Consider the following 461,373-nt stretch of genomic DNA (forward strand, 5'->3'; position numbering starts at 1 on the left):
GTGAGGTCGCCGCCGAAGCGCTCCTGGACGGCGGCGCGGAGCCGGTCGACGTCGTCCTGCACCGTCAGGTCGGCCACGAGGACGGCGCAGCCGGTCTCGCCCGCGAGCGCCTCCAGGCGGTCGGCGCGGCGGGCGACGGCGAGGACGTCGTAGCCCTCGGCGCGCAGGCGCCGCGCGGTGGCGGCGCCGATGCCCGAGCTGGCGCCGGTGACGACGGCGGTGGGGACGGCGGTGGTGGTGGCGTCCTGGCTCATGCGCCGATCCCACCACCGCAGCGGTGGGGCCCGCTCCCCGGGGGAGGACCCCTGAGGTGCGGCAGGCGGGTGATCTCCCTCCGGCTCCCGGCCGGGGCTGCCGAAGGGGCACCGGGGAGCCGCGACCGCCGGGCTCCCCAGGAAGGGACCCACCGTGCCTGCTGATGAGCGCCGCCCCCCGCACCGCAGGGGTGCTGGCGGGTCCGGTCACCTCCCGACGGCTGCGGCGCTGGCCGCCCTCCTGCTCCTCCTCCTGGGCCTCGGCAGCGGCAGCCCCACCGGCGGTGGTGGCGCGGCTCCCTCGCGCCCCCTCGACGCGCAGCTCGTGGCGGCGGACAACCCGACCGCGCCCACCGGACTGCAGGCGGTCGCCGGACACCGTTCGCTGGTGGCCAGCTGGACGGCCACCGACAGCCGGGACAACCCCGAGCGCTACACCGTCTTCGTCCGCCAGGGCAGCACCTTGGTCACCAGCAAGAGCGTCGACCACCCGTCGACGTCCCTGTCGGTCGGAGGACTCACGAACGGCGCGACGTACTCCGTCACGGTCAGGGTCACGACCTCCTACTACGGCGGCCTCTTCGTCGGGACCGTCTACAAGAACTCTCCGGAGTCGACCCCGGTGCAGACCACGCCGCTGCCCAGCGCCCCGACCGGGCTGGGGGCCCGCGCGGGGGACAACCGCGTCGTGCTCACCTGGAACAAGAACCCCGAGGCGACGGGAGAGGTCACGAAGTACTCGGTGTACCGCGGGGGCAGGCTGGTCGCGCAGCCGGCGACCTCCTCCGCGAGCACGACCTCGTTCACGGACACCGGGCTGACCAACGGCACGGCGGTGAGGTACACCGTCACCGCCGTGGACGCGAACGGCGCGGAGTCGAGTCCCACGGCCGTGACCGCCACCCCCGTCGACACCGTCAGACCGTCACCCGTCACGGGGCTGCGGTCGGAGTGGACCTCGGACGGCTCCGGACAGACGCGCCTGTACTGGACGCCGTCGACGTCGGCGGACGCCGCCGTCCAGCGCGTGGTGCGCGACGGCGTCGCGGTGAAGGACCTCCCCGCGTCGGCGACGTCGTACACCGACGTCGCCGAGATCGAGGTGCGCCACTACTGGTCCATCAGCGTCGTCGACGACGACGGCCTCGTCTCGGAGAACGACCCCCAGACGACCGAGATCCCCCGCGACTGGATGGCGCCCGCTGTGCCGAGGGGGCTGACCGCCACGGCCGGCGACGGCAGGGTCGCCCTCTCGTGGACCGCCAACACCGAGAGCGACCTGGCCTCCTACCGCGTGCTGCGCGACGGTGCCGAGGTGGCAGCGGTGAACCCCCCGGCCACGTCGTTCACCGACACCGGCCTCACGAACGACACGGCCTACCAGTACGCGCTGCGGTCGGTCGACCGCTGGGGCAACACCTCGGACGCCTCGTCACCCGCCGTCACCGCGACCCCCCTCGACATGACGGCGCCCGCGGTCCCGGCGGGTCTGGCCGCGGTCCGCGGGGACGGCCAGGTCTCCCTGGCGTGGACCGCGAACACCGAGGCCGACCTCGCCGGCTACGACCTGTTCCGCCGCGCCGACGGCGCCAGCAGCTCGGCGCGCGTGAGCGGTGCGGTGCTCGGCGCCTCCGCGACGTCCTTCACGGACACGGGGCTCACCAACGACGTGCAGTACACGTACACGCTCCGCGCGCGGGACCGCGCCGGCAACAGCTCCGCCTCGTCGGCGGGCGCGAGCGCCACCCCCACCGACCTCACCCCGCCCGCCGTCCCCGCCCGCCCCTCCGCGGTGGCCGGCGACGGCGTCGTGAGCCTGTCCTGGACCGCCAGCCGCGAGAGCGACCTGGCCTCCTACCAGGTGATCCGCGACGGGGCCGTCATCGCCACGGTCACGAAGCCGACCACCACGCACACCGACCGCGGCGTCACCAACGGCCGCTCGTACGACTACGCGCTGAAGGCCGTGGACACCCACGCCAACGCCTCGGCGGCGACCACCCCCGTCGTCACCGCCACCCCCCGCGACCTCACACCGCCCGCCGTGCCCGCGGGCCTGACCGCCACCCGCGGGGACCAGCAGGTGGTGCTGAGCTGGACGGCGAACAGCGAGGGCGACCTGGCCTCCTACCGCGTGCTGCGCGACGGCGTCGTGGTCGCCACCGTCATCGCCCCGGCCGCCTCCTACACCGACACCGGGCTCACCAACGGCACCGCGTACAGCTACTCCCTGGCCGCGTACGACACCGCGGGCAACGGCTCGGCGGCGTCCTCGCCCGCGGTCAGGGCCACCCCGGCGGACACCACCGCCCCGGCCGTCCCCACCGGTCTGACCGCGGTCCGCGGCGACGGCCGGGTGGCGCTCACCTGGACGGCGAACGGCGAGACCGACCTGGCCGGCTACGACCTGCTGCGCGACGGCACCGTCCTCGGCGCGGGGCTCGGGGCCGGGGCCACCTCGTACGCCGACACCGGGCTCGTCAACGACCGGACCTACTCGTACGCCCTGCGCGCGCGGGACCGGGCCGGCAACGCCTCCGCGGCGTCCTCTCCCGAGGTCTCCGCGACGCCGACCGACCTCTCCGCACCCGCCGTCCCGGCCCGCCCCTCGGCGGTCGCCGGTGACACCGCGGTGAGCCTGTCGTGGGCACCCAGCAGCGAGAGCGACCTGGCCTCCTACCGCGTGGTCCGCGGAGGCACCGAGATCGCCGTGGTGACGGCTCCGACGACCACCTACACCGACCGCGCCGTCACCAACGGCACGGCCTACGACTACGCCCTGGTGGCCGTGGACACCTACGGCAACGCGTCCGCGGCGACCACTCCGCTGGTGAGCGCCACACCGCGCGACCTCACCCCGCCCGCCGTCCCCGCGGGCCTGACCGCCACCCGCGGCGACACGCGGGTGGTGCTGAGCTGGACGGCGAACAGCGAGGGCGACCTGACCTCCTACCGCGTGCTGCGCGACGGCGTCGTCATCGCCACCGTCACCGCGCCCACCACCTCGTACACCGACACCGGACTCACCAACGACACCGCGTACGACTACTCCCTGGCCGCCGACGACGCCGCCGGCAACGGCTCGGCCGCGTCCTCGGTCGTGACCGCCACGCCCACCGACCTCACCCCGCCGGCGCCGCCGGCCGGGGTCGGATCCACCCCCGGCGACGGCGCGGTGGACGTGTCCTGGACCGCCAACACCGAGCCCGACCTCGCCGCCTACCGCGTCTACCGCGGCGGCCAGCTGGTGACGACGATCGCGGTGGTGGCCGCGCCCGGCACGACGCCGACCTCGTACCGCGACTCCGGCCTCACCAACGGCACCGCCCGCACCTACGCCGTGACCGCCGTCGACACCCACGGCAACGAGTCGCCCACCTCGACCACGAGCGCCACGCCCGCGGACACCACGGCCCCCGGAGCCCCCGGGACGCCCACCACCACGCCGTCCGACCGACGGGTGACGATCACGTGGGCGGCGAGCCCCGCCGATGACGTCGCCACCTACCGCGTGCTGCGCGACGGCGTCGAGATCGCCGGCCTGCCGGCCACGGCGAGGTCCTACACCGACACCACGCCCGTCAACGGCCACACCTACGCGTACACCGTGGTCGCGGTGGACACCGCCGGGAACCGCTCCCCCGCCTCCGGGACGGGCTCCGCGACCCCGCGCGACGGCGCACCCCCCGCTGCCCCGACGGCCGTCTCCGCGACCCCCGGAAGCGGCAGCGCCACCGTGCGCTGGACCGCTCCCGCCGACACCGACCTCGCGACCTACCGGGTGCTCCGCGCGGACGGCTCCACCGCCGTGACGGTGGCCGCCCCGGCCACCAGCGCCGTCGTGAGCGGGCTCACCAACGGCACGCCGGTCACCTTCACCGTGGTGGTCGTCGACACCAGCGGCAACACGTCGTCCCCGTCGTCGGAGGTGACCACCACCCCCGTGGCGCCGGTCGCGACCTTCGGCTCCCAGGGCGCCGGGACGAGCGGAGCCCTGGCCGTCAGCCCCGACGGCCGCTGGGTGGTGCTCTCCACCGCTGCGCCCCTGGAGGGCGCCACCGACGGCAACGGCGCCGAGGAGCTGTACCGGGTCGACACGACGGGGACCACTAGCCCCCGGCGCATCGCGCCGCTGCGCACCCGGGGGTCGCTCGTGACCGACTCCACCCAGGACTCCGAGGTCGCACTGAGCAGCGACGGGCGCTACGTCGTGCTGGCGACGGCGGACGCCCTGGTCGACTCGGACCAGAACGGGCAGCTGGACGTCTACCGCGCCGACATGAGCACCTCACCCCCCACCTACGCCCTGGTGTCGGTGCCGGGGGCGGCCTCGGGACGGACGGCGGGTCTCGCTCACACGAGCACCGCCGGCACCCTCGTGCAGAGCACGTCGACGGTCCAGACCAAGGTCCCCGGCCTCGCGGTCTCGGCCGACGGGACCCGTGTGCTCTTCTACTCCGCCCGCACCGACCTGCTGCCCTCCGGCGGCACCTCAGGGGTGGCGGTCTTCGCCAAGGACCTCCCGAGCTCCGACCCGAGCCTCGGCCCGGTCGCGCTGGTCTCCGCCGACACCGGCGGCGGGGCCCTCACCCGCACTCCGACCGGACCCGCTCTCGCCGTCACCCCGGACGGCCGCTACGCCGTGTTCACCGCGACCGGCAGCTCCTCCGGGTACGCGGTGCTGCGCAAGGACCTCGGCTCCACGACGCCCGGGACGGCGAGCAGCACCGGTGAGCTGCTGCTGGTGTCCAGCACCCCGCCGGTGTCCGGCCAGCAGCACGAGGTCGGCGCCGGGCGCGACACCGGGCAGGTGTCGGTGAGCGCGGACGGCAGGCTCGTGGCCTTCCTCAGCACCGCGCAGCTGGCGTCGGCGAGGCCGCGGAACACCGGCTCCGCCTCCAGCGCGTACGCCAAGGACCTCGTCACCGGGGCGGTCACCGCCATCGGCTCGCCGACCTCGGGCGTCGAGGAGGAGCAGGTCTCCCTCAGCCCCGACGGCGCGACGGCCACCTTCTCGACGGCGGCCCCGCTCGTGAGCGGCGACCAGAACGCCAAGCCGGACGCCTACCGGCGGGTCCTCGCCAGCGGCGCGCTGTCGCTGGTGACGTCCGACGCCGCAGGCGCCCCGACGCCGGCGTTCGCGGGAGCCGCCTACCGCGGACGGGTGGTGGACCTGGGCGGACCGCAGGTCGTCGCCCTCACCGTCCAGGCCCTCGACCCCGCCGACACCAACCGGGTCCGCGACGCCTACCTCAAGGACCTCGCGACCGGGGCGGTCTCCTCGCTCGTGCGCCCCTGACGCACCGCCGTCCCGGCGGGGCTGGTCTGGGAGGATATCGGCCGTGCCTGAGACCGACCGCCCCACCAACGGTTCCGCCTCCAGCCCCGCGCCGGCGGCCGGCGTCCCCGACCGCCCGGCCCTGGAGGGGCTGGAGCAGGCGTGGGACGCCGCGTGGACCGAGCGCGGCACGTACGCCTTCGACCGCGCCGGTGCGCTGGGAGCGCCCGCCGGCGTCTACGCCGTCGACACCCCGCCGCCGACGGTGTCGGGGTCGCTGCACGTGGGGCACGTGTTCAGCTACACCCACACCGACGTCGTCGCGCGCTTCCAGCGGATGCGCGGTCGCACCGTCTTCTACCCGATGGGCTGGGACGACAACGGCCTGCCCACCGAGCGCCGGGTGCAGAACTACTACGGCGTCCGCTGCGACACCTCGCTGCCCTACGAGGGCCCGGACTTCACCCCGCCCCACAGCGGCGACGCGGGGTCGGTCAAGGCCGCCGACCAGGTGCCCGTCTCCCGCCGCACCTTCGTGGCGCTGTGCGAGCGGCTCACCGCCGAGGACGAGAAGGAGTTCGAGGCGCTGTGGCGCCGCCTGGGCCTGTCGGTCGACTGGTCGCTGACCTACTCGACGATCGGCGAGCGATCGCGCACCACGTCGCAGCGCATGTTCCTGCGCGACCTGGCCCGCGGCGCCGCCTACCAGGCGCAGGCGCCCGGGCTGTGGGACGTCACCTTCCAGACCGCCGTCGCCCAGGCGGAGCTCGAGGCCCGCGACTACCCCGGGGCTTACCACGAGGTCGCCTTCACCCGCGCTGACGGCGAGGGCGAGGTGGTCATCGAGACCACCCGGCCCGAGCTGCTCCCGGCGTGCGTCGCGCTCATCGCCCACCCCGACGACGAGCGCTACCAGGGCCTGTTCGGCACCACGGTGGTCTCCCCCGTCTTCGGCGTCGAGCTGCCGGTGCTCGCGCACCCCGCGGCCGAGCCCGACAAGGGCGCCGGCATCGCCATGTGCTGCACCTTCGGCGACCTCACCGACGTCACCTGGTGGCGCGACCTCGACCTGCCCACCCGCCCCGTGGTCGCCCGCGACGGGCGCCTGGTCCGCGACACGCCCTCCTGGCTGCCCGAGGCCGGCGCGAGCGCGTACGAGGCGCTGGCCGGCAGGACCACGCACTCGGCCCGCGTCGCCGTCGTCGACGCGCTGCGGGAGTCCGGCGCCCTCAAGGCCGACCCGAAGCCCACCCAGCGCAAGGCCAACTTCTTCGAGAAGGGCGACAAGCCCCTCGAGATCGTGACGTCGCGCCAGTGGTACCTGCGCAACGGCGGCCGGTCCGCCGCCGGCTTCGAGGACCTGCGCGAGCAGCTGCTCGCCCGCGGCCGCGAGCTGGGCTTCCACCCCGACTTCATGCGCGTGCGCTACGAGAACTGGGTCGGTGGCCTCACCGGTGACTGGCTGGTCTCCCGCCAGCGCTTCTTCGGCGTGCCGATCCCGCTCTGGTACCGCGTCTCGGAGTCCGGGGAGGTCTCCTACGACGACGTGCTGGTGCCGTCCGAGGAGTCGCTGCCGGTCGACCCGTCCACCGACGTCCCGCCGGGGTTCACCGAGTCCCAGCGGGGTGAGCCGGGCGGCTTCGTCGGCGAGACCGACGTCTTCGACACCTGGGCCACCTCGTCGCTGACCCCGCAGATCGCCGCCGGGTGGGAGCAGGACCCGGAGCTGTTCGCCGCGGTCTTCCCCTACGACCTGCGCCCGCAGGGCCAGGACATCATCCGCACCTGGCTCTTCTCCACCGTGGTGCGCGCCCACCACGAGCACGGGTCGCTGCCCTGGTCCGACGCCGCCATCAGCGGCTGGATCCTCGACCCCGACCGCAAGAAGATGAGCAAGTCCAAGGGCAACGTGGTCACGCCCCTGGGGCTGCTGGAGGAGCACGGCGCCGACGGCGTCCGGTACTGGGCCGCCTCGGCGCGCCTCGGCACCGACGCCGCCTTCGAGGTCGGCCAGATGAAGATCGGGCGCCGCCTGGCGCTGAAGGTCCTCAACGTGGCCAAGTTCGCGCTGTCGATGGGCGCGACCGACCCGACGGCCCCCGTCACCGAGGCGCTCGACCGCGCAGTGCTGGGCGGGCTCGCCTCCGTGGTCGAGACGGCGACGGCTGCTCTGGAGCGCTACGAGCACACGGCGGCGCTGCAGACCGTCGAGGCCTTCTTCTGGACCTTCTGCGACGACTACGTCGAGCTGGTCAAGGAGCGCGCGTACGGCGCCCAGGGCGAGGAGGCGGCCGCCTCGGCGCGCGCCGCGCTGGCCCGCTCCCTCGACGTGGTGCTCCGCCTGCTGGCGCCCTTCCTGCCCTTCGCCACCGAGGAGGTCTGGAGCTGGTGGCGCGCCCAGGACGGCGAGGGCTCGGTGCACACCGCCTCCTGGCCCACCGCCGAGCCGCTGCGCGAGGCGGCCGGAGCGGGCTCCGGCACGACCGGTGCCGTCGACCCGGCGCTGCTGGCCGTGGTCGGGCGAGGGCTCGCCGGCGTCCGCAAGGCCAAGAGCGAGGCCAAGGTCTCCATGCGCACCGAGGTGGTGACGGCCACCGTCGCCGTCCCCGCGGCCCTGGTGGCGTCCGTGGAGGCCGCGGCCGCCGACCTGGCAGCGGCGGGCAAGGTGCGCGACCTGCGGGTCGTGACGGCCGCCGACGGCGGTCCGGCCGGCGCCGACGGCGTCACGGTGACCGACGTCGAGCTGGTCCCCCCGGCCTCCGCCTCCTGACGACCCCACCCGCGCCCCCGGGACGACGACGCGTCGTCGTCCCGGGGGCGCGGCGCGGGCCCAGCCGAGCGACCACGGGCTTCGGGACTCCGTGGTCGTCGGCGTCGGGGCCGGCGGCTGCGCGCACGCACGAGGGCCCCTCCACCAGCGCGTGCTGGTGGAGGGGCCCTCGTCGGTGCCCGGGGGCGAGGATCAGGCGGACTTGTCGCGGCGCTCGCGCTTGCGGGCCTCGGAGGCCTTGTCCTTGGGGACCAGCGTCGGGTTGACGTTCTTGAGGACGACGTCGCGGTCGACCTCGACGCGGGCGACGTCGTCGCGGCTCGGCAGGTCGAACATCACCGGGCCGAGCACCTCCTCCATGATCGCGCGCAGGCCGCGGGCGCCGGTGCCGCGCAGGATCGCCTGCTCGGCGACGGCGACGAGCGCCTCGTCGGAGAACTCCAGCTCGACGCCGTCGATCTCGAACATGCGCTGGTACTGCTTGACCAGGGCGTTGCGCGGCTCGGTGAGGATCCGGACCAGGGCGGCGGCGTCGAGCTCGCGCACCGAGGTGATGACCGGCAGGCGCCCGATGAACTCGGGGATGAGCCCGAACTTCAGCAGGTCCTCCGGCATGACCTTGCCGAACATGCCCGGCAGGCCGGAGGCGGAGTGCAGCGGGGCGCCGAAGCCGATGCCCTTCTTGCCCATGCGCCCGGAGATCATCTCCTCGAGGCCGGCGAAGGCCCCGCCCACGATGAACAGGACGTTCGTCGTGTCGATCTGGATGAACTCCTGGTGGGGGTGCTTGCGCCCGCCCTGCGGCGGCACCGACGCCGTCGTCCCCTCGAGGATCTTCAGCAGCGCCTGCTGCACGCCCTCGCCGGAGACGTCACGGGTGATCGACGGGTTCTCGCTCTTGCGGGCGATCTTGTCGACCTCGTCGATGTAGATGATGCCCGTCTCGGCCTTCTTGACGTCGTAGTCAGCGGCCTGGATGAGCTTGAGCAGGATGTTCTCGACGTCCTCACCGACGTAGCCCGCCTCGGTGAGGGCCGTGGCGTCGGCGATGGCGAACGGGACGTTCAGCATCTTCGCGAGGGTCTGCGCGAGGTAGGTCTTGCCGCAGCCGGTGGGGCCGATGAGCAGGATGTTCGACTTGGCGATGTCGACAGGCTCCTCGACCTTCTTGGCCGGGTCGGACGCCTGGATGCGCTTGTAGTGGTTGTAGACGGCCACGCTCAGGGCCCGCTTGGCCTCGTCCTGGCCGATGATGTACTGCTCGAGGAAGCTGAAGATCTCCCGCGGCTTGGGCAGCTCGACCAGGCCGAGCTCGCTGGCCTCGGCCAGCTCCTCCTCGATGATCTCGTTGCACAGGTCGATGCACTCGTCGCAGATGTACACCCCCGGGCCCGCGATGAGCTTCTTGACCTGCTTCTGGCTCTTGCCGCAGAAAGAGCACTTCAGCAGGTCCGCGCCATCGCCGATCCGTGCCACGTGGGGGGCCTCCTCGAGTCGTCCCGCACGATCGCACGGGGTGGGTCCATGGAACACCACTGACGGACACCTGTCAGCGGGACGAGCGGAAGTGCCGGCGCCTCCCGCTGGTGCCCGGCGCAGGGCCGGGCACCAGCGGGAGCGGCCCCGGAGGGCCGCAGCGGGCGGGTGTCAGGCGGACGCGAGGGCGCTGGCCTTGCGGCTCTCCAGCACCTGGTCGACGAGGCCGTACTCCTTGGCCTGGTCGGCGGTGAGGATCTTGTCGCGCTCGATGTCGGCCTTGACCTGCTCGACGGTGCGGCCGGTGTGGCCGGCCAGCGTCGTCTCGAGCCACGAGCGCATGCGCAGCACCTCTGCGGCCTGGATCTCGATGTCGGACGCCTGCCCGTAGTCGCCGCCGGGGCTGGCCGGCTGGTGGATCAGCACGCGGGCGTTCGGCAGCGCGAGCCGCTTGCCGGGGGCGCCGGCGGCCAGCAGGACCGCCGCGGCCGAGGCCGCCTGCCCGAGGCAGACGGTCTGGATGTCGGGGCGGATGTACTGCATCGTGTCGTAGATCGCGGTCATCGCGGTCATCGAGCCGCCGGGGCTGTTGATGTACAGCGTGATGTCTCGGTCGGGGTCCTGCGCCTCGAGCACGAGGAGCTGGGCCATGACGTCGTCAGCGGACGCGTCGTCGACCTGGACGCCCAGGAAGATCACCCGGTCCTCGAACAGGCGCGTGTAGGGGTCCTGGCGCTTGAAGCCGTAAGCGGTGCGCTCCTCGAACTGCGGGAGCACGTAGCGCGACGACGGCGCGCCGTGGGGGAAGGCTGCGGTGGACATGTGCTTCTCCTCGCTCTGCGGTCTGCCGGCTCAGGCGGCCGACGACGAGCCGGTGCCGCCGCCCTCGGGCACGTCGGAGGCGCTGGTGATGACGTGGTCGATGAAGCCGTACTCCTTGGCCTCGGCCGCGGTGAACCAGCGGTCGCGGTCGTTGTCCTTGTTGATCTGCTCGATCGTCTGGCCGGTCTGGTCCGCCGTCAGCTGCGACAGCGTCCGCTTCATGTTGAGGATCAGCTCGGCCTGGATGGCGATGTCGCTCGCGGTGCCGCCGATGCCGCCGGAGGGCTGGTGCATCATGATCCGCGCGTGCGGGGTGGCGTAGCGCTTGCCCTTGGCGCCGCTGGCCAGCAGGAACTGGCCCATCGAGGCGGCCAGGCCCATGCCGACCGTGGCGACGTCGGGCTGGACGTACTGCATCGTGTCGTAGATCGCCATGCCCGCGGTCACCGAGCCGCCGGGGCTGTTGATGTACAGCCAGATGTCCTTCTCGGGGTCCTCGGCGGCGAGCAGCATCAGCTGCGCGCAGATCGCGTTGGCGTTGTCGTCGCGGACCTCGGAGCCCAGCCAGATGATCCGCTCGCGGAGCAGGCGCTGGTAGATGTGCTCGTCGAGGCCCATGGGGGAACCGCCGCCGGTGCGCGCCGTCACGTCGGCTGCCCGGTGTCCGTCAGGCCGGGAATCGCTCACGGGAGTTCGCTCCTGTCCGTCGTTGCCGGCGCGCCTCGTGCGGCGGTCCGGCTGACCTTCGCCGTCGCCCTCGGTGACGGGACGACGACCCGTGTCGACCCTAGCGCCGGGCGCTGACGCGGCAGTCCCGACCTGCGCCGCTGTTCGCTGTCGGCGCACGGTCGCCGGCCGGGACGGCCGCGGGGTGGCGGTGCGCTCGACGGACGAGCGCACCGCCACCCCGCGGGTGGACCTGGTGGGGCGGGTGTCAGCTCTGCGAGCCGGCGCCCTCGGTGCCCTCAGCGGCCTCGGCCCCACCGGCGGCCTCAGCGGCCTCGGTCTTGGGCTTGCGGGTGCGCTTCGGCTTCTCCTCCGCGGCGGGCGCCTCGGCGCCCTCCTCCGCGGCGTCGCCCTCGGCGGTCTCGGCGGCGGCGGCCTTCGGCTTGCGGGTGCGCTTCGGCTTCTCCTCCGCGGCGGGCGCCTCGGCGCCCTCCTCGGCGGTCTCGGCGGCGGCGGCCTTGGGCTTGCGGGTGCGCTTCGGCTTCTCCGCGGCGGCGGGCGCCTCGGCGGCCTCGCCCTCGGCGTCGTCGTCCTCGTCACCGAGGTCGACGGCGTTGCCCGAGGCGTCCGTCACGGTCGCCTTCTCGAGCACCGTGGCCAGCGCCTTGCGGCGGGCGACCTCCTGGACCAGGGCCGGCACCTGGCCGGCCTGGTCCATCGCCTGGGCGAAGGAGTTCGGGTCCATGCCGTAGGCGGGGGCCTGGGCGACGATGTACTCGACCAGCTCCTCCTGCGCCACGGTGACCTCCTCGGCCTCCGCGACGGCGTCGAGGAGGAACTGCGTGCGCAGCACGCGGCGGGTCTCCTCGGTCACCTCGGCGCGGTGCTCGTCGTCCTCGAGGCGCGACTCGTTCTCGAGGTGGCGGTGCACCTCGGCCTCGACGACGGAGTCGGGCACCGGGATGTCGAGGGTCTCGAGCAGCTGCTCGAGCACCTTGTCGCGCGCCTGGACGCCCTGGCGGAAGACGGCCTGGTCCTCGGCCTTGGCGGCGAGGTCGGCGCGGAGGGCGTCGATGGTCTCGAACTCGCTGGCGAGCTGGGCGAAGTCGTCGTCGAGCTCGGGGAGCTCGCGCACCTTGACCGAGCGGGCCACGACGGTGACCTCGGCGGCCTCGCCGGCGTGCTCGCCACCGGCCAGCGTGCTGGTGAAGGAGCGGTCCTGGCCGACCTCGGCGCCCTCGAGCGCGTCGTCGAGGCCGTCGAGCATGGTGCCCAGGCCGACCTCGTAGCTGATGCCGGTGGCGGAGTCGACGTCCTCGCCGTCGATGGTGGCGGTGAGGTCGAGGGAGACGACGTCACCGGTCTGCACGGCGCGCTCGACGGGCACCAGGGTGCCGAAGCGCTTGCGCAGGGCCTCGAGCTGCTCGTCGACAGCGCCGTCGGCGACCTCGGCGTCGTCGACGGTCACGGCGATGGTGGAGAAGTCGGGCAGGTCGATGGTCGGGCGGACGTCGACCTCGGCGGTGAACTTCAGCTCACCGGCGTCCGCGCCCTCGCCCACCGGCACCTCGGTGATCTCCACCTCGGGCTGGCCGAGCGGGCGGACCGAGCTCTCCTGGACGGCCTGCTGGTAGAAGCCCGGCAGGGCCTCGTTCACGGCCTCCTGGATCACGACGCCGCGCCCGAAGCGCTGGTCGATGATGCGGGAGGGCACCTTGCCGCGGCGGAAGCCCGGAACCTGCACCTGGCCGCCGATCGAGCGGTAGGCCTTGTCGAGGCTCGGCTTCAGCTCGGCGAAGGACACCTCGACGGTCAGCTTCACCCGCGTCGGGTTGAGGGTCTCGACGTCGCTCTTCACAGCAGGCTCTCTCCAGGTCTTCCGGCGGGCAGAGATCAGTTCGTGGTGCTCCGTGGTGCTGCGGGCGTCGCTGCGCGGCCGTCGGCCGGAGCTCTCCGGCACCGGCCCGAGCGGGCCGGCTGGCGCAGGCAGCACCGACCCACGGCGGGCACCAGCGCCCAGCCTATGCCTGAACGGCAGCGGCGGTCGGGGTACCCGGATTCGAACCGGGGGCCTTCCGCTCCCAAAGCGGACGCGCTACCTGGCTGCGCCACACCCCGTGCCCCGCAGGACACGAGCAGGCTACGCGCTCGGAGCCCCTCGCGTGCCGGTAGGCTCGCCCCGCGCCGTGCACCTCCGGCCCGCTCTCCGGGTCGTCACGCACGGTGATGCGGGTGTAGCTCAATGGTAGAGCACCAGTCTTCCAAACTGGCTACGCGAGTTCGATTCTCGTCACCCGCTCCCCCACCGCGCCGCGGCGGCACCACGGCTCCCACGCGCGACCCCGCACCACGCGTCATCGACGTCACGACCGTCTCGACCGCGGGCGTCGAGTCGTCACCCGTGGCCGACGCCCTCGCCGGGCTGCGCGCCAACGAGGCCCGCTGCTTCCACACGGAGCACGGCCTCCCCCTCACCACCGAGCCGGCCGACAGCGAGCGGGGCGCCGCCGTCGTCGCCCACGTCACCGAGGTGCTCGCCACCGAGCGCGACCCCACCACCGCCTCGCGCCCGCTGGAGGCCTCGACCTCCGAGGTCGACGGCGTCCGCTGGTCGCACGTGTTCTCCGCGTCGGGCCTGGCCGTCAACGTGCTCTGGACGCAGGCCGACGGCGGAGAGCGCGCCGTCGGGTCCACGCCGTCCGACGGCGTGGAGGTGCCCGCCGAGCTCGCGGAGCGCTCCAGGTCCGCCCGCCAGCGCTCGGAGCTCGCCGGGACGATCCGCGGCAGCTCCTCGGTCATCAAGGGCGAGCACGCCCTGCCCGCCCGAGCCGGCTCAGCCGTCCGACGGCGCCACGACCACCTCGACGCCGGCAGCGGCCAGCGCCTCCGCCAGCTCACCGGTCGGCGCGGCGTCGGTGACCAGCACGTCGACGCCGTCGAGGCCCAGCAGCCGTCGCGGCCCGGCGGCGCCGAGCTTCGCGGCGTCGGCCACGACCACCACGCGGCGCGCGGCCGCGGCCATCGCCCGCCCGACGTCGGCCTCGCCGGCGTCGGCGGTCGTGGTGCCGAAGCGCGCGTCGACCCCGTCGACCCCGAGGACGGCGACGTCGAGCACCAGCTCCTCCAGGAACGCCCGCGCGGGAGGACCGGTGATCTCCAGCGAGCGGGCGCGCACGGTGCCGCCGCACAGCTCCACGCGCACGTGGGGGCGCACGGCCAGCTCGTAGGCGACGTTGAGCGCGTTGGTGACCACGGTGACGCCGGTGCTGCCGTCGGCGGGCACGAGGTGGTCGGCGCGGGCCAGCTCGCGGGCCACCTCGGTGGTGGTGCTGCCGCCGTTGAGGCCCACGGCGTCGCCCAGGCCCAGGAGCGCGGCCACGGCGCGGCCGACGGCGCGCTTGGCGGCGGTCCGCTCCCCCGCCCGGTCGGCCACGGTCCGCTCGAAGCCGCCCGCGGCCAGCGACGAGGCGCCGCCGTGCGTGCGCAGCACCAGCTTGGCCTCGGCGAGGTGGTCGAGGTCGCGGCGCGCCGTCGCCGGGGAGGCCCCCAGCTCGGCGCAGACCTCCGCGACGCTGACGCGGCGCCGGTCGGCGAGCAGGTCGAGGATGCGCTCGAGGCGCTCCTCGCGGCGCAGGCGGCCCTCGTCGGCCGCGCCGGCCTCGGCCGGGCGGGCCTCCCCGTCGCCCACCCCGTCGCTCACCCGGCGCCGCCGGCGGTGCGCACCTCGACCACGGCCAGATCCTCGCCCAGGACGACGACGTCGGCGCGGGCACCCGGCGCGAGCACGCCGCGAGCGGCGGCCCCGCCCCCGCCGGCGGCGCCCACGGCCCGTGCGGGCGTCGAGGTCGCGGCCCGCACGAGCGCCTCCAGGGGGATCCCCGCGGCGGCGCCCAGGCGCAGCGCGACGTCGAGGGTGAGCGCCGACCCGGCGATGGTGTCGCCGCCCGCCAGGACCGCCCGGGGCGGCGCCCCCGCCGCTGCGGGCGCCTCGAGGACGACCTCCAGCCCTCCCAGGCGGTACCGCGACGGCCCGCCCGGCGGCACGGCGGCGGCCGCCATCGCGTCGGTGATGAGCGCGACCCGCCCCGGAGCGGCGGTGAGCAGCAGGGCCGCGGCGCGGGGGTGCACGTGGTGGCCGTCGAGGATGACCTCCAGGACCACGCGCTCGTCGTCCAGCGCCGCGACGACGGGGCCCGGGGCGCGGTGGTGGATGCCGGGCATGGCGTTGAAGGCGTGGGTGAGCAGCCGGGCGCCGGCGTCGAAGGCCCCGGCGGCCTGCTCGCAGCTGGCCTCGGTGTGCCCGACCGCGACCGCGGTGCCCGCCCCGGTGAAGAGGCGCAGCGCCTCGTCGGCGCCGGCGCGCTGCGGGTCGAGGGTCACCTGGCGCAGCGTGCCGCGGGCCGCGGCCAGCAGGTGGCGGACCGCGGCGGGGGTGGGGTCGGTGAGCTTGGCGGGGTCGTGCGCGCCGCGGCGGGCGTGCGCGAGGAAGGGGCCCTCGAGGTGGCTCCCGAGCACCAGCCCGCCCGCGCCCCCGGCCTCGACGAGGTCTGCGACGCCGGAGAGGTGCTCGGCCAGCACGTCGACGTCGTCGGCCACGAAGCTGACGACCCCGGCGGTGGTGCCGTGCGCCCGGTGGGCGAGCGCCGCGGCCAGGACGGCGTCGGGCCCCTCCTCGTGGGAGCGCCCACCGCCGCCGTGGCGGTGGACGTCCACGAACCCGGGGACCAGCCAGCGGCCGGCCGCGTCGAGCACCTCGGCCCCGCCGGAGCCGCGGGTGTGCTCGCGCCACCCGACGCCGGAGCCGAGGGCGACCACGCGGCCCCCCTCGGTGACCAGCCAGGCGTCCTCGAGGGCCGGGGCCCCGGTGCCGTCCAGCAGCCGCGCGGAGTGCGCGACCCAGCGCGCTGACGACCCGCGCGGGCTCATGCGGCTGCGCGGGTCACGCGCGGGTCAGCAGCGAGGCGGCGGCGGTGTCGAGCAGCACGTGCACGTCCGTGAAGAGCCGGACGGCGGAGGCGGGGCAGGCGGGGCCGACCGGGCCCTCCAGGGCCGCGCGCACCGCCTCGGCCTTCGCGGCGCCGGTGGCGAGCAGCAGGTGGCGGCGGGCGGTGCCGATGGTGGCGACGCCCTGGGTCACCGCGTGGTGGGGCACCTGGGCGGGGCTGTCGAAGAAGCGGGCGTTGTCGGCGCGGGTGCGCTCGTCGAGGTCGACCACGCGGGTGCGCGACCCCAGCGGCGAGCCGGGCTCGTTGAACCCGATGTGGCCGTTGGCGCCGATCCCCAGGAGCTGCACGTCGGCGCCGCCCGCGGCCGCGAGGGCCGCCTCGTAGGCGTCGGCGGCGGCGCGCGGGTCGTCGGCGGTCCCGTCGGGCACGTGGACCTGGTCGAGCGGGACGCCCAGCGGTCCGGCCGCCTCGCGCTCGATGACGGCGCGGTAGCTCTCGGGGTGGCCGGCCGGCAGGCCGACGTACTCGTCGAGGGCGAACAGGCGCACGCCGTCCCAGCCGGGCAGGCCGCGGGCGGCGAGCTCGGCGTAGACGGGTGAGGGGGTGGAGCCGGTGGCGACGCCGAAGGTGCGCAGCCCACCGGCGAGCAGCAGCTCGGCGACGAGGTCGGCGGCGCGGCGGGCGACGGCGGCGGCGTCGGGCAGCACCTGCACCACGAGCCGGCTCTCGGTGGCCCCGCGGGGGGCGGGGGCGGGGCTCGTGGCGGTCAGCACGTGACTCCTCATGACGCGGTGGACGACTGATCGTGAGCGTATCTGCTCACGATCGATCAGGGAACCGCTCAGAAGCGTCAGTCCTGCTCATGTCGTTCCGAGGCAAGGCGGTCAGCACCCCACCTGCGACCACCCGGCCGGTCAGGCCTGCTCGGCGGCCCAGTCCTCGAGCGGGACGACGGGCGTGGAGGGGCCCTCCAGGCTGGCGGCAGCGAGCAGCGCCTCGAGTGAGGCGATCAGCTGCTCGGTCGCGGTGTCCACGTCGGTGAGGTTCCCCAGGGCCGCAGGGCCGTGTCCACCGGCGATCCCGCCGGTCGGGGGACTCCGGCGGGCCCGCGCCCGCCATCTCCCCCGGCCGGGTGCGTGCCCGCGACCGGGCCCTCACCCTCTGAGACCAGGGCCGTCGCGCGCCCGGCGACCGAGGAGCGGGACGACGTGCGGCCCCACCCCCGCCGTCCCCCTAGGATCGGGGCTGACCATCCCGAGCGGCTGAGAGACCTGGCTCGCTGACGCCGCAGCAACCACCTCGCGCCCCCCTGCGCGCCAAGGCCGGTGCTACCGCCAGGACCGATGGAGGATCCACGTGTCCAGCGTCCTGCGCACCGCTCCACCCGGCGCCGCGCCGACCCCGCGACCACCAGCCCCGCCACCCCCGCTGACAGCGCCGTGCGGGTCCGCCTCGAGGGGGTGGGGCGCCGCTTCGGCGACCACGTCGTGCTCGACGGCGTCGACCTCGACGTCGCCCCCGGCGAGGTCGTGGCCCTCCTCGGCCCCTCCGGGTGCGGCAAGTCCACGCTGCTGCGCGCCGTCGCCGGCCTGGACGGCGTCGACGGCGGCCGCGTGCTGCTCGACGACGGCGCCGTCCGCGACCACGACCCCCGCTGCGCCATCGCGTTCCAGGAGCCCCGGCTGCTGCCGTGGCGCTCCCTGACCGGCAACGTCGCCCTCGGCCTGCCGCGCGGCACGGCGAAGCGGGCCGGCGAGCAGCGGGTGGCCGAGCTGCTCGACGTCGTCGGGCTGTCCGGCTTCGCGGGGCACCGCCCCCGCAGCGTCTCCGGGGGCATGGCGCAGCGCACGGCGCTGGCCCGGGCGCTCGCCCGCCGGCCCGGCGTCCTCGTGCTCGACGAGCCGTTCGCCGCCCTCGACGCCCTGACCCGCCTCACCATGCAGGACCTCCTGCTCGACGTGCTGGCAGCGACCCCGACGACGGTGCTCCTGGTGACGCACGACGTCGACGAGGCGCTGCACCTGGCCGACCGCGTCGTCGTCCTGGGGCGCGAGGAGGGGCACGACGGCGCCCGGGTGGTCCGCACCACCGCCGTCGACCTGGCCCACCCGCGCGACCGCGGCGACGCCCACCTCGCGTCGCTGCGCGCCGAGCTGCTCGAGCTCCTCGGCGTCCCGCGCGCCTGACGCGCCCCGCGCCAGCACCTCCTCACCCGCACCACGCCCGTCCCACCGCGCCGACGCCCCGCGCTCCCCGCGCCGACCTCTGGAGACCCCATGACCAGCACGTCCCTGCCCAGCACCCCCTCCCGCCGCTCCCTGCTCGGGCTACTCGCCCTGGCGCCCCTCGGCGTCGCCGGCCTCAGCGCCTGCGCCCAGGGCGAGGACGCCTCCGGCGCGGCACCCGCCGCGAGCGCCGCCGGCTCCTCCTCGGCGGCCGCCCGCACGCTCACCCTCGACTTCGCCACCTACAACCCGCTCAGCCTCGTCATCCGCGACCAGGGCTGGCTGGAGGACGAGCTCGGCGGCCAGGGCGTCACCGTGGAGTGGGTGCAGAGCGCCGGCTCCAACAAGGCCAACGAGTTCCTGCGCAACGGCAACATCCAGGTCGGGTCGACGGCCGGCGCCGCCGCGCTGCTGGCCCGCTCGAACGGCTCCCCCATCAAGACGATCGACGTCTTCAGCCAGCCGAACTGGTCGGGCGTGGTGGTGGGCCCGTCGTCGACGATCACCGACGTCGCCGGGCTGCGCGGCAAGCGCGTGGCGGCCACCACCGGCACCGACCCCTACTTCTTCCTCGTGCAGGCGCTGGAGCAGGCGGGGCTGAGCACCTCCGACGTCACGCTGGAGAACCTGCAGCACGCCGACGGCCGCTCCGCCCTCGACGCGGGCAACGTCGACGCGTGGGCGGGGCTCGACCCGATCATGGCCGCGGCCGAGGCCGAGAGCGGCGACGAGATCATCTACCAGAACATCGACTTCAACTCCTACGGCTTCCTCAACGCCCGCGAGGACTTCCTGGCCGAGCACCCCGACCTCGCGCAGGCCGTCGTGAACGCCTACGAGAAGGCCCGGGCCTGGGTGCCGCAGAACGTCGAGGCGACGACGGCGCTGCTCGCCGAGGTGGCCGGCATCGCCCCCGAGGTCGCGACGACGACGCTCGGCCGCACCAAGCTCGACATCTCGCCCGTGCCGGGGGCCACGCAGACCGCGGTGCTGGAGAAGATCGGCCCGCTGTTCGTGGCCAACGGCGACGTGCCCGACCAGGGGGCCGTCGACACCGCGCTGGGGAGCCTGTTCGACACCACGTACGCCTCGAAGGCGGACCCCTCGTGAGCGAGGTGGTCACCGACGGGCGGAGCGCGCAGGCCCAGGGCCTGGGTGGCTCCGGCGACCCGTCGTCCCCTCGCGGTGTGCGCGCAGGCTTCAGTCCCCGCCGCCCCGCGCAGGCGGGCGCCACGGGCTCGCGCCGGCGGCTCTCCCCCTGGTGGGGCGCGCTGCTGCCGCTGGCGCTCCTCGGCGTGTGGCAGCTGATCACCAGCACCGGCGCCTACCCGGCATCGCAGCTGCCCTCCCCCGCCGCCGTCGTGCGCGCCGCCGGCGACCTGTGGGAGCGGGGCCTGCTGCAGCAGCACATCGCCATCTCCGCGCAGCGGGTCTTCGTCGGCTTCGGCCTGGGCGCCGCGGCCGGCCTGGTGGTCGGGTCGCTGGTCGGCCTCTCGCGCTGGGCCGACGCGCTGCTCGGCCCCACGATCGGGGCGCTGCGCGCCGTCCCGTCGCTGGCGTGGGTGCCGCTGCTGCTCCTGTGGATCGGCCTGGGCGAGCCCCCGAAGCTCACCCTCGTCGCCATCGGGGCGTTCTTCCCCGTCTTCACGACGACGGCGTCGGCGCTGCGCCACGTCGACGCGAACCTCGTGGAGGCGGGCCGGGCGTTCGGGCTGCGCGGCGTCTCGCTGCTCACCCAGGTGCAGCTGCCGGCCGCCGTCCCGGCGGTCATCGCCGGGCTGCGGCTCGCGCTGGCGCAGGCGTGGCTGTTCCTGGTCGCGGCCGAGCTGCTGGCCTCGTCCATCGGGCTCGGCTACCTGCTGACCGAGAGCGTCAACAACGGTCGGACCGACCGGATCTTCCTGGCGATCATCACGCTCGCCGTCCTCGGCAAGCTCAGCGACGCGGTCGTGGGCCTGTTCGAGCGGTGGGCCCTGAAGAGGTGGGCATGACCGACACGAGCACATCGACGACCCTCACCACGCTGCTGGCCGAGGAGCGCACCTTCGCCGCGCCCGACGCCGTCGCGCGCACGGCCAACCTCGACGCCGCCACCGCCGAGGCGTGGCGGCTGCGCGGCGAGGCCGACCCGGAGGGGTTCTGGGCCGAGCAAGCCGGGCACCTGCAGTGGGAGACCCCCTGGCACACCGTGCTCCAGTGGGAGCCGGCGCAGCTCGGTGAGGGGGCGGACCCGACCGACCCGCTGGCCGAGCTGTCCGTGCCGTCGGTGCGCTGGTTCGACGGCGGCACCCTCAACGCAGCCGTGAACTGCCTGGACCGGCACGTGGCCGCCGGCCACGGCGACCGCGTGGCCACGCACTTCGAAGGCGAGCGCGGCGACACCCGCACGATCACCTACGCCGACCTGCTCGCCGAGGTCAGCCGGGCCGCCAACGCGCTGACGGCGCTCGGCGTGGAGCCGGGCGACCGCGTGGTGCTCTACCTGCCGGTCATCCCGGAGACGCTCGTCACGGTGCTGGCGTGCGCGCGCATCGGCGCGGTCCACTCGCTGGTGTTCGGCGGCTTCTCCGCGGAGGCGCTGCGCTTCCGGGTGGCGGACACGACGGCGAAGGTGGTCATCGCCACCGACGGGCAGTTCCGCCGCGGCAAGGCGGTGCCGGTGAAGGCCGCCGTCGACGAGGCCGTCGCCGGGCTCGACCACGTCGAGCACGTCCTCGTGGTCCGCCGCACGGGCGAGGAGGCCTACGCCGGGGAGCCGATCCCGTGGACCGAGGGGCGCGACGTGTGGTGGCACGACGTCGTCGACCCGGCCGACCCCGTCCACGAGGCGCGCGCCTTCGACGCCGAGCACCCGCTCTTCATCATCTACACGTCCGGCTCGACCGGTAAGCCCAAGGGCCTGCTGCACACCACGGGCGGGTACCTCACGCACGCGCGGTACGCGCACTGGGCGCACTTCGACGCCCACCCCGAGACCGACGTCCACTGGTGCACCGCCGACCTCGCCTGGGTGACGGCGCACTCCTTCGCCATCTACGGGCCTCTGCTCAACGGCGTCACGCAGGTCATGTACGAGGGCGTGCCCGACTTCCCGGCCCCGGGGCGGCACTTCGAGATCATCGAGAGGTACCGCGCCACCACGTACTACACCGCGCCGACCCTCATCAGGGCGTGCATGACCTGGGGCGACGACGTGCCGGCCCGGTACGACCTGTCGAGCCTCACGCTGCTCGGCAGCGTCGGGGAGCCCATCAACCCCGAGGTGTGGATGTGGTTCCGCGAGAACGTGGGCGGGGGCACCGCGCCCGTCGTCGACACGTGGTGGCAGTCCGAGACCGGCGCCACCGTGGTGGCGCCGCTGCCCGGTGCGACCACCCTCAAGCCGGGGTCGGCCACCCGCCCGCTGCCGGGCCTGGACGCCGCCGTCGTCGACGACACCGGCGCCGAGGTTGAGCCCGGGCAGGGCGGCTGGCTCGTGGTGAGGAAGCCGTGGCCGGGCATGGCCCGCACGGTGTGGGGGAACCCCGAGCGCTACCGCGACGCGTACTGGCGGCAGTTCGCCGTGCAGGGCTACTACGCGGCCGGTGACGGCGCCCGCTACGACGCCGACCGCTACCTGTGGCTGCTGGGCCGCCTCGACGACGTGGTCAACGTCTCGGGGCACCGCCTGTCGACCACGGAGGTGGAGTCGGCCCTGGTGGCGCACCCCGACGTCGCCGAGGCGGGCGTCGTGGGCGTCGGCGACGAGCTGACCGGCCAGGCGGTGGCGGCCTTCGTCATCCCGTCGCGCCGGTCGGTGCTCGACGACGCCGACGGGCACGCCGGACTCGAGGCGGCGCTACGCGCCCAGGTCGCGACCGTCATCGGGCCGGTGGCCAAGCCCAAGCACGTCGTGGTGGTCCGCGACCTGCCCAAGACCCGCAGCGGCAAGATCATGCGGCGCATCCTCGGCGACCTGCTCGAGGGCAGGCCGCCGGGCGACACGACGTCGCTGTCCGACGAGCGCGCCGTCGACGCCGTCCGTGACGGCATCGCGCTGCGCCGCGACCGCACGAGCTGACCCCTCCCCGCGACGATCACGCACATGAGCGCCACCTCCCGGGCTGCAGGCCCGCCGAGGCGGCGATGACGTGAGCGGTCGTCGCGGAGGGGGAGGACTGACAGGACCGAGAGAGAGGATGGACGCATGAGCCAGGACACCCCCGGCGGCGCCGCCGTGGACCCCCAGGCGGCCGAGCAGGACGCCACCCCCCAGGTCGTGCCTGACGCGGTCTCCCCCGACCCGCTGGCCGACCGCCCCAGCGGCGAGCGCACCTGGGGCTTCCGCACCCGGTCGCTGCACGCCGGCGGCACCCCCGACTCGGCGACCGGCGCCCGCGCCGTCCCGATCTACCAGTCGACGTCGTTCGTGTTCGAGGACACCGCCGACGCCGCCAACCTCTTCAGCCTGCAGAAGTACGGCAACATCTACTCCCGCCTGGCCAACCCCACGGTCGCGGCGTTCGAGGAGCGCATCGCCTCCCTCGAGGGCGGCATCGGCGCGGTGGCCACCGCCTCGGGCATGAGCGCGGAGTTCATCACCCTGGCCGCGCTCGCCGGGGCCGGCGACCACGTCGTCGCCAGCTCGCAGCTGTACGGCGGCACGGTCACCCTGCTCGACGTCACGCTGCGCCGCTTCGGCGTCGACACGACGTTCGTGGCCGGCACCGACCCGGCCGACTACGCCGCCGCCATCCGCCCGAACACCAAGGCCGTCTACACCGAGGTGGTCGCCAACCCGTCGGGCCAGGTGGCCGACCTGGAGGGCCTGGCCGCCGTCGCGCACGCCGAGGGCGTGCCGCTGGTGGTCGACGCGACGCTCACCCCGCCGTACCTCGTCCGTCCGATCGAGCACGGCGCCGACATCGTCATCCACTCCGCCACCAAGTTCCTGGGCGGCCACGGGACGACGCTGGGCGGCGTGGTCGTCGAGTCCGGACGGTTCGACTGGGGCAGCGGCCGCTTCCCGCAGATGACCGAGCCGGTGCCCAGCTACAACGGCATCCGCTGGTGGCAGAACTTCGGCGAGTACGGCTTCCTCACCAAGCTGCGCTCCGAGCAGCTGCGCGACACCGGCCCGTCGCTGTCCGCGCAGTCGGCGTTCCAGCTGCTGCAGGGCGTCGAGACCCTCGCCCCGCGCATGGAGGAGCACCTGCGCAACGCCCGCGGCGTGGCCGAGTGGCTCGACCGCGACCCCCGCGTGGCCTGGGTCAACTGGGCCGGGCTCCCCTCGCACGTGCACTTCGAGCGGGCGAAGAAGTACCTGCCGCTGGGCCCGTCGTCGGTGTTCTCCTTCGGCGTCGCCGGTGACCGCGAGGCCGGGCGCCGCTTCATCGAGGCGGTGCAGCTCGCGAGCCACCTGGCCAACGTGGGCGACACGCGCACCCTCGTCATCCACCCGGCGTCGACCACGCACCAGCAGCTGAGCGCCGAGCAGCTCGAGGCCGGTGGCGTGAAGCCGGAGCTGGTGCGCATCTCCGTCGGGCTGGAAGACCTCGACGACATCCTCTGGGACCTCGACCAGGCCCTGACCGCCGCCGTCAAGGAGGGCTGACGCATGACGCTCACCGTGGACAACACCCGCACCTGGGTGGGACCGACCGCCCCGGAGCGCCTCGCGCTGCTGCGCGAGGCCAAGAGCATCGCCATCGTCGGAGCCTCGGAGAACCAGGCGCGGGCGAGCTTCTTCGTGTCGACGTACCTGCTGTCGAGCTCCCCGTACGACGTGTACTTCATCAACCCGCGCGCCAAGGAGATCCTCGGCCACCCGGTCTACCCGACCCTGGCCGACCTCCCGGTGGTGCCCGACGTGGTCGACGTGTTCCGCCGCCACGACGACCTGCCGAGCGTCCTCGACGAGGTCATCGCCCTGCGCGAGGGCGCCGGCGGGGGGAGGGCGCCCAGCGTGCTGTGGCTGCAGCTGGGCTCGTGGCACGAGGAGGTCGCCCGCCGCGCCGAGGAGGCCGGCATCTCGGTGGTCATGGACCGCTGCGTGAAGATCGAGCACGCGCGCTTCCACGGCGGCCTGCACCTCGCGGGCTTCGACACCGGCGTCATCTCCAGCCGGCGGCAGATCCGCGCCTGATCCGGCGTTGCAGCAGGGGGCGGCGCTCAGCAGCGCAGCGCCGCCCCCGCCCCGGAGACCCCGGGCCCCCGCTCCACCACCGACCCCGGAGGTCACCCGTGCTCCGCCGCTCCCCCCTCGTCCTGCTCGCCGCCGCGGCCGCCCTGGCGCTGTCCGCCTGCAGCGGCGGCTCCCCCGCCGACGGTGTCGTCGGCGGCAGCTCCAGCGCTGAGCCGTCGGGCTCCGCCTCCGGCACCGGCGGCGTGCTGCGCGTCGCCTCCGAGGGCACCTACGCCCCGTTCACCTTCCACGACCAGGCCGACGGCGGGAAGCTCACCGGCTACGACGTCGACGTCATCACCGCCGTCGCCCAGGAGATGGGCATGCAGGTGGAGTTCACCGACGTCACGTGGGACGCGATCTTCGCCGGGCTGCAGGCGGGCCGCTACGACGTCGTGGCCAACCAGGTCACGGTGAACCCCGAGCGCCAGGCCCTCTACGACTTCTCCACCCCGTACACGACCTCCACGGGCGCGATCATCACCCGCGCCGACGACACCGCGATCACCTCCGTGGCCGACCTGGCCGGGAAGACGACGGCCCAGTCGCTGACCAGCAACTGGGCCCAGGTCGCGACCGACGCCGGCGCGCAGGTGGAGGGCGTGGAGGGCTTCACCCAGGCCGTGACGCTGCTCAAGCAGGGCCGCGTGGACGCCACCGTGAACGACGACCTCGCCGCCCTCGACTACCTCAAGACCACCGGTGACACCTCGGTGAAGATCGCCGGCAGCACCCCGGACACCAGCCAGCAGGCGTTCGCCCTGGCCAAGGGCTCGGACCTGACGCCGAAGATCGACGAGGCGCTGGCGCAGCTGCAGGCCGACGGCACGCTCGCGGAGATCTCGACGAAGTACTTCGGCGAGGACGTCTCGCAGTGACGGTCGCCCCGGGGGTCGCGCCCCCCGGCAGGGGGTGAGCCGGTGGTCGACTGGGAGCTCGTGCGCTCCTCGGCCTGGCCCCTGCTGCAGGGGCTGGTGCTGGGGACCGTCCCGCTGACGGCGGCGTCGTTCGCCTTCGGGCTCGCGATCGCCGTCGTCGTCGCCCTGATGCGGCTGTCGCCGGTGCGGCTCGTCTCCGGCGTCGCGCGCGTCTACGTCTCCGCGATCCGCGGCACCCCGCTGCTGGTGCAGCTGTTCATCGTCTTCTACGCCCTGCCCTCGCTCGGGGTGACGATCGACCCGTGGCCGAGCGCGATCCTGGCGCTCAGCCTCAACGTCGGCGGGTACGCCTCCGAGGTGGTGCGCAGCGCGATCCTGTCGGTGCCGCGGGGCCAGTGGGAGGCCGCTGCGACCGTCGGCATGGGCTACGGGACGACGCTGCGCCGCGTGGTGCTCCCCCAGGCCTCGCGCCTGGCGGTGCCACCGCTCAGCAACACCCTGATCTCCCTGGTGAAGGACACGTCGCTGGTGTCGGTGGTGACGGTGACGGAGCTGTTCCGGGTGGCGCAGCAGATCGCGGCGCCCACGTACGAGTTCCTCGCGCTGTACTCCATGGCGGCCGTCTACTACTGGGTGGTGTGCGCGCTGCTCGCCGCGGTGCAGGACCGGCTCGAGGTGCGCCTGAACAGGTACGTGACGGCATGAGCGCGCTGCTCGAGGCCACCGGCCTGCAGAAGTCCTTCGGCGAGAACCACGTGCTGCGCGGCGTCGACGTCGCCGTGCCCACCGGCGGGGTGAGCGTGCTCATCGGCCCCTCGGGCTCGGGCAAGACCACAGTCCTGCGCTGCCTCAACGCGCTGGAGCGCCCCGAGGCGGGCACCGTCCGCATCGGCGGCGTGGCGGTCGACTTCGGCGCGCTGCCCGCGCGTCGTCGCGCCGCCCAGCGCGCCGAGGCCGCCCTGCGGGCGCAGAGCGGCATGGTCTTCCAGAGCCACCACCTCTTCCCGCACCGCACGGTGCTGGAGAACCTGCTCGAGGGGCCCGTCGTGGTCCAGGGGCGGCCGCGCGAGGAGGTCCGCGCCGAGGCGCTGGCCCTGCTGGAGCGGGTGGGTCTCGCCGGCCGGGAGGACTCACTGCCCTCGCAGCTGTCCGGCGGCCAGCAGCAGCGGGTCGGCATCGCCCGGGCCCTCGCCATCCGGCCGCAGGTGGTGCTCTTCGACGAGCCGACGTCGTCGCTCGACCCCGAGCTGGTGGGCGAGGTGCTCGCGGTCATGCGCGACCTCGCCGACGGCGGGACGACGATGGTCGTGGTGACGCACGAGATCCGGTTCGCCCAGCAGGTCGCCGACGAGGTGCTCTTCCTCGACGGGGGCGTGGTGGTCGAGCGGGGCCCGGCGGCGCAGGTCATCGCCGACCCGCGCGAGGAGCGCACCCGGCGCTTCCTGCGCCGCCTGCTCGAGCCGCTCTGAGGCGCCCGGAGGCGCTCGGAGCCGCTCGACGGGCGGTGCCCGCTCCGAGCGGGTAGATCTTCGAGGGTGGCTGACGACGACGACACGACACCCGACCTCACCCGCGGCGTGCGCCTGGGCGACCTCCCCCTCGACGGCGTCCTCGCGGGTGCCCTCGGCACGGGCGACGACGCCGAGCAGGTGCTCCTGACCCGCTACACCGACGACGACGGCGAGCAGCGCGTCTCCGCGGTCTCGGGCACCTGCACCCACGTCGGCGCTCCGCTCGCGAAGGGCCTGCGCACCGGTGACCTCGTGCGCTGCCCGTTCCACCACGCCTGCTTCGACCTGCGCTCGGGCGAGGCGCTGCTGGCGCCGGCGTACGAGCCGCTGGCGCGCTTCGCGGTGGAGGTCGACGGCGAGGGCGACGACGCGGTCGTGCGCGTCACCGGGCCCGCCGCCGAGCCGTCCCCCGGGCCGGAGACGGCCGCCACGCGCGCCGACGGCGCGCTGCGCCGGGTGGTCGTCGTGGGCGGCGGGGCCGCCGGCTTCGCGGCCGTCGAGCGGCTGCGGCGCGAGGGCTACGAGGGCGAGCTGGTGCTCGTCTCCGCCGAGCCGCACGCGCCGATCGACAGGACGCAGCTGAGCAAGTTCTACCTGGCCGGCGCAAAGCCCGCCGACGACCTCCCGCTCCTGGACGAGGGCTGGTACGCCGAGCACGGCGTCGAGCTGCGCCTCGGCACGCGCGCCACGGTGCTCGACACCGAGCAGAGGCGCCTGGGCCTCGAGGGGCCGGACGGGGCCGTCACCCTGCTCGCCTACCAGGCGCTGCTGCTCGCCCCCGGCTCGGAGCCGGTGCGCCCCGACCTGCCGGGCCTCGGCCGCGACGACGTGCACGTGCTCAGGTCGCTGGCCGACGCCGACGCGCTCCTGGCGGCCGTCGGGGACGAGCCCGAGGGGCGGACCGCCGTCGTGCTCGGCGCGGGCTTCATCGGGCTGGAGGCCGCTGCGGTGCTGCGCGAGAAGGGCGTCGACGTCACCGTCGTCTCCACCTCGGAGGTGCCGCTCGCCCGCCAGATGGGCGAGGACGTGGGCCGGGCCGTGCGCGCCGCCCACGAGTCCGAGGGCGTCACCTTCGTCACCGGACGCGCCGCCCGCTGGAACGACGGGGTCCTCGAGCTCGAGGACGGCTCGCGCGCCCCGGCCCGCGGCCGCGCCGACCTGCTCGTGGTCGGCGTCGGCGTCACCCCGCGCCTCGACCTGGCCAAGAGCGCCGACCTGGCCCTGGCGCGGGAGGACGAGGGCGGTGGCGTGGTCGTCGACGCCCGCGGCCGCACCTCCGCCGACGGCGTGTGGGCCGCCGGTGACGTCGCCGCCTGGCCCGACGCGACCACGGGCCGGCGCCGCCGGGTCGAGCACTGGGCGCAGGCGCAGCGCCAGGGGGCGGCGGCCGCCGTCGACCTGCTGCGCCGCGGCGGCGGGGAGGAGCTGGCGGAGCCGGCGTTCTTCTGGACCAAGCAGTTCAGCCGGCAGTACCGACTCGCCGGCGACGTGCCGGACCTGTCCGCCGACGGCGGCGGCAGCGCGGAGGTCGACGGCTCGCTGGCCGACGGCGACGCCGTGGTGCGCTACCGCGACGCCGACGGGCGCGTCACCGCGGTGGCCGGCGTGGGTCGCGACCTCGAGGTGCTGCGCCTCGAGGAGGAGCTGCTCCGCCCCTGACCCCGACGCAGGTGCACCGGAGGCCCATGATCACCGTGATCATGGGCCTCCGGGACGGGGAGGCGGTCAGGCGGACGGCGCCATCGTCGCGGCGTCGATGACGAAGCGGTAGCGAACGTCGGAGTTCACGACGCGCTCCCAGGCCTCGTCGACCTGGTCGGCGCTGATGACCTCGACCTCGGCACCGATGTGGTGCTCGGCGCAGAAGTCGAGCATCTCCTGGGTCTCGGCGATGGAGCCGATGTTCGAGCCCGCGAGGCTCTTGCGGCCCATGATCAGCGCGCCGGCCGGCACCTGGAACGGCTTGCTCGGCAGGCCCACCGTCACCAGCACGCCCTCGGGCTTGAGCGCCGCGAGGTAGGGCTTGATGTCGACGTCGGCGGAGATCGTCGTGATGATCAGGTCGAAGGAGGCCTTCAGGGACTCCAGCGCGCCCTCGTCACCGGTGGCGACGTAGTGGTCGGCGCCCAGGCGGAGGCCGTCCTCCTGCTTCTTCAGCGACTGCGACAGCACCGTGACCTCGGCGCCCATGGCGTGGGCGATCTTCACGCCCATGTGGCCGAGGCCGCCCATGCCGACGATCGCGACCTGCTTGCCCTCGCCGGCGCCCCAGAAGCGCAGCGGGGAGTACAGGGTGATGCCGGCGCACAGCAGCGGGGCGGCGACGTCGAGGTCGATGCCCTCGGGGATGCGCAGCACGAAGTCCTCGTCGACGACGATCTTCTCGCTGTAGCCGCCCTCGGTGGGCCGCCCGTCCTTGCCGATCGCGTTGTAGGTGCCGACGTTGCCCCGCTCGCAGTTCTGCTCGCGGCCGGCGGTGCACTCGGAGCACTCGCGGCAGGAGTCGACCATGCAGCCGACGCCGACGCGGTCGCCCACGGCGTGCTTGGTGACCTCGGAGCCGACCTCGGCGACGGTGCCGGCGATCTCGTGGCCGGGGGTGAGCGGGAAGAGGGTCTCGCCCCACTCCCCGCGCCCGGTGTGGATGTCGGAGTGGCAGATGCCGGCGTAGGCGATGTCGATGAGGACGTCCTTCGGGCCGAGGTCGCGGCGCTCGATGGTGACGGCCTGGAACGGCTCGCCGGGGCCGGAGGTGCTGCGGGCGTGCACGGTCGTGGGCACGGTGGTCCTTCCGAGTGATCGGTGTGGTGCGTCAGGGGTCCCGTCCATCCTGCGCCGGGAGGTGTGATCGCGCACGACGGGTCTGCGGCGCGACCCAGCGGCGCGGCGGTGCCTAGCGTGGCCCCGTGACCGCCGCCGCCCCCGCCGGACCGCCCGACGGGTACCGCGCCGGCGACCCGGCCCTCCGGCGCGCCTCCTGGGCGCTCTTCCTCGCCGGCGTCGCCGTCTTCGCCCTGCTCTACGCCCCGCAGCCCCTGCTCCCCCAGCTGGCCACCGACTACGCCGTGAGCCCGGCGCGCGCCACGCTCGCGGTGTCGGCGACGACGGCGGCGCTCGCCGTCGGGCTCCTCGTCGCCGGGCCGGTCTCGGAGCGCCTAGGACGGACCGCCCTGGTCCACGCCTCGCTGGTGGCCGCGAGCGCGCTGGGCCTGCTGGTCGCGCTGGCCCCGTCGGGGCACGGCGGGTGGGCGCTGCTCATCGGCCTGCGCGCGCTGCAGGGCCTGGTGCTGGCGGGGCTGCCGGCGGTCGCGGTGGCCTACCTGCGCGAGGAGGTGCACCCCTCGGCCGCGGGAGCCGCGACCGGCCTGTACATCGGGGGCAACGCCCTGGGCGGGATGCTCGGACGGCTGCTGTCCTCCGGGCTGGCGGAGCTCGGAGGGTGGCGGGCCGCGCAGGTCGGCGTGGGCGTCCTGGGGCTGGTGTGCGCGGTGGCGGTGTGGCGGCTGCTGCCCTCGTCGCGGCGGTTCGTGCCCGCCGACGCGGGGCTGCGCCCCCTGGCGCGGCGCACCGCGGGGGTGCTCACCGACCCGGCGCTGCTGGCGCTCTACGGGGTGTCGCTCACGCTCATGGGCGCCTTCCTCGCGGCCTGGAACGCGATCGGCTTCCGCCTGGAGGCCCCGCCGTACTCCCTCGGCCCCGCGGTGGCCGGTCTCATGTTCGCGGTCTACGCGCTGGGCTCGGTGAGCTCCGCGCGCGGGGGGCGCCTGGCCGACCGGGTGGGGCGGCGCGCCGTCGTCCCCGTCGCCGTGGCCGTCATGGGGGCGGGCCTGCTCGTGACGCTGGCGGCGCCGCTGTGGGCGGTGGTGGTCGGGATGGCGGTGCTCACGGCGGGCTTCTTCGCGGCGCACGGGGTGGCCAGCGGCTGGGTGGCCGCCCGCGCCGGCCTGGGCGGGCGGGCCACCGCGCAGGCGGCCTCCACGTACCTGTTCGCGTACTACGTCGGCTCGTCGCTGGGCGGGACGGCGGGCGGTGCGGCGTGGGCCGGCGGCGGGTGGGGGGCGGTGGTGGCGGTGGCCGGGGGCTGCGTGCTGGTGGCGCTGGTGCTCAGCGCGCTGCTGGCGCGGACGCGGTCGCTGCTGCCGGGCCGCGACGACCGGCCCGACCGCCTCGACCCCGCTGCCGGGGCCTCCTGAGCGGCGCGCGGGTCCGACCGGGTGAGCGGGTGCCCGTGGTCTCCAGCGGGCGGGCCAGCCGGACGACAGGACACCTGGGTGCCACCGCGGGGCCCGGGAGGTGAGGAGACGACGTGCTCGAGGTCGCCAGGGGACTCACGGCGTCCGGCGTCGTCCCGGTGTGGGGCGGCCTGCTGCTCGCCGCGGCCCTGGGGGTGCTGCTCGTGCTGCTGCGCCGCCAGCACCGCCGGCACAGCGCCGCCGTGCGCACCGACCCGCTCACGGGCCTGGGCAACCGGGTGCGCCTCGCCGAGGTCGGTGACCGCGTGCTGGCCGGCGTCTCGGAGCTGGACGGCGACGGCCACCACGGCCCGGGGCTGCTGCTGCTCGACCTCGACGGGTTCAAGGACGTCAACGACACCCTCGGCCACGCCGCCGGTGACGCGCTGCTGGCCCAGGTGGCCGGCCGCCTCGCCGAGGCGGCTCCTCCCGGCGCGGTGGTCACGCGCCTCGGCGGCGACGAGTTCGCCGTCCTGCTCACCGTCCCCGTCACCTCCGCGCAGGCGGTGCTGCACGGCAAGCGGCTGCTGGCCGCGCTCGGCGCCGGCGGGTTCAGCGCCGACGGGGTCGACCTCGACATCACCAGCAGCGTGGGCGCAGCCGTCGCCCCCACCGCCGGACGCACGGTCGGCGACCTGCTGCGGCACGCCGACCTCGCCATGTACGAGGCCAAGCGCTCCCGCGCCGGCGTGCTGCCCTACACGGCCGACCTCGCCCCCGACAGCACCGACGGCCTCACCACCCTCGCGCTCCTGCGGCAGGCGATGGAGGAGGGCCAGCTGACCCTGCGCTACCAGCCGGTGGTCGACGCCGCGACGCTGGAGCTGCGGGGGTTCGAGGCGCTGCTGCGCTGGCAGCACCCCACCCGCGGCCTGCTGCTGCCCGCGGAGTTCCTGCCGCTGGCCGAGCGGACCACCCTGGTGCGCCCGCTGACCCGCTGGGTGGTGCTGACCGCGCTGCGCCAGGGCGCCGCGTGGCGCCGCGCCGGGCTCGACACCTCGATCGCCGTCAACGTCAGCGCCTCCGTGCTCGAGCCGGGCCTGCTCGGCATCGTCGACGAGGCCCTGGCCCGCAGCGCCTGGCCCGCCGAGCAGCTGGTGCTGGAGATCACCGAGACCGCCGTGTCGAACGACGTGGGCGAGGCCCTCGAGGTGGTCCGCGCGCTCGCCGACCGCGGCGTCCGCGTCTCCGTCGACGACTTCGGCGCCGGGTACACCAGCCTCGGCCAGCTCCGCGGCCTCGCCGTGCGCCAGCTCAAGGTCGACCGGCAGTTCGTCACCGACCTGGTCGGCGTGCCCGAGGACGAGGCCATCGCCGCCAGCATCATCGACCTCGGGCACCGGCTGGGCCTGCAGGTCGTCGCCGAGGGCGTCGAGGACGCCGCCGTCGCCGAGCGCCTGCGCGAGCTGGGCTGCGACGAGCTGCAGGGCTACTGGGTGGGCCGGCCGGTCACGCCCGAGCTGGCCCTCGCCCGGTGGGTCGTCGGCGCCGACGCCCACGGCGCCGTCGAGGACCTCAGCCCCGGCGCCACACGAGGATGAGCGCGCGGTCGTCGGACTCCGCCACCGCGGCGGCGTCGACGAGCCGCTCCGCCTCCCCCGGCCGCCAGCCCCGCGCCGACGCCTCCGCGGCCAGGGACAGCAGCACCTCCGTGCCCACCGACAGGTCCTCCCCCGGCACCTCGACCATCCCGTCGGTGCACAGGTAGAGCCCCTGCCCGGGCGCGAGGGTGCCGCGCAGCACCGGGAAGTCGACGTCGGGCACCAGGCCCAGCGCCGGGCCGGAGTCGTCGTCGAGGAGCCGCCAGGTGCTGCCCGCGCCGCCGGTCCCCGGGGGCGGGTGCCCCGCGAGGCTGACGCGGTAGTCGCCGGTGGCGAGGTCGACCGCCAGGTGGACGGCGGTCGCGAAGCCCTCGGGCCAGTCCTGGCGCAGCAGGTAGGCGTTCGCGGCGGGCAGGAAGCCCTCCACGGGCATCGCCCCCAGCAGGCCGCTGAGCGCCCCCGACAGCAGCAGCGCACGGGTGCCCGCCTGCTGGCCCTTGCCGGAGACGTCGACGAGGGCGACCTCCAGCACGTCGGCCCCGCCGCTGTGCCGCGAGCGCGTCGCCACCACGAAGTCGCCGCTGAAGGAGTCTCCGAACGCCGGCCGCAGCTCGGTCTCCACGTGCCAGTCGGACGGCAGCGGCGGCACCGCGCCCTGGCTGCGGAGCCTGTCGCGCAGGTCGACCAGCATCGCGTCGCCGAGGGTGCCCTGGACGCCGAGGCGCTCGCGGCTGCGCACGAACAGGGCCACCAGGACGGCGGTGGCCCCCAGCAGCAGCAGGTCTCCCGGGCGCGTGGCCCCGTCGGGGCCGTCGGCCGCGACCGTCAGCGCGGCGCCCGCCGCGGCCACGAGGTAGAGCAGCACCATCGTGCGCATCCGCAGGAAGAACCCGCCCAGGAGCAGCACGAACACCATCGCGCTGGTGGGCGCCCACCGCGGGGCGAGCGCCCCGGTGAGGGCGACGACGACGGCCAGGGCCGTCAGCCACAGCAGCAGCAGCGCCTGCCGCGGCATGGTGCGGGGGCGGAACCTGCTCACCAGGCGGCGGGTCAGCCTCCGCCGGCGCCGGTGGAGCCAGCGCGAGGCGCTCTCGAGGCGCAGGCGCACCCGCCGACCCTAGCCGGGGGCCCCGGCGCCCATCCGGCGTTCTCGCACTCCCGCCGCCCCGGCGCGTCCCCCCACCCGCCCGCCCCGTCCCACCCCGTCTCCCGCGACGATCACACGCATCCGCGCCACCACGCCGCCTCGTGGACGACCGGTGTGGCGCTCAGGTGCGTGGTCGTCAAGGGAACGGGAACGGGGGCGGGAGGACGGAGGGCGGGCAGCGGCTCAGGCGGCGAGGGGCGAGGTGGTCACCCCGGGCGCCTGGCACTGCGGGCACCAGAACAGGTTGCGCCCCTCGAGCACGGACGTCGCCACGGTCGTCCCGCACAGCCGGCACGGCAGGCCCTGGCGCCGGTAGACGTAGTGCGCCCCCGACTGCCCGCGGCGCACCGGGCTGCCGTCGGCCTCGTCGCCCGAGGACGCGACCAGCCCGCGGCGCCGGTCGGCCGGGCGCGTGGTGACGATGCGCCCCGAGCGCACCCCGGCGCGCATGAGCACGGCGAGGTCGTCCCAGATGCCGATCAGGCGCTCGGGGTCGACGTCGCGGCCGGGCACGGCTGGGTCGAGGCCGGCGCGGTAGAGCGCCTCGGCGCGGTAGATGTTGCCGGCGCCGGCGAGCACGTCCTGGTGCATCAGCAGCGCACCGATGGTCACGCGGCTGGCCCCCGCGCGGGCGAGGAAGCGCTCCGGGCCGTCGTCGCGGCGCAGGGGGTCGGGCCCGAGCCGGGCGCGCAGCGCGTCGACCTCCGGGCGCAGCAGCACCTCGCAGGCCGTCGGGCCGCGCAGGTCGGCCCAGCTCAGGTCGGTGCGGGGCTCGTCGTCGCCGTCCGGGTCGCTCTCGGGGCTGGCGTCGAGGGTCACCAGCCGCAGGCGCACCGCCCCGACGGGCGCGGGCGGCTCCCCCGTGCCGAACGCGACCTTGCCGTACAGGCCCAGGTGCACGTGCAGCCACCGCTCGGGCGTGCGGCGCTCGGGGGCGTCGGGCGGCAGGAAGCCGACCAGCAGGTGCTTGCCGACGGCGTCCGAGCGCGCGACGCGGTGGCCGTCGAGCAGCGCCGCGCCGTCGGCGAAGCGCCCCTGGGGGCTGCCGGCCTCGACGAGGCGGCCGCCGAAGGCGTCGTGGACGGAGCGCGCGAGGCGGTGGAGGGTGTGACCTTCTGGCACGAGGAGAGAGCCTGCCTCCCCGCGGGGATCACCGCTCGGTGAGGTGCTCCGCCTCCCAGGCGGTCATGAGGTCGAGGCGGCGCTGGTGGCGCTCGTCGCCGCTGAACGGGGTGGCGAGGAACGCGTCGACGATGGCGGTGGCGTCGTCGACGGAGTGCATCCGCGCCCCCACGCTGACGACGTGCGCGTCGTTGTGCTGGCGGGCCAGCTGGGCGGTCTGCAGGCTCCACGCGAGGGCGGCGCGGATCCCGGGGACGCGGTTGGCGGCGAGCTGCTCGCCGTTGCCGGAGCCGCCGAGCACGACGCCCAGGGCCTCCACCCCCGCGCGGACGTCGGCGCGGACGCCGAGCGCGGCGGGGATGCAGAAGTCGGGGTAGTCGTCGAGGGCGTCGTAGGCCTCGGGGCCGTGGTCGACGACCTCGTGACCGGCCTCGCCCAGGTGCTGCACCAGGTGCTGCTTGAGCTCGAAGGCGGCGTGGTCGCTGGCGATGTGGACGCGCACGCCGGTCATCCTGACACTCCCCCCGTGATCATGGACTTCCGCCACCTGCGCGAGGTGGCGGTCGTCCATGATCACGGACGGGGAGAGTGGGGGTCAGTCGAAGACGGGGCCCTGGGTGCGGGTGCGCTTCAGCTCGTAGAAGCCCTCGTAGGCGGCCACCGCGGTGACGCCGTCCCACAGCTTCCCGGCCTCCTCGCCCTTGGGCGCGGGGGTGATCACGGGGCCGAAGAACGCCGGGCCGGGCGCGCCGTCCTTGCCGGCCACACCGATGACGGGGGTGCCGACGTCGTCGCCGACGCGGCTGATGGCCTCGTGGTGGGAGGCCTTCAGCTGCTCGTCGTACTCGGTGCTGTCCGCGAAGCGGATGAGGTCGGCCGGGAGCCCCGCGTCGGCCAGGCCGCCGACCACCGCGGCGTGGAAGTCCTCCTCGCCGCCGGGGTGGATGCGGGTGCCGATCGCCGTGTAGAGCGGCTCGACGACCTCCTGGCCGTGCAGCTCCTTCGCGGCGGTGACCACGCGCACCGGGCCCCACGCCTTCTTCATCATCTCCACGTACTGCTCGGGCAGGTCGCGCCCGTCGTTGAGCACCGCGAGGCTCATCACCCGGAAGGTGACGTCGATGTCGCGGACCTCCGCCGCCTCGAGGATCCAGCGCGACGTCATCCACGCCCACGGGCAGACGGGGTCGAACCAGAAGTCGACGGGGCTCTTCGAGGCGCTCTGCGCTGCGTCAGTCATGCCACCGATAACACCACCGGCCCGGCTCGTCTGCCCGGCCTGCCTGCGTGGCAGCATCAGAGGGTGCTGAGCAGCCACCACGAGGACGGGGCCGGGCAGCCGGCCGACCACCAGCAGGGCATGAACCTGTCGCGGGCCGAGGCCGCCGAGCGCGCCGCGCTCGTCCGGGTCGGCTCGTACGACGTCGAGCTCGACCTCACCACCGGTCCCACGACGTTCCGCTCCCGCACCACCGTGCGGTTCTCGGCGCGCGAGGGGGCCTCCACCTTCCTCGACCTCGTCGCCCCCCACGTGCACGAGGTGGTGCTGAACGGCACCGCCCTCGACGCCGGCGAGGTGGCCGACGGCGTGCGCGTGCAGCTGCACGGCCTGGCGGCGGAGAACGAGGTCGTGGTCGTCGCCGACTGCGCCTACATGAACACCGGCGAGGGCCTGCACCGCTTCGTCGACCCGGTCGACGGCGAGGTCTACCTCTACTCGCAGTTCGAGGTGGCCGACTCGCGCCGCGTCTTCGCGGTGTTCGAGCAGCCCGACCTGAAGTCGGTCTTCACCTTCACCGTGACCGCTCCCGACCACTGGACCGTGGTGTCGGTCTCCCCCACCCCGGAGCCGGAGCCGGCCGGCCAGACGCACGACGGCCAGGGCGCCGCCACCTGGCGCTTCGCGCCGACCCCGGTGCTGTCGAGCTACGTGACGGCGGTCGTCGCCGGGCCGTACCACGTCGAGCGCGGCGAGCTCACGAGCAGCGACGGCCGCACCGTGCCGCTGGGCGTCTTCTGCCGCCAGAGCCTCGCCGAGCACCTCGACGCCGACGAGGTCATGGACATCACCCGGGCGGGCTTCGCCTTCTACGAGGGCCTGTTCGAGATCCCCTACCCGTTCCCCAAGTACGACCAGCTCTTCGTGCCCGAGTTCAACGCCGGCGCCATGGAGAACGCCGGTGCCGTGACGTTCCTGGAGCGGTACGTCTTCAGGTCCAAGCCCACCGAGGCCGTGGTCGAGCGCCGCGCGGTGACGATCCTCCACGAGCTGGCCCACATGTGGTTCGGCGACCTCGTCACCATGCGCTGGTGGGACGACCTCTGGCTGAACGAGTCCTTCGCGGAGTACGCCTCCACGCTGGCCACCGCCGAGGCCACCCGCTGGACCGACGCGTGGACCACGTTCGCCTCGATGGAGAAGGCCTGGGCCTACCGCCAGGACCAGCTGCCCTCGACCCACCCGATCGTCGCCGACATGGTCGACCTCGAGGCGGTCGAGGTGAACTTCGACGGCATCACCTACGCCAAGGGCGCCAGCGTGCTGAAGCAGCTGGTCACCTACGTGGGCCGCGAGGAGTTCTTCGAGGGCGTGCGCCGCTACCTGCGCGCCCACTCGTTCGGCAACGCGACCCTGGCCGACCTGCTGCGCGAGCTCGAGGCCACCTCCGGGCGCGACCTCTCCGCGTGGTCGGGCGTGTGGCTGGAGCGGGCCGGCGTCACCACGCTGCGCCCGGAGGTCGCCACCGACGACGAGGGCGCCATCACCTCCCTCGTCATCACCCAGACGACGCCGGCCGACCACCCCGTGCAGCGGCCGCACCGCCTCGCCGTCGGCTTCTACGACGTGCACGTCCCGGAGGGCGGCTCTGCCGGTGGGTCGGGCCCGCGCCTGGAGCGCGTGCACCGCGTGGAGGTCGACGTCGACGGCGAGCGCACCGACGTCACCGCGCAGCTGCCCGAGCTCGTGGGCGTGGAGCGCCCCGACCTGCTGCTGCTCAACGACGACGACCTCGCCTACGCCAAGGTCCGCCTCGACGACGCGTCGCTGGAGACCGCGGTCGCGCACCTGTCGTCGATCAGCGACGCCCTCCCCCGCACCCTGGTGTGGTCGGCGGCGTGGGACATGGCGCGCGACGCCGAGATGGCGGCCCGCGACTTCGTCGACCTGGTGCTCGACAACGTCGCGGTGGAGTCCACGCCCGCGACGTCGTCGGTCCTGCGCACCCTGCTCGGCCAGCTCGCCTCGGCGGCGAAGCTCTACACCGCTCCGGGCCACCGCGACGACGTCGCGGTGCAGGTCTCCGAGCGGCTCATGGAGCTGGCGCTGGCCGCCGAGCCGGCGAGCGACGCGCAGCTGCAGCTGGCCGGCGCCGCCGCCGGGTGGGCGCAGACCCCCGCGCAGCTCGACGCCGTGGCCGGGTGGCTCTCGGGCGAGGCCCCGCTGGAGGGCCTCTCGGTCGACACCGACCTGCGCTGGGAGCTGCTGACCGCGCTCGTGGTCTCGGACCGGGCCGGGGAGGCGGAGATCGCCGCCGAGCTCGCCCGCGACGACACCGCCTCCGGACGCCTCGCCGCCGCCGGTGCGCGCGCCGCGGTGCCCGACGCCGCCGCCAAGCAGGCGGCGTTCTCCACGCTGACCAGCACGACGACGGACCCGGGGCTCGCCAACGCCGAGCGGGCCGCGGTCACCGCCGGCTTCTCCCGGGTGCGGGGCGCCGACGCGCAGGCGCTGCTGGCGCCGTTCGTGGAGCCGTACTTCGCCGCCGTCGAGCCGGTGTGGCGCAGCCGCACCAACGAGATCGCCCAGCAGGTGGCGGTCGGGCTCTACCCGACGCTGCTCGCCTCCCAGGAGCTGCTCGACCGCACCGACGCCTGGCTCGCGCAGGCGCCGCAGGACCTGCCGGCCCTGGTGCGTCTGGTGAGCGAGCAGCGCGACGGCGTCGCCCGCGCCCTGCGGGCCCAGGAGCGCGACCTGCAGCGCTGACCCACCCCGTTCGCAGCCGAGCGCCTGGTTGCGGTTCCCGACCCTCTCGGAACCGCAACCAGGCGCTCGGCTGCGGTTCAGGGCGCGGTCAGGGGGTGGGGGCGAGGAGGACCGTCGCTCACGGGGTCAGGTGCGGGGTGACCTCGCTCCACGGCACGGTGCAGCTGCGCAGGCCGTGCCCGTCCAGCTGGTCGTCCTGGAACTCGAACTCCACGGCGTCCGCGGTGGTCTGCCACGCCGCCCAGTCGTCGGTCGTCGATGCGAGCCCGCTGGTCTCGCTGACGCCCGTGCCCTCGGCGTCGACCTGCGCGGCGCCCTCGCCGTCGTCGCTCATCGGGATGACCACCTGCACGCTCCGCCCGTCGTTGGTGCTGACCGTCCCCTCGCCCTCGAGCCGGGGGGTGTCGTCAGCGCCGTCCTGCTCGACCGCCGCGTCGACCGACGTGGTCACCGATGCTTCGATGCGCCGGTCCACCTCGGCCACGGCGGATTCGGAGCCGGTGGAGGCGGGCACGGTCACGTCCCAGCTGAGCCCGCCGCGGGTGCCGGTGAGGTGCTCGGGGGTGCCCGCGGTGAGGGGGGCGCGGGCCACGAAGACGGCGCCAGGGGCCGCGCTCATGCTCGTGGCGGCCGCCGGCGCGTCGGACGTCGCAGTGCTGAGCGGTGCCGGAGCGGCGGGGGCCTCGCCGCCGCAACCGGTGAGCCGGGCGGTCAGCGCGGTCAGCGCTCCGGCGACGAGGGCGGCGCGGAACGCGCGGCGGACCAGGACGGTGTCCGCTCCAGAGAGGACGCCTGTGGACGAGCCGCCGCACCCGTTCGCAGCCGAGCGCCTGGTTGTGGTGCCTGGCCCCCCGGAACCGCAACCAGGCGCTCGGCTGCGGTTCAGAACCCCCTCCGAACCGCAACCGAGCGCTCGGCTGCGAGTCAGGGGGCGGTCAGAAGATCGTGGCGGTCGGCCAGGCGTCGGGGGTCCACGCGAGCTGGGCGGCCAGCCGCGCCACGGCCGCGCGCTCCCCCGCCACGCGGCCCGCGGCGTGCAGCGCCACCAGCGACGTCTCGCCCAGGTACGCCGCCGAGAGGGCACCCACGTCGAGGACGACGTCGGCAGCGGCGTCCGTCGGGGTCGCCGCGAGGCGCCCGGGGGCGGAGCCGTCGAGGTCCACCCGCCAGCGCCCACCGGCCAGGCCCAGCGCGTCGTGGACCTCCAGCACGCACGCCCCCGGCGGGCCGAGCCACCCGCGGGCCGCGAGCGCGGCGGGCACGTCGAGCAGGCGGGCCCAGGTGACGTCGCTGCCCTCGGAGGCCAGGGCGCGGCGCCGGTCGCGGAGCATCTCGGGCAGGGGGTCGTCGAGGGGGCGGTTGGTCACCCGCACGGAGTCGACGACGTCGACGGACAGCAGGTGCTCCCACAGCGCGGCGTGCGCCGCGGGCGTGGAGGCGCACAGGTCGTCCACCTCGACCTCGTTGTCGTGGCGCATGTGGGCCCACCGCCCGTGGGTGCGGTACCGGGCGAAGCCGACGGCCCGGCCGTCGGCGTCGCGGGCCAGCAGGGCGGGGGTGGCGGCCTTCGGGTCGTCCGGGAGGGGGTCGATGCCGAGCGCGTCGTCCCACCAGGCGTCGTCGCGGCTCACCAGCCCGGGGCGGCGGGCGACGGCGGCGGCGTGGACCGCCGGGGCCTCGGCGCGCAGGTCGGCGTGCTCGCACAGCTCGACGGTGACGGCGTCGGTGCCCGCCGGCCGGTGCTCCAGCTCGGCGGGCGTCCGCACCACCAGGGTCTGCGTCGACCCGGCGGGGCCGAAGCCGAAGCGCCCGTAGATGGGGGCCTCCCCCGCGATGAGCAGCGCCAGCGCGACGCCCCGCTCGCGGGCGGAGCGCAGGTCAGCGGTGATCATCCGCGTCAGCAGACCGCGGCGCCGGTGCGTGGGCGCCACGGTGACGCTGCTGACCAGCGTCGCCTCGAGGGTCGCCCCGTCGCCCGGTACCGGCACCTGCTCCTCCCAGGAGCGGTAGGTGCCGACCACGCGGTCGCCGTCGTACGCGCCGAGGAGCCGCTGGCGGTCCCACACCCGGGCCCGCGACGCCACCGAGGCGGCGTCGACGCGCTGGCCGTGGAGGAAGGTGCGGCTCGCCGACCTCCGCCACTCCAGGCGCTCGTGCTCCTCGACCGACCGGACCTCCACCTGCTCCCTCACGGGCCCCAGGCTAGGAGGAGCAGCCCTCTCCCCGACGGGTGCCCTCGACCACGACGGCGGCCAGCGACTGCACCCGCGGCGTGGTGCGCAGGTCCTCCAGGAGCACCACCTCGCCGGCGCCGTCGGTCAGCGGCACCCGCCAGTTCGGGTACTCGTCGGAGGTGCCCGGCTGGTTCTGCGTGCGGCGGTCGCCCACGGCGTCGGTGAGGGCGACCCCCACCAGCTTCGACGGGGTCTCCAGCAGGAAGGCGTGGAGCGCCTCCACCACCTCGCGCTCGGTGGGCCGCTCGCCGAGCAGGCCCAGGTCGCGCAGCTGGTCGAGGACGGCGGCGCGGTCGGCCTCGTCGACGCGCAGCTCCTCCTCGACGGACCGCGTCAGCAGCCCGAGCCGGTCGCGCAGCTCGATGTGCTCCCCCGCCAGGTACCCGGCGGTCGGCGGGAGGTCGTGGGTGTTGACGGTGGCCAGGCACAGCTCGCGCCACGACGTCGGCGGCAGGGGCTGGCCCTCGCCGTCCTTCTCGAACCACAGCACCGAGGTGCCCAGCATCCCGCGCTCGGCGAGGTAGCCGCGGACCCACGGCTCCACCAGGCCGAGGTCCTCGCCGACGACGACGGCGCCGGCGCGCGCGGCCTCCAGGCAGAGGATGCCGACGAGGGCGTCGTGGTCGTAGCGGACGTAGGTGCCCATGCCCGGGCCCTGGCCGTTCGGGACCCACCACAGGCGGAACAGGCCGAGCACGTGGTCGACGCGCACGCCGCCGGCGTGGCGCAGGATCGTGCGGACCATGTCGCGCCACGGCGCGTACCCGGCCTCGGCGAGGGCCACCGGCTGCCACGGCGGCTGCGACCAGTCCTGGCCCTGCTGGTTGAACGCGTCCGGCGGGGCGCCGACCGAGACGCCGGTGGCGAGCACGTCGCGCAGCGCCCAGGCGTCGGCGCCGGAGGGGTGCACGCCGACGGCGAGGTCGTGCATGACCCCGAGCGCCATGCCCGCGTCGACGGCGGTGGCCTGGGCGGCCGCGAGCTGGGTGTCGCAGAGCCACTGGAGCCACTCGTGGAACTCGATGAGCGGCGCCAGCTGGGACCGCAGCCCCTCGACCAGCTCCGAGCCGACCCGCTCGGCGCCCTCGGGCCACGGCTGACCGGGCCCGAAGTGCTCGATCATCGCCGCCCACAGGGCGTAGTCGGCCAGGCCCCGGCCCTCGCGCTCGCGGAAGGCGTCGAAGGCGGCCTGGCGGGCGGGGCTGCGGCCGGCGTCGAAGACCGAGCGCAGCACGGAGCGCTTGGCGTCCCACACGGCGTCGCGGTCGAGGGTGCTCGGGTCGGTGTTGGAGGCCCGCAGGGGCTCGGCGCGCCACTCGACCAGCGCGCGGTCGGTGGCGGGCAGGTAGGCGAACTCCCGCACGTCCTCCACCCGCAGGTAGATCGGGTTGGTGAAGCGGCGGGTGGTGGGCAGGTAGGGGCTGTCCTGCTGGTGCCCGACCGGCTCGGCGGCCAGCAGCGGGTTGATGAGCAGGAAGTCGGCGCCGAGGTCGCGGCCGGACCAGTCGAGCAGCTCGCCCAGGTCGGCCAGGTCTCCCAGGCCCCAGGAGTCGCGGCTGCGCACCGAGTACAGCTGGGCCATGAAGCCCCAGCGCTGGCCGCCGGTGAGGGCCTCGGGGAAGGCGAGGACGTCGGGGGTCACCACGAGGGGCGCGCTCGCACCGGCGCCGTCGTCGCCCGCGACCGCCGAGCGGACCTCGTGCCAGCCGAGGGGCAGGTCGGTGGGCAGGTCGAAGGAGGTGCGCTCCAGGCGGCGCCCGTCGACCTCGCGGTGCTCGCCCTGCTGGCGGGCCGACGGCTCCAGCGCCACCTCGCCGCCGTCCTCCAGCACCACGGTGAGCGCGACGTCGGAGTCCTCGGGGACGTGCGCCACCACGGAGGCCTCGCGGCCGGAGCGCACGACGACGACGGGCGGCAGGGACCGGCGCCACGGGGCCAGCTCGTGGTCGGCCAGCGACGCCTCGACGTCGTCGTCGTCCGCGCAGGCCACGCCCATCGCGGTCAGCACCGCGACGATGGTGGCGCGGGCCACGGTGATGTGGCCGCCCTTCCAGTCCCAGTACTCCGTGGCGACGCCGTGGGCGGCGGCCAGCTCGGACAGGCGCGGCGACGGCGGCTCGTGGCGCACCTCGAGGCCGTCGGCGTGGCGGCTCTGGTCGCGGTGCCCGCCGTCCTCGCTCCGGGTCAGCGTGGACTGCGGGCTGTCACTCACGCGGAGCTCCTGGGGTGGTGCGGGCGCGGCGGGGCGCTGCTGTCAGACGGGGGGAAGAGTACGGCGGCCAGCCTGCCCGCCCCGGCGCGGCGGCGCGAGCGGGCGCGCCGGGAGTCCGCCCCGCGCGTCCCCTGCGCGGCATAGGGTCTCCAGGCGTGCCGCCGACCCCGCCGTCCTACCCGCCGGCCTACCCGCCAGCAGAGCGCCTCGACCTGGTCGAGGAGCTGCCCGCGAGCGCCCCGCGCTACCGCGTGGCCGACCCGTACCGGTGGCTGGAGGACGAGGCCGACGAGCGCACGGTCGCGTGGTCCGCGGCGCAGGACGCGCTGTTCGCGTCGGCGCAGGCCACCTGGCCGGGCCGTGAGCGGGTGGCCTCGCGGGTGGCGCAGCTGCTGTCCGCCGGTGGCGTGGGCCCGCCGGTGTGGCGGGGCGAGCGGTGCTTCCGCGTGCGGCGCGACCCCGAGCGCGACCACCCGCAGCTGCTGGTGGTGGAGCCGGGGGCCGACGGCCCCGTCGAGCGCGTGCTGGTCGACCCCCTGGTCTGGGACCCGGCCGGCCAGACCACCCTCGACGCCTGGCAGCCCTCCCGCGAGGGGCACCTGCTGGCCTTCCAGCTCTCCGAGGGCGGCAGCGAGGAGAGCGTGCTGCGCGTGCTCGACGTCGCCACCGGCGAGGTGGTCGACGGGCCCGTCGACAGGCTGCGGTACTCCCCGGTGTCGTGGCTGCCGGTCGGCGACGACGGCTCCGCCCGCCTCTTCTACGTGCGCCGCCTGGCGCCCGAGGGCCTGCCCGCGGGCGAGGAGAAGTACCACCGCCGGGTGTGGCTGCACCGGGTCGGCGCCGACCCCGACGCCGCCCCCGCGGACGGCGGCGACGTGGAGGTCTTCGGCGCCGACCAGCCGGTGACCACCTACTACGGCGTCGGCACGTCGCTCGACGGCCGCTGGCTCACGGTGACGACGTCGGTGGGCACGTCTCCCCGCTCGGACTGCTACCTGGCCGACCTCGGCTCGGGCCTCGTGGCGGGCCCTCCGCGGTTCGCGCCGGTGGCCGTGGGCCTCGACGCGCACACCAGCGCCGGGGTGGGTCGCGACGGCCGGCTGTACGTCGGCACCGACCTGGGCGCGCCGCGCGGCCGGCTGGCGGTGGCCTACCCCACCGACCCCGCCGGGCTGGGGCCGGACCGGTGGCGCGACCTCATCGGTGAGCGCGACGGCGACGAGGGGGCGGTGCTGGAGGACTACGCCGTCCTCGACGGCCCCGAGCTGGAGCGCCCGCTGCTGCTCGTGGGCTGGACCCAGCACGCCGTCGCCCAGCTGACCGTGCACGACCTCGCCAGCGGCGAGCAGCTGCCGGGAGCGCGCGGCGTCGTGGCGCTGCCGGGGCCGGGGAGCTTCGGCGGGCTGCGCGGACGCCCCGAGGGCGGCCACGAGGCGTGGTTCACCTGGACGTCCACCGCCGAGGTGCCGTGCGTGCTCCGCTGGGACGCCCGCACGGGCGAGCTGTCCGTCGAGGCCACCGCGCCCGGGCTGGCCGCGATGGGTGAGCTGCCCGCCGTCGTCGCCCGGCAGCTGGAGGTGACCAGCGCCGACGGCACCGTCGTGCGGGCGCTGGCCGTGGCCCGCGCCGACGCCTTCGCCGACGCCTCCGACGACGCCTCCGACGACGCCTCCGAGGGCGCCGGTGGCTCCGGGGGTGGCGCGCCGCGAGCGCCCCTGCCGACGGTGCTCTACGGCTACGGCGGCTTCGGCCACACGATGACGCCCGGGTACTCCGCCACGGCGCTGGCCTGGGTCGAGGCCGGGGGCGCGTGGGTGGTCGCCGGCCTGCGCGGCGGCAACGAGGAGGGCGAGGACTGGCACCGCGCCGGCATGCTCGCCGCCAAGCAGAACGTCTTCGACGACTTCCTCGCCGTCGCCGACGCCCTCGCGCAGCGCGGCTGGACGACGCCGGCCCAGCTCACCATCAGCGGAGGCTCCAACGGGGGCCTGCTCGTGGGGGCCGCGCTGACCCAGCGCCCCGACGCCTTCGCCGCGGTGCTGTGCTCGGCACCGCTGCTCGACATGGTCAGGTACCAGCTGCACGGGCTGGGGGCCACGTGGTCGCCGGAGTACGGCGACGCGGAGGACCCCGACGAGCTGGGCTGGCTGCTGGCCTACTCCCCGTACCACGCGTGCTCGCCCGACCCGGCCTCCGTGGAGTACCCCGCGGTGCTGTTCACGGTCTTCGACGGCGACTCCCGCGTCGACCCGCTGCACGCCCGCAAGCTGTGCGCGGCGCTGCAGCACGCCACCCGCTCCGACCCGGCGGAGAGGCCGGTGCTGCTGCGCCGCGAGGCGGGGGTCGGCCACGGGGCCCGGGCGGTGTCGCGGTCGGTGCGGCTGGCCGCTGACACCCTCGGGTTCGCTGCGGCGCACACGGGCCTCGACCTCACCGGGGGCGCGACCAGGAGCGCGACCGGGAGCGCGACCGGGAGCGTGACCGGGAGCGTGACCGGGAGCGGGGCGACGGCGTGACCGGGGCCCTCCTGGCCAGCACCGCCTCCGCGACGCCGAGCGCCACCGCAGACTTCGAGGAGCGCGTCTCCACGTACTACGACTCGGCGCAGACCATCCCCTGCACGCCCGGCGACGGGACGTTCTGCGGCGTGATGGTCGACGTCGGCGTCAACGAGACGCTCGCGCGGTTCCTCATCCTCTACGGCACCCCCGTGCTGAAGGTGCTGCTCATCCTCGTGGTGGGCCTGGTGCTGCGGAACTTCCTGCACCGGCTCATCGGGGGGCTGTCGGAGCGGATCGCCGCCGGCGAGGCGCAGCCGGGGCAGTCGCGCTGGTGGCGGGCCGGCCGGGGCCGCGGGTCCTCCGCCGGGCACAGCGACACCGCCCGCCACGACGGGACGATGGCGTTCGAGCGGCGGGCCCAGCGCGCCAGGACGCTCGGCTCGGTGCTGCGCAGCACCACCACCGCCGTCCTGATGACGGTGACGGCGCTGCTGGTGCTCGGGCAGCTCGGCATCCCGCTGGGCCCCCTGCTGGCCGGCGTCAGCGTGGTGGGCGTCGCCGTGGGCTTCGGCGCGCAGACGCTGGTGAAGGACTTCCTCGCCGGCATCTTCCTCATCGCGGAGGACCAGTTCGGCGTCGGAGACTCCGTCGACCTCTCCGCCGACGCCAAGGGCACCGTCGAGGCGGTCAGCCTGCGCGTCACGCGGCTGCGGGGCGTCGACGGGACGGTCTGGTACGTCCGCAACGGAGACCTGCTCCGGGTGGGCAACCGCTCCCAGGGCTGGTCGCGGGCGGTGCTCGACGTCGACGTCCCCTACAGCGCCGACGCCGGCCGGGTCGCCGAGCTGCTGGAGGACGTCGGCCGCGAGCTCCACGCCGAGCGGGAGTGGCGCAGGCACCTGCTCGAGGAGCCCCAGGTCTGGGGTGTGGAGGCGCTGACGCTGGAGAAGGTGGTGGTCCGCATCGCGGTGCGGACCGCGCCGCTGCAGCAGTGGGCGGTGGCCCGCGAGCTGCGGGCCCGCATCAAGGCGCGCTTCGACGCCGAGGGCGTGGGCCACGCCGTCGACGACCCGGCCGAGCCCGGTGCGGACGCCCCGGGCTCCGACGCCGAGCCCACCGGCGGCTCCGCCCAGCGCTGACCCCCTGTCCGCACCCTCCGCGGAGAGTGCGCTCTGGAGCCCCGTCCGGACCGCACTCCCCGCAGAGGGTTCCGGGGAGAGTGCGGTCCGGTGCCGGGTCGCGGGGCCGGGTGGCCCAGCGGAGGATCTCGGGGTGGCCACTCCGAGCTCTGCCGCGACGCCCCCCACCGACCCCTCAGACCCCCGTGACGAGGTGACGGTCGACCCCGAGCTGACCACCGCCTCCGACGACGACCCCGTCCTCGCCGGCTCCGGCGAGGGCCGCCTCGCGCTGGTCACCGGCGTCACCGGCTACATCGGCGGCCGGCTGGTCCCTGAGCTGCTGGCCGCGGGCTTCCGCGTGCGGGCCCTCGCCCGCAACGCCGACCGCCTGCGCGACAGGCCCTGGCGCGACCGCATCGAGGTCGTGGAGGCCGACGCCTCCGACCCCGAGGGCCTGGCCCGCGCGCTCGACGGCGTCGACGTCGCCTACTACCTGCTGCACTCCCTGGGCACCGGGCGAACCTTCGAGATCCAGGACCGCGGGCTCGCCCTGTCCTTCGGCAAGGCGGCTCGCGAGGCCGGCACCGGCCGGGTCGTCTACCTGGGCGGGCTCTACCCCTCGGGTGAGGAGCTCTCCCCGCACCTCGCGGGCCGCAAGGAGGTCGAGGACATCCTCCTCGCCAGCGGCGTGCCGGTGGCGGTGCTGCGGGCCGCGGTGATCCTCGGCTCGGGCTCGGCGTCGTTCGAGATGCTGCGCTACCTCACCGAGCGGCTGCCGGTGATGATCCGGCCGAAGTGGCTGGCCAACCGCATCCAGCCGATCGCCGTGCGCGACGTGCTGCGCTACCTCGTGGGCGCCGCGTCGATCCCGCCCGAGGTCAGCCGCGGCTTCGACATCGGCGGGCCCGACGTCGTCACCTACCTCGAGCTGATGCAGCGCTACGCGAAGGCGGCGGGCCTGCCCAAGCGGTACGCGATCCCCGTGCCGGTGCTGACGCCGCACCTGTCCAGCCACTGGATCAACCTGGTGACGCCGGTGCCGCACACCATCGCGGGCGCGCTCGTCTCCTCGATCGTCCACGAGGTGGTGGTCAAGGAGCGCGACATCACCCGGTACGTGCCCGACCCGCCCGAGGGGCTGCTCGGCGTCGACAGGGCCATCCAGCTGGCGCTGCAGAAGATCCAGGACCTCGACGTCCAGACCTCCTGGCGCTCGGCGTCCACCCGCGGGGCCCCCAGCGACCCGCTGCCGTCGGACCCCGACTGGTCGGGCGGGGCGCTCTACGTCGACGACCGCGCCAGCGCCGTCGACGCGACCCCCCGCCAGCTGTGGTCGGTCATCGAGGGCATCGGCGGGGTCAACGGCTGGTACTCGTGGTCGCTGGGCTGGCGGGTGCGCGGCCTCATGGACATCGGCGTGGGCGGTCCCGGGCTGCGACGGGGGCGCGCCAACCCGTACGACCTGTCGGTCGGCGACGCCCTGGACTGGTGGCGCGTGGAGCGCATCGAGGACCTCCGGCTGCTGCGGCTGCGCGCGGAGATGCGCCTGCCCGGGGAGGCGTGGCTCGACCTGTGCGTGGAGGAGGACGACGCCGGGCGCACGGTCTTCCGGCAGAAGGCGGTCTTCCACCCCAAGGGGCTGAGCGGCTTCCTCTACTGGCAGGCCATCAAGCCCTTCCACGGCATCATCTTCGGCGGCATGCAGCGCAACATCGCCAGCGCTGCCTCGGCCGTCCAGGAGACCGACGAGCACTGGAAGCCGTCCCGTGCCAGCTGACCGCGGTCCCGGCCGGGTCGTCTGGGTCACCGGGGCCAGCAGCGGCATCGGCCTGGCGACGGCGCTGGCGTGCGCCGCCCGGGGCGACCGCCTGGTGCTCTCCAGCCGCGCGCCCGGCCCCCTGGAGGAGGCCGCCCGGCAGTGCCGCGCCGCGGGGTCTCCCGACGTCCTCGTGGCTCCCCTCGACATCGGCGACGACGACGCCGTGCGCGCCGTCGGCCAGCGGGCGCGCCAGCGCTTCGGGCGCCTCGACGTCGTCGTGCAGAACGCCGGGGTCGCGGCCTACGGGCGCATCGACGAGGTCCCGGCCGAGGTGCTCGAGGCGCTGTTCCGCACCAACGTCCTGGGGGCCGCGCACGTCGCCGGAGAGGCGGTGCGCACGTTCCGCGAGCAGGGCGACGGCGTGCTCGTCGTCGTCGGCTCGGTGCTGGGCCGCCTGACCGTGCCGTGGATGGGCGCCTACAACGCCTCGAAGTTCGCGCTGCGGGGGCTGGTGCGCACGATGCAGCAGGAGAACCGCGACGTGCCCGGCCTCCGGATCTCGCTGGTGGCGCCCGGCGGCGTCGACACGCCCATCTACGACCAGTCCGCCACGGTCCTCGGGCGGCGCAACCGGCCGCCTTACCCCGTCGCCTCCCCCGAGGACGTCGCGGCGAAGGTGCTGCGCGCTGCCGACACCGACCAGCGCTGGCACCGCGAGCTCGACGCCGGGTGGGCCAACCCGGCGATGAAGGCGGCCTTCGGGCTGGCCCCCGGGCTCTTCGACGCGCTGTCGCGCCCGGCGATGCGGCTGCTGGGCTTCGCCCCCGGCCGCCGGCCGAGCGGGCCCGGCAACGTGCTGGCCCCGCAGCCCGACGGCGAGCGGCTCCGCCAGCGCCGCTGAGGTGGCGGTCGCCCGTGGTCACGGCCCCGCGACCGTGATCATGGACGCTGGCCACCCCGGGCGGCGCCGAGGGGATGATGGAGGGGTGATGCCCTCCCCCACCCCGCCGCAGGGGCCCCGCCAGGGGCTGCGCGTCGGGCGCTCCGTCCCGGCCGAGCAGCAGAGCTTCTTCGACGCCGTCGGCGGCCACGAGACGTTCGTGCGGCTGGTCGACAGGTTCTACGAGGGCGTCGCCGACGACGAGCTGCTGCGCCCGATGTACCCCGAGGAGCAGCTCGACGGCGCCCGCGAGCGCCTGACGCTCTTCCTCGAGCAGTACTGGGGCGGTCCGACGACCTACTCCGAGACGCGCGGCCACCCGCGGCTGCGGATGCGCCACGCGGGGTTCCGCATCGGGCCTGCTGCGCGCGACGCGTGGCTGCGGCACATGCGCGACGCCGTCGACTCCCTCGCGCTGCCGCCGCTGCAGCACGAGCTGCTGTGGGACTACCTGGAGCGGGCGGCGCACAGCCTGCTCAACACCTTCGACGACTGACCTCCCCGCCGGATCGCAACCAGGCGCCCGACTGCGCTTCCAGGGGGCACCCGAACCGCAACCAAGCGCCCGACTGCGCTTCCGAGGGGCACCCGAACCGCAACCAGGCGCCCGACTGCGCTTCCAAGGGGTGCCCGAACCGCAACCAGGCGCTCGGCTGCGAGTCGTGAGGGGCGCGGACGCCGCGAGGCCCCCGCCCCTGCGGGGGACGAGGGCCTCGGGCAGTCCGGAGGTGTCAGCGGCGGCCGAGGCGCCGCTCGCTCGGCGCCGCGGTGTAGGTGATGCCGTAGTGCGCGAACACGTCGCCCTCGGCCTCGGCGCGGAGCTCGCCGTCGGTCTCGATCGACGGCGCGTCCTTCACCCGGTTCTTCGGGTAGGCGACCTTGACGTAGCCCGGGCCGACGACGGCGTCGTCGATGGGCACGAAGACCAGCTTCTTGCTGACCATCCCGACCACGACGGTGGCGAAGGCCGGCTGGTCGGAGGCGGTGTCGACGTACACCGACTCCATCTTGCCGATCTTGTCACCGGCCTCGTCGACGACGTCGTGACCGCTCCACTCACGGATGTTCCCCACGCGCACTGGCATGCGTCGAACGCTAGCGATCACCTCGGGCGAGCGCCCGTCGAGAACGCCCCGGGAACCCGTCGGCGGCTCAGCCCTTCCGCCACTCGTCGTCGGTGAGGGTCGAGGCGCCCATCGCGGCCATCTGCGTCATGCCGCCGTCGACCACGTACGACTGACCCGTGATGTAGCTCGCCTCGTCGCGGCACAGGAGGGCGACGACGGCGGCGATCTCGTCGGCGTGGCCCACCCGGCCGAGCGGCACGCCCGGGCGGCGCTCGGACTCGACGTCGGCGTCGTGCTGCCCCGTCAGCGGGGTGGCGACCTCGCCGGGGCCGACGGCGTTGACGGTGATGCCGTGCGAGCCGAGCTCGATGGCGGCGTTCTTCACCAGGCCGCCCAGGCCGTGCTTGGCCGAGACGTAGGCGCCGGAGCCGATGCGCGGGGTGTGCTCGTGGACGCTGGTGATGGCGACCAGGCGCCCGCCCTCGCCGTCGCCCGCGGATGCCATGCGGCGGGCGCCCTTCTGCAGGGTGAGGAAGGCGCCGTCGAGGTTCAGGCCGAGGTCCTGGCGCCAGTCGGCGAAGTCCAGGTCGAGGATCGACGCCGAGGCCGACCCGCCGCCGGCGTTGGCGACCACGGCCCACAGGCGGCCGCCGCCCTCGGCGAGCTCGTCGGCCAGCTCGTCGAGCACGTCGGCGCCGCCGGGGAGGTCGGACAGGTCGAGCTGGCGGACGACGGCGCGGCGTCCCAGCGCGCGCACCTCCTCGGCGGTGCCCTCGGCGCCCTCCTGGTCGGAGTGCCAGGTGATGCCGACGTCGAGCCCGTCGCGGGCGAGGGCCACCGCGGTGGCCTTGCCGATGCCGGAGTCGGACGCGGTGACGATGGCGAAGGAGTTCTCGGGGCGGCTCATGCCCGTCCCCTACCCCGCCGCTCCCGTCACAACGACGATCACACCCCCTCCCCGCGACGATCATGCGGCTGCGCGCCACCTGTGACGTGCAGCGCCGCCCGTCGTGGCGCTGAGGTGCGTGATCGTCGCGAGAGGGGTGGTCCGCCCTCCCCGCGGGTCAGGCCAGGAGGGGGCGGCGCCCGAGCACGTGGCCCCGGGCGCTGGAGAGCCTGCGCCAGGGCCCGGCCGTCGCAGCGGCCACGGGCGCGGTGGCGTCCGGCGCGTCGGGTGCGGGCAGGAAGCCCAGCGCCTCGGCGGCCCGGGCGAGCGCCGCGGCGAGGTCGCGCGGGTCTCCCTGCGCCACCTGGCGCAGCTGCGCCACCTCCTGCGGCGGGGTCGGCGTCCAGCCGGTGCGCGGGGGCAGCACGCCCGCCCACGACGACGCCGCGAGGTGGCCCACGCCGACCGGGGGCACCGCCAGCTCGGTGACGCGCTCACCGCCGGGCCCGCTGCGGCGGGCGAGGCGGTCGGCCAGGGCCGCCAGCTCGACGGTGACGTCGACGTGCGCCGGGTCGCGCAGCGGCACGGCCCGCAGTCCGAGCACGGTCGGCAGGCCGGCCCCGTGCAGGGGGCTCACCCAGACGGCGAGCACGCGGTCGGTGGCCACGAGCCGGGCCGCGCCGTCGGCGTCCGCGCGGGCGGCGCGGGACACCAGCACGGCGAGGTCGTCGAGGGCGCGCGGGTCGGCGGGCACCAGCGCCGGCGGCGGCTCCTGGGGCCCGTGGCGGGGCGGCGGGACGGTCACGGGCACCTCCTGCGAGTGGCTGGCCGGGTGGACCGGGTGGGCGGCGTCAGCGGGACCGGCGGCGGAAGGGCACCGGCTCGTCGAGCCACGCCTCCAGCACGGCCCGCTCCCCCGGGGTGAGCCTGCGCGAGCGACCGGAGGACACGTCGTAGGCGACCGCCGTCGTCGTCGCGCGGACGTAGGAGGTGCGCGTGCCGGCGGGGGCCTCGTCGTAGACCTCGTAGCCGAGCTCGAAGCTGGCGCCGCCGACGGAGGTGACCCACAGGTCGACCGGCACGGGCGCCAGGCGCCAGACCAGGGGCGCGAGGTACTCGACCTCGTGGTGGGCGACGACGACGCCCGACTCCAGCATGCTCGGGCCGCCGTCCTCGCGGAGCTCCTCGAAGGCGTGGACGCGCACCTCCTCGAGCAGCCGGAGCACCTGCACGTTGTTGACGTGCCCGAACGCGTCCATGTCGGACCACCGCACGGTCACAGGGACGTTCCGCTTCACCACCGGCCCATCGTGGCGCACCCCTCCTCGCGGTCTCAGGCGGGGCGCAGCAGGGGGACGACGTCCTCGGTGAACTGCGTCAGGAACCGCGTCTGGTCCTGCCCCGGACCGTGGAAGACCAGGTGGTCGAACCCGGCCTCCACGTAGCCCGCCACCGCCTGGGCCACCTGCGCCGGGTCATCAGCCACGATCCACCGCTTGGCCACCTGCTCGATCGGCAGCTCATCAGCCAGGCGCCCCATCTCCACCGGGTCGTGCACCTGGGCCTTCTGCTCCGCCGACAGCGACAGCGGCGCCCAGAACCTCGTGTTCTCCAGGGCGCGGTCGTGGTCGCGGTCGTAGGACAGCTTGACCTCGATGGTCCGCTCGATGTCGGCCTCGGTGCGCCCGGAGGCCTCCAGCCCCTCGCGCAGGGAGGGCAGCAGGGTGTCCTGGTAGAGGTCCATGCCCTTGCCGGAGGTGCAGATGTACCCGTCGCCTGCGCGCCCGGCGTACTTGGTCACCCCCGGCCCGCCGGCGGCGATGAACACCTGCACCGGCACCTGCGGCTTGTCGTAGACCGTCGCGTCGTGCAGGCGGTAGTACTCCCCCTCGAAGGTGACCCGGTCCTCGGCCCACAGCGCCCGGATCAGGCGGACCGCCTCGCGCAGGCGCGCGAAGCGCTCCCGGGTCTGGGGGAAGTCCGCCCCGACGGCGTGCTCGTTGAGGGCCTCCCCGGTGCCCACGCCGAGGATCACGCGCCCCGGTGCCAGGCAGCCCAGGGTGGCGAAGGCCTGGGCGATGACGGCGGGGTTGTAGCGCAGGGTGGGGGTGAGCACCGAGGTGCCCAGCTGCACGCGGGTGGTCTTGGCCGCGGCCCAGCCCAGCCAGGTCAGGGCCGAGGGGGCGTGGCCGCCTTCGTGGCGCCAGGGCTGGAAGTGGTCGGAGATCCACACCGAGTCCAGGCCGGACTCCTCGGCCTGGACGGCGTAGTCGGCCAGCTGGGCGGGGTCGAACTGCTCCGCGGAGGCCTTGTACCCGATCTTGAGCTCACGGCGGGCGCTGCCCGTCACAGCGCCCCGCTCGACAGGGCGGAGTACAGGTCGGGGCGGCGGTCACGCAGGAACGGCCGCGACGCCCGCGTGCGCGCCACGAGGTCGGTGTCGAGGTCGGCGACGGCCACACCGTCACCGGAGTCGACGACAGCCAGCACCTCCCCGCTGGGCCCGTACACCGCGCTGGTGCCGAAGTAGTCCTTCGCGCCCTCGCAGCCGGAGCGGTTGGCGCAGACCACGTAGAAGCCGTTGGCCACGGCCTGGGCGCGCAGCTCCAGCTGGAACACCTCCTTCATGGGGGCGCTGGCGCAGGCCACGGGGACGGCCAGCGCCACCCCGCCGTCCAGCGCCACGCAGCGGCCCAGCTCCGGGAAGTGCCGCTCGTAGCAGATGATCGTGCCGACCCTGCCGACCGTGGTGTCGACGGCGCGGGGCGGCTCCTGCCCGGGGCGGAAGTAGAACTTCTCGGGGAAGCCGTTGGAGAACGGCAGGTGCGACTTGCGGTAGACGTGCGCCAGCTCGCCGGCGACGAACGTGCACGCCGTGTTGGCGTAGACGCCCGGCGTGGACAGCTCCTCGAAGACCGAGCTGACCACTGTGATGCCCAGCCGGCCCGACAGCTCGGCCACGAGCGCGTTCGACGGCCCGTCCAGCGCCTCGGAGTGCACGAAGAAGCCGGGGTCGGGCTCGGGCTGCACGAACGGCGCGGCGAACAGCTCCGGCAGCACCACCAGGCCGGCGCCGTCGGCGGCGGCCTGCTCGACCAGGCCGGCGGCGGCCTCGAGCACGTCGTCGCGCCCGCGGCCGGTGGCCAGCTGGACGGCGGCGACCCGCGTCGCCCCGGCGGGCGCAGGGGCGGCGCTCATGCGCGCGCCGCCTCGAGGTCGGCCTCAGCGAGGACCTCGTCGAGGATGCCGAGCGCGTGCGCGACCTCCTCCTCGCTGATGACCAGCGGCGGGGTCAGGCGCACCACGTTGTTGTTGGCGCTGAGGTACAGCCCACGCCGCCATGCCGCGGCGACGATGCGCTGCATCGGGGCCGCGGCCGCACCGGCGGCGCCGAAGGGGACGAGCGGCTCCTTGGTGGCCGGGTCCTTGACCAGCTCGACGCCGTAGAAGAGGCCGACGCCGCGCACGTCGCCCATCACGGGGTAACGCTGCTGCATCGCCCGCAGACCCGCCTCCAGCTGCCGCCCCCGGGCGCGCACGTTGGAGAGCACGTCCTCCTCCTCCATGATCCTCAGTGAGGCGAGGGCGCTGGCTGCCGCGAGCGGGTGCCCGGCGTAGGTCTGACCGCCCCAGAACTTGTGGGTCATGAGCCACTCGCGCGAGCGCTCCCCGACCGTCATGGCGCCCAGCGGCACGTAGCCGGAGTTGAGCCCCTTGGCCGAGGTGACGATGTCGGGTACCACGCCCCAGTTGTCCACCGCGAAGTACTGCCCGGTGCGGCCCCAGCCGGCCATGACCTCGTCGCAGATGAGGAAGATGCCGTGGCGGTCGCACACCTCGCGGATGCTGGCCAGGTAGCCGTCCGGCGGCACGAGGATGCCGTTGGTGCCCGTGACGGTCTCGATGATGACCGCCGCGATGGTGGAGGGGTCCTCGTACTGCAGCACCTCCTCCAGGTGCGGGGCGCCGAGGCAGACCGGGTCCTGCTCGGGGGGCAGCCCGCTAGCGGTCCGGTAGGCGTACGGGTCGTGGAACCTCACGACCCCGGGCACGCCGGGCCCGCCGATGTGGTGGTGGCGCGGGTCACCGGTCAGCGTCAGCGCTCCAGCCGTGGCCCCGTGGTAGGAGCGGTAGCGGGCCATGACCTTGGCTCGGCCGGTGATGTGCTGGGCCAGCCGCACGGCGTTCTCGTTCGCCTCGGCGCCGCCGGTGGTGAAGAAGCTCATCTCCAGGTCGCCGGGCGCCACGCGGGCGATGGCCTCCCCCAGCTCGGCGCGAACGCGCACCGCGAAGTTCGGACCCATGTAGGCCATCTGCCGCACCTGGTCGACGATCGCCTCGACCAGCTTGGGGTGCTGGTGCCCGAGGTTGAGGTTCACCAGCTGCGACTGGAAGTCCAGGTAGCGGTTGCCCTCTGTGTCCCAGAACCAGCAGCCCTCGCCGCGCTCGACCGCGGCCTGCGCGGGGGTGCCCTGCACCGACCACGAGCGGATGACGTAGCGCTGCTCGGCGTCGATGATGCGCTGGGTGGTCCAGGCCTCGGCCTCCAGCCCCAGGCTCATCGGGCGACCTCCGCGCCGAAGGTGGCCAGGCGGGCGAGGGGGCGGCCGGTGCTGGCCGCCACGCACGCGATGACGATCTCGTCGACGCGGGGCGCGTCGGGCACCACCAGCGTCACCGTCTGGTGGTGGCTGCGGGTCTTGGCGTCGGTCTTGTGCTTGAGGGGGACGTCGATCGAGGCGCCCAGCAGCCCGACCTTCTCCGCTGCGGGCAGCAGCTCGGTACCGCCGGCGGCGTTGCGGAACTCGTTGCCGAACTTCAGGTTGTGGATGATCGCCGAGCCGTGCTCGACCTCGCCTCCGGCGCCGACCAAAGCGGCCTTGCCGAAGGCCTCGACGGGCTCACCGAGCAGCTCCACGCACGCGGGTCCGATGAGCGCCCCCACCTCCTGGCCGTTCGCGTCAGCCAGGGTGACGAGGTCCTCGACGTAGCCGTCGGTGCCGTACGGGTTCTCGATGACCACGGCCACCCAGGCGAGCACGTGGCGGACGGGCAGGTCGCGGCCCTGCTCGCGCAGGGTCTCCTCGCGGTGGCGGACGATCTTGCGGACGGTGATGCTCATGGTGGTCTGGCTCGCTCTCAGGCGCGGGTGGGGTCGAGGGATGACGACGAGGGCGCCGTCGGTGGCGGCTCGTGCACGTAGGCGGTGGGCTCCCGGTCACCCAGGGGGCGGTTGAAGGGGTCCTCGCGGCGCGCCCGGCGGGAACCGACGGGATCGATCCGCGCGGTGAGGATCGCGGGGACGTCAGGGGCGGGACCGGCGAGGACCCACCCGTCGTGGCCGACGACGACGCTGTCGCCGATGAAGCGCTGCCCGCGCTCGGTGCCCACGCGGCTGCACGCCGCGACGTACACCTGGTTGGAGTGGGCGTTGGCCATGGTCATGACGTTGGCCAGCGACGGACCGGGCTGCTGGTGGGGGTTGGGCACCCAGTCGCTGGGCGCCAGCACCAGGTCGGCGCCCTGCAGCGCGAGGCTGCGGGTGCTCTCGGGGAACCACGCGTCGTAGCAGATGATCATGCCGACGCGCCCGAACGGCGTCTCCACGACGGGAAAGGAGTCGCCGCGGTCGAAGACCAGCTTCTCGGAGTTCCAGAGGTGCACCTTGCGGTACACGCTCTCGACGCCGCGGGGCGAGACGAGGACGGCGCTGTTGTAGACGCGGCCGTCGCTCAGCTCGTTGATGCCCCCGCACACCCAGGCGCCGGTCTCGTCGGCCACAGCCTGCCAGGCGCGGACCACGGGCCCGTCCAGCGGCTGCGCGCAGGCGAGCGACTCGGCGTAGTCGTGGAAGGCCCACCCGGCGCTGGCGCACTCGGGCAGCACCACCAGCGACGCACCAGCCGCAGCGGCCTCGCGGACCGCGGCGGTGGTGAGGTCGGCGTTGGCCTCGACGTCACCGATGACGGGGTCGACCTGGGCGCAGGCGATGGTGAACGCCGTGCCGCTGGTCATGGGGCCTCCTGGGCAGTGGTCGCTGGTGGTGGTGGGGTGGGTGGAGGTGGGTGCGGGAAGGTTCCGGGGGGGCGCCCCTTCCCGCACCCACCGGCCTACTTGCCGCCCTCGGTGAGCTGGACGGTGGCGGGGGTCCAGCTGGCTCCGCTGGCGTCCACCCCCGTCCGCCTCCAGCAGCTCCAGCGCCGCGTCGTTGAGGTCGGTGCGGTAGGCGCCGGCGTCCGGGGCGGCAGCGAGCACGCCGCCGTCGACACCCACCTGGACGGTCCTGTCCCAGGCCTCCTTCGACATCGCGCCGATGCCGCTGGTGGAGGGCCAGATCAACTTGTTGATCTCGTTCATCATGAACGCCTGGTGCGAGCGGCCCAGAGCGCTGCCCTGCGCCACCACGGTGTCGACGCACGAGTCGGCGTCGTCGCGGCAGTGGATCCAGCCCTCGTCGGTGGCGGCGATGAAGCGGGTCGCGATGTCGGCGTTGTCACCCTGCTCCAGCCAGGCCTGCTGGGCGTAGACACCGTCCTCCAGCGTGCCGAAACCGAGGTCCTGCAGGTCCAGGGTGCTGAAGTCCGAGGGCTGGTACAGCTGGCCGGTGGCGGGGTTCACCGTCTCCAGCAGCTGCGCGTACTCGTTGTAGGTCTTGGCCTGCACCGAGTCGGCCTCGCGGTTGAGCAGCAGTGACATGTCGAAGGGCTGCTGCACCACGGTCACGTCCTTGGCGGGGTCGACGCCCGAGGCCTTCATGGCCGCGAAGAGCGTCAGCTCGTTGCCGCCGCCCCAGCTGCCCAGCGTCGTTCCCTTCAGAGCCGTCAGCGAGGTGATGCCGCTGTCGGCCCAGGAGACCTGCAGGTAGGCGCCCCGCTCGAAGGTCTGGCTGATGTTGACGATGTCGGCGCCCTGCTCGCGCGAGGCCATCGACTTGATGACGTGGCTGACTGCGAACTGCGCGTTGCCGCTGGCCAGCACCTGCTGGGGGACGACGTTGGTGCCGCCCTCCTGGATGGTGACGTCGAGGCAGCGCTTCGCGTAGTCGCCGTTCTCCTTGGCGGCGTAGTACCCGGCGAACTGCGCCTGGGTGACCCACTGGAGCACCACGGTGACCTCGTCGACCTTCGCGCAGTCGGCGCTCGAGGCCGCCGCGGCCGCGGCGGTGGATGAGGTCGTCGCCTCGGACATGCCGCCGCAGGCGGACAGCGCGGCGACCGCGCCGAAGGCGCCGAGGAGGGCCGCGCCGCGGCGGAGGGTGGAGGTGAGCACGTGATGGCCTCGCGTTCGTCGGAGGGGCGGGGTGGGTGGGGTGGAGCGGGGACCCCGGCGCCGCGGGTGACGGCGCCGGGAAGGCTGGTGGTGGCTCGCGGAGGGGCGGGGGTCAGCCGCTGGTGGCGGAGCGCCAGGGCACGGCGACGCGCTCGACCAGCGCGATGAGGCCGTAGAGCGACAGGCCCAGGAGGCTGGCCACGAAGACCGCGGCCCACGTCTGGTCGAAGCGCGACATGGCGGCGGTGTTGGCGATCAGCACGCCCAGGGCGTTGGAGGTGCCGCCGAAGTACTCGGAGACGATCACGGCGATCACCGACAGGGTGGCGCCGACGCGGAGCCCGTCGAACAGGGCGGGCAGCGCACCCGGGAGCCGCACGTGCACGAGCAGCTGTCGGCGGCTCGCCGAGACCGACTGCATGTACTCGCGGTGCGTCGGGGACACGGCCAGCAGCCCGCGCGTGGTGTTGACGACCACGGGGATGGTCACGGACAGGGTCGCGACCGCCACCTTGGAGGCGATCGAGGTGCTCCCCAGCCAGGCGTTGAAGATGGGCGCGAGGGCGACGATGGGGGCGCAGCCGGCCAGTGCGACCAGGGCCAGCACCACCCGCGCGACGCCCTCGAACATCGCGATGACCACGGACGCGAGCACTCCGAGTGCAGCACCGGCGAGCACCGCGAGCACGACGGCCGTGGCCGTGGGACGCGCCGCCGACAGCAGGGCCGGAGCATCGCTGACCACCGCCTGCGCGATGGCGCTGGGGGCGGGCAGAAGGTAGGCCTGCACCCCGCCGACGAGCACCACGAGCTGCCAGGAGAGCAGGAGCACCACGCCGAGGACCGCTGCGGGCGCCAGGGCCGACAGCAGGCCCCGGCCGCGGCCGCGGGACAGCCTGACCGGGCGCTCGACGGGAACGAGCGCGCTCACAGCCCGGCCGTGGTCGGCTCGAGGACGGCGTGCAGGCGCTCCCGGACGTGCCGCTCAGCGGCCTGGAACTCGTCGGTGAGGCGGGTCTCGTCGGTGCGCGGGTAGGGCAGGTCGACCGGGATGCGGGAGGCGATGCGCCCGGGCCGCGGCGACATCACGACCACCTCGGTGGACAGGAACACCGCCTCCGGGATGCTGTGGGTGACGAAGACGACGGTGGTGCCGGTGGCGCGCCAGATGCGCAGCAGCTCTCGCTGGAGGTGCTCCCGGTTCATCTCGTCGAGGGCGCCGAGGGGCTCGTCCATGAGCAGCACGCGCGGCTGCATGGCCAGGGCGCGTGCGATGGCCACGCGCTGCTGCATGCCCCCGGAGAGCTGGCGGGGGCGGTGGTCGGCGAACTGCGTCAGCTTGACCAGCTCGAGCATCTCGTCAGCGCGCTGGCGGCGCTCGGCCCGCCCGACGCCCTGCACCTGCAGCGGCAGCTCGATGTTGCGGCGGACCGTGCGCCAGTCCATGAGGCCGGGCGCCTGGAAGGCCATGCCGTACTGGCGGGTGCGGCGCGCCTCGGCGGCGATGGTGCCGGCGACCTCGACGGTGCCGGTGGTGGGGGTGACGAGGTCTCCGATGACGCGCAGCAGAGTGGACTTGCCGCACCCCGACGGGCCGAGCAGCGACACGAAGCCGCCCTCGGGGATGTCGAGGTCGATGTCGTCGAGGGCGACGACGTCGCCGCTGCTCGTGGAGAAGGTCTTGCTGACGCCGGCCAGGCGGATGGCGGTGCCGGTGGGGGTCGGGGTGGTGGGGGTGGTCATCAGTGCTCCCTCTTCGACAGGACGAGGCGCTCGGCGAGGGCGATGACCTGCACGAAGACCACTCCCGCGAGGGAGGCCACCAGCACGGCGGCGTACAGGTTGGCCGGGGCGAGCGAGTAGTAGTAGGCGGCGGTGAGGATGGCCCGGCCGATGCCCAGGCCGGCTCCGGCGCTCAGCTCGCCCACCACGGCGCCCACCACCGAGGCGGTGGCGGCGAGGCGCAGGCCGGTGAAGAAGCTCGGCACGGCCGCCGGCACTCGCACGAGCAGCAGGGTCTGCAGCGGCGAGGCCGCCACCGAGCGCATGAGCTCGACGTGCGTCAGGTCGGCGGAGAGCAGCCCGGTGGCGGTGTTCAGCGTCACCGGGAAGAAGGCGAGGTAGGCCGAGATGACGGTGACGGCCACCCAGCTGGGGAAGCCGGCGCCACCGATCCAGACGACAACGATGGGCGCCAGGGCCACCAGCGGGATGGTCTGCGAGACCACCAGCCACGGCATGCTCGCGCGCCCCAGCCACGGGAGCTGGCGCATCAGCAGGGCGAGGCACACGCCCACCGCGGCCCCCAGCGCCAGGCCGTAGGCGGCCTCGCGCAGCGTGACGCTGGTCTGCTGGAGGTAGTAGGCGAGCAGCGTCTGGTCCGACGCGGTGGAGGCCGGGCCGGCCAGCGCGGCGAGCACCTGCCAGACGTGCGGCATGGCGGCGTCGTCGGTGGCCACCGGGAGCGGCAGCGAGGTGAGGGGGACGAGGTCGCCCGTGGCCTGGCCGAGCGCCTTGTACCCCTCCCAGGCGAGCAGGGCCATCGCGATGACGGCGGCGGCGGTGGCCAGGTCGCGCAGGGTGCGGCCCAGCTGCCGCGACGCCCCGCGGCGCGCGCGGACGGGGGGCGGGGGCGCCGCTGGCGGCGCGACCGCTGCGCTGGGGCGCGGGGCCGTGCGGGTGGCTGCCATGGGTCTCCCTCGACTATCCGGTTCATTCACCGGACCATTGGTCCGATATAAATGATCCTGGCTGTACCGGGTTTCCGTCAACGGCGTCTCGTGTGAACTCCGTGTTTCCGCCGCATCGGCCGGCGCGTCGTCGCGACGCGCCGTGACGCACGGACGCCCCGCCGACGGCGTCGGCGGGGCGCAGGGCGGTAGGACGTCGCGGCGGGGTGAGCGGGTGGAGGGCCCGAGGGGGTTACCGCGGTCAGTACCCGGCCGCGAAGGCCGCGACGCCGGGCCCGAGCCCGGAGCGCTCCAGGAGGGCGCCCAGCCGCTGGGCCTGGGAGGTGACCACCTCGACGGCGGAACTGAGGCGCTCCTCGGTGAGGCGGTAGTGCGGGCCGCTGGTCCACAGCGCGTAGGTGACCTGGCCGTGCACGCGCACCGGCGCCGCCACCGCGGTCAGGCCCTGCTCGAGCTGGCTCTGCGTCACCGCGTACCCGCGGGCGCGGATGGCCGCGAGCTCCGCGGCGAGGTCGTCGAAGGACCGGAAGGAGGTCAGGGGCGGCTGGGACGCGTCGCGCTCGAAGGAGGCGCGCGCCACGTCGGGGTCCTCCCAGGCGAGCAGGACCCGACCCGTCGACGTCCTCCAGCTCGACAGCAGGCGCGGGACGCGCCGCGGGGCGTGGCCGATGAGGTGCGGCCCGGGAACCTCCACGATGACCATCGCCTGGTCACCGCTGAGCCTGTCGACGCCAGCGGTCTCCCCGGTGGCCCGCGCCACGTCGGTCAGGACGTCGCGCACGCCGCGGGTCACCGACTCCTCGGTGGCGAGCCCCTCGGTCATGAAGAGCAGGTCGAGGGAGAGCCGCACCCTCCGGGTCAGCGGGTCGGAGACCAGCCAGCCCTCCGCCTCCAGGGCGGTGGCCACGCGGTGGCACGTGGCCTTGGCGATGCCGCTCTCGCGGGACAGGTCGGACAGGCCGATGCCCTCGGGGTAACCGGCCACCGTCCGCACCACCACGACGGTCTTCTGCACGAGGCCGAGCTCGCTGCCGCGGGCGGCTCCCGCCCCGTCGGCGGAGCCGGGAGCGGTGCTGTCAGGGGTGCTCATCGGAAGTACCTCCCCAGGGCGTCGATGGTCGCCATCTTGGTCGGTCCGAGCGGGTTGAGGACGGGGACGCGCACACCGGCGGCGTGGTACTCCTCCAGCTTGGCCGCGGCGTCCGCCGTCGTCCCGGCCGCGGCGACGCGGTGCACGGCCTCGTCGGGCACCAGCCGCATGGCGCGCTTGACGTCCTCGGGGCGCGCGGGCCAGCCCGCCACCTCCTGCAGGCGCGTCACCAGCTCCGCCTCGACGCCGCAGTGCTCGGCGATGTGGGGCTGCTGCATCAGGTACAGCGCGAGGAAGGCCCGGCACTCGTCGACGGCGGCGGCCGGATCGGCGTCGTCGACGGCCACGGCGACGGCCTGCGTCACGTCGAGGGAGGTGGTGCCGTCGGTGCGCTTCGCCACCCCCCGGCCGATGGCCGCGCTCGCGCCCTCGAGGTAGGAGACCGGCAGCAGGAAGTCGAGGTAGACGCCGTCCATCACCTCACCCGCCAGCTCGAGCATGCGGGGACCGACGGCGCCCGCGTAGACGGGGATGTCGACGGCGGTGTTCTCGGCGTACATCCGGTCGAAGCGGACGCCGTCCACGTGCACGAACTGGCCGTGATGAGTGACCTCCTCGTTCGCGAAGAAGCGCTTGAGCACGTCCACGTACTCGCGCATCGCGGTGACGGGCTTGGTCACGGGGGTGCCGACGCGACTGGCCAGCGGCTCCCACCACGCCCCCAGCCCGCAGACCACGCGGCCGGGGGCCAGCTCGTCGAGCGTCTTGAACGTCACGGCCATGAGCGCGGCGTTGCGGGTCTTGTTGTTCACCACCCCCGAGCCGATCCGCACGGTGCGCGTCCGCTCGGCGAGGATCGCCATCAGCGTGACCGCGTCGCGGGTGAGGCGGCCCTCGGCCACCCACAGCGAGTCGAAGCCGTGCTCCTCGGCCAGCTCGGCGGCGGCCCAGGTCTCGGACAGGGTGAAGCGCTCACCGAGGTGCACGCCGAGCTGGATGCGCATGGGGTCTCTTCTCTCGTGGGGGTCCGGGGCCGGGGCAGCCGTCAGGGCTGCGGTCAGGGCTGGCGGGAGCGGTGCAGGTAGGTGCCGCGTCCACGCCGCAGGCCGGGCGCCGGCTCGCCGTCGACCGAGACCAGCTCGCCGCGCGAGTAGACGGCGGCGGGCGCACCGGTGACGCGCATCTGCTCGTAGACGCTGTAGTCGGCCAGGCTGTGCTGGGCGGCCGCGCTGAGGACGCGCTCGGCGGCCGGGTCCCAGACGACGACGTCGGCGTCGGCCCCGACGGCGAGCGTCCCCTTGCGCGGGTGCAGGCCGAAGGTCCTCGCCGGCGCGGTGGAGACCAGGTCGACGAACCGCTCCATGCTGATCCGGCCGCTGAGGACCCCGGCGGTGTGCATGACCACCAGCCGCTCCTCCACCCCGGGCACGCCGTTCGGGACGCCCGTGAAGACTCCGGCGCCGCTGTCCTTCTGCGGCAGCATCCCCGGGCCGGTCCGCAGCGCGAACGAGGCGTGGTCGGTGCCGATGGTGTCGATGGTGCCGTTGGACACCTCCGCCCACAGGGCCTCCGCGTTGGCGGCCTCGCGGATGGGCGGGGAGCAGATGTGGCCGGCGGCCAGCAGTCCCGCGCCCTCGTACTGCTCGTAGCTGGAGGCCAGGTACTGGGGGCAGGTCTCAGCCCAGATCCGCGCTCCGGCCGCGCGGTGCTCGCGCACCTGGCGGGCGGCGTCGGCCGCGGACACGTGGACCACGAAGAGCGGCGCCCCCACGTGGCGGGCCAGGGTGGCCGCGCGGTTCACGGCCTCGGCCTCGGAGCTCGCCGGGTGCCCGTGCAGGTGCTCGTGCTCCGCGGTGCGGCCAGCGGCCACCAGCCCGGCCACGGCGTCGGCCACCATGTGACCGTTCTCCGCGTGCACCATGGGCAGGACGCCGAGCTCGGCCGCGGCCCTGAAGCCCTGCAGCAGCACGGCGTCGGAGACCATCGATCCGGGGTAGGCCATGAAGAACTTCCAGCTGGCCACGCCCTCGGTCTCGCTGAGGCGGCGCAGGCGGGCGAAGGAGTCGTCCTCACCGGCGGTGGCGGGCACGATCGGGTGGAACCCGAAGTCCACGACGCAGGACGCCTCGGCGGCCTCGCGTCGGGCGTGGAACGCCTCGTCCACCGGGGTTCCCGGAGGCGCGCGCACGAAGTCGACGACGGTGGTGGTGCCCCCGCACGCCGCGGCCACGGTACCGGAGTGGAAGTCGTCGATGGTCTGCGTGGCGCCGCTGGCCACCCGGTGCTCCAGGTGGGTGTGGGTGTCGACGCCGCCCGGCAGCAGGAGCCGCCCGGTGCAGTCGACCTGCTCCGCGTCGAGCGCGGAGTAGGCGCCGCGCTCGCCGTGGCCGACCACGCGGCCGTCGCGGACCAGCAGGTCGACGTCCAGGCGGCCGTCGGACGACACCACCTGGCCGCCGTGGAAGACGAGGTCGGACATCCGGTCACCTGGTTCACTGGTCGGACTGGGAGTTCGCACAGTAGAACACCGTCGCCGGTTGCGGGCGGTTCCCGCCGCAGATCGTCACACCGCCGCAGCGGTGCCGTGCCGGTCGGCCGGGTGGCGCCCTAAGGTCGCCCGGGTGAGCGATGCGCAGGAGCACCCCACCCACCGGGCCCGCACCGGGCTCGGTCTGCTGGAGGCGCTGGACCTGCGCGGCGAGGGCGTCGACGCCTCCGGGCAGGACCTCTTCAGCGGCGGCAACGAGCACGCCCCCTGGGGCCGGGTGTTCGGCGGCCAGGTGCTGGGGCAGGCCGTGGTGGCCGCGGCGCGCACCGTCGACCCGGCCCGCCCCGTCCACTCGATGCACGGGTACTTCCTGCGCCCGGGCGACCCGACCACCGACATCACCTTCTCGGTCGAGCGGCTGCGCGACGGCGGCTCGTTCAGCGCCCGCCGGGTGCACGCGCTGCAGCACGGCGCGCCGATCCTGTCGATGATCGCCTCGTTCCAGGAGCCCCAGGACGGCGCCGACCACGCCGCAGCGGCGCCGGAGGTGCGCGGCCCGGAGGAGCTGCCGAGCATCGCCGAGGTGATGGCCGCCTTCGACCACCCGATGGCCAGGTTCTGGGGCCGGGAGCGCCCCGTCGACGTGCGCCACGTCGGCGACGCCGTGTACCTGCCGCCGCGCCGTCGCGGGGCGGACGCCGCCGCGCCCTGCGGCGACCAGGCGGTGTGGCTCCGCGTGACCGCTCCCCTGCCCGACCACGCCGAGCACCAGGCCCTGCACCGCGCGGTCCTCGCGTGGGCCAGCGACGTCACCGTGCTGGAGCCGGTGCTGCGCCGCCACGGCGGGGCGTGGGCGACGCCGGGGCTCAAGGCCGCGAGCCTCGACCACGCCCTGTGGTGGCACCGTCCCGTGCGCGCCGACGAGTGGCTGCTCTTCGTGCAGGAGACCCCGTCGGCCTCCGGGGCGCGCGGCCTCGGGCTCGCCCGGGTGTACGACCGCGCCGGTGCCCTCGTGGCGACCGTGGCCCAGGAGGGCATGGTCCGCCTGCCCCCGCCCCCCTCGCCGTGATCATGGGCGCTGGCCACCTCGGGGGTGGCCAGCGCCCATGATCACGAAGGGGTGGGGAGGGGTGTGAGCGAGGTGAGGCGCTCGCGCAGCTGCGCCAGGTCGTGCGCGGACGGGCCCGCCGCCTCGTACGCCTCGGCCAGCAGCTGCAGCTGCTCGCGCAGCTGGGCGCGCACCGCGGGGTCGACGGCGGCGTCGTCGAGGCGCTCGGCCACCGCCACCGCGTGCAGCACCACGAGCGGGGTGGTCGTGGCGTAGGCGCGCAGCGCGTCGAAGACCTGGTCGACCAGCTCGACGGGCCGCACCGGGTCGCCCACGAGCCGGACCACGCCGTCGTCGTCCGCGCGCTCGGCGGCGGGGACGCGGCGGCCGACCAGGAGGACCAGCCCGCCCGACAGGTCGTCGAGGGCCGTGACCGCGGTGTACGGGTCGTTCACGCCGGACGACAGCGCCCGTGACATCAGCTCGACCAGCTGCTGCACCACGAACTCGACGTCCTGGGCCGCCGAGCGGCTGTTGGCCAGGTCGACGCACGCGCGCAGCTCTCCCAGCAGCCCCTCGTCGGCGCGCTCGGCGGGCAGCACCTCCAGCAGCACCGTCCTGTCGACGGCGTAGCGCCCCGGCCGGGCCGCCACCCGCACGAGGACGTCGCGCCGCTGGGCGATCCCCTCGACGGCCTCGAGCGCCACCTCGGCCACGTAGCCGCACGCGCCGGCGCGGACCAGGGCGGCCGGGGCCCCGCCCTCCCCCGTGAAGCGGCCGTCGTCACCGCGGTGCACCCCCGGCGGCAGCTCGGCGCGGCGCGGGGCCGGGTCGCCCACGCCCTCGGGGTAGAGCCGCCCGACGGCGTCGCGCAGCTGGTCGCAGACCCGCCGCGACAGGGTCACCACCTGCACCGACTCGCTGACGTGGTGGATGAAGAAGACCAGCACCGCGATGCAGACCACGGCGGCGAGGACGGCGAACAGCACCGCGAGGTGCGGCACGAACGCCACGGTCCCGTCCACCTCGGACGTCACCGACCGCAGCACCAGCAGCGCGTAGAGGCTGGTGGAGACGAAGGTGCCGAGCACCACGTGGGTGGCGCGGTCGGCCATGAAGCTGCGGACCAGGTGCGGCCCGTACGACGACGACGTCAGCGTCATCACCGCGATGGTGATGGAGAACGTGGTGGAGGCCACGCCGAGCATCGACCCGGCGATGGCCCCCAGCACGTCGCGGGAGCCGCTGGGCCCCGAGCGGGTGCCCAGCGGCCCCAGGCCCTGGGTCCACGCGGGACCCAGGGCGTGGTCGACGGCGATCAGCACCTGCGACAGCACGAGGGCCAGCAGGCACATGACCGCCGGGACCACCCAGAAGCTGCCGCTCGCGCGGTGCCAGGCGGCGGCGAGGCGCGCCTGGGCGCCGGTGCGGGCGGCGGCCACCGGTCAGTCGCGGGTCAGGCGGCGGTGGGTGACGCGGCCCGGGCGGGCCGCGTCCTCACCGAGGCGCTCGACCTTGTTCTCGTGGTAGCCCTCGAAGTTGCCCTCGTACCAGTACCACTGCGCCTGGTCGTCCTCGGTGCCCTCCCAGGCGAGGATGTGCGTGGCGACGCGGTCGAGGAACCACCGGTCGTGGCTGATGACCACGGCGCAGCCGGGGAACTCGAGCAGGGCGTCCTCCAGGGAGGACAGGGTCTCGACGTCGAGGTCGTTGGTGGGCTCGTCGAGCAGGAGCAGGTTGCCGCCCTGCTTGAGGGTGAGCGCCAGGTTGAGGCGGTTGCGCTCACCACCGGAGAGCACCCCGGCCTTCTTCTGCTGGTCCGGGCCCTTGAAGCCGAACGCGGAGACGTAGGCGCGCGAGGGCACCTCGACGTTGCCGACCTGCATGTAGTCGAGGCCGTCGGAGACGACCTCCCACAGCGACTTGTTGGGGTCGAGGCCGCCGCGGTTCTGGTCGACGTAGGAGACCTTCACGGTCTCGCCCACGCGGACCTGGCCGCCGTCGGGCTCCTCCAGCCCCACGATGGTCTTGAACAGCGTGGTCTTGCCGACGCCGTTCGGGCCGATGACGCCGACGATGCCGTTGCGGGGCAGCGTGAAGCTCAGGCCGTCGATGAGGACCCGGTCGCCGAAGCCCTTCGTGAGGTCGGAGACCTCGATGACCTGCGAGCCCAGGCGCGGGCCCGGCGGGATCTGGATCGACTCGAAGTCGAGCTTGCGGGTGCGGTCGGCCTCGGCCGCCATCTCCTCGTAGCGCGCCAGGCGCGACTTCGACTTGGTCTGGCGGGCCTTGGCGTTGGAGCGGACCCACTCGAGCTCGTCGGCGAGGCGCTTGGCCAGCTTCTGGTCCTTCTTGCCCTGGACCGTCAGGCGCTCGCGCTTCTTCTCCAGGTAGGTGGAGTAGTTGCCCTCGTAGGGGTAGAGGCGGCCGCGGTCGACCTCGGCGATCCACTGCGCGACGTTGTCGAGGAAGTACCGGTCGTGGGTGACGGCGAGGACGGCGCCGGGGTAGCTCGCCAGGTGCTGCTCGAGCCAGGTGACGGACTCGGCGTCGAGGTGGTTGGTGGGCTCGTCGAGGAGCAGCAGGTCGGGCTGGCTCAGCAGCAGACGGCACAGCGCCACGCGGCGGCGCTCACCACCGGAGAGGACCTTCACGTCGGCGTCGCCCGGGGGGCACCGCAGCGCCTCCATGGCCTGCTCCAGCTGGGAGTCCATGTCCCACGCGCCGGCGTGGTCGAGCTCCTCCTGGAGGTCGCCCATCTCCTTCATGAGGGCGTCGAAGTCGGCGTCCGGGTCCTCGAAGGCGGCGGTGATCTCGTTGTACCTGTCGACCTTGCGCTTGAGGTCGCCCATGCCCTCCTGGACGTTCTCCAGGACGGTCTTGTCCTCGTCGAGCGGGGGCTCCTGCAGCAGGATGCCCACCGAGTAGCCCGGCGAGAGGCGGGCCTCGCCGTTGGAGGGCTGGTCGAGACCGGCCATGATCTTGAGGATCGTCGACTTGCCGGCGCCGTTCGGCCCGACGACGCCGATCTTCGCGCCGGGGTAGAACGACATGGTCACGTCGTCGAGGATCAGCTTGTCGCCGAGGGCCTTGCGGGCCTTGTACATGGTGTAGATGAACTCCGCCATGACCTCCAGCCTAGGGGCGGGCGGGGGTCCTCCCCGCCGCCCGCCCGCCAGCACGACCGGCCGCCCGACGAGCCGCCCGACGAGCCGCCCGACCGGCCGCCCGACCGGCCCGGCTCAGGCGCCGCGGTCCGGCAGCACGCCGTCGGCGTCGACCAGCTCCTCGTCGGGCAGGTCGTCGAGGTCGGCCGCACCGCCGGCGAGCGCGTCGGCGGCCTCGTGGTGCGCCAGGGGGCGGGTGTCGAAGGTCTCCTCCACCGGCGCCGACGGCTGCACCGGCACGGAGTCCCACCGCGTGGCCCCGGGCCCTCCCGGCAGCGCCCCGGAGCGGACGACCACGCCACCGGACCCGCCACCGACCTCGGCGCCGACCCCGCCCGGCGGCTCGGAGACGCGCCGGACGTCGACGGGGTGGCGGGTGAGGTCGTAGGCGACCCAGCCGGCCACGAGCCGGAAGCTCTTGTGGACCACGCCGTCGCGGCTGGTCCACTCCGACGGCTCGAGGGTCCCCCGGACCACCACGGGGCTGCCCTTGGTGAGGGCCCGGTCGACGTTCTCGGCCAGGGCCCGGAAGCAGGTGACGTCCCACCAGGTGGAGCTGACGTCGTGCCAGTCACCGGTGCGCGGGTCCTGGCGGCGGTCGGTCTCGCAGACGCTGAAGGTGGCCCACGGCACCCCGCTCGGGGAGTGGCGCAGCTCCGGCGCCGCCCCGAGGTTGCCCCTGACCGTGTACGTGGACTTCGGCACGACAGCTCTCCTCCCACCGGCCCGCCTGCCGCGGGCGCCTGCCGACGACCCTGGCCCCGCGCTGCCGCCGTCCCCAGCCCGTGGACGGCGCCTGTGGACAGCCCCCCTCGCGCGCCGGGCTGTGGGCGGAGCGGTGACCGGGGGTCGGGTCCCGTCGCTAGCGTCTGGTCCTGTGACGAGCGCGCCGACCTCGCTGCTGGAGCCCGTGGTCCTCGAGGGCGAGCACGTGCGCCTCGAGCCGCTCTCCACCGACCACGTCGAGGGCCTCGCCGCGGCCGTCGCGGAGGGGGGCCTCGAGCACGCCTGGTACACCGCCGTGCCGACGCCGGAGGGGATGGCCGACGCCGTCGCCCAGCGCCTCGCCTGGCACGCCGAGGGCGTCAAGAACCCGTGGGCGGTGCGCCGCCTCGGGGACGGCCGGCTGGTCGGTGCCACCCACTTCTGGGCCGTCGACGCTCCGAACCGCCGCGCCGAGGTGGGTGGCACCTGGCTCGCCGCGTCGGCGCAGCGGTCGGCGGTCAACTCGGAGTCCAAGCTGCTGCTCCTGGGGCACGCCTTCGAGGCGTGCGGCGCGATCGCCGTCGAGCTGCGGACGCACTGGCACAACCGGCAGTCGCGCGCCGCCATCGAGCGGCTCGGGGCGAAGCTCGACGGCGTGCTGCGCAGCCACCAGGTCGGGCCCGGGGGCGTGCTGCGCGACACCTGCGTCTACTCGGTGCTCCCCCACGAGTGGCCCGCGGTGCGCGCCACCCTGCGGGCCTCGCTCGCCCGTCACGGCTGAGGCGCGCGGCGGGTCAGCGGCCGCGGCGCACCAGGCGGCCGAGGCGCGAGCCGCTCCGCGCCGGCGGGGCCCCCACCAGCTGCGAGCGCGCCGCGGCGAGCGACTCCCGGGTCTCGCGGTGGCGGTCCAGCACGTCGGCCACGGCGTCGAGGAGCTGCTCCCGGGCGACGACGGCGACGGCCTCGCGCAACCGCTCCCGCAGGTCCCGGCGGAGCCGCTCCGCCCGGCCCCGCACCGCGCGGCCGGCGACCAGCGCCACCAGCCAGCCGAGCAGCACGCCGCCGACCAGCAGCAGCGTCGGCAGCGGCACGGCCAGCGACGCGTACTCCGACCCGGGGGCCGGTCCGACGCGGGGCAGCGGCGGCTGGGGCAGCTGCAGCCAGCCGAGCACGCCGAGCGCCAGCAGCCACAGCGCGCCGACGGCCACGCACAGGGCGAGCACCAGCTGCAGCGCGGCGGCAGCGGACCACCAGCGCGGTGAGGGCGCTGCCAGCGGCACGGTCTGGACGGCCTGGTCGAGGGCGTCGGCGAGGTCGGCCTCGGCGGGGCCGGCGGCGGCGCGGACCTCGTCGCCCCAGCGGGCGGGCAGCTGGTCGGCGGCGGCGTCGGCGACCCGGCGGGCCGCCGTGGACACCTGGGCGCGCTGCGACGGCGTGGGCACGGGCACGGAGGTGCGGGTCAGCGACGTCGACGGCGTCGACGGCCCGGCACCGACCTCGCCGGCCGCCCCCTGCGACGCCGAGCCGAGCCCCAGGTGCAGCCGCTTCAACGGGTCGGGGCGCAGCCGCGAGAGCCACCGCGTGTACGGCCACCCCGTGCGCGCGCGCCCGGCGCGGACCTCGCTCCCCCGGACGGCGTCGGTGATCGCGGGCACCCCGGCGGCCACCGCGAGCGCGTCGACGAGCTGCTCGGCGCCGTCGGTCTGCTCCACGTCGGGCTCGGACTCCGCCACGGAGCCCTCCAGGGCCCGCAGCGCCGCGGCGACGTCGGCCTCGCTGCGGCGCCTCGCCGCGGACCGGGCCTGGACGAGGTCGGTGAGCACGCGCCGCAGGGCGCCCACCCCCTGGCCGGTGCGCGCCGACGTCGTCAGCAGTCGCACGCGGTCGAGGCCGTCGGCGGCGAGGAGGCGGCGCAGGTCCGCCTCGCAGACGGCGGCGGAGGCGTCGTCGAGGGTGTCGACCTGGTTGAGCACCACGAGGACCACGTCCTGGTGGTCTGCGAGGTGGCGCAGGTAGCCGTCGTGCAGGGCGGCGTCGGCGTACTTCTGCGGGTCGGCGACCCAGACGACGAGGTCGGCCATCTCCACGAGCCGGTCGACCTGGAGCCGGTTGCTGACGGTGGTGGAGTCGTAGTCGGGGAGGTCGAGCAGCACCAGGCCCTCGAGCACGGCCTCGGTGTCGGCGTCGAGCTCGCTGACCCGCTCGGTGCGGTGCCGGCGGGGCACCTCCAGCCAGTCGAGCAGCTCGTCGGGGACGTCGCCCCAGACGCAGGCGGTGGGGTGGGAGGTGGTGGGACGGCGCACGCCGACCGTCGCGACGGTGAGCCCGGCGACGGCGTTGAACAGGCTCGACTTGCCGCTGCCGGTGGCTCCGGCGAGCGCGACGACGCTGGCGCCCGGGTCGCTCGCGAGCCTGCCGCGGGCGCGCTCGAGCACCTGGCGGGCCGAGGCCGCGGCGGCCGGGTCGAGGGCGTCGCCGCCGACGTCGAGGGCGTGCTCGAGCTCGGCGAGGGCGGTGCCCAGCGGGGTGGTGGGCAGGTCGGGCTCGTCGGCCCAGCCCCCCGCGCCGGGCCCGCCGGCCGTCGTCGTGCTGGCGCTCATGCGCGGCGCTCCTCGTGCGGCTCCTCGTGCGGCTGCTCCTCGTCGGGCCGCCCGACGGCGTCCACCTGGCCCGCCGGCACCACGGGCAGCGTCCCGGTGACGGCGGGGACGACGGGGAGCGTGGCCGTCGTCGTCCCGCGCGGGGAGGCGGCGTCGCTGGCGCGCGAGACGGCGGCGGCGGCCTGCCGCAGCGGGGAGCCGGCGTCGCCGGTCTCGCGCAGGGGCAGCAGGTCGGCCTGGGCGTCGTGCTCGCGCTGCAGCAGGGCGGCCACGCGGGCGACGAGGTCGGCACGGGCGGCGGCGGCGAGCTGGCGCACGGCCTGGTCGCCGAAGGCGGCCTCGAGCACGCGCTGCGCGAGGGCCGCGGTGACCGCGGCGATGCCGGCCTCGGCACCGGTCAGCCCGGCGCTGGCCGCGAAGACGACGAGCATGAGCACGGCGCCGACGCCGGTGACGCCGAGGCTGTAGACGAGGGCGCGGCTGCGCTTGCCCTCCCCCTCGGCGCGGACGAGGTCGAGCACGTGCTGCTGCCAGTCGCGGACGAGGCGCTCGGCGTCGGCGCTGAAGGAGTCGGGCAGGCGCGGGTCGCGCGCCTCCTCGGGGGCGTCGGCCAGGACGGCGGCGCCCGAGGGGCGAGCCCGCCAGCGCAGCAGCGCGCTCTGGCGGGCGCGGCCGGCGGCGTCGACGACGAGCGCGGCGACGCCCGTGGCCAGGGCCTCGCCCAGCTGGTCGGCGGGGGCAGCCTTGCGGCGGACCGCGGCGACCAGCCGGTCGCGCACGCGGCCGACGCCCGCCTGCAGGCTCGCGAAGAGCTCGCCGGTGCCCACGAACTCCTGCCAGCGGGCCAGCACCTCCCCGCGCAGCAGGGTGCCGTCGGAGAGCTGCTCCTGCAGGCCGTCGGTGGCGTCGGCGTAGGCGCCGTGCAGCTCGGCGAGCAGGGAGCGCTCCTCGGCGTCCTGCGCGTCGGCGGCCTCCGCCAGGCGCGGCACCCGGGTGGCCAGCGAGGCCAGGGCCCCGGTGAGGGTCCGCTTGACCACCACGTCGCGGCTGCGCGCGTCGGCGCTGATGCTGGCGAGCCAGCGGCGCAGCGCGGCGGTCTGGTCGGCGGGGAGCATCCCGCCCTCCAGGGGCGACTCCACCACCGTGAACAGGGGCGCGCTGGTCAGCCCCGCCTCGACCAGCATCCGGGCGAGGTCGGTGCGCACGTCCTGCACCGCCTCGCGCGGGACCCTGTCGAGGACGACGGCGACGGCGGTGCCCCGCTCGGTCGCGGTGCGCAGCACCTGCCACGGCACGGCGTCGGCGTACCGCGCGGCCGTGGTGGTGAACAGCCAGAGGTCGGCGGCGCCGAGCAGCTGGACGGCGAGGTCGCGGTTGGACTCGACGACCGAGTCGACGTCGGGGGCGTCGAGCAGGGCCAGGCCCGCCGGCTGCCCCTCCACCTGCACCAGGCGCAGGCCCCTCACCGAGCCCTCCGCGCCGACCACCTCGGGGGCGCTCGCGCCGGTGGAGCGCGCCAGACCCGGCAGCACCGCGTCGGAGGCGAAGTGCGCGGCGTCAGCCGGGGCGTGCACCAGGACGGGGTACCGGGTGGTCGGGCGCAGCACCCCCGCGCTGGTCACCGGCTCCCCCACCAGGCTGTTCACCAGCGTCGACTTGCCCGCTCCCGTCGACCCGCCGACGACGGCGAGCAGCGGCGCGTCGAGGCGGCGCAGGCGCGGCAGCAGGTAGTCGTCGAGCTGGGCCAGCAGCTGCGAGCGCTCGGTGCGGGCGCGCTCGACACCGGCCGCCTCCAGCGGCAGGTCGAGGCGCGCGACCAGGTCGCGCAGGTGCTCCACCGGCTCCAGCAGCGCCGAGGCCGCGGGAGCCGCGGTCGCGGGTGCCGACGTGCTCACCCCGCCAGCCTGCCCGGCGGCGCCGACAGCCGCCACCACCAGGGGGTGCACCGGAGTCCGCGAGCGGCGGCGCGCTGCCGCCTAGGCTGGGGTCGAGCGGTCGCGCCGCCTGCCCTCGTAGCTCAGCGGAAGAGCACCGGACTTCTAATCCGATGGTCGCTGGTTCGAATCCAGCCGGGGGCGCTCGCATCGTTCCAGGTCAGGTGGATTCTACGGCCCAGTGCGTTCCGCCGGTTCGCCCTTCAGCGTCGTTCTAGTCCGCATCTAGGGCGTGTCTGACGGATCTCGCCGAGTGAGGTCCCGCAGCCAGATCCGCAGCGCCGCCACCGCCACCGTCCCGGCGAAGATGTACCCCCGCTTGTCGGTACGCATCGCGAACGCCCGGTTGTCCTTGAGCTTGGCGAACGTCCGCTCCACGACGTTGCGGCCCTTGTAGGCCTCCGCGTCGAAGGCGTACGGACGACCCCCGCGCGACCCGCGCTTGCGCCGGTGACCGGCCTGGTCATCTGGCACCGGGATCGTCGCGGTGATGTGACGACGGCGCAGGTCAGCGCGCACTGGACGACTGGAGTAGGCCTTGTCACCCATCACCCGGTCCGGTCGGGTGCGCGGGCGCCCGCACCCGCTTCGAGGGATGCGAAGCCGGCCCATCAGGACCGGGTAGGCCAACGTGTCCCCGCGCTGGCCGGGGCTGACCGCGCACACCAGGGGACGGCAGCGGGCGTCGGCGAGCAGGTGCACCTTGCTGCTCAGGCCACCGCGGGACCGCCCCAGGCCCTCTCGCTCACGGCTGGCCTGGCGCCTGGCGGCTTCCGGGTCGAGGTGTCCGGTGTTGACCCCCCGAACGCCCCCGTTCCCGGGGGCTGGGTGGGACCTGCGCGGCCAGGCGCTCGGGCGGCACGTCGCGTGGTGGTTCACCTCTGGCGCCGGCGGCGTCGTGGTGAGCGCGCATGATCGAGGAGTCGATGGACACCACCCACTCACCCTCCTGCGCAGTGAGGTTCAGGTCGCACTCGGTGCGCAGCGCGTCCAGGACCTTCTCCCATGTGCCGTCAGCTGACCAGCGTCGATGGCGGTCGTAGACGGAGTCGACAACGCTGCCAGGGACCGTAGGCCGCCGGTAGGTCTCGCCATGGTGAGCCGGTGCGGACCCGCCAGATGACCCCGTCGATGACGGGCCGGTGGTCGGCCCAGCGGCCGCCGCGGCGTGGGGTGCGGTCGGGTAGCAGCGGTTCGAGCAGGTGCCACTGGGCGTCGGGGAGGTCGTGGCGGTCAGCTGCCATGTGGGGGTAGTACCCCGAACGCAGCGTGATCGCTCAGACACGCCCTAGTTGGACACCAGGTCTCGATGGGCGCCTGACTGAGGCAACACCTACTCGAGATGGCCACGATGTCGGCGCACCACTGCCCCGTTGACAGTCCCGACTGGAACGGCCGACAAAGGGATGGAGGCAGCGGCTCCCGCGGTGGTCACCCGCTCGGCGAGTGGTTGCCGAGCGAGCGGCTGAGCGGAGTGCGAGCAGCGGACAAGCGCGGCGGTTGCATCGCGTGCGACGGGGTACAGGTGGTTCATGAAGGCACTCGTCTACAACGGCCCGCGCGACGTTTCGGTCACGGACGTCCCCGACGCCCGCATCGAGGCGCCCACCGACGTCATCGTCAAGATCACCTCCACGAACATCTGCGGCTCCGACCTGCACATGTACGAGGGGCGCACCGACGTGGAGCAGGGCAAGACCCTCGGCCACGAGAACATGGGCATCGTCGCCGAGGTCGGCTCCGGCATCACCCGGCTCAAGACGGGCGACCGCGTCTCCCTGCCCTTCAACATCGCCTGCGGCCACTGCCGCAACTGCGGCCGCGGCAAGACCGCGTTCTGCCTGGAGGTGAACCCCGGGATGGCCGGCGGTGCCTTCGGCTACGCCGACATGGGGCCCTACCAGGGCGGCCAGGCCGAGTACCTGCGGGTGCCGTTCGCCGACTTCAACGCGCTGCGCCTGCCCGGCGGGACCGAGCACGAGCTCGACTACACGATGCTGTCCGACATCTTCCCCACCGGCTGGCACGGCACCCGGCTGGCCGGCCTGGAGCCCGGGGAGTCCGTGACCATCATGGGTGCCGGCCCCGTGGGCCTCATGGCGGCGCTGTCGGCGCGGATCCAGGGCGCCGACCAGGTCTTCGTGGTCGACCAGCACCCCGACCGGCTGCGGCTGGCCGAGCAGGCGGGTGCGACCCCCGTCGACTTCTCCCAGGGCGACCCGGCGGAGCAGGTCCTGGAGGCCACGAAGGGCGTCGGCACCGACCGCGGCGTGGAGGCCGTGGGCTGGCAGGCCCACGACCACTCCGGCGAGGAGCACCCCGCCGGCACCCTGGACACCCTCGTCGAGGTGGTGCGCGCCACCGGCGGCATCGGGGTGGTGGGCGTCTTCCCCCCGCAGGACCCGAACGGCCCGGACCCGCTCATGAAGGAGGGGCGGATGGCGTTCCCCTTCGGGCAGTTCTTCACCAAGGGCCTGACCATGGGCACCGGCCAGGCTGACGTGAAGCGGTACAACCGCCAGCTGCGCGACCTGATCACCCAGGGAAAGGCCTCGCCGGGGTTCATCGTCAGCCACGAGCTGGACCTGGCGCAGGCCGCGGACGGCTACCAGCGCTTCGACGCCCGCGAGGACGGCTGGACCAAGGTCGTGCTGCACCCCTGAGCCCCCTGGCTGAGAGCTCTGGCCCCGCACCACCTGACACCGCTGCTCCCACCGAGAGGAACCCCACCGTGGCTTCCACGCGAGAGACCAACACCGCCGCACAACAACACCTGGGTGAGCTGATCAACGCCGGCGACATCGACCGCATCGACGAGGTCTTCGCCGCCGACGTCCTCGACCACGACAAGGCACCCGACCAGGGCGAGGGCGTGGAGGGCACCAAGGGCTTCTTCCGCACCCTGAGCTCTGCGTTCCCCGACGCCCACCTGGAGGTCGACCAGCTGGTCGCCGATGAGGACAACGTCGTGATCGCCTACCGCCTCAGCGGCACCCACCAGGGTGACTTCCAGGGGGTACCCGCCACCGGCAAGCGCATAGAGGTCCGCGGGGTGCAGGTGGGCCGCTTCGCCGACGGCAAGATCGTGGAGCGCTGGGGGGCGACCGACGAGCTCGGCATCCTGCGCCAGCTCGGCGCTCAGGTCAGCGCACCGGAGACGGTGCACTCCATCGCCCAGGGCGACCAGCCGGTGATGACTGAGCGCCAGGAGGGGTTCGACGTCGACGACATCCGCGACACTGCCACCGCGGCTACTGGCAGCGGGCGGGCCAACGATTCCGAGTACGAGGCCGGCGCCCACCGCTGATCGCTCACCCCACGCTCGAGGGTCCCGGCGCCACCCGCGCCGGGACCCTTTGACGGGAGGCTCAGCAGTCGTTGTGTACAGCGGCGAAAACCTCACGCAGGTCGGTCCGTGGCATCGCGCGGTGGCCCACCTGCTCAGTTCCCCCGTTCAACAGGTTGCTCGTGACAGCGAGGCCTTGCGCGGCCAGCACCGTGCGTGCATACGGTCGTCAAGGTGGGCGCGGGCGGTGAGTGTCCGCCCGGGTAGCGATCGCTCACCGGGCGTGTAGCTATGGCTCGACGGGTCTGCTGCATCGCGGCTTACTCACGCGCCCGTTTACACAGCGGCGCCACTGGTGAGCGCCTCCAGCGCGTGAGCCGACCGGGGCTGGTGACACGACTCACCTCAAGGGACCCGAACTCCAGGTCGACATATGTCACTGACGGAGCCGGTACTCCGGCTCGCCGCCGCCCCGCTCCAGCGCTGGAGGACATCAGGCCATGACTGCACTTGACCCCGCCAGCTCAGCGGACGCCGCAGGTGAGCTGATGCGCCCCACCCCGCCCATGGCCCACGACGTCTCACACCAGACCGGTGACGTCAGGGTCTGCGCCCAGACCCTGGCCCGTCACCACGTCACCGAGCACGGTGACCCCACCGGCCCGGTACTCCTGCTCGCCCACGGCTTCGGCGCCGGGCAGAACGCCTGGAACCGCCTACTGCCCCACTTCCCCGACCACCGCGTCATCACCTTCGACCACGCCGGCTCCGGGGCCACCGACATCACCGACTTCGACCACGACCGCCACGGCTCCCTGACTGGGTACGCCGAAGACGTCCTGGCCATCTGCGCAGCCCTCGACCTGCGCCAGGTCACCTACGTCGGTCACTCGGTGAGCTCCATGATCGGTGTCCTGGCGGCTGCCGCAGAACCCGATCGCTTCGCCTCCCTGGTGCTCATCGCCCCCTCGGCGCGTTACATCGATGACCCAGCCACCGGTTACCTCGGCGGGTTCTCCTACGAGGACATCACCGAGCTGTTGACTTCCCTGGACAGCAATTACTACGCCTGGTCCTCAGCGATGGCACCGGTGGTCATGGGCACCCCGGATGCCCCCGAGCTGGGTGCTGAGCTCACCCAGAGCTTCCTGGGCACCCATCCCGATGCAGCGCGCACCTTTGCCCGCGCCATCTTCCTGTCCGACACGCGCGTCGTCCTGCCCCGCATCGCCGCGCCGGTGCTGGTGCTGCAGTGCCGCCACGACGCCCTGGCACCAGAGGCCGTCGGCCAGGCCGTCGCCGCAGCCTTGCCCGCGGGTCGACTGGTGCACCTGAGGGCCACCGGACACTGCCCGCACGTCAGTGCACCCGCCGAGACCGCCGCCGCCATCCACCAGCACCTGTCAGCCCTGTCAGCCCTGTTAGCCCCGTCGACACGGTCGGGCGCATCCGCAGCCGCGGCGTCCACCGCGCAGCTGCCTGCCCTACGGCTGGCTTGAGCATGCTCGACGCCGCCGCCGACACCATGCCCTCACCCCTGCCGGTGCCGTCCGCCCATCCCGTCGCTCCCACCGGTCTCGAGCAGGTCACTGGGCCATCCACCGCCCAGGACTGGTGGCAGAGCTCACCATGCCCGCAGCTGGTCCTGGACGCTGACGCCGCCACCGTCGTGGAGGCCAACGACACCTTTTGGGCCTGGAGCGGGCTGCGCGCGAAGGATGTCCTCGGCACATCGTTTGCCCGCCTGCTGCCCGTGGGTGACCGCATCCTGTGGAGCACCCACTGCCTGCCCAAGCTCGAGAGCAGCGGGCGGGTCAGTGAGGTCTCCTTGCAGGTCATCGGTGCAGGTGGTCAGCGCCGAGCAGCGTTCCTGACTGCCTCGCGCCTCCCCCCAGCAGCGACCTTCGCCTCTGCCAGGGCGACTACCCACTGCGATGAGGAGCCCCCGCAGGCCAGCCAGGTCCTCGTGGCGCTGTTCGGTGCTGCTGAGCGACGCCGCTACGAAGAGGACCTGCTGGAATCCACCCGGCGCGCTGAGGCCTCAGAAACACGTCGCGCTCAGGCTGAGGCGGGGCTGCAGCACCTGGCCCACCACGACCCGGTCACCGGGCTGCTCAACCGCCGGGGGCTGCAGGTAGCCCTGCTGGGTCTGCTGGCCGGTGACACCACCGCCACTTCCACCTCTAGGACCACCGGCCACCACCCCGACAGCTCCAACACCGACACCGACACCGGCACCGGCACCGGCACCGACGGTGAACGCGACGCCGACGCGGCGGTCGCCCCACCGGGGTGCCCGGCGGTGTTCTTCATCGACCTGGACGGCTTCAAGGCCGTTAACGACGCCATCGGCCACGCCGGCGGGGACACGCTGCTGAACACCGTCGCCGAGCGTCTGCGCACCAGTGTTCGCGTCCAGGCGCTCCTGGCGCGCTTCGCCGGGGATGAGTTCGTCATCGCCGACCACCTGGCCACCCGCGCGGACGTCGACGCATTCTGCCAGCGGCTGCTCACCGCGCTGGCTGACCCGGTGGTGATCGCCGGGGTGGAGGTGGTTGTTTCGGCGAGCATCGGCGTCGCACGCTGCGCCGATGACCACCGAGATGGCGGTGCCCACGACTCTGCCGGCCGACTGGGTGAACCAGCCACGCGCGCTGATGTGCTTCTCCACCGTGCTGACTCGGCGATGTACCTGGTCAAGCACGGGATCGGTGCAGGGGGTACTGGTGGCTGGGCGGTTCATGACCCCAGCGCCCCAGACCCTGCTGCTGACCGGCTGAGGCTGCTGGAGCAGTTGCGCCACGCCATCACCGAGGGCCAGCTGCGCCTTCACTACCAGCCCCGCACCAACCTGTCCGACGGGTCGATCAGCGGCGTGGAGGCCCTGGTGCGCTGGGCCCATCCCGAACGAGGACTGCTCTCCCCGGCTCACTTCATCGAGGCCGCTGAAAGCTCCGGGCTGATCCGTGAGGTGGGGGCCTGGGTCATCCACACCGCGGTGGCTCAGGCCGCGTCGTGGAACGCCGCAGGCCGCCGGCTGCAGGTGGGGATCAACGTCTCCGCCCGCCAGCTGAGCGACTCCGCTCTGGTGGGGGTGGTCACTGCGGCGCTGGCGCGCCACGGCGTGCCGGCCTCGCAGCTCATCGTGGAGATCACCGAGACGGCGCTGATGGCGGACCCCAAGACGGCCGCAGCGAACCTGCACCAGCTGGCTGACTTAGGTGCACTGGTCGCGGTGGACGACTTCGGCACCGGGTACGCGAGCTTGACCTACCTGCGGACCTTCCCGGTGCACGAGCTGAAGATCGACCAGTCTTTCGTCGCGGGCATCGTAGAAAGTTCTGGGGACCGGGCGATCGTGGCCGGGTGCGTCCAGCTAGCGCATGCCCTAGGCCTGGTGTCGGTCGCCGAGGGGGTGGAGACCAGCGCCCAGCGGGATGTGCTGGTCGATCTGGGGTGCCAGGTGGCGCAGGGCTATCTGTTCGGGCGACCACAGGCTTCTGACTCGCTTCAGTGCTGATGGATGTGTCCTAGGGCATCAACTCGACCGACCACTCCGACCACTCCGACCACTCCGGCGGCACCGCCGGTTGCCTGAAACGCGCTACCGCTCACCGCTCCGCCTCAGCACATCGCCTTCAAGGGATGAAGGCTCTGCGTGCGATGGTCACCCCATGGCCAGTGATGCACCTGCAGAGCACCTCGAGCGAGAGCTCGCCGTGCTCCTGCGCCGCGCCCGCGGCATCTCCGGCCAGCTGGCCACGCAGCTCCACCCCGACTTAGAGCCCGGGGGCCTACGGCCTGATGCTCCACGTGGCGGCCCAGGAGGGTGCCCGGGCTAGCGATATGGCCGCCTACCTCGGCATCGGCAAGCCCACCATCTCCCGACAGCTCGCCACCCTGGAGCGCCTCAGCCTCATCGAGCGCACCCGCGACCCCGAGGACGCTCGCGCCCAGGTGGTGACCCTCACCGCCGCCGGCACCGCCCAGGTCGAGCAGGTGCGCGCCGCCCGCCGGACCCACGTGCACCAGATGCTCAGCGGCTGGAGCGACGACGACGTCGAGCTGCTCGCGAGATTGCTGGACCAGCTGAACCGCACCCTCGCCCAGGAACCGGTGGAGGACACCACCCGTGGTGGCTGAGCGCTGACCCCTCTGGCCGTCTGGCTAACTGGCCAGAACTCGCCCCAGCCCCACCTGCCAAGTCCGGCCCCGGCCTTGAGCGCACCATCGCCCAGACGAGTGAGCCAAAAAGCACACAGCGACTGCAGCTACCACGATGAGGACTGAACCAGCCCCCGGAGGTTTCCTTGAGCGGCCGGTCCATCCTGTTCACGACTACCAGGTGCTGCCTGACTCTGATCGGGGCCGCAGGGCTGGGGTGCATCGCGGCGCTACTCACCGTGATCGTCGCCGCAGTCGCCGCCGCGGCCCTAGCGCTGCTGGTGGTGCCCGTCTTCGCCTCTGCCACCGCCGTCGGTGGCGGCAGTGCTATCGGTGCTGTCGGTGCTATCGGGGCCGGCAGTGTCATCGGAGTTGGCGTGGTCGTGGGAATGCTGGTCTTCGTGTTGTCCGCCCCGCTGGTGTGGCGCACTACCTGGTGAGCAACTTCTCGACGTCCATCCCCGTGACTCACCCCTGCCCCATGCAGGACTCAGGCATCGAAAGGCCTTGAGGTGGACGGCGGTGCGCGGTGGGTGCGCTGGCCCGCCACGGGCACCCACCGGGCCCCAGGGCTGGCCTACGAGGCGCTGGCGCCCGCACCAGGCCCGCCACTACGCCCGGGCACCCACAGCCCACCCGCCCGCACCGATGGTTCTGACCGACGGTCCTCACCGATGATCCGGGCCTTCCGGCTGCCACGCCGCCCATGGCGGGGACCTGTCCAGCCCAATGAAACGGGCCCACCACCAGCTGCCGTCCCCAACATCACACAGCGCCACGCACAGTGGTTGCCTAGGGTGCGCTGGTGCCGTCCTGGGTGATCCGCAAAACGCTGCCCACCCACGACTTCGGCTTCGGTCAAGGACAAGCCCACGGCGCCGCCGTGACCAGCCCCCACTTCCTGTACTGGGCCGGTACCCACAACGCCTACCCGCGCGCCCCCTCATGGGTGTGGCTGTCCGGGCTGTGCCCCCAGGTCGCTTACTTCCGCACCCGTGCTGACGCCGAGGCAGCCGCCTACGACTTCGCCGGTGACTGGAAGCGCGCCTTGAGCATCAGAGCCGTCGCTGTCGACGCCCCCAGCCCACGGCACTGATCCCTGCTCGTCGACCTGCTCGTCGGCATCCTCGTCAACCAGCAGACGGTGGGGCCCGGACGCACTCAGAACATGTGCTGATACAGCAGCTTGGCCAACACCTCGCGGCGCTGTTCGGCTACAGCGGCTGCCTGCTTCCATGCCAGGTCGTTCTCGCACTCCACCACCTGAGCCACCGCTGCCAGCAGCTGGATGTACCCCTCCAGGAAGACCACGTCCTCCAGCGCCCCGGTGCCCGCCTCCGCGCGGCTCATCCGCGCCTCCACCTCGCCCACCTGTACCGAACGGGCGCGCAGCTGGACCAAGTACAGCCGCACCGCCTCACAGCGGGCCTGGCGTGCGTGCTCTCGGCACAGCTGCCTGGTCCAGGCGTGCTCGAGGAGCTCGCGGCCAAGGGCGGCCCTGCTGGCGGTAGTGACCCCAGCGCTCCCGGTGGTGACCTCGGTGCCGGTTTCAAGGATGGTCGCGCTGGTGCCAGCGGCGCCCTCTGTAGCCTCGCGGTGCTCCGCCTCTTGCTTCGGTGTGGGACCGGACTCACCCGCGGACGGAACTGCACTGACGCCGCCGATACCGCCGATGAGGCCGGAGCTGCTCGGGATGCCGTGGGCTGGCATCGCCAGCGCCGCGGTCGCTGTGTGGCGACAGTCGGCGACGCTGCAGTTCACCGACCCAGGGTGCAGCACTGCCGGCCCGCGATCGGGCAGTGATGACGCTGGCGTGTCGCTGCACCGCTGTGGGGAGCCAGAGCGCTGGCGAGGACGTGATGGGCAAGGGTGTCTAGGCCCGATGGGAGGTGAGGCTCATCTCCTCCTCAGCCCCTGCCGTGCCTGGAGAAAAGTGGCGGGCGGCAGAATCGCTGCTGCTGCCGCTGCTGCCGATCCCCCCCTGCGCGCAGCAGCGGCAGCCCTGGCAGCCCGAGAGCGCTCGGCGGCCGCAGCCTGGCTGGCGGGCACCGGCCCGGCAAGTCCCTGCCAGGGCATCAGGCGCCATCGCAGCCACGCCGCTGGGTAGGCCACTCCCCCCCCCGGCGGAGAGCAACCGCCGTTCTGTCCACGGCTGCCCCCCGCGGCAGCGGCGTTTTCACTGCGCGACTAGTCAACGTGCACGGCGACCAAGACGCTCGTTGACCATGCGGTACCTGCCGTGGACTGCCGCAACGACTGCCCGAATACGGTCGGCGGCCTGCTGATGACCGGGCGGGGCACTTCAGCGGATGTTGTTGCGGTGCCAGTCGGTGGAGATGCTGACGAGCGCTTCGGCGCCACACACATGACCAACGAGTGACGGCACTCCACACCGACGGCCACCCCGAGGCTCAGATGCTCTTGCAGCACTGCCGTCAGGTGCCACGCCCGCGCAGCTGTCCTGCGACAGTGAGCCCATGGACGAGCAGCGCAGCTCAACCCCGTACGACCGTCGCCTCCAGACGCGCCCGTCACTAGCCGATACCGGCTCCGTGCTGAACACCGAGGCCGTGGCTTTCCGCATGGCAGCCCTGGCCCGCGACCTGCAGCAGCAACACGGTTCTCACGCCGTGATGGACCGCGCCGTCGCCGCCGCCGTGGCGCTGGTGCCCGGCGCCGAGCACGGCGCCCTCTCCGTGGTTGGCGCCCGACGCACCCTGACCCCCGCCGCCACGACCGGTGACCTCGCCCAGGGGATGGAGGCCCTGCAGAACGACGTGCGCCAGGGCCCCGGCCTGGAGGCCGCCTTCGACCACCGCACCTGCCGTGTGGACGACCTCAGCGCAGAGACCACTCGCTGGCCAGCGCTGGCAGCCTGCGCCGGTCAGGTGGGGGTGGCCAGCGTGCTGTGCCTGCCGCTGTTCGTCAGCGAGGACCGTTTGGGGGTGCTGAGCCTGTTCAGCACCGCTCTGCGCGCCTTCGACGAGGCATCTGAGCACATGGGCCTGGTGCTGGCCGCACATGTCGCTGTTGCTGTGGCCAGTGCCCAGGAGGTGGAGAACACCGCCCGCGGCTTGGAGCACCGCGACGTCATCGGCCAGGCCAAAGGCGTCTTGATGGAACGCCACCGGCTCAGCGCACAGGAGGCCTTCGACGTCCTGGCCAGGTTCAGCCAGGAGACCAGCCGCAAGCTGCACACGATCGCCGTGGAGGTCGCCGCCTCCACGACGACCTGCACGCCTCGTTGAGTGGTCCTCGACCACGACGACCAAGCCCTGAGCCAGACGCTCCTCGGTCACGGTCGGCATAGAGATCTCACGCGACAGGTCGGTGGTGGTCGCGCAGGTGAGGGCCACCGCCCCTGCCACCACTCCGGGTAGACGTCAAGGTCTGGGCCGTTGGGCGGCGCGCACCACGGCCGTCGACGACCTAGAACCGGCCGTGGACTGCGCCCGCCTCCGAACACAGCAGCGCTCGGACCTCACATGAGGTCCGAGCGCTGCTTTGAGGAAAGCCCCCCGGCTCTTCCACACACTGCATCGGCAAAGGCGGGGAAGACCTTGAGTTGCCTGTGAACCTCAGCCCTCACCCGAGGCGTCCTCAGCCCAGGATGGCTCGCGTCACCGCCACCTGCTCGGTCAGCACACCCGCGATCACGTTCTGCGTCTCGTTGATCTCATCGACCACCGCGGTGATCGCCGACAGGCGCCCGATCACGTCCTGCACCTGCGCCTGGATGACCCCCACCCGCTCATCGACCTCCGTGGTCGCCTGCGCGGTGCCGTTGGCCAGCTCCTTGACCTCCCCAGCCACCACCGCGAACCCCTTCCCCGCCGACCCTGCCCGCGCAGCCTCGATGGTGGCGTTCAGCGCCAGCAGGTTGGTCTGGGAGGCGATGGCCTGGATGGTGGAGACCACCTTGGAGATCTGCGCGCTGGACTCCCCCAGCCCAGCGACCTCCGCATTCGCCTCCACCGTCAGCGCCCGGCCGCGCTCAGCGACACCGGTGGCGGCGATGACGTTGCGCTCGACCTCCTCGATGGAGATGACCAGCTCACGACCAGCGACGTTCAGCTTCTCTCTCGCGGCGATCCGCTCCAAGGCCTGGCCCAGCAGGAAGCCGGTGTTGCGCAGCGCCGACTCGCGGCTCGCGGACATCACCAGGGTGCGGGTGGCGAAGAAGTCCAGGGTGCCCACCACCTCACCGCCGACGATGATCGGCAGGCACACGCCGCTCTGGACGCCCGCAGCACGGGCAGCGGGTGCGCGCACGCAGTCGGTGACCTCCGCCAGGTCCGGCACGAACAGGAAGTCCCGACTCGCCCAGGTGCGCCCCGCCACCCCCACCCCCTTGGCGAAGGTGGCGCTCATGGTGACCCGGCGGAACTCCTCGTTGACCGAGCCCACCTCGGTCTCGAAGCGCAGGGCCTGGCCGCGCTCGTCCAGCTTCCAGAACGAGCCGTAGTCCCAGCCGAACCCGGAGCGGATCGTCTCCAGGGCGAACCGCACCGCCTTGGCAGGGTCTTCGGCCTTGGACAGCTCACGCAGCACGGCGTTGACAGCCCGGACGTCCTGGGCGGCCTTGGTCTGGTTCTCCGCCTCGCCGGCGCGCTCCAGGGCCTGGGAGACCAGGACCCCAATCGAGCGCAGCACCTCCAGGCGGCGCGGGTCCAGCTCCAGGGTGACGTCGGTGAAGAAGTCCATCGTCCCCACATCAACGCCGTGCTCGAGCAGGGGGAAGCACACGCCGCTGCGCACCCCCGAGCGCTGGGCGACGGGGGCGCGCACGCAGTCGGTGAGCTCGGCGATGTCGCGGATGAAGACCACGTCGCGGGCCTTCCAGGCCCGCCCCGACAGACCCACCCCTTCACAGAAGGAGGCCGACCGGGTGACCTGGCGGAACTCCTCACTGGTCGCCCCGGACTCCTGGACGAAGTGCAGCGCGGCGGCTGTGCCCTTGCCCTCGACCTTCCAGTAGGAGCCGTAGACCCAGCCGAACTGGGTGCGCACCGACTCCAGGGCGATGCTGACGGCCTGCTGCGGGGTGGTGGCGGTGGCGATGGCCTTGACGACCTCGACCACAGCGCGCACGTCGGCCTCGGCGTCGGCGGCGGTGGCCTGGGCGAGCTGGAGGGCAGTGGTACGGCTAGGGCGTGTCTGAGCGATCACGCTGCGTTCGGGGTACTACCCCCACATGGCAGCTGACCGCCACGACCTCCCCGACGCCCAGTGGCACCTGCTCGAACCGCTGCTACCCGACCGCACCCCACGCCGCGGCGGCCGCTGGGCCGACCACCGGCCCGTCATCGACGGGGTCATCTGGCGGGTCCGCACCGGCTCACCATGGCGAGACCTACCGGCGGCCTACGGTCCCTGGCAGCGTTGTCGACTCCGTCTACGACCGCCATCGACGCTGGTCAGCTGACGGCACATGGGAGAAGGTCCTGGACGCGCTGCGCACCGAGTGCGACCTGGACCTCACTGCGCAGGAGGGTGAGTGGGTGGTGTCCATCGACTCCTCGATCATGCGCGCTCACCACGACGCCGCCGGCGCCAGAGGTGAACCACCACGCGACGTGCCGCCCGAGCGCCTGGCCGCGCAGGTCCCACCCAGCCCCCGGGAACGGGGGCGTTCGGGGGGTCAACACCGGACACCTCGACCCGGAAGCCGCCAGGCGCCAGGCCAGCCGTGAGCGAGAGGGCCTGGGGCGGTCCCGCGGTGGCCTGAGCAGCAAGGTGCACCTGCTCGCCGATGCCCGCTGCCGTCCCCTGGTGTGCGCGGTCAGCCCCGGCCAGCGCGGGGACACGTTGGCCTACCCGGTCCTGATGGGCCGGCTTCGCATCCCTCGAAGCGGGTGCGGGCGCCCGCGCACCCGACCGGACCGGGTGATGGGTGACAAGGCCTACTCCAGTCGTCCAGTGCGCGCTGACCTGCGCCGTCGTCACATCACCGCGACGATCCCGGTGCCAGATGACCAGGCCGGTCACCGGCGCAAGCGCGGGTCGCGCGGGGGTCGTCCGTACGCCTTCGACGCGGAGGCCTACAAGGGCCGCAACGTCGTGGAGCGGACGTTCGCCAAGCTCAAGGACAACCGGGCGTTCGCGATGCGTACCGACAAGCGGGGGTACATCTTCGCCGGGACGGTGGCGGTGGCGGCGCTGCGGATCTGGCTGCGGGACCTCACTCGGCGAGATCCGTCAGACACGCCCTAGCACGCTTCACGAAAGGCACGCTCCTCGGCTGGACGTTGCCGGCAGGCGCCGAACAGTGGTGCATCGACACTCCCTGCGCTGCGCTGTAGCGCCTACCTGTACCGGCGTCCACCACGCTCTATGGGACGAGGACCGACGTCACCCCTGTCCCGGGGTTGGTCCGCCGACCGCAGCGGGCGCCGCTGACAAGGTTCAGATGCTGAGCGGATAGTCGCCGGCAGGCGGCGGCTACAGCAGCAGGTGGCCGATGTCGATACGCCGTGGTGTCCTCCGTCAACCGTGTCGATGGCCGCCAGCGCTGGCGGCCCCCGGGCTTGCTGTCACTGCCCGAGGACGTCTGGCGCACCCGCCACCGCTGGGTCACGGTCCCGGAACCCCACCGGACTGGCCAGCCTCATCGGCCCCAAGCCGCTCGGCGAGTGAGCCGCCGTCGGGGACGCCGCGGAGGCGCCTCCATCCTGTGGACCGGCGCTCAGTCCTCGCTCCGGTCCTCGTGGAAAAAACAGGTTGCCCCCGAGAGTTGGGGCCGGCGACGCCTCCACCGCGCTCGCAACCCCACCGCATCTCGGCAGAAGACGACCCCTCCGAGGGGGGAGGTGAACGCAGCGTGATCGCATCTGGGGGTCGGTCAGTCCGCACATGGTCCGCAACTCGACCCGGCACAGCAGCTGCCAGCCAACGCCTCCCAACGTTAATTGCGCAGGTCAGGTGGCTTGTGGCCAGAACGGAAGACGGTTGACCAAGATCTTCTAATCCGATGGTCGCTGGTTCGAATCCAGCCGGGGGCGCCGACCGCCCGTCGCGGGGTCCAGGTCCTTGAGCACGGAAACTGTCGCCGAGGCGACGGCTCGCGATGGAGCGCGAGTCCTCACGACGATGCCTCCCCGGCCCCCGGCGCCAACATCTCGCCAACACCTGCACCGGCACTCGCCGCCAGAAGCGCGACCAACCGGTCCGCGCCGTCGAGGGCCACGGAGTCGTAGACGTGCGTGCAGAGGTTCGCCGTGATGGCGATCGACGAGTGGCCCAGGCGCTCGCGACCCGAGGGGGTGCCGCCATCGGCAGGACCGGTGGGGATGAGTTCGTGGTGGACGGCGTCGTGGTGGGAGGCGGGGTCAGCATCGGTGTCCACGCCCGCGATGCGCCCTCATCGGTGCGGGAGCTGCTGGCCGGGGCGGACGCGGCGGTGTACCGGGCCGAGTACGGCGCTCCCCCCGCGAGGCGCCCGCCGGCGTGCACGGCGGGTCGTTCCCTGAGCACGTGCTGCTCTCCGCCCGCGTGGTGTGAGGCGACGAGACGGGTCCCCCGACGGTCCGCGTCCGCCTGCACGCGGCCGCTGCTCCGCGAGGACCAGCGGCCTCGTCACCGCCCGGGGGCGGCGATGTCGATGCATGCGATGGTGGCGTCCTGGGTGGGCCCGTCGACGCCCGCCGCCTCCAGCAGGTTCGCGACCACCTGGCGCACGACCTCCTGGGGGTCTTGGTCGAAGGCGCGAGCAGCCGCGCCCTCGGCCCGGACCGAAGACTCCCCGGGGTCGCCGAAGCCGTCACCCAGCAGCACCAGGCGGTCACCGCCCAGCGCGGGCACCTCGGTGGCGACGAAGCGGGTGTCACCGGTGGCCCCGACGGGGTCGTTCTCAGCCAGCGCCAGCGCAGTCATCCGCCCCCCGCGCTGCAGCAGGGCTCGCATCCCCGTCGTGGCCACCGCCTGCACCGCGACGCGGTCCGGCTCGTGCTCGAGGTCCGGTTCCAGCTGCAGGCGGACCACGAGCGCATCGACGGTGGCCTCGCCGCGGTGGTGGCCGTAGACGGCCTGGTCGACCAGGGCGACCTGGTCGACCAGGTCCAGTCCCAGCGTGCGCGCGTGCCGCAGCGCCCCCAGGGCCAGGGCCAGCACCACCGGGGCCCGGCGCCGGTGGGTGCGGCAGTCCAGCAGCGCCACCTCCAAGCACGCACCGCGGCCGGCGGTGGCGGGCACGAGCTCGGTGTCGTGGGCGTCGGTGGCAGCGTCCCAGGCCGGCTCGAGGTGGGTGGCCACCTCCACCCCGCGGGTGCGCACGTGACGCGGCCCCAGCTGCCGGGCCTGCATCTCAGCGGACACGGTCCACGGGTGGGTGCGGGTGCCCAGCTGCAGCACGCGGGTCCCGGCGCACGCCGCGACCAGCACCGGCCCTGATGCCTCGGCCAGAGCGGCGAACACGTCCGTCCAGCTCTCCTGGACGGCACCAGGGGGCGGCTGCGCGCTCAGGACCCCGATGCGCCCTCCGTCCAGCACGGGGGCGTGCAGCCAGACGTGGCCGACCTCGGCGAAGTGGCCGCGCACGACCAGGCGCCCGGTCCGCAGCGCCTCTCCCTCGGCGCTGGCGTCCACCGACAGCGCCTGGCCCGGCGCCGCTGCCGCCGGCCCGCGAGCGGGCTGGGGCCACTGCGCCAGGGGGACGAGGACCCGGCAGTCCTGGGAGAGCAGGTGCAGCCTGACCCGCGGCGCCGCGGTCAGCTCGGCGAGGGTCCGCACCAGCACCGCCGGTGCCTGACCGGGGTCGGCCGCCGCCATGGCCCGGTGCAGGTCGACCACCGCATCACGAGGCCGGGACACCACGGCCCCAGCCGGTGCGGCGGGCGCTGAGGTCGCCCCCAGCCGGCGCACCAGGTCCTCGAGCTGGTCCCGGTCGGGGCCGTCCGCGGCGGCCAACAGGTCGCCCATCGCCGCGGCGCGGGCATCCAGCCAGCGGTGCAGGACCTCGCGGCCCTGCCGGGTGAGCACCAGCTCGACCTCGCGGCGGTTGTCCGCGGCGTCGCGGCGCAGCAGCAGACCGGCAGCGCTGAGCCGGTCTGCCAGGCGGCTGGCGGTGGAGACCGCGACCTGCAGAGCCTCGGCCGCGGCGCTGATGGTGCTGACCGAGCGCTCACCCAGGTGGTCCAGGACCCGCAGCTGGGAGGCGGTGACGACCGGCTCGACGAGGGCGCTGGCCTGCTCGGTGCCGTCCACCACCAACGAGGACAGGTGCAGCAGCCCTGCGCGCAGCTGCTCGTCCATGCGCCCCATGGTCGCGGGGTCGGCGGTGAGCGCCAACTGCGGGGCGCCGGGTTCCGGTTGTGGGTCGCACCGATCAGTCCTAGCGTCCCAATCACTTGCACGTCGCAAAGGTTTACGGGTGCGAGTCCACAACGTCGGCTCCTGGCGTCGCGGCCCTACTACGCCCCACCGCGGCCTCTCCACGCACCCAGGTGCGCCACGGGACGGCCCTCACGCCCTCACACCACCCGCCCTCGCCCGACACGCGGGCCCCGCACGTGACGCGGTCCCGGCCGGGGCCGCACCGCGCGCACCCGCAGCGCCTCGAGAGACCCCTTGGAGCACCCATGCCCTCAGCCGGAATCCTCGCCGTGGAGTTCACCGCGACCTCCACCTACACCAGCGCCCAGTACCTGCTGGTGCTGTACTCCTTCGTCGTGGCGGCCTTCGCGCTGTTCGCCACCGGCCTCTACAGCGCCAAGACCAGCTCAGACATCTCCAAGGCCTACCGCACCGCCGGCAACGCCAGCACCCTCATCTGCTGGATCGCGACCCTGGCCTACGTCGTGCTCGTCCTGGAGTGGGTCTTCGGCTTCACCCCCTCCGCGGACGGCTCCACCTACACCCCCGACGCCGGAACCGTCATCACCGAGCTGCGCTACATGGACTGGTCGGTCACCGTCCCGCTGCTCACCATCGAGATCCTCGCGGTGGCCGCGCTCAGCCGCACCCAGGCCTTCAGGCTGCGCGCCATCGCGGTCCCCGCAGCCTTCCTCATGATCATCACCGGGTACCTGGGCGTCGTCTTCGGCCAGGACGCCCGGGTCGGGACCACCAGCGCCCTGTGGATCTGGGGCGCGGTCAGCACCGTCTTCTTCGTCGTCCTGTACTGGGTGGCCGCCAAGGCCTACAAGGCCACCGCCGACCAGGTCTCGGCAGAGACCCGCACCAGCTACCGCAACGCCCTGGTCCTGCTGTTCAGCGTCTTCGGCGCCTACCCGCTGGCCTACCTCATCCCCGCCGTCGCCGGCGCCGACAGCGGCGCCTGGGGCACCACCGAGCAGCTGGTCTTCACCTTCTCCGACATCATCGCCAAGGCCGGCTTCGGCATCCTGATCCACAAGGTGGCCAAGCTGCGCACCGCTGAGGACGCCCGCGCCGCTGGTGGTGGCGACGACGAGCGTGCTGCGGCCTCGGTGCCGGACACCCTGCCCGCGCAGGTGTGGATCTCCGGTGAGCTCGTCTCCCTGCCGCCCCAGCCCACCGCCGCCCCTGGCGCGGCGAGCCGGGCGACGAGTGGCGCGGAGAGCAGCGGTGCTGCCGGAGCCGTTGACGGCATGCCGGCCGCGCGCAGCCGCGGCGAGCGCTGAGCCGGACCACCAGCCAGCGACGTCCGCGTCTCGACCGAGGACGAGCTGTGGCCCTTGTGAGCCACGTGCGCTCAGCGGTTCCGCTGCCCGCCGGCGCTGCACGCGCCGCGGCAGCGGAACCGCACACCACACCGCCTGTCGCACCACCTGCGGCGCCGGCCTCCGTCCCTCAGGGCACCCGAGGCACCCCGGCGGACCCCGAACCCCAGGTGCTCCCCCACGCAGGCAGGGGCTGGCGCCTGCTGCTGATCTCACCCGTGCTGGTCGCTGCCGGCGTCGCTGCGGCGGCTGCGACTGCGGCACTGGTGACGGGCGGCACCGGGGCCCTCACCGGGGCCGTCCGCGCCGGTGGGGTCTCCCTGGGTCCCGCCGGAGCGGTGCTGCTGGTGGTCAGCCTGCTGGTGGGTCTTCCTCACGGCGCGGTGGACCTGCTGCGCCCGGAGGTCATCAGCCCGACCGCGACCCCGCGGCAACGCCGACGCGCCGGGTGGGCCTACGTGGGCACCGCCGCAGCAGCGGCTCTGGCCTGGGTGCTCGCGCCGCTGCCGGTCCTGCTGGTGCTGCTGGTGCTGGCGGCGGTGCACTTCGGCACCGCCGACGACGTCAGCGCCCGCTGGACGGGCTGGTCACGCCCTCGACTGCTCACCTGGGTCCGCGTCACCGCGCTGGGAGGGGCAGCGGTCGCCGTCCCCCTGGGGGTGCACGGAGACGCCGTGCACCAGGTCCTGGGCGCCCTCAGCGGAGGACAGGCCGACCTGGTGCGAGCGGTGATGCGCGCCGCCAGCGGGGTGGCGCTCGTGGCGGCCGCGGTGACGGTGGCCGACGCGACGGCGCACCGGCGCTGGGCGGCCGCCGCCGAGCCGGTCGCCCTGGTGGCCCTGTTCGTCCTGGTGACCCCGCTCGTGGCCTTCGCGGTCTACTTCGGGCTGTGGCACTCCTGGCGCCAGGTGGTGCGGATGGTCGCCGCCGACGCCAGCCGGGAGGCCACCACGGTCCGCCGCGCCGTGACGGCGCTGCTGCGCACAGCGGCCCCGCCCACCGCGGTGACCGTGGCGGTGCTCGCCCTGGCGGTCTCGACCACCGGCAGCGCGCTGCTGCCGATCGCCCTGGTGGCCGTGCTGTGCTTGACGGTGCCCCACGGCATGGCCGTCGCACTGACCGACCGCCGCCTCCAGGTGCGCGGATAGCCAGCCCCCGGTGCGACGGACAGCAGGTCGCTCGACAGGGTGGCTCGACGCGCCACGAGGTCCCACCGGGAGGTGCGGGCGACCGAGGACCCGTCGGTCTTCCCCCTGCGCGAGACCGTCGGCGGGCTGCCCCTCGACCGTCCCGCGACGACCGTCGCCGTCCACGACGTCGAGGACACCGGTACCGGGTACCCGCTCGGGTGCTACATCCAGGTGTCCGACGACCCCGGCCCACCTCGACGTCGTGGCCGCCGCCGAGAGCGCCGACGGTGCGCGTGGGCGCTGCGGCTCCGACGACTCCGCGGGTGCGGGTCGACGCCGAGGACGACGGCGGGGAGCTGCGGGCCCGGGCGGACCAGGAGAGCCCGGCGGCGAGCGCCCCGGAGGGTCGTGGTGCCCGGGACGGCTCAGCAGCTGCGCGCCGGACCGGGCATCACACCCAGGCGCTCGGCGATGACGACCAGCGCGCGCAGCTGCTCCCCCTCGAGCGGGGACAGCACGTGGGTGCGGACGGCGTCGACGTGCCCCGGGGCCGCCGCCTCGACGACGTCCCACCCAACGTCGGTCAGGGCGGCCACGGTGAAGCGACCGTCCGCCGGGTCGGGGAAGCGGTGCACGAGGCCGCGCTGCTCGAGCTTCCTCACCACGTTGGACAGGCGCGACAGCGACCCGCTGGCCAGCCGCGCCAGCGAGCTCATCCGCGTGCTGCGACCGGGCAGCATCGACAGCGAGCTGAGCACCATGTACTCGAACAGGCTCACGCCCGACTCGCGCTGGAGCTGGGCGTCGAGCGGGCCGGGCAGCAGCGAGGCCAGGCCGACGACGGCCTTCCACGCCTCCTGCTGCTCCTCGGACAGCCAGCCCCCGGCCGGTGGGGCCGGTGCGCCCGGTGCGCCGGGTGCAGAGGAGACGGCTGCAGCGGCAGACGCGGCAGGCGCGGCCGGGCTCGCGGCGCAGCCGTCGTCGCCGCAGGGATCACCGTCCACACACCGACGGTAGTGGGAGCGACGGCGCGGTGACGCCGCCCAGACGGATGACTCCAAGCATGAAGTCATCTGCTACGTTTACTTCACCCGTGAAGTCACGGCCCGAGCGAGGAGACACCATGACCCTGTTCCGCCTGGACGCCAGCATCCGCGTCGACGGGTCCGCCAGCCGCGAGCTCGCGGACGCCGTCGAGGCCGAGTGGCAGCTCGCCCACCCCGGCGACGCCGTCACCCGCCGCCACGTGGGCACCGAGCCCCTCCCGGCCACCACCTGGGGCGAGGCCGTCACCGGCTCGATGACCCCCGAGAGCGCGCGCACGCCCGAGCAGCGCGGAGCGCTGGCCCTGGCCTCCGAGCTGGTCGACGAGCTGACGTCCGCCAGCGCCGTCCTCCTCGCCGCGCCCCTGTACAACTACGGCGTCTCCCAGCACGTGAAGGCGTGGGTCGACCTCGTCATCGCCGGCAGCACGCCTGGCACCCGCCTGCTCGAGGGCGTCCCGACGGTGCTGGCCACCGTCCGCGGCGGCAGCTACAGCGCCGGGACGCCCCGCGAGGGCTGGGACCACTACACCGCGTACCTGCGCCGGATCCTGGCTGACGTCTGGGGCGCCGACCTGACCGTCGTGGAGCGCGACTTCACGCTGGTGGGCGTCAACCCCGCGCTGGACGCGTTCACCGAGCAGGCGAAGGCCCTGCACACGCGGGCGCTGTCCGCGGCCCGCGAGGCCGGTCGCGCGCTCGGGGTCGTCCCCGTCGCCTGACCCGGCCCCCGCGCCCGTCGGCTGCGCCGCGCCCCTGAGCGCGGTGCAGCCGGTGGAGGGGGACCACGTCCCCGGCGGTGCGGGCGGGAAGCCGGGCACGCAGGCGGTGCCGCGCTCGGCGCACGGCAGCACCCGAGGGCGTCAGAGGCGGAAGGCCGCCACCGACTCCCGCAGCTCCCGCGCCGTGCGGGCCAGCTCCGCGGCGGTCCGCGTCGACTCCGCAGCGCTCTCGGTCGTGCGCGCCGAGGCGCTCGCGACACCGGAGATGTTCGTGCTGATCTCCTGCGCCCCAGAGGACACCTCGGTGACCGAGCGCACCATCTCCGCCGTCGTGGCCGACTGCTGCTCCACCGCCGAGGCGACGGTGGCCTGCAGCGCGTCGATCTGCCCGATGACCGCGCTGATCTGCTCGATCGCCGACCGGGCGTCGGTGGCGTCGGCCTGGGCGGTCTGCACCCGGGCCACGATCTCGTCGGTGGCCCGCGCGGTCTGGCCCGCGAGGTCCTTGACCTCACCGGCGACGACGGCGAAGCCCTTGCCCGCCTCACCGGCACGGGCGGCCTCGATCGTGGCGTTCAGCGCCAGCAGGTTCGTCTGCTCCGCGATCGAGGTGATCAGCTTGACGACGTCACCGATCTCCCGGGAGGAGACCCCGAGGCGCTCCAGGGTCGCGCTGGCCTGCTCGGCCGTCGCGACGGCGGCGGCCGCCGTCTGCGAGGCGGTCGCGGTGGAGGAGGCGATCTCCCCGATGGCGGCGGTCATCTCCTCGCCGGCGGCGGCGATGGTCGACATGGAGGCCGAGATCTCCTCGCTCGCCCCCGCGACCACGCCGGCCTGGGCGGAGGACTCCTGGGCCCCCGCCGACAGCTCGCTCGAGACCGACGTCAGCCGCTCGGAGGTCTGCGCCAGGTCGGTGGCCCGCCCGGTGATCTGCTGCACGACGCCGGCGAGGTTGGCGATGGAGGCGTCGGTGGCGACGGCGAGCTGGCCGACCTCGTCCTTGCTGGTGATGCCGGTGCGCTGGTCCAGGCGGCCCTCGGCCAGACCCTGCACGACGCCCAGGACCGTCGTGAGGGGGCGGGAGATGGAGCGCGACAGGGCCACGGCCACCGCCACGGCGGCCAGCAGCGCGACGGCGGCGGTGGCGACCATGAGGAGCAGCGCGGTGCGGAAGGCCGCGGCCCCAGCTGCGGCGGCGGCCTTGCCGTCGGCGAGCTCGGCGTCGTAGAGGCCGTCCATCGCGGTGGAGATCTCCTTGGTCAGCGGCGCCACGACCTCGTCGCGGTGCTGGGCGTACCCGGCGTTGTCACCGGCCTGGGCGAAGGTGAACAGCGCCTTGCGCGCCTCGCGCCACTGGCCCACCAGCTCCCACGCCGCGGCGCGCTGCGCGTCGGTCGCGCCCGTCTGCCCCGTGTCGTAGCGGTTCCAGTCGGCGTCGAGGCTGGCCTCGTGCTCGGTGTTGCCATCCAGGGCCAGCTGCATGGTCTTGGGGTCGTTGATGCCCGCCTGGGCGCGGGAGGTGTCCTGGCGCAGCAGCTGGATGTCGAGGCGGGCCGCAGCCAGGGCCTCGAGCGAGACGAGGTTGCCCGAGTACATGTCGTCGAGGCGGTGCTGCGCCTGCGACAGCCGGGTGGCCCCGACCCCCAGCACCACGAGGAGGAGCACGCAGACCACGGCGAAGGCCGCGCCCAGCTTGGTGGACACCTTGAGGTCGCGCACTGCTGCGAGCACCGGGAACTCCTCTTCGGGGGGGGGGAAAGGCTTCCCCCACCCTTCGGCCAGTTCCCCCGGGCACTTGATGCCGGGCTGCGACACCTCCCCGCACCGGGTGCACCTCAGCGGCTGCCGCCGGACCCCTCCGGCTCAGGGGCAGCCGACCACCTCGGCGGTCCCGGTCCCGTCGAGCTCCGCCGGGAGGCGCTCCGGGCCCGCCTCGGGCGGGCGCGGCCGGTCCTGCGGGTAGAGCCGCACGGCCACCAGGGCCACGTCGTCCTCGGCGGGGCCGGGCAGCATCCGGCTCAGCACCGCGTCGCACAGGGCGTCGGCGCCGAGGTCCAGCGCCGCGAGCTGCTCGAGCACCGACCGGAGCCGCTCGAGGCCCTCCTCGAGGGACTGCCCGCGGCGCTCCACCAGGCCGTCCGTGTACAGCAGCACCGTCGCGCCGCGCTGGAGGACCTCCACGCGCTCGTGGCGCTCGGTGTCCGGCAGCACGCCCAGGAGCAGGTCCGCCGCCCCGCCGTCGAGCACCACCACGGCGCCGTCCGCGCGGACGACCATCGGTGGGGGGTGGCCGGCGCTGGACCAGCGCAGCAGCGTCTCGCTGCGGCGCACGTGCTCCTCCGACTGCTCCAGCCGCGCCACCACGGCCGTGGCGGTGGTGGCCACCCCGAGGGTGCGCATCACCCCGTCGACGCGGCCCAGCAGGTCCGCCGGACCGACCGGACCGTCGGCGCCGATGCCCCTCAGCAGCGTGCGCACCTGGCTCATGGCCGCGGCGGCCTGGGTGTCGTGGCCGACGACGTCGCCGATCACCAGGACCGTGGCTCCTCCCGGCTGCAGGAACGCGTCGTACCAGTCACCACCGACCTGCGCCGCCTCGGCCGCTGGCGCGTACCGCACCGCCACGTGGGTGTGGTCGGGCTCGGGGGGAGCGGTGAGCAGGGAGCGCTGCAGGCCGGAGGCGAGGTCCCGCTGCTGCCGGTACAGGCGGGCGTTGTCCAGGGCCAGGCCAGCCCTCCCGGCGACGTCCACGGCGGTCGCCAGCTCCTCCGGGCCGAAGGGACCGCGCTGCGGGCCGGCGAACAGGCTGAGCACCCCGAGGGTGCGTCCGCGGGCGCGCAGCGGCACCACCGCGCCGTGGGCCGGCGCGAGCCGGGTGATCAGGTCGACGGCCTCCGGGGTGCTGAGCGTCGCGGCGACGGCGGCCGTCGCGTCGTCGGGCACGACGACGGGGCGGCCCTCCGCGAGCGCCTGCAGCAGGTAGGCCCCGGGCCTCAGGGCCTGGAGGCGGAGCCGGGCGTACTGCTCGACGAGCGGCAGCTGGCTGGGGTCGACGTGAGCGCCGCCGACGTCGCGCAGGCCGCGGGCCGACGCTGCGCCGGGGCGCCCGCCGGCCTCCGGGTGGTCGTCGTCGACGAGGGTGACCATCGCCCAGTCGCCCAGGTCGGGGACGACGAGCCGGGCCAGCTGCCGCAGGGCCTCCTCGGCGTCGAGGTGCTCCACCAGCGCGGTGGTGACGTCGGCGATGAGGGCCGTCCTGCGCGCGGCGGCCATCGCGGCCTCCCGCGCGCGGTGGCGTTCGGTGATGTCGAGGAAGTAGACCGACAGGCCCTCGGCGGTGGGCACGGCGCGCACCTCGTACCAGGCGTCGAGCGGGGCGGGGTAGTGCGCCTCGAAGGTGATCGGCTCCCCCGTGCGGACGGCCCGCCGGTAGTGCGTCTCGAAGTCGGAGGACACGGAGGCGGGGAACAGGTCCCAGATGCTGGCGCCCAGGAGGTGCTCCCGGGGCAGCTGCAGGAGGCGCTCGGCGTGGGTGTTGACGTACGAGAAGCGCCAGGACCTGTCGAGGGCGAAGAACGCGGCGTTCATGGCCTCGTGCACGGCGGCGACGGCGGCCTCGCCGGCGCGCGTGCCGGTGATGTCGAGCGTGGCGCCGAGCAGGCGCTCCACGCGGCCGTCCTGCCCGCGCAGCGGCTGGCCCTTGGCGCTGATCCACCGGCTGGTGCCGTCGGGCAGCTGCACCCGGTACTCGCACTCGAAGTCGGTGCCGCCCTCCACGGAGGCCATGAGGGTGCGGGAGACGCGCTCGAGGTCGTCGGGGTGCACGCGGTCGTTGAAGGCCTCGATGGTCCTGTCGAAGCCGTCCGCGGAGTAGCCGAACTGCTCCACGAGGCGCTCGTCCCAGTGCAGCTGGCCCGTGGTCAGGTCCCAGTCGAAGGACCCGACGCCGGCCGAGGCGATCGAGAGGTCCCACAGCAGCCGGCGGGCCTCCTCCTGGACCGGCGCGGTGGTCGAGGAGGCCAGCTCCAGCGCCGCGGTCGCGAACGACGCCAGCTGCTCGAGCACCCGCTGCTCCTCGGCGGTCCAGCGGCGCGGCAGCGGGTCGGAGACGCACAGGGCCCCGGTCACCCGGCCCTCGCGCGAGACCAGCGGCGCGGCGAGGTAGGCGGCCACCGCGCCGGAGACCACGGCGGGCAGGCCGGCCACCCGCTCGTCGGCCGCGGCGTCCTCGATCGCGACGGTGCCGCGGCTGACCGCGGTCAGGGAGCACAGCGCCTCGTCGAGGGGCACCTCCTCGGCCAGGCCGCGGGCCAGGCCGGCGGCCGCGGCGATGGTCTGCACCTCGGTGAGCAGGGACACGTGCGCCGCGGCCGTGCCCAGCAGGCGCATGGCCAGCTCCGCCAGGTGCTGCAGCGCGGGGGCGGCCGCGGCGTCGGCCGCCCGGCGCGCGGCGGAGCGGCTGGAGGGCAGGCCGGCGGCGGAGAGCTGGGGCCTCGCGGTCCGCCGGGGCGACCGGTCTCCTGGAGGTGGCACGACGCGTCCTTCACGACGCCAGACGCACCTGCTCGACGTGCTGGGGCCGCGGGGGCGGCCGGTCGACATCCTCCACCACGCCAGGGGGTGGCAGGACGCGCGCACCGGCTCGGGCCCCGGAGACCGGGGCCGGGGAGGACGACGGCGGTGCTAGCCGGCGCTGGTGGCGAGCGCAGCGCCCGTCGGCGGGGCCGGCGGGCCCACGAGGCCGGCGCCGGGCAGGGCCGCGGTGCGCTCCGCGACCCACCAGGTCGCTCCGGCCTCCTGGCGGAGGTGCTGGACGACGGCGCCCAGCGCCACCCGGGCGAGTTCGTCAGCGGCCTCCGGAGGGAGGCCGAGGGCCACGGGGAGCTCGCAGTCGATCGCGTGCGCCACCGCGGCGAGCACGTCGCTGGAAGCGGAGAGCACCGCGGGGTGGCGCAGCGCCTCGAACGCCACCAGCGGCACCGGTGCGACGGCGACGGCGACGGGACGAGCGGTCACCTCGACGGGGTCTCCCACGCGACCATCATGACGGGCAGATGCATCGCGCGCGACACAACATCCTCCACCCGGGTGCGCCGCGCGGATGGGGGTGGAGGCGTCGTCCGGACACCCCTTCTCCGCGCCACGACACGGCTCACCGCCGAACGGGCGTGGCGGGGTGCGATGGGTTCATCGATGAACTAGTGTCCCCACCGCTGGACGCTCGAACAGCCGAGGCATCCAGCTGGCGCCGGTCAGACCGCGCCGAGAGCCGCAGTCCTCCACCGCCCCCCGAAGGAGGGCTGCGGCTCTCCCCCCTCAGGACCCTGTGCTCACGAGCTCGCGCGGTGCACCACGCGGTGGGCGATGGTCTGCGTCTGCGGGCCCGCGTACGCGGCGTCCCGCCGGATCTGCGCCACGAGGAGGCCCACCGCGGTCGCGGCCACGCCCGCGCTGTCGATGGCGACGGTGCTCAGCGCCGGGTCGCTGCGGGCGGCGTCCCGGGTGTCGTCCACCCCGATGACGGCCACGTCGCCCGGGACGTCGACCCCGTGGCGGCGCAGCGCGTGCACCGCCCCGAGCGCCAGGGAGTCGTTGCCGCAGAACAGCCCGTCGAGGTCCACCCCGGAGGCGAGCAGCTCCTCGGCGGCCGCCGCGCCGCCGTCCCACGTCCACCGGGTCGCCCCGACCACGAGGTCCGGGCGGGCCGGCAGCCCCGCCTCGGCCAGCGCCTGGCGGTACCCCTCCAGCCGGTAGGAGCCCGCCGTGCTCAGGCCCGGGTCGTGGTTGGGACCGATCATCGCGATGCGGCGGCGGCCCCGGGCGAGCAGGTGCGCGGTGGCCTCGCGACCGATCCCCACGTTGTCGAGGACCAGCTGGTCGGCGTCGGCCTGCAGCTCGTGGTCGGCCAGCAGCACCACCGGCTGGTCGCTCACCAGCAGGTCGCGGTCGGCGGGCCCCAGGGCGTGCGGCTGGAAGATGAGGCCGTCGCTGAGCAGGCGGTCGTGCCCGCCGAGGATCGCCAGCTCGCGCTCGCGGTCGGACTGGGTCTGCTGGAGGGTGACCGCCCACCCCAGTCGCTCGGCCTCGTCGACCACCGCGAGCGCGAGCTCGGCGAAGTAGTCGATGCGCAGGGCCGGCACGGCCACGGTGAGCAGACCGGTGCGGCCGGTCCGCAGCCCTCGCGCGGTGACGTTCATCTGGTAGCCCAGCTCGCGCACGGCGGCCATGACCGCGGCGCGGGTGGCCGGGCTGACCGGCTTGTTCCCGGACAGCACGTTCGACACGGTGCGGTTGGTGACGCCGGCCGCCGCCCCGACGTCGGCCATGGTCACCGGCCGGCGCGGCTCCGTTGTCATGGGCACATCAAAGCCGACCTCGGGAAGGCCACCGCGGGGAGACACGGCCCGCCTGCGACCCAGGTCGCAGGTCAGGTGCCGACCTGCGCACGTCGAGGCGGCGCCCCCCGCGTTCCTAGCGTCGACGACGACCCCACCCCCGGGGCCACCGACCTCGGAAGGGACGCACCGTGGCAGTCGTCGACAGCGCCTCGCGCACCACCTCGTCAGGGCCAGCAGCACTGGTCCGCAGGCACCCGCTCACCGCCTTCTTCACCCTCGCCCTCGGCCTCAGCTGGCTGGCGTGGACGCCGTGGGTCCTCTCCCGGGACGGGCTGGGCGTGCTCGACCTCTCCTTCCCCTCGGTCCTGGGCACCACCCAGCTCACCGGCATGCTCCCCGGGGCCTACCTCGGCCCGCTCGGGGCCGCGTTCGTCATCACCGCGCTCACCACCGGGCGCGCGGGACTGCGCACCTGGGTCGGCCGCCTGCTGCGCTGGCGGGTCGCGCCGCGCTGGTACGCCGTCGCCCTGCTCGCCGTGCCGGTCGCCGTCCTCGCGCTGGGGACCGTGGCCTCCGGCGGCGACGTCCGCGCGCCGGGTGCCCTCGTCGTCGCGAGCTACCTGCCGCTCCTGGTGCTGCAGGTGCTCACCACCGGCCTCGCCGAGGAGCCGGGCTGGCGCGACTTCGCCCTCCCCCTCCTGCAGGAGCGCTTCGGCCCGCTCGGCGCCGCGGCCGTCCTCGGACCGCTGTGGGGCGTGTGGCACCTGCCCCTGTTCCTCACCGAGTGGGGCTCGTGGCCCGACGTGACCTGGACCGCCGTGGCCGTCTTCGTCGCCTTCAGCGCGCTGTTCAACGTGGTGATCATCTGGTTGTTCAACCGGACCGGCCAGAGCCTGCCGATCGTCATGCTGTTCCACGTCAGCCTGAACAACACCGTGACGGTCTTCTGGGCGCAGGTGTTCCCCGGCGTCGGCGGTGACGCGCTGCAGACCTGGCTGCTCGGCGGCGCCGCGGTCGCCGCCACGGCCGTCGTCGTCCTCACCCGTGGCCGCCTGGGCCTCCCCCGGTCGACCGCTCCGTGGGGCGCGACCCCCGCCCGGTCGGCAGGATCGGCGGTGTGACCCGCCAGGACCACCGGGGCCGCCGAGGCGCAGCGGTGACCGCCGCGGTCTGGGCGGGGCTGAGCGCGGTCGCGCTCCTGGTCCTGCTCGGCCCGGTGGCGCGCAGCGAGGGCGTCGCCGTCAGCCCCCTGCTGCTGACGACCGTCGTCGCCCTGGCGGTGGCGCAGTGCCTGCTGCTGGTCCTGCGCCACGACCGGCCCGTCGCCACGCTCGTGGCGGTGTCGGTGCTGCAGGCAGGGGTCCTGGCCGTCGTCCCCGCTGACACCAGCGTGCAGGGCGCGGGCCTGCTGGTGGCCGCGTACACCGCCGGCACCCTGCTGCCCGCCCGGCGCCTGGTGGCCGCCGTCGGCGCGTCCGTGGCCGTGCAGGCGGCCGGTCTGGCGGTGGCCACGGCTGGGCCCGGCCAGCTGCTGCTGGGTGCGGCGGGCGCGGCCACCACCACGGCGGCCGCGACGGCTGTCGGCGCCTGGGTGGCCCTGCGGCGCGCCCACCAGCGCTCCGAGCTGGCGGTGGCCGCAGCGGCGGTGGAGCGCGAGTCAGCGATGGCGCGCTCGGCCGTCGCGGAGGAGCGCACCCGGATGGCGCGCGAGCTGCACGACGTCGCCGCGCACCACCTCTCGGGCCTCGTCGTGCAGGCGAGCGCCGCGGAGCGCCTCGTCGACGCCGACCCCGAGCGGGCCAAGCAGGCGATCCGCGACCTGCGCGAGCAGGGCCGCGCGACGCTGCGCGACATGCGCTCGATCGTCGGCGTCCTGCGAGCGACCGGCGGCGACGCCCCTGCGTCCGGGGAGCCGCAGGCCGACGGCGCGCCGGTGCCCGGGCTCGCCGACCTGCCCTCCCTGGTGGAGTCCGCCCGCGCCGCGGGCGACCGCCTCGAGGCGCGGTGGAGCGGCCCGCAGGTGGTGCTGCCCCCGCTGGCCGACGTCGCCGTCTACCGCACGGCCCAGGAGGCGCTGGCCAACGCGCGGCGCCACGCCCCGGGCGCGAGGGTGGTGCTGGCGGTGACCACCGCCGGCGAGCGCGTGCTGCTGGAGGTGGAGAACGAGGTGGCTGACCCCGTGCCGGCGGACGCCGGGTTCGGGCTGACCGGGATGCGCGAGCGGGCCGAGCTCGTCAGGGGCCGGCTGGAGGTCGGACCGACGGGCCGCGGCACCTGGAGGGTCGCCTTCGAGGTGGACGGGTGATCCGGCTGGTGGTGGTCGACGACCAGGCCGTCGTGCGCGCCGGGTTCCGCGTCGTCTTCGAGTCCGAGGGCGACCTCGTCGTCGTCGGGGAGGCCTCGGGCGGGCGGGAGGCCGTGGCGGTGGTCGAGCGGGAGCGGCCCGACGTCGTCGTCATGGACGTCCGGATGCCCGGGGGTGACGGCCTCGAGGCCACCCGCACCATCGCCGCCCGCGAGGGCGCTCCCCCGGTGCTCGTCATGACCACCTTCGACCTCGACGAGCACGTCTTCGGGGCGCTGGAGGCCGGCGCGAGCGGGTTCGTGCTGAAGGACGCCGACCCGGCGGAGGTCGTCGACGCCGTCCGCGCGCTGGCGGCGGGCCGGGGGGCCATCGACGCCGCCACCACCCGGCGGGTCATCGCGGAGTTCGCCCGGCGCCGCGCCGCGCCCGCGCCGCCGGAGCACGACCTCACCCCGCGCGAGCTCGAGGTGGTGCGCCTGCTCGGCGAGGGGCTGTCGAACGAGGAGGTGGCGGGGCGGCTGGTGGTCGAGGTCGCCACGGTGAAGTCGCACCTGACGCGGGTGATGACCAAGCTCGGCACCCGCGACCGCCTGCAGACGGTGGTGTGGGCCTACCGCTCGGGCCTGCTGCCCTGACCGGGGACGGGCACCAGGGAGCGCACGAGGGAGGCGTGCCGCGGCATGCCCAGCCGGTCGTAGCCGGTCGCCGCCAGCCCGGCGAGCTCGCGGGCCCGGTCGGCGTCGTCGGCGGAGCCCCGGCGCAGCAGCGCCTCCGCGAGCGCGCGCCGGGTCTCCGGCAGCTCCACCGCGAGGGGCGTCGACGCCGCGTCGCGCAGGGCGCGCGCGAAGTGCTCCTCCGCCTGGTCCCACCGCCCGGCGCAGGCCGCCGCGGTGCCGACGACGCGGTCGAGCAGCTGGAGCGGCGGGAAGGGGCTGACCAGCGCGCCGCTGGTGCGCTGCGCCTCGAGGACCGTCGGGTGCAGTGCCGCGGCCCGGTCGTGCAGGCCGACCGCGGCGAGCGCGTCGACGGCGCCGAGGGCCAGGCCCCAGGCCCCCCCGTGAGCGGTCCGCCCGGGGGCGGGGAGCTCGTGGGCGTGCTCGGCCAGGACGCGCTCCACCTCGGAGCGCCGCCGCAGGTGGCCGAGCACCACGAGGCGCACCCCCGTGCAGAACCCGGCCAGCGGCGGTCCGACGCCGACAGGTCCCAGGGCCGCCAGCTCGGCCGCCCGCTCCCAGTGCCCGCCCAGCAGCAGCGAGTGGGCGGTGAACGCGTGGGAGGTGCCGAGCCACGCGCCGGCGAGCCCGTCGCGCACGAGGGCGGTGTCCCGGCGTGCGGACTCGGCGTACCCGTCGAGGTCACCGGTGGGCAGCAGCTCCAGGACGGCGCGCGCACGCCCCGCGCAGACCAGCAGCCCCGGCTGGGCCCGGTCCACGAGCAGCGCGTCCAGGCGCGCTGAGGCCTCGGCCGCCTCCTCGAGGCGTCCGAGGGCGGCCAGGTCCCAGGCCGCCTCCCACAGGCAGTCGGCCTCCGCCTCGGGGGACTGCGCCCGGCGGGCCAGCGCCGCGCCGCGCAGGCCGGCCCGGGCGGCCTCCGCCGTCCGGAACGCCGCGTGAGCGACCCCTGCGGCGTCCGCGAGCACTGCGGCGGCCGCCCGCGGCGAGACGTGCTCGAGCATCCCCTGCGCGCGACCCACCAGGGCCGCTCCCCCGTCCGGGTCACCCCCGTGGGCGCGGACCGCGCCCAGCCGCGCGAGCACGACCGCGCGCTGCTCGTCGGGGTGCCCGTCGGGCTGCCCGTCGGGCTGCTCGTCGTGGTGCCCGTCCGGCGGCGGGCCGGCCCCCGCCGCGGCCGCCAGCAGCTGCGCGCTGCGCTCCACCACCCGGCGGGTGCCGGTCTCGCGCGCGACCCGCGTCAGGGCCAGCCCCAGCCCGGCGCTCACCGCGCCCACGGCCACCAGGTCGCCCGCCTGCTCGAAGGCGTCCAGCGCGCGCTCCCAGGAGCGGACCGCCTCCTCGGGGCGGCCCGCGCGGGAGCGGGCGGCGGCGAGCGCCTGGTGGAGCTCGCCCCGCGACGGGTGGGTCGCCGCCGCGTCGAGCCCCTCCGCGTGCTCCAGCAGCCTCAGGGCCCCGGGGCCGTCCGACAGGTCCAGGACGCGGCGGCCGGCGGCCACGCACCGCCGCAGCACCTCGTCCTGGTCGGCCAGGGCACCGGCCGCGACGAGGTGCTCGGCCACGGCGACGTCGACGTCCGCCGGCCGCGGGGGGTGGCTGCTCAGCAGCGCCTGCGCGACGCGCAGGTGGGTGCGGCGGCGCCGCGGCGCCGACACCTGCGCCAGCAGCACGTCGCGCACGAGCTGGTGGCGCAGGGCGGTGGCGCCCCCGGACGGCTCCGCTCCGGCCAGCAGGCCCGCGGCGCGCGCCTCGTCCAGGGCTGCGGCCACCAGGTGCTCCGCGGCGTCAGCGGCGCCACCGGCGCCACCGGCGCCGGGGCCCCGCTCCGCCACCGCGAGCGCCAGCACCGCCGGGTCGATCCGCTCGCCCACCACGGCGGCGGTCTGCAGCACGCTGCGGGTGGGGCCGCTCAGCCGCGCCAGGCGCTGACCGACCGCCAGCCCGGCCGTGGCGGGCACGGCGCGCGCCACCGCGGCGAGGGCGTCGTCCGGGCCCGGTCCCACCCGCTGCGGCACGCCGTCGAGCAGGGCCACCGCCTCCACCAGGAACAGGGGGTTCCCGCCCGTGCGCCGGTGCAGCGCGCGGCGCACCGCGGCGGAGACGTGCCTGCCGGAGCGGGTGGTGACGACCCGGCCCACCGCGGCCTCGTCCAGGGGCTGCAGGACCAGTGCGCGGGGCCGCACCCGGCGCGCCAGCGCGTGCAGCAGGGGAGCCAGGTGGGGCAGCACGTCGCCGGTGGTGTCGCGGTGGGTGGCGACCACCAGCAGGGGGGCGCGCGCCGCGGCCTCCGACAGGCCGCGCAGCACCTCCAGGGTGGCGGGGTCCGCGCGGTGGACGTCCTCCAGGACCACCACCAGGGGCGAGGACCGGGCGAGGCGGCCCAGCGCCCCGACGACGGCGCTGACCAGGGTGGCCAGCGGCACCTCCGCGGCGGCCGAGGGCAGGACGGGGGGTTCCCCCAGCCGTCGCGACAGCCGGGGGACCAGTGCGGCCAGGGGCCCCGCACCACCTCCGACCAGCTGCCGCAGGGGCAGGGGCGTGGGGGCCCTGAGCGCCGCCTCGAGCAGCTCGGCCACGGGCGAGAGGGGGGCCCGCTCCCCCGCGTTCCGGCTGCGCCCCACGAGGCACCGCGCACCCGACGCCTCCGCCTCGGTGAGCAGCTCCTCCACCAGGCGCGTCTTGCCGATGCCGGGCTCCCCCGACACCAGGACCACCCCTCCCGTGCCGGCGAGCAGCTCGACGAGGTGGTCGAGCAGCACCTCCCGCTCGGCCTCGCGGCCCACCAGCGGGGGGCGCAGCGCCTCCGGCGACGGCGGGCGCGCCGGAGGCGCGAGGGCGGTGCCGGTGCGCGGTGCGGCGCTCGCCCCCGCCCGCACGAGGGCCAGGCGGTCCCCCGCGCCCAGCTTGGCCAGCAGCGCACCGACGTGGCTCTCGACGGTGCGCTTGGAGATGAGCAGCTCTGCGGCGATCTCCGCGTTGGTCAGGCGGCGGGCGACGGCGTCCAGGACCTCCTGCTCACGGTGCGTGAGGCGCCACGACGCACCGCCGCCACCGGGTCTCCCTCGACCGTCACCCATCGGTGCACTCTGCCCACGACCAGCCCGGACGTCCAGGGCAGACCCCCGCACGGGCCCCCGGCCGACTCCGTGCGCTGCACGGAGTCGCGCCGCGGGTGCGGGGTCCACACTGCCGCTGGCGGCTCGAACCCGGGGTCGCTGCGCACCGCCCGGGGGGGCTGACAGATGACGACCGCCTGGCCAGCGGCCTGCGACTCGACCGGCGTCGGACCGGAGCGCGCCGCCGCGCTGCGGGCCTCGCTGGACGACATCGCCGACCGCGTGCTCCGGATCGGCCTCCTGGGGGGCGGCCTGGTCGCCCAGCTCCCCGAGGCCTCGCGCTCGACGGCGCTGCGGCACCTCGAGGAGCTGGACGCCGTGACCGCGTCGCTGCGCGCGGTGATCGTGCAGCTGTCCTCCCCGGACGGGGGCGGGGCGCGGTGACCCCGACGCCGGAGGGGCGGACGTGCTGGGCCGCAGCGGGGACGGCGCCGACGCCCACCTCGGCGACCACCCCGGCGACCACCCCGGCGGCCGCCCGGGCGGCCGCCGGAGGAGGCGGTGGGACGACGGGCGGGAGCCCGCGGCGGCGGCACCGGGCGGGGAGCAGCGGCCGGGGCTGAGGACCGCCCGCCGGCTGGTGGCGCTGACCGCCGCGGCGCTGGCGGCACCCGACCTGGCCGCGGCCGTCGACGTCGTGCTCGACGCCGCGCTGGTCGAGCTGCCGGCGGAGCGCGTCCGCGTCGAGCTGGCCCGACCCGTGGAGGGCTTCTCCGGGGCCTCCCGCGCAGGCGGCGCCGCACCGGGGCGCGGACCCCGGGGAGGGCTCCGGTCGGTCGGCTCCGACGCCAGCGCGCTGGCGGCTCCCCCACCGCCGCCGCGCGACCGCGCCTACGTCCTGACCACCGCCGGGGACGACGACGGCACACCGGGGCGCCTGGTGGTCGGCACCGCCGCGGGGAGCGGGCCGGGACCGGACGAGGAGGTGGCCGGAGCGATCGCGGCCCTCCTGGGCGTCCTCGTGCGGGCGGCCGCGGCGCGCGAGGCGTCCGGTCGGTCGGCGGCCTGGGCGGCCGCCCTGGAGGAGGTGCGCCGCCGCGCCCTGGACGGCGCCGCAGCGGACGGCGTCGTCGTCGACCTGGTCGACCGGCTGCCCTCCCTCGCCGGGGCGCGGGCGGCCTTCGTGGTCGTGGAGCCGGGGGCGGCCCGCCACCTGCGGCTGGGCCCGCCGGCGCGCGCGGGCACCGGTCCGGTGGACCTCGGCAGCTCCGCCGTGACCTCCCCCGTGCTCGCCGCCGTGCGCACCGCGCGGCAGCCGGTGGTGGTCGACCTGTCCGGCGTCCCGGACGGGTCGGCGAGCACCGCGTGGGGGCCCGCCGTCGCGGCGCCCCTGCGGGTCTCCCCCGCCGCGAGGTGCGCACTGGTCGTGGTGCGCCCGGCCGGCGCGGCGGCCTTCGAGCCGTCGGTGCTCGCCGAGCTCGGGGTCGCCGCCGACGTCCTCTCGGTGCTCCTGCGGGCGGCGCTCGGCAGGCGCGACGCGCAGCGGCTCGCGGTGCTGGCGGAGCGCGAGCGCATCGCCGGCGAGCTCCACCGGCTCGTCCTCCAGCGGCTCTTCACCATCGGGGTCCGGCTGCAGGAGCTGCGGCAGCACCCTCCGGGGCCCGAGCAGGACGAGCGCCTGCAGCGCGCCGTGGCGGAGGTCGACGCCTCGCTCCGCGACGTCCGCTCCGCGGTCTTCGGGCTCCCGGCCCCGGGGAGCGGCTGACCGCCGGGGGGGGGATCAGCGGCGCCCGGGGGCGGCTGACCCGGGCCGCAGCCTGGAGGCCAGGACGGCGGCCTGGGTGCGCCGCTCCAGGCCCAGCTTGGCCAGCAGGTGGGACACGTAGTTCTTCACCGTCTTCTCCGCGATGAAGAGCCGCTCGCCGATCTGGCGGTTGGTCAGGCCCTCGCCGATGAGCGCCAGCACCTCGCGCTCGCGCTCGGAGAGCTCCGACAGCGGACCGGCGGGCTCGCCGCGGCTGCGCAGCCGCTCCACCACGGCGGACGCCGCACGCGGGTCGAGCAGGGAGCCGCCGGCGGCGACGGTGCGGACCGCGGCTACGAGGTCCTGCCCGAGCACCTGCTTGAGCAGGTACCCCGACACCCCCGCCATGATCGCGTCGAGCAGGGCCTCGTCGTCGCTGTAGCTGGTGAGCACGAGCACCCGCAGCTCCGGGAGCCTCGAGCGCAGCTCGCGGCAGACGCTGACGCCGTCGCCGTCGGGCAGGCGCACGTCGAGGACGGCGACGTCGGGGCGCAGCGCGGGGACGCGCGCGAGCGCCTCGGCCGCGGTGCTGGCCTCCCCCACCACGGCCAGCGCGGGGTCGGTGGAGAGGACGTCGGCGACCCCTCGGCGCACGACCTCGTGGTCGTCGAGGAGGAACACGCGGACGGGCCGTCCGGCGGGAGGGTCGCTCACGGGGACGACGCTAGGCGAGGTGCCGGCGCCCGCGCAGGGACCAAGGTCCCGGTCGGACCCGGACAGCGGGACCCGCGCGGCGGGACCTGGACGGTGGGGGCGACCGGCGGCAGGGTGTCGGGGTGGAGACCAGGCTGCGCCGCCTCCTCGACGCGGTGGTCGTGATGAACGACCTCGACCTCGACGCGGTGCTGCACGCCCTGCTGCAGGCCGCCACCGAGCTGGTCGGGGCGCGGTACGGCGCCCTGGGGGTCCTCTCCGCCGACGGGCGCGGGCTGGACCGCTTCGTGCACACGGGGATGGCGCCGGAGGTCGCGGCGCTGGTGGGGCACCTCCCCGAGGGGCGGGGGGTGCTGGGCCGGCTCATCGACGACCCCCGCCCCCTGCGCATCGACGACCTCACGCGCGACGCCGCCGCCGTGGGCCTCCCGCCCGGCCACCCGCCGATGCGCAGCTTCCTGGGGGTCCCGGTGGTGGTCCGGGGACAGGTCTTCGGCAACCTCTACCTGACCGAGAAGGACCCCGGCCTCGACGGCGGCCGGTTCACCGCGGAGGACTCCGAGGTCGCGCAGGCCCTCGCGGCCGTGGCCGGCACGGCGGTGGCCAACGCCTCCCTGCACGCCGACGCCCAGCGCCTGGCCGTGCTCGAGGACCGCGACCGGATCGCCCACGACCTGCACGACCACGTGATCCAGCGCCTGTTCGCGGCGGGGCTGTCGCTGCAGGCGCTCACCACGCGGCTGCAGGGCCCCGACGCCGAGGAGCAGCGGTCCCGGGTGGCGGGGGTGGTCTCCCAGCTCGACGAGGTGGTCCGCGACGTGCGGACCACCATCTTCGGCCTGCACGTGATGACCGGCGGACACGACGGCCTGCGCCGTCGGCTCCTCGACGTCGTCGAGGAGATGGCCGGCCGGGCCACCACCGCCGTGCGCACCGCCGGAGCCGTCGACGTCCTGGTCACCGGGGCGCTGGCCACCGACGTCCTCGCGGTGGTGCGCGAGGCCTCCAGCAACGCCGTCCGCCACGGCCGGGCCACCCACCTCGTGGTGACGGTCGACGCCACCGCCAGCGACCCCGCCAGCGGTGGGCCCGCGGTCGCGGTGCAGGTCGACGACGACGGCTCGGGCGTCGACACCGGCGCGGCCCGCTCGGGCCTGGCGGGGCTGTCGGAGCGGGCCCGCCTCCGGGGCGGTGCCCTCGAGGTCCGCCGGCGGTCCGAGGGCGGCACGCGCCTGCTGTGGACGGCGCCGCTGGAGGAGCCCTCGCCCTGAGGCCCGCGCCCCCGCGCCCGATACGCCCGTCGCGCCCGGATTTCAAGGGCTCACGGTCCCTACAGCGGTGACCGGCCGCTCCCTACGTTCCTCAGGTGTCGGCGCCGGACAGCGGCGCTCTGACCCGGGGGGGGCGGACCGTGGACACCACCGCCCGCGAGCACGCCCCTCCGGCTGCACCGCCCGGCCCACCGGCCTCGCGCGGCTGACCCTCCGCCACCCGCCCCGGGGCGACGACGACGTCGTCCCGGTGCGCGGGCCCCGCTGCACGTCCCCGACCACACCGCCGCGGCGAGCGCCGCCGGACCGCAGGAGCGACCGTGACCTCCACCATCCCGCACCAGCTCACCTCGACCCCGGACCTCGTCTCCCCGGACCTGGTCTCCCCGGACCTGGTCATCCCGGCGGAGCCGTCGCCCCGCGCGCAGGGGCTGCGCAGCGTCGCGGTGGTCGGCCTCGGCTACGTCGGGCTGCCCACCGCGCTCGCGCTGCACCGCAGCGGCGTCGCCGTGCGCGGCGTCGACGTGAGCCGGCGGCGCCTCGAGGCGGTCCGCGGCGGCCAGGTCGACCTGCTGCCGGACGACCTGGTCGAGCTGCACGCGGCGCTCGGCTCCGACGACTTCACCGTCGGCGACGACCCCACGGCCATCGCCGAGGCGGACGCCGTGATCATCTGCGTGCCCACCCCGGTGGACGAGCACCTCAGCCCCGACCTGGCGCCGCTGGAGGGCGCGTGCCGCGCGGTGGTCGACTGGGCCCACCCCGGCCAGCTGCTGGTGCTGACCTCCACCACGTACGTCGGGTCGACCCACGACCTCCTCGTCGCGCCGCTCGCGGCGCAGCGGGGCCTGGTGGCCGGCCGGGACGTGCACGTGGCCTTCAGCCCCGAGCGCATCGACCCCGGGGTCGCCGAGCACGAGCAGGGCCGCACCCCCCGCGTCGTCGGCGGGACCACCGCCGGGTGCACGCAGCGCGCGGTCGACCTCGTCGGCCGCCTCACCAGCTCGGTGCACGCGGTGAGCTCCGCCGAGGCCGCCGAGATGACCAAGCTGTACGAGAACACCTTCCGCGCCGTGGTGCTGGCGCTGGCCAACGAGGTGGCCGGCATCTGCCGCACCCTCGACCTGGACGCCGTGGAGGTCACCGACGCGGCCGCCACCAAGCCGTACGGCTTCCTGGCCGCCTACCCCGGGCCGGGGGTGGGCGGGCACTGCATCCCGTGCGACCCGCACTACCTGCTCTGGCAGATGCGCCGGCACCGCACGCCCACCCCGCTCATCGAGCAGGCGATGACGTCCATCGCGCACCGGCCCCACGAGGTGGTGGCCCGCGCCGTGGAGGTGCTCTCCGACCAGGGCCGGGGACTGGCCGGGGCGCGGGTGCTCGTGGTGGGCGTCAGCTACAAGCCCGGCGTGCGCGACGTGCGCGAGACGCCCGCCCTGGAGATCATCCGGGGCCTCGAGCAGCGCGGGGCGGCCGTGGCCTTCCACGACCCGCTGGTGCCCGAGCTGCGCCTGCCCGGCGGCCGCGTGCTGGCCTCGGCGGCCGACGCGCCCCAGGAGCCCTGGGACCTCGTGCTGCTGCACACCGTGCACCCCGGGGCCGACCTGTCGTGGGTCTCCCAGCAGCCGGTGGTGCTCGACGCCACCTACCGCTTCGCCGCCGCGCCCCAGCGGCACGTGGTCTGAGCCCCCGCACCCGCCAGCACCCCGCCCCCCGAACCCCAAGGAGAACGACCGTGCGCACCCTCGTCACCGGCGGAGCCGGCTTCATCGGGTCCCACCTCGTGGAGCGGCTCTGCCGCGACGGCCACGAGGTGGTGGTCCTCGACGACCTCAGCACCGGCAGCCTCGAGAACCTCGAGCACGTCGACCGCCGCCACCTGCGCGTCATCGTCGGCAGCATCACCGACGCCGCCCTCGTCGACGAGCTGGTGGCCGAGGTCCACGAGGTCTACCACCTCGCCGCCGCCGTCGGCGTCCTCACCATCCAGCAGAAGACGCTCGAGAGCCTGCAGACCAACCTGCACGGCACCGAGGTGGTGGTAAACGCCGCCTCCCGGCACGGGGTCCGGCTGCTGCTGGCCTCGACCAGCGAGGTCTACGGCAAGAACACCCGCGTCGGGCTGCGGGAGTTCGACGACCGCGTGATGGGCTCGCCCCAGAAGAGCCGGTGGTCCTACGCCGAGGCCAAGGCCCTCGACGAGACGCTCGTGGCCCTGCACGTGCAGCACCGGGACCTGCGCGCGGTCACCGTGCGGCTGTTCAACACCGTGGGGCCGCGCCAGACCGGGCGCTACGGGATGGTGGTGCCGCGGTTCGTGGCGCAGGCCCTGGCGGGCGCCGCCCTCACGGTGCACGGCACCGGGGAGCAGACGCGGTGCTTCTGCCACGTCGACGACGTCGTGCCCGCGCTCGTCCGGCTCATGGCCACCCCCGCCGCGCTCGGGCACGTCTTCAACATCGGCAACCCCGAGCAGGTGTCCGTCAACGAGCTCGCGCGGCGCGTCATCGAGCGCACCGGCTCGGACAGCGGCGTCGTCCACCTTGACTACGAGAGCGTCTACGGGACCGGCTACGAGGACATGGAGCGCCGGGTGCCCGACTGCGAGCGCGTCCACCAGCTCATCGGCTGGAGCCCGTGGCGGGCGCTCGACGACATCGTCGACGACGTCGCGGGCCACCTGCGCGACCAGCAGCGCGCCGGTGCTGCGCCCGCGCTGGCGTGAGCCGGCCCGCGGTCGGCAGCGCGCGGTGAGCGGCGTGTCGGCCACCGCCGGCGGCGTCGCGCTGGCGCTGGTCGTGGTGGTGCTGGTCGCGGCGGTGCTGCTCGTGGGCGGGTCGCTGCTCGAGCGGCGCGGTGAGCAGGGCGACGGTCGGAGCCAGGGCGGCCGGGCGGCTCCGCCCGCCACCGCCGTGGTGGGCGCGTCGCTGCCGGTGTGGGGGTGGGAGACCGGTAGCGCTGCCGTGGCCGCGCACGCCGGTGCCTTCACCACCGCCTCCCCGCAGCTGTACGAGGTGACCGAGGACGGCGGCGTCGCGCTGCGCTCGGGGCTGGACCCCGAGGCCGCGCGCACCGAGGTGCTGCGCCTGCGCGGCGCGGGCGTCAGCGTGCTGCCCACGGTCACCAACACCCGCGACGGCGCGTGGGACACGGCGCTCGCCCAGCGGGTCCTGCACGACCCGTGGCTGCGCGACCGCCACGTGGTGGCCCTGGTCGACCTCGTGCTGCGCGAGGACGTCGCGGGGGTGGACGTCGACTACGAGGAGCTGACCGCCGCCGACCGGACGGCCTTCTCGGCGTTCCTGGCGCGCCTCGGCCCGGCGCTGCGGGCGCACGGGCGCCTGCTCGCCGTCGACGTGTTCGCCAAGGACGGCGACGCCGGCTACGACCAGCGCAACCTCGCGCAGGACTACGCCGCCATCGGCCGGGCCGCGGACCAGGTGAGGGTCATGGCCTACGACTGGCACTGGGAGACCTCCGGCCCCGGGCCGGTGGCCCCCCTCGACTGGGTGGAGCGGGTGGTGGCCTACGCCGTCACGCAGGTGCCGCGCGAGCGGCTGGTGCTGGGCGTGCCGACCTACGGCTACGACTGGGCGGGGCGCGCCGGGCAGCACCAGGGCCAGCAGCAGGTGGGCGGGCAGGACCAGCAGCCCGGCCGCCGCGCGGAGCTGGCCAGCTGGGCGCAGGCCCGCGTGCGCGCCGCCGACCGCGGCGCCCCGGTGCGCTGGGACGCGCAGGCCCAGAGCCCGTGGCTGGCCTACACCGACACCGCGGGCGAGCCGCACGAGCTGTGGTTCGAGGACGGGCGCAGCACCGCCGCCAAGCTGGAGCTGGCCCGCCGCGAGCGCCTCGGCGGGGTGTTCCTCTGGCTCGTCGGCGACGTCGACCCCGGCACCTGGTCCCTGCTCGAGGCCCACCGCCGCGGTGACCCGCTGGTCTGCGCCCCCACCGACGCCCAGGCCGGACCCCGGGCCGACACCCGGACCGACACCCGGACCGACACCCGGAGCGACACCCAGGACCGCACCGACCACCGGGACGCGGCATGAGCCCGGCCGACCTGGTGCCGGGCGCGGCCGTCGTCGTCCTCGTGCTGCTGGTGCTGGGGGCCAACGCCAGCCTGTGGGGGGTGCTGGGGCTGCTGCGCTGGTGCGACGAGCACCTGCTGGGCCGCCTGCGGCAGCGACGCGCTCCCGGCCCTGCGACCGCGCCGCTGCAGCGCGTGCGCGCGGAGCAGGTGGCCGTGCTCATGGCGGCGCACGACGAGGCGCTGGTCATCGAGGACTCCCTGCGCGCGCTCACCGCGCTGGTGCCCGCGGGCAACGTGCACGTGGTCTCCGACCGGTCCACCGACGCCACCGCGGAGCTCGCGCGCCGGTGCGGAGCGCACGTGCTGGAGACGCCCGTCAACGTGGGCAAGGCCGAGGCGCTGGCGCTGGGGATCGAGCAGTTCTGGCTGACCTCGCGCTACGAGGCGGTGCTCATCGTCGACGCCGACACCCGCCTCGACGCGGGCTACCTCGACGCCGCGCTGCCGCTCCTGGACGACCCGCGCGTCGCGGCCGTCGCCGGGTGCGCCCAGACGCGCTGGAACCCGCGCGGGCTGGGCTGGTGGGGCGCCGCCCTCGTCGCCCACCGCCAGCGCGTCTACGCCCTGACCCAGCGGCTGCTCAAGTACGGGCAGACGTGGCGCGGGCTGTCGGCCACGCACATCGTCCCCGGCTTCGCCAGCCTCTACCGCGCGCGGGCGCTGGCCCACCTCGACGTCACCGCCCGCGGACTGGTCATCGAGGACTTCCACATGACCTTCGCCCTGCACGCCCAGCGCCTGGGGCGGGTGGCGTTCACCCCGGCCGCCCGGGCGTACACGCAGGACCCGAGCACCTTCCACGACTACGTCCGCCAGACCCAGCGGTGGTCCCTCGGGCTGTGGCAGACCGTGCGGCGCCACCGGCCGCGCCGCGGCGTGTTCGCGGTGGCGCTGTGGCTGGTGCTCGCGGAGCTGGTCACCGCCAGCACCCTGTTCCTGGCGCTCCCGGTGGGCCTGGTGGTGGTCGGCGGCACCGAGGGCCTGGCGCTGCTGGGCTGGCCACCGGCCGTCCAGCTGGCAGGGCAGGTGGACGCCTCCCGGGCGCTGGCGTGGGTGGTGCTGGGACTCCTGCTGCCCGACTACCTGCTCTCCTGCGCCGTGGCCCTCGGCGAGCGGCGGCCCCAGTACCTGTGGCTCGGACCCGTCTTCTGGGTGCTGCGCGTCACCGACGCCTTCGTGGCTCTGCAGGCGCTGCCGCGCGCCTGGACCACCCGCTCGACCGGCTCGTGGACCAGCCCCGCACGCCGCGCCGTCATCGCGCTGCCGGAGACGCCGCTGCTCCCCACCGGCTCCACCAGCTCCACCAGCTCCACCGGCAGCGCGGCGACGGCTGACCCGGGACCAGCACCAGTCCGCAGCACCACCGAGGAGGCCCGATGAACACCACCCAGCTCCACGCCGCGCCCACCCGCGGGCGCCCTCCGCTGCTCGCGGCGGCCGCCCTGCTCGTCCTGGCGCTGGTGGGCTCAGCGCTGGTGGCCGCTCCCCCGGCGCAGGCGGCCATCACCGGCCCGACCGTGGTCAGCCTGTCCTTCGACGACGGCGACGCCGACCAGGCCACCGCCCAGCAGGCCATGGCCGCGAAGGGGATGGTCGGCACCTTCTACGTCACCACCGGCTTCACCGGGGCCAGCGGCTACCTGACCCGCCAGCAGCTCACCAGCTTCGCCGCCGCCGGCAACGAGGTCGGCGGGCACACCGTGACCCACGCCGACCTCACGCAGGTCGCCTCCAGCGAGGCGCAGGCGCAGATCTGCAACGGCCGGAAGGTGCTGCAGGACTGGGGCTTCACGCCGACGAGCTTCGCCTACCCGTTCTCCACCGCGAACGCCGCCGTGGAGGCGCAGGCCGCGGGCTGCGGCTACACGACGTCCCGCGGTCTGGGCGACACCCGCACCCGCTTCAGCTGCGGCAGCTGCGTGCGCGCCGAGACCCTGCCGCCCGCGGACCCGCAGTACCTGCGCGCACCCGACCAGGTCGACTCCCGCTGGACCCTCGCCGACCTGCAGGGCACCGTCACCGGCGCCGCCAACAACGGCGGCGGGTGGGTGATCCTCACCTTCCACCGCGTGTGCGCCCCCACCGGCACCGCGAGCTGCCCGGCGGACAGGTCGATCACGCCGACGCTGTTCAGCCAGTTCACCACCTGGCTCGACACCTACCGCAAGACCACCGCCAACAAGACGACGGTGAAGACGGTCGACCAGGTGGTGCGCCAGTACAAGGGCGCCAGCTACCCCGCGTACTCCCCGGCGTCCTCGGTGCCGCCCAAGCCCGTGGCCGCGGCCGGCACCAACGCGCTGCTCAACGACTCCCTGGAGACCACCGACGCGGCCACGACGTTCCCGCAGTGCTTCCAGCCCGGCGGGTGGGGCACCAACACGGCCGTGTGGTCGTCGGCGACGCCGGGGCGCACCGGGGCCAAGGCGGAGCAGCTGGCGCTGTCCGGCTACAGCAGCGGCGACGCGAAGCTGCTGCCGACGCTCGACCTGCAGACCTGCGCGCCGAGCGTCGCGCCGGGGGCCACGTACGACCTCTCCACCTGGTACACGTCCACCGGCACGTCGCAGTACGCGCTCTACTACCGCGACGGCTCGGGGGCCTGGTTCTACTGGACCTCCAGCCCGTGGTTCGCCACCTCGTCGACGTGGGCGCAGGCGAGGTTCACCACGCCGCCGGTGCCGGCCGGTGCCACCGCCATGACCTTCGGGCTGGCGCTCATCGCCAACGGCACCCTCGTCACCGACGACTACGCGCTCTACCGAGCGGGCAGCGGCCCCGCCGCCAGCGCAGCGCCGGCCACCACCTCGGGCAGCTCGACGACGGCGGACAGCCCGTCAGCCCGCCAGGCGCCCTCGTCCGGCGCGAGCACTCCCGCGGCCGGTGGCCCGTCCGCGCGGCCCGGTGGACCCCAGCAGCCACCCGCCCCGCCCGGGCTCACCCGTCGCGAGCACTCGAAGGCCAAGCCGTACCTGCCCGGCGGCGAGGCGCTGCGGCCCGGCACCCAGGTCGCCGTCCCGCCGCTGCGCACCGACGGCGTGGGGTGAGGAGGGCTCCCGGCGCCGCGCTGCTGGCCGCCGTGCTGGTGAGCGCGGCGCCGGTGAGCGCGGCGCTGGGGAGCTGCTCGGCTCCCCCGCCGCCGCGGTCGGCGCCCACCACCCCGGCGGCGAGCCCCGCCCCCGCTGCGAGCACCGCCCCGCCGGCGAGCACCCTCCCAGCTCGGACCGGCACCGGAGCCACCTCGACGGGGACGGCGACGACGGTCGGCGGGGCCCCGTCGTCGCCGTCCCGCACCCTCGCCCCCGCCCCCGCGGGGCGGTACCCGGTGCACACCGGGATCGTGGCCACGACCTTCTGGGTGGGCGAGGTCTTCGACCCCGACGCCCCCGACGGCAGCCAGGTCATCTCCGCCTTCGACGACCACTGGCTCACCAGCTACGGCGGCTGCGACGGGGTGGTGGTGGACGGCACGTGCTCCACCGAGCGGCGGTCGGCCGCCAACGGCTACTTCCCCACGTCCACGACCCCGCGCCAGAACCCGTTCTACCTCGACCTCCCCTTCGACGACGTCAACGACCCGACCGCCGCCGCGCAGCGCGCCGCCGTCGTCCCCTGGGCCCACGAGCCGCGGTACGCGGAGGTGCTCGCGGACCCCGACCGCTCCCTCATGAAGGACCGCTGGGTGGCGGTGCGCAAGGACGGTCGCACCTGCTTCGGCCAGGTGCAGGACGCCGGCCCCGGCGAGTACGACGACGCGGCCTACGTCTTCGGCGCCGATGACGCCCGCCCGGCCAACCGCCGCTACAACGGGGCCGGCCTGGACGTCAGCCCCGCGCTCAACGGGTGCCTGGGGTTCGCCGAGCTGGACGGGCAGGACGACGTCGTGGACTGGTGGTTCGTCGACGACGCCGACGTCCCGCCCGGCCCGTGGACGCGCCTGGTCACCCGCTCCTGAGCACGGGGAACGCCGACGAGGCCCCGACCGGGTCGCCGGTCGGGGCCTCGTCGTGCGTCGTGGTGCGTCGTCGTCGGCTCAGGCGCCGGCGGCGGTCCCCTCCAGCGTCGCCGCGAAGGGGTCGAAGTCGTCAGGCAGCGACGGCACGGCGTCGACGGTCGACCCGACCTCCACGAAGCGCCCCGCCTGCGCCGACTCCTGCGCGGCGAGCATGACGTCCAGGACGTGCATCCCCACCTCGCCGGTGGCGACGTGCACGCCGCCGTCGCGGATCGCGCGCGCCATCGTCAGCACGCCGAGCCCGCGGCCGGCCTCCGGCTCGGCCTCGTGGACGGTCTCCCAGACCTGCTCGGGCTGGCGTCCGTCGGTGAAGTCGGTGGGGGCGAAGGGCCTCACCACGCGGACGGCGTGACCGCCGCCGAAGGTGTTCGGGTCGGGCAGCACCATCGTCCCCTCGGTGCCGTTGACCTCGAAGACGCCCTGGCGCATGAGCGGGGTGTCGAAGCTCAGCAGCGACTGCGCCTGCCCGCCCCGCTCGAAGGAGGCCAGCACCGACAGGTGCGTGGGCACCGTCACCGGGAACTCCTGGCCGGCGTTCGGCCCCACGAGGAGCCGTCGGGTCTCCTGGGCGCGGGTGCCCGTGGCGGCCACCTGCGCCACCGGGCCGAGCAGGTGCACCAGCGCGGTGACGTAGTACGGGCCCATGTCGAACAGGGGCCCGGCCCCGTCGGCGAACAGGAACGACGCGTTGGGGTGGAACACGTCGGGTCCCTGGTACTGCATGGTCGTCGTCGCGGTGAGCGGCGTGCCGATGACGCCCGCCTCGATGGCGCGCTTGGCCGCCTGCCAGCCGGTGCCGAGCACCGTGTCGGGGGCGACGCCGAGCAGCAGCCCGGACTCGCGGGCCAGGTCGACCAGGCCCTGCGCCGACTCGCGCGTCAGGCCGATCGGCTTCTCGGTCCACACGTGCTTGCCGGCGCGCAGCGCCGCGGTGGAGACCTCGACGTGCGTCGCGGGCAGCGTCAGGTTGACGACGACCTCGACGTCGTCGTCGGCGAGCAGCTCCGCGACCGTGCCCGAGCGGGGGACGCCGAACCTCGCCGCCTGCGCGGCGGCGCGGGCGACGTCGATGTCGGACAGGCGCACGACCTCGACGTCGGGGAAGCGCGTCAGGTGCGTCAGGTACTGCTCCGAGATCATCCCGGCGCCGATGAAGCCGACGCCCACGCGCCCGGTGCGGCGGGTGCTCATGCGGAGGCCCCCTGCAGGTGCTGCGCCAGCCAGGCGCGGCTGGCGGCGACGCCCTCGAACAGGTCGCCCTCGTAGTGGTCGAACTCGATGACGGCGTACTGCGCGCTCGTCGCGGCGCCCAGCGCGGCGGCCAGCGGCACGTCGCCCTGGCCGGCGGGGACCTGGTCGCGCGGCAGCTCGGCGGTGGAGATGCCCTCGCGCATCGGGCCGTCCTTGACGTGGACGGCGACGACGCGCTCGCCCAGGCGGGTCAGCAGCCCGGCGGCGTCGAGGCCGGCGGCGGTGGCCCAGTACAGGTCGACCTCGAGCCGGACGCGCGGGTCGAGCAGCTCGGCGAAGACCTCCAGGGCCGGGACGCCGTCGATCGTGGAGCGCAGCTCGTGGTCGTGGTTGTGGTAGCCGACGAGCAGCCCGTGCGCCTCGGCGGCGGCAGCGGCGCGGTTCAGGCGCTCGGCGAGGGCCGTCACGGACTCGCGGGTCTGCCAGCGGTCGGCGGGGGTGAAGGGGTCGATGACGACCTCGAGCCCCAGGGTCGCGGCGGCCTCCAGGGTCTCCTCGAGGCCGGGCAGCGCGCCGGCGGTGCCGTCGGGGCTGGTGATCTCGTCGCTGAGGAGGAAGGCGTGCCCGGTGCGGGCGCTGATGCCGTGGGCGTCGAAGGCCGCCTTCAGCTCGGCCGGGCGGCGCACGAAGTCGAACGCCTCCACGGTGTCGAGGCCGAGGCCGGCGAGGCGGGCGACGGTGCCGTCGAGGTCGGCCTCGACCGCGTCCTTCACGGTGTAGAGCTGCACGGAGATCTTCACGGAGGTGCTGGGGGTGCCCATGGGGGTCCTTCCGTCGTCGGTGACGTCGGTGCTGGTGGCGCGGACGGCGTTCCGCACCACCTTTACCTACCGAACGGTAGGGTTTGGCCGTCGCGCCGTCAAGACGCCCGCGCGCGAGCGCGGTAGCGTCCACACCGGGTCGAGCCAGCGGGCCGCAGGCGCCGCGGGGTCGGTGGGCCCCGACGGCGAGCACGAGGGGTCGTGCCCGGGCCGTGACCGACGACGTCGAGCGCGTGAGCATCGACACCACCGACGCCCAGACCGCCGCGGACTGGCTCGGCGCACTGTTCCCCGACGTGCGCCTGCGCCCGAAGGACCACCTGGTGGGCTCCCTGCTGGCAGCCGACGTGGCCACCAGCGGCGGCACCAGCGCCGGCAGGTTCCACATGGGGATGGACATGGACGGGCACACCCCGCCGATGACCACCTTCTGCACCGGTGTGGTGCTCGCCGGCGTGGTGCAGGTCGCCCTCGGCGGTCGGGACGGCGAGGCGCGAGCGGTGGTGCCGGGCGAGCCGTGGGCGTGGGTCGACGGCGCCGACCTCGACGCCCGCTGGGGGCCGGGGTCGCAGACGTGCGTCGTGCAGGTCCCCCGGCACCTGCTCGACGAGGCGGCCGAGGCCACCACGGGGCTGCCCGCGGGCGGGCTGCGGGTGCTCGGCACCGCGCCCGTCGACGAGGCCGCCGGACGCTACTGGGCGCACCTGGTCGCCACCACCTACCGCGGGCTGCGGGGTGCCGACCCTCCTCTGGCCGCCCCCCTCGCGTCGCGGCACTGGCAGGAGTCGCTGGCCAGCGCTGCGCTCCGGGTCTTCCCGAACACCACCCTCACCGCAGCCGCCGACCACCTGGCCGGCCCGGGTCGCGCAGGGCCGGCCACGGTGCGCCGAGCGCTGGCGCACGCCGAGGCGCACGCCCACGAGCCGATCGGGGTGGAGGACCTCGCCCGCGCGGCGGGCATCGGGGTGCGGGCGCTGCAGCTGGCGTACGTCCAGCACGTGGGCTGCTCGCCGACGGCCCACCTGCGCCGCGTGCGGCTGCAGCGCGCCCACGCGGAGCTGGCCGCTGCGGCCCCGCCCTCCGCCGACGGGTCCGGCACCTCCGTGGCCGCCGTCGCCCTGCGGTGGGGCTTCACGCCGGGCGCCTTCAGCGCCGCCTACAGAGCCCACTACGGGCGGTCGCCCAGCACGACGCTGCGGGCCTGACGGGACCGCCGCCAGCACCCCGGCTGAGACGAAGCCGCGTCCTCGCGGACGAAGCCGACGACGCGGGATGAGGCACCGGAGCCCGCGCCGGGGTCTCATGGACGCAGTGCGCCGCCGCGCCCCGGGGCCGGGCCGCGCACGAGGTGCAGGAGCTCAGAACGGCGGGCTCCTGCACCGACCTCCACACCCGCGGAGGCCCCGCGCAGGCCCCGCCGGCGCCCGACGGCCAGGATCGACGCCGTGCCTCCACCCGCCCAGCACCCCGCCCACGGCCAGCACCCCGACCTCGAGCGGGTGCGCAGCCGCGTCACGGCGTACGTCTACGGCAACGTCCTCGTGCTGGCGGCCGTCGTGGGGTGCGCCCCGGAGTCGGTGCGCAGCGGACGCGCCGTCGTCGTCGTGCTGGCGACGATGGTGACGACGTACCTGGCGCACGTCGTGGCGCACCGGGTGGGCGAGGGGGTCGGGCGCCGCCGCGACGAGGCCGAGCTGCACCTGCGGGCCGAGCTGCGCGACGCCACCCCGATCATCACCTCGGGCGCCGCGCCCGCGGCGGTCCTCGCCGTCGCCGCCCTCGCGGGGCTGGAGGGCGGCTGGGCGGCCGCCGCCCAGCTGGTGGCGGTGCTCGTGCCCGTGGTCAGGCTCGCGGCGACCGGGTCGGTCACGAGCCGGCTGGTCCCCGGCGGCCCCTCGCGCAGCGCCTTCTGGAGCGCGGTCGGGCTGGCGGTCGCCGGGTCGCTCATCGCCGTGGTCAAGGTGCTGCTGACCCACTGAGCAGCGGCCGGGCCAGGCGGGCCAGGCGGGTCAGGCGGGTCAGGCGGCGGCGACGAGCACCGGGCGGGCGGCCACGCGACCCAGGGGCAGCACCCAGAGGGGGTCGTGGTCGTCGGCGGCGCCGCGGGCGGAGGCCGGGTCCCACGCCGAGCTCGCCGGGTCCTGGACGGCCCGCAGGTGCACCTCGCCGCTGGGCGTGGCCGTCAGCGCGTAGACCCAGTAGCGCTCCCCCAGCGAGCCGGCGACCAGCAGGTCGGAGTGCCGCGCGCGGACCCACGGCTGGTGGGCCGACAGCAGCTGCACCTCGATGAGGCGTTCGGGCGCGCCGTCGGCGTCGAAGCTCGGGTAGCGCCGGCGAGACCAGAAGCGGGTGCCCCCGGGCACCGGGGCGCGCCAGGCGGTGCGCGCCACGAGCACGGCCTCGCTGTCGAGGTCCTCCCAGGCCGCAAGCCCGGGGTCGACGAGGTGGCGACCCTGCGCGGCCTCCCAGCGCCGGACGAGGGCGACGGGGTCGGCGCCCTCCACCAGCGAGCTCGCCTGCTGTCCCACCACGCCATGGTGCGGTCGCGGGCTGCGCTGCACCTGGCCGTCCGGTGAGCGTTCACCTGACCGCAACCTCCCCCGGCGCGCCGTCCGGCGGCGCGCCGGTCGCCGGGAGGCGCTCAGCCCTCGCGGTGCGCCCGCTCGGCGCTCTCCATCGCCCCGCTGAACCCCACGAGGAAGCGGTGCACCGCTGACAGCTCGTCCTCGCTGAACGCCGCCATGACCGCGTCGGTCCGCTGGCCGAGCGGACCGAAGAACGCGCCGGCCACGCCCATCGCCGCGGGCGTGATGCGCAGGTGGACGCGGCGCCGGTCGCCCTCGGCCCGCTCGCGCTGCACGTGACCGGCTCGCTCCAGCCTGTCGACCACGCTCGTGGTGGCCGCCGAGCTGAGCCCCAGGGCTCCGGCCAGGCCGCCGGCGGTCAGCGGCTCGCCGTCGGTCTCGGCCTGCATGACGTGGACCATCGCCTCGAGGTCGGTCGGGTGCATGGCCTGCTGCTCGGCGAAGGCGTGCGCCAGGTGCTGGGTGCGGTACGCGAGCGTGCGCACGTCGTCGACCAGCACGCGCTGCAGCCGCGCCCGCGCACCGTCCTGCTGCTCCGCCACGCCGACCATCCTCCCCCGCCTTGCGCCGGCACCCCTCGCGCTCCATCATCTCACTCATCGAACATTTCGACCGTCGAGAGGTTTTCATGAGTCGCGTCCTGCACGCACCCGTCGGACGGCGCAGCGCCTGGGCCTCCGTGGTGCTGGGCCTGCTGGTCGTGGTCGGCCTGCTGGTCCTCGCCCCCTCCCCCGACCGCGGTTCCGGCGTCAGCGCCGGACTGCCCTCCAGCGCCGAGTCGGTGCAGGTGGCCGAGCTCGCGCAGCAGCTGCCGGGGGCCGACGCGACGTCCGCGCTCGTCGTCGTCCAGCGGGCGGGCGGACTGCAGGCGGCGGACACCGCGGCGCTCCAGCAGCTGTCCGGGCAGCTGGCGGGCGTCGCGGAGGGCGGGGCGGTCGCCCCGCCCGTGGTCTCGCAGGACGGGACGACGGCGCTGGTCGCCGTGCCGCTGAGCACCGCCGGCGGCACCGAGGCGCTGGCGGAGACCGTCGAGGGCATCCGCGCCGAGGTGCGCTCGGCCACCGCCGACCTCCCCGAGGGGGTCACCGCCGAGGTCACCGGCGGAGCGGCGTTCACCACGGACATCGCCGCCTCGTTCGACGGCGCGAACCTCACACTGCTGCTCACCACGGTGCTCGTGGTCGCCGCGCTGCTCCTCGTCACGTACCGCAGCCCCGTGCTCTGGCTGGTGCCGCTGGCCGTGGTGGGTGCGTCGGCGGCCGCCGCGACGGCGCTGTTCGCCGTCGTCTCGCGGACCACGGGGCTCGTGCTCGACCCGTCCACGGGTGGCATCGCCGACGTGCTGGTCTTCGGCGCCGGCACCAACTACGCCCTGCTGCTCATCGCCCGCTACCGCGAGGAGCTGCGGCGCGAGCCCGACCGCCGCCTGGCCATGGCGCGCGCGTGGCGCGGCGCCGCCCCGGCGATCGCCGCGAGCGCGGGCACGGTGGTGCTGTCGCTGCTGGCGCTGTCGTTCGCCGTGCTGGGGAGCAACCGCAGCGTCGGGCAGTTCGGTGCGCTGGGCATCGCGGTGGCGGCGCTGTTCGCGCTGTTCGTGCTGCCGTCCGCCCTGGTGCTGTGCGGGCGCGGGGTGTTCTGGCCGTTCGTGCCGAGGGTCGGCTCCGCGGAGACCTCGCTCGGCGGGCCGTGGTCGCGCGTGGGCCGTGCCGTGGTGAAGCGGCCGTGGCGGGTGGTGGCGGTCGCCGTCGCCGTCCTCGCGGTGATGGCCGCGGGGCTCTCGGGGGCGCGGCTGGGGCTGAGCCAGACCGAGCAGTTCCGGGTGCAGGCGGAGTCGGTCGACGGGCTGGAGACCCTGGCGACGGCGTTCCCCGCCGGCGCCGCGGACCCGGCGCAGATCGTCGTGCGCAGCACCGACCCGGCGGTCGTGCAGGGAGTGGTCGACGCGGCGTCGGCCAGCGGGGGCGTGGCGTCCGCGAGCGCCGGCCGGCAGGCCGCCGGGGTCGACGGGGGCACCGGGATCACCGAGGTGACCGCCGTGCTCGACGGCGACCCGGGCAGCCCGGAGGCGGTCGCCGCCGTGGAGCGGCTGCGCACCGCGGTCGACGCGGTGCCCGGGGAGTCCCTGGTCGGCGGGAGCACCGCGAGCGACCTCGACGTCAAGGTCGCCACCGAGCGCGACCTGCGCGTCGTCGCCCCGCTGGTGCTGCTGGTCGTGCTGGCGGTGCTCGTGGTCCTGCTGCGGGCCGTCGTCGGGCCGCTGGTGCTGGTCGCGACGGTGGTGGCGAGCTTCTTCGCCGCGCTCGGCGCCGGGAACTGGCTGGCGACGCAGGTGCTCGGCTACCCGGGCCTGGACACGGGCGTGCCGCTGCTCGCGTTCCTCTTCCTGGTGGCCCTCGGCGTCGACTACAACATCTTCCTCGTCACGCGGGTGCGCGAGGAGGTGCCGGCGCGCGGCACCCGGGAGGCCGTGGTGGTGGGCGTCTCGGTGACGGGGGCCGTCATCACCAGCGCCGGCGTGCTGCTGGCGGCGGTGTTCACGGTGCTCGGCGTGCTGCCGCTCATCACGCTGACCGAGCTGGGGATCGTCGTGGGGCTGGGCGTGCTGCTCGACACGCTGCTCGTGCGGACGCTCCTGGTGCCGGCGCTGTTCACGCTGCTGGACCGGCGGGCCTGGTGGCCCGGTGCCCTGTCGCGCCGGGGCTCAGCGCCCCGCGGGCGGCTCGGCCACGACGGCTCCGACCACGGTGCCGACGACGACGTGCGGCGCCGAGGCGGCGAGCTCGCGGCGCCGCGCTGACGCCCTGGCCGCCCGCACCCGGGCGGCGATGACGAGGAGCAGCAGCACTCCGCACAGCTCCAGCAGGCCTCCGGTCGCGAGGTCGAGGACCTGGTCGAGGGGCAGGGTCACAGGGGGTCTCCTCGGGCGGCGGGGCTGCGCTGGGCGGTGGTGGTGGAGGGGGTGGCGGTGGTGGTGGTGATCATGGGGCGCCACCCCCGCCGTCCGCTACGGAGCGTCTCCCTCGGGTCACCCGGTAGGCCCTGCGTTCACCCGGCTGGAGGCACCTCGGAACACCCAGCGGCGCAGGAGCAGGAAGCGCAGCGCCGTCGCCGCGGCGTTGGCGAGGACCAGCGCGGTCACCTCCACCGCGCGGGAGGGGTCGGCCAGGGCGTGGAGCGCGGCGAGCGCCCCGGAGGTCAGGCCCAGCGCCGCGGCGAAGACCAGCAGCCCCTGGGCGTGCGCCCGGACCAGACCACCGCGACCCGTGACGCCGAAGGTGAGCCGCCGGTTCGCCGCGGTGTTCGCCAGGGCGGTGACCAGCAGGGCGACCAGGTTGGCCGCCTGGGGTCCGACGGCGCCCCGCAGCAGCAGGTAGAGCACGAGGTAGGCCAGGGTGCTGGCCACCCCGACGGCGCCGAAGCGCACGACCTGTCCGAGCAGGCCGCGCGGCACCCCCGGCACGGCGGGCTCGAGGGGTTGGCGCCCGAGCTGGGCGCGCAGGGCCGCCAGCGGCAGCGAGCCGGTCGCGAAGGCGCGGGCGAGCCGCAGGACGCCGCGGACGTCGTCGGTGGCGGTGCGGAGGATGTCGACGCTGCTGTCCGGGTCGTCCACCCAGTCGACCGGCACCTCGGCGATGCGGGCGCCGGCGCGCTCGGCCAGCACCAGGAGCTCGGTGTCGAAGAACCACCCCGTGTCCTCCACCAGCGGGAGCAGCTGGTCGGCGACGTCCTTGCGGACCGCCTTGAAGCCGCACTGCGCGTCGGAGAACCGCGCCCCCAGGCTGCCCCGCAGCAGCGCGTTGTAGGAGCGCGAGATGACCTCCCGCTTCGCCCCCCGCACCACCCGGGAGCCGCGGGCCAGGCGCGAGCCGATGGCGATGTCGGAGTGCCCCGAGACCAGCGGGGCGACCAGCGGCAGCAGGGCGGCGAGGTCGGTCGAGAGGTCGACGTCCATGTACACCAGCACGGGGGCGTCGGAGGCCGACCACACGGCTTTCAGCGCCCGGCCGCGCCCCTTGGCCGCGAGGTGGACGGCCACCACCTCCGGCAGCGCCGCCTGCAGGGTGTCGGCGACGGCCGCCGTCGCGTCGGTGCTGGCGTTGTCGGCGATGGTGATGCGGAACGGGTACGGCACCGCCTCGGTCAGGTGGGCGTGCAGGCGGCGCACACAGGGCTCGAGGTCGTCCTCCTCGTTGAAGACCGGGACGACGACGTCGAGCAGCGGCCTCCCCGGCGCCGCCGTGAGCAGCCCGCGCGCGGGCCGCAGGGAGGGGCTGGGAGTTCCGTCCAGCAGGGGCGTCGTCATGGGGTGAGGTTCGGCCCGCCGCCTCGCGCGCGGGTGTGCCCCTCCTGTGCCCCGCCTATGACCCCACCCCTCCCCCGTGATCATGGGCGTCCGGAGCACCTTCCTCGGCCGTGGTGTCGGCGGGGCTCCGCCACCCCGCAGCACCACGACCAGGCGGCGCCGGGTGCCTCGTGCTCCGGAGGTCCATGATCACGGCGGGAGGTGGGACGTCGTGGCGAGAGGTGTCGGAACCCCGGCGCGACGTGTCGCCACCCGGCCCTGGTTCCGACACCTCGCGACGGGGTTCCGACAGCTCGGGGCACCCCTCGCCGGCGCCGGCCGAGCGCACGCAGCACGCCGGGCCGCCGGCCACCCCCGGAGCGGGGTGGCCGGCGGCCCGGGGGGGCTCGCCCCAGCAGTGGCTCAGGAGCCGGTGGTGAGGTCGTAGACGGTGGTCGAGCCGACCGTCTGGGCCGTGAACGTCGACTCCACCCACGCCGTGATCTGGGCAGCCGTGCCCTCGCCCTCGCCCCCGGTGCGCCCGGGGATGAAGTAGTGCACCTCGCCCTCCGCCACCCAGGTCTGGAACTGCTCCAGCGTGGGCGAGGCGTCGGTGCCGTTGAAGCCGCCGATCGGCATCACCGACTCCTGCGTGGCCAGCTGGTAGCCAGCGGCGTTGTTGGCGCCGACGGTCGCGGCGACCCAGGTGTAGGAGCTCGCGTCCTGCTCCAGCAGCGCGACGAGCTCGGCGCTCGGGGTGCTGCCGTTCAGCAGACCGCCCGTCCCGCCACCGCCGCCCTGCATCCGGAAGCCCTGCGCCGCCGTCCCGTCGGCCGTGCCGCCCGCCTGAGTGCCCTGCTGGGTGCCCTGCTGGGTGCCCTGCTGGGCGCCGGGGAAGCCGCCACCGCGCATCCCGCCACCGCCGAACCCGCCCATCGAGCCGGCCACGGTCGGCCCCGCCGACACGATCGACCCGGTGTGCCCGGTGCTCACGGTCTGCGCGGTGTACGCCAGCGGCCCGGCCAGCGAGGCCACCAGCGCCACCGCGGCCACCGCCTTCGCCATCGAGGGACGCAGCGACAGCGCCACGAGCCCGACGGCGGCCAGCACGCCCGCCACCAGGACCACCCACGACAGCCAGGGCAGGAAGTCGCTGCTGCGCGAGAGCAGCACGAACGACCACACCGCCGTCCCCGCCGTCGCCACCGCGAGCGTCCCCAGCGCGAGCGCGGAGGAGCGGTGCGACCACAGCAGCGACGCCGTCACGCCCACCAGCGCGGCGACCGCCGGCGCCAGGGCGACGCTGTAGTACGCGTGGATGATCCCGGACATGAAGCTGAACACCAGGCCGGTGACCAGCAGCCAGGTCAGCCACAGCACCACCTGGGCGCGCTGTCCGTCGAGGCGCGGACGGCGGCGCAGCAGCACCAGCGCGACCACCGCCATCACCAGCGCCGCCGGCACCAGCCACGCGATCTGACCGCCGAACTCGCCGCTGAACAGGCGGCCCAGACCGGTCTCACCCCAGTTGCCGCCGCCTCCGGCGCCGCCCCCGCCGACGGAGCCGGTCTCGTCGCCGGTCAGCCGCCCCAGTCCGTTGTAGCCGAAGGTCAGGCCCAGGAAGCTGTTGTCCGTCGACCCGCCGATGTAGGGCCGCGACGACGCCGGCCACAGCTCCACCAGCGCCACCCACCACCCGGCGGACACGACGACGGCCAGCCCCGCGCCGAGCAGCTGCAGCACCCGGGCGCCGACGCGGCGGGGGCTGAAGAGCAGGTAGGTGAGCGAGAGGGCCGGCAGCACCAGGAAGACCTGCAGCTGCTTGGTGAGGAACCCCAGCCCGACGAGCACCCCGGCGGCCAGCAGCCACCGGGTGCGCCCGCCCTCGACCGCCCGCAGCACGGTGTACGCGGCGAGGGTCATGAGCAGCACGAGCAGCGCGTCGGGGTTGTTGAACCGGAACATCAGGGCTGCGACGGGCGTCAGCAGCAGCACCGCGCCGGACAGCAGCGCCGCGCCGGCGGACGCGTGGCGGCGGACCGCGGCGTAGAGGACGCCGACGGTCGCCACCCCCATCAGCGCCTGCGGCACGAGGATCGCCCAGCTCGACAGCCCGAAGACGCGCACCGACAGCGCCATGACCCACAGCGACGCCGGCGGCTTGTCGACGGTGATCGAGCTCCCGGCGTCGGAGCTGCCGAAGAGGAACGCCTTCCAGCTGACCGACCCGGCCTGCACCGCGGCGGAGTAGAAGGAGTTGGCCCACCCCGACGCGCTCAGGCCCACCAGGTAGGCCACCGCCGCCGCGACCAGCAGGCCGACCAGCGCGGGCCGCTCCCAGGCGGGACCGTCGTCGCGGCGCGCGGTCAGCCACCCCAACGGAGGACGACGGCGCGTGCCCGCGCCTCCGCGGCGCACGGTCCCGTCCAGCGGCGGGGCCTCCCCCGACCCGGCGGCGGTGTAGCTCAGTGTCATGCGGAGAGCGTCGGCGCGGGCGCTGGGGCGGCTCTCGGGCGAGCCTGTGCGCTGACTGTGCCTCGAGCGGGGCCACCGGCAGCCGCACCGCGACCAGCGGCCTCCGCCCCCGCAGCGGCGGTGTCAGACCCCTGGGGCCGGATGCAGCCCCAGCGGTCTGACACCGGGTGAGGGTCTGACGCTGCCCGCGGGCCACCTGCTCGGGAAGCCCATGATCACGGTGGGCAGGTGCTCGTGAGGTCCGATGGCACCACGGCTCAGGTGGGGTCCTCGGACTCCAGCGGGGCCACCGGCAGCCGCACGAGGAACGCGGTCTGCCCCGGCCGCGTGGTGACGTCGACGGTGCCTCCGGTGGAGGCCACGATCGCCGACACGATGGCGAGCCCCAGGCCGCTGCTGCCCGCTGAGCGGGAGCGGGACCCGTCACCGCGGGCGAACCTGTCGAAGACGTGGGGCAGCAGCTCCGCGGGGATGCCGGGGCCGTCGTCGAGCACGGAGAGGACCACGAGGCCCGGCGTCGTCGTCGCCAGCCCCGCCGTGACGGTCGTGCCCGGCGGGGTGTGGGTGCGCGCGTTGGTGAGCAGGTTGACCACCACCTGGTGCAGCCGGGCGGCGTCGCCGACCACCTCGACCGGCTCCTCGGGCAGGTCCAGGCGCCACACGTGGTCGCGGCCGACCGCCGAGGCGTCGCTGACGGCGTCGAGCAGCAGGCGCGTCAGGTCGACCAGCTCGGTCTCCAGGGGGCGGCCGGCGTCGAGGCGGGCCAGCAGCAGCAGGTCCTCGACCAGCCCCGTCATGCGCTTCGCCTCGGACTCGACCCGTCCCAGCGCGTGCGCGGCGTTCGGGGGGAGCGCCGCCGGGTCGCGGTTGACCAGCTCGGCGTACCCGCGGATGGACGCGAGCGGGGTGCGCAGCTCGTGGCTGGCGTCGGCGACGAACTGGCGGACCCGCTGCTCGCTCTCGTGGCGCGCCGCGAGCGCTGAGCCGACGTGGGTGAGCAGGCTGTCGAGCGCCGCGCCGACCTGGCCCACCTCGGTGCGGGGGTCGGTGTCGCGCGGTGGGACGCGCACGGCGAGGGAGACCTCACCCCGGTCGAGCGGCATCGCGCTGACCTGCGCCGCGGTGGCGGCGACCCTGCGCAGGGGGCGCAGCGAGCGGCGGACGACGACGGCAGCGGCCAGACCCGCCAGCAGCACGGCGAGCACGGCGACGACGAGCTCCACGGCCACCAGGCGGCGCTGCGTGGCCTCCAGCCCGGACAGCGGCACGCCCGTGACCAGCACGTCGTCTCCGCTGGTGACGCCGACGACCCGGTACGTGCCGAGCGAGCCGACGTCGACGGTGCGGGGCGTCCCGCCGGCGGTGACCTCCGCGAGCGCCGAAGCGTCGGCGCTGCTGGCGGTGACGGCGCAGAACCCCTCCAGCGAGGCGGCGGCGGTGACCCGGCCGTCGGCCACCCGGGCGGCCAGCGTCCCGGGGGCCTGGCCGGGGGCCAGGAGGAAGCCGATGCCGGCGGCCTGCGCCTCCTCGTCGGCCGTGGACGAGGTGCAGCGGTCCTGTCCTCGGAACGCGGGCTGCGAGGGCTCCTCGGACTGGGCGGAGGTGCCCCCGGCGCGGAACCGCTCACCGGCGAACGGGGCGCGCTCGGCGGAGCTGACCAGCTGCGCGTCGAGCTGGGCCAGCTGCAGCTGCCGCAGGGCGACGACGGTCGCCGTCCCCACCGCGGCGCACACGACGGCGACCAGCGCCACGAGCGCGACCACGAGCTTGGTGCGCAGCGACCACGCGCGCACGCGGACCAGCCTCGTCAGGGCGCCGGTCACGGGGCGGGCTTGAGCACGTACCCGACGCCGCGCACGGTGTGGATCATCGGCTCGCGCCCGGCGTCGACCTTCTTGCGCAGGTAGGAGATGTACAGCTCCACCACGTTGGCCTGGCCGCCGAAGTCGTACTTCCAGACCCGGTCGAGGATGTGCGCCTTGCTGAGCACCTTGCGGGGGTTGCGCATCAGCAGCCGCAGCAGCTCGAACTCGGTCTGGGTGAGCACCACCTCGTCGTCGCCGCGGAAGACCTCGTGGCTCTCCTCGTCCATGGTCAGGTCGCCCACGGCGAGGCGCGGGTCGGCCCGCGGGGCGAGGGCCCCGGAGCGGCGGACCATGCCGCGCAGCCGGGCGATGACCTCCTCCAGGCTGAACGGCTTGGTGACGTAGTCGTCGCCGCCGGCCCGGATGCCGGCGATGCGGTCCTCGACGGAGTCGCGGGCGGTGAGGAACAGCACCGGGACGTCGGGGACCTCCTCGCGGAGCCGGCCGAGCAGGGTCAGCCCGTCGACGTCGGGGAGCATGACGTCGAGGACGACGACGTCGGGGCGCAGCTCGTGCGCCGCCCGCACCGCGGCGGCGCCGTCACCGGCGGAGCGCACCTGCCACCCCTCGAAGCGCAGCGCCATCGACAGCAGGTCGGCCAGCTGGGGCTCGTCGTCGACGACGAGCGCCCGCACCGGGCTGCCGTCGGTGCGCAGCAGCGCCTCGCTCGTGCTCATGCGCTCAGTGTCGTCCGGCGGTGGCCGTCCTGTCTGGGCGTCTGCTGTGGTCCGGCTATGAGGTCCGTCCCGGGTGGGGGCGTCATAGGAGGCGCACAGGCGCCCTGCAGCGCCGGGGCAGCGCACGCACCGAACGTCCTGGCATGACCACCACAGACACCCTCCCCACGCAGGACCCCGTGCGCGACGCCGCCCCGGGGGTCGGACGCCGCGTGACGGCCCTCGTCGCCGCGGGCGCGCTCGCCGTCGGGCTCCTCGGCGGCGTGGGCATCGGCCGGGTGACGGCTCCCGCGGCGGCGTCCGCCGGTGTGGGTGCCAGCGGCTCCGGGCAGGGCGGCCCCGGGGCGATGGGCGGTGGCGGCGGGGCGGGGTTCCCCGGCCAGATGGGCGCTCCCGGCGGGTCGACGTCGCAGGGGGGCACGAGCCAGCAGGGCCAGCTCGGCCAGCAGGGCCAGCTCGGGCAGCAGGGCCAGCTCAGCCAGCAGGGCCAGCAGGGCACGGCTCCGGGAACCACCGGCGGGACCACCGGCGGGACGACCGGCGGGACCACCGGCGGGACCACCAGCAGCACCTGAGCGGCTGACCGCCCGCCGCGGGGGCGCGCGCCCAGCCCCGTCCGGGGGCCGCGGCTGCGTACGATCGAGCCGCTCCGGTGGCGGTCGGTGGGTGGTCGGGTGCACCGCGCACGGCGCGCCCCGCGTCCCTGCGAGAGGCACCCCCACCCGTGTACGCGCTCCTCCTGGCGATCATCTACGCCGCGTTCGTCAGCCTCGGGCTCCCCGACTCCCTCGTCGGTGCCGGCTGGCCGGTGATGCAGCGCGACCTGGGCGTCCCGGTCGGCTTCGCCGGCATCATCACCGCGATCATCTCCGCCGGGACCATCGTCTCCAGCCTGGCCTCGGAGCGCCTCACGCGCCGCCTGGGCGCCGGGGTCGTCACCGCCGCCAGCGTGGCACTCACCGCCGCCGCCCTCGTCGGGTTCTCGCTGTCCGGCTCGTTCTGGCTGCTGTGCCTGTGGGCCGTCCCCTTCGGGCTGGGCGCGGGCGCCGTCGACGCCGCCCTCAACAACTACGTGGCCCTCCACTACGCCGCGCGGCACATGAGCTGGCTGCACGGGTGCTGGGGCCTGGGGGCCTCGGTCAGCCCGTTCGTCATGAGCTGGGCGATCGCCTCGGGGCGGGGCTGGTCGAGCGCCTACCTCACCATCGGCCTGGTCCAGGTGGCCCTCGCGGCGGCGCTCTTCGCCAGCATCCCGCTGTGGGGGAAGGTCAACCCCGTCGCGGCAGGTGGCCTGCCCGCCGACGGCGCCGGAGCCGCGGGGGCCGGGGAGGCGGGCGGCTCGGCGAGCACGGGCCACGTGCCGCTCGCCCGGGCGCTGCGGGTGCCCGGGGTGCCGCTCGTGCTGGTGGCGTTCTTCGCCTACTGCGCCGTCGAGAGCACGTCGATCCTGTGGGCCTCGACGTACCTGGTCCGCGAGCGCGGCGTCGAGCCCGCCACGGCCGCGGCGTTCGCGTCGCTGTTCCTCATCGGCATCACCGCGGGCCGCTTCCTCACCGGCTTCGTGGCCGACCGCCTGGGCGACCGCGCCCTCATCCGCTGGGGCTTCGCGGCCGTGCTCGTCGGTGTCGCGCTGCTCGCCGTCCCGCTCGAGTCGGACGTGCTGGCGCTGGCGGGCCTGGTGCTCGCGGGCCTGGGCTCGGCGCCGGTCTACCCGGCGATCATCCATTCCACGCCCGCGAACTTCGGGCGGCACAACTCCCAGGCCGTCATCGGCATCCAGATGGCCGCCGCCTACACCGGCGCGACGCTGGCACCGCCGCTGTTCGGTGCGATCTCCTCGGGAGCGGGGCTGTGGGTGCTACCGCTGTTCCTCGCGGTCATCGCCGCCCTGGGCCTGGTCGTCTCCGAGCGCCTCAACCGGCTGGTGGACCGGCAGGCCCTCGGCGCCGGGCGCGCCGCCGGCTGACCGTCAGGCCCGCGCGGGGCCGGCCGCCAGGACCGTGAACAGCTCGGTCGTCTGCGAGGTGACCAGCGCGAGCTGGAGGGTCGCCCCGGTCGTCGTCGTCAGGGGCACGAGCCGCGCCCCGGGCCTGACGGTCAGCAGGCTCGCCAGACCGGCCCGCTGCTCACCGGCCAGGTCGATCCCGGTCACGCCCGCGGTGACGGTGCGCATCGGCAGGAACCTCAGCCCGAACAGGTAGGGACGCAGCGTGAGCAGGCCCGGGTCGACGGTGACCCGGCCGTGGCGCCACCTGCGGGTCAGCCCCGGCTGCTCACCGGACACCAGGCGCAGGCCGCCGTCCAGGCTCCAGCGGGAGGAGCCGACGTCACCCGGGCGCTGGCTGGGCTGGGCCATCCGGCGCCGGAAGGCCCAGACGGCCACGTACAGGGCACCGATGCCGACGAGCAGAGCGAGCAGCAGCGCTGCGGTGGGGGACTCGCCCACGCCGACCTCCTGGGACACCGGCGCGGGGGCTCCACACCTGGCAGTCCCGGATGCTGGCGTCTGCCGAGGCAGACGCGCAACGCCGGGCCGGCAGGCCGCCGTCGAGCGCCCGCAGGGCGTGGTCCGACCGTGGGAACGGTCGGCGGACGGTCACCGACCGACCCGCGAGCGTCGCGACCGGTCCCGCGGCGTCGCCCCGCCTACCCGGCGTCCACGGGGGTGGGAGACGGACGGCCCTCGCGCGGGTCGACGACGCTCGCGCGGCCGCCGCGGTCGGCGTCGTCGGGGGCGACGACCTCCGGCGCCTGGGCCGGCGCGAACCGGGCCAGCGGCGGGTGCAGCGGAGACCAGCGGTGGAGGGCTGAGGGCCGGGCGCTCGACATGGCGGGACAGTAGGAGCGTGATCACCTCCTGGCGAGGGACGCCTCACGGGGCCGGGCGCAGCGAGAGCGCCATCCGCGGGCACTCCCCCACGGCCAGGTGCGCCGCCCGCTGCAGCCGCCGCGGGACGGCGGGGGCCACCTCGCCGGTGGTGGAGACCGGGTAGCCCCAGTCGTCCTCGGCGAGCAGCTCGCCCAGCAGCTCGGTGCACAGGCCCCGGCCGTCGCAGCGCGTCCAGTCGACGTGCAGCCTCTCCACCGCGCTCACCGCTCCTCCCGGGCCAGGCAGCGCCCGCCCAGGTGGGCCTGGACGTCGTCGGCGAAGGTCATCAGGGTGCTGCGCACCAGGCGCACCGACCCACTGGGGTGGTGGCAGGCGCCGCGCCCGTCGACCAGCCCCGCCACGCGGTGCAGCTCGTGCACGCGGCGGGCCAGCCCCTCGCGGCTGTGCTGCCGCGACGGCACCGCGGCGCCGGCGTCGGCCAGCGCCTCCAGGTGCTCGGCCAGGGTGGGCAGGCCGTTGACGCAGGGGCCGCACTGGCCGGCGGTCTGGGCCGCCAGGTAGCGGGCGACGTCGGCCCCCGCCCGCAGCCCGCAGGCGCGCGAGGGCAGGGCGATGACGACGCCCGCACCGGGGTCGGCACCCCACGGCGCGAGCGCGCTGCCGGAGTGGGGCAGCGAGGCCGTGTGCGGCGCGCGCTCCCCGAAGGGGACCCAGCCGCCGTGGTAGCCGCCGACCAGCAGCGCCGACAGCTGCTCGCTCGCTCCGCCGGCCGCCGAGAGGACGTCCGCGAGGGGTGCTCCCCCGGCGACCTCGGCCACCCGCGGTGTGCGGACGGCGCCGCTCACGGTCACCAGGCGAGTGCCCGGCTCGTCATCGGTGCCGACCGACCGGAACCACGAGGCGCCGAGGCGCGCGAGCAGCCCGAGGTGCGCGAGGGTCTCGACGTTCATCACGAGCGTCGGACGGCCGGGGCGCTGTGCGGTCCCCGCGCCCACCAGCCGCGGCGGGGGCCAGGGCGTGCGCGGCAGCGCCGGCCCGCCGGCCACGGCCGACGCGACCGCCGACGACTGCCCCGCCACGAACCGGTCGGGAGCCGCCGTGCTGCGCACCGCGACCTCGTCGACACCGGCGGCGGCGCGCTCGACGAGCAGCGGCGCGAGGGTGCGCACCACCTCCGCGGGGGCGTAGAGGTGCGCCTCGGCTCCTCCGGCCGAGCTGCCGACGGCCCCGGTGACCGCGCGGACCGCGAGGGCCAGGCCGTCGAGCACGAGGTGGGGCGCGTGGGCGAGCAGGGCGTGGTCCTTGCTGCTGGCCGGCTCGCCCTCGGCGCCGTTGGCCACGACGACGGGCGGGCGCCCCGAGCGCACCGCCTCCCCGAGGGAGGCGAGCTTGCGGCCGGTGGGGAACGCGGCGCCGCCGCGGCCGGTGAGGCCGGCCTCCGCGGCGAGCTCGGCGACGCGCACCCCGGGCAGGCGAGCGGCGTCCGGGAGGGGCCCGACCAGCGCGAGGTGCGACGCGAGGTCGGGAGCGGCGCACGCCATGAGGCGGCGGCGGCTCGTGGTGGTCGCCAGGAGCGCCGGGGGCGGGCCGGCTGGCGCGGAGGGGAACGACAGGGCGGTCACCGCCGGGCCCCCGCTCCGACGGGCTCGCGCCGCAGTCCGGCGAGGTGGGCCGGGACGTCGCGCCGGTCGCCCGTCGCGGCGGCGTCGAGCGGGGCCGCCGCTCGGCGCGGCGCGGGCACCCGGCGGGGCAGGAGGCGCAGCACGAGGGCGCCGCCCACCGCGGCGGTGCAGGCGACCACGACCGCCGTCATCCACCACGTGCCGGCGTCGGTGCCCGTGCCCAGGGTGTGGAGCACGGCGCTCGGCCAGCACAGGTAGGCCGCCCAGTGCACCGCCCGCCAGGCGCGCAGCCCCAAGCGGTGGCGCAGCAGGCTGGTCACCACCAGCGCCGCGACGAGGTCCAGGGCGAGGGTGCCCAGGCCCAGCCAGAACGGGTTCCACGCGCCCAGGAACGGCACGACGACGTCGACCAGCTCCAGCTGGGCGTACGGGTCGACGAGCATCGTCGCGACGTGCACCACGAGGAAGACCAGCGCCGACAGGCTGAGCCAGCGGTGCACCGCCGCGACGGCGGCGCGCGACAGCCCGGGCGCGCTCTCACCGCGGCGCACCAGGACCCCGGCGACCACGACGGCCGTGAACAGGACCAGCGCCGCGACACCGGTGCCGCGGCCGAGGTACCAGAGGGCGTCGACCAGGGCGTCGCTCACCGCTGCTCCTCCGTCACCGGCTCGGCGGGCCAGGGGCCGACCAGCACCACGTCGCCGTCGTCACCGACCAGGCGGGCGGTGGCGTGCTGCTCGGCCAGCCACGCGGGAGCGGCGGCGCCCAGCACCAGGGCCGCGGTGCTCAGGGCGTTCGCCTCGGCGCAGCTGGGGGCGACCACCGACGCGGTCCGCCACACCGGCTCCGCGGGGAGCCCGGTGGCCGGGTCCAGCACGTGGTGCGCCGGGCCGGCCGGGGTCGCCCAGCGGCGGTGCAGGGTCGACGACGTCGCCACGCCACGCACCCCGCCGACGGCGAGGAGGCTGGCGGGCTCGCCGTCGCCGTCCTGCACCCGGACCTGCCAGCCCCCGGACGGCTCGCGGCCGGCCGTGGCGACGTCGCCGCCGATGGACACCAGCGCGCCGCCGCCGAAGCGCTCGACCACGGCGTGGGCGCACAGGTCGGCCGCGCGGGCCTTGGCGGTGGCGCCGAGGTCGAGCAGCACCCCGGCGGGCAGCCACAGCAGCGCGCTCCCGTCGGGGTCGGCGCCGGGCAGGACGACGACGCCCCGCCACGCCGCCGACGGGCGCGGGAGCGCCGCGGGGTCGGTGCCGGCCGTGGCGCGCACGAGCCGGAACGGCGCCGCCGGACCCGCCGCGGGTGCGGCGGTGCGGGCGCGGACGACGTCGAGGTCGTCGTCGTACCCGAGGGCCTCCAGGTGGTGGCCGAGCGTGGGGTCGACGGCTCCCGAGGTGCGCTCGGCGGCGTCGAGCGCGACCTCGACGAGGTCGGCGAGCAGCGCGCTGACGCGCACGGGCGCGCCGGCGAGCGACGCAGCCGCGGCGCGGACCACCTCGGAGCCGGGGCGGAAGCGGCTGGCGGCAGCGTCCACGGCGGCCAGCCGCTCCTCCACCAGCGCTCGCGCGGCGGGCAGGACGGCGGGGTCGGTGACCACGAGGCGCGCCGTCGTCGTCCACACGGACCACTCGGCCGCGGCGGTGTCCGGGCGGGTGGCGCGGCGGGTGGTGGCCCGAGGCCGGTGGCGGCGGTGCAGGACGGTGGTGCTCATGACCCGCTCGACCCGGCGTGGGAGGAGCCCGCGCTGCCGCTGGTGACCCACCCCTGGTCGGAGCTCGTCGAGCCGCCGCCGGTGGTCGAGGAGGTGGAGGTCGTCGTCCCGGTGGCGTCCGTCGTCGTGGAGGCCTCCGCCGCCGCGACCCCGGCGACGGTGACGGCGCCGACCAGGGCCGCGCTCGTGGCGACCGCCACCACGAGGCCGGCCCGCCTCCTGCTCTTCTCGCGCTCGCCCACCACGACGACCACTCCCGTCCCTGTCTGCGTCCGGGCCGCTCGCTGCGGCCCGGTGTCGATGGTCGGGAGGCGCGGTGGCCCGGCCCTGGGCGCTCCCTGTCCGGCCCCTGTGGAGGCGGCGGCGCACTTCCTGTGCAGCGCGTATCAGTCCCCTGTGCATCGCTGCACGGCCCTCAGCGACGCGCGCGGCGCGGCCGATCGAGGGGTGGACAGCACGAGCCACCGACGCCAGGAGAACCCCGATGAGCCTCACGACGAGCAGCGCCACCTGCACCCCCACCACCTCCGCGACCTGGGCGAGCGGCGCGTCGGCGACCGCCCGCTCCGAGCGGGTGCCGGGCCACGTCAGGACCGCCGCCGACGCTCTCGGCCTGAGCACCGACGAGGTCATGAGCGCGCTGAAGGGCGGTGAGAGCCTGCTCGACGTGGCCGACGCCCAGGGCGTCTCCCGCGACGACCTGCTCTCGGCGCTGAAGGCCGGCGCTCCCCAGGAGCTGCAGGACAGCGCCGACGCCGACGCCCTGGTGGAGGCGCTGGCGTCCGCCACGGGCGTCGGCGGGCCGGGCGGCGCCGGTGGGCCGGGCGGCGCCGGCGGCCACCACGGACCGCCCCCGGCGGGCGCGACGACGGGAGTGCTCAGCGGCTCCCTGACCAGCGCGCAGCAGACGACCCTCGGCGCCCTGAGCGACCTGCTCGGCACCGACGCCGACACCCTGCTCGGCCAGCTGCGGTCCGGTACGGACCTGACCGACCTGCTCTCGCAGAAGGGCGTGACGCTCGACCAGCTCACCACGGAGCTCGAGGAGGGCCTCGTGGTCGACACCCGGGTGTGACCGGTCTGGGACCGCCCGCGCCTACCGTGGGTGCGTGAGCGCCTCGCCCTTCCGCGTCGCCCTCCTGGGCGAGGGGGTCGGCGCCTCCCTCACCCCGGCGATGCACGAGCAGGAGGGGCGCCTGCTCGGCCTCGACTACCACTACGACGTCGTCGACGTCGCCGGCGCCGCCACCTCGGACGCCGACCTGGGGCGGCTGCTGCGCGACCTGCGGCGTGAGGGCCACCGCGGCGTCAACGTGACGCACCCCTTCAAGCAGCGCGTCATCGCGCACCTGGACCGCCTCGACGACGACGCCGCGCGCCTCGGGGCCGTCAACCTGGTGCGGTTCACCGAGGCCGGTGCCACCGGCCACAACACCGACTGGACCGGCTTCCGCTCCTCGCTGCGGTCTGCGCCCGGCGGCCCGCTGGAGGGCGGGCTCGCCACCGTGCTGCAGGTCGGGGCCGGGGGCGCGGGGGCAGCCACCGCGTACGCGCTGCTCGACCTCGGGGCGAGCACCCTCGGAGTCCACGACGTCGACGGCGAGCGCGCGCGGGCCCTCGTCGAGCGGTGCGCCGCGCTGTTCCCGGCGGCGACCGTCCGCGTCGCGAGCGCGGACGACGCGCTGTGGGCGAGTGCCGACGGCGTGGTCCACGCCACCCCGGTCGGCATGGACCACCACCCCGGACCGTCCTTCGACCCCGACCGGCTGCGCGCGGACGCGTGGGTCGCCGAGGTGGTCTACCGGCCCCTGCTCACCGAGCTGGTGGTGCGGACCCGCGCGTCAGGACGGCGCGCGCTCGACGGCTCCGGCATGGCCGCCGGGCAGGCGGTCGACTCCCTGCGCCTCCTCACCGGTCGGGAGCCCGACGCCGCACGTGTCCGCGCGCACCTGGTCGAGCTGCTGGCCCGGGAGACCGCACCCGGCGACGCGCGTCGTGTGCCCGGAGCCACTGCTCGGGGCTAGACTCCTCACCGGCTCGCTGCGGCTCCTCGGACCCGTGAGCAGTCACACCCTCCGTTCGCGTCCGGCTGCAGAGCCGGGGCGGTCGCTGCACGGCGATCCGGGCTGGAAACCCCGACGACGGCACCCTCGGACCTCGAAGGAGCCCCGCTGTGCCTGCTGCAGCCAGCCCCGTGACCCCTCCCGCCGCCGCGGGACCCGCCTCGACGCCGCGCCCGCGCGGACCGCACCACGCGACCTGGGTGCTGGTCATCACGTCCGTGACCCAGCTGCTCGTCGTGCTCGACGGCACGATCGTCGGCGTCGCCCTCCCCCACGCCCAGGCCGACCTCGGCCTGTCGGACTCCGCCCGGCAGTGGGTCGTGACCGCGTACGCCCTCGCCTTCGGTGCGCTGCTGCTGCTCGGCGGCCGCATCGCCGACTTCACCGGCCGGAAGAAGACGTTCCTCGTGGGGCTCGTCGGCTTCGGCGCCGCCTCGGTCTGGGGCGGCCTCGCGGGCACCGGCGTCGAGCTCGTGCTCGCCCGCGCCGGCCAGGGCGTCTTCGCCGCGCTGATGGCACCTGCGGCGCTCGCCATCCTGACCGTGACCTTCCCGAGCGGACCGGAGCGCACGAAGGCCTTCGCGATCTTCGGGGCGGTGTCGGGAGCCGGAGCAGCCGTCGGCCTGCTCGCCGGCGGGGTGCTGACCGACGTCCTCTCGTGGCGCTGGTGCCTGCTGGTCAACGTGCCCTTCGTCATCAGCGGCGTGGTGGCCGGTGCGCGCCTGCTCGACGAGAGCCGCGCGGCCGGCGAGCGCCGCTACGACGTCCCCGGCGCCGCAGCGGTCACGGCGGGCTTCGGCCTGCTCGTGGTGGGCCTGACCCTCGTCGAGGACTCCACCCGCACCGCGCTGGCCGTCGCGCTCGTCGTGGCCGGCCTGGCCTGCCTCGCGCTGTTCGCGCTCGTGGAGCACCGCAGCGCCCACCCGCTGCTGCCGCTGCGCGTGGTCACCGACCGCGTGCGCGCCGGCGCCCTGGGCGTCCAGGCGCTGGTGGGGGCCGTGATGGTCGGCGCGATGCTCTACCTGGCCTTCCACCTGCAGGTGGTGTTGCAGATGAGCCCGCTGCTGGCGGGCCTGGGCACCCTGCCCATCACCGTCGCGATCATGGCCACCGTGCCGCGGTCCACGCGCATGCTCGACCGGGTCGGGCCGCGCCTGCAGCTGGTGGTCGGACCGCTGGTCGGCGCCGTCGGCATCGGGTACCTCTCGCAGATCAGCCCCGGCGGCAGCTACTGGGTGCAGGTGCTGCCCGGGCTGCTCGTCTTCGGCGTCGGCATGGGTCTGACCCTGGTGCCGCTGCAGAACGTGGCGCTGCTGGGCGTCGACGCGCGCGACGCGGGGGCGGCCTCCGCCGCGGTGACCGCGGCGATGCAGCTCGGCGGATCGGTCGGCCTCGCGGTGCTCACCACGGTCTACGTCGGCGTCGCGGGCACCACGGGCGCGCCCGCCGACCTGGTCGCGGGGTACTCCGCGGTGTTCTGGTGCGGTGCTGCGCTGCTGGTGGCCGCAGCGGTCGTCGCCGCCGTCGCCGTCCCCCGCGGCACGCGGGTCTCCGGCGGCGACGCCCCCGCGCTGCACGTCTGACGGCTCCGGGACCGTCCGAGGCCGGGCGGCGTCGGACGCCGCCCGGCCGGGGGTGCATCCTCCCTGGCGTGACCACCACTCCCCCGGCCCGCAACGGGCTGCGCCTGGGGCCCGTCGAGGCCCTGCTGGCGCAGCAGGCCCCCGACGGCTCCTCGGGCCTGCGCCGCTCGATGGGGCTCTGGCAGCTCACCGCGCTCAGCATCGGCGCGACCCTCGGCACCGGGATCTTCGTCATCCTCGGCGAGGCGGCGCCGCTGGCCGGGCCGGCGGTCATCCTGTCGTTCGTGCTGGCAGCGGTCACCGCGCTGTTCTCGGCGCTGTCGTACGCGGAGCTCGCCGGCAGCATCCCCGTCGCGGGGTCCTCCTACTCCTACGCCTACGCGACCATGGGCGAGGCGGTCGCCTGGGTGTGCGGCTGGTGCCTGATGCTCGAGTACGGCGTCTCGGTCTCGGCCGTCGCAGTCGGCTGGGGCGCCTACATCGACGACCTCGCCCGCGCCGCCTTCGGCTCGACGCTCCCCGAGGCGCTGGCGAACCCGCCGGGCGAGGGCGGGGTCGTCAACGTGCCGGCGGTCGTCGTCGTCCTGCTCGCGATGGCCCTGCTGCTGCGGGGCACCCGTGAGAGCGCGCGGGTCAACGCGGTGGTCGTGGTGCTGAAGGTCGCGGTGCTGCTCTTCTTCTGCGCGGTGGCGTTCACCGCCTTCCGCGCCGGCAACCTCGCACCGTTCGCACCGCTGGGCGTCGCGGGCATCACGGCCGCGACCTCCCAGGTGTTCTTCTCCTACATCGGGTTCGACGCCGCGTCGACGGCCGGCGAGGAGGCGCGCGACCCGCGCCGCGACCTGCCGCGGGCGATCATGCTCTCCCTCGTCGTCGTCACCGCCGTCTACTGCCTGGTGGCGCTGGCGGCGCTCGGCGCGCTGCCGTGGCGCGAGCTCGACGGGTCCGAGGCTGCCCTGGCCGACGTGCTGAGCCGCGCCGTCGGCGGCACGTGGCCCGCCGTGGTCCTGTCGGTGGGCGCCGTCATCGCCATCGCCAGCGTGGTCTTCACCGTCTTCTACGGACAGACGCGCATCCTGTTCGCGATGTCGCGCGACGGTCTCGTGCCGCGGGTCTTCTCCCGCGTGAGCGGGCGCCAGGGCGTGCCGGTCGCCAACGTCCTCATCTGCGGCGCGGTCATCGCCGTGCTCGCGGGCGTGGTGCCGCTGGGCGAGCTCGCGAACGCCACGAGCATCGGCACGCTGTTCGCCTTCGCCCTCGTCAACGCCGGGGTGCTGGTGCTGCGCCGCGCCCGGCCCGACCTGCCCCGCACCTTCCGCACGCCGCTGTTCCCGCTGACGCCGGTGCTCGGCATCGCCTTCTGCGGGCTGCTGCTGTTCGGGCTGCGCGGCACCACCTGGCTCGTGTTCGCGGCGTGGATGCTCGTGGGCGCCGCGGTCTACGTCTTCTACGGGCGGCGCCGGTCGGTGCTGGCGCGCTGACTCAGCGACCGAGCACGTACCGGCGCAGGTCGGCGAGGGTCTGGTCCATGTGCGAGTCCATCGCCGCGCGGGCCGCGGCCGGGTCGGCCGAGCGGACGGCCTCCAGCACGCCGGCGTGCTCGGCGATGGCGTGCAGCTGGACCGGCTCGTGCCGGGAGGTCTCCTCGCGCCGCGCCCGCAGCACGGCGGACAGCGGCCCCAGCAGCACCGCGACGAAGGGGTTGCCGGAGGCGCGGAAGACGACGTCGTGGAAGGCGATGTCCGCGGCGACGAAGCCGGCGACGTCGGCGGCGTCGTGGGCGGAGCGCATGGCGCTCAGGTGGCGCTCGAGGTCGGCGAGGTCGGCGTCGCTGCGGTGCAGGGCGGCCAGCTCTGCAGCGCCCGACTCCACCATGCGCCGCAGCTGCAGCAGCTGGAGCGCCGCCTGCTCCCCGCCGCTGCGGTCGTGGGCGAGGGCGACGGCGTCGATCGCCGTCCAGGTGCTCGTGGGGCGCACCACAGTGCCGCGCCCGCGCTGGACCTCGATCACGCCCTGGGTCTGCAGCACCTTGAGCGCCTCGCGCACGGTGAGGCGGCTGACGTCGTGCTCGGCGGCCAGCTCGGCCTCGGGAGGCAGCAGCTGCCCCGGCGGGGTGCGCCCGTCGACGACCCGCTCCAGCAGGGCGGCCGCGACGACGTCGACCAGGGACTCCCGCGCCACACCGACCACCTCACCGCGCTGGCAGGACGAACCGCCGCCGGGGACCCCGGCGGCGGCTCTCCACACTACTGACGGGTGCTGCTCAGGCGCCGGTGAGCACCCAGCCCGCCCAGGCGACGGCGAACCCGACCAGGCCCAGCACGGTGGTGAGCACCGTCCAGGTGCGCAGCCCGTCGGCCACCGAGAGGCCGAAGTACCTCGTCACCGTCCAGAAGCCGGCGTCGGTGACGTGGCTCAGGCCCAGGGAGCCGAAGCCGACGGCCACGGTGAGCAGCGCCACCTGCAGCGGGGAGTACCCGCCGGCCTGGACCGACTCGACCAGCAGCCCGGCGGTGGTGACGATCGCGACGGTGGCCGAGCCCTGGGCGGCGCGCAGCGCCAGGGTGATGACGAACGCGAGCACGATGAGCGGCAGGCCGAGGGTGTCGAGCACCCCGGACAGGGCCGCACCGATGCCGCTGGCGCGCAGCACCTCGCCGAAGACACCGCCGGCGGCGACCACCAGCAGGATCGCCGCGATCGGGGGCAGGGCGCCCTCCATCACCTCGCCGGTGCGCTCCAGCGGCCAGCGGCGGCGCACCGGGATGAGGAAGTACGCCAGCGCGACGGCGACCAGCAGCGCGAACACCGGCGTGCCGACGAAGGTGGCGACGCCGAAGAGCGGGTGCTCCTCGCCGAGCACCAGGGTCAGGCCGGTGCCGAGCAGGATCTGGACGATCGGCGCCGCGACGAGCAGCACGATGAGGCCAGCGCTCGGCGGTGCCTGGACCCCGGTGCGAGCGACCGTCGTCGTGCTGCCGCCGCCCGGCGCACCACCGGACGAGGTGCCGCCAGAGCCGGGGGCGTCGGTGCCGAACTCCTCGACCTGCTTCGCGACCGCCGGGCTCAGCGACAGCGGCTCGCGCGTCATCCAGCGCCCGAGCAGGTGCGCGACGACGGCCAGCGGCACGCACGCCACCAGGCTGATGAGCAGCACGAGCCCGATGTCGGCGCCGAAGACGCCGGCGCCCGCGACGACGCCCGGGTGCGGCGGCACGGCCACGTGGACGGCGAGCGCGATGCCCGCCATCGGCAGCCCGAACCGGATCGGCTGGAAGCCCAGCACCTTGGCGAACGCGTAGACCACCGGCACCAGCACGATGACGGCGACCTCGAAGAACACCGGGATCGCCACGAGGAACGCGACGGCCGTCAGCGCGACCGCGGTGCGCTGCGGGCCCAGGGCGCTGGTGAGCCTGTCAGCGAGGCTCTGCACCCCGCCGGAGGTCTCGATGAGCCGGCCCAGCACCGCGCCGAGGGCGATGAGCAGCGCGACCTTGCCCATGGTCGAGCCGACGCCGGTGGCCACGACGGTGAACACGGACTCCAGCGGCAGCCGCGCGGAGACGGCCACGGCCACGCTGACCACGAGCAGCGCGAGGAACGCAGGCACCGTGAACCGGATGATGAGCACGAGCAGGACGGCGATGCTCGCGCCGGCGATGCCGAGCAGCAGCGGTGTCGAGAGCGCCACCTCGGGGGTGACGGGGTCGGCCGTGAGGACGGTCGCGGCGATCGCGGCGATCATCGCGCGCCTCAGCCCCTGCGCCGCGGGGAGACGACGCGGATGACGGCGGAGTCGTCAGCCTCGGCCAGGCCGTGGGCCTCGCCGAGCAGGAACAGCTGCTCGGCGGCGGCCGCGACGGGGGTGGCCAGGTGGGCGCGGCGCGCGGCGTCGCCGACGATCCCGAGGTCCTTCACGAAGATGTCGAGCCGGCTCAGCACCTCGGCGCCGCCCTCGTCGTGGGCCTGGAGCATGCGCGGGCCGCGGTTGCCGAGCATGAACGAGCCGGCCGCACCGGCGTCCAGCGCCTCGAGGGTGCGCTCCCTGTCGAGCCCGAGGGCGTCGGCGAGGGCCAGCGCCTCCGCGGCCGCGGCGATGTGCACGCCGCACAGCAGCTGGTTGACGGTCTTGAGCGCCTGGCCGTCGCCGGGGGCGTCTCCCACCACGGTCAGGGTGGAGGCGAGCAGGTCGAGCACGGGGGCGGCGGTCTCGCGGGCGCGCGGGGTGGCCCCGACGACGACGAGCAGGTCGCCGGCGCCCGCGCGCGCCGGCCCCCCGGACAGGGGCGCGTCGACCAGGTCGACGTCGAGGTCCGCCAGGCGCGCGGCCAGCTCGGCGATGCCGTCGGTGCCGACGGTGCTGGTCAGGACGACGGCGGAGCCCGCCTCGAGGTGCTCGGCGATGCCGGGGACGGCGGCGGCGCCGTCCTCCCCGCTGGCGGGCGAGCCGAACAGCAGCGCGTCGAGCTGCGCGGCGTTGCGGACCGCCACGAGCACGACCTGCGCGCCGGTGACGGCCTCGGCGGCGCTGGTGGTGGTCTGGACGCCGGCCTGCGCGGCCAGCTCCAGGCGCGCGGGGGCGATGTCGAAGCCGCGCACGGGCAGGCCGGTGGCCAGGCGCGTGGCCATCGGCAGACCCATGGCGCCCAGGCCGATGACGGCCGTCGTCGGCGTGGTGGCGGGGGTGGGCGGGGTGCTGGTGCTCATCGTCGAGTCCTCCGGGTGTGGGTGAGCAGGGCCGGAGGGTGGCGGACGCCCATGATCACGAGGCTTCGACCGTGATCATGGGCGTCCGCCACCCCGGCGAGGGGTGTCGGGTGGGTCAGGGCGTCGCGGAGAGGGTGCGCACCACGGCGAGCAGGGAGGCGTCGTCGCCGACGTTGCCGGCGAAGACCACGTACGGGACGCCCGCGGCGGGCCCCTCGACGGGCTCCCACAGCGACACGAGCCCCGGGAGCAGCGGCCCGCGGACCACCGCGCGCCGGATCCCGAGGCCGTACCGGGCGACGTCGCTGGACGTGATGCCGCCCTTGGCCACCACGAAGCGCGGCGCGGTGCGGGCGACCACGCCCTGCACCACCTCGACGACCGCGCGCGAGACGGCGACCGCGATGTCGAGGCTCGCGGCGGCGTCGCCGCCGGTGGTGAGCACCCGCGAGGTGCTGACCACGACGTCGCCGGCGGCCAGCGCGGCGACCAGGCGGTCGACGACGGCGGCCAGGTGCTGCTCGCGCCGGTCGGCGTCGAGCACGGCGGCGACCTCGACCTCGACCTGGTCGGCCAGGCGGTGCCCCCCGCGCAGCTGCTCGAGCTGGCGGGTGGTGAGCCCGACGTGGGAGCCGACGACGACGAGCCCGCCGCGCGCGTCACCGGTGGGCACCTCCTCGCGGGTGAGCGGGGCGCGCTCCTCCATGCCCACGCGGGCCCGCACGAACGGCGGCCCCACCCGGTGCAGGAAGCGCTGGCCCTCACCGGCGAGGAGCTCCTCGGCGAGCGCGAGCACGCGCAGGTCGCGCTCGTCGGCGGCGTCGACCACGACGACGCGGCCGTCGCGGGCCCCGCGCAGCACGGCGGCGGCGGCCTCGGGGCCCCGGCGCAGGTCGGCCAGGGTGAGGGCGAGCACGTCCTCGCGTGCGACCGGGGCGGGACCGCCTGACGGGGCGCTCTTCTCGGCGACCCAGTCGCGCAGGTCGGAGGAGGTGAAGCCGAAGGTGGCGTCGCGGGCGAACTCGGTCTCCCCCACCGGCGTGCAGGTGCCACCGGTGCACCAGTGGTGGACGGCGCCCACGGTGATGCGGCCGGCGTCGGGGAAGGCGGGGACGAGGAGCACGGCGTCGGGGACGGGCTCGCCGAGCTCGCGCAGGGTGGCCGTGATGGTGTCGGTCTCGAGGGGGAAGTGCCCGCGCAGCGTGCTGTCGCCGCGGGAGACGAAGCCGACGTCGACGCCGAGCCGGCGGGCGGCGGCCACCCCGGCGGTGACGACCTCGCGGTTGGTGCGGGCGGCGTCGTCGGGGCCGAGAGCCCGGGTGTTGGTGAGCACGTAGACGCAGGGAGCGCCCTGCTGGAGGCCCCAGGCGAGGTCGTCCTCGGCCCAGCTCGTGAGCACGGGCACGCCGTGCACGGACTGGGTGCCGGTGGGGTCGTCGTCGAGGACGACGAGCACGCGGCCCGAGGCGGCGACGCGCTCGGCGACGGCTGCGGCCTCGACCGGGTGCGGCGCGGGGAGCCCGTCGAGCAGGTCGCCGAGGGTCACGGCGCGAGGGTCGGTGGCAGACATCCAGATCAACTCCCTTGTCATCTGATGTCTGATGTCTAACAGGAGAGGTCACCCGGTGGCAAGTCCACCTGGGCCCCTCTCGCCCCGCCGCCGTCAGACGGCGGTGCCCACCAGCGTGCCGATGCCGTAGGTCACGGCCATGGCGACAGCACCGCCGGCCACGGTGCGCAGCACGGCGCGCGACACCGCGGCCCCGCCGAGCCTCGCGCTGACGGCTCCGGTGAGCACCAGCGCCAGCAGGACGGCGACGACGGTGGCCACCACCTGCGTGTGCGGCGGCGACAGCAGCGCCGCCAGCAGCGGCAGCAGCGCCCCCAGCGTGAACGACAGCACCGACGCCCACGCCGCCTGCCAGGGCTTCGCCACCTCGTCGGGGTCGAGGTTCAGCTCGGCCTCGGCGTGCGCGCGCAGCGCGTCCCTCTCGGTCAGCGCCACGGCCACCTGGCGGGCCAGGTCGGCGGGGATCCCCTTGGCGGCGTAGATCGCCGCCAGCTCGTCGAGCTCGGCCTCGGGGGTCTCGGCGAGCTCGCGGCGCTCCAGGTCGAGCAGCGCCGACTGCGTGTCCTTCTGGGTGCTGACCGAGACGTACTCCCCCACCGCCATCGACAGGGCCCCGGCCACGAGGCCGGCGGTGCCCGCGGTGAAGAGCACGCCGCGGTCGGTGGTGGCGCCGAGGACGCCGAGGACGATGCCGGCGGTCGAGACGATGCCGTCGTTGGCGCCGAGCACCCCGGCCCGCAGCCAGTTGAGCCGGTCGCCGACGCCGCGGTGGAGGGCCGGTTCGAGCGTGGTGGCAGCGGGCGCGTCGTGGGTCACGGCGTCGAGTGTGCCGACGGCCCTGGAGCCGCAGCTGCTCAGGCGGGCCTTCCGAAGAGGAGCCTCACCTCACAGCACCCGGGCGGGTCAGACCTCCAGGCGGGCGCCCATGACCACGGTGCGGGTGGCCGGCAGGTCGAAGGCACGGGCGGCGTCGGTGGTCAGCCGCGAGGTGGCGGTGAACAGCCCGCGCTGCCACCGGGGCATGTCGAGCCCGGGGGCGCCGTCGCCGTCGCCGTCGTCGTCCCCCCCGGCGCGCCGCAGGTCGAGGGTGGAGAGGAACCAGGAGGCGCCGTCGAGGTCGAGGGCGAGCTCGTCGCGCGCCGACAGCGCTGCGAGCGCGTCGGGCACGTCGGTGCGCTGCAGGTAGCCGAAGCGCAGCTCGACCAGCAGCAGGTCGCCGGCCGGGCTGGCGCCGTCGACCAGCGGGCGGCGCTCGACGAGGCGGGCGACCTCGTCCAGCGGCACCTGGGGGACGTCGGCGGTCTCGACGGAGACCACCACCACCCGGGAGTGCAGGGCGTGGAGGTGCTCGACGGTGGCGCGCATCGCCAGCGGCGCGGTGGCGTCGCTGCCGGCCGAGCCCCGGTTGAGGTAGACGGCCGTGCCGGGGACGAGCGCGAGCGCCGGGTCGGCGGTGGCGACGCCGTCCAGCAGCGCGTGCAGGGGGCCCTCCTGGCGCCGCCGCAGCGCGGTGACGCCGCGGCGGCCGCGGTGCCAGGTGGTCATCACGGTGAACAGCGCCGTGCCGATGACCAGGGGCACCCAGGCGCCGTGGGCCAGCTTGGTGAGGTTCGCGGCGAGGAAGAGCAGCATGAACAGCCCCATGCCGGTGCCGCCCCCGACGACCACCCACCGGGGCCAGCTCCACTGGTGCGCGGCGACGACGGTGATGATCGTCGTGGTGATGAGGATGGTGCCGGTCACGGCCATGCCGAACGCGAAGGCCAGGGCCGCCGACGACTCGAAGGCGAGCACCAGGACGACGACGGCCAGCATCAGCGCCCAGTTGACCCACGGCACGTAGACCTGCCCGATGGTGTGGGCGGAGGTGTGCACGATGCGCAGCCGGGGCAGGTAGCCGAGCTGCACCGCCTGGCGGACCACCGAGAACGCCCCGGTGATGACGGCCTGGGAGGCGATGACGGTGGCGGCGGTGGCGAGGAGCACCAGCGGCAGCAGGGCCCACGAGGGCACCGAGAGGAAGAAGGGCGCGCGCACGGGACCGTCGGCGGACAGGTCGCCGAGCAGCAGGGCCCCCTGCCCCGCGTACGACAGCACCAGCGACGGGTACACCAGGAAGAGCCAGGCGCGGGAGACGGCGGGACGCCCGAAGTGGCCGAGGTCGGCGTACAGCGCCTCGGCGCCCGTCACCGACAGCACCACCGCGGCGAGGGCGAAGAACGCGGTGCCCGGCTCGGCGACGAAGAAGCCGACGGCGTAGGTGGGCGACAGCGCCCGCAGCACCGACGGCTCTCCCACCACCTGCACGAGGCCCGCGACGCCGATCGTGGTGAACCACAGCGCCATCACCGGCCCGAAGGCCGCACCGACCTTCGCGGTGCCGAAGCGCTGCACGGCGAAGAGCACCACGATGATCACGACGGTGATGGGGACGACGAAGGGCGCGAACCCCGGGCTGACCTGCTCGAGGCCCTCCACGGCGGACAGCACCGAGATGGCCGGGGTGATCATGCTGTCGGACAGGAACAGCGCTGCCCCCGCGATGCCCGCGGCCGCGAGAGCGGCCACCACCCGGGGCGACAGGCGGCGCCCGTCGCGGCCGCGGCGGCCCAGGAGGGTGATCAGCGACATGATGCCGCCCTCGCCGTCGTTGTCGGCGCGCAGCACCACGCCGACGTAGAGCACCGTGACCACGAGCGTCACCGACCAGAAGATCAGCGAGACCAGGCCCAGCAGGTTGTCCGCCGTGAGCGGCACGGGGTGGGGGTCGTCAGGGCTGAACAGCGTCTGGATGGTGTAGATCGGGCTCGTCCCGATGTCGCCGAAGACGACGCCGAGGGCGCCCAGCAGCAGGGCGCTCCGCGCCGGGCTCGTCACGGGGAGCAGTGTGGATCTCGGGTGGGACGACCGCACGCCGTCCGGACGAGGTCCAGACGGCGTGCGGTGACGAGGTCGGTCGGGGCGGAGGCGTCAGAGGCGGAAGGCCGCCACCGACTCCCGCAGCTCCCGCGCCGTGCCGGCCAGCTCCTCAGCGGTCCGCGTCGACTCCGCAGCGCTCTCAGTCGTGCGCGCCGAGGCGCCCGCGACACCGGAGATGTTCGTGCTGATCTCCTGCGCCCCAGAGGACACCTCCGTGACCGAGCGCACCATCTCCGCCGTCGTGGCCGACTGCTGCTCCACCGCCGAGGCGACCGTGGCCTGCAGCGCGTCGATCTGCCCGATGACCGCGCTGATCTGCTCGATCGCCGACCGGGCGTCGGTGGCGTCGGCCTGGGCGGTCTGCACCCGGGCCACGATCTCGTCGGTGGCCCGCGCGGTCTGGCCCGCGAGGTCCTTGACCTCACCGGCGACGACGGCGAAGCCCTTGCCCGCCTCACCGGCACGGGCGGCCTCGATCGTGGCGTTCAGCGCCAGCAGGTTCGTCTGCTCCGCGATCGAGGTGATCAGCTTGACGACGTCACCGATCTCCCGGGAGGAGACCCCGAGGCGCTCCAGGGTCGCGCTGGCCTGCTCGGCCGTCGCGACGGCGGCGGCCGCCGTCTGCGAGGCGGTCGCGGTGGAGGAGGCGATCTCCCCGATCGCGGCGGTCATCTCCTCGCCGGCGGCGGCGATCGTCGACATGGAGGCCGAGATCTCCTCGCTCGCCCCCGCGACCACGCCGGCCTGGGCGGAGGACTCCTGGGCCCCCGCCGACAGCTCGCTCGAGACCGACGTCAGCCGCTCGGAGGTCTGCGCCAGGTCGGTGGCCCGCCCGGTGATCTGCTGCACGACGCCGGCGAGGTTGGCGATGGAGGCGTCGGTGGCGACGGCGAGCTGGCCGACCTCGTCCTTGCTGGTGATGCCGGTGCGCTGGTCCAGGCGGCCCTCGGCCAGGCCGCGGACCACCACGAGGACCTCGCGCAGCGGGCCGGCGATGCTGCGGGTCAGCGCGACGGCGAGGGCGATGGCCACCGCCAGGGCCAGCGCCGCGACCACGGACATGGTCAGCAGGGCGCTGCGGAACGCCGCAGCACCGGCGGCCGCGGCGGCCGCCCCCGCGGCGTCCTCGGCCTCGACGAGCGCGTCCAGGCTGCTGGACATCTCCTTCGTCAGCGGACTCAGCTGCTCCTCCCGGTAGGCGACGAAGGCGTCCATGTCGCCGCCCTGCGCCACGGTGAAGAGCTGCGTGCGAGCGGTCCGCCACGCACCGAGGGCCGCCCACGCGTCGTCGCGGACGGCGGCCGGGACGCCGGAGTCGACGGCCGCGTAGCTCGCCCAGTCAGCTTCCAGGTCGGCCTCGTGCTCGGTGTTGTCCTCCAGCGCCGTCGTCAGCGACTCGGGGTCGTACATGCCGAGCTGGGAGCGGGTGGTGTCCTGGCGCAGGCGCATGACGTCCACGCGGACGTCGGCCAGGCGGGCCGTGCCGGTCGCGACCCCGGCGTGCATGTCCACGAGCCGCTCCTGCGACTGCCGCAGGCGCAGGGCTCCCACGCCGAGGACCACGAGCAGGAGGAGGCAGACGACCGCGAAGGCGGCTGCCAGCCTCGTGGACACCTTGAGGTCGCGCACAGCTGAGAGCACCGGGTACTCCTCGTTCGGGGGACAGGCTTCAGGCCTCCATCGACCGGTCCTCCGCGGGGCTTGAGGTCCGTCAGCGGGTCGCGGGTGGACCGCCTCCGGGTACTGTGCGGCCGACCTCGGGGCAGGAGCAGCTGTGACGACGCCGACGACGACACCGACGACCGCGCCCACGACCATGCCCGCGGAGTGGGAGCCCCACGCCCGCACGTGGATGGCCTTCCCCCCGCCGAACGCCACCTTCGGCGAGGTCGGGGGGCCCGACCTCGCCCGCGCCCGCGCCGCGTGGAGCCGCATCGCGGGTGCGGTGGTGGCGCACGAGCCGCTGACGGTGCTGGTGCGGCCCGAGGACGTCGGCGCCGCGCGCGAGCTGCTCGACCCGCGGGTGCACCTCGAGCCGGTCGGGCTCGACGACGCCTGGATGCGCGACTCCGGCCCCACCTTCGTCCGCTCCCCCGAGGCGGGCGACGCGGGCAGCCCGGGCGGCCCCGGCGGTGCCGTGCGCGCGGTGGACTGGACCTTCAACGGCTGGGGCGCCCAGAGCTGGGCGGCGTGGGAGCAGGACGCGCTCGTCGCCCGCCGCGTGGCGGAGCTGGCCGGGGTGCCGGTGGCGTCGTCGTCGCTCGTGCAGGAGGGCGGCGGCTTCCACGTGGACGGCCAGGGCACGGTGCTGCTCACCGACACCGTGCAGCTGGACCCCCACCGCAACCCCGGGTGGACCCGCGAGCAGGTCGAGGCCGAGGTGCACGCCCACCTGGGCACCTCGAAGGCCATCTGGCTGCCCCGGGGCCTCACCGCCGACTACGGGGAGTTCGGCACCCGCGGGCACGTCGACATCGTCGCCGCGTTCACCGCTCCCGGCCGGGTGCTCGTGCACACCCAGACCGATCCCGGCCACCCCGACCACGCGGTCTCCGCCGAGGTGCTCGAGCTGCTGCGCAGCGCCACCGACGCCCGCGGTCGCCGCCTGGAGGTCACCGAGCTCCGCGCCCCGACCACCACGGAGGTCGACGGCGAGCTGGTCGACTTCTCCTACGTCAACCACTACGTGCTGAACGGCGCCGTGGTGCTGTGCGGCTTCGCCGACGAGCGCGACGACGCCGCGGCCGCCGCGCTGGCCAGCGCCTACCCGGGCCGCGAGGTGGTGCTCGTCGACGCGCGCGACGTCTTCGCCTTCGGCGGCGGCATCCACTGCACCACCCAGCAGCAGCCCGTCTGAGGCGCTGCGGCCGTCCGAGTGGCGGTCCGCGGCGGGTGCTGGCACGGTCAGCCGGTCGGGAGACGCACCGCTGAGGCGGTGGTTGCGCGGCACTGACTCAGGAAGCGGGTCGTCACCGGAGACGCCACCTGCCCTGGAGGACCACCCCGCACCAGGAACACCCCCGGCGATGACGCCGCCCCCGCCCGACCAGGGGTCAGGTGCCCGAGCAGACCCGGCCAGACCCGTGTGCTGCCCGCCCGCCCCGCCTCCACCCGCCCGCCCCGTCGACGACGGCCCGGGCGCCGTGCCAGCGCGCCCGCACCCCGCCGGCGCGCCCTCCACGCACCCCAGAACGAGGAGCACCTCCATGTCCGACCCCGTCCGCGGCACCCGCCCGCTCGGCGAGCCCGCCACCCCCGTCCGCGGCACCCGCCCCCTCGACGAGCCCGCCACCCCCGTCCGCGGCACCCGCCCCCTCGACGAGACCTCCCCCCTCCGGCCGTCGGCGGGCGCCACGGCCCCCGCGTCCTCGGCTCCCGGCAGCCCGCCCAGCACCACCCAGACCGCCCGCGACCAGGCCTCCTCCGTCGCCTCGGACGCCGGCGACGCCGGCAGGCACGTGGCCGGGGTCGCCAAGGAGCAGGCCGCCGACGTGGTCGGCGAGGCCCGTCGCCAGGCCAGCGACCTGCTGCACCAGGGGCGCAGCCAGCTCCGGGAGCAGTCCACCGCCGGTCAGCAGCGCGCCGCCTCCGGCCTGAGCTCGCTCGCCAGCGAGCTCAAGGACCTCGCCGAGGGCAAGGGCGGCAGCGGCATCGCCACCGACCTCGCGCACCAGGCCTCCCGCCGCGTCGACGCCGTCGGCAGCTGGCTCGGCGAGCGCGAGCCCGCCGACGTCCTGCGCGAGGTGGAGGGCTTCGCCCGCCGCCGTCCCGTGGCCTTCCTGGCGATCGCCGCCGGGGTCGGCCTCGTCGCCGGCCGGCTCACCCGCGGCCTGTCGGCCGCCGCCCACGACGGGCCCGACGCCGCCTCCGGTGGGGGCACCCCCGGCGCCCAGGCAGCCCCCGTGGTCCCGCCCGTCGTCCCGCCCGTCGCGGACCCCCTCACGGAGCCGGTCGTCGAGCCGGTCGTCGAGCCGGGAGCCGGCTGGACCGCCCCCGGCACCGCTGCGGCTCCGGCCGTGGACGAGCGGGCGTGGGACGGGCCGCTGCGATGAGCCACGCCGTCGGCGACGACGCCCGCGCCGGGGCGCCCCCGACCGCGACGGGTGAGCCCTCCAACCTGGGTGACCTCTTCTCGAGGGTGACCTCCGACCTGTCCACCCTGGTCCGCCAGGAGATCGCCCTGGCCAAGGCCGAGGCGACCCAGTCGGCCACCCGCGCCGGCAAGGGCGCTGGGCTGCTGGCCGGAGCGGGGGTCTCGGGCCACTTCGTCCTCCTGTTCCTCTCGGTCGCCCTGTGGTGGGGCCTGGGGAACGTCATCGGCCGCGGCTGGTCCGCCCTCGTCGTGGCGGTCGTGTGGGCCGTCATCGCGGCGGTGCTCGCCTCGGTCGGCCGCAAGGAGCTCAAGACCGTCCAGGGCCTGCCGGCCACCACCAGCACGCTCCAGCAAGTGCCCAGCGCCCTGAAGGGCCGTGAAGAGGAGAACCACCGATGAGCACCGACCCCGCCCAGCTCCGCGCCGAGATCGACGCCACCCGCGCGCGGATGAGCGACGACGTCAACGCCCTGACCGACTACGCCGCCCCGGCCAACGTCGCGCAGCGCCAGAAGGAGAAGGTCCGCGGCGCCGTCGGCAGCGCCGTCGGTGGCGTGCGCGACAAGGTGATGGGCACCGCCTCGAGCACGACGGGTGCCGCCTCCGGCGCCGTCTCCGGTGCCGCCTCGACCGTGGGCGACGCCGTCCACGGCGCTCCGGGCGCCGTCAAGGAGCAGACGCGCGGCAACCCGCTGGCCGCGGGGCTGGTGGCCCTGGGCGTCGGCTGGCTCGTCGGGTCGCTGCTGCCCGCGAGCACGAAGGAGGCCCAGGCGGCGACCGCGGTGAAGGAGCACGCGTCCACCGTGACCGCGCCCCTGGCCGACGCCGCGAAGGAGGCGGCGTCGAACCTGCGGGAGCCCGCGGCGCAGGCGGCGCAGTCCGTGAAGGAGACGGCGACCGACGCCGCCGCCACCGTCAAGGACGAGGGGACCTCCGCCGCGCAGGACGTGCGCGGCAGCGCCGCGGACGCGAAGGACGCCGTGCAGGACAGCCGCTCCTGAGTCCGGCCCGCCGCCCCGCCCGACGCGGCGGGGCGGCGGCCCCGGCGAGCTCGACGCGGCCTGCCGCGGGCGGATCGACCGGAACCGCGACGAGGCGGTGGGGTCGTGCACGAGGCGCGCCGTGCGGGTCAGCCCTTGACGGCGCCCGCCGTCAGACCCGCCACGATCTGCCGGTTGAAGAAGATGTACATGACCAGCGGCGGGATCGTGATGAGCAGGATGTTCATGAAGAGCAGGTTGAAGCTGGTGTTGAACTGGCTCTGGAAGTTGAAGAGGGTCAGCTGCACCGTGGCGTTCTGCTCTCCCGGCAGGAAGTAGAGCGGGTTCACGAAGTCGTTGAAGACCGCCACCGACTGCACCACGATCACCGTCACCACCACCGAGCGCAGCAGGGGCAGGACCACCCGGAAGAACAACCGGACGGGCCCGGCACCGTCGATGATCGCCGCCTCGTCGATCTCCCGCGGGATCGAGGAGATGAAGGCCCGGAAGAGCAGGATCGAGAAGGACAGGCCGAAGGCGACCTCCACCAGGATGAGTCCGGGCATGGTGCCGAACAGGCCGATCCCCTGCAGGACCCAGATCGTCGGGACGACCGCCGGGGGCACGATCAGCCCGGCCAGCACGAGGAAGTTGATCAGCCCGGTCCAGCGCGTGACCCGGCGCTGGAGCACGAAGGCCACCATCGCCCCGAGCACCACCATCCCGGCGACCGAGGCCACCGTGAGGATCGTCGAGTTGATGAAGGCGATGATGAGGATGTAGTCGCGCGTGGCCAGGACGTCGAGGAAGTTCTGGACGAACTGCGGGTTCTCCGGCCAGGTGAAGGTGAGGCGCGACGCGTCGGTGGCGTCCTTGCCGGCCTGCAGCACGATGAACGCGAACGGCACGAGGAAGACGACGACGCTCGCGAGGATCGCGACGGCGCCGGCCCAGCGCCGGGTGGCGGGGCGCATCACATCGCCACCTCCTTCTTGGCCAGCCAGCGCGTCAGCGGGATGACGATGGCGGTGACGACGATGAACAGCAGGACGTTGCCGGCCGTGGACAGGCCGTAGAAGCCCGCCTGGTACTGCTTGTAGATCACCGAGGCGATGACGTCCGAGGTGAACCCCGGGCCGCCACGGGTCATGGCCCAGATCAGGTCGAACGAGCGCAGTCCGCCGATGAGGCTGAGCGTGACCACGGTGGAGGTCGCCGGCCAGGACAGCGGCAGCGTGATGCTGCGGAACTGCTGCCAGGGCGAGGCGCCGTCGACGGCGGCCGCCTCGGTGTACTCCGGCGGGATCGACACGATGCCCGCGATGTAGATGACCGTGGCCAGGCCGACGCCTTTCCAGACGTCGACCAGCGCGACCGAGAGCAGGGCCAGCTGCGGGTCGGTCAGCCACCCCGGACCGGCGATCCCCACCAGCTCCAGCACCTGGTTGATCAGGCCCCGGGAGGGGTTCATCAGCGCGGTGAAGGTGATGCCGACGCCCACGGTGGAGACCAGGACCGGGAAGAACACCACCGAGCGCAGGTAGGCGCGCCCCGTGATCTGGCTCGCGAGCAGCACGCCCAGGCCCATGCCGAGCACGACCTTCAGCCCCGAGGTCACGACGGCGTAGATGATCGTGTTGGTGAAGCCCTTGACCAGGGCGGGCTCGCGGAAGAACTGGAAGAAGTTCTCCAGGCCGATGAACTCCGAGCTGGAGAAGTTCCACCGGGTCAGGCTGAAGTAGAACGAGACGATCGTCGGGACGATGAAGATGCTCAGGTAGACGACCGCCGCGGGGAGGTAGAACCAGCCCGGGTACGGGGTTCCCTTGCGTGAGCGCCGCGGCGCTCGGCTCGTCTGCGGCGGCGAGGCCGGGGTCGGCGGCAGGCCCGTCGTGGTGCTCGCCACGGTTCCTCCGTTGGTCGAGGTCGGTCATCGGGTGGAGCGGGCCCTGACCGGGGCGGAGCGTCCGCCCCGGTCAGGGCCGGTGGGTCACCAGCCTTCGAGGCCGAGCTGCTGGGCCTGCTTCTCGACGTCCTGGTCGTAGAGGGCGGCACCCTCGGCGGCGGTGCTGATGCCGGATCCCACCTGCACGGTGATCTGCTCCAGGCTGGGCCCCTTGACCGCGGAGAGGAACTCCAGGGCCGGGCTCTGCTTGTCGTCCTCGAAGTAGGCGTTGACGTCCTGGGTCAGGGCGGTCACGTCAGAAGGCAGCTCGCAACCGGTGACCAGGTAGGGACCGGTGGGCGGGCTGGCGGAGGTCTGGGCCTCGCAGCCCTCCGGGCTGGCGATGAAGGCGGCGAACTTCTTCGCGGCCTCCAGCTCGGCGCCCGTCGTGCTCGTGGGGATGTAGGCGCCGTTGGGGTACCAGGCGGTCAGTCCGTTGGTCGCGGCGTCGTCACCGGGGAGGGCGAAGAAGCCGACGTTGTCGGTGTCGCCGCCGGCGGCGGTCTCCAGCCCGCCAGCCGCGACGGCGGACAGCATCGGGTACTGGGCACCGGTGCCGTCAGCGACCATGCGCAGACCGTCCGCCAGCGTCGCAGAGGCGAAGTCGCTGTTCGTCAGGCCGAGGTCGTGGACCTGCTGGAGGTGCTCGAAACCCTTGATGGCAGCGGGGTCGGTGGCGTACTTGGCCTTGTTCGCGGTGTAGTCGTCGGCGAAGCTCGGCTCTGCGGCAGCGACGTTGTGGAAGTCACCCAGGACGAACAGCTGGGAGGTCCAGGTCTCTCCGTAGGTCTGGACGACCGGGGCGACACCGTCACCGGAGTCCTTGATCTTCTGGCTGTTGGCGATGAACTCGTCCCAGGTGGTGGGGACGCTGAGGCCGAGCTCGGCGTAGACGTCCTTGTTGTAGACCACGCCGCCGCCGAAGGCGGTGCCGATCGGGACCCCGTAGAGCTCGTCTCCGACGGAGACGTTGGGCTTGAAGGCGTCGGAGACATCACCTGCGAAGCTCTCGCTCGTCAGCGGGACGAGGTTCTTCGCGGGGTCGATCTGCTGGAACAGCGACCCGGAGTTGTAGGAGAAGATGTCCGCCATCGAGCCGGTCGACAGGCGGGTCTTGATGAGGTTGTCGCCCTCGGTGCCCGCGGGGCGGGTCTCGAGCTCGACGGTGATGTCCGGGTTGGCGGCGTGGAAGGCGTCGGCCATGGCCTGGGCGGGCTTGACGGAGGAGTCCGCGGGGTCGACGAGGAAGTTGATCGTCGTGCCCTCGGCGTCCCCGTCGGAGGAGCCCAGGCTGCCGGCGCTGCACGCCGACAGGGACAGCGGCAGGGCCACGAGGGCCGCCACCGCGGTGGTCGTCTTGCGCTTGCGGGAGCTGTGCACAGCGGTCTCCTCGTCGAGATGGCTCACCGCGCGGGTGAGTCGGCCGGGCTGTATGAGTCGTTTCATTCGCGCCGTAGCGAAGAACCTGCGCCCTGCGAGGACTATGCCTGAAACGTCTCAATGAGACAAGCACCGCGCCCGAGAGCGTTGCCGATCCGAGATCTCCCGATCCTGGACGCCCCCTGCTGAGCGTCCCTCAGGACGACTCGCGCACCACCAGCTCGGGCGTGAACAGCCGCGGGGTCGTCACCTCTGGAGCAGCTGCCACCTCGTTGAGCAGCAGCTCGACCGCGGCGCGGCCCAGCTGCTCGCGCGGCTGCCTCACCGAGGTCAGCGGCACCGCGGCCGTCCCGGCGTAGGTGATGTCGTCGTACCCGACGATGGCGAGCTCGTGCGGCACCCGGACCCCTCGGCGCAGGCACTCGTTGAGCACTCCGAGGGCCAGCAGGTCGTTGGCGCAGAACACCGCCGTGGGCCGCTCCCCCGGCCCCGTCCACGTGGCGAAGAGCTGGGCCGCAGCCCGGCTGCCAGCTCGCACGTCGAGGTCGTCGAAGCTCAGGCTGTGCGCCCTCGTCCCGGGGTGGCGGTCGACCTCCTCGGTGAAGCCCCGCTCGCGGTCGCGGACCTGGCGCAGCTCGTGGGGACCGCCGACGTAGACGAGCGACCGGTGCCCTCGGGCCAGCAGGTGCTCGGCAGCGAGCCTCCCGCCCTCGACGTCGTCCACCGCGACGGAGGGGGTGCTGAGCGTCGCCGCCGTGCCGTCGACGACGACCACCGGGGTCCCGGCGCGCTCCAGCTCCTCGGCCGCCTCGGGGAGGTCGTCGCGGATCGGGGAGAAGAGCACCCCCATCACCTGCTGGGCCTTGAGGCGCGTGAGGTGGCGTCCCTCCCGGTCGACGCTGCCCCCGCTGTTGGACACCACGACCAGGGCGCCGACCTCGTCAGCGGCCTCCTCCACACCGGCGATGACATCGGCGAAGAAGGGGTTGGCCACGTCGACGACGACCAGGGCGATGGTGCGGCTGGTGCCGGCGCGCAGCTGCCGGGCCGACTCGTTGCGGACGTAGCCGAGCCGCTCGATGGTGGCCTCGACCAGCTCCCGGCGCGCCGGGCTGACCAGCTCCGGACGGTTCAGGACGTTGCTGACCGTGCCCACCGAGACGCCTGCAGCCCTCGCCACGTCCTTGATGCCCACCACAGGGGCACCGTAGTCAGCCCCCAGCCGCGCGCCGCCCCCTCACCCGGACGCCGGCGCGTCAGGTGGCCACCGCCTCCGGGCCGCGCGCGTCCTCGGCGTCGACCGCGCGGGGCTGTCGAGCCACCCAGAGCAGACCGACCAGGCCAGCACCGAGGTTGAGCGCGACCAGCACGGCGAACAGCCCGCGCGGCGACGCCTCCGCGAGGGCCGGGGTGACCAGGGCGAAGGCGGCCGTCAGCGCGCGGGTGACGAAGATGGCCACGCCCTGCCCGGTGGCGCGCACCGCGGTGGGGAACAGCTCCTGGCTCCACACCTTGAAGATCGACTCCCCCGCGAGCCCCCCGCCGAAGGCCGCCAGCAGCGCGGCGGTGAAGACGGTGGCGAAGGTGACCCCGAGCACCACGGGCACCACGAAGCCGCCGGCCAGCAGCAGGGAACCGACGACGAAGCCCGTCATGCGCGAGGGCCGGCCCGAGATCCGCATGAAGAGCAGGTTGGCCGCGAGCCCGACGACGGTGCCCACGAGCCCGGCACCGGTGGCCGCCCGGGGGCTGACGTCGGCGACGTTGACGAACAGGTACGTGCCCAGCTGCCCCAGGGTGTTCGCCGAGAGGTTGTTGAGCGTGTAGAAGAGCGTCACGGCCGCCAGCGGCACGGAGTGCGCGGCGAGGGCCCTCAGCCCCGGGCGTCGCGTCGTCGTCCTCGTCGCAGCCGCGCTGCTGACGCGGGTCCAGGCCGACGACTCCGGCAGCGTCCGCCGCAGCACCCACACCACGAGGGTGATGACGGCGACCTGCGCGAACAGGATCCGCCCGCCCAGCTCGCCGAGGCCCGAGACGGCGAAGCCGACCAGCTGGGACCCCACGATCCCGCCGATCCACATCACCTGGGAGAAGGCGACGAGGCGGCTGCGCTGCTCGGGCGGTGACTCCTCGGCGATCAGCGCCAGCGACACCGGGATGTCGGCGCCCAGCGCCAGTCCGGTGACCGCCGCTCCCGCGTACAGCACGCCGACGCCCGGGGCGAGGGTGAGCAGGAGCAGCCCGGCGACGAGCACCAGCAGGTCGACGGAGAAGACGCGCTTGCGTCCGAAGCGGTCGCCCAGACGACCGCCGACCAGCGCCCCGACGGCGAGCCCCAGGGTGAGGATCGCCGACAGCGCCCCGATGTCCCACGCGTCCAGGCCGAGGGCGTCCTGGTAGAGGACGAAGGCCGTCCCCGCGGCGATGATCGTGGCGGCGTCGATGTAGGAGGCCGCGCCGCCGAGCACGGCGACCTTCCACGGCGGGCGCGCACCGGTCCGTCCTGCGCCCGCCGCGGCCGGGGCGCTCACCGGCCGCCTCCCGCGCCGCCTCCCCCGGCGGCGGCCGCCGTCGCCAGAGCCCTCTCGACGGCCTGGAGCAGCGGCGTGCCGGAGGGCACGCTGCCGGGAGCGGACGCGGACAGCGCCATGGTCCGCACGCTGCGCTCGAGCAGCGGCGCGATGCGCCGTGCGGCCTCGCCGTCGTCGTGCCCGACGCCGGCGTCGACCAGGGCCGGGGCCACCGCGTCCCAGGCGCGGGCGTCGTCCAGCAGCGCGCGCACCGGCGAGTCGAGGCCGACCGGGGCTCCGGTGTCCCCGAAGGCCGCGGCGACGGGCAGGGAGAAGGAGTGCTCACCGCTGCCGACGCTGACCGGCTCGCTGCCGTCGGGGAGCTGGACGACGGCGCGAGCGCCCGGCGGGACGACGACGTCGAGGTGCCAGGTCCCCCCGTCAGCGCCGTCGACGGACCAGGCGACGTCGGCGCGGCCGTACGGGGTGTCGTGCCACGCGGAGGCGCTCGTCAGCCCGCCACCGGGGCGAGGGGCGACGACGAGCTCGCGGTAACCCGCCGACCGCGGGTCCGTCGAGGGCGCGAGACCGACCAGGGTGCGGTGCATCCAGTCGGCCACCGCGCCCAGGGCGTAGTGGTTGAACGAGGTCATCTCGCCGGGGTTGATGGTGCCGTCGGGCAGCATCGAGTCCCAGCGCTCCCACACCGTCGTCGCGCCCATGGTCACCGGGTACAGCCAGCTGGGCACCCGTCGCTGCAGCAGCAGGCGGTGGGCGACGTCGACGTGGCCGGTGAGCGTGAGCGCGTCGGTCACCAGCGGCGTGCCGACGAAGCCGGTGCTGATGCGGAACCCCGAGGTCCGCACCAGGTCGGCCAGCCGGTCACCGGCGTGCTGGCGGGACCCCTCGGGCAGGAGGTCCCAGCAGATCGCGACGGCGTAGACGGTCGGGCAGTCCGACAGCACGCGGCCGGCACCGGTCACGTACTCCGCGACGAAGGCGTCGCGCACGCGGCGGGCGACGTCGTCCCAGTGGGCCGCGTCGTCGTCGCGTCCCAGCACCCGGGCGGTGCGGGCGAGGAGGTCAGCTCCGCGTGCGAGGTGGGCGGTGGCGATGACGTCGGGGTCGGCCTGGGCCGCCGCGGCGTCCTCCGGGGGCGCGGTGGGGTCGAGCCAGTCACCGAACTGGAACCCGCCGGACCACAGCAGGTCCTCCCCGGCCTCGCGCAGCAGGCGCTCGACCCAGGCGACCATGCTCGGCCACTGGCGCTCCAGCACCGCGGTGTCGCCGGTGCGCTCGAAGACCACCCAGGGGATGACCACGCCAGCGTCGCCCCACGCCGCTGCCGGCACCGGTGCGCCGTCGGAGCCGAAGACGCCGGGACCGGACAGGACGTCGGGGACGACGAACGGCACCGCGCCGTCGACCTGGTCGGCGGCGACGTCCTTGAGCCAGCTGGTCCAGAACCCCCCCGAGCGCGTGAGGAAGGACGCGGTGGGGCTGAAGACCTGCGCGTCGCCGGTCCAGCCGAGGCGCTCGTCGCGCTGGGGGCAGTCGGTGGGCACGTCGACGGCGTTGCCCTGCCAGCCGCGCAGCACGTTGGCGTGCAGCTGGTCGAGCAGCGGCTCGGAGGAGGAGAAGCCTCCGGCCAGCTCCAGGTCGGAGGTGATGACGACGCCCTCGACGTCGCCGGCGGTCAGCCCGGCGAGCCAGGCGGGTCCGGAGACCTCCGCGTAGCGGAAGCCGTGGAAGGTGAAGCGCGGCTCGAGCACCTGCTCGCCCGCCTGGTCGGCCGACGAGGAGCCCGCCAGGTCGTAGGTGTCGAGGCACTTCGCGGTGCGCAGGGGGCGCACGCCCAGCGCGCCGTGCTCGAGCACCTCGGCCTGCCGCACGACCACGCGGTCGCCGTCCTGGGGGCCGAGCTCGGGGCGCACGCGGACCCGCAGGTGGCCGACGACGTTCTCCCCGAGGTCGAGGCGGACGGTGGTCTGACCCGGGTCAGCCCCGACGCCGGGCGCGTCGAGCACCTCGACGGCCACCGGGCGGACGGTCCGGACAGCGCGGACAGGAGCGGAGTCCGCGGCGACCAGGTCGGCGTCGGGCAGGCCGAGCTCGGTGACCGCGTCCCAGCCGGCGTCGTCGAAGCCGGCGCTGAGCCAGGCCTCGTCGCGCCGGCGGAGGTCGACGTGCTCACCGTCGTAGAGGTCGTCGTCGAGCACCTCGCTGGGCGACCAGCGCCAGGAGGAGTCGGTGATGACGCGCTCGGAGGTGCCGTCGTCGTAGGTGAGCTCGAGCTGGGCGAGCAGCGCGCGCTGGGTGCCGTAGAGCGCGCGGCGCCCGCCCCAGGCCAGTCGTCCGCGCCACCAGCCGTTGCCGAGGAGCGCCCCCAGGGCGTTGTCACCCTCGACCAGCAGGTCCGTGACGTCGTGGGTGCGGTAGCGCAGGCGGGAGCGGTACGCGGTCCACCCCGGGGCGAGGAGCTCGTCGCCCACGCGGCGCCCGTTCAGGTGCGCCTCCACCAGCCCCTGCGCGGTCAGGTGCAGGCGGGCGCTGCGCAGCCCCGGCCGCACGGTGAACCCGCGGCGCAGACGCGGGGCGGGCGAGGCCACGGGAGCACCGGGCTCGCCGGCGGGGTCGGCGGTCACGAGGACGGCGGTCCAGTCGCGACGCTCGAGGAGCCCCGCCTCGACCGGCTCGGGCTCGGACCACTCGGAGGTGGAGCCGTCGGCGCCGGTGGCGCGGACCTGCACCAGCCTGCGCTGACCGCTCGTGAGGGGGGTGAAGGGCCAGGCGACGAGCACCTGCTCCGCGGAGACGACGGGAGCGGCGGTCTCGACGACCTCACCCCCGGCGTCGAGCAGGCGGACCTCGTAGCGCTCCTGCACCCAGTCGCGGGGGCCGGGAGCCACCTGCCACGACAGGCGCGGCGCGGCCTCGCCGATCCCCAGCCCCCCACCGGCCCGCTGGTGCTCGACCCGGACAGAGACGACTCGCACCTGCGTCGACATCGACGGATCTCCTCGCGGTATGAAACGTTTCACCACACTGTAGCAGGGCACTCGGGCGCCGTCACCCTCCCGCGGGGCCCGCCCCGGCGGGGCGCCAGCGAGGGCTTGACCGGGCACCGCGAGGGTCCTATCTTTCGTGAAACGTTTCACTACAGCGCGGAAGCAGGAGCACGATGACGTCCTTCGAGAACATCTCCGGGCAGCTCGCCGAGCAGGCGATCGAGCTGCCCTCCTGGGCGTTCGGCAACTCCGGCACCCGCTTCCGCGTCTTCGGCCAGCCGGGCGTGCCCCGCGACCCCTTCGAGAAGGTCGCCGACGCCGCCAAGGTCCACGAGCTCACGGGCCTGGCGCCCACCGTCGCCCTGCACATCCCCTGGGACGAGGTCGACGACTACGGCAAGCTCCGCGCCCACGCCGCCGACCTCGGCGTGGCGCTCGGCACCGTCAACTCCAACACCTTCCAGGACGAGGCCTACAAGCTCGGCAGCCTCGCCCACCGCGACGCCGCCGTGCGCCGCAAGGCCATCGACCACCACCTGCGCTGCATCGAGATCATGGGCGAGACCGGCAGCCGCGACCTGAAGATCTGGCTGGCCGACGGCACCAACTACGCCGGCCAGGACGACATGCGCACCCGCCAGGACCACCTGGCCGACTCCCTGGCCGAGATCTACGCCGCCATCGGCGAGGACCAGCGCCTCGTGCTCGAGTACAAGATCTTCGAGCCGGCGTTCTACTCCATGGACGTGCCCGACTGGGGCACCTCCTACGCCCAGGTCGTGGCGCTGGGCCCCAAGGCCTTCGTGTGCCTGGACACCGGTCACCACGCGCCCAGCACCAACATCGAGTTTATCGTCATGCAGCTGCTCCGCCTGGGCCGCCTGGGCTCCTTCGACTTCAACAGCCGCAACTACGCCGACGACGACCTCATCGTCGGCTCCGCCGACCCCTTCCAGCTCTTCCGCATCCTGGTCGAGGTCGTGCGCGGCGGCGGCCTGGGCCCCGACAGCGGCGTCGCGTTCATGCTCGACCAGTGCCACAACATCGAGGCCAAGATCCCCGGCCAGATCCGCTCGGTGCTCAACGTGCAGGAGATGACCGCCCGGGCGCTGCTGCTGGACCGCGCGGCCCTGGACGCCGCCCAGCTCGCCGGTGACGTGCTCGGGGCCCACGAGGTGTTCATGGACGCCTTCCAGACCGACGTCCGCCCAGCTCTCGCCGACTGGCGCGAGTCGCGCGGGCTGCCCCGCGACCCGATGGCCGCCTACCGCGCCAGCGGCTACCAGCAGCAGGTCGAGGCCGAGCGCGTCGGCGGGGACCAGGCCGGCTGGGGCGCTTGAGGTCTCCGGTGCGTCGGAGCGCTCCCGGTGCGCGGTCGCCGGCACGCACACCGGCGCGTGCCGGAGTCCGCGACGTCGCTCGCCTGGCCGGGGTGAGCCCCCAGGTGGTCGCGGACTCCCTGAACAGCGCGGGGAGCGCCGCCAGCTCGCAGGCCGCCGCACCTGAGCGGCACCGCTGCGTCCCGGCTGCTGCGCACCCGCCCAGACACGTCTTCGAGCCCTCGACCCGAGACCCGCTCCCCCGCCTGACGGCCGCTCCCACGGAGGACCACTCGTGAGCACCAACCCCACCGCCGACGCCCTGGTCGCCCGCTCGAACCGCCTGGGCGCCGAACCGGCCAACACCAACTACGCCGGAGGCAACACCTCTGCCAAGGGCACCGCCACCGACCCCGTCACCGGTGAGGAAGTCGAGCTGCTCTGGGTCAAGGGCTCCGGCGGCGACCTCGGCACCCTCACCGAGGCCGGCCTGGCCGTGCTGCGCCTGGACCGGCTGCGGGCCATGACGTCGACCTACCCCGGTGTGGACCGCGAGGACGAGATGGTCGCCGCCTTCGACCACTGCCTCTTCGGCCGCGGCGGTGCCGCGCCCTCCATCGACACCGCCATGCACGGCCTGGTCGAGGCCGCCCACGTCGACCACCTCCACCCCGACGCCGGCATCGCCATCGCCACCGCGGCTGACGGCGAGGCGCTGACCGCCGAGGTCTTCGGACCGAAGGTCGTCTGGGTGCCCTGGCGCCGACCCGGCTTCCAGCTGGGCCTGGACGTCGCCGCCGTCAAGGAGGCGAACCCCGAGGCGGTCGGCTGCATCCTCGGCGGGCACGGCATCACCGCCTGGGGCGACACCTCCGATCAGGCCGCGGCGAACTCCCTGTGGATCATCGCCACGGCCCAGGCGCACCTCGACGCCCACGGGAAGGCGGAGCCCTTCGGCGCCGTCCGCCCCGGGTACGAGGCCCTCGGTGACGCCGAGCGCCGTGCGCGCGCCGCTGCCCTGGCGCCCACGATCCGGGGGCTGGCCTCCCACGACCACCCCGTCGTCGGGCACTTCAGCGACGACCCCGCGTGCTCGACTTCCTCGCCCGGGAGTCCCTGCCGCGCCTGGCCGAGCTCGGGACCTCCTGCCCGGACCACTTCCTGCGCACCAAGGTCAAGCCCCTCGTGCTCGACCTGCCCGCCACCGCCACCGTCGAGGAGGCCACGGCCCGCCTGCGCGAGCTGCACACCGCCTACCGCGAGGACTACCAGGCCTACTACGACCGCCACGCGGTCACCGACGGACCCGACGCCTCCCCGGCGATCCGCGGCGCCGACCCGGCGATCGTCCTGGTCCCCGGGGTGGGGATGTTCAGCTACGGCAAGGACGAGCAGACCGCCCGCGTGGCCGGGGAGTTCTACCTCAACGCCATCAACGTCATGCGCGGCGCCGAGGCCGTCTCCACCTACTCCCCCATCGCCGAGGCCGAGAAGTTCCGCATCGAGTACTGGGCGCTGGAGGAGGCCAAGCTCGCGCGGATGCCGAAGCCAAGAGCCACGCCACCCGCATCGCGCTGGTCACCGGTGCCGCCTCGGGCATCGGCAAGGCGATCGCCACCCGCCTGGCCGCCGAGGGCGCCTGCGTCGTCGTCGCCGACCTCGACGCCGAGAAGGCCCAGGCCGCCGCGGAGGAGATCGCCGCGCTGGTCGGCGCGAAGGTCAGCAGCGACGTCGCGATCGGCGTGGCTGCGAACGTCACCGACGAGGCCGCCGTCGCCGCCGCCGTCGAGGCCACCGTGCTGGCGTTCGGCGGGATCGACCTGGTGGTCAACAACGCCGGGCTGTCGCTGTCCAAGCCGCTGCTGGAGACCACCGCCGAGGACTGGGACCTGCAGCACGACGTCATGGCCAAGGGCTCCTTCCTGGTCTCCAAGGCCGCCGCGAGGGCGCTCATCGAGCAGGGCCTGGGCGGTGACGTCGTCTACATCTCCTCCAAGAACTCCGTCTTCGCCGGGCCCAACAACATCGCCTACTCCGCCACCAAGGCCGACCAGGCCCACCAGGTGCGCCTGCTGGCCGTGGAGCTGGGTGAGCACGGGGTGAAGGTCAACGGCATCAACCCCGACGGGGTGGTGCGCGGCTCGGGGATCTTCGCCGCCGGGTGGGGCGCCAACCGCGCCAAGACCTACGGCATCGACGAGCAGGACCTGGGCGCGTTCTACGCCCAGCGCACCATCCTCAAGCGCGAGGTGCTGCCGGAGAACGTGGCCAACGCCGTCGCCGCGATCACCGGACCGGACTTCAGCCACACCACCGGCCTCCACGTCCCCGTGGACGCGGGTGTGGCCGCCGCCTTCCTGCGATGACCTCCACCACGGACAGGGCCGCGAGGTCGGTCGCCGCGATCGACCTGGGCGCCACCAGCGGCCGGGTCATCACCGGCGCGCTGGACGGCGGGCACGGGCAGGAGCGGCTGCACCTGCGCCACGTGGCCAGGTTCGACAACACCCCGGTCCGCCTGCCCGACGGCCTGCACTGGGACGTGCTGTCCCTGTACTCGGCCGCGATGCGGGGCCTGGGCGCGGCCTCGCGGGAGGAGCCGGGCCTGGTGGGGGCCGCGGTGGACTCCTGGGCCGTCGACTACGGGCTCCTGGGCTCCGGCCGGCTGCTGGGCAACCCGTACCACTACCGCGACGAGCGGAACCACGCCGGCGTCACCGACGTCCACGCCCTGGTGGGCCCCGAGGAGCTGTACCGCCGCAACGGGTTGCAGCACCTGCCGTTCAACACCCTCTTCCAGCTGGCCGCCTCCCGAGCCAGCGGCGAGCTGGGGCTCGCCGAGCGGCTGCTGCTCATCCCCGACCTGCTCGGCTACTGGGCCACCGGGCGCCAGGTCGCCGAGCGCACCAACGCGTCGACGACGGGCCTGGTGCCCGTCGGCGGCGGGACCTGGGACGGCGAGCTGCTCGGCCGACTGGGCCTGCGCCCCTCCCTCTTCCCCGAGGTCGTCGAGCCCGGCGCTGTCATCGGCGGGGTCTCCTCCGCAGTGGCCTCGGAGTTCGGCATCGCGGGCGGTCTGACCTTCACCGCCGTGGGCTCCCACGACACCGCCTCGGCGGTCGCGGCGGTCCCGATGCAGGCCGAGGACGCCGCCTACATCTCGTGCGGCACCTGGTCGCTGGTGGGTGCCGAGCTGAGCACCGCCGTGACCAGCGAGACCGCCCGGTCGGCCGGGTTCACCAACGAGGGCGGCGTCGACGGGCGGGTGCGGTTCCTCAGGAACGTCATGGGCCTGTGGCTGCTGTCGGAGTCGCTGCGCACGTGGGCGAGGGCCGGCACCACCCACGACCTGCCCGCTCTGCTGGAGCAGGCCGCGCTCGTGCCCCACGACGTCCCGACCTTCGACGCCAACGACCCCCGCCTCATGGCCCCCGGAGACATGCTGAGCCGGGTCGGAGCGCTGCTCGCCGAGCGGGGTCACCCGGCCCCGGCCTCGGCACCCGAGCTCGTCCGCAGCGTGCTGGGCAGCCTGGCCGAGGCCCATGCCGGGGCCGTCCGCGACGTCGACCGCCTCACCGGGCGCACCACCCGCACGGTGCACCTGGTGGGCGGCGGTGCGCAGAACGCGCTGCTGTGCCAGCTGACCGCCGACGCCACCGGGCTGCCCGTGGTCGCGGGTCCGGTGGAGGCCACCGCCGTCGGCAACCTCCTGGTGCAGGCGCGCACGCACCACCTGGTGCAGGGTGACCTCGAGGCGCTGCGCGCCGTCGTCGCCCGCTCCTTCCCCCGAGGACGTTCCGGCCGCGCACGGGCGCCGCCACCTCACGACCCGACGCGCTGCAGAGAGGCTGAGCACCCGATGGTCCAGCGACAGGCCCCCAAGCCCGCCGAGCTCCTGGAGTACCTCCACTTCAAGAAGCCCACCCTCGACGGCCGCAAGCGCCGCCTCGACGCCGCCCTCACCGTCGAGGACCTGCGCACCATCGCCAAGCGCCGCACCCCCAAGGCCGCCTTCGACTACACCGACGGCTCCGCCGAGGCCGAGATCTCCATCGCCCGCGCCCGCCAGGCCTTCCAGGACGTGGAGTTCCACCCCCAGGTCCTGCGCGACGTCGCCCACGTCGACACCACCACCACCGTCCTGGGCGGCGCCTCAGCCCTGCCCTTCGGCATCGCCCCCACCGGCTTCACCCGCCTGATGCAGACCGAGGGCGAGACCGCCGGAGCCGGCGCCGCCGCCGCGGCGGGGATCCCCTTCACCCTGTCCACCCTGGGCACCACCTCCATCGAGGACGTCAAGGCCGCCAACCCCCACGGGCGCAACTGGTTCCAGCTGTACGTCATGCGCCAGCGGGAGATCTCCTACGCCCTGGTCGAGCGCGCCGCGAAGGCCGGCTTCGACACCCTGTTCTTCACCGTCGACACCCCCGTGGCCGGTGCCCGCCTGCGCGACAAGCGCAACGGCTTCTCCATCCCCCCGCAGCTGAGCCTGGGCACGGTGCTGGACGCCTCCACCCGCCCGTGGTGGTGGTACGACTTCCTCACCACCCCCAAGCTGGAGTTCGCCTCCCTGAGCGCCACCGGCGGCACCGTCGGTGACCTGCTGGACATGGCGATGGACCCCACCATCAGCTTCGACGACCTCCAGGTCATCCGGTCGATGTGGCCGGGCAAGCTGGCCGTCAAGGGCGTGCAGACCCTCGCCGACGCCAAGAGGTTCGCCGACGCCGGCGTCGACGCGATCGTGCTGTCCAACCACGGCGGCCGCCAGCTCGACAGGGCGCCCATCCCCTTCCACCTGCTGCCCGAGGTGGTCAAGGAGGTCGGCGAGGACCTGGAGGTCATCGTCGACACCGGCATCATGAACGGCGCCGACGTGGTGGCCTCGGTCGCGCTGGGCGCGAGGTTCACCCTGGTGGGGCGGGCCCTACCTGTACGGGCTGATGGCCGGCGGGCGCCCGGGGGTCGACCGGGTGGTGCAGATCCTGTCCGAGCAGGTGGTGCGGACGATGAAGCTGCTGGGGGCGCACTCCCTGGAGGAGCTGACCCCGGAGCACGTCACCCAGCTGGAGCGCCTGGTCCCCCGCGCCCGGCGCTGAGCGCGCCAGGGGCCCGGCTGCTCAGCAGCCGGGCCCCTGGGCGGGTGGAGGTCAGTGACCCGGGGTGGCGTCCTTGGCCTTCTCGACGTTCTGGCGCTGCTCCCCCATGACCTGGTCCTTGCGGCCCTGGGCGGTCAGCTCGGCGTCGTCGGTCTTCTTGCCGACGGCCTCCTCGGCCTTGCCCACGGTCTTCTGCACGACGTTCTTCAGCTTGTCGCCTGCGGACACGGGTCCTCCTCCATCGCTGCACTGCTGTCGCCGATCACGCTAGGAACGCGATCACCGCACCGCGCGGCGAGGTGAGCCCCGCCGGGTGTCGCGATCATCACAGCCCGTCAGGGGTTTCGGCGCCCTGCGGCGGGGTGAGGACGGCGAAGCGCGTGGTGCGCCGCAGCCGGAAGCCCAGGTGCTCGTACAGGCCGATCGCGCCGGTGTTCGACGCCGAGGCGTGCAGGAACGGCAGCTCCCCGCGCTGGCGGGTCCCGTGGGCGACGGCGAGCACGAGCCGCCGCCCCAGCCCCTGGCCGCGCCAGGCGGCGTCGGTGCACACCGCGCTGATCTCGGTGGCGCCGCGGCCTCCGCCCGCGGGGTGCAGCCGCTCCCCCGCCATCGCCACCAGCCGGCCGGAGCGGCGGACGCCGAGGTAGGTGCCCATCTGCACGGTCCGCGGCAGGAACGGCCCCGGCTCCGTGCGCCGCACCAGGTCGGTCATCTCCTCGACGTCGTCCGGGCCGAGGCGCACCGCCTCGGGGTCCGCTGCGGTGACCACCGGCCCGTCGTCGTCGGCGACCAGCTGCACCCCGGGGATGTCGACGACCACGCCCCAGTCGCCGGGCGGGGTCGGCACGTCGCCGGTGAGGACCAGCACGCCGCCGGGACCCACCAGGGTGGCGGCGTCGCGCCAGTCACCGGGCGTCGGGTCGGGCGGCAGGGCACCGAAGGCGGCGACGTCGGGCTCGTAGGCGACCACCCGGCCGCGGCGGCGCGCGAGGTGGGCGTGCGGGCCGGTCGCCGCGTGCCAGACCGCCCGGTCGAGCAGCGCGTCGAGGTCGGTGCTCCCGCTCAGCTCGGAGCCGCCGGTCACCGGTCGCCCCACTGCGCCGCGAGCAGCTCGTAGGAGCGGACGCGCGCCGCGTGGTCGTGGGTGGCGGTGGTGACGAGCAGCTCGTCGGCGCCGGTCGCGTCGCGCAGGCGCTCCAGGCCCGCGACGACGGTCGCCGCCGAGCCCACGAAGCGCGTGGCCAGCCGGTCGGCGACCAGCGCGTCGTCGGCGGCGGTCCACCGACCGGACGCGGTGAGCTCGGCGGCCTCCGCCGGTGTCGGGTAGGGGATGGCACCGGCGGACGTGCGGATCGAGCGCACCCACGGGCCGTAGCCGGCGGCCAGGTGCTGGGCCTCCTCGTCCGTCTCGGCGACGATGACGTCGGCGGAGACCGTCAGGTGCGGCTGGGCCGTGCCGTGCGGACCACCGGCAGGGCGGAACGCCGCCCGGTAGGAGCGGGCGGCGTCGAGGACGCCCTGCGGGGCCACGTGGTAGTTCGCCCCGAAGCGCAGGCCGCGCTCCCCCGCCACCGCCGCCGTCGTCCCGCCGGTGCTGCCGAAGAGCCAGACCTGCAGGTCGGCGCCGGTGCCGGGGTGGGCCTGCAGCGGCACGCCGGCCGAGGAGGTCCACGTGCCGGCGAGGAGGGCGAGCACGTCGTCGACCTGCTCGCCGAAGCCGGGTGCGCCGGGTGCGGGGACGGGCACCAGCTCGGGCAGGGCCCCGAAGCGCGGCGCGGTGAGCAGCGGCGCCAGCGGGAACGGCCCGGGCACGCGCAGGCCGTCGACCACCGCGCCCTCCTGCTGCTCCGGCGTGGGCGCCGGCGGCGGGGCGAGGGGCGCGCCGTCCTCGCCGCGCGGCGGGCCCCCGGGGCGCCCGAGGCCGAGGTCGATGCGGCCGGGGTGCACGGCGTCGAGGAGGGCGAAGTCCTCCACGGCGCTCAGCACCGTGCGGTGACCGGTCTGCAGGGCCGCGGCGCCCAGCCGGATGGTCCGCGTCCGCCCCGCCACGAGCGCCAGGACGACGGCGGGCGAGACGCCCACCACGCCGGGGTTGAGGTGGTGCTCGGCCACCCAGTAGCGGGCGTACCCGCAGCGCTCCGCCGACTCGGCGAGGTCGGCGCTGTTCGCCAGCGCCTGCGCCGTCGTGCTGCCCGAGGGGACGGGCACCAGGTCGAGGACGGCCAGGGGCGTGCTCACGCGCTCGCTCCCGCCGTCGTCGTGCTGGAGCCACCGGCGGGCACCGGCCGCAGGCCGAGGTTGTCGCGCAGCGTGGTGCCCTCGTACTCGGTGCGGTGCACCCCGCGCTCCTGGAGGATCGGCACCACACGGTCGACGAACGGGTCGAGCCCGCCCGGCGTGAGGTGCGGGACGAGGATGAACCCGTCGGAGGCCTCCGCCTCGACGAGGTGCTGGATGGTGTCGGCCACGGTGGTCGGCGAGCCCACGAACGTCTGCCGCGCCGTCTGCTCGATCATCAGCTCGCGGATCGACAGGCCCTCCGCCTCGGCCCGCTCCCGCCACGCCCTCGCGGTGGCCAGCGGGTCGCGGTACTGGCGCACGCTCGCGCGACCCTGGCTCATGACCTGCTCGCCGACCACCGGGTCGACGTCGGGCAGCGGACCGTCGGGGTCGTAGCCGGACAGGTCGCGGTTCCAGACCTGCTCGAGGAAGACGATCGCCGTCGCCCCGCTGACCTGCGCGCGGCGCACCTCGCGGGCCACCTCCTCGGCCTCGGCGTCGGTGTCGCCGAGCGCGAAGGTGGCCGCGGGCAGCACGAGCAGGTCGTCTCGGCGGCGGCCGAACGCCGCGAGGCGCGCCTTGACGTCGGCGTAGAACGGCCGGCCCTCCTCGAGCGTCGCGTACCGCGTGAAGATCGCGTCGGCGTGCTCGGCGGCGAACGCGCGGCCCTCCTCGGAGTCACCGGCCTGGAAGACCACCGGCCGCCCCTGCGGGCTGCGCGGCACGGTGGTGTGCCCGGAGACGTCGAAGTGCGCGTCGTGGCGGGCGAACGCCCCCGGCCCGGGCGCCCGCAGGAACCGGCCGGTGTCCTTGTCGGCCAGCACCTCGTCACCGCGCCAGGAGTCGAAGAGCTCGAGCGCCGTCTCCAGGAACGAGCGGGCGCGGTCGTAGCGCTGGTCAGCGGCGAGGAACCCGCCGCGGCGGAAGTTCTCGCCCGTGAACGCGTCCCAGCTGGTGACGACGTTCCACGCGGCCCGACCCTCGGAGAGGTGGTCGAGGGTGGCGAACTGCCGGGCCACCTCGTAGGGCTCGTTGAACGTCGAGCTGATGGTGCCGGTGAGCCCCAGGTGCGTGGTGACGCCGGCGAGGGCCGCGAGGATCGTGAAGGTGTCGGGCCTGCCGACGACGTCGAGGTCGTAGGTGCGCCCGGCGTGCTCGCGCAGCCGCAGCCCCTCGGCGAGGAAGAGGAAGTCGAGCTTGCCGCGCTCGGCGGTCTGCGCGAAGCGCACGAACGAGTCGGGGTCGATGTGGCTGCCCGCGGCGGGGTCGGACCACACGGTGGTGTTGTTGACGCCGGGGAAGTGCGCCGCGAGGTGCACCTGGCGCCCGGTCGTGTCTCGGCTCATCGCGCTGCCTCCGTGAGGGCGTAGCGGTTGGCGGGGCGGGCCAGGCCGAGGCGCTCGCGCAGCGTGCGCTCGGAGTACTCCGTGCGGAACGCCCCGCGGCGCTGCAGCTCGAGGACGAGCCCGCGCGTGGTGGCGTGCAGGTCGTCGGGCAGGACGGCGGGGCGCAGCCGCAGGCCGTCCAGGCCCGCCTCCTGCCACGCCAGGGCGAGGTCGGCCAGCTCGGCGGGCGTCCCGGCGAAGACCAGCGCGTCGCTGGTGCCGGCCAGGGGTGCCCCGGCGGCCTCGTCGAGGCGGGCCAGCCGCTCCGCCGCGGCCCCGGGCCGCTCGTCGAGGACGACGGCGACGTCTCCGAGCAGGCGCAGCGGCTGGTCGCCGGCGCCGTCCGGCCAGGCGGGCTGGGTCTGCCGCTCGGCGCGCACGGCGGTGACGAGGCGCCGCGCGTCGTCGGCGTCGTGGGGGGTGAGGAACCCCAGGTCCGCGGAGCGCGCGACGAAGCGGTGCGCCACGGGCACGTGGCTCAGGGCCGCCACGAGCGGCTGGCCCTGCGGCGGGCGCGGGGTGGTCGAGGGGCCGCGCACCGAGAAGTGCGGGCTGTCGACGTCGACGGCGTGCAGCTTGGCGGCGTCGACGAAGCGGCCGGTCGCGGTGTCGCGGATCTCGGCGTCGTCCTCCCAGGAGTCCCAGAGGCGGCGCACCACCTCGGTCCAGTCGCGGGCCTCGTCGAAGACGTCCTCCACGAGCGCCGGGTCGGGGGTGCTCCCGGGGACGAGGGCCGTCAGCTCCGGGCGGCGACCGAGGTGGGCGGCCTCGTCCGGGCGCAGGGAGACCTGCACCCGCACGCCCGCGCGGCCGCGGCTCGCGTGGTCGAGGGTGGCCACGGCCTTGGAGAGGTGGAACGGCTCCGTGTGCGTCGCCGTCGCGCTCGGCACGAGGCCGACGTGCTGGGTGACGAGGGAGAGCCTCGCGGCCACGAGCACGGCGTCGAGGCGGCCGACCACCACGTCGGTCCGGTCCGTCGACTGCAGGCGGAACGCGTCCTCGAGGGTGACCAGGTCGAGCAGGCCGGCCTCGGCCTCGAGGGCGAGGTCGGTCCAGTAGCGGGCGCTGGACAGCTCGGTGGGGCGGGCGGCGGGCTCGCGCCAGGCGGCGGGGTGCCACCCCGCGCCGTCGAGCGCGACCGCGAGGTGCAGGGGCTTCGTGGGCACGAGCGGGTCAGCGGGCACGGGGGCGCATCTGTTCCAGGGCACCTGCTGACCCGCTCGGCGTCGTGGCGGCCTCAGACGGCCGCGCGGACCCTGTTGGTCCAGGTCGAGACCACCTCGGTGCCCGCGCGCTCCAGCAGCTGGGTCACGGGGCAGCGGCGGCTGACCTCGGCCACGAAGGCGTCGAACGCGGCGTCGTCGAGGTCGGTCTCCAGCTCGACGGTCAGCGACACCTTCGAGAACGACGGGTTCCCCTCGGCACCGAAGACGAGCACGGAGTTGTCGAGCTCGGCGTCGACGCGGCCGTGGAACGCGCCCAGCTCGACGCCCTGGCCGAGGGCGACGATCTTCGAGGTGACCTGGTTGCACGAGACGTAGCCCGCGAGCACCAGGTCGAGCGGGCTGGGGGCGCTGTCGGTGCCCCCGAACGCCGGGTGGCCCTCGGCGCGGACGACGTGGGGTCCGCCGGCGACGGCGACGTCCTGCAGGACGCCCTCCCCCTCGCCGTGGAGCTCGAAGCTGAGGACGGAACCCTTCGGGTGCAGCGGCACGTGCGTCTCCTCCATCGGTGCGGGCGCGCGGGACCGCGCGCCTCGGTGGGCGGGTGGTGCTCGGGTGGTGCGGTGGGTGGGGCGCCGGCTCAGGCGGCGCGGCGCTCCGCGGAGCCAGCCGGCTCGGCAGGGTCGGCGGTCTCGGCGGTCTCGGCGCGGAGCCGGTCCCGCAGTCCGGGCTCGGAGCTCGAGCGGCGGAAGGCCCCGCGGCGCTGGAGCTCGGGCACCAGGCCGCGCGTGGTGGCGAGCAGGTCGCGGAGCGGCTCGGCGGGGTGCAGCCGCAGCCCCTGCAGGCCCGCCGCGCGCCACGCCAGCGCGAGGTCGGCGAGCTGGGAGGGCGTTCCGGCGAACACGCGCGCGCCCTCGGGTGCGGTGGCCGGGAGGCTCGCCGCCGCGAGGTCCGCGCGGTCGCGGGCGCGGGCGGCGTCGTCCTCGAGCACGACGACCAGGTCTCCGAGGAGGTGGCGCGGAGCGCCCTCGGTGCGGGCCGCCGCGACGAGCTGGTGGACGTCGACGGTGGTGCGCGGGGCGACGAACCCGAGGTCGGCGGCCGAGGACGGCAGGGCGCGCGGGCCGCGCCCGGGGCGGCCGGGCAGGGCCACGACGGGCCCGGTCCCCTCCGCGGACCAGCGGCGACGAACCGCGCGGACCCACCCCTGCTCGTCGGCGGGGACGGGCACCTGCAGCAGGACGCCGGCGCGTCCGCCGCTGGCGCGGTCGAGCTCCTCGACCGCGGTGGCGAGCCGGCCGGGCTCGCTCAGGCCGGCGCGGACGACGGGCAGCAGGCCGGTGCTGCGGGTGGCCGCCGCCAGGCGGGTCGCGGCACGGACGGCCCCGAGCTCGTCGGCGGCGGGACCGGCGGGGGCGTCGAGGGTGAGGAAGTCGAGCAGGCCCCTCTCGGCCTCGGCGGCCAGGTCGGCCCAGGGCGCCGTCGCGCCGGCGTGGTGCCCGCCGAGGGCGAGGGCCAGGTGCAGGTGGGACATCGGTGGACCTCTTCCGCCCCGGTGCGGGGCCTCGCGCTTACCGGGGCCCCGCCTCGTGCGGGGTCCGGTCGGGTCGTCACCTGGGGCACCCCGCCGCAGAGCGAGGGTTGCCGGTCAGCTAGCCAGGGCTTGTCGCTGACGCTCATGACCTGATGGATCTGGTGGAGCTGGTCGTGCTGGGCCAAGCGTGGCGCCTGGGGCGCGGGCGCGTCAACACCACCCCGCCGTCCTCCCCCGCGGGGCGCCCGCTCCCCTCGTACGCCCTCCCCCTGTTGGCACGGGGTGGCCCTGCGCCAGTAGGACTGGCACGGGGTGGCCCTGCGTCATCCGGGGAGGGGTGCAGATCCCCCCACTCCAGGCGGAGTGACCTCCGGGCGCGCCCAAGACCTCGAGGGCGGAGTCCGGGGCCACATCAGCGCCCCCTCTGGCCCGGGACTCCGCCGTCGCGAGCTCCGCTCCGCCCCACCGCGGGCGCTGCGAGGCGAGGCGAGGCCCCCTCGTTGGCACGGGGTGGCCCTGCGCCAGCAGGACTGGCACGGGGTGGCCCTGCGCCATCCCGGGAGTGGTGCAGATCCCCCCGGGCGCACCGGGCTCGCCCGGTTCGTCGGCCAGAGGCCGGCCCGGGACGGGCGGGCGTCAGAAGGAGACGACGCCTCGGATGCGGTGTCCCGTGGCGATCGACTCCCCCGAGATCATCGCCGCGCGCGGCGACAGGAGGAACGCGACCAGGTCGGCGATCTGGTCGGGGCTCGACTCCCCGCCGCGCCCCGGCGCCACCTCGGCCGAGGGCGTCGGCGTGACCGTCCCGGGGCTGACGGTGTTGACCGTGACGCCGCTGCCGGCGACGGCGTCGGCCAGGTTCTTCGCCGCGACGACCAGCGCGGCGTTGCGCACGGCCCCGGTCGTGTTGCCGGTGAGGAAGGCGTTCTGCCCGCTCACGCCGACGACGCGCCCGTACCCCGCCTCCCGCATCACCGGCAGCGCCGCCGCGGCCAGCCGCAGGAAGACGACGGCCTTGGCGTCGAAGGCCTCGAGCACCTGGGCCGGGTCGTCGTTGCGGGCGGGGTCGAGCGTCTGCGCGCTGGGCGCGGCCGTCACCACCAGGCCGTCGAGCCGCCCGTGGTGGGTGAGCACCGCCTCGACGGCGGCGGTGGCGGAGGCGTCGTCGCGGGCGTCGAGGCGCAGCCGGAGGCCGGCGGCGTCGGGCTCGGTGGAGCGCGACGCGACGACGGCGGCAGCGCCCTCCTCACCGAGCCGGCGCACCACGGCGCTGCCGATGAGGCCGCCTCCCCCGACGACGAGCACCACGCGTCCGGCCAGCCCCAGGTCCACCCGGGAAGGCTAGCCGCGACGGGCCGCGGCGCCGCTCGAGCCGGAGCCGGCGAGGGCTGACTCCGGGTCGGGGTGCAGCGGCATCACGTGGCGCATCCCGGTGATGCGGAACAGCTGCTCCACCCGCGGGCTGGTCGAGACCAGCACGAACGTGCGGCGGTGGGCGCGCGCCAGCTTGTGGCACTGCACGAGGACCCCGAGGGCGTAGGAGTCCATGAAGGTGACCGCGCGCAGGTCGACGACGACGCTGGGTGCGCCCTCGGCGCCGTCGTGCCGGATGAGGCGGCGCAGCTCCTCGCGCAGGGGCGGGGCGGTCCTGACGTCGAGCTCGCCGTCGACGCGGAGGACGACGGCGTGGCCGTCCGCCTCCAGGGGGAGCCGGGTGGTCGTGGTGCTCATGTCCCCCCTCCGCCCGTTCCGGCTCCCGCTGTCGGCGGCGAGTCTGCGGCCTGCGGCGCCGCAGCGCCTGTGGTTCCTGAGGGTAACCACGGGAGCGGCGTCCGGCACCGGTGCCGTGCGCCGTCCGGGGTCTCGCGGCGGCGTCCACCCGTCTCCCGGACGGGCGGGGTCTGGGAGGTGTGGATCTCCGGCGGCCGGGTACTGACGTCCCCGTGACTGAGACGATCAAGGACACCCCGACCGGCCAGACCCTCCGCGGCGACGACCGCACCACCTTCACCCGGGCCGCCCTGGAGCGGGCCGCGCGCGCCTCCCACGACGCCGGCGACCAGCGCGACGAGCTGGCCCGGCGCGTCGAGGAGGCGCGGCGCACGCGCAAGGAGGCCAAGGCCGGGCGCCGCACCGCCCGGGCCCAGCTGGAGCTGGCCGAGCGCGACGTCGCCATCGCCAAGGAGACCGTCGCCTCGCTGCGCGCGCAGCTGGCGGTGGCCACCAAGCACGCCGAGAAGGTGGGCAAGGACGCCGAGAAGGCGGAGCGCGAGCACACCGAGGGCCTGCGCCGCGCGTCGAAGAAGAAGGGGAGGGCCGAGGCCCGCTCGAAGGACGCGAAGGGCGGAGGCGCACCCGCAGCGTCGACGGACACCCGTGACGAGCACCGCGACCAGGACGGTGACCAGGACCGCGACGGCCAGCGGGACGGCCTCGCGGCGCGCGCGGCGGACCTCGCCGAGCGGGCCACCGACGAGGTCGCGGGGGCTGCTCTGACCCTGGAGGAGAAGGCCGACGACGCCGCCGCGAAGACGGCGACGCGGACGCGCCGCCCCCGCGGGTCCAGCGCCGGGTCCGGCACGACGACGCGCCGCAGCACCGGTCGACGCACCGCTGCCCCAGGGACCACCCACACCGCGGCGACCGCCCCCTCGTCCGACGTCGACAAGGCCGGCCAGGGCGCCTTCACCGTCGACGGCGACGCCGCCGGGCAGCGCAGCGACGCCTGACACGCCCCGCCCGGTGCGCCCCGGGTGTGCAGCGCCCCGCAGCCCAGCGGCTGCGGGGCGCTGCCGCGCCAGCAGACGCCAGCCAGACGCCAGCCAGACGCCAGGCAGGTAATAGCCGGACGTCAGCCGGACGTCAGCGGAGCAGCCGCTCCACCGCGGCCTCGACAGCGGCGAGCGGAACGGGGCCGCCCGGCACGCAGGCCGGGCCGTCGGACGAGAGCAGGGCGCGCAGGCGGGCGACGTGCGGGTAGGCGGCCAGGGCCGCCGACGGCGGCGCCGCGTCCGGGACCTCCACCGCGCGGGGACGCACGGCGAACAGGTGCAGCACCACCACGACCGGCGCATCGCGCACGGCGGTGGGGCGGGCCCCGCCCCGCTCCAGAGCGGCGCGCAGCGCGCTGGCCCAGGTGCCGCCGCGCACCCAGTCGTCCACCAGCACGGCGGAGGACGTCGCGAGGGTCCACGACGCGGGGTGGCAGCGGGCCAGCTCGACGGCCCTGCGGTGGACGCCGCCCAGCACCGCGCGCCACCCGCCGTCCGCGGCGCCGTCCCCCTGCGCGGTGGTGCAGGGGTGGAGGAGCCCGGCGAGGGCGCGCGCGACGGCGCTCGCGAGCGGCGTCCCGCCGTCGTCCGCGCAGGAGCCGGCGGCGGAGCCCGCCTCCACCGCGGCCAGGAGGAGCTCCCGCTCGTCACCGCCCTCGGACGCGTCGCGCACGCCGAGATTCTTACACCGTAAGACCAGACCCCCGGGAGGGGGTCGCGGTCAGGACCCGCTGCTGGAGACCTGCTGGGTGATCCTGTCGATCAGCGCCTCGAGCGACTCCTCGAACTCCCTCAGCGACTCGTCCTGCGACAGCAGCGGCCCCAGGCGCTCCACCACGGGCGCGTCGCGCAGCCCGTGCTCGGGGACCTCCTCCTCGACGAGGTCGAGCGGGCCCACCGCCCCACCGCGGTGGGAGACCTCCAGCAGCAGGTTGCCGAGCAGGAAGCTGGTGAAGGCGCGGTAGACCGCCACGGCCTGCTCGTCGCTGAAGCCCTCCGCGAGCAGGCCGGAGAGGAACTTCTCCACCCAGCGGATCGAGCGCAGCGGCGGCCGCAGCCAGGGCGCCTCAGGAGGTGTCGAGGCGATGAGCGGGAACGCCTTGGGGTGCGCGATGGCCACCCGCCGCACCCCGTGCGCCATCCGCTGGAGGAAGTCCTGCCACCCGTGCTCCGGGGTGCTGAGCACGTCCTCGTCGAGGTCGAGCTGGGCCACCAGGGTGTCGACCACGCCGTCGAGGAGGTCCTCGCGGCCGGGCACGTACCGGTACAGCGACATGGCCTCGACGCTGAGCACCGCCCCGAGCTTGCGCATCGTCAGCGCCGAGACGCCCTCGGCGTCGATGAAGTCCAGCGCGGCACCGAGGATGCGCTCCCGGCTGAGGGGGATGCGCGCGGAGGGCATCTCGCGGCCCTGGACCGCGAGCACGTCGGCATCGGGCACGGGCCCACCGCCGGCGACGGGTGCGGCGGCGTCGCTGCCGGGAGTCGTGGTCACGGGTCGAGACTTCCACCCGCAGCCGACCCGCGCAGACCCGGCACCGCCGGTCGTGGCAGCGGTCGCGCTGCGCCCGCGGGCGTCACGAGACGGACCTGACGATCTCCAGGACCGTCGGCCAGACGTCGCGGGCGCGGTCGGCCGCGGCGAACCCGGTCGCGACCAGCGGCCAGACGCAGCCGGCGGCGGAGACGAGCCAGGCGAGGCCGGCGAGGACCCACGCGAGCGCCGTGCGCCGCGCGCGCCAGGCCACCACGAGCAGGACCGCCGCCAGCGCGAGGCCGAGGAGCACGCCGACGGTGCTGCTGATGACGGGGACGTCGACGACGGGTCCGGTGCCGGCGGCGGCGCCCACGAGGCCGGTCACCGGCCCCAGGACGAAGAGGGCGTTCAGGACGACCAGCACCGCGCCGACGACGACGGCGACCAGCGGTCCGGACGAGCCCCGGGAGGTCCGGTGGCGCGAGCCGCGGACCCCGATGAGGCGGGGCAGGGACCGGGGTGTGGAGCGGGAGCGGTGCACGACGACTCCTGGCACTCGGGCGCCGCCACGGCGGAGGCGCGCACCGGCTGTCTACCCGCGGACGATCACTGCAGCCACCCGGGTGCTGCCTCCCGAAGTGGTGCCGGTTTCAACTCGCCGATCTACCCTTGCGGTGTAAGTCTCCTCACCGCGGCGCACTCGGCGCCGCCTCGTGAAGGAGCTGCGATGTCGAACACCACCGCTTCCGCCACCCCGGCCACGGTCGCGAAGACCTCCTCGAGCAGCAGCTCGCTGGCCTCGACCCAGGGCTCCACCACCATCGCCGACACCGTCGTGTCGAAGATCGCCGGCATCGCCACCCGCGAGGTGCGCGGCGTCCACAACCTCGGCGGCGGAGCCTCCCGCGCCGTCGGCGCGCTGCGCGAGCGCATCCCCGGCGCCTCCACCAACCACTCCCAGGGCGTGTCCGTCGAGGTCGGCGAGAAGCAGGCCGCCATCGACATCGACCTGATCGCCGAGTACGGCGTCGCCATCGCCGACCTCGCCGCCGGCGTCCGCCGCAACGTCATCGCCGCCGTGGAGCGCATGACCGGCCTCGAGGTGACCGAGGTCAACATCGACGTCAACGACGTCTACATCCCCTCCGAGGACGACGGCGCCGACCAGCCGGCCGAGAAGCCGCGCGTCCAGTGACCTCCGTCGACCAGCTCGGCGCGGCCGACCCGGCGCAGGAGCCGCAGCCGGTCGACGTCGTCGTGAGCACCGTCCTCGCCGTCCCGGGCGTGGCCTCGCTGAGCGCGGGCCCGGCGGGGACGGCCGCCACGCTGCTCCCCGGTCGCCGCGTCGACGGCGTCGCCCTGCGTGCCGACGGCACGCAGGTCCACATCGCCGTCCAGTACGGCGTCGACGTCCGCGAGACCGCTGAGGCGGTCCGCGTCGCCGTCACCGCGCTGGAGCCCCTGGCCCCCGTGCCGGTGACCGTCCGCGTCGAGGACGTCTACGCCGCACCGACCGGCCCAGCCCGCCCCTGACCGGGCTGCGGGGTCCGGCGGCGCCGCCGCCGGACCCCGCACCGCACCACCCCCTCGCGGGCCGACACCAGGCCCGCCCCACAGCCCGGAGGAACTCATGAGCACCGCCGTCCCCCCCACCTGGATCGGTGTCGTCGTCGCCCTGCTGCTGGCCCTGGCCGGCGTCGCCGGCGGTTTCGGCGGCTTCTGCTTCGCCCTCGTGCTCGGCGCCGTCGGCTACCTGGTCGGCGCTCAGGCGGAGGGCAAGATCGACGTCCTCGGCGCCCTGAGCGGCCGCGGCCGTGGCTGAGACCGCCAGCGCCGCCGAGCAGCGCCTGGCGGCCCCCGAGCAGCGCGGGTCGCTGCACGTCGCTGACAAGGTGGTCGTCGCCATCGCCCGGGCCGCCGCGCTCGGCGTCCCCGGCGTTGCCCCCGCCTCGGCCACGTCGGGCCTGATCTCCTCGGCCATCGGCCGCGACCTGCCGCGCGCGAGCGCGAAGGTGGCGGGCTCACGGGCCCGCCTGGAGATCGAGGTCGCCTCGGTGTGGCCCCACCCCGCGGCCCGCGTGGCCGCCGACGTCCGCCAGGCCGTCACCTCCCAGCTGGCCCGTCTCGCAGCGGTCCAGGCAGACGCGGTCAGCGTCACCGTCGACGCGGTGGTCCGCACCTCCGCCCCCGAGCGAGAGAGGGTCCGATGACCACCACCACCCCGGGCCGCCACGCGGCGGCGCAGGGCCGCGCACCGCTGCCCTCGGCAGGGCTCCCCACCGGCGCCGGCACCATCGGATGGCTAGGGCCGCTGCTCGCGGTCCTGCTCGTCGGTGTCGCCGTCGTGCTCGGCCAGGACGCCTGGGTCCGGCTCAACGGCGGCAGCACCACCTGGCTCGGCACCGCCGCGTCCGGGCTCGACGGGCTGGCGCCCGCGCCGTGGATGGCCGCCGTCGGCGTCGTCCTGGTGCTCGTGGGGCTGTGGCTCGTGCTGAAGGCCTTCGGCCGCCGCACGCGCGACGCGCTCGCCCTGCGCGGCAGCAGCGGCGCGCACCTCACCACCGGCGACGTCGCGCGCCTGGTGACGGGCGCGGCGAACCAGGTCGACGGCGTGCTCGACGCCAAGACCAGCGCGTCGCGCCGCAGCGCGACGCTGTCGATCACCACCACCGGCACGCCCGGCACCGAGTCCCAGGCGCAGCAGGCGGCCGAGCGGGCGCTGTCGGCGCTGGCCAGCCCCCCGCGCGTCCGCGTGCGCGCCACCACCACTGGAGACCCCTCGTGAGCCGTCGCGTCCTCGGCCTGGACCGCTTCCTGGCCCTGCTGCTCGGCCTGGTCCTCATCGCCCTCGGCGCAGCCGTCGGCGCCTGGGGCCTCGGCCAGCTCACCCGCGTGTGGCCGTCCGCCCCCGGGCAGGTCAGCACCGGTCCGGTGACGAACGCCCTCGGGGCCTCGTGGTGGGCCGGCGCGGCCGCCGCGGGCGCCGTCGTCCTCGGCCTGCTCGGGCTGTGGTGGCTGCTGGCGCACGTCCCGCGCCGCTCCACCGGCGGACCGCTGCGCCTGAGCGGCTCCGACCGCTCCGGCGCGCTGTCGGTGGACGGCAGCGCCGCGGCGCAGACCGCCGCCGAGGTGCTCGCCGAGACCCCGGGCGTGCGCTCGGCCTCCGGCAAGGTCGTCTCCGACCGGGGCCAGCTCGTCGCCGAGATCTCCGTCACCGCCGAGCCGTCGGTCGACCTGACCGAGCTGGCCGAGGCCGTCGAGCGCACCACCGCCGACCTCAACACCGTGCTGGGCCGCTCGGACCTGCGCGGCCGCGTGGCCGTGCACATCGCGCGGCGCGAGCGCAGCCAGCCCCGCGTGCGCTGACCGGCTCGACCGGTCCGTCGCCCACCCCTCGACACGCCCCCTGGAGGAGCCGTGGCCCCGCCCACCCCGCGCTCCGGCTCCCGCCGGAACGAACGACCCCCTTCCGCCGCCGCCACCACCGCCTCGGCACCGGCTGACGCTCCCGTCGGCACCGCCCAGGCCCTGCTCGCCGAGTTCGCCGGCACCTTCGTGCTGGTCTTCGGCGGCTGCGGCGCAGCCGTCCTGGCCGCGGCGACCACCACCACCGACGGCACCGAGGTCGGCATCGGCTACCTCGGCGTCGCCCTCGCCTTCGGCCTGACGGTCTTCGTCATGGCCTGGGCGGTGGGGCCGCTGTCGGGCGGGCACTTCAACCCGGCCGTCACCGTGGGCCTGGCCACCGCCGGCCGCTTCGCCTGGCGCAAGGCCCCCGCCTACGTCGTCACCCAGGTCGTCGCGGCGGTCGTCGCGGCGGCGGTGCTCTACGCCGTCGCCTCCGACCGTCCCGGCTTCGACGCCGTCACCTCGGGCTTCGCCACCAACGGCTACGGCGACCGGTCCCCGGCCGGCTACGGCGTGGCCGCCGCGATCATCATCGAGGTGCTGCTCACCGCGGTCTTCCTCGTGGTCATCCTCGGCGCCACCAGCGACCGCGCCCCCAAGGGCCTCGGCCCGGTGGCCATCGGCCTGGCGCTGACGCTGATCCACCTCATCTCGATCCCGGTGACCAACACCTCGGTCAACCCGGCCCGCTCCATCGGCCCCGCGCTCTTCGCCGGCCAGGGAGCGGTCGAGCAGCTGTGGCTGTTCGTCCTCGCTCCCCTCGCGGGCGCGGTCATCGCGGGCGTCCTGTACTCCCGCGTGCTCGACCCGGTCCGCGCGACCAGGGCCTGACCACCACCACCTCCCGAGGAGACGACCGTGCCCTTCCTGCTCGCCACCAGCCTCCGCCGCTGGATCCTCATGTCCGTCGCCGTGCCCGTGGGCGCAGCCGTGCTGCGCAAGGTGGCCCGGTCCATCGAGACCCGCAAGGGCGGCTCCACCGCGGTGACCCGCGGCCTCACCAAGGCCGCGGACACCGCGCAGCGCAGCCGCCGCAAGGAGCGCCGGCGCGGTCGCTGAGACCCGCCGCTCGACCCGCGCGCAGCGCCCGCACCGGACCTCCGGTGCGGGCGCTGCGTCGTCCGGGCGGGGCTGGGCTCAGGGACGGCGCACGGGGACGTCGACGAGGCGCAGCTGCGGCGTCGTCCCGGACTCCCAGGCGTTCGCCGCCGGGTGCACGTCGGAGGGGGCGATGTCCGCGCGGTTCCGGCGCTTCGCCGTCACCGAGGTGCCCAGCCGCCGGTCCCGGGCCTCGACGAGGTCGCGCCGCTCCTGCCCGTCGGCGGTGAACGCCATCATCAGCTGGGGCGGCCCGAGCGGGACCTCGTCGTCGCGGTCGTACTGCCAGGTGTGGAACGTCTTGCCGTAGGTGCTCACCAGGTGCTCGAGGTGGGCGTGCTCAGCGACCTGCGGGGCCCCCGGTGCCACCAGCGACCCCGAGCGGACCTCGTGGTCGTGGCTGTGCCAGAGGCGCTGCTCCTCCGCGGGCAGCGCGGCGTGGCGCTCGGCGCTGACGATGTACTCGACGCCGATGAGCCGGGCGTCCTCGTCCCCGCTGTCGTAGATGACGCACTGGTGCAGGCCGTCGCGGCGGTGGCTGCACAGGTGGGTGGCCTCGACCTGGCGGCCGAGGTCGTCGGCGTAGAAGTGGAAACCGTTCAGGCAGGTGCTGACCGCTGCCAGCGGGCGCTTCGGCTGGACCAGGGCGCTGGCGACGTCGAGCACCTGCTGGCGGACGGGGTGGCCGTGGCCGCCCCGCAGCACGGCGAGCGCCTTCCTCCCGGCGACGGCGGTGGCGGCGAGCGCGACGCCGGAGGCGAGGCCCTGGGCGAAGGCGCGGGCTGTCGGAGTGGGCACGGGCTGCTCCTCGAGGTGGCGGGAGGTGCAGAGGGGCTCGGGCTGGACCTGCCTCCGTCGGGTGGGCCGTACCCAGCGGCCGCCGCCGGACACCGGTGCCGCTGCGGCAGGCTGGTCGGGTGGTGCGGACGGTCGGCGTGAGCAGGTTCCTCGTGGTCGGCGCCGGGCTGGCGGGGGCGTGCGCCGCCTGGCGCCTCGCGCAGCGCGGCCACGAGGTGACCCTCCTCGACCGCACGCGGCCCGCCGCCCCCGACGGCAGCTCCCACGGCTCGGCGCGCATCCTGCGCTTCGCCTACCCGGAGGCCGGGTACGCGGCCCTGGTCGTCCGCGCCCTCGACGGCTGGCGCGAGCTCGAGGCGGCGTCGGGCACCACCCTGCTGACGCCGGCACCCGCCCTCGACCACGGCGCGGGGCGCGACCCGCGTGCGCTGGCGCGCGTGCTGGAGGAGGTCGGGGTGGAGCACGAGCTGCTCAGCCCCTCGGAGGCCGGGGACCGCTGGCCGCAGGTCACCGCCGACGGTGAGGTGCTGCACCAGCCGGGCGGTGCGGTCCTCGACGCCGAGCGGACCGTCCACGCCGCCGTCGCGGAGGCCCGGGCGCACGGCGCGCAGCTGCTGACCGGGTGGCCGCTCGCCTCCCTGGAGCGCTCGGGGCACGGGTCGCGGGCGCGGTTCACCGCCCGCGCCGAGGACGGTCGCGAGGTCGAGGCGGCGCACGTCGTCGTCGCCGTCGGCGGGTGGCTGCCCGACGTCCTCGGCCGGCTCGGCCTGCCGCCGAGCTTCCTCGCGGGGATGCCCCCCGTGGTCGTCACCGAGGAGACCGCGGTGCACCTCCCGTACGCCGAGGAGCACGCCCACGACGCGTGGCCGACCGTCATCCACCAGCGCCCCGGGGAGCTCCCCGTCTACGCGCTGCCGGGTGGTCGCGACGCGGACCACCGGGGGCTGAAGGTCGCCCAGCACGCCGCGGGGCAGCGGGTCGCGTCAGCGGCGCACCGCTCCGGCGTCGTCGACCGCGCTGCCGTCGCACGGGTGGTGGCGCAGGCGCGCCAGCACCTGCCCGGCGTGGTGCCCGAGCCGTACGCGGAGACGACGTGCCTGTACACGAGCACGCCGACCGAGGACTTCGTCATCGACGGGGCCGACGGCGTCACCGTGGTCTCGGCGTGCTCCGGGCACGGCGGCAAGTTCGCGCCGCTGCTGGGCGAGCTGGCCGCCGACGCCGCGACCGGCGACGCCCCCGTGCCGGAGCGCTTCACGGTCAGCTGACCGTCAGCTGACCGTCAGCTGACCGTCAGCTGACCGTCAGCTGACCGTCAGCTGACCCGGAAGCGCTCGACCAGCCCGTCGACGGTGGCGTTCCAGCCCTCGTCGACGGCGCGGCGGGCCGCGTCCTCGTCGTGCCAGGCGACGATCTCCTCCGCGCCCCGCTCGAACGGCACCACCGCGCGCCACCCGGGCGCGAGGGACTTGACCTTGCTGTTGTCGAAGACCATCGAGTGGGCCTTGTCGCCGAGCAGCCCGGCGCCCCACTCCGGGTCGACGGCGTTGATGGCGTCCGAGGGCACGTGGACGATCTCGGGGTCGGCGACCCCAGCGGCGCGACCCAGGGCGCGGGCGATCTGGTCCCACGTCCACGCGTCGTCGCCGGTGATGTGGAACGCCTCCCCCAGCGCCCGGGGCTGCGCGAGCAGCGGCAGCAGCGCCCCAGCGAAGTCCGTGTGGTGGGTGAGGGTCCACAGCGACGTGCCGTCACCGGGGACGACGACGGGCTGCCCGCGCCGCATCCGCTCCACGAACGACCATCCGCCGTCGAAGGGCACGAGCGTGCGGTCGTAGGTGTGCGAGGGCCGCACGACCGTCATCGGGAAGCCCTCCTCGCGGTACAGGGAGGTGAGGAGTTCCTCGCAGGCGATCTTGTCGCGGGAGTACTGCCAGTGCGGGTTGCGCAGCGGCGTCGACTCCGTGACGGGCAGCCGCTCGGGCGGGGTCTGGTACGCCGAGGCGGAGGAGATGAACACGTACTGGCCGGTGCGGCCGCGCACGAGGTCGGTGGCGGTGCGCACGTGGTCGGGGGTGAAGGAGAGCCAGTCGACGACGGCGTCGAACTCGAGGTCTCCCAGCGCCTCGCGCGCGGAGGCGGGGTCGCGGACGTCGGCGGTGTGCTGGACCGCCTCGGGCGGCAGCGGGCGCAGCGACGTGGTGCCGCGGTTCAGCACGTGCAGCTCGTGGCCGCGCTCCACCGCGAGCGCTGAGGCGGCCGAGCTGATGATGCCGGTACCGCCGATGAACAGGACCCGCAGGCTCGTCATCGCTCGATCCTGCCCGGGGGCCCGACGGGGCGCAGAAGGATCACCCCGCGCCGGCGTCAGACGCCGGCCCAGCGTCAGGCCCAGGAGGCTGGACGCGGCCTCGTGCGCCTGGCGCTGCGAGGCGTTGTGACGCTGCCGGGACCGGGCCCGCTCGTGGCGTGCGCGGAGGACGCCCCCTCCCTACGCTCCCGGGAATGGTCCTCACCACGCGCGCTGAACCCACGGCCCCGGACCGCCGGTTCCGCCCGCTGCCGGCAGGGCCCGTCGGGGTCAGCAGCACCGACGTCGGCCGTGCCAGCGAGGTGGCCCGCGAGCTGCTGTCCGCCCTGGACGACGACGGTCGCCGCTGGCACCACACCAGCGCCGTGGCGGCGCGGGCCGCGCAGGCCGCCGACGCGGTGGGTCCGGAGCGGGTGGACCCGCTGGTGGCCGCGGCCTGGCTCCACGACGTCGGGTACGCCCCGGTGCTCGCCCGCGTGGGGTTCCACCCCGTCGACGGCGCCGTCCACCTGCTGCGCACCGGCTGGCCCCTGGAGCTCGCGGGGCTGGTGGCGCACCACTCCGGGGCGCGCTTCGTGGCCGGGGTCCGGGGACTCGCGCCGGTGCTGCGCGCCTTCGACCGCCCCGAGCACCGGCACGGTCCGGTGGCCGACGCGCTGACCTGGGCCGACCAGACCACCAGCCCCACCGGCGAGCTGGTCACCGTGGAGGAGCGCGTCACCGAGGTGCTGGAGCGCCACGGCCCGGCCAGCGCCCAGGCGCGGGCTCAGCACCAGCGGGTCCCGGCCCTGCTCGCCGCCGCTGCGGCCACCGAGCGGCGGCTCGCGCGGGCCAGCGCTCTCGACCCGCGCTGACGCGCGCCGGCCGGCGACCGGGGGGCGTCAGCCCGAGACGAGGTCGAGCAGGGCCACGAACCCCTCGGCGCGCCACGCCGTGCGCCCGACGAACAGCCCGTCGACCCCCGGCACCTCCAGCACCCCCGGAGCGCCCTCGACCGTGACGGACCCGCCGTAGAGCACGGGGTTGCGCGACGGCCCGCCGCCGGAGTCGACGACGAGGCCCGCGAGGGCGGCGACGACGGGCGCCACCTCCTCGGGGCGGGCCTCGCGGCCGCGCTCGCCGATCGCCCACACCGGCTCGTAGGCGAGGACGCACCGCCTGTCTCCCGCCGCGCCGAGGGCCGCCCGCGCCTGGGTGAGGACGACGTCGACGGAGCGCCCGGCGTCGCGCTGCTCGGCGGTCTCCCCCACGCACACCAGCGGCATCAGCCCGTGCCGCAGCACGGCGGCCACCTTGAGCGCCACGCGCTCGTCGGTCTCGGCGAAGTGCTCGCGGCGCTCGGAGTGGCCGAGCTCGACCATCTGCGCCCCCGCGTCGGCGACCTGCGGCACCGACAGCTCACCGGTCCACGCGCCGGAGTCCTCCCAGTGGGCGTCCTGCGCGCCGACGAGCACCCGGGAGGTGCCGGGCGCCCGCAGGGCCTCGGCCACCTGCGTGATCGCCGTGGCCGGTGGCAGCACGAAGGGCTGCACCCCCGGCCAGGCCGACTCACCACCGCGCTCGGCGGCGGCCCGCACCACGGCGCGGGCCCAGGCCACGCCCTCGGCGCGCGTCTTGGTCATCTTCCAGCCGGTGCCCACCCAGCGCTGCGCAGCGTCCACGGCACCGATCCTCCCCGCCACGGCCCGACCGCGCGACGAGTGGCACGCTGCGGGCGAGGGCAGCACGGCGAGGAGGCCAGCGGTGGACGTGGCGCAGTACGACCCGGAGCTCAGGCGCGCGGCGAGGCTCATGGGCCTGCTCACCCCGCGCAGCACCCGCAGCCACGGGCTGCAGGTGCGCGTCGTGAACGCCGTCTCCGCAGCCGGCCGCGCCGTGCGGCCGACGCCCGCCGCGAAGGACCTCGGCGGCGGGGTGGAGCAGCTGCAGCGCTGGCTCCCGCGGCGCGACGGCGGCCGGGTGCGGGCCCTCGTCGTCCGGAGGCGACCCGGTGCCGGTCAGCCGGACGAGGGGTCGCAGCACGGCGACGCGCCCAGCGCTGCGGTGCTGTGGGTCCACGGTGGCGGGTACGCCGTCGGGTCTCCGGAGATGAGCGTCGCCACGGCCCGCCGCCTGGTCGACGCGACGGGGTGCGTCGTCGTCCTGCCCGACTACCGCCTGTCGGTGGTCGAGCCCTACCCGGCGGCGCTGCACGACTGCTACGACGCGCTGCTGTGGCTGCGCGACCACGCCGCCGAGCTGGGCGCGCGCCCCGACCAGCTGGTGGTGGGCGGTGAGAGCGCCGGCGGCGGGCTCACGGCCGCCACGTGCCTGCTGGCCCGCGAGCGCGGGGAGGTGGCGGTGGCCTTCCAGGTGCCGCTCTACCCGATGATCGACGACCGGCCCACGCCGTCGTCGACGGGCAGCACCGCACCCGTGTGGAGCTCGGTGACGAACGACGCCGGGTGGGACGCCTACCTCGGTCCGCTGCGCGGCACCGGCTCGGTCCCGGCCACGGCGGCCCCCGCGCGGGCCGACGACCTGCGCGGGCTGCCGCCGGTGCTGACGTTCGTCGGCGACGGCGAGCCGTTCCACGACGAGGTGGTCACCTGGACCGAGCGCCTGCGCGCGGCGGGCGTGCGGGTGGAGAGCCGCGTGTACCCGGGCTGCTTCCACGCGTTCGACCTCATGGCGCCCCGGGCGCGGGTCAGCCGTGAGGCGACGGCGTTCCTCGTGGAGGGCTTCACCCGCTGGTGCGCCGAGCTGTCGGCCCCGCAGCCGTCGTCCTGAGGGCACCGGGCGGCCGGCCGGTCACGCCGACGCTCCTCAGTCGTGTCGACGCTGTCGGCGCGACTCCGCGGATGCGCCCCTTCGGCGTGACCGGGCGGTCACGCCGAAGGGGCGCACCTGCGGAGCGCCTGCGCCTCAGCGCGCGGCGGCCGTCGAGCGCCGCAGCCCCAGGAGCACGTCGACCACCAGGAACGCCACGAGGCTGACGCCCAGCACCGGCATCGCCCAGCCGACCGCGGCGGTCACGACGACGACGGCCGCGAGCACGGGCGGCGGGAGGCGCCGCCACGCGCCGCGAGGCGCGGGCCGCCCCACCCCCCGGCGCGTGGAGCGGTCGGGCCGGCGCTGCCACCACATGCGGTAGCCCCACACCACCGAGGCCGTGATCCCCGCCGCGAGCGCCAGGAGCACGAGCTGGTTGGCGAGCCCGAACAGCGAGCCGGAGTGCGCGTCGACGCCCCAGCGGGCCATCTTCGCCATGAACGGGTAGTCGGAGAACCTGACGACGTCGAGCGCGGTGGCGGTCGGGGCCGCCCCCTCGTCGCCGGCGACGACGGCCACGGCGGCGCTGTCGACCTGCTCCGGCCAGGACCTGTCGACCTCGTCGACCTTCCACGCCGCCCCCGGTTCGGCGGGCAGCCTGACCTCGACGAGGCCCGCGGTCAGGCCGGCTCCGCGGGCGGCGTCGAGCACGGCCGAGACGTCGCCGGGGAGCTCAGCGGCCGTCAGCGGCTCCGGCTCGCCCGGCTCGGGCATCACCATCCCCGCGGTGTGCCCCTCGTGGTCGCCCGTCGCCGACGCCCCCGCGGCGGCGCCGGGGACCGAGGTGTCGACGGTCGGCGTCGTCCACGACAGCGCCTCGCGCAGCGCGGTGACCCGCTCCCCCGCGTGCGTCGACCAGGTGAGGCCCGTCGCCGAGAGGGCGAGCAGGCCGAGCAGCATCCATGATCCGGTGACGGCGTGCAGGCCGCGGGTGCGGGAGCGGCCGGTCAGCCCTCGCTCCAGCAGCAGCGCGCGGCGGGCCCGCTCTCCGGCGCGGCGCGAGCGGACGCGGCGCGTGGTCCACAGGGCCAGGCCGGAGACGGCGAGCACCGACAGCCACGAGGCGGCCAGCTCGCTGTAGAGGCGGCCGGGCTCCCCGAGGTGCAGGGTGCGGTGCAGCTCGGACAGCCACGCGCGCAGCGGCATCGCACCGCTGGTGCCGTAGACGGGCAGCTGGCCGACCACCTCACCGGTGCCCGGGTCGACGAAGACCGCCTGGCGGTAGGACTCCCGCAGCGACGGGTCGCTGAAGAGCACCCGGGTGGTGTCCCAGGGGGTCGGCGCCGGCCTGACGGCCAGCAGGTCCGCCTCGCTGCCGGGACCGCGTGCGGCCAGCGCCGCGGTGACCTGGTCGGCCAGGGGCACGGCGGTCGCGGCGGGCTGCACGTGCAGCTCGTGGGCGTAGACCACCTGCTCCACCTGCGGGGCCACGGCGTACAGCCCGCCGGTCACCGCCGCCACGAGGATGAACGGGGCCACCAGCACCCCGGCGTAGAAGTGCAGGCGGAGCACCAGGGGCCGCAGCAGGGCCCACGTGCCCGGCGCTGGGGGGCCGGTGGGCGAGCCGGCAGCCGGGTCGGTCGGGTCGGTGGGGTCGCCGGCGCGGCGGGGCCCTGGCAAGGGCTCGGGCAGGGACGGGGCCGTCGTGTCGTGCGCGGTCATCGGGGGTCCTCCGGGCGTGGGCGGCCGCTGCGCGACGTGACGGGGTCGCCCTCGTCATCGGCACGGCGGCCTGCGGGCATGAGCGCCGCGCACCGCGGGGACCCGGCGCTCGCGCGCTCCCGGCGGGGGCGTGGAGGCGCAGCGGTCAGGCGGGCGCGAGGAGCAGCAGCGGAGGACCGCGCCGCAGCGACCGCCGCGCCAGCAGCAGCGACCGCGGACGCGCGCGCGGGGCGGCCACCGGCCGTCGGGGCAGGCGCGGGACGACGGCGGACGCGGACGCGGCGAGCACCGCCGCCAGCGGCGCGAGCCACGCCAGGAGCAACCACAGCGAGCGGTCGGCTCCCGCCAGGACCACCGCGGCGGCCAGGGTGGCCACCACGTGGGCGGCGAGCATCGCGGCGGCAGCAGCGCCGGCCGACGGGTCCGCGGCCCCGGCGGTGCCCGCGGTCCCGGCAGCGCTCGCGGCGCCGGCCGCGGCGTCGACGGGCAGCAGCAGACCGCTGAGCGGGCCGCCGTGGGCGTGGACGTGCAGGGCCCCCGCTGGTGACGCCGACTGCGCTGCCCGCAGAGCACCGGCTCCGGCACCGGCCGGGGCGGCGAGCACGGTGAAGGCGACGTGCAGCACCACCTGCCCGGCGCCGAGCAGCGCCAGCGCGGCCGGGAGGGTCACGCGCCGCGCCGTGGCGGCGTGCGCCGCGAACGCCGCCGCGACGACCACGCCGGCCAGCAGCAGGCCCGGCGGGAGGTCACCGCCGCCGGCGAGGTGGGCCGTCGAGGCGATGCCGACGACGACGAGCGCCAGCGCGAGGCCGCGGGCCGCGCGCAGCGCGCCGCTGACCGGGTGCCCCACGGGCCAGACCGTAGCCGAGCACGGGGCCCCGCCCGGGGACGTCGGCGGGAGGTCGGCGGGAGGTCGGCGAGGAGCTGGTGCGCCCGTCCGGAGCACGGCGGTGTGAGCGCTCTCACCGGGATCGGGCAGGCTGTGTCCGTGGCGACGCAGGCACCGACGGCTCAGAGCCGGTCCAACAGCACGTCCAGCACGGCCATCACCGAGGGCCGCACGGCGCTCGGCGTCGAGCTGGGCTCGACGCGCATCAAGGCCGTGCTCATCGGCCCCGACCACGAGGTGCTCGCCGCGGGCAGCCACTCGTGGGAGAACCAGCTGGTCGAGCGGGTGTGGACCTACGCCGAGGACGACGTGTGGTCGGGCCTGCAGGGCGCGTACGCCGCGCTGGCCGCTGACGTCCGCGAGCGCCACGGCGTCGAGCTGGAGCGCGTGGGCGGCCTGGGCGTCTCGGCGATGATGCACGGCTACGTCGCCCTCGACGCCGGCGGCGAGCTGCTGGTGCCGTTCCGCACCTGGCGCAACACGAGCACGGGCGAGGCGGTCGACCGCCTCAGCGGCCCGCTCGACTTCAACGTGCCGCACCGCTGGAGCATCGCCCACCTGTTCCAGGCGGTGCTCGACGGCGAGGAGCACCTCCCGCGCCTGTCCACGGCCACCACGCTGGCCGGCTGGGTGCACCACCGGCTGACGGGCGAGCACGTGCTGGGCGTCGGTGACGCGAGCGGCGTCTTCCCCATCGACTCCTCCACCGGCACCTACGACGCCGCGCGCCTCGCGACCACGCAGCGCCTCCTCGCCGAGGAGGGCTTCACCACGCCGCTGGAGCAGGTGCTGCCGCGCGTGGCCTCCGCCGGCGAGGCCGCCGGCTCGCTCACGCCCGAGGGCGCGGCGCTGCTCGACCCGAGCGGCCGGCTCCAGCCGGGCGCCCCCGTGTGCCCGCCCGAGGGCGACGCGGGCACCGGCATGGTGGCCACCGGCTCGGTGGCGCCCCGCACCGGCAACGTCAGCGCCGGCACCTCGATCTTCGCGATGGTGGTGCTGGAGGGCCCGCTGTCGCAGGTGCACCGCGAGCTCGACCTCGTGACCACGCCCGCGGGAGACCCGGTCGCGATGGTCCACTGCAACAACGGCGCCAGCGAGCTCAACGCGTGGGCGGGCCTGTTCAAGGAGTTCGCCGCCGCGGTCGGGGCCCCCGCCGACGACGCGACCGTGTTCGGCGCCCTGTTCCGCGCCTCGCTCGAGGGCGCCGCGGACGGCGGCGGGATGCTCGCCTACAACTACCTCTCCGGTGAGCCGATCACCGAGCTCGAGGAGGGGCGCCCGCTGTTCCTGCGGACGCCGGGCAGCCCCTTCGACCTGGCGACGTTCATGCGCACGCAGATCTACGCGGCGTTCGCGACGCTGCGGATCGGCATGGACGTGCTCTCGGCCGAGGGCGTGCGCCTGGACGGGATGTTCGCGCACGGCGGCGTCTTCGCCACCCCCGGCGTCGCCCAGCGCCACCTCGCCGCCGCCATCGACTCCCCCGTCTCCGTCGGTGACGTCGCCGCCGAGGGCGGCGCGTGGGGCATCGCCGTGCTGGCGGCCTTCGCCGCGGGCACGGGCGGGCGCGCCGAGGGCCAGTCGCTCGCCGGCTACCTGGCGCACCGCGTCTTCGACGGCGTCGAGCTGACCACGGTCTCGCCGCAGGCCGACGACGTCGCCGGGTTCGCCGCCTACCTGCAGCGCTACGTCGCGGCGCTCCCGGTCGAGCGGGCCGCCGTCGAGCACGCCTGAGCTCCCTGACGGTGCTCGGGGCGCCCCGAGCACCGTCCGCACCCACCAGGGGGAGTCGCCGCTCCTGACGGCGGCAGGACGTCGCGACCGCAGGTCGTGCTCGCTCAGGACCAGGAGCGACCACCTCGGCCGGTCCTGCGGTGGTGTGCAGGACGCGGCTCGGGTGTCGGCGGTCCGCACGGCCTGACCAGCGCCCCGAGGAGAGTCCTCGGCGGACAGCGGACGGCGTCCGCTCACGGCGCCCTCCCTGTGGAGAGCCGTCCACAGATCCTTGGTGCCCACCAGACGCTGTCCGCACCTGCCGTGAGAGGTCCCCCACCGGGACCCGGACCGTGCGGAGACGACCGTGCGCGGGTAACGTCCGCCGAGGTGCGCCGGGAAGTCTGGTCGGCAGCGTCTCCGTCGACCCCCGCACCTCCGGGAGCCACCCGTGCCCACCACCCCCCCGCGCCTGTTCGCCCGCGGCAGCTGGTCCGAAGCCTCCCGCATCGCCGCGCTGCTGCGCCGCGAGACCGTCGGCGGGATGCTGCTCATCGCCGGTGCGCTCGTCGCCCTGGTGTGGGCCAACACGCCCTGGGCGCCCGCGTACGAGGGGCTGCGCGACACCGTCGTCGGTCCCTCGGCCCTGCACCTCGACCTCTCGCTGGGCACCTGGGCCGCCGACGGCCTGCTCGCGGTCTTCTTCTTCGTGGCCGGCCTCGAGCTCAAGCGCGAGTTCGTCGCCGGTGACCTGCGCGACCCGCGCAAGGCCGCCCTGCCGGTGGCCGCCGCCGTCGGCGGCATGGCGGTGCCGGCGCTGGTCTACGCCGCCATCAACCTCACCAGCGACGACGGCCTCGTCGGGTGGGCCATCCCCACCGCCACCGACATCGCCTTCGCCCTCGCCGTGCTCGCCGTCATCAGCACCCACCTGCCCGCGGCGCTGCGCACCTTCCTGCTCACCCTCGCGATCGTCGACGACCTGCTCGCCATCACGGTGATCGCCGTCTTCTACACGAGCTCCCTGTCGTTCGCGCCGCTGCTGCTGGCCCTGGTGCCGCTGGCGCTGTTCGGCTTCCTGGTGCAGAAGCGCGTCCGGCACTGGTGGCTGCTGCTGCCCCTGGCCTTCGCCACCTGGGTGCTCGTCCACGAGTCGGGCGTCCACGCCACCGTCGCCGCGGTGCTCCTGGCCTTCACCGTCCCGGTGCTGCGCAGCCGCGCGGCCGGCGGCCCCGAGGCCGGTCCCGGGCTCGCCGAGCACTTCGAGCACCGCATCCGGCCGATCAGCGCCGGCATCGCCGTCCCCGTGTTCGCGTTCTTCTCCGCCGGGGTGACCCTCGGCGGTCTGCAGGGGCTGCAGGCGTCGCTGACCGACTCGGTGGCCGTCGGCATCGTCGTGGGCCTCGTGGTCGGCAAGGCCGTCGGCATCACCGGGGCGACGTGGCTCGTCAGCCGCTTCACCAGGGCCGAGCTCGACGAGGACCTGCGCTGGCCCGACGTGGTCGGCCTGTCCCTGCTCGGCGGGATCGGGTTCACCGTGTCGCTGCTCATCGGCGAGCTGGCCTTCGGGGCGGGCTCGCCGCGCGACGAGCACGTCAAGGTCGGCGTCCTCACCGGCACGCTGCTCGCGGCGGTGCTGGCCGCCGCGGTGCTCAAGCCGCGCGACCGGCACTACCGCCGCATCGCGGAGGCCGAGGCGCGCGACGACGACGGCGACGGCGTCCCGGACGTCTACCAGGAGCCGTCGGGGTCTGGCTCCGACCGGGAGCGCTCGCCGCGCGAGACCGTCGACGAGCGCTCCGCCCGCCGGCGCCGCACGGACCCCGACGACCTCCCCTGACGCCCGTCCCCGGCGCGCGGGGCCGTCCGAGTGTTGCGGTCGAGCAACGGTGTCGTCTCGCAGACCTGCTGGTCAGGGACCCGCGGCGGCTCTCCGGGGGACCCGGTCGGGTGTCGCTCGACCGGCAGGGGGCGGGTGCGGCCGTTAGCGTCCAGCGGGTGATCGTCGACCCCGGCACCCAGCAGGAGACCCCACCGGCTCCCGTCGCCGCGCCCCCCGCGGCGTCGGCGGGCGCCTCCGGCGCACGCGTCGTTCCGTGGGTGTTCTGGCCCGCCGCCGTGGTCGTCCTCGGGCTCTCGGTCTTCGCGATGGTCCTCCCCGACAGCGCGTCGACGTTCTTCGGTGCGGCGCAGTCGGCCGTCGTCCGCTCCTTCAGCTGGTACTACGTGCTGATCGCGGCCTTCTTCGTGGCGTTCGCGCTGACGATGGGCTTCAGCCGCTTCGGCGACATCAAGCTGGGCCGCGACGAGGAGGAGCCGGAGTTCTCGGCGCTGGCGTGGTTCGCGCTCCTCTTCGCCGCGGGCATGGGCATCGGCCTGGTCTTCTACGGCGTGAGCGAGCCGCTCAGCCACTTCGTCACCCCGCCGCCGGGCAGCAGCGGCACCGCGCCGGAGCTCGCGCTGGGCGCCCTGTCGCAGACCTACCTGCACTGGGGCCTGCACGCGTGGGCGATCTACGTCGTCGTCGGGCTGGCGCTGGCCTACGCCATCCACCGCCGCGGCCGCCCGATCTCCATCCGCTGGGCGCTCGAGCCGCTGCTCGGACGCCGCGTGAACGGCGGGTGGGGCAACGCCATCGACGCCCTCGCCCTCATCGGCACGGTCTTCGGCGTGGCCACCTCCCTGGGGCTCGGCGTGCTGCAGATCGGCACCGGCCTCCAGGCGGTGGGCCTGCCCGACCTGGGCTCCTGGGCCGACGTCGCGATCATCGGCGTCATCACCGTCTTCGTGCTCGCCTCGGTCCTGTCCGGTGTCGCCAAGGGCATGAAGTGGCTGTCCACCGCCAACCTGCTGCTCGCCGCCGTGCTGCTCCTCGTCGTCCTCTTCGCCGGGCCGACCGTGTCGGTGCTGCGCGAGCTGGTGCAGTCCGTCGGGGCCTACCTCCAGGGCTTCGTGGGCCTCGCCTTCAGCGTCAGCGCGCTGCAGGGCAGCGAGGGCGAGGCGTGGCAGGGGGCGTGGACCTCGTTCTACTGGGGCTGGTGGATGTCGTGGGCGCCCTTCGTGGGCGTCTTCATCGCCCGCGTCAGCCGGGGCCGCACCGTGCGGGAGTTCGTGCTCGGCGTGCTCCTGGTGCCCACGCTGCTGACCATCACCTGGTTCGCCGTCATCGGCGGCTCCGCGGTCATCCGCGAGCTGCGCGACCCCGGCTCGATGCTCACGCCCGAGGGCACCGTCGACCTGCAGGGCGCGCTCTTCCAGCTGCTGGACGGCTTGCCGGCGGGCGCCGTCCTGTCGGTCGGGGCGATCGTCCTCATCGGCATCTTCTTCGTCACCTCCGCCGACTCCGGAGCCCTGGTGATGGGCATGATCGCGACCGGCGGCTCGGCCGAGCCCGCTCGGTGGGTGCGGATCTTCTTCACCCTGGCCACGGCGGTGCTGGCGTCGGCGCTGCTGCTGGCCGGGGGGAGCTCGGGGCTGGAGGCGCTCCAGAGCGCGGCGATCATGGTGGCGCTGCCGTTCAGCGTGGTCATGCTCCTGCTGTGCTGGGCCACGGTGATCGCGTTCCGCCGCGAGCGGCGCGTGTACGACCGGGTGCAGCGCCACCAGCTCCTGGAGCAGGTCGGTGAGCACTACGGCCTGGAGGTCGAGACGCCCAACGAGGGCGGCGTGGCGGTCCCCTCGTGGCTGCGCCGGCGCCGGCCCACCGGGACGGGCGCGGGCTCCGGCTCCCGCAGCGGCAGCTCTCGCGAGACCGGTGCTTGACAGCCGTCGGCGCTCCTGACCGTCCTCGACGGAGGTCATGAGCGGTAGCGCGAAGCCCTGGCTCGCTACCCGGCGACCCTCCCCCACGGCGGGGTGCCCCAGGTGACGACCCGGCCGGACGCTCCGTTCGACGAGCGTGGTTCCACCGCTCCTGCCGCGCGGGGGGACGCCGAGCAGCGCCCCGTCCCCGTCGGCTGAGCCGGTGCCGGCGGTCCCTCAGGTGCTCTCGCGCACCACCAGGCGGTGCAGGGTGGTGTAGCGCCGGGGGCCGCCGGTGCAGGCGCCGCGGATGCGCTCGTCGAGCAGCGACACCGCGCTGTGCGCCACGGCGCGGATGCCGGCGTCGACGGTGGTGAGCCTCGGGTGGGTGGTCCTGGCCGAGCGCACGTCGTCGAAGCCCACCACGGCGACGGCGCCGGGCACCGCGAGCCCGCGCCGCGCCAGCGCGTGCAGCACCCCGGTGGCCAGGGAGTCGGAGAAGGCGAAGACGGCGTCGAAGGGCGTCCCCGCCTGCAGCAGCCGGTCGACGGCGGCGGCGCCGTCGTCGGTGCCCCACCCCCGCACGTCGACGAGGAGGGCGGGGTCGACCGCGATGCCCGCGCTCTGCAGCCCCGTAGCCCCGCGCGGTACCCCTCCGCGCGCCGCACGGCGGCGGACACGGGGGAAGGAGACGAGTGCGGCCCGACGGCGGCGATGCGCCGGCGCCCCGTGGACACCAGGTGGGCCACCGCGGCCTCGGCGGCCTCGGCGTCGGGCGTGGTCACGTGGTCGACGGGGCCGTCGACCACCTGCTCCCCCAGCACCACCAGGGGGTGGCCGCCCGCCAGGGCGGCGACGTCCTCGGTCTCGAGCGAGAGCGACTGGATGACGAGGCCGCAGCTCGCGCCGTGGGCGGAGTGGCGCAGCACCCGCAGCTCGGACTCGCCCCGGGCGCCGGTCTGCTGCACGAGCACGTCGTAGCCGTGGTCGGCGCCCTCGAGCACCACGGCGGCGGCCAGCTCGCCGAAGTACTCCGCGTCGAGGAAGGGGACGGCCAGGGTGATGGAGCGGCCGCAGGGGTCCTCGGCCGCCGGCCGGCGGACGGTGCCCGGCAGCGGGAGGCGGCCGAGCACCCCGTTCAGCGCCACGCCACCGCCCGGGGCGCCGGGGAGGTCTGGTTCAGCACCGCGACATCCTGGCGGTGGCGCGGCGTCCTCCGACAGGCCGGCACAGGCTGTCTCCCACAATGGGGACAGGTCAGCCGGTGGGCGTCGTCACCTCACCCAGGGCCCGGTCGAGCGCGCCGACGAAGAAGTCGACGGCCGCCGCGTCCAGGCACAGCGGCGGCTTGATCTTGAGCACGTTCTGGCGGTCGCTGGTGGGCTGCACCACGACGCCCAGCTCGAGCATCCGGTCGCACAGCACCGCCGTCTCCTCCCGGGCGGGCTCCAGGGTGGCGCGGTCGCGCACCAGCTCCAGACCCAGGTACAGCCCCTCGCCGTGCACGGCACCGACCAGCGGGTGGCGCTGCGCCAGCGACTCCAGGCCCGCCCTCAGGCGGGCCCCGGTCTCGCGGGCGTTCTCCTGGAGGCGCTCGTCGCGCAGGACGTCGAGCACCGCGAGGGCCACCGCGCACGAGACGGGGCTGCCGCCGGTGGAGGCGAAGAAGTACCCGGCGTCGCGGTAGCGCGCGGCGACGGCGCGGGTGGTGACGACGGCGCCGACGGGGTGGCCGTTGCCGACCGACTTGGCCACGGCGACGACGTCGGGGACCACGCCCTGCTGCTCGAAGCCCCACAGGGTGGAGCCGAGCCGGCCGTAGCCGACCTGCACCTCGTCGGCGATGGTGAGGCCGCCGTGGCGCCGGACCGCGGCGTACACCTCGCGCAGGTACCCGGGCGGCAGGGGCAGGCCGCCGGCGTTGCCGTAGAACGCCTCGGCGATGAAGGCGGCCGGGGGTCGGCCCCGCGCCGCGAGCTCCTCGACGGCGGCGACGGCGTCGCGGGCGTACTGCCCGACGTCGTCGCCCCGCGCTGCGCGGTGGGGGCCGCGGTAGGTGTTGGGCGCCTCGACGGTGTGCACCCAGGCCGGGCGGGTCTCCAGGGCCGCGGGGTTGTCGGCGACGGAGGTCGAGACGGCGTCGGAGGCCCAGGTCCACCCGTGGTAGGCCTCGCGGACGGCCACGGTGTCGGTGCGACCGGTGGCCACGTGGGCGAGGCGGATCGCGAGGTCGGTGGCCTCCGAGCCGGAGTTCACCAGGAAGACCGTGTCGAGCGGGTCGGGCAGCAGGGCCGCGATCCGCTCGGACAGCTCGACGACGCCGGCGTAGTGGAAGCGGGAGTTGGTGTTCAGCCGCGCGAGCTGGCGGGCGGCGGCGGCCGCGACCCGGGGGTGGGCGTGGCCGACGGCGGTGACGTTGTTGACGACGTCGAGCAGCACTCGCCCGTCGGTGGTGGCCAGGTGGTGGCGCCACCCGCGCTCGACGCGGGGCGGCCGGACGGCGCCGGTGTAGTAGTGCTCCTGCACCTCGGCGAGCACGCCGGCGTCGCGGCGGGCGAGCAGCTCGGCCTCGTCGTGCGCACCGCCCGGGCCGTCGTGCGGCGGGGCTGCCGCGGGCAGGCCGAGCAGGGGTGAGGGGTCGGCGGCGAGGGCCAGCCACCCGGGGGCGTCGCCGGCGCGCACGAGCGCCGGCACGTCGGGCGCGCCGGCGGTGAGCAGCTGGACGCCCAGCACGTCGCCCTCGGACACCTCGGCGAGCGCGCGGCCGGCGCCGACCGGGCCGTCGTCGGCGAGGGGCGCGCGCTCGCAGCGGTCGAGGTCCAGCACCAGGCGCGCGTCGCGGCCGGTGAGCTCCAGGCGGCCGTCGCGGTGGCGGACCGCGCCGTCCCAGGGCGCGCGCAGCACCACCGGGAGCCCCGGACGGACCTCCACCCCCGTGGCGACCGTGGCGGGCACCGCGCTGCTCAGGGCCGGGCTGCCGGCCAGGCGCGCCTGCGCCCAGCGGGTCACCACCGCGCGGGCCCCGGCGTCCAGCCGCACCGCGGCCAGCTCCTCCACCACGCGCGGCCGCAGGAAGGCGCCGCCGTCGAGGTCGTCGGCGTCCCAGCCGAGGTCGAGCTGCGCGGCGCCGGAGAGGTCGGCGACCAGCTCGGTGCTGGTGGCCGCGGCGCCGAGCCGGCGGGCTGCCTCGTCGGGCAGGGCGGGCGGCGTGCCGAGCGCGGCCCGCAGCAGCCCGGCCACGACGTCGACGGGGAGCGCGACCGCCTGCTCGAAGATGCGCCACTCGTTCTGCTCGAGCCGGCTGCTGGCGTAGTCGTTGCCGCCGTCGACGGCCACCTGGTGGCTGCCGCAGGCCACGAGCACGCAGGCGCGCAGCACCACCAGCGGCCACAGCGCGTCGACCTCCGCGGGGGCCAGCGGCCGCACCGCGTGGTGGGCCCGCACCGCCGGCAGCACCGCGCTGGGGCCGGAGTGCAGGGCGCCGTCGTGGTGGAGCAGGGACGACAGGGTGACGGCCAGCTCGCAGACGGCCCAGGTGCAGGTCACGTCGGACAGGTCGATGACGCCGTCGAGCACGGCCGCCGCGCGGGGGCCGCCCTCGGAGAGCACCAGGTTGTCGTCGGTGAGGTCGAGGTGCACCACCTGCTCCGGCAGCAGCCCCACCAGCGGTGCGACCCGCTCCGCGGCCGCGCGGGCGGCGGCGAGCACCTCGGCGCGGCGGTGCTCGGGCAGCCACGGCGCGTGCGCCTCGACGGCCGCGAGGCCGTGGCGCGGGTCCCACTCCGAGGCGCCCCCGACGCCCGGGTGGCTCCAGCCCGCGAGGGCCAGGTCGACCCGGGCCGCCAGCTCGCCCATCCGCGCCACCCGCGAGGGGTGCAGGTACCCGTCGTCGACGGCCGTGCCACCGGGCAGGTACCGCAGGAGGCGGGCGGTGAGGGGGCCGTCGGGGCTGTCCACGAGGCGCCGCTGCGGCGCACCCGCGGCGTCGCGCAGCACGGTGGCCACCCGCAGGTCGGGGCAGCGCTCGGCGATGCGGTCCGCGGCCTCGTCGTGTGCCTCGACCTCGGCGGCGATGGTGGCGGGGTGGGTGGCCTTGAGGACGGCGACGACGTCGCCCGAGGCCCCGGTCAAGAGGAAGTTGGCGTCCTGCTGGCTCCCGAGCGAGCGGGCCTCGGCGTCGAGGCCGAAGTGCTGGCGCACCACCGCGCGGGCCCACGCCTCGTCGAGGTGCAGCGGGGGGAGCTCCACGGGCCAGGAGGTGCTGGTCGCGGCGGCGGGGACGGGCACGGGGGCAGCCTCACAGCCCCGCCTCGGGCGATCAAGACCACCCTCCCCGTGATCATGGGCGTCCGGGGCACCTCCGCTCCGTGATCATGGGCTTCCCGAGCACCGCGGGGCCGCCGCGTTCCGGAAGTCCATGATCACGGGGGTCAGGCGCGGACGGCGCGGCGCCCCACCCAGGTGAGCAGGCGCTCCAGCGGGCCGCGGCCGACCAGGCGCAGCCACAGCGGGCACAGCACCAGGGCCGCGCCGGCGAAGAGCAGGTACAGCCACGCACCGCCCACGAGCCACGACGGCTCGGCGGACCAGCCGTCGGAGGAGCCGCCCGAGTACCCGCCGGAGAGCTGGGTGGTGACGGCGAGCCCGACCAGGTGCGCGGAGTAGACGGTCAGCGACATCGCGCCGACCGCGACCACCGGGGCCACCAGCCAGCCCAGGCGGCGCCGCCCCAGGGCCTCGCTCACCACCAGGCAGACCCCGATCACCGCGAGGGCCACGCCGCCGGAGCCGAGGACCTCGGGCGTGGTCCCGCTGTGCGCGGCGGTGCCGAGGAGCTGGTCGGCGGTGGGCCACACCACGCCGGGGCCGCCGCTGCCGTCGCCACCGACGCCCCAGTCCGCGGCGCTCTCGGGCGTGATCGGCGAGGAGGAGTCGGGCGAGGCGCAGTAGTAGGTGCCATCCCCGTAGTCGATGCACCCGAAGCCCGTGAGGTCCACGTCGTCGCCCTCCGCGTACGCCGGGTCCGGGTACGGAGCGCTGGAGGAGGGTGCGCTCGACGCCGTCGAGCCCGAGGGGCCGGCCACCGAGGAGCCGGACGACGAGCTGGCGTAGGCGGCGGCGGGGTCGACGCCGGGGAAGACCTGCGTGGCCACCCAGGAGCTGCCGTACCCGAGCACCGCCAGGCTGGTCCCGGCGACCACGAGCCACCGGCGCACGCGCACGGCGCCCAGGTCGAGGCGACCGACGCCGAGACCGGCGAGCACGAACGCCGCCCAGACCACCACCGGGTAGAAGCCGTTGAGGGCCAGCTGGCCCAGCTCGCCGCCACCGCCGCTGAGCCCCGGGACGACGCCCGAGAGCGACTGGTGGGCCACCAGGAGCGAGGGGACGACGAGCGCGACGGCCCCGGCGGCCGTGAACAGCCAGCGCGAGCGAACCTGGAGCAGCGGCACGCACAGCACCAGCAGCACGGCGTAGTACTCGAGGATCACGGCGACGGGCGTGCTCAGCAGCTGCACCGCCCCGCCGACCACGAACAGGCAGACCGCGCGCACCAGCAGCCGCAGCCGGGCGCGGACCAGCTCGTCGCCGGAGGGCGGGGTGGTGCGCCCGGTCATGAGCGCCACCGACACCCCGGCCAGGGTGGCGAACAGGATGGACGAGCGGCCGTGGACGACGCCGGCCCACGTGGAGGGGTCGGTGGGCACGAGCTCGGGAGCCATCGACACGTGCGCGGCGAGCATGCCGAGCATGGCCAGGCCGCGGGCGAGGTCGACCCCGCGGATGCGCGGGGAGCGGACGGCGGCGGGCGGCGCAGCGGCGTCGGCCGCGGGCGGCGGCGCCCAGACACCGGCGGAGCCGCTGCCGGGGGCGCCAGCTGGGCCGGCGGGACCAGCGGTGGACTCGGCGGCGGGGGCGCCGGCCGGCTCGGGGACCAGCGCCTCGGCGCCCTTCGTCTGCACGGCCGAACGCTAGGGGCGCGCACCCTCCCGGGCCGTCACCCCGCGGGGTGATCCTCGACCCCCGTGCGGGAGACCGGGGACGAGCCCCACCCCCGCCGGTCGGCGGGTGGGCGGGTCGGCGCCGTCGTCAGAGCCAGCCGCGGCGCCTGAACGCCACGTACAGGCCCACCGACAGCACCAGCATCAGCGCGAGCGCGAAGGGGTAGCCCCAGCTCGCGTCGGACTCGGGGATCCGCAGGTTCATCCCGTAGATCCCGCTGATGAGGCTGGGCGTGAAGAGGATGGCGGCCCAGGAGGAGATCTTCTTGACCTCCTCGCCCTGGGCGTAGCTCGCCTCCGTCATCGCCTTGATCTCCTCGTTCTGGCGCTGGCTGACCAGGATGGAGTTGACGGCGAGGATGTCGCGCAGCTGGGTGCGGTACGTCTCCACGCGCTCGGTGGTGAGGGTGACGTGGTCGGCGACGTCGCGCAGCGAGCGCTGCAGCTCCTCGTCGACGCCGTACTTCTCGTAGCCGCCGGCGAGCCCGGCGAGGATCGTCTGGAGCGGGGTGACGGCGCGCAGGAAGTCGACGACCTCCTGCGACAGCTCGTAGATGCGCCGCGACACCTCGGGGTCACCGGTGAAGACCTGCGCCTCGATCTCGTCGATGTCGATGCCGAGGCCGCGCACCACCGGGCCGAAGCCGTCGACGACGGCGTCGAGGATCGCGTACAGCACCGCGTCCGTGCCGCGGGCGAGCAGCTCCGGGTCGGCCTCGAGGCGCTTGCGCACCGCGGACAGGTCGGGCGACTCGGCGTGGCGGACGGTGATGACGAAGTCGGGGCCGATGAACAGGTGCAGCTCGCCGAACTCCACCTCCTCGTGCTCGTCGTCGTACCGCGCCGCGCGCAGCACCACGAAGAGGGTGTCGCCGTAGCGCTCGAGCTTGGGGCGCTGGTGGGCGAGCACGGCGTCCTCGACGGCGAGCTCGTGCAGCCCGAACTCCTCGGCCAGGGCGTCGAGCTCGGGGCGGGCGGGGCGGTACAGGCCCATCCACGCGATCCGGTCGCCGCGCTGCTCGAGGGCGGCGACGGTGCTGGCGAGGTCGCGCGGGGAGGCGACGCGCACGCCGTCCTCGTAGACGCCGCTGTCGACCAGGCTGGTGCCGCGGGCCAGGGGCCGGGCCGGGATGGCGCCGTCCTGCGACAGGTCGCGCGAGGGGGCCATGCCGCGCCGGCCCATCGAGGGCAGCGGCAGTCGTCGTCGGGGCACGGGTCGCTCCGTCGGGTGGGGCTCGGGGCTCGCTCGGGTCCGTGATCGGGCCGGGAGCATCCTGCCCCCTCCTGCGCCGGACGGCGACGAGCCGTGCCGCCCACCCCCTCCACCCCGATGGTGATCATGGGCGTCCGCCACCCTCCGGGTCGAGTGCGCCCCGAGCTCCCCCTGATGGCGCAGGGCCACCCCGTGCCAGTAGGTCTGGCACGGGGTGGCCCTGCGCCAGCCAGGGAGTGGCGCAGATCCACCCAGCACGGGCTCGAGGGGGCTCGAGACGCGGGAGCCCACGTCTTGGCGGGTCGTCACGGACCTGGGCGCGCCTGCAGCTCCGCGAGGGTGGAGTCTGAGGTCAGCGGAGACGCGATCCTGACCTCGGACTCCGCCCTCGCGGTGCCGTCCGCCACGTCTGGCCCCGCCTCGCCGTCCTCAGCGCATCCGGCAGCCGCTGGGGGGCTCCGCACCAGTGGCTGACTGGCGCAGGGCCACCCTGCGCCAGGAGGAGTGGCACGGGGTGGCCCTGCGCCACACAGGACCGGGCGGGTCAGGCGGCAGCACTCACCTCGAGCAGGCTCTTCCACGGGTCCTCGAAGCGCAGCGTGCGCCCGTCGTCGCGCACGTCCACGCGGGCGGAGCGCAGCCGCGAGGCCAGGGCGTCGAGGTCGGAGCGCGCCGGCAGCACCAGCGACACCTGGCCCAGCCCCAGGGTCGCGGCGCGGGCGCCGGCGCCGCGGCTCGACCACGTGTTCATGGCCATGTGGTGGTGGTAGCCACCGGCGGCGACGAACAGCGCCCCGTGCCACTCGGCCGTCACCTCGAAGCCGAGGGCGTCGACGTAGAAGGCGCGCGCCGTCGCGACGTCGCCGACCTTGAGGTGCACGTGCCCGACCTCGGCGGAGCCCCCCGCGGGCTGGTCGAGCGGTGCGGCGACGTGCTCGCGCAGGAAGGCGTTCGGGTCGAGCGGGGCGTTGTCCATGACCACGCGCCCGGCCTGCCAGTCCCACTGCTCGCGCGGCCGGTCCCAGTACAGCTCGATGCCGTTGTCCTCGGGGTCGGTGAAGTAGAACGCGTTCGACACCAGGTGGTCGGCCGAGCCGACGTAGCGCGAGCGGGGGTGCTGCGCCGCACGGGCCACGGCGTCGGCGAGCCCGGCGCGGTCGGGGAAGAGCAGCGCGGTGTGGAACAGCCCGGCCTCGCCCTGCTTCGGCGCCGGCAGCCCCGGGGTGTGCACGAGGACGACGAGCGCCGTCGCCCCCCGGCCGAGCACGGCGTGCTGCGCGCCCGCGGCGCTCCCGGTCGACGGCGAAGCCAGGTCGACCGCGGTGCGCGCGGCCGCGCCGTCCAGCTCCACCAGGCCGAGGGCGTCGCGGTAGTACGCGGTCATGCCGGGCAGGTCGGCGACGTGCAGCGTGACGGCGTCCATCGCGGTGGCACCGGGCAGGAGCAGCTCACTGCTGGTCGAGGTGGTCATGGCGGGTCCTCCGGGACGTCGACGAGCGGTGGAGGGTGGCCAGCGCCCATGATCACGGCCCCGCGGGGGTGGTCATGGGCGTCCGCCACCACGAGGGGCAGGGGTCAGAGCAGGCCGAGGGTGGCGCCGCCGTCGACGGCCACGGCGGTGCCGTTGACGAAGGCGGCGGGCTCGGAGCAGAGGAAGGCGACGACCTTGCCGAAGTCCTCCGGCGTGCCGGTGCGTGCGCCGGCGGGCACGCCGCGCTCGAGCAGGCGGTCGGTGGCGTGCAGGCCGGGGCACACGAGGTTGATGGTCACGCCGCGGGCGGCGACGTCGGCCGCCGCCGTCTTGGTCCACGCCCACAGCGCGGTGCGCGCGGTGTTGGACAGGGCGAGGTCCGGGATCGGCTGCTTGACGCTGGCCGACGCGACGAACACGACCCTCCCCCAGCCGCCCTCGACCAGGTGCGGCACGGCGGCCCGGGCCAGGCGGACCGACGCCAGGGCGTTCGTCTCGAAGGCGGCGCGGAGCGCGTCGTCGTCGACGTCGAGGGCGCGGCCGGAAGGCGGTCCGCCGGCGTTGCCGACGACGACGTCGAGCCGCCCCCAGCGCTCCAGCGCCGCCTCGACCAGGCGCTGCGGCACGGCGGGGTCGGTCATGTCGCCGACGACGGCGTGCGCCTCGCCGCCGGCTGCTCCGACCTCGCCCACCAGGTCGGCGAGCAGGTCGGCGGAGCGGGCGGAGACGAGCACGCGGGCCCCCTCCGCGGCGAGGGCCAGCGCGCTGGCGCGGCCGAGCCCCTTGGAGGCGGCGGTGACGACGGCGACGCGGCCGGAGAGTCCGAGGTCCATCAGGCGAGGCTCCCCGCGAGCGTGCGCGTGGTCCAGTCGCGCAGGGCGACGACGACGTCGGCCGTCATCCCGTGCCCTCCGGGCGTGCGCACGGCGGTCAGGTCTGCGCCGGACTCCTCGTGCAGGTACGCCCAGGTGCGGCGCTGGAGCTCGGGCGGGATGACGGTGTCGGCGTCGCCCTGCGCCACGAAGACCGGGACCCCGTCGAGGTGGCCGGGCGCGGTGGGCACGCCCGCCTCGAACGGCAGCGTCGCGAAGAGGGTGGCCAGGCCGGCGAAGCGCGACGGGTCGGCCAGCAGTGCGCCGCCCGCGAAGGTCGCTCCCCCGCTGAACCCGACGAGCAGCACCGGCCGCGGTCGCCCGACGTCGCGGGGCGCCTCGGCGTCGAGCCAGGCGCGGAACCAGGCGGTCGAGGCGGCGAGCGAGTCGGGCAGGGGGCGGCCGATGCCGGCGTTGGCGAACCACGCGAAGCCGCCGCCCTCGGCGAGCGGGGCGCGCAGGGCGACGAACTCCGGGCCACCCCCACCGGGGTGCAGGTGGTCGGCGAGGCCGATGACGTCGGCCTCGGTGGCACCGCGCCCGTGCAGCAGGACGACGAGCGGTGCTGCCGCGCCACCACCGCGGCGCAGGACGACGGGGTCCACGTCCCAGCCCCTTCCAACAGTTGTCGCTTCAACTTCTTCGGGTGACGGTAGCACCCAGAGGTTGAAGCGACAACCATCGGCCGGGCAGGATGGCGGCGTGGACGTCCCCTGGCTCGACCGGACCCAGCTCGCCGCGTGGGTGCGCGTGGCGGCGCTGCTCGAGGTGCTGCCCGGCACCCTCGACGGGCAGCTGCGGCGCGACGCCGACGTCACGCTCTTCGAGTACTTCGTGCTGGCGATGCTGTCGGAGTCGCCCACCCGCTCCCTGCGCATGAGCGAGCTCGCCGCACAGACGAGCGCCACGCTCCCCCGCCTCTCCCACGTGGTGAAGCGCATGGAGTCGCGGGGCCTGGTGGAGCGGCGCCCCGACCCCGACGACCGCCGCGCCACGACCTGCGTGCTCACCGACGGCGGGCTGGCGCGCATCGAGCAGGCGGCCCCCGGGCACGTGGCCGCGGTGCGCGAGCACGTCGTCGACGTCCTGACCCCGGAGCAAATCACCCAGCTGACCGGCATCGCCGACGCGCTGCTGCGCAGCCTCGACAGCAGCGGCGGCATGGCGGCGATGTACCGACGCTACGACGACGGAGCCGTCAGCGGCGCCCCGGGGGCCGCGACCCCGCCGGTCAGGCCGTGAGCACGCCCGCGTCGACGAGGTGCCGGCGCGCGTCGTCGGCGCCCTGCCAGACGTGGGCGCGCCACCCCCGGGCGCGGGCGGCGTCGACGTTGACGGGGCGGTCGTCGAAGAACAGCAGCTGCTCGCCGGGCAGGCCCAGCTCGCGCTCCACCGCCTCGTAGATCGCCGGGTCGGGCTTGGCCGCGCCGACGGCGGCGGAGAAGACCAGCACGTCGAAGGGCTCCGACCACGCCGACGCCCTGACGATGTGCTCCATGGAGGCGGGCGCGTTCGACAGCACCGCCAGCCGCAGCCCCGCCGCGCGGACGGCCGGGACGACGTCGTCCAGCAGCTGCGCGGCCCCGGCGCCGAGGGTCGCCCACTGCCGGGCGTCGAGGTCGTCGAGCTCGGCGGCGCGGGAGGCCAGGTCGAGCCCCAGCCCGGCGCCGACGGCGTCCCAGTACTCGGCGAGCGGGGCGCCGAGGTCGTAGGCGTCGCGCGGGTGCCAGTAGACCCGGTCGACGTCGGCGACCGGCAGGTCGAGTGCTGCCGCGACGGACGGGACCGCCCCCTCGGGCGCCGACAGGACGCCCCCGATGTCGAAGACGACGGCGGCCACGGGCAGCTGCTGCGGGGTCTGCACCCCTCGACGCTAGCGATGCCCGGTCGGTGCTCCGCCGGTGCTCGGTCGGTGCTCGGTCGGGGCGAGACTGGCGGCGTGGACACCCGGGTCGCGGCCTACGCCGTCGTCGTCGAAGAGCGCACCGACCAGCACGGCACCGGCCCGCGGATGCTGCTCGCGCACTGGAAGGAGCAGGACCGCAGCGGCTGGACGCTCCCCGGCGGCGGCATCGACCCCGGGGAGGACCCGGCCGACGCCGCCGTCCGCGAGGTGCTCGAGGAGACCGGCTACGACGCCGAGCTGGGCGACCTGCTCGGCCTGGACTCCCAGGTCATCCCCGCCCAGGACCGGCTCCGCACCGACCGCGGCCCGCTGCACGCGCTGCGGGTCGTCTACCGGGCGCACGTGGTGGGCGGTGAGCTGCGCGACGAGGTCGGCGGAACCACGGACACCGCGGGGTGGTTCCCGCTCGACGCCGTCGACGGGCTCGACAGGGTCGGCCTGGTCGACGTCGGCCGCCGCCTCGCCGGCCTCCTCTGACTCCCGCGCCGCGCCTGCTGTCAGGCGCAGCTGGCGGCGAGCACCCCGAGGGCTGAGCGCTCGCGCAGGTGCACCAGCGCCTCCGGCTCCCCCACCAGCCGGGCGGCCACGGCCTCCAGCGCCTGGCGGGCGCGCCGCGGGGCCACGTCGAGCACCCCGTCGAGCACCTCCCACGCCGCGACGGACCGGCCCGGCGGACGCCCCGCGGCGCCGGCGCGGCACAGGTCGGCGACGCCGTCGAGCACGTCGTCGCCCAGCCCGGCGGGGTCGGTGAGGCGCACCGCGGCGTCGACGACGTCGAGGTCGTCGGCGTCCCAGGCGTCCTCGTCACCGGCGTGGGCGACGACCAGGGGGTGCAGGTCGGTGTCACCCAGCGCCCCCGCGGCCTCCAGCACCAGGCGCGAGACCAGCCCGACCGGCTCACCGAGCACGCGGCGCACGGCGGGGAGGGCGCGCGGGTCCTGCCGGTGGGCCAGACCCAGGAGCGCCTCGTCGCGGACCTCGGGCTCGTCGTCGAGCCGCGCGGCGAGCGCGTCGTCGACGCAGGGGTGGGGCAGGTCGCGCCACAGCGTGCCGAGCGCGAAGCACGCCGACTCGCGCACGCCGGGGTGCTCGTCGGAGGTCAGCCGCACCACCGCCTCCACCAGGGCGAGCGCCGGGCCGCCGGCCCCGTGGGCCATCAGCGGCAGGCGCTGGGCGAGGGTGCTGCGCACCCCGGCGCGGGGGTGGGCGGCGAGTGCCACGAGGGTCGACTCCGCACCCGTGTCGGCGGGTCGCAGGGTGCGCAGGAGCGCGTCGAGCTGCTTCCCCGGGACGACGTCGGCCAGGGTCAGGACGGGCGCTCGCACCTGAGCATCGTCACATCAGTCACACCCGCCACAGGCGCGACACGCCCGAGCGCGGGGGCGCGGACCTCGGCGTGGCGAGGTGTCCCGCCGAGCATGCACAAGACGCCTTCCGCCCCCTCCAGGGCCCGATCCGGCGTCCTTGTGCATGCCCGACGGGACGCCCTCCCGCGCTGGACCGAGGCGTGACGCGGGACGGGCAGAACTCCGGCAGCAAGACCTCGCGGGGGTTGCAGCGGGACCTCTGCCCGTCCGGCGTCACGCGGCCCCTCGAGCGCGGGCTGCGAGGATCGCCCGGTGAGCGACCAGAGCAGCGCCGCCGAGCGGGTGCGCCGGGTGGCCGTCGAGCTGGCGGCCCTCGCGCAGGACGGCGCCACCTTCGCCGCCGACCCCTACGACCAGAAGCGCTACGCGCAGGCCTCGGCGCTCGCGGTGGAGCTGTTCGCCGTCCTCACCGAGCGCCCCGCCGACGAGCTGCGCGCCGAGCTCGGTCGCGACAGCGGCTACGCGACGCCGAAGGTCGACGTCCGCGGGGTCCTCTTCGACGACGACGGGCGGGTGCTCCTCATGCGGGAGCGCTCCGACGGGTGCTGGTGCCCACCCGGCGGCTGGGCCGACCCCCTCGACACGCCCCGGGCCGCCGTCGAGCGCGAGGTGCGGGAGGAGACCGGGTACGGCGCGGAGGTCGAGCGGCTGATCGCCTGCTACGACCGCGACGTGCAGGGCCACGAGCCGAAGCTGCCGGTGGCGGTGTACAAGCTGTTCTTCCTCTGCCGGGCCACCGGCGACGTGGCACCCGCCGAGGAGCTGGAGACCCTCGAGGTCGGGTGGTTCGCCCTCGACGCGCTGCCGCCGCTGTCGCGCGCCAGGGTCACGGAGGCGCAGCTGCGACGAGCGCTCGAGCACCACCGCGACCCGTCCCTGCCCGTCGACGTCGACTGACCACCACCCGCCGCCCTGGGGCAGGGTGGGACCGGTGACCCACTGGACCACCACCCCGATCACCGCCGACCTCGTGCGGGGAGCGCTCGACCTGGTGGCCACCGACCGCGGCCTGCTCCCCCAGCGGCTGCCCGCGTGGGCGCGGGCGCAGCTGCCCGACGAGGCCACCGCCGAGGCGGTGGCGCGGCCCGCCGGCGTGCGCCTGGCGCTGCGGACGGCAGCCACCCAGCTGGAGGTCGACGTCGTGCGCACCCGCACCACCACCTCGACGCCCGCGGGACCGGGCCCGCTGCCGCCGGACGGCGTGTACGACCTGCTGGTCGACGGCGTGCTGGTGGCCCGCTCCACGGCCTCCGGCGGTGACGTGGTGGAGGTCGACCCGGCCACCGGCGCCGCCGAGCTGCGGCGCGGGCCGGTCGGGTCGGTGCGGTTCCGCCACCTGCCGCCCGGGGAGAAGGACGTCGAGGTGTGGCTGCCCCACACCGAGATCACCACGCTGGTGGCGCTGCGGGCCGACGCCCCCACCGCCGCCTCGACCGCCCCCGCCGCGCGACGCACCTGGGTCCACCACGGCGGAGCCACCGGCGCCGGCGCCGACAGCCCGAGCTCCACGTGGACGGCGCTGGCCGCGGCGCTCGGCGGCGTCGAGCTGGTCGACCTGGGCTTCGACGGCGCCGCCCACCTGGACCCGTTCACCGCCAGGGCGCTGCGCGGCACCCCCGCCGACGTCATCAGCCTGGAGGTCGGCCGCGACGTCGTCGCCGGTGACACGCTGCGGCGGCGCTCGTTCGGGCCGGCGCTGCACGGCTTCCTCGACACCGTGCGCGAGGGCCACCCCGACGCACCGCTGCTGGTGGTCTCGCCGCTGGGCGACCCCGACCTCGAGGAGCTGCCCGCCACCAGCGCCCACGACGCCGCCGCCGGTCGCCTGTCGCTGCGCGCGTGCCGCGAGGTGGTGTCCGAGGTGCTGGGGCAGCGGGCCGCGGACGACCCCCAGCTGTTCCTCCTCGACGGCCTGGACCTGCACGACCCCGTCGACGAGGGCGACGCGCCCTTCGACCACCAGCGCGACCGCGGGCTGGACCACCACCGGGTGGCGGAGCGCTTCGCGCGGGGGCTGTTCTCCCCCGGCGCGCCCTTCGCCGCCTGACCCGGCGTCAGCGGCCGCGGCGCTCCAGCAGCTCCTCCTCGGTGAGGGGCCTGTCGACCTGGAGCCGCCGCGCCACCCGCAGCACCTGCCAGAAGACGACGACGAGCCCCGCGACCGCCGCCAGCACGCCGAACAGCGTCAGGTCGACCCAGTACTGCCAGCGCACCTGCGCCTCGACGGCGTCATGGGTGTCGGCCGCGCCGCCGCGGACGTAGACGCTCCAGTTCGCGTGCGCGTTGACGGCCGCGACCAGGCACACGAAGGACCACACCAGCGCACCGAGCACCACGAAGCGCGCCACCCGGCTGATCAGCACCACGCGGGCAGGGTAGGGCCGCTCCCTGGGAAGCGGGCCCCTCGCCGCCCGACCCGGCGGCCTGCTCAGCGGCCGGGCTCGTCGATGTCGGTGCTGGCCGACAGCTCCGCCCACTCCTCGAGCTCGGCGCGGCGCCGGTCGGCGATGTCGCGCGCCGCGGAGAGCGCGTCCGTGCCGAGCAGCAGCAGCGCCGGGGGCTCGGCCGCCGTGACCGCCGTGATGATCGCCTGCGCGGCCTTCGCGGGGTCTCCCGGCTGGGTGCCGTGGACCGTGTCGTTCTCCTTGCGGCGGGGCCCGACGGTCTCGGCGTAGTCGTCGATGACGGTCGAGGTGCCGTTCAGCGACCTGCCGGCGAAGTCGGTGCGGAAGCCGCCCGGCTCGACGGCGACGGCGGTGACCCCCAGCGGCGCGAGCTCGGCGCGCAGCGACCCGGTCAGGCCCTCGAGCGCCAGCTTGGTGGCCGCGTAGTACCCCGACCCCGGCGGGCACAGCTGCGCCCCGATCGACGACACGTTGACGACGACGCCGCTGCGGCGCTCCCGCATGCCCGGCAGCACGGCCTTGGCCATCGTCACCGCGCCGTGGACGTTGGTGTCGAAGAGGGCGCGGACGGCGTCGTCCTCGCCCTCCTCCACGGCCGAGCGGTAGCCGTAGCCGGCGTTGTTGACCAGCACGTCGACGGCCCCGAAGCGCTCGTGCGCGGCCCGCACGGCCGCGCGGGCCTGCTCGGCGTCGGTGACGTCGAGGGGCAGCGCCAGCGCCGAGCGGGGGTGCGCGGCGGCGAGGTCGCGCACGGCCTCCTCGCGGCGGGCCGTGACGACGGCGTTCCAGCCGCGCTCCAGCACCGCCTCGGCGAGCGCGCGCCCCAGTCCGGTGGAGCACCCCGTGATGAGCCAGGTCGTCATCCCCGCATCCTCTCCGGAGCCGCGCCGGGCGGCGCGGCGAGCCCGTCGCGCACGACCTGCGGCGCGTCGCGGGCCGAAGGCGGGGCCGGGGCCGGGCCGCCGCCTAGCCTCGGAGGATGCCCCTCACGACCCTCCCCGCCGCCCCCTCCCCGGCGCTGCGCCGGGACGCGGCCACGACCGCGGCGCCCGTCGGTCCCGCGGTGCGGGGAGCCACCTGGGCGTCCGCCGCGCTCCCGCCGGCGACGGCGACGGCGGGGTTCGCCGTGCCGGCGCCGCGCACCCCCCTGCCCACCTCGCTGGCCACCCCGCCGGCGACCCCGCTGGCGACCCCGCGCAGCGAGCCCACCCGGGGCCGCGCCGGCCGCACCCCCGAGGTGGTGGCGCGCGAGGTCGCCGCGCACCTGGCGCAGGCCTCGCGCTACGGGCTGCTGCCCGGGCAGGCGGGCGCCGCCGTCCCCGAGCAGGTGCGGGCCTCGCTGCGCGAGCTCATCGACGCGGCCTTCCCCCACCTGAGGGCCGGGACGCCGGACTGGCGGGCCGCGGTCGCCCTGGCGGCGGCCCTCGCCGCCGACGTGCTGGGCCGCTACGCGGTGCCGCTGTCCGCGCTGCCGAGCACCACGGCGCCGGGGGCCCGCGAGGCCGTGGCGGCGCTGTCTCGGGGCGTCGACGCGCTGCTCGACGACTCCGGCGTCGGTGTGGTCCTTGACCTCGACGGCGGCACCGCCGCGTTCCGGGTGCGCACCCCCGCCGGGGCGACCCCCTCGTGCGGGCGCGCGGCGCTGCTGGCGACGTGCGCCGTCCTGCTGCACCTGCGCCTGACCCAGCCGCTGGCGCTGGCCGCGCTGGTCACCGAGGGCGGGGCGTGGCTCCCGGTGTGGCGCGCGGCCCGCGACCTGTGGACGGTCTCCTGACCCGCTCGGACGGCGCGCCCGCGTCGGACCGCTGACCCGGTCCGACGCGGTCTGCCTCTGACCGTCAGGCGGCCAGGAAGCCGCGCCGCAGCCGCCACATCGACTGCAGGCCCGCCAGCTCGGCCTCGGCGGCGCCGGCGGGGGCGGTGCCCCGCTCCATGCGGTCGCGCAGGAAGGCCACCTCGCTGGCCAGCTCCTGGAAGTCGCGCATGGCCGTGCGGGCCTGGGGGCCGAGGGTTCGCCCCGCCCAGTCGCGGGCGCGGGAGCGCTCGGGCAGCGACGCGAGCATCCGGGCCTCGACGGGGGTGATCCACCCGGCCTGCGCGTACCCGGCGAGGTGGCGCCGCAGCACCCGGCCCTCGCGGGTGCGGGCGGCCACGGCCAGCGCCACGGCGGCCACGAAGATCGGGAGCTGGAGCACGACGTAGGTGCCGACGAAGCCCTGGAGGCCCTGGCTGGCGGTGGCGTTCCACAGCGCGTGCAGCCCGACCGCCACCACCCACCCGGCCAGCGGCGCGAGGACCCGCAGCGCACGGCTGCGGCGGCTGGCGGCGATGCCGATGCCCACGCCGATCGCGGCGGTGAACAGGGGGTGGGCGAACGGGCTGAACAGGCAGCGCACCACGAACGTCACGGCGGTGACCGTGGCGCCGTCGTCGGCGAAGCTGCGCCCCAGGTAGAGGACGTTCTCGACGAAGGCGAACCCCACGCCAGCCAGGGCGGCGTAGACGACGCCGTCGACCACGCCGTCGAACTCGCGGCGCCGGAACAGGAAGAGCAGCAGGACGGCGAGGCCCTTGGTGGTCTCCTCCACGACCGGCGCCACCAGCACCGCGGCGGAGTCGGGGTCTCCCCCGGCGGCGCGGATCAGCTCCATCGAGGAGGTGTTGAGCACCAGCGCCACGAAGGTGGCCACGAACGCGCCCCACACGAAGGCGAACACCAGCTGCGCGGGCGGCTCGTGCTCGTACCTGTCGAGCCAGAGGATGGCCGCGACCACGGGGAAGACCGGCAGCAGCGCCAGCAGCGCACCGACGCCGAAGCCCGTGATGCCGGTGTCGCTGAGCACCAGCAGCAGCGTGAGCAGCCCGCAGCCGGCCACGAGCAGGACGACGGCGACGCGCAGCAGCACCCGCCCGACGCCCGTGCGGCGGGGGCGGCGCTCGGGCAGGTGCAGGTGCGGCTCGCCCTCACCCCGGGGCGGATGAGCGGGGAAGGGCTCCATGGCGCAGCACGCTAGCCGCGGGGACCGACGGCGCGGGGGCGCCGCGCCCGCCGGGTGCCGCTGCGGGTGCTGCGCCGGGTGCAGCGCCGCGTGAGCGGGTCACTACAGTGACGCCGGTGGCGAGCCCCTCCTCCGACCGCATCGTCTGGATCGACTGCGAGATGACGGGCCTGGACCTGTCGGTCGACGCGCTCGTCGAGGTCGCCGTGCTGGTCACCGACTCCGAGCTGAACGTCCTCGACGAGGGCATCGACGTCCTCATCAAGCCCTCCGAGGAGTCGCTCGCGCAGATGCGCGACGTGGTGCGCACGATGCACACCACGTCCGGGCTGCTCGACGAGCTGCAGCACGGCACGACCATGTCCGAGGCGACCGAGGCGGTGCTGGAGTACGTGCGCCGCCACGTGCCCGACCCCCGCAAGGCGCCGCTGGCCGGCAACTCGGTGGGCACCGACCGCGGGTTCATCGCCCGCGACATGCCCGAGCTCGACGAGCACCTGCACTACCGGATCATCGACGTCAGCTCGATCAAGGAGCTGGCGCGCCGCTGGTACCCGCGGGCCTACTTCCAGGCGCCGGCCAAGGCCGGCGGTCACCGCGCCCTCGCCGACATCCGCGAGAGCATCACCGAGCTGCGCTACTACCGCGAGGCCGTCTTCGTGCCCGCGCCGGGTCCGGACTCGGCCGCGGCGAAGGCCGCGGCCGAGCGCACGGCTCCCGCCTGAGGCGCCTCGGGCACGGCGCGCCGACGGCGTGCCGTAGGATCTGTCCCGGCCGTGCGCGCACGGCCGATGGTGGGCGTAGCTCAGCTGGTAGAGCGCCGCGTTGTGGTCGCGGATGTCGCGGGTTCAAGTCCCGTCGCTCACCCCGCCGCGGAGGCCCCGGTCAGGAACCTGACCGGGGCCTCCGTCGTCTCCGGAGCCGCTGGCGCCCCGCGGGGCATCCGGGTGGCGCCCGAGCGGGTGGCTCCCGGGCGCGGGCCGCAAGGTCGTGGGCAGGGGCACCGATGTGGTGGGTGCAACCAGCAGCAGCCGCACGGACGCGGAGACCACGAAGGAGCCGCAGTGCACCACCAGCCCACCCCGGACCTGTCCGTCCAGAACGCCCCGGGCTCGACCGTGATGGATCTGCTCAAGCGGGGTGTGCCCCTGTCGCTGCTCGTCGACCTGTCGCTGCCCGACGGCCCGGACTCCGAGGAGATCCTGGCCGCCGAGCGCTGGCAGGGCGACCCGAGCTGGCTCGACCGCGGCTGAGGGTCGACGCGCCCGGCCGCCGCGTCCGGGCGCCGGCCCGCGGGCTCAGCGCACCAGCGCCGCCAGCTGGCGGGCCGTCGCCACGGCCTGCTCGTGGGCGCGGGCCAGCTCGGCCGCCGCGCGCTCGGCGCCGTCGGCCAGGGCCGGCACCGACTCCGAGAGCGTGGCGCTGGTGGTGATCACCGAGACGTCCATGCCGAGCGCGTCGCCCAGCACGATCTGCAGCGGCGGGACGGCGTGGTCCCAGGTCTCGGTGGGGGTGCCCGGGTCGTAGGTGCCGCCCCGGCTGGTGACGACGACGGCGGGCCGGCCCCGCAGGGGCTGGGCCTCGTGGCCGGGGAACGGCGTCGTCGTCCCGGGCACGTGGATGTGGTCGACCCAGGTCTTCAGCGTCGAGGGCAGGGAGTAGTTGTACATCGGGGCGCCGATGAGGACGACGTCCGCGGCGAGGAGCTCCGCGAGGACCTCCTCCTGGACGGCCTCGGCGGCCGGGTCGGGCGAGGAGCCCTCCGGCCGCAGCGCCGGGGCCCAGTGCAGGTCGGGGTCGAGCAGGTGCGGCAGCGGGCTGGCCACGAGGTCGCGGCGGACCACCTCGTGGTCGGGGCCGGCCTCGGCCCAGGTGCGGGCGAAGGCGGCGGTCACCTCGCGCGAGCGCGAGCGGCCCGGGCCGGTGGCGGGGCCGATGGACGAGTCGAGGTGCAGGAGTCGGGGCACCTCCCCCATCCTGCCCGCCCCCGCGAGCCGCAGCCGAGCGCCCCGTTGCGCTCCACGGCCTCCCGGAGCCGCAGCCGGGCGCTCGGATGCGGTCCGGACCCCTCCTGGAAGCGCAGCCGGGCGCTCGGCTGCGGTCTAGACCCCTCCGGGAAGCGCAGCCGGGCGCTCGGCTGCGGCCCGGTGGGGGCTCAGAAGCCGGCGAGCTCCTGCAGCTCGGAGACCAGGGCGGTGTCGACGGGCAGCGGCTGGCCGTCGAGCTCGCGGACGGCGACCGGGCCGCGCACCGCGCTCGCGAGCAGCACCGCGCGGGCCGAGCGCAGGTCGGCGAGGGTGCCGGTGGTCGCGGTGGCGTCCCACCCGGCGCGCTGCGCCCGCTCGAAGAGCAGCTGCTGGGACGTGCTCCCGAGGATGCCGTTCGACCCCGGGGCGACGGTCCGCAGCCGGGGGATGCCGCCCCCGCCGGGCACCCACAGGACCGCCGACGTGGGGCCCTCCAGCAGGGAGCCGTCGGCCGCGGTGAGGAGCGCGTCGTCGGCGCCGCGGCGGACGGCCTCGCGCTGCGCGGCGGTGTGCACCGCGTACGACAGCGTCTTCACCCCGCCCAGCAGCCAGGGCGCCCCGGCGAAGGCCTCGGGCCCGTACCCGCGGGTCATCGACGCCACGCGGACGCCGTCGCGGCGGGCGGCCAGCGACGCGACGTCCATCGCGGAGACGGTGACGACGACGGTCGGCTCGACCGGCTCCCCCGGCGACTGCGGGAGCCCCCGGGTCATCGACAGCTTCACCGCCGCCTCGCCCGGGGATCCCGCCTGGTGGGCGGCCCACTCGCCCGCGGCGAGGTCGAGCAGCTGCGCCCACGGCGCCGGGTCGTCGGGGAGGTCGAGGGAGCGGGCGGAGCGCTGCATCCGCGCCAGGTGCGCGCCGAGGTTCGGGACCTCGGCCCCCCCGTCGGCGCGCGCGACCAGGCGCAGCCCCTCGAAGCAGCCGTCGCCGCGGGTCAGGCCCAGGTCGTCGGCGGTGACGACCGGCGCGTCGGCGGCGACGAGACCGGTGCTGCGCCCCCCGCCGGGCAGGGCTCGGGAGACGGCGACGACGAGGAGCGCGGACACGGTGGCTGACGGTACGCGTCACCCCTGGGGCCGTCCTGAAGCGGCCCGGGGTCAGTCGAGCGGGTCGTCGGGGGTGACCACGCCGGCGCGGTAGGCCCACACCACCACCTGCACGCGGTCGCGCAGGTCGAGCTTGGCCAGCAGGCGCCCCACGTGCCCCTTCACGGTCGGCTCGGACAGGAACAGCCGCTGCGCCACCTCGGCGTTGGAGCGGCCGCGGGCCACCTCGGCGAGCACGTCGCGCTCGCGGGGCGTGAGCGACGCCAGCTGGCGCTGCACCTGCGCGCCGTCGTGCTCGCCGCCGGGGGCCGCGCCGCCGTCGTCCTGCGCGCTCCGCGCCGGGTCGCCCGGGAGGCGCTCCTCGGCGAGGGCGAGCAGGTGGCGGGTGAGCCGCGGGGTGAGGACGGCGTCGCCCGCGGCGACGGCGTGGAGCGCGCGCACGAGCTCGTCGGGCTGGGCGTCCTTGAGCAGGAAGCCGCTGGCCCCGGCCCGGAGCGCGGCGTAGGCGTGCTCGTCGAGGTCGAAGGTGGTGAGCACCAGCACCCGGGTGCTGCGCCCCGCCGCCGCGGCCTCCTCGACCACCCGGCGGGTCGCCTCGACGCCGTCGAGCACCGGCATCCGCACGTCCATGAGGACGACGTCGGGGTCGAGCGCGGCCGCCATCGCCGCGCCGGAGCGCCCGTCGGCGGCCTCCCCGACCACCTCGATGGTGCGCCCGCCCGGCTGGTCGCCCTCGTGGCCGTCGAGGAGCATCCGGAAGCCGAGCCGGACGAGGGCCTGGTCGTCGACGAGCAGCACCCGCAGGGGCGCCTCGGCGGGGTCGCTCACAGCGCACCACCCTCTCCCGGCGTCGTCACGGCGCCGTCACGGGGCGCGACGGGAGCACGGCCCGGACCCGCCACCCACCGCCCTCGCGGGGTCCGGCGTCCAGCCGTCCGCCGAGGGACGCCGCCCGCTCCCGCATCCCGGCGACGCCGCTGCCCCGGCCCGGCGCGGCCGGTGCCTCCGGGTCGGTGGTGACGCCCAGCCCCACGCCGTCGTCCTGCACCACCACCTCCACCCGGTCGCCCTCGGTGCGCACGAGCACCTCGACCCGCGCGCCCAGGCCGGCGTGGTCGAGCACGTTGGTCAGCGCCTCGGTGGCGATCCGGTGCACCGCGAGGTGCACGGCGGGGCTCCACCCCCCGTCGGAGCCGTGCCGGGTGAGGCGCACGGGGACGCCGGCGGCGCGCACGCCGCTGACCAGCGCGTCGAGGGCGTCGTGGCCCGTCGCGCCGCCAGCGCTCGGGGTCCCCGGCAGCGGGGTGACCGCGGCTCCGCCGTCGGCGTCGTCACCGAGGACGCCCAGCAGGTGGCGCATCTCGGCCAGCGCCTGGCGCGCGGTGGTGGTGACGGCGTCGAGGGCCGCGGGGTCGGCGGGGGCCTGCGGCGCGCGGGCGGCCCGGGAGGCCATGCCGTCACCGAGCCGGACGACGACGGTGAGGGCGTGCGCCACGACGTCGTGCAGCTCCCGCGCGATGCGGGCCCGCTCGGCGACCACGGCGATCTGCGCGCGGTGGTCGCGCTCGGCCTCGAGGCGCCGGGCGCGCTCCTCGGCGTGGGCCAGGCGCTCGCGGCGGCCGCGAGCGGCGACCCCGGCGAAGACCGCGGCGGCGAGGAGCGGCCCGGTGACGGCGGGGGCCGCCCAGACCGTGGTGGGGGGCGTGCCACCGCCGCGGGCGACGCGGTCGGCGGCGGCCAGCACGAGCAGGACGACGACGGCCGCTGTGACCCCCGCGCGCAGGGCCGCGCCCCGCCGCTGCGACGCGAGCCCGAGCAGGGCCACGAGGACGAGCACGCCCGGGTAGGCCGGGCGCCCGTCGAGCAGCAGCCACGAGGGGACGGCGAGGGCGCACACCGCCAGCGCCGCGGCCAGCGGGGCCCGGCGGGCCCAGACGAGGGGCACCGCCGTCACCAGCGCCGCCCAGCTGCCCGCGACGCCGGACTGCAGGTAGGCCTCGGGGCACAGCGGCAGCAGCCACAGCAGCGCCCACCCCGCGTCGACGAGACGGGGGTGGGCGCCGGCGAGCGAGCGGAGGCGCTCGGCCCGGGAGCCGTGGTCCAACGGCGGCGGTCGGGTCGTCAGGGAGGGCTCAGGCGTCGCGGCGCTGCAGCACCAGGGCGCCGGCGAGCACCGGGACTGCGGCCCAGCCGAGCAGGGTCAGCCAGGCCTCTCCGGTGCCGAGGGTGCCTCCGGTGGTCGAGGCCAGCGAGGAGCCGGCGACACCGGGGAGGTGGTCGTTGATGGCCACCACCCAGTCCCAGGTCACGAGCCCCAGCAGCGGCGGGGCCACGAACACGATGGCGGCGAGCACGGTGATGGCGGCCGCGGTGGTGCGGAACAGCAGCCCGAGCCCGAGGCCCAGGAGCGCCACCGCCACGAGGTAGGCGCAGTTGCCGAGGACGGCGAGCCAGGTGTCGGAGCTGGCCCAGTCCACGGTGGCGGCGTCGCCGTAGATCAGGCTCGCGACCCACAGGCTCGCCAGCGACAGCACCAGCGTGAACGGCACGAGCAGGCCCACCAGCACGGCGGTCTTGGCCACCACGAGCGGCCAGCGGCGCGGCAGTGCCATGAGGCTGGAGGAGATGGAGCCGGTGGCGTACTCCCCCGCCACGACCAGCGCCCCGAGGACCCCGAGCACCAGGGTCGAGAAGGTGCTGCTGGCCAGGGCGATGCCCACCGGGTCGGCGAGGCCGCCGGCGCCCGGCCCGCCCTGCGGCTGCTGGGCGTCGGGGTTGGACACCACGGCCGCCAGGAGCGCCGCGAACCCGACCGCCAGGCCGAGGGCGATGACGAGCGTCCACCAGGTGGAGCGCAGCGAGCGGAGCTTGGTCCACTCCGAGAGGACGGCGCGGGGCAGGCTCGCCCCGGCGGGAGCGGTGTGCTGGCCGTGGTGCGGCGAGCCGTGCTCGCGCTGGGAGGGCACCGCGTCCGTCGTCGTCCTGCTGGTCTGCGTGCTCATGCTGCGACCTCCTGCTGCTGCGCGGCGCCGTCCTGGGCGCCCGCCCGGGCACCGGTGGCGGGCTCGTCGGTGGTGTACTCGCGGGAGTCGCGGGTCAGGGCCATGTAGACCTGCTCCAGCGACGCCCTCTCGGTGTGCAGCTCGTGCAGCACGATGCCGCGCTCGGCGGCGACCTCCCCGATGCGGGCGGCGGTGGTGCCCGTGACCAGGAGCTCCCCCACCTCGACGTCGGTGACGGTGGCGCCGGCGCTGACCAGCAGGCGGCCCAGCTCGCCGGCCTGCGGCGAGTGGACCACCACCGGGCGGTCGCTGGCGCTGGAGATGAGGTCGTCGACCGTGGTGTCGGCGAGCAGCCGCCCGCGGCCGACGATGACGAGGCGCTCGGCGGTCAGCGCCATCTCGCTCATGAGGTGGGAGCTGACGAAGACGGTGCGGCCCTCGGCGGCCAGGCCGCGCAGCAGGGTGCGGATCCACAGCACGCCGTCGGGGTCGAGGCCGTTGACGGGCTCGTCGAGGATGATCGTGGCCGGGTCTCCGAGCAGCGCCGAGGCGATGCCGAGCCGCTGGCCCATGCCGAGGCTGAACCCGCCGGCGCGCTTGCGGGCCACGTCGTGCAGGCCGACGAGGTCGATCACCTCCGCCACGCGCCGGCGGCCGATGCCCTGGCTCTGCGCGAGGGCGAGCAGGTGGTCGTGGGCGCTGCGGCCCTTGTGCACGGCCTTGGCCTCCAGCAGCGTGCCGACCTCGGCGAGCGGGGTGCGGTGCTCGGCGTACGGCTTGCCGTTCACGGTGACGGATCCGGAGGTGGGGCGGTCGAGGCCGACGACCATGCGCATCGTGGTCGACTTGCCGGCGCCGTTCGGGCCGAGGAACCCCGTGACGTGGCCGGGGCTGACGGTGAAGCTGAGGTCGTCGACGGCGGTCTTCGCGCCGTAGCGCTTCACGAGGTGCTGGGCTTCGATCACGTCGTCGACGCTAGGCGGGGCGGCGCCGCGGCGCGCCCTCCTGAGGGCCCGTCCTGGTGGTGCCCTCGGGCACCGACCCCCTCCTCAGGTCGTGGGTCCCCCCCTCCCCGCCGTGATCATGGGATCCGTGCACACCGCCGTGCACAGATCCCATGATCACGACAGGCGGGGCGAGTCAGTCGGTGGCGGGGCGGGCGGGGCGGGCGGCGCGGACGGCGCGGACCTGGTGCCAGCGCGCCGCCACGAGGGCGACGACCGCACCGGCCACGGCCCAGGCGGCCACCACGAGCAGGCGCTGCCCGACGTCGGCGCCGTCGAAGTACGCGATGCGGCGCACCGCGTCGACGGCAGCGCCGTTGGGCAGCACCCCTGACAGCCACGCCCAGAACGGCGGCAGCAGCTCCGGCGGGTACGCACCCCCGGCGCTCGGGTTGCCCAGCACCACGAAGAGCAGCACGGCCAGGCCGATGCCGATCGTGCCGGCGAGCACCTGCAGGGCCATCGTCACCGAGGCGGCGGCCAGGACGACGAGCGCGCCGGTGCCCACGAGCCCCCAGAACGCGCCGGCGCCGTGGGGCAGGGCACCGAGCAGCGGCCCCACCACCAGGGCACCGCCGACGCCGGACAGCACGGCGTACGGCAGCACCGCCCCCAGCCGGATGGCGGCCCGGCGCAGCGTGGCCGGGCGCGACCCGCGGGCCACCCCCAGGAGGGCCGCGAGGAGGTACCCCCCGACCACCCAGCCGGTGACCAGGTAGAACCCCGACAACCCGCGGGAGTCGCCGCCGGCCGCGGGCACGACGTCCTGCACCGCCAGCGTGCGGCCCTGCGTGGCCTCGGCCTGCGTCAGCACGGTCTGCACCGCCGTCGCGGTCGCCGCGCCCCCGGCGGTGGTGACGAGCAGCTGGTCCTGCGTGGACGTCGCGCTGATGACGAGGACGGCGCTGGTGGCGTCGTCGGTGAGCGCGGCCCGGGCGGCGTCGGCGTCGGTGGAGGCCGTGGCGTCGAGCGGGCCCCCGTCGATGCCGTTCAGCGCGCTCGCGGCCTGGTCGGCCACCTGCTGGGTCGGGCCGACGACGTTCACGGCCACGTCGCGCGGCACCGGGTCGTGGAAGGCGCCGACGTAGCTGAGCACGAAGCCCAGCTGCAGCAGGAGGACGCCGACGACGAGGGCCAGCGTGCGCGGGGCGACGGCGTCGCGGAGCTCCTCGCGCAGGGTCGACCCGGACCCCGGCCCGGCCCCGGACCCCGACCCGTGGGGGCGGTGGGCCTCGCGCAGGCGGTCCAGGCGCGTGTCGGCGCGGTGCGCCGCGTGGTGGTCGGGGTGCTGGCCGGGGTGGGTCTCGGTGCTGCTCATCGGGGGTCTCCGGGGGTGAGGACGCTGTCGACGAGCTGCTCGCACAGCTCGGGGGTGAGGGGCTCGCCGGTGATGAGCCGGCGGTAGAAGAGGGGGCCGACCAGGCGGTCCGCGGTCAGGCCGAGGTCGGTGCCGACCGGGAGCAGGCCGGCGTCGGCCGCAGCGCTCAGGTGCTCGACGAGGTCGGTGCGGTGGCGGGCGACGATCTCGGCGCGGTGCGCCTCCAGCGCCGGCTCGCGGGCCACCAGCTCCAGCAGGGCGGGCAGCGCACGGACCCAGGCCCCGGTGGCCAGCTGCTCGGCGGTGGCCGTGACGCGCCGGACGAGCACGTCGCGGGGCGACTCCCCCGCCGCCGCGGGACCCCCCGGAGCGACCTCGGGCAGCACGGCGTCGACCGCGGCCCGCAGCACGTCGGTGCTGGTCGGGAAGTGGCGGTAGATGGTCGACCGGGCCACGCCGGTGCGCTGGACGACGGCGTCGACGGTCACGCCGCCGGGGCCGTCGGCGAGCAGCAGCTCAGCCGCCCCTCGGACCACGGCGGCGCGCGACCTCAGCGCCCTCGGGTCGCTCGACACGAGCCCACCTCGCTCTCGCTCATCTTCAGTACGAAACAGTACTGTAGCGAAAAGACGGCACGACGCCACCACCGCGGTGCGGCGCCGCCCGCTCAGCCGGCCGCCACGAGGGCGACGAGCCCGGCCGCCAGACCCGTGAGCGCCCCGGCGACCACCTGCCCTCGGGTGTGCACCGACAGCGCGAGCCGCGACCAGCACACGACCACCGCCAGGGGCGCGCCGAGCAGCGCCCACGGCCCGAGCGCCGAGACCAGCGCCACCAGCGACGCGGTGGCCGTGGCCGCGTGCAGCGACACCTTCCACCGCAGGGACGCGACGGCGAGAAGGCCCAGCAGCACGGCCATCGCGGTCATCAGCACGACCAGCTCGCGGGGCGCCCCGGGCGCCGCCACCAGCGCGACGGCCGCCGCGACGCCGACGAGCGCCGCGCCCAGCACGCGCGGCCGGTCGCCGCGGTGCGGGAGGTGGTGGCCGACGACGCGGCCCGTGCGCACGAGGTGCACCACGAGCAGCAGCCCGGGCGCCACGGCGACGACCGCCGCCAGCGCCGCCAGCCCCAGGCCCCGCCACCCGCCGGCTGACGCGCCGACCACGAGGGGCACCACCGCGGCGAGCACCGCAGGGGCACCCGCCTCCGAGGCCCACCGCGCCCAGCGCGGCGCGCTCACGCGTCGAGCGGGTCGGGCAGGAGGCTGGAGCGCGGCACCTCGACCACGTCTCCGGCGAGGTCCCTCAGGCGCGCGGACGTGCGGGTCAGCGACTGCACCGTCCACGGCTGGCGCAGGTCGGGGTGGGGGCCGGAGCGGACCACCGTGGCGCCCGGCACCGGCAGGTGCCCCTCGACCCCGGCGGCGTGGACGACGTGCAGCGCCGTGGCGGCCGCGGCGTCGGCGGCCAGCGCCGCGGCGTCCTCGGCGTCGGCCTCCGCGGGGACGGCGAGGGTGAGCAGCACCGTCACGAGGCGCTGCTCACCCCCGGGGGTGTCTCGGCCGGCGTCGTCCACGCCCACCAGGCTGCCAGCCCGCACCGACAGCCCGGCGCCGCGGCAGCTGGCGGGGCCGAGCGGCCGCGCGCCGGCCGGCCCGTCAGGACGCCTGGACGAGCCCCAGCGCCGTCGCCAGCGTCATGATCTTGCGGGCGCGGCCCAGGCGCGGCAGGTCGGAGCCGTCGCGGACGACGCGGCCGCGGGCCTCGAAGTCCTCGAGGAAGTCCTGCGCCCAGGCGATGTCGGACTGGGTGGGGCTGATGACCTCGTTGATGACCGGCACCTGCTCGGTCTGCAGGCAGAGCTTGCCCGTCAGGCCCAGCGCCACCGTCAGGGCGGACTGCTCGCGCAGCACGGCGTGGCTCGAGCCGACGGTCGGGCCGTCGATCGGGCCCGGCAGGCCGCCGATGCGGCTGGCGACCACGAGGCGCGAGCGCGGGTACGCCATCGCCAGGTCGTCGGCGGCGGTGCCGGTGTCGCGGCGGTAGTCGCCGCTGCCGAAGGCGAGGCGGAACGCGCCGCGGGCGCGGGCGATGCGCACGGACTCCTCGATGCCGAGGGCCGACTCCACCAGCGCGATGACCGGCAGCGAGCCGCCGAGACGGTCGAAGGTCTCGGTGACGTGCTCGGGCGCCTCGGCCTTGGCGAGCATGACGCCGGCCAGCCCGCCGCCGGCAGCGGCGGCCTGGGCGAGCTCGCGGACGTCGTCCTCCCAGAAGGAGGTGGTCCGGTCGTTGATGCGCACCCACGCGCTGTGGCCGCTGGACGCCAGCCAGTCGATGACGCCCTGGCGCGCCTCGGCCTTGTTGGCCGGGTCGACGGCGTCCTCGACGTCGAGGATGACCTGGTCGGCGCGCGAGCGCGCGGCGGGCTCGAAGGCCTCGGTGCGGGCGGCGTTGACGAGCAGCCAGGAACGCGCGATCTGGGCGTCCACGCCTCGGGTGGTGGGCATGCGGGGCTGCTCCTCGGTGGTGCGGCGGCCCGGCCGGGCGCGGCGCTGCGGTCATCGGTCGGTCCCGAGTCCTACCACGGGCGTGCACGCCCCGCCGGACGCCGCCGGTGCTGCAGAGATCCACCTCACTCGCGGCGCCGGCCGCGCGACAGCTCCCCCGTCAGGCGGTGCGGCGCGCCCCGCCGAACGCCCAGGCAGCCAGCCAGACGGTCACGACGGTGGTGATGACGGCGCCGGGCACGTGCACGGCCAGGCCGGTGTGGTCACCCGTCCACGCCTGGGCGAAGCCGACGACGAGGGCGAGGACCGCCAGGGCCGCGGGCCACACGGGCCCGCGCGTCGCGCGCTGCAGCCAGAGGGCCGCCAGCACCGCGAGCCCCTGCACCACGTGCAGGGCGATCGCACCCCCTGCGTGGACCCCCTCGGCACCGGAGGTGCCGCTCAGCAGCTGGCCGGCGCTGAGGAACTGGAGCACCACGACCAGCACGGAGAGCACCGCAGCGCCCTGGAACAGGCGCAGCGCGCCGGTGGGGGCGGCGCTGCGGCCGTCGGCGCTGCGGGTGGTGGCGGTGCTCGAGCTCACGGGGACCCCTCTCGGCATCGCCCGGTGGGCGACCTGCTACCCGACCCTCGAGTAGTGGAAATCTTGACGACAACGGTAGGCGGGGCCGCCCGCACCGTCGAGGCGGACCCGCCGAGAACACCTTGTGAGGTGGGCGTGCGCCACCCGGGCGCACGCGCACTCAAGATCACCTGGCTCCGCGCCGATACGCAGCCATGACCGCCACGCTCGCCGCGCACGTCGACCGCTGGGCCCACGAGATCGTGGCGTCCGGGACGCCCGTCGAGGTGCACCCCGACCACGGCGCGTCGCTGGCCTCCGCGTGCCGCGGCGAGACGGCGAGCGACCTGCCCCAGGCGCTCGTGGCCGTGGCGCGCCGGCTCCCCGAGGGCGACCTCGCCTCCCTCGAGGCGCGCCTGGCGCGCAGCATCGCCCGCGCCTCCGCCTGACGGCCGCGGCGCCGGCGACCACCGGAAAGCTGTTGACCCGCCCCGCAGGATGACGGGGTGGAGAAGATCAACGACCGGCTGCTGTCCTGGGCCTCGATCCTCGAGGAGGAGACCAGGGCGCAGGCCCTCGCGACCGCGCGGATGCCCTTCGTGTTCCCGCACGTCGCCCTCATGCCCGACGCGCACCTCGGCAAGGGAGCCACCGTCGGCTCCGTCATCCCGACGCAGCGCTCCCTCATCCCCGCCGCGGTGGGGGTCGACATCGGCTGCGGCATGCATGCGGTGCTCACGCCACTGACCGCGGACGACCTGCGCTCCCACGGCTCGCTGGCCCCGCTGCGGGAGAGCATCGCCGCCGCCGTCCCCCTGTCGGCGGGTCGCTACAACGAGGTCCTGACGACGACGGCGGCCGCGCGCACCACCGAGCTGGAGGCCCTCGCCGAGCGGGCGCGCTTCGACCCCGGCGTCGCGACCCCGAACTGGAGGCTGCAGCTCGGCTCGCTCGGGTCCGGCAACCACTTCATCGAGGTCTCCCTCGACGAGCAGGACCGGGTGTGGGTGTTCCTCCACTCCGGCTCGCGCGGCGTCGGCAACAAGATCGCCCTGCGGCACATCGCCGTCGCGGCGGAGCTGTGCGAGCGCTGGTGGGTCGACCTGCCGCACCCCGACCTCGCCTACCTCGTGGAGGGCACGGACGAGTTCTGGGCCTACGTCCGCGAGCTGCGGTGGGCGCAGGAGTTCGCGCGGCTCAACCGGGCGGAGATGGTCGACCGGGTGGTGGGGTGCGTGGAGGAGTTCGTCGGCCGCGACCTCGAACGCCTCGAGGAGGTGTCCTGCCACCACAACTACACGGAGCAGGAGCGCCACTTCGGGCGGGAGGTCTGGCTGTCCCGCAAGGGGGCGATCTCCGCGAGGGAGGGGCAGCTCGGGCTCATCCCCGGGTCGATGGGTGACAGGTCCTACGTCGTCGTCGGCAAGGGGAACCGGGTGGCGCTGGACAGCGCGCCGCACGGCGCGGGCCGGGCGCTCTCGCGGGCGAAGGCGCGGCGGACCTTCACGCAGGAGGACCTCCGCGAGCGCATGGGCGGTGTCGAGTGGGACGCCGCGTCGACGGCGTTCCTCGACGAGCACCCGGGCGCCTACAAGCCCATCGACGTCGTCATGGCCGACGCGGCGGACCTCGTGGAGGTCCGGCACGAGCTGCGGCAGGTCGTGAACGTCAAGGGCGACTGACCACAGCTCGACAGTCCGTGATCATGGGCGCCCGCCACCCTGCGGTGGCGGACGTCCATGATCACGAGGGGTGGAGAGGATGGGGCCGTGCTCCTGACGATCAGCGCGGCGGCGTCGCCGGCGATGCCCACCGCGAGCGACCTCGGCTTCCTGCTGCACAAGCACCCCGACAGGGCGCAGTCGACCGAGGTCTTCGGCGGCACCGCGCACGTGCTGTGGCCGCAGGCCGACGAGCAGCGCGCCACCGCGGCGCTGCTGCTCGACGTCGACACCGCCGCCCTCCAGCGCAGCCGCGGGCGCGGCAGCACGCCCGAGGGGTTCGCCCTGGCCGACCACGTCAACGACCGGCCGTACGCCGCGAGCTCGCTGCTCGCCGTCGCCCTGGGCAAGGTCTTCAGGACGGCGCTGGCCGGGCGCTGCGACGCCCGGCCCGAGCTGCCGGGGGCGGCCCTCCCCCTCGAGGTCCACGTGCCGTCCCTGGTCAGCCGGGGCGGGGCGGCGCTCGTGCGGCGCCTGTTCGAGCCGCTGGGCTGGGAGGTCGACGCCGCCGCGCAGCCGCTCGACCCGCACGTGCCGGCGTGGGGAGACAGCCGCGTGGTCGACACGCGCCTGCGCGGCACCCTGCGCCTGGCCGACGCGCTCAGCCAGCTGTACGTGCTGCTGCCCGTCCTCGACGACGCCAAGCACTACTGGGTCAGCGCCGACGAGGTCGACAAGCTGGTGCGCGCCGGCGGCGACTGGCTGCCGACGCACCCCGACCGCGACCTCGTCATGACCCGCTACCTGCGCCACCAGCGCTCCCTGGTGCGCGACGCCGTCGCCCGACTCGACGACGTCGAGGGCCTCCCCCTCGACACCGGCGACGGCGCCGCGGACAAACCGACGGCGACGGCGACTGCGACGGGCGCGGGGCGGCCCGCGCCGCTGGCGGTGCTGCGCCGCGAGGCCGTGCTCGCCGTGCTCCGCGAGGCCGGTGCCGCGAGCGTCGTCGACCTCGGCTGCGGAGAGGGCGGCCTCGTGCGCGAGCTGCTGCGCGACCCGCGCTTCACGCGCGTGGTCGGCGCCGACGTCTCCGCCCGCGAGCTCGACAGGGCGGCCCGCCGCATCGGCACGGACCGCCTGCCCGACACCGTCGCCGCGAGGCTGGAGCTGCTGCAGACCTCCGCGACGTACCGCGACGAGCGCCTCGCCGGCGTCGACGCCGTCACGCTGGTGGAGGTGGTCGAGCACCTCGACCCGCCGCGGCTGCCCGCGCTGGAGCGCAGCGTCTTCTTGCACGCGCGCCCGCGCACCGTCGTCGTCACCACGCCCAACGCGGAGCACAACGTCCGCTACCCGGGCCTGGCCGCCGGGGCGTTCCGGCACCCGGACCACCGCTTCGAGTGGACCCGTGCCGAGCTCGCCGCCTGGGCGGAGCAGGTGGCCGAGCGCCACGGCTACGCCGTCGACCTCCGCCCGGTCGGCGACGACGACGCCGAGGTGGGGCCGCCCACGCAGATGGCGGTCTTCACCCGGATCGAGGAGGCAGCATGAGCGAGAGGGTCCTGGAGGTCCCCGACCTGAGCCTCGTCGTCCTCGTCGGCGCCAGCGGCTCCGGCAAGTCGACGTTCGCGGCGCAGCACTTCGGGCCGTTCGAGGTGGTCTCCTCCGACCACTGCCGCGGGCTCGTCGCCGACGACGTCAACGACCAGGCCGCCACGTCCGACGCGTTCGACGTGCTCCACCACATCGCGGGGGTCCGCCTGCGCCGCGGCAACCTCACCGTGGTCGACGCCACCAACGTCCAGTCCGACGCGCGACGCCAGCTCGTGGCACTGGCCCGCGAGCACGACGTGCTGCCGGTGGCCGTCGTGCTCGACCTGCCCGAGCGGGTCTGCCTGGAGCGCAACGCCGCCCGGCCCGACCGCGACTTCGGCGCGCACGTGGTCAAGCGCCACCGAGACGCGCTGCGCCGGTCGCTGCGGTCGCTGCGCCGCGAGGGGTTCCGCACGGTGCACGTGCTGAGCTCGGTGGAGGAAATGGCGGCGGCGCGGGTCGTGCGCACCCCGCTGCGCTCCGACCTCCGCGGCGATCACGGGCCCTTCGACGTCATCGGTGACGTGCACGGCTGCCGCTCCGAGCTGGAGACCCTGCTCGGCGAGCTCGGCTACGCCGTCACGCGCGACGAGCGCGGCCGCCCGGTGGACGCGGCGCACCCCGAGGGCCGCCGCGCGGTGTTCCTGGGCGACCTCGTCGACAGGGGCCCGGACACCCCCGGCGTCCTGCGCCTGGCGATGGGCATGGTCGAGGCCGGGCACGCGCTCGCCGTCCCCGGCAACCACGAGGCCAAGCTGGTGCGCGCCCTCGACGGCCGCGACGTCTCCGTCACCCACGGCCTGGAGACCACGCTCGCCCAGATCGCCGCCATCGAGGACGACGACGAGCGCCGCGCCTTCCGCGAGCGCGTCCGCGCGTTCGCGGACGGGCTGGTGAGCCACCTGGTGCTGGACGGAGGGAAGCTCGTCGTGGCGCACGCGGGGCTGAGAGAGAGCTACCACAACCGGGCGTCGGGGAGGGTGCGCAGCTTCGCGCTGTACGGCGACACGACGGGCGAGTCCGACGAGTTCGGGCTGCCGGTGAGGCTCGACTGGGCGCGCGACTACCGCGGCAGCGCGACGGTGCTCTACGGGCACGTGCCGACGCCGGAGCTGGAGTGGGTGAACGGGACGCTGTGCCTGGACACGGGCGTGGTGTTCGGGGGGAGGCTGTCGGCGCTGCGGTGGCCGGAGCGCGAGACCGTGCAGGTGCCGGCCGAGGCCGTGCACTACGAGCCGGTGCGCCCCCTGGTGGCCGAGCAGCCCGTGAGGGACGACGACGACCTCGCCCTCACCGACGTCGTCTCGGTGGACGGCCAGGGCCGCGGCGTCGAGACGCGCCTGGCGGGGCGGGTCGCCGTCGCGGCCGAGCAGGCGGCGGGGGCGCTGGAGGTGATGAGCCGGTTCGCGGTGGACCCGCACCTGCTCTGGTACCTCCCGGCGACGATGGCTCCGGCCGGTGGCTGGGCGGAGGCGCCCGACCTGCTGGAGCACCCGCAGGGGGCGTTCGAGGCGTACCGGAAGGTGGGCGTCACGGACCTGCTGTGCGAGGAGAAGCACATGGGCTCGCGCGCGGTGGTGCTCGTGGCGCGCTCGCGCGAGGGGTTGCGGCCGTGGTCGAGCGCGGGCGGGGTGGTGCACACGCGGACCGGCCGGTCGTTCTTCGGCGAGGAGCTGACGGTCGCGCTGCTCGACGGCGTGCGCGCCGCGGCGGAGCGGGCGGGGCTCTGGGACGAGCTCTGCGGCAGCCCGTCGTCTGCCGCTCGAGAGGAGCAGTGGCTGCTGCTCGACGCCGAGCTGCTCCCCTGGTCGGCCAAGGCCGAGGAGCTCCTGCGGGGCCAGTACGCCGCGGTCGGCGCGGCAGCGCGGGCGGCGCTCCCCGCGGCCGTCGTCGTCCTGGAGCAGGCGGCGGCGCGGGGGCAGGACGTCGGGGCGCTGCTGGAGCGCACCCGCCGGCGCGAGGTCGACGCGGCGGCCTTCACCGAGGCCTACCGCCGGTACGTGTGGCCCACGGGAGTCGGCGAGGGCCGGCTCGACGGCGTGCGGCTGGCCCCGTTCCAGGTGCTCGCCGCCGGCACGGGCGGGGGCGCTGGCACCTTCGGCGACCGCGACCACGGGTGGCACCTCGCGGTGGCCGACCGGCTGGTCGAGGCCGACCCCCAGCTGTTCCGCACCACCAGGCGCCTCCGGGTGGACGCGGCCGACGCGGCGTCGTGCGGGGCCGGCACCACCTGGTGGACCGAGCTGACCGGCGCTGCTGGTCAGTGGGGTGAGGGGATGGTGGTGAAGCCCTTCGCCGGCGCGGCCCTGCGCGGGCCGAAGGGCGTGGTGCAGCCGGGGATGAAGGTCCGCGGCGCGGAGTACCTGCGCCTCGTCTACGGGCCCGGGTACACCCGCGACCTGGAGCGGCTGAAGCAGCGCCAGCTCGGGCGCAAGCGGAGCCTCGCGCTGCGCGAGCACGCGCTCGGGGTGGAGTCGCTGGCGCGCCTGGCCGACGGCGAGCCGCTGTGGCGGGTCCACGAGGCGGTGTTCGCGGTGCTCGCCCTGGAGTCGGAGCCCGTCGACCCCCGCCTCTGACGCCCCCCTCCCCCCTCGCAGCCGAGCGCCCCGTTGCGGTTCCCCCACCCCCCAGAACCGCAGCCGAGCGCCTCATTGCGGTTCCCCCACCCCCCAGAACCGCAGCCGAGCGCCCCGTTGCGGTTCCCCCACCCCCCAGAACCGCAGCCGAGCGCCCCGTTGCGGTTCCCCCACCCCCCAGAACCGCAGCCGAGCGCCTCATTGCGGTTCCCCCACCCCCCAGAACCGCAGCCGAGCGCCTCGCTGCGGTTCTGAGGGGTGCGGTTGGCCCACCACCCCGCCAAGCCGTTGACTGGGTCGAGGAGGTGGTCGGCACCATGACGACGGACAGCACGGACGGCGCGGGGAGCCGCGGGGCGGTGGCCGCGCTCGAGTCTCCCCAGGTGGAGGTCAGGCTGCGGGCCGCCATGGCCCTCGGGACCTGGCCGGCCGAGGAGCACCTCGACGGCATCGTGCGGCGGTGCGCCGTGGAGCCCGACCCCTACGTCCGCGAGACGCTGTCCTGGGCGCTGACCCGCCTGCCGCCCGCGCTCGTCCTGGCCAGGGTGCGGCCGGAGCTGGACCGCCCGGTCGCGCAGGCGCGCGCCCAGGCGCTGCACGTGCTGTCGAAGGTCGGCGACCGGGTCGCGCGGCCCTGGGTGACGCCGGAGCTGATCGCCGACCCCGACGACGCCGTCGCCCGGACCGCCTGGCGCACCGCCGTCGCCCTGACCCCGCTCCCCGACGACGACGCCGGCGGCACCCCGCTCGACGCCGAGGCGGAGGCCGAGCGCACCGAGCTCGCGGAGCTGCTCGGCCAGCAGCTGGGCCGCGGCGACCGCGACGTCCGCCGGGCCCTCAGCCGCTCCCTGGTGCAGCTGGGCCCTGCCGCCACCGCCGTCCTCAAGCGCGCGACGAGCTCGCCCCGGCCCGAGGTCGCCGAGCACGCGAGGACGTCGCTGCTGATGGCGCACGACCCGGCGGCGGCCTTCGCCTTCGACGTCCAGGCCGCTGCGCGCTCCGCCACCCAGGCCGACGACGGCTCCTGACCCTGGCGCCGCGCCGCGCCATGCCCACCCCTCGACGATCATGCAGCTCCGCGCCACCGGACATCCTCACCCGGGCGATGTGGCGCGGAACCGCATGGTCGTCGCCGAGGTCGAGGGCGGCGTCCTGCGACGGCGGAGTCCAGGGCCAAGAGCCACCCGTTCCTGACCCCGGACTCCGCCGTCGCGGTGATCGGCTCGCTGCGCCAGGGTGGCGCCGTGGCTGACGGACTCGTCGACGGCATCCAGCGGGCCACCTTCGGCGCCGTCCCCACGAGCACCGTCGACGACTGGCTGCACCGCCACGTCCGCGAGCGCCTGGGCGCGGACGTCGAGGAGGTGGTGCTGAGGTCGGGTCGCGTGAACGCGGTCTTCGGCCTGCTGCTGGCCGGTGGGGAGCGCGTCGTCGTCAAGGTCCAGCGCGGCCAGCTCGACGAGGGGCGCACCGCCACCCTCGCCGCCGCCGTGGCGGCCCAGCGGCTGCTCGCAGACGCCGGCTACCCGTGCCCGTCGCCGCTCGACGGTCCCGCGACCACCGGCGGTCTGACCGCGACGGTCGACACCTGGCTCGACGACGGCGTGCCCGGTGACGCCCACGAGCCGGCGACCCGTCGGGCGGTCGCCCGCAGCCTCGCGGAGCACGTGGAGCTGCTGCGCGCCCTGCCCGCCGGGACCCGCGAGGCGCTGCGCCACCCGCCGGCCTGGGCCGTCTACCAGCGCGGGCCGTGGCCGGTCCCGCACGACCCGGTCTTCGACTTCTCCACCACGGCGCCGGAGCACGCGTGGATCGACGAGGTGGCCGCCCGCGCCGCCGTCGTCCTGACCCGCCCCGGAGCGCGGGACCACGAGCGGGTGGTCGGCCACAGCGACTGGTACTGCGGCAACCTGCGGTTCTCCCCCTCCTCCGGGGAGCGGGCCGATGACGGCGACGTGCGGGTGGCCAGCAGCTGGGACTGGGACAGCGTCGTGGTGGAGAGCGAGCCCGTCATCGCCGGCATGGCGGCAGCGTCGTTCACCGACAGCAGCACCAGCGGTGCGCAGGCGCCGACGCCGGAGGAGGCCGCGGCGTTCCTGGCCGAGGTCGACGCCGCCCGAGACCGCTCGTCCACGCGCGACGAGCAGCGCACCGCTGCCGCGATGGTCACCTGGACGCTCGCGTACAACGCCCGCTGCCTGGTCGACGTCGCCGCGATGGGCTTCCCGCTGCCGCAGGGGTCGACGTCGGAGGCCCTCGCCGAGCACGGCGACGCCTACCTGCACCTGCGCTGGTGACGCCCCCGCCCGCGAGCGCGCGGAGGGACGTCAGCGCGTGCGCAGGGGCAGCCAGGCGAGGACGTCCCGGATGGTGCGGTCCCAGTAGCCCCACTCGTGGTCGCCGGGGTCGAAGCCGTCGGTGACGTCGAACCCGCGCTCGCGGGCGGCCGCGGAGAAGCGGCGGTTGGACCCGACGAGCGCGTCCTCCGTGCCGCACCGCACGTAGAGCGCCGGCGCCGAGGCCGGGTCGACCCGGTCGAGCAGCGCGAACAGGTCTGCCGAGGTGCCCGCGGCGGGTGCGTCGAGCACGTGGGCGAACACCCCGAAGGCGTCGTCGGCCTGCAGCTCGGCGATGTCGAGCGCCCCCGACAGGCTCGCCGCCGCGGCGAACCGCTCCGGCTGGCGCAGCCCCGACAGCAGGGCCCCGTACCCGCCCATCGAGAGCCCGGCGACGAAGGTGTCCTCACGGGCCGTCGAGACGCGGAAGAAGCGCTGGACGACGGCGGGCAGCTCCTCCGACACGAACTCCCAGTACGCCCCCGAGTGCGTGCCGTCGAGGTAGAAGCTGCGCGCCACCTGCGGCATGACGACGGCGAGGCCCAGCTCGGCGGCGTACCTCTCGACGGAGGTGCGGCGCGTCCAGGTGGTGCAGTCGTCGGAGAGGCCGTGCAGCAGGTAGAGCACCGGCGGCGGCTCGTCACCCGTCGCGCTCGCCATGCCGATCTGCGACGCGGCGGGCTGGGGCAGCACGACCTGCATCGACGTGGACAGCCCGAGGGCGTCGGAGAAGAAGTCGCAGCGGGCCAGAGCCATCGTCGGGCACCTCTCGTCGGTCGAGCACTGACCGCCCCAGCAGACCAGGGCTCGTCCGGCGCCGCGAGGTCTAGCGTGCCGGGATGGTCCTGACCGTGCCGAGCAACCTGGCCCACGGCACCGCGCGCAGCGGTGACCCGGCCCGGGTCGCGTGGCTGGACGCGCTGCCCGGCGTCGTCGCCGAGCTCGCCGAGCGGTGGGGGCTGCGGCTCGGTGACCCGTTCGAGCCCGGGGGCACCTGCTCGTGGGTGGCGCCGGCGCACGACGCGGCGGGTCGCGACGCGGTGCTCAAGGTCGCGTGGCGGCACTGGGAGGCCCGCGACGAGGCGGCGGGCATGGCCGCGTGGGCGGGCGCGGGCGCCGCGGAGGTCTTCGCCGTCGACGACCGGCCCCCTTCGCCCTCCGGAGGAGGCGGGGGTGGCGACGGCGGGACGACGGCGCTGCTCCTGGAGCGCTGCCGCCCGGGGACCCCGCTCACGGAGCTGCCGGTCGCCGAGCAGCACGGCGTCATCGGGGCGCTGCTGCGCCAGCTGCACGCGGTGCCGCTCGCGGACGGTCACGTGTTCCGGTCGCTGACGAGCCTGTGCGACGCGTGGGGCGCGTCAGCGGAGCGCGGTCACGCCGAGCACCCGGAGGCGCTCGACGCGGGGTTGGTGCGCGAGGGCCTGCGCCTGTGGCACGACCTCCCCCGCGACGCCGGCCGCCGGGACCTGCTGGTCACGGACCTGCACGCGGCCAACGTCCTGTCGGCCGAGCGCGAGCCCTGGCTGCTCGTGGACCCGAAGCCGCACGTGGGCGACCCCCACTACGACGTCGTCCAGCACCTGCTCAACTGCGAGGTCGAGCTGCACGCCGACCCGGCCGGGCTGGCCCGGAGGGTCGCCGGGGAGGCGGACCTCGACGGCGACCGCGTGGTGCGGTGGCTGTTCGCGCGGTGCGTGCAGGAGTGCTGGGAGTGGGCCGCCCTGCGGCCCGTGGCGCGGCGGCTGGCCGCAGACGCAGCGGTGCGCTGAGCGTCAGGCGGAGCGGCGCGAGCGCAGCAGCGCGCCCTCGGCCTCGGCGACCAGGTCGACGTCGTCGAGCGCGAGGGAGAAGTCGAGGACGTCGTCCCAGCTGATGGTGGACCCCGCGCGCTCCTCGAGCGCCTCGGCGGGCACGTCCCACGGCTCGGCCGTGACGCCGCCGGTGCTGAGCAGGCGGACGACCTCGTCGGTCGCGTGGCGGCGCACCTCGTCGGTGCAGGTGGGGCAGTGGAACGCGTAGAAGCTCCACGCCGAGACCGAGCAGACGACCAGCCGCACCTGGGGAGACGCCAGCTCGACGTCGCCGCAGCCCGGGCAGGTGGCCTTGATGGTGGTCATGCGGGGTGGGTCCTTCCGGTCGTGGTGCTGCCCCGTCTCCGACGGGGCCGACACACCTCCATCGGCCCGACCCCACGGGGAGTTGAGTGCTCCTCCGCTCCAGCGCCAGACCCCTCGCGTCTCCCCTTCGGCCAACACCGCCCGCGACGCCGGGCGGCCGACGACCATGGACCCGTGCCCGCCGACCTCCACGAGCACGTCGGCCACGGCCACGTGCGCCCCGACGGCACCCGCCCCGGTGACGACGTCCGGGTGACGGCGACCGCGCGGCGCCTGGTGGTGGCGCTCGCCGTCGCCTGCGCCGTCGCGTCCGTGCTCGGCGTCGCGCTGCTGTGGCCGCCCGCGGGCACCCTCGCGGCGCTGCGCGAGCAGGTGAGCGCCGCCGGCCCGGTGACGACGACGGTGGCGGGCGAGGTCCTCTCGACCGCGCAGGCGACCTGCCCGGGCACCTCGTCGGACCGGCTGCCCGACGGGACGATCCCCGACTCCGCCAGCTGCCCCACGGCCGACGTGCGCGTGCTGGAGGGCGACGCCGCCGGCCAGGTGGTGCAGGTCCAGGTGCCGGCCGACGTGGTGCGGGGCGGCATGGGCGCCGGTGACCGCGTGGACCTGTCGTACTTCCCGCCCACCGAGGGCTACGAGGCCAGCTGGACCTGGGTCGACTTCTCGCGCACCCGCCCGCTGGCGGTCGTGGTCGGGGTGTTCGTGCTGCTCACCGTGGTGGTGGCGCGCCGGCGCGGGCTGGCAGCCCTGGTGGGGATGGCGCTGGCGGGGGCGGTGCTGGGCCTGTTCATGATCCCGGCGCTCCTGGCCGGGGAGTCCGCGGTGCTGGTCTCGGTGACCGGGTGCAGCGCCATCATGGGCGTCGTCCTGTACCTGACGCACGGGTTCAGCCTGCGCACCGCCGCGGCGCACCTGGGCACGGTCAGCGGGCTGGTGCTGGTGGGCCTGGCCGCGCACGTCGCCGTGGGCGCGACCCACCTGCAGGGCCTGTCCGACGAGGACTCCGGCTACCTCGGCCAGCTCACCTCGATGGGCGTGCTCCAGGGCCTCGTGGTGGCGGGCATGGTGCTCGCGGGCGTCGGCGTCCTGAACGACGTGACCATCACGCAGGCCAGCGCCGTGTGGGAGGTGCGCGAGCACGCCCCCGGCGCGGGCTTCCGCACGCTGGTGAGCAGCGGCATGCGGGTGGGTCGCGACCACCTCGCGTCCACCGTCTACACGGTGGCGTTCGCCTACGCGGGGGCCGCGCTGCCGGTGCTCGTCATCATCGCCGTCACCGACCCGGCCTGGCTCGACGCGCTGACCAGCAGCAAGATCGCCGAGGAGGTCGTGAGGACGGCGATCGGCGGGGCCTGCGTGGCGCTGTCGGTCCCGGTCACGACGGCGGTCGCGGCAGCCGCCGTCGCCGGTGCGTCGGTGGCGCCGACGGGTGCGGCGGGGGCTGGGGCGACGCAGCCTGCGGAGGCGACGCCGCCAGCGGCGCTCCCCGGACGGCGAGCACAGCGGGAAGCAGAGCGGTCGGGACGGCGAGGGCGTCGCTGACCTCCGCGCCCGGCTCCTCGCCGAGGCGGGCCACCCAGGTGGCGACCTCCTCGCGCCGGGCGGCGTCGAGGTCGCCCAGCCACACCACGGTGCTCGGGTGCTGCTGCCCCTCGCCCCGCTGGCCGACGGCGACGACGGGCCCGCGGGCGCAGGCCCCGACGCAGGGGCTGGCGACGAGCACCCCGCCGCGGGAGCCGCGCACGGCCTCCCGCAGCGAGGTGCCCAGGGCGTCGTCCTCACCCTCCAGCCGGCGCAGCGCGGCGCACCGGTGACCGGTGCAGACCGCCACGAGGGGGCCGGCCGGTCCGTTCACGAGCTGGTCGCCGACCCGGTGGACGGGGTGCGCTGGCCGTAGCGGCGGCGGAAGCGCTCCACGCGGCCCTCGCTGTCGAGGACGCGGGCGCGCCCCGTCCAGAACGGGTGGCTCGCCGAGGAGACGTCGACGTCGATGACGGGGTGGGTCTCGCCGTCCTCCCACTCGACGGTGCCGCGGGCGTGCGCCCCCGCCGTCGAGCGGGTGAGGAAGGAGGTGCCGGCCTGGTTGTCCCGGAAGACGACGGGGCCGTACTCGGGGTGCAGGTCCTGCTTCACGTCTGCTCGTCCTCTCGCTCTACCAGCTGGACTTGGTCACGCCGGGCAGCTCGCCGGCGAGCGCCTGCTCGCGCAGCCGCACGCGCGACAGCCCGAACCTGCGGTAGTAGGCGCGGGGGCGGCCGTCGACGACGTCGCGGTTGCGCAGCCGGGTGGGGCTGGCGTCGCGGGGCATCCGCTGGAGGGCGGCGCGGGCGTCGGCCCGCTGCTCCTCGCTGGAGGTGGCGGCGGTGGCGAGGCGCTTCAGCTCGGCGCGGCGCTCGGCCCAGCGGGCCACCACCTCGCGGCGCTGGACGTCCTTGGCGATCTTGCTCTTCTTGGCCATCAGCGCGCCTCCTTGAACTCGACGTGCTGGCGCACCACCGGGTCGAACTTGCGCAGCACCATCCGCTCGGGGTCGTTGCGGCGGTTCTTGCGGGTCACGTACGTGTAGCCCGTGCCCGCCGTCGAGCGGAGCTTGATGATCGGTCGGACGTCCTTGCTCCCGGCCACGTCAGGCCACCTCTCCTCGTGCGCGGAGGTCGGCGACGACGGCGTCGATGCCGAGCCTGTCGATGACCCGCATCCCCGCGGGCGTCAGGTCGAGCCGCACGTGGCGGCCCAGGGAGGGCACCCAGTAGCGCTTGCTCTGGGTGTTGGGCTCGAAGCGGCGCTTGGTGCGCCGGTGCGAGTGCGAGATGCGGTTGCCGGAGCGGCCCTTGCGCCCGGTGACCTGGCAGGGGCGGCTCATCAGCCCTGCCTCGCCTTCAGGCGGGGGTTCTTCTTGTTGATGACGTACAGGTGGCCGCGGCGGCGGACCAGCTTGGATCCGGGCTGGCGGGCCAGCGAGCGCAGCGAGGCGCGCACCTTCACGGGTTCCTCCGGGGGGTCGATGATGGGTGGTGAATGAGAACGGTTATCTCTCTGTGGCAGCATAGTCGAGAAGCGTTCTCGATAGCGATGTCCCCCTGCGAGACCAGGAGCACCCCGTGACCCACTCCGTCGACCCGACCCGCCTGCCCGTCACCGCCGTCACCGCCGTCGACGCCGCCGCCCGCGACGCCGTCGTCATGAGCGTGCAGCTGGACGCGCCCGACGCCGTGGTGGTCCGCCACGACCTGTCAGGCGCGGGCTCGGGGGTGCTGCGACGCGTGGTCAGCGACGCCACGGGCGTCGTGGAGGACGTCACCACGCCCCTCGACCACGCCTGCCTCGCGTGCGCGCTGCGGGAGGACCTCCTCCCCACCCTCGTGCGCCTCGCCCGAGAGGGCCGCTGGAGCGCCGCGCTGCTCGCCCTCCCGCTGGCGAGCGAGCCCGTGCCCGTGGTCCGCGGCCTGCTCGGCGGGACCGTCGAGGGCGCCCCCGTGCGGCGCTGGCTCGACCTGGCCGGCGTGGTGTGCGCCGTGGACGCCGAGGGGCTGCTGCACGACGTCCTGGGCGACGACCTCCTCGACGAGCGCGACCTCGCGCACGGCGACGACGACCGCTCCGTCGGCGAGGTGGTCGCGCGCCAGCTGCGCGGGGCCGACCTCGTGCTGGCACCGGGGGCCCCCGGCCGCGAGCGGGCGCTGCTGGACCACCTCGCGCTCCCGGGGGTGCGGGCGCAGGTGCAGCAGGCCTGCGACACCTCGGGGGCCGCGGTGCTGGCCCGCCGCCACGACGCGCGGGCCTCGCAGCGCTGGGAGGACCCGCGGGCCGTCGCGCCCAGCGGCGCCCCCGACGCCGACGGCGTGTGGACGCTGGACCTGTCCGACTGGCGCCCCGTGCACCCCGAGCGGCTCCACGAGAACCTCGAGCGGCTCGCCAGCGGGCACCTGGTGGGGCGCGGGCGGTTCTGGCTGCCGACGCGACCGGGCGTCGTGGGCGTGTGGGACGGCGCGGGCGGGCAGCTCAGCATCGGTGACGCGGGCCCGTGGCAGCTGCCCGGGCACGACGTCGACGGCGCGGCGGGCGGCCGGACGGGGTCGTCGGTCGACCGCAGCACGCGCCTGGTGGTCACCGGCGTCGACGAGGACCCCGAGCGCGTGCTCTCGGCCTTCGCCGAGTCGCTGCTCACCGACGCCGAGCTGGCCGCCGGTCTGCAGCGGTGGGTCGGGCGGCCCGACGGGTTCGATGCGTGGCTCGGCGAGGTCGGGGCCGACGAGGTGGCCTGAGCGGCACCCCCCGGGGGTATGTTGGCGGCGTGGACGAGGCGCAGCCGGAGCAGCACCAGCACGGCTACCTGCACGCCAAGGACGACCACCTCAAGCGCCTGCGCCGCATCGAGGGCCAGGTCCGCGGGCTGCAGCGGATGGTCGAGGAGGAGAAGTACTGCATCGACGTCCTGACGCAGGTCTCCGCCACCACCAAGGCGCTGCAGGCCGTGGCGCTGGGGCTGCTCGACGAGCACCTCGGGCACTGCGTCGTCGACGCCGCCCGCCGCGGCGGGCCGGAGGCCGACGAGAAGGTGCGCGAGGCGTCCGAGGCCATCGCCCGCCTCGTGCGCTCCTGAGCACCGTGCGCCGGCTGCTGGTCGTCCTCGCGGCCGTCGCCGTCGCGCTCGGCGTCATCGGCATGCACGCGCTGGGGACGGCTCCGGCCCCGGCAGCGGCCGCGCACACCACCAGCCACACCACCGCGCACGACGACGCCCCCGCGGACGGGGCCTCCCACCACGGTCCTCACGGGCCCGTCGGCACGGCGGCCGGCTGCGTCCTCGCCGCAGGCGCCGCCGTCGCCGGTCTGGCCGCCGCGGTGACCGGCCTGCTCTCCGACCCGGCCAGCGGTGCGCTCGGAGCCGTGACCCTCTCCGTGCTCCTGGCAGCGACAGCCAGCGCCGGCCGCGCCCGCGGGCGGGCGCGCCCCGCCACCGGCCCACCGGGTCCAGCCACCTCCTGCGTGCTGCGGACGTAGCGGCGCCCGGCGACGTCCCGCCCTCGCGCGGGGCGCGCGCCGGCGCGCCCGCACCCCACCCAGCACCGGAGGACAGCCCCGTGACCACGCCCACCACGCACCCCAGCGCCCGCTCCAATGCCCGCCCCACCGCCCACGCCGGCCCGCGCCGCCCCCGCGGGGCCCGCTCCGCCACCGCCCTCACCGGTGCTGCGCTGGCAGCGCTCCTGCTCACCGGGTGCGGGGCCCAGACCACCGACCACGGCGCCGACCACGGCAGCGGGCACACCAGCGACACCGCGGCGGACCACGGCGAGGCCGACGTCGCCTTCGCCAGCGGCATGGTCGTGCACCACGAGGGCGCGCTGACCATGGCCCAGGACGCCGCCCAGCGCGCCAGCACCCCGGAGGTGCGAGCGCTCGCCGAGCGGGTCGTCGCGGCCCAGCAGCCCGAGATCGACCAGATGGAGGGCTGGCTGACCGCGTGGGGAGAGGACGGCGGGTCCCACGCCGGCCACGACATGGCGGGCACGGGTGGCATGGCGGGCACGGGTGGCATGGCGGGCACGTCCGAGGACGACACCGCGGCGCTCGCCGCCGCCACGGGCACCGCCTACGACCGCCTCTTCCTCGAGCAGATGACCGCCCACCACCGCGACGCCGTCGAGATGGCGCAGCGCGAGCAGGCCGAGGGCACGGCCCCCCAGGCCGTGGCCCTGGCGGAGCGCATCGAGGCCGACCAGACCGCCGAGATCGCCGTGATGGCCGGTCTCCTGCAGCAGCTGGGCGCATGAGGCGACGGGCCCTGCTCGGCCTGGCACTGGCCACGCCCCTCGCGGCGTCGGCCTGCTCCGCGGAGGGCGACGCCGGGCCGGCGCCGTCCAGCAGCACCGCCTCGAGCGCGCCGCAGCCCGCGCCGTCCACCGCCAGCACTCCCCCCAGCCCGAGCGAGGTCGTCGTGCGCGTGCTCTCCGACCAGGCCTACGCCGAGCCCGTCGACGGCTCGGCCACGGCCCACCTGCTCGACCTGCACCTGCCCGACGGCGCCCCGGGCCCCTGGCCGGTGGTGCTCTTCCAGGCGGGCTCGGCGTTCCAGTCCGACGACACCAAGGGCGGCAGCACCGACCTGTCCGGCGGCACCACCGCCGCGGGCCTCGCGCAGCGATGGGGGCCGCTCGGGTACGCCGTCGCCGGCATCAACGTGCGCAGCAGCGCCCAGGCGCGGTTCCCCGCCCAGCTGCACGACGTGAAGGCCGCGGTCCGGTACCTGCGCTCGCGGGCCGACGAGCTCGGCCTCGACACCGACCGCGTCGTCACCGCGGGCACCAGCAGCGGCGCCTGGGGCGCGGTCATGGCCGGGGTGGTGACGGGGGTGCCCGAGCTGGAGGGCGCGGACCTCGGCAACGCCGACCAGCGCAGCGACGTCCAGGCCGTGGTCGACCTGTTCGGCCCGACGGCGTTCCTGCAGATGGACGCCCAGCGCCTGCCCGACGGCCAGGAGCACGACCCGGCCGGCTCGCCGGAGTCGATGCTCATGGGGTTCCCGATCCAGTCGGACCCTGCCGCCACCGGCCGCGCCGACCCGACCGCGTACGTGGGTGCGGGCAGCCCTCCGGCGTGGATCACCCACGGCACGGCCGACCCGAACGTCCCCCACCAGCAGTCCGAGCTGCTGTTCGCGGCCTACGAGCGGGCGGGCGCCACCGCGAGCCTGACCCTGGTGCCCGGGGCCGGCCACACCGACAGCTACCTCAGCAGCGGCGCCCCCGACCGCCTGGTGAGGACGACGGCGGGCGGCACCACCACCGAGAGCGGCGACCCCGACCCGACGTACGACGCGGTGCTCGCCTTCCTCCAGGAGCACCTGCGCCGGGGCTGAGCCGCTCCGCGGATGCGCCCCTTCGGGGTGATCGAGAGGTCACGGCGAAGGGGCGCATCCCGAGAGCGCCCTGGGGCGCCCCCGGACGGGCTCACTCCGCGCCGAAGACCGCCGCCTCGTGGGGCCCCGTGCCGCCGACCAGCAGCCGCTCCCCCGGGCGGACCACGACGTCGAGCGCCTCGTCGCCCAGGTTCAGCGCCACGGTGACGCCGCGCGCGCCGTCCTCGGGGTCGCTCGCGCGGTACACGAGCACGGGGTTCTCCAGCCGCTCCACCTCGACCCGCGCCCGCGCGAGCCAGGGGTGGCGTCGGCGCAGCCCGATGAGCTGCTGGTGCAGGGCGAAGACCGGCGCCCCGAGCGGCGAGAGCTCCGCCGGCGAGGCCGGGAAGGCGGGGCGCACGGCGTCGTCACCACCGGCGCGCTCCTCCTTGACCCCGCGGAAGGCGTGGTCGTCACCGGCGTAGACCGCCGGCACGCCGCCGACCGTGAACAGCACCGCGAGCGCGTGGGCGAGGTGGCGCTCGTCGTGCAGCTGCGAGGCGATGCGGGTGGTGTCGTGGTTGCCGAGGAACGTGGTGGGCAGGAAGCGCTGGAGCAGCTCCCCGTGGTGGCGCAGCTCCCACTCCAGCTCGAACAGGTTGGCGTCGTTGAGGCTGCTCCAGACGGCCTTCCACAGCCGGTACTGCGTGACCGAGTCGAAGCCCGACTCCTCCACGAAGGCGGCGTAGTCGCCGTGGATCACCTCGCCCAGCAGCCACGCGTGGGGGTGGCTCTCGCGGACCGCGTCGCTCACCGCGCGCCAGAAGGAGGTCGGGACGGCGTAGGCGGCGTCCATGCGCCACCCGTCGACGCCCGCGTCGAGCCAGTGCCGCACCACCTCGACGACGTGCTCGAGCACGGCGGGGTGGCCGTGGTCGAGTGCCACCAGCTGGTGGTGGCCCTCGAAGACGGCCCAGCCGTCGTCGCGGGCGGGGTCGCGGCGGAACCAGGCCGCCGACCCGGCGTCGCCCGCGAGCGCGGCGCGGAAGCGGGGGTGCGAGCGGCCGACGTGGTGGAAGACGCCGTCGAGGACCACGTGCACGCCGCGGGCGTGGGCCTGCTCGACGAGGTGGCGCAGGTCGGCCTCGTCGCCGAGGCGGGGGTCGACGCGCAGGTGGTCGCGGGTGTCGTAGCCGTGGGTCTCGCTGTCGAAGACCGGGCCGAGCTGCAGGGCGTTGGCGCCGAGGGCCACGAGGTGGTCGAGCCAGCCCTCGACGTGCGCCAGCCGGTGGGTCACGGGGGCGTCGCCGGGGTTCTCCGCCTCCGCGCCGGTGAACCCCAGCGGGAAGGCGTGCCAGATGACGGTGTCCTGCGGGCGCACCTGATCGACGCTAGCCGTCGGGAAGACAGCGGGCCCCCCGAGCGCTGCACGCTCCGGTGACCCGAGGAGGGTCTCCGCCCGCACGCTCCGGAAGGCCCTCCATGACCGACGTCTCCGCCCGCCCGACCAGCGGGAGCGGAGCCGCCGAGGGCCCCGCGGCCCCGGCCTCCCCCGCCCTCGCGACCGCCGTCGAGACCGCACCGTCATCCGGCTGCTGCTGGTGGCGGCGTTCGTCGTCATCCTCAACGAGACGGTCATGGGGGTGGCGATCCCCCACCTCATGGGTGACCTCGGCATCACCGCCACCGCGGCGCAGTGGCTGACCACGGGCTTCCTGCTGACGATGGCCGTCGTCATCCCCGTCACCGGGTTCCTGCTGCAGCGGGTGCGCTCGCGGGTGCTCTACCTGACGGCGATGTCGCTGTTCACGGCCGGCACGGCCCTCGCGGTGGTGGCGCCGGGCTTCGAGGTGCTCCTGGTGGCGCGCGTCATCCAGGCCAGCGGGACGGCGATCATGATGCCGCTGCTCATCACCACGGTGATGACGCTGGTGCCGCCGGCGGTCCGCGGCCGGACCATGGGCAACATCTCGGTGGTCATCGCCGTGGCGCCCGCCATCGGCCCGACCATCTCCGGCCTGGTGCTAGAGCACCTGAGCTGGCGCTTCCTGTTCGTGGTGGTGCTGCCGGTCGCCGTCGCCGTGCTGGTCCTGGGCGCGCGCCGCATGCGCGACGTCACCGAGCCCCGCGCGACCCGCCTGGACGTGCTCAGCGTCGTCCTGTCGGCCGTCGGCTTCGGCGGCCTGGTCTACGGGCTCTCGCACCTGGGCGAGGTCGGCGGCTCGGGGGTGGCCGTGAGCGCCGCCTCGATCGCCGTCGGCGTCGTGGTGACGGGGCTGTTCGTGCTCCGGCAGCTGCAGCTGCAGCGCCGCGGTGACGACCCGGCCCGCCCCGGCGTCCTGCTCGACCTGCGGACCTTCCGCACCCCCGTCTTCGCGGTGTCCGTGGTCATGTTCGTGGTGAGCATGATGGCGCTGTTCGGCACGATCATCCTGCTGCCGCTGCTGATGCAGACCGTGCTCGGGCTGTCGGTGCTCACCAGCGGGCTGCTCCTGCTGCCGGGCGGCCTGGTGATGGGGCTGGCGGCCCCCCACGTGGGCCGCGCCTACGACCGCGTCGGGCCGCGCCCGCTGCTCGTCCCGGGCACGGCGCTGGTCGCGGCGGTGCTGTGGACCATGACGGTCGTGGTCAGCACGACGACGCCGTGGTGGCTGCTCCTCGCGCTGCACGTGGCGCTCTCGGCGGGGCTGGCGCTGGTGTTCACCGCCGCTGTTCACCGCCAGCCTGGGGTCGCTGCCACCGCACCTGTACTCCCACGGCTCGGCCGTGGTGAGCACCGTGCAGCAGGTGGCGGCCGCAGCGGGCATCGCGCTGTTCGTGGCGACGATGACGGCCGTGGCCGCCTCCGGGGTGGCCGGCGGCGCCGAGCCGGTGGCCGCGACGGCCGACGGGATCGCCACCGCGCTGCTCATCGGGGCGGTGGTCGCGTCGCTCGCCGTCGTGACGGCGTTCTTCGTCCGCGGGAGCGCGCAGCCCGACGGCGAGCGGGTCGTCGCGGCGCACTGAGCACCACGGCGAGGAGGACCCGCCCAGGGCCTGGTAGAGTTCTTCTCGCTACGCGCTCCTAGCTCAATTGGCAGAGCAGCTGACTCTTAATCAGCGGGTTCTGGGTTCAAGTCCCAGGGGGCGCACCAGCACGGAGGGTCCCGGTCAGCTCAGGCTGCCGGGGCCCTCAGTCGTCCTCCGGCCCGTCGCGCCCGGCGTGCTCAGCTCGCCCGTGGCGGGTCCGGCGGCGGCCCGCCGCGCCAGCACCCACGCCCGGAGGTCCTCGCCGGCCATCGCCGGGGCGTGCAGCCACCCCTGCGACTCGTCGCACCCCAGCGCGGCCAGGTGCCGCAGCGTCGCGGCGTCCTCCACGCCCTCGGCCACGACCCGCATCCCCAGGGCGTGGGCCAGGTCGACGGTGCTGGCGGTGATGGCGGCCGCGCGCGGGTCGCGGAGCAGCAGCGCGGTGAACGACCTGTCCAGCTTCAGCTCGGTGGGGCGCAGCCGCTGCAGCCGCGCCAGCGACGACCACCCGGTGCCGAAGTCGTCGATGCTGGTCCCCACGCCCAGCTCCGCGAGGTCGGCGAGGACCTGCGCGGCGCGGTCGTCGTCGTCGTCGAGCTCGGCCTCGGTCACCTCCAGCACCAGGCGGTCGGCGGGGACGCCGTGCCGCAGGAGCAGCTCGGCCACCTCCGCCGGCAGCGACGGGTCGGCGAGGTCACCGGCGGAGACGTTCGCGCTCACGCGCAGGTCCAGGCCAGCGGCTCGCCAGCGGGCGGACTGGGCCACCGCCTGGCGCAGCACCTCGGAGGTGACGGCGCGCAGCAGGCCGTGCTCGGCGGCGACCGGGAGGAACTCCGCCGGCCCCAGCAGGCCGCGCTCGGGGTGCCGCCACCGCACGAGCGCCTCGACGCCGACGACCTCCCCGCCGTCGACGCGCAGCTGCGGCTGGTGGTGGAGCACCAGCTCGCCGACCTCCAGCGCGCGCCGCAGCTCCTCCGCCGTCTGCAGCCCCGGCTCGGGCCTGCCGTGCAGCGCGGCGTCGAAGAGCTGCGCCCCGCCGCCGGAGCGCTTGGCGGCGTACATCGCGGCGTCGGCGCACCGCAGCAGGTCGGTGACGGGGTCCTCGGCGGCGCTCGCGGCACCGCCGTCACCAGCGGCACCGCCGGGCGGGTGCACCGCCACCCCGGCGCTGCACCCGACGTGCACGGTGGAGGCACCCAGCTCGTAGGCGGGTGCCAGGGCCTCCACCAGGGCCTCGCTCCAGGCCCCGGCCGCCCCGAGGGCGTCGGGGTGGGGCGGCAGCAGCACGACGACGGCGAACTCGTCGCCACCGAGCCTGCCCGCGACGGCGACCGCCGGGCCGCGGACCAGCGGCGTGCGGACCCCCTCCAGCCGGCGCGCCACCTGCACCAGCAGCGCGTCACCCGCGGCGTGGCCGAGGCCGTCGTTGACCTCCTTGAACCTGTCGAGGTCCAGCAGCGCGACCGCGAACGGGGTCCGCGCGCCGTGCAGGTTCGCGACCGCCCGCAGCACCCCCCGCCGGTTGGCGAGGCCGGTGAGCTCGTCGGTCACGGCCTCGCGCCGGGTGGCGTCGAGCTGGGACAGCTCGGTGATGTTGAGCAGCAGGCGGGTGGCGGCGCCCGCGGCCCCGAGGCCACCGGCCAGGAGCACCCAGGGGTCCGTGGCACCGCTCCCCGCCAGCACGAGCAGCCCGTCGGCGCAGACGACCAGCAGCGCCAGCAGGAGGACGCCGTAGGCGCCGACGGTGGCCGAGACGCCGTCGACGGTCAGGGGCACCGCGACCGTCCGCGACGCGACCGCGGCCAGCGCCACGCACAGCGCGGCCAGCCCGAGCCAGGCGCCCGTGCCCGGGACCGGTGAGCCCGTCTCGGTGCCGACCGCCAGGCACCCGCCCCCCACCAGCGCGGCGACGCAGCCGACCACGAAGAGCCAGGCCGCGCGGTCCCGGCCGCCGCCGGCGGTCACGGCCGTGGACAGCACCGTGCCCGTGAGCACGACCGCGGCCGCCCCGGAGGCGAGCACGGGCTGCAGCTGCCACCACGGCAGGTCGAGCGACGAGGGCACGAGGCTCCCGACGGCGAGCCCCAGCAGCGCCTGGCCCGTCAGGACGGCGCTGACCGCGTTGAGCAGGTCACCCGGGTCTCCGGAGTGGGTGCGGGTGAGGTTCCACCGCACGAAGGCGCTGTAGACCACGAGCGAGGTGGCGAGCACCGCGAGCGCCAGGGGCAGCAGCGGGAGCGCTCCGCCCGCGCCCAGGCCGGTGAGCACGGGGTGCGCCACCAGCGCCGCCCCGGCGACGACCACGAACAGGGCCACCGCCCGCCACAGGCGCCGGTCGGCCCCGCCGCGGCGCACCCGGGCGAGGACCAGGGCGCTCGCGACGAGCCAGACAGCGGCCCACGAGGCGGTCCGGGCGAGGGCGGACCGCTCGGCGGGGGCGTCGGCCACCAGGAGCCAGAGGACCCCCAGGGCCAGCAGACCCACCAGGCCGGCGCGCCCCGCTCGTCCGCTCCCCCACGGCCTCCGGCGTCGCGCAGTCCGAGCGGTGCTCTCCACGTGGTGCCTCCCCCTGGACCCACCCCCGCGGGTCCTGCGCCTGTCATCGGCTCACGAGGTGGTTGGGTTGAGCAACCTCACGGGAGGAGGAGGCCGGGGACCGGGGCCGGTCCCGGGTCAGTCCAGGGTCAGCGGGGCCGCAGCCGCAGCCGCAGCCCCCCGCGGGGGCGCAGGGTGACCAGCGCCTCCAGCACCGGCTCGTCACCCGGCACCGGGTCGACGCGGCGGTCGCGCAGGAGCGCCGCGAGCACGAGCACCGCCTCGGTCAGCGCGAAGTCGCGCCCGATGCAGAGCCGGGCGCCGGCCCCGAAGGGGAGGTAGGAGCCGCGAGGCACCTCGGGCCCCTCCCCCGTGAACCGACCCGGGTCGAAGCGCTCCGGGTCGGGGTGGACGTCGGCGCGCCGCTGCAGCAGCCACGGGCTGACGATGACGAGCGTGCCCGCCGGCACCGCGACGCCGTCCACGACGTCGTCGCTCTCCGCGCGCCGCGTCACCACCCAGGCGGGCGGGTACAGGCGCAGGGACTCGTCGACGACCGCGCGGGTCCAGGGCAGGTCGCGCAGGTCCTCCCAGGTCGGGGCCCGGTGTCCCGCGCCCGACCCGGCACCCCCCTCGGCGCCGAGGACGGCGTCGAGCTCGGCGTGCAGGCGCTCCTGCGCCGCGGGGTTCCGGGCGAGCAGGTCGAGGGTCCAGGTGAGGCAGGAGGCCACCGTCTCGTGGCCGGCGATGACCATCGTGACCAGCTCGGCGCGCACCGACTCCGGGGGCAGGCGGCCCTCGTCGACAGCGCGCAGCAGCAGGCCGAGCAGGTCGTCGCCGAGGTCGCCCGCGGCGCGGCGGCGGGCCACCACCCGGGCGACCACCTCGTCCATGACGGCGTTCGCCCGCGCCAGGCGGCGCTTGGCCGGGGTGGGCAGCCAGCCGGGCAGCGGGGTGCGGGCGCGTCCGATGACCACCTCGAGCGCCTCCAGCACGGCGGCGACCACCCGCTCGCCGTCGGCGGTGACGTCACCGCCGAAGAGGGTGCGCCCCACCACCTCGAGGGTGGCCTGCAGGACGGCGGCGTCGACGTCGACGACCTCGCCCTCGACGGCGGCGCGGGCCCGCACGCGCTCGGCGGCGGCCACGGACTGCTCCGCGACGGCGGCCAGGCCCGAGCGGTGGAACGCGGGCTGGGCCACCCGGCGCGCCTCGCGCCAGGCGCTGCCGTCGCTGGTCAGCAGGCCGCTGCCGGTGACCAGCGACAGCGCGCCGTACTGGACCGTCGCCTTCGACCACGCCCCGGCGTTCTCCACCAGCACCCGCCGCGCGCCCGCGGTGGTGCCCACCAGCAGCACCGGGGTCTTCGGCATCGGGAAGGCGACGTGGTCGCCGAAGCGCGCCGCGGTGCGCTCCAGGTAGGCCAGCGGGTCGCGGCGGATGGAGAGCAGGTCGCGCAGCATGTCGCGCGGCAGCGGCCCCGGGGCGTCGAGGACGGTGTACCGGGCGTTGGGCCGCGGGGCGGCGGACGGCTGGCCGGCGCTCAGAGGTACAGCCCGGTCGAGCCGGCCTCGACGCGGGGTGCGGCCACCGCGTGCAGGTCGCGCTCGCGCAGCAGCACGTACTCGCGCCCCGACAGCTCGACCTCGGCGCGGTCCTCGGGGTCGAAGAGCACGCGGTCGCCCAGGCGCACCTGGCGCACGTGCTGGCCGGTGGCCGCCACCTCGCCCCACGACAGGCGCTTTCCCACCGCGGCGGTGGCCGGGATCAGGATGCCGGCGCCGGAGCGGCGCTCGCCCGCCTCGACGTCGGTGGCGACGAGCACGCGGTCGTGCAGCATGCGGATCGGGAGCCTGGCGTCACCGGTCGAGCCGCTGGTCGCACCGCTGCTCGCAGGGGCAGCGGGGGCGCTGGTGGGGGTGCTGTCGGCCGACGTGCTCACGGCGCCCGACGCTACCCGCTGCGCCTCGGCCGGGACCCGGCCGAGGCGCAGCGGTGGGGACGGACCTCAGTGCCTGCGGCGGACCGCGAGCCCGGTGAACAGGCCGACCACCGCGACCACGGCGCCGCCGACGGCGGCGACCCGCTCGACGCGCAGCGCGCCGTCGGAGTCGAGCACGAGCTCCTTGGCCTTGGCCTGCGCAGAGGCGACGCCCTGCTGGGCGAGGGCCTTGGGGGCGACGCGGGCGGCGAGCTCGTCGACCGTGGCCGCGAGGTGCTGCTGGTGGAGGCTGATCTCGCGCTCGAGGCGCGCGGGCTCGTCGGGCGGGACGCTCATGGACCGGACGCTAGTGCCCCGCGCGCGGCTCAGCAGCCCCAGGCCGCCGGACGGGGGCACCGGCACTAGCCTGACGGCCGTGTCCGATCGTCTCGAGCCGGGTGACCTCGCCCCGGACTTCACCCTCCCGGCGACGCACGGCGGCAGCTGGCAGCTCTCCGAGCACCGCGGCCGCTCCGTGGTCGTGTACTTCTACCCCGCCGCCGGCACGCCGGGCTGCACCACGCAGGCCTGCGACTTCCGCGACAACCTCGCCTCGCTGACCGCGGCGGGCTTCGACGTGGTCGGCGTCTCGCCCGACCCGCTGCCGAAGCTCGAGAGCTGGGTGGCCGAGGAGCAGCTGCCCTTCCCGCTCGCCAGCGACACCGAGCGCGGCGTCATCGAGCGCTACGGCGCCTGGGGCGAGAAGACGATGTACGGGCGCACCACCACGGGCCTGCTGCGCTCCACGGTCGTGGTCGACCCCGAGGGCGTGGTGCGCAGCGCCAGCTACAACGTCAAGGCCACCGGTCACGTGGCCCGGCTCCGCAAGGAGCTCGGCATCGACTGACGGGCCGGCCGACAGCGGCGGCCCCCGGGCCGCGCGCCAGCGCGAGTGGTGAAACTGGCAGCCACGCAGGGTTTAGGTCCCTGTGCCTCCGGGCGTGCGGGTTCGAGTCCCGCCTCGCGCACACCCCGCTCCCCGGACGCGCTCAGAGCACCCGCACGGCCAGCAGCGCGACGTCGTCCTCCGACGTCTCCGGCACCAGGCGGGCCAGGAGGGCGTCGCACAGCTCGCCCGGCGGCCGGTGCCCCTCCTCCGCCAGGGCCGTGCGGAGGTCGGCCAGGCCGACGTCGAGCGAGGTCTCCCGGCGCTCCACCAGCCCGTCGGTGCACAGCAGCAGCACGCTGCCGGGCGGGAGCTCCGCGGTGCGTTCCCGGCGCCGCGCGGTGGGGTCGATGCCGAGCAGCAGGTCGGCGTCGTCGCCCTCGAGCAGGGTGGTGGTGCCGTCGGGCAGCCGCAGGACGGGCGGCGGGTGGCCGGCGTTCGACCAGACGAGCCGGCGCCCGCCCGTCCCACCGGTCTCGAGGCGCGCGACGACGCAGGTGGCCGACGTGACGACCTCCAGGCCCTCGAGCGCCTCGTCGACGGCGCTGAGCAGGTCCGCCGGCCCGGCGCCCGTCGCGCGCGCGATGCCGCGCAGCAGCCCCCGGACCTGGCCCATCGCCGCGGCGGCGCGGGAGTCGTGGCCGATGACGTCACCGATGACGAGCACGGCTCCGCCGTCGCGCTGGCGGAAGGCGTCGTACCAGTCACCGCCGACCTGCACCTCCTGCGCGGCACCGACGTAGCGGACGGCGAGGTCGAGCCCCTCCAGCTGCGGTGGGGCCGTCAGCAGGCTGCGCTGCAGCGCCTCCGCCAGGGCGGCGCGCTCGGCGTGCAGGCGGGCGTTCTCCAGCGCGAGCCCGGCGCGGCGGGCGACCTCGCGGGCGGTGTCGAGCTCCTGCTCGCTGCGCACGGCCCCGGGCTCGGTGCGCACGAGCGCCAGCGCCCCGAGCGTGCGGCCGCCCGCGGCGAGCGGGAGCACGAGCACCGAGCTGGGCGCCAGCACCTCCAGCAGGGCGCGGGCCTGGTCGTCACCCACCCAGTCGCCCAGCGGCGGCAGCTGCGGCACGTACACCTCGCGGCCGGTGCGCAGGCAGACCGCGACGGCGGCCTCGCGGCTCATCGTGGCCGCCTGGTAGGTGGCGTAGCGGGCCAGCACGTCGTCGAGGGCGGGGTCGCGGTGGGCGTGGCCGAGGGTGCGCCGCAGCCGCCCCGTCTGCACCAGCGTGACGGTGCACCAGTCGGCCAGCTCGGGCACCACCAGCTGGGCGAGCTCGCTCACGGCGAGGCCCTGCTCGGTGCCGTGCGCCAGCAGCTCGCTCACCGAGCCCAGCAGCTCCAGGCGCCGGACGGTCTCCTCGAGCTCGCGCCGGGCGGTCCGCCGGTCGGTGACGTCGATCATGTAGATGTCGAGCGCGTCGCCGTCGGGGACGGCGTGGACCGAGAGCCAGCGCTGGACCGTCGTCCCCCACGCCTCGAAGACGACGGGCCTGCCGGTGCGGCGGGCCTCGTCGTAGCGGGGGCCGAAGTCGTTCTCGCGGGCGTGCGGGTAGCGCTCCCAGAGCAGCTTCCCGAGCACCTCCTCACGGGGTGCGCCCACCAGCGCCTCCGCCGCGCGGTTCATGCCCGTGATGCGGTCGTCCGCGTCCAGCGAGATCCACGCCAGGGAGACGACGTCGGGGAGAGCCCGCTGTTCGCGCTGCACCGCCGCCTCCACCCCGTCGACTCCCGCCGCTGACCAGCGATCTGCGGAGTCGGCAACCCCATCCTGTCAGGCGCGGGCCAGCACCCGGGCGAGCTCGGGCGCGAGCGCCCGGAACGCCTGCCCGCGGTGGCTGATGGCGTCCTTCTGCCCGGGGGCCAGCTCGGCGCAGCTGACGTCGAGGCCGTCGGGCACGAGGGCCGGATCGTAGCCGAACCCGCCGGCGCCGCGCGCCTCGCGCGCGAGGTGGCCGCGGAGCTCGCCCAGCTCGACGTGCTCGTGACCGTCGGGGGTCACGAGCGCCGCGGCGCACACGAACGCGGCGCCGCGGTGGGCGTCGGGGACGTCGGCCACCTGCGCGAGCAGCAGGGCGAGGTTGGCGGCGTCGTCGCCGTGGCGGCCGGCCCAGCGCGCGGAGAAGATGCCGGGCGCGCCGCCCAGGACGTCGACGGCGATGCCCGAGTCGTCGGCGATGGCGACCAGACCGGTGGCCCGGGCCACGGCCCGCGCCTTGAGCAGGGCGTTGCCGGCGAAGGTGACCTCGCTCTCGACCACCTCGGGGACCTCCGGCAGCGACGGGTCTCCCACGGCGAGCAGCTGGACGTCGAGGCCGGCCGGCAGGTGCGGCGCGAGGATCGCGCGCAGCTCGCCGACCTTGTGGGCGTTGCGGGTGGCGAGGACGACCCTCGTCGCGGGCCGGCCCGCAGCCCCTGTCACAGGCCCAGCGCCTCGCGCTGCAGGCGGGTCAGCTCGGCGCACCCTCCGGCGGCCAGCTCCATCAGCGCGTCGAGCTCGGCCCTGTCGAACGGCTGGCCCTCGGCGGTGCCCTGCACCTCCACGAAGCGGCCGTCACCGGTCATGACGACGTTCATGTCGGTCTCGGCGCGCACGTCCTCGACGTACTCGAGGTCGAGCACCGGCCGGCCCCTGTCGATGCCGACGCTGACGGCCGCCACCGAGCCGCGCAGCGGGTCCTTCTTGACGATGCCCTTCTCGCGCGCCCAGGTCACCGCGTCGTGCAGGGCCACGTAGGCGCCGGTGATCGCGGCGGTGCGGGTGCCGCCGTCGGCCTGGAGCACGTCGCAGTCGAGCACCACGGTGTTCTCGCCGAGCTTGGTGACGTCGACGGCGGCGCGCAGGGAGCGGCCGACCAGGCGGCTGATCTCCTGGGTGCGGCCGCCGACCTTGCCCTTGACGGACTCGCGGTCGCTGCGGGTGTTCGTGGCGCGCGGGAGCATCGCGTACTCGGCGGTAACCCAGCCGGAGCCGGAGCCCTTCTTCCAGCGCGGGACTCCCTCGGTGAGCGAGGCGACGCAGAGCACCTTGGTGCGGCCGAACTCGACGAGGACGCTGCCCTCACCGGCCTCGAGGTAGCGCCGCGTGATGGTCACGTCGCGCAGCTGGTCGGGACGGCGCCCACCGGGCCTGCTGGTGCTGTCAGCCATGCTCCGACCCTAGGACCCGCCCCCGACACCCCCGCCCTCGCCGTCGTCCCCGCCCTGACCGCAGCCGGGCGCTCGGCTGCGGTCCCAGGGGGCACACGAACCGCACGCAGGCGCTCGGCTGCGGAGGAGCGGCCTCAGAGGTGGTGGACCGCCCCCGGGCGCGCCAGCTCGGCGGGGCCGCCGTACGCGGCGCGCACCTCGGCCAGCACGCCCGGTGCGTCGGCCCACGGCGGAAGGTGCGTCACCACCACGGACCGGGCCCCCGCACGGGCGGCCGCGACCCCTGCGCGGGTGCCTGACAGGTGCACGCCCCGCTCGACGGTCACCGCGTCGGTGAAGGTCGCCTCGGTGAGGAGCAGGTCGGCGTCGGCAGAGAGGTGGTCGAGGGCGGGGCAGTCGTCGGTGTCGCCGGTGTAGGCCAGCACCGCGGTGGAGCCGTCGCCGCGCTCGCTCGGGCCGGTGACGCGCAGCCCGTACGCCTCCACGGGGTGCTCCACCAGCACGGGCTCGACGGTGAAGGGCCCGAGCCGCACGGGCCGGCGGTCCACCCAGGCGCCGAAGGCGAACTGCTCGGTCATGCCGGGGCCGTCCTCGGGCAGGTCGTAGGCCCGCGCCAGGCGCCCGGGAGCGTCGGCGGGAGCCCACAGCGGGACCGGCGGCACCGGCTCGCCGCGGTGCGCGGCGGGCCCGTGCTTCAGGGCGACGTAGAGGCCGCAGGCGTCGAGGCAGTGGTCGGCGTGCAGGTGCGACAGCAGCACGCCGTCGAGGGTGGTGAGGTCACCGCCCGGCAGGTGCCGCTGCAGGGGGCCTGCGGCACCGCTGCCCAGGTCGAGCACGACGCGCCAGGTGCGGCCGGAGTCGTCGTCGGCCTCCAGCAGGTAGCACGACGCCGGGGAGTCCGGCCCCGGCACCGAGCCCGAGCACCCCACCACGACCAGCCTCATGCGCCCATCACGTGGCCCTCCTCAGCAGCGGTGCGGTGATGCGGGGCAGCATCTCCGTGTCCAGGACGGTGTGGTGCTGCTCGGCGTGCAGCTGCGCGGGGGCGGCGGTGCCCAGGAACCGCCGCGCCAGGCGCGCGAAGACGGCCGGGTCTCCGGTGGTGAGCCAGCGGTGCTCGGGCGGGGGCAGCTCGTCGCCGCGGAGCTGGCCGCGGGCGGTGAGCTCGCGGTAGACCGCCTTCGCGGTCTCCTCGGCGCTGGAGACCAGCGTCACGCCGTCGCCCATGACGTAGGAGAGGACGCCGGTCAGCAGCGGGTAGTGGGTGCAGCCCAGCACGAGGGTGTCGACGTCGGCGGCGACGACGGGCGCGAGGTGCTCTCGGGCGGCGGCCAGCAGCTCGGGCCCCGAGGTCACCCCCGCCTCCACGAACTCCACGAAGCGGGGGCACGCCTGGGTGGTGACCCGGACGTCGGGCGCCGCGGTGAACGCGTCCGCGTAGGCGCCCGACGTCGCCGTCGCCGTCGTGCAGATGACCCCCACGCGGCCGCTGCGGGTGCTCGCGACCGCGCGGCGCACCGCGGGGCGGATCACCTCGACCACGGGCACCGGGTAGCGCTCGCGCGCGTCGTGCAGCACCGCGGCGCTCGCGCTGTTGCAGGCGATGACCAGCAGCTTCACCCCCGAGGCGACCAGCTCGTCGAGGCACTCCAGCGCGTAGGCGCGCACGTGCGCCAGCGGCCGGGGGCCGTACGGCGCGCGGGCGGTGTCGCCCAGGTAGAGCACCCGCTCGGCGGGCAGCTGGTCGAGGACGGCGCGCGCGACCGTCAGCCCCCCGACGCCGGAGTCGAAGATGCCGATGGGCGCGTCAGCCACGCGGCAGCTGCTTCGCCAGGGCCCCGACCAGCGTCTCCTGCAGCCAGGTGAGGAAGTCGTAGACCGAGGCCATCCAGACGCGCGGGTCCTCCGGGGAGCTCTCGGCGACCTCCGCGAGCACCGCCTCGGCGTCGTCGTCGGTGCGCAGGCCCAGCCGCTCGGCCAGCACCAGGCGCACGTCGGTCAGCGCAACCAGCCAGGCGTGCTGCTCCTCGGCGTCGAGCACCAGCGGCCCGGGGCGCTCCAGCGTGGCGCGGGCCCGCTCGAGGCCGTCGCGCTTGCGCTGGCGCAGGCCCCGCTCGGTGAGGCGGCGGAACTCCCGGGCTGCGTCGGGGTCGTCCTTGGCGGCCTGCGGCAGCAGGCGGGCCACCGCCGGGTCGGACGGCGGCGTGGTGGAGCCCCCGGTGCCGACCATGGCCTCGAGGGGGTCCTCGGAGGGGGTGGTCCCGTCGTCGAGGAGCTGGGAGACCTCGGACAGCAGGCCGGAGAGCAGCGCGCGCTCGTCGTCGTCGAAGGTGGCGGTGACCCCGCGGCGGGAGCGCTCGAAGCGGCGGGCCACGGCTCAGGCGTCCTTGGAGAAGGTGGCCCAGAGGCCGTAGCCGTGCATGGCCTCGGTGTCGCGCTCCATCTCCTCGCGCGTGCCGTGGGCGACGACGGCCCGGCCCGCCTCGTGGACGTCGTGCATGAGCTTCTCCGCCTTCTCGCGCGGGTGCCCGAAGTAGGTCTGGAAGACGTAGGTGACGTAGGACATGAGGTTCACCGGGTCGTTCCAGACGATGGTGACCCAGGGCTTGGCGGTCTCGCCGTCGAGCGCCTCGACGCGCTCCTCGGCCTCTGCCGGTGCGGTGCTCACGCGGGCTCATCCTACGGTGGCCCCGTGGACCACACCCCGTCGAACGGCCCCGGCGTCCTGGGCAGCCGCGGCACCGGCAGCGGCAGCGCCGGGGGCAGCACGGCGCTGCTCACCGACGCGTACGAGCTGACCATGCTGCAGTCGGCGCTGCGCAGCGGCGCGGCCTCGCGGCGCTGCACCTTCGAGGTCTTCGCCCGGCGCCTGCCCGACGGCCGCCGCTACGGCGTCGTCGCCGGCACCGCCCGGCTGCTCGACGCGCTGGAGCGGTTCCGCTTCGACGAGGGGGTGCTGGAGGCGCTGCGCGAGGACGGCCGCCTCGACGCCGCCACCGTCGAGCACCTCGCCGGGTACCGGTTCACCGGTGAGGTCGAGGGCTACGCCGAGGGCGAGCTGTACTTCCCCGGCTCCCCCGTGCTGTCGGTGACCGGCACCTTCGCGGAGGCCGTGGTCATCGAGACGCTCGTGCTGTCGGTGTTCAACCACGACTGCGCCGTCGCCTCCGCGGCGGCCCGGATGGCGGTGGCCGCCGGCGGGCGGCCGATCGTCGAGATGGGCAGCCGGCGCACCCACGAAGAGGCCGCGGTGGCCTCGGCCCGCGCCGCGCACCTCGCCGGGTTCACCAGCACCTCCAACCTCGAGGCGGGCCGGCGCTACGGGGTGCCCGTCTCGGGCACCAGCGCCCACGCCTTCACGCTGCTGCACGACAGCGAGGAGGAGGCGTTCCGCGCGCAGGTCGCCGCCCTCGGCACCGGCACCACGCTGCTGGTCGACACCTACGACATCCAGCGCGGCATCGAGACGGCCGTGCGGGTCGCCGGGCCGCAGCTGGGCGCGGTGCGCATCGACTCCGGCGACCTCGCCGTCCTCGCCGTCAAGGCGCGCGCGCAGCTCGACGCGCTCGGGGCGACGCAGACGCGCATCGTGCTGTCCGGCGACCTCGACGAGTTCGGCCTCGCGGCCCTGGCCGCCGCACCCGTCGACGCCTACGGGGTCGGGACGTCGGTGGTGCAGGGGTCGGGCGCCCCCACGGCCGGCATGGTCTACAAGGTCGTCGAGGTCGAGGGCCGCCCGGTGGCGAAGCGCTCGGAGTCGAAGGCCACCCACGGCGGGCGCAAGACGGCGCTGCGGCGCCACCGCAGCAGCGGGACGGCCACCGAGGAGGTCGTCAGCGCGGGGCCGGTGCCGGAGCGCGAGCCCGGCGACCGCCCGCTGCAGGTGCCGCTGGTGCGGGGCGGTGAGCGGGTGGGTCCGGCGTCGCACGGAGCTGACCTCGCGGCCGCCCGGGAGCACCTCGAGGAGGTGCTCGTCACGATGCCGTGGGAGGGCCTGGCCCTCTCGCGGGGCGAGCCCGCCATCCCGACGCGGGTCCTGCCGCCCGTCTGAGGCGTGCGGTGGGCGGCGGCCCCGGCCGGTGGCCCGCCGTCACCCCGCCCGGCGGGCGGCGGGTGTCAGTGGTGGCCGCCGCCCGGCTTGACCAGGGGGGCGACCTGCGGCAGGCCCTCCTGGAGCCGCGCGACGCGCTCGGCCTGCTTGCGGCGCGAGGAGACGACGGCCGACGCCACCAGCCCGACCGCCACGAGGGCGCAGCCGCCGAACTTCACGATGTCGTGCCACACCGTGATGTCTCCGTTGAGCAGGCCCAGGAAGATCATCACGGCACCGACGCTGATGAGGGTGAAGGGGATCGCCACGGGCCAGATCCTGCCAGGTCTGCGGCGGCGCGGCCGCCCCGCACCGCCGCAGACCGCCAGCCGCCAGCCGTCGGCCGTCGGCCGTCGGCCGGTGTCAGCCGACGTCGAGGGCCAGCAGGTCGTCCTCGGTCTCGCGGCGAACCAGCACGCGGCTCTCGCCGTCGCGCACGGCGACCACCGGCGGGCGGGGCACGTGGTTGTACTGGCTGGCCATGCTGTGGCAGTACGCGCCGGTGGCGGGCACCACGAGCAGGTCGCCCGCGGCGACGTCGTCCGGCAGGAACGCGTCCTTGACCACCACGTCGCCGCTCTCGCAGTGCTTGCCCACCACGCGCGACAGCACCGGGGCCGCGCCCGACCGTCGCCCGCCGAGGGAGGCGGAGTAGTCGGCGTCGTAGAGGGCGGTGCGGATGTTGTCGCTCATGCCGCCGTCGACGGCCACGTAGCGGCGGTGCAGGCCGCCGTCGAGCGCGACGTCCTTGGTCGACCCGACGCGGTACAGCGTCACGCCGGAGGGACCGGCGATGGCGCGGCCGGGCTCGACCGACACCTTCGGGACGGCGATGCCGAGCTGCGCGCACGCGGCGGTGACGACCTCGGCCATGCCGCGGGCCAGCGCCGTGGGCGGCAGCGGCGCGTCCTGCGTGGTGTAGGCGATGCCGAAGCCGCCGCCGAGGTCGATCTCGGGCATCTCCACGCCGTGCTCGGCGAGCACCTGCGCGTGCAGGCCGAGGAGCCGGCGGGCGGCCACCTCGAAGCCCGACACGTCGAAGATCTGGCTGCCGATGTGGCTGTGCAGCCCGCGGAGCTCCAGCTCGGGGCGCGCCAGCACCCGGCGGACCGCCTCGGCCGCCTGCCCCGACGCCAGCGACAGCCCGAACTTCTGGTCCTCGTGGGCCGTGGCGATGTAGTCGTGGGTGTGCGCCTCGACGCCGACGGTGGTCCGGATGAGCACGCCCTGGCGCACCCCGGCCTCGCGGGCGGCGTCGGCGGTCCTGTCGATGTCGTGGAAGCCGTCGACGACGACCTTGCCCACGCCCGCCCGCACCGCGCGGCGGACCTCGTCGTCGGACTTGTTGTTGCCGTGCAGCAGCACGTGCGCCGGGTCGGTGCCGCCGCGCAGCGCCACGGCGAGCTCGCCGCCGGTGCAGGCGTCGTAGCGCAGGCCGTCCTCGGCGAGCCAGCGCGCCACCGCGGTGCAGGTGAAGGCCTTGGCGGCGTAGTAGACGTCGGCGCCGCCGCACGCGTCGGCGAAGGCCTCGGCGAACGCGTCGCGGAAGGCGGTGGCGCGGGCCCGGAAGTCGGCCTCGTCGACCACGTACGCCGGGGTGCCGTGCTGGGCCGCCAGCTCGGTGACGGGCACGCCCCCGACGCTGATGACGCCGTCGGCGCCGCGCCGGGCGCTGCTGGGCCACAGCTGGGGCAGCAGGTCGTTCGCGTCGTCGGGCTCGGTCAGCCAGCCGGGGCCGCCGAGTCCGGCGGCGTGCTGGGGCCCGGCGGGGTGAGCTCTCACTGGTCGGTCTCCGCTGCTCTGGGGTGCACGGTCGGGTGCGCGGTCACATGCGGTCGGGCGCGCCGACGCCGAGCAGGTCCAGGCCGTTGGCCAGCACCGTGCGGGTGGCGTCGTTCAGCCACAGGCGGGTGCGGTGCACGTCGGTGACGGCCTCCTCGCCCATGGGCGTCACGCGGCGCTCGTCGTACCACTTGTGGTAGCTGCCGGCGAGGGCCTCGAGGTAGCGGGCCACGCGGTGCGGCTCGCGCAGCTCGGCGGCCTGCGCCACCACTCGGGGGAAGTCGCCGATGGCGGCCAGCAGCGCCGACTCGGTGGCGTGGTCGAGCAGCGACGGGTCGAACCCGTCCTCCGTGCGCACGCCCAGGTCGCGGGAGTTGCGGCCCACGCCGGAGGTGCGCGCGTGGGCGTACTGCACGTAGAAGACGGGGTTGTCGTTGGTGCGCTTGACCAGGAGGTCGAGGTCGACGTCGATCTGGGAGTCGACGCTGGAGCGCACCAGCGCGTAGCGGGCGGCGTCGACGCCGACGGCCTCGACCAGGTCCTCCATGGTCACGACGGTGCCGGCGCGCTTGCTCATCCGGACCGGGACGCCGTCGCGCACGAGGTTGACCATCTGGCCGATGAGCACCTCGACCACGTCGGGGTCGTCGCCGAAGGCCGCGGCGGCGGCCTTGAGCCGGGCCACGTAGCCGTGGTGGTCGGCCCCGAGCAGGTAGATGCACAGGTCGAAGCCGCGGGCGCGCTTGTCGCGCAGGTACGCCAGGTCACCGGCGACGTAGGCGGGGTTGCCGTCGGACTTGATGACGACGCGGTCCTTGTCGTCGCCGAACTCCGTCGAGCGCAGCCACCAGGCGCCGTCGGCCTCGAAGAGGCGGCCCGAGTCCTTCAGCTGCTGCACCACGGTCGCGACCGCGCCCGAGGAGTGCAGGGAGTCCTCGTGGAAGTAGACGTCGAAGTCGACCCGGAAGTCGTGCAGGCTCTTCTTGACCTCGTCGAACATGAGCGCCACACCGCGGCTGCGGAACGCCTCGAGGGCCTCCGGCTCAGGCAGGTTCCGCGGGTCGCGCCCGTCGGCCGCCAGCGCGTCCGTGACGATCGTGGTGGCGATCTCCTCGATGTAGTCGCCGCCGTAGCCGTCCTCGGGGGCGTCCTGGCCGTTGGCCCGCGCCAGCAGCGAGCGGGCGAACCTGTCGATCTGCGCGCCGTGGTCGTTGAAGTAGTACTCGCGCGTCACGTCGGCGCCGGCGGCCTGGAGCACGCGGGCGAGGGAGTCACCGACCGCCGCCCAGCGGGTGCCGCCGAGGTGCACCGGACCGGTGGGGTTGGCGGAGACGAACTCGAGGTTCACCTTCCGGCCGGCCAGGGCCCCGGTGCGCCCGAAGGCGGGCCCGGCCTCGACGACGGCGCGGGCGAGCTCGCCCGCCGCGGCGGCGTCGAGGGTGACGTTGAGGAAGCCCGGCCCGGCGACGTCGACGCTCTTGACCCCCGCGACGGAGGCCAGCCGCCCGGCGACCACCTCGGCGACCTGGCGCGGGGGCAGACCCGCGGGCTTGGCCAGCTGCAGGGCCACCGACGTGGCCCAGTCGCCGTGGTCGCGGTTGCGCGGGCGCTCGACCCTCACGGACTGCGGCACGGCCGACGCCGGCAGGGCCAGCTCACCAGCGTCGACGGCCTCCTGCAGGCAGGCGCGGACGGCGGCGGACAGCTCCTCGGGGGTCACACCCCCAGGTTACCGGCGCACGGAGGGGCGACCGCCGAGCGCCAGGTCCTCCACGACCTCCACCAGCGCCTCGGGCTCGAACGGCTTGGAGACCAGCGCGTCGACGCCCACCTGGCGCGCCCGCGCCTGCTGGTGGGCCTGCACGCTGGCGGTCACCATCACGACCGGCAGGTCGGCGAGGGCCGGGTCGCGCCGGATCTCCGCGACCGCGCTCCAGCCGTCCCGGGGCTCCATCACGGCGTCCATGGTCACGACGTCGACGGCGGGGGCCGAGGCGTCGCGCAGGCGCGCCAGGCACTCGTCGCCGTCGGCCGCCTCCTCGACCTCGTGGCCCTCCATCTCGAGGTTCAGGCGGATGAGCATGCGGATCTGCGAGGTGTCGTCCACCACCAGCACCCGGGCCACCCCGTGACCGTAGGGGCCGCTGCCGCTGGGCGCCCACCGGGCGCCGGAGACCCTGCCGTCCGGCGGGCCCCACCAGCGACGGGTCTCACCAGGCGACGGAGAGGTACTGGGTCTCGAGGTACTCCTCGACGCCCGCGCGGGCGCCCTCGCGGCCGATCCCCGACTGCTTCACGCCCCCGAAGGGCGCCGACGGGTCCGAGACGAGGCCTCGGTTGACCCCGACCATCCCGGCCTCAACCTCCTCGGAGAACCGCAGCGCCTCGCCGAGCTCGCCGTAGACGTAGGCGGCGAGCCCCATCTCGGTGCCGTTGACCCGCGCCAGCAGGCCGTCCCACCCGCTGCCGGCGCCCCAGGAGTCGTCGAAGACGACGACCGGGGCCACGGGGCCGAAGACCTCCTCGGTGAGGACGTCGGCGTCCGCGGGGACGTCGACCAGGAGCACCGGCGCCACGAAGTGGCCGCGCAGCCCCTCCGGGACGACGGCGCGGGCGGCGACCCGGGCGCCCTGCGCGAGCGCGCCGTCGACGAGCGCCTCGACGCCCGCGCGCTCCCGCGCCGAGATGAGCGGACCCACCTGCGCACCCGAGCTGGCCGGTCCGACGGTGAGCGACTCGACCGCGGCGGCGAACCGCGCCGTGAACTCCTGGGCGAGGCCGTCGTGCACGTAGAAGCGGTTGGCGGCGGTGCACGCCTGGCCGCCGCCGCGGAACTTCGCCGTCATCGCGCCCGCGACCGCGGCCTCGACGTCGGCCCCCGGCAGCACGACGAACGGGGCGTTGCCACCCAGCTCCATCGAGGTGGTGACCACGCGGTCGGCGGCCTGGCGCAGCAGCGTCCTGCCCACCCCGGTGGAACCGGTGAAGGAGAGCTTGCGGACCCGCGCGTCCGCCAGCCAGGTGCCCACCACCTCGCCGGGGTCGGTCGTCGGGACGAGGTTCACGACGCCCTCGGGCACGCCGGCCTCGGCGAGCAGGCGCACCACCGCGATGGCGGTCAGGGGGGTCTGCGCGGCCGGCTTCAGCACGACGGTGCAGCCCGCCGCCAGCGCGGGAGCGATCTTGCGCGCCGCCATCGCCGCGGGGAAGTTCCAGGGCGTCACCAGCGCGGCGACGCCCACCGGGCGGTGCGTGACCACGGTGCGGGTGCCGCCGGCCGGGGAGGGGCCGAAGTCGCCGTGGGGCCGCACGGCCTCCTCGGCGTACCAGCGGAAGAACTCCGCGGAGTAGAGGACCTCGCCGCGGGCGTCGGCCAGCGACTTGCCGTTCTCGGCCGAGACGAGCGCGGCGAGGGCGTCGGCGTCGCGGACGAGCAGCTCGAAGGCGCGGCGCAGCACCTCGGCCGGCTCGCGCGGCGGGGTGCGCCGCCACCCGTCGAAGGCGGCGGCGGCGGCGTCGACGGCCGCGGTCGCGTCGGCGGCGGTGCCGTCGGCGACGTGCGCGAGCACCTCGAGGGTCGCCGGGTCGTCCACGGGGAACGCACCGCCGCCGGCGAGCGCGCGACCGCCGACGAGGACGCCGCGCGCGGGGTCGATCTCCGCGAGCAGGAGCGCCGTGCCACTGCTCGCGGGTGCTGTCGTGCTCGCGGGTGCCGTCGTGCTCACGGGTAGAGCCCCCTCAGGACGTGCGCCTCGGTGACGCGCTGGACGGCGAGGCTGGTGGCGGCGGCGCGCAGGTCCACGCCGTGGCGCTGGGACTGGGCGAGCACCTGGTCCCAGGCGGAGGTCATGCGGTCGGCGAGCCGCGACTCCACCTCGTCCTCGGACCACCAGTACGCCTGGTTGGCCTGGACCCACTCGAAGTAGGACACGATCACGCCGCCGGCGTTGGCGAGGATGTCCGGCACCACGAGCACGCCCCGCTCGGCGAGCAGGGCGTCCGCCGCCGCCGTCGTCGGGCCGTTGGCCCCCTCGACCACGAGCCGGGCGCGGACGTCGGCGGCGTTGCCCTCGTGCAGCACGCCCTCGACGGCCGCCGGCACGAGCAGGTCGACGTCTGCGGCCAGCAGCTCCTCCCCCGTGACCCGGACGCCGCCCCGGAACCCGGCGACCGAGCCGGTGGCGTCGACGTGGGCCTCCAGGGCCGCGACGTCCAGCCCCGGCCCGCCGGCGCCGTCGAGGGCCGCCACGGCCCCGTCCTGGTCGCTGACCGCGCGCACCGCGACGCCGGCCTCGGCGAGGAAGCGCGCGGTGCCGCGACCGACCTTGCCGAAGCCCTGCACCGCGGCCGTGCTCCGGCGCGGGTCGAGCCCCAGGTGGCCCAGGGCGGCCAGCGCCACGTGGACCACGCCGCGGGAGGTGGCCGAGGCCCGGCCCAGCGACCCGCCGAGCGCGACCGGCTTGCCCGTGACCACCCCGAGGACGGTGTGGCCGGCACCCACGGAGTAGGTGTCCATCATCCAGGCCATCGTCTGCTCGTCGGTGCCCACGTCGGGGGCGGGCACGTCCTGGGTCGGGCCGATCAGGGGGGAGATCTCGCTGGTGAAGCGGCGGGTGACGCGCTCCAGCTCGGCGGTGGAGCACTGGCGGGGGTCGATGCGCACCCCGCCCTTGGCGCCGCCGTAGGGCACGTCCAGCAGGGCGCACTTCCACGTCATCCACATCGCGAGGGCGCGCACCTCGTCGAGGTCGACCTGCGGGCTGAAGCGCACCCCGCCCTTGCCCGGGCCGCGGGAGTAGTTGTGCTGCACGCGGTGGCCGGTGAGCACCTCCACGGACCCGTCGTCGCGGCGCAGCGGGATGCTGACGGTGACCTCGCGGCGCGGGGCGGCCAGCAGCTCGTAGGTGCCCCGGTCGTAGCCGAGCAGCTCCACGGCCGCCGCCAGCTGGGCCCGGGCGTCGGCCAGGGTCGCCGCGCCGCCCACAGGCCGGGCCGCGGCGGGTGCGGCCGGCGCGGACGCGCGGTCCTCCAGGGCGGTCACCGGGTGCTCGCGGACGTCGCGGCGAAGGCGGCGTCGAGGACGTCGAAGGCGTCGTGCAGCAGCTCGTCGCTGATGGACAGGGGCGGCAGGAAGCGCAGCACGTTGCCGGCGGTGCCGCAGGTCAGCACGATGACGCCCTGGGCCTTCGCGGCCGCCGCGACGCCGGCCGCCAGCGCGGGGGCGGGGGTGGTCCCGTCCTCGCCGACCAGCTCCACGGCGAGCATGGCGCCGCGGCCGCGGACGTCGCCGACGCGCGGGTCGCGCTCGGCCAGCGCGTGCAGGCGGCCCTTCACCAGCACCTCGACGTCGCGCGCCCGCTGGAGCAGGCCGTCGGTCTCGACGGCCTCCAGCGCCGCGAGCGCGGCGGCGCAGGCCACGGGGTTGCCGCCGTAGGTGCCGCCGAGGCCGCCGGTGTGCACGGCGTCGACCAGCTCGGCGCGGCCGGTGACCGCCGAGAGCGGCATGCCGCCGGCGACGCCCTTGGCCACCACCACGAGGTCGGGGACGACGCCCTCGTGGTCGCACGCGAACCAGTCGCCGGTCCGGGCCACGCCGGTCTGGACCTCGTCGGCCACGAAGAGCGCGCCGTTCTCGCGGCACCAGGCGGCCAGCGCGGGCAGGAAGCCCGGGGCGGGCTCGATGAAGCCGCCCTCGCCCTGGACCGGCTCGATGACCACGCAGGCGACCTGGTCGGCGCCGACCTGGGCCTCGATGACGCGGACCGCCCGCTGGGCGGCCTGCTCACCGGTCATGCCCTGCGGGTCGCGGAAGGGGTAGCTCGTGGGGGCGCGGTAGACCTCGCCGGCGAAGGGCCCGAAGCCGGACTTGTAGGGCATGGCCTTGGCGGTCATGGCCATCGTGAGGTTGGTGCGGCCGTGGTAGGCGTGGTCGAAGACGACGACGGCGTCGCGGCCGGTGGCGTGCCGGGCGATCTTCACGGCGTTCTCCACCGCCTCAGCGCCGGAGCTGAACAGGGCGGTCTTCTTGGCGTGGTCGCCCGGGGTGACCTCGTTGAGCTTCTCGGCCACGGCGACGTACGGCTCGTACGGGGTGACCATGAAGCAGGTGTGGGTGAACGCCGCCACCTGCTCCTGGACGGCGGCCACCACGGCGGGGTGGCTGGCACCGACCGTGGTCACGGCGATCCCGGAGCCGAGGTCGACGAGGCGGTTGCCGTCGACGTCCTCGACGACCCCTCCGCCGGCGCGCACGGCGAAGACCGGGACCGTCGTGCCGACGCCGCTGGCCACGGCGGAGGTCTTGCGGTCCATCAGCGCGCGCGAGCGGGGTCCGGGCAGCTCGGTGGCGAGGTGCCGCGACTGCGGCAGGTCACCGGCAGCTGCCGGGGCGGCGGCGGGCCGGCTGGTCGGAGAGGTGGGGTCGGCCAGCTGCGTCACGGAGGGTCTCCTCGTCGAGGTCCGGTGCGGGCGGACGGCCCGCCGTGCCCGTCCAGCGTGCGAGCCGCCGCCCCATGCCGTCCAATGCCGGTCCGGCCGATCCTTCATGCCCTGCGGGCATGGGAGTGGTGGTGACCGGTCGCGCTGGACGGCGGCGCCGCTGCCGTGGCACAACAGCCCGGTGGAGCTGCGCACCCTGGGCTACTTCGTCGCCACGGCCGACGCCGGCACGGTCAGCGCCGCCGCCGAGCGGGTGCACGTGACCCAGCCGTCGCTGTCGCGCCAGCTGCGGGCCCTCGAGCGCGACCTCGGCGTCGACCTCTTCGAGCGGGGCGCGCGCCGCATGGAGCTCTCCCCCGCCGGACGGGCCCTGCTCCCCCGTGCCCGGGCGCTGCTCGACGACGCCGACGCGCTGCGCCGCGCCGCCCGCGTGCACGCCCGGGGGGCGCTGGAGCGCGTGACGGTGGCGGCGCCCGCCACCACGCTGACCGACGTCGTCTCGCCCTTCCTCACGACCCTCGCGCCGGACGACCCGGTGCCGTCGGTCCTGGAGACCGACGGCGCGTCGGCCCAGGAAGCGCTGCGCGCGGGAGCGGACCTCGTCATCGTGGCGGGCCGGCCGCCGCGCCCCCTGGCCTCGCGGGCGCTGCCGCCGCTGCCGGTGTGGGCCTACCTGCCCGCCGACCACCCCTGGGCCGGCCAGCAGCGCGTCGGCCTGGTGGTGCTGGCCGAGCAGGCCCTGGTCGTCCTGCCGGTCACCCACCCGGCCCGGCGGGTGCTCGACGCAGCGCTGGTGACGGCGGGGCTCGACGCCCCCCACCTGCTCGAGGTGGGCAGCGGCACGGTGGCGCAGGCGCTGAGCGCCGCGGGGCGCGGCATCGCCGTCGTCTCCGACGACCCGCGCTTCGACCTGGCCCGCGCGGCCGTGGGGACCGACGCCGACGGGGACGACGAGCTGCGCGTGCGGCTGCACTGCGCGTGGGACCCCCGCCACCCCGCCGCCGACGTCCTGGCGGCCCTCGCGGCGCGGATCAGCGACTTCGTCCTCGCCCGCTACCCCTCGTGATCATGGGCCTCCAGAACTCGGGGTGCTCCGGAGGCCCATGACCACGGCCGTCGAGGCGGGTCAGCCGGCGGTGCGGACGAGCTTCTTGTTGACGAACTCCTCCGCGGCCAGCAGTCCCATCTCGCGGGAGGTGCCGCTGCGCTTCACGCCGCCGAAGGGCAGCTCCGGGGAGTCGGCGAGCACGCAGTTCACGAAGACCATGCCGGCCTCGATCCGGTCGGCCACCCGCTCGGCCTGCGCGGCGTCGGTGGTGAAGACGTACGAGCCGAGGCCGTAGGGGGTGTCGTTGGCGAGCTCGACGGCGGCGTCCTCGTCGGCGACGCGGTAGACGACCGCGACCGGGCCGAACAGCTCCTCGGTGTAGGCGGGGTTGCCCGGTGCCACGTCGGTGAGCACCGTCGGGGCGTAGAAGGCGCCGTCGCGGGTGCCGCCGGTCACCAGGGTCGCGCCCGCCGCCACCGCGCGGTCGACCTGGTCGGCCAGGCGCTCGGCGGCGGCCAGCGAGCTGAGCGGGCCCAGGTCGGTGCCGTCGGCGAACGGGTCACCGGTGGTCGCCGCGGCCATCGCGGCGGTGAGCTTCTCGACGAACGGCTCGTAGAGGTCCTCGACCACCACGAACCGCTTGGCGCCGTTGCAGGACTGCCCGGTGTTGTCCAGGCGCGCCGCCACGGCCTGCTCCACCACCGCGTCGAGGTCGTCGGTGGACAGCAGCAGGAACGGGTCCGAGCCGCCCAGCTCCAGGGCCACCTTCTTGAGGTGGCGCCCGGCGACCTCGGCCACGGCCGCCCCGGCGCGCTCGGAGCCGGTGAGCGACACGCCCGCCACGCGCGGGTCGCCGATCACGGCGGCGGCCTGGTCGTTGGACAGGCGCACGTTCAGGTACGCGCCGGCCGGCACCCCCAGCTCGGCGGCGGCGTCGTCGAAGGCCTTCTGGATGAGCTCGGCCGAGACCGGGCACTGCGGGGCGTGCTTGAGCAGGACCGTGTTGCCCACCACGAGGTTCGGACCGGCGAAGCGGGCGACCTGGTAGTACGGGAAGTTCCACGGCATGATCCCGAGCAGCGGGCCCAGCGAGGCGCGGCGCACCACGGCGGTGCCCCCGCCGCCCAGCAGGTCGATGGGCTGGTCGGCGGTGAGCTGCTCGGCGCGGTCGGCGTAGTACTCGTAGATGTCGGCGGCGAAGTCGACCTCGCCCAGGGCGGCCTCGCGCGGCTTGCCCATCTCGCGCACGATCGCGTCGGCCAGCTCCTCGCGGCGCTCCCGGTGCAGCTGCGCCACGCGCCGGACCAGCTCGCCCCGCTGCGCGGGGGTCGACGACCGCGACCAGCCGCGGTGCGCGGCGTCCACGGCGGCGAGCGCCGCCTCGACCTCGGCGTCGGTGGCGGTCGGGTACGCGTCGCCCTCCTCGCCGGTGGCGGGGTTGACGACCCGGTACTCGCTGGACTGGCTCATGCGTGCTCCCTGTCGGTGCTGGCGGGGACGAGGTCGGTGGTGCTGTCGCTGCGGCGCAGCGTCTCAGAGCGGAAGAAGGCCGGGCGAGCCAGGCGCTGGGCGACCATCAGCACGGCGCCCAGGCCGATGACGCCGACGCCGAGGAGGAACACCAGCCCGACCCCGCCGACCGACGAGCCGCTGCCGTACTCCGGGTCGGTGCTGTCGACGAGCGTGGTGACGAACAGGACCGCCAGCACCACGCCGCCGACCAGCGGCGACACCAGGGTCAGCAGCGCGCTGCGCACCGAGTCGAACCACTGCCGGCGGAAGTACCAGACGCACGCGAAGGCGGTGGCGCCGTAGTAGAAGCAGATCATCATGCCGAGGGCGGTGATGGTGTCCCACAGCACGTTCTCACTGACCACGCGCATCACGGCGTAGAACGCGGAGGCGACGACGGCGGCCGCGACGGTGGCGTTGCCGGGGGTGAAGAAGCGCGGGTGCACCCTGGCGAACCACGTCGGCAGCGCGCCGTAGTGGCCCATCGCCAGCAGCGTGCGCGCCGGTGACACGAAGGTCGACTGCAGCGACGACGCCGAGCTGGTGAGCACCGCCAGCGACACCAGCGCCGCCAGCGGCCCGAGCACCGGACCCGCCAGCGCGAAGAAGGCGTTGTCCTGGATGTCGGGGTTGCCCAGGCCGTGGCCGGTCTCCCCCGTGCCGGCGAAGGACAGCAGCGAGACCGCGAGGAGCAGGTACACGGTGAGGATGACGACGACCGTGACCGTGGCGGCCCGCCCGGGCGTGCGGTCGGGGTCCTTGGTCTCCTCGTTCATCGTGAGGGTGACGTCCCAGCCCCAGAAGATGAAGATCGACAGGGACAGGCCCGCGGCCAGCGCCGCGGTGCTCGGCACCGCGGTCGGGTCGAACCACTCCAGCGAGACCGGCTCGCTGCCGGGCTCACCGGTCGCGGCGCGGTAGAGGGCGACGCCGGCGAAGAGCACCAGGACCAGCAGCTGGAAGCCGACCAGGGCGTACTGCAGCCGCTGCGTGGTCTGCATGTCGCGGTAGGCGACGGCGGTGGCCCCGGCCATGAACGCGAGGCAGACCAGCACGTTGACGGCGGTGTTGGAGGCCAGGTCGGCGAGCCCCGCGTTCCCGCTCACCTGGGCGAGCAGCAGGAAGAGGAAGTCGACGGCGATGCCCGCGAGGTTCGACAGCACGAGCACCGTGGCCGCCACCAGGCCCCAGCCCGCCATCCACCCGACCCACGGCCCGAGGGCGCGGGTGGCCCAGGTGAAGGTGGTGCCCGAGTCGGGCATGGCCCGGTTGAGCTCCCGGTACCCGAGCGCCACCAGCAGCATCGGCACGAAGCCGACCAGCACGAGCGCCGGCACCTGGTAGCCGACCTCCGAGACGGTCGGACCGAGCGCGGCCGTCATCGTGTACGCGGGGGCGATGCACGACAGGCCGATGACGACGGCGCCGACGAGGCCCACCGTCCCGGCGCTCAGCCCCTTGCTCGACAGGCCGCCGTCGGCGGCCGGGGGTGCGGGCTCACCGCTGCGACCGACCGGTGCTGCTCCACGAACGCTCACGAGCGACCTCCCTGGGGACGGGTCCGGGGCACGACGACGACGGGGACCGGCACGGCTCGGAGCAGCCTGGCAGCCGTGGCCCCCAGGAACAGCCGGTGGGGCGCCGCGAGCCGGCTGGACCCCACCACCACGACCTCGCCGGGGAGCCAGGCGAGGTCGCTGATGGCGTCGGCGACGTCGCGGCCGCGCACGAGGAGCGCGTCCTCCACGAGGGCGTCGGGCACGGACGCGCGGGCCTCGTCGAGGACGTGCCGCAGGTGGGCGTCGGCGGTGTCGGCCACCACGACGCGGTCGAGGCGCCCCGGCAGGTCGAGCACCTGCAGCGAGACCAGGCGGAGCGGGGCACCCGCGGCGCGGGCCAGCGCCAGGCCCTCCTCCAGCAGCACGTCGGCACTCCCCCGTCGTCGTCCTCGGCCCCGGCCGCCCCGTCGCCCACCGGCACGACGACGACGGGGAGGTCAGCGCTGTGGAGCAGCTCGCTCGCCGCGGTGCCGACGCCGAAGCGCCCCAGGCCCCGCTCGGACCCGGCCCCGACCACGAGGTGGGTGGCGCCCAGGTCGTGCGCGGCCTCCAGCAGCCCCTCGGCGGCGGACTCGGCGCGGCGCGCGTGCGTCGTGCGCGGCACCGCGGCCGGGACCAGCGCCGAGGCCTCCTCCAGCCAAGCGTCGGCGCTGCTGCGCAGCAGGGCCTCGTACCCGGGGTCGGGTGGCACGACGGCGCCCCGGGCGGTGTCGGGGAGCACGAGCACGAGGGCGAGCTCACCGCCGAGGGCGCGGGCCAGGCGGGCCCCGGCGACCACGGCGCCCCGGCCGGCCTCCGTGGAGGTGTAGCCGACGGCGACGCGCGCGGCGCTCACCGCCCGCCCGCCGTCACGAGCTCGGCGGCCCCGTCGGCAGCCGGCCCGCCGTCGGGCCCGGCGCCCAGCGCGGCGGCGGTCCGGGCGGCCGCGAGGCGGCCCATGCGGATCGCGCCGTCGACGTGCTGGAACCCCAGCCCCGCCAGGTCGCTGCAGGCGAAGGCGAGGGGCCCCACCGGCGTGCGGAGGTCGGCGCCGTAGCGGTGCAGCCCGCCGAGGTCGAAGCTCGCGCCGTAGGCGCCGCGGGTCCACTCCTCCGCGCCCCAGTCGCTCTCGTAGTAGACCACCGGGCTCTTCGCCTGCTCTCCGTAGTACGCCGCCAGCGAGTCGAGGACGCGCCGCTTCCGCTCGGCCGCGTCCAGCGCGAAGAGCTCGTCGGCGAGGGCGTCGGACACGAAGCCCACCAGCGTGCCACGGGGGTCGCCGTGGTTGGAGTTGTCGTACGCCTCGTGGCACAGCTGGTGGGGGCCGAAGGCGGTGCCCGACAGCCCGTCGGCGCGCCAGAAGGGCGTCTCGTAGACGGCGTGCACCTTGATGACGAGCCCCATCGACAGGTGCTGGTGCATCTGCTGCTGGCGGCGCGGCAGCGGCGGGTCGAAGGTGATGCGCGGCAGGAGCACCGGCGCGAGCGCGAGGACGGCCCGCCGGGCCCGCACCACCGCGCCGTCGGCGACCGCCTCCACGCCGTCGGCCGACCAGCGCAGGGTCCTGACGGGGCGGCCCAGCAGCACGTCGTCACCGAGCCGCTCCGCCAGGAGGAGCGGGACCTGCTGCAGCCCCCCGACGACGCGGCGGTCGAGGATGAAGTCGGGGTCCACGAGGTGGGAGAAGCTGCCGGCGCTGGCGGCCATGAGCAGCGCCTGGAGCACCGAGAAGGCGTGGGCGGGCTTGGTCAGCATCGCCCCGGCCACGAAGAGCGCCACCTGGTCGCGCGCCTCGGCGTCGTCGGTCTGCTGGGCCAGCCACGCCGCGAAGCTCGTGGTGTCCAGGAGCTCGGCGTCCGGGTGCTCCCACGGGCGGTCCGGGTCGACCTGCGCCACGAGGACGTCGAGGAGCTCGACCAGGCGCGCCACCTCCGCCTCGGTCTCGGGCGTGGTGGGCAGCGACTCGCCGGTGTACCGGGTGCGGGTGCCGTCGGCGCCGACGAAGACGGCGTCGCCGTCGCGGTACCGGGAGTACGTGGTCAGCCCCAGCTCGTCGAGGGTCGCCAGGAGGGCGGTCTGGTCGGGCGAGACCCACTGGCCGCCCACCTCGAGGACCGCCCCCTCGACGACGTCGGTGTGCAGGCGCCCGCCGACCCGGTCGCGGGCCTCGAGCACCACGACGGACAGCCCGGCGCGCCGCAGGTCGGTCGCGGCGGTGAGCCCGGCGGCACCGGCCCCCACCACGACGACGTCGCAGTCGCGCTCGAGGTGGCCGAGGGGGGCGTCGTCGGGCCGCTCGGGACGGCGGGTGGTCTCGTCGGTGTGCTGCACGGTTCCTCCGGGGTCGCCGGCGCGCTCCCCGCGAGCACGCCGCACGGCGGCCACCGGGGGGCCTGCTGCAGCGGACCGCAGGAGGGGCACCCGTGCTGACGGCGCCGTCGTGCACTGCGGAGAGCCTGGACGGGCGGAGGAGCGGTGTCCAATGCCCGGTGCGGGTCGCGTCGATGCCCGCCAGGCATGGCTGACGGCGCGACGAGGTCCCGGCAGGGGGCGCTGGTGGGTCCTGAGGAGGATGAGTCCGAGTGGAGGCCGACAGCTGGTGACCACGCCGTCGTGGTCTGCGCCGCCTCGGGTGCCCCCGGCAGGATTCGAACCTGCGCCCCCGCCTCCGGAGGGCGGTGCTCTATCCCCTGAGCTACGGGGGCGGCCGCCGCGCGACCCTGGGGCCCGCGGCTGCGCCAGCCTACCAGCGCCGCGCCGCCGTCCGGCAGCAGGTCGACAGCCGGTCAGCGGGCCGTCACTCGCCGGCGACGTACTCCCAGTGCCACGGCTCGTAGGGGCCGCCGCCGCCCTTGCGGGCCCAGGCGGGGTGGTCCCAGCCGTACTTCGGCGCGTTCTCGATCAGCCAGTCGTAGTGCTCGTCGCTGTTCTGGACGCCGCCGCCGAGGTCGACCGCGAGGCCCCAGCCGTGCTCGCTCGTGCCGGGGACCGCGGCGAGGCGCGGCTTCGAGCGGCGCACGCTCACCTGGGCGGCGTAGGAGCGGTAGGAGTCGGTGATGACGATGTCGGAGCCGAAGTGCTCCCGGTAGGCCAGCGACAGCTCGGCGAAGGCCAGGGCGGCGTCGGAGCGGAGCTTGTGGTTGCCGACCCACAGGTCGCACATCTGCGAGTCCTGGAGGCGGCCGTTCTTGGTGCCGGCGGTGTCGGGGCGCTGGCCGGAGCAGTCGCCCACGAGCGAGGTGACGGCCTGGCGGTGCTCCTCGGCGGCCTTCGCCGCGGCCTCGGCGGCGGCGCGGTCCTGCTCCGCCTTCGCGGCGGCCTCCGCGGCGATGCGGTCCTGCTCGACCTTGACGGCCTGCGCGCGCTCGGCGGTGGCCTGCAGCGCGGCGTCGTCGCGGGCCGACGTGCGCGACAGCGCCTCGGAGGCGCGGCCGGTGAGGAGGTCGGCGGCGGCAGCCGCGCTGGCGGCGGCGACGGCCTGGTACGTGCTCGCGCCGGCGTCGGCGCTGGCCGAGGACGCGGTGGAGCCGCCGGTGTCGGCCTGCGCCTGCAGGTGGGTGCCGACGAGCGGCGCGACCAGCGAGGCGATGCCGAGCACCCCCACCACCGCCACCTGGGGCAGGGCGGCGCGGGCCCGCTTGGGCAGCCGGTGCGAGGCGCGGCCGCGGCGCGGCGTGAAGACCGCGGCCCCGGGGGCCAGCGCCTCCTCGACGGCCTCGGCCAGCAGCTGCGGGGCGGCGACCGGCGAGGGCAGGACCTCCCGCGCCGGGCGCGGCGCAGCGGCGGGGACGGCGAGGGCGTCGGACGCGTCAGGGGCGGCGGCCGCGGCCTCGGGCGCGGTGGCCGGCTGCTCCCGGCGCGCCCACCCGGTGGCAGGCAGCTCGGGGTCGGTGCGCAAGTCGAGCGTCGACAGCGGCGCGGGGGCCGGGGCGACCGCGGGCTCGAGGCGGGCGACGGGCGCGGCCTCCCACGACCCGGTGGGCTCGGCGAGGAGCGCCTCGAGGCGGGCCAGGACGTCGGCGTCGGTGGCCGTGGGAGCGGTCGGGGCCGCCGACCGCGCGGGCGCGGGGACGCGCACGGCGCCCAGCGGCGCTGCGGCGGGGGCGGTCCGCGGTGCGGGGGGCGCGCCCGCGGCCTGCTCGCGCAGGGCCCGCCGGCTGCCGGGCAGGGCCGGGGCGCTCGCCGGCGGCGGGGCGTCGACGGGGACCAGCGCCGCGCGCCGCGAGCGGCGGGTCGGGAGCGGGCCCTCCGCGGGGCCCTCGCCCGGGGCCGCCGGTGCGGCGGGCGCGGTGCGCTGCACCGGGGCGTCGACGGGCAGGTCGCGCAGGAGCTCGGCGCGGCGGCTGCGGCGCGAGGGCAGCGGGTCCGCGGTGGGCGCGTCCGCCGGGACGGCGCGGGCCGGTGCCGGCAGCACGCCGACGCGCGCCTGCGGCGGCGCCACCGGCGCGGGGACCGGGGCGGAGGGGTGCGAGGGCGCCATGCCCGCGGCCCACTCCGGGGTCCACCCGGGGGCCGCGTCGGAGGCCCAGCTCGGCGCCGAGCCGCTCGACGGCCGGTGCGGAGCGGATCCGGGGGCGGTGCGCTGGCCGGGGACGCCCGGGTGGGGCGGGAGGCCGAGCAGCGCGGCGAGGTCCTGCAGGGCCTCGGCCGGGGACGCCGTCGCGCCGGGCGCCGCGGGGGCGGTGCGCTGCGCGGGCACCGCGGTGCGGCGGCCGGTGCGCGTCAGCGCGCGCTCGCGCGCCTCCCGGCTGTTGGGCCACGCCGCGAGGGGCCTGGTCCGCTCGTCCACCGCGACGGCCCCGCGGGGCTCGTCGGAGAAGCCGGTCCCGGCTCCGCGGTGAGACGACACAGCGGATCCTCCAGGGGCTCGACCGACGGCTGCGCGCACGGCTGCGCCCCACCCCTGACGTGCGGCGGAGCGTCGCAGCCGGGGCCTTGACCCTTCGGAGCATAGGTGCCGCTGGTGGCCCGTTCCGGGACTTCGGCACTTCTGTGGACGAAGAGTTCCACCGGTGTCGTTCTGCGCAGGTCAGAGGCCCCCGGACGGGCGACACGCCGCGGCGGCGCGCCGCGGCGCCCGTCCGGGCGCGTCACCAGCCCGCAGGCAGCGGGCGCCCCTCCTGGTAGCCGGCGTCGGACTGGAGGCCCACCACCGCGCGGTCGCGCAGCTCGGCGAGGTCGCGGGCGCCCGCGTAGGTGCAGGCGCTGCGGACGCCGGAGGTGACCTGGTCGAGGAGGTCCTCCACACCGGGGCGGCGCGGGTCCAGGTGCATCCGCGAGCTGGAGATGCCCTCCTCGAACAGGCCCTTGCGGGCGCGCTCGAAGGGGCTGTCGGTGCGGGTGCGCGCGGCGACGGCGCGGGAGGAGGCCATGCCGAAGCTCTCCTTGTAGGCGCGGCCGCTCGAGTCGACCAGCAGGTCGCCCGGGCTCTCGTGCGTGCCCGCGAACCAGGAGCCGACCATCACCTGGCTGGCACCCGCGGCGAGGGCGAGGGCGACGTCGCGCGGGTGGCGCACCCCGCCGTCGGCCCAGACCCGGGCGCCCAGCTCGCGGGCGGCGGCCGAGCACTCCAGCACGGCGGAGAACTGCGGGCGGCCGACGCCGGTCATCATGCGCGTGGTGCACATGGCCCCGGGCCCGACGCCCACCTTGACGACGTCGGCGCCGGCCTCCACGAGGTCGGACACCCCGGCGGCGGTGACCACGTTGCCCGCCACCACCGGCACGCGGGGGGCGGACGAGCGCACGCCGGCCACGGCGCGCAGGGCGGTGAGCATGCGCTCCTGGTGGCCGTGGGCCGTGTCGACGACGAGCGCGTCGGCGCCGGCCTCCAGGACGGCGGCGGCGGTCGCGCCGGCGTCGCCCCCGATGCCGATGGCCACGCCGATGCGCAGGCGGCCGGCGCCGTCGAGGGCGGGCGCGTAGATCCGGGAGCGCAGGCACCCGGTGCGGGTGAGCGCCCCGAGCAGGCGGCCGGCGTCGTCGACGACCGGGGCGAAGGCGCGGCGGGCGCCGTCGAGGGCCTCGAAGGCGCGCTCCAGGCCGCCGTCGAGCACGGCGCCGGAGGCGTCGAGGACGTCGGCGGCCCGCAGCACGAAGGGGTCGCGCGACATCACCTCGCGGACCTGCGTGAACCTGTCGACGCCGCTGCAGTCGGCCTCGGTGACGACGCCCACCACGGTGCGGTCGGCGTCGAGGACCACGAGCGCGCCGTGCGAGCGCTTCGGCAGCAGGTGGAGCGCGTCGGTGACGGTCCCGGTGGGCGACAGCTCGACGGGGGTCTCCAGCACCGGGTGGCGCGACTTCACCCACGCGACCACGTCGCGGACGACGTCGAGCGGCAGGTCCTGGGGCAGCACGGCCATCCCGCCGCGGCGGGCGACGGTCTCCGCCATCCGGCGCCCGGAGACGGCCGTCATGTTGGCGACGACGACCGGGACGGTCGTGCCGGTGCCGTCGTCGCTGGCGAGGTCGACGTCGAGCCGGGACGTCACCGACGACCGCGACGGCACCAGGAAGACGTCGTTGTAGGTGAGGTCCGTCACGGGCCGCTGGTCGTTCAGGAAGCGCACGTGGGACCACGGTAGTCGAGGTGGCCGCCGGCGCGTCCCCCGTCGCGCCCCCCGAGGTCCTCCTCGATCGCGTCCGAGCACGCCTAGTACTGTGCTGGGGAGCCAATCCCGCCAGCGCTGACCCGTGGAAGTGGGCGATCCCCCCGTGACGCAGACACCGACGACCGGTGGACGCCAGGACGGACCGGGGCTCGACCCGGCCGCCTTCGGCGCCAACCAGTGGCTGGTCGAGGACCTCTACCAGCAGTACCTCCGCGACAGGTCCTCGGTCGACCCCGCCTGGTGGGACTTCTTCGACGGCTACGCCGGCGGCCCCTCCTCCGCTGCGGCCCCCGCAGCCCCCGAGGCCCCGGCCCCCACCCCCTCCGCTGCTCCGGCTCCCCCGGCCCCCAGCAGCACCCGCTCCGAGGCGAAGGCGCCCGTGGACACCGCTCCCCCCGCTCCCCCGAAGGCCCCCGAGAAGACCGCAGCGCCGGCCGCCCCGGCTCCCGCCGCCAAGGCCCCCGCCGCGAAGGCCGCCGCACCCGCCCCCGCGCCCGCCCCGGCGGCGGGCGGCTCCGACGAGCCCACCCGGGTGCGCCTGCGCGGCCCGGCGGCGCGCGTCGTGACCAACATGGAGGCCAGCCTCTCGGTCCCCACCGCCACCAGCGTGCGGTCGGTCCCGGCGAAGCTGCTGATCGACAACCGCATCGTCATCAACAACCACCTGAAGCGCGCCCGCGGCGGCAAGGTGTCGTTCACCCCACCTCATCGGGTTCGCCGTGGTCGAGGCGCTGCGCGACATGCCGGCCATGAACCACGCGTACGCCGAGGTCGACGGCAAGCCCGGCGTCGTCCAGCCCGCCCACGTCAACTTCGGCCTGGCCATCGACCTGCCGGCCAAGGACGGCTCGCGCCAGCTGCTGGTCCCGTCCATCAAGAACGCCGAGACCCTCGACTTCGCCCACTTCTGGGCCGCCTACGAGGACCTCGTCCGCCGCGCCCGCTCCGGCGGCCTCGGCGTGCCCGACTTCGCCGGCACCACGATCAGCCTCACGAACCCCGGCACCATCGGCACGCAGCACTCGGTGCCGCGCCTGGTGCAGGGGCAGGGCACGATCATCGGCGTCGGCGCGATGGACTACCCGGCCGAGTACCAGGGCGCCTCCGCGGAGACCCTGGCGCGCCTGGCGGTCAGCAAGACCCTCACGCTGACCAGCACCTACGACCACCGGATCATCCAGGGCGCGCAGTCCGGGGAGTTCCTGCGCGTCATCCACAGCAAGCTGTTGGGAGACGACTTCTGGGACGGCATCTTCGCCGCCCTGCGCATCCCCTACGAGCCGGTCCGCTGGGTGCAGGACATCTCCGTGTCCCACGAGGACGAGATCGGCAAGACGGCGCGCGTCGTTGAGCTGGTGCACTCCTACCGGGTGCGCGGCCACCTCATGGCCGACACCGACCCGCTGGAGTACCGCCAGCGCCGCCACCACGACCTCGACATCCGCACCCACGGCCTGACCCTGTGGGACCTCGACCGCGAGTTCCCCACCGGCGGCTTCGGCGGCAAGCCGCTGATGAAGCTCCGCGAGATCCTCGGGGTGCTGCGCGACTCCTACTGCCGCACCACCGGCATCGAGTACATGCACATCCAGGACCCGGCCCAGCGCCGCTGGATCCAGGACCGCGTCGAGAAGCCCTACACCCCGCTCAGCCGCGAGGCCCACCTGCGGGTGCTGAAGCGCCTGAACGACGCCGAGGCCTTCGAGACCTTCCTGCAGACCAAGTACGTCGGGCAGAAGCGCTTCAGCCTCGAGGGCGCCGAGTCCGTCATCCCCCTGCTCGACGCCGTGCTCTCCGAGGCGGCGCACGCCGACATCGAGGAGGTCGGCATCGGGATGGCCCACCGCGGCCGCCTCAACGTGCTGGCCAACATCGCGGGCAAGAGCTACTCGCAGATCTTCCGCGAGTTCGAGGGCGTCCAGGACCCGCGCTCGGTGCAGGGCTCCGGCGACGTGAAGTACCACCTCGGCACCGAGGGCGTCTTCACCGCCGAGGACGGCGCGCAGACCAAGGTCTACCTCGCCGCCAACCCCTCCCACCTGGAGGCCGTCGACCCGGTGCTCGAGGGCATCGTCCGCGCCAAGCAGGACCGCATCAACCTGGGCGGCTCGCGCTTCCCGGTGCTGCCGGTGCTGGTGCACGGAGACGCGGCCTTCGCGGGCCAGGGCGTGGTGGCCGAGACGCTGAACCTGTCGCAGCTGCGGGGCTACCGCACCGGCGGCACGGTGCACGTCGTCATCAACAACCAGGTCGGCTTCACGACGGCGCCGGCGAGCTCGCGCTCGTCGTTCTACTGCACCGACGTGGCCCGCATGGTCCAGGCGCCGATCTTCCACGTGAACGGCGACGACCCCGAGGCCTGCGTGCGCGTGGCCAAGCTGGCCTTCGCGTTCCGCGAGGAGTTCGGCAAGGACGTCGTCATCGACATGGTCTGCTACCGCCGCCGCGGCCACAACGAGGGCGACGACCCCTCGATGACGCAGCCGCTGATGTACGGCCTGATCGAGGCCAAGCGCTCCACCCGCAAGCTGTACACCGAGGCCCTCATCGGCCGCGGCGACATCACGCTGGAGGAGGCCGAGAAGGTCCTCGACGAGTACCGCCAGCAGCTCGAGCGGGCCTTCGAGGAGACCAAGGACTCCTCCGCCCCCGCGCCGCGCGCGGTCGAGGGCAGCGACGGCTCCGCGACCACCGCGGGGCTCGACAGGCCCTCCTCCAGCGCGACGACTCCGTGGCCGACCCGTCGCAGACGGCCGTGGAGACCTCGGTGCTCGAGGCGCTGGGCACCGCCCACGTCGAGGCCCCCGACGGCTTCACCGTGCACCCGAAGCTGCGCCCGATGCTCGAGAAGCGCGCGCAGATGACCCGCGAGGGCGGCGTCGACTGGGCCATGGGCGAGCTGCTCGCCATCGGCTCGCTGCTCGGCGAGGGCACCGGCGTGCGCCTGGCCGGCCAGGACAGCCGCCGCGGCACCTTCGCCCAGCGCCACGCGGTGCTCATCGACCGCGTGACCGGCGAGGAGTGGACCCCGCTGCAGAAGTTCGCCACCGGCGACGCGCGCTTCTGGGTGTACGACTCGCTGCTGTCCGAGTACGCCGCGATGGGCTTCGAGTACGGCTACTCCGTGGAGCGGCCGGACGCGCTGGTCATGTGGGAGGCCCAGTTCGGCGACTTCGCCGGCGGCGCCCAGACGATCATCGACGAGTTCATCTCCTCGTCCCAGCAGAAGTGGGCGCAGCGCTCCTCGGTCGTGCTGCTGCTCCCCCACGGCTACGAGGGCCAGGGCCCCGACCACTCCTCGGCGCGCATCGAGCGCTTCCTGCAGCTGTGCGCGGAGGAGAACATGACGGTCGCGATGCCGTCGACGCCCGCCTCGCACTTCCACCTGCTGCGCCGCCAGGCGTACGCGCGGCCGCGGCGCCCCCTGGTCGTCTTCACGCCCAAGTCGATGCTGCGCCTGAAGGCCGCGGCCTCCCCGGTCTCGGACTTCACGACCGGCGGGTTCCAGACGGTCCTCGGCGACGACCCCTCGAAGGTCGACGCCGCCTCGGTCGACCGCGTGCTGCTGTGCTCGGGCAAGGTCGCCTACGACCTGCTGGCCGAGCGCGACCGGCGCGGTGACCGCCGCACCGCCGTGGTGCGCCTCGAGCAGCTGTACCCGCTCGACGCCCGCGGCCTCGGCGAGGTCCTCTCGGCCTTCCCCTCCTCCGCGGAGCTGGTGTGGGTGCAGGAGGAGCCGGCCAACCAGGGCGCCTGGCCGTTCCTGGGCTACGCCCTGGCCGAGGCGCTCGCCGACCGCTCGGTGCGCCGGGTCAGCCGCAAGGCGTCGGCCTCCCCGGCCACCGGCACCTCCAAGGCCCACCAGGCCGAGCAGAAGGCGCTGGTCGCGGAAGCCCTCGACCGTTGAGCCGGAGGTGAGGGCGCCGACCACGCGCATCTGCGTGGTCGGCGACGACCTCGTCGCCGGCGTGGGTGACCCGCGCGCCCTCGGGTGGGTGGGGCGGGTGGCTGCGCGCACGCGCACCGAGCACGACGCCGTCGCCGCCACGGTGATGCCCCTCGGGGTGCCCGGGGAGACGACGTCGGCGCTGCGGGAGCGCTGGTACGCGGAGGCGTCGCGCCGGTGGAGCCGCACCGACGACAGGCTCGTCATCGGTCTCGGCGCCGCCGACGCCGCGGTGGGCTCGACCCTCGCGCGCAGCCGCCTGAACCTGGCCGACGTGCTCGACACCGCAGCGGCGCAGGACGTCCCGGCGTTCGTCGTGGGCCCGCCCCCGCCGCTCGACCCGTCGCTGCGCTCGGCCGTCGCCGAGCTGGCCGGGGGCTGGGCCGACGTCGCCAGCCGCCGCGGGGTCCCCTACGTCGACTGCTTCGGGCCCCTGGCCCACCACGAGCAGTGGCTCGCCGACCTCGCCGAGGGCGACGGCGTGCACCCGGGCCAGGTGGGCTACGGCCTGCTGGCGTGGCTGGTGCTGCACGGCGGCTGGCACGCCTGGCTGGGCCTCCCGCTCACCCCCTGACGCCTCCCGTGACGCCCTCCCTGGCCGTCAGGGCCTGACGACGAGCTTGCCGAAGACCTCCCCCGCCTCCAGGCGGCGCAGGCCCTCCGCGACCTCGGCGAGCGGGAGCACGTCGTCGACCAGCGGCCGCATCCCCGTGGTGGCGCACAGCCGCGCCAGGCGGCCCAGCTCGGCGAGGCTGCCCATCGTCGAGCCGACGACGCGCAGCTGGGTGAAGAAGACCCGGTTGAGCTCGGCCGGGGCGTCGCCGGTGGTCGCGCCGCACACGACGACCGTGCCGCCCGGCCTCAGCGAGCGCAGCGAGTGCCCCCAGGTTGCCCTGCCGACGCTCTCCAGCACGGCGTCGACCCTCTCGGGCAGCCGCTCCCCCGGCGCGAAGGCCGCGTGCGCGCCGAGCTCCAGGGCCCGGGCGCGGCGCTCCTCGGACCGGCTCGTCACCCACACCCGCAGCCCCGCGGCCGCGGCGAGGGTGATCGCGGCCGTCGAGACGCCGCCCCCGGCGCCCTGCACGAGCACCGTGTCACCCGGGGCGGTGCCGGAGCGGGAGAAGAGCATCCGGTAGGCGGTCAGCCAGGCCGTGGGCAGGCAGGCCGCCTCCTCGAAGGAGAGCTCGGCGGGCTTGTCGACCAGGTTGCGCGCCGGCACCCGCACGACGGGCGCGAGCGTGCCGGGCCAGCGCTCCGACAGCAGCGAGCGCGCGGGGTCGAGGGTCTCCTCCCCCGCCCACAGCGGGTCGGAGACGACGGCGTGGACCACGACGTCGCGCCCGTCGGCGGTGGTGCCGGCCGCGTCGCACCCGAGCACCACGGGGAGGGCGTCGGGGTGCACCCCGACACCGCGCAGCGTCCACAGGTCGTGCCGGTTCAGCGCCGCTGCGCGCACCCGCACCTCGACCCACCCCTCGGGGACCGGCGCGGGCTCGCGCTCGGCGACCTCCAGGAAGGCGAGCGGGTCGGCGTCGGGGCCCGACGGCGACTCGGGCGTGCGGACGGCGCGGGCGGCGAGCACCCCCGCCACGCTAGCGAGGGGCCTGCGCCTCGACCACCTGCGGCGCGGCTCCGGGGTCCGCTCCGGGGTCCGCTCCGGGGTCCGCTCCGGGGTCCGCTCCGGGGTCCGCTCCGGGGTCCGCTCCGGGGTCCGCTCCGAGGTCTGCGGTGGAGCCGGTCCGGTGCGCCGCGGCGGGGGCGGTCTCCAGGGCCAGGCGGCGGGTCTCGGTGATGCGCTCCGCCTGGCGGGTGGCGACGTAGCCGAGCAGCACCACCAGGTGCAGCAGCCACACCCACAGCAGCACGGCGGTCCAGGCGCCCACGGCCTGGTTGCCGCCGAAGGGCGCGCCGAGGTCGATGGGGAGCCAGAGGAACAGGGTGAAGCCCTGCAGGAACCCGGACACGAAGGCACCGGTGGTGAAGCCGCCGACCAGCGCCAGGCGCCACGGCGGCGGGTCGGGCGAGACCACCCGGAACGACCACGCCAGCGGCACCGACACGGCGATCCAGTCGACGTTGAGGGCGACGTAGACGCCCAGCGCGGTGGCCCCCGGGCGCCCCTCGGAGAACAGCGTGGCCAGCAGCGGGGTGATCCCGAGGACGGCGAGGAGCAGGAGCGGCGCGACCGCCAGCAGCGGCAGGACGGCGATGCGCCCGCGCCACCCGGTGCGGTCCTCGGCGACGCGGGCCAGCGAGGCGTAGGCGCGGCGCAGCCCCTCGCCGTAGAGGCTGGCGGCGAAGACCGCGAAGCAGGTGACCCACCAGCTCGTGCCGGCGGCCTGCTCGATGATCGTGCGGGCCACCGGTCCGGCCCCGGAGCTGCGCGGCAGCGCCGCCTCCAGCGTGGTGGCCAGGTAGCGGATCCGCTCCTCGCCGACCACGAGGGTGGCCAGGCGCACCGCGAGCAGCAGCATCGGCACACCGGCGATGGCGGCGTAGAAGGTGACGGCGGCGCCGTGCAGGGCGAGGTCCTGCCGGCGCAGCTGGCTGCGCACCGCCCAGGGCAGCGCGGCGAGCACCGCGCGCCACCCGGCGCGCTCTCGGGTGCTCATCCCCCCATGGTGCCCGCCAGGACCGCTCCCGGCGCTGCCGGGCGCGCTGCCAGGTGGCTGACGGGTGGGCGGGAGGTGGCTGGGAGGCCCCTCAGGCGGAGATGCCGAGGCGCCGGAGCTCGACGGCGAGGTCGTGGGGGTGGCTCGCCGCGGCCAGGGCGTCGGCCGTGGTGACGGCGCTGTCGCGCACCAGCTCGACCAGGGCCTGGTCGAAGGTCCGCATCCCGTAGAAGCCGCCCTCGCTGATGATGGCGGGGATCGTGGAGGTCAGGGACGGGTCGGCGACCGCCTGCGCGATGCGCGGGGTGCCCACGGCGATCTCCAGGACCACGCACCGCCCCTCGCCGTCGGCGCGGGGCACGAGGCGCTGGCAGATGACGCCGCGCAGGGAGCCCGCCAGCCCGAGCCGGACCTGCTGCTGCTCGTGCGGGGGGAAGAAGTCGACGATGCGGGCCACGGTCTCCGCGGCGTCGGCGGTGTGCAGCGTCGAGAGCACCAGGTGGCCCGTCTCCGCCGCCGACAGGGCGGCGCGGACGGTCTCGGCGTCGCGCATCTCACCGACGAGGATCACGTCCGGGTCCTGGCGCATGGCGGCGCGCAGCGCGGTGGCGAAGTCCTGGGTGTCGACCCGCACCTCGCGCTGGTTCACCATCCCGAGCTTGTCGGTGTGGAGGACCTCCACGGGGTCCTCGAGGGTGAGGATGTGGCACTCGCGGGTGCTGTTGACGTGGTCGACCATGCTCGAGAGCGTCGTGGTCTTGCCCGAGCCGGTGGGGCCGGTGACCAGCACGAGCCCGCGGGGCTCCAGCGCCAGCGAGGAGACCACCGGCGGCAGGCCCAGGTCGCCGATGCTCACCGGCGCCGTCGAGACGCGGCGGAAGACCAGGCCGACGGTGCCCCGCTGGCGGTAGGCGTTGACGCGGAAGCGGCCGACGCCGCCGATCGAGTACGCGAAGTCCGCCTCGTTGGAGCGGGCGAACTCCTCGGCCTGGTGGGGCCGCAGGACCTCCGCGAGCATCCGCTCGGTGTCCGCGGGGGTCAGCTCGGCCGCGCGCAGCCGGCGCAGGCGGCCGTCGATGCGGACGCGCGGCGGGGAGCCGACCTTGCAGTGCAGGTCCGACCCCGCGAGCTCGACGAGCGCCCGAAGGTGCGCGCGGACCCCGGCGTCCTGGGCGGGGGGCTGCGCTGCTCCGGGGAGGGTCCCCGGGCCGTGGGTCACGAGCGTCACGCCAGGGCCATCGGCGCGCTCGACCCCGGACCTGAGCCGTGTGGGACCATCGGGGTGACGCACCCGAGACGACGAGGAGGCTGCCATGAGCAAGCGCGCCCGCAAGCGCCGGTTTCGCAAGAAGAGCGGCGCCAACCACGGCAACCGTCCCAACTCCTGAGGAGCTGGGAACGCAGGAGGGCCGGGACCCCGTCGGGGTCCCGGCCCTCCTGCGTTGCGCGGGCCGTGCCGCGCGGACGGGCCTCAGCCCTCGAGGCGGGTGACCCGGGTGGTGCGCGTGACCACGGCGCTCTCCACACCCGCGGCGGTGGCCGCGGTCACCGCGGTGGTGGTCGTGGTGGTGGTGACCGTGGCCAGCGAGGCCCGGATCCGCTCGCGCAGCTGCACCGGGGCCTGCTCGACGCAGCAGCGGCGCACGAGCGCCTTCAGCGCCGCCTCGACCTCGTACTCGTCCAGGCAGGGCGGGCACGCCTCGAGGTGGGCGTGGATCTCGGCGATCTCGTCAGCGGACACCTCGCCGTCGAGCACGGCGTAGATGCGCTCCAGGACGCCGTCGCACTCCGCGCTCACGAGGCGTCGCCCCCCGTCGAGCCGCTCGTCGTCGCCGGTGCGGCCTCGGCGGGCACGAGCCCGCGGTCGCGGGCGTAGTCCTGCAGCTGGGTGCGCAGGATGCGGCGCCCGCGGTGGAGCCTCGACATCACGGTGCCGATCGGCGTCCCCATGATCTCGGCGATCTCCTTGTAGGCGAAGCCCTCGACGTCGGCGTAGTAGACCGCCATGCGGAAGTCCTCCGGGACCGCCTGCAGCGCCTCCTTCACGTCGGAGTCGGGCAGGTGGTCGAGCGCCTCGGTCTCGGCCGAGCGGAGCCCGGTCGAGGTGTGCGCCTCGGCGCGGGCGAGCTGCCAGTCCTCGATCTCGTCGGAGTGGGCCTGCTGCGGCTGCCGCTGCTTCTTGCGGTACGTGTTGATGTAGGTGTTGGTGAGGATCCGGTACAGCCAGGCCTTGAGGTTGGTGCCCGGCCGGTACTGGTGGAAGCTCGCGAACGCCTTGGCGAACGCCTCCTGGACCAGGTCCTCCGCGTCAGCGGGGTTGCGCGTCATGCGCAGCGCCGCGGAGTACAGCTGGTCGAGGTGCTGCAGGGCCTCGGCCTCGAAGCGGGCAGTGCGCTCCGCCGGAGTCTCCTCCGGCGCGCGCACCGTGTCGGCCGGGTCCTCGCTCATCGAGTTCCACAGTAGTGGTGGGGCCAGGGCTGGGGCCTCTCCAGGCGCTTCGGCGACGAGCACGCGCTCCTCCTGCTCCGGCGGCGGCGCCCGGGTGGGCGTCGGGTGGGCGTCGGGTGGACGTCGGGTGGCGTCGGTTCCACCGCCCGGGCGTCACAACGCCACCCCCGGGGGCGTTGTTCCGCGGGGGCCGGGGGCCGTGGTGCGCCGGGGGTGCGGGTGCGGTAGGACGGAGGCATGACCCTCGTGCGCCGTCTCGCCCGCCCGCTGCTGGCGGCCCCGTTCATCTACGGCGGGATCGACCAGCTGCGCCGACCCGACCGCAAGACCGACGGCGGCGGCCCGATCGTCCCCGCGCTGAAGGGGCTCGCCGTCGGCCCGGTGACCCTGCCCAGCGAGGAGGCCGGGCTGGTCCGCCTCAACGGCGCGCTCATGACCGGTGCCGGCCTCGGCCTCGCCACGGGCCGCGCCCCCCGCCTCTCCTCGGTGGTGCTCGCCGCCTCCCTGGTGCCCACCACCCTCACCGGGCACCGGTTCTGGGAGGCGCCCGACGAGAAGACCAAGCAGCTGCAGCTGGTGCAGGCGCTCAAGAACGCCGCCCTGTTCGGCGGCCTGCTGATCGCCGCCGTCGACACCGACGGCAAGCCGGGCCTCGCGTGGCGCGCCCACCACGCCGCGAAGCAGGCCGAGCGCACCACCAAGGCCGTCACCGTCGCCGGCACCGCCGCGGCCAAGCGCGCCCAGAAGAAGGCCTCCAAGAAGGCGAAGCGCACCCACAAGAAGTTAGAGAAGGCGGTCGGCTGAGAGCCGCACGCCCTCACCCGACGAGCCCCTCCCGCCGACCTCGGCGGGAGGGGCTCGTCGCTGCTCGGCCGTAGGCTCGGCCCCGATGAGCGAGACGACGAGCACGAGCAGCACCTCCGCCGGCCAGCCCCCCGCCGAGTGGCCGGCCCCCGTCGCCGACGGCCCGGTCGCGGCCGAGGTGCGGCTGCCCGGGTCCAAGTCCCTCACCAACCGCTACCTGGTGCTCGCGGCGCTCGCCGACGGACCCTCCGAGCTCCGCGCCCCGCTGCGCTCGCGCGACACCCTCCTGATGGCCGCGGCGGTGCGCTCCCTCGGCGCGCGCGTCGTGGACGTGCCCTCCGCGGCCGACCCGTCCACGCCCGACTGGCGCGTGGAGCCCGGCACCCTGGCCGGCGCCGGGACCATCGACTGCGGCCTCGCCGGCACGGTGATGCGGTTCCTGCCGCCGGTGGCGGCGCTGGCCGCCGGCGAGACCACCTTCGACGGCGACGCGCACGCGCGCACGCGCCCGATGGCCCCGCTGCTGGGCGCCCTGCGCGACCTCGGCGCCACCGTCGACGACGGCGGGCGCGGCCTCATGCCCTTCACGGTCCGCAGCGACGGGCGCCTCCCGGGCGGCCGCACCGTGCTGGACGCCAGCGCCTCCAGCCAGTTCGTCTCCGCCCTGCTCCTGGCGGGGGCCCGCGCCGACGCCGGCGTCGAGGTCGTCCACGAGGGGCCGCCCGTGCCGAGCGCCCCGCACCTGGTGATGACCGAGCAGGTGCTGCGCGACGCCGGCGTCGAGGTCTCCTCCGACCTGGCCGACAGCGGCGGCCGCTCCGGCACGCGCTGGCGCGTCGCACCGGGCCGCGTGGGCGCGATGGACGTCGACGTCGAGCCCGACCTGTCCAACGCCGCGCCGTTCCTGGCCGCGGCGCTGGTGACCGGCGGCAGCGTCGTGGTGCCCGGCTGGCCGCAGCGCACCACGCAGGCCGGTGACGCGCTGCGCGACCTGCTCGACGAGATGGGCGCCGACGTCGACCTCACCCCCGAGGGGCTCAGCGTGCGCGGCGGCGACGGCGTCTCCGGGATCGACGCCGACCTGCACGACGTCGGCGAGCTCACCCCGGTGCTGGCCGCCGTCGCGGCGCTGGCCGACACCCCGAGCCGCCTGCGCGGCATCGCCCACCTGCGCGGCCACGAGACCGACCGCCTGGCGGCCCTCGTGACCGAGCTGAACGGCCTCGGCGGTGACGTGAGCGAGACCGAGGACGGGCTGCTCATCAGGCCCCGCGCCCTGCACGGCGGCCGCTTCGCGACCTACGGCGACCACCGCATGGCCACCGCCGCCGCGGTGCTCGGCCTGGTGGTGCCGGGCGTCGTCGTCCTCGACGTGGGCACCACCGCCAAGACGCTCCCCGACTTCCCGGGGATGTGGCGCTCGATGCTGTCGGGAGCGGCCCAGCTGTGAGCGAGCGGCGGCGCGCCTCCGACCACGACGAGCGCGACATCAGGGTCCGGCCCAACCCCCGCGGCTCCCGGCCCCGCACCAAGGACCGCCCCGACCACGCCGACGCCGTCGCCGGGCGGGTGCTGACCATCGACCGCGGGCGCCTGACGACGCTGGTCGGCGAGGGTGACGGCCCGGACGCGCCCTCGGGGGGCGAGCACGTGGTCACGGCGATGCGCGCCCGGGAGCTGGGTCGCGCGGGCATCGCCGTCGGAGACCGGGTCGCCCTGGTCGGAGACGTCTCCGGCGCCCCCGACACCCTCGCGCGCATCGTGAGGATCGAGGAGCGCTCCACGGTGCTGCGCCGCAGCGCCGACGACACCGACCCCGTCGAGCGGGTGCTCGTGGCGAACGCCCACCAGCTGCTCGTGGTGACCGCCGTCGCCGACCCGGCCCCCCAGCAGCGCCTCGTCGACAGGTGCCTCGCCGCGGCGTGGAGCGCCGGCATCCAGCCCGTGCTCGTGCTCACCAAGGCCGACCTCGGCGACCCGGCCGAGGCGCTGGCGGCGTGGTCGGCGCTGGAGGTGCCGGTGGTGGTGCTGCGACGGGTCGTCGGCGAGGACGGCGAGCGGCGGCTGGAGGGCGTCGACGCCGTCCGCGAGCTGCTCGTGGGCCGTGAGAGCGTGCTCGTCGGCCCGTCGGGCGTGGGCAAGTCGACGCTGGTCAACGCGCTCGTGCCCGGCGCGGGCCGCGCCACCGGCGTGGTCAACGAGAACACCGGCCGCGGGCGCCACACGTCAAGCTCGGCGGTGGCGCTGTCGCTGCGAGGGGCCGGTGGCGCGCGCGAGGGGTGGGTCATCGACACCCCCGGCGTGCGCAGCTTCGGGCTCGCGCACCTGTCCGCCGACGACCTGCTGCGCGCCTTCGACGACCTGGAGCCCGGCACCGCGCAGTGCCCCCGCGGCTGCTCCCACGACGAGGCCGAGTGCGGGCTGGACGCCTGGGTGGCGTCGGGGGCGGCGGGCGAGGCCGGTCCGGCGCGCCTGGACTCCCTGCGCCGCCTGCTGCGCAGCCGCGCCGGGGAGACCGACCCCCGCTGACCCCCACCCCGTCGTGATCATGGGCCTCCGGAGCACCCTCAGTTCGTGATCATGGGCGCTGGCCACCCCGCGTCGGCAGTCCGAGCGCCCGGCGCTCGAGGTCCGCGAGGACGGCGGTGGTGCGGGCGTCCCCGCGCCGCAGGTCTCCGACGGGGTCGCCGCTGACGCGGGCGAGCACCCCCAGGGGCTGGGAGCCGAGCGCGCGCCACGCGAGCAGCTCGGTCCGCGCCGCAGCACTCCCTCCGCGGTCGACCCCGTCGTCACCCCCGCCATCACTCGCACCCTCCAGCCAGGCGGCCGCCGTCCCCGCTCTGCGGGCGAACCGCAGCCGCACGGGCAGCCAGACCGCCACGACGAGCAGCACCGGCAGCAGCGCGACCGCCAGCCCGAGCACGAGGGCCAGGTGGGCGATGGTGGACGCCAGCTCGGTGCTGGCGGTGGCGACGTCGAGCGCCGAGCCGCTGGCGCCGCTCAGGGGCCCGGCGAGCTCGTCCCCGACGAGCGGCACGCGACCCGCGGCGTCGGCGGCACCTCCGAGCTGGTCGCCGAGGCCGTCGGCTCCGCGCGCCAGGGAGCGCGCCGGCTCGGCGAGGGCGACCACCGCGCCGTGGACCACGACCCCGGCGATGACGCACACCACCGCCCAGGCGAGGACGCCCAGGTCAGCGGCGACCTGACGGGCGCGGCGGGCGGGCGAGGCGGCGTAGGGCTGCAGCGGCACCCCCCGATCCTGTTCCGGAAGCCCATGATCACGACCTGGAAGTGCTCGGGAGGCCCATGATCACCGGGAGGGTCAGAGGTCGACGCTGCCGCCGGTGCGCCAGTAGACGCCGTCGGCGCGGTCCAGGAAGCCCTCGTCGACGAGGTAGCGCCGCAGCGCGGCGACGTCGTCGTGGAACGCCCGCAGCAGCGCGTTCACCTCGAGCTCGGGGTAGCGCTCCCCCGGCTCGAACACGCGGGCCAGCAGGTCGAGCACGACCAGGCGCTTCGCCCGCTTGGCGGGGATCTGCACCAGCCGCCCGTCGGCGTCGAGGAACGCCCTGAGCACGCGCTCGCGCGACGCGAGCGCCTCCTGGAGCGGGGCGCCGATGGCGCCGTCGGCTGCGGAGTCCACGCCACCCAGGGTAGGTCGGCCCGCTACGGTGCGACGTGTGCCTGGCTACGACGACGACCTGAGGCTCGCCCACATCATCGCGGACGCCGTCGACAACCTGACCTCCACGCGCTTCAAGGCGCGCGACCTCGTGGTCGAGACCAAGCCCGACCTCACCCCCGTGACGGACGCCGACCGCGCCGCCGAGGAGATCGTGAAGTCGCAGCTGTCGCGGACCCGCTCGCGCGACGGCTTCGTCGGTGAGGAGAGCGGCAGCTCCCGCGGCTCCTCGGGGCGCCAGTGGGTGGTCGACCCGATCGACGGCACCAAGAACTTCGTGCGCGGGGTGCCCGTGTGGGCCACCCTCATCTCCCTGCTCGACGACGGCGTCCCCGTGCTGGGCGTGGTCTCGGCCCCGGCGCTGAACCGCCGGTGGTGGGCCGCCCAGGGCACCGGCGCGTGGTCGGGCCCGCGGCTGAGCTCCGCCAAGCGCCTCCAGGTCTCGCAGGTGGCCGACCTCGGCGACGCCAGCCTGAGCCACTCCGAGATCTGGGAGTGGGAGGAGGCCGGCCGCCTGCCGGGCTTCCTCGACCTCACCAAGAAGGTGTGGCGCACCCGCGGCTACGGCGACTTCTGGAGCTACGCGCTGGTGGCTGAGGGCAGCGCCGACATCGCGTGCGAGCCCGAGCTGGCCCTGCACGACATGGCCGCGCTGGTCCCGCTGGTGACCGAGGCCGGGGGGCGCTTCACGTCGTTGGACGGCGAGGACGGACCGCACGGCGGCAACGCCGTCGCCACGAACGGGATGCTGCACGAGGAGGTGCTGGGCCTGCTGGCCCGGCGCTGACGCCGGCACCCAGGACCACCCAGCGCCACTAGCGCCACCAGCGCCGCCGCTCAGGCGGTGCGGCGGCGCACCAGCAGCACCAGGGCCACAGCGGCCAGGGCCCCCGCCACCCCGGCGAGGGCCAGGACGGCGACGCGCAGCCCGGCGGCGTCGGCCAGGGCCCCCACGCCCACCACGGGCACCGAGATGGCGACGTAGAGCACCACGAACAGCGTGGAGACCACCTCCGCGCGCCGCTGCGGGGGCGACGCGGCGCCCACCTCGGCCACCCCGGCCCGGAAGCACGCACCCTGGGCAGCGCCGAGCACCACCGTGGCCAGCAGGAGCAGCGGGAGCGAGGCGAGCTCCAGGCTGGTCGCCAGCAGCGCGGTGCCGACCAGCAGCACGGCGCACCCGGCGGGCAGCACCCGCGCGGGTGCGCGCCGCGCCGTGGCCACCTGGCCGAGCACCGACGCGGCGAAGATGAGCGCCGCCACGGCGCCGGCGGCGAGCGGCGCGCTGACGTCGAGCAGCTGGCGCAGCACCCGCGGCTCGGCCGCCGAGTACAGCCCGAGGCAGGCGAAGCCCGCGAAGCCGCTGACGGCCGCCGGCACGAACGCCGAGCGCGCCGCCGCCGGCACGCTCGGCCGCAGCGGGCGCCACGGCGGCCGCTCGGCCTGCGGAGCCCGCACGGTCTCGCCGGCGACGAGGAGGGCAGCGCCCGCCAGCACGAGCAGCGCGAGGTGCGCCGCGTACGGCACGACGAGCGGCGCCCACCCCAGCTGGGCGACGGCTCCGGCCAGCAGGGGGCCGCTCCCGAGGCCTCCGGTGTTGGCGGCGGTGGCGACCAGGGAGGCGGTGCGCGCCGATCGCGGCGGCGCCAGCTCGGACACCAGCGCCGTGGCCGCGCCGGTGAACAGGCCGGCCGAGACGCCGGAGAGCACCCGGCCCGTCAGCAGGCCCGGCAGGGAGAGGGGCAGGAGGAAGACGACGGCGGACGCCGCGGCGAAGGCGAGGCCGACGGCCAGCACCGGACGGCGGCCGAACCTGTCGCTGGCCTGCCCCGCGGCCACCAGCGCCGCGACGACGCCGACCGCGTAGGCGGCGAACACCGTGGTCTGCGCCAGGGTGCTCAGGCCGAGGCGCTGCGTGTACAGGCCGTACAGGGGCGTCGGCAGCGTGGTGCCGAGCATGGTGGCCCAGAACGCGAACGCGGCCGCGGCCAGCCGCCACCTCCAGGCGGTCTCGCGCGGCACAGGACCTCCAGGGCTCGACCCGTCCCCGGACCCGGCGGTGCGTCGTCCCGGAAAGCGCGAAGGCCCCCGATCCGTGAGGATCGGGGGCCTTCGACTGTTGTAGCGGGGGCAGGATTTGAACCTACGACCTCTGGGTTATGAGCCCAGCGAGCTACCGAGCTGCTCCACCCCGCGTCGGTGAACAGAACATTACCCGACCCGAGCCCGTGCTCCAAACCGGGGTCGGGCTCCGCTCTCGACGACCCCGGAGCCGGGTGCACGACGGGGCTCTCACCGGTCGGTGGGAGCCCCGTCGTGGTGCGCCGGCGCTCGGGTCAGCCGGCCGACGGCGTCGCCGTCGAGCTCGCCTCCGCCTGGACCGCTGCGTCGAGCGCCTGGCGCAGCCGCTCCTGCGCCTGCCCGTAGGCGGTGAAGTCGCCGTTGCGCAGCGCCTCCTGGCTGGCCTGCTCGGCCTCGACGGCCTGCTGCAGGGCGCCGCGGACCCCCTCGGGCAGCGGGGTCGCGGTGCCACCCGTCGCCGAGGGCGACGGCGAGGCGCTGGCCGACGGGTCTGGCGTCGAGCCGTCGGTGCTCCCAGATCCACCCGTCCCGTCGACAGGCAGGTCCCCGGTGCTGGAGCCGGCGTCCCGCGTGGTCACCCCCGAGTTGCCCTGGAAGACCTGGTCGAGCGCCTCGTCGAGGGTCGGGGCGAAGCCGATCTCGTCACCGAAGGCCACCAGCACGCGCTGGAGGGTCGGGTAGGCGGTCTCGCCCGTGCTCTGCACGTAGACGGGCTCGACGTAGAGCAGACCATCACCGACGGGCAGGGTCAGCAGGTTGCCGTACCGCACCGTCGAGCTGCCCTGTCGGAGCAGGTTCAGGAACTGGCCCACCGCGGGGTTCGTGTTGAACGCGTTCTGGACCTGGCCCGGGCCGTTCACCGTGCCCTCGGTGGGCAGCTGCAGCAGGCGCAGCTGGCCGTACCCCTCGCGCTTCTGCCCGGCGGTGTCGCCGGCGTCGGCGTCGACGGCGAGGAAGCCGGTGAGGATGTTCCGCGCCGCCTCCCCGTTCTGGTTGCGAGGGATGTACGTCGAGGTCAGCGAGAACGACGCCGCGTCCTGCTGCGGCATCTGCAGCGTCAGGTAGTAGGGCGGCTGCACCGCCCCCTCGGTCGCGATCGGTGCCGGCGTGGCAGCTCCCGCCGCCGGGGCTGCAGCCGCCGTCGTGGTGGCGCTACCCGTCGGGTCGACCGGGACCCGCCAGAAGTCGTTCTGGGAGTAGAACGACCCCGGGTCCGTCACGTGGTAGCTGGCCATCACGGTCCGCTGGACCTTGAAGAGGTCCTCGGGGTAGCGCACGTGGGACATGAGCTCACCGCTCATCTCAGCCAGCGGACGCACGGTGCTGGGGAACGCGCTCCGCCACGCCTGGAGCACCGGGTCGGACTCGTCCCAGGCGTAGAGCACGACCTCGCCGCTGTACGCGTCGACGGTGGCCTTGACCGAGTTCCGCAGGTAGTTGACGTCGTCCGGGGGCAGCGCCGCGATGGCTCCGGCGGAGGTCAGGGTGTCGGCCGTGGCCTCCTCGAGCACCTGCGGCTGCGAGTACGGGTACTCGTCGGACGTCGTGTAGCCGTCGACCACCCACTGGACGCGCCCGCCGACGATGGTCGGGTACGGGTCGGAGTCGAGGGTCAGGTACGGGGCGACCTTCTGCACGCGCTCGCGCGGGTCGCGGTCGTAGAGGATCTGGCTCTCGGGGTTGACCGCCGACGACAGCAGGATGTTGGCATCGCGGAACTTGATCGCGTAGAGCGCGCGCTCGAGGTAGTTGCCGACGCTGGGCCCGCCGTCTCCGGAGAAGGTGTTGCGCACCTCGCCGGCGTCGGTCGGGTAGTCGATCTCCTGCGGCTGGGCGCCCTCGGGGGCGCCCACGATGGAGTACTCCGGGCTCTCCTCGCCGAAGTAGATCCGCGGCTCGTAGTCCGGCAGCGAGCCGGACGAGGGGATGCCCCCCTCGAGGTAGTTCGGCTCGCCGTTGCTCTGCTTGTCATCAGCCGCAGCCGCCACCAGCCCGTAGCCGTGCGTGTAGGCGGTGCGGGTGTTGACCCAGGAGGTGCCGCCGATGCCGGCCTCCCGCAGCTCGCGGACGGCCACCACGACGTCCTGGCTCTGCCCGTCGATGGTGTACCTGTCGACGTCGAGCGGGTTCGGGAACTGGTAGAAGCCGCGCACCTGCTGGTTCTGCGCGAACGTCGGGCTGACGATGGCCGGGTCGAGGATGCGGGTGCTGGCCGTGGTGGCCGCGTCACCGCTGAGGGCTCCCGCCTCGCCCTCGGTGGTGGGCTGGTACTGCTGCACGTTCGTGTCCGCGATGCCGAACGCCGCCCGCGTGGCCTCGATGTTGTCGGCGATGTAGGGGGCCTCGACGCTGGCCTCGTTCGGGGTCACCTGCACGCGCTGCACGACGGCCGGGACGATGCCGCCGGCCACGACGGCCGTGACCACGAGCAGGCCCACGCCGGCCGCCGGGAATCGCCAGTTGCCGCGCACCGCGGTCACGAGGAAGAGCGCGGCGCAGATCAGCGCGGCGATCGCGAGGATGGCGCGGGCCGGGACCACGACGCTGACGTCGGTGAAGCTCGCGCCGTCGAAGCGGCGGTGGCTGTTGGTCAGCGTGGCGTACCTGTCGAGCCAGTAGCTGCCGGCCTGCAGGGCCACGAGCAGCGCCGCGGTCGTCGCGAGCTGGATGCGGGCGGCGACCGTGGTGCGCGGCCCGGGCCCCACCAGGCGCAGGCCCCCGTAGAGGTAGTGGGTGGCGGCGCCGGCCAGACCGGCGAGCAGCACCACGGCGGTGAGCAGGCCGACGACGAGCCGCAGGAACGGCAGCGAGAAGACGTAGAAGCCGATGTCGTGGCCGAAGACGGGGTCGACCTGGCCGAAGTCCTTGCCGTTCCACCACAGGAGCACGGTCTGCCAGCGGCTGGAGGCCGCCGAGCCGGCGAACAGGCCCAGCAGCAGGGGCAGCACCACGGTGAGCACCCGGCGCAGCGGCTCGAGCCCCTCGCGGTAGCGGTCGAGGCTGGCGGCGGGACCGGGCACCGGCGCGTAGATGGGCCGCTTGCGGTAGGCCAGGGCCATGCTGACGACGACGGCGGCCGCCATCAGCACGCCCCCGACGACGAAGAGGCCCGCGCGGACCCCGAGCTGGGTCAGGTAGACGCGGCTGAAGCCGAGCTGGCGGTACCAGAGCACCTCGGTGGCCACCGAGGCCACGACGCTGCCGAGCAGCAGGAGCGCGGCCACGCCCACCAGGACGGGCACGAGCGGCCGGCGGCGCTGCGGCGGGCCCGGGCGTCGGGCGCCCGGTGCGCCGGGGCGCGGTGGGCGGGGCGGGGGCTGGGACGTCACCGGGCTGTTCCTCCATCAGAAACCCGCCGGGGTGCCGCTGCTCAGCGTCCCGGCAGGGTGCTCGGGGCGGGCTCCCGATCGTCGCACGGTCGGCTGGGAGGTCCGGGCCCCGGAGGCCCCGCCCACATCACGAGACGGTCACGACCTGCCGCCGTCGGCAGCGGTCCGCCCTCAGGAGCAGCCGGGCAGCCCCGCGCCCTCGCCGCGGCCGACGGCCTCGACCGCAGCGCGCGCCTCCGCCAGCGTGGAGACCGCCACCACCTGGAGGCCGTCGGGCACGTTGCCCACCACCTCGTCGCAGTTGCCGGCCGGCGCCAGGAACGCCGTCGCCCCCGCCGCACGGGCCCCCAGCAGCTTCTGCTGGATGCCGCCGATCGTGCCGACCCGCCCCGCGGAGTCGATGGTCCCGGTCCCCGCGACCGTGCGGCCGCCGGTCATCTCCCCCGGCGTGAGCAGGTCGACGACGCCGAGCGCGAACACCATGCCCGCGCTGGGACCGCCGATCTGGTCGACGGCGATCTCCACGTCGACGGGCGGGTCGGCGTCCTCGCGCACCAGCACCCCGAGGACCGCGCTGCCGTCCGCACCCGTGCCGAGCGGCACCTCGACGGTCTCGTCGGCGCCGTCGCGGGTCACCGCGACGCGCACGACCGCTCCCGCACCGCCGCTCGCCGCGGCCGCCTGCACGGCCTCGCGCAGCGAGGTGGCCCCGTCGACCGCTGCGCCGTCGACGGAGGTGATGACGTCGCCCTCCCGCAGCACACCGGCGGCACCGGACCCGTCGGAGAAGCCGGTGACGTCCACCCGCACCGGCACGTCGTAGCCCAGCTCGGTCAGCGCCGCGACGACCGCCGCCTGCTGCGAGGAGAGGAACGCCGCCGCGTTGCTCGCGTCGACCTGCTCCTCGCTCGCCCCGGGCGGGAAGAGCGCCGCCTCGGGCAGCGCGGTCCGCCCGCCCTGCAGCCAGGCGCGCACCTGCAGGCCCAGGTCGACGGGGCGCCCCGGTCCGCCGCTGACCCTGACGGTGGTGAGGTCGAGCGACCCCGAGGTGGGGTAGGTCTGCGCCCCGGAGATGCTGATCAGGCGCGTGTCGCCCTCACCGGAGAGGACGTCGCGCACCGGCCCGGGGCTCTCCACCGCGAACGGCACGGGCACGAGCGCCACCAGCGAGACCAGCGCGACGGAGACCGCACCGCACACCAGCGCCGCCACCGCCCGCGACGACGCCCGCGCGGCCGCGCCCCCCGGCTGCTCTGCGGACTCCTCGTCCAGCTGCTCGTCCTGCTGCCGGTCCTCGTGCTGGTCGTGCTGCGCGCTCACCGCGACCTCCGCGAGCGCGCCTGGCGCACCACTGCGGCGGTGGCCACGAACGCGACCGCCGCCCCCGCGGCGCCGGCGGCCCCGAGCGCCGCCTCCCGGGGCAGCCGCGGCCCGCGGCCGGAGCGCCGCTCCCGGACCCCCTCGAGCAGCACCTCCAGGCACTCCTCGTTGCTGCGCCCCGGGCGCCACCCCGCCGCGCGCAGCCGCTGCGACGACACCGCCCAGGGGTGGACCACGTAGGCCAGGTCGCCCGCGGGCGTGGGCAGCAGCCCCAGGCGCGCCAGCCGCTCGGCGGTCGCCTGCGCCAGCCGCGCCGGCAGCTCCACCGACCGCAGGCCGGAGGAGCGCTCCAGCACCTCGTGGACCAGCACGCCCTCCGCGCCCACGCCCAGCGGCCCCACCAGGCCCTCACCGACCACGACGACGACGGCGGAGGCGAGGTCGTCGACGTGGCAGAACTGCCACAGCGGCGCCCGCTCGCGCAGGGCCAGCAGCCGCGGCACCTCGAACGACCGCGTCACCACCGTGTCCACGCCCGGACCCACCACCGCCGCCGGCCGCAGCACCGCCGCGGGGACCCCCGGCATGCTGCGCGCGAGCAGCGACCAGACCTCCTCCACGGCGAGCAGGTCACCGACCAGCCCGTCGTCCGGGGCCGCCAGCAGCGGGGCGTCGTCGTCGAGCGGCACCGGCCCGTCGGGCCGCGCCCCGTGCACCATCGCGCTGCTGACCAGCACCAGCCGTCCCGCCCCCGCCGCCGCAGCGGCCGTGACGACGGCGCGCGCGCAGGCCTCGGCGCGCTCTCGGCGGCGGGCGGCGGGCTCGGCCAGCGCGGCGCGCAGGTCGGTGTCGAGGGCGACGTGGACGACGGCGACGGGCGGCGCCCCGGACCCGGGGGCCTCGCGGGGGCCGCCGGCGGTCATCGCCTCCAGCACCTCGGGGGAGGTCAGGTCGACGCGCACCTCGCGGGCGGCGCGGGGGCCGTCCCCGGGAGCGTCGTCGCCGGGACCAGCCGAGACGTCAGCGGAGGCGCCACCGGAGGCGCCAGCGGGCGCGTCGGCAGGGGCGTCGTGGAGGGCGACGACGTCGGCGCCCGCGGCCACCAGGCCGGCGACGACGGCACGGCCCGCCGGCGACCCGGCCCCCGTGACGACGACGCGCCCCGCGAGCCGCGGCGCGCTGGCGCTGCTCCCGGGGGTGCTGGCCTCCGGAGCGCCACCGTCCGCCGTCGTGCTGCCGCCCACCGCGCTCCCGTCGTCGTCCCCGTGCTCACCGCGCCTGCGCACCCCCTGCGCGTTCGCTGTGGGCACCTGCTCCGGGACCGCCGCCTCCGCCTCCGGCTCGGTAGCGTGGGACGGGAGGGGCAGGAGCCACATCCTGCCGCCTCGCCCGAGCGGTGGATGCCGCACCGCCGCTCGAGGCCTGCTCCTGCGCGGCTGGAGAACCGGTGCCCGACTCCCCGTCCCCCCGTCCCGACGAGGACCCGCAGGACCGCGCGCCCGGCGAGGGCTCCAGCGCGGCGGGCTCGGGACGGGGCTCCACCCCGGGCTCCGGCTCGGGCTCGGGCTCGGGCTCCGGCTCGGCTCCCGGTGCCGGCCAGGACCCGCTGTCGCAGCTCTTCTCCGCCCTCGGCGGCGGCGCCGGCGCGCCCGACCTCAGCGCCCTCGGCGGGCTGGGCGGCCTCGGTGGTCTCGGCGGCCAGGGGGGCCTCGCCGGTGTCGACCCGACCCAGCTGTTCGAGCAGCTCCAGAAGGACCCGCAGGCGATGGCCCAGGTGGCCGCCGCGGTGCAGCAGCTGATGAGCAGCGCCGGTGACGGCCCCGTCAACTGGCAGCTCGCGCAGGACCTGGCCCGCCAGACCGCCGCCGCCGAGGGCGACCCGGCCCCCACGTCGTCCGACGAGCGGGAGGTCGCCGAGGCGCTGCGCCTGGCGGACCTGTGGCTCGACGCCACCACCGACCTCCCCGCCGCCTCGGCCGCCGGCCGGGCGTGGTCGCGGGCCGAGTGGGTCGAGGCCACCCTCCCCACCTGGAAGCGCCTCGCCGAGCCGGTGGCCGCCAGCGTGGCCGACGCGGTGAGCGCGGCGATGGCCGAGCAGCTGCCGGAGGAGATGCGCCAGATGGCCTCCGGCGCCGGCGCCGTGATGCGCTCGGTCGGCGGCTCCGTCTTCGGCGCGCAGCTCGGCCAGGCCGTCGGCGGCCTGTCGCGCGAGGTCGTCTCCGCCACCGACGTCGGCATCCCGCTGGTCGCGGGGAGCACCACGGCGCTGCTGCCCACGGGCGTCGCCGCCTTCGCCGACGGCCTGGGCGTGCCCGCCGAGGAGGTGCGCCTGTTCCTCGCAGCGCGCGAGGCCGCCCACGCCCGCCTCTTCGCCGGGGTCCCCTGGCTGCGCGGCCACCTGCTCGGCACCGTCGAGGCCTACGCCCGCGGCATCACCCTCGACACCGGCCGCATCGAGGACGCCGTGCGCACCCTCGACCCGTCCGACCCGTCAGCGCTGCAGGAGGCGTTGTCGTCGGGGGTGTTCGAGCCGGAGAGGACCCCCGCGCAGCAGGCGGCCCTGGAGCGCCTGGAGACGGCGCTCGCCCTGGTGGAGGGCTGGGTCGACCACGTCGTCGACGCCGCCACGTCCCGCACGCTGCCGAGCTCGGCGGCGCTGCGCGAGGCGGTGCGCCGCCGCCGCGCCACCGGTGGCCCCGCCGAGCACGTGATGGCCGGCCTGGTGGGCCTGGAGCTGCGCCCCCGCCGCCTGCGGGAGGCGTCGCGCCTGTGGTCGGTGACCGAGGACGCCCGCGGCACCGCCGGCCGCGACGCGGTCTGGGCCCACCCCGACCTGCTGCCGACCGCCGCCGACCTCGACGACCCCGACGGCTTCGCCAGCCGCCGCAGCGACGCCGAGGCCGCGGACGCCGACGTCGACGCCGCCCTGGAGGCGCTGCTGCGCGGCGAGGGCCCCGCCGCCCCGCCGGAGTCGCCGGAGCCGGGTGACGGCCCCCGGTGACCCCCGCCGAGGCCGACGCGGAGCTGGCCGCGCACCTGCCGCGCGGTGACGGGCAGGCCGCGCTCCTGGAGGGCCACCGGCGACAGCTGGCGGTCTTCCCAGGAGCCCCCGCGCCGGGCTTCGAGGGCAGCGCGCTCCACCGCGACGGACCGCCCGAGCACCTGACGGTCACGTCGTTCGTGCTCGACGAGGACGGCGACCGCGCCGTCCTCGTGCTGCACCGCAAGGCCGGGATGTGGCTGCAGCCGGGCGGCCACGTCGAGGCCGGCGACCCCTCGCTGGCCGCGGCGGCCCTGCGGGAGGCCTCCGAGGAGACGGGGCTGGGGGCGGTGCTGCGAGCGGCGCTGGGCGGCGCGCCCCTCGACGTCCAGCGGCACGAGCTGTCCGCGGGCTTCGGCCGCTCGTGCCGGGCGCACCTCGACGTGGCGTTCCTCTTCACCGCCCCGCGCGGCGCGGAGCCGGTGCTGAGCGACGAGAGCGACCGCGTCGCCTGGTTCGACGTCGACGCGCTGCCACCGGACGCCGCGCCGGACCTCCCGGCGCGGCTGGCGCGCGCCCGCGAGGCGCTCCGCCGCTGAGGGCGGCGGCGGGACCGACCGGGGGACGAGCCGGGGGTCAGCCGAGGGCCGACGCCGGGTCCGCGCCGTCGTCGACGTCGGTGGGCAGGTCGCGCGCCGTCGCGAAGCCCTCGAGGTACCCGCGAGCGCGCTCGGTGCGGGGGTAGGCGTCGACCAGCTCCCAGAACGCCTCGCCGTGGCCGTGCTCGAGCAGGTGCGCCAGCTCGTGGACCAGCACGTAGTCGACCACCCACGAGGGCATGCCCTGCAGGCGGTCGGAGAGGCGGATGGAGCCGTCGGCCGTCGTCGTCGAGCCCCAGCGGGTGGTCTGGTTGGCGACCCAGCGGACGCTGCTCGGCCGGGCGCGACCCGCGAGGTAGCGCGCCGACAGCTCGGCGGCGCGCCGGGCGAGGGCCCCGTCGCTGGGGCGGCGGCGCTGGTCCTGCGCCTGCAGGCGCGTCACCATGCGGTCGACCCAGAGCCGCTCCTGCGCACCGCTGAAGCCCGCGGGGATGCAGACCACGAGGGTCCCGCCGTCGCGGAAGGCGGTGACGGTGCGGCGCCGGCGGGTGCTGCGGCGGACCTCCACGGCCTCGCGGGGAGCGGCCTCGGCTGCGCTCCGGGGCGCGCGCGGGAGCACCGGGTCAGCCCCGGCAGTCCGCGCCCCCTGCGCCGCCATGCGCGAACGCTACTGCCCGCACCGCCGGTCCACCGGGTGCGACACCCTCGCACGAACCTCCCGGCTACCACCAGTCACCTGCCCATGACCCGCTGTCGCGGCCGTCGGCGCGCCCCACTGGACCGGTCGGGGGTCTGCGCGTTGACGCCCCCTGGCACCGGGCCTACCGTCGTGCTCAGTCCTCTGGTCGCCGGGCCCACCGCAGGGGAAGGCGGCACGGCTCGGCGGCCAGGGGACGACCCGCGTCCGGCCCGACGACCGGTGTCCGCCCCAGCCGCTACGGTGACGCGGATCACGACAGCCCCGGGCCCAGTGCCCGGCACACCCCAGGGAGCCGACATGGCCGAGACCTACTCGGGCTCGTTCTACTGCGTGAAGTGCAAGGAGAAGCGCGACGCCGAGGGCGGCGTCGTCGAGACCAACGGCCGCCGCATGGCGAAGGCCAAGTGCCCCGTGTGCGGCACGAACCTGAACCGCATCCTCGGCAAGGCCTGAGACCGCGGCGCTCCGGCGCCCGCAGCGGCCCGCTCCCCCGCCACGGCGGAGGGGCGGGCCGCTGCCGTTCCCGGCCGGAGCCGAGGCCTGTGGACGGAGCCAGCGCCGGGGCGGTCGCGGCTGCCACGCTGGCGCGGTGAGCCGACCAGCCCCCCGCACCGTCCCCCACCCCAGCGCGCGGTCGTCGGCCCCTGCCGGCGGCGCCGCGGTGCGGCTGCGGCCCGGGGTCCTGCGGGCCTGGCGCGGGCCCGGGCGGCTCCAGCTGGGCCTGGGCCGCGGAGCCGTGGTGGTCGAGGGCCTGTCGGCCGCCGACGAGCACCTCGTCGACGCCCTCGCCGGCGGTACCGACCTCGAGGGGCTGCGCCACCTCGCCCTGGCCCGCGGCGCCGGCCCGGACCGCGCGGACGCCCTCGTCGAGGCCCTGGCGGGCGCCGGGGCCCTGGAGGCGGTCGCTGCCTCCCCCGGCCACCGCGCCCGCGCCTGCGCGGTGGTCGTCGGAGCCTCCCCCGCCGGCCTCGCCGTCGCCCTCGGCCTGGCCGGAGCCGGGACCGGCACGGTCCTGGTCGAGGACGACTCCCCCGTGACGCGGGCGGACACCGGCCCCGGCGGGTACCACCCCGAGCACCTCGGGGTGCCGCGCGGCGAGGCGGCCCGTCGTGAGCTGTCCGCCCGGTGCCCCACCACCCGGACCACGCTGGACGGCACGGGTCCCGCCCGTCCCGACGTCGTCGTCCTGGTGGCGGCGGGCGCCCACGACGCCCGCCGCGCCGAGGGCCTGGTGCGCGAGGGCGTCGTGCACCTCGGGCTCCTGCTGCGGGGCGCGTCGGCGGCGGTCGGCCCCCTGGTGAGGCCGGGGAGCACCACGTGCCTGCGCTGCACCGACCTGCACCGCACCGACCGCGACCCCGAGTGGCCGCGCCTGCTGCCGCAGCTGGCGGCACCCCCCGGTGGCCCGCGCCGCCCGGAGCGGCCCGAGCTCTCGGCGCTCGCCGCCGCGCTGGCCGTGCAGCAGGTCCTGGCGCAGCTCGACGGCACCGACCCCGCGGCGCTCGACGCCACCCTGGAGGTGGAGCTCGACGGCGGCGTCGTGGGCGTGCGCCCCTGGAGCCCCCACGGCCGCTGCGGGTGCACGTGGGCGCTGGGCGCCTGAGCACCCGACCACCCCGAGCAGCGGGGCGGGGCGATCAACCCCGCGCTGCGCGTCCGCCGGGCTCGGCGGAGGATGGCGGGGTGACGGACGACAGCGCCTCCCGTGCCGACGACCTCACCGACGAGCGCCCCCAGGGGCGCCCCGGCCAGGGGGCCGGCACCTGGGCCGAGCGCTCCGGGGCGATCCCCCGGGGGGCCCTCGGCCGCGGGCTGAAGCTGGCCTCGCTGCCGGCGGCCTTCGCGGGCCGGCAGGCGGTCGGGCTGGGCAAGCGGGCCGCGGGCCGCTCCCAGGCCGACGTGCAGGCCTCGGTGCAGGCCGCCACGGCCGAGCAGCTGTTCAAGGTCCTGGGCCAGCTCAAGGGCGGGGCCATGAAGGTGGGCCAGCAGCTGTCGGTGCTGGAGGCCGCGCTGCCGGAGGAGCAGGCCGGGCCGTACCGCGCCGCGCTCACCAAGCTGCAGGAGGCGGCGCCACCGATGCCCGCGGCGACGGTCCGCGCGGTGCTGGCCGCCGAGCTGGGCCCGGGCTGGCGCTCGTCGTTCCAGGACTTCACCGAGCAGCCCGCCGCGGCGGCGTCGGTCGGGCAGGTGCACCGCGCCACGTGGGCCGACGGCCGCGCCGTCGCCGTGAAGGTGCAGTACCCCGGAGCGGGGGCGGCGCTCCTGGGAGACCTCGACCAGGTGGGCCGGCTGCTGCGCGTGGCCGCGGGGTGGGTGCCCGGCCTCGACGTCGCGCCGATCATCGCCGAGCTCAAGGAGCGCGTGGCCGAGGAGCTCGACTACCGCGCCGAGGCCGCCTCGCAGCGCGCCTTCGCCGACGCCTTCGCCGACGACCCGGAGGTCGCCGTCCCCGCCGTCGTCGCCGCCACCGGACGCGTGCTGGTGACGGAGTGGATGGACGGGACGCCCCTGTCGAAGCTCATCACCGACGGCACCCAGGCCGAGCGCGACCTCGCCGCGCGGCGCTACCTCGAGCTGCTGCTGCTCGGCCCGGCGCGCGCCGGCCTGCTGCACGCCGACCCCCACCCCGGGAACTTCCGCCTCACCCCCGACGGCCGCCTGGGGGTCCTCGACTTCGGCGCGGTGAACCGGCTCCCGGACGGCATGCCGCCGGCCATCGGCAGGCTCATGGGCGCCGCTCTCGACGGCGACGCCGAGGCCGTAGCCGACGGTCTGCGCGAGGAGGGCTTCATCAAGTCGCGCATCAAGGTCGACCCCGAGCAGCTCCTGGACTACGTGCTGCCCTTCCTGGAGCCCCTGCGCCACGAGGAGTTCCGCTTCGACAGGGCCTGGCTGCAGTCGCTGTTCCGGCACGTCAACGACCGCGAGCGCCCTGAGTGGTCGGTGGGGCTCAAGGTGAACCTGCCGCCGGAGTACGTGCTGATCCACCGGGTGTGGATCGGCGGCATCGGGGTGCTGTGCCAGCTGCAGGGCGTGGTCCCGGCGGTGCAGGTGCTGTCCGACTTCCTGCCCGAGTTCGCGGACGAGGAGGATTCCGAGGAGGAATTCGCCGCACTTCCCTGACGACCCGGTGACGCCTCTCCGACTATCGCGACCGACCTCTCCTGCACGTTCTGGGTGAATGTGATGTCGTGAATTGCTATTAGTGGACCGCCTGTGCGATAAATGGTGATCGAGTCCTCCGCGAGGAGGACCTCCTTCCCTTCCACCGTGAGAGAGACGACATGGCGACCAAGACCATCACCCACATCACCGACGACATCGACGGCACCTCCGACGCCGAGACCGTCAAGTTCGGCCTGTGGGGCGCCACCTACGAGATCGACCTCTCCGACGAGAACCAGAAGAAGCTCGAGGCGGCGCTGGAGCCCTACCTCGCGGTGGCCCGCAAGGCCGGTGCGGCCAGCTCGAGCGCGCGCCGCGCCAGCGCCCCCCGCAGCAGCGGTGGCGGCGCCGAGTACGACGCGAAGGCCGTCCGCGCCTGGGCGTCCGCCAACGACGTCGAGGTGCCGGCCCGCGGCCGCATCCCCAAGACGGTCCTGGAGCAGTACCAGGCAGCCGGCCACTGAGCCCCCGCTGCCCCCGGGCAGCAGCCAGCAGCGCCCGTCCCCGGAAGGGGGCGGGCGCTGCTCGCGTCCGGGGGTCGCGTCCGGGGGTCGCGTCCGGGGGTCGCGTCCGGGGGTCGCGTCCGGGGGTCGCGTCCGGGGTCAGGGCAGGACGACGCCCTCGCGCGCCTGCGACGTCACCCGCAGCGGCACCTCGACCGCCTCCCCGACCCAGCGCGGCAGCAGGTCCGGCCGCACCGCGGCGCTGAGCGTCACCTCGGCGGTGACGCCGTCGGGCGTCCCGGTGGGGGCGTCGACCGCCACACCCACCAGGTCGTCCGGCGCGGGGAGCCTCGCCAGCAGCGCCGTGGCGCTGTCGGTGACGGTGGCGCCGGTCAGCGGGACGCCCTGCCCCGGGACGACGCCGTCGCGGTAGTACGCCTGCTCGTCGAGGGCGTCGGCGGCGTCCAGCGCCGCGGCGTCGGCGAGCGCCAGCAGCTGGGTCCGCGCCAGGTGCAGCTCCGTGGCGGCGCCGCCGACGAGCACGAGGGCGACGGCGATGACGGCGTCGACGACGACGAGGGGCGCCACCTGCCCGTCGTCGCCCCGCGGCCGCCGGGTCACGGAGACAGCCTCGACGGGGCGAACCTGTCGACGACGGCGACCCCGCTGGCCCGCACCGGGACGGCGGCGGGGACGGCGGTGCGCAGCAGCGGGGGCACGAACGGCAGGGGCACGAGCACCTCCACCTCGACGCGCACGGCGGCGTCGGGCACCAGGCACCCGGGCTGCTCGCAGTCGGTGGTGGCGGTGGCATCGGCGCCGGTGAAGCCCTGGTCGGCCAGGGCCAGGTCGAGCGCGGCGCGGGCCCGCCCGGGGGCCTCGTCCGCGGTGGCCGCGGTGGTGAAGGCGCGCGCCGCCGCGCGGGAGCCCGCGGACGCGGCGTACGAGCCCGCCTGGAGCCGACCGAGGGTGATGACCAGGTAGGCGACCGGGACGAGCAGCACGAACGCCAGGACCACGAACTCCACCGACGCGCTGCCCGCCTCGTCGTGCGCGCCGCGCCGGGCCGCTCGACGCGCCCACCGGCGCAGGAGCGCGAGGGGCCTCACGGGAGCACCTCGACCAGGCCGTGCCCGCGCACCGCCATCGAGCCGCCCCCGAACCAGCCCACCAGGGGCAGGGGGACGACGGCGGTCACCTCCACCACGTCGAGGCCGCCGGAGCGGACCTCGGACGCGGTGACGTCGGCGGCGTAGGCGTCGGGCAGCGACCCCTCGATGAGCTCGCGGGCCCGGGCGGCGCCGTCGGCGGGCGTGCGGTCGGCCAGCGCGCCGAACCGCGCGCCCTCCCCGACGCAGTCGACCAGCGTGCCCCGCAGGTGCAGCGCGAGACCGAGCTGCAGCAGGCCCGCGAAGAGCACGCTGACCAGCACCATCACCATGGTGCTCTCCACCACGGCGGCGCCGGCGTCACCGCGGGGCACGGCACCGGACCCGGGTCGTCCTCACGGGAGGGCGACCGCCGCGACCGCCTGCTCGAACATCCCGGTGAGGGCGGGCACCGCCACCCCGCCGAGCGCCACCACGATGCCCGCCGTCATGACGGTGACGAGCACCCAGCCGGGCACGTCACCGCGCTCGGGGCAGTCGCCGCGGTCAGCGCAGCGGGTCGGGGTGGCGGGGGTCGTCGTCGCGTCGGTGCTCATGGTTCCTCCGGTGTCGTCAGGGGTGGTGCAGGACGGGTGGCGGTGCGGTCGGGCGATGCGGTGGGCCGGTGGGGTGGGCTGGTCAGGGCGTCAGGCGCAGGACGGCGAGGCCGGGGAAGACGGCGAACAGGACCGTCACGGGGAGGACCAGGAAGACGACGGGGACGACAGTCGTCACCCATACCTTGTGCGGCATGCCTCCCCCTGCGATCAGCTCTCAGCCCGTCAGCGCCGTCGTCTACCTGCGGATCAGCCAGGACCGCGTGGGGGAGGAAGCGGGCGTGACCCGCCAGCGCGAAGACTGCGCCCGCCGCTGCGCCGAGCGCGGCTGGACGGTTGTGGCGGTGGAGGAGGACAACGACATGTCCGCCAAGTCCGGGCGCCGGCGACCCGGCTTCGAGGCGCTGCTGCGTCACCTCGACCATGGCCGAGCCACGGTGGTGGTGGCCTGGACCCTGGACCGCCTGCAGCGCAACAAGCGCGACGAGATCCGGCTGTACGAGACGTGCCAGAGCCGGGGGGCGATGATTTCGCTGGTGCGCGGCCCCGACCTGGACCTCACCACTCCGGGTGGCCGCATGATGGCCGATACCTTCGGCACCCAGGCGCGCTACGAGGTGGACGTCAAGGGCGACCGCCAGAAGCGCGCCAACAGCCAGCGCCGTGACGCCGGCCTGATGGGTTGGACGCGACGCCCCTTCGGCTACGACCGCTGCCCCGAGGGCCAGGTGTTCGTCGTGGAGGAAGAGGCCGCCGGGCTGCGTGAGGCCGCAGCCATCACGCTGGCCGGCGGCACGCTCGCCGCAGCCGTGCGGGCCCTAGACGCGCGCGGGCTCACCTCGACGCTGGGCAAGCCCTTCACCACCATCACGCTGCGACGGCTGCTTCTCTCCCCACGCCACGCGGGCCGGGTGACCTTCATGGGGGCCGACCACGGCGTGGCGGGCACGTGGCCGGCGATCTTCACCGAGGAGCAGCAGCAGCGGCTGACCGAGGTGCTTGCCGACCCCCGGCGCCGCATGGCGCAGTCCACCGAGCCGCGCTACCTGCTCTCCGGGGTGGCGCGCTGCGGCCAGGACGGGTCGATCATGCGGGGCTCCCCCATGGTCAACGGCGAGCGCCGTTGGCACGTCTACAAGTGCAGCGTGAAGGGCTGCCGGCGCGCTCGGCGCTCGGACCTGGTGGACGCCGTGGTGGTGGCCGAGGTGCTGCGGGTCTTCAAGGAGAACCCCGACCTGTTCACTCCCAACGAGGACGTGTCCGACCTGCGCGCAGCCGCGGCAGACCTGCGCGAGCGCCGCGATGCGCTGGGCGACCTGCTGGCCGACGGGCTGATGTCAGCCACCAAGGTGCGGGAGCGTGCGCTGCTGCTGACGAGGGAACTGGAGGGCATCGAGGCCCGCATCGGACGAGCCGTGGCCGACAGTCCAGCCTCGCCGCTCGTGGGCGCCGTCGACCCAGCCGCGGTCTGGGAGGTGCTGCCGGTGGGGGCGCGCAAGGCCGTGGTGAACCTGCTGATGACGGTGGAGATCATGCCCGCCGGCAAGGGCGCTCGCTTCACCCCCGAGCAGGTCCGCATGACCATGAAGGGCGCCGGCGCCGGCGACTAGTGGGTAGAACACAGAGTGACGGGCGGGCCCTCGACAGAGGGGCCGCCTTTTTACGTTCTACCCATCTGACCTGGAAGCACTCCAGAGAAGTCGTCCGCCATGTCCCTCACGCAGAGCGACTGGGAGGGCTAGTGTGTGACGTGGGTCACAGTTACCCCCGGGTGCCGCGAAGGCTGCTCGGCCCTCCCCTCTCCTGCCTGGAGCACAGCCATGTCCGAGATCGACCCGGTCCTCGAAGCACGCAACCGCATCGGCAACGCCGTCAAGCACGGCAACTCCGCCGGCGCCCGCGTGGCCCGCCAGGACCTGGCCGCTGCCCGTGTGCGCCGCGCCGTCCTCGCTGACCGCAACGGCATGCGCGCCGAGCAGCGCCAGGCCCTGGCCGACCTCCTGGTTGCCGGGGTGACCCGGTGAGCGGCCAGGCCTCGCTCCCCCTCACTGAGGCGCAGCGCGACGCCCTGGCAGCCCTTCTGGCCCCTGCTGTCGCCGAGGTAGCCCGTCGCCGCGCCGACGTCGAGACGCCGCTCAGGGCCGCCGCGTGACCGAGCACCAGGTGCAGGCGCTGGCCGAGGCGATCGACGCGCTGCAGCGGCGTCTCGACGAGTTCGCCGGCGACCTGGCCGCCCTGCGCCAGCGGATCAGCTCGTGAACCTCGCTGAGGACACCCTCGACGCGCGGATCGCCGCTGAGGTCGCCCGCCTGGCTGAGCTCAAGGCGCAAGCCCGCCGTGGCGCCGGTCGCTGGTGGGTCGCCCGCGAGGCGCGCACGCGGCGCTGGCCCGAGTCCCTGCAGCACCGCCTGGCCGCAGGAGTCATCGACTCCATGCACGAGCGCACCGTGGCCGCCCACGAGCGCGCCATCGCCGCCAGCCGCGACACCGCGGCCTGACCCCAGACACAGATCGTCCCGGCCGGAGCGCGAACTCCGCCGGGACCGAGCCAGGAACGGTGGCTACTCCTATGGTCGCATCAGTCACGCCTATTGACCAGCATGAACAGCGCTCCCCGTGGCACATCGGCCCGCTGACGCTGGTCCCGCCGGCGCCCTACGCCGAGAGCGCGCTGGCGCTGCAGCGCTCCGGGCTCGGGGGGCCGCTGCCGCTGCCGAGCCTGCAGAAGTTCCCACCTCCAACGGGCTGGTCCGGCGCCGGCGCGCTCTACCCCAGCGGCGCCGACGTGGCCGCCTGGACCGAGGACACCCCGGCCGCCAACGTCGGCCTCAGGCTGGCCGACGGCGTGAAGGGCATCGACGTGGACGCCTACGGGGACAAGGAGGGCGCCTCCACCCTCGCGGCCGCCGAGGCCACGCTGGGCGCCCTGCCGCCGACGTTCATGTCCACCAGTCGTCACGACGGCGTCTCGGGCATCCGGCTGTTCCGGGCGCCGGCGGACACCGTGCTCGTGAGCACCCTGGGCGCCGCGGGCTACGGCCCCCACGTCGAGATGGTTCAGCCCACCCACCGCTACGTCGTCGCCCCGCCGTCAATCCACCCCGAGGGTCGCGAATACCGGTGGGTGGGCCCGGACGGTGTCGACCTGCTCCCCGGCGAGGTTCCCTCGGTCGACGACCTGCCTGAGCTGCCGCCCGCATGGGTGGCCGGGCTGGCGGTCGACGCTGAGCGCGCCGACGTCGGCCGCGAGGTGCTCGCACCGCTGGACACCTGGCCCGCGGCCGCTGCCACCGACCCCTACGTCGTGCAGGTGTGCGCCGGTATCGCCACCGACATCCCCCGCGGCGACTGGCACGCCTGGACGTTCTCGACAGCGTGCAGGCTCGCCGCCGCGGCCCGGCTCGGGCTGATCACCCGCGCCGACCTCAGCGCCAGCCACCGGGTGGTGGTGGCCCGACTGCGCACCGCCCGGTCGAGCCGCAGCAGCGGCGAGGAGCCCGAGCGCGAGGCCGCGCGGTGCTGGCGTGACGCCGTCGAGCGCACCGCCCGCATGACCGTCGAGCAGGCCCGCATCTCCCTTGGCATCCGCGAGGCGCCGGCGCCCACCACGGCCACCGCGACGGCCGAGGACGCGCCGGCGGCCGATCAGCTCGACGAGGTGGTGGCCGGGTTCTGGCGCGCCCGGCCGTGCCTGGCCCACATCCACCAGTTCGCCCACGCCCGCATGGTCAGCCCCTGGGCCCTGCTCGGTGTCGTGATGGCCCGGGCGGTGGCCGCAGCGCCACCGACCCTGGTGCTGCCGGCCACCGTGGGCGGCTACGGCTCTCTCAACCTGTTCGTGGCCCTGGTGGGTGAGTCCGGCGGTGGCAAGGGCGCCGCCGAGGCCGCAGCCCGCGACGCCGTCGTGCTGGCCACCGAGGTGGAGTCGGCCTCGGTCGGCTCCGGTGAGGGCATCGGCCACCTGTACGCCCACCGGGAGAAGGGGGGCGTCGTCCGCGACCGCACCTCGGTCCTGTTCACCGTGCCCGAGGTCGACACCCTCACCGCGCTCGGCTCGCGCCAGGGCGCCACGCTGCTGCCGCAACTGCGCTCGGCGTGGTCGGGTGAGGCGCTCGGGTTCGCCTACGCCGACCCGACCAAGCGGCTGCCCATCGAGGGCCACACCTACCGGATGGCTGTGGTGCTGGGAGTTCAGCCCGGCCGAGCCGCGGGTCTGCTGGAGGACTCCGACGGCGGCACCCCGCAGCGCTTCGTGTGGCTGCCGGTGACTGACCCGACCATCCCCGCGGAGCCGGTGGCTGAGCCCGAGCCGCTGAGCGTCGCGCTGCCGCGCATGCTGCCGTCGAGCCGGTACGTCATGCGCGTGTGTGACACGGCCGTGCAGCGCATCCGTGCGGCCCGCCTGGCCCGCGCCCGCGGCGAGGGTGACCCCCTCGACGGGCACGCCCTGTTCTGCCGGCTCAAGGTCGCCGCTGCGCTGGCGCTGCTGGAGGAGCGCGAGATCGTCACCGATGAGGACTGGCGCCTGGCCGACGTCGTCATGCGCGTCTCACACCTCACCCGCGCCGGCGTCGCAGCCCACCTGCGCTCGCAGTCCGAGCGGGCCAACGTGGCACGAGGCAAGGCCGAGGGTGCTCGGGCCGCCGTCGCCGCCGAGGCGGTCGCCGACCACACCGCCCAGCGCGTCGGCCGCGTCCTCGTGCGCCACCTGCGTAACCACGGCGAGCAGAGCCGCAACGACCTGCGCAAGCGCCTGCCGGGCCGGGACCGGCCGCACTACGACGAGGCCCTCGCGCGGCTGGAGTCCGCCGGGCTGGTCAGCGTCACCGAGACCGAGCACGGCGAGCGGCTGGCCCTCGCGGAGGTGGACCCGTGAGCCCCTAGCTCGTGGGGGTGGACATCCGTGGACATGTCCACCCCCCCTCTCTCCGGAGCCGCCTATAGGGGCAGGAGGTTCCCTCTCTGACCTGCAGGTTTGCGACGGACCGAGCCTGCTCGTCCCGCCGCAGGGGTGGACATGTCCACGGATGTCCACCCCCTGACGCCACCACCACCGAGGCCTCCATCACGTCACTCGACTAGGGAGCCTGATCATGATTCGCACCACCTCCGCCACGGCCCTCGCGATGGCCACCCTCCTGGCCCTGGCCGGCTGCACGACGGCCGCCGCCCCCACCGCGGCTCCGGTGACCTCGCCGGCGCCGGCGGCCAGCCCGACGACGCCCACCCGCGGCGGAGAGCCTGTCGAGGCGCCTAGTCCGACGCTGGACTCGTCCTACCCCGCGGTCAGCATCAAGCCTGGCTCGCTGGCGGCCAAGGGCCGCTCCCTGGGGCTGCGGCTCGACTACTCCGTCTACGTGGACCCGGCGGGCTCCTGGCTCCCGGGCGAGGCCGCCTGGCAGTGCGAGTGGTCGCTGGCTAACGCCCCTGCCGAGGGGGTCCAGCGCGGCGAGGCCGCCCGCTACGTGGTCTACCTGGCCACCAGTCGCCAGTCACTGCACGAGGAGTCCTGGGAGGCCTCCCAGGACGCCGTGAGCGAGAACACCCAGGCCTGCCTGGCTTTCCTGCAGTCCCAAGTCGACCTGGCCACGGCCGACCTGTCCTGACCACCCCACCCGAGAGGAACAGCTCATGCCCACCGAGCCCCGCCACACTCGCACCATCACCCCCGAGGCCGCCGCGCACTGGGAGGCCCTCGATGGGCTGCCCGCTGCGGAGGTCGTCCACGACGACGTGCTGCTGCCCAACGGCCCCGGCCTGATCGACCCGTTCCCGGTCTCGCTGCACGTGCCCGCCCGGATGCGCCGGCTGCGCTGCGACACCTGCGAGACCGTCGAGCGCCCGACCGGTATCGCCGAGCCGGACCCGCTTGAGCTCGTGCACGAGCCCGGCTGCTTCCTGGCCGACGTCGAGGCGAGCCAGTACGCGGCCGACATGGAGCGCCTCCAGCGTCTGGTGGCCAACGGCCATCCCGCTCGCTTCCATCGCCACCCCACGGAGACCGAGCGCGCTCTGCTCGACTCCTGCGGGCTGGCCCCCATCACCCAGTTCGTGGGCGTGCACCTGACCGCGGCCGGTGGCCGGCGTCGGGCTCTGCGCTGGCTGACCGACCGGGAGCCCGCGCTGTCCGCCGGCTGAGCACCTCGCGCCCGAGCTGATGGCCGCCAGCAGCTCGGCCGCGATGGTGCCCCACCAGCGGCCCGTCAGCGATCACGCTGGAGATCACAGCGCGGCTGACGGGCCGCTCGCATCGAGAGGAACGATCATGGCCACCGAGGACACCCCGCCCGCTGAGGACGTCGAGCAGGACCACCCCACCGAGACCCCCGAGCAGGCCGAGGGCAAGCGCGCCCAACGTGAGCGCGCCCAGGTCGCCGAGGCCCGCGCCGCCGCCGCTGAGGAGCGCCTGGCCAAGCTGCAGCGCCAGGCCGTGGCGCGCATCGCCGGCGCCCGGCACCTCTCCGTGGGTGAGGACGTGCTCAACGTCGAGCTCGGTGGCGTCGAGCTCGACGCCCTCCTCGACGACGACGGTGTGCCTGATCCCGAGCTGGTCGAGGCCGCCGCCGCAGCGATGGCCCAGCGTCGCCCCGGGCTGGCCCCCCGGCGGCGCAGCGGCGGCAGCCCTGACGGTGGCGCCCGCGAGGCTCCCCCGCGCCAGCGCTCCAGCTGGAGCGACGTCCTCGGGGGCCGGCGGTGAGCGCCGGCCCGCGCTGTCCCGAGCCGGGCTGTGAGGCCCAGCTCTGGGTGGACCGCCGTCTCGGGCTGATGGCCTCGACGCACGCGCCGTCCTGCGCCATCGGCCGCGCCGAGGATCAGCAGGCCTTCGACGACCGCAGCGCGTGCGGGCTGCGCACGACGCTGAGCCCTGACTACGCACGTGATGACCATCGACAGTTCGGTGCAATGTTCGTGCGCGAGTCCACCGATGCTGAGCGTCGTCTCGTTCTCGCCTGCGGTGCCAACGCCGCCGCTGTGGCCCGCACGCAGGTCGGTGTCCACTTCCTCGCTGGTGGCCTGCGCCGGCGCGTGCTGACTGCGGTGCAGCTCACCGGGCTGCCGAGCCTGCCGACGAGCGACCCGACCGTCGTCCGGTGACCCCCTGGGCGGGTGTCCCCTTGATCCACTTCGACGAGCGACCCGTGGAGAGGGCTGCCTCCAAGCGGTCAGGTTCAAGATCTTCGAGGTGACCCTTCCTGACGACCTCCGGAGCCTGACCGGACGTCCCGTGCCACCTCTGCACACATAATTTGAGGTGGTGTTGGCGAGTTCGGCCGTTTTCCCATACCGATGGGCGGATCGTCCCTACTGTCATCCGCATGCAGCCGACCGACACCTCAGCGCCGCTCTCCACGACGCCCGGGTTCGACCGCGTGGCGCACCTCGAAGATCAGGCGCGTCGCGCAGAGGCGACCCTCTACACCCTCTTCCTCGACTACGACGACTGCACTCGTCGAGGCCTCCATGTCGACCTGCCGCCGGCGGTCGCCAACGCGATGTTGGAGTACCACCCCTTCGCGGAGCGCATGCGCACCCGCGTCCGCACCCAGCTGCAGGTCCTGAACGGTCTGCAGCCTGAGCCGCTGAGCCGGGAGGCACAGAACGCGGCCAACCGACGGATGTGGCTGCTGGAGGCGGAGGACGTCCCGGAGATCGTGCTCACCAAGGGGCACCGCACCAATGTCGACTGGGTCGTGGCCGTGGTCGCCTCGGCCCCGAAGACCCCCTGGACCGCCGCTCAGGTGCTTGAGGTGCTGGAGCGCAACGGGTGGTCGACCTCATCGCCGAACCCGCAAAACCTCATCGCCAACACGCTGGCCCGCGCCCTAACCACGCACCCGCACCTGCAGCGATGCGGCCGTGGCACCTACACCTGGCAGCTGACGGAGTCGTCTGCTGCTGATGAGCTTCCGGGCGACCTGCCCGGCGAGAGCCGTCGCGCCGCTCAGGGCGACGGTGCATCACTGGAGGAGGCGGCTATGTCGTGAGCCGCCGGAGAGGACCACCATCACCGTTCCAGAGGATCCGGAACACCCTCCCGACAAGAACCACGAACGCCCTCGACGGCGTTCGTCGAGGGCGTCGGGGAAGCATCGCGCTGTTAGCAACACTTCGGGTGGGGACTTGAAGGCTAACAGTGCGGTGTCACTACGAGAAGTGCTTGACACGTTGTCGTTCGTCGCCATGGTCGCGTGGCGGTTCACGCGGGTGTTGAAGTACTTGGCGGAGAACATGCCCGACGGCCTCGGCTGACGGCTCACAAGAACCCGTCCTTGAAGCGCGGATGCGCCTCGGGGACGGGTTCTTGTGGTCGGCACGACGAGTACGCACCCACTACCTGCCCCACCGCGCCGCCGCCGGCGCGGATGATCGATCTCAGCACCACCGCAGCTCATGGCCGTCACGGAGCGCGGGTCGCGGTGGTGCCGCCATGGCTCAGCCTTGAGCCCCTGCGTGGCCCGTGACGGAGGGCGCAGCGATCCCCATCGCTGCTCACCCCAGGAGCTCCACCGTGGCCACGACCGTCACCGCCTCCGGCATCCTCAAGCCCGAGGACGTCCGCAACCTGATCCTGCTGCCGCTGCAGACCGGCGGCAGCGTCGCGCTGAACCCCGCCGTCTCCACGCTGGTCACCACCGACGCCCAGGTCTCGCGGTTCCCCCGGGTCACCGACGCTCCCATCGTCGGATGGATCAGCGAGGCGGCGCCGCTGCCCGTTGGGGATCTTGAGGTCGACGAGGTCATCGTCGTGCCGTCCAAGGTCGGCAGCATCGTGCCAATCACCAGCGAGCTGGAGGAGGACGCGGAGTACGACCCGCTGGAGCTCACCGGCACCCAGCTCGTGGACCAGGCCGGCCAGGCCCTGGACGACGCCTTCCTGGGCGACCTCCCTTCCCCGGCGCCTCTCGGTCTGGCTTCGCTGGTCAAGGCCTCCGGCAGTGGCGTGCAGGCCGCCTCCGCCGGCGGCTCGTGGAAGAACCTGGACGTGTTCGCCCAGGCCGGCTCTCTCATCGAGGGCGTGGGCGGCCGGATGACGGCGGTCCTGGCCAACCCCGCTGACGTGCTGGCGATCAGCACCCTCAAGGCGGCCACCGGCAGCAACCAGGCGCTCCTGAGCCCTGGTGGTGACCCGGCCCAGCCCAGCCGCCGCCAGGTGGAAGGTGTGCCGCTGCTGAGCCACCGCTCCGTGCCCGCCGGCACCGCGTGGGCGGTCGACTCCAGCCGAATCTTCACCGTCATCCGTCGGTCGGTGCGCCTGGAGCTGGACCGCTCCGTGTACCGCTCCACCGACCGCACCGCCGTCGTGCTCACGATGCGCGCCGGCTTCGGGTTCACCGACGACCGCGCCGTCGTCAAGATCAGCAAGGCCTGACGGGTAGGTCGTGCAGGCCCAGTAGCTGCCGGCGGGTGCGGACTCTCGACCGTGCTCGCCGGCACCGGTGGTTGGGGCCGTCACCCCACCACCAGCTCGATGCCCTCGGTGGCGCGTCCCGATGGGCGTCGGCGCGCTACCGAGGGCATCGGCGTGTCAGGCGATGACGTGCGCCGAGGTGCTGGAGGGCAGGACGACTGCGATCTCCCCGCCGTTCATGCTCAGCCTCAGCTCAGTGACCATGGGGTTGCCGTGGTCTCCGGGTCGGTGCGTCACCGAGATGATCGGCGCCTGTAGGAGCTGCTCGTTCGCAGCGCCCTGTAACTTGATCGAGAGCCACGCGTTGATGTGGCTGCCGGAGAGGTGCTCAAGGCGGCTGACGCCAGGGATGAAGTCCATGCACGTGGACGCTGGCATGCGACCTCGCGAACGCGCTACTGGAGTACCGGGCGCCCCGGCATGTCCCGCCACCGTGTCGGTCTGGTGAGTCACCATGGTCGTGGTGGCTCAGCGGCGACCGTGGTGCGGGCTATGAGCCCCCGGCTCACCGGGAGGCCCGCGTCACCGCCCCGCCCCCGGCATCGACGTGCGACTTGAGGTCGAACACGACGCGTCGATGCCGGGGCGGTGGTGTCTGCGGCGTGGCTCCACAGCCAGGCCCGGGCTCGCGGCGACCCTGGAGCGATGACCGCCACCGTCGCCCCCTCGCGCCGACCGGGCTCGCGCAGCTTGGCCGTCGGACTCGTCGCCCTGCCTCTCGGCGTCGTCCTGTTCGTGGTGCTCGCCGCCGTCGGCAGCGGCGTCCCCGCCATTGGGGACAACCCCGTGATCCTCATGCTCCCGGTGCTGCTCGTCCTCGGGGGCGTCGTGGCGCTCGTCGTCGGCCTCGTGAGGCGGGTGCTCGCGCGCTCGTGACTCTCTCCAGCGTCATCGACTGGATCAATACCGACCGCATCGGCGCCATCGGCGACGGCGCCACCGCCCTGGCCTTCGTGCTGGGGTTCGCGGTATACCTGCACGACCGGCTCGACAAGCGCCGCGCGCAGGCCGAGCAGGTGGCAGCCTGGCTGTCGCTGGACGAGCACGGCAACGGCCGTGCGCGCTACCGGCGCTGGTACTCGCATGTGAGCAACGGCTCGACGCAGCCTGTGCGCGAGGTGCTCTACATCGCGGCGCGGGGTGCAGTCGAGGCTCAGTACATCGACGTGCTGCCGCCCGGCGCTGCCGAGGTCACCCCGGTTGGGGAGGAGATCGCTGGGCACCTCGAAGGTGAGTACGCGGGAGGCATCACCCTCGACTTCACAGACGCCGCCGGGCGCAGGTGGCGCCGCACCTCTCGCGGCAAGCTGCGCCGCTGGCACCGGTGGGACGGACAGCCCTCCAACAACGACGTGCGCCGGCGGCTCCGCGCCTCACGCCGCACCGTGTCGGAACCTCCAGCCGCTGAGGGCCAGCAGGATGGCGCCGAGACCCGCACTGGTGACGGCGGCTAGGTCGACGTACTCCCTAGTCAGGTGCTTGGAGATCAGGAAGGGGTGCGCCTGACTTGCGTCACGACCATCAGGAGCTCCTTGCGACCCCCGGTCTCGACCAGGCGCCGGCGGGCCAGCTGGCGCACGTCCGCCGCCTGGGCGGCCAGCACCTCCGCCAGCGGCGACCCCCGCTCGACGGCCACGGCGACGCCGGCCACGAAGCGCGCCAGCGGCTCGGCCGAGGTGCGCTCCCCCAGGCGGGCCAGGGCCTGCACCAGGGGGGTCCCGGAGCGGGCGTCGGCGAGGGTGGTCGCGAGCTCGCCCGCCAGCTCACCGCGGCAGCTGCGGGCGACGCGGTCCAGCGCCCCCACCGCCCCCTCACCGGCGCCGACCGCCAGGGCGAGCAGCTCGGCGACGGTGGGGAGCTCGGCCAGCAGGCGGTCCTCGCGGCGCCGCACGGCGCGCGTGAGCGCCTGGTCGCGCGCCAGCACCCCCGCGGCGGCCCCGAGCGGCACGAGGGTCGCCGCCGCGAGCAGCGGCGTGCCGCGGGTGACCGCCGCCAGGGCGAGGAGCAGGCCGGCTCCGGCGCCGGCGACGCCCCACAGGACCTGCTCCGCGCGGTGGTGCTCGAGGGTCGCCGCGCTCCCGGCCTGCTGCAGGCGGCGGGCCACGGCCGCCGAGCTGGGCGAGTGGCGCACCGCCAGCCGGGCGAGCGGCGAGAGCAGCCCTCCCGGGGCCGTGCCGAGGAGGCGGGCCACCGCGCTCGCGGGGGTGCGCCCGGGGGCCAGGAGGCGCGAGCCGCGGGGCTGGTCGCGCAGGTGGGGGGCGAGCCGGGCGTCGAGGCGGGGACGGGCCAGCGCAGGCACCCCCAGCAGGGCCAGCCACAGCCCTGCTCCGGCGAGCAGCCCCAGCGCCGCCCCGGTGGGGCTCAGGCCCGGCAGGGCGGCGCTCACCGCAGCACCCGCTCGTCGTCGGGGAGCCGGCCGACCCGCCGCATGACCGCGTAGGCGAGCACGCAGCTGGCGGCCCCTCCCGCGATGACGAGGGCGCCGGCGGGCTCGCGGAAGGCGCTGACGGTGCCGGGCCGCGTGCACAGCAGCGCCAGCACGAGCCACGGCGCGGCGACGGCCATGCGCGCGGTGCCCACGGTCCAGCTCTGGCGGGCCAGCAGCTCGCCGCGGGTGCGCGCGTCGTCGCGCAGGAACGACGACAGCGAGCGCAGCACCCGGCCCAGGTCGCTCCCGCCCACCTCGCGGGTCATGCGCAGCGCCTCCACGACGCGGTCAGCGACCGGGTCGGCCAGCGCGTCCTTCAGGCGGTCCAGGGCGGGCAGGAACCGCCCGGTCGCGCGGTGGTCGTCGGCGAAGTCGGCGAAGGCCGGCCGCAGCGGCTCGGGCCCGTGCACGGCCAGGGCCGCGAGCGCCTCGGGCAGCGACAGCCCGGCCCGCACACCGGAGGCGAGCAGGTCCACGGCGTCGGGCCACAGGTCGCGGACGGCCGCGGTGCGCGAGCGCACGCGGGCCCCCAGCAGGGCGACGGGCCACCAGGAGGCGACGGCGCCCAGGGCGAGCGCCAGGAGGACGGACCCGGACACCAGCGCGGCCAGCGCCGCGACGACGGTCCCGCACGCGGCGCAGGCCGCCACCACCGCTGCGGCGGGGAGCCCGGCCAGCCCCGCGCGGGCGAGGAGGTCGAGGAGGCGGGCCCGTGGGGTGGCGCGGGTCGGAGCGGAGGGGGCGGACCCCTCCGGCGCCTCGGCCCAGCACGCCCACCAGAGCACGAACAGGCCGGCCCCCAGGGCCAGCCCCGCCAGGGCCCCCACTCAGCCGTCCTCCGACAGCAGCGCCGCCAGGTCGAAGCCCGCGCGGGCGAAGCGCTCCTCGTGCGGAGGGGTCCCGCTGCCGCGCACGAGCCGCGCGCCCGCGCCGTCGGCGCCCAGGACGGTGCCGTACACGGTCGCGGTCTCGATGACCCCGGCCTCCACGCGGCCCGGGACGGCCAGCACCTCCCGGACGCGGCGGCGCCCGTCGGCCTCCAGGGCCACGTGCACCACAAGGTCGACCGCCGAGGCCACGGTCGGGACGACGAAGTCGGCGGTGACGTTCGGGCCGGCGAGCAGCGGCAGCGTGCACAGCTTGGTGACGGCCTCGCGGGCGCTGTTGGCGTGCACGGTGGCCATGCCGGGCAGGCCGCTGTTCAGCGCGATGAGGAGGTCGAGGCTCTCGGCCTGGCGGACCTCGCCCACCACGAGGCGGTCCGGGCGCATGCGCAGCGCCTCCTTGACCAGTCGTCGCAGCGTCACCTCGCCGTTGCCCTCGAGGCCGGGCTGGCGGCACTGGAGCCCCACCACGTCCCGGTTGGCCAGGGCGAGCTCGAAGACCTCCTCGACGGTGACGATGCGCTCGCGCGCGGGCACCGCCGCCGAGAGGCAGTTCAGCATCGTGGTCTTGCCGGCCTGCGTGCCGCCGGCCACCACCACGTTCAGGCCCGAGGCGACGGCGGCGTCGAGGAAGGCCGCGCACGACGCCGTCACGGTGCCGAGCGCGACGAGGTGCTCGGTGCGCGTGGCGCCGACGACGAACTTCCTGATGTTCACGGCCCAGTGACGGCGCGTGATGTCGGGGATGACGACGTGCAGGCGCGCCCCCGAGGGCAGCGCGGCGTCGACGAAGGGGCTGGACAGGTCCAGGCGCCGGCCCGAGGTGCGCAGCATCCGCTCGACGACGTCGTGGACCCCGGCCTCGGTGAGGATCGTCGTGGTGAGCTCGGAGCGCCCGCCGCGGGCCACGAAGACCTTGCCCGGCTCGTTCACCCAGATCTCCTCGACCTCGGGGTCGTCGAGGTGCACCTGCAGGGGGCCGTACCCGGCGACGGCGTCGACCACGGTCCGCACGACGGCGTCGCGGTCCACCAGCACGGGGAGGCGCCCGGTCAGGCTGCGCTCGTCGTAGTCGGAGACCACCTCCTCGGCCAGGCGGCGCACCGCGGCGGCGTCGTCGGCGGGGTCGATGGCGCGGCGGCGGACCAGCTCGCGCACCTCGTCCTCGACGATCGCCGTCGCGTCCACGGTGGCCTCCTGGGCTGTCTCCGGCTCCGGGGACCGGTGCCCGCGGGCGCGCCGCCCACCGGAGCGGGGGACTCCGGGGGCGGCGCTGGCACGACGCTAGGAGCCCTCCGGCCCGCGCCACCAGCACCCCGTCGAAGATCGTCGGCCAGGTGGCGCGTCCCCCGACCGAGATACAAGAGATCGTCACTGTGGGTGATCCCGACACTTCACCACCGATGCGGCAGAACGGTGCAGACCGGGCGGGTCGGTGACGCAGGACGAGTGCCAGGAGCACCCGTGCGGAGCGGTCGTCCACAGGCCCCGGGTCGCTCCCAGCGCGCGGTGCGCTCCCCCGGGCACGGTGGGCCGGTGCGCGTGCTGATGACCGTGGTGGACGGAGCGAGCGGCCGGACCCGCCCGCGCCCGGGGGTGGACGTCGTCGTGACCGCACCTCCGGTCGCCCCGCTGGCAGCGGTGGTGGCGGGCCTCGCCGAGGCGTGCGGCCACGACGGCGGCGCCGCTCCCCCGGACGTGTTCGTCGCGGGACGGCGCGTGCCGCCGACCGCGCCCCTGGGGGTGCCGCCGCTCGTGCGGGGCGCGGTCCTGGTCCTCGGCGGCGGAGACCCGCGTCGCACGGCGGGCGCCCCGGCGGCGCTGCACGTGGTCGCCGGCCCCGGCTCCGGAGCCGTGGCGGACCTGCCGCTGGGCCGGTCGTCGCTCGGCCGCGGCGCGGGGTCGGTGGTCGCCCTCGACGACCCGGCCGCCTCGCCCGTCCACGTCGAGCTCGACGCGAGCCCGTCCGGCGTCCGCGCGCGCGACGCGGGGTCGGCCACCGGGTCGCACCTGGACGGCGCGCCGCTGGGCCCGACGTGGCGCCTGCTCGCCCCGGGCTCGGAGCTGGCCCTCGGCCGCAGCCGCGTGCGAATCGCCCCGGTCCCGTCGACCCCCGCCCTCCGAACCGCTCCTGCCCTGCGAGCGGCTCCCGACGGCCGGGGGCACCTCCTGCTGCCGCCCCCGCCGCCGGATCCGCGCGGTGACGAGGAACCCTCCGGTGACGCCGTCGTCCTGCTCCCGGACCCGCCCGGGCCCCGCGCGCCCAGCCCGCTCGCGTGGCCCGCGGTCCTGGCCCCGGTGCTGGTGGCGGTGCCCCTGGCGCTGCTGTGGTCGCCCCTCGCGCTCGTGCTCGCCCTCAGCGGTCCGCTGGTCGCGGTGCTCACGCGCGGCGGGGAGGTCCGGTCGGGCCGCCGCCGCCACCGCGACGACCTCGCCGAGCACGCCCGCGAGACCGCCGCCGCCCGGGCCCGCGCCGAGCGCCTCGCGCAGCAGGAGCGTGAGCTGCTGGACCAGCGCCACCCCGACCCCGCCGCCGTCGGCCTGCTGGCGGCCTCCGGCGGTGCCGGGCTCTGGGCGGCAGCACCCGGCGCCCCCCTCGCCGTCCGGGTGGGCAGCGCCCGCACCGCCACCGCCGCGGTCCTGCGGCGCGCACGGGGTGGCGCTGCCACCGAGAGCGCTGGCGAGGACGACGACGAGCGCCTCCACCTGGCGGCGGGGCCCGTCGTCGTCGACCTGGCCCGCCTGGACCAGCTCGTGGTCGAGGCCCCCGACGGCGTGGCCGGGGGCGCGGTGCGCTGCCTGCTGGGCCAGCTGGCCGTGCAGCACTCCCCCGACCGGCTCCGGGTGCTCGTGCGCACCGGCAGGCCCGCGGCCTGGGCGTGGCTGCGCTGGCTGCCGCACGCCACCCCGCGCCCGGACGCTCCGGCGGACGGTCCGGGAGCTGGTGCGCGCGTCGTCGTGGTCGACGACGACGGCCCCGGAACGCCCCTCCGCGTGTCGGTGCGGGGCTCCTCCGGCGGTCCGGCCGGAGCCGGCACCGCCGTGCTGCGCCTGGGGGCCGACGGGACCGGCTCGTGGCGGGGCGAGCGGCCCCCGTCCCGGGCGTCCGCAGCTCCGCGGGGTGCCCGGGGAGCCGTGGACGCGCTGCCCCTCGTGGCCGACCTGGTGAGCACGAGCTGGGCCGAGGATCTGGCCCGGTCCCTCGCCCCGCTGCGCCGCTCGACGGGCGCCGCAGCGGCTCCGGCCGCCGACGTCCCGTCGCTGCGGCAGCTGCTGTCAGCGGTGGGCCCGGACCCCGCTGACGCCCGGGCCGTCGCCCGGGCCTGGCGCGCGGACCCCGCCTCCCCCGCCCGGACCGGGCGCCGCACCGAGCTGCCGCTGGGCGTCCACGACGACGGGAGCACCTGGACCGTCGACCTGGAGCGCGACGGGCCCCACGCCCTCGTGGCGGGGACCACCGGGTCGGGCAAGTCCTCGCTGCTCGTGGCGCTCGTGCTCGCGATGGCCGTGGCCGAGCCGCCGGACGAGCTCGCCGTGGTCGTCGTCGACTACAAGGGCGGGGCGACGGCGGGTCGGCTGCGGGGCCTGCCCCACCTGGCCGGCTCCGTCACCGACCTCGACGAGCACCTCGCGCGCCGGGCGCTGGAGTCGCTGCGGGCCGAGGTGCGCCGCCGCGAGCGCGTGCTCGCCGAGCACGGCGCCGTCGACAGGACGGCGCTGCTGGCGCAGCGGGCCGACGGCGCGCGCCTGCTCCCCCGGCTGCTGGTGGTGGTCGACGAGGTGCGGGTGCTCTCCGAGGAGGTCCCCGACCTGGTGCCGGGGCTGGTGCGCCTCGCGGCGGTGGGGCGGTCGCTGGGGGTGCACCTGGTCCTGTCGACCCAGCGTCCGGCGGGCGTGGTGAGCGCTGACGCGCGCGCCAACACCAACCTGCGGGTGGCGCTGCGGGTGCGCGACGTCCCGGACTCCCTCGACGTGGTCGACGACCCGGGGGCGGCGCACCTGCCCGCCGGGAGCCCCGGGGCGGCACTGGTGCGCCGCGGCGGGGAGCGCCTGCAGCAGGTGCGCGTCGCCTCGACGACGCGCGCCCGGCCGGTGCCGGTGTCCGTCGTCCCCCTGACCGCCGGCGGGCCCTCCGGGGAGCACGGGGTCGGAGCCGGTCCCGGCGAGGTGGGCTGGGAGGTCGGCGGGGAGGCGGGCGGGGAGGACGAGGTGCCCGCGGTCGTGGCGGCGCTGGCCCGGGCGGCCGAGGGGTGGGCGCGGCCGGCACCGCCGTGGCTGCCCGCGCTGCCCGACGTCCTGGGCTGGCGCACGCCCGCCGAGGCACCGGGCGGTGGGCTCGGCGCTCTCCCGGTGGCGCTCGCCGACGACCCGGCCGTCCCCGAGCAGCGCCCGGTGCTGTGGGCCGGTGACGGACCGCTGGTCGTCGCCGGTGGGCCGGGGACGGGACGGACCTCCCTGCTGCGCTGGCTCGCGGTGGCCGCCCGGGACCGCGAGGTCCACGTGGTGGGCGACCCCGCCGAGCTGGGGCACCTCACCGACCTGCCCCGCGTGTCCAGCGTGGTCGACCCGGCCGACGGCGAGCACCTGCTGCGGGTGCTCGCCCGGGTCGCGGACCTGGCACGCAGCGGCTCCGGTGGCTCCGGCGGCTCCGGCGGCTCCGGCGGCTCCGGCGGCTCGCAGCCGCTGCTGCTGGTCGACCGCGCCGACCGCCTGCTGGCCCCGCCGCCCGGAGCGGCAGGGCCCGACCGGTCCGCGGCGGACGCCGCCGCGGACCTGCTGCGCCAGATCGTCGACGGCGGCGCCGCTGCCGTGCTGACCAGCGACGCCGCCCTGCTGACCTCGCGGGCGGTCGCCGGGGTCCGGGAGGTCCTCCTGCTCTCCCCGGCCGACCGCACCGCGGCGCTGCTCGCCGGGGTGCCGGGCACGGCCCTCCCGGTGCACTGGCCACCGGGACGGGCCCTGCGGCTGCGCTCAGGACCCGTGCGCGAGTGCCAGCTGCCGCTCCTGGGCGGTGCCGACGCGCACGGCGCGGGCGGTGACGCCGTCCAGCGGGCCGTCGTGGCCGACCTCGCCGGCCAGGAGGCCGCTGGGGCTGCCGCTCGGGGGGTGGGGCCGCTGGTCGTCCGCCGCACCCCTCCCCTGCCCCGGCAGCTGCTGGCCGACGACCTGACCAGCACCGCCGCACCCACGGCGGAGCACCACCTCGCCGTCGGAGTCGGCGGTCCCGAGGCGCTGCCGGTCGGCCTGCCGCTGCCGGCCGGGTCCGGCGCGCTCGTCGTCGGGCCGGCGGGGTCGGGGCGCACCAGCGCCCTGCGCCTGCTCGCCCGGCAGGCGCGGCGAGCCGGGCGCCGGGTGGTGCAGGTCGCACCGCGCGGCGTCCCGGTCGAGCCGCAGGGCCCGGTGACCGCGGACCCCGGCGTCGTCGTGGACGGGACCGGTGCGGGGGCCGCGCGCCTGCTCGCCGACGCCCTGGAGGCGGTGGCGGCCGAGGGCGCTCCTCCCGGCCTGGTGCTCGTCGACGACGCCGAGCTGGTGGCGGGCACCCCGGTGGAGGGGGTGCTCCTGACGCTGCTCGACGCCCACGACCTCCTCTGGGCGGTGGTGGCGGCCGGCACCAGCGGGCTGCTGCCGGCGCACCGCGGGCTGGGCGCGGCGCTGCGGCGCCACCGCACCGGGCTGCTCCTGCACCCGCTGGCCCCCGGTGACGCCGAGGTGCTGGGGGTGCGCCCCTCCCCGGTCCGCGGCGGCCCCCCAGGGCGCGCCGGCGCGGTGGTGTCGGGCTCTCAGGTCGTGGTCCAGCTCGCCCGGGCGTGAACCGGCTCCCGCCTGCCCCCGCCCGCGGCCGTCAGCCGCGGCCGTCAGCCGCGGTCGGTGGCCGCCGGTGGCTCTCGGTGGCTCTCGGTGGCCGTCGGTGGCCGTCGGTGGCCTGCCCCTACGGTGAGCGGCGGCGCGGGCCGGGCGGCCCGCCGAGGAGGAGGTCGGCGTGGTGGCAGCGGTGCGGGTGCGGCGGGCGGAGCCGGCGGACGTGGCGGAGCTCGACGCGATGATCCGCGAGCTGGCCGAGTACGAGCGCGAGCCCGACGCCGTGGAGGCCACCCCCGAGGACCTCGCCGCGGCCCTCTTCGGGGACCAGCCCCGCGTGTTCGCCCACGTCGCCGAGGTCGAGACCGACCGCGGCTGGGAGGTGGCCGGGTCGGCGATCTGGTTCACCACCTACTCCACCTGGACCGGGCGCCACGGCACCTGGCTGGAGGACCTCTACGTGCGCCCCCAGCACCGCGGTGGCGGCATCGGGCGCCGGCTGCTGGCGGCGCTGGCCGCCGAGGCCGTCGCCAGCGGGCACCGGCGCCTGGAGTGGACGGTCCTCGACTGGAACACCTCCGCCCAGGCCGTCTACGCGGCCGTCGGGGCCGGCCCCCAGGACGAGTGGACCACCTGGCGGCTCACCGGCCCGGCGCTGGAGCAGCTGGCCGCCTCGGCGCAGGGCTGAGCCACCGGAGCCGGTCGCCGATCACCCGCGGCGCAGGCCCCGCCGTCGACCCCGCCGTCGACCCCGCCGTCGACCCCGCCGTCGACCCCGGGGTCGACCGGACGTCACGGGCAGTCCACGATGGACGGGTCGGCGCAGGACGAGCACCAGGAGGCGGCGTCGTGGTCACGGACGCGGGTGGGACGAGCGGCCTCAGCGGTGCCGGTGCGGCCGGATCGGCCGCCGTCGCCGACACCGTCGAGCTGGAGGTCCCCGCCGACCCGGCCTACCTCGCGGTGCTGCGCACGGCCACGGCGGGCCTGGCCGCCCGCCTCGACCTCACGATCGACGAGATCGAGGACCTGCGGATCGCCGTCGACGAGGCGTGCGCGCTGGTCCTGGGGCCGCAGCCGCTGGACGGCTCGACCGACCGCCACGCCGTCGAGGCGCGCCCCGCCCCCGGGCCGGCCGGTGAGGGCGCTGCCGCCGGCCATCAGGTGCGGCCCGTGCTGAGGGCGCGCTTCGAGCTCGACGGCACCGGCATGCGGGTGGAGGTCAGCGGGCCCGCCCGCACCCTCCCCGGCCGCGAGAGCTTCGCCTGGGCGGTGCTCGAGGCCCTCGTCAGCGGCCTGGACACCGGCCGCGACGAGCTCGGCAGGCACTGCATCCGCCTGCGCCACGACGGTCCCGGTCGCGGCGACTGAGCGAGGGGCTGGGGTGGACGCGCACGAGGCGCCGGGCCCGGAGGCCGCGGTGAGCGCGGCGGGGGCGTCGGTGCCCCCGCAGGCGGCGCCGCCGGTCGAGGTGCCCGCGGACCTGCTCGCGCTGTCCCGCATGAGCGCCGACGACCCCGCCCGCACCGCGCTGCGCCACCGGGTCGTCGAGGCCCACCTGCCGCTGGTGCGCCACCTCGCGCGCCGCTACACCGACCGCGGGGAGCCCCTCGACGACCTGGTCCAGGTCGGCACCATCGGCCTGCTGAAGGCCGTGGACCGCTACGACCCCGACCGCGGCGTCCCCTTCTCGGCCTTCGCCGTGCCCACGGTGCTCGGGGAGATCCGCCGCCACTTCCGCGACCGCGGCTGGGCGGTGCGGGTGCCCCGACGCCTGCAGGAGCTCTCCCGCCTGCTCGCCGACGCCCGCACCGCGCTCACCCAGGAGCTGGGCCGCGCACCCACGGTGGCCGAGCTGGCGGAGCGCGCGGGGGTCGACGAGGACGCCGTGCTGGAGGGCATGGAGTCCGCCGGGGCGTACACCACGGTGCCGCTGGACGCCGGGGAGTCCGACGCGCCGGGCGCCTGGCTGGCCAGCGACGACGACGACATGCGCGGCGTCGAGGACCGCGAGGCCCTGCGCCCGCTCCTGGCGCGCCTGCCCGCGCGGGAGCGGCGGATCATCGCGCTGCGCTTCGTGCGCGGCATGTCCCAGTCGCAGATCGCCGAGGAGGTCGGCATCTCCCAGATGCACGTCTCCCGGCTGCTCTCGCGGACGCTGGCCTCGATGCGCGACGAGCTCGGCGAGGGCACCCAGACCTGACGCCGGCCGGAGCGCGGGTCAGAGGGCGGGTCAGAGCGCAGGGGGCGCCGCGCCGTCGTCCTCGACGTGCGCGGCCACGGGCCGCGAGACCAGGCACACCGCCGCGACCAGCGACAGCGCCACGAACACCGCCGCCACCCACCACAGCGGCCCCCTGGCCAGCGGCGCGGTGAGCACGATCTGGAACAGCTGCCAGGTGACCAGCGGGGCCCGGGCCCAGCGGCGGCCGGCCACGAGGAACCTCGCGCACAGGGCCAGTCCGACCGCCAGCGCCGCGGCGAGCGCCCCGGTGGCGGTGGCCCCCACGGCGTCGCGGGCGGCTCCGCCGACGACCTCGACGGCGTAGAGGACCACCACGCCGGCCAGGGCCAGCACCTCCACCACCACGGCACCGGCCGCGACCAGCAGTGCGGGGTGCAGGGGGGTGCGGGGGCGGCGGGCCGGGTCGCCGGAGGGCTGGTGCTGACGGGCTGGTGCGGGCACGCACCGACGCTAGCCGCCGCCGGGTGGCGGAACACCGCGCGGTGCTCGACCGTTGACCACCACAGGCGGACGTCACCGCAGGTGGCGCCCTCACACCTCACAGCCGCCCCACGGAGGACTCACCGGAGTCAACCCTTGTGCAACGCACTGGACTCTGTGACGATACCTGAGGACGGGGCGCCAGTGAGCGCCCCATATACGTGTTCGGACTCGTGAACGCCTTCACAAGAGCGGCGGGTCCGGACGACACCCCCGAGATCCGAGGAGCCCATCGATGGACTGGCGGCACCGCTCAGCGTGCCTCGACGAAGACCCCGAGCTGTTCTTCCCGATCGGCAACACGGGCCCGGCCCTGCTGCAGATCGAGGAGGCCAAGGCCGTGTGCCGTCGCTGCGACGTCGTCGAGACGTGCCTCAAGTGGGCGCTCGAGAACGGCCAGGACTCCGGCGTCTGGGGCGGGCTGTCCGAGGACGAGCGCCGCGCCCTGAAGCGCCGCACCGCCCGGGCCCGTCGCGCCGGCTGACGCCGCGCCACCCAGCTCGACCCGGCACCACCTGCGAGGGCCGCTCCCGACGGGAGCGGCCCTCGCCGCGTCTCCGCCCCTCACCGGCCCCCCACCCGTTCTGCGGGACCCACCGGACCCACCGGCTCAGCCCGCGACCTCGACGCTGTCGAGCGCGACGGGCCCGGGCACCTCGCCGCGGACCGCGTCGGCGCGGGCGGCCTCGCCCCGGTCACCACCGCGCGGCTCGCGCAGCTGGGCGCTGACCACGGCCTCGGTGCCCCCGCCCTCGCGGTTGCGCCACACGATCGTCCCGCGCAGCTCGCCCTGCACGAGGGCCGTGACGATCTGCGTGCCCAGTCCCCCGCGCTGCGGTGAGAAGTCCTCCGGGAGACCGGCGCCGTCGTCGGCGACCACGGCCACCAGCGACGTGCCGTCGCGCTCGGCCCGCAGCTCCACCACGCCGCTGCCACCGCGCAGGCCGTGCTCGACGGCGTTGGTCACGAGCTCGGTGAGGACGAGCGCCAGAGCCGTCGCGTCCTCGGCGCCCACCTGGCCGAAGGCCCCGACGCGCTTGGTGCTCGCGGCGCCCGAGCTGGCCGCCAGGCTGGCGATGAGGAGCAGGCCGCGGTCCATGACGTCGTCGAACTCGACGACCTCGTCGAAGCCCGACGACAGCGTCTCGTGCACGAGCGCGATGGTGCTGACGCGGCGCATCGCCTCCTCCAGGGCCGCGCGGCCCTCCTCGGAGCCGATGCGCCGGGTCTGCAGCCGCAGCAGCGCCGAGACCGTCTGCAGGTTGTTCTTCACCCGGTGGTGGATCTCCCGGATGGTGGCGTCCTTGGTGAGCAGCTCCTGCTCGCGGCGGCGCAGCTCGGTGACGTCGCGGCACAGCACGAGGGCGCCGGTGCGCACGCCGTCCTCGAGCAGGGGCACCGCCCGCAGCGAGAGCGCGGCCTGGCGCGACTCGACGTCGCAGCGCCAGGGCGCGCGGCCCGTGACCACCAGGGGCAGGGTCTCGTCGACCTGGTGGCTGTTGTCGATGGAGCCCGCCGTCACCTCCGCCAGGGAGTGGCCGACCAGGTCGCCCTGGAAGCCGAGGCGGCGGTAGTCGGAGCGGGCGTTGGGGCTGGCGTAGACGACGGTGCCGTCGACGTCGAGGCGCACGAGGCCGTCGCCGACGCGCGGGGCGCCGCGCTTGGCGCCGGTCGGGGCGCCCTGGTGGGGGAAGGTGCCCTCGGAGACCATCCGGGCCAGGGAGTCGGCGCACTGCAGGTAGTTGCGCTCCAGCCGCGAGGGCGCCCGGGGCACCGACAGGCTGGTGTCGCGGGACATCACGCCGATGACGCGGCCCTGCCGCACCACCGGGACCGTCTCCTCGCGGACCGGGCTCCCGTCGAGCCACTCCGGGTCGTGGTCGCGGCAGATGCGGGCCTCGGCGTAGGCCCTGTCGACCTGCTCGCGCTGACCGGGGGCGATCCGCGTGCCGACGATGTCCTCGTCGTGGACGGTGACGCCGGTGCTCGGGCGGCAGTGCGCGACGACGACGAAGCCGCCCTCGGCGTCGGGCACCCACAGCAGCAGGTCGGCGAAGGACAGGTCGGACAGCATCTGCCAGTCGCCGACGAGGAGGTGCAGCCACTCCTCGTCAGCGGCGTCCAGGACGCCGAGCCGACGCACGAGCGAGCTCAAGGTGGGCACCGGCCCAGGCTAGCCACCCGCTGCCGCGGCGTGCGCCAGGCCGTAGCGTGCCGGGATGCGCCTCGACGTCGTCCTCCGCTACCCGGGCACCCCCGAGGCGGTGGCCGCGCTCCTGGCCGACCGCGCCGTGGTGGAGGAGCTGTGCGCCGCCAGCGACGCCCTCGAGTGGGACGTGCGCGTCGAGGGCGCCGAGCCGCTCGGGTCGAGCGCCTTCACCGTCACCGTCGACAGGTCGCTGCCCACCCACGAGCTGCCCGACATCGCACGCCGCTTCGTGGGGCCGGCGCTGCGGCTGCACCAGGTCGACACCTGGGGGCCCCCGGCCGCCGACGGCTCGCGCACCGGCACCACGGTGCTCCAGGTGCCGGGCGCCCCGGTGACGGCGACCGCGACCACCGCCCTGCGGGCGGTGCGCGGCGGCACCGAGCACTCGGTGACCGGTGACCTCAAGGCCTCGGTGCCGCTGGTGGGCGCGCGGGTCGAGCGGGCCGCCGAGGAGCCGATCGTGAGGGCCCTGCGCGACCAGGAGCGGGAGCTGTCCGCCCGCCTCGGGGGCCAGCTGGGCGACTGACCGCCCCGGCCGGGAGCGCTACGGGCCGGTGAGCTCGTCGGCCAGCTCGGCGAGCTCGGTCGCGTCGTACCAGAGCAGGTCGTGGCCCTGGGCGCCGTCGACGGAGAAGGACGCGTCGTCGTCCCCGGCGTCGGCCGCGGGGAGGGCCCGGACCGCGGCGGCGACGTCGGTCTCGGCGTCGGCCTCGTCCACGTGGGCGCTGACGACGGCGCGCAGGGCGAGCGGTCCGGCGAGCTCGACGCGGGACAGCGCCTCGGCGGGGTCGCCGTCGGCGGCGGGCCGGGGGCGCACCGAGCGAGCGGGGACGTCGGCCGCGAGCACGAGGCGCCGCGCCGGCTCACCGGCGGCCCCGGCCCCCGCGCCGGCGGCGAGGAGCCGCAGCGAGGAGTCGGCCGCGTCGAGCATGGCCGCCAGCTCCAGCTCCTCGGTGTCGCCCTCGGCGTAGTGCTCCCGCAGGGCCGGGGTCACGGCGTGCACGGGCGCCTCGGGCGGCAGGGAGCCGGTGGCGAGGGCCTGCGCCAGCTGCGACGGGACGAGCGCCGCGTAGACGCGCTCGAGGGTGCTGGCGGAGGTGGGGCTCACGCCCGCATCCTGGCCCACCGGCGCCGCCGGGGCCTGGCCGGGGCACCGGCCGCGCCGGCCACCAGCTGACCCGCCAGCGCGGCCAGGGCGGCGCGAGCCGGCGAGCCGGGGGCGGCCTCGGCCAGCGTGCGGCCCCCCAGGAGGGCGGCGTCGCACGCGGGGCGGTCGTCGGGCACCAGGACCGCGTCGACCACGCCCGCGTAGCGGGCCAGGGCCTCGGCGACCTGCGCGGCCGGCTCGCGCCCGACGGCCGAGGCCCGCACGCGGGTGACGACGACGCGCCGCCGCTGCGCCGCGCGCGGCTGGGCCTCGCTGAGGTCGCCCAGGGCGCGGACGAGGCGCTGCAGGCCCACGGGGTCGGCCTGCCCGACCACGAGCACGAGGTCCGCGGCCGCGAGCGCCGTGGTGGTGGCGGCGTTGCGCCGGGGTGCCGCGGTGTCGAGGACCAGCTCCTCGTCCTGCTCGAGGGGGTGGGCGACGTCGACGACCGTCCAGGCGGCGGTGGCGCGGCAGGCCGCCCACAGCTCCTCCAGGGCGGCGGCGCCCAGCTCGTGCCAGCGCTCGGCCCGGGGCAGCCCGGTGAGGACGGCCAGGCCCGGGAGGACGGCGGGGGCGAGCTCGAGCAGGCGCGCCGGGGTGAGGGTGCCTGCGGCGGCGGCCCGGCAGGCGGCGGCGACGCCGGCGCTCTCGTCGAGCAGGCCGAGCACCTGGGCGGTGCTGGACGACCAGGTGTCGGCGTCGACGAGGAGGACGCGCTGGCCGAGGAGGGCGAGCTCGGCGGCGAGGTTGGTGGCCACGGACGTGCGGCCCGGCGCCCCGGGCGCGCCCCAGACCGCGACGACGCGCCCCGGGGTCGCCTCCGGGCTGCTGGACGGACGGGGCACGGCTGCGGCGACGACCGGAGCGCCGACCGGAGCCGCAGCAGGTGCGGTGGCCGGTGCGGTGGCCGGTGCGGTGGCCGGTGCGGAGGCGGTGAGCGGCGCGGGCGAGAACGGCGAGGTGCTCGCGCGGGCCGCGGTGCGCTGGCCCTCCCACGGGGAGGCCACGGGGTCGTCGTCCTCGGCGCCGCTCGCGGCTGCCAGGTCGGTGACGGCGGCGATCGCTGCGGCCGCCACGTCGCGGCCCGGTGCGTCGGCGTCGACCTGGTGGCGGATCCCGAGCGCGGTGAGGCGTGCGGCGGCCGCACCGGCGGTGAGGGGGGCGAGCGCGGCCGGCGGCAGGACGCCCACCACGGCGGTTCCCGCGGACGCCAGGCGGGCGAGCGCGTCGCGGTCGAGGCGGTGCAGGTCCGCGGACACCAGGGCCGCGCGGCCGTGCCCGGCGGCGCTGGCCGAGAGCAGCTCACCGAGGTCGGCGCAGCGGCGCACGACGGCGACGCCCGGTACTCCCCCGAGGTGCGCGACGAGCTGCGCCTCCTCGGGCCCCGGGACGGCCGTCAGCAGCGGGAGGGGCCCGGTGGCGGGACGGGCCACCTCAGCCCTCCGCCGTGGGCGTGGACCCGGGGACCAGCACCAGGGAGACCGCCGCGTCGTCGGCGAGCGCCTGCAGCGCCTGCTGCAGCTCGGCGGGGTCCAGCTCGACCTGCACCACGGCGCCGCGGCCGGTGGAGAAGGCGGAGCTGTCGGTGGTGACCTCGGCGACGACGGCGCTCGCGGCGAGCTGGTGGGGCCCGGACGCCACAGGCGCTGCCGCGGCACCGGACGCGGCGGACGCGGCGGACGCGGCGGACGCGGCGGCCGCGCTCGAGCCGGCGGGCGCGGCACCGCCCCTCGGGGCGGGCGGCACCACCCAGACGTCGACGAGGGCCCCCGCCACCAGCCCCGACGGCACGGGACCGCTCACCGGCAGGCCCACGGGGCGCGTGGTGAGGTCGGCGGTGGCGCCCAGGGAGCTCAGCGGCACCAGGTCGCCCGCCACCACCTCGCGCAGCACCACGGCGCCGTCCGGCAGGGGTGCCCCGGCGGGCAGGTAGCCCCCGGCTCCGCCGTCGACGTGGACGTCGACGCGGCGCAGGTCCTCGGCCCGGACCTCCTCCCCCGGCACCAGGGTGCGGGCCGCCGCCCACACCGGGGTGGTGCTCGACGCGGCGGCGACCACCCGGGCTCCGAGCAGCACCGAGGTCAGGACCAGCAGGAGCCCCACCAGCAGCCGGGGGTCGCGCCAGGAGGGGGCGCGCAGGCGGGCGGCGGTGGCCGCGCGGGAGGCCGGGGTGCGCGAGGGAGCGGTGGCGGTGCTCACGGGTCTCCTGGGCTGGCTGGCGGGCGGGCTGACGGGTGCTCGCACGGCGGCGCGTCGGCCGCCGTCCGCGGGTCCCGGGGGCGAGGCGCAGCCTGGCAGCCGGGACGGCCCCCGGGCCCGGCTCCGCACGCCGGGTGGCCCCGTCCGGGTGGAGGGGCGCGGTCCGGCGGGTGGTCCTCCGGCCGCCCGTGTGATCACCACTCACGCGCCGTGACCGTCTCCCGGTCGGGGGACGGCCGCGACGACCCCGCGTGGGAGGATCTCGGGGTGCCCGCGCGCTTCATGACCCTCGCCGACGTGGCGGAGTCCCTGAGCGTCTCCGCCGCCCAGGCCTACGCGCTCGTGCGCAGCGGCGAGCTGCCCGCCATCAAGGTCGGCGGCCGCGGGCAGTGGCGCGTGGAGATCTCGGTCCTGGAGGACTACATCCAGGGCAAGTACGCGGAGACCCGCGCCATGGTCGCCAGCCCGGCCGCGGACGACGAGGACGCGCTGCTCGGCTGAGCCACCAGCCGCCGCCGGGCCTCACCCGTGCGGCTGGCCGACCCGCCGCACGCAGGCCAGCGCGGCCAGCGGCACGACGACGGACCTGCGGACCGCCCCCGCGCGCCGGGGCTCGTCGACGGGGTGCTGCGCGACCTCGAGGTGGTCGGCGCCGACCCGGTCCACCGTGCCGGTCAGGGCGCCCAGCGGCTCGCCGAGCAGCGCCACGCGCACGGTCGACCTGTCACGGGCCACACCCCGCAGCACCGACGCGAGCCCGAGCCGCGCCTCGACGGCCGCGGCGGGTGCGGCCAGCGCCCGGGGCAGGCCCTCCACCGCGGTGACCACCCCGAGGGGCACCAGGGCCTCCCCCGCCACCTCGTCGAGCAGCAGCCAGTCGGGGCCGGCGGCGCGCAGGAGGCCGTCCACCCGGGCCCCGCCGAGCAGCCGCACCCCCAGGGCCTCGCCGCGAGCGCCCCGCACGCGGTCGCGCAGGTGCACCCCGGCCACCTCCGCGCGCACGCGCTCGCCGAGCTCGCCGACCGCGTCGGCGCCAGCGGTGTCGAGCTGGGCCTCCAGGTCGGCGAAGAGGGAGTCCCAGCGCACCCACCCACGCTAGGCGAGCCCGAGCGGCCGCAGCGGGCTCGGCGCGCCCGCTGTCCCCCGAGGTGATCACACCGGGATGGTCGAGCGGGTGCGCTCGGTGGCAGCGGTCCCCAGGACGGCCCAGGGCCCGCCACGACCCGGCGCAGCTCGTGCATCATCGCCACATGACACCGAACGACAGCAAACTGCATCAAACGCAGGTCCCCTCCGGTGCTCGTCGCTCGCACCACCTGCGCCGCGGCAGCGCCGTGGTGGGCCTTGCAGCCCTCCTGGTGGCGAGCGCGCAGCTCGCCACCGCCGTCGTCACCACCGCCCTCACCGGACCGCTGCGGGCCCCGGGCGACCTCGACGAGGCCGTGGGTCTCGTCGCGGCCGTCGGAGCGGGGGCCGTCCTCCTGACCTGGACCTGCGGGGCCGCCGTGACCGCCGCCGCCCTGGCGGCCCGGGCGGCGGGTCGGACCAGCGCACGCCTGGACGCCCTGAGCACGGCGCTGACGCCGCTGCTGCTCCGGCGGGTCCTGGCCGCAGCCGTCGGGGCCGCCGCGCTGGGGGGCGTCACCGGTCCGGCGCTCGCGGCTCCTGCTGCCGCTCCGCCGGCGGCGACCGCTGCGGCAGCGGCGGAGGTCCCCCTGACCTGGCCCGCGTCACCGGCCCCCACCCCGAGCGCGTCCACCCCGCTCTCGCCCACCCCGACCGGGCCCGCTTCCGCAGGTGGCGCCCCCCGGGGTCCCCGCGAGGTCGTCGTGGCCAGCGGCGACACCCTGTGGGGCGTCGCCGCCCGGTCGCTGCCCCCGGGCGCCACCGCGGCCGAGGTCGCCCAGACCTGGCCCCGCTGGTACCGCGCCAACCGCGCCGTCATCGGCGCCGACCCCGACCTGCTGCGACCGGGCCAGCGCCTCCTCGCGCCACCGGTCCCGGAGCGGGACGCCGCATGAGCGCGCTCACCGACGCCGGAGCCGGCGAGCTGGCGCCCCCGGGGCCCACCCCGCCGCCGGCCGCGCGCTCCGCCCTGAGGGTGGTCCCCGCGCCGCGCTCGGAGCCCGCGGCGCTCGGCGCACCCCGCAGGCGGCGCCCGCCCGTCATCGCCCAGCAGGGCGTGCTGCCGCTCGTCCTCGACGGCACGCTCCCCCGCGGCGTGGACCCGGCGGTGGCACCCCGCCCGACGGCGTCGGCCGAGCTGCCCGCCCCGGAGCCGCTGTGCTCGGGGCTCGTGCTCGCGGCGGTGGAGGTGCTCACCGGCGCGCGGCCCGCCGCCCAGCTGGTGCGCTGGCTCACCGCCGACGTCTACGCCGGTCTCCAGCAGCGGGCCTCGCTCGCGCTGAGGGTCCGCGGACGGCGGCGCACCGCCCGCGCCGTGGTGCGGCACGTCCGCGTGAGCAGCCCTCGTGACGGCGTCGTCGAGGCGGCCGTCGTGGTCTGGGACGGCGAGCGCGTGCGCGCCGCGGCCCTGCGGCTGGAGGGCGTGGACCACCGCTGGCGCGTCACCGCGCTGGAGATCGGCTGACGCACCGGCCCACCCCCTCGCGGGCGGCGGGCCGGTGCGACCGGCTGCTGCCGGCTGCCGGTGGTCAGGCCTTCTTGCGGGCGCGCCGCTCGCGGCGGCTGCCACCCGGTGCGGAGAGGTCGTCTCCGGTGACCTCGACGTCGCCGTCGGCGGACGGCGCGGTGTACTGCAGCTTCTGCGGGGCGCCACCACCCTCGAGGCCCGGGGCCACGAGCGCCGGGGCCTGCTCCCCGGCGACGCCGGCGGCGTCGTCGCGGACGGGCTCGGCGGGCACCTGGACGTCGAGGTTGAAGACGTAGCCGACCGACTCCTCCTTGATGCCCTCGAGCATCGCCTGGAAGAGCTGGTAGCCCTCGCGCTGGTACTCCACCAGCGGGTCGCGCTGGGCCATGGCGCGCAGCGAGATGCCCTCCTGGAGGTAGTCCATCTCGTAGAGGTGCTCGCGCCACTTGCGGTCGAGCACGCTCAGCACCACGCGGCGCTCCAGCTCGCGGACCACCTGCGGGCCGAGCGTGCGCTCGCGCTCGATGAACTGCTGCTCGGCGTCGGAGAGCAGCTCGTCGAGGAGCATCTGCTGGGTGACGGCCGAGCGGGCGCCGGCCTCCTGCTCGACGTCGGCCACGGTGATCGAGACCGGGTACAGGGTCTTGAGCGCCTGCCAGAGCTGGTCGAGGTCCCAGTCCTCGGCGAAGCCCTCGGCCGTGGCGGCGGTGACGTAGCCGCGCACGACGTCGGCGACGAAGTGCCCCACCTGCTCGTGCAGGTCCTCGCCCTCGAGCACGCGGCGGCGCTCGGCGTAGATGACCTCGCGCTGGCGGTTCAGCACGTCGTCGTACTTGAGGACGTTCTTGCGGATCTCGAAGTTGCGGGCCTCGACCTGGCTCTGCGCGCTCTGGATGGCGCGGGAGACCATCTTCGACTCCAGCGGGACGTCGTCCGGGATGCCCGCGCGGGTGAGCATCGACTCGGCCAGGCCGGAGTTGAACAGGCGCATCAGGTCGTCGGCCATCGACAGGTAGAAGCGCGACTCGCCGGGGTCGCCCTGGCGGCCGGAGCGCCCGCGCAGCTGGTTGTCGATGCGGCGCGACTCGTGGCGCTCGGTGCCCAGCACGTACAGGCCGCCGAGCTCGGTGACCTTCGCGGCGTCGGAGGACACCGCGTCCTTGGCGCGCTGGAGCGCCTCGGGCCAGGCGGCGTCGTAGGCCTCGGCGTCCTCGACGGGGTCGAGGCCGCGCTCGGTCATCTCGGCCACGGCCAGGAACTCCGCGTTGCCGCCGAGCATGATGTCGGTGCCGCGGCCCGCCATGTTGGTGGCCACGGTCACCGCGCCGGCGCGACCGGCCATCGCGATGATGGCCGCCTCGCGGGCGTGCTGCTTGGCGTTGAGGACCTCGTGCCCGATGCCCTTCTTCGCCAGCTGCTGGGAGAGGTACTCGCTCTTGGCCACGCTGGTGGTGCCCACCAGCACCGGCTGCCCGTTCCCGTGGCGCTCGGCGATGTCCTCCACGACGGCGTCGAACTTCGCGACCTCGGTCTTGTAGACGAGGTCGGGCTGGTCGGCGCGGGCCACCGGCTTGTTGGTGGGGATCGGCACGACGCCGAGGGTGTAGATCTGGTGGAACTCCGCCGCCTCGGTGGTGGCGGTGCCGGTCATGCCGGAGAGCTTCTTGTAGAGGCGGAAGTAGTTCTGCAGCGTGATGGTGGCGAGGGTCTGGTTCTCCGCCTTGACCTGCACGCCCTCCTTGGCCTCGATGGCCTGGTGCATGCCCTCGTTGTAGCGGCGCCCGGCGAGGATGCGGCCGGTGTGCTCGTCGACGATGAGGACCTCGCCGTCGGTGACGACGTAGTCCTTGTCGCGCGTGAAGAGCTCCTTGGCCTTCACCGCGTTGTTGATGTAGCCGACGTAGGGCGTGTTCACCGAGTCGTAGAGGTTCTCGATGCCGAGCTGGTCCTCGACCTTCTCGATGCCCGGCTCGAGGATGCCGACGGTGCGCTTCTTCTCGTCGACCTCGTAGTCGACCTCGCGCTGCAGGCGGCGCACGATCTTCGCGAACTCGCCGTACCACTTGGACGCGTCGCCCTGGGCAGGCCCGGAGATGATCAGCGGGGTGCGGGCCTCGTCGATGAGGATCGAGTCGACCTCGTCGACGATGCAGAAGTGGTGGCCGCGCTGCACCAGGTCGCCCGCGTTCCAGGCCATGTTGTCGCGCAGGTAGTCGAAGCCGAACTGCGTGTTGGTGCCGTAGGTGATGTCGGCGCCGTACTGGGCGCGGCGCTCGGCCGGGGCCATGCCGTCGACGACGCAGCCGCTGGTCATGCCCAGGTGGCGGTACACGCGGCCCATGAGGTCGCTCTGGTACGTGGCGAGGAAGTCGTTGACGGTGATGACGTGCGTGCCCTCGCCGGGGACGGCGTTGAGGTACGCGGCGAAGACGCCGGTCAGGGTCTTGCCCTCACCGGTCTTCATCTCGGCGATGTTGCCCTGGTGCAGGGCCGCGCCGCCCATGAGCTGCACGTCGTAGGGGCGCTGGCCCAGCACGCGGCGGGCGCCCTCGCGGACCACCGCGAACGCCTCCGGCAGCAGGTCGTCGAGGGTCTCGCCGTCCTGGTAGCGGGCGCGGAACCTGTCGGTCTCCTCCGCCAGCTCGGCGTCGGACAGCGGCGTGAAGTCGTCCTCGAGGGCGTTCACCTGCCGCACGATCCCCTGGAGGCGGCGCAGCGTGCGTCCCTCACCGGCGCGCAGCACCTTCTCGAGCAGACCAGCCACGGACCCTCCAACGACTCATCACCGCACCGCAGGCGCCGACCGGGGAAAGCCCGCAGCGCTGCTCCTTCTCAGCGACCATCGTAGGTGCGGGGGCTGGGAGCCAGGCCCACTTGCCCCAGCTGCCCGGGTGCCCCACTGTGCGCCGGTGGCCACCCCGCTCCTGCGCGAGCTCGGGCTCCTCGTGCGCCCGCTGGTGCCGCAGGACGCCCCCGCCGTGGCTGAGCTGCGCGAGGACCGCGCCGTCGAGCGCTGGCTGCCGGGGGCCGCCGACGGCACCTGGCCCCGGCTCGACGGGCAGGACGACGGGCAGGACGACGGGCAGGACGACGGCGCCGAGCCGTCGCGGCACGACCTGGCCGTGGAGGTCGACGGCGCCCTGCGCGCGGTCGTGGTGCTGGAGCTCGACGGCGAGGGCGGCGGCTGGCTGACCTGCGCCGCGCTCCCCGGCGCACGGGGTGCGGGCACCACCGCGGCCGCCGTCCGCCTCGTCCTGACGTGGGCCTTCGTCGAGCTGGGGCTGCAGGCGGTGCACTGGCGCACCGAGGTCGGCAACTGGCCCGGGCGCCGCCTGGCGTGGGCGTGCGGCAGCTCCTTCGACGGCGCGGTGCGGTGCCTGCTGCCCGTGCGCGGCGACCGGCGCGACGCCTGGGTGGGCACCTGGCGCTGGGACGACGCCCTCGTCCCCCGCGAGCGCTGGCTCGTGCCGGTGGAGCTGGTCGGCGGCGGGGTGGCGCTGGGGCCGCACGCGCCCGGGGACGTCGCGAGGATCACCGAGGCGTGCGCGTCGCCGTCGACGCAGGCGTGGCTGCCGTCGCTGCCCTCGCCGTACACGGTGCTCGACGCGGCGACCTGGGTGGCCGGGCGCGAGGAGGAGCAGGCCCGCGGCGCCGGCGCGTACTGGGCCGTGCGGCCGGAGGGCGGCGGGCCCGGCGGGCCGCTGCTGGCCGAGGTGGGGGTCTTCGGGCTGTCGGAGGGCGCGCGCAGCGGGGAGGTCGGCTACTGGTGCCACCCCGACGCGCGCGGGCGGGGCGTGACCTCCGCAGCGGTGCGCCTGGTGGCCGAGCACGCGCTGCGCCCCCGCGAGGACGGCGGCCTCGGGCTCGACCGCATGGTCCTGCGCATCGCGCGGGGCAACGCGGCGAGCCGGCGCGTGGCCGTGGCCTGCGGCTTCCGCGCCGTGGGCGTCGACCGCGGGGCTGAGCGGCTGCGCGACGGCACGGTCCAGGACTTCGTGCGCTACGACCGGCTGGCGCCGCAGAGCGCGGCGGCGCGTCCGGCGCCAGACTCGGCGCATGAGCACCCCCGCCCCCGGTGACCCCTCGCTGCGCCGCGTCCACGTCGTCGTCGACCTGCACGGCGAGGACGGGCGCCGTCCGGCCGACCTCGCCGCGGAGGTCGCCTCCCGCCTGCCGTGGGAGCACCTGCCCGCGATGACCGACAGCGCCTCGCGCGACGGCGCCGTGGTCGCCGCCGACGACGCCGGCTCCCTGGAGCTGGTGCTGCTCGTGGAGTCCCACGACGAGGAGTCCGCCGAGGCGGCGGGGCTCGACGCCGCGCGGACGGCGCTGTCGCGCGCCGGGCTGCTGGAGGGGTCGACCTCCATCGACCAGGTGGTGGTGAAGGACGCCTACGCGTTCTGACGCACGGCCCCGGCGAGCCGGGCGGCGAGGTCTCCGCGCGGTGCCACCTCGACGTCGCCCAGGCCGAGCCACCGCGCCACCTCGCCGAGCTCGGCGGCGAGCTCGGCGGCCGTCTCGGGCGGGGCGGCCGGCTCGGCGTGGGCGGCGAGCACCACGAGCACGCCGCGGGCGCGGTCGGCCTTGAGGTCGACCCGGGCGACGAGCGCGTCTCCCAGCAGGAACGGCAGCACGTAGTAGCCGTGCACCCGCTGCGCGGCGGGCGTGTAGACCTCCAGGCGCACGCGGGTGCCGAACAGCTCCTCGGTGCGGGGGCGGTGCCAGACCAGGGAGTCGAACGGTGACAGCAGCGCTCGCGCTGCGACCCGCCGGGGGCGCGGGGCCGTGGCCCAGCGGTAGGCGGGGCGGGCCCAACCGTGCACGTCGACGGGCACCAGCGAGCCCTCCTCGACCAGCTCGGCCACCGCGGCGCGGCTCGGCCCCGGCCTGAGGCGGAAGTAGTCGCGCAGGGAGGTCTCGTCGGCCACCCCGAGCGCCCGCGCCGACAGGGCGACCAGCCCGCGCACCGCGTCGGCCTCCGAGGGGTCGGGGGCCGAGGCCACCTCCGGCGGCAGCACCCGCTCGGTCAGGTCGTAGCGGCGCTCGAAGGAGGCGGTCCGCCCGGCGGCGGTCAGCTCGCCGGTGAAGAAGAGGTGCTCGCACGCGCGCTTCACGGCCGACCAGTTCCAGCCCCAGTGGTCGCGGGCGCGGGGCGCGTCGTGGGCCAGGGCCGCCTCGAGCTCGCGCGCGGTCGACGGCCCGCCGGCGGTGACCTCCGCGCGGACCGCCTCGACGACGCCGGGGTGCTCGGCCACCACGCTGCGCACCGAGCCCCACGCGTCGGAGGCGGCCCGCGCCATCCGCCAGCGCAGCAGCCGGTGCGTGCTGGGCACGACGAAGCTCGCCTCGTGGGCCCAGTACTCGACCAGGCGCCGGGGCCGCTCCTCGGCGGCGCGGCGCAGCAGCTCGGGGTCGTACGGGCCGAGGCGGCTGAACAGCGGGAGGGTGTGGCTGCGGGCGAGGACCTGGATGCTGTCGATCTGCAGGACGCCCACGGCGTCGACGACGCGCTGCAGGTGACGGGCCGTGGGCGCCCCGGGGCGGGGCGCACCCAGGCCCTGCGCGGCGATCGCCGTCCGCCGGGCCTGGGCGGCGGTCATCGTCTCGGAGGTCGCCACGGCGCAGAGCCTGCCGGGCGGGTCCGACAGCCCGGCGAAGGGGTGGGGCGGGCCTCCGGGGGCGCAGCGACCTCAGCCGAGGTCGATCATGCGCTCCTTGACGGCGTACATGACCGCCTCCATGCGCGAGTGCAGCTGCAGCTTCTCGAGGATGTTCCGCACGTGGTTCTTCACGGTGTTCTCGCTGATGAACAGCTCGCCGGCGATCTCGCGGTTGCCCATGCCGCGGGCCACCAGCCCGAGCACCTGCACCTCGCGGTCGGTCAGGCGGGGCACCTGCATCGAGGGCCGGGCCTCGCTGGCGCGCGAGAGGGCCGCGAACTCCGAGAGCAGGGCGCCCGCCATCGTCGGGCTGATCAGCGACTGGCCGCCCATGACCGAGCGCAGGCCGTCGGCGATGTCCTCGCCCGGCACGTCCTTGAGCAGGTACCCGTTGGCGCCGGCGCGGACCGCCTCGAAGAGGTCGGCCTCCTCGTCGCTCATGGTCAGCATGACGATGCGCGTGGCCGGGGCCACCGCCTTGATGGCGGAGCACGCCTCCGTGCCGGAGCGGCGCGGCATGCGCAGGTCCATGAGCACGATGTCGGGCAGCAGCGCCCTGGCCTTCTGGATGGCCTCGAGGCCGTCGCCGGCCTCGCCGACGATGTCGATGTCGTCCTCGCAGCCGAGGACCATCTCCAGCCCGCGCCGGTAGAGGGCGTGGTCGTCGGCCATGAGCACGCGGATCGGGTCACCGACGGTGTAGGAGGGTCGGACGTCGACCGCGGCCGTCACCGCGCCCGTCGCATCGCTGCCCTTGCCTGACCCCGTCACTGATCCCCCGCTCACCACCGCCGCGACCACCGCGGCACCACCGGCCTCCGGGCCAGCTGCGTCACCGGGAGGCCCGGCAGCCATGGTGCCAGCCGGTGCGCCCCGTCCCGGGCGACTCGCCGACATCGGGCCGGAATCCGTGACAGATCCGCGCAGACCGGACCAGAACCGGCGCCCCTCCGGGCCCCGGAGGCGGTGCGGGCCGGTCCGGCTCGCACCGCCCCTCGGGCTCAGCCGACGGAGACCGGCTCCCGCTGCTCGGCGCCGGCGTCGGCGCCGCGGCTGCCCTCACCGGGCTCCTCGCCCTCGCCGGCCAGCCGCAGCACGCCGTAGCTCCAGCCGCGGCGGCGGTAGACGACGCTGGGCCGTCCGCTGGCCTCGTCGACGTACAGGTAGAAGTCGTGGCCCACGAGCTCCATCTGCTCCAGGGCGGCCTCGAGGCTCATCGGGGTCGCCGGGTGCACCTTGTCGCGGATGACCACCGGCGACTCGCCGAGCACCCACTCGCCCTCGCTCGGCGCGGGGTGGACGTGCGCGTCGGCCGCCTCCTCGGGCGCCTCGGGCTCCGGGGCCGCAGCCGGGGGCGGGGCCAGGAGGGCGCCGTCGAGGACCGGCTCGGGTGCGGCGGAGCGCGGGTGGTGGCCGCCGTGACCCACCTTGTGGACCTTCTTGCGGTCGCTCGACCGCCTGAGCCTCTCGAGGACCTTCGTGGTGGCCATGTCCAGCGCCGCGTAGACGTCGGAGGCGCACGCCTCGGCCCGGACCACCGGCCCGGGGCCGCGCAGCGTCAGCTCGATGCGCTCGCAGCGCTCGGCCTGGCGCTTGTTCGCCTCGTGACTGACGGCGACCTCGACGCGCTCGACCTTGGGCGCCAGCTGCTCGACCTTGGACAGCTTGTCGTCCAGGTGGCGGCGGAAGCGGCCGGACACCTCGGTGTGCCGAGCGGTGACCACGATCTCCACGATGTCTCTCCTCCAGTGCTGCAGGGGGACGGTCAGCGGTGGCCGGGCCCGCGGCCCGCCACCGGTCATCAGCACGCCGCGCTCACCGCTGCTGCGGGTCCGCGCACGGCGCTCAGGACGTTGGCGACCACCTCCTCCGGGAGGGGCGGCCCCCGCGGGCGCGGCGCCGCAGCGGTGCGGGCGTCGGCGGAAGGGCTGCCATGGACCGACGTTAGTGGGGTCGCGGGAGCCCGACCACCCCCACCCCCGCGTTTCGGGTGACACGCGGGGGTGGGCGCGCTCCCGCCCCCGGACCGTCGGCGGGTCTCCACGGGGCGTCACGTGATCGCCACGCAGTGCTGACGAACGGTCACGGCACGGTCACGACGCGGTCACGGTGCGGCCACGGGTCACCCGCTGCTCCCCCGCCGCTGCGCCGCCGCCACGGCCGCGGCGCCGAGCACCTCGGCCCCCGCGCCGCGCAGCACCCGCGCGGCCTCCGCCAGCGTGGACCCGGTGGTCACGACGTCGTCGACCACCAGCACCGGAGCACCCACCACCCGGGCGCCCGCCCGACCGGCCACCCCCAGCGACCGGGCCGCGTTGTGGGCGCGCGACGCCGCGTCGAGGCCGACCTGGTCGCGCAGCCCCCGGCCCGCGCTCAGCGCCCCGACGACGAGGACCGGCAGCCCGCGGCGCCGCAGGAGCCCGGCCGCGCCGCGGGCCAGGTCGCCGACCGCGTCGCGGCCTCGCTCGCGCACGGCGGCCCGCCGCGAGGGCACGGGCACCAGCAGCACGGTCCCGGCGTCCCCGACCGCCGCGGAGCCGCCGACCGCCCAGCGGTCGGGGACGAGGGACTCGCCCTGCACCAGCGCCGCCTGCACGGCCTCCGCGAGCGCGGGCACCAGCCACCGGTCGAGGTCGGCCCGGCCGCGGTCCTTCCAGGCGACGAGCCCGGTGCGGACCGGCCCCTCGTAGGCCGCGGTGGCCCACACCGCGGGCGCCCCCGGCGCCGTGGTCCCGGCGAGCGCGGCGCGGGAGCCCGCGCGCTCGCGCAGGGGCCGTGCGCACGCGCGGCACAGGGCGCGGTCGGGAGCACCGCAGGCGGCGCAGGACACCGGCCACAGGGCAGCCGCCAGGGCCGCCAGGCCGTTCCGCAGCGCCGGGGGCGGACCGGGCGCCGTCGTCGACGGCGCCGAGAGGGGTCCGGACCGCGACGTCGTGCTCACCGGAGCAGCGTGGTCGCACGGGCCGTCGCGCACCGGCGCGCCGTCCCCGCCTGTGGACGGACCTGTGGACGGACCTGTGGACGGACGCGAGGACGGAGGGGCGGAGAAGCGGACGGGCGGCCGGCGGAGGGAGGCGCTGGCGGGTGCCCGTCAGCCCGGGTAGGAGGGGTCCTGGGCGACGAGCCCGGCGAGCGCCAGCCAGCGCGAGCCCTCCCGCGACCAGATGCGGCCGTCGGCGCCGCCGACGAGCAGCGACTGGCGCCCGGTGCCGGTGGCGCCCGCGAGCCGCACCGCCCCGGCACCGGGCTCGGGCCCGCCGAGGTCGGTGGCCCTGCCGCCGTCGATCTGCCAGACCGCTGGCGCGCCGGCCTGGGCGGCGGCGCGGGTGGCCTCGGTGGCCGAGGCCGCCTGGGCGCAGCCGGGGACGACCGCGCCGAGCACCGCGATGCTCGTCGACCCCAGCCACACCGCGCCCTGCGCCGCGGCCAGCCAGGGCGTGGGCGGGGTGGCGTCGGTGGTGAGGGCCTGCGGGGTGCCGCTGCCGGAGCGGCTGACCGCGGCGACGTCGACGCGGACGGCGTCGGGCTGGCCGGCGGCGCCGGTGGAGGTCACCAGCAGGCGGGCGCCGTCGGCGGCAGCGCGCACGCCCACGACCCGCCGGCCGGCCAGCCACGCCGCGGGCACCGCGACGAGCTCGCCCTGCGGGCCCACCGCGGTGACGGTCCCGGCGCTGCTCGCGGGCGTCGTCCACGCCCAGCCGAGGGGGTCCAGCGAGGGCGGGACCAGCTCGTCGCCGACCGGCACCGCGGCCGCGGGCTCGCCGCCGTCGCCCAGCACGAGCCGCTGCACGTGGGTGCGGCCGGCGACGAGCACCACGAGCTGGTCACCCAGCACGGCGGGGTCCTGGGGGTCGGGCAGGGCCGGCAGGCCCTCGACGGGGACCAGCTGGCCGCCGGCGAGGCGCTGCACCGCGCCGTCGGCGACGACGACCGGGAGCCCGTCGCCGCCACCGGCGTCCAGGGTCGCCGAGCCGGCGCTGGGCAGCTCGCCGCCGTCGAGGGTGACCTGCACCTGGGTGGCGCTCGACCCGAGGGTGCCGAGCGTCGCGACCACCTGGCGCTGGAGCTCCTTCAGCTGCGAGGTGCGCTCGCGCTGCAGGGAGGCGGGGAGGTCGACGGTGGCGGTGCCGGCGCTGACCACGACGCTGCCGGTGGGCAGCTCGGTGCCGCTGGGGGCGCCGCTGCTGACCGCGGGCGCCAGCCACGCGGGGGGCCCCTCCAGCACCTGCTCCACGAGGGTGGTCGCCGCGGCGGTGCGGTCGAGCAGCCACCGCGGGTCGGGCACGAGCGCGTCCGAGCTGCGCGAGGTGAAGGCCACCGCGCGGAGGCTGAAGACCCGGCCGAAGCGGCTCTCGTCGAGCAGGAGCAGGTCGGGGGCGTCGCTGATGCGCCACTGGCCGCCCTCGCCCACGAGGGTCAGGACGACGTCGACGCGCTCGCCGACGGGAGCGGAGCGGTAGCGGCCGGTCGGGTCGACCTCCGCCAGCACCGGCGCTCCCACCCGCACGGGCACGCTGGCGCCGTCGGGCACGCCCGTGGCCTGCGCGGCGTCGTCGCCGGCGGCGGGCTGGCCGGTGGCCTCGCCGACCTGCAGCTCGAGGGTGGCCACGGGGTGCACCGCCGTGCGGGCGGTCGGCCGCCAGCTGGAGCGCCGCGCCGAGGAGAGGAACTCGCGCGCGGCCTCGAAGTCGTCGTCGACGCCGATGCCCGCGAGCAGGAAGCCCAGGACCAGCTCCGCGGGACTGGCGCCGGGGACGGGGCCCGGGGGCTGCACCCGGTAGCCCCGCTCGTCCTCGGCCTCCACCGCGCCGCCGGTCCGCACGGGACCTGTGCCCGGGATGTGCGCGCAGCCGGTGACCGCGCCGCCCAGCACGCCCGCGAGGGCGAGCAGCACGGACCGGCGCCCCGGCGACCGGCCCTCAGCCACCGGGCACCGCCGTGATCTGCAGCAGCGGCCGCAGGGGCAGCGGCGAGACGAGGCTGTCGGCGCTGAGCTCCGCGTCGGCGCTGCGGGGCAGCACCAGCAGGAACGTGGCGCCCGCGCCGCGCCGGCCGAAGACCTCCAGGCGCCCGCGGTGCAGCAGCGCGTCCTCGCGGGAGATCGCCAGGCCCAGGCCGGTGCCCCCGGTGGTGCGGGCCCGGGCCGGGTCGGCGCGCCAGAACCTGTCGAAGACGCGGGCGGCGTCGGCGGGGGTGAGCCCGATGCCGTGGTCGCGGACGCGGACCGCGACGGCGGTGTCGTCGGCGGCGACGTCGACCTCGACCGGGCGGCCCTCCCCGTGCTCGACGGCGTTGGTGACCAGGTTGCGCAGCACCCGCTCCACGCGGCGGCGGTCGACCTCGGCGGTGCAGTCGCCGAGGGCCTGGGCGCGCAGCGACGAGCCGCGGCGCTCGGCCAGGGGCAGCGCCGCCTCGACGGCGCGCTGGGCGAGGGCGCCGACGTCGACCCGCTCCAGGTCGAGGGCCGCGGCGCCGGCGTCGTACCGGCTGATCTCGAGCAGGTCGGCGAGGAGGTCCTCGAACCTGTCGAGCTGGGTGTAGAGCAGCTCCGCGGACCGCGAGACCGCCGGGTCGAACCCGCCGCGGGCGTCGTGGAGCACCTCGCCGGCCATGCGGATGGTGGTGAGCGGGGTGCGCAGCTCGTGGGAGACGTCGGAGACGAAGCGCTGCTGCAGGGTGCCCAGCTGCTCGAGCTCGGTGATCTGGCGCTGGAGGCTCTCGGCCATGGCGTTGAAGGACGTCGCGAGCCGGGCGAGGTCGTCCTCGCCCCGGACCACCATCCGCTCGGTGAGCTGTCCGCCGCCCATCCGGCCGGCGACGGCGGCGGCCACCCGCACCGGCTCGACCACCTGCCCGGTGACGACGGCGGTGACCACCCCGACGAGGAGCACCAGCACCGCCGCGCCCACCAGCAGGGTGCGCTGCACGGCGTCGAGCGTGGCCTGCTCGCGTGACAGGTCGAAGAGGAAGTACAGCTCGTAGTCACCGGCGATGGGGACCCTGACCATCGACCCGACCGCGAGCCAGGGCTCCTCGCGACCGCCGACGTCGACGGTGATCGGCTGGTACTGCTGCGTGCCGGGGTGGTCGCGGACCTCCGTGCGCAGCTCGTCGGGGACGCTGCGCGGGCCGGTGCCGGTGGTGAAGACCGACCCGATGGAGTTCTCGGTCTCCGCACCCGGGGGCTGCAGGAGCAGCACGCTGCGGTTCAGGTCCAGGCCGACGCCCTCGAGCTGCCCCAGGAGCGTCGGCGTCTGGTCCTGGACGTCCTGCGCGTTCGCGGCGTCGAACTGCGAGAAGCGCTCCTGCGCGTCCTGCGCGCCCTGCAGCGCCTGCTGCAGGGCCTGGTCGCGGCGGCTCTCGAAGAGCTGCTGGCTGATCTGCCCGGCGAGGTAGGTGCCCGCCAGGGCCACGGCCACCAGCGTGAGCAGGGTGGTGGTGGTGACCACGCGCAGCTGCAGCGACCGCCGCCACCGCCGGCGCACGGCGCGCGCCGGGGCCAGGAGGTCGTGGACCCTCTGGCGGGCCGGCGACGGGACCGGCTCCCGGCCGGCCCCCTCGGCCGCAGGGGTGGTGCTGGTCAGGCCGGCCCGGCCTTGTACCCGACGCCGCGCACCGTGAGCACCACCTCGGGGTGCTCCGGGTCGGCCTCGACCTTGGACCGCAGGCGCTGGACGTGGACGTTGACCAGCCGGGTGTCGGCGGCGTGCCGGTAGCCCCAGACCTGCTCCAGGAGCACCTCGCGGCTGAAGACCTGCCAGGGGCGCCGCGCCAGCGCCAGGAGCAGGTCGAACTCCAGCGGGGTCAGCGACACGGGCTCGCCGTCGCGGTGCACCGCGTGGCCGGCGACGTCGATGGTGACCGGCCCCACCCGCAGCACCTCGGGCTCGGGGGCGTCGTTGCGGCGCAGCCGCGCCCGCACCCGCGCCACCAGCTCCTTCGGCTTGAAGGGCTTCGGCACGTAGTCGTCAGCGCCCGCCTCCAGGCCCGCGACCACGTCGAGGCTGTCGGTGCGCGCGGTCAGCATGACGATCGGCACGCCCGACTCGGCGCGGATCCGCTTGCACACCTCGATCCCGTCGATGCCCGGGAGCATGAGGTCGAGCAGCACGACGTCGGGCCGGGTCTCGCGGAACGCCGTCACGGCGCCGCTGCCCGTCGCGCAGAAGCTCACCTCGAGCCCCTCCGCACCGAGCACGATGCCGATCATCTCCGCCAGGGCGGTGTCGTCATCGACGACGAGGACGCGTCCCTTCACCCCCACAGTCTGCCTGCTCCCGCCGACAGCGCCCGCAGGCCGTGGACCGGACGGGTCGGCGAGCGGCGGGGCGGCAGCGGCTGACGGCCCCGGGTGCCACGATGGACGCCGGCGACGAGCACGGAGGTCACGAGGATGAGCGAGCACCCGGGCTGGACGGCCCCCGGCTCCCCCGGCGGGCAGCCGCCCGAGCCGGCGCAGGGGCCGCAGCCTCCGGCGCCCGCCCAGAGCGGGTGGGGGCAGGCCCCGCACCCCGGCGGCGGCTCCTGGGCGGCCCGGGCCCCGCGCCCAGGGATCATCCCGCTGCGCCCGCTGTCCCTCGGGGAGCTGTGGGACGGCGCCTTCCGCGCCGTGCGCACCAACCCCGGGCCGCTCCTCGGCACCGCGGCCGTCGTCGTCGTCATCACCACCGTCATCAGCTCGCTGGTGCAGGTGGTCGCGCTCGACGGCTTCGAGGCGTCCCTCACCGAGCTCGAGAGCGACCCCACCGCCACCCCCGACCAGGTCTTCGGCAGCCTCAGCGCCGGGCTCCCGGGGCTGCTGGGCGGGTCGCTGCTCAGCGCCGTGCTCACCCTGGTGGCCGTCGCCGCGCTGACGGGCGTGGTCACGACGTCGGTGTCGACGGCGGTGCTCGGGCGCCGCACGCCCGGGCGCGAGCTGTGGGCCAAGGTCCGCGGGCGCCTGGGCCCGCTGGTGGGCGTCTCGCTGCTCGCCTCCCTCATCCCCTCCCTCGCGGCCTTCCTGCTCTTCGTCCCGGGCGCCGCGTTGCTGGTCGGCGGGGCGGTGAACGGCTCGGACGGCGCGCTGGTCGGCGGCGGCGCCCTGCTGCTGCTCGGCGCCCTGGCCGCCGTGGTGGTCGGCCTGTTCCTCACCGTGCGCCTCTTCATGGCCCCCGCCGTGCTCGTGCTGGAGGGACAGGGGGTGGGCGCGTCCCTCAAGCGGGCCTGGGCCCTGTCCAGGCGCGGCTTCTGGCGGCTGCTCGGCATCTACCTGCTCACGGCCCTCTGCATCGGCATCGTCGCGGCCGTCGTCGCCACGCCGTTCTCCTTCGCGGGCGGAGCGATCGGGGTCGCCGTCGGGGTCGACTCCCCGATGTACCTCCCGGTCACCCTCGTGCTCTCCGGGATCGGCACGGTGCTCGCCTCCACGGTGCTCTACCCGCTGCAGGCCGCGGTGGTGGCGCTCCAGTACGTCGACCAGCGGATGCGCCTGGAGGGCCTCGACGTCGACCTCGCCCGCGCCGCCGCCCGGTGACGCGCGCAGCGAGGCGCGCAGTGACGGCGCCCCCCGGGTGACGCTCCTGACGAACGGGCTGACGAGCGCGGTGCTCGCGGGCGCGCCCCTGCAGCCGAGCGCCGAGGAGGCCCGCCGGGCCGCCCAGCGCGAGCTGTCGCAGCAGGTCTACCGCCAGGCCGAGCCGGGTCTCCTGCAGCGCCTGGTCGACGCCCTCCTCGACGCCCTCGGCCGCGTGCAGGGGCCCTCCGGGGGCGGTGTGCTGCAGGTGGTGGTCGTGGTCCTGGTCGTGGTGGCCGTGCTCGTGGTGGCCCTCGTCCTCGTCCGGCGCACCGGGCGCGCCGCGGGCCGCGCCGCCGCGGCGGGCACGGCCTCGCTCACCGGTCCCGCCTCCGCCGACCAGCTGCGCGCCGCCGCTCGCCGGGCCGCCCAGGAGGGGCGCCACGACGACGCCGCGCTCGACGGGTTCCGGGCGCTGGTGCGCTCCCTGCAGGACCGCGACCTCGTCCCCTCGACACCCGGCCTGACCGCCTCGGAGGCGGCCCGCGCGGCGTCGGCGGAGCTCCCGGGGCTGGCCGACCGGTTCGGGGCGGCGGCGCGCCTGTTCGACGGCGTCCTCTACGGAGACCGCCGCGCCACCGCCGACGACGCCGCGGGGGTGGCCGCCCTGGACGCCGACGCCGCGGCCACCCGCCCCGCAGCCAGCGCCGGCACCCCGGCGGGCCGCGCGTGAGCCCGCCGACTACCGCTCCGCCCGAGGCCCCGCACGAGGACACCGGCACCGGCTCCGCGGACGCGGTCGCGCCGGGCCGGCCCCGCGCTCCCGGCGGGCGGGTCCGCCAGCGGCTCCTGGTGGGGCTGCTCGTGGTGCTGCTGGTCGGGATCCCGGCGGTCGCGGCGCTGCTCGGCCTGCGCTCCAGCGGGCGCGACCTCGACCCCGACAACCCCGCCCCCGCGGGCGCCCGGGCCCTGGCGCAGCTGCTCGACGCGAGCGGGGTCCCGGTGGAGCGGGTCTCCCGGGCCGCCGCGGCGCAGGACGCGCTCGAGGGACCGGGCAGCGCCACGCTCGTGGTCACCGACCCGCGGCTCCTCGACCCGGCGCTGCTCTCCGGGCTCACCGCGGCCGCGGCCGACGTCGTCCTGCTCGGGGCGGACGAGACCTCCCTGGAGGCCACGGGCGTCGACCTCGCGCTCCGGACCCCCGGGGGCGAGCCGCTCCTGGCGGCCGCGACGCCCGTCGCGTCGGGCGACGACGACGGCGAGGGCGGTGGGGACGGCGGGCGCGACGACGGCGTGGTGCCCGCGGGCTGCGACGACCCCGACGCCGTCGCCGCCGGCGAGGCCACCGGCGGTGACGGGCCGCTGGCCCCCGCCGGCGACGGCGCGCAGGTCTGCTTCGACGGCACCTACGGCGTCGGCACGGCCCCCTCGGGCGCCGGGGTGCGGGTGCTCGCCACCCCCGAGCTCGCCTCCAACGAGCTGCTCGACACCGCGGGCAACGCCGCGCTGGCGCTCCGGGCCGCGGGCCAGCAGCCCCGGGTGGTCTGGCTGGTCGCCTCACCGCTCGACGTCGCTCCCGAGGCGGCGCCCTCACCGCTGGAGCTGCTGCCGGGCTGGGTCGCCCCGGTCGGCCTGCAGCTCGCGGTGCTCGCCGCCGCCGTCGTGCTCTGGCGCTCCCGGCGCTTCGGGGCGCTGGTCGTCGAGCCGCTGCCCGTGGTGGTCCGCTCGGTCGAGACGGCGCGGGGCCGGGCGGCGCTGTACCGGGCCTCGCGCGACCGGGCCTCCGCGGCCCGCGCGCTGCGGGCCGCGGTCCGCTGGAGGCTGCAGGCGAGGCTGGGGCTGCCGCCCGGCACGGACGTGCGCGTGCTTTCGGCGGGAGCGGCCCACGCGGCGGGGTCGGGGAGCGACCGGCGCTGGTCGCCCACGGCCGTCGAGCACCTGCTGGCCGGACCGGCACCGACCGACGACGCCGCGCTGGCCGCGCTCCTGCGCGACCTGGACGCCTTCGAGGCCGCCCTGGCGAGCGGGGCCGCCACCACGACCACGACCACCGAGGAGCACCCGTGAGCCACGAGCAGCCCGAGCACCCCCAGCCGGCGGAGCAGCCCGGGACCGCCGAGCAGCCCACCGAGCAGCCCCTCGAGCAGCCCCTCGAGCAGCCCCTCGAGCAGCCCCTCGAGCAGCCCCTCGAGCGGTCCGCCGTGCGCCGCGAGCGCGGTGACCGCGCCGCCGACGAGCGCGCCCGGGAGGCCCTCGGGGCGGTCCGGGCCGAGGTGGGCAAGGCCGTGGTCGGGCAGGAGGGCGTGGTCACGGGCCTCGTCGTCGCCCTGCTCTGCGGCGGCCACGTGCTGCTGGAGGGCGTGCCCGGCACGGCGAAGACGCTGCTGGTGCGCGCGCTGTCGGCGTCGCTGTCCATGGGCAGCAAGCGGGTCCAGTTCACCCCCGACCTCATGCCCGGTGACGTCACCGGCTCGCTCGTCTACGACTCCCGCGCCGGCGAGTTCGCCTTCCGCCCCGGCCCGGTGTTCACGCAGCTGCTGCTGGCCGACGAGGTCAACCGCACCCCGCCGAAGACGCAGGCGTCGCTGCTGGAGGCGATGGAGGAGCGGCAGGTCACCGTCGACGGCACCGCCCACCCGCTGCCGGTGCCCTTCCTCGTGGCGGCCACGCAGAACCCCGTGGAGCAGGAGGGCACCTACCCGCTGCCGGAGGCCCAGCTCGACAGGTTCCTGCTGAAGCTCGTGGTGCCGCTGCCCCCGCGCGACGTGGAGGTGGAGGTGCTGGCCCGCCACGCCGCGGGCTTCGACCCCCGCGACCTCGACGCCGCCGGGGTGCGGGCGGTCGCCGGTCCGGACGACCTGGCCGCCGCCCGCGCGGCCGTCGCCCGGGTGCACGTGGCCCGGGAGGTGCTGGAGTACGTCGTCGACGTGGCCCGGGCCACGCGCTCCGCGCCGTCGCTGCGGCTGGGCGCCTCCCCGCGAGGGGCCACCGCGCTGCTCGCCGCGGCCCGGGCGTGGGCGTGGCTCGCCGGGCGCGACTACGTGGTCCCCGACGACGTGAAGGCGTTCAGCCTGCCGGTGCTGCGCCACCGCGTGCAGCTGCGACCCGAGGCCGAGCTCGACGGCGCCAGCGTCGACGCCGTGCTGGAGAGCGTGCTCGCCGGCGTGCCGGTGCCGCGCTGATGACGCCGGTGCTGCCCCGCGCGGTCGGCCCGCTAGCGGGAGCGCCGTGGCGCTGACCGGGCGGTGGGTGCTGCTGGTCGCGCTCGGCGTCGTGCCCGCGGCGCTCGCGCCGGCGGTGGGGCCCTGGTGGTCGGGCGTCGTGGCCTGGGCCGTGGTCGTGGTGGTCGCCACCGCCGCGGACGTCGCCCTCGCCGGCTCGCCGCGCTCGCTGGAGGTGCGGCGCGAGGAGCTGCCGCCGGTGCGGCTCGGGGAGCCGGTGGAGGCGCCGCTCGTCGTCCTGAGCACCGCCGCCCGGGGGCGCCGGGTGCGCGGCTGGCTGCGCGACGCCTGGGGACCGTCGGCGGGGGTCACCTCGCCCCCCGGCGGCCGCCACCGGCTCGACGTGCCCGCCGGGGAGCGGCGGCGCCTGGTCACGCACCTGCGCCCGGTGCGCCGGGGAGACCGCCCCGTGGCCGCCGTCGTCGTCAGGTCGGTCGGGCCGCTGGGGCTGGCCGCGCGGCAGCGGACGCTGCCCGCCCCCGGGCGGGTGCGGGTGCTGCCGCCGTTCACCTCCCGCCGGCACCTGCCGGCGGCCCTGGAGCGCCTGCGGACCCTCGACGGCTCGGCCAGCGTGCAGGTCCGCGGGCAGGGCACCGAGTTCGACAGCCTGCGCGAGTGGGTCGACGGCGACGACGCCCGCTCCCTCGACTGGCGCGCCACCGCGCGGCGGGGCACCCCCGTGGTCCGCACCTGGCGGCCCGAGCGCGACCGCCGCGTGCTGGTGGTGCTCGACACCTCGCGCACGTCGGCCGCCCGCACCGGTGACGCACCCCGCCTGGACGCCGCGATGGACGCCGCGCTGCTGCTCGCCGCGCTGGCCGGGGCCGCGGGCGACCGGGTCGACCTGCTGGCCGTGGACCGGGAGGTGCGGGCCTCCGTGGTCGGGCAGCGGCCCCCGGCGCTGCTGCCCGCCCTGGTGCAGGCGATGGCTCCGCTGGAGCCCGCGCTGGTGGAGGCCGACTGGCCGGCGGTGGTCGCGCAGGTGCGCCGGCGCATGCCGCACCGCGGGCTCCTGGTGCTGCTGACGCCGCTCGAGGCCGCCGCGGCGGAGGCGTCGCTGCTGCCGGTGCTCAGCACCCTCACCGCGAAGCACGCCGTGCTGGTGGGCTCGGTGGCGGACCCGGCGCTCGACGCGCTGGCCGAGGAGCGCCCCAGCACCCAGGGGGCTGGGCGTCGCGGTCGGGCCGCTCGCGCCACCGGACCCGACGCCACCGACGCGTACACCGCGGCGGCGGGCGAGCGCACCCGCCTGGAGCGGGCAGCGCTGACGGCGCTGGTGCGCCAGGCCGGGGCTGCGGTGGTCGACGCCGGCCCCGAGCAGCTGCCGCCGAGGCTGGCTGACGCCTACCTCGCGCTCAAGGCCGCCGGCCGCCTCTAGCCCTCCCGCGCTGGACCGCAACCAGGCGCTCGGCTGCGGTCCAAGCACCCCCCGAACCGCAACCAGGCGCTCGACTGCGGTTCAAGCACCCCCCCGAAGCGCAACCAGGCGCTCGACTGCGGTCCAGGCACCCCCCGGAACCGCAACCAGGCGCTCGGTTGCGAGAAGGGCGGTCAGCCGGCGACGGGCTGGACGTCCTCGCGCTGCTCCTCGCGCACGTCGCCGGTCTCCCCCGCGCGGACCGCCCGGCGGCCCAGCACCCCGCCGTAGGCGAGGAACGCCCCCAGCGCGAGGGCGCCGATGGTGATCCGGAGCCAGGTGGACAGGCCGCTGGGGGTCACGAACCCCTCGACGACGCCGCTCAGGGCGAGCACCACCACCAGGCCGAGCGCCACCGTGACGAGCGCGCGGCCCTCCTCGGCGAGGGCCCGCGACCGGGGGCGCGGACCGGGGGCCACCCAGGCCCAGAACAGCTTCTGCCCGGCGCCGGCGGCGACGAAGACGCTGGTCAGCTCTAGGAGCCCGTGCGGGAGGATCAGCCCGAAGAACAGCGGGCCCTCGCCGTAGCTGATCATCAGACCGGCGGCCTGGCCGATGCCCACCGCGTTCTGGAACAGCACGAACGGCACCCACACCCCGCTGACGCCGAAGGCGACGCACTGCGCGGCGATCCAGGCGTTGTTGGTCCACACCCGGGCGGAGAACGCCGCGGCCGGGTCGGCGGAGTAGTAGCCCTCGAAGTCGGACTCGACGTACTGCCGCAGGTCCTCGGGGGTGCCGAGCGAGGCGAGGACGGCGGGGTCGCGCACGATCCACAGCGCCGTCGCGGCGCCGAGGACCAGCGTGAAGGCGGCGGCGCCCGCCGTCCACCAGCGGATGCGCCACAGCGCCGCCGGGAAGGAGACGACGACGAACCGGACCAGGTCGCGCCAGGCGGGCTCCTTGGCGCCGGCCAGGCGGGTGCGGGCCCGCGCCACCAGGCGCGACAGGTGCGCCACCACCACCGGGTCTCCCGTGGCCGAGCGCACCTGCGACAGGTGCGTCGCGGCGCGCTGGTAGAGCAGCACGAGGCGGTCGGCCTGGTCGCCGGTCAGGTGCTTGCGGCGCAGCAGCGCCTCCAGCTCGTCCCACTCGTCGGAGTGCACGGCCGCGAAGGCCTCGGCGTCCACGGGGCGAGGCTAGCCGCCGCGGCGCTCCCCCACGTCGTGCCGCGTCCCGCGGCACCCGGCGTGGGAGCCTGGCGCGATGAGCCAGCCGGCCGGCGCCGCCGCGCACCAGCAGCCCGACGAGCTGCTCCTCGACCTGCCCCCGGCGCTGGTCACCGGCGAGGCCGTGGAGCTGGAGCTGCGCCCCGCCTCGGTGCTGACGCGGGGGCTGGCGCTCGCGCTCGACGCCGTCGTCCAGCTGGCGGTGCTGGTCGGGGGGCTGTTCCTCTACGTCATCGCGACCGACGGCGCCGACGAGGCGACGCTGGCCGCCTCCGCCCTGGCGCTGTCGGTGCTGGCGCTGGTGGTGCTGCCGTTCACCTGGGAGACCCTCAGCCGGGGGCGCTCGCCCGGCAAGGCCGCAGCCGGCCTGCGGGTGGTCCGCGACGACGGCGGCCCGGTGCGGGCCCGCCAGGCGCTCGTGCGGGTGCTGGCCACCGTGGGCGAGGTCTGGCTCACCGGCGGCTCGGTCGCCGCCATCGCGTGCCTCGCCTCCGCGCGCGGCAAGCGCGTGGGCGACCACCTGGCGGGCACCGTCGTGGTGCGCGAGCGCGTGCCCCGCTCGCAGCTGGCACCGCTGGAGGCCCCGCCCGAGCTGGCGGCGTGGGTCCGCAGCGCCGACGTCGGCGTGCTGCCCGACCAGCTGGCCGTGGCCGCCCGCACGGCGCTGTCGCGCGCCGCCAGCCTCCACCCGGCCTCCCGCGAGCAGCTGCTGGGCTCGCTGGCCTCGGAGGTCGCCCAGCACGTCTCTCCCCCGCCGCCGGCGGGCACGCCCCCGGAGCGGCTGCTCGCCGCCGTGCTGGCTGAGCGCCGCGACCGCGACCGCGTGAGGGCCCGGGCCGCCCGGGAGCGGCGCGACGCCCTGCACGAGCGGTCGCGCAGGCTCACCGGCCTGTGACGGCGGCGAGCCCCGTCCTCGCGGGAGGACGGGGCTCGCCGGGGCTCAGCCGGTCGGCGCTGTCAGGGCTGTCAGCGGATCAGTACTTGTAGTGGTCCGGCTTGTACGGCCCGGCCACGTCGACGCCGAGGTACTCGGCCTGCGTCTTGGTGAGCTCGGTGAGCTTGGCGCCGAGGGCGTCCAGGTGCAGGCGGGCGACCTCCTCGTCCAGGTGCTTGGGGAGCAGGTAGACGCCGGTCGGGTACTCGTCGGGCTTCGTGTACAGCTCGATCTGCGCGATCGTCTGGTCGGAGAACGAGTTCGACATCACGAAGCTCGGGTGACCGGTGGCGTTGCCCAGGTTCAGCAGGCGCCCCTCGGACAGGATGATGATCGAGTGGCCGTCGGCGAAGGTCCACTCGTGCACCTGCGGCTTGATCTCGGTGCGCTGCACGCCCGGGATGCGGGCCAGGCCGGCCATGTCGATCTCGTTGTCGAAGTGGCCGATGTTGCCGACGATCGCCTTGTCGCGCAGCCCCTCGAGGTGCGCGGCGGTGATGACGTCCTTGCAGCCCGTGGTGGTGATGACGATGTGGGCCTCGTCGAGCACGTCCTCCAGGCGCACCACCTGGTAGCCGTCCATCGCGGCCTGCAGGGCGCAGATCGGGTCGACCTCGGTGACGAGCACGCGGGCGCCCTGGCCGCGCAGCGACTCCGCGGAGCCCTTGCCGACGTCGCCGTAGCCGCAGACCACGGCGGTCTTGCCGCCGATGAGCACGTCGGTGGCGCGGTTGAGGCCGTCGATGAGCGAGTGGCGGCAGCCGTAGGTGTTGTCGAACTTGCTCTTGGTGACGGCGTCGTTCACGTTCATCGCCGGGAAGAGCAGGGTGCCGGCGCGCTGCATCTCGTACAGGCGGTGCACGCCCGTCGTCGTCTCCTCGGTGACGCCCTTGATGCCCGGGGCCATGCGCGTGAAGCGCTGGCCGTCCTCGGCCACCGAGCGGCGCAGCGCCTCGAGGATGACGCGGTACTCCTCGGAGTCGTCCTCCGTCGCGGAGGGGACGGCGCCGGCGGCCTCGAACTCCACGCCCTTGTGCACGAGGAGGGTGGCGTCACCGCCGTCGTCGAGGATCATGTTCGGGCCGTCGGTGCCCGGCCAGCGGAAGATCTGGTCGGTGCACTCCCAGTACTCCTCCAGCGTCTCGCCCTTCCAGGCGAAGACCGGCACGCCCTGCGGGTCGGCGGGGGTGCCGTCGACGCCGACGACGACGGCGGCGGCCGCGGCGTCGTCGGTGGAGAAGATGTTGCAGCTGGCCCAGCGGACCTCGGCGCCGATCGCCACGAGGGTCTCGATGAGCACGGCGGTCTGCACCGTCATGTGGATGGACCCGGCGATGCGGGCGCCCGCCAGGGGCTGCGTGGCGGCGTAGCGCTCGCGCAGCGCCATCAGGCCGGGCATCTCGTGCTCGGCCAGGCGGATCTGGTGGCGGCCGGACTCGGCCAGGGACAGGTCGCGGACCTTGTGGTCGACGGTCACGTCTGAGTTCTCCAGAGGGTGGGACGACGCCGCTGCCGCGCGTGGTGCGCGGGTGTGCGGCCTGGTCTGCCGGCGCGGCCCCTCTGGGCCTCGGTCAGCACCGACGCCGAGCGGTACCACTGTACGGGGACGACCAACCCCGGGCGGTGATCACGCATTCCCCGCCGCTCCTCGCGCACGGGGCTCCGCCCGGGGCTCAAGCGCGCTCCCCGGATGCCGATGCCTGGAGCACCGGTGCAGAGGCGCGCCGGCGCGCCACCAGCTGAGGAGCCCGCCGTGGCCGAGACCCACCGCCGTCCGTTCGCCGACCGCTCCCTGGGGGTGAAGCTCGGCACGTCGCTGGCGGTGCTCGCCCTCGTCAGCACGGGGCTGACCGTCCTGGCCGTCCAGCGCATCGGGTCCCTGGACCGCCAGCAGGAGCGCCTGTACGCGGACGTCGTCGTCCCGATGAGCGAGCTGAACGACCTGCAGCGCTCCTACCAGGGCGACCGCGCCCGGTACGCCTCCTACGCCTCGCTGGACGCCGCCGCCCGCGCGGACCTGGCGACCGAGCTGGCCGAGCGCAAGCAGAAGATCGACGAGCAGCTCGCGGCCTACGAGGCCGCCGCCTCCACCCCCGAGGGCTACGCGACGCTCGTGAGCGACCTCACCACCTACTACTCCGTGGCCACCGAGCAGCTGGTGCCCGCGGCCGACGCCGGTGACGCCGCGGAGGTCTCCGCCGTCATCACCGGGCCCCTGCAGGACGCCGTGGACGCCGTCATGGACCAGGTGCAGACCGAGGCCGACGCGAACCGCGAGGAGGCGGCGGTTCTCAACGCCGCCGGCGGCGAGGCCGCGGCGCGCTCGGTGCTGCTGCTGTGGGCCGCCCTCGGGCTGGGGGTCGCCCTCGCCGGAGCGCTCGCGCTGCTCGTGGTGCGGCGCCTGCTGCGCGCGCTGCGCGCCCTGGGCGAGTCCGCCGACGCCCTGGCCGGCGGCGACCTGACCGCCGTCCCCGCCGTCCTGGAGCACGACGAGGTGGGCCGCGTGGCCGCGTCGCTGTCCACCGCCCTGGCCTCGCTGCGGTCGACGATGTCCGCCGTGGCGGGCTCGGCCGGCTCGGTGGCCGCGGCGTCGTCGCAGGTGGCCGGCGCCACCGCGCAGATCTCCGCGTCGGCGGAGCGCACGACCACCAGCTCCGGCACGGTCTCGGCGACCGCGCAGGAGGTCTCCGCCAGCGTGCAGACCGTCGCCGCCGGCGCGGAGGAGATGGGCTCGGCGATCCGCGAGATCGCCAGGTCGACCTCCGAGGCGACGCGCGTGGCCGCCGACGCGGTGGCCGCCGCGGCCGCCGCCAACAGCACCGTGACGCAGCTGGGCGCCTCCAGCCGCGAGATCGGCGACGTCGTGAAGGTGATCACCTCGATCGCCGAGCAGACCAACCTGCTGGCCCTGAACGCCACCATCGAGGCCGCCCGCGCCGGCGAGCTGGGCAAGGGCTTCGCCGTCGTCGCCGGCGAGGTCAAGGAGCTGGCGCGGGAGACCGCCCGGGCCACCGAGGACATCGCCCGCCGCGTGGAGACCATCCAGCAGGACTCGACCGGAGCCGCCGCGGCCCTCGGCCAGATCTCCGAGGTCATCGGCCAGATCTCCAACTACCAGACCACGATCGCCTCGGCGGTCGAGGAGCAGGCGGCCACCACCCAGGAGATGTCGCGGTCGGTGCTGGAGGCCGCCGGGGGCGCCGAGCAGATCGCCGGCGGCATCGGCGGCGTCGAGGCCGCGGCGGCCTCGACCTCGACGGCGGTCGCCGAGGTCGAGGGGGCCGTCGGAGCGCTCGCCGGCATGGCCGCCGACCTGCGCTCGAAGGTCGCGACCTTCCGCTTCTGACGTCCTGCGCGGCGCCGTCGGCCGGTGCGGCGCCGCCCGGGGCTACCGGGTGGCGTCGCGCAGGTCGGCGACGTGCGGGCTGGAGCCCGGGTCCGTGCCGGAGCCCAGGGCCAGGTAGGTCGCGGCGAAGTCGGTCCGGGCGATGAGCAGGCCGAGGCGCTGCAGCGGCGACTCCTCCTCCACCGACACCTGCGAGACCCGCACGCCGGCGCGCTCGGCGATCTGCACCACCGCCGAGCTGGCCTGCGCCTCGTGCTCGCGCAGCACGACGAGCCGGAGCTTGGCGCCGCTGGGACCGTCGAGGAACGGGTCGGCGAACACGTCGTCGACCGTCGTGGCGAAGGGCCCGCCGAAGGTGGCGACGACGTCGCCGGCGTCGTCGGGCAGCGTGCCCGCCAGCGCCGGGACCCGCGCCGAGCGGGCGAGGACCGTCGCGAAGCGGCGCGCGGCGACGGCGGAGACCGGGCCGTCGCCGAGGACCACCGGCACCGCGCCGTCGAGCTCGACGGCGAGGGCCTTGGCCGGGTTGACGAAGGTCTCCGACGACGGGCGGCTCTCGCGCGCCTCTTCGTCGAGGGCGTCGGCGAGCGCGGCGAGCTCGGAGGGCCCCGCGGTGAGCAGGCCGAGCCTGTCGAAGGCCAGCAGCACCGGCGTGAGCAGCGACCACAGCGCGGTGCGCGTGGTGGGGACGGCGACGGCGTCGCGACCCGGTGACGGCGTGGTGACGTGCAGCCCGCGCACCTGTTGGCTCACGCGCGCCAGCGAGGAGCCCTCGCGGGAGACCGTCAGCACGCGCGCGCCGCGGCGCCCCGCCTCGGCGACCACGGGGATCGCCGGGCTGTGCGATCCCGACAGCGACACCGAGACCACCATGTCGAGCGGCCCGACCCAGCCGGGCAGCACGTCACCGGTGCGCGCGATCACGGGCACCGGCGAGGCCGCTCCCGCGAGGGCGGTGACGGCGTCGGCCACGACCTCCGACCCGCCGCGGGCGGCCACGAGGACGGCGCGGGGCCGGTCGGAGGGGTCCAGGCGCGACACGCCGGACTCCTGGGCGGCGCCGACCGCCCGACGCACCTGGGCGCCGGCGCCGGCGAGGGCGCGCAGCACGCCCAGGGGGTCGCCGGCCTCGAGGCCGGCCGGGTCGTCGAGCAGGGCTTCGTCGATCACCGCACCAGTCTCCCCCGGGGAGGGTGGCGGACGCCCATGATCACGGTCGAAAGGTGCTCAGGACGTCCGCTGGCACCACGGTCGAGCGGTGGGTCAGCGCAGGGGGACGGCGTCGTCGGCGAGGAGCACCGGCACGCCGTCGATGACCGGGTAGGCCACGCGGTGGCCCGCATCGGTGCAGGCCAGGCCCGCCACCTCCTCGGCCAGGGGGACGTCGCGCAGCTCGGCCCCGTCGACGGGGCAGCGCAGCAGCTCGCGCAGCCACGGCTCGCGCCACGGCTCGTTCGCGGCGGTGGCCATCAGGCAGCCCCGCCGCGGACCTGGGCGAGCACCTCGTCGCGGATGCGCTCCATGGTCGCCGTGTCGGCGCCCTCGGCGTTCAGGCGCAGCAGCGGCTCGGTGTTGGAGGGGCGCAGGTTGAACCACCAGGCGGGCTGCTCGCCCTCCGGGGAGCTCACCGTGAGGCCGTCCATGGTGTCGACGACGCCACCGCGGGCCTCCCAGCGCTCGCGGACGGCTGCCGTCGTCCCGGCGACGTCGGTCACCGTCGAGTTGATCTCGCCGCTGGCGGAGTAGGGGTCGAACTCCGAGACCAGCTCGGACAGCGGGCCGTCCTGCTCCCCAGCGCGGCGAGGACGTGCATCGCGGCGAGCATGCCGGTGTCGGCGCCCCAGAAGTCCTTGAAGTAGAAGTGCGCGGAGTGCTCGCCGCCGAAGACGGCGCCGGTGCGGGCCATCTCCGCCTTGATGAACGAGTGGCCCACGCGGGTGCGCACCGGGGTGCCGCCGGCGGCGCTGACCTGCTCGGGCACGGCCCGCGAGGTGATGAGGTTGTGCAGGATCGTCGCGCCGGGCGTCTTCGCCAGCTCGCGCAGCGCCACCATCGCGGTCACCGCGGAGGGGCTGACCGGGTCGCCCTTCTCGTCCACCACGAAGACGCGGTCGGCGTCGCCGTCGAAGGCGAGGCCGATGTCGCCGCCGTGCTCGACCACGGCCTTCTGCAGGTCGACCAGGTTCGCCGGCTCCAGCGGGTTCGCCTCGTGGTTCGGGAAGGTGCCGTCGAGCTCGAAGTACATCGGGACGACCTCGAGCGGCAGCTCGGGCAGCCCCGCCTCCGTGCCGAGGACGGCGGGCGCGGTGAGCCCGGCCATGCCGTTGCCGGCGTCGACGACGACCTTCAGCGGGCGCGAGCCGCCCAGCGGCACCAGGGTGCGCAGGTGGGCGGCGTACTCGCCGAGCAGGTCGCGGTCGGAGCGGGTGCCGGTGCGGGGGGCGAGCGGGACACCCCCGCCGTCGGCGCCCCCCTGAGCAGCGGTGTCCAGGAACTGCTGGGCGAGCGAGCGGACCTCGTCGAGGCCGGTGCCGGTGCCGACCGGCTTGGCGCCGGCGAAGCACATCTTGATGCCGTTGTAGGCGGCCGGGTTGTGGCTCGCGGTGAACATCGCGCCCGGCGCGCCCAGGTGGCCGGAGGCGAAGTAGAGGCCGTCGGTGGAGCACAGGCCGATGACGAGCACGTCGCCGCCGCGGTCGGTCACGCCGCGGGCGAACGCGTCGACCAGGGTCGGGCTGGTGGGCCGCATGTCGTGCCCGATGACGAGGGTGCCGCCGTCCTGCCCCGCCCTGCCGGCGACGCCGAGGACGTCGGCGGCGGCCGCGCCCAGGGCGTGCGCGACGGTCTCGTCGAGCTGCTGGGGGGCCAGGCCCCGCACGTCGTAGGCCTTGACGATGGTCGCCAGGTCGATCGGGGTGCCGTTCGGGGAGTCAGCCACGCCGTGGAGCGTAGCCAGGGGCGCTCGCCGTCCGCCCCCGTCCGCCGGACGAGGGGGCCGGGCGGGCGACCGGAGAGTCCTCAGGCCGCGCCCCGTTGCGCCGATGGGATGAGTGCTGGAGGCCGGGCGAGCGCCCGGGCCCCGGCAGCAGGAGCGCCTCCGGCGCTCCGCCCGTCGCACCGAGGAGGACCGTGGCCCCGTCCGCCCCCACCCTGTCGACCGGTCTGTCGACCACCGCGTCGACCGACCTCACCACCACCGAGGCGGCTCCGCGCCGCCGTCGCCGCGCCGCCGCGGCCGCGCCGCCTCTCGGCTCGCTGCTGCAGACCGGCGCCCAGCGCCCCACCTGCCCCGCGTGCGGCGGTGACCAGCTGACCGTGCTGTCGATGGTGCTCACCGACGGCACCGCCGTCCGCTTCAGCTCGTGCCGGGGCTGCGAGCACCGCCGCTGGGACTCCGAGGACGAGGTCCTCTCGATCACCCAGGTGCTGGAGCGCACCCGCGCCTGACCACCGGGCCGCTCGGGCCGGTCAGCGGGACGGGCGGGTCAGTCGCGCAGCACCCGCAGGTGCGAGCGGCGCCCGCCGCTGCCCGCCGCGACCGGCTCCCGCGCCGGGACCGCCACGGGCTCGGGCGCCGGGCGTGCCGCCTCGCGGACCGCGTCGGCCAGGGCGAGCAGGTCGTCGTGGGTCTGCCGGTGCTCGTACGACTCCGGCTGCAGCCGCACGACCTCCCAGCCCCGGGGCACCGTGAGGCGCCCGGCGTGGGCCGCGCAGAGGTCGTAGCAGTGGGGCTCGGCCGCCTGGGCCAGCGGGCCCAGCACCGCCGTGGAGTCGGCGTACACGTACGTCAGCGTGGCGATGGCCGGGGTACCGCACGCTGTCCTGCTGCACCGTCGCATCGCCATGGAGCGACGGTACTCCTGCACCTCCCGCAACACCCGCATTCGCCACGACTCGCCGTGTTCGCGTCGCCCCGCACCCGGGCGCGTCGCCGGGCCGGGCACCCGGCCCGCCCCGCCGCACCAGCCCTCCGCCAGCCCTCCGCCAGCCCTCCGCCAGCCCTCCGCCAGCCCTGCCGCACCTCTCCCGCGGACCTGCCGGCGCTCCCCCCGATGGCGCGGCCGTAGCCTTCCCGGGTGCCCAGCGCCCGCGGTCTGAGACGCCGCCGCCGCGACCGCCACGGCCGCGGGCTGCGCGGCCCGCTGATGCCACCGGAGCTGCCCGGCACCCGCACCCGCGCGGAGCGCTTCGACGACGTCGTGCTCGACGCCGTCGAGCGGCTGGAGCGCCGCTGGGCCGAGCAGATGGCCGCCGTGGAGTTCGCCGTCGAGGACGTCCCCCCGGGCGACTCGGCCACCTGGGAGCGCCCCGAGGTGGCCCTCGGCCGCTTCTTCCCGGCCACGCGCACCCAGCGGCCGCGGGTGGTGCTGTACCGCCGCCCCCTGGAGACGCGCGGCGCCGACGAGGCCGACCTGGCCTCGCTGGTGCACGAGGTCGTGGTCGAGCAGGTCGCCGCGGCGCTGGGCATGACCCCGAGCAGGTCGACCCCCGCTACCGCTCCGGCGACGACGACGGCTGAGCCGCCGCCCGACCCACCGGCGCTGCAACGTCGCCGGGGCTCAGGGGCTCAGGGGCTCAGGGGCTCAGGGGCTCAGGGGCCGGTGACGGCCACCGCGACGGTGCTCGGCGCTGCGGACCCGGGGCTGACCGCCGTCGTGCTGACCAGGTCTCCCCCGCCGCCCGCGGCGGCGCGCGAGGAGAGCGCGGCCACCACGTGGCCGTCCTGCCCGGCCACCGGGGTCAGCAGCAGGGCCACGGGGCTGCCCGAGCCGCCGGCGGACCGGACCAGGTCGTCGACGTCGGCGGCGGTGGTCGTCGAGGCGGGCAGCTCCACCCGCCGCGCCTGACCGGTCCTCCCGTCGGCGCCGACGATGGCGACGTCGACGGCGGCGGCCTCCCGCGAGGTGAGCACCAGGCGCGCGTCCGGTGCGCCCGACGACCCCGGGGCGGCGGGCGGCAGGGCCACCAGCGCGCGCCCGCGCAGCGGCTCGGCCGCCGGGGCCCAGGCGAGGTCGCCCGGGGTGCCGGAGCCCGGGGCGCTGTCGGTGCGGACCGCTGCCAGCACCGGCCCGTCGGCCTCGACCGCGAGGGCGACGCCACCGGCCGGCAGCGCCGGCAGCTCGACGTCGACGGCGGAGCCCGCCGGCACCGCCGTCGCCGGCACGGCCCCGGAGGGCACCGCCGAGCCGGAGGTGCCGACCACGGAGAAGCGGGCCACCACGGGCTCCGCCCCCGGGTTCGCCACGCGCAGCACCGCGGGCGCGGAGCCGGCGGTGACGACGCCGGGCACGAGCAGCGAGGTGGCGGGGGCCGCGGCGGGGCCGACGACCTCGGTGCCACCGGGCACCAGCCCGCGCAGCACGCCCTCGACCAGCCAGGCCGAGACCGGGCCCGCCGACGAGCGGACCTGCACGGCGAGCGGGCCACCACCCGGTCCGGTGGTGCCGGCGTCCTGCGCCGCGATCCCCTCGAGCACGCCCTCCAGCAGCACCGACCGCTGCTCGCCGGGGCCGAGGGAGAGGCCCTGCAGGGCGTCGGGCTGCTGGGGCCCGCTGGCGGTCAGGACCGTCACGTCGACCGTGGTGGGGGTGCTCCCGGCGTCGGCGAGGACCAGCCGGGTGGAGCGGCCGACGCCCGTCGACCCTCCCACCAGCCACGTCTGCTCCGCGGGAGCGGCGCACGCCGGGGTCGACAGCCCGCGCAGGTCGCCCGAGCCCGTCAGCGAGGTGGTCGTGCCCGCCAGGACGGGCGCACCGCCGTCGACGGGCCCGGCGGCCAGCGCGGTGCCGGTGCCCGCCGCGGTCGCGGTGCCCGCGGGGCGCACGCGGAGCAGGTCGCCCAGGGCCTCGCCCGGGGTGGCCGCGGGCGCGGCGGCGGGCTGGCCGCCGGCCGCCGGGCGCTCGGCCAGCGCCGTGGCGCTCAGCGACGCGCCGCCGCCGGCCACGAGCAGGCCCGAGGTCGCGCTCGCCGTGGTGGGGGCGCCGCGCCGCGCCGTCCCCCGGTCGTGCCGGTCGTGCCGGCGGTACCGGTGGCGGCGACCGGGGCGACCGGCGCCCCGGGGCAGACCAGGGCGGCGCCGGCGGCGGGCACGGGGACGTCGACGGCGGCCGCCGCCGTCCCGAGCGGCCCTCCGAGCGGCTGGGGGGCGAGCACGCCGACCGCCAGCCCACCGGCCACCAGGAGCGCGGCGCCGGTGGCGCTCAGCGCGGCCGCGGCGCCGCCCGCCCGGCTCACGGGACCCTCCGGCCGCGCACCGGGACCGGGACGGCGAGCAGGGCGGTCAGCAGCAGCACCGCGGCCTGGAGCACGTCCCACACGTCCGCGGGGGCGGCGTCGCGGGTGACCACGAGGTGCCCGCCCTCGGCAGGGACCTCCACGCCGAGGGCCCATCCGTCGACCGTGACCACCGGCAGCGGGCGGCCGTCGAGGGACGCCGTCCAGCCGCGGTCGGAGCGCACGGCGACGACGGCGGTGCGGGTCCCCTCGCCGGGGTCGCCCGGGGCGGAGCTCGCGGGGACGACGGCGTCGACGTCGTCCCCGGCGGAGGGCAGGGCGGCCAGGACCGCGCCGTCGGCCGCGAGCAGCCGCGCGCGGGAGGGGCGGTCGGGGGCGTCGTCACCTCCGCCGCTGGCGGGGAGCACGCGGTAGAGCACGCCGGCGCCCGTGCTGCCGGCGCGGGTGAGGCCGGGCACGGCGTCCAGGCGCGCCGCGCCGGGCTCGGGCTGGGACGACGGGTCGGACCCCTCCAGCAGCACGTACCCGACGCCGAGGGCGGCGAGGTCCGCGCGCGGGTCGCCGGTGCCCGCCACCAGCAGCGCGGTCGCCGAGCGCACGGCGGCGTCGGCCGATGCGGCGGTGCTGGCCGCCTGCGCCCCGGCGCCGCCGGCCGCGGCGACCTGGGCCGCGACGGAGGTGCTGGCGAGGGTGAGCGGACCGCGGCGCACGGTGGCCGTGGCAGCCGTCACGGGGTCGTCGGTGAGGGCCAGGTGCAGGGTGGCGACGGCGTCCGGGGAGCGCGCGGCGTCACGGGCGACGGCGGGGTCCGCGGCCGCCGCGGGGCGCACGCCGACGGGTCCGCCGCCGGTCTGCTGCAGCGCCCACACCGAGACCAGCGCGAGCGGTGCCACCACCACCGCGGCTGCGGCCAGGGCCACCACCCGGGTGGCTCCGCGCCGCGGGTGGCGTGCGCGGGACGCCTCCCCGGGGGCGTCGTCGTCGGCGCGACCGAGCCCGTGGGGCCCGGGGCCGTGGGGCCCGGGCACGTGGGGGTCGTCGTCGAGCTCGTCGTCGACGTCGCGGGGGGCCGCGCGCAGCACGCGGGGTGCCCGCGCGAGCGCGGCCGCGGTGAGGCCGGCGAGCACCAGGCTCGTGCCCGCGCCGGGCCAGCCGCCCGCTGCGGCGGCCGCCGCAGCGGCCAGGAGGCCCAGGCCCGCGGTCCACCACGCCACCCGTGCCAGCCGGCCGCGGGGACCGCGCGCCGCGGCGCCGAGCAGCGCGAGCACCAGGAGCATCGCTCCCGGTGCGAGGACGAGCGCGGAGGTCCAGCTCGGCAGCGCCGCCACCGGGCCGAGGGAGCTCAGCACGGAGCCCGGGTCGCCGAGCAGCAGGCGCAGCCCGGCCAGGCCGGCCGGCCCGACCTGTCCCGGCGGGGCAGCGTCGGAGCCGGCCGGGGTCAGCCCCGGCCCCAGGAGCAGGACCCGGGGGTCGGCCAGGGCGGGACCGAGCAGCGGGCCGGCCACGGCCAGCGGCGGGAGCACCGCCCACAGCAGCGCGCTCGGCCAGCGGCGGGCCGTCAGGGCGACGACGGCGACCGCCACCAGCAGCGGGCAGAGCAGCACGGGCGCTCCCGCGACCGCGACGGCGGAGGCCAGGCCGGCGAGCGCTCCGGCCGCCAGGGCGGGGCGGCGCGCTGCGGCGGTGGCCGTCCGGGCCAGCCCGAGGGCCACCCAGGGCAGGGCCAGGTGCGCGGCGACGGCGCCGAGGCGCCCGGTCGAGGTCGCGGCGAGCAGCGGCGCGCCGCCGGCCCAGACGACGGCGGCCGCGGCGCGCAGCACCCGGGAGCGGGTCGCGGCGCCGGCGGCGGCCCACCCGCCGAGCGCGGCGAGCGGCACCGCGAGCAGGAGCAGCACCAGCACCGCCGCGCGCACCGAGCCGCCGAGGGGCAGGGCGAGCACCGCCAGCGCCGACAGCCACGGGTCGGCGGGGGCTGCGGTGCCCAGCCCGAGGGGCTGCCAGTCGGAGCGGGCGGCGGCCCAGAGGTCGGCCAGCCCGGGAGCAGCGGCCAGGGCCCCGCCGACGACCTCGCGGCCCCCGGCGACCGCGGCGAGCAGCCGGTGCTGGCCCGCGGTGGAGACGACGGCGAGCAGCACGAGCAGGGGCAGCAGGACGCGCAGCCCCCGGCGGGGGGCCGCGCCGCCGTCGGCGTCGTCGCGCTCGCCGTCGTCGTCGGCGGTGGTCGGCGCGGGAGCGGGTGCCCCGGCGGTGGCGAGCTCGGGCTCGGACTCGGCCGCGAGGTCGTCGGCGGGCCGGTCAGCAGGCCGGAGGGGGCCGAGCAGGTCGTCGACCAGCGCCGTGCGGGGCGCGGGCAGGTGCGGCGCCTCGGGCAGGCGCACCACCGGCAGCCCCGAGGGCGGCGTGGTCGCGGCGGCCAGGGCGCGGGCGGCGACCACCGGCAGCACGCCGGTGGCGGGGGTGATGCCGGTGCGCGCCCCAGCGGTCGCGGTGCCAGCGGACCACCTCGCGGCGGGGCACCAGCAACGGCCGCAGGGCGCGGCGCGACCGGACGGCGGTGCGGGCGGCGGTGCGGCGCGCGGTGAGCACGCGGCGGGGCCGGGCGAGCGCCGCGAGCACCGCGCCCAGCTCGGCGCCGGCGCGGTCGGGCTGCTTGGCGGCGACCCGCACCAGCAGGCGCGCCAGCCCGCCGAGCAGCACGGCGAGCGCGACGGCGGGCAGGGCCAGCGGGGAGGCCCCCGCCAGGCGGGCGTGGGCCTCGTCGCGCCGCTCGCTCCAGCGGACGGCGCGGGCGGCGGGGGTGGGGCGCAGCCCCGAGCGGGTGGCGTCGACGTGGCGGACCACGGCGCCCGGCACGACGACGACGCGCGAGCCCGCCAGGCGCGCGCGGCGGCACAGGTCGAGGTCCTCCCCGAGGACGGTGAGGCCGGGGTCTCCCCCGAGGCGCTCCAGCAGGTCGCGGCGCACCAGCATGCCCGCGGAGGAGACGGCGAGGACGTCGTCGCGGTGGTCGCGCTGGCCCTGGTCGCGGTCGCCGTGCTCGACGCCGGTCAGGCGCCGGCCCATCGCGGAGGTGCTGAAGCCGACCTGGTGGAGGAGGCGCTCGTCGTCCCAGTCGACGACCTTGCAGCCGGCCACGCCGACGCTGGGGGCCACCTCGACGGCGGCGAGCAGGCGCTCGAGGGCGTCGGGGGCGGGGGCGCAGTCGTCGTGCAGCAGCCACACCCAGCGCAGCCCGGCGGGGACCTGCGTGTGCTGCTGCGGCCGCCCGCCCGCGCCGGCGGAGCTGGCGGCGGCGGGGACGGTGGCAGGGGCGGTCAGGGCCTCGGCGTCGGTGGCCGCCAGCGCGGCGCGGGCGGCGTCGAGCAGGCCCGCGCCGCGGCGCAGGTGGAGGACGTCGAGCGCCGCCGGCCCGCCCACCAGGCGCGAGCGGCTGGCGTGGCGGGCGAGCACCGCGGCGCTGCCGTCGCCGGACGCGGCGTCGAGCAGCGCCAGTCGGTCGGGGCTGCGGGACTGCGCGTCGAGCGCCGCGAGGGCGTCGGGCAGCCACCGCTCGCCGTCGCAGGCGAGCAGCACGACGTCGACGAAGGCGCCGTCGACGTCGTGGGACGGCGGTGCGGACGCCGACGGGGTCGGCGCCGCGACGGTCTGCGCCGCGAGCTCCCCGGTGCCGGCGCCGCCGGTGGCCGGGAGGCGACCGGTGGCGGTGGCGCTGCGCCGGGCCTCAGGCCGGCGGGCGTGCCGGGGCTGCGGCTGGCTGGGCGCCGAGGAGGAGCCCTGGCTCAGACCGCCCGCCGCTTGACGCGGCGGCGCTCGCGCTCGGACAGACCGCCCCAGATGCCGAAGCGCTCGTCGTTCTCGAGCGCGTACTCCAGGCACGCCACGCGCACCTCGCAGCTCATGCAGACGCGCTTGGCCTCACGGGTCGAGCCGCCCTTCTCGGGGAAGAACGACTCGGGGTCGGTCTGGGCGCAGAGCGCCTGCTCCTGCCAGTTGATCTCGGTCTCGGCGTCAGCCGCGCCGAGGACCAGCTCGAGGGCCGCGTCGTCGGAGTCCTCGTCGTCGCCGTCCTCGTCGTCCTCGTCCACGAGGTCCTCGACGAGGTCGCCGGCGAGGAGGTCCTCCAGGCTCGGGTCCGCGATCGACGTCAGCGGGGGCAGGGCCTCCAGCGACGTCCGGGGCGCGAACACGGCGGCGGTCGGCGCGGCCGGGGCCACGGCGGCCAGCTGGCCGGTCTCGGTGGGCAGGGCCGTCCGCGGGCGCGGAAGGCCGAGGGAGACGGTGGTGCTCTCGCTCATCTCGACTCCTTCAGATCTCGTTCGTGGGGGCCCGCGGAGGGACCCTGACCGCCTCGCGGCGGTGACTGAATTACATACGTGCGACTACAGGGCGTGCAGGCGAAACGCAGGAAGCCGTGGCGGGTTTCTTCGCGCCTGGGCGTGTCGCCCCCTGCGTGCCGCGGGGCACAACGGACACGGCCGGACACACCGGGCGCGAGGCGGCCGCCCCCTCGGCCGCGGGGCGCGGTCTCCCGCGAGCGTCATCCGAGCGTCACGGGCCGGTGACCAGCAGTGATGCACTTCAACCACAGGAGTCACAAGAACCCCACGCGTAACGCACACAGGAGCGAGGCGGCGCAACACCCTGGAGCGGCTCCGACGGGCCGCGCGACGCGACGCCGTGACCGTGCGTCACCAACGCCAGGTGACCGCGGTCAGCGGCGCTGGTGACCGCGGTCAGGTGGCGAAACCGGGTCCTGGGCGCTCCGCACGCCAGGTGACCGCGGTCAGCGCCGCAGGTGACCGCGGTCACCCGGGGAGGGCGCACCACGTCGAAGCGGGGTGCGGCGCTAGGAGCGCTCGCGCACCCGGAGCTCGACCAGGACGCGCGACGCCTCGCCGCCGGCCGCGGCCTCCTCGGCGGGCTCGGAGACGTCGGCCTCCAGGGCCTCCGCCCACAGCGCCGCCAGGAGGCGCTCCACCGCGGCGCCCACGGCGAGGGCGGGCCCGCTGACGGCGAGGCGCGCACCGCTGCCGCCAGCGCCGCCGTGGTCGTCGTCCTGGGAGACCTCGGCGCCCCGCAGCCCGCGTCCAGCGCTCGCGACCACCACGGCGCGCGCCGCGCGCTCGGTTACCGGGCCCCCGGGGACGATCGGCGGCGGCGCCACCTCCCGCTCGGCCAGGCCCAGCGCGGCGCGGACCGCCTCGACGTGCCCGTGGGCGAACCAGTCGGCGGGCCCGGTGCGCACCAGCTTCGCGGCGCCCGGCCCGTCGCCGTCGACGACGTGCGCCCCCAGCCCCCGCACCACCGCCACCGGGGTGCCGGCGGCCTTGCCCTTCACGAGGTCGGCCAGCCCGCAGACCTCGTCGGCGATCCCGCGGACCGTCACCTCCATCACGCGGCCCGACCTGTCGAGGCGGCCGCGCGCGTCGTCCAGGACGGCCAGCCCGGCGGCGCCGAGCGCGAAGTCCGTGACGCCGTCGCGCCAGGGCCGCCCGCTGGTGTCGCTGACGACGACGGCGGGCGCACGACCCCCGCGCCCTCCGTGCTCGCCGACGTCCAGCAGCTCCGCCACCCGCGAGCGCAGCGCGCGGGCGGAGGCGTCGGGGTCCGCGGGCAGGAGCAGCACGGTGCCCTCGGCGACGTCGGAGGCGTCGATGCCGGCGGCGGCGAGCACCGGGCCCGAGCGCGCCTGCACGACGCGGGTGGTCCGCCCGTCGGGCAGCCCCCGCTCGGCGACCAGGCGGACGGACTCGCCGTCGAGGGCGCGCTCGCGCTGGTCTGCGGGCACGGAGCGCCCCTCGGCCTTGGCGACCACCTTGCTGGCGACCACGACGACGTCGTCGGGGCCCAGCGCGACGCCCGCCGCGGCGCAGGCGCGCACGAGGAGGCCGGCGAGGTCGGCGCCGGCGGTGATCTCGGGCAGTCCGGGGACGGCCTCGGCGACCACCTGCTGCGGCGGCGCCACCGAGGGCGGCAGCTCGGCCGGGGAGGGGTGCGGGGCGCTCACGCGTAGCCCCCGTCGCGCAGGCCGGCGGCGGCCTCGAAGCGGTTGCGGGTCGGGTCTCCCCCGGCGCGCAGCTCGGCGAGGCCGTAGAGGAGGGGCAGCAGCGGCCCCCAGCGCTGCCACTGGAGCACGTGGACGGCCTCGTGGCGGAGCCGGTCGTCGTCGCGGGTGCGCGGGTGGGTGCCGGTGACGTAGGTGTCGCCGTAGGTGGTGCCGCCGCGGGCGAAGGTGCGGCCCCGGGCCGAGTGGCAGACCCGCAGGCGCACCGGGGTGCCGGCGACGTCGACGGTGCGGACCTCGCAGGTGGCGCCGTCGGCACGCGCGAGGGCGGCGGCGAGCAGCCCCACCCCGGCGGCCGTGGTGCCCCCGACGAGTCCGAGGGCCTTCCTGGCGGTCGTCATCACGAGGCGCTCCCCGGGGACCGGTCGTCGGCGTGGTCGGCGCGGTCGGCGCGGTCGGCGCGGCCGACGGCGAGGGCGGTCTCGAGCGCGGCACCGGCCAGGGCCGCGGCGGCGGCGCGGTCGCTCATCAGCAGGGGGCGGGCCAGCACCAGGCCCCGCCCGGGCGCGCTGCCCGCCAGGGTGGTGCCGTCGAGGTCGCCGTCGGCGGCGGCGTCGACCAGCCAGGCGTCGAGCAGGTCGGCGTGCAGCTCCCCCACGCCCAGCGCCGTGGCCGGGACGCCGAGCGCGGCCAGGCACGCGTCGGCCATGCCGCGCACCACGCGGCCCCCGAGCACCGGGGACACCCCGACAACGGGCGCCCCGCCGTCGCGCAGCGCCCCGCGCGCACCGGGCAGGCCGCGCGGTGCGCCGGGGTGGTCGCCGGCCAGGCCCAGGACGGTCCCGACCGAGACGACGGGGTTGGACGGCGGGAGCAGCACGGCGTCGGCGTCGGCCAGGGCCTCCAGCACGCCCGGGGCGGGGCTCGCGGCCTCCAGGCCCACCTGCTCGAAGCCGGTGGCCGGGACCGAGGCGCGCAGGCGCACCCACCACTCCTGGAAGTGCACGGTCCGGCCGTCGGCCAGGTGCACGTGCGTCTCCACGGGCTGGTCGCTCATCGGCAGCAGCCGGACACCGGGCTGCCAGCGCTCGCACAGCCGCTCCACCACGCGCGACAGGGGCAGGCCCTCGCGCAGCATCTGCGTGCGGAACACGTGGGTGCCGAGGTCGCGGTCTCCGAGGGTGAACCAGTCGGGGCCGGTGCCGTAGGCGGCGAGCTCGGAGGAGACGACGCGGCTCTCGTCGCGCAGCCCCCAGCCCTGCTCCTCGTGGACGGCGCCGCCGAGGGTGTACATCACCGTGTCGAGGTCGGGGGTGATGCGCAGCCCGTGCATCGTGGCGTCGTCGCCGGTGTTGACGACGGCGGTCACCTGCGCCGCGCGGAGCTCGGGGTCGGGCGATGCGGCGAGGTGCTCCACGAGCCCCCGCAGGAACCGCGCCCCGCCCACGCCCCCGGCGACGGCCGTGATCCTCATCGGCCGCTCACCTGCACGTCTGCCGTTCGCACCGGCCCATCCTGACCCACACCACCCGGGGGCCGCCCTTCCACCCGGGGGCGGGCTCCAGCAGGATCGGGCGGTGCGCTTCCCCCGGCCCTCCCGTCAGGCAGCCCCCAGCCCCACCGACGAGCGGACCGCCGAGCGGTCCCGCGAGCGGGCCCAGGAGCAGGTGCGCGTCGCCGAGCCGTCCCGCGTGGTGCTGCTCGGCGGCACCTCCGAGATCGGCCTGGCGGTGGTCCGCCGCCTCGGCCGAGGACGCTCCCTCGACGTCGTGCTGGCGGGCCGCCCGGGCGAGCGCCTGGCCGACGCCGTCGTGGCGCTCGCGGCCGAGGGACACCGCGCCCGGGCCGTGCCCCTGGAGGCCCGCGACCGCACCACCTGGACCCCGGCCCTGGAGAGCTCCTTCGACACCGCGTCCACCGCCGGGGAGCGGGTCGACGTCGTCGTCCTGGCGCTGGGCACCGCGCCGGACGGCGAGCGCTCCTGGCAGGACCCGCTCGCCGCCGCCGACCTCGTGCAGGTCAACTCCGCCGCCCCGGTCGCGCTGGCCGCGGGGGCGGCGCAGCGGCTGCGGGCGCAGGGCGGCGGAGCGCTGGTCGTGGTCTCCAGCGCCGCGGCCGTGCGGGCGCGCAGCACCGACTTCGCGCACGGCGCGAGCAAGGCCGCGCTCGACGCGTTCGCCTCCGGGCTGCGCGAGGCGGTCCGCGGCGACGGGGTCCGCGTGCTCGTGGTGCGCCCCGGGTTCGTCCGCACGCGCCTGACCGCGGGGCGCTCGGCGTGGCTGGCCACCACCAAGGAGGCCGTGGCCGACCTCACCGCGCACGCCCTCGCCGGCGACGACGACGCGGTGTGGGCACCTCCCGGCGCCCGCGCCGTCGTCGAGGTGCTGCGCTGGGTGCCGCCGCGCCTGCTGCGCCGCCTGCGCCTCTGAGGGTCAGCTGCGCATGCCGGTGGCGACCGGCACGTGCCGCGGCAGGGGCATCCGCGGGCCGCGGCGCGGGCGCGCGACCCCCTCGAGCTCCAGCAGGCGCTGCACCCGGTAGCGGTGCCCGCGGTAGCGCTCGACGACCTCCGCGCAGCCGGCGTCGTCCATGACCTCGCCGGTCAGCGCGTAGGAGACGTTCTTGGCCACGTGGTAGTCGGCGAAGGAGAAGGCGTCGGGGTCGCCGTGGGCGCGGTGGCGCACCTCGGCCGCCGTCCACACGCCGATGCCGGGCAGGCTGCGCAGCGCCGGCTCGACCCGCTCCAGCGGCAGGGCGGTGGTGCGCTCCAGCGCGGGGGCGCAACGGGCGGCGTGGAGCACCACGCGGCGTCGTCGCTCCTCGACGCCCGCCCGGAGCCACTCCCAGCTGGGGATGCCCGCCCAGCCGCGGGCGCTCGGCGGGACGCGCATCCCCGCGGCGGGGCTGCCGGGGCTGGCCGCGGGGGCGCCGGGGGCCGGGTCGCCGAAGCGCAGCAGCAGGTCGCGCCAGGCGCGGTGGGCCTCCAGCCCGGTGACCACCTGCTCGATCGCGGCAGCCGCGAGCGCCTCGAACACCGCGAGGGTGCGGGGCACGCGGACGCCGCGGTGGCGGCGGTGGGCCGCGACGAGCACGGGGTGGTCGGGGTGGGGCGCGAAGCCGGAGTCGTCCTGGTCCTCGCCGAGCAGCTCGGGGACGCGGTCGACGACGACGGCTGCGCCGCCTCCCCAGGCGGAGGCCTCGACGACGCCGAGCGCCGCCACCGGGCGCAGCCGCAGCAGCGCGGTGCCCTCCTCGGTGCGGGTGGCCCACCACCAGGTGGCCAGCGGGCCGGTGCCCTCGCGGCGCACCGCGGGGTCGCCGCCGCCCCGGCGCAGGGGCCCGAGGGTGGCGGAGAGGTCGAGGGGGCGCCCGGGGGCCCAGGCGCGCTGCGCCGACGGGGCGCCGCTCCCCCCAGACCACGTCACCGGGACATCCTCACCCGCGCCCGGGGTGCTCTGGAACCCCGCCGCGGCGCGGCGCCTACCGTCGGGGGGATGAGCTCCGACCGCGTCGCCGTCCCCCAGCTGCTCGCCCGCCTGCGCCGCCAGGACTCCGGCCGCCCGCGCGTGACCTGGTACGGCGCGGACGGCGAGCGCGTGGAGCTGTCGGCCCGGGTGCTGGAGAACTGGGTGGCGAAGACGGCGAACCTGCTCGTGGAGGAGCTCGAGGTGGAGGTCGGCGACGCCGTGCGCCTGGACCTGCCCGCCCACTGGCGCACCGTCGCGTGGCGGCTCGCGGTCGCGGCGGTCGGTGGTGAGCTGGCGGTGCAGGACTGCGGCGCGGCCCCGGACGTGCTCGTCGTCGCCGACGGCTCCCCCGGCCTCGCCGGCGCCACGAGCGGCACCGGCACCGGCGTGCCCCGCCACCTCGTGGTGCAGGCGCTGGGGGCGCTGGCCTTCCGCGCGCAGGTGGTGCCGCCGGGGGCCCTCGACGCGGCGGCCGTGGTGGCGGGCTACGGCGACGAGCTGCCCGCCGTGGTCGGCGCCCCGGGCCTGGTCGTGACCGGGCCGCCGAGCGACGCGCGGGTGCTCGTGGACGCCCGCTCGGGCGACGACGACGCGGCCCTCGACGCCGTGCTGGCGGCCCTCGCCGGGGGCGGCAGCGCGGTGCTGCTGGGCCCGGGCTCCCCCGACCCCGAGCGCGTGGCGGCCCAGGAGGGCACCGCCCCGGCCTGACGGGGAGGTCCGCCGGTGCGGGTGACGCTGACTACGCGCTCGCGCCCGGCCCGTTGCCGCTGCTGACCGTGCGCCGCGCCGGGTCGGGCGCCGGCACCGCGACCGGCTCCCCCACCGCCGCCCCGTCGGTGGCCGGGGACGCGGCGCGGGAGCGCGCGAAGGAGTCGCGCAGCGCGCGGTACTGGGGGCTCGCCAGCGCCAGCAGCGTCACGAGCAGGCCCAGGAACCCGAGGACCACGAACACCAGCGCGATCGCCCGGGCCTGCCCGGTGCCGAACCAGCTGCCGACGGCCGCCGCGCCGGCGCCGTCACCGCTCATGAACGGCACCACCGCGAACTGCGTGACCGGGCCGATGAGGAACGCGGTGAACGGTGACGCCGCCTGCTCGACGCTCTGGGCGAAGCCGAAGACCCGCCCCTGGCGCTCGTAGGGGACGACGCGCTGCAGGACCGTCTGCTCGGCGGCCTCGGCGAAGGGCATGAGCAGCATGAACACCGCCATGGCGGCCACGAGGCTGACCACGGACGCCGAGAGCGGGAAGAGCATCGTGGCCGCCCAGGAGGCGGCGTTGGCGAGCAGGAGCAGCCGCACCGGGGCGCTCCCCAGCCCCACCTTCGCCACGAGCAGCCCGCCGACGATCATCAGTGCCGACAGCCCGCCCCACAGCAGCCCCCACACCTGCACCGACACCAGCGACAGGCCGTAGGCGTCCATCAGCGCCATGAAGGCGCCGCCGATGACGTTGTTGAAGCAGCTGAAGAGGATGAGCGGCACCAGCCCCGGGACGCCGCGCACGAGGCGCCACGTGCCCCGCAGGTCGACCCCCCGAGCCGCGCCGTCGCCGTCCACGGGCGTCGCCCGCACCGGCTGCTCCTCCGGCACGTGCACCCGCGCCAGGTGCGCGACCGACGCGACCAGCACCGCGACCGCCAGGAGCAGCACGTAGAGCATGCCCCCGGCCGCGACGAGCACCCCGCTGATCACCGAGGTGACCAGCATCGACACCCCGGAGACGGTGCCGACCAGGCCGTTGGCGCGGTCGCGGCGGTCGGCGGGCACGAGCAGGCTCACGCAGACGGGCAGCGCGATCATGCGCGGGTTGCCGGCGATGACGCCGAGCATCACCAGCACGACGAAGGTCCACAGCTGCCAGGAGCCGACGTCGGTGAAGGCCTGCGCGGGGGCGATCACGTACAGCGCGAGGCAGGCGCCGTAGACCAGCGCCGAGGCGAGCGCGGAGGCCTGCATCACCACCTGCTTGCGGTGGTCGTCGACCAGGCTGCCGAACCACATGCCCGTGGCGGCCGTGGCCACCAGGAAGATGCCGGAGATCATGCCGGTGGCGAAGACGGACCTCGTCTCCAGGAACACCCAGAACGTCACCGCGAACCAGACCGTGTAGTTCATGACGCCGACCACGCCGTTGCTCACCAGCAGGTGCGCGAACACCCGCTGGGTGCCGTGGCGCAGGTCGAGCCGGGGCTGCTCCGCGCCGTCGGCCGGCGCCGCAGCGCCGTCGGTGGGGTCATGCGGGGATCCTCTCGCCGGGGTCCGACAGCGCGCCACAGACTTCTCGCGGGAACGACCCACCAGGCGTCCGAGACTCATCGGCCGTGCGTCGACCCACCCCACCCCGCCCCGCCCCCCTGCGCGCGTCCACCCCCTCCCCCGCGACGATCACGCGTCTGAGCGCCACACCGCGCCGCGGTCCTCTGCCGCAGGGTCGGCTCGCAGCCGGCGTCGTGGCGCGCAGCTGCATGATCGTCGCGAGGGTGGGGGGGGGGTGTGCGCGTCAGGTCGTGGTGGCTCCCAGCGCCGGGGCCAGGCGGCGCAGCCCCTCGGCGATCCGCTCCGGCGGGTTGGTGGTGAACGACAGGCGGAGGGTGGCGCGGTCGGGCGCCCCGGCGAAGAAGGGGGCCCCGGGGACGAAGGCCACGTCGCGCTCCAGCGCCCCCGCGAGCAGCGCCGCGGTGTCGGTGCCGCCGGGCAGGCGCGCCCACACGAACATGCCGCCGTCGGGGTCGCTCCAGCTCGAGCCCTCCGGCAGGGCGCCGGGGAGCGCGGCCAGCATCGCGTCGCGACGGCGGCCGTACTCGGAGCACAGGCGGGTGACGTGCGCGTCGAGGTCGCTCTCGGCGAGGTACGCGGCGGCGGCGGCCTGGTCGACGGTGGAGGTGTGCAGGTCGGCCGCCTGCTTGGCCACCACGAGCGCCCGCCGCAGGGCAGCGGGGGCCCGCAGCCACCCCAGGCGCATGCCCGGGACCCCCACCTTGGAGAAGCTGCCCAGGTAGACGGCCCGGTCCGCCACGGCGGGCTCGGCTGCCAGCGCGCGCAGCGGGGCGCCCCGGAAGCGGAGCTCGCCGTAGGGGTCGTCCTCGACCAGCCAGGTGGGGTGCTCCGCGACCAGCGCGGCGACCTCCGCGCGGCGCGCGGCGCTGAGGGTGCGCCCGGTGGGGTTGGCGAAGGTGGGGACCAGGTACACCAGCCGCGGGCGCTCCTCCTCGAGCACGCGGGCCAGGTCGGCGGGGACCACGCCGTCGTCGTCGCTCGCGACGGGCACCACGCGGGCCCCGGCCAGCGCGAAGCCCTGCAGCGCCGCGAGGTAGGTGGGCTCCTCCACCGCCACGACGTCTCCCGGGTCGAGCAGCGCCGTCGCCAGCAGCGCGAGGGCCTGCTGCGAGCCGGTGGTGACCAGCAGGTCGCTCGCGCCGGTGGGCAGGCCGCGGCCGGTGAGCCGCGCCGCCAGGAGCTCGCGCAGGTCGGCGTCGCCCTCCGTGGGGGCGTACTGGAGGTGCTGGCGGGCGCGCGGGCCCGAGAGGACGGCGTCGAAGGCGGCGCGGACGCCGTCCAGGTCGAACAGCTCGGGGGCGGGCAGCCCGCCGGCGAAGCTGACGACCTCCGGCCGCGAGGCCAGGGCCAGGAGGTCGCGCACGGGCGAGCTGGCGACGCCGTCCAGGCGCCGCGCGAGCGGCGGGGCGGAGGTCGGGCGCGGGGAGGTCTGGGTCACGGGAGCTCCTGGTCGACGGCGGCTCCCACGCTAGCGGCGCCGCCCCGCCGCCCGCGGCTCAGTGGGCGACCTTGAGACCCACCACGCCGCCGACGATCATCGCCAGGAACAGCACCTTCAGCAGCGAGACGGACTCGGTGCCGGTGGCCATGGCGTACACCACCGTCAGGACCGCGCCGATGCCCACCCACACCGCGTAGGAGGTGCCGACGGGCAGCTCCCGCATCGCGAACGCGAGCCCGGCCATGCTCAGCACCAGCGCGACGGCGAAGACGGCGGTGGGCGCGGGGCGCGTGAAGCCCTCCGAGCGGCCGAGGGCGGTGGCCCAGACGGCTTCCAGCACACCGGACAGGACGAGGACGGTCCAGGACACGAGGGGCCTCCGCTGGTCGACGACGTCGATGGAGCGGCCGTCTTGTCGCGGTCCGGGTACGGCACCCTCGTCCGGAGGCCCTGGAGGGACCCGGCACCACGGTCGCACATCCGGTCCGGAGACGCTGCCGCACGCCGTCCCCTAGGGTCGCCCCATGGCCAAGCGCGCGCTGATCACCGGAGTCACGGGCCAGGACGGCCTCTACCTGTCCGAGCTCCTGCTGTCCAAGGGCTACGAGGTCTACGGCCTGGTCCGCGGCCAGAACAACCCCAAGCTGCCCCTGCTGGCCCGCGAGGTCCCCGGCGTCAAGGTCCTCACCGGCGACCTCATGGACCTGTCCTCCCTGATCCGCGCCCTCAACACCGCCCAGCCCGACGAGTTCTACAACCTCGGCGCCATCTCCTTCGTGGCCTACTCCTGGGAGAACGCCGACCTCACCGCCGAGGTCACCGGCAAGGGCGTCCTGAACGCCCTCGAAGCCGTCCGCCTCTACTGCGGCGACACCCCCGACAAGGTCCGCTTCTACCAGGCCTCCTCCTCGGAGATGTACGGCAAGGTCCAGGCCGTGCCCCAGCGCGAGGACACCCTGCTGTGGCCCCGCTCCCCCTACGGCGTGGCCAAGGTCTTCGGCCACTACATGACCATCAACTACCGCGAGTCCTACGGCATGCACGCCTCCTCGGGGATCCTGTTCAACCACGAGAGCCCCCGGCGCGGCCCGGAGTTCGTCACCCGCAAGGTCACCCAGGCCGTCGCCCGCATCTCCCTGGGCCTGCAGGAGGAGCTGGTGCTGGGCAACCTGGACGCCCGCCGCGACTGGGGCTTCGCCGGGGACTACGTCGAGGCCATGTGGCGCATGCTCCAGCAGGACACCGCCGACGACTACGTCGTGGCCACCGGTGAGACCCACACCATCGGTGAGCTGCTGGACGTGGCCTTCAACCACGTCGGCATCACCGACTGGACGAAGTACGTGCGCCAGGACCCCGCCTTCATGCGCCCGGCGGAGGTGGACCTGCTCATCGGTGACCCCACCAAGGCCAAGACCCAGCTGGGCTGGGAGCTGAAGGTCGGCTTCACCGACCTGGTGCAGATGATGGTCGACTCCGACCTGGCCGAGCAGAAGGCGCTGCGGGGCGAGTGAGCGAGCTCCATCCGCCGGCCCCCGTCGCGCCGGCCGCCCCACCGGTGCCGCTGACGGGCAGGACGGCTCTGGTCACCGGCGTCTCCGGCCAGGACGGCGGGTACCTCGCCGAGCTGCTCGCCGCCGAGGGCACGCTCGTGCACGGCGTGCGCCGCGGCACGGGCCCGCTGCCGCCGCACCTGGCGGCGCTCGGCGACCGGCTCGTGGTGCACACCGCCGACCTGCTCGACCCGTCGGCGGCCGCGGCGCTGGTCCGCGAGGTGGCCCCCGACGAGGTCTACAACCTCGCCGCGGAGAGCTCCGTGGCCCGCTCGTGGTCGCAGCCCGTGGAGACGGCCCTGCTCGACGCCGTGCTGCCGGCAGCGATCCTGCACGCCGCCGCAGGCGTCACCGGCACCAGCGGCGAGCCGGTGCGGGTGCTCCAGGCCTCCAGCGCCGAGGTCTACGCCGGCGCCGGGGTGACCCCCCAGAGCGAGGCGACGCCCGTCGTCCCCGTGACCCCGTACGGGGCCGCCAAGGCGTACGCCCACCACCTCGTGCAGCTGCACCGGGCGGGCGGGATGTTCGCGGTGAACGCCGTGCTCTACCCGCACGAGTCACCGCGGCGCCCCGCGCAGTTCGTCACCCGCAAGATCACGTCGACGGTGGCGGCGATCGCGCGCGGCCGGGCCGACGAGCTGGTGCTCGGCAACACCGCGGCCCGGCGCGACTGGGGCTGGGCGCCCGACTCGGTGCGCGCCATGGTGCTCGCCCTGCGCCACGGCGAGCCGCTCGACGTCGTCGTCGCCACGGGGACCTCGCACTCGGTGGAGGACTTCGTGGCCGCCGCCTTCACCCGCGCCGGGATCGACGAGTGGCGCCACCTGGTGCGCAGCGACCCGGCCTTCTGGCGCCCCAACGACGCCGCGGACCTGGTCGGAGACCCGTCCCTGGCCCGCACCGCGCTGGGCTGGTCGACCACGGTGGCCTTCGCCGACGTCGTCGGGTCGATGGTCGACGCCGACCTCGCCCTCCTCGACGCCTGAGCGCTCCCCCGACGGACGAGGAGCCCCGCACCACCTCTCGGTGGTGCGGGGCTCCTCGGTGCGGGGATGCGGCTACGGCCAGGTGCGCCAGACGCCGACGCCGTCGCCGCGGGAGGCCTGGGTCGACGTCGCGGCGTCGCCCGCGGAGCTCTCGCTGCCGCCCGAGCCCGCCCCGGAGGCACCGCTCGTGCCGGACGAGCCCGTGACGGGGAGGGTGCTGGTGTCCCAGCGGCCCACCACGGGCTGGTCGGTGGAGGCGCCGTACCCGAACAGGGCGTCGGGCTGGCCCGGGGTGATGCTGTTGCGCAGCCACCAGGCACCGGTGGCGTAGACGCCGACGGTGTCGCGGCCGTCGCCGTCCCAGTCGCCGGTCACGGGGGTGGCCTGCGGCCAGCCGTAGGAGAAGACGGCGCCGGCGGAGCCGGGGGTCGCCGTGCCGCGCAGCCACCAGCGGTAGCCGTCGTACACGCCGATGCCCGAGCGGCCGCGGCCGTCCCAGTCGCCGACGACGGGCCTCACGCCCTTGAAGCCGTAGGTGAACTTGTGGTCCGGCGCCCCGGGGCTGGCGGTGTCGCGCAGCCACCACGTGTACGTGGCCGGGTCGTAGACGCCGATGCCGTCCTTGCCGGAGCCGGTCCAGTCGCCGCAGACGGGGACCATCGTGGAGGAGCCGTAGCTGAGCTCGAGGTCGGCCGCGTCGTTGCCGACGGTCTGGCGGATCGACCAGCGGCCGGCGGAGTAGACGGCCATGCCGTCGGTGCCGTCGCCGTCCCAGTCGCACGACAGGGTCGTGCCGCGCGGCTCGCCGAAGTAGGCGGTGCCGTCGGGGGCGCCCGGCGTCGCGCTCTGGCGCAGGTCCCACTCCTTCTCGGCCATCAGCTGGGCGACGCGGGTGCGCAGCGCGGGGAGCTGGGAGTAGAGGTTCTTGCCGGGGCAGGCGGTGGAGCCCACGTCGCGGTGCCCGGAGATGGTGTTCAGGGTCACCGGGGTGCCCACCGGGTACTTGGTGTTGGTGCCGCCGAGGCCGGCGCTGTAGAGCACCGCCTTGCCGGTGGGGTCGGTCTGCGTCTTCGCGAACTTCCAGGAGATGACCCGGGCCAGCGCGTCGAGGATCGTCGAGGAGGCGGGGGCGGTCTCGTAGTTGCCGAGCACCGAGACCCCGAAGCTGGCGGTGTTGAAGCCGCCGGCGTGGGCGCCCTGCACCGCGCGGTCCATGCCGCCGTAGCGGCCCTCGAAGACCTGGCCGTACTTGTCGACCAGGAAGTTGTAGCCGATGTCGCACCAGCCCTGGACCACGACGTGCTGGTAGTAGATGCCGCGCACGATCGCTGCCGACTCGGCCTTCGTGTACGTGTTGGTGCCCGCGGTGTGGTGGACGAAGGCCACCTTCGGCGAGGTCGTGTAGCTGGGCGCGGTGCACTTCGACAGCCGCAGCGACTCGTCGGCGCCCCACTGGGCGCGGGTGATGACGCCGGGCATGTCCCCGGTGTCGGCCCGGGCGGTGGCCAGCGGCGTGCCCGACGTCGCAGCCGTCCTGGCGTCCGTCTTGGGGTCGATGAGGCTGGCCTGGACGCCGCTGACGGCGGGGTCGCCGTCGGGGGTCGTGGTCTCTCCCTCGACCTGCACGCGGACGTCGACGGCGTCGGCCCCGCCGGAGACCCACAGGGGGCTGGTGGCGCCGCCGCTGTTGGCGCCGCGGGCCTCGGCCGTGCCCGGGTCGGGTGCGGAGTCCTCGACCTCGAGGGGCTGCCAGCCGGTCCAGCCGTCGTCGGTGCGCACGCGCACCTGGACGGCGACGTCGGCCTCCGGGTCGCCGTCCCACTGGACGGACACCATGTTGAAGTCCTCGGTGCGCACCGGCCCGGTGGCGAGCTCCTCGGCGGGCGCGTCGGCGCCGGGGACGGCGGGCGCGACGGCCGCCGTGCTGGGCCGACCCGACGGCGTGGCCGACGGGGTGGCCGAGGGCTTGCCCGAGGGGGTGGCGGAGGGCTTCGCCGAGGGGGCGCTGGTCGACGGCGAACCGCCCGGCGCGGAGCTCGTCGCGGCGCCGTCGGCCCCGTCGACGACCGGCACGTCGAGCACCTGGGCGGTGGGCTTCACGGGCGCCGTGGCGGCGCTCGCCCCCACGACGGGCACCAGGCCGGTGCCGGAGGCCACGACAGCGACGACGCCGCAGCGGACCACCCAGCGGCGCCCGGGTCCGGTGGCGCGGGCGGCGCCCCGGAGGGGGCCTCCGCGGGTCGTGTGCGCTGCTGGTGTCACTGGCGGGGCTCCCGGCTGTCGGTCGCGCCGCGGGTCGCGCGGGCGCTCTCGCTGGCGGTCTGGAGGCCGGTCCGGTGTTCGAGCCGGCGGTCGGGCTGGAGGTGCGGGCCGGAGGCGCGCCCGGTCATGCGACGGGCCGCGTGATGCCCGCGCCGTCGTTGCCGGCGGCCCAGCGCCCGGGGACGGGGGCGTCGCCCGGGACGCCGTACCAGAAGTCCCGGTGCGGGTCGCCCGGTGACACGGTGTCACGGAGCATCCACCGTCCGCCGGAGAACACGCCGATACCAGAGCGACCGCTGTCCGACCAGTCACCGCTCACCGGCGTGGCGCCCTGCCAGCCGTACTGGACGGTGGCGTCGGGGCGGCCCGGGGTGTTGCTGTTGCGGACCATCCAGGTGCCGCCGGCGTAGACGCCGAGGGTGTCGCGGCCGTCGCCGTCCCAGTCGCCGACGACGGGCAGCGCCGCGCTCCAGCCGTACTGGACCTTGGTGTCGGGGTTGCCGGGGCTGAAGGAGTTCCGCAGGTACCAGGTGCCGGTCTTCGGCTCGTAGACGCCGATGCCGTCCTTGCCGTCGCCGTCCCAGTCACCGCAGACGGGCAGCATCCAGGAGGCGCCGTAGGAGACGACCTGCGGCGTCGAGCTGCCGCTGGTGTCGTCGGTCTTGGTCCAGCGGCCGTCGCGGTACGTGGTCAGGCCGTCGCGGCCGTCGCCGTCGAAGTCGCACGACAGGGTCGTGTCCTTCGGGCCGCCGTAGGTGGTGTTCGCGGCGACGGGGTCGCCGCTGTCGGCGGTGCCGCGCAGCATCCACTGCTGGCCCGAGGGTGTGACCACGGAGAACCAGTCGGACTTCAGGCCGAGCGCGCTGCGCACCTCGTTGCCGGTGGCGGTGACCGAGCCGGAGGTGCCGGTGATGACGACCTTGGTGGCCCGGCCGCCGTCGGCGCCGAGGCCGTTCCGGGCCGTGACCTGCATGCCGGTGAAGGTGCCGATCTTCGGCCACGACCGCGCGATGCGGGGCCCGTCGACGACGACCTTCCAGTCGTGGTGCGGCGAGCGCACGTCGCCCTCGTCCTCGACGGCGGGTAACTGGCCGCCGGCGGTCCAGCCCCCCGTGGAGGCGCTGAACTCGGTGCGGACCACACCGCCCTTCGCGTCGCGGCGGATGACGCCGGCGGTGTTGCGGATCGCCGTGTCGGTGCGGCGGTCCTCCTTGGCGGCGCCGGCGTACACCTGGCAGGCGGTGGTGTCGCAGGTCTGGGCGTAGCTGTAGCGGTTCTCGGCGCGGGAGTAGGAGCGGGCGGCCACGGCCTGCGCCTCGAGCGCGGCCATGCCGGCGCCGCCGGCGGCGTCGCCCCAGGCGGCGGGCGACTCGGCGGGCACGACGCCGCGCAGGTACTGCTCCAGCGGCACGTGGTTGACCAGGTGGGTGGCGCCGTTCGCCTCGACGACGGGGCGGAAGTTGCCGCGGTAGGGCGCGCCGGTGTTGCAGACGGTGAACATGCGGCTGCGGTCGTCACCGGCGCCGCCGGGGATCCACACCGCGGGGCTGCCCCCGACGTCGACAGGTCCCGTGCTGCCGGTGGAGCCGGTGCTGCCGTCGGACGACGGGGTGGGCGTGGCGGTCGGCTCGGGGGCCCTGCAGCCACCGGCGGCCGTGGTGAGCACCCAGGTGCTCCCCTGGCGGGTGAACCTGGCGATGCTGCCGGCGGGCACCTGCGTGCCCTCGACGAAGAAGTCGGCCCCGGAGGTCAGCCCGATGGTCTGGGCGCCCTCCAGGCCCATGAGGCGCACGGAGATCTCGTCGTTGCCGATCGTGCCGGCGGTGGTGCCGCCGTAGTAGCGGTCGAGGATGCGCGCGGAGCTCCAGCCCTTGTCGACGGCGTAGCCGTAGGAGCCCCACTGCGACAGCCCGCGGCCGTGGCCGAAGCCGTGGCCGGTGAGGGTCACGTCGCTCGAGGCGGCCTGGGCCTGCTCGCCGCCGCCCAGCTGGGCGCCTCCGGCGACCGTGCCCGCGACCACGAGCAGGACGGCGGGGCGGGTCCACCAGCGGCGGCTGCGGTGCCGGGCTGCCTGACGTGCCTCGCGCGCGTGGCGCGGACCGCTCGGGCTCGTGGGGCTGGACGGAGCGCGGTGCATGGAGTAGTCCTCGGCATCGGAGCTGGCCGCCTTGACCTCTGCGCGGTCTGAGCCAGGCCTTGAGCCCGGGGGTCGTTGCGTCACCCGTCCGCTGGGCGGATCCACCGGACCGGGTCGTGGTACCGACTACTGTCGCGGAACGTGAGCTCCCAGGACGTGCTTTCGCTGCGACGCGCCGAGTCGGCCGTCCTCGTGGCCCTGCAGAGCAGGACGACGGGTGCCCGGGTCATCGGCTCTGCCGCGGGCCTCGGGCGCTTCGGCGACCACGCCGCCGGGTGGGTGGCCATCGGCGCCGCCGGGTGGCTCCTGGACCGCCACCGGCGCGGCGAGTGGGCGCGGGCCCTGGTCTCGGTGCTGGGGGCGCACGCCGCGACCGTCGTCCTCAAGCGCGTGGTGCGGCGGCTGCGGCCGAACGCCCCGGGGATCGAGGTGCGCTCCACCTCCCCCAGCCGGCTGAGCTTCCCCAGCTCGCACGCCGCGTCGACGACGGCGGCGGCCCTGGCGTACGGGCGCCTCCTGCGCCTGCCGCTGGCCCCGGTGGTCCCGCCCGTGATGGGGGCCTCCCGCCTGGTGCTGGGTCTGCACTTCCCCACCGACGTGCTGGTGGGCAGCCTGACGGGGGTGCTGGCCGACAGGGTCCTGCGTCCCGGGGCCGCCCGCTCCGCAGCGTCCACGAGCGAGGGGGGCGCGCGATGAGCTCCGGCATCGACTCCCCCGTGCGCCGGAGCACCGGCTCGGCGGCCCTCGGCGTGGTGCGCACCATGCGCCCGCGCCAGTGGGTGAAGAACGTGCTGGTGGAGGCCGCGCCGCTCTCGGCGGGCCTCCTGTTCGACCTCGACGTCATCGGCACCACCGCCCTGGCGTTCGCGAGCTTCTGCCTGGCCGCCTCGGCGGTGTACCTGCTGAACGACACCCTCGACGTCGAGGCCGACCGGGCCCACCCCACCAAGCGCAACCGGCCGATCGCCGCGGGCGTGGTGCCGGTGCCGGCCGCCGCCGCGACCGCCGTGGTGCTGGCGCTCGGGTCGCTGGCCCTCGCGGCGCTGGCGTCGTGGCAGCTGGTGGTGCTCATGGCCGTGTACCTCGTGGTGCAGGTGGCCTACTGCGTGCGCCTCAAGCACGAGCCGGTGCTCGACATCGCCATCGTGGCCTCGGGCTTCCTGCTGCGGGCGATCGCGGGCGGCGTGGCCAGCGGCATCCCGCTGTCGCAGTGGTTCCTGCTGGTCACGGCGTTCGGCTCGCTGTTCATGGTGGCCGGCAAGCGCTACAGCGAGATGCGCCTGGCCGAGGCCGCCGGCGGCACCACCCGCGCGTCGCTGCTGCGGTACACCCCCACCTACCTGCGGTTCGTGTGGAGCCTCGCGGCGAGCGTCATGGTGACCGCCTACGCGCTGTGGGCGTTCGAGATCCGCGCCGACGCGGCCGTGGCCGACGGCGTCGGCGCGGCCACGGTGGCGGCGGTCTCCGCGGGAGGGTCGACCTGGTCGGCCATCTCGATCGTCCCGTTCGTGCTGGCGGTGCTGCGCTACGCCGTCGACGTCGACGGCGGCCGCGCGGGCGCCCCGGAGGACATCGCGCTCAGCGACCGGGTGCTGCAGGTCGTGGCCGTGGCGTGGGTGGCGACCTTCGCCATCGGCGTCTACACCTGACCCGTCCACAGTCGCCCGGCTGCCGGGCGGACAGCGTCCCCGTTCGCCGGGAACGGGCACCCGACCCGGGGCGCGGTGGCGCGGTGGCGCGGTGGCGTGGTGGCGGAACCCGGTGGGCCCGGGGCTCCGGGCGGCCTCGTCGCGCGGATGCGGACAGCGTCCGGTCAGCGCCCAGGAGCTGTGGACGGACCGGCCGGCCGGGACGCCGTCAGTGCGCCCGCGGGCGGCGGGCGGCCTCGAGGATCCGCTCGTACTCGTCGACGGAGCGCTCCACGCCGTAGTGCTCGCGGGCGCGGGCTGCCAGCGCCTCGCGGTCGACGGCGCCCGCGGCGTGGGCGTCGCGCAGCTGCTCCAGCCCCCGGGTGACCGCGGCGGCGTCCTTGCGGGCCACCACGACGCCGTCGCCCGGGCCCCGGCCGACCTTCTCCACCGGCACGCGCACGCCCGGGAGGTCGGAGGCCAGCGCGGGGACGCCGAGCATCATCGCCTCGACCTGGACGATGCCGAAGGCCTCGAAGGCGTTGACCGACGGCAGCGCGAAGGCGTCGATGGAGGCGTAGAAGTCCGGGATCGCCTCGTCGGGCACGAAGCCGAGGACGCGGATCCTGTCGTCGCCGCCGATCGCCTCGCGGACGCGCTCGATGACGCTGCCGCCGGCGATCTTGGCGAAGTCGCCGGCGATGATGAGCCGCGCGTCGGGGTCGGCGAGGGCGCGGAAGCCCTCGACCAGCCACGGGACGCCCTTCTCCTCGACGATGCGCCCGAGGAAGCCGACGTGGAACCCGTCGCCGTCGCGGTAGCGGGGCTGCCCGCCGGACCTGTCGTGGCACGGGGCGGGCACGCCCTCGACCTTGGTCCGCATCGAGCTGTAGAGCCTGCTGTGCTCGGCGTAGTCGAGGGAGGTGGTGACGACCGTCGTCGCCACGCCCATGGCCACCCGCGAGGACGCGTCGACGACGACCTTCTGCACGCTGCCCGCGGCACCGGGCGGCAGGTCGACGTCGCACTGGTAGGTCAGGACGACGGGCGTCCCCACGCCGCGGGCCGCGGCGGCGAGCACCCCGGCCTCCAGCAGCGGCAGGTGCAGGTTGACCACGCCGGCGCCCTTGGCGACGGCAGCGAGCCAGACCGGCAGCAGCGGCGCGATGGTGCCCTTGCCCAGGCGCGCGACCACGGGGGCGCGCAGCACGCGGACGCCGTTGACGACCTCCTCGACGGGCAGGTCGTCGTCGTGGCGGGTGGCGACCACGGTGACGGAGCGGCCCCGGCGCACCAGGCCCTCGGCGACGTCGCGCGCGGCGTTGGTCAGCCCGGAGACGTAGGGCGCGTAGTAGGTGAGCCCCATGACGACGTCCGGCGGGGCACTCCCGGCGGGAGCGGGCGGCGGGAGCAGCGAGGGGCGGACCACCCGGGAACGCTACCGGCTGTCGCCCGCCCCCTCCGTGATCATGGACGTCCGAAGCACTTTCCCACCATGATCATGGCCGATCCGAACACCCGCCCGGGCCGAGCGGCGTGGCCCCATCAACGCCGAGGTGGCCCCATGGGGATCCGCCAAGGGGCCACCTCGACCACGAAGGGGCCAGGCGCGCGGCGAAGGGGCCACCCCGGCGCCGCGGGGCACCTCAGGCGGCCGCGGGTGGCGTCGATCCGCCGTGCGCCCGCGTCCCGATCGCCCGTTCCGACCCATCACCGCAGCTGCCGCCCCATGACGGCGCCCGATGGGGCAGGAGCTGCGGTGATGGGGCGTGAACTGCGCCAACAGGGTCGAGGGCTGCTCAGGGACGAGACGGCACCGCGCTGCGGGGGCGCTGCACGAGGACCAGCACCGACAGCAGCCACGCCGCGGCCGACCCGGCGGTGAAGCTCCAGGCGAGCGTCCAGGACAGGTCGAGGCCGGTGCCGAGCTGCAGCGCCACACCGCACACCACGGCGATGGCGAGGCCGGTGAGCCAGCAGGCGAGGACGCGCCGCTCGCGCCCGGTGGCCACCAGGGCCTGGGTGCCGATGACGAGGCCGGCGTGGACGAGGCAGCCGGCCACGAGCAGGGCCATCAGCGCTCGCGGCACCTCGAGCTCACCAGAGGTGAACAGGTCCATGGCGATGCCCGACAGCAGCCAGCCGAGGCCCGCTCCGACGACCGCGAGCACGGCGACCGCGGCGGCCAGCTGCGCCATCCGCACGCGGAGCTCGTGGAGGCGGCCCTCGGCGACCATCCGCGTCAGCGGCGGCACCAGCACCGACTGCGCCGGGACGACGGCGAACAGCGGGATGCGCGCCAGCGTGAAGGCCGCGCCGTACGCGGCGACCGCCCCGGTCCCCAGACCCTCGTGGGCCACGACGATCGGTGCCGCGTTCAGCAGCACCTGCGCCGCCAGGCTCGCGCCCAGCAGGGCCAGCACGGCCCGGGTGGTGGCCTGCGGCGTGACCGGGGCTCCGGTGCGGGCGGGAGCGCGGTCCGGACCGGGCCGCTGCAGCACCAGGAGGAGCCCGGCGTGCGCCACCAGGGCGCTGCCGACGACGCAGGCGACGAAGACGGCCCCCGGCGGGTGCACCACGAGCAGGCCGACGACGAACGCCACCCCGGCGCGGATCCCGGCGTCGGCGACGAGCGCACCCGCGTAGGCGTCCATCCGTCCGCTGCCCAGGGCGAGCCCCCGCGCCGCGTACTGCAGCGCGCTGACCAGGGCGAGCACCACCAGGGCGGTCACCACCCACAGGCGGACCGAGCCGGCCAGGCCCAGCAGCGGGGAGACCGCGATGACACCGACGACGGCGATCGCGGCCAGCACCAGCGCCGGCCGCAGCACGGCGGCGCGCGGCACCGGCCCGTGCGTCCTCACGCGCGAGACCACCTGCTCGAGGGGCAGGAAGACCCCGAAGCTCATGATCAGGGCCGCGAACCAGAAGACGGTGAAGGCGCCGCGCTCGGTGGCGGTGGTGGCGGAGACGGCCGTCCGGTAGAGGAGGAGTGTCAACAGCGCGGCGACTCCGGTGGCTCCCGCCACCCTGACGAAGCCGTTGCGCACGACCGGCCACACTACGGGGACCAGGGGCTGCCCCGCCGACCGTCGGTCCCGCCGCGCCTGGACCGGACGCACGGGAACTCCCGTTACGGTGACGTGCTGGAGCAACAGCACCTGGCGCCCGTGGCGCTGGAGACCGGCAGGAGCGTGGCACAGGCAGTGGGGGGTCCGAAGCGTCCGGAGGTACCGGCGGCCCCTGAGCGGCCCGGTGAGCAGCCCGCTGCGGTGGAGGCGGAGGGCGGACCCACCGCCTCGGCGCCGCCGACCAGGGGACGCGGTCTGCTCCTCCCCCTCCTGGGCCTGCTCGGCCTGCTGGCCCTGGTGTGCGCGGCGGCCCTGCCGTTCGCGCCGGTGCGCCACGAGCGCCCCGTCGTCTCGTGGCCGCAGGACTCCTCCGCCCCGGAGAGCACCTCGCTGGTGCTGTCGGCGCAGACGCCCGACGCGCTGCGCGTCGCGGCGAACTGCGCCGCCGTGCGCGCGGCCGGGAGCAGCGACGACGGCGTGCTGTTCTCCACGCAGCGGCCCCCGGTGGCGCAGGCGCAGCAGGAGGCCCTGTTCTGGCAGGTCCGCGACGGCCGCGCGGTGCTGTCCGTGGTCGGCGAGGTGGTGGCCGACGTCGCCGTCCCCGCCACGGGCGACTGCGAGATGGTCGCCGAGCTCCGCGACGGCTCCACCACCCTGACCGTCGACGGCGCACCCCAGGGCCAGGCGGTGGCCGGGGCCCCGCGGCTCGACTCGCTGGCCACCTCGGTCTCGGCCGCCACCGCGGACAGCGGGCAGCAGCTGCAGGCGCAGGTGGCCGTGGACGACAGGTTCGCCAGCTCGCCGACGCCGTTCAAGCTGGTGCTGGTCGGGCTGCTCGTGGGCAGCGGGCTGCTGCTGCTCGGCGGGGTGTGGCTGCTCGACCGCCGGGCCCACCCGGTGCGCGCCGGTCCCGCCGGAGCCGCGGCCGCCGCCAGGACCGGGGAGGCCCCGCTCCCCCGCTGGCGCCACGCGTTCCGGCCGGTGACGGCGCACGTCGTCGTCGTCGCGGGGCTGGCGCTGTGGACCGCGCTCGCGCCGATGACCGACGACGACGGCTACTACGCGGCGATGGCCCGCAACGTGCCGAACAGCGGCTACATCGGGCAGTACTACCAGCTGTACGACCAGTCCTTCGTGCCGCTGACCTGGCCCTGGTACGCGCTGTCGTGGTGGGAGCAGCTGTGCAGCGGCCCGGTGTTCCTCCGCATCCCGGCGTTCCTGCTCTGCGTGGCCACGTGGTTCGCGCTGCGGCGCGCGCTCGACCTGGTGCTGGCCCTCGTGCCCGCTTGGCGGCGCGGCGGCGAGCAGGCGCCGACCGGTGGCGCGAAGCACCGCGCGGTGTGGCTGCTGGCGCTGGTGTACGCCGCGGCGTCCGCCCCGTTCGTCATGGGCGTGCGCCCCGAGGGCGTGGTCGCGGCCCTGTCGGCGTGGACGCTGGTCGGGGTCCTCACCGCGCTGCGCTCCCGGCGGCTGCTGCCCCTGGCGCTCGCCGTCGTGCTGGCGGCGTTCTCGTGCGCCTCGCACCCCACGGGCCTCGTGGCCATCGCCCCGCTGGTCGCGTTCCTGCCGCGGACCTGGGCGCTGGTCGCCCCGGGCGCCGCCGCCGGCGTCAGCCGGTCCACGGGCTGGCTGCGCGCGCTCGTCGTCATCGCCCCCGGGGCCATGGCCAGCGCGGGCGGCTTCGCCGACGGCACGCTCTTCGACTACCAGGAGGGCCGGCGCGTCTTCACGGCCATCGAGGAGCCGCTGCGCTGGACCGACGAGTACGTCAGGTACAGCTTCCTGCTGAACCCGAACATCCCGATGGGCGCGTACGCGAAGCGCACCACGGTGCTCGTCGGGCTGCTCGCGGTGCTCGTCACCCTGCTGCTGACGGCCGCCGCCCGCCGCAGGGGGCCCGGCGGCGCGGGAGCCGGGGTGCTCCCCGCCGAGCTGGGCGCGCTCGGCGCCACCGGGCTGGTGGCCTACCTGGCGCTGTGGATCACGCCCAGCAAGTGGACCCACCACTTCGGCAGCCTCTCGGGGCTGCTGCCGCTGCTGGTCGTGGTGCTGGTGCTGATCGGGCCGGCGGCCGCCGCCCGGGTCTGGCCGCGCACGGCGCTGGCTCCGCGGCTCGGGCTGCTGCTCGGCGTGGTGGTCGTCGCGGCGCTGTCGTTCCGCGGTCCGAACCTCTGGCCCTACAACTGGGTGCTCGGGCTGCCGCTGCAGGGCGACAACGCCGTGGCGAAGGGCCCGCTCTCGTCACCCGCGCTGTGGGTGCTGGTGGCCGTCGTCGCGGTGGCGCTCACGGCGCTGGTGCTGCGGCGCCGTCGGTCGGCAGGGTCCGCGGACGGCGACACCGGCGCGTCTCCAGGTGGCGCTGCTGGTGGGGCTGACGGCGGGGGCGGGACCCCGGGCGCGCTCCGGCCCGACGCCCTGGTCGCCGGAGCGGGCGCGACCGCCGTCGTCGCCCTCGGGCTGACGGTCGCGCTGCTGGGCGGCACCTTCGCCGCCTCGGCGGTGCGCACCCTCGACACGTACTCCCCACCCGCGGAGTACGTCAGCGACCCCTTCAACGACCGGTGCGACGCCGCGTCGGCCGTGCAGGTCGCCGACCCGCAGCGCTCCACCGCGCTGCCCGCCGCCGCGGGGCAGGAGGGCCGCGCCCAGACCGAGGGCTTCGCGAGCCAGGGCGGCTACTGGGACGGCGACCCGGTGCCCACGGGCGTCGCGCCCGAGGCCTTCCCCCAGGTGTGGGGCAGCCTCACCGGGCCCGGGGACGACAACACCGGTGAGCTCACCACCGGCTGGTACGACCTGTCGGGCCGCGACAGCGCCGACTACGTCACGGTGACCGTGGCGGGGCGCCTCAACGAGGGCAACACCCTCGAGGTGGAGTACGGCAGGCCCGGTGCCGACGGCGCGGTCGAGGTGCTGCGCACGCGCGAGGTCGACGACCTCATCGACTCCCCCGAGTGGCGCTCGGTGATGCTGCTGCGCCCCGGCCAGGACGCCCGCGACGGCGCCACGCTGGTGCGCCTGGTGGCGCGCGACGCCTCCGGCGGCACGGGCGGCTGGCTCGCCGTCTCCGCGCCGGTGCAGCAGCCGCCGGTGCTCCTGGAGGACTGGATCCCCCGCGACGCCGTCGTGGTGACGTCGTGGCAGTTCACGTACCTGTTCAGCTGCCAGCGGCAGCCGGCGGTCGCGAACGGCATCGTCGAGCGGCCCGCGTACGCGGTGCTGTGGGGCCCGAACGCCCTCGAGGGCACCAACGACTCGATCTGGCAGTACGGGCGCGGCGGCCTCGCCGCCCCCCTGCCCGACGCGGCCACGCTGTTCCAGCCGGTCAGCGAGTTCGCGTACCCGAGCGCGCGGCGCGACGCCGGCCAGTGGGGCCAGGTGGCCGAGCTGCAGTACCCGTACGCGGCGGACGCCTACGACCTGTCGTTCGAGCCGGAGACCTCCCCCGGCTGGGTCGGGCCCGACGTCCCCGCCCTCGACTGACCCCGCCCCCTCCCGGACCGCAGCCGAGCGCTCGGCTGCGGTCCGGGAGGGGGCACCAGAACCGCAACCAGGCGCTCGGCTGCGGTCCGCGAAGGCACCGGAAGCGCAACCAGGCGCTCGGCTGCGGTCCCGGGGAGTCCTCAGAGGGAGCGCAGGTGGGCGACGGCGTCCGCGGCGCTGCCGTCGAAGACCTGGTTGCCGCGCTGCAGCACGATCCCCCGCGAGCACAGGTCGGAGACCATGTTGAGGTCGTGGCTGACGACGACGAGCGTGCGGCCCTCGTCCTTGAGCTCGCGGATGCGGTCCAGGCACTTGCGCTGGAACGGCTCGTCACCGACGGACAGGATCTCGTCGATGAGGAAGATCTCCGGGTCGGTGTGCACCGCCACGGAGAACGCGAGCCGCAGGAACATGCCCGAGGAGTAGTGCTTGACCTCGGTGTCGATGAACCGCTCGATCTCGCTGAACGCGACGATGTCGTCGAACCGGGCGCGGATGGCGGCCTCGTCCATGCCGAGGATCGCGCCGTTGAGGTAGACGTTCTCGCGGCCGGTGAGGTCGGGGTGGAAGCCAGCGCCGACCTCGATCAGCCCGGCGATGCGCCCGCGCAGGCGCACGGAGCCCGACGTCGGGTGCATGACGCCGGAGATCAGCTTCAGCAGCGTCGACTTGCCGGAGCCGTTGTGGCCCAGCAGCGCCACGGTCTCGCCGGAGTCGACGTTCAGCGAGACGCCGTCGAGGGCCATGAAGGTGTTGCCGAGGTCCTTGCCGCGCACCGCGGCCATCGCCAGCTCCTTGAGGGAGCGGTTGTGGCGCAGCACGAACTGCATGCGGACGTCGTCGACGACGATGCGCGAGGACGGTCCCGCGCTGGCGGGGGCGCTGGCGGGCAGGACGCTCAACGGGGGCTCCGGGCGGCTCGAGGCATCACGGGTCGGCTCACAGCTGGCCTCACAGGTCGATGGCGAAGCGGCCCTCGACCCGCCGGAAGACCAGCTGGCCGACGACGAGGACGACGGCGGCGATGACGACGGCGACCAGGGAGTTCACCAGCAGGTCCGGCGGCAGGCTGTCGGCCGGGGTGTCCCGGGTGCCGGGCCACCAGAACGCGTAGTGGTAGAGCTCGACGGCCACCGTGATCGGGTTCAGCTGGTACAGCACGGCCACCCACTCGGGCACCACCCTGGTGACCTGGTCCCAGCGGTACAGCACCGGGGAGAGCCACACCACGACCATGTTGATCAGGTCGACGAAGTTCTCCATGTCGCGGAACACCACGTTCAGCGAGCCGAAGAGCAGCCCGAGGCCCGTGGCCAGCGCCGCGATGATCAGCGTCGCGAGGACGGCCCCGAGCACGGGCAGCACCTCCAGGCGCCACCCCGACAGCAGGGCCCCGACCAGCAGCACCACCAGCTGGGGCACGAAGTGCACCCCGGCCACCCACACGCTGGCCACGGGGAACAGCTCGCGCGGGAGGAAGATCTTCTTCACCAGCGGCGCGTTCCACACCACCGCGCGGGTGGCGTTGCCGAAGGCCTCGGTGAAGACGTTGACGACGACGAGCCCGGAGAACAGGTACACCGGGAAGTCCTCGATGTTCCGCGACTGCTGCAGGAAGATCCCCAGCGCGAGGAAGTACACGACGTACTGGACGCCGGGCTTGACGTAGCTCCACGCGAGCCCGAGCACGGAGCCGCGGTAGCGGACCCGCAGCTCCTTGCGGACGAGCAGCTTGAGCAGGTACCGCCGGCGGACGACGTCGAGGAGCCCCGAGCCGCGCCCCGGCTCGGTCCAGGGCTGCGCCGTCAGGTCGTGGTGGACGCTCACTTCGCCGGGGTGGAGGGGGGCGTGCCGTGGAAGGTGCGCTCCCAGACCTGCGGCGAGGTCAGCTCGGGCATCGCGGCGCGGTAGGTCGCCGCCAGCTCGGGCCACTCGCGGGCGAGCCGCTCGTGCAGGGCCGTGCTGCGGCGGACCAGCTCGACGAAGCGCTTGCGGTCGCGGCGGTACCAGGCGGTGCCGGTGCCGTCAGCGGCGGAGACGAGCGCGGAGTCGTACTGGCTGAGCATCCACCAGCGGGCGTCCTGGTGGGCGATGGCGGCCTGCGGGTTGGTCTCCGCGAGGTCGTCGACCGGGCGGACCTGCTTGACGATGCCGACGGCGGCCGTCTTCAGCACGGCGAGGCGACCCTTGGGCACCTCGGCCTCGCGGCCCTTGCGCGGCGGCTTCTTGCGCTTGCGCGCGGGGAAGTCGCCGGCGTCGCCCTTGTAGACGGCGTCGGAGTACCCGGCGCGCAGCGCGCGGATCTCGGGCAGCTTGGTGGCGAGGTCGCCGTGCATGCCCTGCGGGCCGGCGAAGACGTCCTCGAGCGCCATGAGGCGGAGCTCGGCGGCGGAGTACTGCATCGACAGCAGGTGCTTCAGCTGGGTGGTGAGCAGCTCGCGCACCACGTTGCCGCCCCGCGGGTACGGGGAGTGCACCAGCGCGGCCACCACGCGGTTGCGGGCGTGGTGGTAGGCCTGCCAGTCGATGCCGTCGTCCTTGTCGGTCCACGGGACGTGCCAAACGGCCATGCCCGGGAACGAGGCGGTGGGGATGCCCGCGGCCTGGGCCCGGAGGCCGTACTCGGCGTCGTCCCACTTGATGAACAGCGGCAGGCTCAGGCCCAGCTGCTCGATCACCGCGGTGGGGATGAGGCACATCCACCAGCCGTTGTAGTCGACGTCGAAGCGGCGGTGCAGCCACGGCGTGGAGCGCAGGTTCTGCATGCCGAGGTCGTGGTTGTGCTCGGAGGCGCCCGAGGGGCCCCACCAGAACTTCCAGCGCTGCACGCCCTCGGCCCACGCGTTGAGCAGCGTGCGCTGGTACATCGAGAACATGTGCCCGCCCACGATGGTGGGGGTGCGGGCGAGGTCGGCGAAGGCGGCGCCGCGGGCGATGCCCTCGGGCTCGACCATGACGTCGTCGTCGAGGAGCAGCACGTAGTCGTAGCCGCCCTGCAGACCCTCGTACATGCCGCGGGCGAACCCGCCGGAGCCGCCGAGGTTGGCCTGGCGGATCACGCGGAGCTTGTCGCCGAGGAGCCGCTCGGCCTCGGGGAACGCCTCGACGTCGTCGGAGACGAGCTGGGTGCCCTGGTCGGTGCAGACGACCTCGGCGACGACCCCGTCGAGGCCGCCGCCGGGCTGCACGGCCTGGCCGAGGGTGCGCAGGAGCCGCGAGCAGTAGTCGGGGCGGTTGAGCGTGGTGATGGTGACGACGACGCTGCCGCGCTTGGCGGCCTGCTCGGCGGTGACCGGGGCGGTGGGCGACGTCGTCCAGGCGGCGTGCTCGAGCACCAGGTCGTCGGAGCCGGCGTGCAGGTCGAACCAGTACCAGCCGCCGTCGGTGAACGGCTTCAGGGGCAGGTCGAAGTGGTTGACCGCGATGTCGCCGGGGGCCGTGTCGACCACCTCGGCGGCCACGCGCTGGACGTTGCCCTTCGCGTTGGAGCGGTAGACGACGACGGTGCCCGCGCCGGTGGTGCTCACCGTCAGCCGGACGGCGCTGAGCACGCTGTACTGCCGCCAGTAGCTGGCGGGGAAGGCGTTGAAGTACGTCGCGAACGACGCGCGGTCGCCCACCGGCACGCTGAAGCGCGTGCGGCCGAGCACCTGGTCGGTGGACGGCGCGGTGCCGGGCGCGGCGACCGTGGCCGGCACGGCCGTGACGCCCGGTGCGGCGCTGCTCGCCGGGGCGGCCATGAGCTGGCCGTCGACGTAGAGGGGCAGCACGTCCTGGTCGCCGTCGACGGGCAGGACGACGCGCTGCAGGACGCGCTCGGCCGAGCCGGCGCCGGACGCCGGGGCGGGGGGCGTCGTGCTGGTGGTGGTGGTGCTCATGCGTCCACCCCGCCCGAGGCGAACGCCTCGCCCTTCGTGAAGTGGGGCACGAGCTTGTTGTCGAAGGTGCTCAGCGCCGCACCGATCGCCATGTGCATGTCGAGGTACTTGTAGGTGCCCAGGCGGCCGCCGAAGATCGTGCCGCTCTCGCCCTTGGCGAGGTCGCGGTAGGCGAGCAGGCGGGCCCGGTCGTCCGCGGTGTTCACCGGGTAGTAGGGCTCGTCGCCCTTCTCGGCGAAGCGCGAGAACTCCCGCATGATCACGGTCTTGTCCTGGGAGTGCTGCGCCTCGCGCTCCGGGTGGAAGTGCCGGAACTCGTGGATGCGCGTGTAGGGGACCTCGTCGCCGGCGTAGTTCATGACCGGGCAGCCCTGGAAGTCGCGCGTGGGCAGGACCTCCTGCTCGAAGTCGAGCGTGCGCCAGCTGAGCGCGCCCTCGACGTTGTCGAAGTACTCGTCGACCGGGCCGGTGTAGATGACCGGCACCTGGCCCACGACGTCGCGCTTGTTCAGCGGCTGCGACAGGTCGAGGAAGTCGGTGTCGAGCTGCACCGTGATCTTCGGGTGGTCGGCCAGGTTCTCCAGCCACGCGGTGTAGCCCTTGGTGGGCAGGCCCTCGTGGGTGTCGTTGAAGTAGCGGTTGTCGTACGTGTAGCGCACCGGGAGGCGGGAGATGACCTCGGCGGGCAGGTCGCGCGGGTCGGTCTGCCACTGCTTGGCGGTGTAGTCCTTGATGAACGCCTCGTAGAGCGGGCGGCCGATCAGGGAGATCGCCTTCTCCTCGAGGTTCGACGCGCTCGCCGTGTCGATCTCCCCGGCCAGCTCCGCGACCAGGGCGCGGGCGGCGTCGGGGCCGTGCGCGGCGCGGAAGAACTGGTTGATGGTGCCGAGGTTGATCGGCAGCGGGTACACCTCGCCCTTGAAGGTCGAGTAGACCTTGTGGACGTAGCTCGTGAAGCTGGTGAACCGGTTGACGTGCTCCCACACCCGCTCGTTGCTGGTGTGGAACAGGTGCGCGCCGTAGCGGTGCACCTCGACGCCGGTCTCCGGCTCGAACTCGCTGTAGGCGTTGCCGCCGATGTGCGATCGGCGGTCGATGACCAGCACGTTCAGGTCCAGCTCCTCGGCGCACCGCTGGGCAACGGTGAGGCCGTAGAAGCCGGAGCCGACGACGACGAGATCTGCGTTCACGACACTCCTGCCTAGGCGGACCGGCTCACCCTAACGGCGGAGCCTGCGGCGCTCGTCGCTTTCGCCGGGCTCGTCCACCCCGGGGCCCCGCACCCGCCGTCGTCGTCCTGCCGCCGCCGGGTGCCCCGGCGCTCTCGACGGGGTGCTCCTGAGATGCGCCCCTTGGGAGTGACGAGTCCGTCACTCCCAAGGGGCGCATCTGCGGAGCGCTCCGCAGACGGCCCGCACGGACCGAGGGGTCAGGCGCTGGGACGGCGGGTGAAGACGGCGCGGTAGGCCAGGCGGCGCAGGCCCTCGGGCACCGCGCGGTACCCGCCGCGGACGGCGGTGTTGCGGACGAACTGCGCCGGCGTCGTGAAGCCCTCGGCCAGGAGGTGGCGCTGCAGCAGGAGCTCGCTGCGCAGCAGCCGCAGGCCCCCGCGGCGGGCGTAGGCCCCCGCCCCCACGCGGTACCGCACCAGCGGCTCGGCGACGTTGGCCGCCTTCGAGCCGGTGGCGATCATGCGGGTGAAGAGCCAGTAGTCCTCGAGCAGCGGCAGGTCTCGGTAGCCGCCGGCGCGGGCCACGGCGGAGCGCCGGTACACCACCGTGGGGTGGTTGAAGGGGCTGTGGAAGCGGGCGCGGACGGCGATCGCGTCGTGCCCCGCGGGTGGGGTGCGCACCGCGAGGGTGGTCTCGCCGCCGTCGTCGCTCCCGGAGAACTCCTCCAGGGCCGAGCCGACGACGTCGCAGGTGTCGACCTCGCCGTCGAGGAGCGGCAGCTGGACGGCGAAGCGGTGCGGGAGGGAGACGTCGTCGGCGTCCATGCGGGCGACCAGCTCGTGGGAGCAGCGGGCCAGCCCCGCCTCCAGCGCGCTCGCCAGGCCGCGGTTCTGCGGCAGGTCCAGGCGCACGACCGGGACGGCGGACCCCGCCGCCAGCTCGTCGAGCACGGCGGCGAGCTCCGGCGGCACGGGACCGTCGCGGACCAGCACCACCTCGGCGGGAGGCCTGGTCTGCTGCGACGTCGCCGAGGCGAAGGCCCGGCGGAGGAAGGCGGGGCTGTCGGCGCGGTAGACCGGCAGCAGCAGGGAGAAGGGCTCGCCGGCGGTGCCGGCGCTCGGCCGGCTCACCGGCGGGTCCCGGCCTCCAGGCCGGCGGCCTGCTCGCTCACGGGCCCGAGCCCGGCGAGCACCTGCGCCGTCGTCCGCGGGGCGCGCAGCGCCTCGCGCACACCGGCGCGGGCCGCGGCCCACAGCACGTCGGGGGCCTGCGAGCGCTGGAAGGTGCGGACCCACCGGCGCAGGCTGGAGCCGCCGTAGACGACCTTCTCCCACCAGGCGAGGCCGCCGGAGCGGGTGAACATCCAGAGCTTGTTGCGCACCTCCCAGCGGAAGCGCGGGCCCGGGTCGGCGTCGGTGGCGCCGAACACCTTCGTGCGGTGCTCCACCACCGAGGTCGGCACGTACAGCCCGACGCCGTGGCGCAGCAGGCGGGTGGAGTACTCGAAGTCGTCGTTCCAGAGGAAGTAGTCGGCCACCGGCAGCCCGTGGCGGCGCACCGCGGAGGCGTCGACGAGCATCGACACGAACGACGCCGACCGGACCGGCACCGCGCCCGCGCGAGCGGCGAGGGCCTGGTCGGTGCGGCGGGCCAGGGGCCGGCGCCGGGGGGTGTTCATCGGGTGGTCGCGGCCGTCGGTCCACAGGACCCGGCTCGCCATCACCGCGGGACGCGCGCCGCCCAGCCACTGGTAGCGCTCGTCGACGGCGAGCAGCTCGGCCAGGGCGCCGGGACCCGGCACGGTGTCGTCGTCCATGAGCCAGGCGCGGTCAGCGGCGTGGCCGGCCACCGCGCGGGCGAGCCCCGCGGCGAAGCCGCCGGCGCCGCCGGTGTTGCGGACGAGGCGGATGACGTCGAGCGGGAGGTCGAGCTCGTGGCCGAGCGCCACCGCGGCGTCGGCGGAGCCGTCGGTGGAGGCGTTGTCGACCACCACGACGAGGTCGACCGGGCGCTTCTGCGCAGCCAGCGCCCTCAGGGACTCCAGGAGCAGCTCGCGCCGCTCGTGGGCCACCACGACGGCGACGACGCGGAGCTGTGCGACCACTCCCCCACCGTAGACGGCGCTGCCGCGCGGGGTCAGCCGGAGGTGATCAGGAGCGCCCCGGGACCGCGTCAGCGGCCGGCGAGGGCCAGCGCCACCAGCAGCGGGACGACGCGCTCGGCCGGCACGCCGTAGCGGCCGCGGGCCGCGGTGCGCAGCCAGCCGGCGGCCACCAGCTGGCGCAGGTGGTGGTAGACCTGCCCGCTCGTGCCGAGGGCCTCGTCGGCGGTGAGCTCGGCGGCGCTGGCGGTGCCGCCGGCGCTGCGCAGCACCCGCACCAGCAGGAGCAGGCGCACCGGGCTGCCGAGGGCGGCGAGCGCGGTGGCCGGGGCGTCGAGCGCCTCCAGGGAGGCGTCGTCGAGGAGGTCGTCGACGGCGCGGCCCTCCTGCCACTCCGCGGTGCCACCCGGCAGGGACGCCGTGCCGGTGAGCAGCACCGCTCCCCCGCCGAGCCCGTGCTCGGCGACCTGGCGCTGCAGCTCCTCCAGCGCCCAGAAGGTCCCGGCGGGGGCGGTCGGCACCGCGGGCGCGGGCGCGGGGCGCACGCCGGGAAGCTCACCGGGAAGCTCACTGGGGAGCGCGCCGCCGAGCGCCGCCTCCAGGAGGCTCACCCGGCGCTCGAGGTCGGCCCAGCGGGCGTCGTCGTCGGTCACACGACCACGAACGCGATCACGGCCACCAGCAGTCCCGCCTCGGCCACGAGGTCAGCCAGTCCCCGCCCGCGCCCGCCGGCCGCCTGCTGCGGCAGGTGGCGCCAGGCGGTCGCCGCCGTGAGGGCGCCCCAGGCCCACGCCGCGACGACCACCCCCCACAGCGGCCAGGTGGCCGGCCCCCACGGACCGAGCGCGAGTGCGAGGAGCACGAAGGTCAGCGACCCCAGGACGCGGGCGAGCAGGCGGACGCGGCCGACGGGGACGGCACCGCCCGCGGCTGCGGCCCGCGCGGCGCGGTGGGCGGTCAGCCCCAGCTGCGCGACGGCCCAGACCGCCAGCAGCACGACCAGCCACGGCAGCAGCGACACCAGCTGAGCGGTCACGGCCGGCGTCCCGCCGCCTCGGCGAGGAGCGCCTCGCCGGCCGCCTCGACGCCGTCGGAGCCGGTGGCGAGCAGGACGACGGCGCGCCCGCCCTCCCGGTCGAGCCCGACGTAGGTGCGCGTGCCTCCCGTGCCGCCGTTGTGCCAGGTGACCGGCGGGAGCCCGCGCTCGGCGTCCGCGGGATCGGTGAACCACGCGAGGCCCACCTGCTGGCCGTCGTCGTCGTAGGGGACGAGGGGGTCGAGCGCCCACGCCCCCGGGGCCGACCCGTCCAGCAGGGCCGCGGCGAGGGTGCCGAGGTCAGCGGCGGTCGAGTGCGGGCCGATGCCCGCGGGCGCGTGGCCCGGGGCGGTCCACGGGTCCTGAGCGCGGCCGTTTCCGGCGACGGGGCGGGCGGCGCCCGCGGGGACCTCGGACGCGTCGTCGGCGACCGTGGTGCGCGTCATGCCCAGCGGCCCGGTGAGGCGCTCGGCGAGCAGCTGCTCGTAGGTGGTGCCGGCCCGCACGGCGAGGGCGTCGCCCAGCGCGGCGGAGCCGAGGTTGGAGTACTCCGGCTCGGCGCCGCCGGGTGCGCCGGCGTTCCCGGCGGCCTGGAGCACGTCGTCGGCGTCGCCGCTGTACGGGGTGCTGGCGGTCAGGCCCGCGAGGGCCGCGCGTCCGGTCGCCAGGGGCGAGGGGTCGAGGCGGGGCAGGCCCGAGCGGTGGGTCGCGACCTCTGCCAGCGTCGCGGTGCCGCTGGCGGCGAGGGCGGTACCGGGCACCAGCGCACCGATCGGCTCGTCGAGGCGGACCTCGCCGCGGTCGACGGCGTCGGCGAGCAGCACCCCGGTCAGCCCCTTGGCCACGGAGCCGGTCTCGAAGGGGGTGTCGCCGTCGACGGGCCCACCGCCGCGCCCGGTGGTGCCGAGCCCCGCGGTGGTGACGGTGCCGCCCTCCACCCATGCGACGGCGACGCCGCGGTGCCCCTGCGCGCCGCCGAGCGCCTCCAGGGTGCGGGCCGCCAGGGCCGCGTCACCGGTGCGCTCGGGCCCCAACCGGGGTGGGTGCGGTCCGACCGCGACGGCGGCGAGGACGCCGGTCGCGACAGCGCCGGCGAGCACCAGGAGGGTCTTCCGTGACGGCCTCATGCAGCACCACCGTAGACGGACCTACGGAATCACGCGATACCGTAGGTCCGAAGCCGTCAGCGCCCGGCTGCCGCGAGCACGGCCTGTGGGACGGCGTTCGGGCCGCCCACCGCGACCAGGGACCGCGCCGCCGTCCCCGGCAGCAGCGACGCCGTCGCCGGGCTGAGCGCCTCTGGTGCGGTGACGAAGAGCGGGCGGCGCTGCAGCCCGGCGAGCGGGCCCGCGGCGAGGGCGTCGGGGAAGCGCACGCCGTTGGCCAGGTACCCGGAGCCGGCGGTGTCGAAGGGCAGGCCGAAGCCGCCGACGTCGCCGTCCTCCGCGGAGCTGCCCAGCTCGGGGGCGCAGGCGAGCGAGAGCAGCACCGCGGCGGTGTCGAACCTGTCGGAGCCGCGCACGGGCAGCACCGCCATCCCGGCCGCCGCCAGCGCGTCGAGCACGCGCGACGAGATCGCTGCGGAGCCGCCGAGGGTCACCACCTGCTCGACCCCGAGCTCCGCGAGGGTGCTGGCCGTCACCCCGGGCAGCGCGTCGCGGGCGGTCAGGAGCAGCGGCACCCTCGCGGCGAAGGCCAGCGGCCCGGCGGACAGGGCGTCGGCGGGGTTGGTGCCGCTGGCGACGACGGCGGTGCGCTGGGCCCCGCCCGGCAGCAGCGCGTAGCTCTTGGCGCTGGGGGCGGCCAGCTTCGCGGCGGCGGCTGCGGTGGCGTACCGGTCGTCGCCGGCGACCCGCACCACGCGGGCGCCGAGCGCCTCGACGGCGCGCTGCACGTCGGTGGTGATGACGGCGGTGCCGCCCATCACGTGCACGACGCGACCCGAGGACGGCAGCAGGCCGAGCAGGTCGCGCAGGACGGCCTGGGTGACGGGCGGCAGCGACGAGCGCTGGGTCAGCACCACCGGCGCCGAGAGGTGCCCGGCGAGCGACGAGGCGGCCAGGGCGTCGATGCCGCCGGAGGCGTCCTCACCGCTGGCCAGCAGCACGCCCCCGGGGGCGCTGCCGGACGCCGTCAGCCCGCTGGCCAGCTCGCGGGCGATCAGCGCCGCCGTGGCGTAGCGGTCCTCGCCGCCGACCCTGTCCGAGCCCGCCACGCGAGCCACCCCCTCGAGAAGAAGCTCCCCACACGTGCGGAATGTCCTGCGATCGTGGCACGCCGCCACCTAGCGTGACCCGGGAACACACGACCCCGACCGCCCCCTCGGCGGCGGTCCACCGTGCCCGACGACCGCCCGGAGGTGACCCCGCTGTGGCGCTGAGCCCCCAGCTGGCGGCCCTGCACGCGCGCATCCGGCGCCACGTCCCGGGCGCGGGACTGCCGACCCCCCTCGACGCGGCGGCGGTGCGCCACCTGGTGCGCCGGGCCACCTGGGGGGCGACCCCGGGGATGCACGAGGAGGTCGCGCGCGACCCCCGGGCCTGGTTCGACGCGCAGCTGGAGCCCTCCACCGTGGAGGACGGCGCCTGCGACGGCTACGTGGCGCGCTTCACCAAGCTGCGGCGCACCACCGCCCAGGTCAGGGCTGCCGACAGCGTCGGCAGCTACGACACGATGCACGAGCTGGGCATGGCCACTCTCGCCCGCTACACGTGGAGCCGGCGCCAGCTGTTCGAGGTCCTGTGCGACTTCTGGTCCAACCACCTCAACGTGACGAACCCCAGCACCGACGTGTGGGACAACCGCCACGACTACGACGCCTCCGTCATCCGCCGTCACGCCACGGGCTCGTTCGAGGAGATGCTCGTCGCCTCCGCGAAGCACCCCGCGATGCTGCGGTACCTCGACAACGCCTCCTCCACGAAGCAGGCGCCGAACGAGAACTACGCACGCGAGGTGATGGAGCTCCACACCGTCGGGGTGGGGGCCGGGTACGGCGAGGCCGGGGTGCGGTCCGTCGCCCGCGTGCTCACCGGCCTGACCGTCGACGACGCGACCGGCGCCTACCGCTTCGACGCCGCCCGCCACGACACCTCCGCAGCGAGCGTGCTGGGCTGGTCGACGCCCGCGCACGCCGCGGGCGAGGGCGAGGCGGTGGCGGTGCAGCTGCTCCGCCACCTCGCCCGGCACAGCGCCACGGCGGCGAACGTCGCACGCAAGCTCGTCGTCCGCTTCGTCTCCGACGACCCGCCCACCGCGCTCGTCGCCCACCTCGCCGCCGTCTACTCCGCCAACGACACCCAGGTGGTGCCGGTGCTGCGGGCCCTGTTCGCCAGCGACGAGTTCTGGGCCTCGGCCGGTGCCAAGACCCGCCGGCCGCTGGAGGGCTTCCTCGCCGCCGTCCGCGCCGTCGGCGCGACACCGGGCCCCACGGGCTGGGGCGGCATCGACGACCTGTACTGGCAGACACGGGAGATCGGTCACTGGCCGCTGGCGTGGGCGCCGCCCAACGGCTTCCCCGACGTGGCCGCAGCGTGGCGCTCGGCGGGCTCCACCATGGAGCGCTGGAACTCGACCACCACCATGACCCACGGCTGGTGGCCCACGAAGCTGGTCCGCCCGGCCGTCACGGCCGCCCTGCCGAACCCGCTGCCGTCGACCTACGGCGGCGTCGTCGACGCCCTGGTGCAGCACTACCTCGGCCGCGGCCCCACCCCGAACGAGCGCGCCGCGCTGCTCGTCTTCACCGACCACGCCGCCGGCGACCGCGTCGCGGCGGGTGACGAGTGGGTGACCGGGCGGCTCGGCTTCGTGGTCAGCACGATCCTCAACTCCCCCGGCCACATGGAGCGATGAGCCAGCGATGAGCAGCGCCCGGAGCAGCACCCCCACCGGCACGAGCTCGACGGTGGTCGCGGGCTGCGGCTGTCCAGACGCGGGCTCCGGGCTGGGCGGGCTCTCGCGCCGGTCCCTGCTCAAGGCCCTCGGGGCCGGAGCGATGACGCTGGTCGCCACCGAGGCCGTGCACACGCAGGTCGCGTTCGCCGCTCCCGGCTACACCGGGGACGTGCTCGTCGTCCTCAGCCTGCGGGGCGGCATGGACGGGCTGTCCGCCGTCGTTCCCGCGGGCGACCCCGACTACTACCGGCTGCGCCCCAGCATCGCGGTGCCGCAGTCGTCGCTGCTCGGCCTCGACGGCACCTTCGGCCTGCACCCCGCGATGGCCCCGCTGCTGCCGCTGTGGAAGGCCGGCCGGCTGGGCGCCGTCCACGGGGTGGGCATGCCGGGCGCGAGCCGCAGCCACTTCGCCGCCATGGAGGACATGGAGCGCGCCGCCCCCGGCACCTCCCTGCGCACCGGCTGGCTCGACAGGACCCTCGGCACCCGAGCCGCCGCCGGCACGTTCCAGGCGGTGTCCATGACGGGCGCGCAGACGCCGTCGTCGCTCGCCGGGCCGTCGCCCGAGCTGACGATGAGGCGCTTGGAGGGCTTCGGCCTCGCCGGGCCGTGGGACGACGCCGAGCGCACCCGCTGGACGAAGGCCTTCACCGCACTGCACGCCGAGGGGCCGCCGACGGTGGCCGAGGCGGGGCGCACCGCACTCGCCGCGGCCGCGACGGTCGCCGGCCTCGGGTCGGTGGCCGCCGGCAGCGGCTACCCCGAGGGTGACCTGGGTGCCTCCCTGCGCGACCTCGCCCGCATGATCAGGGCGGGTCTGGGCGTGCAGGTCGCGGCTGTCGACTACGGCGACTGGGACATGCACGCCGGCCTCGGGAGCGCCGGCGGCGGCTGGATGAAGAGCAAGCTCACCGAGCTCGCCACCGCCCTCGCCGCCTTCGACGCCGACCTCGGCCCGCGCATGAGCGGCGTCACCGTACTGACCCTGAGCGAGTTCGGGCGCCGCGCCGGGGAGAACGGCTCCGGCGGGCTCGACCACGGCCACGGCAACCTGGTGCTCGCCCTGGGGGGCGGGGTGGTCGGGGGCCGGGTGCACGGCACCTACCCCGGCCTCTCCGCGGCTGCGCTGGACGACGGGGCCGTCGCGGCCGCCACCGACTACCGCGACGTCATCGGCGAGGTGCTGCAGAAGCGCTGCGGCGCCGGCTCGCTGGCCGAGGTGTTCCCGGGCTTCAGCTCCACGGGCGCGCTGGGGGTGTTCCGCTCCCGCTGACCCCCACCGCCCGGCCCTCCCCCGCCGCAGGAGGGGAGGGTCAGGCGCCGCAGGCCGTGATCTCGTACAGGCGGGCGCGACCCTCGCTGTCGACCAGCCGGAACCCCTCCGCCGTCGCCAGGCCCTCCAGCCCGGGGTACCTCCGGTCGCGACCGGCCTTCTCGTCGTCGCCGCCCCACAGGTACCCGGTGCCGAAGTCGAGCACGTACCCCAGGTGGAGCTCCCGCACGGCCGGGCACACCGTCGGGTCGGTCGCCGCGGCGCTCAGCCGCTCGGCGACGACGGCGCGGTCCGGGGCGGCCTCGAACTTCGAGACCATGTGGGGGAACGGCGTCGGGTGCCCGGTCAGCGCGTACACGAAGCCGGAGCCGTTCCACGGGTTGCCCGCCACCTCCACGCCCGCCGGCACCTCGGCGTCGAGCCTGTCGAGCAGGGCGCGCTCGTCGCTGTCGAGCACGTCGGACAGCTCGTGGCCCTGGGCGTCGAGGGTCCCCGGGGCCGCGGCCACCGAGTTCTCCCACAGCGCGCGGTAGGTGGCGGCGTACCCCGGCCCGCGGGCACCGGCCAGCACGACGACGACGGCGATGGCCGCACCCCCGGCGGAGGCGGTGACCCAGCGGCGGGTCGAGGCGGCCCGCACCTCGGTGGGCGCGCGGCGGCGGCCGCGCTCCCCGCGCTGCCCGCGCCGCCCCTGCTGGTCGGGCTGGGCGCGCGGCGCGGGCACCCCGGCCCGCAGCGCCGACCGCCGGCCGGTGACCGGTCCCGTCGCCGGGGCGGTGGCGTGCGCCGCCAGCACCGGCTGCGCGGGCCGGGCGGGCTGCCCGGCGAGCGACCGGTGCAGCTGCCGCCAGGCGCGGCGCACCGCTGGCGGGACCAGGGCGACGGCGGCGCTGGCCAGCACGAGCCCGGTGATGACGGTCAGCGGCGCGATGCGGTAGGCGTCGTTGAACCAGAAGCCGGTGTAGACGCGGCTCCACGGCGCACCGACCCCCCAGGCGAGGACGAAGAGGGTCGACACCAGCAGGTGCGAGCCCGCCACCCACCGCAACCGGCGGCGGCCGAGCACCACCAGCAGACCGGCGAGCACCAGCGCTGCCGTCACCCACAGCGCCGGGCGGACCAGCTCGGTGCGGCTGAGGTGCTCGAAGAGCACCGCCTGCTTCACCGCCGCGGCCGGGCTGACCATCGGCGCCCACGGCGTCGAGGCGGCGCTGAGCACCGAGGGCATCGTCGTGGCGTACCGCCAGGCGGTGACGGCCAGAAGGGCTGCCACCACCGGCAGCACCACGGCCGGCAGCCGGACGCCCGAGCGCCACCACCCGCGCACCGTCGCCACCAGGAGCGAGACCCCCAGCGGCAGCGCCACCGCGGCCAGCGCGAACCCGCCGCTGGGCTGGGCCAGCGCCAGGCCGGGCAGAGCACCCGCGGCCACGAGCACCGCCCCTGCGCGGCGGCGCAGCCCGCGGACGCGGTCGGCGGCCGCCACGAGCAGCGCCAGCACGCCGGGCAGCAGGCTCGTGGTGAGCAGGGTCGGGTACAGCACCCCCCACTCCAGCGGCGAGACCGGCAGCGACGTGAACGCCGCCGTCAGCGCCCCCGCGGCGGCGACCGCCACCGGCCGGCGGCCCACGACCACGCGGACCAGCCCGACGGCGCCCAGCGGCCAGACCACCAGCGCCACGACCGCGGCGGTGGCGTTGCTGGCCACGTCGACGCCCGCTCCCGTGGCCCCGGCGGCCAGCGACACGACGTCGTGCCAGCCCGCCGGGTAGAACGACGTGTCCGCGCCGGGCGAGGTGAGGCGCCCCAGGTGCAGCGAGGAGCCGTCACCGGTGTCGAGCACCCAGCGGACGGCGTTGAGGTGGAAGACCGCGTCGAAGCTCTGCGACACGGCCGTCGGGGCCCACAGGGCGGCGAGCAGCCGGTGGCCGGCGAGCACGCCGCCGGCCATGAGGCCGCCCGCGGCCGCCAGGCCCACGGCCAGGTCGCGGGGTCCCAGCCCGAGCGCACCCAGCAGGCCCACCGGCCCCGGGGCCCGGCGGCCGGACGAGCGGGCCCGGCGCGCCCCGGCGAGCGAGCCCGAGAGCACCCCGACCGGCAGGGCGCCGACGACGGCGAGCGCGGTGCCCACGGCCACGGGCAGCAGCCCCCAGCGCTGGCCGGCCACCGCGGCGGCCACGGCGGACAGCGCCACCACGCCGACCGAGAGCGCCGGCGCCGCGGCCGCCCACAGCAGGCCCTTGAGACCGGCCGCCCGGCCCACGAGGAGCCCCGGCACCAGCAGCACCGCGGCGGCGACGGCGGCCGGAGCCGCAGCGCTCCCCCACCCCGTCACCTCTCGAGAGTAGGGACGCGCCCACCCCCGCGGGCCCGAACGCGCGCAGCGGTCAGCCGCAGGCCAGCGCGACCTGCCGCGCCAGCCACGGCTGCACGCCGCTGACGGGGTCGGAGCCGCCGCTGGAGCGACCCAGCGTGGTGGTCCCGCCCTGGGCGTCGCGGGCCTGCAGGTCGAGCCAGCTGAGGGAGCCGTCGCCCACGACGTCGCAGTCGGGGTCGACCCGCAGGTCGGTCACCGCGGTCTCGCCCGGGCCGAGCGAGCGGGGCAGGGGCGGGTCGGCGGTGGCCCCGAGCCCGTCGGAGCCGTCCAGCACCAGCTGCACGGCAGATCCCAGCGCCGGGACGGTGGTGGTGACCCGCAGCGCGCCGTCGTCCTTCCACAGCCACCCCGTCTGCGGCTCCAGCAGCGCGGTGCCGCCGCACTCACCGGCGATCTGCTCCTCGAGCGCGCGGGCGATCCCGGCGAGCACGGGCAGGCGCACGTCGACGGCGCCCGCGGCCCCGGTGCCACCGGTGCCGTCGCCGCCGGGGCGGACCGACGCGAGGACGGCCGTGGGGCCCGCCGCCGCGGTGTCCGGGGCCAGCCCGACGGCGGAGCAGTCGACGGCGACCTCCAGGGGCGCGGCCACCACCTCGCCCGCGGCCACCTGCACCTCGTCGGGCGGCGTGGTGGTGCCCTGGTGGGGCGTGGTGAGCCCCTGCAGACGCACGGCCACCGCCTGCTCGCCGTGGTTCACGAGGACCAGCCGCAGCTCGGCCCGCAGCTGGCCGGACCGCAGCCCCTGCCCGGCGACGAACGCCTGGCCCACGGTCAGCGCCTGCTCGACGGCGGTCCGCTCGTCGCGGGCCTCGCGGTGGGCGCTGCCCGCGAGCGCCCCCGCCCCGCCGGCCAGGAGGGCGACGACGACGACGGCGGCCGGCCCCCGCGCCCAGGCCGGGACCCGCTCGGGCCAGGCCCCCAGCACCCGGGCTGCGCCGCGCCCGCGCGCAGTGGCGGTCTCGCGCGGGCCCGCAGCGGCGGCGTCGGTGGTGTCGTCGGCGTCGTCGGCAGGGGCGTCGAGGTCGTCGAGGTCGACGGAGTCGTCGGCGTCCTCGCTGGCCATGGCCGGACTGTAGGCACCCCAGGTGAACAGCCGGGTCAGCCGGCGCGGGGCGTCCGGGGCCCGTCCGCGGTCCGCCCCCGCAGCGATCACGGGGTCCCGGTCGCCGATCACGGGGTTCCAGCGACGGGTGCTGGGCGAACGACCCCGGGAGTCCGTGATCGCGGCGAGGGGGTCAGCCGGCGCAGGGCGTCCCGGGGACCAGCACCCGGTAGGCGGCGGCGCCGCCCTGCCGCGCCACCGGCTGGAGGAGCTCCGCACCCTCCAGGTCGGCGAAGCCCGGCGCGAGGGGCTGCAGGTCCTGCACGGGGGTGTCGCTGGCGTAGACGTAGCAGACCCGCAGGTCGCGCAGGGCCTGCTGGACGCCCGCGTCGGTGTCGACGTCGTCCAGCCGCTCCAGGAGCAGCGCCGCCGGCGGCGTCACGGCGCCCGGGGAGTAGTGGCGGAAGAGGACGGGCAGGTCGTGCAGCGCGTAGAGCCAGGCGGAGCCGTCGGCGGGGTCGTCGGCCACGGTCGCGCCGGCCGGCAGCGGGTGCTCGCGGACCTGCTGGGCCAGCTGCGCCATGACGGCGAGCTGGTCGGGCCCGGTGACCCTCGGGGTGTACCCGGCGGCCATGCGAACCGGGGCGCGCTCGAGCGTGCCCGCGGCGAGGACGGCGAGCAGCGCCACCGCCCCGACGGCGGCGGTCGGGCGCAGGAGCCGGTGGCGGGGCCCCGAGCCGGGGTGCCGGTCGAGGAGGGCCGCGAGGCGCCCCGCGGCGACGCCCACGACGACGGCGCCGAGCAGCGCCGCCACCGCCACCAGCCGGAACGGGGCGCCGTAGAAGAACAGGGTCAGCGACCGCAGCGCCGCGGCTCCCGCGGGGGTGAGCACGCCGCCGACGGGGGCGATCGTCGAGGCCGCGGCGAGCACCACGAGCAGCCAGACCGCGGCGAGCCAGCGGACGGGCCCGTGCAGCGCGACCACGAGCGCCGCACCGACCACGACCGCCGCCAGCAGCCACTGCCCGCTCTGGTGGGGCACCCCGTAGCCGTAGGCGGGGAGCACCTGGCGGACCGTCCCGAGCACGGACCTGACGGCGCCGAGCACGCTGGCGGGGCTGCCGGAGCGGCTGGTGTAGTCGTAGGCGGCCAGGCTGCCCAGCGCGCTCGACCAGCGCGCCAGGCCCAGCACCAGCGGTGGCAGCAGGGCGGTGCCCGCCAGCGCCGCCGCGACGCCGACGAGGAGCCGGGGCCGCGGCGGGCGGCCGGCCGGCCGCCGGACGGCGGAGACCAGGCGGCCCAGGGCCCAGCCGAGCACGAGCACCCCGGCCAGCACGACCCCCGCGGGCTGCAGCCCGGCGACGCCGAGCAGGCCCAGCAGCGCGGCGGTCGCGGCGGCCACCGGGCGCCCGGGCACGAGCCGGCCCTGCAGGGCGCGGACGGCGAGCACCGCCACGAGGAGCGCGACCGCCACGGCGACGCCGTAGCTCCAGACCCCGCGCCACCACTGGTCGTACGGGTAGGCCACCGGCACCGCCGCGACGGCGGCGGTCACCGCGGCGGCGGTCCCCCGGCGGGCGGGCGCCGCGGTGGCCGCGAGCGCCGCGGCCGCCACGGGGACGACCGCTGCGCTGACGAGCGCCAGCAGCGCGTCGAGCGCGGTGGCCGCGCCGGCACCGGTGAGGCGCACCACGAGGGCGGCGAGGGCGTGCAGGGCGGCCGGGTAGTAGGTGTCCACGGTCCGCCAGCCCGCGCTGGCCAGGGCGCTGGGGGCGCTGACCGGGTCGCTGTCGCCGGTCGTCGCCATGAAGGTCGTGAGGTTCGCGTGGTAGACGGCGTCCCAGGTCTGGGCGGTGCCGCCGAGGGGGTGCCCCGCCCGCCAGGCGACCGCCACGACGAGCGCGGTCGCCGCGGCGCAGCCGGTGCCGGCGGCGAGCCACGACCGCAGCCCCGAGGGCGGCGGGCAGGGCGCGGCGCCGGGGGGCGGGGCCTGCGGCGCGCCGTCGTCCCCCCGTGACCGACGCCGCAGCCGAGCGAGCAGCAGGGCGGCGACCAGTCCCGCCCCGAGCGCGGCGAGGGCCGTCCACGGTCCCCACGCCAGTCCGAGGCGCGGCACGGCCACCCCGGCGGCGGTGACCGCGCCCCAGGTCAGCGCCGGAGCGGTGACGAGCGCCCACCGGCGCTGCAGGCCGAGGGCCCGGCCGAGCAGGGCGCCCGGTGCCCACAGGAGCACGGCGGTGACGAGCAGGGCGAGGGCGGCCACCGGGGGGCTCGGGCTCAGGGCAGGAGCCCGGCGCGGGCCTTGGCGAGCAGCGCGGTGCGCACTGCCGCGTCGAGCTGCGCCGCGAACGCCGGGTCGGCGGCGGCCCGCTCCAGCAGGGCGTCGACCATCGCGGGGGCCAGGTCGGGGTCGATCGTCAGCACGAGCGTCCCGCCGGCGGCCACGAAGCGGGTGGCCCGCTCGCCGACGGGGACGTCGGCCACCGCCGTCGCCTCGCCGACGTCGTCGGAGATCACCACGCCGTCGAAGCCGAGCCGCCCGCGCAGCAGCTGCTGGACCACCACCGGCGAGAACGCGGCGATGGAGCCCGGGTCGATCTGCTCGTACGTCGCCGACGACACCATGACGAAGGGCCGCTCGGGCAGCGCCGCGAGCTGGCCGAAGAGGGCGACGTCGGGGTCGTCGGCGGTGGTGGCGGTGTCGCGGACGTCGGCGGACGTGTCGGTGTTGCGGGTGACCCGCCCCAGGCCCGGGAAGTGCTTGACGGTGGCCGTGACGCCCGCCTCGCCGAGCCCGGCGACGACGGCGCCCGCGTCCTCGGTGACGGCATCGGCGGTGGTGCCGTACTCCCGGCCGTAGCGGCCGACGGGCGCGTTGCCGCGGGCGGTGCCCTCGGGGACGACGTCGGCCACCGGCGACAGGTCGAGGTTCACCCCGGCCGTGCGCAGCGACTCCCCCGTGCCGCGGGCGGTGCCCCGGACCTCCTCGGGGGTGCCGCGGCCCTGGGTGCGGGCGGTGGGCAGGTCCACGAAGCCGTCGCCGGAGAAGGTCTGGACGGCACCGCCCTCCTGGTCGGCGCTCACCCAGGGCAACGGGCGGCCGGCGTCGCGGGCGGCCTGCGCCCAGGCGGTGGTGACGGCCCCGACGTCGGTGGCGGCGGCCTTCGACCTCCCGCGCAGGAAGACGCCGCCGTAGGGCGCGCTCGCGAGCAGGGCGTCGCCGCCGGCCGGGTCCGTGGCGGGGACGCCCACCACCAGCAGCTGCTCGGCCCGCTGGCGGGCGTCGAGGCGGGCGAGGGCGGCGTCCGCAGCGGCGACGGCGGGGTCGACGGGGCTCGGGGTGGGCGTCGGCGCGGTGGTCGGCGCGGTGCTCGCTGAGCCCCGCTCAGAGCCGGAGCCCGCTGCCGCCGACCCGGCGGACGCGGCGCCCGAGGGGCCGGTGCAGCCCGCGGCGAGGAGCAGCGCGAGGGAGGCGACGACGGCGGCGGTCCGGGCCGTCACCCCGCGGCCGGGGAGGGAGCGGGGTGCGCGTGCCATCCCCGGCGACGCTACCCGTCTCCCCTGGGACACCCCGCCCGGCGATCTCCGCGCGCAACGCCGCTCCGAGGTGCAGGGCCGCTCCACCAGCGGTAGGCCAGTGCACGGCGCGCAACGCAGCGCAGCGCTGACATCGACGCAGAGGAGCGGTCATGATCACCGATGCTGAGGTCGAGAGGATTCCCGGGGCCACCGTCTACGGCTCCGACGGCGAGAAGATCGGCAAGGCCGGCGCGGTCTACCGCGACGACCAGACCGGCCGTCCCGAGTGGATGACCGTGCAGACCGGGCTGTTCGGCACGTCCGAGTCGTTCGTGCCCCTGGCTGACGCGGACTTCGACGGTGACGACGTCCGCATCCCCTTCGAGAAGTCGAAGGTGAAGGACGCCCCCCGCGTCGACTCCGACGGGCACCTCGACATCAGCGAGGAGGACCGCCTCTTCGAGTACTACGGCGTGGGTGGCGTGACCGGCTCCGACGGCTCCGTGTCGGGCAGCGCCGAGGCCGGCAGCGACGCCGCGACGGCTGCTGCGGCCGACCGCGACCGCGGGTACGGCGACCGCGACCGCGACCGCCGCGACGACCGGGTCGACGACCGCCACGACGACCGGGGCGGGCTGCGCGACGACCGGCACGACGACCGGCACGACGCGCCCGCGGCCGGATACGCCGGGGACCGGGACCAGGCCGACCGCGGCTGGGACCAGGCCGACCGCGGCTGGGACGCCGGGCGCTCCGACGCTTGGGACGAGCGCTACGACGCCACCCGTGACGACCGCTCGGGCCTGCGCGACGACCGCGCCGCTCGGGACGACCGCGACGACCGCGACGACCGGGGCTCGGCCGCCGGTCCCGCCGCCGCCGTGGGCCTGGGCGGGCTCGCCGCCGCTGCAGCGGCCTCCCACCGCTCGGAGGACCGCTCGGACCACCGCTCGGAGGACCGCGGTGACGTCCGCGACGAGCGCACGGGGACGACCGGCGACCGGGGCACGGGCTACCGCGACGACCGCTCGGACGACCGCTCGGACGACCGCCAGGGCGGGGTGCTGCGCCGCGACGACAGCTCCTCCCTGCGCCGCGACGACGCCTCCGGGCTCCACCGCGACGAGCACCGCGACGACCGCCACGACGACCGCCACGACGACCGCCGCGACGACCGCTCCTCGTCAGGCCTGTCGGGCTCTCCCGTGGCCGGGGTCGCTGCCGCCGGTGCCGCTGCCGGTGCAGCGGCGGGCACGGCGTCGCGGTCGCACGACGACACCCGCCGTGACGACCGCCACGACGACCGCGCGCAGGCCTCCGCGGGCGACCGCCGTCCCCGGCTGAGCCAGTGGGTGCTCGTGAAGCGCGAGGACGTCATCGAGGTCTCGGCCGAGGACGCGGAGCGCATCGCCAGGGGCACCACCCGCTGACGCGGGCGTCCCGTCCAGCATGCAGAAGACCCCCGAGGTGGCTTCCAGCAGCCTCCGGAGGGGCCTTCTGCATGCTGGGCGGGACGGGTCCTCACCCCCCGGCCGGCTAGCAGCGGCGGGTCAGCCCCGCCGCAGCCGGCCCCAGACCACGCCCCACAGCCCCACCGCGAGCGCCCCGTCGCACAGGAGGCTGGCCGCCACGGCCCCGCCGACCCCGTGAGCGGGGATCAGCCAGAGGTTCAGCACGCCGTTGGCGAGGGCGACCCCCAGCTGCCAGGCGCTGCGGACCCGCTGCTGGCCCGCGCCAGTGAGCGCGTCGGCGGCGAGGTAGTGGGCGACCTTCAGCAGCGGCAGCACCGCGAGTCCGCGGACCACGCCCTGGGTGCCCTCGTAGGACTCGCCCAGCAGCACGGGCACGAGGTCGGCGCCGGCGAGCAGCGCCACCGAGGCCAGGGCGCACCACCCGACCGTCGTCGGCGCGATGCTGCGCGCCAGCGCCACCGCTGAGCGCAGCCCGGCGGTGCCGCCCGCGGCCCCCGCGGCGAAGAAGCGCGGGTACGCGGCGGCCAGGACGGCCCGCAGCGGCACCAGCGACAGGTCGACCACGCGGTAGGCGGCGGTGTACGCGCCGTTCGCGGCGACGGAGTCGAGCCGGGCCAGCATCAGCTTGTCGAGGTCGTTGTAGAGCGCCTGCGAGCCGAGGCCCACCGAGAAGTGGAACCCGTCGCGCCACTGCGAGAGCACCCAGCGGGCGCTGGCGACCACGCCCTCCTCGCCCGGCGCGGGCGGGCCGAGCTGCGCCCGCAGCACCACGACGGCGACGACCGCACCGACGGCGGAGGTCGCGGCGTACGCCCACGGCCAGGTCTGCAGGGTCATCCCGCCGGGGACGGCGAAGAGCACCACCGCGGCGGCGAAGCGCAGCCCGTGGAACCCGACCTGGGAGAGCGCGGCCGCCATCGCCCGGCCGCGGGCCACCTGCACCCCCGCGACCAGCTCCAGCAGGGCCGAGCCCACGAGGTCTGCCGCGAGCAGGGCCACGACGGCGGCCAGCGGCAGGGAGGGGACCACCACCAGGCAGACCAGCGCCGCGAGCACCGTCGCCAGGGCTCCGCCGACGGCGGTGACGAGCACCGCGCCGGGCGCCGTCGTCCTGAGGCGGCCGGGCTCGCGGACCGCCGAGCGGACCAGGAGGTGCACCGCGCCGAGGGAGGCGAAGGGCAGCGCGAGGGCAGCGGCGGCCATGACGGCGCCGACGGTGCCGAAGCCCGCGTCGCCCAGGCCGCGGGCGACGAGCACGAAGGTGAGGGCTGCCAGCACGGCCCGCCCGCCGTGGCCGAGGAGCATGCTCGCGCTGCTGCGCCGGAGCCCGGAGGTGGCGCTGGCGGGGCGCGCGTCGACCTCGGTCACGTCACAGCACGCTACGACCGAGTCCCCCGCCCGCGGGCCCACTCGCCCGATCCCACCGTGATCATGGTCCCCCGCACGCGGGAGGTGCCCCCAGTCCGGCCACCTCGGTGAGCACTGCGCGCCACCCCGTCACCAGCTGGGCCGGGTCGTAGGCGCGGGCCCGCTCCGCGTCGGCCGCGACGAAGTCGTCCTCCGCCGGCGGCTCCTCCAGCACTGAGCGCACCGCCGCCGCGAAGGCCTCGGCGGCGCCGGGCACGGGGCAGGTCGTGCCCGGCACCTGCCCCGGGACGAGGTGCCGCGCCTGCTCCGTGGCCAGCGCGACCACCGGCCGGTGCGCCGCCGCCGCCTCGAGCAGGGCGTACCCGAACGTCTCCGACCGCGACGGGTGCACCACCGCGTCGCACGCCGCGAGCAGCTCGGGCACCCGCTCGGTGTGGCCGTGCCAAGTGACCCGGTCACCGACGCCCAGCGCGTCCGCGCGCTCGCGCAGCGCCGGCAGCCGCACACCGTCCCCGGCCACATCGAGGTGGGCACCCGGCAGGTGCACCAGCGCCTCGAGCGCCAGCCCGGGGTTCTTCAGCGGCTCCAGCCCGCCCACGTAGAGGAGGCGGGGGCCGCCGGCGCGCTCGGACGCCGTGGGCCGGGACGAGCTGGCCGCCACTGGGTTGGGGACGACGACGGCGCGCTCCCCCACCCCCGGCTGGTCGGCGAGCGCGGAGGCGACGGCGGGGCTGACCGCCACCACGCGCGCCGTCCGCCGGGCGTACAGCGGCAGCACGAGCCGGGCCACGACGTCGAACGAGCGGAGCGCGCCGCGGCGCTCGCGGGTGAGGGAGTGCTCCCAGGCGACCACCGCGCGGTCACCGGGGCGGCGGAACGGCAGCACGCGGAGCCCCACCCAGATGCCCACGAGCACCAGCGGAGGCCCGGGCTGCCGCACCAGGCGGCGGGCGGCGGCGAAGGAGGCTGCGAGGTCGCACAGGCGCCCCAGCCGTCCGGACCGCGGCGCCCGGACCAGCGCGTGCAGGGCCACCTCGAGGCCGGCTGCGCGGAGGGCGGCGACGACGTCGGTGGCGGCGCGCTCCATGCCGCGGACCGGGGTCGCCTGCGAGAGTACGAACACTGCTGCCGGGGTGGTCGGGACGCCGGAGCCGTTCGGGAGTCCCATGATCACGGACGGGTGGCGCGGGTGGCGCGGGTCACGGCGGCGGCGGCGCGGGCCGCGACGGCGCGGAGCGAGTACCGGTCGCGCGTCCACGTGGCGAGCCGCTCGCGCTCGGCCGGGGTGGGCCCCTCGCCCGCGAGCGCCTCCCGCAGGGCGACCGCCACCTGTTCGGCGTCCCAGCCGACCGCCCAGCCGAGGCGGTGCTCCTCGACCAGGTCGGCGAAGGGCCCGGCCCCGGCGTAGACCACCGGCGCCCCGCAGGCGGTGGCCGCGAGCGGCTTGACGAGGAAGGCGAAGGAGTAGGCGGTGTCGGGCTTCTGGCTCGCCAGACCCGCCCGCGCGGTGCTCGTGACGCGGGCGATCTCCTCCAGGGGCGCCAGGCCGCGGAACTCCACCCGGTCGAGCCCGAGCTCACGGGCCCGCGCGGCGAGAGCGGTCGCCTCGACACCGCCGCCGTAGAACACGGCGCGGGCGCGGGGGTGCTCGGGCAGCACCAGCGCCAGGGCCTCGAGGAGGACGCCGGCGCCCTGGACCTCCGACATGGTGCCGGCGTAGACCAGCTCGGGAGCGTCGGCGGTGGGGTCTCCAGCAGCGGCAGGACCGGAGGGCACGGGGCGCAGCACGTCGGTGTTGACACCGGTGCCCACCACGCAGATGCGGTCGGGCCGCACCCCCAGGTCGCGGATGCGGGCGGCGTACCTCTCGTCGACGGTCATGACGCAGGCGGCGCCGCGCAGGACCCACGACTCCAGCGCCGTGAGCAGCCGCAGCGCCGGGCCCGCCAGGCCCGCCTCGCGGGCGGCGAGGGAGAGCAGGTCGGCGGCGTAGTAGGCGTAGGGCACCCGGGCTGCCGCGCACGCCAGGCGCACCACGGCTCCGGTGGTGGGCGGCGGCTCGACGACGACGGCGTCGGGGCCGCTCCCCCGGCGCACCGCGCCCGCCACCAGGCGGCGGGCCAGGCGCAGGCCCAGCGGGAGGTCGTAGCTGGCGTACTGGAGGTACCCGCGGACGTTGCCGCTCGCGTCGCGCAGCACGGGCCACCGGCTCACGCGCACCCCTGCGGTGGTCGGGGAGCTGGGGGTGCCGGCGGGGAGCCGGGTGGTGAGGACCTCCACCTCGTGGCCGGCCCCGGCCAGCGCCGCGGCGAGCGCCGCCTGGCGCCAGGCGGCCGCGGCCGGCTCGGGGGCGAAGGCCCGCGTGGCGATGAGCGTGCGCACGGCCGCACGCTACGGGCACCCGCCCGGGTGGTCCGCGCCACGCAGCGTCACGGCCGGTGGACCCGGGCGTGATCACGATGACGACGACGCACCGCGGACTCGCCCGCCCCCGCTTGCCTTCACCCGATCGCGTGCATTATCAAGACGTCAACTGTCCTGTGGAGGTCGTCATGCGCCGTGTCCTGCGCGCTCTGCTCACGCTGGCGGCGGCTGCGACCCTCGGGATCGCAGGAGCCGGCGCCGCCAACGCGTCCGCCTACGGCGTCACGCCGCTGCCCTCGTTCTCCTACCAGGACTCCACCGGCGCCACCCGCTCGGTGCCCTACGGCTGCGTGCTGATCCACAGCGTCGTCGGCGAGGGCCTGCAGATCTCGGCGCAGTACGCCAGCGTCGACTGCGCGGGCATCGCGGCCATGCGCTCGGGCCTGCTGTGCGACGTGAAGGTCGAGTTCACCTTCCGCCCCCTCAGCGGGCGTCCCGAGACCCTTGACACGTCCACGCTGCCGGGGTGCCGCACCCTGGGCATCAAGGCCTCCAACCGCAAGCTGCCCCCGGCGTTCGAGACCGGCGGCAAGATCTGCGCCAAGCTCTCCGTCTCGGACGAGGCGGTCTCCACGTCCTGCCACGTCGTCAGCGGCTGACCAACCCCTGACCCGCACCTCGGGGCCGGCAGGCCCCAGCACGGCGGACAGGCCCCGCGCAGTCCGCGTGTTCTCCCGCGCCCGCGCCCCGCGCCTACCTACGGTGAAGATCCCCCCACCCGGAGGTCTTCCCGATGCGCCGTCCCCTGCCCGCTCTGGCCGCTGCGGCCACCGCCGGGCTGCTGGTCGTCGGCGTCTCGGCGGCAGCGCCCGCGAGCGCTGACCAGCAGCTGGCGGGCCCCGCCGCGAGCAGCCTCGACAGCGACCAGCCGACGGCGCTGCTGCGGGGGACGCTGCGGGTGCTCGCCGACGCCGACCACACCGAGGCCGGGAGCCTCGAGGCGGCGCGCAGCGCGGCGGCGGCCGAGCTCGCCGAGCACGAGGACGGCGGGGAGGGCGGGCACGACCACGCGGCCCACGACCACGACGCCGACGCCGACGCCGACGGAGCCCGCGGCACCACGCCGCTGACGTCGTACCTGCAGGTCGGGGGCGTGTGGGTGCCCCTGGACAGCGCCGACGTCGAGGAGGTCGTCCCCGGCAGCGCGGTGACCGTGCGCGTGGAGGTGCCCGCGCCCGTCGTCGCGGCGGTGCAGGACGGCGAGCCGGTGGACACCTCCACGCTCGCACCCACCGCCGGGCCCGCCGGCGGTGCCAGCAGCACCGGAGCCACGTCGGCGTCGAAGGACACGACCATCCCGGAGCGCGCGCTCGACGCCGCCCTGGACTCCCCCGCGGCGGTCGGCTCGGCCCTGTCGCGGGCCAGCGCCGTCGCCGCCGCGACCACGGCCGAGCCGGTGGCCGCCGACGTCGTCGGGGCGACCGCGCCGCTGGCGGCGACGGTCACGTCGTCGCAGCCCGTGACCGTGGTGGCGATCTCCATGCTCGGCGGGTCGGACTCGTACTACTCCGACTCCAGCATCGACTCGCTGCTCTCCTCGACCAGCGACTACTGGGGCGAGCAGACCGGCGGCGCCGTCGGGTTCCGCCGTGACGGCGCGGTCACCCGGTACTCCAGCTCCCTGAGCTGCTCCAACCCGAACGCCCTGTGGAACGAGGCAGCGCAGCGCGCCGGCTTCAGCCAGGGCGCGGGCAAGCACCTGCTGCTGCTCCTGCCGCCGCAGGCCTACCGCAGCGGCTGCTCCTACGGGCTCGGCTCGGTGGGGGCCTCCGCGGGCGCCGGGGGCGTGGCCTACGTCAGCGACGCCAGCTGGCCCGCGATCGCCCACGAGCTGGGCCACAACATGTCCCTGCTGCACGCCGACCGGCTCGACTGCGGCAGCGACGTCGACACCGCCTTCGGCACCGGGGGCGGCTACGGCGACTGCTCGGTCATCTCCTACGGCGACCGCACCGACGTCATGTCCAGCGCCGCCGCCCGCGCCGACGGGACTCCGGTGCAGGCCACCGGCAGCGCCTCGGCGATCGCGCTGGCGCGCCTGGGCGTGCTCGGCAGCGGTGGCCGCGTCGAGGTGACCGCCTCCGGCACCTCGACGTGGACGGTGGCGCCGCTGTCGTCGCTGTCGGGCCTGCGCTCGGTGCGGGTCACCGACCCCCGCAGCGGTGACGCCTACGACCTCGAGGTCCGCGCGGCCACGGGCCGCGACACCTTCGGCTGGGGCGGGTCCAGCCGCACCACCTACGGCCTGCGGGTGCTCAAGACGGGTCAGGACGGCGGCTCGCTGCTGCTCGACGCGTCGCCGACGGGCAGCCCGAGCAGCGACACGAACGTCGTCGTCGCCCAGGGGACGACGTTCACCAGCGCCGCCGGCGGCGTCGCGGTGCGCACCAGCGCCCCCGCGGCCGACGGCTCCGTGACCGTGCAGGTCTCGGTGGCGAGGGCGGGCCAGGAGCACTGGGCCAGCAGCGCGGTGTCGCTGGCGGCCACGCGCCTGCAGGGAGCGGACCGGTACAGCACCGCCACGGCCGTCTCGGCGGCGCTCGTGCGCTCCCCCTCCGCGGGCCAGCGGGTCTTCGTGGCCTCGGGCGAGCGGTTCCCCGACGCCCTCGCGGCCGGCGCCGCGGCGGGCCGCACCAGCACGACGACGCCGGTGGTGCTGGTCCCCGCCACGGGTGACCTCCCGAGCTCGGTGCGCACCGAGCTGTCGCGGCTCGCGCCGAGCCGCATCACCGTGGTCGGCGGGACCAGCGCCGTCGACGACGGCGTGCTGGGCCAGCTGAGGGCGTTCGCGGGCACCGTCGACCGGACCTCCGGCGACGACCGGTACGCCACCAGCGCCGCGGCCGCCCTGCAGGCCGCCTCCGCCAGCGGCTCACCCACCGGCCGCCCGGTGTACCTGGCGACCGGCGCGAACTACCCCGACGCCCTCTCGGGCGGGGCGGCTGCCGCCGCGGCGGGCGGCTCGCTGCTGATCACCGACCCCGGCGCGCTGTCGGGCCCGACCGCCGCGGCGCTGGCCCAGCTGCGCCCCAGCGCCGTGCACGTGCTCGGCGGGACCATCACCGACTCCGCCATCGCCCAGGTGCGGGCCGCCGCGCCGGGAGCGGCCGTCGACGTCCTCAAGGGGAGCGACCGCTACGAGACCGCCGTCGCCGTGGCCCGGGCCGCCTTCCCCGACGGCGCGGCGTCGGTGGTCCTCGCGACGGGCCAGGACTTCCCGGACGCCCTCGCGGGCGGCCCGCTGGCCGCCGCAGGTGGGGCCCCGCTGCTGCTCGTGCAGCCCGGCTGCGCCCCCGGCCCGGTGGTCGACGGCGTGACCCGCCTGGGCGCCCGCAGCGCCACGGTGCTGGGCGGCCCGACCTCGCTGTCCGACGCGGCCGCCTCGCTCGACCGCTGCTGATGGCGGCTCGGGCGCCGTCCGGCGGGTCCGCTCGGTTCGCCAGGGCAACAGGAACGTAGGGTCGTCGGGTGGGGACCGCCGTCGACATCTCCGCGATCGCCCCCCTGGGGTGGGTCCTGCTGGTGGCGGGGTGCCTGGTCATCGGGTTCTCCAAGACCGCCTTCGCGGGCGTGGGGCTCCTGGCCACGGTGGCGTTCGCGTTCGCGTTGCCGACCCGCGCGTCGACGGGCGCCGTCCTGCCGATGCTGATCCTCGCCGACGTCGTCGCCGTCGCCCTGTACCGGCGGCACGCCCACTGGAAGCTGCTCGTGCGGCTGCTGCCGTGGATGCTCGTGGGTCTGGCGCTGGGTGCGGTCTTCCTCGACGTCGTCGACGACGTCGCGCTGCGGCGCTTCCTCGGGGTGCTGCTGCTCCTGCTCGCGGCGCTGCAGGGCCGCGCGATGCTGAACGCCTCGCGGGCGGCGCGGGCCGCGGAGCGGGAGCGCCCCGGCGAGGCGCTCGAGCCCTCCCCCGGCCCGGAGAGCTGGTCGCCGCTGCGGCGCCGCGCCCTCGCAGGGGCCGCCGGCGGCAGCGCCGGCTTCGCGACCATGGTGGCGAACGCCGCCGGCCCGATCTCCACGATGTACCTGCTGGTGATGCGGGTCGACAAGATGGGCTTCGTCGGCACGGCCGCGTGGCTGTTCTTCATCGTCAACCTCGCCAAGGTGCCGTTCAGCGTCGGGCTCGGGCTGATCGACGGGCAGTCGCTGCTGCTGAACCTGCTCCTGGCACCGGCGGTGCTCGCGGGGGCGTTCCTGGGGGCGAAGGTGCTGCGCCGCGTGCCGCAGCGCATCTTCGCCAGCACCACCCTGGCGCTGACCGCCGTCTCCGCGGTGGGCCTGCTGCTCGTCTGACCCGCCCCGCTGGCGCCGCGCCCTGCCCTGCCCTGCCCTGCGCCCCGCGGCGGATGCGGATCTTGGCGATCGGTGGGTCACCACGGGCCCGCCGACCCACCGATCGCCAAGATCCGCGCCCCCGCCGTGATCATGGGCGTCCGCCACCCGCCCGCGTGTCGCAACCGATCTCCGCCCGGGTGGTCCGTCACGATCTCCTGGTGGACTGCCCTCCGGACCCCCGCCCCGGAGCCCAGCGCCGCCCCACCCCGGTCATCGCAGCGCTGGCGCTCACCGCTCTCGCCGCGACCGGACTCACCGGAGCCGAGCCCGCCCAGGCCGCCGCGTACGGCGCTGCCGCGGCGGTCACCGTCACCGGCGCGACGCTCGGCGACGTCGACGGCGTGGTCGTCTCTCCCACCGGCACGACGTACGTGCTCGACGGCTCCGGCAGCGGCCAGCTGGTCGCGCTGAACGCCTCGGGACAGGTGCTGGCCGTCCTCACGCTCGGGGCCACCAGCGGCATCGGGGCGGTGAGCAACCCCCAGGGCCTCGCACTCGACACCTCCGGCGCGGGACGGCTGATCATCGCCGACACCGGCAGGAACCGCGTCGTCTCCACCCCGCTGCCCGCCCTCGGGGCAGCCGGCTCTCCGACCGCCGCCGCCGCGGTGCTCACCCTGGTGGCAGGTAGCAGCGCTGCCGGCGCGGCACCCCAGGAGGGTCCTGCCAGCAGCTCACCGCTCAAGGCACCCGCAGGGGTCGCGTGGGACGCCGCGACGAGCTCGCTCTACATCGCCGACACCGGCAACAACCAGGTCGAGAAGGTCTCGGGGACGTCGTTGACCATCGTGGCCGGCACCGGCCACGCCAGCGGTCTGCGGGCCAGCACCGCGCGCGCCACCGAGCTGGACGGTCCACAAGATGTGGCCGTCGACCCCGCCAACGGCGACCTCTACATCGCCGACACCGGCAACGGCGCCGTGCTGCGCGTGGCAGGGACCAGCTCGGCGGTGGTGGCGACGGGGCTGACGGGCGTCGACGCGCTGGCCGCCTCCGCCTCGGACGTCCTCGCCGCGAGTACCACCGCGGTGCTCTCGGTGGCCGGTGGCAGCGCCTCGCCCGTGGCCACAGGACTCCACGACGTGCAGGGCCTCGCCTTCGGCCCGACCGGGGTGGCGTGGGTCGCCGACGACGACACGACGCCGGTGCTGCTCACGCTGACGCCCCCGCCTGCGACCCCCACCGCGGTGCGCATCACCTCCACGGCGCCGACCTCGGCCGTCAAGGGCGTGGCCATGAGCCGCACCTTCACCGCCAGTGGGAGTCCCGCTCCGACGTGGTCGTTCGTCGGCACGACGCCCACCTGCCTCGGGTCGGGGTCCATCGGCTCCACCTCGGGCGTGCTCACCGGCACGCCCGGCACCGCGGGCAGCTGCGCCTTCACCGTTCGCGCCGACAACGGCAGCACCCACGACGAGCAGGTCGTCACCCTCACGGTCGGGAGCGTGCCGGCGACGATCAGCGCCAAGCCCGTCGCCGTCGCCGCCCAGGGCAGCGCCACCGTCACCTGGGCCGCCCCGACCGCGAGCACCGCGGCCGGCGAGGGCATCACCGGCTACGTGCTCACCCCGTACGCCGGGGGGCGCGGCGGGCACCCCGAAGACCCTCTCCCCCAGCACCCTGAGCACGACGCTCACGGGCCTGACCGCAGGCACCTCGTACACCTTCACCGTCGCCGCGACCAACGCCTTCGGCACCGGGGTGGCCTCCACCGCGTCCGCCGCGGTGGTGCCCTACGGCGGGGTCACCCAGCCGCCGGCGGGGCTCACGCGGGTGCAGGGCGGCAACCGCGTGATGACGGCGGTGGCCACCTCGCGCCAGCTCTTCCCCGGGGCGGGGAGCGCGCGCGCCGTCGTCATCGCGTCGTCGACGAGCTTCGCGGACTCCCTGGCCGGGGCGCGCCTGGCCTCGGCCGTGGGGGCGCCGCTGCTGCTCACCGACCCGCTCGCGCTCAACACCGAGGTGGCCGGCGAGGTGGCCCGCGTGCTCGCGGTCCCGCCCGCGACGACGGCCAGCACCACCGCGGGCCCCGCCCTCGCCGCGGCCGACGCCGCCGGAGCGGTCAAGCCGACGACGACGGGGACGGTGTACCTCCTCGGGGGCACCGCGGCGGTCTCCGCCGACGTCGAGGCCGCCGTCAAGGCGGTGAACGCCAAGTACTCGGTGACGCGGGTCTCGGGCGCGGACCGGTACGAGACCGCCACCAAGATCGCGGCGCAGGTCGCCGTCGACGACCCGGTGGCCGGCGCCCCGCTCTACGTGGCCAGCGGCCGCGACTACCCCGACGGCCTGGCCGTGGCCGCGCTGGCCGCGCGCACGGGCGGGGTGGTGCTGCTCACCGACGGTCCGACGATGCCGGCCTCGACGCTGACCCACCTGCAGAAGTTCGACCCCAACAGCGAGCTGCTGGTCGCCGTGGGCGGCCCGGCCGCGAGGGCGACCGCCGGACACGGCGCGGACCGCGCGCTGGTCGGCACCGACCGCTACGACACCGCGCGCCGCGTCGCGGAGCGGTTCACCGCACCGGCGGGGTCCGCGCGCGTCACGGCGGTGGGGCTGGCGACCGGCGACAACTGGCCCGACGCCCTCGCGGGGGCCGCGGCCATGGGCAACCTGCGGGGGCCGCTGCTGCTGACGCCGTCGGCGTCGCTGTCGCCGTCGGTCGCTCCCGCGGTCACGGCGGCCTCGTCAGCGGGGCGGCCGTCGTCGGCGCTGGTGTTCGGAGGCCCGACGGTCGTGTCGACGTCGACGTCGAGCGCGTTCGGGGTCCTCGTCAGCGGGTGAGGCCGAGCGGCGCCTCGGTCCGGGGCAGGGCCACGGAGGTCCTGGGGCGCAGCAGGGCGGCGGCCGCGTCGAGGGCGGCCCGGGGCTCCTGCGCCGGACGCCACTCCTCGTAGGCCACCTCGGCGCCGTCGGCGTCGTGGGCCCACAGCCAGCCGCTGCCGCCGTCGTCGACGGTCAGGACGACCTCGACCCCGGCGACCTGCCAGCGGCAGCGCACGTCGCCGTCGCCGTCGAGCCCCACCTCGGGCTCGGGGTCGCCGTCGGCGAGCAGTGCCGCGAGCAGGCGGTACAGGTGCCGGGGGCCGGCGAGCGACGACGCTCCGACGGGCTGCCCGGGCAGGGCGACGAGGGCGAGGAGCTGCTGCTCCACGCCGCGCAGGAGTTCCCTTCGCTGGGTCACCACCTGGTGATCGGCACGGCGGGGCTCCGGGTTGAGGGCGCTCCACCGCTGCCCGTGCCCCGGGTGACCGCGGTCACCTGGCGCGCTGACCGCGGTCACCTGGCGACCTGGCCTCCTGGGCGTCCGGCACGCCACCTGACCGCGGTCAGCGGCGTGGGTGACCGCGGTCAGCTGGGGTGACCGCGGTCAGGTGGCGGCGTGTCGTGGCGCCGCGCCCGAGAGCGGTCTCCAGCACGAGTCGATCACCTGCGGCGGGAGCCGGCCGCGCCCTAGCGTCGAGGTCCCACCAGGTCTCGAGGAGGAGCCCGTCGTGAGCCAGATCGCCGACACCGTCCGCAAGCCCGTCGCCGTCGTGAGCGAGGTGGCCCTGGTGGCCGGCACGCTCGTCCGCCTGGTCCTGCGCAGCAGCCGCTGAGCCGCCGCTGAGCCGCCGCTGAGCCGCCGCTGAGCCACCACCGGCCGGCCCACGAGCGGAGCAGCCGGCGACCTCAGCCGAGCTGGGCGCCGTCGGCCTCCTGCGCCAGCGCGAGCCGCGCCGCGCGCCCGATGACGGCGCTGTAGGTGGGGTAGGCGAAGCGCACCTGCGCCAGCGAGGCCAGCTCGACGCCGGCGGCCATCGCCGTCGTCACCGCCTGGATGACCTCGACGGCGTTCTCGCCGACGGCGTGCGCCCCGATGACGCTGGTGCGCGAGGAGTCGACGACCAGCTTCAGGAAGCCGCTGGTGCGGTCGTCGATGACGGCCCGGTCGAGGTCGGCGTACGACACCGAGGCCACCCGGCAGCCGGGCGCGCGGTCGCGGGCCTGCTCCTCGGTGAGGCCGACGCCGGCGTAGTCGGGGTCGGTGAAGCCGCCCGCGGGCAGCAGCTGGTGGGTGCGGCGGGCGCTGGCGCCGAGGACGGCGACGGCGGCCGCGGCCTCGCCCTCGAACTGCGCGGCCTGGACGAGCATGTCGCGGCCGATGGCGTCTCCGACGGCGAGGACGTGCGGCACCGAGGTGCGCAGGTGCTCGTCGGTGACGACGGCGCCGCGCTCGGTCTCCACGCCCGCGGCCTCCAGGCCGAGGTCGTCGAGGTTCGCGGGCCACCCGGTGGCCATGACGACGACGTCGAACTCGTCGCTGGCGGCCCCGCCGCCCTCCGCCTCGGAGGCGGTCCAGTGCAGCGCGACCGCTCCGGAGGCCGCGCGCTCCAGGCGCTCCACCCCGCCGATGCCGGTGAGCACCCGCACGCCCTGGCGCGAGAACGCCTCGGCGAGGTGCGCGGCGACGTCGTGGTCGGAGCCGGGCAGCAGCCGGGGCGCGAGGTCGAGCAGGGTCACCTCGGAGCCGAAGGCGTTGAAGATCGTGGTCAGCTGGGCGCCGGTGTTGCCGGCGCCGATGACGGCCACGCGCCGGGGCAGCTCCTCCAGGTGCAGCACCTGCTCGGGCACCGTGGCGAGCTCGGCGCCGGGCACGGGCAGGCGCCGCGAGCGCCCGCCCACGGCGATGACGGTCGAGCGCGCGTGCAGCCGGCGGCCGCTGTCGAGCACCAGCTCGGTGGGCGAGGCGAAGCGGGCGCGGCCGTCGGCGTCGTAGAGGTCGACGCCGACCTCGGCGAAGCTGGCGGCCTCGTGCTTGACGGCGCGGACGGCGTCGACGCGGGCGTGGACGCGTGCCACGACGCGCTGCCAGTCGACGCGGACCCCCTCGACCTCGATGCCGTGGGCGCCGGCGCCGCGGGCGTCGCGGACCAGGCGGGCGGCCTTCGCGAGCACCCGGGTGGGCACGCAGCCGGTGTTCACGCAGGTGCCGCCGAGGTGCCTGCCCTCCACGACGGCGACCGACGCCCCCAGCGCGCGGGCGCGCAGCGCGGCGGCGGTGCCGGCGGGGCCGGCGCCGATGACCACCACGTCGTAGGAGGGGGTCTCGGTGCCGGTGCTGACGGCCTGCTCGCTCACCCCGTCGACGCTGCCACAGGGAGATCGGGCCCGCAGCGCGGCGACGGGACGGCGGGGGCGGCCGGGACGCCGAGCACGGCGTCGAGCTCAGCGGCGGGGACGGCGCGCGACCACAGCCAGCCCTGCGCGTAGTCCGCGCCGGCCGCGCGGACGGCGGCCTCGTGGGCGGGGGTCTCCACGCCCTCGGCGAGCACGGTCATGCCGAAGGCGTGCCCTGCCGTGACGACGAGGGCGAGGAGCGCGGCGGTCCCGGGGTCGGTGGCCACCACGAGCGAGCGGTCGATCTTGAGGACGTCGCAGGGCAGGTGCCGCAGCTGGCCGACGGAGGTGTAACCGGTGCCGAAGTCGTCGATCGCGACGCGCAGGCCCGCCTCGCGCAGCCGGCGGAGGGCCTCCAGCGCGGCCGGGTCGTTCAGCACCTGGGTCTCGGTGATCTCGAGGACCACGCTCCCCGGGTCGGTGCCGTGCTCGGCGAGCGCGGCGAGCACGTCGTCCAGGAACGAGGGCTGCGCGAGGTGGCGCGGGGCGATGTTGACGCCCACACCGGGCGCGCGGCCACCGGGAGCCGAGCGGGCCCAGGCGGCCTGCTGGCGCAGGGCCTCGCGGAGCACCCACCGCCCGAGCTCGCAGACGAGGTCGGAGCGCTCGGCCACCGGGACGAACGCCTCGGGGCCCACCAGCCCACCCCCGGGCCGCTGCCAGCGCACGAGCGCCTCCACGCCGTCGACGCGGCCGTCCCCGGCGAGGTCCACCACGGGCTGGAAGTGGAGCACCAGCTGGTCCTCGTCGAGGGCGGTGCGGAGCTCGGCCTCGACCGCCGCCCGCTCGGCGGCCTCGGACCGCAGCGCGTCGTCGAAGAGCACGGCCCGGTCGCGCCCGAGGGACTTGGCGCGGTAGGCGGCCTCGTCGGCCTCGCGCAGGAGCACACCGGCCGCGGCGTCGCCGTCGACGTCCTCGGCGCTGCCCAGCACGGCGCCGATGCTGGCGCTGACGGCCACCTCCGCGCCCGCGGCGAGGAGCGGACGGCGCAGCGCGGTGAGCACCCGCTCAGCGGTGACGAGCACGTCGGCGGCGTCGTGCACCCCGGTGAGCACCACCACGAGCTCGTCACCGCCCACGCGGCCGACGAGGTCGCCCTCGCGCACGCAGGTCAGCATCCGGTCGGCGGTGGTCCGCAGCACGGCGTCGCCGGCGGCGTGGCCGTGGGTGTCGTTGACGGCCTTGAAGCCGTCGAGGTCGCAGAACAGCACCCCGACCGGGCCGCCGCGGGCCAGCGCCGCCGCGAGGTGGGCGCGGGTGCGCGCCCGGTCGGCGAGACCCGTCAGCACGTCGTGGGTGGCCCGGTGCTCGAGGTGGCGGTGCGCGTCCTGGAGGTCGCGGGTGGAGGTCCGCAGCGCGGTGAGCGCCACCGCCAGCCGGCTCACCACGAGCAGGCAGACCAGCACGCCGCCGGCGGCGACGGCACCCGCGAGCCACCCGGAACCGCCTCCGGGGCGGGTCACGACCGTCCACAGCAGCGCGGTGGGGAGGCAGGCGGCGACGGCGAGCAGCACCAGGCGGCGGCGCGAGAGGTGGTGTCGCGGCGCCGGCGGGGCACCGTCCTGCCCTCCGCCCCGCGCGCTCGCGGCCGCTGCGGCCCACGCGTGGTTGCACAGCAGCACGCCGCTGCCGAGCACCCACTGGAACGGCGGCGAGGCGCCCACGAGGAGCCACGACGCGTCGCAGACGAGCACGACCACGAACCCGCACGTGGCCACGACCTGCGCGGTGGTGCGGCGCGCCGAGACGGCGAGCACGTGCACCGCCAGCGCCACGAGCGCGACGTCACCGGCGAGGTAGGCGACGCCGACCAGCTGCCCGGGGCGGTCCACCTCGGACCCCGCGGCTGAGAAGGCCGGGCCGACGGCCCAGACCAGGCCCAGCAGGGCCAGGGAGGCCGAGACGACACCGCCCTCCAGGACCGCGGCGCGCCCCCGCCCCGCGGTCTCCCGTCCCGCCAGGAGCAGGAGCCCTGCGACCAGCGGGAGGTAGCCGAGCAGGTACGGGACCGCGGCGGGCGTGGAGGGGTCGGCCGCCGTCCCCTGGACCGCGGTGACGCCGTCGCCGACGAACCACAGGGCGAAGCCGGCGGTGGTGCACCACCAGCCGGTCGCGGCGCCGCGCTCGTCACGCGGACCGCGGACAAGCCTGCGGGCGCAGCTGGCCATCACGACCAGACCCGTCGCGCACAGGCCGAAGTAGAGGACGGCGGGGAGCGGACCCGTGGCCACGACGAAGGCGGGCACGACGGCGCACCCGCTCAGCAGCAGCGCCCAGCTCCACCTCATCACCCCCGTTGCTTCGTCCGGGCAACGGGACTGCTTGACGTGCCGGGGCCTGCACCGCCCGTACGGGTGACGGTGCTGTCAGCAGGGCGTGAGGGCCGCCGCCGCGTCGCTGACCACGCCCGGGCCGCCGAGGACGACGACGCGCGTCGCCCCCAGCCGCTGGATCTCGCGCAGCGAGGGGGCCGGCACGCAGTCCCTCTGGGTCAGCACCAGCGGGGAGCCGCTGGGGCCGGAGACGGCGGCGCCGGCGAGCCCGTCGGGGAAGCTGGTGCCGCTGGCGAGCAGCACGGTGCGGCCCTGGCCGTCGCCGGAGAGCGTGCCGGCGGCGTTCACCGCGGCGCTGGCGCCCGCGGCGGTCTCGTAGCGGTCGGCGCCGTAGGAGCGCTCCACCGGCACGCCGGGCAGCAGCGTCTTGAGGCTGCCCACGACCGAGTCGGAGACCACGCCCGGCCCGCCGAGCACCACGACGCGGCTGGGCGCGAGGGCCGGCAGCTGCGTGGCGAGCGACTCCGGCACGCGCTGCGGGTCGGTGAGCACGAGCGAGCCGCCCACGGCGCCCGCGGCGGCCCCGCCGCCGAGCGCGTCGGCGAAGCCGGCGCCGGAGGCGACGTAGAGCGGCTTGCCCGGGTCGGCCAGCACGCTGGCGGCGTAGGCGGCGGTGTCGTACCGGTCGGTGCCGTCGAAGCGGGTGACCGCGTCGGCGTGGGCCGACAGCTCGGTGGCGACGGCGGCGCTGACGCTCTTCGTGCCGCCGAGCACGTACAGGGCCTGGGGCTTGAGGCGGTCGAGCTCGTCGACCACGGTCTTCGGCAGCGGCCCCTCGGAGGGCACCAGCAGCAGCGGCGCGGAGAAGTGCGCGGCGAGCGCGCTGGCGGCGAGGGCGTCGGGCCAGCTGGAGGCGGAGGCGACGAACACGGCGTACGAGCCGGTGTCACCGGGGTTCGCGGCGCGGCTGACGGCCACGGCGGTGCCGATGCGGTCGTCGCCGTAGAGGCGCTGCACCTGCGGCTGGCCCGTCGACGGGACGGACGCGGGGTCAGCGGCCGCGGCGGGCCCTGCTGCTGCCGCACCGCCGACACCGGCGAGCGCCGCGGTGGCGAGTGCGAGGACGGCGAGCGCAGCAGCCCTCGGTCGGGTGTGGCGCACGGCAGGTCCCCTCGGAACACCTCGACAGCGGTGGAGTCTGCTCGACCGTGGCACACACCGGGCCCGTTCCTGCGGCGCCACGCCGCGGAGAGGCGGAGATCCCGGACGGAGGAGTGTCTCAAAGACGAGGACACCGGTGCCGATACAGTGGCTGTTCTGTCTCATTGTTAAGGACATAGCGCCATGGCCGTCTTCCAGACCCCCGACCTCGACCTCGACGACCACGCCGTCATCGAGGAGGTGCATGCCGTCCGTCTGGCGATGGCCGCGTCCCTGCGGGCTCCCCGCCGGTGGACGGGCGGGTTGCGACGCACGACCCAGGCCCGGGCCATCCAGGGCTCGAACAGCATCGAGGGCTACTCCATCACCGACCAGGACGCCGTCGCCGCCGTCGACGACGACCAGCCGCTCACCGCGGACCAGCGCACGTGGGCGGAGATCCTCGGGTACCGCCGGGTCCTGACCTACGTCCTCGGCATGGCCCCGAGCGACGGCTTCCGCGTGGACGCGATGACCCTCCGCTCCATGCACTTCATGCTCCTCGAGCACGACCTGCCGAAGGGGCCCGGGCAGTTCCGACCCGGAGCCGTCTACGTCCACGACGACTCCGCCGGCCGGACCGTCTACGAAGGGCCACCGAGCGATCTCGTCCCGGGGCTGGTCGACGAGCTCGTCGAGGACCTCGACCGCGACCGGCAGCAGGACCCGCTGGTGCGCGGGGCGATGGCCCACCTGAACCTGGTGATGGTCCACCCCTTCAAGGACGGCAACGGCCGGATGGCGCGAGCGCTCCAGACGCTCGTCCTCGCCCAGGACCGGGTGCTCGAGCCGACGTTCTCGAGCATCGAGGAGTGGCTCGGCAGCAACACCGCTGACTACTACCGCGTGCTCGCGGTGACGGGACGGGGCGCCTGGAACCCCGGGAACGACGCTCACCTCTGGCTGAAGTTCAACCTCCGGGCCCACCACATGCAGGCCCACACCCTGCGGAGCCGGATCGCCGAGGCGGAGCAGCTGTGGGAGCGCCTCGACGCCCTCGTCGCCCAGCACCACCTCCCCGAGCGCGTCGCGGACGCCCTCTTCGACGCCGCACGCGGCCTGCGCGTGCAACGACCCACCTACGTGAAGCGGCTGGAGCTCGAGGAGCGGACCGCGACCCGAGACCTCGCCCGGCTGGTCGACGCGGGCCTCCTCACCGCTCGCGGCCAGACCAGGGGGAGGTACTACCTGGCGGGAGAGGGACTCACCGCCGCCTACAACGAGGTCCGCTCGGGGAGGCGCACCCTGGAGGACCCCTACCCCGGGCTGATCGCCCAGCTGCGCGCGCAGGACTGACGCGGAGGCGACCCCGACGTCGAAAGCCCCACGGAGCTCTGGCGCCAGCGCTAGCGTCACCGGGTGACCACCCCTGCCGTCCCGGCGCCGCTCGTGCGCCAGGACGGCAGGGTGCGCGTCGCCGTCGTCGTCCCGTGCTTCGACGAGGCGCTGACGGTCGGCGGGGTCGTCGACGGCGTGCGGGCGGCGCTGCCCGGTGCGCAGGTGCACGTGGTCGACAACGCCAGCTCCGACGCGACCGCCGCCGTGGCGACCGCGCACGGCGCGGTGGTGCACCGCGAGCCGCGGCCCGGCAAGGGCCACGCGGTGCGGCGGGCGTTCGAGGACGTCGACGCCGACGTGTACGTGCTCATCGACGGCGACGGCACCTACGACGCCGCGGCCGCCGGCGCCCTGGTCGACCTGCTGCTGGCCGGCGGCCACGACGTGGTGGTCGGCACGCGGCGCCCCGCCAGCGCCACGGCGCACCGGCCCGGCCACGCCGCGGGCAACCGCGCGCTGAACGGCCTGGTCAACGGCCTGTTCGGCACCGGCTACACCGACATGCTCAGCGGGTACCGGGTGATGTCGCGGGCGTTCGTCGCCTCGTTCCCCGCGCGCAGCGCCGGGTTCGAGGTGGAGACGGAGATGGCGGTGCACGCCGCGGTGGGCGGCTTCTCCAGCGTCGAGGTGCCGCTGGGCTTCACCGACCGCCCGGCGGGCTCGGTGAGCAAGCTGCGCACGGTGCGCGACGGGCTGCGGATCGCCGCCTGCGCCGTGCGCCTGCGCGGCTCCCGGCGCGCGGGGACCAGCGCCCCCGGCCGCTCCCCCGTCCGGTGAGCCCGGGCGGGCACGGCCGCCGCGCCCAGCGCACCCCGCACCCGTCCGCCGCGGGCCCGGTGGTCGCCTTCTGGTGCCGGTGGGCCCTGGCGCTGGCCGCGGTGCAGCTGCTGCTCCTCGGCGGGCTGGTGGCGGCCCAGGCGGTGCCGAACCCGCCGGTGGTGGCGGCGCTGGCCGCCGCGGTGGCCGACGGCGGCTACGGACCCGACTACCGCTCGGACCGCGTCGGCGGCCGCGCCGACGGGTTCACCGAGTGCGTGGTGCTCGGCTACGGCGTGAGCTCCGCCGACGACACGCGCTCGCTGTGGTTCCGCGCCACCGGGGGCCCGCGGCTGGAGTCGTGCCAGGAGGGCGCGGTGCAGGTCAGGGCCCTGGCCGCCGGGGCCTCCGTCGTCCCGCCGGCCACCTACTTCCGGTACTGGAACGGCTACTCGGTCATCACCCGGCCGGTGCTGGCGACCCTCGGCGTCCCCGGGCTGAGGCTGGTCAGCGGCCTCCTCCTGGCGCTCGGCGGCCTGGCGCTGTGGCAGGCGGCGCGCCGCCGGCTGGGCGCGCCGGCCGCGCTGGCGCTGGTGGTCCCGGTGGCTGGGGCGACCAACGCGCTGACGACGCCGGCGCTGGCCTTCACGCACGCGCTGTCGCTGGCGGCGGTCGCCGCCGGGGTGGCCCTGACCGCGGTCGCCACGGGGCACCGGCACCTCGCCGGGTGGCGCGGGGCCGCCCTCGGGGCGGGAGCCGCCGGGGCGCTGTTCGCCTACGTCGACCTGCTGACCACCCCGGCGATGTCGTGGGCGCTGTGCACCGCGGTCGCCGGGGCGGTGGCCTGGCGCTCGACCCACGGCCGGCACCCGGCGGCGGCGTCAGCGGCGCGGCGGTCGCTGGTGCGCGCGCTCCTGGCCGCAGGCGCCGCCTGGCCGGTCGCCTTCGGCGGCACCTGGGTGTGCCGCTGGGTGGTCGCCGCGGCGGTCCAGGGCCCGGGCGTCCTCACCGCCGTCGCCGACAAGTCCGCCGAGCGCCTCGACGGCGCGGGCGCCGCGGTCGACCCCGCGTTCGGGGCTCCCACCAGCGCGAACGTCACGTACTGGTGGAGCACCACCGCCACGGCGCTGCCCCTGCTGGTGGTCGCGGCGGTCGCCGTCGTCGTCGCCCTGGTGCTGGCGGTGCGCCGGGGAGGTGCGCCGCGGCTGGTGGTGGCCGCCCTGCTGGCGGCACCGGCCCTGCTGGTGCCCGCCTGGTACGAGGTGCTGAGCAACCACTCCCAGGTGCACGCCTTCTTCACCTACCGGAGCGTGCCCGCGGCGGTCGGCGTGGTGGTGGCGGCGTGCGCGGTCGCCTGCTCGGCGGGTGCCGGGGAGCGGGGGTGACGCTGCGCCTTCGCTGCGTGCGTGGCGGCGTCGGCGCGGACGCGGTCGGCGACGGCGTGCACCTGGTCGGTCCCGGCCGGGTCGCAGCGCGCCGAGCCGGTGCCGGACCCCGGAGCGGACGGACGGGTGGCGCTGCCGGCGCTGACCCTGGACCGCCACGACGAGGTCAGGACCGTGCTGGGGCACCACGCGGGCGACGAGCTCATCGTGGAGGTGGCACGGCGTCTGACCGGCCACCGCCGCGCCCGTCACCCCGCGCCCGCGGCCGCCGCTCCGCTGCGGGTGACGCCCTTCGCTGCAGCTGACGCCCCTTCGCCGGGCTCGACGGGGCGCCAGCTGCGCGGAAGGGGCGTCAGCTGCACCGGGTGACCTCAGGGGGTGTGGTCGACCGCCAGCTGCGGCGTCGGGCGGCGGAACCCCCGGGTCAGCACCGCGAGGTACACGACGCCGACCAGCGCCCACACGGCACCGACCTGGAACGTCAGTGCGGTCAGGTTGGTCCACAGCCACAGCGTGAGCACGAAGCCGACGGCCGGGACCACCGCGTAGAGCAACAGGTCGCGCGGAGAGCGCCGCCCGCCGTCGACCACGTAGCCCTTGATGACCGTCAGGTTCACCAGCGAGAACGCCGCGAGCGCACCGAAGCTGATGATCGAGGCCAGGGTGGCCAGGTCGACGGCGAGGGCCACCAGCGACAGCGCGGCCACCACCAGGGTGGCCCCGACGGGCGTGAGGTACCGCGCGCTGAGGCTGCCGAAGAGGCGCCGCGGCAGCACGCCGTCGCGGCCCATGGCGAACAGGATGCGCGCCACGGAGACCTGGCTGGCCGTCGCGGAGGCCACGCAGCCGGCGACGTACGCGGCGAGGAAGGCGGAGGCGAGCAGCTGCCCCCCGGCCTCGGTCATGACCTGCAGCCCGGCGGAGTCCTGGTCGACGATCGAGCGCCAGTCGGGCAGCGCGGTCTGCGACGCCCACGACAGCACGATGAAGATGACCCCGCCGAGCGCCGTCGTCAGGACGATCGCGAGCGGCACGGTGCGGCGCGGCTCGCGGGCCTCCTCCGACAGCGTCGAGATGGCGTCGAACCCGAGGAACGACAGGGCCAGCACCGCGGCGCCGGAGAACACCGTGCCCCACTGCAGCTCGTCGGAGACGAACGGCGCGGTCAGCGACGGGGCGTCCGCCCCGCCGACCTGCGCGACCACGACGGCCACGAACACGACGGCGAACACCAGCTGCACGCCGACCAGCACGACGTTGGCCTTGTCGACCACGGTGATGCCGACGACGGTCAGCGTCGTCACCAGGGCGATCGCGACGACCACCACGAGCCAGGCCGGCACCGCGGGGAACTGCGCGTTGATGTACAGCCCGATGACGAGGTAGTTGATCATCGGCAGGAGCAGGTAGTCGAGCATGAGCACCCAGCCGGTGAGGAAGCCGGCCCTCGCGCCGAACGTGCGCTGCACGAACGTGTACGCCGAGCCCGCCGAGGGGTGCGCCTTCACGTTGAGGGCGTAGCTGACGGCCGTGAACGCCATGACGACCGTGGTCACCACGTAGGCGGTGGCCAGGTGGCCGCTCGTCTCGGTGGTCACCAGGCCGTAGGTGGTGAAGACGGTCAGCGGCACCAGGTAGGCGAGGCCGAAGAGCACCAGCGACGGGGTGCCGAGCACCCGTCGGAGCTTCCCGTCGACCACCAGGCCGCGCTGCCCGTCGCGCTCGACGGTGCTCATCGGGTGGCTCCCGCGGTGGCCCCTGCACCGGCGAGGCCGGCGGCCTCGGCGGCGGCGCGGACGGCGTCGGCCTGGTGCGGGCGCAGCGCCTGGTCGGGCAGGTCCTCGTACTCGTCGGCGAGGAAGTCGGTGACCGCGGTGCGCTCCCCCGACATCTCCTCCAGCACGGCGACGCCGCACAGCGGGGCGTAGACGGGGCTGTAGCCGCCCTCGTGGGTCATCACCACGCGGCCGTCGCAGAGACCCTCCGCGGCGTCGAGCACCGCGCGGGCCATCCGCCGGAAGCCGGTGGTGGTGACCACCATGCCGCCGAGCGGGTCGAGGGCGCCGGCGTCGAACCCGGAGGTGACGACGACGAGGTCGGGGCGGTGGCGCTCCAGCGCCGGCAGCACCACCTGCTCGACGGCGTGCAGGTAGCCGTCGTTGCCGGTGCCAGCGGGCAGGGGCACGTTGATCGCGGTCCCCTCCCCCGCGCCGCGGCCGCGGTCGACCAGGCGGCCGGTGCCCTTGGGGTAGAGCTGGTCCTGGTGGACCGAGATGGTGAGCACGTCCGGGTCCTCGGCGAAGACCTCCTCGGTGCCGTTGCCGTGGTGGACGTCCCAGTCGACGACGGCCACCCGCTCCACCCCGTGGTGGCGGCGCACGTGCTGGATCGCGATCGCGGCGTTGGCGAAGACGCAGAAGCCCATGCCGGTCTCGGGTCGGGCGTGGTGCCCCGGCGGGCGGACCAGCGCGTAGGCGTTGGTGACCCTGCCGGTGACCACGGCCTTCGCCGCCTGGACGGCGCCCCCCGCGGCGAGCAGGGCGATGTCGAGCCCACCGGGCCCGAACGGCGAGGTGCCGTCACCGGCGTCACCGCCGCGCAGCGCGGCGCTGCCGGTCCGGATGCGCTCGAGGTGCTCCGGGGTGTGGACGGCGAGGACGTCGTCGTCGGTGGCGGCCACCGCGCGAATGCGGTCCAGCTTCGCTCCCAGGCCGCTGACCTCGACCAGCGACGCGAAGCGCGTCTTGGACTCCGCCGACTCCACGTGGTGGTGGGCTGCACGAGCCCTCCAGGGGGCACGAACGCGGCGTGCGTGCCGGTGTCGTGCCAGCCGTACAGCTCTTCCCAGACGAACCCCGTGCGCACGCGCGCCTCCTGCTGGCCCCGGACCGGTGGTCATCGCCCGTCACCCTTGACGAGCGATCCGGACCCTAGGGGCGCCGCCCCACCCCGACAACCCCCCTCCCCCACCGTGATCATGGGCCTCCGGAGCACTTCCCGCCGTGATCATGGGCGATGGGAGCAGCTCCGGGATGCCGCGACGGGATGACCTTGGCGTTCCTTCCCGGTGTGAGCGCTCACAGTGGAAAGGAACGCCAAGGTCAACAGTGCAGGAAGGCACGCGAGGGCCGAGGCGGACGATCCACCTCGGCCCTCGCTCTGCTCACGCCGTCAGAGGCGCGTCCCGGTGCAGGTGGTGCGGCACTGCGTCGACCAGACGTAGCCCACCCCGCTGAGCTTGGCCGACTTCGTCAGCCGCTCGCCGTTCGGGCCGGTCCGGGTGGTCGGCGCCGGGGAGGCCCCGCCCCCGGGGGTCGAGCTGCCGGGGCTGCTGCTCGGGTTCGACCCACCGCCACCACCACCGGGAGTCGAGCTCCCGGGGTTCGAGCTCCCGGGGTTCGAGCCACCGCCACCGCCGCCCGCACCGGGGTCGGACCCGCCACCGGATCCCGAGTCGCTGTCGCGGTAGGTGATCGCTCCGGGCAGCGTCGACTCACGACCGGGGGCGAACACGACGACGTCGTACGTCCCTGCCGAGCGCGCCGGCAGGACGAAGGTCAGCTCGTCGTCCTGGGCCGAGATGACCCGCGCAGCGGCGTTGCCCACGCGCACGGACACGCGGTAGGAGAAGCCCCGGCCGGACGCCCTGGCGGTCGTCCCACCGGCGGTCCCCACGACCGTCGGGGTCAGCGACGTGATGTCGAAGTCACCGGCGCCGTCGTAGCTCCGGGTGCCGCTGGGCGAGGGCGTCGACGGCGGCGCGGGCGAGCTGCCACCGCCACCACCGCCGCCGGGGGTGTTCGGCGTCGGCTCGGTCGAGGGCGCCTCCGGGCGGGTGGAGCTGGTCGGCTCCGGTGACGGCGCGCCACCGGGGTCCGACTCGCCGCCGCCCGACCCGTCGCGGTCCACGGGTGAGGTGGTGCCCCCGGGCTGGTCACCCGGCCCGGGGTCCGAGCCGCCACCGGGGCTGGAGCCACCACCCGGGGCGGACCCGCCACCGGAGCCGCCGCGGTCGCCCGGGGTGGTGCTCCCGGGCTGTTCACCCGCTCCGGGGTCCGAGCCGCCGCCCGGGTTCGAACCCGCACCGGGCTGTTCACCCGCAGCGGGGTCCGAGCCGCCACCGGGGTCGGAGCCGCCACCAGGGGCGGACCCACCACCGGGGTCCGAGGCGCCCGGCTCCGACCCGCCACCGGGGTGCGAGGTCCCCGGCGTCGACCCGCCACCGGGGTTCGAGGCACCCGGGGTCTGCTCGGCCGCAGCACCGACCAGGAGCGGGGCCGCGAAAGGCCGGCCCACCGGCGTCCCGTCCTGCAGCAGCTGCGCCACGAGGGCGTAGGTGCCGTCACCGAGTGATAGCCCCGGTGCGAAGGTCCGGGTGCCGAAGTCGGCGAGGCTGCCGAGCGGGAAGGTCGCGAACCCGTCGTCGTCGGTCTCCACCGTCTGTCCGGCCAGGGTGACCGGTGCGTCGGCGACGGCCCACGGCTCGCCGTCCACCTGCATCGCGAGGCCGAGCGACAGCGCGTAGTCGCCGGCACCCGTCGTCGCGGTGACCGCCACCTGGGGTGCCACCTCGTCGGCGGTGCCGCTCATCCCCGAGAACGCGTACTGCGCGCCACTGGCGCTGGCGCCCAGGTTCGCGAGGTCGAGCCGCGCACCGGTGACGGACTTCCCGGCGAAGGCCGGCAGGCGCGTCGCGTCAGCCAGCAGCTGCTCCTTGACGTGCTGCGACGTCAGGTCGGGGCGGGCGGTCCGGTAGAGAGCGACGGCGGAGGCGACGATCGGGCTGGAGAACGAGGTGCCGTTGATCCAGTCGTAGCCGCCGGACCGGGTGACGGGCACCCAGCTGCCGGGGGCGAAGAGGTCGACCGAGCGGGCGCCCCACGCGGTGAAGGGCGACATCGTGTCGGCGGAGTTCGAGCTGCCGACGGTGATGAGGTTCGGGTCGTCGATGGACGCGGGCAGGGAGACGACCTGGTCGCGGTCGCGCGAGTCGTTGCCCGCCGCGGCGACCACGAGCACGCCCTTGCTGCCGGCGTACCGGATCGCGTCCGTCAGCATCTGCCGCGTGGGGGCGTGGTCGCCGTTGGTGCCCCACGAGGCGTTGATGACCGTGGCCCCGTGGTCAGCGGCGTAGTAGATGGCGCGGATGGCAGCGCTCATGTCGACCGAGCTCCCGTACCCGGCCACCAGGGGCATGATCGTCGCCCGCGGGGCCACGCCGGCGCTGCCGATCCCGTTCCCCTTGCGGGCTGCGGCGATGCCGCTCACCGCGACGCCGTGGGACCCGGTGTCGCCGTTCAGCAGGTCAGCTGAGCTCTTGTAGAAGTTCCAGCCGTGGCAGTCGCCGACGATGCCGTCGCGGTCGGTGTCTGCGGTGGCGCACGCCGGGTCGGGGTTCGTCCACAGCGCCCCCTGCATGTCGGGGTGGTCGACGTCGAAGCCCGAGTCGATGACGGCGATGACGGCGCCCTGGCCCTCGCTGGCGGCCCACCCGTCGGCGGCGTCGACGTCGGCTCCGCTCGCGATGGGCGGCTGGTAGCTGTTGCCGGTGTTCTCGAGGTGGTAGCCCCACTGCCGGGCCCAGGGGTCGTCGACCGCCAGCTCGCCGAAGAGCTCGCCCTGCAGCGACGGCTGGGCGTCGGCGACTCCCGGCAGCGCACGGGCCTGGGCGAGCGTCAGGTCTCCGGCGACCAGCACGAGGTCGACCACGCGCTGCGCGGAGACCACCCCGGGGGCTGCGGCGAGGTCTGCCAGCTGCTCGTCGGTAGCGGGCGCCCCGGACGCCGTCGTCGTCGCTCCGGCGGGGGGCAGCGAGGCCGAGGCGCTCGGCACCGCGGAGCTGACCGGGCGGGACGACGGTGAGGTGCTCGCCGGCAGGTCGAGGTGCACGCCGTTCTGACTGGCCCACTGGGCGAGGTCCACCGGGCTGAGCACCGCGGTGGAGGCCCCCGGAGTGACGGCGACGCCGCCGAGGTCGGTGACGTAGTACGCCGTGCCCGCGATCTGGACGATCCTGCCGCCCGGGCCGAGGGCTTCGGCCCCCGCCGGGGGCTGCGGCGTCGCCGGCGCGGTCAACGCCCCCGACAGCGCCCCGGTGAGCGGGACGACGGCGGAGGCGAGGGCCGCGTCAGCGAGCAGCGAGGCGTCAGCGCCCGGCTCCATGGTCAGCAGGTAGCGGTCGAGGCCGTCACCGGCGGGGCCCCAGTCCGTCAGTAGCGGACCGGGCCCGGACGTCAGGGCCAGCGCGGCACCGCCGCACCCGCCGACGGCCAGGGCGCCGGAGAGCACCGAGGCGACGATCTTCCCGCGGCGCGACAGGGGGATCCTCTTCACGCCACGGCTGTCGGCACCTCGAGACCGGCGCTGAGCAGCCCCGGCCGGCGTTCACCCGCGCGGCGGCCCAGCTGCACCCGGCTGCGGCGAGGACGGCTCAGGGCGAGGACGTCGGGGCTGCCGAGGACGACGGGGACGGAGGCGGACCGAACGAGACGCGGAAGTGCTGCCGCACGTGGAAGAGCCGGGCCTGCCCCTCGCGGTCGATCGTGTCCTGGACCTGCGACCAGACCTCGAACTCGTCGTCGGGGTGGGGCAGGACGACGTACAGCACGCTCGTGGGACCGCCCGGCTGGCCGCCCGCCGCCGGTGCGGCGCCGGCCGCAGGGGTGGCCCCCAGCACCAGGAGGGTCAGCAGGAGCCCGAGCGCTGCGGCTCGGAGGCTGCGGACGGGCACGGCGGAACTCCTGCTCGGTCACCGAGGGAGGGGGGGATCAACACCGTGGCAGAGCGGCAGCCCGTGGCCGCTGGCGCCACGCCGCGCCGGCCGCTCCTCGACCTGATCCACCGATCGCCCACCTGGCCGCCGCTGCGTCCCTAGCCTCGGAGCATGGGTGGTCCTGCACTGGTTCCGGCAGGCGGCGAGCGCACCGGCGCCCCGTCCGCGCAGGGGGCCGCCGTCCCGCTGCCGAGGGCGGAGGCACCCGCCACGACCCCCGCGACGACGCGCCCGCCCCGCGTCGCCGCCGTCGACGCCGTGCGCGGCCTGCTGCTGGTCGTCAGCATCGTGACCAGCAGCCTGATCACCCCTCCGGAGTGGTTCGAGCACGCTCCCTGGCAGGGCGTGCACCCCCTCGACGTCGTCTTCCCCGCCTTCGTCGTGCTCACCGGGGTGGGGCTCGGCTTCGCGCACAAGAACGGGGTCCGGCTCCCGCGGCTGGCCCGTCGCGTCGTCGTCCTCGTCCTGGCCGGTCTCGCCTACAACGCCGTCCTCGCCTGGGCGCGCGACGGCGCGGTGGACCTCGGCGCACTGCGGTGGACGGGGGTCCTGCAGCTGTACGCGGCCCTGGTCCTGGTCGTGGCGGCGCTGCACCTGGTGGTCCGCGGGTGGGTCGCGTGGACAGCGGTCGCCCTCGGGCTCGCCGCTGCCCACACGTGGCTGCTCAGCCACTGGCAGGGGCTGTGCCCGGGAGGCGTCCTCACCCCGCAGTGCAACCCCTCGCTCGCCGTGGACGGGAGGCTCTTCCCGGCCGACCACCTGTACTGGCAGCTCCAGGCCGGTCACGACCCCGAGGGCCTGGTCGCCCTCCTCGGGGCCTGCGCCACCGCGGCAGCCGGGACGGCCGCCGCCCACGCGATCGCGGCCGGCAGGTCGTCAGGGGCGTCCAGGGCCACCGGGCGGCGCGCCGTCGCAGCCGCCGCGGCGCGCCCCGCAGCGGTGGCCCTCCGCCTGCTGGCGGTCTCGGCCGTGCTGGCCGTCGGTGCGGTGGCCGCCTCGCCCGCCGTCCCGGCCATGAAGCGGCTGTGGACGGCGCCCTTCGGGCTCTCGGTCGCGGCAGCGGTCGTCCTGGTCGTCGCCCTCGTGCACGCCGTCGTCGACGCGCCGTGGGTGGAGGCCCCCTCGCCGCGGAGCGGGCGGCCCACCCTGCCCGGTGCCGTCGTGCAGGCGTGCCGGAGGCCGTTCGTCGCGCTGGGGCGCAACAGCCTCCTGGTGTACTTCGGCAGCCACGTCGTCGTCGCGCTGCTCCTCCTGCGCCCCCTGAGGCCCGATCCGGCGGTCCAGCCGAGCTACGCCCAGTCGCTGGCCGAGGGGATGTCCTGGGCCGGGGGCCCGCAGGTCGGGTTCAGCGCCGCGCTGCTGGCCTCGTGGTGGGTGGTGGCGCTGGCGCTGCACCGGCGCGGCTGGTACCTCCGCGCCTGAGGTCAGCGACGTCCGAGCCCCTCTGAACCCCTCTGGGGGCTAGCGGGGCAGGGCCGCCCTCACGCCGTCCGCGAGCCGCCCCGTGGGTCCGCCCGGCGGGACGATGACGAGCGCTCCCCCGCCGGCGGCTGCCGCAGCGGCGCCCACCAGGGCGTCCGAGAACGCCTCGCCGCTGGCCACCCACAGCGCGCTCGGGGTGCGGCCGGCGCCGAGCTCGGCCTCGAGCACGGCGGCGGCCGTCTCGTACCGGGTGGCTCCGGCGAGGCGGTCGACGGAGCCGCCGGTCGCGGCGCGCACCTGGTCGAGCACGGCGTCGGTGACGACGGCGGTGCCGCCGACCACGACGACGCGCGAGGGCCTCCAGGTGCGCAGCAGCGCCGTCGTCGCGTCGGGCAGGGCGCCGGCGGTGGTGAGGAGCAGCGGTGCCCCGCTGCGGCCGGCAGCGCTGGACGCGCTGAGCGCGTCGGCGAAGACCTGGCCGGAGGCGAGGTAGACGACCGCCGGAGCGGCCGAGGGGTCGTCGGAGGTGGCGAGCGCGTCCAGCGCGAGCGCGGCGGCCGTGCCGTACCGGTCGGCTCCGGCCGCGCGGGTGACGTCGGCCCCGGTCTCGGCGGTGGCGGCGCGGGCCTGGTCGATCACGGCGTCGCTGACGGCGCCCGGGCCACCGACCACGGTCACGCCGGCGGGGGCCAGGCGTCGCAGCTCGGCGGCCACCGGGGCGGGCAGGCCGTCGGGGCGCACGAGCAGCACCGGAGCGGAGCCGGCGCCGGCCGCGGCGGCGGCTCCGAGCGCGTCGGGGAAGGTGGCGCCGACCGCGAGGTAGACGTGCTCGGCACCGCCGGGGAAGGCGCTGGCGGAGACGGCGGCGCTGGTGGCGTACCTGTCGTCACCGGAGACCCGCGCCGCGGGGCGGCCCCCGGCGAGCGCGGCCGCGGTGGCGTCGCTGACGGACGCCTGGTCGCCGACCACCACGAGCGCCGCGCCGGCCACCGAGCCCGACGAGCCCGACGAGCCGGCGGACCCCGCCGCCCCTCCGGTGGCCAGCGCCGCACCGGGCAGCGCCGCGGTGGCGCGGACGAGGCGGTCGGTGGTGCCGCTGACGGGCCGGGCGACGTGCGACGCGCTCCCCTGGAGGGCCGCGGCCACCTGCGCCGGCGTCAGCGCCGGGTTCGCCCCGAGCAGCACGGCGGCCGCACCGGCGACCAGCGGGGAGGAGAACGAGGTGCCGTCGGCGACGACCGCGGCGGTGTCGCTGGCCGAGGAGGCCACCACCACGCCGGCGCCCGGCGCGAGGAGGTCGACGCAGCCGCCGCGGTTGGAGAACGACGCGACGCCGTCGTCGGAGGTGCTCGCGCCGACGGTGATGAGCTGCGGCTCGCGGGCGGGGCTGACCCCGCAGGCGTCGGCGGTCTCGTTGCCGGCGGCGACCACCACGGTGATGCCGTCGGCGACGGCGGCGCGCAGCGACTGGTCGAGCGCGCTGGACGGCGGGCCGCCCATGCTCAGGTTGAGCACCGCGGGCGCGCCCGCGGCGTGGTCGCGCACGGCCCACTCCACGGCCGCGATGACCGTGCTGCTCAGGGCACCGCCGGAGCAGCCGCTGACCCGCAGCGGCACCACGGTCGCGCCCGTGGCGACGCCGACGGCGCGGCCCGCGAGCGCGCTGGCGACGCCGGTGCCGTGGCCCTTGCAGTCGTCGGTGGAGCCGCTGCCGGAGAAGTCGGCGCCGGAGCGCACGCGGCCGGAGAAGGCGGCGTGGCTGGCGCGCACCCCGGAGTCGACGACGTAGGCGGTCACCCCGGTGCCGTCACCGCCGGGGCTGAAGCGGCCGTCGAGCGGCAGGGACGCCTGGTCGACGCGGTCGAGGTGCCACGGGACGGCGGCGGGGGTCAGCCAGACGTCGCGCTCGACGGCGTCGGTGCCGGGGAGGCGGTCGAGCGCGCGGGCCTCGCCGGGCGTGGCCCGGACGACCACGGTGCCGGTCTCGGGGTGGACGGCGACGACGTCGCCGAGGCGGTCGGCGGCGGCGCTGACCGCGCTGACGTCTGCGGTGTCGTCGACGGCGACGACGTACATGGCCGGCGGCCCGGTGAGCTGCCCGGCTCGCCCGTCGGCGCCACCGGCGGCGAGGGCGGGGGCGGGGACGGCGAGGGCGAGGAGCGCGGCGGCTGCCGCGGTCGTCGCCGTGCGGCGCGCGCGTCGGGTCACACGGCGTCATCGACGCCGCGGCGGCCCCGCTGGACGCGCCGGGCGCCGAGGCACCCGGACGGCGGAGCGCCTCAGGCCGGGCGCGCCTCGGAGGCCGCGCTCGCCGGCAGGGCGGCGGCGTCCTCGGCCTCGAGCAGCGCGCGGACCTGGTCGGTGCCGAGGGCGCGCGCCCACAGCCACCCCTGGCCGGTGACGACGCCGAGGCCGGCCAGCACGTCGGCCTGCTCGCGGGTCTCCACGCCCTCGGCGACCACGTGCAGGTCGAGGGCGGCGCACAGCTCGACCACCGCGCGCAGCACCGCGCGGGGCCGGGGCCGGTCGAGGCCGCAGACCAGCGACCTGTCGATCTTGACGACGTGGACGGGCAGGCGCTCGAGGTACGACAGCGAGGAGTAGCCGGTGCCGAAGTCGTCGACGGCGACCCGCGCCCCCGCGGCGCCCAGCGCGGTGAGGGCGGTGACGGCCGGGTCGTCGGCGGTCATGAAGACGCCCTCGGTGACCTCGACGGTGAGCAGGTCGACCGGCACCCCGGCGCGGGCGAGGGCACCCAGGACGCCGTCGACGTAGCCGAGCCCGCGCAGCTCCACCGGGGAGGCGTTGACCGACAGCCGCAGCCGCCGCTCGACGCCGCCGACGGCCACGAGCGACTCCAGGCCGGCGCGCAGCACGGCGGCGCCGAGCGCGGGGACGAGCCCGCTCTCCTCGGCCACGGGCACGAACTCGTCGGGGCGCACGGTGCCGAGCAGCTCGTCGTCCCAGCGGGCCAGGGCCTCGAAGCCGGTGGTGCGCCCGGTGGCGATGTCGACCAGGGGCTGCAGGGCGGCGGTCACGGCGCCGGAGCCGACGGCCACCTGCAGCCGCTGGCCCACGAGGGCCCTCCGCGCGGTCCGCTCGCGGGCGGCGGCGTCGTGGACGGCGGTGCGGCCGCGTCCGGCGGCCTTGGCGGTGCGCATCGCCGTGGTGGCGTCGGCCACGCAGCTGGCGGGGTCGAGGAGGGAGGGGGTGGTGCTGGCGATGCCCGCGGTGGTGCTGGCCGCCACCGCGACGACGGCGCGGTGGTCGACGGCGGGGCCGGGCAGCAACCCCGCGTCGGGTCCGGCGGGGAGCTCGACGGGCTCGCGCAGGGCCCGGGTGACCTCCTCCGCCACGTCGACGCCCCGGGCGAGGTCGCCCGGCCCGGCGGCGGCGAAGTCGTCGCCGCCCAGGTGGCAGGCGAGCCAGCCCGGGGGCAGCGCCTCCTGCAGCCTGCCCCCCAGCACCTGGAGCAGGGCGTCACCGGCGGCGTGGCCGAGCTGCTGGTTGAGCTGCTTGAAGCCGTCGACGTCGAGCACGACGACGGCGACCTCGTGCCGCGCCCGGGCGTGCTCGGCCAGCTCCGCCACCAGGGCCGAGCGGTTGGCCAGGCCGGTGAGGGGGTCGTGCAGGGCCTGCTGGCGCAGGTCGTCGAGGAACCTGTCGCGGTGGCGGCGGTGCACCAGCTCCCGGACCACCAGGGCCACCAGCACCAGGCCCACCAGGGCCCCGGAGACGGGGTCGACGGGGCGCTGGTCGTAGGTGCTGGAGACCACGGCGAAGGCCACGGCGGCGACGAGCACGCCTCCGGTCAGCGAGCCGGTGCGCAGGTCGGCGGACCGGGGGCTGGCGCCGCGGTGGGTGAGGCGGGCCCGGCCGGCCGTGAGGAAGCCCGCTGCGACCAGCGGCCACGCGGCGCAGGCGGCGGCGGCGCCCACCCAGGTCCAGGTGCCCCCGGGCTGCACGAGCTCGTGGGTGTTGGCGAGGTCGGTGACCACGAAGAGGGCGACACCACCGGCGGCGAGCGCCGCACCCCTGTCGAGCCCGGCGACGGCGAGCTGCACGCACAGGGCGAGCACGGCCAGGTCCGCCAGGACGACGGCGGCGGCGGTCACCGCCGCGGTGCCCGTGGGCTCGAGGGGCACGAAGGCGGCCCGCCACAGCACTGCAGCGCCCGCGGCGGCCACGACGGCGGCGTCGAGCACCAGCTGGCGGCGGCGACCGGCGAAGCCCGCGGGACGGGGCAGGGCCAGCACCGCGACCAGGGCGAGGGGAGCCGCCGCGGTCTGGAGCAGGTCGCCGGGGGTGGGCTGCTGGTCGAGGCCGGGGGTGCGCAGCACGAGGGAGGCGAGCCACCCCTGCCCGCACGCCCAGAGGGCGACGGCGGCGCCCATGGCGCGCACGGCCAGACCGCCGCGCGGGTGCAGCAGCATCGCCAGCGCCGCGCCTGCGCCCAGCACGGCGGAGCAGGCGGCACCGAGGGGGAAGGCCCCGACCGAGCCCGTCAGGCCGAGCGCGGTCGTCGCGGTGGTCGCCAGCACCACGGCGGCTGTGACCGCGAGCAGGACTGGCGAGGTGAGGCTGCGCGCTGGGTGGTTCCTGGTCCGCACCCTGTGAGGATCGGTCCCTGGACCGTCGGCCTTGAGCGTCGCCCTCACACGAGGGGGCGCGGCACCTGCGACCCCTCGCGCAGGTCGACCACCTCGGGCCGCTGCAGGGGCACGTCGGCGCGCGCTCGGGGGTCGACGCGGGCGAGTCCGCGGGCGACGGCCGCGGCGGCCCGGGCGAGGTGGGCGTCGGTGTGGGTGGCCATCACCGACAGCCGCAGCAGGGCGCCACCGCGCGGGACGGCCGGGTGCACCACCGCGTTCGTGTACGCGCCCGCGTCGAAGACCTCGCGCCACACCTCCACCACGCGCTGCTCGTCACCGACCGGAACGCCGACCACCGCTCCCACCGAGGGCACGGTCGGGACGCCGGCGGCGTGCAGCTCGGCGCGCAGGCGCTCGCCGCGGTCGGCCAGGGCCGCGACGCGCTCGGGCTCCGCGCGCAGCACCCGCAGGGCGGCGAGCCCCGCGGCCACGGCGGCGGGCACGCCCGCGGCGGCGAAGAGGTAGGGCGACGCCGAGCCGCGCAGCCCCTCGGCCAGGGCGGCCGTCGTGATGACGGCGCCTCCGCACGAGGCCAGCGACTTGCTGAGGGTGAGCGTGACGACGTCGACCTCGCCGAGCACCCCGGCCTGCTCGACGGCGCCGCGGCCCCGCTCCCCCAGCACGCCCACGCCGTGCGCCTCGTCGACCACGAGCCGCGCGTCGTGCTCGCGGCACAGCGCCACCAGCTCGGGCAGCGGGGCGCAGGTGCCCTCCATCGAGTAGACGCCGTCGACGACGACGAGCGCGCCGGCGTCGTCGTCGAGCTGCTCCAGGCGGCGCCGCAGGGAGGCGAGGTCGTTGTGCCGCCAGCGCAGCACCCGCGCCGCCGAGGCGGCGGCTCCGGCGTGCAGGGAGGCGTGGGCGCCGGTGTCGAGCAGGACGGCGTCGTGCGGGCGCCCCACCGCCGACAGCAGCGCGAGGTTGGCGGTGAAGCCGCTGGTGGTGACCACGGCCGCCTCGGCGCCGTAGAAGTCGGCGAGCTCGGCCTCCAGGTCGAGCACGAGCTCGGTGGTGCCGTTGAGCAGCCGGCTGCCCGAGACGCCGGTGCCGTAGCGGTCGAGGGCGGCGTGCGCGGCGGCGACCACGCGCGGGTCGTCGGTCAGGCCGAGGTAGTTGTTGGAGCCGGCGTTGACGCGCTCGCGCCCGTCGGCGAAGCGCACCACCGGCCCCGACGCGCTGGCGGCGGCGACGGCGTACGGCGAGGGGCCGCCGGCCGCGGAGCGCCGGACGTGGGCCGCGAAGGCCGCTCCGAGGGCGGGGGCGAAGGGGTCACGGCGCGTCACCCCGTGACGCTAGGTGACACCGCCCTGATCAGGAGGGGCAACAGCGGTGACCCCCGGCACCTTTCCGGGGGACGCCCCCGGGTCACACCGGGGCGGCCTCCAGGTGCTCGTAGCGGGGCAGGTCGACGGCGTCGGCGGGCGGGGAGATGAGCTTCTCCCCCAGCTTCAGGCGCTTCACCGCGCGGCTGGAGGCCAGGCCCACCAGCGCGCCCAGCACGCGGATCTCGGCGGTGTGCCGCGGGTTGCCGACGCGCGGCGTGCCCGGGGGCAGCTTCTGCGCGGCGTCGACCAGCGGACGCAGCCGCCGCTCGTACCCGTCGAGCGCGCTGGCGAGCGAGGCTCCGGGGGCGGTCAGCTCCCCCGCGAGCAGGTACGCACCGACGAGGGCGAGCGTCGTCGACATCCCCGAGATCGGCGAGGCGCAGTGCGCGGCGTCACCGGCGAGCACCATGCGACCCTGCGACCAGCGCGGCAGCACCGCCTGGCCGAGCGCCTCGAAGTAGAACGGCTCGGTGTCGAGGGCCGCGACCAGGCGCTCCCCGATCGGACCGGTGCCGGCGTACAGGCGCTGCATGACGAGGGCCGCGGCGGCGGGCTCCAGCTCGTCGAGGCCGGGGACGTCGGACAGGAACGTCAGCAGCCCGCGGGTGGTGCCCTCGTCGTCGGGGCGCAGGTGCGCGCTGCGGCCGCGGCCCAGCACCTGCCAGTTCCAGTAGTCGTCGTCGCTCGGCTCGCGGGCCACGGCGAGGTAGGCGCAGTACGCGCCGAGCTCCTTCACGTGGGCGCTCCTGCTGCCTCCACCGCCCCCGAACACCATCTGCCGGGTGCGGGAGCGCAGCCCCTCGGCGACGACGACGACGTCGTACCGCTCCTCGTCGCCGGAGGCAAAGGTGGCGGCCACCCCGCTGCCGTCGTCGTCGAGCTCGGCGACCTGGTCGTCGAAGCGCCAGGTAATGCTGCCGGGGAGCCCCTCGCAGCTGTCGACGAGGAGCCTGCTGAGGCGGCCGCGCAGCACCTCGACCTCGGCGGTGGGGCCGCCGGTCTGGGAGGTGGAGGCGGGGAAGGCGCCGAGCACCCGGCCGCGGTCGTCGAGGAAGCGGGTGCCGGCCTCTCCGGTGGTGTGCGCTAGCACCGCGTCTTCGAGGCCCATGCGGCGCAGCACCTCACGGCCGGCGCCGCGGACGTCGATGTTGTGCCCGCCCTCGCGCAGCTCGGGGGCCCGCTCGACCACGGTGACGTCGACGCCGGCGCGGGCCAGCCAGTGGGCGAGCGCCGGACCGGCGATGCTGGCGCCTGAGATGAGGACGCTGCTGATGGCCATGAGGGACCCCTGTCGCTAGAGTGCCTGATAGGTAGACAATCTAGCGAGCGGTGGGGCAGGTGCACTTCGAGCCGGACGGCGTGACGCGCGAGCTGCAGGCGTTCAGCGACGCCAGTCGCGAGCTGCTGAACCGCATCGCCCGCCGCCAGGGGCTCGGCACCACCGACGTCACCGCGCTGTACCTGCTGAGCGCCGGCCCGATGGGCGTCGCGGAGCTGTCGGAGCGGCTGGGGATCAGGACGGCGTCGACCACGGTGCTCGTCGACAGGCTCGCGGCGGCGGGGCACCTGCGGCGCGAGCCGCACCCCACCGACCGGCGCCGCACCCTGGTGGTGCTGGAGGAGCGGGCACGGCTGGCCAACGAGGCGCACTGGTGGCCCGCCATCGGACTGCTCGACGAGGTGAGCCGGTCGCTGGACGAGGGTGAGCGCGAGGTGGTGCTGGCCTTCCTGCAGCGGGCGACCGCCGCCATGACCCGAGGCGCCATGGAGGACTGACGCCCGCGGAAGGAAAGCCGTATGGGCGGTGAGTCGTTTCCTGCAGACCTCCCCCGGTCACCGGGCCCGCTCCAGGCACCACAGCGGCTTTGGGTTCGAGTTGAGTTCGGCTCTGACGGGTGGTCGCTGACCGAGCGCATCTACACCCCACCCATCTACTCGGGGAGGCCATCAACGACTTCGCCAACTTCCTCCTCAGCTTCGAGCGGCTCCGGCCCACGACAGTGCACAACTACGTCACCTACGCCCACCGCATCCTCACCCACCTGCCCCCCGACGCCATCGCCGGTGAGATCAGCCCCGTCCAGCTGCGGGGATGGCTCAACCACGAAGACGCCCGCGGCCTCAGCGCCTCCAGCCAGCAGCTCCAGTGGTACGCCCTCCACGCCTACTACCGGTGGCTGTCCACCCTCGGGTTCACCGGCCGCTCCCCGCTGGACCACGTCCGCCCACCCCGCGCGCTTCCCGTGGCGCGGCAGGACTACACCGCCGATGAGGCCGAGGCCATCACCGAAGCGGCCAGGGCCACCGCCCAGGACGGCAATCGACGAGAGCAGTTCGACTACGCCGTGCTGTCCACGCTGCGCTACACCGGCATCCGCCGCACGGAGCTGACGACCCTGCGCCTATCCGACCTGGAGATCGAACGCACCCGCCTGAGCGTGCTCGGAAAGGGCAACAAGTTGCGAACGGTCCCTCTGCCACCGGTCTACGTCGAGGTCATGACGTGGTACCTCACCGAGGTCCGCCGCTACCTACCGGAGTCGGACCGGCTCTTCGCCAACCCCCGCTCTCTACTGCAAGGCCCGCACCGGGGCGCCACCAACGGCAAGACCCTCGAGCGGGTGGTACAGCGCTACGGGGAGATGGCCGGGGTCGCCGGACCGCACCTGCCGCACCGGTGGCGCCACACGTACGCCACCTACCTGCTGCGACGCGGGCTGGGCATCTCCCACATCCAGAAGCTGCTGGGACACGCCTCGATGACGACCACGAGCATCTACCTCCACCTCGTCCAGGACGACCTACAGGAAGGCGTCACGAGAGCCTTCGGGTAGGTCGCCCGACGCGTGGAGAGGTGACCGGGGGCGATGAGCTCGACGGCGGCAACTGTCGCGCTGCCCCCAGCCGCAGCACTCGGCGCGCTCGGTGATGACCACGCTGACCGTCAACTCGGTTCCGCCCTGGCGCTGAGCCGCGCGGGGCCGCACGACGGACCGGGACCCGACAATCCCTACCTCGGAGCCGTACGCGATGCGGGCTAGTACAAGTGCCTCAACCGTCGCCACAGCAGCTCCTTGCGCCCCCACTCCGGGTCGAACAGCTGGAACTGCAAGGCCGCCAGCAGGGCTGAGACACCGGCGGGGGCCACGTCTTGGTCCCACGCGTGGCGGATGTAGTCAGCCGACACCGGTCGCCCCAGCCACGTCGCCTCCTCGCCGTCCCGCATCGTCACGACGACGGGCTCGCCCCCTCCGTCGTAGGGGCGGAACGCCAGTAGCACCAGGTCGGTGTCCCGCACGGCCCTCTCCGGGCGCCGCAGCGACAGCTCGTCGCAGTAGCCGGTCACGAACGCCCGCTGCCCCGACCCGGCCCGCAGGGCGACCCCGGGCTGGGAGTTCGTCGTCACGTACCCCGCGCGGTTGAGAGGGGCCAGGACGGGCACCAGCGGGCGCGTTTCGGGGGCGGGCTGGGTGGCGAAGTCCTCGGGCTGGTAGGCAAGCGTGCCCTCCAGCCACCGCGCGGTGAGCTCCCCGATGGCGGCGAGGGAGTCGGCGTCGCGCCACTGGCGCCGGTCCCAGGTGATGCC

General features: G+C 75.9%; 397 protein-coding genes, 8 tRNA genes, 11 pseudogenes and 4 riboswitches (1 of these 420 only partly in view). Of the genes and pseudogenes, 174 read left to right on the forward strand and 242 right to left on the reverse strand.

Annotation, left to right across the window (positions count from 1 at the left end; translation table 11 throughout):
- A partial coding sequence (locus tag F1641_RS04990) for an SDR family oxidoreductase (RefSeq protein ID WP_194903417.1) occupies positions 1 to 254 on the reverse strand: 254 nt, incomplete at its 3' end.
- Between the two features lie 154 nt (positions 255 to 408).
- Between F1641_RS04990 and F1641_RS04995 the strand changes: the two genes are divergently transcribed.
- Both F1641_RS04995 and valS read left to right on the forward strand, forming a co-directional pair.
- The gene (locus F1641_RS04995; RefSeq protein ID WP_194903418.1) at positions 409 to 5,553 is read left to right on the forward strand and encodes a fibronectin type III domain-containing protein; all 5,145 of its coding nucleotides are present in this window, start codon (positions 409 to 411) and stop codon (positions 5,551 to 5,553) included.
- Between the two features lie 43 nt (positions 5,554 to 5,596).
- Positions 5,597 to 8,302, forward strand: coding sequence for a valine--tRNA ligase (valS, locus tag F1641_RS05000; protein WP_194903419.1), 2,706 nt, complete (start codon positions 5,597 to 5,599; stop codon positions 8,300 to 8,302).
- A gap of 192 nt (positions 8,303 to 8,494) precedes the next feature.
- Here valS and clpX read toward each other — a convergent pair whose 3' ends face one another.
- The 5 genes from clpX to F1641_RS05025 all read right to left on the reverse strand — a co-directional run bounded on the left by clpX (position 8,495) and on the right by F1641_RS05025 (position 13,384).
- The gene (gene clpX / locus F1641_RS05005) at positions 8,495 to 9,778 is read right to left on the reverse strand and encodes an ATP-dependent Clp protease ATP-binding subunit ClpX (RefSeq protein ID WP_194903420.1); all 1,284 of its coding nucleotides are present in this window, start codon (positions 9,776 to 9,778) and stop codon (positions 8,495 to 8,497) included.
- Between the two features lie 171 nt (positions 9,779 to 9,949).
- Complete coding sequence (locus tag F1641_RS05010) at positions 9,950 to 10,600, reverse strand: ATP-dependent Clp protease proteolytic subunit (RefSeq protein ID WP_194903421.1); 651 nt, start codon at positions 10,598 to 10,600, stop codon at positions 9,950 to 9,952.
- 30 nt (positions 10,601 to 10,630) lie between these two features.
- A complete protein-coding gene (locus F1641_RS05015) occupies positions 10,631 to 11,218 on the reverse strand; it encodes an ATP-dependent Clp protease proteolytic subunit (protein WP_194904795.1) in 588 nt (195 codons plus the stop codon).
- Between the two features lie 316 nt (positions 11,219 to 11,534).
- Positions 11,535 to 13,124, reverse strand: a complete 1,590-nt coding sequence (tig, locus tag F1641_RS05020; protein WP_194903422.1) for a trigger factor — start codon at positions 13,122 to 13,124, stop codon at positions 11,535 to 11,537.
- Positions 13,125 to 13,310: 186 nt separating this feature from the next.
- A tRNA-Pro gene (locus tag F1641_RS05025) sits at positions 13,311 to 13,384 on the reverse strand.
- A 110-nt stretch (positions 13,385 to 13,494) separates the two neighbouring features.
- Between F1641_RS05025 and F1641_RS05030 the strand changes: the two genes are divergently transcribed.
- Positions 13,495 to 13,565 (forward strand) — tRNA-Gly (locus F1641_RS05030).
- A gap of 534 nt (positions 13,566 to 14,099) precedes the next feature.
- On the opposite strand, the gene F1641_RS05035 is transcribed toward F1641_RS05030, so the two are convergent.
- The 3 genes from F1641_RS05035 to F1641_RS05045 are packed head-to-tail and all read right to left on the reverse strand — an operon-like array spanning position 14,100 to position 16,985.
- Positions 14,100 to 14,966 carry a DeoR/GlpR family DNA-binding transcription regulator gene (locus F1641_RS05035; protein WP_309225400.1) on the reverse strand — a complete coding sequence of 289 codons (867 nt, stop codon included), beginning with the start codon at positions 14,964 to 14,966 and terminating at the stop codon, positions 14,100 to 14,102.
- A complete protein-coding gene (locus tag F1641_RS05040) occupies positions 14,963 to 16,192 on the reverse strand; it encodes an N-acetylglucosamine-6-phosphate deacetylase (RefSeq protein WP_194903423.1) in 1,230 nt (409 codons plus the stop codon). The genes F1641_RS05035 and F1641_RS05040 overlap by 4 nt, the downstream gene beginning before the upstream one ends.
- Before the next feature lie 13 nt (positions 16,193 to 16,205).
- The gene (locus tag F1641_RS05045) at positions 16,206 to 16,985 is read right to left on the reverse strand and encodes a glucosamine-6-phosphate deaminase (protein WP_206690655.1); all 780 of its coding nucleotides are present in this window, start codon (positions 16,983 to 16,985) and stop codon (positions 16,206 to 16,208) included.
- 473 nt (positions 16,986 to 17,458) lie between these two features.
- Positions 17,459 to 17,562: riboswitch (SAM riboswitch) on the forward strand.
- On the opposite strand from F1641_RS05045, the gene F1641_RS05050 reads away from it, so the two are divergent.
- The 10 genes from F1641_RS05050 to F1641_RS05095 all read left to right on the forward strand — a co-directional run bounded on the left by F1641_RS05050 (position 17,556) and on the right by F1641_RS05095 (position 28,648).
- Positions 17,556 to 18,398, forward strand: coding sequence for an ABC transporter ATP-binding protein (locus tag F1641_RS05050; RefSeq protein WP_194903425.1), 843 nt, complete (start codon positions 17,556 to 17,558; stop codon positions 18,396 to 18,398). (Overlaps the previous riboswitch by 7 nt.)
- A gap of 90 nt (positions 18,399 to 18,488) precedes the next feature.
- Entirely contained in the window at positions 18,489 to 19,547 is a 1,059-nt protein-coding gene (locus F1641_RS05055; RefSeq protein ID WP_194903426.1) for an aliphatic sulfonate ABC transporter substrate-binding protein, read from the forward strand.
- Complete coding sequence (locus F1641_RS05060) at positions 19,544 to 20,428, forward strand: ABC transporter permease (protein ID WP_309225402.1); 885 nt, start codon at positions 19,544 to 19,546, stop codon at positions 20,426 to 20,428. Before F1641_RS05055 ends, F1641_RS05060 begins: the two co-directional genes overlap by 4 nt.
- Positions 20,425 to 22,497 carry an acetate--CoA ligase gene (gene acs / locus F1641_RS05065; RefSeq protein ID WP_194903427.1) on the forward strand — a complete coding sequence of 691 codons (2,073 nt, stop codon included), beginning with the start codon at positions 20,425 to 20,427 and terminating at the stop codon, positions 22,495 to 22,497. Before F1641_RS05060 ends, acs begins: the two co-directional genes overlap by 4 nt.
- 126 nt (positions 22,498 to 22,623) lie before the next feature.
- Positions 22,624 to 24,030 (forward strand): O-acetylhomoserine aminocarboxypropyltransferase/cysteine synthase family protein, encoded by a 1,407-nt coding sequence (locus tag F1641_RS05070; RefSeq protein WP_194903428.1) that lies wholly within the window; start codon positions 22,624 to 22,626, stop codon positions 24,028 to 24,030.
- Positions 24,031 to 24,033: 3 nt separating this feature from the next.
- Positions 24,034 to 24,561 (forward strand): CoA-binding protein, encoded by a 528-nt coding sequence (locus tag F1641_RS05075; protein WP_194903429.1) that lies wholly within the window; start codon positions 24,034 to 24,036, stop codon positions 24,559 to 24,561.
- Positions 24,562 to 24,659: 98 nt separating this feature from the next.
- Entirely contained in the window at positions 24,660 to 25,478 is an 819-nt protein-coding gene (locus F1641_RS05080) for an amino acid ABC transporter substrate-binding protein (RefSeq protein WP_194903430.1), read from the forward strand.
- Positions 25,479 to 25,520: 42 nt separating this feature from the next.
- Positions 25,521 to 26,183, forward strand: coding sequence for an amino acid ABC transporter permease (locus tag F1641_RS05085; RefSeq protein WP_194903431.1), 663 nt, complete (start codon positions 25,521 to 25,523; stop codon positions 26,181 to 26,183).
- Complete coding sequence (locus F1641_RS05090) at positions 26,180 to 26,947, forward strand: amino acid ABC transporter ATP-binding protein (protein ID WP_305079830.1); 768 nt, start codon at positions 26,180 to 26,182, stop codon at positions 26,945 to 26,947. The genes F1641_RS05085 and F1641_RS05090 overlap by 4 nt, the downstream gene beginning before the upstream one ends.
- 66 nt (positions 26,948 to 27,013) lie before the next feature.
- Positions 27,014 to 28,648, forward strand: a complete 1,635-nt coding sequence (locus tag F1641_RS05095; RefSeq protein ID WP_194903432.1) for an FAD-dependent oxidoreductase — start codon at positions 27,014 to 27,016, stop codon at positions 28,646 to 28,648.
- A gap of 66 nt (positions 28,649 to 28,714) precedes the next feature.
- On the opposite strand, the gene F1641_RS05100 is transcribed toward F1641_RS05095, so the two are convergent.
- A complete protein-coding gene (locus F1641_RS05100; protein ID WP_309225403.1) occupies positions 28,715 to 29,770 on the reverse strand; it encodes an NAD(P)-dependent alcohol dehydrogenase in 1,056 nt (351 codons plus the stop codon).
- 125 nt (positions 29,771 to 29,895) lie between these two features.
- Here F1641_RS05100 and F1641_RS05105 point away from each other — a divergent pair, with 125 nt between their 5' ends.
- Both F1641_RS05105 and F1641_RS05110 read left to right on the forward strand, forming a co-directional pair.
- Positions 29,896 to 31,182 carry an MFS transporter gene (locus F1641_RS05105; RefSeq protein WP_194903434.1) on the forward strand — a complete coding sequence of 429 codons (1,287 nt, stop codon included), beginning with the start codon at positions 29,896 to 29,898 and terminating at the stop codon, positions 31,180 to 31,182.
- 113 nt (positions 31,183 to 31,295) lie between these two features.
- Positions 31,296 to 32,762: a bifunctional diguanylate cyclase/phosphodiesterase gene (locus F1641_RS05110; RefSeq protein ID WP_194903435.1), complete on the forward strand. Its 1,467-nt coding sequence runs from the start codon at positions 31,296 to 31,298 to the stop codon at positions 32,760 to 32,762.
- Here the strand turns inward: F1641_RS05110 and F1641_RS05115 are convergent.
- The 4 genes from F1641_RS05115 to F1641_RS05130 form a co-directional block, all read right to left on the reverse strand.
- Positions 32,737 to 33,870: a PP2C family protein-serine/threonine phosphatase gene (locus tag F1641_RS05115; RefSeq protein WP_194903436.1), complete on the reverse strand. Its 1,134-nt coding sequence runs from the start codon at positions 33,868 to 33,870 to the stop codon at positions 32,737 to 32,739. The genes F1641_RS05110 and F1641_RS05115 overlap by 26 nt on opposite strands.
- A gap of 222 nt (positions 33,871 to 34,092) precedes the next feature.
- A complete protein-coding gene (locus tag F1641_RS22930; RefSeq protein WP_194903437.1) occupies positions 34,093 to 35,031 on the reverse strand; it encodes an Fpg/Nei family DNA glycosylase in 939 nt (312 codons plus the stop codon).
- 28 nt (positions 35,032 to 35,059) lie between these two features.
- On the reverse strand, positions 35,060 to 35,542 hold the full coding sequence (locus tag F1641_RS05125; RefSeq protein WP_194903438.1) for a ribose-5-phosphate isomerase: 483 nt from the start codon (positions 35,540 to 35,542) through the stop codon (positions 35,060 to 35,062).
- 84 nt (positions 35,543 to 35,626) lie between these two features.
- Positions 35,627 to 36,271 carry a DsbA family protein gene (locus F1641_RS05130; protein WP_194903439.1) on the reverse strand — a complete coding sequence of 215 codons (645 nt, stop codon included), beginning with the start codon at positions 36,269 to 36,271 and terminating at the stop codon, positions 35,627 to 35,629.
- A 120-nt stretch (positions 36,272 to 36,391) separates the two neighbouring features.
- On the opposite strand from F1641_RS05130, the gene pepN reads away from it, so the two are divergent.
- Positions 36,392 to 39,016, forward strand: coding sequence for an aminopeptidase N (gene pepN, locus F1641_RS05135; RefSeq protein WP_194904802.1), 2,625 nt, complete (start codon positions 36,392 to 36,394; stop codon positions 39,014 to 39,016).
- Positions 39,017 to 39,134: 118 nt separating this feature from the next.
- On the opposite strand, the gene F1641_RS05140 is transcribed toward pepN, so the two are convergent.
- The 3 genes from F1641_RS05140 to malQ all read right to left on the reverse strand — a co-directional run bounded on the left by F1641_RS05140 (position 39,135) and on the right by malQ (position 43,462).
- Positions 39,135 to 39,635 carry a hypothetical protein gene (locus tag F1641_RS05140; RefSeq protein ID WP_194903440.1) on the reverse strand — a complete coding sequence of 167 codons (501 nt, stop codon included), beginning with the start codon at positions 39,633 to 39,635 and terminating at the stop codon, positions 39,135 to 39,137.
- A 316-nt stretch (positions 39,636 to 39,951) separates the two neighbouring features.
- Positions 39,952 to 41,208: a GNAT family N-acetyltransferase gene (locus tag F1641_RS05145; protein WP_194903441.1), complete on the reverse strand. Its 1,257-nt coding sequence runs from the start codon at positions 41,206 to 41,208 to the stop codon at positions 39,952 to 39,954.
- 10 nt (positions 41,209 to 41,218) lie between these two features.
- Entirely contained in the window at positions 41,219 to 43,462 is a 2,244-nt protein-coding gene (gene malQ / locus F1641_RS05150) for a 4-alpha-glucanotransferase (RefSeq protein ID WP_309225406.1), read from the reverse strand.
- A gap of 155 nt (positions 43,463 to 43,617) precedes the next feature.
- On the opposite strand from malQ, the gene F1641_RS05155 reads away from it, so the two are divergent.
- From F1641_RS05155 to F1641_RS05175, 5 genes are all read left to right on the forward strand, one after another.
- Complete coding sequence (locus tag F1641_RS05155) at positions 43,618 to 45,978, forward strand: prolyl oligopeptidase family protein (protein WP_194903442.1); 2,361 nt, start codon at positions 43,618 to 43,620, stop codon at positions 45,976 to 45,978.
- Positions 45,975 to 47,102 (forward strand): mechanosensitive ion channel family protein, encoded by a 1,128-nt coding sequence (locus tag F1641_RS05160; RefSeq protein WP_194903443.1) that lies wholly within the window; start codon positions 45,975 to 45,977, stop codon positions 47,100 to 47,102. The genes F1641_RS05155 and F1641_RS05160 overlap by 4 nt, the downstream gene beginning before the upstream one ends.
- A 211-nt stretch (positions 47,103 to 47,313) precedes the next feature.
- Entirely contained in the window at positions 47,314 to 48,861 is a 1,548-nt protein-coding gene (locus F1641_RS05165; protein WP_194904806.1) for an SDR family oxidoreductase, read from the forward strand.
- Positions 48,851 to 49,744, forward strand: a complete 894-nt coding sequence (locus F1641_RS05170; RefSeq protein ID WP_194903444.1) for an SDR family oxidoreductase — start codon at positions 48,851 to 48,853, stop codon at positions 49,742 to 49,744. The genes F1641_RS05165 and F1641_RS05170 overlap by 11 nt, the downstream gene beginning before the upstream one ends.
- Positions 49,745 to 49,832: 88 nt before the next feature.
- Complete coding sequence (locus F1641_RS05175) at positions 49,833 to 50,279, forward strand: globin (RefSeq protein ID WP_194904808.1); 447 nt, start codon at positions 49,833 to 49,835, stop codon at positions 50,277 to 50,279.
- Positions 50,280 to 50,514: 235 nt separating this feature from the next.
- Here the strand turns inward: F1641_RS05175 and F1641_RS05180 are convergent, their stop codons facing one another.
- The 15 genes from F1641_RS05180 to hydA form a co-directional block, all read right to left on the reverse strand.
- The gene (locus tag F1641_RS05180; protein WP_194903445.1) at positions 50,515 to 50,868 is read right to left on the reverse strand and encodes a PRC-barrel domain-containing protein; all 354 of its coding nucleotides are present in this window, start codon (positions 50,866 to 50,868) and stop codon (positions 50,515 to 50,517) included.
- Between the two features lie 67 nt (positions 50,869 to 50,935).
- Positions 50,936 to 51,757: an SDR family oxidoreductase gene (locus F1641_RS05185; protein ID WP_194903446.1), complete on the reverse strand. Its 822-nt coding sequence runs from the start codon at positions 51,755 to 51,757 to the stop codon at positions 50,936 to 50,938.
- 157 nt (positions 51,758 to 51,914) lie between these two features.
- Positions 51,915 to 52,541: a hypothetical protein gene (locus tag F1641_RS05190; protein WP_206690656.1), complete on the reverse strand. Its 627-nt coding sequence runs from the start codon at positions 52,539 to 52,541 to the stop codon at positions 51,915 to 51,917.
- A gap of 46 nt (positions 52,542 to 52,587) precedes the next feature.
- Complete coding sequence (locus tag F1641_RS05195; protein WP_219729500.1) at positions 52,588 to 53,034, reverse strand: thioesterase family protein; 447 nt, start codon at positions 53,032 to 53,034, stop codon at positions 52,588 to 52,590.
- Between the two features lie 35 nt (positions 53,035 to 53,069).
- A complete protein-coding gene (gene fgd, locus F1641_RS05200; RefSeq protein ID WP_194903448.1) occupies positions 53,070 to 54,086 on the reverse strand; it encodes a glucose-6-phosphate dehydrogenase (coenzyme-F420) in 1,017 nt (338 codons plus the stop codon).
- Positions 54,083 to 54,934 (reverse strand): carbon-nitrogen hydrolase family protein, encoded by an 852-nt coding sequence (locus F1641_RS05205; RefSeq protein ID WP_194903449.1) that lies wholly within the window; start codon positions 54,932 to 54,934, stop codon positions 54,083 to 54,085. Before F1641_RS05205 ends, fgd begins: the two co-directional genes overlap by 4 nt.
- A complete protein-coding gene (locus F1641_RS05210; protein ID WP_194903450.1) occupies positions 54,931 to 56,298 on the reverse strand; it encodes an aminotransferase class III-fold pyridoxal phosphate-dependent enzyme in 1,368 nt (455 codons plus the stop codon). Before F1641_RS05210 ends, F1641_RS05205 begins: the two co-directional genes overlap by 4 nt.
- The gene (locus F1641_RS05215; RefSeq protein ID WP_206690657.1) at positions 56,295 to 56,858 is read right to left on the reverse strand and encodes an amino acid synthesis family protein; all 564 of its coding nucleotides are present in this window, start codon (positions 56,856 to 56,858) and stop codon (positions 56,295 to 56,297) included. Before F1641_RS05215 ends, F1641_RS05210 begins: the two co-directional genes overlap by 4 nt.
- 17 nt (positions 56,859 to 56,875) lie before the next feature.
- Positions 56,876 to 59,005 (reverse strand): nitrilase-related carbon-nitrogen hydrolase, encoded by a 2,130-nt coding sequence (locus tag F1641_RS19720; protein WP_206690658.1) that lies wholly within the window; start codon positions 59,003 to 59,005, stop codon positions 56,876 to 56,878.
- 112 nt (positions 59,006 to 59,117) lie between these two features.
- Positions 59,118 to 59,936 (reverse strand): ABC transporter permease, encoded by an 819-nt coding sequence (locus F1641_RS05230; protein ID WP_194903452.1) that lies wholly within the window; start codon positions 59,934 to 59,936, stop codon positions 59,118 to 59,120.
- Positions 59,933 to 60,748 carry an ABC transporter ATP-binding protein gene (locus tag F1641_RS05235; protein WP_194903453.1) on the reverse strand — a complete coding sequence of 272 codons (816 nt, stop codon included), beginning with the start codon at positions 60,746 to 60,748 and terminating at the stop codon, positions 59,933 to 59,935. The genes F1641_RS05230 and F1641_RS05235 overlap by 4 nt, the downstream gene beginning before the upstream one ends.
- The gene (locus tag F1641_RS05240; RefSeq protein ID WP_194903454.1) at positions 60,748 to 61,695 is read right to left on the reverse strand and encodes an ABC transporter permease; all 948 of its coding nucleotides are present in this window, start codon (positions 61,693 to 61,695) and stop codon (positions 60,748 to 60,750) included. Before F1641_RS05240 ends, F1641_RS05235 begins: the two co-directional genes overlap by 1 nt.
- Before the next feature lie 241 nt (positions 61,696 to 61,936).
- On the reverse strand, positions 61,937 to 62,785 hold the full coding sequence (locus F1641_RS05245; protein WP_194903455.1) for an IclR family transcriptional regulator: 849 nt from the start codon (positions 62,783 to 62,785) through the stop codon (positions 61,937 to 61,939).
- A complete protein-coding gene (locus F1641_RS05250; RefSeq protein ID WP_194903456.1) occupies positions 62,782 to 63,789 on the reverse strand; it encodes an LLM class flavin-dependent oxidoreductase in 1,008 nt (335 codons plus the stop codon). The genes F1641_RS05245 and F1641_RS05250 overlap by 4 nt, the downstream gene beginning before the upstream one ends.
- Positions 63,790 to 63,842: 53 nt before the next feature.
- Positions 63,843 to 65,264 (reverse strand): dihydropyrimidinase, encoded by a 1,422-nt coding sequence (gene hydA, locus F1641_RS05255; RefSeq protein ID WP_194903457.1) that lies wholly within the window; start codon positions 65,262 to 65,264, stop codon positions 63,843 to 63,845.
- 142 nt (positions 65,265 to 65,406) lie between these two features.
- Between hydA and F1641_RS05260 the strand changes: the two genes are divergently transcribed.
- A complete protein-coding gene (locus tag F1641_RS05260) occupies positions 65,407 to 66,342 on the forward strand; it encodes an acyl-CoA thioesterase II (protein WP_194903458.1) in 936 nt (311 codons plus the stop codon).
- 41 nt (positions 66,343 to 66,383) lie between these two features.
- On the opposite strand, the gene F1641_RS05265 is transcribed toward F1641_RS05260, so the two are convergent.
- From F1641_RS05265 to F1641_RS05275, 3 genes are all read right to left on the reverse strand, one after another.
- Positions 66,384 to 67,763 carry a DUF2254 domain-containing protein gene (locus F1641_RS05265; RefSeq protein ID WP_194903459.1) on the reverse strand — a complete coding sequence of 460 codons (1,380 nt, stop codon included), beginning with the start codon at positions 67,761 to 67,763 and terminating at the stop codon, positions 66,384 to 66,386.
- 3 nt (positions 67,764 to 67,766) lie between these two features.
- Positions 67,767 to 69,449 (reverse strand): energy-dependent translational throttle protein EttA, encoded by a 1,683-nt coding sequence (gene ettA, locus F1641_RS05270; protein ID WP_194903460.1) that lies wholly within the window; start codon positions 69,447 to 69,449, stop codon positions 67,767 to 67,769.
- A gap of 114 nt (positions 69,450 to 69,563) precedes the next feature.
- Positions 69,564 to 70,193: a single-stranded DNA-binding protein gene (locus F1641_RS05275; RefSeq protein ID WP_194903461.1), complete on the reverse strand. Its 630-nt coding sequence runs from the start codon at positions 70,191 to 70,193 to the stop codon at positions 69,564 to 69,566.
- A gap of 172 nt (positions 70,194 to 70,365) precedes the next feature.
- Between F1641_RS05275 and F1641_RS05280 the strand changes: the two genes are divergently transcribed.
- A complete protein-coding gene (locus F1641_RS05280) occupies positions 70,366 to 70,974 on the forward strand; it encodes a GNAT family N-acetyltransferase (RefSeq protein ID WP_194903462.1) in 609 nt (202 codons plus the stop codon).
- 13 nt (positions 70,975 to 70,987) lie between these two features.
- On the opposite strand, the gene F1641_RS05285 is transcribed toward F1641_RS05280, so the two are convergent.
- Both F1641_RS05285 and F1641_RS05290 read right to left on the reverse strand, forming a co-directional pair.
- Positions 70,988 to 72,793, reverse strand: a complete 1,806-nt coding sequence (locus tag F1641_RS05285; RefSeq protein ID WP_194903463.1) for a GTPase — start codon at positions 72,791 to 72,793, stop codon at positions 70,988 to 70,990.
- Positions 72,790 to 74,688, reverse strand: coding sequence for an ABC transporter (locus F1641_RS05290; protein ID WP_194903464.1), 1,899 nt, complete (start codon positions 74,686 to 74,688; stop codon positions 72,790 to 72,792). The genes F1641_RS05285 and F1641_RS05290 overlap by 4 nt, the downstream gene beginning before the upstream one ends.
- Positions 74,689 to 74,799: 111 nt before the next feature.
- Here F1641_RS05290 and F1641_RS05295 point away from each other — a divergent pair.
- A tRNA-Arg gene (locus tag F1641_RS05295) sits at positions 74,800 to 74,871 on the forward strand.
- 81 nt (positions 74,872 to 74,952) lie between these two features.
- Here F1641_RS05295 and F1641_RS05300 read toward each other — a convergent pair.
- A pseudogene (locus F1641_RS05300) lies at positions 74,953 to 75,971 on the reverse strand (IS5 family transposase).
- 288 nt (positions 75,972 to 76,259) lie between these two features.
- On the opposite strand from F1641_RS05300, the gene F1641_RS05305 reads away from it, so the two are divergent.
- From F1641_RS05305 to F1641_RS05335, 7 genes are all read left to right on the forward strand, one after another.
- Entirely contained in the window at positions 76,260 to 77,390 is a 1,131-nt protein-coding gene (locus F1641_RS05305; RefSeq protein WP_194903465.1) for a glutathione-independent formaldehyde dehydrogenase, read from the forward strand.
- A gap of 68 nt (positions 77,391 to 77,458) precedes the next feature.
- On the forward strand, positions 77,459 to 78,034 hold the full coding sequence (locus tag F1641_RS05310) for an ester cyclase (RefSeq protein ID WP_194903466.1): 576 nt from the start codon (positions 77,459 to 77,461) through the stop codon (positions 78,032 to 78,034).
- Positions 78,035 to 78,579: 545 nt separating this feature from the next.
- Positions 78,580 to 79,512 carry an alpha/beta fold hydrolase gene (locus F1641_RS05315; RefSeq protein WP_194904815.1) on the forward strand — a complete coding sequence of 311 codons (933 nt, stop codon included), beginning with the start codon at positions 78,580 to 78,582 and terminating at the stop codon, positions 79,510 to 79,512.
- A 2-nt stretch (positions 79,513 to 79,514) separates the two neighbouring features.
- A complete protein-coding gene (locus F1641_RS05320; RefSeq protein WP_206690659.1) occupies positions 79,515 to 81,533 on the forward strand; it encodes a bifunctional diguanylate cyclase/phosphodiesterase in 2,019 nt (672 codons plus the stop codon).
- Between the two features lie 326 nt (positions 81,534 to 81,859).
- Positions 81,860 to 82,156 (forward strand): MarR family winged helix-turn-helix transcriptional regulator, encoded by a 297-nt coding sequence (locus F1641_RS19725; protein WP_206690660.1) that lies wholly within the window; start codon positions 81,860 to 81,862, stop codon positions 82,154 to 82,156.
- A gap of 260 nt (positions 82,157 to 82,416) precedes the next feature.
- Positions 82,417 to 82,617 carry a hypothetical protein gene (locus F1641_RS05330; protein WP_194903467.1) on the forward strand — a complete coding sequence of 67 codons (201 nt, stop codon included), beginning with the start codon at positions 82,417 to 82,419 and terminating at the stop codon, positions 82,615 to 82,617.
- A 365-nt stretch (positions 82,618 to 82,982) separates the two neighbouring features.
- Positions 82,983 to 83,273 carry a hypothetical protein gene (locus F1641_RS05335; RefSeq protein ID WP_194903468.1) on the forward strand — a complete coding sequence of 97 codons (291 nt, stop codon included), beginning with the start codon at positions 82,983 to 82,985 and terminating at the stop codon, positions 83,271 to 83,273.
- A 65-nt stretch (positions 83,274 to 83,338) separates the two neighbouring features.
- On the opposite strand, the gene F1641_RS05340 is transcribed toward F1641_RS05335, so the two are convergent.
- Positions 83,339 to 83,938 carry a hypothetical protein gene (locus F1641_RS05340; RefSeq protein ID WP_194903469.1) on the reverse strand — a complete coding sequence of 200 codons (600 nt, stop codon included), beginning with the start codon at positions 83,936 to 83,938 and terminating at the stop codon, positions 83,339 to 83,341.
- A 716-nt stretch (positions 83,939 to 84,654) separates the two neighbouring features.
- Here F1641_RS05340 and F1641_RS05345 point away from each other — a divergent pair.
- A complete protein-coding gene (locus tag F1641_RS05345; RefSeq protein WP_194903470.1) occupies positions 84,655 to 85,425 on the forward strand; it encodes a GAF and ANTAR domain-containing protein in 771 nt (256 codons plus the stop codon).
- A 352-nt stretch (positions 85,426 to 85,777) separates the two neighbouring features.
- On the opposite strand, the gene F1641_RS22935 is transcribed toward F1641_RS05345, so the two are convergent.
- Positions 85,778 to 87,346: a GAF domain-containing protein gene (locus F1641_RS22935; RefSeq protein ID WP_309225408.1), complete on the reverse strand. Its 1,569-nt coding sequence runs from the start codon at positions 87,344 to 87,346 to the stop codon at positions 85,778 to 85,780.
- Between the two features lie 25 nt (positions 87,347 to 87,371).
- On the opposite strand from F1641_RS22935, the pseudogene F1641_RS05355 reads away from it, so the two are divergent.
- Positions 87,372 to 88,390: pseudogene (locus tag F1641_RS05355) on the forward strand (IS5 family transposase).
- 868 nt (positions 88,391 to 89,258) lie between these two features.
- Here the strand turns inward: F1641_RS05355 and F1641_RS05360 are convergent.
- Both F1641_RS05360 and F1641_RS05365 read right to left on the reverse strand, forming a co-directional pair.
- Positions 89,259 to 89,522, reverse strand: a complete 264-nt coding sequence (locus F1641_RS05360) for a hypothetical protein (RefSeq protein ID WP_194903471.1) — start codon at positions 89,520 to 89,522, stop codon at positions 89,259 to 89,261.
- 230 nt (positions 89,523 to 89,752) lie between these two features.
- Positions 89,753 to 91,426, reverse strand: a complete 1,674-nt coding sequence (locus F1641_RS05365) for a SpoIIE family protein phosphatase (protein ID WP_194903472.1) — start codon at positions 91,424 to 91,426, stop codon at positions 89,753 to 89,755.
- 326 nt (positions 91,427 to 91,752) lie between these two features.
- Between F1641_RS05365 and F1641_RS05370 the strand changes: the two genes are divergently transcribed.
- Both F1641_RS05370 and F1641_RS05375 read left to right on the forward strand, forming a co-directional pair.
- Positions 91,753 to 92,775, forward strand: a complete 1,023-nt coding sequence (locus F1641_RS05370) for a bacteriorhodopsin (RefSeq protein ID WP_194903473.1) — start codon at positions 91,753 to 91,755, stop codon at positions 92,773 to 92,775.
- Between the two features lie 257 nt (positions 92,776 to 93,032).
- Positions 93,033 to 93,962, forward strand: coding sequence for a Brp/Blh family beta-carotene 15,15'-dioxygenase (locus tag F1641_RS05375; RefSeq protein ID WP_194903474.1), 930 nt, complete (start codon positions 93,033 to 93,035; stop codon positions 93,960 to 93,962).
- Between the two features lie 407 nt (positions 93,963 to 94,369).
- Here F1641_RS05375 and F1641_RS05380 read toward each other — a convergent pair whose 3' ends face one another.
- Entirely contained in the window at positions 94,370 to 94,948 is a 579-nt protein-coding gene (locus F1641_RS05380; protein ID WP_309225409.1) for a MarR family winged helix-turn-helix transcriptional regulator, read from the reverse strand.
- A 119-nt stretch (positions 94,949 to 95,067) separates the two neighbouring features.
- Here F1641_RS05380 and F1641_RS05385 point away from each other — a divergent pair, with 119 nt between their 5' ends.
- On the forward strand, positions 95,068 to 95,709 hold the full coding sequence (locus F1641_RS05385; protein WP_194903476.1) for an FMN-dependent NADH-azoreductase: 642 nt from the start codon (positions 95,068 to 95,070) through the stop codon (positions 95,707 to 95,709).
- A 141-nt stretch (positions 95,710 to 95,850) separates the two neighbouring features.
- Here F1641_RS05385 and F1641_RS05390 read toward each other — a convergent pair whose 3' ends face one another.
- The 4 genes from F1641_RS05390 to F1641_RS05405 all read right to left on the reverse strand — a co-directional run bounded on the left by F1641_RS05390 (position 95,851) and on the right by F1641_RS05405 (position 102,065).
- Positions 95,851 to 97,440: a methyl-accepting chemotaxis protein gene (locus F1641_RS05390; protein WP_194903477.1), complete on the reverse strand. Its 1,590-nt coding sequence runs from the start codon at positions 97,438 to 97,440 to the stop codon at positions 95,851 to 95,853.
- 132 nt (positions 97,441 to 97,572) lie between these two features.
- Entirely contained in the window at positions 97,573 to 100,242 is a 2,670-nt protein-coding gene (locus F1641_RS05395; protein WP_309225410.1) for a SpoIIE family protein phosphatase, read from the reverse strand.
- Positions 100,243 to 100,392: 150 nt separating this feature from the next.
- Positions 100,393 to 100,743, reverse strand: a complete 351-nt coding sequence (locus F1641_RS05400; RefSeq protein WP_194903479.1) for a hypothetical protein — start codon at positions 100,741 to 100,743, stop codon at positions 100,393 to 100,395.
- A 296-nt stretch (positions 100,744 to 101,039) separates the two neighbouring features.
- Positions 101,040 to 102,065 carry a LacI family DNA-binding transcriptional regulator gene (locus F1641_RS05405; RefSeq protein WP_194903480.1) on the reverse strand — a complete coding sequence of 342 codons (1,026 nt, stop codon included), beginning with the start codon at positions 102,063 to 102,065 and terminating at the stop codon, positions 101,040 to 101,042.
- A gap of 170 nt (positions 102,066 to 102,235) precedes the next feature.
- Here F1641_RS05405 and F1641_RS05410 point away from each other — a divergent pair, with 170 nt between their 5' ends.
- From F1641_RS05410 to F1641_RS05420, 3 genes are read left to right on the forward strand one after another with little or no spacing between them, the layout of a single operon-like run.
- Positions 102,236 to 103,168 carry a CPBP family intramembrane glutamic endopeptidase gene (locus F1641_RS05410; protein ID WP_194903481.1) on the forward strand — a complete coding sequence of 311 codons (933 nt, stop codon included), beginning with the start codon at positions 102,236 to 102,238 and terminating at the stop codon, positions 103,166 to 103,168.
- Positions 103,165 to 104,352 carry a histidine kinase gene (locus F1641_RS22940; protein WP_194903482.1) on the forward strand — a complete coding sequence of 396 codons (1,188 nt, stop codon included), beginning with the start codon at positions 103,165 to 103,167 and terminating at the stop codon, positions 104,350 to 104,352. The genes F1641_RS05410 and F1641_RS22940 overlap by 4 nt, the downstream gene beginning before the upstream one ends.
- Positions 104,349 to 104,987 carry a response regulator transcription factor gene (locus F1641_RS05420; protein ID WP_194903483.1) on the forward strand — a complete coding sequence of 213 codons (639 nt, stop codon included), beginning with the start codon at positions 104,349 to 104,351 and terminating at the stop codon, positions 104,985 to 104,987. Before F1641_RS22940 ends, F1641_RS05420 begins: the two co-directional genes overlap by 4 nt.
- Here the strand turns inward: F1641_RS05420 and F1641_RS05425 are convergent.
- A complete protein-coding gene (locus F1641_RS05425) occupies positions 104,963 to 108,100 on the reverse strand; it encodes an AAA family ATPase (protein ID WP_194903484.1) in 3,138 nt (1,045 codons plus the stop codon). The genes F1641_RS05420 and F1641_RS05425 overlap by 25 nt on opposite strands.
- Positions 108,101 to 108,265: 165 nt before the next feature.
- On the opposite strand from F1641_RS05425, the gene F1641_RS05430 reads away from it, so the two are divergent.
- The gene (locus tag F1641_RS05430) at positions 108,266 to 108,523 is read left to right on the forward strand and encodes a hypothetical protein (RefSeq protein WP_194903485.1); all 258 of its coding nucleotides are present in this window, start codon (positions 108,266 to 108,268) and stop codon (positions 108,521 to 108,523) included.
- A gap of 22 nt (positions 108,524 to 108,545) precedes the next feature.
- Positions 108,546 to 109,844 carry a histidine kinase gene (locus F1641_RS05435; RefSeq protein ID WP_194903486.1) on the forward strand — a complete coding sequence of 433 codons (1,299 nt, stop codon included), beginning with the start codon at positions 108,546 to 108,548 and terminating at the stop codon, positions 109,842 to 109,844.
- Positions 109,845 to 109,859: 15 nt separating this feature from the next.
- On the opposite strand, the gene F1641_RS05440 is transcribed toward F1641_RS05435, so the two are convergent.
- Positions 109,860 to 110,537: a response regulator transcription factor gene (locus F1641_RS05440; protein ID WP_194903487.1), complete on the reverse strand. Its 678-nt coding sequence runs from the start codon at positions 110,535 to 110,537 to the stop codon at positions 109,860 to 109,862.
- Between the two features lie 122 nt (positions 110,538 to 110,659).
- On the opposite strand from F1641_RS05440, the gene F1641_RS05445 reads away from it, so the two are divergent.
- The 7 genes from F1641_RS05445 to F1641_RS05475 all read left to right on the forward strand — a co-directional run bounded on the left by F1641_RS05445 (position 110,660) and on the right by F1641_RS05475 (position 119,856).
- Entirely contained in the window at positions 110,660 to 111,808 is a 1,149-nt protein-coding gene (locus F1641_RS05445; RefSeq protein WP_194903488.1) for a GAF domain-containing sensor histidine kinase, read from the forward strand.
- A 398-nt stretch (positions 111,809 to 112,206) separates the two neighbouring features.
- Positions 112,207 to 113,496, forward strand: a complete 1,290-nt coding sequence (locus F1641_RS05450; RefSeq protein ID WP_375541467.1) for a nucleotide sugar dehydrogenase — start codon at positions 112,207 to 112,209, stop codon at positions 113,494 to 113,496.
- A gap of 50 nt (positions 113,497 to 113,546) precedes the next feature.
- Positions 113,547 to 114,536 (forward strand): NAD-dependent epimerase/dehydratase family protein, encoded by a 990-nt coding sequence (locus tag F1641_RS05455; RefSeq protein ID WP_194903489.1) that lies wholly within the window; start codon positions 113,547 to 113,549, stop codon positions 114,534 to 114,536.
- Positions 114,537 to 114,561: 25 nt separating this feature from the next.
- Entirely contained in the window at positions 114,562 to 115,860 is a 1,299-nt protein-coding gene (locus tag F1641_RS05460) for a glycosyl hydrolase family 18 protein (protein ID WP_194903490.1), read from the forward strand.
- A complete protein-coding gene (locus F1641_RS05465; RefSeq protein ID WP_194903491.1) occupies positions 115,857 to 117,281 on the forward strand; it encodes a glycosyltransferase family 2 protein in 1,425 nt (474 codons plus the stop codon). Before F1641_RS05460 ends, F1641_RS05465 begins: the two co-directional genes overlap by 4 nt.
- The gene (locus F1641_RS05470; RefSeq protein ID WP_194903492.1) at positions 117,278 to 118,948 is read left to right on the forward strand and encodes a polysaccharide deacetylase family protein; all 1,671 of its coding nucleotides are present in this window, start codon (positions 117,278 to 117,280) and stop codon (positions 118,946 to 118,948) included. The genes F1641_RS05465 and F1641_RS05470 overlap by 4 nt, the downstream gene beginning before the upstream one ends.
- On the forward strand, positions 118,945 to 119,856 hold the full coding sequence (locus F1641_RS05475) for a hypothetical protein (protein ID WP_194903493.1): 912 nt from the start codon (positions 118,945 to 118,947) through the stop codon (positions 119,854 to 119,856). Before F1641_RS05470 ends, F1641_RS05475 begins: the two co-directional genes overlap by 4 nt.
- Positions 119,857 to 119,934: 78 nt before the next feature.
- On the opposite strand, the gene F1641_RS05480 is transcribed toward F1641_RS05475, so the two are convergent.
- Both F1641_RS05480 and F1641_RS05485 read right to left on the reverse strand, forming a co-directional pair.
- Entirely contained in the window at positions 119,935 to 121,107 is a 1,173-nt protein-coding gene (locus F1641_RS05480; protein WP_194903494.1) for a Gfo/Idh/MocA family protein, read from the reverse strand.
- Entirely contained in the window at positions 121,104 to 121,988 is an 885-nt protein-coding gene (locus F1641_RS05485) for a sugar phosphate isomerase/epimerase (protein ID WP_206690661.1), read from the reverse strand. The genes F1641_RS05480 and F1641_RS05485 overlap by 4 nt, the downstream gene beginning before the upstream one ends.
- A gap of 152 nt (positions 121,989 to 122,140) precedes the next feature.
- Between F1641_RS05485 and F1641_RS05490 the strand changes: the two genes are divergently transcribed.
- On the forward strand, positions 122,141 to 123,133 hold the full coding sequence (locus tag F1641_RS05490; RefSeq protein ID WP_194903495.1) for a helix-turn-helix transcriptional regulator: 993 nt from the start codon (positions 122,141 to 122,143) through the stop codon (positions 123,131 to 123,133).
- 240 nt (positions 123,134 to 123,373) lie between these two features.
- Entirely contained in the window at positions 123,374 to 123,907 is a 534-nt protein-coding gene (locus F1641_RS05495; protein WP_194903496.1) for a hypothetical protein, read from the forward strand.
- 39 nt (positions 123,908 to 123,946) lie between these two features.
- Here F1641_RS05495 and F1641_RS05500 read toward each other — a convergent pair whose 3' ends face one another.
- Together F1641_RS05500 and F1641_RS05505 are read right to left on the reverse strand one after the other, a co-directional pair.
- Entirely contained in the window at positions 123,947 to 124,456 is a 510-nt protein-coding gene (locus F1641_RS05500; protein WP_194903497.1) for a hypothetical protein, read from the reverse strand.
- A gap of 113 nt (positions 124,457 to 124,569) precedes the next feature.
- A complete protein-coding gene (locus F1641_RS05505) occupies positions 124,570 to 125,055 on the reverse strand; it encodes a MarR family transcriptional regulator (protein WP_309225412.1) in 486 nt (161 codons plus the stop codon).
- 86 nt (positions 125,056 to 125,141) lie between these two features.
- Between F1641_RS05505 and F1641_RS05510 the strand changes: the two genes are divergently transcribed.
- Positions 125,142 to 127,310, forward strand: coding sequence for an MMPL family transporter (locus F1641_RS05510; protein WP_194903499.1), 2,169 nt, complete (start codon positions 125,142 to 125,144; stop codon positions 127,308 to 127,310).
- Here F1641_RS05510 and F1641_RS05515 read toward each other — a convergent pair.
- The 5 genes from F1641_RS05515 to F1641_RS05535 form a co-directional block, all read right to left on the reverse strand.
- Positions 127,215 to 127,421 carry a hypothetical protein gene (locus F1641_RS05515; protein WP_194903500.1) on the reverse strand — a complete coding sequence of 69 codons (207 nt, stop codon included), beginning with the start codon at positions 127,419 to 127,421 and terminating at the stop codon, positions 127,215 to 127,217. The two genes, F1641_RS05510 and F1641_RS05515, sit on opposite strands and share 96 nt — an antisense overlap.
- 117 nt (positions 127,422 to 127,538) lie before the next feature.
- Positions 127,539 to 128,816, reverse strand: a complete 1,278-nt coding sequence (locus F1641_RS05520) for a bifunctional glycosyltransferase family 2/GtrA family protein (protein ID WP_194903501.1) — start codon at positions 128,814 to 128,816, stop codon at positions 127,539 to 127,541.
- Positions 128,817 to 129,218: 402 nt separating this feature from the next.
- A complete protein-coding gene (locus F1641_RS05525; protein WP_194903502.1) occupies positions 129,219 to 131,270 on the reverse strand; it encodes a glycosyltransferase family 39 protein in 2,052 nt (683 codons plus the stop codon).
- Between the two features lie 257 nt (positions 131,271 to 131,527).
- The gene (locus F1641_RS05530) at positions 131,528 to 133,093 is read right to left on the reverse strand and encodes a HAMP domain-containing sensor histidine kinase (protein ID WP_309225413.1); all 1,566 of its coding nucleotides are present in this window, start codon (positions 133,091 to 133,093) and stop codon (positions 131,528 to 131,530) included.
- Positions 133,090 to 133,812 (reverse strand): response regulator transcription factor, encoded by a 723-nt coding sequence (locus F1641_RS05535; RefSeq protein WP_194903503.1) that lies wholly within the window; start codon positions 133,810 to 133,812, stop codon positions 133,090 to 133,092. Before F1641_RS05535 ends, F1641_RS05530 begins: the two co-directional genes overlap by 4 nt.
- A 143-nt stretch (positions 133,813 to 133,955) precedes the next feature.
- Between F1641_RS05535 and F1641_RS05540 the strand changes: the two genes are divergently transcribed.
- The gene (locus tag F1641_RS05540; protein WP_194903504.1) at positions 133,956 to 134,387 is read left to right on the forward strand and encodes a hypothetical protein; all 432 of its coding nucleotides are present in this window, start codon (positions 133,956 to 133,958) and stop codon (positions 134,385 to 134,387) included.
- A gap of 149 nt (positions 134,388 to 134,536) precedes the next feature.
- Entirely contained in the window at positions 134,537 to 135,778 is a 1,242-nt protein-coding gene (locus tag F1641_RS05545) for a sugar MFS transporter (protein WP_194903505.1), read from the forward strand.
- 3 nt (positions 135,779 to 135,781) lie between these two features.
- Here F1641_RS05545 and F1641_RS05550 read toward each other — a convergent pair whose 3' ends face one another.
- The 7 genes from F1641_RS05550 to F1641_RS05580 form a co-directional block, all read right to left on the reverse strand.
- Complete coding sequence (locus F1641_RS05550) at positions 135,782 to 136,258, reverse strand: hypothetical protein (RefSeq protein ID WP_194903506.1); 477 nt, start codon at positions 136,256 to 136,258, stop codon at positions 135,782 to 135,784.
- A gap of 200 nt (positions 136,259 to 136,458) precedes the next feature.
- Entirely contained in the window at positions 136,459 to 136,641 is a 183-nt protein-coding gene (locus F1641_RS05555; RefSeq protein ID WP_194903507.1) for a hypothetical protein, read from the reverse strand.
- Positions 136,642 to 136,684: 43 nt separating this feature from the next.
- A complete protein-coding gene (locus F1641_RS05560) occupies positions 136,685 to 136,906 on the reverse strand; it encodes a ferredoxin (protein WP_206690662.1) in 222 nt (73 codons plus the stop codon).
- Positions 136,903 to 138,264, reverse strand: a complete 1,362-nt coding sequence (locus F1641_RS05565; RefSeq protein WP_206690663.1) for an NADH-ubiquinone oxidoreductase-F iron-sulfur binding region domain-containing protein — start codon at positions 138,262 to 138,264, stop codon at positions 136,903 to 136,905. Before F1641_RS05565 ends, F1641_RS05560 begins: the two co-directional genes overlap by 4 nt.
- The gene (locus F1641_RS05570; RefSeq protein ID WP_206690664.1) at positions 138,261 to 138,914 is read right to left on the reverse strand and encodes a ferric reductase-like transmembrane domain-containing protein; all 654 of its coding nucleotides are present in this window, start codon (positions 138,912 to 138,914) and stop codon (positions 138,261 to 138,263) included. Before F1641_RS05570 ends, F1641_RS05565 begins: the two co-directional genes overlap by 4 nt.
- Positions 138,911 to 139,978 carry an FAD:protein FMN transferase gene (locus F1641_RS05575; RefSeq protein WP_194903508.1) on the reverse strand — a complete coding sequence of 356 codons (1,068 nt, stop codon included), beginning with the start codon at positions 139,976 to 139,978 and terminating at the stop codon, positions 138,911 to 138,913. Before F1641_RS05575 ends, F1641_RS05570 begins: the two co-directional genes overlap by 4 nt.
- Positions 139,975 to 140,232: a hypothetical protein gene (locus F1641_RS05580; protein ID WP_194903509.1), complete on the reverse strand. Its 258-nt coding sequence runs from the start codon at positions 140,230 to 140,232 to the stop codon at positions 139,975 to 139,977. Before F1641_RS05580 ends, F1641_RS05575 begins: the two co-directional genes overlap by 4 nt.
- Before the next feature lie 230 nt (positions 140,233 to 140,462).
- Here F1641_RS05580 and F1641_RS05585 point away from each other — a divergent pair, with 230 nt between their 5' ends.
- From F1641_RS05585 to F1641_RS05600, 4 genes are all read left to right on the forward strand, one after another.
- Positions 140,463 to 141,053 (forward strand): hypothetical protein, encoded by a 591-nt coding sequence (locus F1641_RS05585; protein WP_194903510.1) that lies wholly within the window; start codon positions 140,463 to 140,465, stop codon positions 141,051 to 141,053.
- A 34-nt stretch (positions 141,054 to 141,087) separates the two neighbouring features.
- Positions 141,088 to 142,002: a shikimate dehydrogenase gene (locus tag F1641_RS05590; RefSeq protein WP_194903511.1), complete on the forward strand. Its 915-nt coding sequence runs from the start codon at positions 141,088 to 141,090 to the stop codon at positions 142,000 to 142,002.
- A 149-nt stretch (positions 142,003 to 142,151) separates the two neighbouring features.
- Positions 142,152 to 143,624, forward strand: a complete 1,473-nt coding sequence (locus tag F1641_RS05595) for an MFS transporter (protein WP_206690665.1) — start codon at positions 142,152 to 142,154, stop codon at positions 143,622 to 143,624.
- 68 nt (positions 143,625 to 143,692) lie between these two features.
- Positions 143,693 to 145,105: an amino acid permease gene (locus tag F1641_RS05600; RefSeq protein WP_206690666.1), complete on the forward strand. Its 1,413-nt coding sequence runs from the start codon at positions 143,693 to 143,695 to the stop codon at positions 145,103 to 145,105.
- 1 nt (position 145,106) lies between these two features.
- Here the strand turns inward: F1641_RS05600 and F1641_RS05605 are convergent, their stop codons facing one another.
- From F1641_RS05605 to F1641_RS05635, 7 genes are all read right to left on the reverse strand, one after another.
- On the reverse strand, positions 145,107 to 145,805 hold the full coding sequence (locus tag F1641_RS05605; RefSeq protein WP_194903512.1) for a FadR/GntR family transcriptional regulator: 699 nt from the start codon (positions 145,803 to 145,805) through the stop codon (positions 145,107 to 145,109).
- A gap of 82 nt (positions 145,806 to 145,887) precedes the next feature.
- Entirely contained in the window at positions 145,888 to 147,372 is a 1,485-nt protein-coding gene (locus tag F1641_RS05610) for a GntP family transporter (RefSeq protein ID WP_194903513.1), read from the reverse strand.
- An 8-nt stretch (positions 147,373 to 147,380) separates the two neighbouring features.
- Positions 147,381 to 148,334: an NAD(P)-dependent oxidoreductase gene (locus tag F1641_RS05615; RefSeq protein WP_194903514.1), complete on the reverse strand. Its 954-nt coding sequence runs from the start codon at positions 148,332 to 148,334 to the stop codon at positions 147,381 to 147,383.
- 115 nt (positions 148,335 to 148,449) lie between these two features.
- Positions 148,450 to 149,880, reverse strand: coding sequence for a four-carbon acid sugar kinase family protein (locus tag F1641_RS05620; RefSeq protein WP_206690667.1), 1,431 nt, complete (start codon positions 149,878 to 149,880; stop codon positions 148,450 to 148,452).
- Between the two features lie 117 nt (positions 149,881 to 149,997).
- Positions 149,998 to 150,720, reverse strand: a complete 723-nt coding sequence (locus F1641_RS05625) for a VIT family protein (RefSeq protein WP_194903516.1) — start codon at positions 150,718 to 150,720, stop codon at positions 149,998 to 150,000.
- A gap of 87 nt (positions 150,721 to 150,807) precedes the next feature.
- On the reverse strand, positions 150,808 to 152,781 hold the full coding sequence (locus F1641_RS05630; protein ID WP_219729502.1) for a KUP/HAK/KT family potassium transporter: 1,974 nt from the start codon (positions 152,779 to 152,781) through the stop codon (positions 150,808 to 150,810).
- A 93-nt stretch (positions 152,782 to 152,874) separates the two neighbouring features.
- Entirely contained in the window at positions 152,875 to 154,464 is a 1,590-nt protein-coding gene (locus F1641_RS05635) for a methyl-accepting chemotaxis protein (protein WP_309225414.1), read from the reverse strand.
- Between the two features lie 175 nt (positions 154,465 to 154,639).
- Between F1641_RS05635 and F1641_RS05640 the strand changes: the two genes are divergently transcribed.
- The 4 genes from F1641_RS05640 to F1641_RS05655 all read left to right on the forward strand — a co-directional run bounded on the left by F1641_RS05640 (position 154,640) and on the right by F1641_RS05655 (position 157,917).
- Entirely contained in the window at positions 154,640 to 155,680 is a 1,041-nt protein-coding gene (locus tag F1641_RS05640; RefSeq protein WP_194904837.1) for an agmatine deiminase family protein, read from the forward strand.
- 349 nt (positions 155,681 to 156,029) lie between these two features.
- The gene (locus tag F1641_RS05645; RefSeq protein WP_194903519.1) at positions 156,030 to 156,875 is read left to right on the forward strand and encodes a hypothetical protein; all 846 of its coding nucleotides are present in this window, start codon (positions 156,030 to 156,032) and stop codon (positions 156,873 to 156,875) included.
- Positions 156,872 to 157,315: a phage holin family protein gene (locus F1641_RS05650; RefSeq protein ID WP_194903520.1), complete on the forward strand. Its 444-nt coding sequence runs from the start codon at positions 156,872 to 156,874 to the stop codon at positions 157,313 to 157,315. The genes F1641_RS05645 and F1641_RS05650 overlap by 4 nt, the downstream gene beginning before the upstream one ends.
- A complete protein-coding gene (locus F1641_RS05655; protein ID WP_194903521.1) occupies positions 157,312 to 157,917 on the forward strand; it encodes a DUF3618 domain-containing protein in 606 nt (201 codons plus the stop codon). The genes F1641_RS05650 and F1641_RS05655 overlap by 4 nt, the downstream gene beginning before the upstream one ends.
- Before the next feature lie 128 nt (positions 157,918 to 158,045).
- Here the strand turns inward: F1641_RS05655 and F1641_RS05660 are convergent, their stop codons facing one another.
- From F1641_RS05660 to F1641_RS05685, 6 genes are all read right to left on the reverse strand, one after another.
- On the reverse strand, positions 158,046 to 158,873 hold the full coding sequence (locus tag F1641_RS05660; RefSeq protein ID WP_194903522.1) for a carbohydrate ABC transporter permease: 828 nt from the start codon (positions 158,871 to 158,873) through the stop codon (positions 158,046 to 158,048).
- The gene (locus tag F1641_RS05665; RefSeq protein WP_309225416.1) at positions 158,873 to 159,805 is read right to left on the reverse strand and encodes a sugar ABC transporter permease; all 933 of its coding nucleotides are present in this window, start codon (positions 159,803 to 159,805) and stop codon (positions 158,873 to 158,875) included. Before F1641_RS05665 ends, F1641_RS05660 begins: the two co-directional genes overlap by 1 nt.
- An 84-nt stretch (positions 159,806 to 159,889) precedes the next feature.
- Positions 159,890 to 161,224: an ABC transporter substrate-binding protein gene (locus F1641_RS05670; protein WP_309225417.1), complete on the reverse strand. Its 1,335-nt coding sequence runs from the start codon at positions 161,222 to 161,224 to the stop codon at positions 159,890 to 159,892.
- A gap of 196 nt (positions 161,225 to 161,420) precedes the next feature.
- Entirely contained in the window at positions 161,421 to 162,422 is a 1,002-nt protein-coding gene (locus tag F1641_RS05675) for a LacI family DNA-binding transcriptional regulator (RefSeq protein ID WP_194903524.1), read from the reverse strand.
- Positions 162,423 to 162,480: 58 nt separating this feature from the next.
- Entirely contained in the window at positions 162,481 to 163,755 is a 1,275-nt protein-coding gene (locus F1641_RS05680; protein ID WP_194903525.1) for an MFS transporter, read from the reverse strand.
- Positions 163,752 to 166,742 carry an alpha-L-rhamnosidase gene (locus F1641_RS05685; RefSeq protein WP_194903526.1) on the reverse strand — a complete coding sequence of 997 codons (2,991 nt, stop codon included), beginning with the start codon at positions 166,740 to 166,742 and terminating at the stop codon, positions 163,752 to 163,754. Before F1641_RS05685 ends, F1641_RS05680 begins: the two co-directional genes overlap by 4 nt.
- Positions 166,743 to 166,915: 173 nt before the next feature.
- On the opposite strand from F1641_RS05685, the gene rhaI reads away from it, so the two are divergent.
- The 4 genes and pseudogenes from rhaI to F1641_RS23725 all read left to right on the forward strand — a co-directional run bounded on the left by rhaI (position 166,916) and on the right by F1641_RS23725 (position 173,160).
- Positions 166,916 to 168,082 (forward strand): L-rhamnose isomerase, encoded by a 1,167-nt coding sequence (gene rhaI / locus F1641_RS05690; protein ID WP_194903527.1) that lies wholly within the window; start codon positions 166,916 to 166,918, stop codon positions 168,080 to 168,082.
- 274 nt (positions 168,083 to 168,356) lie between these two features.
- Positions 168,357 to 170,427 (forward strand): annotated as a pseudogene (locus tag F1641_RS23715) (bifunctional aldolase/short-chain dehydrogenase).
- 200 nt (positions 170,428 to 170,627) lie between these two features.
- Positions 170,628 to 171,773, forward strand: a pseudogene (locus tag F1641_RS23720) (rhamnulokinase family protein); the annotation flags it as partial.
- A gap of 147 nt (positions 171,774 to 171,920) precedes the next feature.
- Positions 171,921 to 173,160, forward strand: a pseudogene (locus F1641_RS23725) (alpha-hydroxy-acid oxidizing protein).
- Positions 173,161 to 173,211: 51 nt separating this feature from the next.
- On the opposite strand, the gene F1641_RS05710 reads toward F1641_RS23725, so the two are convergent.
- The 9 genes from F1641_RS05710 to F1641_RS05750 all read right to left on the reverse strand — a co-directional run bounded on the left by F1641_RS05710 (position 173,212) and on the right by F1641_RS05750 (position 181,253).
- Positions 173,212 to 173,388: a CsbD family protein gene (locus F1641_RS05710; protein WP_194903528.1), complete on the reverse strand. Its 177-nt coding sequence runs from the start codon at positions 173,386 to 173,388 to the stop codon at positions 173,212 to 173,214.
- Between the two features lie 97 nt (positions 173,389 to 173,485).
- Positions 173,486 to 174,244, reverse strand: coding sequence for a GNAT family N-acetyltransferase (locus F1641_RS05715; protein WP_194903529.1), 759 nt, complete (start codon positions 174,242 to 174,244; stop codon positions 173,486 to 173,488).
- Positions 174,241 to 175,398 (reverse strand): LLM class flavin-dependent oxidoreductase, encoded by a 1,158-nt coding sequence (locus F1641_RS05720; RefSeq protein ID WP_194903530.1) that lies wholly within the window; start codon positions 175,396 to 175,398, stop codon positions 174,241 to 174,243. The genes F1641_RS05715 and F1641_RS05720 overlap by 4 nt, the downstream gene beginning before the upstream one ends.
- Positions 175,395 to 176,786, reverse strand: coding sequence for an NtaA/DmoA family FMN-dependent monooxygenase (locus F1641_RS05725; RefSeq protein ID WP_194903531.1), 1,392 nt, complete (start codon positions 176,784 to 176,786; stop codon positions 175,395 to 175,397). The genes F1641_RS05720 and F1641_RS05725 overlap by 4 nt, the downstream gene beginning before the upstream one ends.
- The gene (locus F1641_RS05730) at positions 176,783 to 178,009 is read right to left on the reverse strand and encodes an LLM class flavin-dependent oxidoreductase (RefSeq protein WP_219729503.1); all 1,227 of its coding nucleotides are present in this window, start codon (positions 178,007 to 178,009) and stop codon (positions 176,783 to 176,785) included. Before F1641_RS05730 ends, F1641_RS05725 begins: the two co-directional genes overlap by 4 nt.
- 53 nt (positions 178,010 to 178,062) lie before the next feature.
- Entirely contained in the window at positions 178,063 to 178,539 is a 477-nt protein-coding gene (locus F1641_RS05735) for an OsmC family protein (protein ID WP_194903532.1), read from the reverse strand.
- A gap of 89 nt (positions 178,540 to 178,628) precedes the next feature.
- On the reverse strand, positions 178,629 to 179,522 hold the full coding sequence (locus tag F1641_RS05740) for a hypothetical protein (RefSeq protein WP_194903533.1): 894 nt from the start codon (positions 179,520 to 179,522) through the stop codon (positions 178,629 to 178,631).
- Between the two features lie 28 nt (positions 179,523 to 179,550).
- Positions 179,551 to 179,672: riboswitch (SAM riboswitch) on the reverse strand.
- Between the two features lie 486 nt (positions 179,673 to 180,158).
- The gene (locus tag F1641_RS05745; RefSeq protein ID WP_194903534.1) at positions 180,159 to 180,854 is read right to left on the reverse strand and encodes an SDR family NAD(P)-dependent oxidoreductase; all 696 of its coding nucleotides are present in this window, start codon (positions 180,852 to 180,854) and stop codon (positions 180,159 to 180,161) included.
- Between the two features lie 9 nt (positions 180,855 to 180,863).
- Complete coding sequence (locus F1641_RS05750; protein WP_194903535.1) at positions 180,864 to 181,253, reverse strand: STAS domain-containing protein; 390 nt, start codon at positions 181,251 to 181,253, stop codon at positions 180,864 to 180,866.
- Between the two features lie 212 nt (positions 181,254 to 181,465).
- Between F1641_RS05750 and F1641_RS05755 the strand changes: the two genes are divergently transcribed.
- Positions 181,466 to 182,251 carry a hypothetical protein gene (locus F1641_RS05755; RefSeq protein ID WP_194903536.1) on the forward strand — a complete coding sequence of 262 codons (786 nt, stop codon included), beginning with the start codon at positions 181,466 to 181,468 and terminating at the stop codon, positions 182,249 to 182,251.
- 133 nt (positions 182,252 to 182,384) lie between these two features.
- Here the strand turns inward: F1641_RS05755 and F1641_RS05760 are convergent, their stop codons facing one another.
- The 3 genes from F1641_RS05760 to F1641_RS05770 all read right to left on the reverse strand — a co-directional run bounded on the left by F1641_RS05760 (position 182,385) and on the right by F1641_RS05770 (position 184,311).
- Entirely contained in the window at positions 182,385 to 182,966 is a 582-nt protein-coding gene (locus F1641_RS05760; RefSeq protein WP_194903537.1) for a hypothetical protein, read from the reverse strand.
- A 48-nt stretch (positions 182,967 to 183,014) separates the two neighbouring features.
- A complete protein-coding gene (locus F1641_RS05765; RefSeq protein WP_206690670.1) occupies positions 183,015 to 183,788 on the reverse strand; it encodes a TetR/AcrR family transcriptional regulator C-terminal domain-containing protein in 774 nt (257 codons plus the stop codon).
- An 82-nt stretch (positions 183,789 to 183,870) separates the two neighbouring features.
- Positions 183,871 to 184,311, reverse strand: a complete 441-nt coding sequence (locus F1641_RS05770; RefSeq protein WP_194903538.1) for a hypothetical protein — start codon at positions 184,309 to 184,311, stop codon at positions 183,871 to 183,873.
- A gap of 186 nt (positions 184,312 to 184,497) precedes the next feature.
- Between F1641_RS05770 and F1641_RS05775 the strand changes: the two genes are divergently transcribed.
- From F1641_RS05775 to F1641_RS05810, 8 genes are all read left to right on the forward strand, one after another.
- A complete protein-coding gene (locus tag F1641_RS05775; protein ID WP_194903539.1) occupies positions 184,498 to 184,965 on the forward strand; it encodes an Asp23/Gls24 family envelope stress response protein in 468 nt (155 codons plus the stop codon).
- Positions 184,962 to 185,303: an Asp23/Gls24 family envelope stress response protein gene (locus tag F1641_RS05780; RefSeq protein WP_206690672.1), complete on the forward strand. Its 342-nt coding sequence runs from the start codon at positions 184,962 to 184,964 to the stop codon at positions 185,301 to 185,303. The genes F1641_RS05775 and F1641_RS05780 overlap by 4 nt, the downstream gene beginning before the upstream one ends.
- A gap of 97 nt (positions 185,304 to 185,400) precedes the next feature.
- Entirely contained in the window at positions 185,401 to 185,592 is a 192-nt protein-coding gene (locus tag F1641_RS05785; RefSeq protein WP_194903540.1) for a hypothetical protein, read from the forward strand.
- Positions 185,585 to 185,980 (forward strand): Asp23/Gls24 family envelope stress response protein, encoded by a 396-nt coding sequence (locus F1641_RS05790; protein WP_194903541.1) that lies wholly within the window; start codon positions 185,585 to 185,587, stop codon positions 185,978 to 185,980. The genes F1641_RS05785 and F1641_RS05790 overlap by 8 nt, the downstream gene beginning before the upstream one ends.
- The gene (locus F1641_RS05795; RefSeq protein WP_194903542.1) at positions 185,977 to 186,555 is read left to right on the forward strand and encodes a DUF6286 domain-containing protein; all 579 of its coding nucleotides are present in this window, start codon (positions 185,977 to 185,979) and stop codon (positions 186,553 to 186,555) included. The genes F1641_RS05790 and F1641_RS05795 overlap by 4 nt, the downstream gene beginning before the upstream one ends.
- Positions 186,552 to 187,136, forward strand: a complete 585-nt coding sequence (gene amaP, locus F1641_RS05800; RefSeq protein WP_194903543.1) for an alkaline shock response membrane anchor protein AmaP — start codon at positions 186,552 to 186,554, stop codon at positions 187,134 to 187,136. Before F1641_RS05795 ends, amaP begins: the two co-directional genes overlap by 4 nt.
- 162 nt (positions 187,137 to 187,298) lie before the next feature.
- Positions 187,299 to 188,009, forward strand: coding sequence for an aquaporin Z (aqpZ, locus tag F1641_RS05805; protein WP_194904846.1), 711 nt, complete (start codon positions 187,299 to 187,301; stop codon positions 188,007 to 188,009).
- 27 nt (positions 188,010 to 188,036) lie between these two features.
- Entirely contained in the window at positions 188,037 to 188,237 is a 201-nt protein-coding gene (locus tag F1641_RS05810) for a hypothetical protein (RefSeq protein WP_194903544.1), read from the forward strand.
- Positions 188,238 to 188,315: 78 nt separating this feature from the next.
- Here the strand turns inward: F1641_RS05810 and F1641_RS05815 are convergent, their stop codons facing one another.
- A complete protein-coding gene (locus tag F1641_RS05815; RefSeq protein ID WP_194903545.1) occupies positions 188,316 to 189,074 on the reverse strand; it encodes an OBAP family protein in 759 nt (252 codons plus the stop codon).
- Positions 189,075 to 189,193: 119 nt separating this feature from the next.
- Between F1641_RS05815 and F1641_RS05820 the strand changes: the two genes are divergently transcribed.
- Positions 189,194 to 190,342, forward strand: a complete 1,149-nt coding sequence (locus tag F1641_RS05820; protein WP_309225419.1) for an FAD-dependent oxidoreductase — start codon at positions 189,194 to 189,196, stop codon at positions 190,340 to 190,342.
- A 47-nt stretch (positions 190,343 to 190,389) separates the two neighbouring features.
- Here the strand turns inward: F1641_RS05820 and F1641_RS05825 are convergent, their stop codons facing one another.
- Positions 190,390 to 191,385, reverse strand: coding sequence for an SDR family oxidoreductase (locus F1641_RS05825; protein ID WP_194903546.1), 996 nt, complete (start codon positions 191,383 to 191,385; stop codon positions 190,390 to 190,392).
- Between the two features lie 194 nt (positions 191,386 to 191,579).
- On the opposite strand from F1641_RS05825, the gene F1641_RS05830 reads away from it, so the two are divergent.
- Positions 191,580 to 192,239 carry an HD domain-containing protein gene (locus F1641_RS05830; RefSeq protein ID WP_194903547.1) on the forward strand — a complete coding sequence of 220 codons (660 nt, stop codon included), beginning with the start codon at positions 191,580 to 191,582 and terminating at the stop codon, positions 192,237 to 192,239.
- A 27-nt stretch (positions 192,240 to 192,266) separates the two neighbouring features.
- Here the strand turns inward: F1641_RS05830 and F1641_RS05835 are convergent, their stop codons facing one another.
- Positions 192,267 to 193,046: a triose-phosphate isomerase gene (locus F1641_RS05835; RefSeq protein WP_309225420.1), complete on the reverse strand. Its 780-nt coding sequence runs from the start codon at positions 193,044 to 193,046 to the stop codon at positions 192,267 to 192,269.
- A gap of 82 nt (positions 193,047 to 193,128) precedes the next feature.
- Here F1641_RS05835 and F1641_RS05840 point away from each other — a divergent pair, with 82 nt between their 5' ends.
- Complete coding sequence (locus F1641_RS05840) at positions 193,129 to 194,154, forward strand: alpha/beta hydrolase (protein ID WP_206690676.1); 1,026 nt, start codon at positions 193,129 to 193,131, stop codon at positions 194,152 to 194,154.
- A 135-nt stretch (positions 194,155 to 194,289) separates the two neighbouring features.
- Here F1641_RS05840 and F1641_RS05845 read toward each other — a convergent pair whose 3' ends face one another.
- Together F1641_RS05845 and F1641_RS05850 are read right to left on the reverse strand one after the other, a co-directional pair.
- Complete coding sequence (locus F1641_RS05845; RefSeq protein WP_194903549.1) at positions 194,290 to 195,858, reverse strand: PepSY domain-containing protein; 1,569 nt, start codon at positions 195,856 to 195,858, stop codon at positions 194,290 to 194,292.
- Positions 195,859 to 196,003: 145 nt separating this feature from the next.
- Positions 196,004 to 196,708: a hypothetical protein gene (locus F1641_RS05850; protein WP_194903550.1), complete on the reverse strand. Its 705-nt coding sequence runs from the start codon at positions 196,706 to 196,708 to the stop codon at positions 196,004 to 196,006.
- A gap of 138 nt (positions 196,709 to 196,846) precedes the next feature.
- On the opposite strand from F1641_RS05850, the gene F1641_RS05855 reads away from it, so the two are divergent.
- The 3 genes from F1641_RS05855 (at position 196,847) to F1641_RS05865 (ending at position 202,222) form a co-directional block, all read left to right on the forward strand.
- The gene (locus tag F1641_RS05855) at positions 196,847 to 198,481 is read left to right on the forward strand and encodes a xylulokinase (protein WP_194903551.1); all 1,635 of its coding nucleotides are present in this window, start codon (positions 196,847 to 196,849) and stop codon (positions 198,479 to 198,481) included.
- 430 nt (positions 198,482 to 198,911) lie between these two features.
- Complete coding sequence (nhaA, locus tag F1641_RS05860; protein ID WP_194903552.1) at positions 198,912 to 200,300, forward strand: Na+/H+ antiporter NhaA; 1,389 nt, start codon at positions 198,912 to 198,914, stop codon at positions 200,298 to 200,300.
- A 308-nt stretch (positions 200,301 to 200,608) separates the two neighbouring features.
- On the forward strand, positions 200,609 to 202,222 hold the full coding sequence (locus tag F1641_RS05865; protein ID WP_375541468.1) for a BCCT family transporter: 1,614 nt from the start codon (positions 200,609 to 200,611) through the stop codon (positions 202,220 to 202,222).
- Between the two features lie 33 nt (positions 202,223 to 202,255).
- Positions 202,256 to 202,365: riboswitch (SAM riboswitch) on the forward strand.
- A gap of 73 nt (positions 202,366 to 202,438) precedes the next feature.
- On the opposite strand, the gene F1641_RS23730 is transcribed toward F1641_RS05865, so the two are convergent.
- From F1641_RS23730 to F1641_RS05905, 8 genes and pseudogenes are all read right to left on the reverse strand, one after another.
- Positions 202,439 to 202,786: a substrate-binding domain-containing protein gene (locus F1641_RS23730; protein WP_194903553.1), complete on the reverse strand. Its 348-nt coding sequence runs from the start codon at positions 202,784 to 202,786 to the stop codon at positions 202,439 to 202,441.
- 53 nt (positions 202,787 to 202,839) lie between these two features.
- Positions 202,840 to 203,349 (reverse strand): annotated as a pseudogene (locus F1641_RS23735) (hypothetical protein); the annotation flags it as partial.
- 109 nt (positions 203,350 to 203,458) lie between these two features.
- Complete coding sequence (locus tag F1641_RS05880) at positions 203,459 to 206,488, reverse strand: aminotransferase (protein ID WP_194903554.1); 3,030 nt, start codon at positions 206,486 to 206,488, stop codon at positions 203,459 to 203,461.
- A gap of 143 nt (positions 206,489 to 206,631) precedes the next feature.
- Positions 206,632 to 208,164, reverse strand: coding sequence for a heparan-alpha-glucosaminide N-acetyltransferase domain-containing protein (locus tag F1641_RS05885; protein ID WP_194903555.1), 1,533 nt, complete (start codon positions 208,162 to 208,164; stop codon positions 206,632 to 206,634).
- A 127-nt stretch (positions 208,165 to 208,291) separates the two neighbouring features.
- Positions 208,292 to 209,416 (reverse strand): magnesium and cobalt transport protein CorA, encoded by a 1,125-nt coding sequence (locus F1641_RS05890; RefSeq protein ID WP_309225421.1) that lies wholly within the window; start codon positions 209,414 to 209,416, stop codon positions 208,292 to 208,294.
- Positions 209,417 to 209,960: 544 nt separating this feature from the next.
- Positions 209,961 to 210,887: a VOC family protein gene (locus tag F1641_RS05895; protein WP_194903556.1), complete on the reverse strand. Its 927-nt coding sequence runs from the start codon at positions 210,885 to 210,887 to the stop codon at positions 209,961 to 209,963.
- A gap of 104 nt (positions 210,888 to 210,991) precedes the next feature.
- A complete protein-coding gene (locus F1641_RS05900; protein ID WP_194903557.1) occupies positions 210,992 to 211,720 on the reverse strand; it encodes an SDR family oxidoreductase in 729 nt (242 codons plus the stop codon).
- Complete coding sequence (locus tag F1641_RS05905) at positions 211,720 to 212,364, reverse strand: alpha/beta hydrolase (protein ID WP_194903558.1); 645 nt, start codon at positions 212,362 to 212,364, stop codon at positions 211,720 to 211,722. Before F1641_RS05905 ends, F1641_RS05900 begins: the two co-directional genes overlap by 1 nt.
- A 97-nt stretch (positions 212,365 to 212,461) precedes the next feature.
- Here F1641_RS05905 and F1641_RS22410 point away from each other — a divergent pair, with 97 nt between their 5' ends.
- The gene (locus F1641_RS22410; protein WP_194903559.1) at positions 212,462 to 213,001 is read left to right on the forward strand and encodes a MarR family transcriptional regulator; all 540 of its coding nucleotides are present in this window, start codon (positions 212,462 to 212,464) and stop codon (positions 212,999 to 213,001) included.
- Here F1641_RS22410 and F1641_RS22950 read toward each other — a convergent pair.
- On the reverse strand, positions 212,991 to 213,623 hold the full coding sequence (locus tag F1641_RS22950) for an HAD family phosphatase (RefSeq protein ID WP_194903560.1): 633 nt from the start codon (positions 213,621 to 213,623) through the stop codon (positions 212,991 to 212,993). The two genes, F1641_RS22410 and F1641_RS22950, sit on opposite strands and share 11 nt — an antisense overlap.
- Positions 213,624 to 213,698: 75 nt before the next feature.
- Between F1641_RS22950 and F1641_RS05920 the strand changes: the two genes are divergently transcribed.
- On the forward strand, positions 213,699 to 214,142 hold the full coding sequence (locus F1641_RS05920; RefSeq protein ID WP_194903561.1) for an NUDIX hydrolase: 444 nt from the start codon (positions 213,699 to 213,701) through the stop codon (positions 214,140 to 214,142).
- 20 nt (positions 214,143 to 214,162) lie between these two features.
- Here F1641_RS05920 and F1641_RS05925 read toward each other — a convergent pair whose 3' ends face one another.
- The gene (locus tag F1641_RS05925) at positions 214,163 to 214,990 is read right to left on the reverse strand and encodes a HEAT repeat domain-containing protein (RefSeq protein ID WP_194903562.1); all 828 of its coding nucleotides are present in this window, start codon (positions 214,988 to 214,990) and stop codon (positions 214,163 to 214,165) included.
- 294 nt (positions 214,991 to 215,284) lie between these two features.
- On the opposite strand from F1641_RS05925, the gene F1641_RS05930 reads away from it, so the two are divergent.
- The gene (locus F1641_RS05930) at positions 215,285 to 215,929 is read left to right on the forward strand and encodes an NUDIX hydrolase N-terminal domain-containing protein (protein WP_194903563.1); all 645 of its coding nucleotides are present in this window, start codon (positions 215,285 to 215,287) and stop codon (positions 215,927 to 215,929) included.
- A gap of 34 nt (positions 215,930 to 215,963) precedes the next feature.
- Positions 215,964 to 217,079, forward strand: coding sequence for an SGNH/GDSL hydrolase family protein (locus tag F1641_RS22955; RefSeq protein WP_194903564.1), 1,116 nt, complete (start codon positions 215,964 to 215,966; stop codon positions 217,077 to 217,079).
- Between the two features lie 7 nt (positions 217,080 to 217,086).
- Here F1641_RS22955 and F1641_RS05940 read toward each other — a convergent pair whose 3' ends face one another.
- The gene (locus F1641_RS05940; protein ID WP_194903566.1) at positions 217,087 to 217,398 is read right to left on the reverse strand and encodes a hypothetical protein; all 312 of its coding nucleotides are present in this window, start codon (positions 217,396 to 217,398) and stop codon (positions 217,087 to 217,089) included.
- A 62-nt stretch (positions 217,399 to 217,460) separates the two neighbouring features.
- Positions 217,461 to 218,300: an oxidoreductase gene (locus F1641_RS05945; protein ID WP_194903568.1), complete on the reverse strand. Its 840-nt coding sequence runs from the start codon at positions 218,298 to 218,300 to the stop codon at positions 217,461 to 217,463.
- A 116-nt stretch (positions 218,301 to 218,416) separates the two neighbouring features.
- Here F1641_RS05945 and F1641_RS05950 point away from each other — a divergent pair, with 116 nt between their 5' ends.
- Entirely contained in the window at positions 218,417 to 219,211 is a 795-nt protein-coding gene (locus F1641_RS05950) for a hypothetical protein (protein ID WP_194903570.1), read from the forward strand.
- Positions 219,212 to 219,275: 64 nt separating this feature from the next.
- Here the strand turns inward: F1641_RS05950 and F1641_RS05955 are convergent, their stop codons facing one another.
- On the reverse strand, positions 219,276 to 220,436 hold the full coding sequence (locus tag F1641_RS05955) for a PrsW family intramembrane metalloprotease (RefSeq protein WP_194903572.1): 1,161 nt from the start codon (positions 220,434 to 220,436) through the stop codon (positions 219,276 to 219,278).
- A 161-nt stretch (positions 220,437 to 220,597) separates the two neighbouring features.
- Between F1641_RS05955 and orn the strand changes: the two genes are divergently transcribed.
- From orn to F1641_RS05970, 3 genes are all read left to right on the forward strand, one after another.
- A complete protein-coding gene (orn, locus tag F1641_RS05960; protein ID WP_194904856.1) occupies positions 220,598 to 221,161 on the forward strand; it encodes an oligoribonuclease in 564 nt (187 codons plus the stop codon).
- 69 nt (positions 221,162 to 221,230) lie between these two features.
- A tRNA-His gene (locus F1641_RS05965) sits at positions 221,231 to 221,303 on the forward strand.
- A 197-nt stretch (positions 221,304 to 221,500) separates the two neighbouring features.
- Positions 221,501 to 221,689, forward strand: coding sequence for a hypothetical protein (locus tag F1641_RS05970; RefSeq protein ID WP_194903574.1), 189 nt, complete (start codon positions 221,501 to 221,503; stop codon positions 221,687 to 221,689).
- A gap of 45 nt (positions 221,690 to 221,734) precedes the next feature.
- Here F1641_RS05970 and F1641_RS05975 read toward each other — a convergent pair whose 3' ends face one another.
- From F1641_RS05975 to F1641_RS06030, 12 genes are all read right to left on the reverse strand, one after another.
- Entirely contained in the window at positions 221,735 to 222,403 is a 669-nt protein-coding gene (locus tag F1641_RS05975) for an NAD(P)H-dependent oxidoreductase (protein WP_194903576.1), read from the reverse strand.
- 188 nt (positions 222,404 to 222,591) lie between these two features.
- The gene (locus F1641_RS05980; protein WP_194903578.1) at positions 222,592 to 223,512 is read right to left on the reverse strand and encodes an aminotransferase class IV; all 921 of its coding nucleotides are present in this window, start codon (positions 223,510 to 223,512) and stop codon (positions 222,592 to 222,594) included.
- Between the two features lie 51 nt (positions 223,513 to 223,563).
- Positions 223,564 to 224,340, reverse strand: coding sequence for a response regulator transcription factor (locus tag F1641_RS05985; RefSeq protein ID WP_309225423.1), 777 nt, complete (start codon positions 224,338 to 224,340; stop codon positions 223,564 to 223,566).
- A gap of 25 nt (positions 224,341 to 224,365) precedes the next feature.
- The gene (locus tag F1641_RS05990) at positions 224,366 to 225,616 is read right to left on the reverse strand and encodes a sensor histidine kinase (protein ID WP_194903580.1); all 1,251 of its coding nucleotides are present in this window, start codon (positions 225,614 to 225,616) and stop codon (positions 224,366 to 224,368) included.
- 28 nt (positions 225,617 to 225,644) lie between these two features.
- Positions 225,645 to 226,514: an ABC transporter permease gene (locus F1641_RS05995; protein ID WP_194903583.1), complete on the reverse strand. Its 870-nt coding sequence runs from the start codon at positions 226,512 to 226,514 to the stop codon at positions 225,645 to 225,647.
- Positions 226,511 to 227,479, reverse strand: coding sequence for an ATP-binding cassette domain-containing protein (locus tag F1641_RS06000; RefSeq protein ID WP_194903593.1), 969 nt, complete (start codon positions 227,477 to 227,479; stop codon positions 226,511 to 226,513). Before F1641_RS06000 ends, F1641_RS05995 begins: the two co-directional genes overlap by 4 nt.
- A gap of 175 nt (positions 227,480 to 227,654) precedes the next feature.
- Positions 227,655 to 228,836 (reverse strand): ABC transporter permease, encoded by a 1,182-nt coding sequence (locus tag F1641_RS06005; RefSeq protein ID WP_194903594.1) that lies wholly within the window; start codon positions 228,834 to 228,836, stop codon positions 227,655 to 227,657.
- Complete coding sequence (locus F1641_RS06010) at positions 228,833 to 229,411, reverse strand: TetR/AcrR family transcriptional regulator (protein WP_194903595.1); 579 nt, start codon at positions 229,409 to 229,411, stop codon at positions 228,833 to 228,835. Before F1641_RS06010 ends, F1641_RS06005 begins: the two co-directional genes overlap by 4 nt.
- A 92-nt stretch (positions 229,412 to 229,503) precedes the next feature.
- On the reverse strand, positions 229,504 to 230,079 hold the full coding sequence (locus F1641_RS22960; RefSeq protein ID WP_194903607.1) for a phosphatase PAP2 family protein: 576 nt from the start codon (positions 230,077 to 230,079) through the stop codon (positions 229,504 to 229,506).
- On the reverse strand, positions 230,076 to 230,414 hold the full coding sequence (locus F1641_RS06020; RefSeq protein WP_194903609.1) for a hypothetical protein: 339 nt from the start codon (positions 230,412 to 230,414) through the stop codon (positions 230,076 to 230,078). The genes F1641_RS22960 and F1641_RS06020 overlap by 4 nt, the downstream gene beginning before the upstream one ends.
- A gap of 82 nt (positions 230,415 to 230,496) precedes the next feature.
- The gene (locus F1641_RS06025; protein WP_194903611.1) at positions 230,497 to 231,348 is read right to left on the reverse strand and encodes a CoA ester lyase; all 852 of its coding nucleotides are present in this window, start codon (positions 231,346 to 231,348) and stop codon (positions 230,497 to 230,499) included.
- A gap of 160 nt (positions 231,349 to 231,508) precedes the next feature.
- On the reverse strand, positions 231,509 to 231,931 hold the full coding sequence (locus tag F1641_RS06030; RefSeq protein ID WP_194903613.1) for a hypothetical protein: 423 nt from the start codon (positions 231,929 to 231,931) through the stop codon (positions 231,509 to 231,511).
- 194 nt (positions 231,932 to 232,125) lie between these two features.
- On the opposite strand from F1641_RS06030, the gene F1641_RS06035 reads away from it, so the two are divergent.
- From F1641_RS06035 to F1641_RS06060, 6 genes are all read left to right on the forward strand, one after another.
- On the forward strand, positions 232,126 to 232,359 hold the full coding sequence (locus tag F1641_RS06035) for a hypothetical protein (protein WP_194903615.1): 234 nt from the start codon (positions 232,126 to 232,128) through the stop codon (positions 232,357 to 232,359).
- Between the two features lie 57 nt (positions 232,360 to 232,416).
- On the forward strand, positions 232,417 to 233,592 hold the full coding sequence (locus tag F1641_RS06040) for an RtcB family protein (RefSeq protein WP_194903617.1): 1,176 nt from the start codon (positions 232,417 to 232,419) through the stop codon (positions 233,590 to 233,592).
- A gap of 87 nt (positions 233,593 to 233,679) precedes the next feature.
- Complete coding sequence (locus F1641_RS06045) at positions 233,680 to 235,125, forward strand: 3' terminal RNA ribose 2'-O-methyltransferase Hen1 (RefSeq protein WP_194903619.1); 1,446 nt, start codon at positions 233,680 to 233,682, stop codon at positions 235,123 to 235,125.
- The gene (locus F1641_RS06050) at positions 235,122 to 237,743 is read left to right on the forward strand and encodes a polynucleotide kinase-phosphatase (RefSeq protein WP_194903621.1); all 2,622 of its coding nucleotides are present in this window, start codon (positions 235,122 to 235,124) and stop codon (positions 237,741 to 237,743) included. The genes F1641_RS06045 and F1641_RS06050 overlap by 4 nt, the downstream gene beginning before the upstream one ends.
- 317 nt (positions 237,744 to 238,060) lie before the next feature.
- Entirely contained in the window at positions 238,061 to 238,771 is a 711-nt protein-coding gene (locus F1641_RS06055; RefSeq protein WP_194903623.1) for a HEAT repeat domain-containing protein, read from the forward strand.
- Positions 238,772 to 238,987: 216 nt separating this feature from the next.
- Complete coding sequence (locus F1641_RS06060; protein WP_194903626.1) at positions 238,988 to 240,040, forward strand: hypothetical protein; 1,053 nt, start codon at positions 238,988 to 238,990, stop codon at positions 240,038 to 240,040.
- A 30-nt stretch (positions 240,041 to 240,070) separates the two neighbouring features.
- On the opposite strand, the gene F1641_RS06065 is transcribed toward F1641_RS06060, so the two are convergent.
- Positions 240,071 to 240,835: an alpha/beta hydrolase family protein gene (locus F1641_RS06065; protein ID WP_194903627.1), complete on the reverse strand. Its 765-nt coding sequence runs from the start codon at positions 240,833 to 240,835 to the stop codon at positions 240,071 to 240,073.
- A gap of 83 nt (positions 240,836 to 240,918) precedes the next feature.
- On the opposite strand from F1641_RS06065, the gene F1641_RS06070 reads away from it, so the two are divergent.
- The gene (locus F1641_RS06070) at positions 240,919 to 241,848 is read left to right on the forward strand and encodes an aminoglycoside phosphotransferase family protein (RefSeq protein ID WP_194903629.1); all 930 of its coding nucleotides are present in this window, start codon (positions 240,919 to 240,921) and stop codon (positions 241,846 to 241,848) included.
- Between the two features lie 3 nt (positions 241,849 to 241,851).
- On the opposite strand, the gene F1641_RS06075 is transcribed toward F1641_RS06070, so the two are convergent.
- Positions 241,852 to 242,196 carry a hypothetical protein gene (locus tag F1641_RS06075; protein WP_194903633.1) on the reverse strand — a complete coding sequence of 115 codons (345 nt, stop codon included), beginning with the start codon at positions 242,194 to 242,196 and terminating at the stop codon, positions 241,852 to 241,854.
- 174 nt (positions 242,197 to 242,370) lie between these two features.
- Here F1641_RS06075 and F1641_RS06080 point away from each other — a divergent pair, with 174 nt between their 5' ends.
- Together F1641_RS06080 and F1641_RS06085 are read left to right on the forward strand one after the other, a co-directional pair.
- Complete coding sequence (locus tag F1641_RS06080) at positions 242,371 to 243,741, forward strand: YibE/F family protein (protein ID WP_194903635.1); 1,371 nt, start codon at positions 242,371 to 242,373, stop codon at positions 243,739 to 243,741.
- Positions 243,742 to 243,838: 97 nt separating this feature from the next.
- Positions 243,839 to 244,096: a hypothetical protein gene (locus F1641_RS06085; RefSeq protein ID WP_194903637.1), complete on the forward strand. Its 258-nt coding sequence runs from the start codon at positions 243,839 to 243,841 to the stop codon at positions 244,094 to 244,096.
- Here the strand turns inward: F1641_RS06085 and F1641_RS06090 are convergent.
- Genes F1641_RS06090 through ykgO form a run of 5 tightly spaced genes read right to left on the reverse strand, consistent with a single transcriptional unit; the run spans position 244,051 to position 245,184 of the window.
- The gene (locus F1641_RS06090; protein ID WP_194903644.1) at positions 244,051 to 244,332 is read right to left on the reverse strand and encodes a type B 50S ribosomal protein L31; all 282 of its coding nucleotides are present in this window, start codon (positions 244,330 to 244,332) and stop codon (positions 244,051 to 244,053) included. The genes F1641_RS06085 and F1641_RS06090 overlap by 46 nt on opposite strands.
- 19 nt (positions 244,333 to 244,351) lie before the next feature.
- Complete coding sequence (gene rpsN / locus F1641_RS06095; protein WP_194903655.1) at positions 244,352 to 244,657, reverse strand: 30S ribosomal protein S14; 306 nt, start codon at positions 244,655 to 244,657, stop codon at positions 244,352 to 244,354.
- A complete protein-coding gene (rpmG, locus tag F1641_RS06100; protein ID WP_194903657.1) occupies positions 244,657 to 244,824 on the reverse strand; it encodes a 50S ribosomal protein L33 in 168 nt (55 codons plus the stop codon). Before rpmG ends, rpsN begins: the two co-directional genes overlap by 1 nt.
- Before the next feature lies 1 nt (position 244,825).
- The gene (gene rpmB, locus F1641_RS06105) at positions 244,826 to 245,062 is read right to left on the reverse strand and encodes a 50S ribosomal protein L28 (protein WP_194903659.1); all 237 of its coding nucleotides are present in this window, start codon (positions 245,060 to 245,062) and stop codon (positions 244,826 to 244,828) included.
- On the reverse strand, positions 245,062 to 245,184 hold the full coding sequence (ykgO, locus tag F1641_RS06110; RefSeq protein WP_194903661.1) for a type B 50S ribosomal protein L36: 123 nt from the start codon (positions 245,182 to 245,184) through the stop codon (positions 245,062 to 245,064). The genes rpmB and ykgO overlap by 1 nt, the downstream gene beginning before the upstream one ends.
- Positions 245,185 to 245,300: 116 nt before the next feature.
- Between ykgO and F1641_RS06115 the strand changes: the two genes are divergently transcribed.
- The 5 genes from F1641_RS06115 (at position 245,301) to F1641_RS06135 (ending at position 249,061) form a co-directional block, all read left to right on the forward strand.
- Positions 245,301 to 246,464, forward strand: coding sequence for a GTP-binding protein (locus F1641_RS06115; RefSeq protein WP_206690683.1), 1,164 nt, complete (start codon positions 245,301 to 245,303; stop codon positions 246,462 to 246,464).
- A gap of 29 nt (positions 246,465 to 246,493) precedes the next feature.
- Positions 246,494 to 246,802 carry a metal-sensitive transcriptional regulator gene (locus F1641_RS06120; protein WP_194903662.1) on the forward strand — a complete coding sequence of 103 codons (309 nt, stop codon included), beginning with the start codon at positions 246,494 to 246,496 and terminating at the stop codon, positions 246,800 to 246,802.
- A 5-nt stretch (positions 246,803 to 246,807) separates the two neighbouring features.
- The gene (locus tag F1641_RS06125; RefSeq protein ID WP_194903663.1) at positions 246,808 to 247,203 is read left to right on the forward strand and encodes a hypothetical protein; all 396 of its coding nucleotides are present in this window, start codon (positions 246,808 to 246,810) and stop codon (positions 247,201 to 247,203) included.
- A gap of 80 nt (positions 247,204 to 247,283) precedes the next feature.
- Positions 247,284 to 247,976 carry a DUF305 domain-containing protein gene (locus F1641_RS06130; RefSeq protein ID WP_194903665.1) on the forward strand — a complete coding sequence of 231 codons (693 nt, stop codon included), beginning with the start codon at positions 247,284 to 247,286 and terminating at the stop codon, positions 247,974 to 247,976.
- The gene (locus F1641_RS06135; RefSeq protein ID WP_194903667.1) at positions 247,973 to 249,061 is read left to right on the forward strand and encodes an alpha/beta hydrolase; all 1,089 of its coding nucleotides are present in this window, start codon (positions 247,973 to 247,975) and stop codon (positions 249,059 to 249,061) included. Before F1641_RS06130 ends, F1641_RS06135 begins: the two co-directional genes overlap by 4 nt.
- A 91-nt stretch (positions 249,062 to 249,152) precedes the next feature.
- Here the strand turns inward: F1641_RS06135 and F1641_RS06140 are convergent, their stop codons facing one another.
- Positions 249,153 to 250,421, reverse strand: coding sequence for an alpha-amylase family glycosyl hydrolase (locus F1641_RS06140; RefSeq protein ID WP_194903669.1), 1,269 nt, complete (start codon positions 250,419 to 250,421; stop codon positions 249,153 to 249,155).
- Positions 250,422 to 250,641: 220 nt separating this feature from the next.
- Between F1641_RS06140 and F1641_RS06145 the strand changes: the two genes are divergently transcribed.
- Positions 250,642 to 252,108 (forward strand): DHA2 family efflux MFS transporter permease subunit, encoded by a 1,467-nt coding sequence (locus F1641_RS06145; protein ID WP_206690684.1) that lies wholly within the window; start codon positions 250,642 to 250,644, stop codon positions 252,106 to 252,108.
- Positions 252,099 to 252,174: transfer RNA gene (locus tag F1641_RS06150), tRNA-Lys, on the forward strand. The genes F1641_RS06145 and F1641_RS06150 overlap by 10 nt, the downstream gene beginning before the upstream one ends.
- A gap of 16 nt (positions 252,175 to 252,190) precedes the next feature.
- Here F1641_RS06150 and F1641_RS06155 read toward each other — a convergent pair.
- The 4 genes from F1641_RS06155 to F1641_RS06170 all read right to left on the reverse strand — a co-directional run bounded on the left by F1641_RS06155 (position 252,191) and on the right by F1641_RS06170 (position 256,862).
- Positions 252,191 to 254,533, reverse strand: coding sequence for a bifunctional diguanylate cyclase/phosphodiesterase (locus tag F1641_RS06155; protein ID WP_194903671.1), 2,343 nt, complete (start codon positions 254,531 to 254,533; stop codon positions 252,191 to 252,193).
- A gap of 200 nt (positions 254,534 to 254,733) precedes the next feature.
- Positions 254,734 to 256,131: a cytochrome P450 gene (locus F1641_RS06160; RefSeq protein ID WP_309225530.1), complete on the reverse strand. Its 1,398-nt coding sequence runs from the start codon at positions 256,129 to 256,131 to the stop codon at positions 254,734 to 254,736.
- The gene (locus F1641_RS06165) at positions 256,128 to 256,424 is read right to left on the reverse strand and encodes a co-chaperone GroES (protein WP_194904863.1); all 297 of its coding nucleotides are present in this window, start codon (positions 256,422 to 256,424) and stop codon (positions 256,128 to 256,130) included. Before F1641_RS06165 ends, F1641_RS06160 begins: the two co-directional genes overlap by 4 nt.
- Before the next feature lie 168 nt (positions 256,425 to 256,592).
- Positions 256,593 to 256,862, reverse strand: a complete 270-nt coding sequence (locus F1641_RS06170) for a DUF3618 domain-containing protein (protein WP_194903681.1) — start codon at positions 256,860 to 256,862, stop codon at positions 256,593 to 256,595.
- Positions 256,863 to 256,941: 79 nt separating this feature from the next.
- Here F1641_RS06170 and F1641_RS06175 point away from each other — a divergent pair, with 79 nt between their 5' ends.
- Positions 256,942 to 257,412: a peroxiredoxin gene (locus F1641_RS06175; RefSeq protein ID WP_309225425.1), complete on the forward strand. Its 471-nt coding sequence runs from the start codon at positions 256,942 to 256,944 to the stop codon at positions 257,410 to 257,412.
- A 39-nt stretch (positions 257,413 to 257,451) separates the two neighbouring features.
- A tRNA-Leu gene (locus F1641_RS06180) sits at positions 257,452 to 257,533 on the forward strand.
- A gap of 21 nt (positions 257,534 to 257,554) precedes the next feature.
- Here the strand turns inward: F1641_RS06180 and F1641_RS06185 are convergent.
- The 7 genes from F1641_RS06185 to clpS all read right to left on the reverse strand — a co-directional run bounded on the left by F1641_RS06185 (position 257,555) and on the right by clpS (position 263,263).
- Positions 257,555 to 259,153: a SpoIIE family protein phosphatase gene (locus tag F1641_RS06185; RefSeq protein WP_194903684.1), complete on the reverse strand. Its 1,599-nt coding sequence runs from the start codon at positions 259,151 to 259,153 to the stop codon at positions 257,555 to 257,557.
- A gap of 66 nt (positions 259,154 to 259,219) precedes the next feature.
- A complete protein-coding gene (locus tag F1641_RS06190) occupies positions 259,220 to 259,867 on the reverse strand; it encodes a non-canonical purine NTP pyrophosphatase (RefSeq protein ID WP_194903686.1) in 648 nt (215 codons plus the stop codon).
- Positions 259,864 to 260,595: a ribonuclease PH gene (gene rph, locus F1641_RS06195; protein WP_194903688.1), complete on the reverse strand. Its 732-nt coding sequence runs from the start codon at positions 260,593 to 260,595 to the stop codon at positions 259,864 to 259,866. The genes F1641_RS06190 and rph overlap by 4 nt, the downstream gene beginning before the upstream one ends.
- Positions 260,596 to 260,729: 134 nt before the next feature.
- On the reverse strand, positions 260,730 to 261,539 hold the full coding sequence (locus tag F1641_RS06200; RefSeq protein ID WP_194903690.1) for an MBL fold metallo-hydrolase: 810 nt from the start codon (positions 261,537 to 261,539) through the stop codon (positions 260,730 to 260,732).
- Positions 261,540 to 261,546: 7 nt separating this feature from the next.
- Entirely contained in the window at positions 261,547 to 262,410 is an 864-nt protein-coding gene (gene murI / locus F1641_RS06205; RefSeq protein ID WP_194903692.1) for a glutamate racemase, read from the reverse strand.
- Positions 262,403 to 262,969: a DUF2017 domain-containing protein gene (locus F1641_RS06210; protein ID WP_194903694.1), complete on the reverse strand. Its 567-nt coding sequence runs from the start codon at positions 262,967 to 262,969 to the stop codon at positions 262,403 to 262,405. Before F1641_RS06210 ends, murI begins: the two co-directional genes overlap by 8 nt.
- Positions 262,970 to 262,972: 3 nt before the next feature.
- Positions 262,973 to 263,263 carry an ATP-dependent Clp protease adapter ClpS gene (gene clpS, locus F1641_RS19735; RefSeq protein ID WP_194903696.1) on the reverse strand — a complete coding sequence of 97 codons (291 nt, stop codon included), beginning with the start codon at positions 263,261 to 263,263 and terminating at the stop codon, positions 262,973 to 262,975.
- A gap of 57 nt (positions 263,264 to 263,320) precedes the next feature.
- Here clpS and F1641_RS06220 point away from each other — a divergent pair, with 57 nt between their 5' ends.
- Entirely contained in the window at positions 263,321 to 264,646 is a 1,326-nt protein-coding gene (locus F1641_RS06220; protein WP_194904866.1) for a nicotinate phosphoribosyltransferase, read from the forward strand.
- A 65-nt stretch (positions 264,647 to 264,711) separates the two neighbouring features.
- Here F1641_RS06220 and F1641_RS06225 read toward each other — a convergent pair whose 3' ends face one another.
- From F1641_RS06225 to gabT, 7 genes are all read right to left on the reverse strand, one after another.
- Positions 264,712 to 264,954, reverse strand: a complete 243-nt coding sequence (locus F1641_RS06225; protein WP_194903699.1) for a hypothetical protein — start codon at positions 264,952 to 264,954, stop codon at positions 264,712 to 264,714.
- Positions 264,955 to 265,048: 94 nt separating this feature from the next.
- Positions 265,049 to 266,467 (reverse strand): diaminopimelate decarboxylase, encoded by a 1,419-nt coding sequence (gene lysA / locus F1641_RS06230; protein ID WP_194903700.1) that lies wholly within the window; start codon positions 266,465 to 266,467, stop codon positions 265,049 to 265,051.
- Positions 266,468 to 266,510: 43 nt separating this feature from the next.
- A complete protein-coding gene (gene argS / locus F1641_RS06235) occupies positions 266,511 to 268,187 on the reverse strand; it encodes an arginine--tRNA ligase (protein ID WP_194903703.1) in 1,677 nt (558 codons plus the stop codon).
- 9 nt (positions 268,188 to 268,196) lie between these two features.
- Positions 268,197 to 268,592, reverse strand: coding sequence for a response regulator (locus tag F1641_RS06240; protein ID WP_206690685.1), 396 nt, complete (start codon positions 268,590 to 268,592; stop codon positions 268,197 to 268,199).
- A gap of 85 nt (positions 268,593 to 268,677) precedes the next feature.
- Positions 268,678 to 270,192, reverse strand: a complete 1,515-nt coding sequence (locus F1641_RS06245) for an NAD-dependent succinate-semialdehyde dehydrogenase (protein ID WP_206690687.1) — start codon at positions 270,190 to 270,192, stop codon at positions 268,678 to 268,680.
- Positions 270,189 to 271,499, reverse strand: coding sequence for a Glu/Leu/Phe/Val dehydrogenase (locus F1641_RS06250; RefSeq protein ID WP_255514296.1), 1,311 nt, complete (start codon positions 271,497 to 271,499; stop codon positions 270,189 to 270,191). The genes F1641_RS06245 and F1641_RS06250 overlap by 4 nt, the downstream gene beginning before the upstream one ends.
- A gap of 5 nt (positions 271,500 to 271,504) precedes the next feature.
- A complete protein-coding gene (gene gabT / locus F1641_RS06255) occupies positions 271,505 to 272,896 on the reverse strand; it encodes a 4-aminobutyrate--2-oxoglutarate transaminase (RefSeq protein WP_255514297.1) in 1,392 nt (463 codons plus the stop codon).
- Between the two features lie 190 nt (positions 272,897 to 273,086).
- Between gabT and F1641_RS06260 the strand changes: the two genes are divergently transcribed.
- On the forward strand, positions 273,087 to 273,971 hold the full coding sequence (locus tag F1641_RS06260; RefSeq protein ID WP_194903707.1) for a LysR family transcriptional regulator: 885 nt from the start codon (positions 273,087 to 273,089) through the stop codon (positions 273,969 to 273,971).
- Positions 273,972 to 274,031: 60 nt separating this feature from the next.
- Here F1641_RS06260 and F1641_RS06265 read toward each other — a convergent pair whose 3' ends face one another.
- From F1641_RS06265 to F1641_RS06295, 8 genes and pseudogenes are all read right to left on the reverse strand, one after another.
- Positions 274,032 to 275,423, reverse strand: coding sequence for an NAD-dependent succinate-semialdehyde dehydrogenase (locus tag F1641_RS06265; protein WP_194903709.1), 1,392 nt, complete (start codon positions 275,421 to 275,423; stop codon positions 274,032 to 274,034).
- On the reverse strand, positions 275,420 to 276,934 hold the full coding sequence (locus tag F1641_RS06270) for an APC family permease (RefSeq protein ID WP_255514299.1): 1,515 nt from the start codon (positions 276,932 to 276,934) through the stop codon (positions 275,420 to 275,422). The genes F1641_RS06265 and F1641_RS06270 overlap by 4 nt, the downstream gene beginning before the upstream one ends.
- A gap of 65 nt (positions 276,935 to 276,999) precedes the next feature.
- A complete protein-coding gene (locus tag F1641_RS19740) occupies positions 277,000 to 277,389 on the reverse strand; it encodes a universal stress protein (RefSeq protein WP_206690690.1) in 390 nt (129 codons plus the stop codon).
- A 110-nt stretch (positions 277,390 to 277,499) separates the two neighbouring features.
- Positions 277,500 to 277,859, reverse strand: a pseudogene (locus F1641_RS23740) (universal stress protein); the annotation flags it as partial.
- Complete coding sequence (locus F1641_RS06280) at positions 277,856 to 279,334, reverse strand: NAD(P)/FAD-dependent oxidoreductase (protein ID WP_194903713.1); 1,479 nt, start codon at positions 279,332 to 279,334, stop codon at positions 277,856 to 277,858. The gene F1641_RS06280 and the pseudogene F1641_RS23740, both read right to left, overlap by 4 nt.
- A 302-nt stretch (positions 279,335 to 279,636) precedes the next feature.
- A tRNA-Arg gene (locus F1641_RS06285) sits at positions 279,637 to 279,708 on the reverse strand.
- A 92-nt stretch (positions 279,709 to 279,800) separates the two neighbouring features.
- Positions 279,801 to 281,852 carry a M15 family metallopeptidase gene (locus F1641_RS22965; protein WP_206690692.1) on the reverse strand — a complete coding sequence of 684 codons (2,052 nt, stop codon included), beginning with the start codon at positions 281,850 to 281,852 and terminating at the stop codon, positions 279,801 to 279,803.
- 241 nt (positions 281,853 to 282,093) lie between these two features.
- Entirely contained in the window at positions 282,094 to 283,575 is a 1,482-nt protein-coding gene (locus F1641_RS06295) for a GuaB1 family IMP dehydrogenase-related protein (protein ID WP_194903715.1), read from the reverse strand.
- A 145-nt stretch (positions 283,576 to 283,720) separates the two neighbouring features.
- Between F1641_RS06295 and F1641_RS23745 the strand changes: the two are divergent.
- Positions 283,721 to 287,524 (forward strand): annotated as a pseudogene (locus tag F1641_RS23745) (multifunctional oxoglutarate decarboxylase/oxoglutarate dehydrogenase thiamine pyrophosphate-binding subunit/dihydrolipoyllysine-residue succinyltransferase subunit).
- A 7-nt stretch (positions 287,525 to 287,531) separates the two neighbouring features.
- Complete coding sequence (locus F1641_RS06305; protein ID WP_194903716.1) at positions 287,532 to 288,137, forward strand: GDSL-type esterase/lipase family protein; 606 nt, start codon at positions 287,532 to 287,534, stop codon at positions 288,135 to 288,137.
- A gap of 27 nt (positions 288,138 to 288,164) precedes the next feature.
- On the opposite strand, the gene F1641_RS22415 is transcribed toward F1641_RS06305, so the two are convergent.
- The 3 genes from F1641_RS22415 to F1641_RS06320 form a co-directional block, all read right to left on the reverse strand.
- Positions 288,165 to 289,145: a zinc-binding dehydrogenase gene (locus F1641_RS22415; protein ID WP_194903718.1), complete on the reverse strand. Its 981-nt coding sequence runs from the start codon at positions 289,143 to 289,145 to the stop codon at positions 288,165 to 288,167.
- Positions 289,146 to 289,155: 10 nt separating this feature from the next.
- Positions 289,156 to 290,175, reverse strand: coding sequence for a YihY/virulence factor BrkB family protein (locus F1641_RS06315; protein WP_194903720.1), 1,020 nt, complete (start codon positions 290,173 to 290,175; stop codon positions 289,156 to 289,158).
- A 91-nt stretch (positions 290,176 to 290,266) separates the two neighbouring features.
- Positions 290,267 to 291,394, reverse strand: a complete 1,128-nt coding sequence (locus F1641_RS06320) for a type IV pilus twitching motility protein PilT (RefSeq protein WP_375541469.1) — start codon at positions 291,392 to 291,394, stop codon at positions 290,267 to 290,269.
- 94 nt (positions 291,395 to 291,488) lie between these two features.
- Here F1641_RS06320 and F1641_RS23750 point away from each other — a divergent pair, with 94 nt between their 5' ends.
- A complete protein-coding gene (locus F1641_RS23750) occupies positions 291,489 to 291,563 on the forward strand; it encodes a 50S ribosomal protein bL37 (protein WP_375541470.1) in 75 nt (24 codons plus the stop codon).
- Between the two features lie 83 nt (positions 291,564 to 291,646).
- Here F1641_RS23750 and rsrA read toward each other — a convergent pair whose 3' ends face one another.
- The gene (gene rsrA, locus F1641_RS06325; RefSeq protein WP_194903724.1) at positions 291,647 to 291,973 is read right to left on the reverse strand and encodes a mycothiol system anti-sigma-R factor; all 327 of its coding nucleotides are present in this window, start codon (positions 291,971 to 291,973) and stop codon (positions 291,647 to 291,649) included.
- Positions 291,970 to 292,623 carry a sigma-70 family RNA polymerase sigma factor gene (locus F1641_RS06330; protein WP_194903726.1) on the reverse strand — a complete coding sequence of 218 codons (654 nt, stop codon included), beginning with the start codon at positions 292,621 to 292,623 and terminating at the stop codon, positions 291,970 to 291,972. Before F1641_RS06330 ends, rsrA begins: the two co-directional genes overlap by 4 nt.
- Positions 292,624 to 292,860: 237 nt before the next feature.
- On the opposite strand from F1641_RS06330, the gene F1641_RS06335 reads away from it, so the two are divergent.
- From F1641_RS06335 to rsgA, 3 genes are all read left to right on the forward strand, one after another.
- On the forward strand, positions 292,861 to 293,427 hold the full coding sequence (locus tag F1641_RS06335; RefSeq protein WP_194903728.1) for a DoxX family protein: 567 nt from the start codon (positions 292,861 to 292,863) through the stop codon (positions 293,425 to 293,427).
- An 85-nt stretch (positions 293,428 to 293,512) separates the two neighbouring features.
- Entirely contained in the window at positions 293,513 to 294,877 is a 1,365-nt protein-coding gene (gene aroA / locus F1641_RS06340; RefSeq protein WP_194903730.1) for a 3-phosphoshikimate 1-carboxyvinyltransferase, read from the forward strand.
- Entirely contained in the window at positions 294,874 to 295,956 is a 1,083-nt protein-coding gene (rsgA, locus tag F1641_RS06345) for a ribosome small subunit-dependent GTPase A (RefSeq protein ID WP_309225428.1), read from the forward strand. The genes aroA and rsgA overlap by 4 nt, the downstream gene beginning before the upstream one ends.
- Before the next feature lie 49 nt (positions 295,957 to 296,005).
- On the opposite strand, the gene F1641_RS06350 is transcribed toward rsgA, so the two are convergent.
- Both F1641_RS06350 and F1641_RS06355 read right to left on the reverse strand, forming a co-directional pair.
- Positions 296,006 to 296,677, reverse strand: a complete 672-nt coding sequence (locus F1641_RS06350; protein ID WP_194903732.1) for a hypothetical protein — start codon at positions 296,675 to 296,677, stop codon at positions 296,006 to 296,008.
- Between the two features lie 72 nt (positions 296,678 to 296,749).
- Positions 296,750 to 297,070 carry a DUF2087 domain-containing protein gene (locus tag F1641_RS06355; RefSeq protein ID WP_206690695.1) on the reverse strand — a complete coding sequence of 107 codons (321 nt, stop codon included), beginning with the start codon at positions 297,068 to 297,070 and terminating at the stop codon, positions 296,750 to 296,752.
- 37 nt (positions 297,071 to 297,107) lie between these two features.
- On the opposite strand from F1641_RS06355, the gene hisN reads away from it, so the two are divergent.
- Positions 297,108 to 297,896, forward strand: coding sequence for a histidinol-phosphatase (gene hisN / locus F1641_RS06360; RefSeq protein WP_309225429.1), 789 nt, complete (start codon positions 297,108 to 297,110; stop codon positions 297,894 to 297,896).
- Between the two features lie 50 nt (positions 297,897 to 297,946).
- Here the strand turns inward: hisN and F1641_RS06365 are convergent, their stop codons facing one another.
- The 5 genes from F1641_RS06365 to F1641_RS06385 all read right to left on the reverse strand — a co-directional run bounded on the left by F1641_RS06365 (position 297,947) and on the right by F1641_RS06385 (position 305,150).
- Positions 297,947 to 299,131, reverse strand: a complete 1,185-nt coding sequence (locus tag F1641_RS06365) for an MFS transporter (RefSeq protein ID WP_206690697.1) — start codon at positions 299,129 to 299,131, stop codon at positions 297,947 to 297,949.
- A gap of 100 nt (positions 299,132 to 299,231) precedes the next feature.
- Positions 299,232 to 299,305, reverse strand: a tRNA-Met gene (locus tag F1641_RS06370).
- 140 nt (positions 299,306 to 299,445) lie between these two features.
- Positions 299,446 to 302,520, reverse strand: coding sequence for a UPF0182 family protein (locus F1641_RS06375; protein WP_194903742.1), 3,075 nt, complete (start codon positions 302,518 to 302,520; stop codon positions 299,446 to 299,448).
- A 171-nt stretch (positions 302,521 to 302,691) separates the two neighbouring features.
- Complete coding sequence (locus F1641_RS22975) at positions 302,692 to 303,840, reverse strand: S16 family serine protease (RefSeq protein ID WP_206690699.1); 1,149 nt, start codon at positions 303,838 to 303,840, stop codon at positions 302,692 to 302,694.
- Positions 303,837 to 305,150, reverse strand: coding sequence for an NAD-dependent epimerase/dehydratase family protein (locus F1641_RS06385; protein WP_194903744.1), 1,314 nt, complete (start codon positions 305,148 to 305,150; stop codon positions 303,837 to 303,839). Before F1641_RS06385 ends, F1641_RS22975 begins: the two co-directional genes overlap by 4 nt.
- 137 nt (positions 305,151 to 305,287) lie before the next feature.
- Between F1641_RS06385 and F1641_RS06390 the strand changes: the two genes are divergently transcribed.
- On the forward strand, positions 305,288 to 306,841 hold the full coding sequence (locus F1641_RS06390) for a zinc-dependent metalloprotease (protein WP_309225430.1): 1,554 nt from the start codon (positions 305,288 to 305,290) through the stop codon (positions 306,839 to 306,841).
- Positions 306,838 to 307,419 (forward strand): NUDIX hydrolase, encoded by a 582-nt coding sequence (locus F1641_RS06395; protein WP_194903746.1) that lies wholly within the window; start codon positions 306,838 to 306,840, stop codon positions 307,417 to 307,419. Before F1641_RS06390 ends, F1641_RS06395 begins: the two co-directional genes overlap by 4 nt.
- A gap of 37 nt (positions 307,420 to 307,456) precedes the next feature.
- On the opposite strand, the gene F1641_RS06400 is transcribed toward F1641_RS06395, so the two are convergent.
- Entirely contained in the window at positions 307,457 to 308,077 is a 621-nt protein-coding gene (locus F1641_RS06400; RefSeq protein WP_194903748.1) for a M48 family metallopeptidase, read from the reverse strand.
- A 339-nt stretch (positions 308,078 to 308,416) separates the two neighbouring features.
- Between F1641_RS06400 and F1641_RS06405 the strand changes: the two genes are divergently transcribed.
- The 4 genes from F1641_RS06405 (at position 308,417) to F1641_RS06420 (ending at position 311,748) form a co-directional block, all read left to right on the forward strand.
- On the forward strand, positions 308,417 to 308,572 hold the full coding sequence (locus tag F1641_RS06405; protein WP_109773365.1) for a DUF5679 domain-containing protein: 156 nt from the start codon (positions 308,417 to 308,419) through the stop codon (positions 308,570 to 308,572).
- Positions 308,573 to 308,708: 136 nt separating this feature from the next.
- Entirely contained in the window at positions 308,709 to 309,722 is a 1,014-nt protein-coding gene (locus F1641_RS06410; protein ID WP_194903750.1) for a hypothetical protein, read from the forward strand.
- Positions 309,723 to 309,802: 80 nt separating this feature from the next.
- Positions 309,803 to 311,242, forward strand: coding sequence for an AarF/ABC1/UbiB kinase family protein (locus F1641_RS06415; RefSeq protein ID WP_206690700.1), 1,440 nt, complete (start codon positions 309,803 to 309,805; stop codon positions 311,240 to 311,242).
- 161 nt (positions 311,243 to 311,403) lie between these two features.
- A complete protein-coding gene (locus F1641_RS06420; RefSeq protein WP_194903752.1) occupies positions 311,404 to 311,748 on the forward strand; it encodes an Lsr2 family protein in 345 nt (114 codons plus the stop codon).
- A 138-nt stretch (positions 311,749 to 311,886) separates the two neighbouring features.
- On the opposite strand, the gene F1641_RS06425 is transcribed toward F1641_RS06420, so the two are convergent.
- The 5 genes and pseudogenes from F1641_RS06425 to F1641_RS23755 all read right to left on the reverse strand — a co-directional run.
- Positions 311,887 to 312,348, reverse strand: a complete 462-nt coding sequence (locus F1641_RS06425; protein ID WP_194903753.1) for a hypothetical protein — start codon at positions 312,346 to 312,348, stop codon at positions 311,887 to 311,889.
- Positions 312,345 to 312,836, reverse strand: a complete 492-nt coding sequence (locus F1641_RS06430) for a pilus assembly protein (protein ID WP_309225431.1) — start codon at positions 312,834 to 312,836, stop codon at positions 312,345 to 312,347. Before F1641_RS06430 ends, F1641_RS06425 begins: the two co-directional genes overlap by 4 nt.
- The gene (locus F1641_RS06435; RefSeq protein ID WP_194903755.1) at positions 312,833 to 313,210 is read right to left on the reverse strand and encodes a TadE/TadG family type IV pilus assembly protein; all 378 of its coding nucleotides are present in this window, start codon (positions 313,208 to 313,210) and stop codon (positions 312,833 to 312,835) included. The genes F1641_RS06430 and F1641_RS06435 overlap by 4 nt, the downstream gene beginning before the upstream one ends.
- Positions 313,211 to 313,231: 21 nt before the next feature.
- Positions 313,232 to 313,432 (reverse strand): hypothetical protein, encoded by a 201-nt coding sequence (locus F1641_RS06440; RefSeq protein WP_194905141.1) that lies wholly within the window; start codon positions 313,430 to 313,432, stop codon positions 313,232 to 313,234.
- An 82-nt stretch (positions 313,433 to 313,514) separates the two neighbouring features.
- Positions 313,515 to 313,610 (reverse strand): annotated as a pseudogene (locus F1641_RS23755) (pilus assembly protein TadB); the annotation flags it as partial.
- Positions 313,611 to 313,626: 16 nt separating this feature from the next.
- Between F1641_RS23755 and F1641_RS06445 the strand changes: the two are divergent.
- From F1641_RS06445 to F1641_RS06490, 10 genes are all read left to right on the forward strand, one after another.
- Positions 313,627 to 315,042, forward strand: a complete 1,416-nt coding sequence (locus F1641_RS06445) for a recombinase family protein (protein WP_194903756.1) — start codon at positions 313,627 to 313,629, stop codon at positions 315,040 to 315,042.
- A gap of 210 nt (positions 315,043 to 315,252) precedes the next feature.
- Entirely contained in the window at positions 315,253 to 315,456 is a 204-nt protein-coding gene (locus tag F1641_RS06450; RefSeq protein ID WP_194903765.1) for a hypothetical protein, read from the forward strand.
- Positions 315,457 to 315,687: 231 nt separating this feature from the next.
- Positions 315,688 to 315,930, forward strand: a complete 243-nt coding sequence (locus F1641_RS06455; RefSeq protein WP_194903767.1) for a hypothetical protein — start codon at positions 315,688 to 315,690, stop codon at positions 315,928 to 315,930.
- Positions 315,931 to 316,001: 71 nt separating this feature from the next.
- Positions 316,002 to 318,308 (forward strand): bifunctional DNA primase/polymerase, encoded by a 2,307-nt coding sequence (locus F1641_RS06460; protein ID WP_194903769.1) that lies wholly within the window; start codon positions 316,002 to 316,004, stop codon positions 318,306 to 318,308.
- A 217-nt stretch (positions 318,309 to 318,525) separates the two neighbouring features.
- Positions 318,526 to 319,038 (forward strand): hypothetical protein, encoded by a 513-nt coding sequence (locus F1641_RS06465; protein WP_194903771.1) that lies wholly within the window; start codon positions 318,526 to 318,528, stop codon positions 319,036 to 319,038.
- Between the two features lie 25 nt (positions 319,039 to 319,063).
- Complete coding sequence (locus F1641_RS06470) at positions 319,064 to 319,570, forward strand: hypothetical protein (RefSeq protein ID WP_194903772.1); 507 nt, start codon at positions 319,064 to 319,066, stop codon at positions 319,568 to 319,570.
- Positions 319,571 to 319,697: 127 nt separating this feature from the next.
- Positions 319,698 to 320,129 carry a hypothetical protein gene (locus F1641_RS06475; protein WP_194903774.1) on the forward strand — a complete coding sequence of 144 codons (432 nt, stop codon included), beginning with the start codon at positions 319,698 to 319,700 and terminating at the stop codon, positions 320,127 to 320,129.
- Complete coding sequence (locus F1641_RS06480) at positions 320,126 to 320,527, forward strand: hypothetical protein (protein WP_194903776.1); 402 nt, start codon at positions 320,126 to 320,128, stop codon at positions 320,525 to 320,527. The genes F1641_RS06475 and F1641_RS06480 overlap by 4 nt, the downstream gene beginning before the upstream one ends.
- Positions 320,528 to 320,748: 221 nt before the next feature.
- Entirely contained in the window at positions 320,749 to 321,417 is a 669-nt protein-coding gene (locus tag F1641_RS06485) for a hypothetical protein (RefSeq protein WP_194903778.1), read from the forward strand.
- A 524-nt stretch (positions 321,418 to 321,941) separates the two neighbouring features.
- Positions 321,942 to 322,802 (forward strand): phage major capsid protein, encoded by an 861-nt coding sequence (locus F1641_RS06490; RefSeq protein WP_194903780.1) that lies wholly within the window; start codon positions 321,942 to 321,944, stop codon positions 322,800 to 322,802.
- 156 nt (positions 322,803 to 322,958) lie between these two features.
- Here F1641_RS06490 and F1641_RS06495 read toward each other — a convergent pair whose 3' ends face one another.
- Entirely contained in the window at positions 322,959 to 323,201 is a 243-nt protein-coding gene (locus F1641_RS06495; RefSeq protein WP_194903782.1) for a hypothetical protein, read from the reverse strand.
- Positions 323,202 to 323,486: 285 nt separating this feature from the next.
- Between F1641_RS06495 and F1641_RS06500 the strand changes: the two genes are divergently transcribed.
- Positions 323,487 to 323,717, forward strand: a complete 231-nt coding sequence (locus F1641_RS06500) for a hypothetical protein (RefSeq protein ID WP_194903784.1) — start codon at positions 323,487 to 323,489, stop codon at positions 323,715 to 323,717.
- The gene (locus F1641_RS06505) at positions 323,714 to 324,295 is read left to right on the forward strand and encodes a hypothetical protein (protein ID WP_194903786.1); all 582 of its coding nucleotides are present in this window, start codon (positions 323,714 to 323,716) and stop codon (positions 324,293 to 324,295) included. The genes F1641_RS06500 and F1641_RS06505 overlap by 4 nt, the downstream gene beginning before the upstream one ends.
- 32 nt (positions 324,296 to 324,327) lie before the next feature.
- Here F1641_RS06505 and F1641_RS22980 read toward each other — a convergent pair whose 3' ends face one another.
- From F1641_RS22980 to F1641_RS22420, 3 genes are read right to left on the reverse strand one after another with little or no spacing between them, the layout of a single operon-like run.
- The gene (locus F1641_RS22980; RefSeq protein ID WP_194903787.1) at positions 324,328 to 325,227 is read right to left on the reverse strand and encodes a type II secretion system F family protein; all 900 of its coding nucleotides are present in this window, start codon (positions 325,225 to 325,227) and stop codon (positions 324,328 to 324,330) included.
- Positions 325,224 to 326,096: a type II secretion system F family protein gene (locus F1641_RS06515; protein WP_194903789.1), complete on the reverse strand. Its 873-nt coding sequence runs from the start codon at positions 326,094 to 326,096 to the stop codon at positions 325,224 to 325,226. Before F1641_RS06515 ends, F1641_RS22980 begins: the two co-directional genes overlap by 4 nt.
- Positions 326,097 to 327,341, reverse strand: coding sequence for a CpaF family protein (locus F1641_RS22420; RefSeq protein ID WP_194903791.1), 1,245 nt, complete (start codon positions 327,339 to 327,341; stop codon positions 326,097 to 326,099).
- A 420-nt stretch (positions 327,342 to 327,761) separates the two neighbouring features.
- On the opposite strand from F1641_RS22420, the gene F1641_RS06525 reads away from it, so the two are divergent.
- The 4 genes from F1641_RS06525 to F1641_RS06540 all read left to right on the forward strand — a co-directional run bounded on the left by F1641_RS06525 (position 327,762) and on the right by F1641_RS06540 (position 334,158).
- On the forward strand, positions 327,762 to 331,967 hold the full coding sequence (locus F1641_RS06525) for an FtsK/SpoIIIE domain-containing protein (RefSeq protein ID WP_194903793.1): 4,206 nt from the start codon (positions 327,762 to 327,764) through the stop codon (positions 331,965 to 331,967).
- A 169-nt stretch (positions 331,968 to 332,136) separates the two neighbouring features.
- A complete protein-coding gene (locus F1641_RS06530; protein ID WP_309225432.1) occupies positions 332,137 to 332,643 on the forward strand; it encodes a GNAT family N-acetyltransferase in 507 nt (168 codons plus the stop codon).
- 161 nt (positions 332,644 to 332,804) lie between these two features.
- Positions 332,805 to 333,326 carry a hypothetical protein gene (locus F1641_RS23760; RefSeq protein ID WP_219729507.1) on the forward strand — a complete coding sequence of 174 codons (522 nt, stop codon included), beginning with the start codon at positions 332,805 to 332,807 and terminating at the stop codon, positions 333,324 to 333,326.
- Positions 333,327 to 333,339: 13 nt separating this feature from the next.
- Positions 333,340 to 334,158 (forward strand): RNA polymerase sigma factor SigF, encoded by an 819-nt coding sequence (locus F1641_RS06540; protein WP_309225433.1) that lies wholly within the window; start codon positions 333,340 to 333,342, stop codon positions 334,156 to 334,158.
- Between the two features lie 30 nt (positions 334,159 to 334,188).
- On the opposite strand, the gene F1641_RS06545 is transcribed toward F1641_RS06540, so the two are convergent.
- Positions 334,189 to 334,641, reverse strand: a complete 453-nt coding sequence (locus tag F1641_RS06545) for a hypothetical protein (RefSeq protein ID WP_194903795.1) — start codon at positions 334,639 to 334,641, stop codon at positions 334,189 to 334,191.
- A gap of 274 nt (positions 334,642 to 334,915) precedes the next feature.
- Here F1641_RS06545 and F1641_RS06550 point away from each other — a divergent pair, with 274 nt between their 5' ends.
- On the forward strand, positions 334,916 to 335,164 hold the full coding sequence (locus F1641_RS06550) for a WhiB family transcriptional regulator (protein WP_194903797.1): 249 nt from the start codon (positions 334,916 to 334,918) through the stop codon (positions 335,162 to 335,164).
- Between the two features lie 126 nt (positions 335,165 to 335,290).
- On the opposite strand, the gene F1641_RS06555 is transcribed toward F1641_RS06550, so the two are convergent.
- Positions 335,291 to 336,844 (reverse strand): sensor histidine kinase, encoded by a 1,554-nt coding sequence (locus tag F1641_RS06555; protein ID WP_194903799.1) that lies wholly within the window; start codon positions 336,842 to 336,844, stop codon positions 335,291 to 335,293.
- A 55-nt stretch (positions 336,845 to 336,899) separates the two neighbouring features.
- On the opposite strand from F1641_RS06555, the gene F1641_RS06560 reads away from it, so the two are divergent.
- Positions 336,900 to 337,415: a DUF2505 domain-containing protein gene (locus tag F1641_RS06560; RefSeq protein ID WP_194903801.1), complete on the forward strand. Its 516-nt coding sequence runs from the start codon at positions 336,900 to 336,902 to the stop codon at positions 337,413 to 337,415.
- An 18-nt stretch (positions 337,416 to 337,433) separates the two neighbouring features.
- Here the strand turns inward: F1641_RS06560 and F1641_RS06565 are convergent, their stop codons facing one another.
- From F1641_RS06565 to F1641_RS06575, 3 genes are read right to left on the reverse strand one after another with little or no spacing between them, the layout of a single operon-like run.
- Positions 337,434 to 337,997: a DUF6912 family protein gene (locus F1641_RS06565; protein ID WP_206690704.1), complete on the reverse strand. Its 564-nt coding sequence runs from the start codon at positions 337,995 to 337,997 to the stop codon at positions 337,434 to 337,436.
- Positions 337,994 to 339,469, reverse strand: a complete 1,476-nt coding sequence (locus F1641_RS06570; RefSeq protein WP_194903802.1) for a hypothetical protein — start codon at positions 339,467 to 339,469, stop codon at positions 337,994 to 337,996. Before F1641_RS06570 ends, F1641_RS06565 begins: the two co-directional genes overlap by 4 nt.
- A gap of 1 nt (position 339,470) precedes the next feature.
- Positions 339,471 to 340,235 (reverse strand): hypothetical protein, encoded by a 765-nt coding sequence (locus F1641_RS06575; protein ID WP_194903804.1) that lies wholly within the window; start codon positions 340,233 to 340,235, stop codon positions 339,471 to 339,473.
- Positions 340,236 to 340,502: 267 nt separating this feature from the next.
- On the opposite strand from F1641_RS06575, the gene F1641_RS06580 reads away from it, so the two are divergent.
- Positions 340,503 to 340,736 carry a helix-turn-helix domain-containing protein gene (locus tag F1641_RS06580; RefSeq protein ID WP_194903806.1) on the forward strand — a complete coding sequence of 78 codons (234 nt, stop codon included), beginning with the start codon at positions 340,503 to 340,505 and terminating at the stop codon, positions 340,734 to 340,736.
- Positions 340,737 to 340,757: 21 nt separating this feature from the next.
- On the opposite strand, the gene F1641_RS06585 is transcribed toward F1641_RS06580, so the two are convergent.
- A complete protein-coding gene (locus tag F1641_RS06585; protein WP_194903809.1) occupies positions 340,758 to 341,321 on the reverse strand; it encodes a hypothetical protein in 564 nt (187 codons plus the stop codon).
- Between the two features lie 164 nt (positions 341,322 to 341,485).
- On the opposite strand from F1641_RS06585, the gene F1641_RS06590 reads away from it, so the two are divergent.
- Both F1641_RS06590 and F1641_RS06595 read left to right on the forward strand, forming a co-directional pair.
- Positions 341,486 to 342,256, forward strand: a complete 771-nt coding sequence (locus tag F1641_RS06590) for a LysM peptidoglycan-binding domain-containing protein (RefSeq protein WP_194903812.1) — start codon at positions 341,486 to 341,488, stop codon at positions 342,254 to 342,256.
- A complete protein-coding gene (locus F1641_RS06595) occupies positions 342,253 to 342,825 on the forward strand; it encodes an Rv3235 family protein (RefSeq protein WP_194903814.1) in 573 nt (190 codons plus the stop codon). Before F1641_RS06590 ends, F1641_RS06595 begins: the two co-directional genes overlap by 4 nt.
- 64 nt (positions 342,826 to 342,889) lie before the next feature.
- Here F1641_RS06595 and secA read toward each other — a convergent pair whose 3' ends face one another.
- Positions 342,890 to 345,592: a preprotein translocase subunit SecA gene (gene secA / locus F1641_RS06600; protein ID WP_194903825.1), complete on the reverse strand. Its 2,703-nt coding sequence runs from the start codon at positions 345,590 to 345,592 to the stop codon at positions 342,890 to 342,892.
- Between the two features lie 145 nt (positions 345,593 to 345,737).
- On the opposite strand from secA, the gene F1641_RS06605 reads away from it, so the two are divergent.
- A complete protein-coding gene (locus F1641_RS06605; RefSeq protein ID WP_194903826.1) occupies positions 345,738 to 346,907 on the forward strand; it encodes a GNAT family N-acetyltransferase in 1,170 nt (389 codons plus the stop codon).
- Positions 346,885 to 347,232: a hypothetical protein gene (locus F1641_RS06610; protein WP_194903828.1), complete on the forward strand. Its 348-nt coding sequence runs from the start codon at positions 346,885 to 346,887 to the stop codon at positions 347,230 to 347,232. Before F1641_RS06605 ends, F1641_RS06610 begins: the two co-directional genes overlap by 23 nt.
- On the opposite strand, the gene F1641_RS06615 is transcribed toward F1641_RS06610, so the two are convergent.
- The 7 genes from F1641_RS06615 to mtrA all read right to left on the reverse strand — a co-directional run bounded on the left by F1641_RS06615 (position 347,220) and on the right by mtrA (position 355,746).
- On the reverse strand, positions 347,220 to 348,446 hold the full coding sequence (locus F1641_RS06615; RefSeq protein WP_309225434.1) for a DNA glycosylase AlkZ-like family protein: 1,227 nt from the start codon (positions 348,444 to 348,446) through the stop codon (positions 347,220 to 347,222). The two genes, F1641_RS06610 and F1641_RS06615, sit on opposite strands and share 13 nt — an antisense overlap.
- Before the next feature lie 72 nt (positions 348,447 to 348,518).
- Positions 348,519 to 349,259, reverse strand: coding sequence for a response regulator transcription factor (locus tag F1641_RS06620; protein ID WP_309225435.1), 741 nt, complete (start codon positions 349,257 to 349,259; stop codon positions 348,519 to 348,521).
- A 230-nt stretch (positions 349,260 to 349,489) separates the two neighbouring features.
- Positions 349,490 to 350,221 (reverse strand): ribosome hibernation-promoting factor, HPF/YfiA family, encoded by a 732-nt coding sequence (hpf, locus tag F1641_RS21060; RefSeq protein WP_194903832.1) that lies wholly within the window; start codon positions 350,219 to 350,221, stop codon positions 349,490 to 349,492.
- A 389-nt stretch (positions 350,222 to 350,610) separates the two neighbouring features.
- Positions 350,611 to 351,429: a ComF family protein gene (locus F1641_RS22985; protein WP_219729508.1), complete on the reverse strand. Its 819-nt coding sequence runs from the start codon at positions 351,427 to 351,429 to the stop codon at positions 350,611 to 350,613.
- 150 nt (positions 351,430 to 351,579) lie between these two features.
- Positions 351,580 to 353,415, reverse strand: a complete 1,836-nt coding sequence (locus tag F1641_RS06635; protein ID WP_194903834.1) for an LpqB family beta-propeller domain-containing protein — start codon at positions 353,413 to 353,415, stop codon at positions 351,580 to 351,582.
- Positions 353,408 to 354,973, reverse strand: coding sequence for an MtrAB system histidine kinase MtrB (gene mtrB, locus F1641_RS06640; RefSeq protein ID WP_309225436.1), 1,566 nt, complete (start codon positions 354,971 to 354,973; stop codon positions 353,408 to 353,410). Before mtrB ends, F1641_RS06635 begins: the two co-directional genes overlap by 8 nt.
- A 95-nt stretch (positions 354,974 to 355,068) precedes the next feature.
- Entirely contained in the window at positions 355,069 to 355,746 is a 678-nt protein-coding gene (gene mtrA / locus F1641_RS06645) for an MtrAB system response regulator MtrA (RefSeq protein ID WP_194903854.1), read from the reverse strand.
- A 135-nt stretch (positions 355,747 to 355,881) separates the two neighbouring features.
- Here mtrA and F1641_RS06650 point away from each other — a divergent pair, with 135 nt between their 5' ends.
- From F1641_RS06650 to F1641_RS06670, 5 genes are all read left to right on the forward strand, one after another.
- A complete protein-coding gene (locus F1641_RS06650) occupies positions 355,882 to 357,000 on the forward strand; it encodes a hypothetical protein (RefSeq protein ID WP_194903856.1) in 1,119 nt (372 codons plus the stop codon).
- A gap of 37 nt (positions 357,001 to 357,037) precedes the next feature.
- Positions 357,038 to 357,712 carry a DUF4129 domain-containing protein gene (locus F1641_RS06655; RefSeq protein WP_194903858.1) on the forward strand — a complete coding sequence of 225 codons (675 nt, stop codon included), beginning with the start codon at positions 357,038 to 357,040 and terminating at the stop codon, positions 357,710 to 357,712.
- The gene (locus F1641_RS21070) at positions 357,709 to 359,046 is read left to right on the forward strand and encodes a DUF4350 domain-containing protein (RefSeq protein WP_194903860.1); all 1,338 of its coding nucleotides are present in this window, start codon (positions 357,709 to 357,711) and stop codon (positions 359,044 to 359,046) included. Before F1641_RS06655 ends, F1641_RS21070 begins: the two co-directional genes overlap by 4 nt.
- A gap of 134 nt (positions 359,047 to 359,180) precedes the next feature.
- Positions 359,181 to 360,161: a MoxR family ATPase gene (locus tag F1641_RS22990; RefSeq protein ID WP_194904902.1), complete on the forward strand. Its 981-nt coding sequence runs from the start codon at positions 359,181 to 359,183 to the stop codon at positions 360,159 to 360,161.
- Positions 360,162 to 360,207: 46 nt separating this feature from the next.
- Complete coding sequence (locus F1641_RS06670; RefSeq protein ID WP_194903861.1) at positions 360,208 to 361,578, forward strand: DUF58 domain-containing protein; 1,371 nt, start codon at positions 360,208 to 360,210, stop codon at positions 361,576 to 361,578.
- Between the two features lie 173 nt (positions 361,579 to 361,751).
- Here F1641_RS06670 and F1641_RS06675 read toward each other — a convergent pair whose 3' ends face one another.
- On the reverse strand, positions 361,752 to 362,747 hold the full coding sequence (locus F1641_RS06675) for a stage II sporulation protein M (protein ID WP_194903863.1): 996 nt from the start codon (positions 362,745 to 362,747) through the stop codon (positions 361,752 to 361,754).
- Between the two features lie 76 nt (positions 362,748 to 362,823).
- Between F1641_RS06675 and F1641_RS06680 the strand changes: the two genes are divergently transcribed.
- Positions 362,824 to 363,681: an RDD family protein gene (locus tag F1641_RS06680; RefSeq protein ID WP_194903865.1), complete on the forward strand. Its 858-nt coding sequence runs from the start codon at positions 362,824 to 362,826 to the stop codon at positions 363,679 to 363,681.
- Between the two features lie 79 nt (positions 363,682 to 363,760).
- On the opposite strand, the gene ahcY is transcribed toward F1641_RS06680, so the two are convergent.
- Complete coding sequence (ahcY, locus tag F1641_RS06685) at positions 363,761 to 365,197, reverse strand: adenosylhomocysteinase (RefSeq protein ID WP_194903867.1); 1,437 nt, start codon at positions 365,195 to 365,197, stop codon at positions 363,761 to 363,763.
- 276 nt (positions 365,198 to 365,473) lie between these two features.
- On the opposite strand from ahcY, the gene F1641_RS06690 reads away from it, so the two are divergent.
- Positions 365,474 to 367,066 (forward strand): methyl-accepting chemotaxis protein, encoded by a 1,593-nt coding sequence (locus tag F1641_RS06690; protein ID WP_206690706.1) that lies wholly within the window; start codon positions 365,474 to 365,476, stop codon positions 367,064 to 367,066.
- Between the two features lie 42 nt (positions 367,067 to 367,108).
- Here the strand turns inward: F1641_RS06690 and F1641_RS06695 are convergent, their stop codons facing one another.
- The 3 genes and pseudogenes from F1641_RS06695 to F1641_RS06705 form a co-directional block, all read right to left on the reverse strand.
- Positions 367,109 to 368,236 (reverse strand): SIS domain-containing protein, encoded by a 1,128-nt coding sequence (locus F1641_RS06695; RefSeq protein ID WP_194903870.1) that lies wholly within the window; start codon positions 368,234 to 368,236, stop codon positions 367,109 to 367,111.
- Between the two features lie 93 nt (positions 368,237 to 368,329).
- Positions 368,330 to 368,536 (reverse strand): Trm112 family protein, encoded by a 207-nt coding sequence (locus F1641_RS06700; RefSeq protein ID WP_194903871.1) that lies wholly within the window; start codon positions 368,534 to 368,536, stop codon positions 368,330 to 368,332.
- Positions 368,536 to 370,004: pseudogene (locus F1641_RS06705) on the reverse strand (phosphomannomutase/phosphoglucomutase). The gene F1641_RS06700 and the pseudogene F1641_RS06705 overlap by 1 nt, the downstream one beginning before the upstream one ends.
- 191 nt (positions 370,005 to 370,195) lie before the next feature.
- Here F1641_RS06705 and F1641_RS06710 point away from each other — a divergent pair.
- Positions 370,196 to 370,513, forward strand: coding sequence for a hypothetical protein (locus F1641_RS06710; RefSeq protein WP_194903872.1), 318 nt, complete (start codon positions 370,196 to 370,198; stop codon positions 370,511 to 370,513).
- Between the two features lie 38 nt (positions 370,514 to 370,551).
- Here F1641_RS06710 and F1641_RS06715 read toward each other — a convergent pair whose 3' ends face one another.
- Positions 370,552 to 370,911 (reverse strand): DUF3499 domain-containing protein, encoded by a 360-nt coding sequence (locus tag F1641_RS06715; protein WP_194903873.1) that lies wholly within the window; start codon positions 370,909 to 370,911, stop codon positions 370,552 to 370,554.
- 399 nt (positions 370,912 to 371,310) lie between these two features.
- Here F1641_RS06715 and F1641_RS22995 point away from each other — a divergent pair.
- Positions 371,311 to 371,484 (forward strand): annotated as a pseudogene (locus F1641_RS22995) (metallopeptidase family protein); the annotation flags it as partial.
- A 173-nt stretch (positions 371,485 to 371,657) separates the two neighbouring features.
- Here F1641_RS22995 and F1641_RS21085 read toward each other — a convergent pair.
- The 7 genes from F1641_RS21085 to cofD form a co-directional block, all read right to left on the reverse strand.
- Positions 371,658 to 373,010, reverse strand: coding sequence for a DUF5719 family protein (locus F1641_RS21085; RefSeq protein WP_309225438.1), 1,353 nt, complete (start codon positions 373,008 to 373,010; stop codon positions 371,658 to 371,660).
- Positions 372,986 to 373,300 (reverse strand): hypothetical protein, encoded by a 315-nt coding sequence (locus F1641_RS06725; protein WP_194903875.1) that lies wholly within the window; start codon positions 373,298 to 373,300, stop codon positions 372,986 to 372,988. Before F1641_RS06725 ends, F1641_RS21085 begins: the two co-directional genes overlap by 25 nt.
- A gap of 2,295 nt (positions 373,301 to 375,595) precedes the next feature.
- A complete protein-coding gene (locus F1641_RS06730) occupies positions 375,596 to 376,873 on the reverse strand; it encodes a glycosyltransferase (RefSeq protein ID WP_194903877.1) in 1,278 nt (425 codons plus the stop codon).
- 206 nt (positions 376,874 to 377,079) lie between these two features.
- Positions 377,080 to 377,595 (reverse strand): WhiB family transcriptional regulator, encoded by a 516-nt coding sequence (locus F1641_RS23765; protein WP_375541463.1) that lies wholly within the window; start codon positions 377,593 to 377,595, stop codon positions 377,080 to 377,082.
- A 551-nt stretch (positions 377,596 to 378,146) separates the two neighbouring features.
- On the reverse strand, positions 378,147 to 379,307 hold the full coding sequence (locus tag F1641_RS19750; RefSeq protein WP_206690709.1) for a coenzyme F420-0:L-glutamate ligase: 1,161 nt from the start codon (positions 379,305 to 379,307) through the stop codon (positions 378,147 to 378,149).
- Complete coding sequence (locus F1641_RS06745) at positions 379,304 to 379,705, reverse strand: Fe-S oxidoreductase (RefSeq protein ID WP_194903879.1); 402 nt, start codon at positions 379,703 to 379,705, stop codon at positions 379,304 to 379,306. The genes F1641_RS19750 and F1641_RS06745 overlap by 4 nt, the downstream gene beginning before the upstream one ends.
- Positions 379,705 to 380,778 carry a 2-phospho-L-lactate transferase gene (gene cofD / locus F1641_RS06750; protein ID WP_194903882.1) on the reverse strand — a complete coding sequence of 358 codons (1,074 nt, stop codon included), beginning with the start codon at positions 380,776 to 380,778 and terminating at the stop codon, positions 379,705 to 379,707. Before cofD ends, F1641_RS06745 begins: the two co-directional genes overlap by 1 nt.
- A 103-nt stretch (positions 380,779 to 380,881) precedes the next feature.
- Here cofD and F1641_RS06755 point away from each other — a divergent pair, with 103 nt between their 5' ends.
- Positions 380,882 to 381,733 (forward strand): SDR family NAD(P)-dependent oxidoreductase, encoded by an 852-nt coding sequence (locus tag F1641_RS06755; protein ID WP_194903884.1) that lies wholly within the window; start codon positions 380,882 to 380,884, stop codon positions 381,731 to 381,733.
- 3 nt (positions 381,734 to 381,736) lie between these two features.
- Here the strand turns inward: F1641_RS06755 and F1641_RS06760 are convergent, their stop codons facing one another.
- Positions 381,737 to 382,729, reverse strand: coding sequence for a DNA-3-methyladenine glycosylase (locus F1641_RS06760; protein WP_194903887.1), 993 nt, complete (start codon positions 382,727 to 382,729; stop codon positions 381,737 to 381,739).
- 69 nt (positions 382,730 to 382,798) lie between these two features.
- On the opposite strand from F1641_RS06760, the gene F1641_RS06765 reads away from it, so the two are divergent.
- Positions 382,799 to 383,479: a TIGR03089 family protein gene (locus F1641_RS06765; protein ID WP_194903888.1), complete on the forward strand. Its 681-nt coding sequence runs from the start codon at positions 382,799 to 382,801 to the stop codon at positions 383,477 to 383,479.
- Positions 383,480 to 383,510: 31 nt separating this feature from the next.
- On the opposite strand, the gene F1641_RS06770 is transcribed toward F1641_RS06765, so the two are convergent.
- The 3 genes from F1641_RS06770 to F1641_RS06780 all read right to left on the reverse strand — a co-directional run bounded on the left by F1641_RS06770 (position 383,511) and on the right by F1641_RS06780 (position 386,860).
- Entirely contained in the window at positions 383,511 to 385,088 is a 1,578-nt protein-coding gene (locus F1641_RS06770; RefSeq protein WP_194903890.1) for an MFS transporter, read from the reverse strand.
- Positions 385,089 to 385,272: 184 nt separating this feature from the next.
- Positions 385,273 to 386,487 carry a PLP-dependent aminotransferase family protein gene (locus tag F1641_RS06775; RefSeq protein WP_194903892.1) on the reverse strand — a complete coding sequence of 405 codons (1,215 nt, stop codon included), beginning with the start codon at positions 386,485 to 386,487 and terminating at the stop codon, positions 385,273 to 385,275.
- A gap of 58 nt (positions 386,488 to 386,545) precedes the next feature.
- Positions 386,546 to 386,860 (reverse strand): multidrug efflux SMR transporter, encoded by a 315-nt coding sequence (locus tag F1641_RS06780; RefSeq protein WP_194903894.1) that lies wholly within the window; start codon positions 386,858 to 386,860, stop codon positions 386,546 to 386,548.
- Between the two features lie 30 nt (positions 386,861 to 386,890).
- Positions 386,891 to 386,955, reverse strand: a riboswitch (guanidine-III (ykkC-III) riboswitch).
- A gap of 59 nt (positions 386,956 to 387,014) precedes the next feature.
- Between F1641_RS06780 and F1641_RS06785 the strand changes: the two genes are divergently transcribed.
- Complete coding sequence (locus F1641_RS06785; RefSeq protein ID WP_194903896.1) at positions 387,015 to 388,004, forward strand: GDP-mannose 4,6-dehydratase; 990 nt, start codon at positions 387,015 to 387,017, stop codon at positions 388,002 to 388,004.
- A complete protein-coding gene (locus tag F1641_RS06790) occupies positions 388,001 to 389,029 on the forward strand; it encodes a GDP-mannose 4,6-dehydratase (RefSeq protein ID WP_206690711.1) in 1,029 nt (342 codons plus the stop codon). The genes F1641_RS06785 and F1641_RS06790 overlap by 4 nt, the downstream gene beginning before the upstream one ends.
- A 72-nt stretch (positions 389,030 to 389,101) precedes the next feature.
- Here F1641_RS06790 and F1641_RS06795 read toward each other — a convergent pair whose 3' ends face one another.
- The gene (locus tag F1641_RS06795; RefSeq protein WP_194903898.1) at positions 389,102 to 391,186 is read right to left on the reverse strand and encodes an N-acetylmuramoyl-L-alanine amidase; all 2,085 of its coding nucleotides are present in this window, start codon (positions 391,184 to 391,186) and stop codon (positions 389,102 to 389,104) included.
- A 229-nt stretch (positions 391,187 to 391,415) separates the two neighbouring features.
- Positions 391,416 to 393,428, reverse strand: coding sequence for a SpoIID/LytB domain-containing protein (locus F1641_RS06800; protein ID WP_194903899.1), 2,013 nt, complete (start codon positions 393,426 to 393,428; stop codon positions 391,416 to 391,418).
- Between the two features lie 141 nt (positions 393,429 to 393,569).
- Between F1641_RS06800 and F1641_RS06805 the strand changes: the two genes are divergently transcribed.
- On the forward strand, positions 393,570 to 394,124 hold the full coding sequence (locus tag F1641_RS06805) for a phosphatase PAP2 family protein (protein ID WP_206690713.1): 555 nt from the start codon (positions 393,570 to 393,572) through the stop codon (positions 394,122 to 394,124).
- Positions 394,121 to 395,077: a decaprenyl-phosphate phosphoribosyltransferase gene (locus F1641_RS06810; RefSeq protein ID WP_194903901.1), complete on the forward strand. Its 957-nt coding sequence runs from the start codon at positions 394,121 to 394,123 to the stop codon at positions 395,075 to 395,077. Before F1641_RS06805 ends, F1641_RS06810 begins: the two co-directional genes overlap by 4 nt.
- Positions 395,078 to 395,285: 208 nt before the next feature.
- Here F1641_RS06810 and F1641_RS06815 read toward each other — a convergent pair whose 3' ends face one another.
- Both F1641_RS06815 and F1641_RS06820 read right to left on the reverse strand, forming a co-directional pair.
- Complete coding sequence (locus F1641_RS06815; protein WP_206690715.1) at positions 395,286 to 396,485, reverse strand: glycosyltransferase family 4 protein; 1,200 nt, start codon at positions 396,483 to 396,485, stop codon at positions 395,286 to 395,288.
- A gap of 370 nt (positions 396,486 to 396,855) precedes the next feature.
- Positions 396,856 to 398,106 carry a lipopolysaccharide biosynthesis protein gene (locus F1641_RS06820; protein ID WP_194903903.1) on the reverse strand — a complete coding sequence of 417 codons (1,251 nt, stop codon included), beginning with the start codon at positions 398,104 to 398,106 and terminating at the stop codon, positions 396,856 to 396,858.
- A 222-nt stretch (positions 398,107 to 398,328) separates the two neighbouring features.
- On the opposite strand from F1641_RS06820, the gene F1641_RS06825 reads away from it, so the two are divergent.
- Positions 398,329 to 401,610: an arabinosyltransferase domain-containing protein gene (locus tag F1641_RS06825; protein ID WP_194903904.1), complete on the forward strand. Its 3,282-nt coding sequence runs from the start codon at positions 398,329 to 398,331 to the stop codon at positions 401,608 to 401,610.
- Between the two features lie 140 nt (positions 401,611 to 401,750).
- Here F1641_RS06825 and F1641_RS06830 read toward each other — a convergent pair whose 3' ends face one another.
- The 10 genes from F1641_RS06830 to F1641_RS06875 form a co-directional block, all read right to left on the reverse strand.
- Complete coding sequence (locus tag F1641_RS06830) at positions 401,751 to 402,440, reverse strand: ABC transporter ATP-binding protein (RefSeq protein ID WP_194904914.1); 690 nt, start codon at positions 402,438 to 402,440, stop codon at positions 401,751 to 401,753.
- 121 nt (positions 402,441 to 402,561) lie between these two features.
- Positions 402,562 to 403,437, reverse strand: a complete 876-nt coding sequence (locus F1641_RS06835; protein WP_309225439.1) for an ABC transporter permease — start codon at positions 403,435 to 403,437, stop codon at positions 402,562 to 402,564.
- Positions 403,434 to 405,488 (reverse strand): glycosyltransferase, encoded by a 2,055-nt coding sequence (locus F1641_RS06840; protein WP_194903905.1) that lies wholly within the window; start codon positions 405,486 to 405,488, stop codon positions 403,434 to 403,436. The genes F1641_RS06835 and F1641_RS06840 overlap by 4 nt, the downstream gene beginning before the upstream one ends.
- Positions 405,485 to 406,678 (reverse strand): UDP-galactopyranose mutase, encoded by a 1,194-nt coding sequence (glf, locus tag F1641_RS06845; protein ID WP_194903908.1) that lies wholly within the window; start codon positions 406,676 to 406,678, stop codon positions 405,485 to 405,487. Before glf ends, F1641_RS06840 begins: the two co-directional genes overlap by 4 nt.
- Before the next feature lie 239 nt (positions 406,679 to 406,917).
- Positions 406,918 to 407,790 (reverse strand): glycosyltransferase, encoded by an 873-nt coding sequence (locus F1641_RS06850; protein ID WP_194903910.1) that lies wholly within the window; start codon positions 407,788 to 407,790, stop codon positions 406,918 to 406,920.
- A complete protein-coding gene (locus F1641_RS06855; protein WP_194903912.1) occupies positions 407,787 to 408,764 on the reverse strand; it encodes a glycosyltransferase in 978 nt (325 codons plus the stop codon). The genes F1641_RS06850 and F1641_RS06855 overlap by 4 nt, the downstream gene beginning before the upstream one ends.
- A gap of 68 nt (positions 408,765 to 408,832) precedes the next feature.
- The gene (locus F1641_RS06860) at positions 408,833 to 409,414 is read right to left on the reverse strand and encodes an ArsR family transcriptional regulator (protein ID WP_194903913.1); all 582 of its coding nucleotides are present in this window, start codon (positions 409,412 to 409,414) and stop codon (positions 408,833 to 408,835) included.
- Positions 409,411 to 409,797 carry a hypothetical protein gene (locus tag F1641_RS06865; protein WP_194903915.1) on the reverse strand — a complete coding sequence of 129 codons (387 nt, stop codon included), beginning with the start codon at positions 409,795 to 409,797 and terminating at the stop codon, positions 409,411 to 409,413. Before F1641_RS06865 ends, F1641_RS06860 begins: the two co-directional genes overlap by 4 nt.
- Complete coding sequence (locus F1641_RS06870) at positions 409,794 to 410,924, reverse strand: serine hydrolase (RefSeq protein ID WP_194903917.1); 1,131 nt, start codon at positions 410,922 to 410,924, stop codon at positions 409,794 to 409,796. The genes F1641_RS06865 and F1641_RS06870 overlap by 4 nt, the downstream gene beginning before the upstream one ends.
- A 56-nt stretch (positions 410,925 to 410,980) precedes the next feature.
- A complete protein-coding gene (locus F1641_RS06875; protein ID WP_194903919.1) occupies positions 410,981 to 412,021 on the reverse strand; it encodes a cell wall-binding repeat-containing protein in 1,041 nt (346 codons plus the stop codon).
- A 146-nt stretch (positions 412,022 to 412,167) separates the two neighbouring features.
- On the opposite strand from F1641_RS06875, the gene F1641_RS06880 reads away from it, so the two are divergent.
- Positions 412,168 to 413,652 carry a DUF1800 domain-containing protein gene (locus tag F1641_RS06880; protein WP_194903921.1) on the forward strand — a complete coding sequence of 495 codons (1,485 nt, stop codon included), beginning with the start codon at positions 412,168 to 412,170 and terminating at the stop codon, positions 413,650 to 413,652.
- A 7-nt stretch (positions 413,653 to 413,659) separates the two neighbouring features.
- A complete protein-coding gene (locus tag F1641_RS06885; RefSeq protein ID WP_194903923.1) occupies positions 413,660 to 414,967 on the forward strand; it encodes a DUF1501 domain-containing protein in 1,308 nt (435 codons plus the stop codon).
- Positions 414,968 to 415,007: 40 nt separating this feature from the next.
- On the opposite strand, the gene F1641_RS06890 is transcribed toward F1641_RS06885, so the two are convergent.
- From F1641_RS06890 to F1641_RS06905, 4 genes are all read right to left on the reverse strand, one after another.
- The gene (locus tag F1641_RS06890) at positions 415,008 to 417,302 is read right to left on the reverse strand and encodes a DUF6541 family protein (protein ID WP_194903924.1); all 2,295 of its coding nucleotides are present in this window, start codon (positions 417,300 to 417,302) and stop codon (positions 415,008 to 415,010) included.
- Between the two features lie 52 nt (positions 417,303 to 417,354).
- Complete coding sequence (locus tag F1641_RS06895) at positions 417,355 to 418,407, reverse strand: hypothetical protein (protein WP_194903926.1); 1,053 nt, start codon at positions 418,405 to 418,407, stop codon at positions 417,355 to 417,357.
- Positions 418,408 to 418,579: 172 nt separating this feature from the next.
- Positions 418,580 to 420,649 (reverse strand): DUF6541 family protein, encoded by a 2,070-nt coding sequence (locus F1641_RS06900; protein WP_194903928.1) that lies wholly within the window; start codon positions 420,647 to 420,649, stop codon positions 418,580 to 418,582.
- 14 nt (positions 420,650 to 420,663) lie between these two features.
- Positions 420,664 to 421,923, reverse strand: a complete 1,260-nt coding sequence (locus F1641_RS06905) for a glycoside hydrolase family 3 protein (RefSeq protein WP_194903930.1) — start codon at positions 421,921 to 421,923, stop codon at positions 420,664 to 420,666.
- A 152-nt stretch (positions 421,924 to 422,075) separates the two neighbouring features.
- Here F1641_RS06905 and F1641_RS19755 point away from each other — a divergent pair, with 152 nt between their 5' ends.
- On the forward strand, positions 422,076 to 423,335 hold the full coding sequence (locus tag F1641_RS19755; protein ID WP_206690716.1) for a PRC-barrel domain-containing protein: 1,260 nt from the start codon (positions 422,076 to 422,078) through the stop codon (positions 423,333 to 423,335).
- A 120-nt stretch (positions 423,336 to 423,455) separates the two neighbouring features.
- Here the strand turns inward: F1641_RS19755 and F1641_RS06915 are convergent, their stop codons facing one another.
- The 3 genes from F1641_RS06915 to F1641_RS23000 all read right to left on the reverse strand — a co-directional run bounded on the left by F1641_RS06915 (position 423,456) and on the right by F1641_RS23000 (position 427,127).
- Positions 423,456 to 424,745: a lipopolysaccharide biosynthesis protein gene (locus F1641_RS06915; RefSeq protein WP_194903932.1), complete on the reverse strand. Its 1,290-nt coding sequence runs from the start codon at positions 424,743 to 424,745 to the stop codon at positions 423,456 to 423,458.
- Between the two features lie 61 nt (positions 424,746 to 424,806).
- Positions 424,807 to 425,913 (reverse strand): glycosyltransferase, encoded by a 1,107-nt coding sequence (locus F1641_RS06920; RefSeq protein ID WP_194903934.1) that lies wholly within the window; start codon positions 425,911 to 425,913, stop codon positions 424,807 to 424,809.
- Between the two features lie 2 nt (positions 425,914 to 425,915).
- Complete coding sequence (locus F1641_RS23000) at positions 425,916 to 427,127, reverse strand: glycosyltransferase (RefSeq protein WP_194903936.1); 1,212 nt, start codon at positions 427,125 to 427,127, stop codon at positions 425,916 to 425,918.
- 170 nt (positions 427,128 to 427,297) lie between these two features.
- Between F1641_RS23000 and F1641_RS06930 the strand changes: the two genes are divergently transcribed.
- From F1641_RS06930 to F1641_RS06940, 3 genes are all read left to right on the forward strand, one after another.
- A complete protein-coding gene (locus tag F1641_RS06930) occupies positions 427,298 to 427,768 on the forward strand; it encodes a hypothetical protein (protein WP_194903938.1) in 471 nt (156 codons plus the stop codon).
- A 134-nt stretch (positions 427,769 to 427,902) separates the two neighbouring features.
- Positions 427,903 to 430,569, forward strand: coding sequence for a cell wall-binding repeat-containing protein (locus tag F1641_RS06935; protein WP_194903939.1), 2,667 nt, complete (start codon positions 427,903 to 427,905; stop codon positions 430,567 to 430,569).
- 68 nt (positions 430,570 to 430,637) lie between these two features.
- A complete protein-coding gene (locus F1641_RS06940; protein ID WP_309225440.1) occupies positions 430,638 to 431,462 on the forward strand; it encodes a TSUP family transporter in 825 nt (274 codons plus the stop codon).
- Positions 431,463 to 432,396: 934 nt separating this feature from the next.
- On the opposite strand, the gene F1641_RS06950 is transcribed toward F1641_RS06940, so the two are convergent.
- Positions 432,397 to 433,056 carry a hypothetical protein gene (locus F1641_RS06950; RefSeq protein ID WP_194903941.1) on the reverse strand — a complete coding sequence of 220 codons (660 nt, stop codon included), beginning with the start codon at positions 433,054 to 433,056 and terminating at the stop codon, positions 432,397 to 432,399.
- Positions 433,057 to 433,205: 149 nt separating this feature from the next.
- Here F1641_RS06950 and F1641_RS06955 point away from each other — a divergent pair, with 149 nt between their 5' ends.
- Positions 433,206 to 434,288 carry a cell wall-binding repeat-containing protein gene (locus tag F1641_RS06955; RefSeq protein WP_194903944.1) on the forward strand — a complete coding sequence of 361 codons (1,083 nt, stop codon included), beginning with the start codon at positions 433,206 to 433,208 and terminating at the stop codon, positions 434,286 to 434,288.
- Here F1641_RS06955 and F1641_RS06960 read toward each other — a convergent pair.
- From F1641_RS06960 to F1641_RS06975, 4 genes are all read right to left on the reverse strand, one after another.
- Complete coding sequence (locus F1641_RS06960; protein WP_194903946.1) at positions 434,278 to 434,688, reverse strand: hypothetical protein; 411 nt, start codon at positions 434,686 to 434,688, stop codon at positions 434,278 to 434,280. The two genes, F1641_RS06955 and F1641_RS06960, sit on opposite strands and share 11 nt — an antisense overlap.
- A gap of 488 nt (positions 434,689 to 435,176) precedes the next feature.
- Positions 435,177 to 436,625: an NAD(P)/FAD-dependent oxidoreductase gene (locus tag F1641_RS06965; RefSeq protein ID WP_194903949.1), complete on the reverse strand. Its 1,449-nt coding sequence runs from the start codon at positions 436,623 to 436,625 to the stop codon at positions 435,177 to 435,179.
- Positions 436,622 to 438,952 (reverse strand): bifunctional diguanylate cyclase/phosphodiesterase, encoded by a 2,331-nt coding sequence (locus F1641_RS06970; protein WP_194903951.1) that lies wholly within the window; start codon positions 438,950 to 438,952, stop codon positions 436,622 to 436,624. The genes F1641_RS06965 and F1641_RS06970 overlap by 4 nt, the downstream gene beginning before the upstream one ends.
- A 78-nt stretch (positions 438,953 to 439,030) precedes the next feature.
- The gene (locus tag F1641_RS06975; RefSeq protein WP_194903953.1) at positions 439,031 to 440,098 is read right to left on the reverse strand and encodes a cell wall-binding repeat-containing protein; all 1,068 of its coding nucleotides are present in this window, start codon (positions 440,096 to 440,098) and stop codon (positions 439,031 to 439,033) included.
- 183 nt (positions 440,099 to 440,281) lie between these two features.
- On the opposite strand from F1641_RS06975, the gene F1641_RS06980 reads away from it, so the two are divergent.
- The 4 genes from F1641_RS06980 to F1641_RS06995 all read left to right on the forward strand — a co-directional run bounded on the left by F1641_RS06980 (position 440,282) and on the right by F1641_RS06995 (position 443,985).
- The gene (locus F1641_RS06980) at positions 440,282 to 441,433 is read left to right on the forward strand and encodes a Fic family protein (RefSeq protein ID WP_194903954.1); all 1,152 of its coding nucleotides are present in this window, start codon (positions 440,282 to 440,284) and stop codon (positions 441,431 to 441,433) included.
- A gap of 63 nt (positions 441,434 to 441,496) precedes the next feature.
- Complete coding sequence (locus tag F1641_RS06985) at positions 441,497 to 442,252, forward strand: glycosyltransferase (RefSeq protein ID WP_194903956.1); 756 nt, start codon at positions 441,497 to 441,499, stop codon at positions 442,250 to 442,252.
- A complete protein-coding gene (locus F1641_RS06990; protein WP_194903958.1) occupies positions 442,249 to 443,616 on the forward strand; it encodes a hypothetical protein in 1,368 nt (455 codons plus the stop codon). Before F1641_RS06985 ends, F1641_RS06990 begins: the two co-directional genes overlap by 4 nt.
- Positions 443,617 to 443,637: 21 nt before the next feature.
- Positions 443,638 to 443,985 carry a GGDEF domain-containing protein gene (locus F1641_RS06995; RefSeq protein ID WP_194903959.1) on the forward strand — a complete coding sequence of 116 codons (348 nt, stop codon included), beginning with the start codon at positions 443,638 to 443,640 and terminating at the stop codon, positions 443,983 to 443,985.
- Positions 443,986 to 443,987: 2 nt separating this feature from the next.
- Here F1641_RS06995 and F1641_RS07000 read toward each other — a convergent pair whose 3' ends face one another.
- The 4 genes from F1641_RS07000 to F1641_RS07015 all read right to left on the reverse strand — a co-directional run bounded on the left by F1641_RS07000 (position 443,988) and on the right by F1641_RS07015 (position 450,346).
- A complete protein-coding gene (locus F1641_RS07000; protein ID WP_194903961.1) occupies positions 443,988 to 445,352 on the reverse strand; it encodes an APC family permease in 1,365 nt (454 codons plus the stop codon).
- A complete protein-coding gene (locus tag F1641_RS07005) occupies positions 445,349 to 446,380 on the reverse strand; it encodes a class II histone deacetylase (RefSeq protein ID WP_206690718.1) in 1,032 nt (343 codons plus the stop codon). The genes F1641_RS07000 and F1641_RS07005 overlap by 4 nt, the downstream gene beginning before the upstream one ends.
- Positions 446,381 to 446,787: 407 nt before the next feature.
- Complete coding sequence (locus tag F1641_RS07010) at positions 446,788 to 449,949, reverse strand: S8 family serine peptidase (RefSeq protein WP_194903963.1); 3,162 nt, start codon at positions 449,947 to 449,949, stop codon at positions 446,788 to 446,790.
- Positions 449,950 to 450,046: 97 nt separating this feature from the next.
- Positions 450,047 to 450,346 carry a hypothetical protein gene (locus F1641_RS07015; protein WP_194903964.1) on the reverse strand — a complete coding sequence of 100 codons (300 nt, stop codon included), beginning with the start codon at positions 450,344 to 450,346 and terminating at the stop codon, positions 450,047 to 450,049.
- Positions 450,347 to 450,499: 153 nt separating this feature from the next.
- Here F1641_RS07015 and F1641_RS07020 point away from each other — a divergent pair, with 153 nt between their 5' ends.
- Positions 450,500 to 451,810: a heparan-alpha-glucosaminide N-acetyltransferase domain-containing protein gene (locus tag F1641_RS07020; protein WP_194903966.1), complete on the forward strand. Its 1,311-nt coding sequence runs from the start codon at positions 450,500 to 450,502 to the stop codon at positions 451,808 to 451,810.
- 39 nt (positions 451,811 to 451,849) lie between these two features.
- Here F1641_RS07020 and F1641_RS07025 read toward each other — a convergent pair whose 3' ends face one another.
- From F1641_RS07025 to F1641_RS07040, 4 genes are all read right to left on the reverse strand, one after another.
- Positions 451,850 to 454,018: a cell wall-binding repeat-containing protein gene (locus F1641_RS07025; RefSeq protein WP_194903968.1), complete on the reverse strand. Its 2,169-nt coding sequence runs from the start codon at positions 454,016 to 454,018 to the stop codon at positions 451,850 to 451,852.
- Between the two features lie 71 nt (positions 454,019 to 454,089).
- Positions 454,090 to 456,351, reverse strand: a complete 2,262-nt coding sequence (locus tag F1641_RS07030) for a bifunctional diguanylate cyclase/phosphodiesterase (RefSeq protein ID WP_194903970.1) — start codon at positions 456,349 to 456,351, stop codon at positions 454,090 to 454,092.
- A gap of 113 nt (positions 456,352 to 456,464) precedes the next feature.
- A complete protein-coding gene (locus F1641_RS07035; protein ID WP_194903972.1) occupies positions 456,465 to 457,745 on the reverse strand; it encodes an aminotransferase class I/II-fold pyridoxal phosphate-dependent enzyme in 1,281 nt (426 codons plus the stop codon).
- Positions 457,746 to 457,827: 82 nt separating this feature from the next.
- On the reverse strand, positions 457,828 to 459,066 hold the full coding sequence (locus F1641_RS07040) for an FAD-dependent monooxygenase (RefSeq protein WP_194903973.1): 1,239 nt from the start codon (positions 459,064 to 459,066) through the stop codon (positions 457,828 to 457,830).
- A gap of 50 nt (positions 459,067 to 459,116) precedes the next feature.
- Here F1641_RS07040 and F1641_RS07045 point away from each other — a divergent pair, with 50 nt between their 5' ends.
- Positions 459,117 to 459,563 (forward strand): MarR family transcriptional regulator, encoded by a 447-nt coding sequence (locus tag F1641_RS07045; protein WP_206690719.1) that lies wholly within the window; start codon positions 459,117 to 459,119, stop codon positions 459,561 to 459,563.
- 119 nt (positions 459,564 to 459,682) lie between these two features.
- A complete protein-coding gene (locus F1641_RS07050) occupies positions 459,683 to 460,621 on the forward strand; it encodes a tyrosine-type recombinase/integrase (protein WP_194903975.1) in 939 nt (312 codons plus the stop codon).
- Between the two features lie 203 nt (positions 460,622 to 460,824).
- Here the strand turns inward: F1641_RS07050 and F1641_RS07055 are convergent, their stop codons facing one another.
- Positions 460,825 to 461,373: the 3' portion of a DUF6919 domain-containing protein gene (locus F1641_RS07055; protein WP_194903977.1), read on the reverse strand. 3 nt of this gene lie beyond the right edge of the window; only the last 549 of its 552 coding nucleotides appear in the window; its start codon lies off the right edge, out of view; the stop codon is at positions 460,825 to 460,827.

It is taken from the genome of Quadrisphaera sp. INWT6 (assembly GCF_015390235.1).
Taxonomy (GTDB): domain Bacteria; phylum Actinomycetota; class Actinomycetes; order Actinomycetales; family Quadrisphaeraceae; genus Quadrisphaera.

Excerpts from the sequence above, each read along its gene's own strand:
- F1641_RS05010 (WP_194903421.1), bottom strand. The coding sequence starts at position 10,600 with ATGTCCACCGCAGCCTTCCCCCACGGCGCGCCGTCGTCGCGCTACGTG.
- F1641_RS05015 (WP_194904795.1), bottom strand. The coding sequence starts at position 11,218 with ATGGGCCTCGACGAGCACATCTACCAGCGCCTGCTCCGCGAGCGGATC.
- F1641_RS05040 (WP_194903423.1), bottom strand. The coding sequence starts at position 16,192 with ATGAGCCCGCGCGGGTCGTCAGCGCGCTGGGTCGCGCACTCCGCGCGG.
- F1641_RS05050 (WP_194903425.1), top strand. The coding sequence starts at position 17,556 with ATGGAGGATCCACGTGTCCAGCGTCCTGCGCACCGCTCCACCCGGCGC.
- F1641_RS05055 (WP_194903426.1), top strand. The coding sequence starts at position 18,489 with ATGACCAGCACGTCCCTGCCCAGCACCCCCTCCCGCCGCTCCCTGCTC.
- acs (WP_194903427.1), top strand. The coding sequence starts at position 20,425 with ATGACCGACACGAGCACATCGACGACCCTCACCACGCTGCTGGCCGAG.
- F1641_RS05070 (WP_194903428.1), top strand. The coding sequence starts at position 22,624 with ATGAGCCAGGACACCCCCGGCGGCGCCGCCGTGGACCCCCAGGCGGCC.
- F1641_RS05075 (WP_194903429.1), top strand. The coding sequence starts at position 24,034 with ATGACGCTCACCGTGGACAACACCCGCACCTGGGTGGGACCGACCGCC.
- F1641_RS05090 (WP_305079830.1), top strand. The coding sequence starts at position 26,180 with ATGAGCGCGCTGCTCGAGGCCACCGGCCTGCAGAAGTCCTTCGGCGAG.
- F1641_RS05125 (WP_194903438.1), bottom strand. The coding sequence starts at position 35,542 with ATGACCGGCGTGCGCGTCCACATCGCCAGCGACCACGCCGCCTTCGAG.
- F1641_RS05130 (WP_194903439.1), bottom strand. The coding sequence starts at position 36,271 with ATGACTGACGCAGCGCAGAGCGCCTCGAAGAGCCCCGTCGACTTCTGG.
- pepN (WP_194904802.1), top strand. The coding sequence starts at position 36,392 with ATGAACCTGTCGCGGGCCGAGGCCGCCGAGCGCGCCGCGCTCGTCCGG.
- F1641_RS05140 (WP_194903440.1), bottom strand. The coding sequence starts at position 39,635 with ATGAGCGCGGCCCCTGGCGCCGTCTTCGTGGCCCGCGCCCCCCTCACC.
- F1641_RS05175 (WP_194904808.1), top strand. The coding sequence starts at position 49,833 with ATGCCCTCCCCCACCCCGCCGCAGGGGCCCCGCCAGGGGCTGCGCGTC.
- F1641_RS05180 (WP_194903445.1), bottom strand. The coding sequence starts at position 50,868 with ATGCCAGTGCGCGTGGGGAACATCCGTGAGTGGAGCGGTCACGACGTC.
- F1641_RS05185 (WP_194903446.1), bottom strand. The coding sequence starts at position 51,757 with ATGAGCCGCCCCGAGAACTCCTTCGCCATCGTCACCGCGTCCGACTCC.
- F1641_RS05205 (WP_194903449.1), bottom strand. The coding sequence starts at position 54,934 with ATGAGCGCCGCCCCTGCGCCCGCCGGGGCGACGCGGGTCGCCGCCGTC.
- F1641_RS05210 (WP_194903450.1), bottom strand. The coding sequence starts at position 56,298 with ATGAGCCTGGGGCTGGAGGCCGAGGCCTGGACCACCCAGCGCATCATC.
- F1641_RS05215 (WP_206690657.1), bottom strand. The coding sequence starts at position 56,858 with ATGAGCATCACCGTCCGCAAGATCGTCCGCCACCGCGAGGAGACCCTG.
- F1641_RS05235 (WP_194903453.1), bottom strand. The coding sequence starts at position 60,748 with ATGACCACCCCCACCACCCCGACCCCCACCGGCACCGCCATCCGCCTG.
- F1641_RS05240 (WP_194903454.1), bottom strand. The coding sequence starts at position 61,695 with ATGGCAGCCACCCGCACGGCCCCGCGCCCCAGCGCAGCGGTCGCGCCG.
- F1641_RS05245 (WP_194903455.1), bottom strand. The coding sequence starts at position 62,785 with ATGAGCACCCCTGACAGCACCGCTCCCGGCTCCGCCGACGGGGCGGGA.
- F1641_RS05250 (WP_194903456.1), bottom strand. The coding sequence starts at position 63,789 with ATGCGCATCCAGCTCGGCGTGCACCTCGGTGAGCGCTTCACCCTGTCC.
- hydA (WP_194903457.1), bottom strand. The coding sequence starts at position 65,264 with ATGTCCGACCTCGTCTTCCACGGCGGCCAGGTGGTGTCGTCCGACGGC.
- ettA (WP_194903460.1), bottom strand. The coding sequence starts at position 69,449 with ATGGCGGAGTTCATCTACACCATGTACAAGGCCCGCAAGGCCCTCGGC.
- F1641_RS05285 (WP_194903463.1), bottom strand. The coding sequence starts at position 72,793 with ATGAGCGCCAGCACGACGACGGCCGGCGGGCCCGGCGCGGGGGGCTGG.
- F1641_RS05305 (WP_194903465.1), top strand. The coding sequence starts at position 76,260 with ATGAAGGCACTCGTCTACAACGGCCCGCGCGACGTTTCGGTCACGGAC.
- F1641_RS05315 (WP_194904815.1), top strand. The coding sequence starts at position 78,580 with ATGGCCCACGACGTCTCACACCAGACCGGTGACGTCAGGGTCTGCGCC.
- F1641_RS05320 (WP_206690659.1), top strand. The coding sequence starts at position 79,515 with ATGCTCGACGCCGCCGCCGACACCATGCCCTCACCCCTGCCGGTGCCG.
- F1641_RS19725 (WP_206690660.1), top strand. The coding sequence starts at position 81,860 with ATGGCCGCCTACCTCGGCATCGGCAAGCCCACCATCTCCCGACAGCTC.
- F1641_RS05345 (WP_194903470.1), top strand. The coding sequence starts at position 84,655 with ATGGACGAGCAGCGCAGCTCAACCCCGTACGACCGTCGCCTCCAGACG.
- F1641_RS05365 (WP_194903472.1), bottom strand. The coding sequence starts at position 91,426 with ATGGACGAGCAGCTGCGCGCAGGGCTGCTGCACCTGTCCTCGTTGGTG.
- F1641_RS05370 (WP_194903473.1), top strand. The coding sequence starts at position 91,753 with ATGCCCTCAGCCGGAATCCTCGCCGTGGAGTTCACCGCGACCTCCACC.
- F1641_RS05385 (WP_194903476.1), top strand. The coding sequence starts at position 95,068 with ATGACCCTGTTCCGCCTGGACGCCAGCATCCGCGTCGACGGGTCCGCC.
- F1641_RS05405 (WP_194903480.1), bottom strand. The coding sequence starts at position 102,065 with ATGACAACGGAGCCGCGCCGGCCGGTGACCATGGCCGACGTCGGGGCG.
- F1641_RS05425 (WP_194903484.1), bottom strand. The coding sequence starts at position 108,100 with ATGGGTGACGGTCGAGGGAGACCCGGTGGCGGCGGTGCGTCGTGGCGC.
- F1641_RS05430 (WP_194903485.1), top strand. The coding sequence starts at position 108,266 with ATGACGACCGCCTGGCCAGCGGCCTGCGACTCGACCGGCGTCGGACCG.
- F1641_RS05465 (WP_194903491.1), top strand. The coding sequence starts at position 115,857 with ATGAGCCCGGCCGACCTGGTGCCGGGCGCGGCCGTCGTCGTCCTCGTG.
- F1641_RS05470 (WP_194903492.1), top strand. The coding sequence starts at position 117,278 with ATGAACACCACCCAGCTCCACGCCGCGCCCACCCGCGGGCGCCCTCCG.
- F1641_RS05480 (WP_194903494.1), bottom strand. The coding sequence starts at position 121,107 with ATGAGCACCCGCCGCACCGGGCGCGTGGGCGTCGGCTTCATCGGCGCC.
- F1641_RS05510 (WP_194903499.1), top strand. The coding sequence starts at position 125,142 with ATGAGTCGCGTCCTGCACGCACCCGTCGGACGGCGCAGCGCCTGGGCC.
- F1641_RS05520 (WP_194903501.1), bottom strand. The coding sequence starts at position 128,816 with ATGACGACGCCCCTGCTGGACGGAACTCCCAGCCCCTCCCTGCGGCCC.
- F1641_RS05525 (WP_194903502.1), bottom strand. The coding sequence starts at position 131,270 with ATGACACTGAGCTACACCGCCGCCGGGTCGGGGGAGGCCCCGCCGCTG.
- F1641_RS05535 (WP_194903503.1), bottom strand. The coding sequence starts at position 133,812 with ATGAGCACGAGCGAGGCGCTGCTGCGCACCGACGGCAGCCCGGTGCGG.
- F1641_RS05540 (WP_194903504.1), top strand. The coding sequence starts at position 133,956 with ATGACCACCACAGACACCCTCCCCACGCAGGACCCCGTGCGCGACGCC.
- F1641_RS05555 (WP_194903507.1), bottom strand. The coding sequence starts at position 136,641 with ATGTCGAGCGCCCGGCCCTCAGCCCTCCACCGCTGGTCTCCGCTGCAC.
- F1641_RS05575 (WP_194903508.1), bottom strand. The coding sequence starts at position 139,978 with ATGAGCACCACCGTCCTGCACCGCCGCCACCGGCCTCGGGCCACCACC.
- F1641_RS05585 (WP_194903510.1), top strand. The coding sequence starts at position 140,463 with ATGAGCCTCACGACGAGCAGCGCCACCTGCACCCCCACCACCTCCGCG.
- F1641_RS05610 (WP_194903513.1), bottom strand. The coding sequence starts at position 147,372 with ATGATCGCCGCGATCGCCGCGACCGTCCTCACGGCCGACCCCGTCACC.
- F1641_RS05615 (WP_194903514.1), bottom strand. The coding sequence starts at position 148,334 with ATGAGCACCAGCACCCCGCCCACCCCCGCCACCACGCCGACGACGGCC.
- F1641_RS05640 (WP_194904837.1), top strand. The coding sequence starts at position 154,640 with ATGCCCGCGGAGTGGGAGCCCCACGCCCGCACGTGGATGGCCTTCCCC.
- F1641_RS05645 (WP_194903519.1), top strand. The coding sequence starts at position 156,030 with ATGTCCGACCCCGTCCGCGGCACCCGCCCGCTCGGCGAGCCCGCCACC.
- F1641_RS05650 (WP_194903520.1), top strand. The coding sequence starts at position 156,872 with ATGAGCCACGCCGTCGGCGACGACGCCCGCGCCGGGGCGCCCCCGACC.
- F1641_RS05655 (WP_194903521.1), top strand. The coding sequence starts at position 157,312 with ATGAGCACCGACCCCGCCCAGCTCCGCGCCGAGATCGACGCCACCCGC.
- F1641_RS05660 (WP_194903522.1), bottom strand. The coding sequence starts at position 158,873 with ATGCGCCCCGCCACCCGGCGCTGGGCCGGCGCCGTCGCGATCCTCGCG.
- F1641_RS05685 (WP_194903526.1), bottom strand. The coding sequence starts at position 166,742 with ATGTCGACGCAGGTGCGAGTCGTCTCTGTCCGGGTCGAGCACCAGCGG.
- rhaI (WP_194903527.1), top strand. The coding sequence starts at position 166,916 with ATGACGTCCTTCGAGAACATCTCCGGGCAGCTCGCCGAGCAGGCGATC.
- F1641_RS05725 (WP_194903531.1), bottom strand. The coding sequence starts at position 176,786 with ATGAGCCGAGACACGACCGGGCGCCAGGTGCACCTCGCGGCGCACTTC.
- F1641_RS05740 (WP_194903533.1), bottom strand. The coding sequence starts at position 179,522 with ATGTCCCACCTGCACCTGGCCCTCGCCCTCGGCGGGCACCACGCCGGC.
- F1641_RS05750 (WP_194903535.1), bottom strand. The coding sequence starts at position 181,253 with ATGAGCACCACGACCACCCGGCTCCCCCTGGAGGCGGACGGCCACGCC.
- F1641_RS05775 (WP_194903539.1), top strand. The coding sequence starts at position 184,498 with ATGTCGAACACCACCGCTTCCGCCACCCCGGCCACGGTCGCGAAGACC.
- F1641_RS05785 (WP_194903540.1), top strand. The coding sequence starts at position 185,401 with ATGAGCACCGCCGTCCCCCCCACCTGGATCGGTGTCGTCGTCGCCCTG.
- F1641_RS05795 (WP_194903542.1), top strand. The coding sequence starts at position 185,977 with ATGACCACCACCACCCCGGGCCGCCACGCGGCGGCGCAGGGCCGCGCA.
- F1641_RS05825 (WP_194903546.1), bottom strand. The coding sequence starts at position 191,385 with ATGACGAGCCTGCGGGTCCTGTTCATCGGCGGTACCGGCATCATCAGC.
- F1641_RS05830 (WP_194903547.1), top strand. The coding sequence starts at position 191,580 with ATGGTCCTCACCACGCGCGCTGAACCCACGGCCCCGGACCGCCGGTTC.
- F1641_RS05845 (WP_194903549.1), bottom strand. The coding sequence starts at position 195,858 with ATGACCGCGCACGACACGACGGCCCCGTCCCTGCCCGAGCCCTTGCCA.
- F1641_RS05865 (WP_375541468.1), top strand. The coding sequence starts at position 200,609 with ATGGTCCTCCCCGACAGCGCGTCGACGTTCTTCGGTGCGGCGCAGTCG.
- F1641_RS05895 (WP_194903556.1), bottom strand. The coding sequence starts at position 210,887 with ATGACCACCTCGACCAGCAGTGAGCTGCTCCTGCCCGGTGCCACCGCG.
- F1641_RS05900 (WP_194903557.1), bottom strand. The coding sequence starts at position 211,720 with ATGGACCTCGGACTCTCCGGCCGCGTCGCCGTCGTCACCGCCGCCTCC.
- F1641_RS05945 (WP_194903568.1), bottom strand. The coding sequence starts at position 218,300 with ATGACGACCTGGCTCATCACGGGGTGCTCCACCGGACTGGGGCGCGCG.
- F1641_RS05950 (WP_194903570.1), top strand. The coding sequence starts at position 218,417 with ATGCCCCTCACGACCCTCCCCGCCGCCCCCTCCCCGGCGCTGCGCCGG.
- F1641_RS05955 (WP_194903572.1), bottom strand. The coding sequence starts at position 220,436 with ATGGAGCCCTTCCCCGCTCATCCGCCCCGGGGTGAGGGCGAGCCGCAC.
- orn (WP_194904856.1), top strand. The coding sequence starts at position 220,598 with ATGACGGGCCTGGACCTGTCGGTCGACGCGCTCGTCGAGGTCGCCGTG.
- F1641_RS05995 (WP_194903583.1), bottom strand. The coding sequence starts at position 226,514 with ATGAGCACGCAGACCAGCAGGACGACGACGGACGCGGTGCCCTCCCAG.
- F1641_RS06005 (WP_194903594.1), bottom strand. The coding sequence starts at position 228,836 with ATGAGCAGCACCGAGACCCACCCCGGCCAGCACCCCGACCACCACGCG.
- F1641_RS06025 (WP_194903611.1), bottom strand. The coding sequence starts at position 231,348 with ATGCCCACCACCCGAGGCGTGGACGCCCAGATCGCGCGTTCCTGGCTG.
- F1641_RS06035 (WP_194903615.1), top strand. The coding sequence starts at position 232,126 with ATGACCGCCACGCTCGCCGCGCACGTCGACCGCTGGGCCCACGAGATC.
- F1641_RS06050 (WP_194903621.1), top strand. The coding sequence starts at position 235,122 with ATGAGCGAGAGGGTCCTGGAGGTCCCCGACCTGAGCCTCGTCGTCCTC.
- F1641_RS06055 (WP_194903623.1), top strand. The coding sequence starts at position 238,061 with ATGACGACGGACAGCACGGACGGCGCGGGGAGCCGCGGGGCGGTGGCC.
- F1641_RS06065 (WP_194903627.1), bottom strand. The coding sequence starts at position 240,835 with ATGGCTCTGGCCCGCTGCGACTTCTTCTCCGACGCCCTCGGGCTGTCC.
- F1641_RS06070 (WP_194903629.1), top strand. The coding sequence starts at position 240,919 with ATGGTCCTGACCGTGCCGAGCAACCTGGCCCACGGCACCGCGCGCAGC.
- F1641_RS06075 (WP_194903633.1), bottom strand. The coding sequence starts at position 242,196 with ATGACCACCATCAAGGCCACCTGCCCGGGCTGCGGCGACGTCGAGCTG.
- rpsN (WP_194903655.1), bottom strand. The coding sequence starts at position 244,657 with ATGGCCAAGAAGAGCAAGATCGCCAAGGACGTCCAGCGCCGCGAGGTG.
- rpmB (WP_194903659.1), bottom strand. The coding sequence starts at position 245,062 with ATGAGCCGCCCCTGCCAGGTCACCGGGCGCAAGGGCCGCTCCGGCAAC.
- F1641_RS06135 (WP_194903667.1), top strand. The coding sequence starts at position 247,973 with ATGAGGCGACGGGCCCTGCTCGGCCTGGCACTGGCCACGCCCCTCGCG.
- F1641_RS06165 (WP_194904863.1), bottom strand. The coding sequence starts at position 256,424 with ATGCTGCACGACCGCGTGCTCGTCGCCACCGACGTCGAGGCGGGCGAG.
- F1641_RS06170 (WP_194903681.1), bottom strand. The coding sequence starts at position 256,862 with ATGAGCGTCCCGCCCGACGAGCCCGCGCGCCTCGAGCGCGAGATCAGC.
- rph (WP_194903688.1), bottom strand. The coding sequence starts at position 260,595 with ATGGCTGACAGCACCAGCAGGCCCGGTGGGCGCCGTCCCGACCAGCTG.
- F1641_RS06200 (WP_194903690.1), bottom strand. The coding sequence starts at position 261,539 with ATGAGGCTGGTCGTGGTGGGGTGCTCGGGCTCGGTGCCGGGGCCGGAC.
- F1641_RS06265 (WP_194903709.1), bottom strand. The coding sequence starts at position 275,423 with ATGAGCCAGTCCAGCGAGTACCGGGTCGTCAACCCCGCCACCGGCGAG.
- F1641_RS06315 (WP_194903720.1), bottom strand. The coding sequence starts at position 290,175 with ATGAGCACCCGAGAGCGCGCCGGGTGGCGCGCGGTGCTCGCCGCGCTG.
- F1641_RS06330 (WP_194903726.1), bottom strand. The coding sequence starts at position 292,623 with ATGAGCGAGGACCCGGCCGACACGGTGCGCGCGCCGGAGGAGACTCCG.
- F1641_RS06335 (WP_194903728.1), top strand. The coding sequence starts at position 292,861 with ATGACCCTCGTGCGCCGTCTCGCCCGCCCGCTGCTGGCGGCCCCGTTC.
- aroA (WP_194903730.1), top strand. The coding sequence starts at position 293,513 with ATGAGCGAGACGACGAGCACGAGCAGCACCTCCGCCGGCCAGCCCCCC.
- F1641_RS06400 (WP_194903748.1), bottom strand. The coding sequence starts at position 308,077 with ATGGCGGCGCAGGGGGCGCGGACTGCCGGGGCTGACCCGGTGCTCCCG.
- F1641_RS06405 (WP_109773365.1), top strand. The coding sequence starts at position 308,417 with ATGGCCGAGACCTACTCGGGCTCGTTCTACTGCGTGAAGTGCAAGGAG.
- F1641_RS06420 (WP_194903752.1), top strand. The coding sequence starts at position 311,404 with ATGGCGACCAAGACCATCACCCACATCACCGACGACATCGACGGCACC.
- F1641_RS06440 (WP_194905141.1), bottom strand. The coding sequence starts at position 313,432 with ATGAGCACCGACGCGACGACGACCCCCGCCACCCCGACCCGCTGCGCT.
- F1641_RS06445 (WP_194903756.1), top strand. The coding sequence starts at position 313,627 with ATGCCTCCCCCTGCGATCAGCTCTCAGCCCGTCAGCGCCGTCGTCTAC.
- F1641_RS06450 (WP_194903765.1), top strand. The coding sequence starts at position 315,253 with ATGTCCGAGATCGACCCGGTCCTCGAAGCACGCAACCGCATCGGCAAC.
- F1641_RS06460 (WP_194903769.1), top strand. The coding sequence starts at position 316,002 with ATGGTCGCATCAGTCACGCCTATTGACCAGCATGAACAGCGCTCCCCG.
- F1641_RS06465 (WP_194903771.1), top strand. The coding sequence starts at position 318,526 with ATGATTCGCACCACCTCCGCCACGGCCCTCGCGATGGCCACCCTCCTG.
- F1641_RS06470 (WP_194903772.1), top strand. The coding sequence starts at position 319,064 with ATGCCCACCGAGCCCCGCCACACTCGCACCATCACCCCCGAGGCCGCC.
- F1641_RS06475 (WP_194903774.1), top strand. The coding sequence starts at position 319,698 with ATGGCCACCGAGGACACCCCGCCCGCTGAGGACGTCGAGCAGGACCAC.
- F1641_RS06485 (WP_194903778.1), top strand. The coding sequence starts at position 320,749 with ATGCAGCCGACCGACACCTCAGCGCCGCTCTCCACGACGCCCGGGTTC.
- F1641_RS06495 (WP_194903782.1), bottom strand. The coding sequence starts at position 323,201 with ATGGACTTCATCCCTGGCGTCAGCCGCCTTGAGCACCTCTCCGGCAGC.
- F1641_RS06500 (WP_194903784.1), top strand. The coding sequence starts at position 323,487 with ATGACCGCCACCGTCGCCCCCTCGCGCCGACCGGGCTCGCGCAGCTTG.
- F1641_RS06550 (WP_194903797.1), top strand. The coding sequence starts at position 334,916 with ATGGACTGGCGGCACCGCTCAGCGTGCCTCGACGAAGACCCCGAGCTG.
- F1641_RS06560 (WP_194903801.1), top strand. The coding sequence starts at position 336,900 with ATGCGCCTCGACGTCGTCCTCCGCTACCCGGGCACCCCCGAGGCGGTG.
- F1641_RS06590 (WP_194903812.1), top strand. The coding sequence starts at position 341,486 with ATGACACCGAACGACAGCAAACTGCATCAAACGCAGGTCCCCTCCGGT.
- F1641_RS06595 (WP_194903814.1), top strand. The coding sequence starts at position 342,253 with ATGAGCGCGCTCACCGACGCCGGAGCCGGCGAGCTGGCGCCCCCGGGG.
- F1641_RS06610 (WP_194903828.1), top strand. The coding sequence starts at position 346,885 with ATGAGCACCCCCGCCCCCGGTGACCCCTCGCTGCGCCGCGTCCACGTC.
- F1641_RS06650 (WP_194903856.1), top strand. The coding sequence starts at position 355,882 with ATGAGCGAGCACCCGGGCTGGACGGCCCCCGGCTCCCCCGGCGGGCAG.
- F1641_RS06680 (WP_194903865.1), top strand. The coding sequence starts at position 362,824 with ATGAGCCAGCCGGCCGGCGCCGCCGCGCACCAGCAGCCCGACGAGCTG.
- F1641_RS06700 (WP_194903871.1), bottom strand. The coding sequence starts at position 368,536 with ATGGCCACCGCCGCGAACGAGCCGTGGCGCGAGCCGTGGCTGCGCGAG.
- F1641_RS06715 (WP_194903873.1), bottom strand. The coding sequence starts at position 370,911 with ATGGCGATGCGACGGTGCAGCAGGACAGCGTGCGGTACCCCGGCCATC.
- F1641_RS23765 (WP_375541463.1), bottom strand. The coding sequence starts at position 377,595 with ATGAGCGAGAGCACCACCGTCTCCCTCGGCCTTCCGCGCCCGCGGACG.
- F1641_RS06745 (WP_194903879.1), bottom strand. The coding sequence starts at position 379,705 with ATGACGACCGCCAGGAAGGCCCTCGGACTCGTCGGGGGCACCACGGCC.
- cofD (WP_194903882.1), bottom strand. The coding sequence starts at position 380,778 with ATGAGGATCACGGCCGTCGCCGGGGGCGTGGGCGGGGCGCGGTTCCTG.
- F1641_RS06765 (WP_194903888.1), top strand. The coding sequence starts at position 382,799 with ATGAGCTCCGACCGCGTCGCCGTCCCCCAGCTGCTCGCCCGCCTGCGC.
- F1641_RS06770 (WP_194903890.1), bottom strand. The coding sequence starts at position 385,088 with ATGAGTCTCGGACGCCTGGTGGGTCGTTCCCGCGAGAAGTCTGTGGCG.
- F1641_RS06785 (WP_194903896.1), top strand. The coding sequence starts at position 387,015 with ATGGCCAAGCGCGCGCTGATCACCGGAGTCACGGGCCAGGACGGCCTC.
- F1641_RS06800 (WP_194903899.1), bottom strand. The coding sequence starts at position 393,428 with ATGCACCGCGCTCCGTCCAGCCCCACGAGCCCGAGCGGTCCGCGCCAC.
- F1641_RS06810 (WP_194903901.1), top strand. The coding sequence starts at position 394,121 with ATGAGCTCCGGCATCGACTCCCCCGTGCGCCGGAGCACCGGCTCGGCG.
- F1641_RS06830 (WP_194904914.1), bottom strand. The coding sequence starts at position 402,440 with ATGCAGTTCGTGCTGCGCCACAACCGCTCCCTCAAGGAGCTGGCGATG.
- F1641_RS06840 (WP_194903905.1), bottom strand. The coding sequence starts at position 405,488 with ATGAGCACCACCACCACCAGCACGACGCCCCCCGCCCCGGCGTCCGGC.
- F1641_RS06870 (WP_194903917.1), bottom strand. The coding sequence starts at position 410,924 with ATGAGGCCGTCACGGAAGACCCTCCTGGTGCTCGCCGGCGCTGTCGCG.
- F1641_RS06885 (WP_194903923.1), top strand. The coding sequence starts at position 413,660 with ATGAGCAGCGCCCGGAGCAGCACCCCCACCGGCACGAGCTCGACGGTG.
- F1641_RS06895 (WP_194903926.1), bottom strand. The coding sequence starts at position 418,407 with ATGGCCAGCGAGGACGCCGACGACTCCGTCGACCTCGACGACCTCGAC.
- F1641_RS06905 (WP_194903930.1), bottom strand. The coding sequence starts at position 421,923 with ATGGCACGCGCACCCCGCTCCCTCCCCGGCCGCGGGGTGACGGCCCGG.
- F1641_RS19755 (WP_206690716.1), top strand. The coding sequence starts at position 422,076 with ATGATCACCGATGCTGAGGTCGAGAGGATTCCCGGGGCCACCGTCTAC.
- F1641_RS06920 (WP_194903934.1), bottom strand. The coding sequence starts at position 425,913 with ATGGGACTCCCGAACGGCTCCGGCGTCCCGACCACCCCGGCAGCAGTG.
- F1641_RS06930 (WP_194903938.1), top strand. The coding sequence starts at position 427,298 with ATGCGCCGTGTCCTGCGCGCTCTGCTCACGCTGGCGGCGGCTGCGACC.
- F1641_RS06935 (WP_194903939.1), top strand. The coding sequence starts at position 427,903 with ATGCGCCGTCCCCTGCCCGCTCTGGCCGCTGCGGCCACCGCCGGGCTG.
- F1641_RS06970 (WP_194903951.1), bottom strand. The coding sequence starts at position 438,952 with ATGAGGTGGAGCTGGGCGCTGCTGCTGAGCGGGTGCGCCGTCGTGCCC.
- F1641_RS06980 (WP_194903954.1), top strand. The coding sequence starts at position 440,282 with ATGGCCGTCTTCCAGACCCCCGACCTCGACCTCGACGACCACGCCGTC.
- F1641_RS07000 (WP_194903961.1), bottom strand. The coding sequence starts at position 445,352 with ATGAGCACCGTCGAGCGCGACGGGCAGCGCGGCCTGGTGGTCGACGGG.
- F1641_RS07020 (WP_194903966.1), top strand. The coding sequence starts at position 450,500 with ATGGGTGGTCCTGCACTGGTTCCGGCAGGCGGCGAGCGCACCGGCGCC.
- F1641_RS07040 (WP_194903973.1), bottom strand. The coding sequence starts at position 459,066 with ATGGCCATCAGCAGCGTCCTCATCTCAGGCGCCAGCATCGCCGGTCCG.